General features: G+C 63.6%; 402 protein-coding genes, 4 tRNA genes and 24 pseudogenes (2 of these 430 running past the window's edge). 220 read left to right on the top strand and 210 right to left on the bottom strand.

Features of this window, described 5'->3' with window-relative positions; all coding sequences use genetic code 11:
* A protein-coding gene (gene purH, locus AB8Z38_RS23070) for a bifunctional phosphoribosylaminoimidazolecarboxamide formyltransferase/IMP cyclohydrolase (protein ID WP_369720087.1) crosses the window boundary here: on the top strand, positions 1–684 show its end. It extends 909 nt beyond the left edge of the window; only the last 684 of its 1,593 coding nucleotides appear in the window; the start codon falls outside the window, past its left edge; its stop codon occupies positions 682–684.
* A gap of 117 nt (positions 685–801) precedes the next feature.
* Here the strand turns inward: purH and AB8Z38_RS23075 are convergent, their stop codons facing one another.
* Entirely contained in the window at positions 802–2,190 is a 1,389-nt protein-coding gene (locus AB8Z38_RS23075) for an MFS transporter (protein WP_369720088.1), read from the bottom strand.
* A 96-nt stretch (positions 2,191–2,286) separates the two neighbouring features.
* Between AB8Z38_RS23075 and ggt (AB8Z38_RS23080) the strand changes: the two genes are divergently transcribed.
* Positions 2,287–4,038: a gamma-glutamyltransferase gene (gene ggt / locus AB8Z38_RS23080; RefSeq protein WP_369720089.1), complete on the top strand. Its 1,752-nt coding sequence runs from the start codon at positions 2,287–2,289 to the stop codon at positions 4,036–4,038.
* Between the two features lie 97 nt (positions 4,039–4,135).
* Positions 4,136–5,431, top strand: coding sequence for an MFS transporter (locus AB8Z38_RS23085; protein ID WP_369720090.1), 1,296 nt, complete (start codon positions 4,136–4,138; stop codon positions 5,429–5,431).
* A 120-nt stretch (positions 5,432–5,551) separates the two neighbouring features.
* On the opposite strand, the gene AB8Z38_RS23090 is transcribed toward AB8Z38_RS23085, so the two are convergent.
* Entirely contained in the window at positions 5,552–6,217 is a 666-nt protein-coding gene (locus AB8Z38_RS23090; protein ID WP_369720091.1) for a glutathione S-transferase family protein, read from the bottom strand.
* 161 nt (positions 6,218–6,378) lie between these two features.
* On the opposite strand from AB8Z38_RS23090, the gene AB8Z38_RS23095 reads away from it, so the two are divergent.
* The 4 genes from AB8Z38_RS23095 to panE all read left to right on the top strand — a co-directional run bounded on the left by AB8Z38_RS23095 (position 6,379) and on the right by panE (position 10,137).
* Positions 6,379–6,960: a DUF2239 family protein gene (locus tag AB8Z38_RS23095; protein ID WP_369720092.1), complete on the top strand. Its 582-nt coding sequence runs from the start codon at positions 6,379–6,381 to the stop codon at positions 6,958–6,960.
* A 91-nt stretch (positions 6,961–7,051) separates the two neighbouring features.
* Positions 7,052–8,401, top strand: a complete 1,350-nt coding sequence (locus AB8Z38_RS23100) for an MATE family efflux transporter (RefSeq protein ID WP_369720093.1) — start codon at positions 7,052–7,054, stop codon at positions 8,399–8,401.
* A 95-nt stretch (positions 8,402–8,496) separates the two neighbouring features.
* Entirely contained in the window at positions 8,497–9,105 is a 609-nt protein-coding gene (locus AB8Z38_RS23105) for a 2-hydroxychromene-2-carboxylate isomerase (protein ID WP_369720094.1), read from the top strand.
* A gap of 108 nt (positions 9,106–9,213) precedes the next feature.
* Positions 9,214–10,137 carry a 2-dehydropantoate 2-reductase gene (gene panE / locus AB8Z38_RS23110; protein ID WP_369720095.1) on the top strand — a complete coding sequence of 308 codons (924 nt, stop codon included), beginning with the start codon at positions 9,214–9,216 and terminating at the stop codon, positions 10,135–10,137.
* 187 nt (positions 10,138–10,324) lie between these two features.
* Here panE and AB8Z38_RS23115 read toward each other — a convergent pair whose 3' ends face one another.
* From AB8Z38_RS23115 to AB8Z38_RS23125, 3 genes are all read right to left on the bottom strand, one after another.
* Entirely contained in the window at positions 10,325–10,918 is a 594-nt protein-coding gene (locus tag AB8Z38_RS23115) for a cytochrome c (RefSeq protein ID WP_369720096.1), read from the bottom strand.
* Between the two features lie 187 nt (positions 10,919–11,105).
* The gene (locus AB8Z38_RS23120; RefSeq protein WP_369720097.1) at positions 11,106–12,383 is read right to left on the bottom strand and encodes a sorbosone dehydrogenase family protein; all 1,278 of its coding nucleotides are present in this window, start codon (positions 12,381–12,383) and stop codon (positions 11,106–11,108) included.
* A gap of 379 nt (positions 12,384–12,762) precedes the next feature.
* Positions 12,763–13,749, bottom strand: a complete 987-nt coding sequence (locus AB8Z38_RS23125) for an NAD-dependent epimerase/dehydratase family protein (RefSeq protein ID WP_369720098.1) — start codon at positions 13,747–13,749, stop codon at positions 12,763–12,765.
* 185 nt (positions 13,750–13,934) lie between these two features.
* Here AB8Z38_RS23125 and AB8Z38_RS23130 point away from each other — a divergent pair, with 185 nt between their 5' ends.
* Both AB8Z38_RS23130 and AB8Z38_RS23135 read left to right on the top strand, forming a co-directional pair.
* Positions 13,935–14,195, top strand: a complete 261-nt coding sequence (locus AB8Z38_RS23130; RefSeq protein ID WP_369720099.1) for a hypothetical protein — start codon at positions 13,935–13,937, stop codon at positions 14,193–14,195.
* 84 nt (positions 14,196–14,279) lie between these two features.
* Positions 14,280–14,909, top strand: a complete 630-nt coding sequence (locus AB8Z38_RS23135; protein WP_369726579.1) for a nucleotidyl transferase AbiEii/AbiGii toxin family protein — start codon at positions 14,280–14,282, stop codon at positions 14,907–14,909.
* A 94-nt stretch (positions 14,910–15,003) separates the two neighbouring features.
* On the opposite strand, the gene AB8Z38_RS23140 is transcribed toward AB8Z38_RS23135, so the two are convergent.
* A tRNA-Gly gene (locus AB8Z38_RS23140) sits at positions 15,004–15,078 on the bottom strand.
* A 274-nt stretch (positions 15,079–15,352) separates the two neighbouring features.
* Here AB8Z38_RS23140 and trxA (AB8Z38_RS23145) point away from each other — a divergent pair.
* Together trxA (AB8Z38_RS23145) and AB8Z38_RS23150 are read left to right on the top strand one after the other, a co-directional pair.
* Positions 15,353–16,276 carry a thioredoxin gene (gene trxA / locus AB8Z38_RS23145; protein WP_369720100.1) on the top strand — a complete coding sequence of 308 codons (924 nt, stop codon included), beginning with the start codon at positions 15,353–15,355 and terminating at the stop codon, positions 16,274–16,276.
* A gap of 114 nt (positions 16,277–16,390) precedes the next feature.
* Positions 16,391–17,068 (top strand): LON peptidase substrate-binding domain-containing protein, encoded by a 678-nt coding sequence (locus AB8Z38_RS23150; protein WP_369720101.1) that lies wholly within the window; start codon positions 16,391–16,393, stop codon positions 17,066–17,068.
* A 39-nt stretch (positions 17,069–17,107) separates the two neighbouring features.
* On the opposite strand, the gene AB8Z38_RS23155 is transcribed toward AB8Z38_RS23150, so the two are convergent.
* The 4 genes from AB8Z38_RS23155 to AB8Z38_RS23170 all read right to left on the bottom strand — a co-directional run bounded on the left by AB8Z38_RS23155 (position 17,108) and on the right by AB8Z38_RS23170 (position 19,745).
* Positions 17,108–17,938 (bottom strand): FTR1 family protein, encoded by an 831-nt coding sequence (locus tag AB8Z38_RS23155; RefSeq protein WP_369720102.1) that lies wholly within the window; start codon positions 17,936–17,938, stop codon positions 17,108–17,110.
* A 12-nt stretch (positions 17,939–17,950) separates the two neighbouring features.
* On the bottom strand, positions 17,951–18,295 hold the full coding sequence (locus AB8Z38_RS23160; RefSeq protein WP_369720103.1) for a cupredoxin domain-containing protein: 345 nt from the start codon (positions 18,293–18,295) through the stop codon (positions 17,951–17,953).
* 27 nt (positions 18,296–18,322) lie between these two features.
* Positions 18,323–19,192, bottom strand: a complete 870-nt coding sequence (locus AB8Z38_RS23165) for a hypothetical protein (RefSeq protein ID WP_369720104.1) — start codon at positions 19,190–19,192, stop codon at positions 18,323–18,325.
* A 202-nt stretch (positions 19,193–19,394) separates the two neighbouring features.
* Positions 19,395–19,745, bottom strand: a complete 351-nt coding sequence (locus AB8Z38_RS23170; RefSeq protein WP_369720105.1) for a hypothetical protein — start codon at positions 19,743–19,745, stop codon at positions 19,395–19,397.
* A gap of 95 nt (positions 19,746–19,840) precedes the next feature.
* On the opposite strand from AB8Z38_RS23170, the gene AB8Z38_RS23175 reads away from it, so the two are divergent.
* Together AB8Z38_RS23175 and AB8Z38_RS23180 are read left to right on the top strand one after the other, a co-directional pair.
* A complete protein-coding gene (locus AB8Z38_RS23175; protein WP_369720106.1) occupies positions 19,841–20,371 on the top strand; it encodes a TetR/AcrR family transcriptional regulator in 531 nt (176 codons plus the stop codon).
* 152 nt (positions 20,372–20,523) lie between these two features.
* A complete protein-coding gene (locus AB8Z38_RS23180; protein WP_074117933.1) occupies positions 20,524–20,721 on the top strand; it encodes a Trm112 family protein in 198 nt (65 codons plus the stop codon).
* Positions 20,722–20,913: 192 nt separating this feature from the next.
* Here the strand turns inward: AB8Z38_RS23180 and AB8Z38_RS23185 are convergent, their stop codons facing one another.
* On the bottom strand, positions 20,914–22,134 hold the full coding sequence (locus AB8Z38_RS23185; protein ID WP_369720107.1) for a ubiquinone biosynthesis hydroxylase: 1,221 nt from the start codon (positions 22,132–22,134) through the stop codon (positions 20,914–20,916).
* 196 nt (positions 22,135–22,330) lie between these two features.
* On the opposite strand from AB8Z38_RS23185, the gene tesB reads away from it, so the two are divergent.
* Positions 22,331–23,194, top strand: a complete 864-nt coding sequence (gene tesB, locus AB8Z38_RS23190) for an acyl-CoA thioesterase II (RefSeq protein WP_369720108.1) — start codon at positions 22,331–22,333, stop codon at positions 23,192–23,194.
* Between the two features lie 46 nt (positions 23,195–23,240).
* Here tesB and AB8Z38_RS23195 read toward each other — a convergent pair.
* Positions 23,241–24,126, bottom strand: a pseudogene (locus AB8Z38_RS23195) (DUF4339 domain-containing protein).
* A gap of 234 nt (positions 24,127–24,360) precedes the next feature.
* On the opposite strand from AB8Z38_RS23195, the gene AB8Z38_RS23200 reads away from it, so the two are divergent.
* The 12 genes from AB8Z38_RS23200 to xth all read left to right on the top strand — a co-directional run bounded on the left by AB8Z38_RS23200 (position 24,361) and on the right by xth (position 36,306).
* Positions 24,361–24,699, top strand: a complete 339-nt coding sequence (locus AB8Z38_RS23200; RefSeq protein WP_014438868.1) for a P-II family nitrogen regulator — start codon at positions 24,361–24,363, stop codon at positions 24,697–24,699.
* 74 nt (positions 24,700–24,773) lie between these two features.
* Positions 24,774–26,075: an ammonium transporter gene (locus AB8Z38_RS23205; protein ID WP_369720109.1), complete on the top strand. Its 1,302-nt coding sequence runs from the start codon at positions 24,774–24,776 to the stop codon at positions 26,073–26,075.
* 76 nt (positions 26,076–26,151) lie between these two features.
* The gene (locus tag AB8Z38_RS23210; protein ID WP_369720110.1) at positions 26,152–26,466 is read left to right on the top strand and encodes an ArsR/SmtB family transcription factor; all 315 of its coding nucleotides are present in this window, start codon (positions 26,152–26,154) and stop codon (positions 26,464–26,466) included.
* Positions 26,463–26,819: an SRPBCC domain-containing protein gene (locus tag AB8Z38_RS23215; RefSeq protein ID WP_369720111.1), complete on the top strand. Its 357-nt coding sequence runs from the start codon at positions 26,463–26,465 to the stop codon at positions 26,817–26,819. The genes AB8Z38_RS23210 and AB8Z38_RS23215 overlap by 4 nt, the downstream gene beginning before the upstream one ends.
* 40 nt (positions 26,820–26,859) lie before the next feature.
* The gene (locus AB8Z38_RS23220; RefSeq protein ID WP_369720112.1) at positions 26,860–27,462 is read left to right on the top strand and encodes an ATP-dependent Clp protease proteolytic subunit; all 603 of its coding nucleotides are present in this window, start codon (positions 26,860–26,862) and stop codon (positions 27,460–27,462) included.
* 436 nt (positions 27,463–27,898) lie between these two features.
* Entirely contained in the window at positions 27,899–28,237 is a 339-nt protein-coding gene (locus AB8Z38_RS23225; RefSeq protein WP_007598642.1) for a P-II family nitrogen regulator, read from the top strand.
* A gap of 39 nt (positions 28,238–28,276) precedes the next feature.
* On the top strand, positions 28,277–29,725 hold the full coding sequence (locus AB8Z38_RS23230; RefSeq protein WP_369720113.1) for an ammonium transporter: 1,449 nt from the start codon (positions 28,277–28,279) through the stop codon (positions 29,723–29,725).
* Between the two features lie 208 nt (positions 29,726–29,933).
* Complete coding sequence (locus tag AB8Z38_RS23235) at positions 29,934–30,338, top strand: GFA family protein (protein WP_369720114.1); 405 nt, start codon at positions 29,934–29,936, stop codon at positions 30,336–30,338.
* Positions 30,339–30,690: 352 nt separating this feature from the next.
* Complete coding sequence (locus AB8Z38_RS23240) at positions 30,691–31,905, top strand: aminotransferase class I/II-fold pyridoxal phosphate-dependent enzyme (RefSeq protein WP_369720115.1); 1,215 nt, start codon at positions 30,691–30,693, stop codon at positions 31,903–31,905.
* Positions 31,906–31,913: 8 nt separating this feature from the next.
* Entirely contained in the window at positions 31,914–34,385 is a 2,472-nt protein-coding gene (locus AB8Z38_RS23245) for a DNA translocase FtsK (protein WP_369720116.1), read from the top strand.
* Positions 34,386–34,537: 152 nt separating this feature from the next.
* Entirely contained in the window at positions 34,538–35,293 is a 756-nt protein-coding gene (locus tag AB8Z38_RS23250; RefSeq protein WP_369726580.1) for an outer-membrane lipoprotein carrier protein LolA, read from the top strand.
* Between the two features lie 197 nt (positions 35,294–35,490).
* Positions 35,491–36,306: an exodeoxyribonuclease III gene (gene xth / locus AB8Z38_RS23255; protein ID WP_369720117.1), complete on the top strand. Its 816-nt coding sequence runs from the start codon at positions 35,491–35,493 to the stop codon at positions 36,304–36,306.
* A gap of 104 nt (positions 36,307–36,410) precedes the next feature.
* Here xth and AB8Z38_RS23260 read toward each other — a convergent pair whose 3' ends face one another.
* Both AB8Z38_RS23260 and AB8Z38_RS23265 read right to left on the bottom strand, forming a co-directional pair.
* Positions 36,411–36,854 (bottom strand): cyclic nucleotide-binding domain-containing protein, encoded by a 444-nt coding sequence (locus AB8Z38_RS23260; RefSeq protein WP_369720118.1) that lies wholly within the window; start codon positions 36,852–36,854, stop codon positions 36,411–36,413.
* Between the two features lie 58 nt (positions 36,855–36,912).
* On the bottom strand, positions 36,913–37,599 hold the full coding sequence (locus AB8Z38_RS23265) for a response regulator transcription factor (protein WP_007598630.1): 687 nt from the start codon (positions 37,597–37,599) through the stop codon (positions 36,913–36,915).
* A gap of 203 nt (positions 37,600–37,802) precedes the next feature.
* Between AB8Z38_RS23265 and AB8Z38_RS23270 the strand changes: the two genes are divergently transcribed.
* Positions 37,803–38,372: a L,D-transpeptidase gene (locus AB8Z38_RS23270; RefSeq protein ID WP_369720119.1), complete on the top strand. Its 570-nt coding sequence runs from the start codon at positions 37,803–37,805 to the stop codon at positions 38,370–38,372.
* Positions 38,373–38,511: 139 nt separating this feature from the next.
* On the opposite strand, the gene AB8Z38_RS23275 is transcribed toward AB8Z38_RS23270, so the two are convergent.
* Entirely contained in the window at positions 38,512–39,201 is a 690-nt protein-coding gene (locus AB8Z38_RS23275) for a YggS family pyridoxal phosphate-dependent enzyme (protein WP_369720120.1), read from the bottom strand.
* Positions 39,202–39,309: 108 nt separating this feature from the next.
* Here AB8Z38_RS23275 and AB8Z38_RS23280 point away from each other — a divergent pair, with 108 nt between their 5' ends.
* The 4 genes from AB8Z38_RS23280 (at position 39,310) to holA (ending at position 45,398) form a co-directional block, all read left to right on the top strand.
* A complete protein-coding gene (locus AB8Z38_RS23280; RefSeq protein WP_369720121.1) occupies positions 39,310–41,007 on the top strand; it encodes a diguanylate cyclase domain-containing protein in 1,698 nt (565 codons plus the stop codon).
* Positions 41,008–41,167: 160 nt separating this feature from the next.
* Positions 41,168–43,804 carry a leucine--tRNA ligase gene (leuS, locus tag AB8Z38_RS23285; protein ID WP_369720122.1) on the top strand — a complete coding sequence of 879 codons (2,637 nt, stop codon included), beginning with the start codon at positions 41,168–41,170 and terminating at the stop codon, positions 43,802–43,804.
* Positions 43,791–44,342, top strand: coding sequence for an LPS assembly lipoprotein LptE (gene lptE / locus AB8Z38_RS23290; RefSeq protein ID WP_369720123.1), 552 nt, complete (start codon positions 43,791–43,793; stop codon positions 44,340–44,342). Before leuS ends, lptE begins: the two co-directional genes overlap by 14 nt.
* A gap of 27 nt (positions 44,343–44,369) precedes the next feature.
* Positions 44,370–45,398: a DNA polymerase III subunit delta gene (gene holA / locus AB8Z38_RS23295; RefSeq protein ID WP_369720124.1), complete on the top strand. Its 1,029-nt coding sequence runs from the start codon at positions 44,370–44,372 to the stop codon at positions 45,396–45,398.
* 275 nt (positions 45,399–45,673) lie between these two features.
* Here the strand turns inward: holA and AB8Z38_RS23300 are convergent, their stop codons facing one another.
* The 8 genes from AB8Z38_RS23300 to AB8Z38_RS23335 all read right to left on the bottom strand — a co-directional run bounded on the left by AB8Z38_RS23300 (position 45,674) and on the right by AB8Z38_RS23335 (position 54,620).
* Complete coding sequence (locus AB8Z38_RS23300; protein WP_369720125.1) at positions 45,674–46,558, bottom strand: ParB/RepB/Spo0J family partition protein; 885 nt, start codon at positions 46,556–46,558, stop codon at positions 45,674–45,676.
* A 148-nt stretch (positions 46,559–46,706) separates the two neighbouring features.
* Positions 46,707–47,561 carry a ParA family protein gene (locus tag AB8Z38_RS23305; RefSeq protein ID WP_369720126.1) on the bottom strand — a complete coding sequence of 285 codons (855 nt, stop codon included), beginning with the start codon at positions 47,559–47,561 and terminating at the stop codon, positions 46,707–46,709.
* Between the two features lie 30 nt (positions 47,562–47,591).
* Positions 47,592–48,221, bottom strand: a complete 630-nt coding sequence (gene rsmG, locus AB8Z38_RS23310) for a 16S rRNA (guanine(527)-N(7))-methyltransferase RsmG (protein WP_369726581.1) — start codon at positions 48,219–48,221, stop codon at positions 47,592–47,594.
* Between the two features lie 150 nt (positions 48,222–48,371).
* On the bottom strand, positions 48,372–50,252 hold the full coding sequence (mnmG, locus tag AB8Z38_RS23315) for a tRNA uridine-5-carboxymethylaminomethyl(34) synthesis enzyme MnmG (RefSeq protein ID WP_369720127.1): 1,881 nt from the start codon (positions 50,250–50,252) through the stop codon (positions 48,372–48,374).
* Positions 50,253–50,487: 235 nt separating this feature from the next.
* On the bottom strand, positions 50,488–51,819 hold the full coding sequence (gene mnmE, locus AB8Z38_RS23320; protein ID WP_369720128.1) for a tRNA uridine-5-carboxymethylaminomethyl(34) synthesis GTPase MnmE: 1,332 nt from the start codon (positions 51,817–51,819) through the stop codon (positions 50,488–50,490).
* A gap of 316 nt (positions 51,820–52,135) precedes the next feature.
* The gene (rho, locus tag AB8Z38_RS23325) at positions 52,136–53,401 is read right to left on the bottom strand and encodes a transcription termination factor Rho (protein WP_369720129.1); all 1,266 of its coding nucleotides are present in this window, start codon (positions 53,399–53,401) and stop codon (positions 52,136–52,138) included.
* 246 nt (positions 53,402–53,647) lie between these two features.
* Positions 53,648–54,070 carry a protoporphyrinogen oxidase HemJ gene (hemJ, locus tag AB8Z38_RS23330; protein WP_369720130.1) on the bottom strand — a complete coding sequence of 141 codons (423 nt, stop codon included), beginning with the start codon at positions 54,068–54,070 and terminating at the stop codon, positions 53,648–53,650.
* A gap of 241 nt (positions 54,071–54,311) precedes the next feature.
* The gene (locus AB8Z38_RS23335) at positions 54,312–54,620 is read right to left on the bottom strand and encodes a hypothetical protein (protein WP_369720131.1); all 309 of its coding nucleotides are present in this window, start codon (positions 54,618–54,620) and stop codon (positions 54,312–54,314) included.
* Between AB8Z38_RS23335 and AB8Z38_RS23340 the strand changes: the two genes are divergently transcribed.
* The 4 genes from AB8Z38_RS23340 to dnaQ are packed head-to-tail and all read left to right on the top strand — an operon-like array spanning position 54,594 to position 57,424.
* Positions 54,594–55,433, top strand: a complete 840-nt coding sequence (locus AB8Z38_RS23340) for a pyruvate, water dikinase regulatory protein (RefSeq protein WP_369720132.1) — start codon at positions 54,594–54,596, stop codon at positions 55,431–55,433. The two genes, AB8Z38_RS23335 and AB8Z38_RS23340, sit on opposite strands and share 27 nt — an antisense overlap.
* An 8-nt stretch (positions 55,434–55,441) precedes the next feature.
* The gene (locus tag AB8Z38_RS23345; RefSeq protein ID WP_369720133.1) at positions 55,442–56,050 is read left to right on the top strand and encodes a Maf family nucleotide pyrophosphatase; all 609 of its coding nucleotides are present in this window, start codon (positions 55,442–55,444) and stop codon (positions 56,048–56,050) included.
* 21 nt (positions 56,051–56,071) lie between these two features.
* The gene (gene coaE, locus AB8Z38_RS23350; RefSeq protein WP_369720134.1) at positions 56,072–56,671 is read left to right on the top strand and encodes a dephospho-CoA kinase; all 600 of its coding nucleotides are present in this window, start codon (positions 56,072–56,074) and stop codon (positions 56,669–56,671) included.
* A 27-nt stretch (positions 56,672–56,698) separates the two neighbouring features.
* Positions 56,699–57,424: a DNA polymerase III subunit epsilon gene (gene dnaQ / locus AB8Z38_RS23355; protein ID WP_369720135.1), complete on the top strand. Its 726-nt coding sequence runs from the start codon at positions 56,699–56,701 to the stop codon at positions 57,422–57,424.
* On the opposite strand, the gene secB is transcribed toward dnaQ, so the two are convergent.
* The gene (gene secB, locus AB8Z38_RS23360) at positions 57,415–57,897 is read right to left on the bottom strand and encodes a protein-export chaperone SecB (RefSeq protein ID WP_369720136.1); all 483 of its coding nucleotides are present in this window, start codon (positions 57,895–57,897) and stop codon (positions 57,415–57,417) included. The genes dnaQ and secB overlap by 10 nt on opposite strands.
* Before the next feature lie 408 nt (positions 57,898–58,305).
* On the opposite strand from secB, the gene AB8Z38_RS23365 reads away from it, so the two are divergent.
* From AB8Z38_RS23365 to AB8Z38_RS23375, 3 genes are read left to right on the top strand one after another with little or no spacing between them, the layout of a single operon-like run.
* Positions 58,306–59,010 (top strand): Tim44/TimA family putative adaptor protein, encoded by a 705-nt coding sequence (locus tag AB8Z38_RS23365; RefSeq protein ID WP_369720137.1) that lies wholly within the window; start codon positions 58,306–58,308, stop codon positions 59,008–59,010.
* Complete coding sequence (locus tag AB8Z38_RS23370; protein ID WP_369720138.1) at positions 58,988–60,574, top strand: murein transglycosylase A; 1,587 nt, start codon at positions 58,988–58,990, stop codon at positions 60,572–60,574. Before AB8Z38_RS23365 ends, AB8Z38_RS23370 begins: the two co-directional genes overlap by 23 nt.
* Positions 60,571–61,161 (top strand): Smr/MutS family protein, encoded by a 591-nt coding sequence (locus AB8Z38_RS23375; RefSeq protein ID WP_369720139.1) that lies wholly within the window; start codon positions 60,571–60,573, stop codon positions 61,159–61,161. Before AB8Z38_RS23370 ends, AB8Z38_RS23375 begins: the two co-directional genes overlap by 4 nt.
* Positions 61,162–61,368: 207 nt before the next feature.
* On the opposite strand, the gene AB8Z38_RS23380 is transcribed toward AB8Z38_RS23375, so the two are convergent.
* From AB8Z38_RS23380 to hslV, 4 genes and pseudogenes are all read right to left on the bottom strand, one after another.
* Complete coding sequence (locus tag AB8Z38_RS23380; protein WP_369720140.1) at positions 61,369–62,493, bottom strand: hypothetical protein; 1,125 nt, start codon at positions 62,491–62,493, stop codon at positions 61,369–61,371.
* Between the two features lie 182 nt (positions 62,494–62,675).
* A pseudogene (gene hslU / locus AB8Z38_RS23385) lies at positions 62,676–63,979 on the bottom strand (ATP-dependent protease ATPase subunit HslU).
* 52 nt (positions 63,980–64,031) lie between these two features.
* Positions 64,032–64,649 carry a DUF2585 domain-containing protein gene (locus AB8Z38_RS23390; RefSeq protein ID WP_369720141.1) on the bottom strand — a complete coding sequence of 206 codons (618 nt, stop codon included), beginning with the start codon at positions 64,647–64,649 and terminating at the stop codon, positions 64,032–64,034.
* Positions 64,650–64,861: 212 nt separating this feature from the next.
* The gene (gene hslV, locus AB8Z38_RS23395; RefSeq protein WP_369720142.1) at positions 64,862–65,422 is read right to left on the bottom strand and encodes an ATP-dependent protease subunit HslV; all 561 of its coding nucleotides are present in this window, start codon (positions 65,420–65,422) and stop codon (positions 64,862–64,864) included.
* Positions 65,423–65,606: 184 nt separating this feature from the next.
* On the opposite strand from hslV, the gene hisB reads away from it, so the two are divergent.
* The 7 genes from hisB (at position 65,607) to coaA (ending at position 70,438) form a co-directional block, all read left to right on the top strand.
* Positions 65,607–66,200: an imidazoleglycerol-phosphate dehydratase HisB gene (gene hisB, locus AB8Z38_RS23400; protein WP_369720143.1), complete on the top strand. Its 594-nt coding sequence runs from the start codon at positions 65,607–65,609 to the stop codon at positions 66,198–66,200.
* 65 nt (positions 66,201–66,265) lie between these two features.
* Positions 66,266–66,796, top strand: a complete 531-nt coding sequence (locus AB8Z38_RS23405; protein WP_369720144.1) for a DUF2628 domain-containing protein — start codon at positions 66,266–66,268, stop codon at positions 66,794–66,796.
* Positions 66,793–67,443, top strand: coding sequence for an imidazole glycerol phosphate synthase subunit HisH (hisH, locus tag AB8Z38_RS23410; protein WP_369720145.1), 651 nt, complete (start codon positions 66,793–66,795; stop codon positions 67,441–67,443). Before AB8Z38_RS23405 ends, hisH begins: the two co-directional genes overlap by 4 nt.
* Positions 67,444–67,537: 94 nt before the next feature.
* Positions 67,538–68,275, top strand: a complete 738-nt coding sequence (gene hisA / locus AB8Z38_RS23415) for a 1-(5-phosphoribosyl)-5-[(5-phosphoribosylamino)methylideneamino]imidazole-4-carboxamide isomerase (protein ID WP_369720146.1) — start codon at positions 67,538–67,540, stop codon at positions 68,273–68,275.
* Positions 68,276–68,285: 10 nt separating this feature from the next.
* Positions 68,286–69,062: an imidazole glycerol phosphate synthase subunit HisF gene (gene hisF / locus AB8Z38_RS23420; protein WP_369720147.1), complete on the top strand. Its 777-nt coding sequence runs from the start codon at positions 68,286–68,288 to the stop codon at positions 69,060–69,062.
* Between the two features lie 80 nt (positions 69,063–69,142).
* Positions 69,143–69,466, top strand: coding sequence for a phosphoribosyl-ATP diphosphatase (locus AB8Z38_RS23425; RefSeq protein WP_369720148.1), 324 nt, complete (start codon positions 69,143–69,145; stop codon positions 69,464–69,466).
* Between the two features lie 15 nt (positions 69,467–69,481).
* A complete protein-coding gene (coaA, locus tag AB8Z38_RS23430) occupies positions 69,482–70,438 on the top strand; it encodes a type I pantothenate kinase (protein WP_369720149.1) in 957 nt (318 codons plus the stop codon).
* Between the two features lie 239 nt (positions 70,439–70,677).
* Here the strand turns inward: coaA and AB8Z38_RS23435 are convergent, their stop codons facing one another.
* From AB8Z38_RS23435 to AB8Z38_RS23445, 3 genes and pseudogenes are all read right to left on the bottom strand, one after another.
* On the bottom strand, positions 70,678–72,903 hold the full coding sequence (locus AB8Z38_RS23435) for an ATP-binding protein (RefSeq protein ID WP_369720150.1): 2,226 nt from the start codon (positions 72,901–72,903) through the stop codon (positions 70,678–70,680).
* Positions 72,904–73,009: 106 nt separating this feature from the next.
* Positions 73,010–73,477 (bottom strand): hypothetical protein, encoded by a 468-nt coding sequence (locus AB8Z38_RS23440; RefSeq protein WP_369720151.1) that lies wholly within the window; start codon positions 73,475–73,477, stop codon positions 73,010–73,012.
* Between the two features lie 131 nt (positions 73,478–73,608).
* Positions 73,609–74,517: pseudogene (locus AB8Z38_RS23445) on the bottom strand (YifB family Mg chelatase-like AAA ATPase); the annotation flags it as partial.
* A gap of 84 nt (positions 74,518–74,601) precedes the next feature.
* On the opposite strand from AB8Z38_RS23445, the gene AB8Z38_RS23450 reads away from it, so the two are divergent.
* The 3 genes from AB8Z38_RS23450 to AB8Z38_RS23460 all read left to right on the top strand — a co-directional run bounded on the left by AB8Z38_RS23450 (position 74,602) and on the right by AB8Z38_RS23460 (position 76,272).
* Complete coding sequence (locus tag AB8Z38_RS23450) at positions 74,602–74,925, top strand: recombinase family protein (RefSeq protein ID WP_369726582.1); 324 nt, start codon at positions 74,602–74,604, stop codon at positions 74,923–74,925.
* Positions 74,879–75,685 carry a recombinase family protein gene (locus AB8Z38_RS23455; RefSeq protein ID WP_369720152.1) on the top strand — a complete coding sequence of 269 codons (807 nt, stop codon included), beginning with the start codon at positions 74,879–74,881 and terminating at the stop codon, positions 75,683–75,685. The genes AB8Z38_RS23450 and AB8Z38_RS23455 overlap by 47 nt, the downstream gene beginning before the upstream one ends.
* Before the next feature lie 110 nt (positions 75,686–75,795).
* The gene (locus AB8Z38_RS23460; RefSeq protein WP_369720153.1) at positions 75,796–76,272 is read left to right on the top strand and encodes a hypothetical protein; all 477 of its coding nucleotides are present in this window, start codon (positions 75,796–75,798) and stop codon (positions 76,270–76,272) included.
* 93 nt (positions 76,273–76,365) lie between these two features.
* Here the strand turns inward: AB8Z38_RS23460 and AB8Z38_RS23465 are convergent, their stop codons facing one another.
* On the bottom strand, positions 76,366–77,043 hold the full coding sequence (locus AB8Z38_RS23465; RefSeq protein WP_369720154.1) for a hypothetical protein: 678 nt from the start codon (positions 77,041–77,043) through the stop codon (positions 76,366–76,368).
* Entirely contained in the window at positions 77,040–77,372 is a 333-nt protein-coding gene (locus AB8Z38_RS23470) for a hypothetical protein (RefSeq protein WP_369720155.1), read from the bottom strand. Before AB8Z38_RS23470 ends, AB8Z38_RS23465 begins: the two co-directional genes overlap by 4 nt.
* A gap of 23 nt (positions 77,373–77,395) precedes the next feature.
* Here AB8Z38_RS23470 and AB8Z38_RS23475 point away from each other — a divergent pair, with 23 nt between their 5' ends.
* On the top strand, positions 77,396–78,040 hold the full coding sequence (locus tag AB8Z38_RS23475; protein ID WP_369720156.1) for a hypothetical protein: 645 nt from the start codon (positions 77,396–77,398) through the stop codon (positions 78,038–78,040).
* Between the two features lie 324 nt (positions 78,041–78,364).
* Here AB8Z38_RS23475 and AB8Z38_RS23480 read toward each other — a convergent pair whose 3' ends face one another.
* The 3 genes from AB8Z38_RS23480 to AB8Z38_RS23490 form a co-directional block, all read right to left on the bottom strand.
* The gene (locus AB8Z38_RS23480; protein ID WP_369720157.1) at positions 78,365–78,952 is read right to left on the bottom strand and encodes a hypothetical protein; all 588 of its coding nucleotides are present in this window, start codon (positions 78,950–78,952) and stop codon (positions 78,365–78,367) included.
* 267 nt (positions 78,953–79,219) lie between these two features.
* Positions 79,220–80,200 carry an HNH endonuclease gene (locus tag AB8Z38_RS23485; protein WP_369720158.1) on the bottom strand — a complete coding sequence of 327 codons (981 nt, stop codon included), beginning with the start codon at positions 80,198–80,200 and terminating at the stop codon, positions 79,220–79,222.
* 938 nt (positions 80,201–81,138) lie between these two features.
* Positions 81,139–81,567: a recombinase family protein gene (locus AB8Z38_RS23490; RefSeq protein WP_369720159.1), complete on the bottom strand. Its 429-nt coding sequence runs from the start codon at positions 81,565–81,567 to the stop codon at positions 81,139–81,141.
* 140 nt (positions 81,568–81,707) lie between these two features.
* Here AB8Z38_RS23490 and AB8Z38_RS23495 point away from each other — a divergent pair, with 140 nt between their 5' ends.
* The 4 genes from AB8Z38_RS23495 to AB8Z38_RS23510 are packed head-to-tail and all read left to right on the top strand — an operon-like array spanning position 81,708 to position 86,537.
* Positions 81,708–83,669: a hypothetical protein gene (locus AB8Z38_RS23495; protein WP_369720160.1), complete on the top strand. Its 1,962-nt coding sequence runs from the start codon at positions 81,708–81,710 to the stop codon at positions 83,667–83,669.
* Positions 83,612–84,850 (top strand): hypothetical protein, encoded by a 1,239-nt coding sequence (locus AB8Z38_RS23500; RefSeq protein ID WP_369720161.1) that lies wholly within the window; start codon positions 83,612–83,614, stop codon positions 84,848–84,850. The genes AB8Z38_RS23495 and AB8Z38_RS23500 overlap by 58 nt, the downstream gene beginning before the upstream one ends.
* The gene (locus tag AB8Z38_RS23505) at positions 84,847–85,308 is read left to right on the top strand and encodes a response regulator (protein WP_369720162.1); all 462 of its coding nucleotides are present in this window, start codon (positions 84,847–84,849) and stop codon (positions 85,306–85,308) included. Before AB8Z38_RS23500 ends, AB8Z38_RS23505 begins: the two co-directional genes overlap by 4 nt.
* Positions 85,305–86,537, top strand: a complete 1,233-nt coding sequence (locus AB8Z38_RS23510; protein ID WP_369720163.1) for a histidine kinase — start codon at positions 85,305–85,307, stop codon at positions 86,535–86,537. The genes AB8Z38_RS23505 and AB8Z38_RS23510 overlap by 4 nt, the downstream gene beginning before the upstream one ends.
* Before the next feature lie 151 nt (positions 86,538–86,688).
* Here AB8Z38_RS23510 and AB8Z38_RS23515 read toward each other — a convergent pair whose 3' ends face one another.
* The 6 genes from AB8Z38_RS23515 to AB8Z38_RS23540 form a co-directional block, all read right to left on the bottom strand.
* Positions 86,689–87,675: a hypothetical protein gene (locus tag AB8Z38_RS23515; RefSeq protein ID WP_369720164.1), complete on the bottom strand. Its 987-nt coding sequence runs from the start codon at positions 87,673–87,675 to the stop codon at positions 86,689–86,691.
* A 377-nt stretch (positions 87,676–88,052) separates the two neighbouring features.
* On the bottom strand, positions 88,053–88,766 hold the full coding sequence (locus AB8Z38_RS23520) for a hypothetical protein (protein ID WP_369720165.1): 714 nt from the start codon (positions 88,764–88,766) through the stop codon (positions 88,053–88,055).
* Positions 88,767–88,830: 64 nt separating this feature from the next.
* Positions 88,831–89,844: a hypothetical protein gene (locus AB8Z38_RS23525; RefSeq protein WP_369720166.1), complete on the bottom strand. Its 1,014-nt coding sequence runs from the start codon at positions 89,842–89,844 to the stop codon at positions 88,831–88,833.
* Between the two features lie 148 nt (positions 89,845–89,992).
* Positions 89,993–90,895, bottom strand: coding sequence for a hypothetical protein (locus AB8Z38_RS23530; RefSeq protein WP_369720167.1), 903 nt, complete (start codon positions 90,893–90,895; stop codon positions 89,993–89,995).
* 690 nt (positions 90,896–91,585) lie between these two features.
* A complete protein-coding gene (locus tag AB8Z38_RS23535; RefSeq protein WP_369720168.1) occupies positions 91,586–91,789 on the bottom strand; it encodes a hypothetical protein in 204 nt (67 codons plus the stop codon).
* A 63-nt stretch (positions 91,790–91,852) separates the two neighbouring features.
* Positions 91,853–92,209: a hypothetical protein gene (locus AB8Z38_RS23540; RefSeq protein WP_369720169.1), complete on the bottom strand. Its 357-nt coding sequence runs from the start codon at positions 92,207–92,209 to the stop codon at positions 91,853–91,855.
* Between the two features lie 370 nt (positions 92,210–92,579).
* On the opposite strand from AB8Z38_RS23540, the gene AB8Z38_RS23545 reads away from it, so the two are divergent.
* A complete protein-coding gene (locus AB8Z38_RS23545) occupies positions 92,580–92,822 on the top strand; it encodes a helix-turn-helix domain-containing protein (RefSeq protein WP_369720170.1) in 243 nt (80 codons plus the stop codon).
* Positions 92,823–92,826: 4 nt separating this feature from the next.
* On the opposite strand, the gene AB8Z38_RS23550 is transcribed toward AB8Z38_RS23545, so the two are convergent.
* From AB8Z38_RS23550 to AB8Z38_RS23570, 5 genes are all read right to left on the bottom strand, one after another.
* Complete coding sequence (locus AB8Z38_RS23550; protein WP_369720171.1) at positions 92,827–93,234, bottom strand: hypothetical protein; 408 nt, start codon at positions 93,232–93,234, stop codon at positions 92,827–92,829.
* A 215-nt stretch (positions 93,235–93,449) separates the two neighbouring features.
* The gene (locus AB8Z38_RS23555) at positions 93,450–94,370 is read right to left on the bottom strand and encodes a plasmid partitioning protein RepB C-terminal domain-containing protein (protein WP_369720172.1); all 921 of its coding nucleotides are present in this window, start codon (positions 94,368–94,370) and stop codon (positions 93,450–93,452) included.
* 2 nt (positions 94,371–94,372) lie between these two features.
* Positions 94,373–95,251 (bottom strand): plasmid partitioning protein RepB C-terminal domain-containing protein, encoded by an 879-nt coding sequence (locus tag AB8Z38_RS23560; protein WP_369720173.1) that lies wholly within the window; start codon positions 95,249–95,251, stop codon positions 94,373–94,375.
* Positions 95,248–96,393: a recombinase family protein gene (locus AB8Z38_RS23565; RefSeq protein ID WP_369720174.1), complete on the bottom strand. Its 1,146-nt coding sequence runs from the start codon at positions 96,391–96,393 to the stop codon at positions 95,248–95,250. Before AB8Z38_RS23565 ends, AB8Z38_RS23560 begins: the two co-directional genes overlap by 4 nt.
* Positions 96,390–96,740 (bottom strand): recombinase family protein, encoded by a 351-nt coding sequence (locus AB8Z38_RS23570; protein WP_369720175.1) that lies wholly within the window; start codon positions 96,738–96,740, stop codon positions 96,390–96,392. Before AB8Z38_RS23570 ends, AB8Z38_RS23565 begins: the two co-directional genes overlap by 4 nt.
* 153 nt (positions 96,741–96,893) lie before the next feature.
* Between AB8Z38_RS23570 and AB8Z38_RS23575 the strand changes: the two genes are divergently transcribed.
* Positions 96,894–97,274: a hypothetical protein gene (locus AB8Z38_RS23575; RefSeq protein ID WP_369720176.1), complete on the top strand. Its 381-nt coding sequence runs from the start codon at positions 96,894–96,896 to the stop codon at positions 97,272–97,274.
* Positions 97,275–97,426: 152 nt separating this feature from the next.
* Here AB8Z38_RS23575 and AB8Z38_RS23580 read toward each other — a convergent pair whose 3' ends face one another.
* Both AB8Z38_RS23580 and AB8Z38_RS23585 read right to left on the bottom strand, forming a co-directional pair.
* A complete protein-coding gene (locus AB8Z38_RS23580; RefSeq protein ID WP_369720177.1) occupies positions 97,427–97,645 on the bottom strand; it encodes a hypothetical protein in 219 nt (72 codons plus the stop codon).
* Positions 97,646–97,812: 167 nt separating this feature from the next.
* Positions 97,813–98,232, bottom strand: a complete 420-nt coding sequence (locus tag AB8Z38_RS23585; RefSeq protein ID WP_369720178.1) for a DUF3085 domain-containing protein — start codon at positions 98,230–98,232, stop codon at positions 97,813–97,815.
* 954 nt (positions 98,233–99,186) lie between these two features.
* Here AB8Z38_RS23585 and AB8Z38_RS23590 point away from each other — a divergent pair.
* The 3 genes from AB8Z38_RS23590 to AB8Z38_RS23600 all read left to right on the top strand — a co-directional run bounded on the left by AB8Z38_RS23590 (position 99,187) and on the right by AB8Z38_RS23600 (position 100,649).
* On the top strand, positions 99,187–99,699 hold the full coding sequence (locus AB8Z38_RS23590; RefSeq protein ID WP_369720179.1) for a hypothetical protein: 513 nt from the start codon (positions 99,187–99,189) through the stop codon (positions 99,697–99,699).
* Positions 99,700–99,914: 215 nt separating this feature from the next.
* On the top strand, positions 99,915–100,097 hold the full coding sequence (locus tag AB8Z38_RS23595; RefSeq protein WP_369720180.1) for a hypothetical protein: 183 nt from the start codon (positions 99,915–99,917) through the stop codon (positions 100,095–100,097).
* Between the two features lie 81 nt (positions 100,098–100,178).
* Positions 100,179–100,649 (top strand): hypothetical protein, encoded by a 471-nt coding sequence (locus AB8Z38_RS23600; protein WP_369720181.1) that lies wholly within the window; start codon positions 100,179–100,181, stop codon positions 100,647–100,649.
* A gap of 765 nt (positions 100,650–101,414) precedes the next feature.
* Here AB8Z38_RS23600 and AB8Z38_RS23605 read toward each other — a convergent pair.
* The 7 genes and pseudogenes from AB8Z38_RS23605 to AB8Z38_RS23635 all read right to left on the bottom strand — a co-directional run.
* Complete coding sequence (locus AB8Z38_RS23605) at positions 101,415–101,765, bottom strand: hypothetical protein (protein ID WP_369720182.1); 351 nt, start codon at positions 101,763–101,765, stop codon at positions 101,415–101,417.
* Between the two features lies 1 nt (position 101,766).
* Entirely contained in the window at positions 101,767–102,117 is a 351-nt protein-coding gene (locus AB8Z38_RS23610; RefSeq protein ID WP_369720183.1) for a hypothetical protein, read from the bottom strand.
* Positions 102,118–102,170: 53 nt separating this feature from the next.
* Complete coding sequence (locus AB8Z38_RS23615; protein WP_369720184.1) at positions 102,171–103,934, bottom strand: DNA polymerase; 1,764 nt, start codon at positions 103,932–103,934, stop codon at positions 102,171–102,173.
* Between the two features lie 66 nt (positions 103,935–104,000).
* Positions 104,001–104,213 (bottom strand): hypothetical protein, encoded by a 213-nt coding sequence (locus tag AB8Z38_RS23620; protein WP_369720185.1) that lies wholly within the window; start codon positions 104,211–104,213, stop codon positions 104,001–104,003.
* Positions 104,210–104,629, bottom strand: a complete 420-nt coding sequence (locus AB8Z38_RS23625) for a hypothetical protein (RefSeq protein ID WP_369720186.1) — start codon at positions 104,627–104,629, stop codon at positions 104,210–104,212. Before AB8Z38_RS23625 ends, AB8Z38_RS23620 begins: the two co-directional genes overlap by 4 nt.
* Positions 104,630–105,175: 546 nt before the next feature.
* Positions 105,176–105,583 (bottom strand): hypothetical protein, encoded by a 408-nt coding sequence (locus AB8Z38_RS23630; protein ID WP_369720187.1) that lies wholly within the window; start codon positions 105,581–105,583, stop codon positions 105,176–105,178.
* A 201-nt stretch (positions 105,584–105,784) separates the two neighbouring features.
* A pseudogene (locus tag AB8Z38_RS23635) lies at positions 105,785–106,432 on the bottom strand (magnesium chelatase domain-containing protein); the annotation flags it as partial.
* A gap of 227 nt (positions 106,433–106,659) precedes the next feature.
* Here AB8Z38_RS23635 and AB8Z38_RS23640 point away from each other — a divergent pair.
* Together AB8Z38_RS23640 and AB8Z38_RS23645 are read left to right on the top strand one after the other, a co-directional pair.
* The gene (locus AB8Z38_RS23640; RefSeq protein WP_369720188.1) at positions 106,660–106,905 is read left to right on the top strand and encodes a PilZ domain-containing protein; all 246 of its coding nucleotides are present in this window, start codon (positions 106,660–106,662) and stop codon (positions 106,903–106,905) included.
* An 83-nt stretch (positions 106,906–106,988) separates the two neighbouring features.
* Positions 106,989–107,765 (top strand): tetratricopeptide repeat protein, encoded by a 777-nt coding sequence (locus AB8Z38_RS23645; RefSeq protein ID WP_369720189.1) that lies wholly within the window; start codon positions 106,989–106,991, stop codon positions 107,763–107,765.
* A gap of 37 nt (positions 107,766–107,802) precedes the next feature.
* Here the strand turns inward: AB8Z38_RS23645 and AB8Z38_RS23650 are convergent, their stop codons facing one another.
* The 7 genes and pseudogenes from AB8Z38_RS23650 to rsmI all read right to left on the bottom strand — a co-directional run bounded on the left by AB8Z38_RS23650 (position 107,803) and on the right by rsmI (position 114,961).
* Complete coding sequence (locus AB8Z38_RS23650) at positions 107,803–109,092, bottom strand: CpaE family protein (RefSeq protein WP_369720190.1); 1,290 nt, start codon at positions 109,090–109,092, stop codon at positions 107,803–107,805.
* On the bottom strand, positions 109,089–109,823 hold the full coding sequence (locus tag AB8Z38_RS23655; protein WP_369720191.1) for a CpaD family pilus assembly protein: 735 nt from the start codon (positions 109,821–109,823) through the stop codon (positions 109,089–109,091). Before AB8Z38_RS23655 ends, AB8Z38_RS23650 begins: the two co-directional genes overlap by 4 nt.
* Positions 109,824–109,866: 43 nt before the next feature.
* Positions 109,867–111,384: pseudogene (locus tag AB8Z38_RS23660) on the bottom strand (type II and III secretion system protein family protein).
* A 14-nt stretch (positions 111,385–111,398) separates the two neighbouring features.
* Positions 111,399–112,214 (bottom strand): Flp pilus assembly protein CpaB, encoded by an 816-nt coding sequence (cpaB, locus tag AB8Z38_RS23665; protein ID WP_369720192.1) that lies wholly within the window; start codon positions 112,212–112,214, stop codon positions 111,399–111,401.
* Positions 112,215–112,661: 447 nt separating this feature from the next.
* Positions 112,662–113,606 carry a glutathione synthase gene (gshB, locus tag AB8Z38_RS23670; RefSeq protein WP_369720193.1) on the bottom strand — a complete coding sequence of 315 codons (945 nt, stop codon included), beginning with the start codon at positions 113,604–113,606 and terminating at the stop codon, positions 112,662–112,664.
* Between the two features lie 10 nt (positions 113,607–113,616).
* Positions 113,617–114,024 carry a YraN family protein gene (locus tag AB8Z38_RS23675; RefSeq protein WP_369720194.1) on the bottom strand — a complete coding sequence of 136 codons (408 nt, stop codon included), beginning with the start codon at positions 114,022–114,024 and terminating at the stop codon, positions 113,617–113,619.
* Positions 114,011–114,961, bottom strand: coding sequence for a 16S rRNA (cytidine(1402)-2'-O)-methyltransferase (gene rsmI, locus AB8Z38_RS23680; RefSeq protein WP_369720195.1), 951 nt, complete (start codon positions 114,959–114,961; stop codon positions 114,011–114,013). The genes AB8Z38_RS23675 and rsmI overlap by 14 nt, the downstream gene beginning before the upstream one ends.
* A 357-nt stretch (positions 114,962–115,318) precedes the next feature.
* Between rsmI and AB8Z38_RS23685 the strand changes: the two genes are divergently transcribed.
* Entirely contained in the window at positions 115,319–116,569 is a 1,251-nt protein-coding gene (locus AB8Z38_RS23685; protein WP_369720196.1) for a penicillin-binding protein activator, read from the top strand.
* Between the two features lie 150 nt (positions 116,570–116,719).
* Here the strand turns inward: AB8Z38_RS23685 and hemW are convergent, their stop codons facing one another.
* From hemW to rph, 3 genes are read right to left on the bottom strand one after another with little or no spacing between them, the layout of a single operon-like run.
* A complete protein-coding gene (hemW, locus tag AB8Z38_RS23690) occupies positions 116,720–117,874 on the bottom strand; it encodes a radical SAM family heme chaperone HemW (RefSeq protein WP_369720197.1) in 1,155 nt (384 codons plus the stop codon).
* Positions 117,861–118,496: an RdgB/HAM1 family non-canonical purine NTP pyrophosphatase gene (gene rdgB / locus AB8Z38_RS23695; protein ID WP_369720198.1), complete on the bottom strand. Its 636-nt coding sequence runs from the start codon at positions 118,494–118,496 to the stop codon at positions 117,861–117,863. Before rdgB ends, hemW begins: the two co-directional genes overlap by 14 nt.
* 11 nt (positions 118,497–118,507) lie before the next feature.
* Positions 118,508–119,221 (bottom strand): ribonuclease PH, encoded by a 714-nt coding sequence (gene rph, locus AB8Z38_RS23700; protein WP_369720199.1) that lies wholly within the window; start codon positions 119,219–119,221, stop codon positions 118,508–118,510.
* A 192-nt stretch (positions 119,222–119,413) separates the two neighbouring features.
* Here rph and hrcA point away from each other — a divergent pair, with 192 nt between their 5' ends.
* Together hrcA and grpE are read left to right on the top strand one after the other, a co-directional pair.
* Positions 119,414–120,502 carry a heat-inducible transcriptional repressor HrcA gene (gene hrcA / locus AB8Z38_RS23705; protein ID WP_369720200.1) on the top strand — a complete coding sequence of 363 codons (1,089 nt, stop codon included), beginning with the start codon at positions 119,414–119,416 and terminating at the stop codon, positions 120,500–120,502.
* Positions 120,503–120,600: 98 nt separating this feature from the next.
* A complete protein-coding gene (gene grpE, locus AB8Z38_RS23710; RefSeq protein WP_369720201.1) occupies positions 120,601–121,218 on the top strand; it encodes a nucleotide exchange factor GrpE in 618 nt (205 codons plus the stop codon).
* A gap of 148 nt (positions 121,219–121,366) precedes the next feature.
* Here the strand turns inward: grpE and pncA are convergent, their stop codons facing one another.
* Entirely contained in the window at positions 121,367–122,089 is a 723-nt protein-coding gene (gene pncA / locus AB8Z38_RS23715; protein ID WP_369720202.1) for a bifunctional nicotinamidase/pyrazinamidase, read from the bottom strand.
* 143 nt (positions 122,090–122,232) lie between these two features.
* A complete protein-coding gene (locus AB8Z38_RS23720; protein ID WP_369720203.1) occupies positions 122,233–123,174 on the bottom strand; it encodes a hypothetical protein in 942 nt (313 codons plus the stop codon).
* 382 nt (positions 123,175–123,556) lie between these two features.
* Here AB8Z38_RS23720 and dnaK point away from each other — a divergent pair, with 382 nt between their 5' ends.
* From dnaK to AB8Z38_RS23760, 8 genes are all read left to right on the top strand, one after another.
* Complete coding sequence (dnaK, locus tag AB8Z38_RS23725; RefSeq protein WP_369720204.1) at positions 123,557–125,458, top strand: molecular chaperone DnaK; 1,902 nt, start codon at positions 123,557–123,559, stop codon at positions 125,456–125,458.
* Between the two features lie 245 nt (positions 125,459–125,703).
* Positions 125,704–126,837, top strand: a complete 1,134-nt coding sequence (gene dnaJ, locus AB8Z38_RS23730) for a molecular chaperone DnaJ (RefSeq protein WP_369720205.1) — start codon at positions 125,704–125,706, stop codon at positions 126,835–126,837.
* Between the two features lie 88 nt (positions 126,838–126,925).
* Positions 126,926–127,525 carry a class I SAM-dependent methyltransferase gene (locus AB8Z38_RS23735; protein WP_369720206.1) on the top strand — a complete coding sequence of 200 codons (600 nt, stop codon included), beginning with the start codon at positions 126,926–126,928 and terminating at the stop codon, positions 127,523–127,525.
* A gap of 56 nt (positions 127,526–127,581) precedes the next feature.
* Complete coding sequence (locus tag AB8Z38_RS23740; protein ID WP_369720207.1) at positions 127,582–128,160, top strand: NADPH-dependent FMN reductase; 579 nt, start codon at positions 127,582–127,584, stop codon at positions 128,158–128,160.
* A 6-nt stretch (positions 128,161–128,166) separates the two neighbouring features.
* Positions 128,167–128,877, top strand: coding sequence for an orotidine-5'-phosphate decarboxylase (pyrF, locus tag AB8Z38_RS23745; RefSeq protein WP_369720208.1), 711 nt, complete (start codon positions 128,167–128,169; stop codon positions 128,875–128,877).
* 29 nt (positions 128,878–128,906) lie between these two features.
* On the top strand, positions 128,907–129,218 hold the full coding sequence (locus tag AB8Z38_RS23750; RefSeq protein WP_369720209.1) for a DUF1330 domain-containing protein: 312 nt from the start codon (positions 128,907–128,909) through the stop codon (positions 129,216–129,218).
* A gap of 226 nt (positions 129,219–129,444) precedes the next feature.
* Positions 129,445–130,260 carry a 4-hydroxy-tetrahydrodipicolinate reductase gene (gene dapB / locus AB8Z38_RS23755; RefSeq protein WP_369720210.1) on the top strand — a complete coding sequence of 272 codons (816 nt, stop codon included), beginning with the start codon at positions 129,445–129,447 and terminating at the stop codon, positions 130,258–130,260.
* Between the two features lie 83 nt (positions 130,261–130,343).
* Positions 130,344–130,967: a 2,3-bisphosphoglycerate-dependent phosphoglycerate mutase gene (locus tag AB8Z38_RS23760; RefSeq protein ID WP_369720211.1), complete on the top strand. Its 624-nt coding sequence runs from the start codon at positions 130,344–130,346 to the stop codon at positions 130,965–130,967.
* 128 nt (positions 130,968–131,095) lie between these two features.
* Here AB8Z38_RS23760 and AB8Z38_RS23765 read toward each other — a convergent pair whose 3' ends face one another.
* Together AB8Z38_RS23765 and AB8Z38_RS23770 are read right to left on the bottom strand one after the other, a co-directional pair.
* Positions 131,096–131,992, bottom strand: coding sequence for a methylated-DNA--[protein]-cysteine S-methyltransferase (locus AB8Z38_RS23765; protein ID WP_369720212.1), 897 nt, complete (start codon positions 131,990–131,992; stop codon positions 131,096–131,098).
* Positions 131,993–132,047: 55 nt separating this feature from the next.
* Positions 132,048–132,605, bottom strand: coding sequence for a DUF2244 domain-containing protein (locus tag AB8Z38_RS23770; RefSeq protein ID WP_369720213.1), 558 nt, complete (start codon positions 132,603–132,605; stop codon positions 132,048–132,050).
* 22 nt (positions 132,606–132,627) lie between these two features.
* On the opposite strand from AB8Z38_RS23770, the gene nth reads away from it, so the two are divergent.
* Positions 132,628–133,380, top strand: coding sequence for an endonuclease III (gene nth, locus AB8Z38_RS23775; RefSeq protein WP_369720214.1), 753 nt, complete (start codon positions 132,628–132,630; stop codon positions 133,378–133,380).
* A gap of 36 nt (positions 133,381–133,416) precedes the next feature.
* Here the strand turns inward: nth and AB8Z38_RS23780 are convergent, their stop codons facing one another.
* Positions 133,417–134,364 carry a hydroxymethylglutaryl-CoA lyase gene (locus tag AB8Z38_RS23780; RefSeq protein WP_369720215.1) on the bottom strand — a complete coding sequence of 316 codons (948 nt, stop codon included), beginning with the start codon at positions 134,362–134,364 and terminating at the stop codon, positions 133,417–133,419.
* On the bottom strand, positions 134,361–135,536 hold the full coding sequence (locus AB8Z38_RS23785; RefSeq protein ID WP_369720216.1) for a CoA transferase: 1,176 nt from the start codon (positions 135,534–135,536) through the stop codon (positions 134,361–134,363). The genes AB8Z38_RS23780 and AB8Z38_RS23785 overlap by 4 nt, the downstream gene beginning before the upstream one ends.
* Before the next feature lie 101 nt (positions 135,537–135,637).
* Between AB8Z38_RS23785 and AB8Z38_RS23790 the strand changes: the two genes are divergently transcribed.
* Together AB8Z38_RS23790 and AB8Z38_RS23795 are read left to right on the top strand one after the other, a co-directional pair.
* Positions 135,638–136,570, top strand: coding sequence for a LysR family transcriptional regulator (locus tag AB8Z38_RS23790; RefSeq protein ID WP_369720217.1), 933 nt, complete (start codon positions 135,638–135,640; stop codon positions 136,568–136,570).
* A gap of 343 nt (positions 136,571–136,913) precedes the next feature.
* Positions 136,914–138,329 (top strand): MFS transporter, encoded by a 1,416-nt coding sequence (locus AB8Z38_RS23795; RefSeq protein WP_369720219.1) that lies wholly within the window; start codon positions 136,914–136,916, stop codon positions 138,327–138,329.
* 205 nt (positions 138,330–138,534) lie between these two features.
* Here AB8Z38_RS23795 and AB8Z38_RS23800 read toward each other — a convergent pair whose 3' ends face one another.
* Positions 138,535–140,178 carry a protease pro-enzyme activation domain-containing protein gene (locus AB8Z38_RS23800; RefSeq protein WP_369720220.1) on the bottom strand — a complete coding sequence of 548 codons (1,644 nt, stop codon included), beginning with the start codon at positions 140,176–140,178 and terminating at the stop codon, positions 138,535–138,537.
* A 271-nt stretch (positions 140,179–140,449) separates the two neighbouring features.
* On the opposite strand from AB8Z38_RS23800, the gene AB8Z38_RS23805 reads away from it, so the two are divergent.
* From AB8Z38_RS23805 to AB8Z38_RS23815, 3 genes are all read left to right on the top strand, one after another.
* On the top strand, positions 140,450–140,776 hold the full coding sequence (locus tag AB8Z38_RS23805) for a hypothetical protein (protein WP_369720221.1): 327 nt from the start codon (positions 140,450–140,452) through the stop codon (positions 140,774–140,776).
* 109 nt (positions 140,777–140,885) lie between these two features.
* Positions 140,886–141,620 (top strand): hypothetical protein, encoded by a 735-nt coding sequence (locus AB8Z38_RS23810; protein WP_369720222.1) that lies wholly within the window; start codon positions 140,886–140,888, stop codon positions 141,618–141,620.
* A gap of 84 nt (positions 141,621–141,704) precedes the next feature.
* The gene (locus tag AB8Z38_RS23815; protein WP_369720223.1) at positions 141,705–142,445 is read left to right on the top strand and encodes a sulfate transporter family protein; all 741 of its coding nucleotides are present in this window, start codon (positions 141,705–141,707) and stop codon (positions 142,443–142,445) included.
* A 131-nt stretch (positions 142,446–142,576) separates the two neighbouring features.
* On the opposite strand, the gene AB8Z38_RS23820 is transcribed toward AB8Z38_RS23815, so the two are convergent.
* Positions 142,577–145,018 carry a heavy metal translocating P-type ATPase gene (locus AB8Z38_RS23820; RefSeq protein ID WP_369720224.1) on the bottom strand — a complete coding sequence of 814 codons (2,442 nt, stop codon included), beginning with the start codon at positions 145,016–145,018 and terminating at the stop codon, positions 142,577–142,579.
* Between the two features lie 49 nt (positions 145,019–145,067).
* On the opposite strand from AB8Z38_RS23820, the gene AB8Z38_RS23825 reads away from it, so the two are divergent.
* The gene (locus AB8Z38_RS23825; protein WP_280967463.1) at positions 145,068–145,343 is read left to right on the top strand and encodes a metal-sensitive transcriptional regulator; all 276 of its coding nucleotides are present in this window, start codon (positions 145,068–145,070) and stop codon (positions 145,341–145,343) included.
* Positions 145,344–145,440: 97 nt separating this feature from the next.
* On the opposite strand, the gene AB8Z38_RS23830 is transcribed toward AB8Z38_RS23825, so the two are convergent.
* Positions 145,441–146,424, bottom strand: a complete 984-nt coding sequence (locus tag AB8Z38_RS23830; protein ID WP_369720225.1) for a YiiX/YebB-like N1pC/P60 family cysteine hydrolase — start codon at positions 146,422–146,424, stop codon at positions 145,441–145,443.
* A 189-nt stretch (positions 146,425–146,613) separates the two neighbouring features.
* On the opposite strand from AB8Z38_RS23830, the gene AB8Z38_RS23835 reads away from it, so the two are divergent.
* Positions 146,614–148,002: a flavin monoamine oxidase family protein gene (locus tag AB8Z38_RS23835; RefSeq protein ID WP_369720226.1), complete on the top strand. Its 1,389-nt coding sequence runs from the start codon at positions 146,614–146,616 to the stop codon at positions 148,000–148,002.
* A 141-nt stretch (positions 148,003–148,143) separates the two neighbouring features.
* On the opposite strand, the gene pheT is transcribed toward AB8Z38_RS23835, so the two are convergent.
* Both pheT and pheS read right to left on the bottom strand, forming a co-directional pair.
* The gene (gene pheT / locus AB8Z38_RS23840) at positions 148,144–150,552 is read right to left on the bottom strand and encodes a phenylalanine--tRNA ligase subunit beta (protein WP_369720227.1); all 2,409 of its coding nucleotides are present in this window, start codon (positions 150,550–150,552) and stop codon (positions 148,144–148,146) included.
* Positions 150,553–150,607: 55 nt separating this feature from the next.
* Complete coding sequence (gene pheS / locus AB8Z38_RS23845) at positions 150,608–151,690, bottom strand: phenylalanine--tRNA ligase subunit alpha (RefSeq protein WP_369720228.1); 1,083 nt, start codon at positions 151,688–151,690, stop codon at positions 150,608–150,610.
* A gap of 152 nt (positions 151,691–151,842) precedes the next feature.
* Here pheS and AB8Z38_RS23850 point away from each other — a divergent pair, with 152 nt between their 5' ends.
* The gene (locus AB8Z38_RS23850) at positions 151,843–152,286 is read left to right on the top strand and encodes a hypothetical protein (protein WP_369720229.1); all 444 of its coding nucleotides are present in this window, start codon (positions 151,843–151,845) and stop codon (positions 152,284–152,286) included.
* An 8-nt stretch (positions 152,287–152,294) separates the two neighbouring features.
* On the opposite strand, the gene rplT is transcribed toward AB8Z38_RS23850, so the two are convergent.
* Both rplT and rpmI read right to left on the bottom strand, forming a co-directional pair.
* Positions 152,295–152,654 (bottom strand): 50S ribosomal protein L20, encoded by a 360-nt coding sequence (gene rplT, locus AB8Z38_RS23855; RefSeq protein WP_369720230.1) that lies wholly within the window; start codon positions 152,652–152,654, stop codon positions 152,295–152,297.
* An 81-nt stretch (positions 152,655–152,735) separates the two neighbouring features.
* Positions 152,736–152,936 (bottom strand): 50S ribosomal protein L35, encoded by a 201-nt coding sequence (gene rpmI, locus AB8Z38_RS23860; RefSeq protein WP_008539890.1) that lies wholly within the window; start codon positions 152,934–152,936, stop codon positions 152,736–152,738.
* 275 nt (positions 152,937–153,211) lie between these two features.
* Here rpmI and AB8Z38_RS23865 point away from each other — a divergent pair, with 275 nt between their 5' ends.
* A complete protein-coding gene (locus tag AB8Z38_RS23865) occupies positions 153,212–153,610 on the top strand; it encodes a hypothetical protein (protein ID WP_369720231.1) in 399 nt (132 codons plus the stop codon).
* A gap of 229 nt (positions 153,611–153,839) precedes the next feature.
* On the opposite strand, the gene infC is transcribed toward AB8Z38_RS23865, so the two are convergent.
* Entirely contained in the window at positions 153,840–154,379 is a 540-nt protein-coding gene (infC, locus tag AB8Z38_RS23870) for a translation initiation factor IF-3 (protein WP_369726583.1), read from the bottom strand.
* Positions 154,380–154,630: 251 nt separating this feature from the next.
* Between infC and AB8Z38_RS23875 the strand changes: the two genes are divergently transcribed.
* Positions 154,631–155,413 (top strand): alpha/beta hydrolase, encoded by a 783-nt coding sequence (locus tag AB8Z38_RS23875; RefSeq protein WP_369720232.1) that lies wholly within the window; start codon positions 154,631–154,633, stop codon positions 155,411–155,413.
* A 126-nt stretch (positions 155,414–155,539) separates the two neighbouring features.
* Here the strand turns inward: AB8Z38_RS23875 and AB8Z38_RS23880 are convergent, their stop codons facing one another.
* The 3 genes from AB8Z38_RS23880 to AB8Z38_RS23890 form a co-directional block, all read right to left on the bottom strand.
* The gene (locus tag AB8Z38_RS23880) at positions 155,540–156,337 is read right to left on the bottom strand and encodes an acyl-CoA thioesterase domain-containing protein (protein WP_369720233.1); all 798 of its coding nucleotides are present in this window, start codon (positions 156,335–156,337) and stop codon (positions 155,540–155,542) included.
* A 186-nt stretch (positions 156,338–156,523) separates the two neighbouring features.
* Positions 156,524–157,699 carry a tRNA epoxyqueuosine(34) reductase QueG gene (gene queG, locus AB8Z38_RS23885; RefSeq protein WP_369720234.1) on the bottom strand — a complete coding sequence of 392 codons (1,176 nt, stop codon included), beginning with the start codon at positions 157,697–157,699 and terminating at the stop codon, positions 156,524–156,526.
* Complete coding sequence (locus AB8Z38_RS23890; RefSeq protein WP_369720235.1) at positions 157,648–158,340, bottom strand: glutathione S-transferase family protein; 693 nt, start codon at positions 158,338–158,340, stop codon at positions 157,648–157,650. The genes queG and AB8Z38_RS23890 overlap by 52 nt, the downstream gene beginning before the upstream one ends.
* A gap of 169 nt (positions 158,341–158,509) precedes the next feature.
* On the opposite strand from AB8Z38_RS23890, the gene AB8Z38_RS23895 reads away from it, so the two are divergent.
* The 3 genes from AB8Z38_RS23895 to AB8Z38_RS23905 all read left to right on the top strand — a co-directional run bounded on the left by AB8Z38_RS23895 (position 158,510) and on the right by AB8Z38_RS23905 (position 161,587).
* Positions 158,510–159,316 (top strand): undecaprenyl-diphosphate phosphatase, encoded by an 807-nt coding sequence (locus AB8Z38_RS23895; RefSeq protein ID WP_369720236.1) that lies wholly within the window; start codon positions 158,510–158,512, stop codon positions 159,314–159,316.
* Between the two features lie 202 nt (positions 159,317–159,518).
* Positions 159,519–160,850, top strand: coding sequence for an FAD-binding oxidoreductase (locus AB8Z38_RS23900; protein ID WP_369720237.1), 1,332 nt, complete (start codon positions 159,519–159,521; stop codon positions 160,848–160,850).
* Positions 160,847–161,587, top strand: a complete 741-nt coding sequence (locus AB8Z38_RS23905) for an SDR family oxidoreductase (protein WP_369720238.1) — start codon at positions 160,847–160,849, stop codon at positions 161,585–161,587. Before AB8Z38_RS23900 ends, AB8Z38_RS23905 begins: the two co-directional genes overlap by 4 nt.
* A gap of 194 nt (positions 161,588–161,781) precedes the next feature.
* On the opposite strand, the gene AB8Z38_RS23910 is transcribed toward AB8Z38_RS23905, so the two are convergent.
* Positions 161,782–162,747, bottom strand: coding sequence for a complex I NDUFA9 subunit family protein (locus AB8Z38_RS23910; protein WP_369720239.1), 966 nt, complete (start codon positions 162,745–162,747; stop codon positions 161,782–161,784).
* Positions 162,748–162,895: 148 nt separating this feature from the next.
* Here AB8Z38_RS23910 and AB8Z38_RS23915 point away from each other — a divergent pair.
* Positions 162,896–162,983 (top strand) — tRNA-Leu (locus tag AB8Z38_RS23915).
* 112 nt (positions 162,984–163,095) lie between these two features.
* Here the strand turns inward: AB8Z38_RS23915 and AB8Z38_RS23920 are convergent.
* Positions 163,096–164,367 (bottom strand): MFS transporter, encoded by a 1,272-nt coding sequence (locus AB8Z38_RS23920; protein WP_369720240.1) that lies wholly within the window; start codon positions 164,365–164,367, stop codon positions 163,096–163,098.
* 288 nt (positions 164,368–164,655) lie between these two features.
* Here AB8Z38_RS23920 and AB8Z38_RS23925 point away from each other — a divergent pair, with 288 nt between their 5' ends.
* The 8 genes and pseudogenes from AB8Z38_RS23925 (at position 164,656) to ptsN (ending at position 172,711) form a co-directional block, all read left to right on the top strand.
* Positions 164,656–165,981: a UbiA family prenyltransferase gene (locus tag AB8Z38_RS23925; RefSeq protein WP_369720241.1), complete on the top strand. Its 1,326-nt coding sequence runs from the start codon at positions 164,656–164,658 to the stop codon at positions 165,979–165,981.
* A 110-nt stretch (positions 165,982–166,091) separates the two neighbouring features.
* Positions 166,092–166,703: pseudogene (locus AB8Z38_RS23930) on the top strand (ribonuclease D); the annotation flags it as partial.
* A gap of 164 nt (positions 166,704–166,867) precedes the next feature.
* Complete coding sequence (gene lptC / locus AB8Z38_RS23935) at positions 166,868–167,596, top strand: LPS export ABC transporter periplasmic protein LptC (protein WP_369720242.1); 729 nt, start codon at positions 166,868–166,870, stop codon at positions 167,594–167,596.
* 5 nt (positions 167,597–167,601) lie between these two features.
* Positions 167,602–168,327 carry an LptA/OstA family protein gene (locus AB8Z38_RS23940; protein ID WP_369720243.1) on the top strand — a complete coding sequence of 242 codons (726 nt, stop codon included), beginning with the start codon at positions 167,602–167,604 and terminating at the stop codon, positions 168,325–168,327.
* Positions 168,328–168,546: 219 nt separating this feature from the next.
* Complete coding sequence (lptB, locus tag AB8Z38_RS23945; protein WP_369720244.1) at positions 168,547–169,560, top strand: LPS export ABC transporter ATP-binding protein; 1,014 nt, start codon at positions 168,547–168,549, stop codon at positions 169,558–169,560.
* 91 nt (positions 169,561–169,651) lie between these two features.
* The gene (rpoN, locus tag AB8Z38_RS23950; RefSeq protein ID WP_369720245.1) at positions 169,652–171,265 is read left to right on the top strand and encodes an RNA polymerase factor sigma-54; all 1,614 of its coding nucleotides are present in this window, start codon (positions 169,652–169,654) and stop codon (positions 171,263–171,265) included.
* Positions 171,266–171,398: 133 nt separating this feature from the next.
* Entirely contained in the window at positions 171,399–172,010 is a 612-nt protein-coding gene (gene hpf / locus AB8Z38_RS23955; protein ID WP_369720246.1) for a ribosome hibernation-promoting factor, HPF/YfiA family, read from the top strand.
* 239 nt (positions 172,011–172,249) lie between these two features.
* A complete protein-coding gene (gene ptsN, locus AB8Z38_RS23960) occupies positions 172,250–172,711 on the top strand; it encodes a PTS IIA-like nitrogen regulatory protein PtsN (protein ID WP_011083550.1) in 462 nt (153 codons plus the stop codon).
* A gap of 373 nt (positions 172,712–173,084) precedes the next feature.
* Here ptsN and AB8Z38_RS23965 read toward each other — a convergent pair whose 3' ends face one another.
* Positions 173,085–173,723, bottom strand: coding sequence for a TetR/AcrR family transcriptional regulator (locus AB8Z38_RS23965; protein ID WP_369720248.1), 639 nt, complete (start codon positions 173,721–173,723; stop codon positions 173,085–173,087).
* 280 nt (positions 173,724–174,003) lie between these two features.
* Between AB8Z38_RS23965 and AB8Z38_RS23970 the strand changes: the two genes are divergently transcribed.
* Genes AB8Z38_RS23970 through AB8Z38_RS23980 form a run of 3 tightly spaced genes read left to right on the top strand, consistent with a single transcriptional unit; the run spans position 174,004 to position 177,570 of the window.
* Positions 174,004–174,807 carry an SDR family NAD(P)-dependent oxidoreductase gene (locus AB8Z38_RS23970; RefSeq protein WP_369720249.1) on the top strand — a complete coding sequence of 268 codons (804 nt, stop codon included), beginning with the start codon at positions 174,004–174,006 and terminating at the stop codon, positions 174,805–174,807.
* Between the two features lie 37 nt (positions 174,808–174,844).
* Positions 174,845–175,975: a DUF5938 domain-containing protein gene (locus AB8Z38_RS23975; RefSeq protein ID WP_369720250.1), complete on the top strand. Its 1,131-nt coding sequence runs from the start codon at positions 174,845–174,847 to the stop codon at positions 175,973–175,975.
* A gap of 56 nt (positions 175,976–176,031) precedes the next feature.
* Positions 176,032–177,570 carry an AMP-binding protein gene (locus tag AB8Z38_RS23980; RefSeq protein WP_369720251.1) on the top strand — a complete coding sequence of 513 codons (1,539 nt, stop codon included), beginning with the start codon at positions 176,032–176,034 and terminating at the stop codon, positions 177,568–177,570.
* A gap of 96 nt (positions 177,571–177,666) precedes the next feature.
* Here AB8Z38_RS23980 and AB8Z38_RS23985 read toward each other — a convergent pair whose 3' ends face one another.
* From AB8Z38_RS23985 to AB8Z38_RS24020, 8 genes are all read right to left on the bottom strand, one after another.
* Positions 177,667–177,939 (bottom strand): DUF1150 family protein, encoded by a 273-nt coding sequence (locus AB8Z38_RS23985; protein WP_369720252.1) that lies wholly within the window; start codon positions 177,937–177,939, stop codon positions 177,667–177,669.
* 51 nt (positions 177,940–177,990) lie between these two features.
* Positions 177,991–178,416, bottom strand: coding sequence for an Hsp20 family protein (locus AB8Z38_RS23990; RefSeq protein ID WP_007598583.1), 426 nt, complete (start codon positions 178,414–178,416; stop codon positions 177,991–177,993).
* 282 nt (positions 178,417–178,698) lie between these two features.
* Positions 178,699–179,778: a sn-glycerol-3-phosphate import ATP-binding protein UgpC gene (locus tag AB8Z38_RS23995; RefSeq protein WP_369720253.1), complete on the bottom strand. Its 1,080-nt coding sequence runs from the start codon at positions 179,776–179,778 to the stop codon at positions 178,699–178,701.
* A gap of 6 nt (positions 179,779–179,784) precedes the next feature.
* Positions 179,785–180,633 (bottom strand): sn-glycerol-3-phosphate ABC transporter permease UgpE, encoded by an 849-nt coding sequence (gene ugpE, locus AB8Z38_RS24000; protein WP_369720254.1) that lies wholly within the window; start codon positions 180,631–180,633, stop codon positions 179,785–179,787.
* Positions 180,633–181,514: a sn-glycerol-3-phosphate ABC transporter permease UgpA gene (ugpA, locus tag AB8Z38_RS24005; RefSeq protein ID WP_369720255.1), complete on the bottom strand. Its 882-nt coding sequence runs from the start codon at positions 181,512–181,514 to the stop codon at positions 180,633–180,635. The genes ugpE and ugpA overlap by 1 nt, the downstream gene beginning before the upstream one ends.
* Before the next feature lie 48 nt (positions 181,515–181,562).
* On the bottom strand, positions 181,563–182,879 hold the full coding sequence (ugpB, locus tag AB8Z38_RS24010) for a sn-glycerol-3-phosphate ABC transporter substrate-binding protein UgpB (protein WP_369720256.1): 1,317 nt from the start codon (positions 182,877–182,879) through the stop codon (positions 181,563–181,565).
* Between the two features lie 384 nt (positions 182,880–183,263).
* A complete protein-coding gene (locus tag AB8Z38_RS24015) occupies positions 183,264–184,469 on the bottom strand; it encodes a CaiB/BaiF CoA transferase family protein (protein WP_369720257.1) in 1,206 nt (401 codons plus the stop codon).
* Between the two features lie 175 nt (positions 184,470–184,644).
* On the bottom strand, positions 184,645–185,070 hold the full coding sequence (locus AB8Z38_RS24020; protein WP_045004850.1) for an organic hydroperoxide resistance protein: 426 nt from the start codon (positions 185,068–185,070) through the stop codon (positions 184,645–184,647).
* 154 nt (positions 185,071–185,224) lie between these two features.
* Here AB8Z38_RS24020 and AB8Z38_RS24025 point away from each other — a divergent pair, with 154 nt between their 5' ends.
* Entirely contained in the window at positions 185,225–185,683 is a 459-nt protein-coding gene (locus AB8Z38_RS24025) for a MarR family winged helix-turn-helix transcriptional regulator (protein ID WP_369720258.1), read from the top strand.
* Positions 185,684–185,773: 90 nt separating this feature from the next.
* Here the strand turns inward: AB8Z38_RS24025 and AB8Z38_RS24030 are convergent.
* Both AB8Z38_RS24030 and AB8Z38_RS24035 read right to left on the bottom strand, forming a co-directional pair.
* A tRNA-Ala gene (locus tag AB8Z38_RS24030) sits at positions 185,774–185,849 on the bottom strand.
* A 66-nt stretch (positions 185,850–185,915) separates the two neighbouring features.
* Positions 185,916–186,323: a TIGR02300 family protein gene (locus AB8Z38_RS24035; RefSeq protein WP_369720259.1), complete on the bottom strand. Its 408-nt coding sequence runs from the start codon at positions 186,321–186,323 to the stop codon at positions 185,916–185,918.
* Between the two features lie 158 nt (positions 186,324–186,481).
* Between AB8Z38_RS24035 and aroA the strand changes: the two genes are divergently transcribed.
* The 14 genes and pseudogenes from aroA (at position 186,482) to AB8Z38_RS24105 (ending at position 199,653) form a co-directional block, all read left to right on the top strand.
* Entirely contained in the window at positions 186,482–187,819 is a 1,338-nt protein-coding gene (gene aroA, locus AB8Z38_RS24040) for a 3-phosphoshikimate 1-carboxyvinyltransferase (RefSeq protein ID WP_369720260.1), read from the top strand.
* A gap of 59 nt (positions 187,820–187,878) precedes the next feature.
* Complete coding sequence (locus AB8Z38_RS24045; protein WP_369720261.1) at positions 187,879–188,286, top strand: hypothetical protein; 408 nt, start codon at positions 187,879–187,881, stop codon at positions 188,284–188,286.
* A 5-nt stretch (positions 188,287–188,291) separates the two neighbouring features.
* Positions 188,292–188,930, top strand: coding sequence for a (d)CMP kinase (gene cmk, locus AB8Z38_RS24050; RefSeq protein ID WP_369720262.1), 639 nt, complete (start codon positions 188,292–188,294; stop codon positions 188,928–188,930).
* Positions 188,931–189,196: 266 nt separating this feature from the next.
* Positions 189,197–190,900 (top strand): 30S ribosomal protein S1, encoded by a 1,704-nt coding sequence (rpsA, locus tag AB8Z38_RS24055; RefSeq protein ID WP_369720263.1) that lies wholly within the window; start codon positions 189,197–189,199, stop codon positions 190,898–190,900.
* A 247-nt stretch (positions 190,901–191,147) separates the two neighbouring features.
* Entirely contained in the window at positions 191,148–192,128 is a 981-nt protein-coding gene (sppA, locus tag AB8Z38_RS24060) for a signal peptide peptidase SppA (RefSeq protein ID WP_369720264.1), read from the top strand.
* A gap of 181 nt (positions 192,129–192,309) precedes the next feature.
* Positions 192,310–192,615: an integration host factor subunit beta gene (locus AB8Z38_RS24065; protein WP_007598410.1), complete on the top strand. Its 306-nt coding sequence runs from the start codon at positions 192,310–192,312 to the stop codon at positions 192,613–192,615.
* 70 nt (positions 192,616–192,685) lie between these two features.
* On the top strand, positions 192,686–193,078 hold the full coding sequence (locus AB8Z38_RS24070; protein WP_369726584.1) for a lipopolysaccharide assembly protein LapA domain-containing protein: 393 nt from the start codon (positions 192,686–192,688) through the stop codon (positions 193,076–193,078).
* A gap of 80 nt (positions 193,079–193,158) precedes the next feature.
* A pseudogene (locus AB8Z38_RS24075) lies at positions 193,159–193,817 on the top strand (phosphoribosylanthranilate isomerase).
* A pseudogene (trpB, locus tag AB8Z38_RS24080) lies at positions 193,814–195,031 on the top strand (tryptophan synthase subunit beta). The pseudogenes AB8Z38_RS24075 and trpB overlap by 4 nt, the downstream one beginning before the upstream one ends.
* Positions 195,028–195,864 (top strand): tryptophan synthase subunit alpha, encoded by an 837-nt coding sequence (gene trpA / locus AB8Z38_RS24085; protein ID WP_369720265.1) that lies wholly within the window; start codon positions 195,028–195,030, stop codon positions 195,862–195,864. Before trpB ends, trpA begins: the two are co-directional and overlap by 4 nt.
* A gap of 110 nt (positions 195,865–195,974) precedes the next feature.
* A pseudogene (gene accD / locus AB8Z38_RS24090) lies at positions 195,975–196,917 on the top strand (acetyl-CoA carboxylase, carboxyltransferase subunit beta).
* Entirely contained in the window at positions 196,914–198,257 is a 1,344-nt protein-coding gene (locus AB8Z38_RS24095; protein WP_369720267.1) for a folylpolyglutamate synthase/dihydrofolate synthase family protein, read from the top strand. Before accD ends, AB8Z38_RS24095 begins: the two are co-directional and overlap by 4 nt.
* Positions 198,258–198,393: 136 nt before the next feature.
* Complete coding sequence (locus tag AB8Z38_RS24100; protein WP_369726585.1) at positions 198,394–199,134, top strand: metallophosphoesterase; 741 nt, start codon at positions 198,394–198,396, stop codon at positions 199,132–199,134.
* A 75-nt stretch (positions 199,135–199,209) separates the two neighbouring features.
* Positions 199,210–199,653 (top strand): SRPBCC family protein, encoded by a 444-nt coding sequence (locus AB8Z38_RS24105; RefSeq protein WP_369720268.1) that lies wholly within the window; start codon positions 199,210–199,212, stop codon positions 199,651–199,653.
* Between the two features lie 81 nt (positions 199,654–199,734).
* Here AB8Z38_RS24105 and AB8Z38_RS24110 read toward each other — a convergent pair whose 3' ends face one another.
* The 12 genes and pseudogenes from AB8Z38_RS24110 to ubiE all read right to left on the bottom strand — a co-directional run bounded on the left by AB8Z38_RS24110 (position 199,735) and on the right by ubiE (position 218,103).
* Entirely contained in the window at positions 199,735–200,748 is a 1,014-nt protein-coding gene (locus tag AB8Z38_RS24110) for an ATP-dependent DNA ligase (RefSeq protein ID WP_369726586.1), read from the bottom strand.
* 145 nt (positions 200,749–200,893) lie between these two features.
* Positions 200,894–201,214: a thioredoxin gene (trxA, locus tag AB8Z38_RS24115; RefSeq protein ID WP_007598398.1), complete on the bottom strand. Its 321-nt coding sequence runs from the start codon at positions 201,212–201,214 to the stop codon at positions 200,894–200,896.
* A gap of 62 nt (positions 201,215–201,276) precedes the next feature.
* Positions 201,277–204,785: pseudogene (gene addA / locus AB8Z38_RS24120) on the bottom strand (double-strand break repair helicase AddA).
* Positions 204,779–207,926 (bottom strand): annotated as a pseudogene (addB, locus tag AB8Z38_RS24125) (double-strand break repair protein AddB). Before addB ends, addA begins: the two co-directional pseudogenes overlap by 7 nt.
* A gap of 219 nt (positions 207,927–208,145) precedes the next feature.
* Positions 208,146–208,869, bottom strand: a pseudogene (locus AB8Z38_RS24130) (nucleotidyltransferase family protein).
* A gap of 124 nt (positions 208,870–208,993) precedes the next feature.
* The gene (locus AB8Z38_RS24135; RefSeq protein ID WP_369720269.1) at positions 208,994–209,311 is read right to left on the bottom strand and encodes a PilZ domain-containing protein; all 318 of its coding nucleotides are present in this window, start codon (positions 209,309–209,311) and stop codon (positions 208,994–208,996) included.
* A gap of 87 nt (positions 209,312–209,398) precedes the next feature.
* Positions 209,399–210,919, bottom strand: a complete 1,521-nt coding sequence (tsaE, locus tag AB8Z38_RS24140; protein ID WP_369720270.1) for a tRNA (adenosine(37)-N6)-threonylcarbamoyltransferase complex ATPase subunit type 1 TsaE — start codon at positions 210,917–210,919, stop codon at positions 209,399–209,401.
* Positions 210,916–213,432: a PAS-domain containing protein gene (locus AB8Z38_RS24145; RefSeq protein ID WP_369720271.1), complete on the bottom strand. Its 2,517-nt coding sequence runs from the start codon at positions 213,430–213,432 to the stop codon at positions 210,916–210,918. The genes tsaE and AB8Z38_RS24145 overlap by 4 nt, the downstream gene beginning before the upstream one ends.
* A 375-nt stretch (positions 213,433–213,807) precedes the next feature.
* Positions 213,808–214,266: a dUTP diphosphatase gene (gene dut / locus AB8Z38_RS24150; protein WP_369720272.1), complete on the bottom strand. Its 459-nt coding sequence runs from the start codon at positions 214,264–214,266 to the stop codon at positions 213,808–213,810.
* A complete protein-coding gene (gene coaBC / locus AB8Z38_RS24155; protein ID WP_369720273.1) occupies positions 214,263–215,714 on the bottom strand; it encodes a bifunctional phosphopantothenoylcysteine decarboxylase/phosphopantothenate--cysteine ligase CoaBC in 1,452 nt (483 codons plus the stop codon). Before coaBC ends, dut begins: the two co-directional genes overlap by 4 nt.
* A gap of 56 nt (positions 215,715–215,770) precedes the next feature.
* A complete protein-coding gene (gene ubiB / locus AB8Z38_RS24160; RefSeq protein WP_369720274.1) occupies positions 215,771–217,345 on the bottom strand; it encodes a 2-polyprenylphenol 6-hydroxylase in 1,575 nt (524 codons plus the stop codon).
* Entirely contained in the window at positions 217,342–218,103 is a 762-nt protein-coding gene (gene ubiE, locus AB8Z38_RS24165) for a bifunctional demethylmenaquinone methyltransferase/2-methoxy-6-polyprenyl-1,4-benzoquinol methylase UbiE (protein ID WP_369720275.1), read from the bottom strand. The genes ubiB and ubiE overlap by 4 nt, the downstream gene beginning before the upstream one ends.
* Before the next feature lie 81 nt (positions 218,104–218,184).
* Here ubiE and mutM point away from each other — a divergent pair, with 81 nt between their 5' ends.
* Complete coding sequence (gene mutM / locus AB8Z38_RS24170) at positions 218,185–219,066, top strand: bifunctional DNA-formamidopyrimidine glycosylase/DNA-(apurinic or apyrimidinic site) lyase (protein WP_369720276.1); 882 nt, start codon at positions 218,185–218,187, stop codon at positions 219,064–219,066.
* Positions 219,067–219,342: 276 nt separating this feature from the next.
* On the opposite strand, the gene AB8Z38_RS24175 is transcribed toward mutM, so the two are convergent.
* A complete protein-coding gene (locus AB8Z38_RS24175; protein ID WP_369720277.1) occupies positions 219,343–220,083 on the bottom strand; it encodes an AAA family ATPase in 741 nt (246 codons plus the stop codon).
* A 239-nt stretch (positions 220,084–220,322) separates the two neighbouring features.
* Between AB8Z38_RS24175 and ggt (AB8Z38_RS24180) the strand changes: the two genes are divergently transcribed.
* Positions 220,323–221,987, top strand: a complete 1,665-nt coding sequence (ggt, locus tag AB8Z38_RS24180; protein WP_369720278.1) for a gamma-glutamyltransferase — start codon at positions 220,323–220,325, stop codon at positions 221,985–221,987.
* Between the two features lie 3 nt (positions 221,988–221,990).
* Here the strand turns inward: ggt (AB8Z38_RS24180) and AB8Z38_RS24185 are convergent, their stop codons facing one another.
* Entirely contained in the window at positions 221,991–223,352 is a 1,362-nt protein-coding gene (locus AB8Z38_RS24185; protein WP_369720279.1) for a serine protease, read from the bottom strand.
* A 216-nt stretch (positions 223,353–223,568) separates the two neighbouring features.
* On the opposite strand from AB8Z38_RS24185, the gene AB8Z38_RS24190 reads away from it, so the two are divergent.
* Positions 223,569–224,372, top strand: a complete 804-nt coding sequence (locus tag AB8Z38_RS24190; protein ID WP_369726587.1) for a ThiF family adenylyltransferase — start codon at positions 223,569–223,571, stop codon at positions 224,370–224,372.
* 11 nt (positions 224,373–224,383) lie between these two features.
* On the opposite strand, the gene AB8Z38_RS24195 is transcribed toward AB8Z38_RS24190, so the two are convergent.
* Positions 224,384–225,391: an aldo/keto reductase gene (locus AB8Z38_RS24195; protein WP_369720280.1), complete on the bottom strand. Its 1,008-nt coding sequence runs from the start codon at positions 225,389–225,391 to the stop codon at positions 224,384–224,386.
* 117 nt (positions 225,392–225,508) lie between these two features.
* Here AB8Z38_RS24195 and AB8Z38_RS24200 point away from each other — a divergent pair, with 117 nt between their 5' ends.
* Entirely contained in the window at positions 225,509–226,423 is a 915-nt protein-coding gene (locus AB8Z38_RS24200; protein WP_369720281.1) for a LysR family transcriptional regulator, read from the top strand.
* An 80-nt stretch (positions 226,424–226,503) separates the two neighbouring features.
* Here the strand turns inward: AB8Z38_RS24200 and AB8Z38_RS24205 are convergent.
* Positions 226,504–227,516 (bottom strand): annotated as a pseudogene (locus AB8Z38_RS24205) (2-hydroxyacid dehydrogenase).
* A gap of 309 nt (positions 227,517–227,825) precedes the next feature.
* Here AB8Z38_RS24205 and AB8Z38_RS24210 point away from each other — a divergent pair.
* A complete protein-coding gene (locus tag AB8Z38_RS24210; RefSeq protein ID WP_369720282.1) occupies positions 227,826–228,356 on the top strand; it encodes an SH3 domain-containing protein in 531 nt (176 codons plus the stop codon).
* Positions 228,357–228,534: 178 nt separating this feature from the next.
* Here AB8Z38_RS24210 and irrA read toward each other — a convergent pair whose 3' ends face one another.
* Positions 228,535–229,026, bottom strand: a complete 492-nt coding sequence (gene irrA / locus AB8Z38_RS24215; protein WP_369720283.1) for an iron response transcriptional regulator IrrA — start codon at positions 229,024–229,026, stop codon at positions 228,535–228,537.
* 364 nt (positions 229,027–229,390) lie between these two features.
* On the opposite strand from irrA, the gene fabA reads away from it, so the two are divergent.
* From fabA to fabI, 3 genes are all read left to right on the top strand, one after another.
* A complete protein-coding gene (gene fabA, locus AB8Z38_RS24220; protein ID WP_007603915.1) occupies positions 229,391–229,912 on the top strand; it encodes a bifunctional 3-hydroxydecanoyl-ACP dehydratase/trans-2-decenoyl-ACP isomerase in 522 nt (173 codons plus the stop codon).
* A gap of 39 nt (positions 229,913–229,951) precedes the next feature.
* On the top strand, positions 229,952–231,187 hold the full coding sequence (fabB, locus tag AB8Z38_RS24225) for a beta-ketoacyl-ACP synthase I (protein ID WP_369720284.1): 1,236 nt from the start codon (positions 229,952–229,954) through the stop codon (positions 231,185–231,187).
* Positions 231,188–231,292: 105 nt separating this feature from the next.
* Positions 231,293–232,090 carry an enoyl-ACP reductase FabI gene (gene fabI / locus AB8Z38_RS24230; protein ID WP_369720285.1) on the top strand — a complete coding sequence of 266 codons (798 nt, stop codon included), beginning with the start codon at positions 231,293–231,295 and terminating at the stop codon, positions 232,088–232,090.
* A 145-nt stretch (positions 232,091–232,235) separates the two neighbouring features.
* On the opposite strand, the gene AB8Z38_RS24235 is transcribed toward fabI, so the two are convergent.
* The 4 genes and pseudogenes from AB8Z38_RS24235 to AB8Z38_RS24250 form a co-directional block, all read right to left on the bottom strand.
* Positions 232,236–232,832: a glutathione S-transferase family protein gene (locus tag AB8Z38_RS24235; protein ID WP_369720286.1), complete on the bottom strand. Its 597-nt coding sequence runs from the start codon at positions 232,830–232,832 to the stop codon at positions 232,236–232,238.
* A gap of 114 nt (positions 232,833–232,946) precedes the next feature.
* Positions 232,947–233,741, bottom strand: coding sequence for a hypothetical protein (locus AB8Z38_RS24240; RefSeq protein WP_369720287.1), 795 nt, complete (start codon positions 233,739–233,741; stop codon positions 232,947–232,949).
* Between the two features lie 261 nt (positions 233,742–234,002).
* Positions 234,003–234,458: an N-acetyltransferase family protein gene (locus AB8Z38_RS24245; RefSeq protein WP_369720288.1), complete on the bottom strand. Its 456-nt coding sequence runs from the start codon at positions 234,456–234,458 to the stop codon at positions 234,003–234,005.
* 6 nt (positions 234,459–234,464) lie between these two features.
* Positions 234,465–235,392, bottom strand: a pseudogene (locus AB8Z38_RS24250) (LysR substrate-binding domain-containing protein).
* Positions 235,393–235,506: 114 nt separating this feature from the next.
* On the opposite strand from AB8Z38_RS24250, the gene katG reads away from it, so the two are divergent.
* The gene (gene katG / locus AB8Z38_RS24255; protein ID WP_369720289.1) at positions 235,507–237,675 is read left to right on the top strand and encodes a catalase/peroxidase HPI; all 2,169 of its coding nucleotides are present in this window, start codon (positions 235,507–235,509) and stop codon (positions 237,673–237,675) included.
* Between the two features lie 218 nt (positions 237,676–237,893).
* On the opposite strand, the pseudogene pnp reads toward katG, so the two are convergent.
* The 4 genes and pseudogenes from pnp to rbfA all read right to left on the bottom strand — a co-directional run bounded on the left by pnp (position 237,894) and on the right by rbfA (position 242,192).
* Positions 237,894–240,051 (bottom strand): annotated as a pseudogene (pnp, locus tag AB8Z38_RS24260) (polyribonucleotide nucleotidyltransferase).
* Between the two features lie 373 nt (positions 240,052–240,424).
* Positions 240,425–240,694, bottom strand: coding sequence for a 30S ribosomal protein S15 (rpsO, locus tag AB8Z38_RS24265; RefSeq protein WP_369720290.1), 270 nt, complete (start codon positions 240,692–240,694; stop codon positions 240,425–240,427).
* A 2-nt stretch (positions 240,695–240,696) separates the two neighbouring features.
* A complete protein-coding gene (truB, locus tag AB8Z38_RS24270; protein WP_369720291.1) occupies positions 240,697–241,818 on the bottom strand; it encodes a tRNA pseudouridine(55) synthase TruB in 1,122 nt (373 codons plus the stop codon).
* Positions 241,815–242,192 carry a 30S ribosome-binding factor RbfA gene (gene rbfA / locus AB8Z38_RS24275; protein ID WP_369726588.1) on the bottom strand — a complete coding sequence of 126 codons (378 nt, stop codon included), beginning with the start codon at positions 242,190–242,192 and terminating at the stop codon, positions 241,815–241,817. Before rbfA ends, truB begins: the two co-directional genes overlap by 4 nt.
* On the opposite strand from rbfA, the gene AB8Z38_RS24280 reads away from it, so the two are divergent.
* Positions 242,109–242,435 (top strand): hypothetical protein, encoded by a 327-nt coding sequence (locus AB8Z38_RS24280; protein ID WP_369726802.1) that lies wholly within the window; start codon positions 242,109–242,111, stop codon positions 242,433–242,435. The two genes, rbfA and AB8Z38_RS24280, sit on opposite strands and share 84 nt — an antisense overlap.
* Here the strand turns inward: AB8Z38_RS24280 and infB are convergent.
* The 4 genes from infB to rimP all read right to left on the bottom strand — a co-directional run bounded on the left by infB (position 242,402) and on the right by rimP (position 248,254).
* The gene (gene infB, locus AB8Z38_RS24285; protein WP_369720292.1) at positions 242,402–245,107 is read right to left on the bottom strand and encodes a translation initiation factor IF-2; all 2,706 of its coding nucleotides are present in this window, start codon (positions 245,105–245,107) and stop codon (positions 242,402–242,404) included. The genes AB8Z38_RS24280 and infB overlap by 34 nt on opposite strands.
* A 71-nt stretch (positions 245,108–245,178) precedes the next feature.
* The gene (locus tag AB8Z38_RS24290) at positions 245,179–245,862 is read right to left on the bottom strand and encodes an RNA-binding protein (protein ID WP_369720293.1); all 684 of its coding nucleotides are present in this window, start codon (positions 245,860–245,862) and stop codon (positions 245,179–245,181) included.
* Positions 245,863–245,885: 23 nt separating this feature from the next.
* On the bottom strand, positions 245,886–247,496 hold the full coding sequence (gene nusA, locus AB8Z38_RS24295; protein ID WP_369720294.1) for a transcription termination factor NusA: 1,611 nt from the start codon (positions 247,494–247,496) through the stop codon (positions 245,886–245,888).
* Positions 247,497–247,498: 2 nt separating this feature from the next.
* Positions 247,499–248,254, bottom strand: a complete 756-nt coding sequence (gene rimP, locus AB8Z38_RS24300) for a ribosome maturation factor RimP (RefSeq protein WP_369720295.1) — start codon at positions 248,252–248,254, stop codon at positions 247,499–247,501.
* 370 nt (positions 248,255–248,624) lie between these two features.
* Here rimP and AB8Z38_RS24305 point away from each other — a divergent pair, with 370 nt between their 5' ends.
* Positions 248,625–249,707 (top strand): DUF2336 domain-containing protein, encoded by a 1,083-nt coding sequence (locus AB8Z38_RS24305; RefSeq protein WP_369720296.1) that lies wholly within the window; start codon positions 248,625–248,627, stop codon positions 249,705–249,707.
* Here the strand turns inward: AB8Z38_RS24305 and AB8Z38_RS24310 are convergent.
* The 15 genes from AB8Z38_RS24310 to murJ form a co-directional block, all read right to left on the bottom strand.
* A complete protein-coding gene (locus AB8Z38_RS24310; protein ID WP_369720297.1) occupies positions 249,704–250,414 on the bottom strand; it encodes a tRNA (guanine(46)-N(7))-methyltransferase TrmB in 711 nt (236 codons plus the stop codon). The genes AB8Z38_RS24305 and AB8Z38_RS24310 overlap by 4 nt on opposite strands.
* Entirely contained in the window at positions 250,411–251,568 is a 1,158-nt protein-coding gene (locus AB8Z38_RS24315; protein ID WP_369720298.1) for a M20 family metallopeptidase, read from the bottom strand. Before AB8Z38_RS24315 ends, AB8Z38_RS24310 begins: the two co-directional genes overlap by 4 nt.
* A gap of 84 nt (positions 251,569–251,652) precedes the next feature.
* Positions 251,653–252,066, bottom strand: a complete 414-nt coding sequence (locus AB8Z38_RS24320) for a helix-turn-helix domain-containing protein (RefSeq protein ID WP_369720299.1) — start codon at positions 252,064–252,066, stop codon at positions 251,653–251,655.
* Between the two features lie 186 nt (positions 252,067–252,252).
* Positions 252,253–253,902, bottom strand: coding sequence for an apolipoprotein N-acyltransferase (gene lnt, locus AB8Z38_RS24325; protein WP_369720300.1), 1,650 nt, complete (start codon positions 253,900–253,902; stop codon positions 252,253–252,255).
* Positions 253,899–255,017, bottom strand: coding sequence for a hemolysin family protein (locus AB8Z38_RS24330; RefSeq protein WP_369720301.1), 1,119 nt, complete (start codon positions 255,015–255,017; stop codon positions 253,899–253,901). Before AB8Z38_RS24330 ends, lnt begins: the two co-directional genes overlap by 4 nt.
* Before the next feature lie 13 nt (positions 255,018–255,030).
* Positions 255,031–255,528 (bottom strand): rRNA maturation RNase YbeY, encoded by a 498-nt coding sequence (gene ybeY, locus AB8Z38_RS24335; protein WP_369720302.1) that lies wholly within the window; start codon positions 255,526–255,528, stop codon positions 255,031–255,033.
* 61 nt (positions 255,529–255,589) lie between these two features.
* The gene (locus AB8Z38_RS24340; RefSeq protein ID WP_369720303.1) at positions 255,590–256,588 is read right to left on the bottom strand and encodes a PhoH family protein; all 999 of its coding nucleotides are present in this window, start codon (positions 256,586–256,588) and stop codon (positions 255,590–255,592) included.
* Positions 256,589–256,652: 64 nt separating this feature from the next.
* Positions 256,653–258,050, bottom strand: a complete 1,398-nt coding sequence (miaB, locus tag AB8Z38_RS24345) for a tRNA (N6-isopentenyl adenosine(37)-C2)-methylthiotransferase MiaB (RefSeq protein ID WP_369726589.1) — start codon at positions 258,048–258,050, stop codon at positions 256,653–256,655.
* A 191-nt stretch (positions 258,051–258,241) separates the two neighbouring features.
* Positions 258,242–258,922 (bottom strand): HAD family hydrolase, encoded by a 681-nt coding sequence (locus AB8Z38_RS24350; protein WP_369720304.1) that lies wholly within the window; start codon positions 258,920–258,922, stop codon positions 258,242–258,244.
* 75 nt (positions 258,923–258,997) lie between these two features.
* A complete protein-coding gene (locus AB8Z38_RS24355; protein WP_369720305.1) occupies positions 258,998–259,453 on the bottom strand; it encodes a Fur family transcriptional regulator in 456 nt (151 codons plus the stop codon).
* A 37-nt stretch (positions 259,454–259,490) separates the two neighbouring features.
* Positions 259,491–259,976 carry a ribosomal protein S18-alanine N-acetyltransferase gene (rimI, locus tag AB8Z38_RS24360; RefSeq protein ID WP_369720306.1) on the bottom strand — a complete coding sequence of 162 codons (486 nt, stop codon included), beginning with the start codon at positions 259,974–259,976 and terminating at the stop codon, positions 259,491–259,493.
* On the bottom strand, positions 259,973–260,668 hold the full coding sequence (gene tsaB, locus AB8Z38_RS24365) for a tRNA (adenosine(37)-N6)-threonylcarbamoyltransferase complex dimerization subunit type 1 TsaB (RefSeq protein WP_369726590.1): 696 nt from the start codon (positions 260,666–260,668) through the stop codon (positions 259,973–259,975). Before tsaB ends, rimI begins: the two co-directional genes overlap by 4 nt.
* 196 nt (positions 260,669–260,864) lie before the next feature.
* The gene (locus tag AB8Z38_RS24370; RefSeq protein WP_369720307.1) at positions 260,865–261,434 is read right to left on the bottom strand and encodes a NifU family protein; all 570 of its coding nucleotides are present in this window, start codon (positions 261,432–261,434) and stop codon (positions 260,865–260,867) included.
* A gap of 212 nt (positions 261,435–261,646) precedes the next feature.
* Positions 261,647–262,699 carry a tryptophan--tRNA ligase gene (gene trpS / locus AB8Z38_RS24375; RefSeq protein ID WP_369720308.1) on the bottom strand — a complete coding sequence of 351 codons (1,053 nt, stop codon included), beginning with the start codon at positions 262,697–262,699 and terminating at the stop codon, positions 261,647–261,649.
* Between the two features lie 81 nt (positions 262,700–262,780).
* On the bottom strand, positions 262,781–264,337 hold the full coding sequence (gene murJ, locus AB8Z38_RS24380; RefSeq protein WP_369726591.1) for a murein biosynthesis integral membrane protein MurJ: 1,557 nt from the start codon (positions 264,335–264,337) through the stop codon (positions 262,781–262,783).
* A 124-nt stretch (positions 264,338–264,461) separates the two neighbouring features.
* On the opposite strand from murJ, the gene AB8Z38_RS24385 reads away from it, so the two are divergent.
* Complete coding sequence (locus AB8Z38_RS24385; protein ID WP_369720309.1) at positions 264,462–265,463, top strand: adenosine kinase; 1,002 nt, start codon at positions 264,462–264,464, stop codon at positions 265,461–265,463.
* 151 nt (positions 265,464–265,614) lie between these two features.
* Here the strand turns inward: AB8Z38_RS24385 and AB8Z38_RS24390 are convergent, their stop codons facing one another.
* Both AB8Z38_RS24390 and AB8Z38_RS24395 read right to left on the bottom strand, forming a co-directional pair.
* Positions 265,615–267,438 (bottom strand): AMP-binding protein, encoded by a 1,824-nt coding sequence (locus AB8Z38_RS24390; RefSeq protein ID WP_369720310.1) that lies wholly within the window; start codon positions 267,436–267,438, stop codon positions 265,615–265,617.
* A gap of 9 nt (positions 267,439–267,447) precedes the next feature.
* A complete protein-coding gene (locus AB8Z38_RS24395; RefSeq protein ID WP_369720311.1) occupies positions 267,448–268,641 on the bottom strand; it encodes a serine hydrolase domain-containing protein in 1,194 nt (397 codons plus the stop codon).
* Between the two features lie 333 nt (positions 268,642–268,974).
* Here AB8Z38_RS24395 and AB8Z38_RS24400 point away from each other — a divergent pair, with 333 nt between their 5' ends.
* Both AB8Z38_RS24400 and AB8Z38_RS24405 read left to right on the top strand, forming a co-directional pair.
* A complete protein-coding gene (locus tag AB8Z38_RS24400) occupies positions 268,975–269,295 on the top strand; it encodes a hypothetical protein (RefSeq protein WP_369720312.1) in 321 nt (106 codons plus the stop codon).
* 109 nt (positions 269,296–269,404) lie between these two features.
* Positions 269,405–270,897: pseudogene (locus tag AB8Z38_RS24405) on the top strand (NAD-dependent succinate-semialdehyde dehydrogenase).
* A gap of 120 nt (positions 270,898–271,017) precedes the next feature.
* On the opposite strand, the gene AB8Z38_RS24410 reads toward AB8Z38_RS24405, so the two are convergent.
* The 3 genes from AB8Z38_RS24410 to AB8Z38_RS24420 form a co-directional block, all read right to left on the bottom strand.
* On the bottom strand, positions 271,018–273,228 hold the full coding sequence (locus AB8Z38_RS24410; RefSeq protein ID WP_369720313.1) for an SLC26A/SulP transporter family protein: 2,211 nt from the start codon (positions 273,226–273,228) through the stop codon (positions 271,018–271,020).
* A 243-nt stretch (positions 273,229–273,471) separates the two neighbouring features.
* Positions 273,472–274,386, bottom strand: coding sequence for a phosphoribosylaminoimidazolesuccinocarboxamide synthase (locus AB8Z38_RS24415; protein WP_369720314.1), 915 nt, complete (start codon positions 274,384–274,386; stop codon positions 273,472–273,474).
* Positions 274,387–274,450: 64 nt separating this feature from the next.
* Positions 274,451–275,383, bottom strand: a complete 933-nt coding sequence (locus tag AB8Z38_RS24420) for a pirin family protein (RefSeq protein WP_369720315.1) — start codon at positions 275,381–275,383, stop codon at positions 274,451–274,453.
* A gap of 269 nt (positions 275,384–275,652) precedes the next feature.
* On the opposite strand from AB8Z38_RS24420, the pseudogene AB8Z38_RS24425 reads away from it, so the two are divergent.
* Positions 275,653–276,713, top strand: a pseudogene (locus AB8Z38_RS24425) (helix-turn-helix domain-containing protein).
* Between the two features lie 145 nt (positions 276,714–276,858).
* Entirely contained in the window at positions 276,859–278,286 is a 1,428-nt protein-coding gene (locus AB8Z38_RS24430) for a serine hydrolase domain-containing protein (protein WP_369720316.1), read from the top strand.
* A gap of 187 nt (positions 278,287–278,473) precedes the next feature.
* Here the strand turns inward: AB8Z38_RS24430 and AB8Z38_RS24435 are convergent, their stop codons facing one another.
* Positions 278,474–279,841 (bottom strand): MmgE/PrpD family protein, encoded by a 1,368-nt coding sequence (locus AB8Z38_RS24435; RefSeq protein ID WP_369720317.1) that lies wholly within the window; start codon positions 279,839–279,841, stop codon positions 278,474–278,476.
* Positions 279,842–279,963: 122 nt separating this feature from the next.
* Here AB8Z38_RS24435 and AB8Z38_RS24440 point away from each other — a divergent pair, with 122 nt between their 5' ends.
* The gene (locus AB8Z38_RS24440) at positions 279,964–281,079 is read left to right on the top strand and encodes an aromatic acid exporter family protein (protein WP_369720318.1); all 1,116 of its coding nucleotides are present in this window, start codon (positions 279,964–279,966) and stop codon (positions 281,077–281,079) included.
* A gap of 58 nt (positions 281,080–281,137) precedes the next feature.
* Here the strand turns inward: AB8Z38_RS24440 and AB8Z38_RS24445 are convergent, their stop codons facing one another.
* From AB8Z38_RS24445 to rpsT, 10 genes and pseudogenes are all read right to left on the bottom strand, one after another.
* Complete coding sequence (locus AB8Z38_RS24445) at positions 281,138–282,532, bottom strand: MATE family efflux transporter (protein WP_369720319.1); 1,395 nt, start codon at positions 282,530–282,532, stop codon at positions 281,138–281,140.
* A 214-nt stretch (positions 282,533–282,746) separates the two neighbouring features.
* Positions 282,747–284,042 carry a UDP-N-acetylglucosamine 1-carboxyvinyltransferase gene (murA, locus tag AB8Z38_RS24450; protein WP_369720320.1) on the bottom strand — a complete coding sequence of 432 codons (1,296 nt, stop codon included), beginning with the start codon at positions 284,040–284,042 and terminating at the stop codon, positions 282,747–282,749.
* Between the two features lie 272 nt (positions 284,043–284,314).
* The gene (gyrB, locus tag AB8Z38_RS24455; RefSeq protein WP_369720321.1) at positions 284,315–286,750 is read right to left on the bottom strand and encodes a DNA topoisomerase (ATP-hydrolyzing) subunit B; all 2,436 of its coding nucleotides are present in this window, start codon (positions 286,748–286,750) and stop codon (positions 284,315–284,317) included.
* Between the two features lie 282 nt (positions 286,751–287,032).
* Complete coding sequence (locus AB8Z38_RS24460) at positions 287,033–287,494, bottom strand: hypothetical protein (RefSeq protein ID WP_369720322.1); 462 nt, start codon at positions 287,492–287,494, stop codon at positions 287,033–287,035.
* A 162-nt stretch (positions 287,495–287,656) separates the two neighbouring features.
* Positions 287,657–288,400, bottom strand: coding sequence for a hypothetical protein (locus AB8Z38_RS24465; protein ID WP_369720323.1), 744 nt, complete (start codon positions 288,398–288,400; stop codon positions 287,657–287,659).
* A gap of 109 nt (positions 288,401–288,509) precedes the next feature.
* Positions 288,510–289,645: pseudogene (gene recF / locus AB8Z38_RS24470) on the bottom strand (DNA replication/repair protein RecF).
* Positions 289,646–289,731: 86 nt separating this feature from the next.
* Positions 289,732–290,097, bottom strand: coding sequence for an endonuclease domain-containing protein (locus AB8Z38_RS24475; RefSeq protein WP_369720324.1), 366 nt, complete (start codon positions 290,095–290,097; stop codon positions 289,732–289,734).
* Between the two features lie 128 nt (positions 290,098–290,225).
* Positions 290,226–291,344: a DNA polymerase III subunit beta gene (dnaN, locus tag AB8Z38_RS24480; RefSeq protein ID WP_369720325.1), complete on the bottom strand. Its 1,119-nt coding sequence runs from the start codon at positions 291,342–291,344 to the stop codon at positions 290,226–290,228.
* Between the two features lie 383 nt (positions 291,345–291,727).
* A complete protein-coding gene (gene dnaA, locus AB8Z38_RS24485; RefSeq protein WP_369726592.1) occupies positions 291,728–293,140 on the bottom strand; it encodes a chromosomal replication initiator protein DnaA in 1,413 nt (470 codons plus the stop codon).
* 1,279 nt (positions 293,141–294,419) lie between these two features.
* Entirely contained in the window at positions 294,420–294,686 is a 267-nt protein-coding gene (rpsT, locus tag AB8Z38_RS24490; protein WP_148737091.1) for a 30S ribosomal protein S20, read from the bottom strand.
* 435 nt (positions 294,687–295,121) lie between these two features.
* On the opposite strand from rpsT, the gene AB8Z38_RS24495 reads away from it, so the two are divergent.
* From AB8Z38_RS24495 to AB8Z38_RS24505, 3 genes are all read left to right on the top strand, one after another.
* The gene (locus AB8Z38_RS24495; RefSeq protein ID WP_045006011.1) at positions 295,122–295,439 is read left to right on the top strand and encodes a hypothetical protein; all 318 of its coding nucleotides are present in this window, start codon (positions 295,122–295,124) and stop codon (positions 295,437–295,439) included.
* 139 nt (positions 295,440–295,578) lie between these two features.
* Positions 295,579–296,235 carry a peptide-methionine (S)-S-oxide reductase MsrA gene (gene msrA / locus AB8Z38_RS24500; protein ID WP_369720326.1) on the top strand — a complete coding sequence of 219 codons (657 nt, stop codon included), beginning with the start codon at positions 295,579–295,581 and terminating at the stop codon, positions 296,233–296,235.
* Between the two features lie 257 nt (positions 296,236–296,492).
* Positions 296,493–297,227, top strand: coding sequence for a polysaccharide biosynthesis/export family protein (locus AB8Z38_RS24505; protein ID WP_369720327.1), 735 nt, complete (start codon positions 296,493–296,495; stop codon positions 297,225–297,227).
* Between the two features lie 18 nt (positions 297,228–297,245).
* Here AB8Z38_RS24505 and AB8Z38_RS24510 read toward each other — a convergent pair whose 3' ends face one another.
* From AB8Z38_RS24510 to AB8Z38_RS24525, 4 genes are all read right to left on the bottom strand, one after another.
* Positions 297,246–297,728: a hypothetical protein gene (locus tag AB8Z38_RS24510; protein WP_369720328.1), complete on the bottom strand. Its 483-nt coding sequence runs from the start codon at positions 297,726–297,728 to the stop codon at positions 297,246–297,248.
* A 227-nt stretch (positions 297,729–297,955) separates the two neighbouring features.
* Positions 297,956–298,630 carry a dienelactone hydrolase family protein gene (locus AB8Z38_RS24515; RefSeq protein ID WP_369720329.1) on the bottom strand — a complete coding sequence of 225 codons (675 nt, stop codon included), beginning with the start codon at positions 298,628–298,630 and terminating at the stop codon, positions 297,956–297,958.
* A 178-nt stretch (positions 298,631–298,808) separates the two neighbouring features.
* Positions 298,809–299,156: a hypothetical protein gene (locus AB8Z38_RS24520; protein ID WP_369720330.1), complete on the bottom strand. Its 348-nt coding sequence runs from the start codon at positions 299,154–299,156 to the stop codon at positions 298,809–298,811.
* A gap of 25 nt (positions 299,157–299,181) precedes the next feature.
* The gene (locus AB8Z38_RS24525; protein WP_369720331.1) at positions 299,182–299,946 is read right to left on the bottom strand and encodes an alpha/beta fold hydrolase; all 765 of its coding nucleotides are present in this window, start codon (positions 299,944–299,946) and stop codon (positions 299,182–299,184) included.
* 319 nt (positions 299,947–300,265) lie between these two features.
* On the opposite strand from AB8Z38_RS24525, the gene AB8Z38_RS24530 reads away from it, so the two are divergent.
* From AB8Z38_RS24530 to AB8Z38_RS24585, 12 genes are all read left to right on the top strand, one after another.
* Positions 300,266–301,444, top strand: coding sequence for a site-specific integrase (locus AB8Z38_RS24530; RefSeq protein ID WP_369720332.1), 1,179 nt, complete (start codon positions 300,266–300,268; stop codon positions 301,442–301,444).
* Positions 301,445–301,810: 366 nt separating this feature from the next.
* Positions 301,811–302,299, top strand: coding sequence for a hypothetical protein (locus tag AB8Z38_RS24535; protein WP_369720333.1), 489 nt, complete (start codon positions 301,811–301,813; stop codon positions 302,297–302,299).
* Between the two features lie 118 nt (positions 302,300–302,417).
* A complete protein-coding gene (locus tag AB8Z38_RS24540) occupies positions 302,418–302,663 on the top strand; it encodes a hypothetical protein (RefSeq protein WP_369720334.1) in 246 nt (81 codons plus the stop codon).
* A gap of 58 nt (positions 302,664–302,721) precedes the next feature.
* A complete protein-coding gene (locus AB8Z38_RS24545) occupies positions 302,722–302,910 on the top strand; it encodes a hypothetical protein (protein WP_369720335.1) in 189 nt (62 codons plus the stop codon).
* Positions 302,907–305,312, top strand: coding sequence for a DUF3987 domain-containing protein (locus tag AB8Z38_RS24550; protein ID WP_369720336.1), 2,406 nt, complete (start codon positions 302,907–302,909; stop codon positions 305,310–305,312). Before AB8Z38_RS24545 ends, AB8Z38_RS24550 begins: the two co-directional genes overlap by 4 nt.
* A 386-nt stretch (positions 305,313–305,698) precedes the next feature.
* The gene (locus AB8Z38_RS24555) at positions 305,699–306,082 is read left to right on the top strand and encodes a hypothetical protein (RefSeq protein WP_369720337.1); all 384 of its coding nucleotides are present in this window, start codon (positions 305,699–305,701) and stop codon (positions 306,080–306,082) included.
* A 116-nt stretch (positions 306,083–306,198) separates the two neighbouring features.
* Positions 306,199–306,705, top strand: a complete 507-nt coding sequence (locus AB8Z38_RS24560; RefSeq protein ID WP_369720338.1) for a hypothetical protein — start codon at positions 306,199–306,201, stop codon at positions 306,703–306,705.
* A gap of 15 nt (positions 306,706–306,720) precedes the next feature.
* Positions 306,721–307,071 carry a hypothetical protein gene (locus tag AB8Z38_RS24565; RefSeq protein WP_369720339.1) on the top strand — a complete coding sequence of 117 codons (351 nt, stop codon included), beginning with the start codon at positions 306,721–306,723 and terminating at the stop codon, positions 307,069–307,071.
* 191 nt (positions 307,072–307,262) lie between these two features.
* Entirely contained in the window at positions 307,263–308,561 is a 1,299-nt protein-coding gene (locus AB8Z38_RS24570; RefSeq protein ID WP_369720340.1) for an alpha/beta fold hydrolase, read from the top strand.
* Between the two features lie 159 nt (positions 308,562–308,720).
* A complete protein-coding gene (locus AB8Z38_RS24575) occupies positions 308,721–309,638 on the top strand; it encodes a hypothetical protein (RefSeq protein ID WP_369720341.1) in 918 nt (305 codons plus the stop codon).
* Positions 309,635–309,856 (top strand): hypothetical protein, encoded by a 222-nt coding sequence (locus tag AB8Z38_RS24580; protein WP_369720342.1) that lies wholly within the window; start codon positions 309,635–309,637, stop codon positions 309,854–309,856. Before AB8Z38_RS24575 ends, AB8Z38_RS24580 begins: the two co-directional genes overlap by 4 nt.
* A 108-nt stretch (positions 309,857–309,964) precedes the next feature.
* Positions 309,965–310,708, top strand: coding sequence for a hypothetical protein (locus AB8Z38_RS24585; protein ID WP_369720343.1), 744 nt, complete (start codon positions 309,965–309,967; stop codon positions 310,706–310,708).
* Positions 310,709–310,925: 217 nt separating this feature from the next.
* Here AB8Z38_RS24585 and AB8Z38_RS24590 read toward each other — a convergent pair whose 3' ends face one another.
* Positions 310,926–311,429 (bottom strand): cupin domain-containing protein, encoded by a 504-nt coding sequence (locus AB8Z38_RS24590; RefSeq protein ID WP_369720344.1) that lies wholly within the window; start codon positions 311,427–311,429, stop codon positions 310,926–310,928.
* An 83-nt stretch (positions 311,430–311,512) separates the two neighbouring features.
* On the bottom strand, positions 311,513–312,106 hold the full coding sequence (locus AB8Z38_RS24595; RefSeq protein ID WP_369720345.1) for a hypothetical protein: 594 nt from the start codon (positions 312,104–312,106) through the stop codon (positions 311,513–311,515).
* Between the two features lie 332 nt (positions 312,107–312,438).
* Between AB8Z38_RS24595 and AB8Z38_RS24600 the strand changes: the two genes are divergently transcribed.
* The 4 genes from AB8Z38_RS24600 (at position 312,439) to AB8Z38_RS24615 (ending at position 316,609) form a co-directional block, all read left to right on the top strand.
* Positions 312,439–313,410: an ABC transporter substrate-binding protein gene (locus AB8Z38_RS24600; protein ID WP_369720346.1), complete on the top strand. Its 972-nt coding sequence runs from the start codon at positions 312,439–312,441 to the stop codon at positions 313,408–313,410.
* 1,117 nt (positions 313,411–314,527) lie between these two features.
* Positions 314,528–315,361 carry a three-Cys-motif partner protein TcmP gene (gene tcmP, locus AB8Z38_RS24605; RefSeq protein WP_369720347.1) on the top strand — a complete coding sequence of 278 codons (834 nt, stop codon included), beginning with the start codon at positions 314,528–314,530 and terminating at the stop codon, positions 315,359–315,361.
* A gap of 10 nt (positions 315,362–315,371) precedes the next feature.
* Entirely contained in the window at positions 315,372–316,124 is a 753-nt protein-coding gene (locus AB8Z38_RS24610) for a DUF5131 family protein (RefSeq protein WP_369720348.1), read from the top strand.
* A 50-nt stretch (positions 316,125–316,174) separates the two neighbouring features.
* A complete protein-coding gene (locus tag AB8Z38_RS24615) occupies positions 316,175–316,609 on the top strand; it encodes a hypothetical protein (protein WP_369720349.1) in 435 nt (144 codons plus the stop codon).
* Between the two features lie 2 nt (positions 316,610–316,611).
* Here AB8Z38_RS24615 and AB8Z38_RS24620 read toward each other — a convergent pair whose 3' ends face one another.
* Complete coding sequence (locus tag AB8Z38_RS24620) at positions 316,612–316,893, bottom strand: hypothetical protein (RefSeq protein ID WP_369720350.1); 282 nt, start codon at positions 316,891–316,893, stop codon at positions 316,612–316,614.
* Positions 316,894–317,052: 159 nt separating this feature from the next.
* Here AB8Z38_RS24620 and AB8Z38_RS24625 point away from each other — a divergent pair, with 159 nt between their 5' ends.
* Positions 317,053–317,649 carry a hypothetical protein gene (locus tag AB8Z38_RS24625; protein WP_369720351.1) on the top strand — a complete coding sequence of 199 codons (597 nt, stop codon included), beginning with the start codon at positions 317,053–317,055 and terminating at the stop codon, positions 317,647–317,649.
* A gap of 80 nt (positions 317,650–317,729) precedes the next feature.
* The gene (locus tag AB8Z38_RS24630; RefSeq protein ID WP_369720352.1) at positions 317,730–318,023 is read left to right on the top strand and encodes a hypothetical protein; all 294 of its coding nucleotides are present in this window, start codon (positions 317,730–317,732) and stop codon (positions 318,021–318,023) included.
* Here the strand turns inward: AB8Z38_RS24630 and AB8Z38_RS24635 are convergent.
* Complete coding sequence (locus tag AB8Z38_RS24635; protein WP_369720353.1) at positions 317,979–318,647, bottom strand: exonuclease domain-containing protein; 669 nt, start codon at positions 318,645–318,647, stop codon at positions 317,979–317,981. The two genes, AB8Z38_RS24630 and AB8Z38_RS24635, sit on opposite strands and share 45 nt — an antisense overlap.
* Before the next feature lie 1,320 nt (positions 318,648–319,967).
* Here AB8Z38_RS24635 and AB8Z38_RS24640 point away from each other — a divergent pair.
* From AB8Z38_RS24640 to AB8Z38_RS24650, 3 genes are all read left to right on the top strand, one after another.
* On the top strand, positions 319,968–320,459 hold the full coding sequence (locus AB8Z38_RS24640; protein WP_369720354.1) for a (2Fe-2S)-binding protein: 492 nt from the start codon (positions 319,968–319,970) through the stop codon (positions 320,457–320,459).
* Positions 320,456–322,750 carry a molybdopterin cofactor-binding domain-containing protein gene (locus AB8Z38_RS24645; protein ID WP_369720355.1) on the top strand — a complete coding sequence of 765 codons (2,295 nt, stop codon included), beginning with the start codon at positions 320,456–320,458 and terminating at the stop codon, positions 322,748–322,750. The genes AB8Z38_RS24640 and AB8Z38_RS24645 overlap by 4 nt, the downstream gene beginning before the upstream one ends.
* A gap of 416 nt (positions 322,751–323,166) precedes the next feature.
* Positions 323,167–324,261, top strand: a complete 1,095-nt coding sequence (locus AB8Z38_RS24650) for an HD-GYP domain-containing protein (RefSeq protein WP_369720356.1) — start codon at positions 323,167–323,169, stop codon at positions 324,259–324,261.
* A gap of 93 nt (positions 324,262–324,354) precedes the next feature.
* On the opposite strand, the gene AB8Z38_RS24655 is transcribed toward AB8Z38_RS24650, so the two are convergent.
* A complete protein-coding gene (locus AB8Z38_RS24655; RefSeq protein ID WP_369720357.1) occupies positions 324,355–325,935 on the bottom strand; it encodes an AMP-binding protein in 1,581 nt (526 codons plus the stop codon).
* Between the two features lie 281 nt (positions 325,936–326,216).
* Here AB8Z38_RS24655 and AB8Z38_RS24660 point away from each other — a divergent pair, with 281 nt between their 5' ends.
* From AB8Z38_RS24660 to AB8Z38_RS24675, 4 genes are all read left to right on the top strand, one after another.
* Positions 326,217–327,191: a Bug family tripartite tricarboxylate transporter substrate binding protein gene (locus AB8Z38_RS24660; protein ID WP_369720358.1), complete on the top strand. Its 975-nt coding sequence runs from the start codon at positions 326,217–326,219 to the stop codon at positions 327,189–327,191.
* 226 nt (positions 327,192–327,417) lie between these two features.
* Entirely contained in the window at positions 327,418–327,855 is a 438-nt protein-coding gene (locus AB8Z38_RS24665) for an ArsR/SmtB family transcription factor (protein WP_369720359.1), read from the top strand.
* On the top strand, positions 327,779–328,156 hold the full coding sequence (locus AB8Z38_RS24670; RefSeq protein ID WP_369726593.1) for an SRPBCC domain-containing protein: 378 nt from the start codon (positions 327,779–327,781) through the stop codon (positions 328,154–328,156). The genes AB8Z38_RS24665 and AB8Z38_RS24670 overlap by 77 nt, the downstream gene beginning before the upstream one ends.
* Before the next feature lie 22 nt (positions 328,157–328,178).
* Positions 328,179–328,916 (top strand): DUF899 domain-containing protein, encoded by a 738-nt coding sequence (locus AB8Z38_RS24675; protein ID WP_369720360.1) that lies wholly within the window; start codon positions 328,179–328,181, stop codon positions 328,914–328,916.
* A gap of 171 nt (positions 328,917–329,087) precedes the next feature.
* Here the strand turns inward: AB8Z38_RS24675 and AB8Z38_RS24680 are convergent, their stop codons facing one another.
* Positions 329,088–330,329, bottom strand: coding sequence for a S1C family serine protease (locus tag AB8Z38_RS24680; RefSeq protein ID WP_369720361.1), 1,242 nt, complete (start codon positions 330,327–330,329; stop codon positions 329,088–329,090).
* Between the two features lie 202 nt (positions 330,330–330,531).
* Between AB8Z38_RS24680 and AB8Z38_RS24685 the strand changes: the two genes are divergently transcribed.
* The 6 genes from AB8Z38_RS24685 to AB8Z38_RS24710 all read left to right on the top strand — a co-directional run bounded on the left by AB8Z38_RS24685 (position 330,532) and on the right by AB8Z38_RS24710 (position 334,348).
* On the top strand, positions 330,532–331,149 hold the full coding sequence (locus AB8Z38_RS24685; protein ID WP_369720362.1) for a hypothetical protein: 618 nt from the start codon (positions 330,532–330,534) through the stop codon (positions 331,147–331,149).
* Positions 331,136–331,510 carry a transcriptional regulator gene (locus AB8Z38_RS24690; RefSeq protein ID WP_369720363.1) on the top strand — a complete coding sequence of 125 codons (375 nt, stop codon included), beginning with the start codon at positions 331,136–331,138 and terminating at the stop codon, positions 331,508–331,510. The genes AB8Z38_RS24685 and AB8Z38_RS24690 overlap by 14 nt, the downstream gene beginning before the upstream one ends.
* Before the next feature lie 29 nt (positions 331,511–331,539).
* Positions 331,540–332,280: a di-trans,poly-cis-decaprenylcistransferase gene (locus AB8Z38_RS24695; protein WP_369720364.1), complete on the top strand. Its 741-nt coding sequence runs from the start codon at positions 331,540–331,542 to the stop codon at positions 332,278–332,280.
* Between the two features lie 100 nt (positions 332,281–332,380).
* Positions 332,381–333,067 carry a DNA-3-methyladenine glycosylase I gene (locus AB8Z38_RS24700; RefSeq protein ID WP_369720365.1) on the top strand — a complete coding sequence of 229 codons (687 nt, stop codon included), beginning with the start codon at positions 332,381–332,383 and terminating at the stop codon, positions 333,065–333,067.
* Positions 333,068–333,109: 42 nt separating this feature from the next.
* Positions 333,110–333,838 (top strand): SDR family oxidoreductase, encoded by a 729-nt coding sequence (locus AB8Z38_RS24705; RefSeq protein WP_369720366.1) that lies wholly within the window; start codon positions 333,110–333,112, stop codon positions 333,836–333,838.
* 216 nt (positions 333,839–334,054) lie between these two features.
* A complete protein-coding gene (locus AB8Z38_RS24710) occupies positions 334,055–334,348 on the top strand; it encodes a hypothetical protein (protein WP_369720367.1) in 294 nt (97 codons plus the stop codon).
* A 306-nt stretch (positions 334,349–334,654) separates the two neighbouring features.
* On the opposite strand, the gene AB8Z38_RS24715 is transcribed toward AB8Z38_RS24710, so the two are convergent.
* Positions 334,655–336,406, bottom strand: coding sequence for a winged helix-turn-helix domain-containing tetratricopeptide repeat protein (locus tag AB8Z38_RS24715; protein ID WP_369720368.1), 1,752 nt, complete (start codon positions 336,404–336,406; stop codon positions 334,655–334,657).
* A gap of 216 nt (positions 336,407–336,622) precedes the next feature.
* Here AB8Z38_RS24715 and AB8Z38_RS24720 point away from each other — a divergent pair, with 216 nt between their 5' ends.
* Both AB8Z38_RS24720 and AB8Z38_RS24725 read left to right on the top strand, forming a co-directional pair.
* The gene (locus tag AB8Z38_RS24720) at positions 336,623–338,152 is read left to right on the top strand and encodes an amidase (RefSeq protein WP_369720369.1); all 1,530 of its coding nucleotides are present in this window, start codon (positions 336,623–336,625) and stop codon (positions 338,150–338,152) included.
* Positions 338,153–338,414: 262 nt separating this feature from the next.
* Positions 338,415–338,903, top strand: coding sequence for a hypothetical protein (locus AB8Z38_RS24725; protein ID WP_369720370.1), 489 nt, complete (start codon positions 338,415–338,417; stop codon positions 338,901–338,903).
* Here the strand turns inward: AB8Z38_RS24725 and AB8Z38_RS24730 are convergent.
* From AB8Z38_RS24730 to AB8Z38_RS24775, 10 genes are all read right to left on the bottom strand, one after another.
* Positions 338,873–338,950: transfer RNA gene (locus tag AB8Z38_RS24730), tRNA-Arg, on the bottom strand. The genes AB8Z38_RS24725 and AB8Z38_RS24730 overlap by 31 nt on opposite strands.
* A 91-nt stretch (positions 338,951–339,041) precedes the next feature.
* Positions 339,042–340,085 carry a diguanylate cyclase gene (locus AB8Z38_RS24735; RefSeq protein WP_369720371.1) on the bottom strand — a complete coding sequence of 348 codons (1,044 nt, stop codon included), beginning with the start codon at positions 340,083–340,085 and terminating at the stop codon, positions 339,042–339,044.
* Position 340,086: 1 nt separating this feature from the next.
* A complete protein-coding gene (locus tag AB8Z38_RS24740; RefSeq protein ID WP_369720372.1) occupies positions 340,087–343,200 on the bottom strand; it encodes an EAL domain-containing protein in 3,114 nt (1,037 codons plus the stop codon).
* Between the two features lie 173 nt (positions 343,201–343,373).
* Complete coding sequence (locus tag AB8Z38_RS24745) at positions 343,374–344,453, bottom strand: branched-chain amino acid ABC transporter permease (protein ID WP_369720373.1); 1,080 nt, start codon at positions 344,451–344,453, stop codon at positions 343,374–343,376.
* On the bottom strand, positions 344,450–345,460 hold the full coding sequence (locus AB8Z38_RS24750) for a branched-chain amino acid ABC transporter permease (protein WP_369720374.1): 1,011 nt from the start codon (positions 345,458–345,460) through the stop codon (positions 344,450–344,452). Before AB8Z38_RS24750 ends, AB8Z38_RS24745 begins: the two co-directional genes overlap by 4 nt.
* Positions 345,457–346,179: an ABC transporter ATP-binding protein gene (locus AB8Z38_RS24755; RefSeq protein ID WP_369720375.1), complete on the bottom strand. Its 723-nt coding sequence runs from the start codon at positions 346,177–346,179 to the stop codon at positions 345,457–345,459. The genes AB8Z38_RS24750 and AB8Z38_RS24755 overlap by 4 nt, the downstream gene beginning before the upstream one ends.
* Positions 346,176–346,955 (bottom strand): ABC transporter ATP-binding protein, encoded by a 780-nt coding sequence (locus AB8Z38_RS24760; protein ID WP_369720376.1) that lies wholly within the window; start codon positions 346,953–346,955, stop codon positions 346,176–346,178. Before AB8Z38_RS24760 ends, AB8Z38_RS24755 begins: the two co-directional genes overlap by 4 nt.
* Positions 346,956–347,120: 165 nt before the next feature.
* Positions 347,121–348,305, bottom strand: a complete 1,185-nt coding sequence (locus tag AB8Z38_RS24765; RefSeq protein WP_369720377.1) for a substrate-binding domain-containing protein — start codon at positions 348,303–348,305, stop codon at positions 347,121–347,123.
* A 137-nt stretch (positions 348,306–348,442) separates the two neighbouring features.
* Complete coding sequence (locus tag AB8Z38_RS24770) at positions 348,443–350,173, bottom strand: putative bifunctional diguanylate cyclase/phosphodiesterase (RefSeq protein WP_369720378.1); 1,731 nt, start codon at positions 350,171–350,173, stop codon at positions 348,443–348,445.
* 405 nt (positions 350,174–350,578) lie between these two features.
* On the bottom strand, positions 350,579–351,544 hold the full coding sequence (locus tag AB8Z38_RS24775; protein WP_369726594.1) for a sensor histidine kinase: 966 nt from the start codon (positions 351,542–351,544) through the stop codon (positions 350,579–350,581).
* Positions 351,545–351,723: 179 nt separating this feature from the next.
* Between AB8Z38_RS24775 and AB8Z38_RS24780 the strand changes: the two genes are divergently transcribed.
* Positions 351,724–352,566 (top strand): SDR family NAD(P)-dependent oxidoreductase, encoded by an 843-nt coding sequence (locus tag AB8Z38_RS24780; RefSeq protein ID WP_369720379.1) that lies wholly within the window; start codon positions 351,724–351,726, stop codon positions 352,564–352,566.
* Positions 352,567–352,664: 98 nt separating this feature from the next.
* Here the strand turns inward: AB8Z38_RS24780 and AB8Z38_RS24785 are convergent, their stop codons facing one another.
* From AB8Z38_RS24785 to AB8Z38_RS24795, 3 genes are all read right to left on the bottom strand, one after another.
* Positions 352,665–354,041: a cytochrome P450 gene (locus AB8Z38_RS24785; protein WP_369720380.1), complete on the bottom strand. Its 1,377-nt coding sequence runs from the start codon at positions 354,039–354,041 to the stop codon at positions 352,665–352,667.
* Positions 354,042–354,183: 142 nt separating this feature from the next.
* Entirely contained in the window at positions 354,184–355,419 is a 1,236-nt protein-coding gene (locus tag AB8Z38_RS24790; protein ID WP_369720381.1) for an LLM class flavin-dependent oxidoreductase, read from the bottom strand.
* A 124-nt stretch (positions 355,420–355,543) separates the two neighbouring features.
* Entirely contained in the window at positions 355,544–356,788 is a 1,245-nt protein-coding gene (locus AB8Z38_RS24795; protein WP_369720382.1) for a hypothetical protein, read from the bottom strand.
* A gap of 54 nt (positions 356,789–356,842) precedes the next feature.
* Between AB8Z38_RS24795 and AB8Z38_RS24800 the strand changes: the two genes are divergently transcribed.
* Together AB8Z38_RS24800 and AB8Z38_RS24805 are read left to right on the top strand one after the other, a co-directional pair.
* The gene (locus tag AB8Z38_RS24800) at positions 356,843–357,025 is read left to right on the top strand and encodes a hypothetical protein (RefSeq protein ID WP_369720383.1); all 183 of its coding nucleotides are present in this window, start codon (positions 356,843–356,845) and stop codon (positions 357,023–357,025) included.
* Between the two features lie 95 nt (positions 357,026–357,120).
* Positions 357,121–358,299, top strand: coding sequence for a PHB depolymerase family esterase (locus AB8Z38_RS24805; RefSeq protein WP_369720384.1), 1,179 nt, complete (start codon positions 357,121–357,123; stop codon positions 358,297–358,299).
* 153 nt (positions 358,300–358,452) lie between these two features.
* Here AB8Z38_RS24805 and AB8Z38_RS24810 read toward each other — a convergent pair whose 3' ends face one another.
* Positions 358,453–359,145: an MBL fold metallo-hydrolase gene (locus AB8Z38_RS24810; RefSeq protein WP_369720385.1), complete on the bottom strand. Its 693-nt coding sequence runs from the start codon at positions 359,143–359,145 to the stop codon at positions 358,453–358,455.
* A 173-nt stretch (positions 359,146–359,318) separates the two neighbouring features.
* On the opposite strand from AB8Z38_RS24810, the gene AB8Z38_RS24815 reads away from it, so the two are divergent.
* Positions 359,319–360,923: an alpha-amylase family glycosyl hydrolase gene (locus AB8Z38_RS24815; RefSeq protein WP_369720386.1), complete on the top strand. Its 1,605-nt coding sequence runs from the start codon at positions 359,319–359,321 to the stop codon at positions 360,921–360,923.
* A gap of 160 nt (positions 360,924–361,083) precedes the next feature.
* Here the strand turns inward: AB8Z38_RS24815 and AB8Z38_RS24820 are convergent, their stop codons facing one another.
* On the bottom strand, positions 361,084–362,757 hold the full coding sequence (locus AB8Z38_RS24820) for an alpha-amylase family protein (protein ID WP_369720387.1): 1,674 nt from the start codon (positions 362,755–362,757) through the stop codon (positions 361,084–361,086).
* A gap of 237 nt (positions 362,758–362,994) precedes the next feature.
* On the opposite strand from AB8Z38_RS24820, the gene AB8Z38_RS24825 reads away from it, so the two are divergent.
* Positions 362,995–363,486: an MmcB family DNA repair protein gene (locus AB8Z38_RS24825; RefSeq protein WP_369720388.1), complete on the top strand. Its 492-nt coding sequence runs from the start codon at positions 362,995–362,997 to the stop codon at positions 363,484–363,486.
* 153 nt (positions 363,487–363,639) lie between these two features.
* Here the strand turns inward: AB8Z38_RS24825 and AB8Z38_RS24830 are convergent, their stop codons facing one another.
* Positions 363,640–364,194, bottom strand: coding sequence for an ActR/PrrA/RegA family redox response regulator transcription factor (locus AB8Z38_RS24830; protein ID WP_369720389.1), 555 nt, complete (start codon positions 364,192–364,194; stop codon positions 363,640–363,642).
* Between the two features lie 117 nt (positions 364,195–364,311).
* The gene (locus AB8Z38_RS24835; RefSeq protein WP_369720390.1) at positions 364,312–365,622 is read right to left on the bottom strand and encodes an ActS/PrrB/RegB family redox-sensitive histidine kinase; all 1,311 of its coding nucleotides are present in this window, start codon (positions 365,620–365,622) and stop codon (positions 364,312–364,314) included.
* A gap of 124 nt (positions 365,623–365,746) precedes the next feature.
* Between AB8Z38_RS24835 and AB8Z38_RS24840 the strand changes: the two genes are divergently transcribed.
* From AB8Z38_RS24840 to AB8Z38_RS24855, 4 genes are all read left to right on the top strand, one after another.
* A complete protein-coding gene (locus AB8Z38_RS24840) occupies positions 365,747–366,550 on the top strand; it encodes an ABC transporter ATP-binding protein (protein ID WP_369720391.1) in 804 nt (267 codons plus the stop codon).
* A gap of 135 nt (positions 366,551–366,685) precedes the next feature.
* Entirely contained in the window at positions 366,686–367,504 is an 819-nt protein-coding gene (locus AB8Z38_RS24845; protein WP_369720392.1) for an ABC transporter permease, read from the top strand.
* A 121-nt stretch (positions 367,505–367,625) separates the two neighbouring features.
* Positions 367,626–368,954: a polyhydroxyalkanoate depolymerase gene (locus AB8Z38_RS24850; protein ID WP_369720393.1), complete on the top strand. Its 1,329-nt coding sequence runs from the start codon at positions 367,626–367,628 to the stop codon at positions 368,952–368,954.
* A 217-nt stretch (positions 368,955–369,171) separates the two neighbouring features.
* Positions 369,172–370,011, top strand: a complete 840-nt coding sequence (locus AB8Z38_RS24855) for a M48 family metallopeptidase (protein WP_369720394.1) — start codon at positions 369,172–369,174, stop codon at positions 370,009–370,011.
* Positions 370,012–370,358: 347 nt separating this feature from the next.
* On the opposite strand, the gene AB8Z38_RS24860 is transcribed toward AB8Z38_RS24855, so the two are convergent.
* Entirely contained in the window at positions 370,359–372,569 is a 2,211-nt protein-coding gene (locus AB8Z38_RS24860) for a transglycosylase domain-containing protein (RefSeq protein WP_369720395.1), read from the bottom strand.
* Between the two features lie 167 nt (positions 372,570–372,736).
* Between AB8Z38_RS24860 and AB8Z38_RS24865 the strand changes: the two genes are divergently transcribed.
* Entirely contained in the window at positions 372,737–373,162 is a 426-nt protein-coding gene (locus AB8Z38_RS24865) for a DUF1330 domain-containing protein (protein ID WP_369720396.1), read from the top strand.
* Positions 373,163–373,299: 137 nt separating this feature from the next.
* On the opposite strand, the pseudogene AB8Z38_RS24870 reads toward AB8Z38_RS24865, so the two are convergent.
* Both AB8Z38_RS24870 and AB8Z38_RS24875 read right to left on the bottom strand, forming a co-directional pair.
* Positions 373,300–374,527: pseudogene (locus AB8Z38_RS24870) on the bottom strand (ABC transporter substrate-binding protein).
* Positions 374,528–374,756: 229 nt separating this feature from the next.
* Complete coding sequence (locus AB8Z38_RS24875; protein WP_369720397.1) at positions 374,757–375,119, bottom strand: DUF1304 domain-containing protein; 363 nt, start codon at positions 375,117–375,119, stop codon at positions 374,757–374,759.
* Positions 375,120–375,210: 91 nt separating this feature from the next.
* On the opposite strand from AB8Z38_RS24875, the gene AB8Z38_RS24880 reads away from it, so the two are divergent.
* Positions 375,211–375,741 (top strand): methylated-DNA--[protein]-cysteine S-methyltransferase, encoded by a 531-nt coding sequence (locus tag AB8Z38_RS24880; RefSeq protein ID WP_369720398.1) that lies wholly within the window; start codon positions 375,211–375,213, stop codon positions 375,739–375,741.
* 23 nt (positions 375,742–375,764) lie between these two features.
* On the opposite strand, the gene AB8Z38_RS24885 is transcribed toward AB8Z38_RS24880, so the two are convergent.
* Entirely contained in the window at positions 375,765–378,554 is a 2,790-nt protein-coding gene (locus AB8Z38_RS24885) for a [protein-PII] uridylyltransferase (protein WP_369726595.1), read from the bottom strand.
* A 187-nt stretch (positions 378,555–378,741) separates the two neighbouring features.
* Between AB8Z38_RS24885 and AB8Z38_RS24890 the strand changes: the two genes are divergently transcribed.
* The 6 genes and pseudogenes from AB8Z38_RS24890 (at position 378,742) to AB8Z38_RS24915 (ending at position 385,180) form a co-directional block, all read left to right on the top strand.
* A complete protein-coding gene (locus AB8Z38_RS24890) occupies positions 378,742–379,737 on the top strand; it encodes an aliphatic sulfonate ABC transporter substrate-binding protein (protein ID WP_369720399.1) in 996 nt (331 codons plus the stop codon).
* Between the two features lie 202 nt (positions 379,738–379,939).
* Entirely contained in the window at positions 379,940–380,785 is an 846-nt protein-coding gene (locus tag AB8Z38_RS24895; RefSeq protein ID WP_369720401.1) for an ABC transporter permease, read from the top strand.
* Positions 380,786–380,788: 3 nt separating this feature from the next.
* The gene (locus AB8Z38_RS24900) at positions 380,789–381,574 is read left to right on the top strand and encodes an ABC transporter ATP-binding protein (RefSeq protein ID WP_369720402.1); all 786 of its coding nucleotides are present in this window, start codon (positions 380,789–380,791) and stop codon (positions 381,572–381,574) included.
* A 52-nt stretch (positions 381,575–381,626) separates the two neighbouring features.
* Positions 381,627–382,136, top strand: coding sequence for an OsmC family protein (locus tag AB8Z38_RS24905; protein ID WP_369720403.1), 510 nt, complete (start codon positions 381,627–381,629; stop codon positions 382,134–382,136).
* Positions 382,137–382,315: 179 nt separating this feature from the next.
* The gene (locus tag AB8Z38_RS24910) at positions 382,316–383,125 is read left to right on the top strand and encodes a hypothetical protein (RefSeq protein WP_369720404.1); all 810 of its coding nucleotides are present in this window, start codon (positions 382,316–382,318) and stop codon (positions 383,123–383,125) included.
* Positions 383,126–383,504: 379 nt separating this feature from the next.
* Positions 383,505–385,180: pseudogene (locus AB8Z38_RS24915) on the top strand (PAS domain S-box protein).
* A 123-nt stretch (positions 385,181–385,303) separates the two neighbouring features.
* On the opposite strand, the gene mutS reads toward AB8Z38_RS24915, so the two are convergent.
* The gene (gene mutS / locus AB8Z38_RS24920) at positions 385,304–388,042 is read right to left on the bottom strand and encodes a DNA mismatch repair protein MutS (protein WP_369720405.1); all 2,739 of its coding nucleotides are present in this window, start codon (positions 388,040–388,042) and stop codon (positions 385,304–385,306) included.
* 210 nt (positions 388,043–388,252) lie between these two features.
* Between mutS and pcaF the strand changes: the two genes are divergently transcribed.
* The 6 genes from pcaF to AB8Z38_RS24950 all read left to right on the top strand — a co-directional run bounded on the left by pcaF (position 388,253) and on the right by AB8Z38_RS24950 (position 395,012).
* Positions 388,253–389,461: a 3-oxoadipyl-CoA thiolase gene (pcaF, locus tag AB8Z38_RS24925; protein ID WP_369720406.1), complete on the top strand. Its 1,209-nt coding sequence runs from the start codon at positions 388,253–388,255 to the stop codon at positions 389,459–389,461.
* Between the two features lie 116 nt (positions 389,462–389,577).
* The gene (locus AB8Z38_RS24930; protein ID WP_369720407.1) at positions 389,578–390,471 is read left to right on the top strand and encodes a dioxygenase; all 894 of its coding nucleotides are present in this window, start codon (positions 389,578–389,580) and stop codon (positions 390,469–390,471) included.
* A gap of 131 nt (positions 390,472–390,602) precedes the next feature.
* Positions 390,603–391,304 (top strand): protocatechuate 3,4-dioxygenase subunit beta, encoded by a 702-nt coding sequence (gene pcaH, locus AB8Z38_RS24935; RefSeq protein WP_369720408.1) that lies wholly within the window; start codon positions 390,603–390,605, stop codon positions 391,302–391,304.
* 13 nt (positions 391,305–391,317) lie between these two features.
* A complete protein-coding gene (pcaG, locus tag AB8Z38_RS24940; RefSeq protein ID WP_369726596.1) occupies positions 391,318–391,920 on the top strand; it encodes a protocatechuate 3,4-dioxygenase subunit alpha in 603 nt (200 codons plus the stop codon).
* A gap of 262 nt (positions 391,921–392,182) precedes the next feature.
* On the top strand, positions 392,183–393,874 hold the full coding sequence (locus AB8Z38_RS24945) for a methyl-accepting chemotaxis protein (protein WP_369720409.1): 1,692 nt from the start codon (positions 392,183–392,185) through the stop codon (positions 393,872–393,874).
* Between the two features lie 73 nt (positions 393,875–393,947).
* Positions 393,948–395,012, top strand: coding sequence for a phosphotransferase (locus tag AB8Z38_RS24950; protein ID WP_369720410.1), 1,065 nt, complete (start codon positions 393,948–393,950; stop codon positions 395,010–395,012).
* Between the two features lie 161 nt (positions 395,013–395,173).
* Here the strand turns inward: AB8Z38_RS24950 and AB8Z38_RS24955 are convergent, their stop codons facing one another.
* The 3 genes from AB8Z38_RS24955 to AB8Z38_RS24965 are packed head-to-tail and all read right to left on the bottom strand — an operon-like array spanning position 395,174 to position 398,373.
* Entirely contained in the window at positions 395,174–396,730 is a 1,557-nt protein-coding gene (locus AB8Z38_RS24955) for an MDR family MFS transporter (protein WP_369720411.1), read from the bottom strand.
* A 4-nt stretch (positions 396,731–396,734) separates the two neighbouring features.
* Complete coding sequence (locus AB8Z38_RS24960; RefSeq protein WP_369720412.1) at positions 396,735–397,898, bottom strand: HlyD family secretion protein; 1,164 nt, start codon at positions 397,896–397,898, stop codon at positions 396,735–396,737.
* A complete protein-coding gene (locus AB8Z38_RS24965) occupies positions 397,891–398,373 on the bottom strand; it encodes a MarR family winged helix-turn-helix transcriptional regulator (RefSeq protein WP_369720413.1) in 483 nt (160 codons plus the stop codon). Before AB8Z38_RS24965 ends, AB8Z38_RS24960 begins: the two co-directional genes overlap by 8 nt.
* Before the next feature lie 155 nt (positions 398,374–398,528).
* Here AB8Z38_RS24965 and AB8Z38_RS24970 point away from each other — a divergent pair, with 155 nt between their 5' ends.
* The 6 genes from AB8Z38_RS24970 (at position 398,529) to AB8Z38_RS24995 (ending at position 404,696) form a co-directional block, all read left to right on the top strand.
* Positions 398,529–399,023, top strand: a complete 495-nt coding sequence (locus AB8Z38_RS24970; RefSeq protein ID WP_369720414.1) for a Fur family transcriptional regulator — start codon at positions 398,529–398,531, stop codon at positions 399,021–399,023.
* 35 nt (positions 399,024–399,058) lie between these two features.
* Complete coding sequence (locus tag AB8Z38_RS24975) at positions 399,059–400,012, top strand: DMT family transporter (RefSeq protein WP_369720415.1); 954 nt, start codon at positions 399,059–399,061, stop codon at positions 400,010–400,012.
* A 12-nt stretch (positions 400,013–400,024) separates the two neighbouring features.
* Positions 400,025–401,308, top strand: a complete 1,284-nt coding sequence (ispG, locus tag AB8Z38_RS24980) for a flavodoxin-dependent (E)-4-hydroxy-3-methylbut-2-enyl-diphosphate synthase (protein ID WP_369720416.1) — start codon at positions 400,025–400,027, stop codon at positions 401,306–401,308.
* A 264-nt stretch (positions 401,309–401,572) separates the two neighbouring features.
* Positions 401,573–402,469 (top strand): TauD/TfdA dioxygenase family protein, encoded by an 897-nt coding sequence (locus AB8Z38_RS24985; protein WP_369720417.1) that lies wholly within the window; start codon positions 401,573–401,575, stop codon positions 402,467–402,469.
* A gap of 73 nt (positions 402,470–402,542) precedes the next feature.
* Positions 402,543–403,880 carry a Rieske 2Fe-2S domain-containing protein gene (locus tag AB8Z38_RS24990; protein ID WP_369720418.1) on the top strand — a complete coding sequence of 446 codons (1,338 nt, stop codon included), beginning with the start codon at positions 402,543–402,545 and terminating at the stop codon, positions 403,878–403,880.
* Between the two features lie 36 nt (positions 403,881–403,916).
* A complete protein-coding gene (locus tag AB8Z38_RS24995; RefSeq protein ID WP_369726597.1) occupies positions 403,917–404,696 on the top strand; it encodes an N-acetylmuramoyl-L-alanine amidase in 780 nt (259 codons plus the stop codon).
* 170 nt (positions 404,697–404,866) lie between these two features.
* Here the strand turns inward: AB8Z38_RS24995 and AB8Z38_RS25000 are convergent, their stop codons facing one another.
* From AB8Z38_RS25000 to AB8Z38_RS25010, 3 genes are all read right to left on the bottom strand, one after another.
* Positions 404,867–406,474 carry a Na+/H+ antiporter gene (locus AB8Z38_RS25000; RefSeq protein WP_369726598.1) on the bottom strand — a complete coding sequence of 536 codons (1,608 nt, stop codon included), beginning with the start codon at positions 406,472–406,474 and terminating at the stop codon, positions 404,867–404,869.
* A 40-nt stretch (positions 406,475–406,514) separates the two neighbouring features.
* Entirely contained in the window at positions 406,515–407,372 is an 858-nt protein-coding gene (gene bla, locus AB8Z38_RS25005; RefSeq protein WP_369720419.1) for a class A beta-lactamase, read from the bottom strand.
* Positions 407,373–407,557: 185 nt separating this feature from the next.
* The gene (locus AB8Z38_RS25010) at positions 407,558–407,932 is read right to left on the bottom strand and encodes a nuclear transport factor 2 family protein (protein ID WP_369720420.1); all 375 of its coding nucleotides are present in this window, start codon (positions 407,930–407,932) and stop codon (positions 407,558–407,560) included.
* 94 nt (positions 407,933–408,026) lie between these two features.
* Between AB8Z38_RS25010 and AB8Z38_RS25015 the strand changes: the two genes are divergently transcribed.
* Together AB8Z38_RS25015 and AB8Z38_RS25020 are read left to right on the top strand one after the other, a co-directional pair.
* Positions 408,027–408,455 carry a GFA family protein gene (locus tag AB8Z38_RS25015; protein WP_369720421.1) on the top strand — a complete coding sequence of 143 codons (429 nt, stop codon included), beginning with the start codon at positions 408,027–408,029 and terminating at the stop codon, positions 408,453–408,455.
* 176 nt (positions 408,456–408,631) lie between these two features.
* Positions 408,632–410,459, top strand: a pseudogene (locus AB8Z38_RS25020) (caspase domain-containing protein).
* 54 nt (positions 410,460–410,513) lie between these two features.
* Here the strand turns inward: AB8Z38_RS25020 and AB8Z38_RS25025 are convergent.
* The gene (locus AB8Z38_RS25025) at positions 410,514–411,200 is read right to left on the bottom strand and encodes a DUF1345 domain-containing protein (protein ID WP_369720422.1); all 687 of its coding nucleotides are present in this window, start codon (positions 411,198–411,200) and stop codon (positions 410,514–410,516) included.
* Between the two features lie 7 nt (positions 411,201–411,207).
* Positions 411,208–412,131, bottom strand: a complete 924-nt coding sequence (locus AB8Z38_RS25030; RefSeq protein ID WP_369720423.1) for a polyprenyl synthetase family protein — start codon at positions 412,129–412,131, stop codon at positions 411,208–411,210.
* A 161-nt stretch (positions 412,132–412,292) separates the two neighbouring features.
* On the opposite strand from AB8Z38_RS25030, the gene mtgA reads away from it, so the two are divergent.
* The 3 genes from mtgA to AB8Z38_RS25045 all read left to right on the top strand — a co-directional run bounded on the left by mtgA (position 412,293) and on the right by AB8Z38_RS25045 (position 414,115).
* Entirely contained in the window at positions 412,293–412,973 is a 681-nt protein-coding gene (gene mtgA, locus AB8Z38_RS25035; RefSeq protein ID WP_369720424.1) for a monofunctional biosynthetic peptidoglycan transglycosylase, read from the top strand.
* Positions 412,974–413,130: 157 nt separating this feature from the next.
* Positions 413,131–413,313, top strand: a complete 183-nt coding sequence (gene rpmF / locus AB8Z38_RS25040; protein ID WP_007598106.1) for a 50S ribosomal protein L32 — start codon at positions 413,131–413,133, stop codon at positions 413,311–413,313.
* Between the two features lie 163 nt (positions 413,314–413,476).
* Positions 413,477–414,115, top strand: coding sequence for a hypothetical protein (locus AB8Z38_RS25045; protein ID WP_369720425.1), 639 nt, complete (start codon positions 413,477–413,479; stop codon positions 414,113–414,115).
* Positions 414,116–414,122: 7 nt separating this feature from the next.
* On the opposite strand, the gene AB8Z38_RS25050 is transcribed toward AB8Z38_RS25045, so the two are convergent.
* The gene (locus AB8Z38_RS25050; RefSeq protein ID WP_369726600.1) at positions 414,123–414,383 is read right to left on the bottom strand and encodes a hypothetical protein; all 261 of its coding nucleotides are present in this window, start codon (positions 414,381–414,383) and stop codon (positions 414,123–414,125) included.
* Between the two features lie 222 nt (positions 414,384–414,605).
* On the opposite strand from AB8Z38_RS25050, the gene AB8Z38_RS25055 reads away from it, so the two are divergent.
* On the top strand, positions 414,606–416,300 hold the full coding sequence (locus tag AB8Z38_RS25055) for an EAL domain-containing protein (protein WP_369720426.1): 1,695 nt from the start codon (positions 414,606–414,608) through the stop codon (positions 416,298–416,300).
* A gap of 47 nt (positions 416,301–416,347) precedes the next feature.
* On the opposite strand, the gene AB8Z38_RS25060 is transcribed toward AB8Z38_RS25055, so the two are convergent.
* From AB8Z38_RS25060 to AB8Z38_RS25070, 3 genes and pseudogenes are all read right to left on the bottom strand, one after another.
* A complete protein-coding gene (locus tag AB8Z38_RS25060) occupies positions 416,348–417,223 on the bottom strand; it encodes an acyl-CoA acyltransferase (RefSeq protein WP_369720427.1) in 876 nt (291 codons plus the stop codon).
* Between the two features lie 36 nt (positions 417,224–417,259).
* The gene (locus AB8Z38_RS25065; RefSeq protein WP_369720428.1) at positions 417,260–418,240 is read right to left on the bottom strand and encodes an amino acid--[acyl-carrier-protein] ligase; all 981 of its coding nucleotides are present in this window, start codon (positions 418,238–418,240) and stop codon (positions 417,260–417,262) included.
* Positions 418,241–418,321: 81 nt separating this feature from the next.
* Positions 418,322–419,540: pseudogene (locus AB8Z38_RS25070) on the bottom strand (acyl-CoA dehydrogenase family protein).
* Between the two features lie 356 nt (positions 419,541–419,896).
* On the opposite strand from AB8Z38_RS25070, the gene AB8Z38_RS25075 reads away from it, so the two are divergent.
* From AB8Z38_RS25075 to mtnA, 3 genes are all read left to right on the top strand, one after another.
* On the top strand, positions 419,897–420,169 hold the full coding sequence (locus AB8Z38_RS25075; RefSeq protein WP_369720429.1) for a phosphopantetheine-binding protein: 273 nt from the start codon (positions 419,897–419,899) through the stop codon (positions 420,167–420,169).
* A gap of 275 nt (positions 420,170–420,444) precedes the next feature.
* A complete protein-coding gene (locus AB8Z38_RS25080; protein ID WP_369720430.1) occupies positions 420,445–421,320 on the top strand; it encodes an S-methyl-5'-thioadenosine phosphorylase in 876 nt (291 codons plus the stop codon).
* A gap of 18 nt (positions 421,321–421,338) precedes the next feature.
* Positions 421,339–422,448 (top strand): S-methyl-5-thioribose-1-phosphate isomerase, encoded by a 1,110-nt coding sequence (gene mtnA / locus AB8Z38_RS25085; protein ID WP_369720431.1) that lies wholly within the window; start codon positions 421,339–421,341, stop codon positions 422,446–422,448.
* A 122-nt stretch (positions 422,449–422,570) separates the two neighbouring features.
* On the opposite strand, the gene AB8Z38_RS25090 is transcribed toward mtnA, so the two are convergent.
* Positions 422,571–423,206 (bottom strand): HAD-IA family hydrolase, encoded by a 636-nt coding sequence (locus tag AB8Z38_RS25090; RefSeq protein WP_369726601.1) that lies wholly within the window; start codon positions 423,204–423,206, stop codon positions 422,571–422,573.
* A 109-nt stretch (positions 423,207–423,315) separates the two neighbouring features.
* Between AB8Z38_RS25090 and AB8Z38_RS25095 the strand changes: the two genes are divergently transcribed.
* Both AB8Z38_RS25095 and AB8Z38_RS25100 read left to right on the top strand, forming a co-directional pair.
* The gene (locus AB8Z38_RS25095; protein WP_369720432.1) at positions 423,316–424,074 is read left to right on the top strand and encodes a trypsin-like serine protease; all 759 of its coding nucleotides are present in this window, start codon (positions 423,316–423,318) and stop codon (positions 424,072–424,074) included.
* 123 nt (positions 424,075–424,197) lie between these two features.
* Positions 424,198–425,700 (top strand): flavin-containing monooxygenase, encoded by a 1,503-nt coding sequence (locus AB8Z38_RS25100; RefSeq protein ID WP_369720433.1) that lies wholly within the window; start codon positions 424,198–424,200, stop codon positions 425,698–425,700.
* A gap of 223 nt (positions 425,701–425,923) precedes the next feature.
* Here the strand turns inward: AB8Z38_RS25100 and AB8Z38_RS25105 are convergent, their stop codons facing one another.
* Both AB8Z38_RS25105 and AB8Z38_RS25110 read right to left on the bottom strand, forming a co-directional pair.
* A complete protein-coding gene (locus AB8Z38_RS25105; RefSeq protein ID WP_369720434.1) occupies positions 425,924–426,853 on the bottom strand; it encodes a response regulator in 930 nt (309 codons plus the stop codon).
* The gene (locus AB8Z38_RS25110) at positions 426,837–430,208 is read right to left on the bottom strand and encodes an ATP-binding protein (protein ID WP_369720435.1); all 3,372 of its coding nucleotides are present in this window, start codon (positions 430,206–430,208) and stop codon (positions 426,837–426,839) included. The genes AB8Z38_RS25105 and AB8Z38_RS25110 overlap by 17 nt, the downstream gene beginning before the upstream one ends.
* 166 nt (positions 430,209–430,374) lie before the next feature.
* Here AB8Z38_RS25110 and urtA point away from each other — a divergent pair, with 166 nt between their 5' ends.
* The 8 genes from urtA (at position 430,375) to AB8Z38_RS25150 (ending at position 438,561) form a co-directional block, all read left to right on the top strand.
* A complete protein-coding gene (gene urtA / locus AB8Z38_RS25115) occupies positions 430,375–431,634 on the top strand; it encodes an urea ABC transporter substrate-binding protein (protein WP_369720436.1) in 1,260 nt (419 codons plus the stop codon).
* A gap of 149 nt (positions 431,635–431,783) precedes the next feature.
* Complete coding sequence (gene urtB / locus AB8Z38_RS25120; RefSeq protein WP_369720437.1) at positions 431,784–432,710, top strand: urea ABC transporter permease subunit UrtB; 927 nt, start codon at positions 431,784–431,786, stop codon at positions 432,708–432,710.
* Between the two features lie 18 nt (positions 432,711–432,728).
* A complete protein-coding gene (gene urtC / locus AB8Z38_RS25125) occupies positions 432,729–433,871 on the top strand; it encodes an urea ABC transporter permease subunit UrtC (RefSeq protein ID WP_369720438.1) in 1,143 nt (380 codons plus the stop codon).
* Positions 433,872–434,043: 172 nt separating this feature from the next.
* Positions 434,044–434,799, top strand: coding sequence for an urea ABC transporter ATP-binding protein UrtD (gene urtD / locus AB8Z38_RS25130; RefSeq protein WP_369720439.1), 756 nt, complete (start codon positions 434,044–434,046; stop codon positions 434,797–434,799).
* 259 nt (positions 434,800–435,058) lie between these two features.
* Entirely contained in the window at positions 435,059–435,748 is a 690-nt protein-coding gene (gene urtE / locus AB8Z38_RS25135; RefSeq protein WP_369720440.1) for an urea ABC transporter ATP-binding subunit UrtE, read from the top strand.
* Between the two features lie 27 nt (positions 435,749–435,775).
* Complete coding sequence (gene fmdA, locus AB8Z38_RS25140; protein ID WP_369720441.1) at positions 435,776–437,005, top strand: formamidase; 1,230 nt, start codon at positions 435,776–435,778, stop codon at positions 437,003–437,005.
* Positions 437,006–437,097: 92 nt separating this feature from the next.
* Entirely contained in the window at positions 437,098–437,475 is a 378-nt protein-coding gene (locus AB8Z38_RS25145) for a zinc ribbon domain-containing protein (RefSeq protein ID WP_369720442.1), read from the top strand.
* A gap of 45 nt (positions 437,476–437,520) precedes the next feature.
* Positions 437,521–438,561: an aliphatic amidase gene (locus AB8Z38_RS25150; protein ID WP_369720443.1), complete on the top strand. Its 1,041-nt coding sequence runs from the start codon at positions 437,521–437,523 to the stop codon at positions 438,559–438,561.
* 68 nt (positions 438,562–438,629) lie between these two features.
* On the opposite strand, the gene AB8Z38_RS25155 is transcribed toward AB8Z38_RS25150, so the two are convergent.
* From AB8Z38_RS25155 to AB8Z38_RS25175, 5 genes and pseudogenes are all read right to left on the bottom strand, one after another.
* Complete coding sequence (locus tag AB8Z38_RS25155) at positions 438,630–439,460, bottom strand: MlaD family protein (protein WP_369720444.1); 831 nt, start codon at positions 439,458–439,460, stop codon at positions 438,630–438,632.
* A gap of 97 nt (positions 439,461–439,557) precedes the next feature.
* Positions 439,558–441,776 (bottom strand): annotated as a pseudogene (locus AB8Z38_RS25160) (acetate--CoA ligase family protein).
* Positions 441,777–442,012: 236 nt separating this feature from the next.
* Positions 442,013–442,729 (bottom strand): DUF1614 domain-containing protein, encoded by a 717-nt coding sequence (locus AB8Z38_RS25165; protein WP_369720445.1) that lies wholly within the window; start codon positions 442,727–442,729, stop codon positions 442,013–442,015.
* A gap of 60 nt (positions 442,730–442,789) precedes the next feature.
* Entirely contained in the window at positions 442,790–443,359 is a 570-nt protein-coding gene (locus AB8Z38_RS25170; protein WP_369720446.1) for a class GN sortase, read from the bottom strand.
* Positions 443,360–443,557: 198 nt separating this feature from the next.
* Positions 443,558–445,830, bottom strand: a pseudogene (locus AB8Z38_RS25175) (marine proteobacterial sortase target protein).
* Between the two features lie 186 nt (positions 445,831–446,016).
* Here AB8Z38_RS25175 and AB8Z38_RS25180 point away from each other — a divergent pair.
* Positions 446,017–446,787 carry a multiprotein-bridging factor 1 family protein gene (locus tag AB8Z38_RS25180; protein WP_369720447.1) on the top strand — a complete coding sequence of 257 codons (771 nt, stop codon included), beginning with the start codon at positions 446,017–446,019 and terminating at the stop codon, positions 446,785–446,787.
* Between the two features lie 76 nt (positions 446,788–446,863).
* Here AB8Z38_RS25180 and AB8Z38_RS25185 read toward each other — a convergent pair whose 3' ends face one another.
* Positions 446,864–448,414, bottom strand: a complete 1,551-nt coding sequence (locus AB8Z38_RS25185) for a long-chain fatty acid--CoA ligase (protein ID WP_369720448.1) — start codon at positions 448,412–448,414, stop codon at positions 446,864–446,866.
* Positions 448,415–448,680: 266 nt separating this feature from the next.
* Between AB8Z38_RS25185 and AB8Z38_RS25190 the strand changes: the two genes are divergently transcribed.
* The 6 genes from AB8Z38_RS25190 to AB8Z38_RS25215 all read left to right on the top strand — a co-directional run.
* Positions 448,681–449,817 (top strand): acyl-CoA dehydrogenase family protein, encoded by a 1,137-nt coding sequence (locus AB8Z38_RS25190; protein ID WP_369720449.1) that lies wholly within the window; start codon positions 448,681–448,683, stop codon positions 449,815–449,817.
* A 334-nt stretch (positions 449,818–450,151) separates the two neighbouring features.
* Entirely contained in the window at positions 450,152–450,808 is a 657-nt protein-coding gene (locus AB8Z38_RS25195; protein ID WP_369726602.1) for a glutathione S-transferase family protein, read from the top strand.
* Between the two features lie 184 nt (positions 450,809–450,992).
* Positions 450,993–451,793: a helix-turn-helix domain-containing protein gene (locus AB8Z38_RS25200; RefSeq protein ID WP_369720450.1), complete on the top strand. Its 801-nt coding sequence runs from the start codon at positions 450,993–450,995 to the stop codon at positions 451,791–451,793.
* A 199-nt stretch (positions 451,794–451,992) separates the two neighbouring features.
* Positions 451,993–452,859 carry a 3-keto-5-aminohexanoate cleavage protein gene (locus tag AB8Z38_RS25205; protein WP_369720451.1) on the top strand — a complete coding sequence of 289 codons (867 nt, stop codon included), beginning with the start codon at positions 451,993–451,995 and terminating at the stop codon, positions 452,857–452,859.
* Between the two features lie 92 nt (positions 452,860–452,951).
* Entirely contained in the window at positions 452,952–454,568 is a 1,617-nt protein-coding gene (locus tag AB8Z38_RS25210; protein ID WP_369720452.1) for an acyl-CoA carboxylase subunit beta, read from the top strand.
* A protein-coding gene (locus AB8Z38_RS25215) for an acetyl-CoA carboxylase biotin carboxylase subunit (protein WP_369720453.1) crosses the window boundary here: on the top strand, positions 454,565–455,736 show its 5' portion. 805 nt of this gene lie beyond the right edge of the window; the window shows 1,172 of its 1,977 coding nt (coding positions 1–1,172); the start codon lies at positions 454,565–454,567; the stop codon falls past the right edge of the window. The genes AB8Z38_RS25210 and AB8Z38_RS25215 overlap by 4 nt, the downstream gene beginning before the upstream one ends.

Raw genomic sequence — 455,736 nt, forward strand, 5'->3', positions numbered from 1 at the left:
TGCGATTCCACCTCCGCCTTCGGCGGCATCATCGCGATGAACCGCGCGCTGGATGCCGACACCGCGCGCGAGATCACCAAAATCTTCACCGAAGTGATCATCGCGCCCGATGCCAGCGAAGAGGCGATCGCCATCATCGGCGCGCGCAAGAATCTGCGCCTGCTCCTCGCCGGCAGCCTGCCCGATCCGCGTTCGCCGGGCCTGACCGCGAAGACGGTCGCCGGCGGCCTTCTGGTGCAGAGCCGCGACAACGCCGTGGTCGACGACATGACCTTCAAGGTCGTGACCAGGCGTGCCCCGACCGACGCCGAGATGCGCGACCTGAAGTTCGCGTTCCGGGTCGCCAAGCACGTCAAGTCGAACACGATCATCTACGCCAAGGATCTCGCCACGGTCGGTATCGGCGCGGGCCAGATGAGCCGGGTCGATTCAGCCCGCATCGCGGCGCGCAAGGCGCAAGATGCAGCCAGCGAGTTGAAGCTTGCCGAGCCGCTCACCAAGGGCTCTGTCGTGGCTTCGGACGCGTTCTTCCCGTTCGCCGACGGGATGCTCGCCTGCATCGAAGCCGGCGCCACCGCCGTGGTGCAGCCCGGCGGCTCGATGCGCGACGACGAGGTGATCAAGGCGGCCGACGAGCACGGCATCGCCATGGTGTTCACGGGAACCCGGCATTTCCGGCATTAAGGCTCACCACGCGGGTAGCCCGGATGAAGCGCAGCGCAATCCGGATCAGCGTCTCTGAAGCAGCAGGTTTCCCGGATTGCGCTGCGCTCCATCCGGGCTACGGGACGACGATGGGAGTTAGGACTCGCGCACCCGCATCAACAGCCCCAGCCCCGCGACGAAGAACACCACCAGCACGGCCATGCCGGCCTTCTGGCTCGCGGTTGCCGCAGTGATCAGGCCGATCAATAGAGGGCCGATGAACGACGTCACCTTTCCGGTCAGTGCAAACAGGCCAAAATACTGCGCGATACGGTCCTTCGGCGCGAGGCGGATCAACAGCGTGCGCGAGGCCGCCTGAAGCGGGCCGCCGGCTGCGCCAATCAGACAGCCCAGGATGACGTAGGCGCGCTCCGCGGCACCCGCGAACAGCGCACCTCCGGGCTCCGGTGGCGCAACTTTGACGAAGAAGATCGAGTCCTTGTCGACGAGAAGAATGGCCGCGAGCGCCAGCAGCAGGATCAGCATGCTGCCGGCGATGACGCGCTTCGGCCCCAGAAGCTCGTCGAGCTTGCCGCCAAGCCACGCGCCAAAGGTGCCGGCGATGGCGAGGATGATGCCAAACGTGCCGATCTGGATCGTATGCCAGCCGAAGGTGCCCGCGGCGTAGATGCCGCCGAATGCAAACAGCGAGACCAAGCCGTCGGTGTAGATCATGTTGGCGAGCAGAAATGCCGCCAGCGACTTCTGCTGCGGCAGGCTCTGTAGCGATTGCTTCAGTCCGGAGAGCCCCTCGCGCAGCGCCGCGCGCAGCGGTCGCTTCGCCGGATAATCCGGCGTGAACACGAACATCGGCGTCACGAAGACGATGAACCACAGCCCGGTCAACGGACCCGCGGCGCGGTCGCCTTCATGGCTGGCGGGATCGAGCCCGAACAGCGGCGAGAATCCGAGCAGCGTCCGCCCGGTCTCGGGATTGGCGGCGAGGAAGCCGAGCACGATGATCAGGCTGACGATGCCGCCGATGTATCCCGTGGCCCAGCCCGTGCCGGAGAGCCGGCCGATCCGCTCCGGTGGCACCAGGGTCGGCATCATTGCATTGTTGAAAACGGTGGCGAACTCCGCGCCGACGCTGGCAAGCGCGACCGCAGTGAGCAGCGGCGCAATGATGGTGTGATCCCCGGGCTTGCCGATCCAAAGCGCGCAGGAGGCCACCACCAAGACGGCGCCGAACGCCGCGATCCATGGCTTTCGCCGACCGGAGGCATCCGCGATGGCGCCTAACAGCGGCGACAGCAGGGCGATCGCCAGGCCCGCGGCAGCCATCGTGAAACCCCACAGCGATTGTCCGGTGGCAGGATCCGGCGCGACGCTCGTGGCGAAATAGGGCGCGAACACGAAGGTCGTGATCAGCGTGAAATAAGGCTGCGCGGCCCAATCGAAGAAGATCCAGCCGATGACGGCGGCGCGCGGCGGATAGGTCGGCTGAGCGACGGCCATGCGCGCATCCGGGGCGATCGTCGTCATCACGTAGTCCTCTTCACGAACAGTTTTGTCTCTCGTGGGGCAAACCGTATAGCATTGCGGCGCAGTGAATTGGCCCGAAGCCACGGCGGAAATTTGATGATGTCGTCATTTTCGACACGGCGGGCGTTTTTCGCCCTCATTGCCACTCTGGCGTTTGGCCTTGCATCCGCGACCGCGCAGGATGCGCGGCGGGCTTATGTTCCGCCCGCGCTCGACACGGTGCACGCCGTTCCCGCCGAGCACGGCATGGTGGTGGCGCAGGAGAAGATGGCTGCGCAAGTTGGGGCCGACATCCTGCGGCGCGGCGGCAATGCGGTCGACGCCGCGGTCGCAACCGGCTTTGCCATGGCGGTGACCTATCCGCGCGCCGGCAATATCGGCGGCGGCGGCTTCATGGTGATCCACTCCACTGAGCGCAACGAGGACATCGCGATCGATTATCGCGAGACCGCACCGGCGGCGACGACGCCACAGATCTTCCTCGGACCCGACGGCAAACCTGATGCCGCCAAGTCGCGCGATTCCGCGCTCGGCATCGGCGTGCCCGGCACGGTCGCGGGACTCGCGCTGGCGCTGGAGAAATACGGCTCGGGCCAGTTCACGCTGGCGCAATTGCTGGAGCCCGCGATCGCACTCGCCCGCGACGGCTTTGTCGTCAGCGACGATATCGCCGATACCCTGCCGGGCCTGTACCCGCGGCTGGCGCACTGGCCGTCCTCCGCCAGGATCTTCTCGCGGCCTGACGGCAAGGCGCTCAGTGAAGGCGATAGGCTGGTGCAGAGCGATCTCGCCGACACGCTGTCGGCCGTTGCGGCGCAAGGGCCGCGCGGCTTCTATCAGGGTCCGGTGGCGGACAAGCTCGCCAAGGCCGTGTCGGACGTCGGCGGCATCATGACATCAGCCGATCTGAAGGCCTACGTGCCAGTGATCCGTGCACCGGTGCGCGGCACCTATCGGGGCTATGACATCGTGTCGATGCCGCTGCCGTCCTCCGGCGGTGTGGTGCTGGTGGAGACCCTCAACATCCTTGAAGGTTTTCAACTCGGAGATCTGAAGCAGGGTTCACCGGCGTCGCTGCATCTCCTCATCGAAGCCATGAAGCGCGCCTATGCGGATCGCGCGCGCTATCTCGGCGATTCCGCCTTCGTCAACGCGCCGATCGAGACGCTGACCGCCAAGGACTACGCTGCCAGGCTGCGCGCCGGCATCTCCACCGCTCGCGCCACGCCCGCAAAGGATATTGTGGCCATCGCGGCTTCGCCGCGCGAAGGCAGCAACACCACGCATTTTTCTGTCGTCGATGCCCGCGGCAATGCCGTCAGCAATACCTATACGCTGAACTTTAGCTACGGCGTCGGTCTCGTCGCCGGCGGCACCGGCGTGCTGCTCAACAACGAGCTTGACGATTTCACCGCGGCGGTCGGCGCCTCCAACGCCTATGGCCTGGTCGGCTACGAGGCCAATCTGCCCGGACCGGGCAAGCGCCCACTGTCCTCGATGTCGCCGACCATCGTGTTGAAGGACGGCAAACCAGTGCTGGTGACCGGCTCGCCCGGCGGCAGCCGCATCATCTCGACCGTGCTCCAGGTCATCGTCAACGTGCTCGACTACAAGATGGACGTGGCGGCCGCCGTGGCCGCGCCGCGGCTGCATCACCAATGGTTGCCGGACGAGGTGCGCGTCGAGCGCGGCTTTCCCGACGACGTCCTGTTCGAGCTCAAAGCGATGGACCACCTCATCGTCGAGCCGATGGGACAGACCTCCGCCAATTCGATTCTCGTAACGCCGAACGGCCCGCTCGGCGCGCCCGATCCGCGCACCCGCGGCGCTGCAGCCGCGGGACAGTAACGCGGCCCTCGCATGGCATGACAGCACGCACCGGCTTGCGCCGGCCGCCGCCCGTGCTACCACCGCGGGACACAAAAAATTGCCCGGGGAAACGCAGATGACCACAGCCGATCCGACCGAGCGCATTGAACGCGCCGAGATCGAGGACACCAGCCTTCTCGCCTTCTATCGCGACATGAATGCGCCGGAACGGCGGACGTTCTGGGCCTGCGCCGCGGGCTGGGCGCTCGACGGCATGGATTTCATGATCTACCCGCTGGTGATCGGGACCATCATCGCGCTGTGGAAGGTCGATCCGGGCTCTGCCGGCCTCGCCGGCACGGTGACGCTGCTGGCGTCTGCCATCGGCGGCTGGCTTGGCGGCTATCTCTCCGACCATATCGGCCGGGTCAGGACACTGCAGATCACCATCCTCTGGTTCTCGGTGTTCTCGCTGGTCTGCGCAGTGGTGCAGAATTTCGAGCAGCTTCTGATCGCCCGCGCGGTGCTGGGCCTCGGCTTCGGCGGCGAGTGGGCCGCGGGCGCCGTGCTGATGGGCGAAGCGATCCGGCCGCAATATCGCGGGCGCGCGGTCGGCTCGGTGCAGTCGGGCTGGGCTGTCGGCTGGGGACTCGCGGTGCTGTCGCAGGCGATCCTATTCTCGCTGATTCCGGCCGAAACGGCATGGCGCTGGATGTTCGTGATCGGGGCGCTGCCCGCACTGCTGGTGTTTTATATTCGCCGCTCCGTCACTGAGCCGGAGATCGCGGCGGCGGCGCGCGCCAGGCACGCTGAGAGCGGCAATCGTCCGGCGCTCTGGGAAATCTTCTCCGGCCCGATCCTGAAGACCACGATTTTAGCGTCGCTGATGGCGACGGGCTGCCAGGGCGGCTACTACGCCGTCACGTTCTGGGTGCCGCAGTTCCTGACCAAGGAGCGGCATCTGTCGATCGTCGGCTCGACCGGCTATCTGTCGACGCTGATCATCGGCTCCTTCGTCGGTTATCTCGTCGGCGCCTGGCTCGCCGACCGGATCGGACGGCGCAATTTGTTCCTGACCTTCTCGCTCGGCGCAATTGCCGTGGTGCTGCTCTATACGCAGCTGCCGCTGACCAACCAGATCCTGTGGGTGCTGGGCTTCCCGCTTGGTTTCTTCGCCTCGGGTTATTTCTCCGGCGTCGGCGCCTTCCTGACTGAACTCTATCCGACGCGCTTGCGCGGCTCGGGCCAGGGCTTTTGCTACAATTTCGGCCGCGGCATCGGCGCGCTGTTTCCGTTCCTGGTCGGCGCGCTCTCAGCGACGGCGTCGCTTGCCAATGCGATCGCCATCTTTGCGGTGGTGGCTTACGCGGTGTTCTTCATTGCCGCATTCGCATTGCCGGAGACGCGCGGTCGCGTGCTGCACCCGGACTAGCAGTCAACGTCGTTCCGGGGCACGCGAAGCGTGAACCCGGAACCTCGAGAGTCCCCGGTGCGCAATTGCGCACCTGAGGTCTGGTCCTTTGGACCATCCCGGAATGACGATCAAAGTGGCTTATCGTCCGACCAGGTACGGCCCGCCCTTCTCGAGGGCGCGGCTGTAAGCCGGGCGGGCGTGGATGCGTTCGAGGAACGCCATCGCCCTGGGATGGCCCTGCTCGAGGCCGCCGCGCGCCTGCGCTGCTTCGAGCGGAAAGCTCATCTGGATGTCGGCGGCGCTGAACTCGTTGCCGGCGAACCACTCGGACTTGCCGAGCTCGCTTTCCCAGTAATCCATGTGCTGCTTGAGCTGCGGATTGACCAACCCCGTCAGCGCCTGGTTCGAGACCTTGCGCACCAGAGGCCGCAGCAAGGCCGGCGCGCGCTTCGGCATCAACGTGAACAGCAATTTCAACAGCAGAGGCTGCATCGCAGAACCCTCGGCGTAATGCAGCCAATAGGTGAAGCGCAGCCGCTCCGGCGTGTTCGGCGGCGGGATCAGCCGGCCGTTGCCGTAGGTCGCGATCAGATATTCGATGATCGCGCCGGACTCGGCGACGGTGTTGCCGTTGTCGGTGATGACCGGCGACTTGCCGAGCGGGTGGATGGCGCGGAGCTCCTTCGGTGCGCGCATGTCCGGCTGACGCTGATAGCGCACGATCTCGTAGGGCACCCCCAACTCCTCGAGCAGCCACAGCACGCGCTGCGAGCGTGAATTGTTGAGGTGATGAACGGTCAGCATCGGAGGTCCCCAGCTTGCGGTGGTCGGTTGGCCGCGCGTTCGTGCCAGCCCGGGACGGCAATGTCGAGCCGTGCGGACGATAATTTCACCCGGGTATATTGACGTTGGCAATTTACCCGGGTATTAAGAGGCCAACGTCGCAAGTTTTGGCAATGATTTCGATGCATAGGACTTTCACCGCCTTCCAGGGCCAGCGGCGCCTGGCGTCCGGACCGGCTGGAGAGGTCGCGCTGGTGGTCAAGCGAATGGCAGCGCGGCCGGACGAGCCCATCATCATCTTCGAGGACAGCACGGGCCGATCGATCGATTTCGATCTGCGTGGCGGCGATCGCGAGGTGCTGGCGCGGGTGGCGAAGCTCGTGCCGCCGCCGCCCGACGTCCCCGAACCAGCGAGCGAGCCGCGCGGGCGCGGCCGGCCGAAGCTCGGCGTGGTCGCGCGCGAGGTGACCTTGCTGCCGCGCCACTGGGAGTGGCTCAACGCGCAGCCGGGCGGCGCCTCGGTCGCGCTGCGCAAGCTGGTCGAGGAGGCGCGGCGCACCAGCGGCGACAAGGACCGCGAGCGGCAGGCGCGCGATGCGGCCTATCATTTCATGTCGACCATGGCCGGCAACCTGCCGCAGTTCGAGGAAGCCTCGCGTGCGCTGTTCGCCGATGACCGGCGCCGCTTTACCGGACTGATCGCCGACTGGCCCGCCGACATCCGCGACCACATCGTCAAGCTCGCCTATAGCGACCGCGCTTAAGCCGCGCCGCTCTCCAACCACCCCATCGACGGCCAGGCCGCGCGTGCTTCGCGCGGCAACGGTCTTGCTCGCCCTGATGAAAGGCCCATCCATGTCCGCGCCAAAGCCACTCTGGAAAACCTTCCTGCGCTTCCTCGCACCGTTGATGCTGAGCAACGCGTTGCAATCGTTGTTCGGCACGATCAGCAATGTTTATCTCGGCCAGATGATCGGCGTCGATGCGCTCGCGGCGGTCTCGGTGTTGTTCCCGGTGATGTTCTTCCTGTTCGCCTTCGTCATGGGCCTGAGCACCGGCGCCACCGTGCTGATCGGGCAGGCCTTTGGCGCCGGCGAGCACGGCCGGATCAGAGGCATCGTCGGCACGACTCTCGCAGTCGGCCTGCTGCTCTCGATGTCTGTTGCACTGGTCGGCGGGATGTTCGGCCGGCAATTGATGATGGCGCTCGCCACGCCGGCCGATATTCTCGACCAGGCCAGCGCTTATGCGCGCGCGATGCTGGTCACGATGCCGCTCGGCTTCACCTTCCTGCTGACGACCGCGATGATTCGCGGCGTGGGCGACGCGGTGACGCCGTTGTTGGCGCTGGCCTTGTCGACCACGATCGGCCTGATCCTGACGCCGATGCTGATCCGCGGCATGTTCGGAATGCCCGCGACCGGCATCTGTAGCCCCGCCTGGGCATCCGCGATCGCCAACGCGCTGACGCTGATCGCGCTGGCTTCCTATCTGCGGCGCAAGAAGCATGCGCTGGCACCGGACGCTGCACTGCTGCGCCATCTGCGGCCCAGCGGCGCCGTATTTGGAAGGATCCTCAGTATCGGACTGCCGAGCGCGATCGGCATGGTGGTCATGGCGATCGCCGAGCTGGTGCTGCTCGGCCTCGTCAACGGCTTCGGCTCCGACGCCACCGCGGCCTACGGCGCCGTCAACCAGGTGATGGGCTACACCCAGTTCACGGCGATCTCGATTTCGATCGCGGTCTCGATCCTCGGCGCGCAAGCGATCGGCAGCGGCGACAAAGCGCGCCTCGAGGGCATCGTGCGCACTGGCCTCGCGTTCAACCTGGTCCTGACCGGGGGACTTGTGGCGCTGATTTATCTCGCGCCGCGTGCGGTGCTCGGCATCTTCATTACCGACGGCGCTGTGCTCGATCTCGCCAAGGAATTGCTTCACATCGCGTTGTGGAGCTCGGTGCCGTTCGGCATGGCGACGGTGTTCTCGGGTGCAATGCGCGCCGCCGGCGTGGCGCTGACGCCGATGCTGCTGGCGATCTTCGCCATCGTCGCGATCGAGCTGCCGGCGGCGGTGATCCTGAGCCGCGCGGTCGGCGTTCAGGGCGTATGGGCCGCCTATCCGATCGTGTTCTGCGCCATGTTCGTGTTGCAGATGGGCTATTACCTGCTGGTGTGGCGCAAGCGCGCGATCCGGCGTCTGATCTAACCGGAGCGTCAAGGTATTATGACCATCATTATACGGTGGACCTGTGGCGCGCCCTGCGCCACTATGTGACAAAAGCGATGTCAGGGAGGACGATTTTGACCCGCACAGCCCCGCAATTCCTGTTCGATTTCGGCAGCCCGAACGCCTATCTCAGCCATCTGGCTATTCCGGCGATCGAGCAGCGGATCGGCGTGAAATTCGAATATGTTCCGATCCTGCTCGGCGGTATCTTCAAGTCGACCAACAACAAGTCGCCCGCCGAAACCCTCGCCGGCGTCAAGAACAAGCGCGAATTCCACGCGGTCGAAACCGAACGTTTCGTCAAGCGTTTTCAGGTCCCGCCCTATGTCTGGAATCCCTTCTTCCCTGTCAACACGCTGAACCTGATGCGCGCCGCGATTGCGGCGCAGGTCGAAGGTGTATTCGAGGCCTATGTCGACGCCGCATTCCACCACATGTGGCGCGAGCCGAAGAAGATGGATGATCCCGACGTCGCCGCGAAAGCGCTCGCGTCCTCCGGCCTCGATGCCCAAAAGCTGTTCGCCCGAGCCCAGGAGCCGGAGGTGAAGGGCAGACTGATCAAGAACACCGAGGAGGCGGTCGCGCGCGGCGCGTTCGGCTCGCCGACGTTCTTCGTCGGTGACGAGATGTTCTTCGGCAAGGAGCAGTTGCGCGAGGTCGAGGAGATGGTGTCGGGGAAGTGATTTTCGTATGATGGATAGATCGAGCCATCATCTCTGATGTCGTCTTGACGAAAGCCAGGACGACGGCAAGAAACAACAACGACGGCAAGAAACAACAAGGACAATCCCATGCGTATCCTCGTGGTCGGCGCTGGCGCCATCGGCGGCTATTTTGGCGGCAGGCTGTTGCAGGCCGGTCGCGACGTCACCTTCCTGGTCCGGCCAAGGCGCGCCGCGGAGCTTGCGAGCGCCGGCCTCGTCATCAAGAGCCCGAATGGCGATGTGACGCTGAAGGATCCGCCGCGGGTCGAGGCCGACAAGCTCAAGGACAAGTTCGACGTCGTGCTGTTGAGCTGCAAGGCGTTCGACCTCGACGACGCCATCAACTCCTTCGCGGCGGCGGTCGGCCCTAACACCGCAATCATCCCGATGCTCAACGGCATGAAGCATCTCGACACGCTCGACGGCAAGTTCGGCAAGGAGCGCGTGCTCGGCGGCCTCTGCGCCATCGCGGCGACGCTGAACGAGAAGCGCGAAGTGGTGCAGCTTCAGCCGATGCAGTCGATTAACTACGGCGAGCGCGACGGAAAATTGTCGGACCGCGTCAAGGCGATCGACGCGGCATTCAAGAGCGGGATCAATGGCGCAACCGCCAGCCAAAACATCATGCAGGACATGTGGGAGAAGTGGGTCTTCCTGTCGTCGCTGGCGGCGTCCACCAGCCTGATGCGCACCTCGGTCGGCAACATCCTCGCCGCCCCCGGCGGCCGGGATTTCCTGCTCGGCATGCTCGATGAAACCAGCGCGATCGCCACGGCTTACGGCTATGCGCCCGCAGGTGCGTTCTTCGAACGCGCCAAGGGCATGCTCACCACCGAGGGATCGCCGCTGACGGCGTCGATGTTCCGCGACCTCAGGGCAGGCTTGCCGGTCGAGGCCGATCACGTCATCGGCGATCTCATCGCGCGCGGCGATGCGGCGAAAGTGCCGGTGCCGAAGCTGCGCATCGCCTATACGCATTTAAAGGCGTATGAGAGGCAGCGGGAGGGGTAGCGAGCAGCTCGACACTCAACTGTCGTCCCGGACAAGCGCAAGCGCAGATCCGGGACCCATAGCCACGATATCGAGTTGCTGCACGAAGCGGTCACTCCGAATCTCCGTAACTACATCTTCCTGTGGTTATGGGTCCCGGATCTGCGCGCGCTTGGGGCGCGCTTGTCCGGGACGACAGCGTGGCTCGCTACTGCAAATGCGCCAGATAATGTGCGAGCGCGGTGATCTCTTCCTCGTTCAGGGAGTAGGCGATCTCGGCCATGGCGGCGCCGGCGCCGCCGACGCGCTGGCTGGTTTTGTAGTCGTGCAGCGCCTTCACCAGATATTCCTCGCGCTGGCCGGCGAGCCGCGCGACGGCCTTGGTGCCGGCATAGGAATCCGTATGGCATGAGGCGCAGCGGCGACCGGCCGCGGCTTGCGCGCCTTTCTTGGAGAGATCGGGGTCGTTGTCCTCCGCGCCCTTCGGCGGCGTCAGCGAGGCGAAATAAGCGCCGAGATTGCGGATGTCCTCGTTGTTGATCTCCCCGATGATCGGCTGCATCTGCTCGTTCTTGCGCGAGCCGGAACGGAAGAACACGAGCTGCCACTGGATGTACTGGTCCGGCTGGCCGGCAATCGAAGGGATGTTCTCGGTCTGCGAGATGCCGTTGTCGCCGTGGCAGCCGGCGCAGATTTCTGCTTTTGCCTGACCGGCCGCGACATCGGCGGCGCTGGCGGGGAGAGGGTTGAGCGTGACCAGCGCAAGCGTACTGATTGCGAGTAAGGGAAGCTGCCGACGCATGTTTGGAGATCCGATCTCACAGGCTCGTCATTCCGGGGCGTGCGGAGCACGAGCCCGGAAGCCATAACCACCAGTCGGGGTTATGGGTTCCGGACTCGCGCTAACGCGCGATCCGGAACGACATTGGAACTAAAACAAAGAGGCTGCGGCCGCCGTACAGGCTGCCGCAGCCTCGTTTCGTCACGCGCTACTTCTTGTAGCTGATGCGATAGATCGCGCCGGCCCAGTCGTCGGCGACGAGGATCGAACCATCCTTGGCGAGGACGATGTCGTCGGGACGGCCGAGATAGCCCTGGTCGCCTTCGATCCAGCCGGAGGCGAACACCTCCTGCTTGGCGTTCTTGCCGTCGGGCCCGACGATCACGCGCATGATGCGGCCGCCCTGGTACTTGTGACGATTCCAGGAGCCGTGCTCGGCGATCAGGATGTTGTTCTTGTACTCAGGCGGAAATTGGTCGCCGGTATAGAACTTCATGCCGAGCGGAGCGACGTGCGCGCCGAGATTCAGCACGGGCGGCGTGAACTCGGAGCATTTGTGCCCCATCGCGAACTTCGGATCGGGAAGGTCGCCCTGGTGGCAGTAGGGATAGCCGAAGTGCTCACCCATTTTGTTGATCATGTTGAGCTTGTCGCTGGGCAGATCGTCGCTCACCCAATCGCGGGCGTTCTCGGTGAACCAGTATTTGCCCGTGCGCGGATCGACATCGCCGCCGACGGAGTTGCGGACGCCGAGTGCATAGATTTCGGCGTTGCCGGTCTTGGGATCGACGCGCCGGATCTGCGACACGCTGGTCGGCGGAATGCCGATGTTGAAGGGCGGTCCGAACGGAATGTAGAACCAGCCGTCCTTGTCGACCGCGATGTATTTCCAGCCATGCGCGGCATAAGACGGCATGTCGTCATAGACGACCTTGCCCTCGCCGAGCTTGTCCAGATTGGCTTCCGCATTGTCGTAGCGGATCAGCTTGTCGACCGCGATGACATAGAGCGCGCCATCCTTGAAGGCGAGACCGGTGGGCATGTTGAGGCCCTTGAGGATCGTCTTGACCTCCTTCTTGCCGTTGTTGTCGGTGATGGCATAGACGTTGCCGAGGCCGAACGAGCCGACGAACAGCGTGCCCTTGTCACCCCAGGCCATTTGCCGCGCGGCCAGCACGCCGGACGCATAGACGTCGATCTTGAAGCCCGCCGGCAACTTGATCTTCTTGACGATATTGGCGAGCTCGGCGTCGGAGGCGCCGGTCGGCGGGCCTGAGGGCGGCGCGAGGCCCTTCTGCGCCTCGGTCTCGTCGCCGAGGAACCAGTCGTCCGGCGGATGGGTCCAGAATTCCTTGGTGCCGGATTCGTATTTCTTCAGTGGCTTGTTTTTGTCTTGCTGTTGCGCATGGCCGACGCTTGTCCCCGCAAGAAGGGCAAACGCTGCAAGCGCCAGGATCGATTGAAACACGGATCGATGGAATGTCATCGCGTCACTCCCCTAAGGCAGCCATCAGGGCTGCACGTTATTTGTTTTATTCGTCGAGAGGCGAGGTTCTGCGTCTGTCGAAAAGGCAGACGCCGAAAGGTTAGCACATCCGCGCGTGCTGAAAAGCGCGTCGCGTGCACCGGGGTTGCGCTGAATAAAAATTGAGACGGATTGTCAATCAAGGCGACCGTGAGGCGAACAAAACCCTCGCTGCGACGCGGAATCAAAATGGCGCGCGGCTCATTTTCCGGCCGCCCGGCGTCGCCCCAAACAAAAACGCGAAAACAACCCCATGCACAGTAGAACGACTTGGGCCAGGCTCGTTCCGGTGAGGCCCGGCATACATTTGACGCGCCAAGCAAAACGGCAAAAGCAGCGATTACGATGCGACGGGGTAGGGCCCGTCGTCGAAAGTCGTCTCATGATAGCCTTTTGATCCGACCTCCCGCGCCAGCGCGCTGCGAAAATCCTGTCCGGTGCGAAGGCTGCTCAGGACATGGGCAAAGTCGAATTCGGGACGCCAGCCCAATTCGCGCCGCGCGCGATCGTTGACGTAGACCCGATCGATCTGCGGGAACAATTGCCAGCCGCGCGCCGCATAGAGTTGCGCGCAATCCGGATAGAGCTCGCGTACGACGCTAGCTGCGTCGCGAGCGAGCGCCGCGAGATGGTGCGGCTGGAATGGGCTGGTCGCGGACACGATGTAACGGGCGAAGCCGATGTCAGGCGCGCGCTCGACGGCGGCAAGATGAGCGCTCACCGCGTCCGCGATATCGAGCCGGCGATACAGCAGCTCGTTGGCTTGCGCATTCTCCGGCGCATACGCGGACCGCAGCTCGGCATCGTCATCTGCCTCCGGAAAGAAGCGCGACGTTCGCAAAATGACGACGGGCAGCCGGCGCTCGCGCGAGAACAGCTCGCACAGATTCTCCGCCATCAGCTTGGTGGTGCCATAGATGTTTTTCGGCACCGGCGGCAGCTCCTCGGTGACCCACACCGCGGCCTGTCCCGCCTCCCGCCGCAGCTGCGAACCGAATGCGCTGGTGGTGCTGGTGAAGACGAAGCTCGTCACGCCGGCGGCCGCAGCCGCCTCGAGCAGATTGAGCGTGCCGCCGACGTTGGTGTCGATGAATTGTTGATTGGTGTGGGTCGCCACATGCGGCTTGTGCAGCGTCGCGCTGTGGATGATCGCGGTGACGCCGTGCATCTGTCGCCGGACGAAGCCCGGGTCGACGATCGAGCCGACCGCATCGGTGAAGGGCGATGGCTTCAAATCGAGCCCGCGCACAGGCGCGCCCCGCCTGCTGAGCGTGCGGAGAAGGGCCTCCCCGAGATGGCCGGCGCTGCCAGTGACCAGAATTGTCATGTGAGACCTCGCCCCACCTGCCCACGACGGAAAACCACCGTCCGTTCCGGTACATTTAGTTGAGGTTCGCTGCAGAATCTGTCCCTGCAAACGGAACAAAAAGAAAACAAATTGACTGTGACGGTTGTTGGGCGGACTGTAGATGCTCCAAGTCAGTCCTACCGGGCATCCAGATAGTGACGCAGATGAAAAGCCCCATCCTGGTCCTGACGACCGTCAATGCGCCGTACAGCAAAAAGCTGGACGCGCAGGAGCTTGTCCAATGTCTGCTGGATCCCGCTTCGGCGAAGGCAGCTTGCGGTCCGATGTCGTCATTTTTTGGCGATGTTAAGCCTGAATTGCAAATCGCGTTCGCTGAGATGCATGGCATCAGCCACGATCAATTGGTTGCCGCAGCGAAGGCGTTTGCCGAGTTCTCGGGGCAATCCCTTCCCCTCGCGGCCTAACAAATGAGCGCTCAACTAAATTGGGCGCCACTTTTTCGCATTGCCTTTGCGATGATCCGGCAAGTCGACGCCGAATAGGACATCATCGATCGTTGGACCTTCGGCGGCGGCACAGCGATGATGCTGCAAATTGATCATCGGATAAGCCACGATATCGATATCTTTCTCCCGGACCCTCAATCTCTTGCTTTCCTAGATCCACAGAAGCATGACTTCGATTTCGAGGTTAGGCCTGCTGACTGCAATGGGGACGGCACACGCTCCCTGAAGCTCGGCTTCGAATTTGGTCAGATCGATTTTATCGTCGCGCCGCCACTAACCTCCTCGCCGACCACGCAAGCGACAGTTGAGGGCGAAATGGTCCTCCTGGAGAGAATTCCGGAAATCATTGCGAAGAAGATCTATCATCGGGGCAACAGCATCGCGCCGCGCGATATATTTGACATCGCCGCGGGCGGCGAAAAGCACGCCGAATCCATGATTAGCGAGCTGGCGAGCTATCGCGACAGCGTCGCTAGTGCGCTGGCTGCAATCGAAAAGCTGAAGCCTGACTTTGTGAGCGCAGCGATCAATCAACTCTCGATCAAAGAGCCATATAAGCTGATCGCGATCGCCGCACTGGAAAAAGACCAAAGACCTTCTTCGCGCCGTATAGCTTGGGCGAGGCTCCCGCAAATTGCGGGTTGGCGCCATTTCAGGATCTGGGAACTTTGAAACGCCGCCATACGCGTCAGACCAAAACCGGCGAAGAGCGCTCTCCCCCGCAGGGATAGCCAACTCATTTTTGTTTTGGACGCTGGAAAAAAATTGGAGCGGGCGAAGGGGCTCGAACCCTCGACCCCGACCTTGGCAAGGTCGTGCTCTACCACTGAGCTACACCCGCATCCTGTGTCGGCCGCGTGAACGCGTCCGGCAACGGCTGTCGTATGCCAAAACCGGGCGGCGAATGCAACAGCTACGGGCAGCATAGATTCGGTTTCGGGACCCGATATGGGCTCTATTCCGGCAAAATCGACCCAAAATGCCGCAGGACGTCCGAATCGGGGCCCGTGGATTGAAATTCGGCCGTCCCGGCCCAATTTAGGGCCAACAGCGGAGCATATGAATTGGCGACGTGCTAAAGACCCGCAATTCCAGACATCAGACGAGGGGATCCCGTGACGATCATCGACCAGGGTAACGGAGCGGCGGGCCCGACTGCTGCCGATCTGATCAAGGACACCACCACCCAGACCTTCGTGAAGGACGTCATCGAGGAATCGAAGCGCCAGCCGGTGCTGATCGACTTCTGGGCCGAGTGGTGCGGCCCCTGCAAGCAGCTCACCCCCGTGCTCGAAAAAGCGGTCAAGGCGGCCAAGGGCAAGGTCAAGCTGGTCAAGATGAACATCGACCAGCACCCGGCGATCCCGGGCCAGATGGGGATCCAGTCGATCCCGGCCGTGATCGCCTTCGTCAACGGCCAGCCCGCCGACGGCTTCATGGGCGCGGTGCCGGAGAGCCAGGTCAACGCCTTCATCGAAAAGCTGACCAAGGGCATGACCGCGCCGGGTGAGCCGAATATCGCCGAAATCCTGCAAGAGGCCGAGGCCGTGCTCGCCGAAGGCGATGCCGCCGCCGCCGCGCAGATCTATGCCGAGGTGCTCCAGCACGAATCCACCAACATCGCGGCGCTGGCCGGGCTCGCAAAATGCTACGCCGTCTCCGGCGCGATGGAGCAGGCCAAGCAGACGCTGGCGATGGTGCCGGAATCCAAGCGCAACGACCCCGCGGTGAAGGCGGTGCAGACCGCGATCGATCTCGCCGAGCAGGCGCAATCGCTCGGCCCGGTGGCGGAGCTCGAGCAGAAAGTCGCCGCGGACCCGCTCGATCACCAGGCCCGGTTCGACCTTGCGATCGCACTCAACGCGCAAGGTGACCGAGCGGCGGCGACCGAGCATCTGCTCGCGATCGTCAAGCGCGACCGCAAATGGAACGACGACGGCGCCCGCAAGCAGCTGGTGCAGTTCTTCGAAGCCTGGGGCGGAACCGATGAGGCGACCGTCGAAGGCCGCAAGCGCTTATCGATCATCCTGTTTTCGTAAGGCGCAGTTGTTGTTTGAGCATGATGTTGTCGGAAATCCGCTGCACACTTTGCGCTAACGCGGCCCTTCGGGTCCGGATCATGCTCTAGCAAAAGCCAGCGGGGGACCGGGCAGATGCCGATCAACATCGAATATCGCGGCCCCGCCGACCTTCCGGAAATCATCCCGGTGTTTCCGCTGCCGGGCGCGTTGCTGTTGCCGCGCGGCCAGATGCCGCTCAACATCTTCGAGCCGCGCTACCTGGCGATGGTCGACGATTCCTTGCGCGACGGCCATCGCCTGATCGGCATGATCCAGCCCGACATCGCGCATTCGCCGAAGAATTCCGACAAGCCGTCGCTGTTCCGGGTCGGCTGCGTCGGCCGCATCACCCAGCTCGCCGAATCCGGCGACGGCCGCTACATCCTCGAGCTCACCGGGATCGCACGGTTCAAGGTGGTGCAGGAGCTCGAGGTGCTGACCGCCTACCGGCAATGCAAGGTGGATTTCTTTGCCTTCATGGACGATTTCACCGCGCGCAGGGGCGAGGACGAGGTCAACCGCGAGGCGTTGCTGGTGGCGCTGGCGGATTTCCTGAAGGCCAACAACCTCAAGGTCGACTGGGAGGGCGTCGAGAGCGCGCCCAACGAAGCGCTCGTCAATGCGCTGGCGATGATGTCGCCCTACGGCCCGGCGGAAAAGCAGGCCATGCTGGAGGCGCCGGACCTGAAGACCCGCGCCGAGATCCTGATCGCGGTGACCGAGATGGATCTCGCCAAGAAGCGCACCTCGGGCGATCCGCCGCTGCAGTGAACGGCCGCCATTCGTCGCGCGGCAACCTCGTATCGTCGATCAACTGGCCGCAACCGCCTGCCGCGGCCGCTCCGCTGCAATCACGCGCATCAGGACGATGGTGACGACAATAACGAGCAAGTACACCGCAAGCTGCATCTGCGTCGGCTGATCGGTGTATCCGATCAGCGTGTGCAGCGTGCGGCCCAAAATGCTGTTCTCCGGCAGCAGCCACCCGGTATCCCACACCTCGGCGTCGAGGGCGGTGAGCCAATTGGCCCGCTCGAGGAAGGCGACCGCTTGCGCGGCCATGCCTGCGGCGAGCAAGGTGATCAGCACCGTCGTGGTGGTGAAGAGGGACCGCGGCGGGATGCGCAACAGCCCGAGATAAGTGAGCAGGCAAACGGCACCGCCCAGCACGAGGCCGAGTAGGCCGCCCAGGAACAGGCTCATCGCCGAGCCGCCGTCGGACGCCGCGATGCCATAGAGAAACAGGGCGACTTCGCTGCCCTCGCGCAACGCCGCTACGCCGACCACGACGGCGAGTGCCAGCAGCGATTTGGATCCTTCCGCCACGGCCTGTCCGACCGCCCGCAACTCGCCGGCCATTGCCTTGCCGTGCTTGGCCATCCAGACATTGTGCGAGGTCAGCATCACCACGGCGACGCCGAGAATGGCGGCGTTGAACAGCTCCTGTCCCATGCCTTCGAAGAGCTGCGACAGCGCGCCCGCGAACGCCGCGACAAGACACGCCCCCGTGACGCCTGCGAGCACGCCGCCCACGATCCAGCGGTTGCGGTGCTGAACCGAGCGCGTAACCGCAAGCACGATGCCGATGATCAGCCCGGCCTCGAAAACCTCGCGGAAGACGATAATGAGCGCGGCGAGCACGGCGGGACCACCTTATTCGACGATCAGCACACCACGCGCCTTGTCGTTGAAGTCATCGTAGAATTCGTACCGGCCGGGCTTCAGCGCGCGGACATTCACCACGCCTTGGCTCTTGGCCGCAACGACCTTTTCGACCCGCAGCGAGGTGCTTTCGAACTCCATGGCTTTGGCATCGAGATTCTTGACGTGGAACACCACCGGCTTCTCCTTTGGCGCACGAACCTCGGCCGGCTGGAATTGGCCCCCGGAATAACTGATCTGAATCTCCATCGCCTGCTGAGCCAGAGCGGCCGACAATGGCAGCGTCACGCAGATTGCAGCGAGAGCGAGCTTCCGGGTCAGGGTCAGAGCGTGCATCACAAATCCTTCGGAAGTTGAGGGAGATCAGAATTCGACGGCGAATTTGAGTCTGGCGCGGTGGCGTTGAAACTCTGCCAGGTTGAGCGACAGGGGATTGCCGACCTCACGGCCCCAGACCTGTGCGTTCCAGGCCGCGGTCATGAAGATCTTGGGGGTGAAACGGACAAAGAGATTCGGGCCGAGCATCACAGCATCGCCGCTGAAAGCCGACAGACCGAAATCGTCGTAGTGACGGAGATACCACACCTCGCCGCCGATGACGACGTTGGGCGCAACGCGCAACGAGAGCGCAGCGGAGGTCCCAAGCGTGGTCTCCCGGACCGTCTCGTTCATCAGCGTGTGGGTATATTCAGGCTCGTAAAGCAGATTGAACCCGGCATAGAGCCGGTTTCTCAGCAGCTCCACATCGGCATTCAGCGTGGTCTCGAATTCGTAATTGTGCACTCGTTCGCCGCTCGTCTCGTCCATCAGTCGCACGGTCGGCTCGACGGCGAGCGTCACGGACAGCGGGTTGTTCGAGGTGCGCTCGACCGCGAGGTAGCGGAATTCGCCGAAGCCGCCGGTAACCGCGACCTGCCGGCGATCGTCGAGATCGGTCACGTTGCGGATGTCGTGGGTCGAGCCGAGCGCGCCGAACTCGATCTGCACGAATTGAGAGGGGGTAAATTCGTACTCGTACTTGGTCTCGGTCGCGTTGTAGCGGCCATCGCGCTTGCCGAAGCGCCCGATCGTGTCGATGGTAAATTCCTTCTCGCCTTCGATGCCGATGCCCGAACCGGTGGTGAAGCCGAAGATGTACTTGGTCTCGAGCTCGCGCCAATTCTCTGGATCGTCAGCGCGGACGGGCGCACTGAAACAGAAGCTGGCCAGTACGCTTGCGGCAAAAACCCGCATGCCTCGCACAGGAAAGGGCACTCGCATCGGCTCTCGCGTCCGCCAATCAATTGCAGTTATGGACTTCCTGCTAGCGGCTGCGCCGCGACACTGCAAAGAGAGTCGTTCTAAGCTAGAGCGATTCTAAGTCGGCGGACGGACCTGGCGGCGGATGCGCGTGGCAGCGCGCCAGTGGCCTTGATGAGCGCGTCAATAGGGCAGATCAATAGCCGGCGACTGCAAGCGCAACGACGGCGCTCAGGCACAGCCAGCCAAAATGTCGTCCGCGTGTCGCCCATGCATTGGCGAAGCCTGCGAAGCCGAACACGATCGCGAGCGTCACGACGATCCAGTGCCGCGCCAGGTTCGACTCCATCCAGGGCGCGGCCAGCAGCAGCACGCCGCCGCCGATCCAGGCCACCGTGCCGGCCTGCCACACCAGGCGGATCAGGGTGCGCAGCCGCGGCGGCTCGATGCTGGCACGGGCAAACACCTTGGTCTCGCCGAGTGTGCCGTGAATCAGCGCGACCAGGATCGCGGCCACGCCGGAACATTGCAGGAGAAGGTCGCGCATGGGATCAGCTCCGTCCATACAGTACTGTATGGGTATGGACCTGCTTGCAGCTGCCTGTCAATACAGTAGTGTATGGTCTCCTTCTGGAACCTGATATGACCGAGCAGTTCTCTGCCGACGACTGGATCAAACAGGGCCTCAAGGCGCTGGCCAGGAGCGGCTTCACCGCGCTCAAGGCTGATCCGCTGGCGAAGGCCATGGGGGTCTCCCGCGGCAGTTTCTACTGGCACTTTGCGGATCTCGGCGCGTTCCATGCCGCCGTGCTCAAGCGCTGGCGCGAGATCGCGGCCGAGCAGATCATCGCCGACGTCGAGGCCGGCAGCGACGAGCCGCTGAAAGCGCTGCTGCGCAGGACGTTTGGCGCGCGGCTCGATCTGGAGCGCGCGGTACGCAACTGGGCCGCGTTCGATCCCGCCGCGCAAGCGGCTGCCCGCGCCATTGACCGCCGCAGGCTCGATTACATCGAGACGCTGCTGGCGCGGCGCGAGCTTGCCGCGCCAATAGCCCAGGTCCGCGCGCAAATCCTGTACTGGACGTTCCTCGGCTTCGCCTTGTCAGGCCCGCCGGGACCGGCGGCGCGGCTTCAACCGCTGCTCGACGAGATCCTGCGCATGGTATCGGCCTGAACCGCGATGGGCCGGCGGGATTTTCTGTGCTAGAGCCCCATTCCGATGGAATCGGAACGGGACTCTAGATTCTTTTTGACGCGTTTTCTTTACGCGAACCGGTGTCCACTTCGCTCGAAAACGCTCTATAGGCAACCGATCCGGAGACCATGATGAACGCGCCCACCGAACGCCCCGAAAACAGCGTCGATCCGAAACTGCTGGAGATCCTGGTCTGTCCGCTGACCAAGGGTCCGCTGGAATTCGATTCCGCCAGACAGGAGCTGATCTCGCGCTCCGCCAAGCTCGCTTATCCCATTCGCGACGGCATCCCCATCATGCTGCCGGAAGAGGCAAGGAAGATCGATTGAGCTGGAAGTTTCGTGCGATCGCCGCGCGATAAGCCTCACTGTCGTCCTGGCGAAAGCGAGGACCCATTACCCCAGGGAGTAGTTGCGGCGAGAAGCTGGTAATTCCGGGTGTTCGCAAAACTATTGCTGCGGCGTATGGGTCCCGGATCTGCGCGCGCTTGAGGCGCGCTTGTCCGGGACGACAGGAAAAACCTACAGCGCCTCACCCTTCAACAACCGCGGCACCTCGCCGGTGAGGCCTGCGGCCTGGCGGATGAACAGGTTCTTCAACGGCGGGGCGCGGTCGACGATGCCGAGGCCGATGTCGCGGACGGTGCGCAGCAGCGTCGATTTGTTCGAGAACAGGAAGTTCAGCGAGTTGGTGGCAACGCCCATCGCCATGGTGTCGAAGCGGCGCCAGCGCTGGTAGCGCTCGAGCACGTCGGCGCCGCCGATATCCATACCGAGCCGTGCGGCGTCGACCACGACCTCGGCCAATGCGGCGACATCCTTCAAGCCCATGTTGAGGCCCTGGCCCGCGATGGGATGAATGACATGGGCGGCGTCGCCGACCAGCGCCAGCCGCTCGGCGATGAAGGAGCGCGCCACGAAATAGGACAGCGGGAACGCGCGCGGCTTGTCCAGCGCCTTGACCTCGCCGAGATGCAGGCCGAAGCGCTGCTCGAGCTCGCTGTGAAATTCGTCGTCGCTCAAGCCGACGATGCGCGCCGCTTCCGAGCGGCGCTCGGTCCACACCAGCGAGGAGCGCTTTCCGGTGAGCGGCAGGATCGCGAACGGACCCGCGGGCAGGAAGTGCTCCTCGGCGCGCCCGCCGTGATCGCGCTCGTGGCCGACGGTGACGACGATGCCGGATTGATCGTATTCCCAGCCATGGGTAGCAATGCCGGCGCGCTCGCGCAGCTTTGATCTCGCACCATCGGCGGCAATCAGCAGGCTTGCGGCAATCACCGTTCCGTCACCGAGCGTCACCTCGATGTCGTCTGCACGCGCATCGTAAGACGTGACCGCGGTGGCGCGGAGCTCGACGCCCGCCGCTTCGGCGCGGACAACCAGCGCATCGATCAGACGGCGGTTCTCGACCATATGCGCGAAGGATTCGCCGGGCGCGACATCGCCGGCGAAATTCAGGAACACCGGACGCGTCGCGTCTTCAACCTTGGAATCGGTGACCACCATGTCCAGGATCGGCTGCGCTTCGCCCTTGACGTCGTCCCAAGCGCCCAGCGCCTCGAACAGGCGGCGGCAGGCCGCGACGATCGCGGTCGCGCGGGGATCACGGCTCGGCCGGACGCTGAGCGCCGGATCGGCAACAATGACGGGAATCTCGGGGCCGAGCCCCTGGCGCAGCGCCAGGGCCAGCGCGAGGCCCGCAAACGCGCCACCGCCAATGACTATGCTACCCTGTCCCGACATACTCAATTCCCGGCTAAATCCTGGTCTTGCTAGCAGACTTGAGGTGGGCGAAACAGTGCGGTGAAACAAGGGCGGCATCCTCCCGTCATTCCGGCGCGCGCGCGAGCGCGAACCCGGAATCCAGAGGTTTTGGCTCGAGATTCCGGGTTCGCACTCCGTGCGCCCCGGAATGACAAGGCATTTTGAAAGCACCGGCATGTCCAAAGGCCTGATCGACCTCATTTCCATTCTCGACCTCGAGCAGCTCGAGGTGAATCTGTTCCGCGGCAACAGCCCGAAGACGAGCTGGCAGCGGGTGTTCGGCGGCCAGGTGATCGGGCAGGCGATGGTTGCGGCCTGCCGCACCGTCGAGGGCCGGCTGCCGCATTCGTTGCACTGCTATTTCATCTTGCCGGGCGATCCGCAGATCCCGATCATCTACCAGGTCGAGCGGCTGCGCGACGGCAAGAGCTATTCGACCCGCCGCGTCACCGCGATCCAGCACGGCAACGCGATCTTCTCGATCATGGTGTCGTTCCACGCCGAGGAGGCCAGCGCCTTCGATCATCAGGAGACGATGCCGGACGTGCCGCCGCCGGAAAAGCTGACGGCGGAGGAGGTGGCGAAGCAGCCGATGTTCAAGGAGATGCCGGAATTCATCCGCCGCTACTATGAATCCGATCGGCCGATCGAGCTGCGCCCGGTCGAGCTCGGCCGCTATTTCGGCCAAAAGATCGCGGACGGCCGCATCCATGTCTGGATCAAGACCGCGGCGACGCTGCCGGACGACCCGGCGCTGCACATGTGCGCGCTGGCCTATGCGTCGGACTTCTCGCTGCTCGACGCGATCATGGCGCGCTACGGCCGCACGCTGTTCGACAAGCGCATGATGCCGGCGAGCCTCGACCACGCGATGTGGTTTCACCGGCCGTTCCGCGCCGACGAATGGCTGCTCTACGCGCAGGATTCGCCGAGCGCCCAAGGCGGCCGCGGCCTGACCCGCGGCTCGATCTTCAAGCCGGACGGTACGCTGGTCGCCTCCGTCGCGCAGGAAGGCTCGGTGCGCGAACGGAGGAGCTGATCGCCTCGAGCGCGAGTTCGTCGCGCTTGAGACATTTGGGTTATACTTACATCGAGCCGCGCGGCGCGAGCCTCGGTCTGCGACGCGAACCAGTTCATGATCCAGCGGTACACCCACGGGATCGGGATGATCAGGCTGCACAGGATGGCGGCCACAATTCCTCGCCAGAGAATCCCAAGGCCGCTGCCCTTGAAGAAGATGTCACGCCGCGTGCCCTGGATGTTGCGGCACATCCAGCGGAGCTGGGCGGCTGCGACCCAGGCCCACCCGATGATGGTGAGGATGGAGATCGCGAACAGCAAGTTCCAGCCGATATAGGCCCAGACCGAGCCGGTGAAGCTGAGGCCGAGCGGCTGGCCATTGGAGGCGAGGTTCGCAACCATCCATTTGAGCAACATCCAGTAGAGAACAATCTGGACGATGTAGAATGCGGTGCTCAGCACCTGGATGCCGGTGTAGCCGACGACAATCGCCAGAACGATGAAGCCGAAGAACCAGGGCACGATCGCCATGGCACTCCCCGTGAAGGAGAGGTTCGGCCGTCCCGGGACTTTCACGCAGGACACGATCCATTTCGTGTACCAGACGAACACCCACGGCACCGGGATGATTAAACACATGCCGATCAGCGCCACGATCGTTCGCCAGGTGAACTCGAGGATGCCGAAATCGACCGAGAGCGACCCTCCGCCGCCGCCTCCGCCATAGCCACCGGAGCCCATCATCGGCGGCCCACCGGCGGGCATCATCGGTGGCGCTCCGCCGCCGCCGATCAGTCCCGGAATTTCGGCGGCCTTCTGCCAGCCCGCCATGCCCTCGGACCACACCAGCGTATCGGGACGGACGACGCCCTGGGCGACGAGGTCGCGGAATTTGCCGTCCGGATAGGGGCCCTGCTGCTTGCCCTCGGATGCGTAGAACCAGTTCGCCATGAACGCCCCCCAAAATACTTTTGTACCGTTCGGCGCGCGCGGGTTCACCGCATCCATGCCAAAAATGCATTGTGAAGGATGAACGGCTGCCCTGTACAGAGGCGGCGCCCTGTGGCCGGACGCGTTTTTCCGCTTCAGTCTGCAAGTTTTTTATGCCATTTGCCCAGAAAGATGCCAGATTGACGCAGCGCCGGGGACATACGGCGCGCCGAACCCCGGGGAACAGGCCTGACCATGAAACTCGTCGTCGCGATCATCAAACCCTTCAAGCTCGATGAAGTCCGTCAGGCGCTCACGGCGATCGGCGTCCACGGCATGACCGTGACCGAGGTGAAGGGCTACGGCCGGCAGAAGGGCCACACCGAGATCTATCGCGGGGCCGAATATGTCGTGAACTTCCTGCCCAAGCTGAGAATCGAGATCGCGGTCGCCTCCGACATCGCCGAGAAGGCCGTCGGCGTGATCACCGCGTCGGCGCGGACGGGACAGATCGGCGACGGCAAGATCTTCGTCACGCCGATCGACCACGCCCTGCGCATCCGTACCGGCGAAACCGACAGCGACGCGCTCTAGAGACCGTCTTCTTCGATCGCACCGGGCAACGACGCCAGTTCGTGCGACGCAAATTCTATGCTGGGGGAAATGACATGGCGGGATTGTTGCGCCGCGCGGCTGCTATGGCCGCGCCGATCGGATTTGTGTCCGTCGTGGCCTCGCCGGCACGCGCTGCGAGCTCCGGGATCAACACCGCCGACACTGCCTGGATGATCGTCGCCACCGCGCTGGTGCTGATGATGACGATCCCCGGGCTTGCGCTGTTCTACTCCGGCATGGTGCGCAAGAAGAACGTGCTCGCGACCATGGCGCAGAGTCTCGCCGCGGTGACGATGATCTCGATTCTCTGGGTCGCGTTCGGCTATTCGCTGTGCTTCGTCGGTGACGGTCCGTGGATCGGCACACTCGACCGCTGGTTTCTCGCCGGCATGACCATGGATAGCGTCAACCCGGCGGCGAAAACCATCCCGGAATCGCTGTTCATGCTGTACCAGATGACGTTTGCGATCATCACGGTGGCGCTGGTCGCGGGCTCGGTCGCCGACCGGATGCGGTTCTCCGCCTATCTGCTGTTCTCGGTCGCCTGGTTCATGTTCGTCTACATTCCGCTGGCGCATTGGGTCTGGGGCGGCGGCTTCCTCAACAGCATGGGCGTGCTCGATTTCGCCGGCGGCCTCGTCGTGCATCTGTCGGCCGGTACCGGCGGCCTCGTCGCGGCAAAGGTGATGGGACGGCGTCACGGCTACGGCACTGAAAATCTGTCGCCGTTCGATCTCTCGCTCGCGGTGATGGGCACCGGCCTGTTGTGGGTCGGATGGTTCGGCTTCAACGGCGGCTCGGCAGGCGCGGCCAATTCGCGCGCGGTGATGGCCATCATCGCGACGCATCTCGCGGCCTGTTCCGGCGCGCTGACCTGGGGCGCGATCGAATGGTCGGCGCGGCGCAAGCCCTCGGTGCTCGGCATGATCTCGGGCGCGGTGGCAGGTCTCGGGACCATCACGCCGGCCTCGGGCTTCGTCGCGCCGTGGCACGGCATCGTCATCGGCATCGCCGCAGGCGCGATCTGCTACTGGGCCTGCACCTGGCTGAAGCACCGCTTCGATTACGACGACTCGCTCGACGTGTTCGGCGTCCACGGCATCGGTGGGCTGACCGGCACGCTGCTCGCCGGCGTGTTCGCGACCAGTGCGATCGGCGGCACCGCGGGCCTGATCGAGGGCCATCCGCAGCAGCTGCTGATCCAGCTCTACGGGGTTGCCGTCACCTTCGTCTGGTCGGCCGGCGTGAGTTTCCTTCTCCTCAAGCTGGTCGGCCTGTTCGTGCCGCTGCGCGTATCCCGTGAGCACGAGCTCGAGGGACTGGACATTTCGCAGCATGGCGAAGCCTTGCAGTAGGGGCCATTCGGACCACCAAACCGCCTGAGATCACTCGGCGCTTGCGCAACACATAAGCTTGTGCTTATGTGTTGTCATGATCGAAGCCGACATCTTCAAGGCGCTGGCCGACCCGACGCGCCGAAAGGTCTTTGAGAAGCTCGCGGGCGGCAGCCAGAACGCCAGCGCCTTGCGCGACGGATTGGAGATCAGCCAACCGGCGATGTCGCAGCACCTTTCGGTGCTGCGCGCGGCAGGCTTGGTGCGTGAGCAGCGGCAGGGCCGTTTTGTGAATTACGAAGTCGACCCGGACGGAATCGTCGCCATCGGGGGATGGCTTGCGCGCTACCGGGCCTACTGGCCGAAGCGCATGGAAGCGCTTGCCGACCTCTTGAAGGATATGGATCAATGAGCGACGCCGTGAAGCCTGACCGCCCCGACGCGAAGCTGGTGCTCGAATTCGATTTCGATGCACCGCCGACAAAAGTCTGGCGCGCCGTGACCATTCCCGAATTGCGCGAGCGCTGGCTGCCGAACTCCGACCTTGCGGGCGCCGAGGCGGAATCATCGATCCCGGGGGAAGAGGTGCGCTACCGGCTTCGCGATTCCGAACCGCCGTTTCGCGAAAGCCACGTCATCTTCCGGCTCGAACCGAACGAAGACGGCGGCACCCGTTTTCGCATCATCCAGCAGGGCTGCGAGGAAGGCGTGAAGCTGCCGCAGCCGGCCAACAGCAATTGCTGCCTGATGCGTGCGGCGGCCTGACAACAACAGACGTCATCACCTGCAGACATGGAGGTCGCCGATGCGCGACATGCTTCAGCTCGTCCCTATGGTCGTCGAACAATCCACTCGCGGCGAGCGATCCTTCGACATCTATTCGCGGCTGTTGCGCGAGCGCATCATCTTCCTCAACGGCGAGGTCAATGATGCCATGTCCGGGCTGGTCTGCGCGCAATTGCTGTTCCTGGAGGCGGAGAATCCGAACAAGCCGATCAACCTCTACATCAACTCCTATGGCGGCGTGGTCACCAGCGGGCTGGCGATGTACGACACCATGCAGTTCATCAAGGCGCCGGTCCACACGCTGTGCATGGGCACGGCGCGCTCGATGGGCTCGTTCCTGCTGATGGCCGGCGAACCCGGTCACCGCGCCGCCCTGCCCAACGCAAGCCTTCACGTGCACCAGCCTCTCGGCGGCTTTCAGGGCCAGGCGTCCGACATCCTGATCCACGCCACCGAAATGCAGGAGACCAAGCGGCGCCTCATCCGGCTCTATGCGCAGCATTGCCGGCGGCCCGTGGAGGAGGTGGAACGGACGCTGGACCGCGACCACTTCATGACCGCGCAGCAGGGGGTCGAATGGGGATTGATCGACAGGGTGATTACCGAGCGCGTCGCCGCGTGACGGTCCGACACGGAGCTTCAGCCTGATACCGTCCGGCACGCTTCGTCCGGCCCGGGCCAGCGGGTCTGCCGCGCGCATCCCGTGAGCACGACTTCGGAGGCTCGACATTTTACATCACGACGAACCAATTTTCTGTAATTAGATACCCATCGGCTGCCCGAGGCGTGAGCAACATTGTGTCGGCAGCCTGTCTTGCCTACATTTTGACCAGGCATGATCACGGATTGAGCGCGACGTATTAGCGCACCGCAGCAGAATACCCGTCAAACGCGAAAACCCCCGTTTTCATAGTCCGTTAGCCAACGCGCCCGATCTGGCACGGCATTTGATTCTAGGGGGCGTGGCTGTGCCCGCGTAGTGAACTTTCTCCCTCGTGGCGAACCAGTCGAGAAGCGCCCGGCCACGTCCGGACCGGGCCCAAGCGGGGATAGGACCCATGAAAATTGTTATGGCGATTATCAAGCCATTCAAGCTGGAAGAAGTCCGGGACGCCCTGACCGCCATTGGCGTTCACGGTCTCACGGTGACGGAAGTCAAGGGATATGGCCGTCAGAAAGGCCATACGGAAATCTACCGCGGCGCCGAATATGCCGTGAGCTTCCTGCCCAAGATCAAGATCGAGGTCGCAGTCGCCTCCGACCAGGTCGACAAGACCATCGACGCCATCACGACCGCCGCGAAAACCGGACAGATCGGCGACGGCAAGATCTTCGTCATCAACCTCGACCATGCGGTTCGCATCCGCACCGGCGAGGCCGACGCCGCGGCCCTTTGATTTCGCGCTCAAGCAAAAATTCAATCAGGAGTAAATGAAATGACGTTTAAGCGTCCCTATGGCGCGGGATTGGCGGCTCTCGCAGTCGGCCTGTTCGCTGCGACCGCAGCCTATGCCGAGCCAACGGTCAATAAGGGAGACAACGCCTGGATGCTGACATCGACAGTGCTCGTGCTGTTGATGACGATCCCGGGTCTCGCGCTGTTCTACGGCGGCCTCGTCCGTTCCAAGAACATGCTCTCTGTCCTGATGCAGGTCTTCTACACCGTCTGCGTCGTCACCGTGATCTGGGCCGTGTACGGCTACAGCCTGGCCTTCACCGGCGGCTCCGACTTCATCGGCGGCTTCTCCAAAGCCTTCATGATGGGCGTGACCACCGATTCGAAGGCTGCGACCTTCAGCGTCGACGCCAACATCTCGGAGCTCGTCTATGTGTGCTTCCAGATGACTTTCGCGGCGATCACGCCCGCCCTCATCGTCGGCGCCTTCGCCGAGCGCATGAAGTTCTCGGCGATCGCCCTGTTCATCCCGCTCTGGGTCACGCTGATCTACTTCCCGATCGCGCACATGGTCTGGTACTGGCCCGGCCCGGACGCGATCCAGGATGCGGCCAAGGCACTCGCTGCTGCGGCTGACGGAGCGGCGAAGACCGCGGCCCAGGCCAAGCTCGACGAGATCAACGCCGACGCCGGCTGGATCTTCAAGAAGGGCGCGATCGACTTCGCTGGCGGCACCGTGGTGCACATCAACGCCGGCATCGCAGGTCTCGTCGGCGCTCTCCTGATCGGCAAGCGCACCGGCTACGGCAAGGAGCTGATGGCTCCGCACTCGCTGACCATGTCGATGATCGGCGCCTCGCTGCTCTGGGTCGGCTGGTTCGGCTTCAACGCCGGCTCCAACCTCGAAGCCAACGGCGGCGCTGCGCTTGCCATGACCAACTCCTTCGTCGCCACTGCAGCCGCCGCGCTGTCGTGGATGTTCGCGGAGTGGATCATCAAGGGTCACCCGTCGGTGCTCGGCGTCATCTCCGGCGCTGTCGCGGGCCTCGTGGCGGTGACGCCTGCGGCCGGCTTCTCCGGCGTGATGGGTGCGATCGTCCTCGGCCTCGTGGTCGGCGTGGTCTGCCTGTTCTTCTGCACCGTCGTGAAGAACGCGCTCGGCTACGACGACTCGCTCGACGTGTTCGGCGTGCATTGCATCGGCGGCATCATCGGCGCTCTCGGCACCGGCATCCTGGTCAATCCGGCTCTCGGTGGTGCGGGCATCATCGACTACACCGCGATCCCGCCCAAGGTTGCCGATTACGACTTCACGGCGCAGATGATCTCCCAGATCGAGGCCGTCTGCACCACGCTGGTGTGGTCGGGCATCGGTTCGGCGATCCTCTACAAGGTCGTCGACGTGATCGTTGGGCTCCGCGCGAATGTCGAGACCGAGCGTGAAGGCCTCGACATCACCGAGCACACCGAGCGCGCCTACAACATGTAACTCTCCTCCCGGGGCGCGATCCTCCCGGGGATCGCACCCACAACTACGGTTTGGGCACATACCCGGCAATGCCCCGACCGTTGAGGGGCTCCAGCGCAAGTTGGAGCCCCTTTCTTTTTGGACGGCGACGGCGCGAAGAAAAAGGTTGCCATTCGAAGCGGCCGGCGCAGAAATATCGACCACAACCAACAATAATCGGGAGGTCGTCATGCGTTTGGAAGGCGGATGCTATTGCGGCGAAGTGCGCTACGTGGCCGAGGGCGACCCGATGATGCAGGCGGAGTGTCATTGCCGCGAGTGCCAGTACATCTCCGGCGGCGCGCCGAACCTGTTCATTGCGATGCCGGCGGCGGGCTTCACCTACATCACCGGCGAGCCCAAGCAGTTCGCGCGGAAGGATCTCGCCCGCGCCGTGACGCGCGAATTCTGCGCCGAATGCGGCACCCATCTGGTGACAAAAGTCCCGGGACTGCCGGCGGCGGTCTTGAAGGTCGGCACGCTGGACGAGCCGGCGCAGTTCCATCCGCAGATGGCGATCTACACCTGCGACAAGCAGGAGTTCAACGCGATCCCGTCGGGCATGCCGGCATTCGAGAAGTTGCCGGGGCATTAGGCCCAGATGACGGTGCGCTCCCTCCCCCGATTGCGGGGGAGGGTTGGGGAAAGGGTGGCTCAACATCGGGATAGTCCCTGCGTTGAGAGAACCCTCACCCGGCGCGCGGGACGATGCTTCGCATCGCCCGGACGCGCCGACCTCTCCCGCAAGCGGGAGAGGTGAGACCAGCACCGCCATCCCGCTCTGGACGGAGCGGACCTCCGATCGGGGTCACGGAAATGACTCTTGATGGCGCGAAAGACCGATGGTTAATCGCGTCTTAACCTCGCCCTATCTATGGTGGACTGAACCGCTTCCCGCCGGTGCGCTCGCGCGACCGGCTGTTCCAAGAGTGCTGGCGCCCAACGAAATGGCTATGACCGCTTCATCCCGAGCGCCGCAGGGCAGTGGAAGCTCCGATACCGAACGCTCGCCCTTCGTCCGGCTGAACGAGCTACTGGCGCCGCATCAGCCCGGCAAGCCGTTGATTTCACTCGCAGTCGGCGAGCCACAGCATCCGGTTCCCGATTTCGTCGGCCCGGTGCTGGCCAAGCACATCGCCGATTTCGGCCGTTACCCCATGAACAAGGGCACCGACCCGTTCCGCAAAGCCGCGGGTGCCTGGTTGTCGTCGCGCTTCAAGCTGCCGCGACCGCTCGACCCCGAGAGCGAGATTCTCGTCCTCAATGGCAGCCGGGAAGGGCTGTTCCTGGCCGCGATCGCAGCCGCGCGCTATGTCGGCCCACGTCCCGGCAAGCCCGCCATCCTGATGCCGAACCCGTTCTATCCGGTCTATGGCGCCGGCGCCGGCGCCGCGGCCTGCGAGCCGGTCTATCTGCCGACGACGATCGAAAACGGCTTCCTGCCCGATCTCGACGCCATCGACGAGGCGACGAAGGCACGTACGGTGGCGTTCTATCTGGCCTCGCCCGCCAATCCGCAGGGCTCGGTCGCGTCGCGCGATTATTTCACGCGCCTGAAGGGCCTCTCCGACCGCTACGGCTTCGTGATCCTGAGCGACGAGTGCTACTCCGAAATCTACACCCGCCAGGCACCGGGCAGCGCGCTCGAATGCGCTGGGCCCGATTTCACCCGCGTGCTTGCGTTCCAGTCGCTGTCGAAGCGCTCCAACCTGCCGGGCCTGCGCGTCGGCTTCGCCGCCGGCGACAAGAAGCTCATCGGCACGTTCCTGGAGCTGCGCAACATCGCGGCGCCGCAGGTGCCGGTGCCGCTCCAGCATGTCGCGACCGTCGCCTATGGCGACGAGGCGCATGTCGAGGAGAATCGCAGGCTCTACCGGATCAAGTTCGATCTCGCCGACCAGATCATCGGCAATCGTTACGGCTATCGCCGGCCCGACGCAGGCTTCTGCGTCTGGCTCAACACGTCGGAGCTCGGCGACGACGTCTCGATCACGCTGAAGCTCTTCAAGGAAGCCGGCGTGCGCGTGGTGCCGGGCTCCTATCTGGCGCGGCGTCAGCCCGACGGCTTCAATCCCGGTGCCGGCTACATTCGCCTGGCGCTGGTGCAGGACAGTGAGACCACGGCTCAGGCACTGCACCGCCTGGTCGAGACTCTGGGTTAGGCGGGCCCATGAGCATGTCGACGATCGAACGTGTCATTCCCATGGTCGGCCATCTGCCGCCATCGATCCGCGAGGCGCTGAGCCGCCGCGTGCGCGAGCTCACCGGCCTCGGGCTGATCGCGCTATCGGGTACAGCGTCTGCCGCGCTGATGACCTGGTCGGTGCAGGATCCGAGCCTCAGCCACGCGACCTCGCGGCCGATCCGCAATATTCTGGGCTATGCCGGCGCGATCGGTGCCGACCTCGCGATGCAAATCCTCGGGCTCGGCGCGATCATGCTGATCCTGACGGTCGCGGTGTGGGGCTGGCGCATGATGACCCACCGGCCGTTCGACCGCGAAGCGCTGCGGCTCGGCTGCTGGATTCTGTGCACGGTGATCGCGGCGGGCTTTGTCAGCTGCTGGCCGCATGGCGGCGCCTGGCCGCTGCCGACCGGGCTAGGCGGCGTGGTCGGCGATGCGCTGGTGCGCGCGCCCGCGGTGATCTTCGGACCGCCCGGCGCGATCTACCGCATCATGCTCGGCGTGATCCTGTTCGGCGCGCTAACCGTGACCTTCCTGATCGCCTGCGGCCTCGGCGCGCGCGAGCACGAGGAAGAGCTCGCCTCGCTCGAGGACGAGGATACGCCGCTCGACGAAGACGAGGATAGCGATCGCGGCTCGGTGTCGCTGGGCTGGCTGTTCCATGCGCTGATGAGCACCAAGGCGCGGCTGATCTGGCTGCTCGGCACCGCATATCGCGCGCTGGTCTCGAGCGCGCCGAAGGCGAAGGCGGTTGCGTTCAACCGGCAGGAACCCAATCTCGGCGGCCGCGCAGCGCCTTCGATCTCGCCGCCGTCCGAGGACGAGGATTACGAGGACGAGGACGAGCACGAAGACGAAGAGGAGGAAGAGGAGGTGCCGGCCGCGCGCGCACCGCGCAAGAAGGCCGCACCGAAGGCTGCGCCCAAGAAATCCTCCGACAAGTTCGAGCTGCCGTCCGTGTCCGTGCTGGCCGCGCCCAAGGCCGGCGATCGCCAGCCGCTCAGCAAGGCCGAGCTGGAAGCCAATTCGCGCGCGCTCGAGGGCGTGCTGCAGGATTTCGGCGTGCGCGGCGAGATCGTGAAGTCCAATCCCGGCCCCGTCGTCACGTTGTACGAGCTGGAGCCGGCGCCCGGTATCAAATCATCGCGCGTGATTGGATTGTCCGACGACATCGCCCGCTCGATGAGCGCGCTGTCGGCGCGCGTCGCGGTTGTCCCCGGCCGCAACGCCATCGGCATCGAACTGCCGAACGCCCATCGCGAAAAGGTCTATCTGCGCGAGCTGCTGGTCGCCAAGGAGACCGTGGATACGGTCGCCAAGCTGCCGCTCTGCCTCGGCAAGACCATCGGTGGCGATCCCGTCATCATCGATCTCGCGCGCACGCCGCACATGCTGATCGCGGGCACCACCGGGTCCGGCAAATCGGTCGCGATCAACACCATGATCCTGAGCCTGGTCTACCGGCTGCGTCCCGACCAGTGCCGGTTGATCATGGTCGATCCGAAGATGCTCGAACTGTCCGTCTATGACGGCATCCCACATCTGCTCACCCCTGTCGTGACCGATCCGAAGAAGGCGGTGGTCGCACTGAAATGGGCCGTGCGCGAGATGGAGGAGCGCTACAAGAACATGGCCAAGCTCGGTGTGCGCAACATCGACGGCTACAATGCGCGCCTGCTCGAAATGAAAGCCAAGGGCGAAGAACCGACGCGCACCGTGCATACCGGCTTCGACAAGGAAACCGGCAAGGCGATCTACGAGGAAGAAAAGCTCTCGCTGGAGCCGCTGCCCTACATCGTCATCATCGTCGACGAAATGGCCGACCTGATGATGGTCGCCGGCAAGGACATCGAAGGCGCGGTGCAACGGCTGGCCCAGATGGCGCGCGCTGCCGGCCTGCACGTGATCCTCGCCACCCAGCGTCCGTCGGTCGACGTCATCACCGGCACCATCAAGGCGAACTTTCCGACCCGCATCGCGTTCCAGGTCACATCCAAGATCGACAGCCGCACCATTCTCGGCGAAATGGGTGCCGAACAACTGCTCGGCCAGGGCGACATGCTCTACATGGCCGGCGGCGGCCGCATCAGCCGCGTGCACGGACCTTTCGCGTCGGACGAGGAAGTCGAGAAGGTGGTGCGCCACCTCAAGACCCAGGGCCAGCCGGAATATCTCGAGGCGGTCACGGCCGAAGAGCCCAGCGAGGACGAGGACGGCGCGGTGTTCGACGCTTCCGCCATGGGCGCCGATGGCGGCGGCGATTTGTTCTCGCAGGCCGTTGCCATCGTCAAACGCGACCGCAAGGCCTCGACCAGCTACATCCAGCGCCGTCTGCAAATCGGCTACAACCGCGCCGCATCGTTGATGGAGCGCATGGAACTGGAAGGCATTGTCGGACCCGCCAACCACGCCGGCAAGCGCGAGATCCTGGTCGAGGAAGAAGACAGCCATATGTGAGGCGGACCGCCTCAAAACACTGTTTCACGCAAAAACGTTATCTGCTTTTGCCCGAAATCACGCTAAAACGACGCCCAGCCACACAGGACGACGCGTTGATCAGACATCCCGAGATTCAATTCACTGCCGCCATCGCTGCGCGAAGCGCGCGCGTGGCCGGCGTGCTTCTCGTCACCGCAGCCATGGTGACCGCAGCCTCGTTCGCGCAGACCGTGCCGGTGCCGAAGCCGGCACCGAAAGGCCGCGATAGCGCTGCGTCGGCGGGACCGTCGACGACGGGTGCGACCCAGGCACCGCCGAATCCGGTGATTCCGGATCCGCGCCGCAACGTGCCGAGCAGCATCTTCCAGACCTTCGATGCTAACCAGAAGGCGCAGGCCGCCAAGGTCAGCGCGTATCTGTCGTCGCTCTCGACGCTGGCCGGAAACTTCGTCCAGGTCGGTCCGGACGGCAGCAAGACGCAAGGCGATTTCTACATCCAGAAGCCGGGCAAGGTGCGCTTCGAATATGACCCGCCGAGCCCGATCGACATCGTCGCCGACGGCTCGTCGGTCGTGGTGCGCGACCGCAAGCTCGCCACGCAGGACGTCTATCCGCTGTCGCAGACGCCGTTGCGTTTCCTGCTGTCGGACCGCATCGACCTGATGAAGGACACCAACGTCGTCAACGTGACCGCCGACGACGTCTTTGTCAGCGTGACGATCGAAGAGAAGCAGGCCCTCGTCGGTACCAGCCGCCTCATGCTCATGATCGGCGCCAAGGACGGCCAGCTGAAGCAATGGACCGTCACCGACCCGCAAGGTTACGACACCACGATTGCGGTCTATAATCTCGATGCGGGCAAGAAGCTCGATCCCAATATGTTCAAGATCGACTTCACCAATTACAATATACCGTCACCGGGCTGAGCGCCCGATCGCCGTAGGGTGGGCAAAGGCGCCCTTGCGCCGTGCCCACCATCTCTCCTCCTCGCGGTCAGCATGGTGGGCACGCTTCCGCCTTCGCTCTTCTCGCTACGGCGGACAAGTCGCTTTGCCCACCCTGCAATTCTGCCGCTGTGGACAAGCATTTCGCTCACGCCAATCCATGCTAAGACGCAATTCCCATGCGTCTTTCCCTGACAACCTGGAACATCAATTCGGTGCGGCTGCGCATCGATCTGGTCGCGAAATTTCTCAAGAGCGCGCGGCCGGACGTGCTGTGTCTGCAGGAGACCAAGTGCATCGACGACGCCTTCCCGCTGAAGCGCTTCAAGCGGCTCGGCTACGAGCACGTCGCGCTGAACGGGCAGAAGGGCTATCACGGCGTCGCCATCGTCTCCAGGATTCCGTTCGAGTCCAAGGACATCCGCACCTTCTGCGACAAGATTGATTCACGCCACATCTCGGTGTCGTTTGGCGAGAAGGCGCAAATCGCAAAGCCGCTGGTGGTGCATAATTTCTACGTGCCCGCGGGCGGCGACATTCCCGATCCGGCGCTGAACGAAAAATTCGACCACAAGCTTCGCTTCCTCGACGAGATGACGGCCTGCGAACCGCTGCATCCGCGCGGCGATGACCGGCACATCCTGGTCGGCGACCTCAACGTCGCGCCGCACGAGAACGACGTGTGGTCGCACAAGCAGCTGTTGAAGGTGGTGTCGCACACGCCGGTCGAAACCGAGAAGCTCAACGCCGCGCTGAACGCGGGCGAATGGATCGACGTCGCACGCGAACGCATTGCGATGTCGGAAAAAGTCTACACCTGGTGGAGCTACCGCTCCGCTGACTGGACCGTCGGCGACCGCGGGCGCAGGCTCGACCACATCTGGGTGTCGCGCGCGCTGAAAGACGCGGTCAGCGATTTCACGATCTTGCGCGACGCCCGCAGCTGGGAACGACCGTCGGATCATGTTCCGGTGACGGTGACGCTGGAGGTGTGATCTCGCGCTGCCTGTAGCCCGGATGGAGCGCAGCGCAATCCGGGGCGGCATTTCCGGAGGCGCAGATCCCGGATTGCGCTGCGCTCCATCCGGGCTACGACAACTCACGTGCTGAGCTTGCTGCCCGCCATCAAGATGTCGCTGGCGATCTGGCTCGAGCGGATCGCGAATTCGTCGCGGAGGCGGAGCGCGGCGGCGGGATCGCTTTCGAGCACGCGCTGAAACAGGCTGCGCGCAATGCGGATGACGGAGGAATGCTCCAGCGCGACCGCGCCCGAGGGCCGCTTCATCGGCACCACCAGCGCGAGCTCGCCGATCAGCGTGCCGGGGCCCGCGATCATCTCGGCGCCGGCACCGTCATCGACGCGAAAGGCACCGCGCTGGACCACGAAGCCGGCATCGGCGTCGTCGCCGAGATTGAACAGGACGTCGCCGCGGACGAAGTCACGCTGCTCGGAACCGATCGCGAGCATGCGCAACGAGGCGTCTCCCAACAGGCGCAGTGTCGGGACTCGCTCGAGCAGCGCTACGTCGTCGTCGATTGACATTCAGATCCGAGGCTCAAGGGCGCGCGATCTCAAACGATTCGCACGCCCATCAAGCGTATCACGGCACCAGCTTGTAGCCACCGGCTTCCGTCACCAGGATTTCCGGGTTGGCGGCGTCCTTCTCGATCTTCTGGCGAAGGCGGTAGATGTGGGTTTCCAGCGTGTGGGTGGTGACGCCGGAATTGTAGCCCCAGACCTCCTGCAGCAGGGTCTCGCGCGACACCGGCATCTGGCCGGCCCGGTAGAGGAAGCGCAGGATCGCCGTCTCTTTCTCCGTCAGCCGGACCTTGCGGGCATTGGCCGCGGTCAGCATCTTGGAGCCCGGACGGAAAGAGTAGGGCCCGACCGAGAACACCGCGTCCTCGCTGGCCTCGTGCTGGCGCAGCTGGGCGCGGATGCGGGCCAGCAGCACGGCAAACCGGAAGGGTTTCGCCACGTAGTCGTTCGCGCCGGACTCCAGGCCCAAAATCGTGTCGGAATCGGTGTCATGCCCGGTGAGCATGATGATCGGCGCCTTGAAGCCGCCCTTGCGCAGGGAGCGGACCACCTCGCGGCCATCGGTGTCGGGGAGGCCGACGTCCATCAGCACCAGATCGGGGGCGTTGGCCTTTGCGGCGCTCGCACCCTTGGCGCCGGTATCCACGGCCGAGGCTTCAAATTCTTCGTGTAGCGATAATTGCTCCACCAACGTATCGCGCAGATCGGTATCGTCATCCACGATCAGGATCTTGCGGGCATTGGCCATAGGGGGTCATCCTTTTGGGGTCCGGCTCGGCGCGCATACATGCCGCACTCAACCGTAATGGGAAGTTTTGGGGTCGCTATTTTTATTGTTGTTCGTGTTGAAGTAGTGGGCTGTTACCGATTCACAAGCTGGAATTACTTTAACCCAGAATAGCAGGGCGGTTTGATGAATGTCCTGTAATGAATTCGACACGGCGCTTTCACATGAAAAACAAAGCTAATTCAAACAGTTACATTCAAAGACGGCGCTTTGGCCCGCTCGCGGCAATCCGCGTTAAGCCTGCCGCCGGCAATCCACGCCGGGGCTGGCTGACCGCCGGACAGCTGACCATTCCGGTGGCGCTGGGGCGCGGCGGCATTTTGGCCAACAAGCGCGAGGGCGATGGCGGCACCCCCAGAGGCAGCTACCGGCCGCGGCAATTGTGGTGGCGGGGCGACCGCCACAGCCGGCCGCAAACATTTCTGCCGGCCCGGATCATCACCGGCGCGGATGCCTGGTGCGAGGACCCCGGCGACCGCCACTACAACCAGTGGATCCGGCGCGGAAGCGGGCAGGGCGGCGACCGGCTCAAGCGCACCGACCATCTCTATGATTTCATCATCGAGATCGACCACAACAGGCGGCCACGCATCGCCGGCCGCGGCAGCGCGGTGTTTTTGCACCTGGTCCGCGACAATTTTGCGCCAACCGCAGGCTGTGTCTCCATGACGAAATCAGCGATGCTGCAATTGCTGCGGCGATTGGGACCACGAACACGCATCATCATCGGGTGAGGACGTATCTCTCGACGAGAGATTGCGAGCGAAGCGAAGCAATCCAGAATCTTTCCGGAGAGGCACTCTGGATTGCGTCGCTTCGCTCGCAATGACGAAATCGAGAGTTCGTATGGCTCGCGGCCGTCGGTAACGACTGCTAGCGGTGCCCGAAGATCGCGCTGCCCACGCGGACATGCGTGGCGCCGAGCATGATGGCGGTGGCATAGTCCGCGCTCATGCCCATCGACAGATTACTCAGTCCGTTGCGCGCGGCGATCTTGGCGGTGAGCGCGAAATGCGCCGCCGGCGGCTCGTCCACCGGTGGGATGCACATCAGCCCGGAGATCGTCAGCCCATAGGTGTCGCGGCAGCTCGCGAGGAAGGCATCGGCCTCACCCGGCGCGATGCCGGCCTTCTGCGGCTCCTCACCGGTGTTGATCTGGACGAACAATTGCGGGTGCTTTTTCTGGGATTCGATTTCCTTGGCTAACGCCTGGCAAATGCTCGGACGGTCAACCGAATGGATGGCGTCGAACAGCGCCACCGCCTCTTTCGCCTTGTTCGATTGCAGCGGCCCGATCAGATGCAGCGCGATACCGGGGTAAACAGAGGTTAACTGCGGCCATTTGCCTTTGGTCTCCTGCACGCGATTCTCGCCGAATACGCGCTGTCCGGCGCCGATGACGGGGATAATTGCATCCGCGGCAAAGGTCTTGGACACCGCGATCAGCGTGACCGAGGCGCGCTCGCGCCGCGCGTCCTTGCAGGCACGCGCGATTTCCGCCTCGACGGCGGCGAGCGCGTTTGGTGAATGGCCGGTTACCGGCGCGGCGTTGGCTTCTGTCATCACATCGATCGGCTGCAGGAGTGACGGAGTTAGTTCCAATTTTACCGAGTTCAAGAAAGGGTTTTTGAACCCTTCGCTTTACCTTGCCGATTGGGGTGGGCAGCGAAGATGGCAAACGTCAGTTTCAACCGCAAGCGAGCAAAACTCAAGCAGGTCCTCGGAATCCGGGCGCGGCTTGCGTTGCTCGCGGTGATTCTGGTCGCTCCCTTGATGCTCGAGCGGATCCGTTCGCTCGAGGACACGCGTACCAAACAGATCGCGCAGGCCACGACCGAATTCACCACCGTGGCGAGGCATAGCGCCGATGCGCAGCGCGAAGTGATCTCGTCGGTCGAGACCATCCTGAAATCGGAAGCCTTTATCCGCGCCTCCGCCGGCGGTGTCAGCAAAAGCTGCGACGTGCTGCGCGCCAGCCTGCCGACGAGCCTTCCCTGGATCCGCACGCTCTTGATCGCCGGCCAGGACGGCCGCATCCAGTGCGCGACCAACAATATGTATGTCGGCCTCGACCTCAGCGAGCGCCCCTATTTCCAGCAGGCGCAGGAGACCGGCCGCTTCGTGCTGTCGGACTTCATCATGTCGCAGCCGGTGCCGTCGCCGACTGTGATGGCGGTGTATCCGGTCTCTGCGTTCAGCGGCGTCGCTGACGCCGTCGTGCTCGCGACCGTCAATCTCGACTGGATGTCGAAGGTCATGAACAATCTTGGCGGCCGTCCCGGCATCACGGCGGTGCTGGTCGACAGCGCCGGCACCGTGCTGGCTGCGCCCGCCGATCAGCGCAGCGCAGTCGGACGTCCGCTCGACAACATGCCGCTGATGGCGGCGATTGCCGACATGGCGCTCCGTTCGGACCAGGACGAGGGCTCGCTGTCGTTCCTCGCCGCCGACGGCTCGCAGCGCGCGGTCAGCTTCACCCGCATTGCCGGCACCAATGCCCGCCTGATCGCCAGCATCGACGAGGACAAGGTGTCTGCGGCGGTCAGCCGCGATATCCGCACCGCCTATCTCCAGCTTGCCTTCGTCGTGATGTTCGTGCTGCTCGGTGCGCTGATCGCCGCCGAGAAGCTGGTGATCAACCCGATCGAGATGCTGGCGGACATGGCCAAGCGCCTTGGCGAGGGCGACCTGTCGGCGCGCGCGGCGCGCAATCGCCTGCCGTCCGAATTCGTGCCGCTGGCGCGCGCGTTCAACGCCATGGCCGCGCAGCTGAGCCAGCGCGAGCGCGAGCTGATCGCGAGCAATGACCGGCTGACCGTGATGGCTTCGATCGACATGCTGTCGGGGCTCGCCAATCGCCGCGGCTTCCAGAGTCGTCTCGACTTCGAATGGATGCGCGCGCAGCAATATGGCAGCGAGCTCGCGCTGCTGATGATCGACGTCGACCATTTCAAGCTGTTCAACGACACCTATGGCCATCTCGAGGGCGACTCCTGCCTGACCCGGCTCGGCGAGTCGCTGTCCGGCATCGCCGCCGACACCATGGGCTTTGCCGCGCGTTACGGCGGCGAAGAATTCTGCCTGTTGCTGCCCAACACCGACGTGATGCGCGCGGTCGAGATCGGCGAGCTGGTGCGCGCGGCCGTGCTGAAGCTCTGCCTGCCCCACATCACGTCCGCTCACATGATCGTCACGGTCTCGATCGGCGTGGCCGCGACGCGGCCCAACGAGACCTTGCGTCCGGGCGATCTGATCGAAGCCGCCGACGCGGCGCTCTATGCCGCCAAGCACCGCGGCCGCAACAATGTCGTCCAACACGGCATTTTGCGGATCGAGGGCGCCACGGGCGAGATCGCGATGGCGGGCTAGCCGGCCCGGCAGCCATGACGCGATTGCGGCGACCGCACTTGCCGAGATAGCGCGGGCGGTCGGTTCCTGACGCGCGGCAAGCCATTGACCCGTTGTAGGCTTTTATGGCCTAGTCCGGCCTCTTTAGCCGGCCCGAACTCACGAAAAGCCCAACGATTCCATGACCTCCGAACGCTATAACGCCCGCGACGCCGAACCGCGCTGGCAACGCCAATGGGACGAGCAGGCGATCTTCGTCTCCAAGAACGACGATCCGCGGCCGAAATACTACGTGCTGGAGATGTTCCCCTATCCGTCCGGGCGCATCCATATCGGCCATGTCCGCAATTACACCCTCGGCGACGTGCTGGCCCGCTTCATGCGCGCCAAGGGTTTTAACGTGCTGCACCCGATGGGCTGGGACGCGTTCGGCCTGCCGGCCGAGAATGCCGCCATCGAGCGCAAGGTCGCGCCAAAGGCCTGGACCTACGACAACATCGCCGCGATGAAGAAGCAGCTCCGCTCGATCGGGCTGTCGCTGGACTGGAGCCGCGAGATCGCGACCTGCGATCCCTCCTATTACAAGCACCAGCAGAAGCTGTTTCTGGACTTCCTGCGCGCCGGTCTCGCCGAGCGCGAGAAGCGCAAGGTGAACTGGGACCCAGTCGACATGACCGTGCTCGCCAACGAGCAGGTGATCGACGGCCGCGGCTGGCGTTCGGGAGCCGTTGTCGAACAACGGGAAATGAACCAGTGGGTCTTCAAGATCACGAAGTACTCGCAGGAGCTGCTGGACGCGCTGGACGATCTGGACCGCTGGCCCGACAAGGTGCGGCTGATGCAGCGCAACTGGATCGGCCGCTCCGAGGGCCTGCTGGTCCGCTTCGCGCTGGATCAGGCGACGACGCCCGCGGGCGAGAGCGAGCTGAAGATCTTCACGACGCGGCCCGACACGCTGTTCGGCGCGAAGTTCATGGCGATCTCGGCGGATCATCCGCTGGCGCAGGCCGCCGCCGCCAAGAACCCGAAGCTCGCGGAGTTCATCGCCGACATCAAGAAGATGGGCACCGCGCAGGAGATCATCGACACCGCGGAGAAGCAGGGTTTTGACACCGGCATCCGCGCGCTGCACCCGTTCGATTCCAGCTGGAAGCTGCCGGTCTATGTCGCGAACTTCGTGCTGATGGAATACGGCACCGGCGCGATCTTCGGCTGCCCGGCGCATGACCAGCGCGACCTCGACTTCGTCAACAAGTACAATCTCGGCAACACGCCGGTGGTGTGCCCCGAGGGCCAGGATCCCAAGGCTTTTGTCATCACCGACACCGCCTATGACGGTGACGGCCGCATGATCAATTCCCGCTTTCTCGACGGCATGACCATCGAGCAAGCCAAGGACGAAGTCGCAAAACGCCTTGAAAACGAGCTGCGCGGCAATGCGCCGGTCGGCGAGCGTCAGGTCAATTTCCGGCTGCGCGACTGGGGCATTTCGCGGCAGCGCTATTGGGGTTGCCCGATCCCTATCATCCATTGCCCGAAATGCGACGTCGTGCCGGTGCCGGACGCGGAGCTGCCGGTGAAGCTGCCGGATGACGCGACCTTCGACAAGCCGGGCAATGCGCTCGACCATCACCCGACCTGGAAGCACGTCACCTGCCCGCAATGCGGCGGCGCGGCGAGCCGCGAAACCGACACCATGGACACGTTCGTGGACTCGTCCTGGTATTTTGCGCGCTTCACTGATCCCTGGAACGAAAACGCCCCGACGACCCCCGCGATCGTCAACCGGATGATGCCGGTCGACCAGTATATCGGCGGCGTCGAGCACGCCATCCTGCATCTGCTCTACAGCCGCTTCTTCGTCCGCGCGATGAAGGCGACCGGCCACATCGCCATGGACGAGCCCTTCGCCGGCATGTTCACCCAGGGCATGGTGGTGCACGAGACCTACCAGAAGGCCGACGGCGCCTATGTGCAGCCGGCCGAGGTCAAGATCGAGGTCGGCGGTAACGGCAGGCGCGCGGTCCTGATGGCAACCGGCGAGGACATCACGATCGGTCCGATCGAGAAGATGTCGAAGTCCAAGAAGAACACGGTCGACCCCGACGACATCATCGAGACCTACGGCGCCGATGTCGCGCGCTGGTTCATGCTGTCGGACTCGCCGCCCGACCGCGACGTGATCTGGAGCGACGAGCGCGTCCAGGGCGCCTCGCGCTTCCTGCAGCGGCTGTGGCGGCTCCTGAACGACTCCGTGGAGCTTGCCAAGACCGCACCCGCGGCGCGACCGGCCTCGTTCGGCCCCGACGCGACCGCTTTGCGCAAGGCCGCCCATGGCGCGCTGGACAAGGTCACGACCGGCATCGAGCGGCTGCATTTCAACGTCTGCCTCGCCCATATCCGCGAATTCGCCAACGCCCTGTCAGAGGCGCTCCAGCGCGCCGGCCAGCCATCCCCCGGCCTTGCTCCGGATTTGGCTTGGGCGATCCGCGAGGCCGGCCGGATCCTGGTCCAGCTGTTCTCCCCGATGATGCCGCATCTGGCCGAGGAGTGCTGGCAGCTCCTGGGCCATGACGGGCTGGTTTCCGAGGCCAATTGGCCGCAAATCGAACGCGATTTGCTGGTTGAAGACGCCGTGACCCTGGTGGTCCAGGTCAACGGCAAGAAGCGGGGTGAGGTCACGGTTGCAACAGCGGCCCAAAATCCGGAAATCGAGGCTGCCGTTTTAGCGCTCGATGCGGTAAAACTGGCCCTGGACGGCAAGCCCGTCCGCAAAGTGATCATCGTCCCCAAGAGGATCGTGAATGTTGTCGGCTAGGATCCGCATCGCAGCCCGTTTGCTGGCGGTTGCCGCATTGGCGGCGCTGACGGCTGGGTGCTTCCAGCCGATGTATGCCGAGCATACCGACGGCACCCCCGGCCTGCGCGAGAAGCTGATGGGGGTGGATCTCCCGCCGATCTCGAAGCCGAACGCCTCTCGCGAGGCCCGGGTCGGAGTCGAAGTCCGCAACGCGCTGGCGTTCAAACTCTACGGCTCGGCCACCGGCATGCCGCCGACGCACCGACTGGACATCCGCTTCACCAGCAGCAAGTCCTCCCTGATGATCGATCCCAATACCGGCCTGCCGAGCAGCGAGAATTACGGCATCGACTGCCAGTACAATCTGATCGAGGTCGCGACCGGCAAGTCGGTGATGACCGGGACGACCTTCTCGCGCGTGTCCTACGACATGCCCGGCTCCTATCAGCGCTTCTCCCGCAACCGCGCGGTGCGTGATGCCGAGGATCGTGCCGCCAACGAGATCGCCGAGAACATCAACACCCGGCTCGCCTCGTTCTTCACCGCAGGCACTTAGGTTGCTCCTGGCATGACGATCTAGGTCATGGTCGCACTGCGCGGAAAAGAGATCGACGCCTTCCTCGCCCGCCCCGACGCGGGCCGCCCGATCATCCTGCTCTATGGTCCTGATGCCGGCCTCGTGCGCGAACGCGCCGATGCGCTGATCGCCTCAGCCGTCGATGATCCGAACGACCCCTTCTCGCTGGTCAAGCTCGACGGCGACGAGCTTTCGGCCGAGCCGTCGCGCCTGGTCGATGAGGTCATGACCGTGCCGCTGTTCGGCGGCCGCCGCGCCATCCGCGTGCGCGCCGGCTCGCGCAGCTTCGCCAGCGGCATCGACACGCTGGCCGAGATGCCGGTGAAGGATTGCCGTATCGTGATCGAGGCCGGCGAACTCCGCGCCGAGTCGCCGCTGCGCAACGCCTGTGAGCGGGCCAAGACGGCCGTGGCGATCGCCTGTTATCCCGACACCGAGCGCGACCTCGCCAAGCTGATCGACGACGAGCTCCGCATCGGCAATCTGCGCATCGCGCAGGATGCCCGCGCCGCGCTGATGTCGTTCCTCGGCGGCGACCGCCAGGCCTCGCGCAACGAACTGCGCAAGCTCACGCTCTACGCCCATGGCAAGGGCGAGATCACGCTGGACGACGTGATGGCCGTCGTCGCCGATGCCTCCGAGTTGAAACTCGATCCGATCGTCGACGGCGCCTTCGCCGGCCGGCCTGACATCGTCGAAACCGAATTCGCAAAAGCCATGATCGCCGGCACCTATCCCGGGGTCATCATCTCCGCGGCGCAGCGCCAGGCCGCGTGGCTGCACAAATCCGCGCTCGCGATTGCCGACGGCACGCCGGCCTCCGCGGTGCTCGATGGCGGATTTCCGCGGCTGCATTTTTCAAGAAAGCCCGCGGTCGAAACCGCGCTGCGCAATTTCAGCGTAACGCGGCTCGCAGGAATCATCGAGCAACTTGCGACCGCCGCGCTCGACACCCGCAAGCAATCCACCCTCGCCTCGGCCATCGCCCAGCGTACGCTGATGGCGATCGCCGCGAATGCGAAGCGACGGGGCTAATCAGGATCGCGCTTTCTCCCCGTCATTGCGAGGAGCCCTTGCGACGAAGCAATCCAGAGTCTCTCCGCGGAAAGATTCTGGATTGCTTCGCTGCGCTCGCAATGACGGTGTAGAGGCGGCGCGCCAAGCTCTCACCAAGGTCGTCCCGGCGAAGGCCGGGACCCATAACCACAGGGAGAAGCTTTGACGAAGGCTCGTCTTTCGGTACTGCGGGCTTCCGCAATCGATGGATCACGCAGTATGGGTCCCGGCCTTCGCTGGGACGACACCGATGATCAGAGCGCGCCTTTGGCGAGCCGCTTCATCACCTCGTCGAGCTGATCGAGGTTGCGGTAGTTGATCTGAACGGAGCCGCCGGGGTCGCGATGGCTGACGGTGACCTTGAGGCCCAGCGCGTCGCTGACGCGCTTCTCGAGGTCGACCGTATCGGGGTCTTTCTCCTTGGCACCGGCGCGCGCCTTCTGCGGCTTGCGCTCCGGCACGCCCTCTTCATGGGCGAGCGCCTCGGTCTGGCGGACGTTGAGGCCCTCTTCGACAATGCGCTTGGCGGCCGCGAGCGGATCGGGCACGCCGATCAGCGCACGGGCATGGCCGGCCGTCAGCTGGCCGTTCGCGATCAAGCCCTGCACCTCGGCAGGCAGCTTTGTCAGCCGCATCATGTTGGCGACGTGGCTACGACTCTTGCCGACGACTTTCGCGATCTCGTCCTGGCTGCGTTTGAACTCGTCGGCGAGCGCGTGGTAGCCCAGCGCCTCTTCCATCGGGTTGAGATCTTCGCGCTGCACGTTCTCGACGATCGCGAACTCCAGCGCATCGCTGTCGCTGATGTCGACGGGGACGATCGGCACGTCGTGCAGGCCGGCCATTTGCGAGGCGCGCCAGCGCCGCTCGCCGGCGATGATCTCAAAGCGATCCTGCACGCCTTTCACCGGACGCACCACGATCGGCTGGATCACGCCGTGCTGCTTGATGGAGTCGGAGAGCTCCTTGAGCTCGGTTTCCGAAAAGGCGCGGCGCGGATTGCGCGGATTGGGCTTGATGAATTCGATCGGCACCTTGCGCTGCGCGCGCGGACGATCGACATGCTGCGCCTCGCCGCCGACATCACCGATCAGACTCGCAAGACCCCGGCCCAGTCGCGAACGCGCTTCGTCGGCCATCGCCAGCTCCCTTGGATTCACTTTGGCAACACTCCAGAACTGAATTTCAGATCGTAGGGTGGGTTAGCGCAGCGTAACCCACCATTGGTTTGTTCGAGGCCGCAGACGTGGTGGGTTACGCCTTCGGCTAACCCACCCTACGTCGTCGTCAATGTGTCGTACGCAGCTCGCGCTCGCGCTGGATCACTTCGGTGGCGAGCCGCAGATATGCTTCGCTGCCGACGCATTTGAGATCGTAGACCAGCACCGGCTTGCCGTAGGACGGCGCTTCGGAGATGCGCACGTTGCGCGGGATCATGGTCTTGTAGACCTTCTCGCCCATGAATTGCCTGACGTCGGCGACGACCTGGTTCGAGAGGTTGTTGCGCGAGTCGAACATGGTCAGCACGATGCCGTGGATCGACAGGTTCGGATTGAGCGTCGAGCGCACCTGCTCTACCGTCTGCAGCAATTGCGACAGGCCTTCGAGCGCGAAGAACTCGCATTGCAATGGCACCAGGATCGCGTCGGAAGCTGCCATCGCGTTCACAGTGATCAAGTTGAGCGAGGGCGGACAGTCGATCAGCACGTAGGTGTAATCGGCATCGGGCGAGACGTTGTTGTTGAGTGCGCTGATCGCGTCGCGCAGCTTGTACGCACGACCGGGCGTGGTGCCGAGCTCGAGCTCGAGGCCGGACAGATCCATCGTCGAAGGCGCGATATGCAGCCGCGGCACGGCAGTCGACACCACCGCTTCGCGCAGGCTCGCCTCGCCCACCAGAACGTCGTAAGTCGAGCAGGAGCGGTTGCGGCGATCGATGCCAAGCCCGGTCGAAGCATTGCCCTGCGGATCGAGATCGACGATCAGGACGCGCTCGCCAATCGCTGCGAGCGCCGTGCCGAGATTGATCGCGGTGGTTGTTTTGCCCACACCGCCCTTTTGATTCGCCAGCGCCAGGATGCGCGGGTGACCCTGGGGCACCGCCACGGTCTGTTCTTGCTGCGGTTCGTCAATCACGGTCATCGCACATCCCCCAGTCAGTCCCTGAACGTCTCAGCTGCGCCGTTCGACGGTATCGAGTTCAACGATCCAGCCATCACCCGTCCGACTTTGATGGAGCTGGGGCTGAATATTCCAATATTTAGCGGCTTCGGTCAATTCAGCCTCTACATCTTGTCCCTTGAGGAACAGCGCTTTCGCCCCTTGGCGCATCAGCGGCTCCGCAAAGCCGATCAGTTGATGTAGCGGAGCCAGCGCGCGCGCGGTGACGCAATCGACCGGGCCAGTGATTCTATCCACATTATCCCCGATCTCGGCGAGATGTACGACTCCGGGAGATGTGGTGACGCGGATGGCTTCGCGCAGAAAGGCAGCCTTCTTGGCGATTCGCTCGACGAGATGGACGCTCGCGCCCGGCGTCCCGGCCACGGCACAGGCCAATACCACGCCAGGAAAGCCGCCGCCGCTTCCGAGGTCGGCCCAGCGCTTTGCGGACGGCGCCAAGTCCACGAGCTGGAGCGAGTCGGCGATGTGCCGGGTCCAGAGATGCGGCAGGGTCGAGGGCGCGACCAGATTGGTCTTGGCCTGCCACGCCCGCAGCAGCGCGATGTAGCGATCGAGCCTATTTTCCGTTTCATGTGAAACGGGGGCGAGCCTCAATGCCTCTCGCTTGTCGGCGGCGATAGTGGAATCGAGCGCCCGATCGTTGGCGCTGGCCTTGTCGATCTTCGGCCTGGTCGGTGCCGGTTCGGATCGACCAGCGCCCTCACCTGTTCCGGGTCGTCGGGATAGCGGTTTGTCCCCGCCCGGTCCGCGCTGTTTCACGTGAAAGGCCTATGCGATTGCTCTGGAGGTCTTCCGTGCTTCACGGCGAAGGTAGGCCGCGAGGATGCCGAGTGCCGCCGGCGTCATGCCGTCGATGCGGCCGGCTTGGCCGACAGTGAACGGCCGTGCTTTCTCGAGCTTGGCACGAACCTCATTGGAGAGGCCCGGCACCAGCTGGAAGTCGACATCGGACAGCACCAGCCCCTCGTCCCGCCGGAAGGCTTCAACGTCGGCGCTTTGCCGCTCAAGATAGACGTCGTATTTGGCGTCGATCTCGAGATGGGTCGCGATCACGGGATCGATGCTCGACAGCTCCGGCCAGATCGCGCGGACCTGGCTCCAGCCGACCTCAGGATAGGCCATCAGTTCAAAGGCCGACCGGCGCTGTCCGTCCCGGTTCAGCGACAGCCCGTGCTTGATCGCTTCATTCGGGGTAATCGTCAGGGATTTCGACAGCGTCCGCGCCGCATTCAAAGCGTCCATCTTGGCGCGATGATGCTGCGTCCGGGCGCCGCCGACACATCCGAGGGCGATGCCCTTCGCGGTCAGGCGCTGGTCGGCATTATCCGCCCGCAGGGTGAGGCGGTACTCGGCGCGCGACGTGAACATCCGATAGGGTTCGCTGATCCCGCGGGTGACGAGGTCGTCGATCATCACCCCGAGATAGCCATCTGCCCGGTCGAACACCGTCAGCGCAGCGCCACTGGCGGATAGTGCCGCGTTGAGCCCGGCGACAATGCCCTGGCCCGCGGCTTCCTCATATCCGGTGGTGCCGTTGATCTGGCCAGCCAGGAACAGGCCGCGCAACCGCTTGGTCTGAAGGGTCGGGTCGAGCTCGCGGGGATCGATATGGTCGTATTCGATGGCATAGCCTGGCCTGACCATCTTGACCCGCTCCAGCCCCGGAATGGTGGCGAGGATCGCGAGCTGGACCTCCTCCGGCAGCGAGGTGGAGATGCCGTTGGGATAGACCGTGCTGTCGTCGAGCCCTTCCGGCTCCAGAAAGATCTGGTGGCCGTCGCGGTCGCCGAAACGGACGATTTTGTCCTCGATCGAGGGACAATAGCGCGGCCCAGAGCTTTTGATCTGGCCCGAATACATCGGCGAGCGATGCACATTGGCCCGGATCACGTCGTGCGTTGCAGAGGTGGTGCGGGTGATCCCGCACTGAATCTGCGGCGTCGTGATCCGCTCGGTCATCACCGAAAACGGCTCCGGCGGCTCATCCCCGGGCTGCATTTCGACCGCCGACCAGTCGATCGTGGCGCCATCGAGGCGCGGCGGCGTGCCGGTCTTCAGCCGTCCAAGGACAAATCCGGCGCGCTCGAAGGAGCTCGAAAGGCCCATGGCTGGGGCCTCGCCGACCCGGCCGGCCGGCCAATTCTTCTCGCCGAGATGGATCAAGCCGCGCAGGAAGGTGCCGGTGGTGATGACGACGGCCCCTGCTCCGAACTCTCGGCCATCGGCCAGGCGCAGGCCAGTGACCCGGCCCCCCGCTACGATCAGCTCGTCGGCCTCGCCCTCAATCACCGAGAGACCTTCGGTGCCGCGGATCGCGGCCTGCATCGCCGCTGCATAGAGCTTGCGGTCGGCCTGGGCCCGCGGACCGCGGACGGCCGGGCCCTTACGGCGATTGAGGACGCGAAACTGGATGCCACCGGCGTCCGCCACTCGCCCCATCAAACCATCCAGCGCATCGACCTCGCGCACCAGATGACCCTTGCCGAGACCGCCGATCGCCGGGTTGCAGGACATCGCACCGACCGTCGAAAAGCGGTGCGTCACCAGGGCGGTGATCGCGCCCATCCGAGCGGCCGCAGCCGCGGCTTCGCAGCCGGCATGACCGCCCCCGATAACGATGACGTCGAAGCTCTCGCGCTCTGTTCGCATGGGCGACTTCTAACTCAGAGAGGAAAAAGCCGGAAGTGGAAACTCAGGCAGCCTGCTGTTTCACGTGAAACCGGCTCAGGGCTTCAAACACTTTCTGCCAAACAACCCCATGCACAGTAGCCAAGACGTAAAATCGTTGCGTTTCACGTGAAACACTCAGCCCTACGGGCAGGTTTGTTTCACGTGAAACAGCAAGAACTGGAACAAGAAATAGTTCTAGAATGAAGAACTAGACCTACTTCCCTATACAGAACTTCTGGAAAATGGCCCCAAGAACGTCCTCGACGTCGACCCGGCCCAGCAGCCGGCCCAAGGCATAAGCGGCGGCGCGCAGCTCTTCGGCGGCGAGCTCCTCGCCCTCTTCTACAAGCGCCAGGCTTCGGCGCAAGCTGTCGGACGCCTGGTGCAACAGATCGCGTTGCCGTGCCCGGGTCACCAAGGCGCCCTCGCTGGTTCCAAAGAATTCGGCTGCGAACCCGACCATGGAATTGATCAGCTCCGGCAGTCCGTCGCCCCGGCTGGCCGAAATCGCGAAGGTCTTGTCCGCGCTCGGCCCGGCAGCCGAGACACCCTCCGCGAGGTCGATCTTGTTACGGACGGTCCACACCGGTGCCGTCCCCGTCGTCCTTTCCTCCGCTGTTGCCTCAGGACTTGTCAGCCACAGCACGAGATCGGCATCCGCGGCGCGTGCCCTCGCCCGGCGCACGCCTTCCTGCTCGACCGGATCGTCGGTCTCGCGAATGCCGGCGGTGTCGATCACCGTGACCGGATAGCCTTCCAGATCAAGCTGCACCTCGATCACATCGCGTGTGGTGCCGGCGTGCGGCGAGACGATCGCGACGTCACGGCGCGCGAGCTGATTGATCAGCGTCGACTTGCCGACATTCGGCGGCCCGGCGATCGCAACCACCAGGCCGTCCCGCAGACGTTCCGAATGTCCCTGTGCCGCAAGGACTTCTGCGATTTCATCCTGCAACGCCTTGATCGCCTTTACCGCCGGCGCCCTCAGCTCGGCCGGCACATCGCCCTCGTCCGAGAAATCAATGCCGGCTTCGATCAGCGCGGAGGCCTCGATGATGCGCTCGCGCCAGTCGCGCGCGCGATTGCCCAGCAGCCCTTGCAACTGACGCAGCGCCTGGCGGCGCTGGCGGTCAGTGTCGGCGTGGATGAGATCGTCGAGGCCCTCGGCCTCGGTGAGATCGAGCTTGCCGTTCTCGAAGGCGCGCCGCGTGAATTCACCGGGTTCGGCCGCCCGCGTATTCGGAATTACGAAAATCGCGGCCAGGAGCGCCGCCAGCACCGCGCGTCCACCATGGACATGAAATTCGGCGATGTCCTCGCCGGTCGCGCTCGCGGGTCCCGGAAACCACAGCACGACCGAATCGTCGATCGGCCGGCCAGCCGCGTCTCGGAGCAGCCGCCGGCTCGCCTGTCTCGGCGCCGGCAGCCTCCCCGCCAGCACGCTCAACACTGGCCCGGCTTGCGGTCCCGAAACCCGAACGACCGCAATCGCGCTCGGCGGCCGGCCGGACGACAATGCAAAGATGGTCTGGTCTCGCGGATGCATGGCCTATTTGTCCGGCTGTCCGCGAAAAGGCAAATTTCCGTTTCGGCGCGGCCATGCTGCTTCCCTTGCTGCAGGATGGACTGCAGCAAATGGCTTATATTGCGATGCAACACAAACGCAGCATTTTGCTGCAATAACTCGCCACGTCAGCCGGTCGCGTTCGATCGATTCTCAGCATTTAGTAGCAGAATCAAACGATTAGCTCGTCTAAAAACCTACCCTCAATCCCGTCGACTATGCTGCGCTTTGCTGCAGCATAGCCGCACAAAGAAAAAGGGCGCCCGAAAGCGCCCTCCAATTCCTTGCTGCACCTGGCTCAGGTGTTCATCGAGTCGAAGAACTCGGAATTGCTCTTGGTCGAGCGCAGCTTGTCGAGCAGGAAGTCGATCCCGTCCATCGTTCCCATCGGGTTCAGGATACGCCGCAGCACGTACATCTTCTTGAGGACCTGCGGATCGGTGATGAGTTCTTCCTTGCGGGTGCCGGAGCGCGAGATGTCGATCGCCGGGAAGGTCCGCTTGTCCGAGACCTTGCGGTCCAGGATCAGCTCCGAATTACCGGTGCCCTTGAACTCTTCGAAGATGACTTCGTCCATGCGGCTGCCGGTATCGACCAGCGCGGTCGCGATGATGGTGAGCGAGCCGCCCTCCTCGATGTTGCGCGCGGCACCGAAGAAACGCTTCGGCCGCTGCAGCGCATTGGCATCGACACCGCCGGTCAGCACCTTGCCGGATGACGGCACCACGGTGTTGTAGGCACGGCCGAGACGCGTGATGGAGTCGAGCAGGATGACGACGTCGCGGCCATGCTCGACCAGGCGTTTTGCTTTTTCGATCACCATCTCGGCGACCTGGACGTGGCGGACCGCCGGTTCGTCAAAGGTCGAGGACACCACCTCGCCCTTCACCGAGCGCTGCATGTCCGTGACTTCTTCCGGACGTTCGTCAATCAGCAGCACGATCAGGTAGCATTCGGGGTGATTGTGCGCGATCGAATGCGCGATGTTCTGCATCAGCACGGTCTTGCCGGTGCGCGGCGGCGCCACGATCAGCGCGCGTTGGCCCTTTCCGATCGGCGCGACGATGTCGATCACCCTTGCAGAAAGGTCTTTTCGCGTCGGATCGTCGATCTCCATGCGGAAACGCTGGTTCGGAAACAGCGGCGTGAGGTTGTCGAAATTGACCTTGTGCTTGGCCTTTTCCGGATCCTCGAAATTGAGGGTGTTGACCTTGAGCAGCGCAAAATACCGTTCGCCTTCTTTCGGGCTACGGATGTGGCCTTCGATGGTGTCGCCGGTGCGCAGGCCAAAGCGGCGGATCTGCGAGGGCGAAACGTAGATGTCGTCCGGGCCCGGCAGATAATTGGCGTCCGGCGAGCGCAGGAAGCCGAAGCCGTCGGACAGCACCTCGACGACGCCCTCACCGACGATGTCGGTTTCCGCGAGCGCAAGCTGCTTGAGGATGGCGAACAGCAGCTCCTGCTTACGCATAGTGCTGGCATTCTCGACCCCATTCTCTTCCGCGAACGAGACGAGCTCGGCCGGCGTCTTCGACTTGAGGTCCTGGAGTTTAATTTCCCGCATTGGGGTGGTCCTGTGGGGTAACCTGGGGAGGGGTGCGAGGAGGCTCTGAGATGCGGACGCGAGAAGGTAAGGTCCGCAGGTCTGGCAAGGAGAGTGCCGGTGAGGCTTCAAACCTGATGCGGTGTCCGGCCTTCAAGAAGCTCAGACACAACCACATCCGCCTGCGTTGGGTGGGATAGCCTCAATATAGAAAATCGCTTCCCACTCCGCAAGCCGAAGCGCTGAGCGAACATCCACGATCTTTGCCTAGAACGGCTTCACGATCACCATCACGACGATGAGAATCATCAGGACAGTCGGTACTTCGTTGATAATACGATAGAATTTCTGACTGCGGGGGCGCCGGTCGGCGGCGAAGTCTTTCAGCCAGCGCGAAAAAAAGCCGTGGACCGCCGACATCGCCAGGACCAGTGCCAATTTTACATGCAGCCAGCCGGATGCAAACCAATGGCCCGACCAGGCGAGGTAGAGCCCGGCGAGCCAGGTGACGATCATGGCCGGGTTGATGATCGCCTTGAACAGCCGGCGTTCCATGATCTTGAACGTCTCCGACTGCTTCGAGCCTATCTCGGTCTCGCAGTGATAGACGAACAGCCGCGGCAGATAGAGCATGCCGGCCATCCAGGAGATGACGGCGATCACGTGCAGCGCCTTGATCCATACGTACATGCCGGAAAGCCTTCTTCGGTATTTTTTGACGGGTTTTCTTGCGCGAAGGAGATCCACTTAGCTCGAAAACACTCCGGTCTCACCAATCGGTGGATGGAACGCAATCGGTAAGAATTCATTCATAAATGCGGGTGCACACACATATCCGCGGTCTCGGCTCTCCTCTACCTAAAACTTTTAGAATCTTAAGGTTTGAGTCTGTGTGACCGTGAATAGGACTCACACAACGCCTTCCGCCCGTTCACCGGCGCTTGTTCACATCCATCAACATGTCCTGCGATGATCCCGGCTGACTGGATAAGTCATCCGGCCTCAAGGGCTTGCGCGCGGCGCTCGGCAGCTTATCAAGAGGGTTGTCCGCACAATCCCATTTTCGCGTTGGGCGGCCACCGAACTTGTTCAGACCGGCAGTGGTGTGAACAAAATTGGCACTTGTCCCGCCCTTGGTGTCGCGCAACCCTTTCCAAGGGGTTAAGGTCCACAGAAATCCACAAACCACACCGCCTTCATACAAAGAGCTTTTGTGCCGACCTCGAACAATTATTTTCATCTGCACCTCGTCTCCGACTCCACCGGTGAGACGCTGATCACCGTGGCCCGCGCGGTCGCCGCGCAATATGCCAACGTGACCCCGGTCGAGCATGTCTATCCGCTGGTGCGCAGCCAGAAGCAGCTCGATCGTGTCCTCGACGAGATCGAGGAAGCGCCGGGGATCGTGCTGTTCACGCTGCTGGAAAAGGACCTGGTCGCGCGGCTCGAGGACAAGTGCAAGGGAATCAACGTTCCGAGCCTGTCGATCATCGGGCCGGTGATGCAATTGTTCGAGGCTTATCTCGGGGCTGCCACGACCGGCCGCGTCGGCGCCCAGCACGTCCTCAACGCCGAATATTTCAAGCGTATCGATGCGCTGAACTACACCATGATCCATGACGACGGTCAGCATGTCGAGGGGCTCGAAGACGCGGATGTCGTGCTCGTCGGTGTCTCCCGCACCTCGAAGACGCCAACGTCGATCTATCTCGCCAACCGCGGCATTCGCACGGCCAATGTGCCGCTGGTGCCGGGCATTCCCGTGCCGGCGCAGTTGGAGACGCTGACCAGGCCGCTGGTCGTCAGCCTGCATGCGACGCCGGAGCGCCTGATCCAGGTCCGCCAGAATCGCCTGCTCTCGATGGGCGCCGATTCCAGCAGCGACACCTATACCGACAGGCAAGCCGTCGCCGAGGAGGTCGCGTTTGCGCGCAAGCTGAGTGCCAAGCACGATTGGCCGCTGCTGGACGTCACGCGGCGCTCGATCGAGGAAACCGCCGCGGCGATCATGAAGCTCTACAGCGATCGCCAACGCAACCGGCCATCGGACTAGTTTCGCCCATGAGTCTCTGGCGCGGCGAAACTCCGTTGATCCTGGCCTCGCAAAGCAGCGCGCGAAAAATGTTGCTGGCCAACGCCGGGTTGGAGTTCAAGGCGATCACGGCAGACATCGACGAGCGCAGCATTCAGGCTGCTTCAAAGCTGTCGAATCCGCGCGAGATCGCCCTGCTGCTGGCCCGCGAAAAGGCCAAGGCCATCTCGGCACATCATCCCGGAAGCTACGTGATCGGTGCCGATCAGACGCTGGCGCTTGGCGAGCATCTCTTCAACAAGCCCGCGGGCCGTCCCCAGGCGATGGCGCAACTGCGCGATCTCGCCGGGCAGACACATGAACTGAATTCCGCGGTAAGTGTAGTGCGCGACGGCAAGATCGTTTTTGAGGATGTCTCGGTGGCGCGCATGACCATGCGGCAGATGACCGAGGCGGAGCTTTCAGCCTATCTCGACGCGGCCGGCGATGCCGTGACGTCAAGCGTCGGCGCCTACCAGCTCGAGGGCCTGGGCATCCATTTGTTCGAACGTGTGGAAGGCGACCATTTCACCGTCCTCGGCCTGCCGCTGCTGCCGCTGCTTGCGTTCCTGCGGCGCGAGCGGCTAGTTGCGGTGTGATGGCGAGGATGGCGTGAGCTGATGCGGATCCTGGGACTGACCGGTTCGATCGGGATGGGCAAATCCACCACCGCGAAATTGTTCGCGGAGGCCGGCGTCCCCGTTTACGACGCCGATGCCGCGGTCCATCAACTCTATGAGGGGGAGGCTGCGCCGGCGATCGAGGCCGCTTTCCCCGGAACAACGTCCGAGGGCAAGGTCGATCGAACCAAGCTGTCGGCGCGCGTCGTGCACGATCCCGCTGCCATCAAGCAGCTCGAGCAGATCGTCCATCCCATGCTCGGTGCATCCCGGCAGAAATTCTTTGCCGATGCGGAAGCGGCCCACGCGCCGGTCGTGGTGCTGGACATCCCGTTGCTGTTCGAGACCGGTGGCGAGAAGCGGGTCGATGCCGTCGTCGTGGTGTCGACCTCTGCGGAACTCCAGCGCGAGCGCGTGCTGGCGCGCGGCACCATGGACGCGGCGAAACTCGACGCCATCATCGCCAAGCAGATGCCTGACGCCGAAAAACGCAAGCGCGCCGATTTCGTGGTGGATACGTCGCACGGACTGGAGCCGGTGCGTGCTCAAATCGCGCACATTCTGGCCGAGGTCGCTAAGATGCCGCAGCGGCGAGCCTGATTCGCCGTCTCACCCCGGCCCATTCTGATGCGCGAAATCGTTCTCGACACCGAAACCACCGGCCTCGATCCCCTGCGCGGCGATCGCCTGGTCGAAATCGGCTGCGTCGAGATCTATAATCGCATGCCGACCGGCCAGAGCTTCCATGTCTACATCAATCCGGAAAGGGACATGCCGGCGGAAGCGTTCGCCGTGCACGGGCTGTCGGCCGAATTTCTGGCGACCAAGCCGCTGTTCCACGAGATCGTCGACGAGTTTCTGGAGTTCATCGGCGATGCGCCGCTGGTGATCCACAACGCCTCGTTCGACATCAGCTTCATCAATGCCGAGCTCGACCGCATCAAGCGCGCGGCTGTCCCGCGCGAGCGGCTGGTCGACACGCTGCTGCTGGCGCGGCGCAAGCATCCCGGTGTGTCCAACCGGCTCGACGATCTCTGCTCGCGTTATGCCATCGACAATTCACACCGCACCAAGCATGGCGCGTTGCTCGACGCCGAGCTGCTCGCCGAGGTCTATATCGATCTGATCGGGGCGCGGCAGTCGCAGTTGATCCTGGCGTCGGACGCCAAGGAGATTCGCGTCAATGCAGCCGGCGACGCGCCGCGGCGGCAGCGGCTGGTGCCGCTTGCGCCGCGCGTGACAGACGCCGAGCGCGAGGCCCACCGGGCCTTCATCGCCACGCTCGGCGACAAGGCGATCTGGAGCGAGTACCTCGCCGCTCCAGCCGCCGTCAGTCCGGCCGCTCAGGCCTGACCGCTCGGCTGAGCGGCCATTTGCCGCTCCATGTTCTGACGATAGAGACCGACGAAATCGACCGGATCCAGCATCAGCGGCGGGAACCCGCCATCGCGCACGGCGGTGGCGATGATCTCGCGGGCGAACGGGAACAGCAGCCGCGGGCATTCGATCATGACCAGCGGGTGCAGGTTCTCCTTCGGCACGTTGGCGATCCGGAACACGCCGGCATAGGCGAGCTCGAACGAGAACATCACCTTGCCCGCGGTCTCGGCCTTGCCCTCGACCGACAGCGTTACCTCGAACTCCTGTTCGCTGAGGTTGTTGGCGTTGACGTTGATCTGGATGTTGATCTGGGGCTGCTGGCTCTGCTGCTGCAGCGAGCTCGGCGCGTTCGGATTTTCGAACGAGAGGTCCTTGGTATATTGCGCCAGCACGTTGAGCTGGGGTGCCTGGGCCGCCTCGGGAGGGGTGCCGTTGCCGTTGGTCATCAGAGTGTCTCCTTACCCGATTAGGGCTGAATTTCGCGGCGGTTGGCTAACATAGTGCTGCCTCGTTCCACAAGGACGAACGGCTCCGGATGAAGGATCCCGGCTGCGCCGACCAGTGCGACGTCTCCGCCCCAGATGCGAAATCGTACTTAAACGATTGAAGATGCGCGATTTCCGGGCATGATCCGGGTTTCCCCTCAAGCATAAAACGCGCTACACTTCGGACTGTGCCAAAAGGCGCCATTGGCCGGGCCAGATTTCGTGCCTACATCCGGCGGACGTGACGCGCGGGCCGAAAGCTGGCCTAAAATGGTGATGTAGTCTTGCCGTTCCCCCGGGGAACGGTCTACTGGCCGGACGGATTTTTCCGGCAGCGACCTCCTGAAAAGACCAGAAAGCGAATACGACGTGGACATCTACACCATCATCTTCCTGGCGCTGGCGGTCTTTATCTTCCTGCGGCTGCGCAGTGTCCTCGGGCAGCGGACCGGTAGCGAGCGGCCGCCGTTCGACCGCACCGCCCGCAATGCGCTTGGGGGTGCCCAGGACAAGAACGTCGTGACCATGCCCGGCAAGGTGATCGATCAGGCTCCGCTGGCGCCGACGGCCGAGCCGACCCCGCCCTCCGACCGCTGGAAGGGCCTCACCGAGCCCGGCACCGCGCTGGCGCTGGGCCTGGACGCCATCGCCGAGAAGGAGTCCGCGTTCGATCCCCGCCACTTCCTGTCAGGCGCCCGTGGCGCCTATGAGATGATCGTGTTGGCGTTCGCCAATGGCGACCGTCGCGCGCTGCGCGACCTGCTGTCCTCGGAGGTCTATGAGAGCTTCGATGCCGTGATCAAGGAACGCGAGAAGAACGAGCAGAAGACCGAAACGCGTTTCGTCTCGATCGACAAGGCCGAACTGGTCGGCGCCGAGTTGCGCGACCGCACCGCCCAGCTCACCGTGCGCTTCGTCTCGCAGATGATCTCGGCCACCCGCGATAAGAGCGGCAACATCGTCGACGGCAGCGCCGATTCGGTCGCTGACATCACCGATATCTGGACTTTCGCCCGCGACATCACCTCTCGCGATCCGAACTGGAAGCTGGTTGGCACCGGAAGCCCGAATTAAGCTCGTCCTCAGGAACGCTGTGACGACGCTGTGCGCAGCGGCCGTTGCGCTGTCCACGTTTTCGCTCGGCGCCGAGGCGGCGCGGCGCCACTACCGCAGCCATCACCCTCATGTGCCCGAACTGGCCGCGATCCCTCCGCGAGCCCTTCCGTATCCGCAGCTCCCGCTCCCGCTCGAAATTCCCGGCGCGCAATATCTGCCGCAGGCCTGGGCGGACGTGAAGGGCTGGAGCGATGACGATCATCTCGCGGCCTACAAGACGTTTCGTGCGAGCTGCCGTTCGATCAATGCGCAGCCAGGTGTGGGTCAACCGAAAGTCGAAGCCAAGGCCGAAGCCAAACCTGAAGCAAAGGCTCTCGGCGTCTCGCTGAGCGAACCGTGCCGGGCCGCCAAAACGCTCGAGGTCACCGACGACGCCAAGGCCAAGAGCTTCTTCGAGGACAACTTTTCACCGCTGCGGATCTCGCGCCTCGGCGAGCCCGATGGGTTCGTGACCGGCTATTACGAGCCGGTGCTGGAGGGATCGCGCACCCAGACCGAGACCTACAACGTCCCGGTCTATCGCCGGCCCTCGAACCTGTTCGTGCGCGGCTACAACCAGGCCTCGGTCAGCCTGCCCAACAAGGGTCCGGTCTACCGCAAGATCGGCCGTCGCAAGCTCGTGCCCTATTACGATCGCGGCGAGATCGAGGACGGCAAGATCGCTGGCCGCGGGCTGGAGATCGCCTGGCTGAAAGATCCGACCGATCTCCTGTTCGCCCAGATCCAGGGCTCCGCTCGCATCAAGTTCGACGACGGCACCACCGTCCGGCTCAATTACGATTCCTATAACGGCTATCCCTACACGGCCGTGGGCCGCATCCTGATCGAGCGTGGCATCATCCCGAAGGAAGAGATGTCGATGCAGAAGATCAGGGAGTGGATGGCGCAAAACCCCGACGGGGCCAAGGAGCTGCGCCGCCAGAACCGCTCCTACATCTTCTTCCGCGAGGTCAATTTGTCCGACAAGGACGAGGCGGTGGGCGCGCAGGGCATTCCGCTGACGGCGGGCCGCTCGATCGCGGTCGACAAATCACTGCATGTCTACGGCACGCCGTTCTTCATCGAAGGCGAGCTGCCGATCGAGTCCGAGCGCGCGAAAACGCCGTTTCACCGCCTGATGATCGCGCAGGACACCGGCTCGGCCATCATCGGCCCCGCGCGCGCCGATCTGTATTTTGGTGCCGGCCAGGACGCCGGCCGGGTTTCAGGCCGGCTGCGCCACCCCATGCACTTCGTGATGCTGGTGCCGAAGAGCCTCGATCCCAGCGTACGGGGCCAAAAGCTGCCGGTGCCGGACCCGCGGCCATCGGAGAAGATCGCAAAGCTGTTTCCGCAAACCGATACGATCAAGGATACGGCTAAGGATTTAGCCAAGCCAGCGGCTCCCGCCGCGGCCGCGACGCAAGACAAGAGCGAAACCGTTGCCGTCGCCAATCCGGTCCCGCTGCCGGCCCCGCGTCCTGTGATAGAGCCTGTCCGCGAGCCGCGCCGTCCCGCGAAAAGTCATCCCCATCGGCAATGAAACGATCGTCCCGTCCGCCCGTGCTGGAGCCTCGTCCCTCACCGCGCCGCCGCGCGCTGAGTGCGGAGGAGCGCGAGCTGTGGGAGCTGGTCGCCAAGCAAGTCAAGCCGCTCAGGAAGCATCGTGCGACGAAGGTGCAGGCCTCGGCGCGCACTGAGCCTCAGCCCGCGGCAACACTTGCCAAACCCGCGCCGCCGGCGCGGCCATCGGCTATCGCGCCGGCGCCACGTCCATCAAAGCCGGCAATGCCGCCTTTGGCGCCGCTCGGCAAACGCGAACGCACAAAGCTGTCGCGGGGCCGCAGCGAGATCGAGGCGCGGCTGGACCTGCACGGCATGACCCAGACGCGCGCCCATCGCGCGCTGTCGGGCTTCCTGCATCGTGCTCATCACGACGGCCTGACCTTCGTGCTGGTCATCACCGGCAAGGGTCGCAGCGGCGGCGAAAGCGGCGTGCTCCGCCGCCAGGTGCCGGAATGGCTGCGCCTGCCGGAATTCCGCGCCTTCGTGGTCGGGTTTGAGGAGGCCGGTATCGGCCACGGCGGCGAGGGCGCGCTGTATGTGCGGATCCGGCGGGCGAGGGTTTAACCGCACCACGCGTGCGACTTCTCTTGCCTCTCCCGCTTGCGGGAGAGGCCGACGCTCCGGGCGATGCGAAGCATCGTCCCGTGCGCGGCGGGTGAGGGTTCTCTCCTCTCGGGGATTCTCGCCGCTGAGAAAGCCCTCTCCCCAACCCTCTCCCGCAGGCGGGAGAGGGGGCGCACCTTCTCCGAGGTGGCGACTGAGCTTACGCCCTTAAAACGGCCGGACGATTCCGACGCGTGGAATCAGTGTGACGACCAGGCCGAAGATGTTCGTGCTGCGATCCCCGCTCGGAATCAGCGGCGTCTCTTTTGCTGCCGGCAGCATCTTCACCGCATGCAGGATCAGGAACATGCAGACCGCCCAGTTCGAAATCCAGCGCGAATAGTCGAACACCATCGCGAACATCACGAGATAGGCGAAGCTGATTCCAGCCAGCGCCGCGACGATCAGGCGTCGGTGCATGTCGCTTGCGAGCGCGCCGATCAGGCCGGCAAAGTAGCGCCACAGCGGCATGTGCAGCCAGAGCAGCAGCACAAACACGGGCACACCGAGGATGTTGTGCGGCAGGCGTCCCCAGGTGTCCGCAATCTCCTTTGCCAGCGGCTGATACCAGATGTAGCTGAATTGCAGCAGGTCGGTGCGCGAGGGATCGGCCATCCGCGTCTTCAGGTATGCGACGAAATCGGCTTCCGGGATCGGCATCGTTCCGAGAAACTGCGCCGCAAGGAACAGCGCGGAGATGACGAGCAAGGCAACGATGCCGAACGCCACATTGGTGCGATTGCAGCCGCTGGCCAGGTAATGCCTGGTCACGACGATGGTGATGATCGTCGGCACATACATCAGGAGATGGATGTGGTGGATCAGCACGAGAATGATCGAGAACAGCGCGGCAATGGCCACGAACAGAACCGAGCCGGCCGGCAACAGCAGCAGGATGGTCGCGAGCGCGCAGCCATAGATGTCGAAATGGCCGAGCGTGTGCATGAAATTCTTCAGGAAGAACGGTGAGCCTGCGGTGAAGACGAACAGCGGCAGCGTCTTCGTGGTGAAGCCGAACGTCTTCTGAAATAATCTGGCGTACAGCCCCAGCGTCACCAACCATGTCGCGCCGCCGAGCGCGAACACCAGCCCGACCTGTACCTTCGCCGTGAACAGCGCGACGATGGCGCCAATCAGCGCGCGCTTGATGAAACCGAAATGGTAGTCGACCAGCAGGTGGATGTAGGGGACGTAAGGCGGCAGCTGGATTTTGTGGATGAAGACGCCGGCAATGACCGCGGCGTTGATCGCGAGCAGGACGCGCCAGGGGTTTTTCCTGAGGTCAGCGAGCATGAGCCACCTGGCCGGCCTCAATCTTCACCGTCGTCCCGGCGAAGGCCGGGACCCATAGCCTCCCATGTTTGTTTTGCGCCAACGCTGGGGCCGCTATCATTTCCAACAAGGACCGCCGGTGAGTATGGGTCCCGGCCTTCGCCGGGACGACGCCGCAATGAATAGCGCGGACCGGCCTCGAATTACAAAATGAACCGGCTGAGGTCGGCGTTCTTGGCGAGATCGCCGACGTGCTTCTGCACGTAGTCGGCGTCGACGCGGAGGGTCTCGCCGTTGCGGTCCGGCGCGGCGAAGGAGATTTCGTCCAGCACCCGCTCCATCACGGTCTGGAGCCGGCGCGCGCCGATGTTCTCGACGCTGGAATTGACCGCGACCGCGACGTCGGCGAGCGCATCGATGGCGCCGTCGGTGATGTCGAGCGTGACGCCCTCGGTCTGCATCAGCGCGACATATTGCTTGATCAGCGAGGCCTCGGGCTCGGTCAGGATGCGCCGCATGTCGTCGCGGGTCAGCGCCTGCAACTCGACGCGGATCGGCAGGCGACCCTGCAATTCCGGCAGCAGGTCGGATGGCTTTGCGACGTGGAAGGCGCCCGATGCGATGAACAGGATGTGGTCGGTCTTGACCGCGCCGTGCTTGGTCGAGACCGTGGTGCCCTCGATCAGCGGCAGCAGGTCGCGTTGCACGCCCTCGCGCGAGACGTCGCCGCCGACGCGGCCGTCGCGGGCGCAGATCTTGTCGATCTCGTCCAGGAACACGATGCCGTTGTTCTCGACCGCGCTGATCGCCTCCAGCGTGAGCTGATCGGTGTCCAGCAGCTTGTCGGATTCCTCGTTGACGAGGATCTCGTGCGAGCTTTCCACCGTCAGCCGCCGCGTCTTGCTGCGGCCGCCGAGCTTGCCGAAGATATCGCCGATCGAAACCGCGCCCATCTGGGCGCCCGGCATGCCCGGGATCTCGAACATCGGAAAACCGCTGCCGGACGACTGCGTCTCGATCTCGATTTCCTTGTCGTTCAATTCGCCCGCGCGCAGCTTCTTGCGGAAGGAATCCCGCGTCGCTGCGCTTGAATTGGCGCCGACCAGGGCGTCGAGCACGCGTTCTTCGGCGGCCAGCTGGGCGCGCGCCTGCACGTCCTTGCGCTTGCGTTCGCGGACCTGGGCGATCGCCACCTCGACGAGATCGCGCACGATCTGCTCGACATCGCGGCCGACATAGCCGACCTCGGTGAATTTGGTGGCTTCGACCTTCAGGAACGGCGCATTGGCCAGCTTGGCGAGCCGCCGCGCGATCTCGGTTTTGCCGACGCCGGTCGGGCCGATCATCAGGATATTCTTCGGCAACACTTCCTCGCGCAAGGAACCTTCGAGCTGCTGCCGCCGCCAGCGGTTGCGCAGCGCGATCGAGACGGCGCGCTTGGCGTCGGCCTGGCCGACGATGAAACGGTCGAGTTCGGAAACGATTTCGCGGGGGAGAAGTCTGTCATGGGACCTTAGCTAGGGTCAGAAACGGGTCGGGACAAGCGGCTTTTTTGGCCGTCAGATGATCGGCGGACCCGATTGCCATTGTTTCACGGCATCGACCGGATGGACCAGCATCAAGATATTCAGCGTCAGATTGTCGCGAATGTGCAGCGCCATCATGAGCTCGAAGGCAAGCCCGATGGCGACCGTCGCCGGAATCGGTAGCACCCGCGCGCTGAGGAACCCCAGCACCATGAACAGTGTGTCCGAGACCGAATTGACGATGCTGTCGCCAAAATAATCCAGCGAGATCGTGCCGGCGCGATAACGCTCGATGATGAACGGCGAGTTCTCGACGATCTCCCAGGCGCCCTCGATCAGCATCGCGATGATCAGCCGTGCCGGCCAGGACAGCGGCAGCAGCGGCAATCGTGCGAACAGCATCCAGGTCAGTCCGTAGAACAGGAAGCCGTGCAGGACGTGCGAGAAGCTGTACCAGTCGGCGATGTGCTGGGAGTTCTCCGAGCTGTTCACCACGCCATGCCAGAGCTTGACATAACCGCAGGTGCAGATCGGCACCCGTCCCATCGCGAACAGGATTCCGGCCTGCAGGGCGAGCAGCAACAACGCGAGGCCGAGCCAATAGGTCGGGGCGACCGCAGATTTGATGCTCTCGGGAGATGGAAGCTTCATGAATCGCGGATCATCGCAGCGAGAGGCCACCGTGCGCAACCCAGCGGAAGTGCGCTCCCTCTCCCGCTTGCGGGAGAGGGTTGGGGAGCGGGTGCTTCCGCAATGGGACAGCCCCCAAGAGGACAGAGCCCTCACCCGCGCCTTCGGCGCGACCTCTCCCGCAGGCGGGAGAGGTTACAGCCAGTCCGGAGCCCCGCTGTTCGATCACAGCCCTACCCGGCCACCAGGCTCTCGATGGTGACGTTGCGGTTGGTGTAGACGCAGATGTCGGCGGCGATGTCGAGGGAGCGGCGGACAATGGTTTCGGCGTCCTTGTCGGTGTCGAGCAGGGCGCGCGCGGCCGCCAGCGCGTAATTGCCGCCGGAGCCGATCGCCATGACGCCAGCTTCGGGCTCCAGCACGTCGCCGGTGCCGGTCAGGACCAGCGAAACGTCCTTGTCGGCCACGATCATCATGGCCTCCAGCCGCCGCAGGTAACGATCGGTGCGCCAATCCTTGGCGAGCTCGACCGCGGCGCGGGTCAACTGCCCCGGATATTGCTCGAGTTTGGCTTCCAAACGCTCAAACAGCGTGAACGCGTCGGCGGTAGCGCCGGCAAAACCGCCGATGACGTCGCCCTTGCCGAGCTTGCGGACCTTTTTGGCGTTGGACTTGATCACGGTCTGGCCGATCGAGACCTGGCCGTCGCCGCCAACCACCACCTTGCCGCCCTTGCGGACGGTCAAAATCGTGGTGCCGTGCCAGACCGGCGAGCTGTTGTGGGAATCCTGCATGAAATACCTCGTTGTCCGGCCTGATCTAGGCTGTCAGCGGCCGAGACACAACGGGCCGCTCCGGTCCCAAATTTCGCTCACCATAGGCAGAAGTGCTGCCTGCCGGGGCGATCCCGCAGTAGCGAAGGCGTCATTTGGCTGTTAAAAGACCGGCGTTTTCGGCCCAATCCAGCGAAAGCTTTCCATGCGCACCGCGACGATCAAGCGCAAGACCAAGGAGACCGACATCGAGGTCACCGTGAACCTCGATGGATCCGGCGTGTCCAAAATCGCGACCGGCATCGGCTTTTTCGACCATATGCTCGATCTCCTTGCCCGCCATTCCCGCATCGACCTCACGGTCAAGGCGGTCGGCGACCTGCACATTGATCATCACCACACCACCGAAGACACCGGCATCGCGCTCGGCCAGGCCGTCAGGCAGGCGCTCGGCACCATGGCCGGCATCACCCGTTATGCCGACGTCCACATGCCCATGGACGAGACGCTGTCGCGGATCGTCATCGACATTTCGGGCCGCCCGGTCCTGGTGTTCAAGGTCGATTTTCCGCGCGACAAGATCGGCGAATTCGATACCGAGTTGGTGCGCGAGTGGTTCCAGGCCTTCGCCATGAACGCCGGCGTGACTCTCCACGTCGAGACCCTATATGGCGATAACAGCCACCATATCGCCGAGTCCTGCTTCAAAGGTCTGGCGCGGGCGCTGCGGGCGGCGGTCACGATCGATCCACGGGCGGCGGGCGAGGTGCCCTCCACCAAGGGCTCGCTCGGCGGCTGACATCTCCGCCTCGCGGCCACCGCCGCCAGCGGCGTCTATTCAATTCTCGAGAACGGGGCATCACCATGCCTGTCTACACAGTTCATGCACCCACGCCCGGCGGGGCCGATCTGCGCGCGACCGACAAGTTCGTGTTCGTGCGCGACGGCTTCCATTTCTGGGCGATGGTGTTCGGGCCGGTCTGGCTGCTCTGGAACAGGCTCTGGCTGGCATTGATCGGCTGGGTGGTCTTTCTCGCCGCGTTCGATGCCGGGCTGCATAGCCTCGGCGTGGGCCGCGGCTCGATTTCCTTCGCCAATTTCATCGTCGCGCTCCTGATGGGATTTGAGGCGTCGAGCCTGCGCCGCTGGACCTTGTCGCGCGGCAATTGGCGGCAGCTCGACGTCGTCGTTGCCGACGACGAGGACACCGCCGAGCGTCGCTTCTTCGAGCGCTGGAGCCAGAAGCAGCGCGGCATCGTCAACGATCAATGGGCGGTCGATCGCGGCGGCCCGCCGCCGACCCGCAGCGTGCCGGGTCAGCAATTCTCGAATGCGCCGCCGCTGCCGGCGGGCGGCATCATCGGATTGTTTCCAGAACCGGGAGGGTCAAGATGAGCGTCGCCATCATCGATTACGGCTCCGGCAATCTGCATTCCGCCGCCAAGGCCTTTGAGCGGGCCGCGCGCAGCATGGAGAACCCGCAAAAGGTCTTCGTCACCAGCGATCCGGACCAGGCTTACGGCGCCGATCGTCTGGTGCTGCCGGGCGTCGGCGCCTTCGCCGATTGCCGGCGCGGGTTGGATGCCGTCAACGGCATGGTCGAGGCCATCACCGAAGCGGTCCGGGTCAAGGCGCGGCCGATGTTCGGCATCTGCGTCGGCATGCAGCTGTTCGCCACCCGCGGCAAGGAGCACGTCATCACGCAAGGCCTGAACTGGATCGGCGGCGACGTCGAAAAGATCACGCCGCGCGACGAGAGCCTGAAGATTCCGCACATGGGCTGGAATACGCTCGACGTGCTGCGCGAGCATCCGGTGCTGGAGAAGCTGCCGCTCGGCCCCAAGGGCCAGCATGCTTATTTCGTGCACTCCTATCATCTGAACGCCGCCAATGAGGCGGACGTGCTCGCGCGCGCCGATTACGGCGGGCCGGTCACCGCGATCGTCGCCAAGGACACCGCCATCGGCACGCAGTTTCACCCCGAGAAGAGCCAGCGTTTTGGGCTGGCCCTGATCTCGAACTTTTTGCGATGGAAACCGTGAGGGCTCCGATGGTTTCCACCTCGTCATTGCTCGCAATGAGGGAGTGCATGGCTGATAGCCCCGTTCCCATGAGGGAGACGGGAGAAGGTGCGACATGATTCTCTTTCCCGCCATCGACCTCAAGAACGGCCAATGCGTGCGCCTCGAGCAAGGCGACATGGCGCGCGCGACGGTGTTCAACCTCGATCCCGCGGCACAGGCGCAGAGCTTCGTCGCGCAAGGTTTTGAGTATCTCCACGTCGTCGATCTTGACGGTGCCTTTGCCGGCAAGCCGGTGAACGCGCAGGCCGTCGAGTCCATGCTGAAGACGATCAAGATTCCGGTGCAGCTCGGCGGCGGCATTCGCGATCTCGCCACCGTCGAGGCCTGGCTCGCCAAGGGCATCACCCGCGTCATCATCGGCACCGCCGCGGTGCGCGATCCCGATCTGGTGAAAATGGCCTCGAAGAAATTCCCCGGCCGGGTCGCGGTCGGCCTCGATGCCCGTGACGGCAAGGTCGCGGTCGAAGGCTGGGCCGAAACCTCTGAGGTAACGGTGCTGGAGATCGCGCAGCGCTTTGAGGATGCCGGCGTCGCAGCCATCATCTTCACCGACATCGCCCGCGACGGTCTGCTGAAAGGGCTGAACCTGGACGCGACCGTCGCGCTGGCTGACGCGATCTCGATTCCCGTGATCGCCTCCGGCGGCCTCGCCTCGATCGAGGACGTCAAGGCGATGCTGGCGCCGCGGGCAAAAAAGCTCGCCGGCGCGATCGCCGGCCGCGCGCTCTACGACGGCCGGCTCGATCCCGCTGCTGCCCTCACCCTGATCCGCAACGCGCGCGCTGCCTAGGAGATTTCCGATGTTCAAGGTGCGTGTGATCCCCTGCCTCGACGTCAAGGACGGCCGCGTCGTCAAGGGCGTCAACTTCGTCGATCTGCGCGATGCCGGCGATCCCGTCGAAGCCGCGATCGCCTACGACGCCGCCGGCGCCGATGAGCTCTGCTTCCTCGACATCACCGCGACCCACGAGAACCGCGGCACCATGATGGACGTGGTCCGGCGCACGGCCGAGGCCTGCTTCATGCCGGTCACGGTGGGCGGCGGCGTGCGCGAGGTCAACGACATCAGGATGCTGCTGCGCTCCGGCGCCGACAAGGTGTCGATCAACAGCGCCGCGGTGTCGCGGCGCGAGTTCGTCAAGGAAGCGGCCGAAAAGTTCGGCGAGCAGTGCGTGGTGGTGGCGATCGACGCCAAGCGGGTCAAGCGCGCGGGCGGCTCCGAGCGCTGGGAGATCTTCACCCATGGCGGCCGCAATTCGACCGGGATCGATGCGGTCGAATATGCCCAGGAAGTGGTCTCGCTCGGCGCCGGTGAAATCCTGCTCACCTCGATGGACCGCGACGGCACAAGGCAGGGCTTTGACATCCCGCTAACCCGGGCAATCGCCGACAGCGTTCCCGTTCCCGTGATCGCCTCCGGCGGCGTCGGCAATCTCGACCATCTCGTCGACGGTATCCGCGACGGGCGCGCCACCGCCGTGCTGGCCGCCTCGATCTTCCATTTCGGGGAATTCACTATCCGGCAGGCCAAGGAGCACATGGCCCGGCGCGGGTTACCCATGCGCCTGGATGCCTGACGACTCCGGTTCATAGAAATGCTACAGGAGTTGGTAGGGACCGGCTCAATCAGCCGGAGCGTGTTTGCTGAGTATTTTGTATGCCGCGTTTCACGATCCACGACCTGGCCGCCACCATCGACGCCCGCGCGGCAGCCGGCGGCGAGGGGTCCTATACCCGCAAGCTCCTGGACAAGGGCGCCGAACATTGCGCCAAGAAGTTCGGTGAGGAAGCAGTCGAAACCGTAATCGCAGCAGTCGAAAACGATCGCGCGCATCTGATCGCCGAAGGTGCCGACCTGCTCTACCATTTCCTTGTGCTTTTGAAGGCACGCGGCATAAAGCTGGACGAAGTCGAGGCCGCGCTGGACAAGCGGACCTCGATGTCAGGGTTGGAAGAAAAGGCGTCGCGCAAGGGCGGCTAACGGAGAGGTGGCGTCATGGATATCCGCGCACCCGAGCAGCAGTATAATCCCTACCGCGTCTATACGCGCGAGGAGTGGGCGCGACTGCGCGACGACACGCCGATGACGCTGGAGCCGGGCGAGTTCGACCGGCTGCGTTCGCTGCACGACCGCCTCGACTTGCAGGAGGTGGAGGACATTTACCTGCCGCTGTCGCGCCTGCTCTCGATCTATGTCGACGCGATGCAGCGGCTGTACTACGCGGAGCGCCAGTTCCTCAACATCCGCGACCGCAAGATGCCCTACATCATCGGCGTCGCCGGGTCGGTGGCGGTCGGAAAATCCACCACGGCGCGCGTGCTCCAGGCGCTGCTGGCGCGCTGGTCGCCGCGACCCAAGGTCGAGCTGATCACCACCGACGGATTTCTCTATCCCAACGCCGTGCTCGACCGGCAGGGGATCATGCAGAAAAAGGGTTTTCCCGAGAGCTACGATCTGCCGCTGCTGCTCAGCTTCCTGTCCGACATCAAGGCCGGACGCCGCCATGTCCGCGCGCCGGTCTATTCGCATCTGACCTACGATATCGTGCCGAACCAGTGGGTCGAGATCGACCAGCCCGATATCCTGATCGTCGAGGGCGTCAACGTGCTGCAAACCGGCAAGCTGCCGCGTGACGGCAAGGCGGTGCCGGTCGTTTCCGACTTTTTCGATTTCTCGGTCTATATCGACGCCGAGGAAGCCGCGCTGCGGCGCTGGTACATCAAGCGCTTCCTGGCGCTGCGCGACACCGCTTTCACCAATCCAAAGTCCTATTTCAACCGCTATGCGCTGTTGTCCGACGAGGAGGCCACCGCCACCGCCACCGCGATCTGGGAGCGCACCAACCTCGCCAATCTCGAGGATAACATCCTGCCGACGCGCCCGCGCGCGACGCTGATCCTGAAGAAGGGCGCGGATCACGTGGTGGAGAGCGTCGCGCTGCGAAGGCTGTAGGCCACGGTCTGGTAGGGTGGGCAAAGGCGCGCTCTTCGCGCGCCGTGCCCACCATCTCTCCGCCCGCTGAGTGTAAATGGTGGGCACGCTGCGCTTTGCCCACCCTACGGCACCTTTGATCGCGGCTACACCACCCAAATGCCGCGACGCCTGAAGGTTGTGACGCCTGAAGGTTGTGACGCCCACGCCGTCATTGCTTCGTCGCAAGAGCTCCTCGCAATGACGATGGAGAGACTCTTCTACACCACCAGATGCCGTGCCGCCGCGAGTCCGGCCAGCGCTTCTTCCAGCTTGTCGCGATCGAGCGGCTTGATCAAAAATCCATTCATGCCGGCCTCGAAACAGGCATAGCGATCCTCGACCAGCGTATTCGCGGTGAGTGCCAGGATCGGCGTGTGGCGGCCGCCTGTGGTGGCCTCGTGGGCGCGGATGCGCTTGGTCGCTTCGATGCCGTCGAGCTGCGGCATCTGGATGTCCATCAGCACGAGATCATAGGGCGTACCGGCCGAGCTCGCTGCGAGCCAGGATTCCAGCGCCACCTCGCCATGGACCGCGATAACGACGCTATGGCCGAGCTTGGTCAGCAGCGATCGCATCAACAGTGCGTTGATCTCATTGTCTTCGGCGACGAGAATCGACAGGCGCTCCACCGGGGTTGCGACCGCGGCGGGTTCGACGGGCTCCGGCGCGAGATCGGGCGAGGCGATCTCCGGCGCGAGCGCCAGGCGCGCAGCGAGCGACGCCGCACGCAGCGGCTTCACCAGAAAGCCGGTGAAGGCCTCCGCGATTTTTTCATGGCGCGAGCCTGATGTCAGCAACACCAGTCGCTGTGATGCATGAGCGCGGGCGACCTCGCCCAGGCGATCGGCGACACTGGTTCCGATCGCACGATCGATCAGAACCGCATGCCATGAGCGTTCGGGCAGCAGCGCTTCGGCCACGGTCGCATCGGCCACCAGGCAGGTCTGGCCGCCCCAGCGCTCCAGCCGGCGTGCGATCAGCGATGCTTCGATGCCGTCGGCCACCACCAGGATCGACTTGCCGCTGAGGTCGGGACTCGGGAATGCGGTTTGTCCTGCGCCGGCTTGCGATGGCGAAAGCGCGATCGCGACCTCGAAGGTCGCCCCTTTGCCCGGTTCGCTCGTCAAAGTGATGCGGCCGCCCATGCGCTTGACGATGCGCTCGCTGATGGCAAGGCCGAGCCCGGTGCCGCCATAGGTGCGCGCGACCCGCTCGTCGGCCTGCTCGAATTCGCGGAAAATGCGTGACTGCGCCTCGGGCGCGATGCCGATCCCGGTGTCGCGTACCAGAAAGCTGATCTCGTTCGGCCAGATGCCGGGCTCGACGATCAGCGCGACACCGCCGCTCGCGGTGAACTTGATGGCGTTGCCGGCGAGATTGAGCAGCACCTGGCGCAGCCGGCCGGCATCGCCGCTGACCTCGAGCGGCAGGCGTTCGTCGATGTAAGCCGCGATCTCGAGATTTTTGGCTTGCGCGCGCGGCGCCAGCAGCTCGGTGATGTCCTCGATCAAGGCCGTGAGCGCGAACGGACGCTGCTCGAGGTCAAGCTTGCCGGCCTCGATCTTGGAATAGTCGAGCAGCTCCTCGATCAGCGCCATCAAGGCCTCGCCCGAGGTTTTCACGGCCCTCGCATAGGTCGCCTGCTCCGGCGTGAGCGTGGTGTCGAGCAGCAGCCCGCCCATGCCGATGATGCCGTTCAGCGGCGTGCGGATCTCGTGCGAGGCCATCGCGAGGAAGCGCGATTTGGCGCGGTTGGCGGCGTCGGCCTGGTCGCGCGCGTCCGAGAGCGCACGCTCGGTCTCGGTGCGGTCGGTAACGTCGCGTCCGACGCTCTGCAATTCGGCGGGCTGGCCGGCATCGTGTCGGACGAGGCCCTCGCGCCAAGCAATCCAGCGCGCTCCCACAAGCGTTGCGATCTTCTGGTCGTGGATGCGCGTGCCGTTGCTTTCGCGCGCGCTGTCACCCTGCTCCAGCACGTCAAAATCGAAGCGCGTGCCGACCAGTGCGCCGCGCGCTCGTCCGGCCAGCGCACAATAGGCGTCGTTGGCAAAGGTGATGCGGCCCTGATGGTCGCGCAGCACGATCAGGTCGCCCTGCGATTCGAACAGGCTGCGGGCGCGCTCTTCGGCTTCCTTCAGCTCCCAATTGCGATCGATCAGCACGTCGTTGTGGGTGGCGAGCGTGCGCAGCCGCTTGTTGACGAAACGCAACCGCATACTGAGCGTGGCGAGACCGAGGCAGGCGAGCGCGAACAGGAAGCTCGCGCCGATCGCGAACGCGTTGGGGTCGTAGCCGGATGTCTCGGACCGGCTGCCGGCGATGAAGCCATAGGCGCCGCCGAACGTCGCCGAGAAGATCATGAAGGAGCGGATCGCGAACGCGATCCTGGGATGGCGACGCCTGAAGCGGCGCATGTGCACCTTGATCCGGAACGTCCGATCCATCGTCACCGACCCCGACTCTAAACTCTTTGACGATGTCCCGCCGACGTTGCGAACAGTTTGAGGTTTGGAGCCCGCCTCCAAACAGGATTGACGAGACGTTAACGCCTCAGAGCGAGGCGGCCTGGAGGTGGTGGAGGCCGCCATGGGCGCCGACGATCAAGGCCGCGGCGTCCCTCTGCGAAAACGTCTTCGAGCGCACATAGATGCGGTAGTCGGCCGGGCCTTCGCTGGAGAGATAGATCGTCGGCCGGCCGCCGCCCGATTGTTCGGAAATCGCGACGAGGCGCGTCGCGGGATTGGCCTGGCAGGCACCCGGCTCCTCGCTCTCGCCGTCGTCGACCACGACAAAATCCGCCACGTCGGCGTCGTCGGTGATCTGCACCCGCACGGTCGCCTGCGCAGGATCGTCGGTGAAGGCGACCTGGATCCCGGCGGTCCAGAACAGGGATGTGAGCTCGACCGAGGTTTCGCCCAGCGCGATGCAGGGATGCGAGACCGATCCGATTTCGCTGCGGGCGAAGACTGCCGCGGCCAACAGGGGAACAACCGACGACAGGATCTTAAAACGCAACATGACACTCTACTCGCCAAGTACTCGCCAAGGCCCGGAAAGCTCGTATGGGAACTCACACACGCAGCTCTTGGGCCTTATGGTTTGCAGAGCGTAAAGGAAACTCGTTACCGCCGGGTTGACGCGCGTATCGTTCACGCGAGCTGCCGCACATCCTCCGCGAGTGCGCGGTAGGACAGCGCTTCGGCCAGATGCAGCCGGCCGATCCTGTCGGCGCCGTCGAGGTCGGCGAGCGTGCGCGCCACCCGCAGCACGCGGTGATAGCCGCGCGCCGATAGCCGCATGGTCTCGGCAGCATCGCGCAACAGCTTGGCGCCTTGCGCATCGGGCTTGGCGATCTCCTCCAGCACCGAGGCGGGCGCCTCGGCATTGGTGCGGACCTGCGGCAGGCCAGCATCCGCGTAGCGCGCTATTTGGATGTCGCGCGCCGCCGCCACGCGTGCTGCGACTTCGGCTGAGCCCTCCGCCGGCGGCGGCAGGATCAGGTCCGCCGCGGTCACCGCCGGCACCTCGATGCGCAAATCGATCCGGTCCATCAGCGGGCCGGAGATGCGGGACTGGTAGTCACCCGTGCAGCGATCGACGCGGCCGCGCTTGCAGGCATAGCCGGGCTCGAACGCATTGCCGCAGCGGCAGGGATTCATCGCCGCGACCAGCATGAAGCGGGCAGGGTAGGTGACGCGGTGATTGGCGCGGGAGACCGAGACCTCGCCGTTCTCCAGCGGCTGGCGCAGCGAATCCAGCACGCGCGGATCGAACTCCGGCAGCTCGTCGAGAAACAGCACGCCCTGGTGTGCCAGCGAGATCTCGCCGGGCTTCGCGCGCGCGCCGCCGCCGGTGAGCGCGGCCATGCTGGCGGAATGATGCGGGCTGCGAAACGGCCGCCGCGACGTCAGCGCGCCGCCCTCGATCTCGCCGGCGACGGACGCGATCATCGAGACCTCGAGCAATTCCCCGGGCGACAGCGGCGGCAGGATCGAGGGCAGGCGCGCCGCCAGCATCGATTTGCCGGCGCCGGGCGCGCCGATCATGAGGATATGGTGGACAATTAAATTACTAAATGTTAATAAATGCAGATGGTTATAGCTCATCAATCGATCCGCCCGAAAGCCTTTTCCTACGTCCGGATGTCTACCGACCTTCAGCTAAAGGGCGATAGCCTTCGCCGTCAGCGTGAAGCCTCCCGGAAATACGCCGAACGGCACGGCTTGGAGCTGGTCGACGACGACCGTTGGCATGACATCGGTGTCTCCGCCTACTCCGGCAAAAATATCGCGTCAGGAAGGTTCGGAGAGTTCTTGGAGGCTGTTCGGGCAGGCGAGGTCGAAAAGGGCTCATACCTACTCGTCGAGATCATTCGACCGGATGAGCCGTCAGGAGCCGATGGTAGCCCTGAAGCCTTTCATGGAGATCGTCGAGGCAGGCCTGATTCTGGTCACGCTGGACGATGAGCGCGTCTTCTCGGGCAAGATCAGTTTCGAAGACCTGATTATTTCGATTGCCAAGATGAGCCGGGCGAATGAGGAATCAGCTCGCAAGAGCGATCGGCTGTCCCAAGCCTGGAAGGCAAAACGGTCCGTCATCGGTCAGAAGAAGCTGACCGCAAGGTGTCCAAGTTGGCTGCGCCTGACCTCGGATCGGATGGGTTTTGAGGTGGCGGAGGACCATGCTGCCGTGGTTCGCCGGATTTTCGATGAGGCTGCATCTGGAATCGGTACGTTCACGATCGTTCGCCGGTTGAACGAGGAGGGCATACCGACATTCACCGGCAAAGGAGGGTGGCAGAACTCGACCGTCAATAAAATTTTGAGTGGCGCAGCGGCGGTTGGGACGTTCCAGCCCAATCGCATGGAAGGTGGCAAGCGGACGCCCGACGGAGATCCGATCCGCAACTACTTCCCGCGCATTGTGTCCCAGGTCGTGTTCGAGGCAGCACAACGCGGCCGGCTGGAACGAAAGACAAAACCTGAGCAGGGCCGAAAGGGTAGCGGTGGACCTAAGGGCAAGCATTTCACCAATTTGTTTTCGAAGCTGGCGGTCTGCGACTACTGCGGCAAGCCAATGCACTATCAAAACAAAGGCACGCCACCAAAGGGGCAGTCGTACCTCGTGTGCTCAAAGGCACTCCGCAACGATGGCTGCGAGATGATAGGTCGTTGGCGCTATGATCAGTTCGAGATCGACGTTCTTGTCCTTCGTCGAACAGCTTGATCTGGCTTCGCTGGTGCGGTCGAGCGAACATTCGAGCAAAAGAAGCGAACTCGCCTTCCAGATCGAGGCCGTCGAAGGGAGAATCAACCTTCTTCAGGAAAAGGTGCGACGTGCCATTGATACCAGCGTCGAGCTGGCAGATTTTTCGCAGCGAGATTCTTGCGGAAATCGTCAAGAAGGGAGAGCACGAGCTAATCGGAGCAAAAAAGGCGAGACAGCAATTGCGCCATGAGATTGCGATCCTCGACCAGACGGCATTGACGTATTACCAGCACCCGGACCAGGTTGCGGGGCTGATCGAGCGTGTCCGGGCCGCCAGAGGCGGAGATGTGTACAAGCTTCGTGCCCAAATAGCCTCAAGGCTGCAATCACTGATCAGTCGGCTGCGCCTGACCGTGGACCCCGACACTCAGCGATTCGAGGTGGTCTTCCGAGATGGTCAGGGCATGACGCTGTTCGTCGATCCTGATGACCCGGCGAAATTCATCCAGAAGGTCAGCGGGAAGGCACCGGATTTCGACGCGCTTTGCGCTGATGGCACCGTTGTCCAACTGCCGGCCGACGAACCAGCTTTGGGGGAGAAATAAGAGGCCGCAATTCAAAATCGGAGTGAATCGAACGTCAGCTTCCTCGAATGCCGCCGGAAAGTAAGGACCTCAACACCAAGTTGTTCGATCGCCTTATCGATCGAGATCGTTTGCCCGGCGAGGCAAGACTAAAATCTTCCGATGTGACCGGCCCAATAATTTCTCGTAGAGAAACAACTGGCCGATCCCACGTTGGATATCCGATGCGTCCGGGGTCACTTTGATTTCGAACAAAATGGGGGTGTTGCCGATCGTTCGCAAATCAGGACCCCATCTACCCACGCGACTATTTGAGTGACGAACGTTTAGCCCGTCAAGAAGCGCTACCAGCGCGTGCCATACGGGGCCATGCTGGCGTTTAACCTTTCTAGCGGCTTGCGGTCCCACATGGTAACTCCCCACAGGCTCAGGGAAGCTCTTCTCCGCATTTAGGACAGCTTGATCTTGCTTCGCGGCCGCAGCTCCCAACGAGTAATGGACACGAACCCGACGGCACTCCGCGACAAAAGCCCACATCTGATCTTGCAACATTCGAAAGGATGTATCGATGTTCGCTACAGGCAGATATTTCGCGATCGATCCATCGGAAAACCTGACGTCAACTCGTTTCATGGAGGATGATCGGTCGAACTGATCTTCGGAAATGTGGGCCCTTAGGATGGACATCCTACCACCGTGAAGAATCCAGCGTGAGCCGTCGGGCGCGGTGGCAATCACTCCCTGCATTGCCTTAATCCGTGCGCCGTGGGGAGGATTGATTTCAACAATCATGTTCTTGCGGAGATCAGACGGCTCGACTCGAATGGATTCCAGTAACGATAGTGTCCATTATCTTTTTTGAACTCTAGAAAGTGCCCCCAGAAGCCCAGGCGGGCGATCCAAAAAGTGTTTGCCCCCAAACCCGATATTGGCTCTGCGTCGCGGGAGAAGTTTGAACGCCAATCGTGCATAGCCTTCCGGACTACGAGCGGGTTCTCCACAGCTACAAAAACTTTGTTCATGCCAAGCTTCTCAGAAACAAATTTAAAGCCATTATCAATCGCTTTCCAAGATCCATCTATACAACCTTGGACCGCGAAGATGGAGTTGGCAACGAGCACGCCTATGCACGCGGAAGGAGCACATGTTGAGCGATCCTTGGGCCTTTGGCTGGACCCAGCTATTCACTCTGGCGGGGCTGATCATGTCAGCAGTGATATCATTCCTCGGCCTCCGGACGTTCGGAAAATGGAAGCGCGAGAAGCTCGAAGAGCGACGGCTTGAGATTGCGTACGACGCTCTCACGATCGCGTACGGATCGGAGATGGTCTTCGATGACATTCGCCGGCGGTTGGTCCGCGAGTACGAATGGGCGGATATGCCAAAGGAAGGATTGAGCGAGACGGAAGCCGAGCGTCGCCGGTCCTTCTATGGCATTATCAAGCGCATGGAGAGGCATAACGGCTTCTTCGAGCGCGTCCTCGTACTCCAGCCCAAATTCATGGCTGTCTTCGGAAAGCATACAGAGGCGATCTTCCAGAAACTCCACAAGGCCCGGAATAGCATCCAGGTAGCGGTCGAAATCCTGATCGAAGTGGACGAGCCGAAGACTGGGACTGAAGAATGGGATCTTGTGCTTCAGATGCGCTCCGATATTTGGGACCATTCGAGCTCCGGGGTTAAAGAGCCCAAGCGCGTGACCAAGATGTTGGAGGAATTCAGGGGCGACATAGAGGCGCTTTGCAGCCCGCTCACAAACGAGGAGTACAAGAAGGATAGAAGCTCGTAGGGGGATCCTGCGTTCAGTACGATCTGGAGACGCTATGCTCGGGCGAATATCGCCCGGCAAATACATCTGAGATCAGTGCGCGCTGCATACGATGCCGAGGTCCAAACACCCTAAACCGCACCGAGATGAAGACTAGGTAATAGGGATTCTCAAAAAGGTCACTCAGGATCTTAATTTCCCCCGTTGGGGAAACTACGGAGTCGGGTCAGATAGTTCTTGATCGCCTTTGGACCGCATCAAGTGATGCCACTGCTCGAATGGCCCTATCATGACAGAGTACCACGATCGTCCATCCCGAATATTCCGGCCCCTAAAAGATTGCCCTCAGAAGAAGTACAATGGTCCCTCGCGCGTCACGGTTTTGACCGACAGCCCATCGAGGGTGCATCGATACTCAGCGGCCCATCGCTTCACACCCGAGAACGTATCGCTTGCGCTCTCAGCGACGATCGATATCTCGACTGGGTAACGCCGAAGCGCTGCGATCTGTCTCGTCTCGTGGTCATCCTTGTTCAAAATAACGCTTGGCCTGCCCGTGGATGCGTTCATAGCTGAGTCCATTGCCGTGAGGTTTCTCAGGTCATCCGCATCGTAATCCGGAAAGTAAACAGCGAACGAAGGCTTTGAGCCCGTGGTGGCAATTTTTTCACCGATCTTTTGGCGGCAGTCTCGAACCAGAGACTTCAGACGTTCGTCAGATGCCTGACTGACCGCAGCTCGTCCTTCATCTCTCTGCTTTTTCTCTTCCAATGCTTTGCGCGCCGCTTCTGCTGTCTTAGCCGCTTCGGCCTGCTTCTGCTGTTCTAATAATAGCTCCCTCTCTCTCCGTTGGGTCTCCAGATATTGCGGGATTTGCCAAACAAGAAATCCGACGAACGAAACAACGGCGAAGATGGAAGCGATTTTCTTCATTATACAATCACCCGCGAAACAATGTTCAGCCATTCTGAGCAAAGATTCGTTCAGGGGAAATGCAACTATTTGGCGATGCACGTGGCGACGCTGAGAAGATGGGCCCTTGTTGACAGCTGCAGCACGCAAAGACGTCTAGCTGGAAATTTGGACACCTAGACCTGAGGGTGATCCGGCTGGAAAACAAGTCACGCCGCGCGATGACGATCTCCGCGCGCCCCTGCCAGCTCATGCGACCTTAGTGGGCGTACGAGGTTGCTGCACCCGCTAAACGTCGGAATTGCCGCTACTGGCGCCGTCCCTCAGGAAAACCGCGCTCCGATGGAAATCCAGGTATTTTGCCTGTGTGGCGTTGAATCGCCTCACGCCGAAGTCCTGGTCAGTCGATATGCCGAGCCGCGCAAAATCTGCAGGATCGATGTGAGGGGAGCGTAACAGGGTCCCGTCGTCCTCAAAGGAGATGTAGCCACGGTCAAAGAGCAGATCGACGTGGGGCGACAACAAGAGCCCGTTGTTACCATCTAGTCTCTCATGATTGTGTGCGCATGCGCGCCAAGGCTTGATATGACTGGCTCGTAACAATCTCGGATCAGCAACCTGGGTGAGACGGCAGCACTTTTCGATTTCGATCAGATTCTTTCGAAACCTTCCCTGACCACGGCGAGCCAGTACGACTGCTTGTCGTTCCGTCTCATCAATTGACGTATCGTTCCTGATCTTGACCTCGATCTGATCTTCAAGCCGGTCGATAGCATTTTCGGATGTAACCGTTTTTAGGACGATGGGACTCGAGCTTGGCCTCCAATTGCCGAGTGGACTAAGCAGTTCTTCAGCCATGGGCTCAGGCACAGAGGCCAAATACACGCTCTGAAGACCATCTCCCGTATCCCCTCGTATTGGAGAATACTTGCTCGGCAACAGGGGCCGCAGAGTCTCCAGAATGTCCTTGGGTCTGATGATTACAGGCGGTCGATGCCATTCAACAGGGACTAACCAACCATCTTTATCCCAAGCAGTATTTTCAAATTCAACGGGCCGATCGCCGGACACCGCCGGACTTTGGATGACGCCAATGTAAGGGATCAGCTGATCGATGTAGGAAAAGACGATATCGCCGACATCTACAAGGCGCATATTTTCGTAGAATCGATTGAAGCTTCCATCGCGACGCCGTTTAGGAGACCAAATGTAGCCACCGGCTATTTCGTGCTTCCCAGTCTGATTTTGGTTCACCCACCAGAAAGCCATTTCAGATTATCCCTATACATGTATCTGCCAGCACAGCTTGGCGCTTGCAAACAAGAGGGTATACTTTCGCCGGAGTGCAGTACAGCGACCCCTCGTGCAAGACGGTTAACGTAATGAACAATCAATCGGAGCAAACGATAACACGCACTCTGTTGGTCCTCGCAGAGTTTCACTTTCGATTCGGGCTCATAGGTATCGATGAGTACGCCGAGAGGGTTGAAATCGCGCGGTGGCTCGGCTCACAAGATTCGACAGCCGATCCCCGGAGAGATCTTGAAGCCGATGAAGGCTGTCATCGTAATGTATCCGAAGTACAGGGCAACGAAGTCGACGATAACAGCGCAGTCACATCAAACCATGATCAAACTCTCGATTCGATTGAACTAATCTTCCGAAAAAAATGGGTCTTCACAAAGTCTGATCCCGACCCGTATCCATCGACGCCCCATGGACACCTCAGCAATCAGAATCGCCGTTGGCCAAAGCTCAACCCCTACACTGGCCGCGTTTTTAAGGCAAAGCATCAGGAAGATGATTCGGCTCGCCTTAGCAAGTCGGATCTAGCCGATCTGTGGAGAGACGGAAGATTTCGCGACTTCTGCAGGAGCCATATCATTTGGTACGCCGAGCAACACCCCCATCATGTATTTCCAGTGTTGCATCCACTTCGCTTTCCAAGATGGTAGTTAGCTTCGCTCTATCTAATTCTGCATACGCCGCGGCCTCCTGCACCATCCCTGTTTGAAGCCGACTAAGATAGTTCTTGACAGTCTGCGGGTAGAACTTCCGCCCGGTTGTCGTCGTAATTCCCGTATCGTTCAAGTGCCGCGCGATCTCGCTGTAAGATCGCCGCAATAAATCCGCATCCAATTTCGCCCTGAGTTGGGATGCAAATTCGTTAGCGACCTTGCGATTCTTCGCGGCCAAATACTGACCATTCAGTCCAGAATCTTGCCTCGGCGTTTTGCTTCGGCCAGTGCTGCTTTTGTTCGTTCGGAAATCAGTCGACGCTCCTCCTGAGCAAGAGCCGCAAAGATATGAAGCTGGAAGTCGGTCGCGTTGGGCATTTCAGCGCAGACCAGGCCGATACCCTGTTCGAGAATGCTCGCAATGAAGCTGACACGGCGGGAGAAGCGGTCGAGACGCGCGATGACAATCTTGGCATTCTCGCGTTTGGCCAGCTGGATCGCTCGTTGTAATTCGGCACGTGAATCGTCCCTGCCCGACTGAACGTCACAGAACTCGGCAATAAGCGTTCCGGCGCCGGCCACGAAGTCAGAGATCGTGCGGTGTTGAGCCGCTAAGCCAAGCCCCGACCTGCCCTGGCGTTCTGTTGAGACGCGGAAATACGCGATGAATTTTGTCACAGCGAGGCAAACTCAATTTGTGCGCCGCATCAATCAAAAGTTGAGCTTAGACAACAGACATCCCATGCTATTCTTAGAAATTGCCGCCATGATTCCAAGTCTATGGCTGAGTCAGTTATAGGTAGTACGTGTCTAAGCAAATGCTTCACCAGGCCGAATTTACCAGGTTGCGGGCCCAAATCCGCATTGCTCGAAACGTTTACACCGGCCTAGCGCAATTCAAGCGCGATGCCGATGTTGCACAAGTTCGTCGGTTGCTCCCCCTCCTTCTCAGCTACCCGGGATACCGGAAAGTATTTTGGCCGTTTCCTCTACCAAAATCATACGGTCAACTCGGAGCTGGCGGGGTCCCGCTCATCACTAAGTTCGCTCGTGAATTTGTTTGGACAATCCAGTGTCTTCTGCCGTACTGCGAAACGATCAGTAGCTTTCTCGAGTACAAGCGCCTTTACGAGAATCATCTCCTAATGGGGGATGTCGACAGCATCACGAGAGTGCTGTCCGAAATTGAGGAAAAGTTTGGCGTTTCGCTCTGGCTTGCCGAAGCTCGTATTAATTTTCTTCAGACGTTCCGCGGATACGACGAGCAGGTAAAATTTGCGGACGAGCTAGCCGTTCGCCGCGGGACGCACCCACTAATCAGGTTTTTGATAAGCTGGATTAGCTCAAGAGCGAGCCAGCGCATCGCGCCGAACGAATTCTACAAACTCTTGCACGACGTCGTACCGATCGACAACGGCTTTACAGCCTTGACTCACGTCGTTCTAGGCCAGCACGAATTACCGAGTGAGCGAATTGCAGCATCTGCATTGGCATATGCCGATATATTTCCGGTAGTGGATCGGTATTTAATTTCGATAAGCATCGCCCAAGCCGCGCTAACCTCCTTCGACTTTGACGACGAGACGAAGGCGACTTTGTCTGATGAGCTATTCAGCCTGTTTCGCCGCGTTCCTAGCGTGGACGCAGCAAGACTCCTAGCTTTCTTGGGAGACGATCGCGCCGCGGACTACCTATCGTTTCCGCTTGTTGACTTACAAGATCTATATACACGTGGCGACTACACTCTCGCGTTGGACAAGGCAACCGCCGTCCAAGACAGCGACTCTTCGATTGAGGCGTTGGGGGTGCAGCTGTCATCCGCACTACAGTTGTCAGTGGAGGTAGATCGATATCAAGTCCTTTCGGACACTTCTCCGATAAAAAACATAGCAGCTGATCTCGCGCGCCTTATTGCGTTCGATCAAGAGGCGGATGAAGCAGCAACGCGCTTATCGAAGATAGCGCTAACGAGCTCAAATTGCGCCTGGTCTTCGTCGCTCTCACTCGTTCTAGAGCGCTACTATTTTGATGATCGTCTAGCTACGCGTTCGACGAGGAGCCTTTTTCATGCACTGAGATCGCAAAATAACCTCCCGTCGATGATCTTCGCGTATCATCAAGGTCCTCCGACTGGAAGCATCGAAGCGATCAAGCGCTATCCGCATTCGCAGACATGCGCCTTAGTCCTGGCGACAATTGGTCACGCGAACTGGGATAGTACCGTCCTCGATTCGGTGCCGGCTGATCGCGTGAGAAAATGGCAGGCAATTAGCCAAGTGAGACAAGGCTCGCCAGCCGGGGCAGTCAAGACACTGATGCCCTTGTATGAACGTCGGGCATCCGATTCGCGGTGGCATGACGTCGGCCGTCTCCTTGCTGGGGGGCTACTTGGAGCGGGTGATCTGCACCGCTGCTGCGAAGTGTCTGTCCAGTTGTTCGGATTGACCCGATGCTTTGCAAAGTTGCTTCCATTGCGTGCTCTCTTGTCTAGGCTTGTATCCGCCTCGGAAGCGCTGGAAGAACCAAATCCGTCGTTCTTCGGCGTTCTGGCGGTTGTTCTGGCGTTCGACATTTACTCACGTTACGTCTCGTCAGAGTACGACGAGTACAAAGCCGACGTGATGGAATGCGTAAAACGCTGGGAGCAATGCGAGAAACATGGCGTAGATACCAGCTTCTTACCCAACAACAGCGATCGACAAATATCGAAGAGCTGCAAAAGATGCTTGAGACCGCCCTCGGTGAGCGGATTGCGGTCCTGTCACTCACGCTCCCCCTAACTGAAAGCAATAAGCTATTCGCTAGGATGGTGTTCGAGGTGAGAGACATGTTCTCACTAAGCAAAGAGTTTGGATTGGACGCGAACCTTAGCACAAACATACGGCACGGGTTTGTTATGCGAGAGATTCGTGGCCCGTTACTCGCTCATCACCTTGTAACGAACAAAGACCGCGCAGCAGGTAGCTATCAAGCGAATATTCACTGGCTGGACAGGATGGAAAGCCTTCCGCAATACGCAACAGAGGAGATTGCAGACGCTCTAACGAAATTCTCTGAGGAGGTTGATGCGCAGATCGAATATCTAAATCGAAATATTATCAGAATACGTAGTGACCAAGCTAAAGAAGGGGTTTTCGACTTCACTATAGATGACGTTTCGATTCAGATACTGCAAAGGCGCTGCGAAAGAACTGCCGAATTCGATGACTTCTATGATGAGGTTATTGCGGCTTTGTGGACGCTTACTAATCGCGGGCTAGACACAATCAGAGAAATGCTATTCAGCCGCACATTGACGAGCCTACTCGGTTCGCTCCAGGCCCTTCAGGATGTTCTTCACAGGCGCAGCCACTATGAGGAGGTCTCGGGTCTCCTGTCCGCGACGAACCTTGTGCGGCCCGATCTTCGATCAGCGATCGAACGTGTTGCAAGCTGGTTCGCGATACCTAGCAACAATGAGTATCAGGATTACGATCTTCGCATTTCATACGAGGCAGGCCTGGCGACCATCAAATCGTACTATTCTCATCTTTCCATACAGTCGGACTTTACGGCAGATGAACCAATAGTGATGGCGGGATGGACCTTACCTTCGCTCGTGCGTCTGTTCTCCCTGCTCTTAGACAATTCTGCGTTTCACTCAGGGTTGGCTGGCGGCTCGCTGCGAATTGGAGTCGCGGCAAAACTTTCGAAGAATGTCCTCGAACTTCAGATTCGCAACAACCTTGGTGAAAGCGTCAACTTAAGCAATGTCCGCGCAAAATCCGCGACCATCAATGCTGAGTTTGGCCGAGAGCGTGCTTCCCAGTTGATACCGGTTGAGGGTGGATCAGGATATCCAAAGATTTGGAAGATCCTTGCTCACGATTTGGGCGGCAATCATGCACTGCAAGTGTCCGTGTCGGACGAGCGAGAGTTTGTAGTCGACATAATGCTAGAAGCTAAGGGTCTTGTCCTATGATGGTTCTGATCGTTGAAGACGATGATCATAAGCTAAATGATCTGCAAGAATTCGTTAAAGAAGTGTTTGCAGTGGACGACATTCGGATAGCCCGATCGTTTCAAAGCGGAATTAGATCTATTTTAGAGCTTCGTCCCGATTTCGTGTTCCTCGATATGACTATGCGCAATTTCGATCGCACATTAAGCGAAGAGGGAGGAAGGCCACACCCATTCGCTGGCCGAGAGATCTTAAGGCAAATGCAGCGAAGTCGGATTGGGGCACCGGTGCTGGTGGTTACTCAATTTGATCGATTTGGAGAGGAGTCTGACTATATGACGCTCGACGAGTTAGTGGATGAATTGTCGGCCAAATTCCCGAACTATATTGGCACGGTCCATTACCGTAGCAATGTTGACGACTGGAAGCCCTCGATTTTGCAAACTGTGGGCGGCTCCCTGCCAAGGAGACAACCTTGATCAAAGTCCTGGTCGTTGAGGATGACACCACAAAGTACGGTAAGATACATAACGTTCTAACCCAGACTGGGGTGAAAAGCGGCGATATCTTCCACGCAGTGACCGCTGCTAATGCAATGGTGGAAATGGGAGCTCATCATTTTGATTTGATGCTCCTAGACGTCAACATCCCTCGTCGGCTTGGAGAGTCGGTTCATAGAGGCGGCGGCGTCGAGCTTCTTGATGAGCTTCACCGCGATGGAACGATCTTTAGGCCAAGATATATTGTTGGATTGACGGCCTTTGAAGACGTAGTCGCAGAGTTCGGCGATAAGTTCACGGATCTACTTTGGACGTTGATCTATTACGCAGACAACTCGGATCATTGGATTTCGCAGGTTACTTCGCGGATTGAATATGTACGCGCAGCTAAGAACTCTGAGAACTTCAGTGACGGCAAAACATACGGAGTGGATTTAGCTGTCGTGTGCGCTTTGGAGGGCGTGGAGTTTGAAGCCTTACGAGGTCTCGACTTTGGTTGGCAGCCATTGAGGCTTTCCCACGATGAAACGCGATATCTAGCCGGCACCTTGAGTTCCGGCGCTAGGATACATTCGGTGGTCGCCGCTGCTGCGCCTCGAATGGGAATGGCATCGTCCGCGGTCCTGGTATCTAAGGTTATTGCTCAATTCCGCCCGCGCATTCTAGCGATGGTTGGGATTTGCGCCGGTCGAATTGAAAAGACTAACCTGGGCGATATCATTGTAGCGGATCCAACTTGGGACTGGGGCAGCGGGAAGATCTCGTCAGTTAACGATCAACCACATTTTCAGCCCTCTCCGCACCATATAGAGCTCGACACCGATATCTGCGCTCAATTGAAAGACTGCTGCTCGGACGTTGGTCTATTAGCTCGAATCAAGAAAGAAGCCCGAGGAGCGAAGCCCAGCAATGACTTGAGGGTACATTTCGGTCCCTTAGCGTCAGGAGCTGCTGTTGTTGCAAATGCAGATACTTTCATTTCGGTCTTGGCGCAGCACAGAAATCTTTTAGGCATTGAAATGGAGGCTTACGGCGTAGCGTTAGCTTGCAAGGGATCTGGCAAGCCTCGCCCGCGATGCTTGATAATCAAATCGGTGTGCGACTACGCAGATAAAGACAAGGCAGACGACCATCAAGAGTACGCAGCGAATACGAGCGCCTTGCTATTGTATCATACGGCAAGTCACTTGCTCCGAGAGCAGCACTGATGAGGTACGGACTTTAAATCATTATCCAGCGTTTATGTTTGACGCCTCGCATCCCTTACGGCGTGATCCGAGTCTCGGAGCGGCCGGGCGCGACGAAGCGCTTTCCGTCGCTATCTATGATGGAGTACGGAGTGATGCAAAAGAGCAGCCGCTAAGACTGGCAACGTGAGCTTCTTGCGCCCGGATTTACAGCTTGATCCTCCAACCCGATACGATGGGCTGGTAGTCGCCTCTGAAGCGCGTTCACAAAATCAAACAGCCAGCTACTAAATTGGTCTCCCCAAATGTCGTTATGGTCTTTGATGACGTCCTCAGATGTGGAAGCCACCAAAAAAGGATTGTGAGGGTAGCTTTCGGCTAGGCCCAGAGATGGCGTTTTCGGAATACGGGCAAAGCAGAGGCCAGATGCAAAGAAAGTTTCGTCGGTGCTGAAGCGGTTCCTGAAGCAAGTCTCGTAAGTTGACGGGTACAGAACATGCGTTTGAAATCGGTGGTAGTGACCCAACGTAGTCATCTCTCGCTCGGACCTGTAGGAATCAAGCCATTGGCCAACTGGAAACGCTTTCTTGGTCGCTAGGTCTCCTACGGAGGATATCGACACAAGAAGGGGTAGCTGACTATCAAACCTTTCCTCGTGTCGGGATGCGTCGTTTATCGCAGTGAACAAAGAGGCTTCAAAAGCTGGATTGAGGAGGATGATTGCATCAGCAGGACCCCGTATCGGCTTATAGCGGCCGCCAGGGTATCCGGGATGATTGTACTCAGTCTGATAGATTAGAGTCTGTCCTGTCGCCGAAAACAACAATCGAGCGCCGAAGCTGTGGCCAATGGCAACAAATTGATCCTTTCCCGATTGAGATTGATTCAGGACTGCTCCGACCGCTCCGACAATCTTCGTAACGACCGCTGATTGAGCGATCCGATCAGCGACCTGCTTCTTGGACCAAAACGTAAGGTTCTCAAGGTACGGCAAAGTCAACGGAAAGAGACGAGGTTTTGCATTCCATCCTATAAAAACGCCCAGAACTTGCTTCTTGTGAAGATTGGCCGCCGAAAGTTTGTCGACAAGTTCACCGAATCGCTTCCGATCTTCGTCTCCTCTGTCACCATTGTGCTTCCATCCGTGAATATACATCACGACTAACTTGGGAAGACTCTCGGCGTCTGATGAACGCCTGGGACGAAACTCTCCTGGACACCTTTCATAGTCCCAGTTGAGTTCGTAAAGGACGTCTGTGAGTTCGCATCTGTCGACAAATTCACCAGCGTTCGTGAGTCGAATTGAGAGAACGTTCCCCACATAAGCCGGACGCCTTGTGCGCAGCGGGTCATCTGATCGTCCGACTTTCGCGCATTTACTCTGCGAAGCGTCCGCAACTTGATCTATTCGGTCTGAGATGGTCGGTACCAGTAACAAGCCGACAAAACTTAGGGCCACGAAAGCGATGATAGCCTTGAGAGCGTTCCTCAAGAGAGGGGTGGACTGCCGCTTAGCCCTGAAGTGGAGCATGTATTTCACCACCCGCAATCAGAATCCATCAAGGCTTTCGTGTCGGTGATAATATTGATCAATGGTTGATCAGCGCCCTCACTCATCGTCGTGAGCGCTTGCTGTATCTCACCCCCTGAACTAGGCGGCGTCAGACCTTCATTTATCAAGACCGATATTGCGAGCACAATGCGATAGCGAACATGGAGGCGCTTGCACCATGTGCTTGCATCTAAGACAAGGTCGAAATCGGCCGCCCTCGGCTCGGCTATCGTCGCCGCGGTTAGCGCAAGTGCCAGAGCTTCATCCTTATGAGAGGATAGCAGCGCGCGGTCTAAACGAGACCTGACGACGATCTCGCCCATCTCGAGGGCGAGGGCGTTCTTTCGATGCAACCTTGTTCGGTAGTCAGCAATCTGCAGTCCGCAGTATTGGGATGCGAGCACGAGAAGTTCGTCCGGAACCTTAGTGGCTGTTTGATCACTGTGCTTCAGCCGGTGTGCGGTCCTCGTCTGGATCTGCATAGCCTGCACCGCAGTAACCCGCGTATTGACAGCGGTAATTCGCTGAGCCAGTTTGATGTCGACTCCGCGACGTCCAACAGTGATCTGTGCAGCTTGGCTGATCGCTTCAGAGATCCTCGTCATGAACAAACGCAGCTCAGACCTGAGAGTGCACACTCCGATCAACAAAGTAACCGGCCATGCCAGGGCCTTCACCAGTTCCACGAACTCGTGCATCGCAGAAATACTCCCAGCAGCCAGATTGTCAGTTTGCTCTGAACCATGATCAACCTCCGCTCGGCTAGGTTGGTGACTGGTTGGCTTCGCGAGTGGACAGATCCAAGCGCCAATTCCTCGGCAATGTAGAAACGTAAGGTTCTTGACGAAATTCATACTGCGCCAGCAAAGAGCGAACAGTGCCTTCACATTCTTCCGGCACAACGATCTCTCTTATAAAGTCACGGAAAGGACGGCCGCCAACTTCAGCCAAGACCCAGAACCGACGCATCTTACTTTCATCAAGCCTTCCCATACGAGTACCAAGGAAGGATCTGATTGTTTCCTTGGATCCTGCGAACCGAGCAGCGTTTGAGTCAGCATAGTACTCATTCTCGCCGAGGCTAAACCAGCACATGCCTTTTCTCATATGGTGGATCAGGCGCCACTCTCTTTGATGAAAGAATGCCAGAGGTTCGCTGTCGATAGTAGAGTCGGCATTTTGATAAAGCGAGAGAAGCATGTTTAAGAAGTCAACGAGACTCCAGCCAGCCACTCGGTCAGTGTCGAAAAGATCGAAGATCTTCTTAGCATCGCGCGACGTGAGATCATTTAGTCGATTGACGACGGGCGCTTCATACTTGGGGACCATGCCGATCTCAGTAAGGCGTTCGTAACTTGGGACAGAAAGCTTCTTCAGATTTGCGCGAGCTTCAATGAAGCTTAGAACTTTAAGGACTGTCCTGATCTCATCGAGCCGATACACAATTTGTGAGCTTAGGCTTTCGCTTGGTCCAGTCGAGTTGGTGCGATAGTAGTAGACAGCTGGCAGTATGCCCATTTCCCGGGCTTCCAATGGATCCAAACCAATTGCAAACGGGCCGAACAGTTCTGCGTGTGAAAAGATTATGGATGAGCCCTGTGGGGCACCTTCGCTGGGTCTCAGCTCGATTTGTTGGGATAGCTCCGGCAGATCGAGCAGACTGAAACATGCGCGAGACTGGTAAATCTGATCTTGAGGAAGGCCGGCCGAGAGTAACGCTAGCTTCTCCTGCCGCTCGGAAGACGGGTCCGAGAACAAGGGAAACCGCTCAGGCATGCATAGAAGTCCGTGACACAATATCAGCGACAACACCTCTATGCCGCCCTCAAACGTCTCATTAGCTCGCGGAGCGTCAGATCGCTGGGTCGGAGGCCGTGGGAACGCGTGATATAGCTTCTTCATATGGAGGCATCCGACGGCTTAACTAATGTCCCTTGAGCCGTTGGTCGTAGTAATTGCAGGCACTCTTTAGAAACGCTTGGAATAAGTCGCTGCGTTGTGTTGCAAACTGTCGCATAACTGCAGCGTTCTGAAATAGAAGAACAGCCTGGTACTGTAGTCCGGATTGCCGTCGAGGGAATTGAAATATTTCGACGTCGCGTATGACTGCTTTCTCTCCTGCGCCTACGTCCCAGACGTAGCGGAGTGGCAATCCAGCAATGTCAATGAAGCGGCGGTCACCATCCTTCGTTAGATACGCCTTGTAGTCGATGTTGAAGTCGGCATTTACGTAGGTGCCCTCCTCCGAAGAATTAAGGTTTGGAAGGCCGGAGTTTATATTGTCGATAATTGCCTTCTTCAGTGCCGAGGGCAGAGAGCCTGTCTCCGTTCCGAGATCAACAGCGTCCAAAAGGCTTTCATACTTTGTGCCAGCGAATTCCTTTGCAACGTAACCGCCGCCCGTCTCCACTAAGCCATTCTCGGAGAAGTATTGCTCGTTCTCCCTGACGACCGGAATCGTGTAGATAGTGTATGCGCCGCGAGCAACAAACATCGCCAGCGGACAAACCATGGCGTCTTCAATCGGCAATTCATAGAGGGCATTTTTATAACCGAGTTTTACTGAGCCTCCATTCTCTTCGAATTGGAGATTTAGGTCACTGATTCCAATAGGGCTGTTGTCCTCAGTCAAGAACTTCAGACTACGCGCTCGCAGACTCACGCCGCCGCTATAAAGGTAATGAGGGCTGTGGAAAAAGGCGACCGCCACACCAGACCCCGTGTTCACGAACGATGACACGTCTGCGTTTCGCACAGCCGAGGAGGCAGAGATCAAGGAGAGAAGCGCAACGACGGAAAGAAGGAACGAAAGCTTCGGCCGAGCCATATGGGCCTCCGTCAGCAATCACATCAAGAATTAACGTCATCAGAAAAGGCTAAGAATATTGTTGCGCAACCCGAGGGTGTTTACAAGCCCGTTCTGCAACGGAATCAGCTTGCAGGGCCAGTGACACGGTGCGGGTGGTAGGTTCGGTTACTTCGCTGGTGGGCCGCCAACCGCCGGTTCTCCACTCCCATCCGGGCGATTGAAGCTCCTTCGAGGGTCGCCGGAGAGTCTGCGAGGATTGTCGCGATATCATCGTTCGTGGCTGGGGGCAATTTTGTCGGTCCCCGGCAACACGTGGAAAGCCGTGAGGACCCGCCGTCCGGTATCTCTTCCGGCCGAGCTGTTGTCGAAATTCGTGACGAGCTCGATTCTATCGGAGGCACCTGCCCAGAGTGCCCGCCCGAGCGTCAGTAAACGGTAGTATATCTGTCCCATACGGCAAATTGCAGAGTGATCGCCCCTTTGCAGCACATCATGGGGTTCTTAGAAGCGGTGCGATTTCAGACGCCTTCTTCTCAAGATAGGAACCATGGCAAGGCGAATAGCCGCCGGGCTCAACACCGACCCATCCCGCCGGCAGCAAGCACGTCAGCGGTCCTGATCCCGTCCCATACTGTCCGACAGAGTCGATCTCGACCTGAAGCTCTTGGACTTGATAGTTCTCCAGGCCAGTCTTGATTGCCAACTGCTTCAAGCCTGCTCGGTCATGTCATCGAGCTTGGATACGGCGGCTTCCTTGAGATTCAGGCGGTTGTTGAGCAGCCTTCCATTGAGTGCGCCCAACTGATCCGCGTAGAATCCGCTCGACACATTGGTGATGGCCAATGTGGCGACGAATTGCTTGATACGACGGGAACAGAAGACGAGTACGAACGGCAGGACAGCGGGAAGCATAGAGCCTCCGATTTCGCGCCCGAAATGGCGTCCCATTCCGGGTCCGTTGCCAAACTCAAGCCGTCATTCGCTCCAAGTATAGACCTGTTCTCCGCGGTTCGTGGAAACAACGACCTTGATCGGATCGCAGGATGGAAGAACCTTAATGGCTTGGCCGGTGCTGAGTTTCTGAGGGAAGGAAGCCAAAGCCAGACCTGAGCATTCCTGTTTGTTGTTAATGACTACGTTCGTGACTGTTATCTCCTGGTCTTCAAGAGACTTGATCTCGAGCGTCGAGTAGGCAGGCATCGGCGGATATTGCGAAGGAGGAAATCGCTCCCTCACCACGGCCAATTTGAGAGATCCAGCATACGGGAGCTTCGACACCATCCAGTTCAGCGGCTCGTCGAGCATCCCCAAACTGAACATGCCGACAGCCACGACAGCAGCAACAACCCAGATCCCCGCTGACCGGCCGCCCGAACTTCTATTGCTTCCGCCCATTCGCGGCGGGCTTGCGCTGGCCCCAGGCTGGGTAGGAGTAGCACGATCGGCGGCTATGCTCGGTCTTCCAGCAAGGCCAGCCAGGAGCCCTGAGACGAACGTTTCCCGGCCCGCAAGTGTTTCCGCATTTTCCGCCGATTCAGGCTGCGATCGCGGCAAGCCACATGAGGCGCAAAAGTTGGCTGCAGCCGGAACGACTGCCCCACACGCCATGCAGAATCTTTGTTCAGCCGCCATACCTTCCCCCTCTTCACAATTCGGCTTTAAAGCCGTGGGCCAATAAACCACAGCGCGATTGGCTAGGTCCATGGACCTACGCCAGCTTTTTGCAACGAATCTTCGTCGGCTACGCCACAGCCGCGGTATCTCGCAGGAGCAGCTGGCCAATGACGCGGGCATCGACCGGGCCTATGTCAGCCGGGTCGAGCGAGCTGTCACCTATGTTGGTCTCGAAATAATCGGCAAGCTCTCAGCGATTCTTGACGTGGAGCCTGCCGAGTTCTTTCAAAAACCAGCCAAGCGGGCTACCAAGCGACGCTCGACTGAGTGAGCAATCAGCCTTTGCCCGCTTTCTTGTCCTTCGCAGTCTTGAAGTTCGAGCGTACTGCGTTCGCGCATGCTGAGAGTGCGTCGTCCAAGCCGCCAGCGACCGCGAGCGTTTTGATCTGGTCCAGCTGCTCGACCAGATCATCCCACGCGGCGTTGCCGGTGCCGACAGCCTTGAGGGTGCTCTTCCCCTTCTCCAGTTCGAGCGGCTGTTTCCCATAACGCAGTTGGAAGAAAATTCCGCCGTTCACGTCCACCCAGAATTGCTCCCGCGAGATGCGCTTTCCCTCGCGAAAGAGCCCGATCTTCGTAATCTGCTGATCGATGCTGGACGTGAACTTGTTGCGGCGCTGAAGGACTGGAGTGTTGGCGGTCGGCTTCTGAACGGAAACCAGAGAGATCGTCGCTCGTGCCATGATGGGCTCCTCGTTGTTGATGGAGCCGTCGTCTTCTGAATTTGGCACTTGGGCAACGGGCAAGCCTACCTTTAGGCCAAACATCAGCAAATGCGTAATGGGCTCTTCTATTGCTGTTAGAACGAGAGGTTATTCGCGTTCAGGCAAGGAGATCCGCAGGCTAGCCCTGCTGGATATGTCGCATAGATCCCGGATTTATCGGCATGGGGGAGCTCTTACCTTTTGGCCGCTGTTGCATCGGTGTGCCCCGGGCTGTCTAGCGAGGTTACAGAGACGATTGACCGGAACTCTTCAAGGATCTCCGGATGGTTTTGGTCGAGATAGCGCTCCACCTTCTTGTTGCCGACCAGCTTGACGATGTATCCGCAAGCAATCACGAGATGCAGAACGTCTTCACCGTATGAGGATCCGACCGCCTTAAAGTCCTGTTGGAGCACACTCATTTCGCGTTCCATTCGGGCGATCTGCTCGGGCGTCATACCATCGATCTTTTTCATTCGTTCGGGCTTGGCCAAATCAATCTGTTTGGTCGCGGCCAAGAGAGCTCGCGCATAACCGACGGTGAAATTCGAGGCCGACAGCATCAATTCGGCGACCTCGACCTGACGCATCGGACCCATCCTGCGAAGCACATCAAAAGTCACTGGACTGACCATCTTATCCTTCAGCATCTCGATCACTTCCGAGCTTATTCCGTCGAGCATCGCTCGCCGCCGTTTGATATGACCGATATTGACATCCAGCGCCTTCGCAAGCTTCTCTTCCGACACGCCACGCGCGAGCGCACGCACGATCATGAAGTATTCCTGAATCGTCGCGAGATGGTTGACCCGCTTGTTGTAGGTGAACGTTTCATCATCATGAGCCAAAATGCAGCGGGCGCTCATTTCGCCTCGATCCAGGAGCGCCGCACGACGCCAATGACCATCCAGCAGTAGGTATTTCCCGTTCTCATCGGGTTGCCGTGAGACAACCAGGGGCTCGATCAATCCAACTTCAGCAATTGACTGGGCGACTCGCTTGTATCGTACAAGCTTCTTCGTCTCGTCCGAAACCTGTTTGAGCGGTAGAATTGATCCAATCGGAATGACGAGAATGTCTTCCTGAAAGGCGATCTTAACCTCGGGATTGTCCATCTTTAGCCTCCCGCGGCATGGAGCCGCTCGGCAATAGGGCGCGGAAGCGTGTGTAGCTCCTCCGTCTGCAACAATTTGACGAACAGAGCCTCTCCCATCAACATTCGCAAGGCATTGACGACGAACAGGAGGCGACCTTGAGCGAGGCCCGCCTTCTTGACGAGCAGCTGTTGTCTATCCGCTTCCTTTCTGAAAGCGCGCACAAGCGCACCCGACGTTACGCGTTTCGCCTGGTGCCGCGGACCTGTCGGGGTTTTCGCCTTCCCGAGCAAATTACGCTGTTCGATGATTTTGCGGATCGTAAGCACTTGATTGCCCGGAATAGTGTTGGCCTCATACGCCTCCGCGAGCGCTTTCTGAACATCGCCGTCTTTGGCTTTTGCGATCTCCATGGCGATGGTGTGAGGGATGAGCCCCTTGTCCACCGCCGCCAATAGCCGCTGCTCTCCATTGTCCAACAGGTAGCAGATCGCATAGACATACTCGGTGCTGAAATCGATCTTGGCGGCGATCTGGGCCATCGAATAGCCGCGCTTCTTGAGATTCCCAATCTCCGAGACGAGCTCCATGGTCGAATGGTGCCGCCGCGCGAGGTTCTCGACCAAGCTCATAACGAAGCAGTCCTCCTCGGAGGCTTCGATAACGATTGCCGGGATTTCTTTTTGGCCGAGAGCGATGAAGGCTTCCAATCGCCCCTGCCCACAGACCAGGTCATATCCATGACCATTACGACGACTGACGGTAATGGGCTTTTTGAGACCAAGATGAGCAATGCTTGTCACAAGCTCACCGAATATCCGCTTATTGCGAGACCGCGGATTGATAACCTTGATGTCGACAACGGGAACTTTGACGATTTCGGGAGCGGTTTCGTCGGTCATGCGGCAACCCCTAGCTCGTTTCGTGCGCTGAGGCCGAAAAACATATCGAGATCGTCGAAACGATACGCATCCAGATAAATTCCGTTTTCTTCAGCGAGCCGCATCCGATCCTTTGATATGTCAATACTCGGGAGAAGGTAATAATCGAGAATCTCGGCGTTCTGTCCGTCCATACGGATGGCAATTGTGATATCTGGGCGTAGGCTGGTATCGAGCCTCAGCTTCCAGCGTAGAAACCCAGCCTGAGTATGCAGGCAACGCGCAATGACAATCGAAGCCGTAAACTCGCCATTGATCGTCAAAATATCGGTCAATTCATCGAACTCGACGGTCCCGCCGCCTTCTCGTATCCCAGCCAGCGTTTTCTCAAGCACTTCCGGAAACATGGTCCGTAGCGCCCGGTTTGTCTCGATATATCGGTAATCGCGGCCAGGATCGTAACCGACCAGCTGATAGGCTCGAACGAGGCTTCCAAATCTCGTTCGATACACAGAGCTCGATGGCATCTCATCGACTTCGTCGATCACGAGGCCTGAAAGATGTCCCCTGTGTTTCAATAGTGTCGTCAGCAGCTCCAACATTTCCTCATCGGTTAGTTGCTTGCTGCGCTCGTCGATAATGCGTTTGGCGGCAAGGAAGAAGTCGCTATCGATCACTGCATCGAAGACGTGATCGGCGCGAATCCACATCTCCGGTGGGTTTATGACGCGCTTCTGTTTCAGCTTAAACGAAACCCGATTGTAGATATTGTTCCCAACGTATTTCTCGTTTGTGAGGATTTGGTGGATCGTTCCTCGCGTCCACGGGCGGCCGAACTCATTCGCGATGCCTTCAGCATTCAACATCGCTGCAATCTCGGCTTCTGTTTTGAGCTGAAGGACAAAGCAGCGGTATATGCGTTGCACGACACCGATTTCGTAGGGCGGACCAGGCTTCAAGATGACCCGATCGGTTTGCAGGCTCTTGTATTCGCCGCGCGAAAGATCGGCTTTTGGAGCGCGATGCTCATCTATCAACTGACGCCGAAGCCCGTAACCGGGGGAGCCGCCTTGCCTAAAGCCGAGACCGATTAGGCGGCATTGACCCGCGAAGACCTTGGCTGAGAGCTCCCGACTGTACTCGCCCGCCATCGCCCGTTTCATGCTCTTGATGATGGTGGACGACAGGCTACCGTCGTTTTCGAACTGCTCGGCGCAATACTGAACCCTGATGCCTGCCTCCTTGCAGGTGTACTCGTAGTAGGCGCTTTCGTCCGCGTCAGGAATCGCCCCCAGCGGCTCACATCGTAGACGACTAAGACGCTGTAGTCGGCCCGGCGTTTCCTAACGTCTTCAATAAGTTGCTTGAGAGCATCGCGCCCTTCGATGCGCAGTCCACTGCGTCCCGCATCCTCGTAAGTTCGAACAATCGTGAGATTGTGGCGTGCGGCATAGGCTGCAATCGCATCTTTCTGATTCTCGGTCGAATACTTTTGATGGTCTGTGGACATGCGGACGTATTGCGCGGCCCGTACCGGTCCTTTGGCTGGCTCTTCGACGTTTGCTTGTCTTTCGCGTCGCACGGAAGAACTACCTGGTCATCGATCAACCTAAATTCGGGTTGAGCGTCGGAGATAGCAAAGCGTACCCAAGGGAGGGCCGGAATGTCGCCTCCGAAAAAGGACCGAAAGATTCAGCCGATTCCGGTAAACTCTTATCCGCCCATGGTGAATGAGATCGGAAGCGCCGAATTTACCCGGACTATAGCGCAAGCTCTTCATAAAGAATTCGGCGATACCCACGCCGCCGTTAAGACGGTCGTGGCACTCACTAGAGCCAACGAGCGGGCAGTAAAGAATTGGTTTTCGGCCAAGAACGGTCCGACGGGCCGACATCTCGTAGATCTCGTTCGAACTTCAGACGAAGTTCTCGAGGCCGTACTGCGGATGTCTGGCCGAAGCGATCTGATCGTGGCCAAGAAGCTCGGAGAGTCCAAGCGGACTTTGCTCAAGATGCTGAGACTTATCGGTGAGCTTCAGAGCTAGGCTGTGTCTGGTGACCGAGCTTTCGATGTCGCAAGGCCGGAGACTACCGACCCTCTATGGCGATCAAGGACGCACTGGACGCGATCGACGACACGCGCCGAATTGTCCGCCCAAGCAAGCGTGACCGTTCGCGGTACTAACTCTTTGCGAACTCACCTGCTGACAAACCAAGACAGGCCATGGTTTCCGAGCCAAGACATCGCCGCCGTACAAGCGATCGAAATCAGGCCAGTCCAAAACCAAGGACGACCACGTGCGGCGCTAACGGAACGCAGATACAAGAACGCTCCGAGCAGCGCTCCATAGTTCCTCCTGAAGTCTCCATTGAGCTTGGCAATCTTCGATAGCTCTGAAGACGTGTCGTCAGTCATGGATGCTGGCTCCTAACGGCGGCTACCAGCACCGTATGAACCACTGTTTTGCCCGACGGCGCAAGAGGAATTTCGGTATTATAGAAGTTCCTTTGGTAGAACGAGTCTGATGGATCGCAGCCCCGATTAACTCACAGACCTTTATGGAAGATGCGCGCCGAACCGTTTCAGCAATCCGCTATTTCCACCCGACCATCACCTACATTCACCGCGACCGTCCTCGCACCCGCGTCGAGCAATGCTTTCAAGTCGTGAACCCAGGGTAACACGCAGCTAAAGTCGTCACCGCCAACGAGCTCGCGTGCATTTCTTCTCCACTCGCGATCTCGGAACGGATTGCAACCTCTTGCATAAGCCGCGAACGATCGAGGGCTTGCCTCGTTGAGTAGGTCGCGAGGTTGACCATTCGACATCAAGTAGACACCTTCATCACAGGCCAAGATAACTGCCGCCGCGGCGACAGGTTCGGTGAGAGCGCTGCCGGTCTCCGGATCATGGCCTATAGTCTTGCCGCCCTGCGCAGGGGAATCTAATGAGTGCTTGATCACGCGGCGCACATCGTCGGCTTCGAAGATCAACTGACTCATAGCGTCGTCTCCTCACTCTTGGACAGACAACTTAGCTTAGTACGAACAGCGGTGCGCTTAGCGCCGCCCTCAGATCGCGATTGGCGATCTCAATATCGAGCAAAGCTATTCGCAACGATGAGCGAAGGTACGATCGCTACATTAGAACGCCCAACCGGCCGAAAAATGCGTCACCAAGTAGGCCCAGTATTGAGCGCAAACTCAAGTCGCCGGCAACCGATATTGCTCCCATCCGCGCACAGCACATTGAGCTGCGGGCCTAAATATCTCCACGTGCAGATCAACACTGCATCCCATTCGCACCGAACGGAGATATCATGGCTCGCAAGCCACTACGCTGGCACCATCCAGCATCTAAATTGTCAAATCCCACAAATATCGAAGAGCGCCTTATCGGCAACTATCCATCACACCTTCGGGGGATGGCGATTAATCGATATGGTGGCAATAAACTTCAACATGAATGTGGATTACGAGGCGGGACGTACGGAGCAGCAGGACCAGCTCGTGTCTATACCGAAGAGCAACGCAAGCAATACGAGAACGACCTCCGTGAACGTGGAGAGCTCGTATGATCGATCAAGGAGCTACGAATGGCTCAAGCGACCAAGAAACTGAGGCTCCTACGGTATTAGCGCCAACAAGGTCTAAAATCCTCTCGCGCTTCCCTCCTGCCGCATCATTGGGTGCGCAGCGCTTGTCGAGGCACAAGAAATGTTTCGATAACGCCGTCCGTACCGACCTGATTGCATGGATCAGGCAGAATGACCCAGCCGATTTCGCCGATCTGATGGATCTACGACGCGCTTTGTACAGCCTTACCTCAAAGGGCAAGTATCGCATCCTGCTACTAGGTCTGACGACTACCGGAGAGCGGAAGATAAAGTTGGTCGGACCGAACGGTGCAGTCATGATCGTGAGCGAAAAGTCGCGTCACTACCTATTGAGGGTGCTGTGCCGACTCAGGAAGGCTCGTGGCTGGCCGCCAATCAGATACTGATGTCCGAGCCACTTACCGTTACCCGCGACATTCTAACGAGCTTGGTCAATGCTGTACAACTTGAAAATCCCGTGGCCGTAACTTTGACGATGAAGAAGCGTGCGGGAGCGCGGGCGGCAGACGATATCGTCGCCTCTGAAAACCTTCGGCTCTTTCGCGTGCGGCTGGAAACTAGGGTTCTGGGTCGTGCCGCGAAAAGGCATGGCAAGCGGCTACGAATGGTCTGCGTGATCGAAATGAGCGCAGACCACCGTCTCCACTATCACTGTATCTTTGAACGCCCCTACCACTGCTCTTTCGAGCGGTTCAGGGCGATCATTCGAGACCAATGGCCGAAGACTGATTTCGGCTATCACGAGGTAGACGTCCAGGACCGGTCCGATTCCGGGTGGACTGACTACCTCATCAAGCCGCGGCAGAAACGCTCGCTGCTTGATTCCATAGATTGGACCAACTGCCAACCTTGATTGCCGGGCGAAAGGCCCCTCTCAGGCAACCGATCATTCTGTGTTAAGCGGAAGGCGTCTCGTGTGGAGACGCTTTAATAGCTAACTGTACTCCAACGGAAGCAAAGCGGAGGACCGAAGGCGAAGTCTTTGAAGGCGATCTAACCAATGAAGGTAATCAAGTTGCTCATCGAGCTAATCATGACAGAAGGCCACTCCAGTTAATCGGAGTCGACATGGCCAAAAAATCAAAGAAGACAGTCAGACGGGAATACACCAAGGAAGACGTGAAGAAATTGCGGGCTCATTCGAAAGCAAAAACGCCTGTAGCCAAGATCGCCAAATTGACGAAGAGATCAGTTGGCCCCTTGCGCCAGAAGGCATTGAAGCTCGGCATCGGATTAGGCCATCAACGATAGTTAGCCAGCCGTCTGCAGCTCTGGCCGGTCAGCTCTTGGGTGGTGCAGGCCAGAGCTAGAAGGCAACATCGTTCGCCACTGATGACCAAGTCCGAACCCATTGCAGCTCACGTCGCCCCAAGCCACATTGCAACACAGAAACGAATCAACTCTGATATCGGCCAAATTGGAGGAGATATAATGCTCGTTCGGCTGATGGTTTATACGACGGTTATATTGGCTGTGAGCACTACGAATGCATCGGCATTTTCGATGAGCTTTCGATGGTGTGGTCTCAGCTCTCCAGTGTTCGCGTTGAGCGGTGTGCCGAAGGGGACAGCCACACTGCAATTCCACATGGTCGATCTTCAAGTCCCCAGCTACAATCATGGTGGGGGAACGGTGCCGTACAAGGGGCAGTCTACGGTAGCTTGTGGGGCGCTGAACAACTATTCGCCGCCAAGTCCGCCGAGTGGCAGCCACTCATATCAAATCACTGTCACCGCATTTGGGCCCAATAATTCAAATCTCGGCTCGGCGACCTTCACAAGGGAATTTCCCGAGAAGAAGTGATGGCGGAAGTTCTGCTCAGCATCAATGGCCCGCGTGAGCGCAGACCAATGAGTGTCAACGACCGCACGCCGATTGTAAGTTGAGTTTGCTCATCAAAGAGCCAATGCCATCTGTTCGACAGTCTTGTGACTCAGCTACCTTGGTGGAGGTGCCGTTACGAGAGGTGTTTCTCGATGGCTCGGGCTTCAACTTCTTCGCACTGGCTCGGGTGTCATTAGGATCGTGCCAGTGGCGAGGGATGAAGTCTGGAGCTTTAGCCTTGGTGACTTCCTTTGGGGCAGGCTGAGCCGGTGCCGGAGGCTCGGAGGGTGACGTGTAGGCGAGTGCAACCTGCTCCACCGTCGGCTGGACGTCCTGGATGCTGACCAGCGATAGCCGATCGGACTTAGTGCCTGCGACAGTAGGATAGACGACCGAAGGTGGCGGCACCGGAGCAGACTTGGACGTGGCGGCAGCAATAGCTCCGACTCCGCCTACGCAAACCAATCCAAGTACGACGACCTTGATCACAGCGATGCCCCACACCGAGGCTCCGAGCCTAGACGACATTTGGCCCGGATTAAGGCGACTGGATTGTTTGGTTAATGGTACGATGCACCGGAGCGACCACCAGCTTCGTTATCGCTGGATATTCGAGCTCCTCTATCACTGTTCCTCACCGCGTTTCGCGACGATCGGTCGAGACCAAACTATCACGAGGTGGACAGCTAGAACCGCCCCAATTTCAGTGAGACTGACTACCTTCCCTATAAATCGATAAGGTGGTTACCTTTTGGGCGATGGTTGTGGCCTCCTCTTCAGAACCGCTCCCATCAGCGCCAGGCGGTCTTCTGCGTGCTGCACGTCGTCAGCTGTGAAAAGCCTCCCGCTCTGGCCGAACTCGATAACTGCTTGCTCGATAGAATCACGAAGCAGGCTGTGATCGAACAGCACACGCAAGCCCTTCGGGAATCGGCCCAAATTCTGAGGCGTCGGTGCGATCAGTCGTTTGGCAGCCCCATATGCGCCCATCTCTCGGACGAGGCTGCGGAGGCCCAGGAATGGGTATCCGGTGATCCTCGCTGCCTCACAAATTCGTTGATGGACGACCGCTTCAAATTCGTCCTCGTCAGTCATATCAGGGCTCCTTGCAGTCAACGACGATCGCTATCTTTGCCGACCTTCCACGACGCTGCTCGACCGTCACGAGGCCGGCGCTGGCGAGATGTTTTATGGCTCTCGACTTCGCATCCTTGTCGATGCCAAGCGCCCCAAGCAGTTCTGCCGGGACGGTGGCACAAGAGCTTCTTGTAAGATCGCACCGGTGCCGGATGGCCAAGTAAAGCGCCAGTGATTGCCCAGGAAGCTGTGCGGCCCTGCAGATTGCAGCGAGCGGTATGGGCCCCTTCAAAAACCGTCCACGGAGGCGCTCAGCCCTCGCAAGCGCCAATGCTGTCGGTATCTCACGCTCACTCAGTTCGGCAGACATAAGGATACTCGGATTATAGGAAGCGGATTCGCGCCAGCGCGAAACGACCTTCGCTACCAAGCGATGCTGGGGAGGCGGCAGACTGCGTCGGGCCGGTCGATCAAGTTCACAACGCGATTCCACATGTCGAGGCCACGCTCGTCCATATAACGATCTGGATATCGGACGACCTTCGCATCAGTACGAATGTTGATACCCCCTGTTACAACGCGTCCGGCCATAGCCATCAGTTGGCGCATCCGTTCGACGTCGTGATCGAGCTGCTCGATCGGCGCTGCAATCAGGAATGCGTCATGGACAGGGGCGCAAACCGCGATTCCAGCCTCTGTAGCGGCTATAGCGGCAGCCCGCATCATCTCGGCCCCGTTCGCTTGCATCGGGAAGTTCATCAGCGAAGTCGGGCGATCGAGAGAGCCAATCGTGCGACGCCATCCGAAAAGCGACGTCATCTCATTGCTGAGCAGTGCGGACGTGACAGTGTCTTCGCTCCAGCGCCAATAGCGAGGGTACGCAATGCGGTGGCGTTGAATAAGCTCAGTAGCCTGGACAGGAGCAATGCCCGCCTGGTAGGCCATCCTCTCCGCTCCGAGACCATAGTTGAGCCCAAGCACGACGGTCTTGCAGACGTCGCGAACTCGGGTGTGAGATTCACGGGTGGCCCCAGCTGGCACAAACCCTGCCCGTTGGCCGAATGCGAGATAGGGGTCGCCGCTCTCGTAGGCGTCAATTAAACCGACGTCACCAGACAACCCCGCCGCAATGGCGATCTCTTGGGAAGAAAAGTCGACATAGGCCAACCCCCAACCTTCGGGCGGTCGGATAATGCCCCGTTGCCATGCGGCTAGGCCAAACGCGAAGCGTTTGGCCGAAGGCTGATTGCGGCCGGTCTTGGAGGCAAACGGGGCGAGGAGCGTGCGGTTGCGGCCGTCTGGACCGACCGGAAGGTCGGGCAAGTGCATGCTGGTCAGAGCCTGCCTGAGCTCGCGCAGCTGCTTCAGTACGGGCCAGACCAACGACTGCTCCTTGAAGGTTTCGTCGTCGAGTTTCAGAAAGCCAGCGTCGGTGCGCGGCCAGGGGATGCCATGAACGCGCAGAAACTCATCGAACCGACCGCGCTTAAACCTCAGGCCATCGTAAACGCCGTAGTCGGCATCGACGGTCTTGACCAGCTCCACGCGAGCGCGTCGCCAACCGTCGACAAAACTTTGGCGGAGTTCAGTATCGATCGGAATACCTGTGCGCTCCATCTTCGCTATCGCGGCCATGTATCGGCCCCGAAGCAGCGCACGAGGAAGGTCCAAGGTCGGGGACATGGCATTGAGAAGGATTGCGAGGGCATCCACGTCCGACTCGCAATAGGCAAGGATCTCGGCCTGCTCAGTTTCCGACCATGACGATTGGTATAGAACTTTATCCCGCATCGCGTCTTTCGCCGCGACGTCGATGCGCGCTAGACCTCGCCAGGCGAGGGCGCCCAGCAGACCGTTCCCCGCGGGCAGCTGCAGGCCGTTAGTCTGGACACGATGCTCAGGAAAGAGGTCAATTACGGATGAAGGCAGTCGCCAACCAAGTTCGAGCATGCAGCCCAACTCTGCGGAGGCGTAGAAAGCGACCATGGCGTCTGTCGGACCAACCGGGAACGGGCACTCGCGGAAATTTGCAATCTCGTTACGCCAGTACCGCCGCACTTCGCCAGACCGGTAATCCCGGACAACCATGCACACCACGTCGGGACGGCTGCCGTTCAGCGCACGAAATTCAAAATCGACCAGCGACACGCGAGCGAACGCGTCCAGCTGCCCAGCCAAGGTGGACATGATCGGTATCACTAATTTGTCGAGTAGGGGGGAGGACGGCGGGTTTGGCCGCCGCCCCTTAGTGTTTTAAATCCGGCCGAGGATCTTGTTGAACATCGGGTGGTCTTGGCTCGAGATCACACGGTTCCTAAACGCAAGGTCCAGAAGCTCGTTGAACGGCTCCGCCGGCCACTTGGGTTCCCCAAGCTGCCCCTCTGCCTCATAGATTCTGTATCCTGACAAAGCCATGTCGGCCTGAATGCGGATCCATTTGGTTTTTGCCAAGTGGGCCGCCGTCATAGCCGTGGTCTGCCAGCCACCTTGCGCGGTGGCATCGCTCGCGAGCTTGAGCGGGAAGATGCCAACCATCTTCTGCTTCGTGATGAACGGAACCAGCGTTGCGACCGAACGTCGGTCACCGCGCGCAGCAGCGGCAGCATCTTAGGAGCCACGAAATAATGCTCCCGCGTTTCGCGGTCCTCGTAGAGCACTGCCGTAAAGCAATTCTCATCGCCGGGGCGAACGCGAAAATATTCGTGCTTTTGCGGCTTCCGGACCGGAATGCGCGAGAGGATCTCGTTCGCGCCCTGAATCCCCATTTCCTCTTGGGAGAGCTTGAGCAGTTCAAGGTCGTCGAAGAAACCAGTTGCTCCAGAGCTGAGCTTAGGCTGTTCGATCGTGGCGGCAGTTTCGGTCGGCTTGTCTAGCGTGGACATTTAGCGACCTCCAGCACACTGAGGCGAGCAACCGCTTCGCCGGATACAGTATCCGACGCGGCCGAGCGTATCCAAAAGCAATTCCGGCTCGTGTCGATCGACGTACAAGGGCATCGATTTCCGGCGCATGTACCGGCAACTCGCTTCTGACGATCGCTTAAGCTCCCGCATCTTCTTGACGAGGTTCGATTGACCCTTGATCCTGCGCTCGGCATCCCGACCAGGGAAGATTCTAAACTGCATGCGTGTCTCCTGTTGCCTCAAAACTGCAGCTTCGATCTAGGTGGTCGAAGTGCAGTGCCTTGGAGCTAAGGGAGAAGTGACTGCTGAAAAAGTCGGGGGGGTTTTAGCAGTCGCAGACGTTGGTGGGGTATTGGAAACGCACTGTTTGCGATGGCTACAAATCTGCCACCCCAGTCATACGTCGAATCTCGTTCAATTGACCTTCAGTGTAATCGCGCTGGAAACGAGGCGATGAGAGTCGACGCTTGAATTCCAGTTTGGCGGAATAGTATCGTCGTGCAATTGTACTCGGCTTCATGTCTCCTAACGGCGCTTGCCGTGATCTTTTTTGTTCTTGTTGCGGTTTGAAATAACTTCGAACGCAGCCTTTTCTGTACTTGTTTTTCCCAACAAGGCTAATTCTTTTGTCACAGCGGCCACTTGCTCCAGCACGCGAAGCTTCTCGATATCCGGAATACCAGGATCGCCAGGGACAGGTGCTGAGGCAAGCAGAGCTTCAAGCAACAAATCGCGATGGGTAACATTTAACGGATCTAAACCAGCTCTTCGGAAAACGTAGGCTGCGTTGCGATCCTCTTCATTGTCGGGATCGAGATCCCAGCCTGTGTCCGTTCTTTCGCACGCGACATTGTTGCCGAAATCGTTGACGATCATTCGAAGGAGATCGACTACCTCTTCGAAAGTTAAGTGAACTGCTTCTGTCTCCGACATCTCGCTTCCTTCTGACATGGATCATTCGCCAATAGGAAGTGAAGTGATCCGTGCGAAGCCGCAATTCAAATCCACCATCCAAGTGGCCTACGCAAAACTAGCTGATCCGATAGGACATCAGTTTCAAGTCAGACTGGGAACGTAAACAAAAGGCCATCACTTAAAGATCAGCTGGCTAATTGATCAAAAATCAAAAGGACATAACTTAAGCAGATGATGCCCGCCGGCGGCCGCGATCTCCAGCGCTCGCTTGGCGCTCTCCTGGCCCTTGATGTCGCGCAAATCGAGCAGCGAGGCTGTGGCCTCATGTACCTTCGGCACCGGCCGCGACAGCACCTGCGTGCCCTTGAAGTGGTTGGCAATCTGGATCAGCGAGTGTGCGGCGATGATCTGGATGTCCGGGCTCGCCCACGCCGCCTCCGAGCCGCAGGCGGCCGGGCAGATCAATCCCTCCTCGCGCACATTGGCGCCGATCGCGGCGGGAAGGACGCCGGCGACCGGCGCGATCGAGCCGTCGAGGCCGAGCTCACCGAGCACCGTGAAACCGGTCAGCGCGTCCGGCGGGATCGCACCGATTGCCGCCATCAGCCCGAGCGCGATGGGCAGGTCGTAATGGCTGCCTTCCTTCGGGACGTCGGCCGGCGCGAGATTGACGATGATCCGCCGCGCCGGCAGCGCCAGCCCCGAGGCGATCAGCGCCGCGCGGACCCGCTCGCGCGCCTCCGACACCGCCTTGTCGGGCAGACCGACGATGGCAAAGGCCGGCAGGCCCGGGGCGACCTGCACCTGCACGTCGACCGCGCGGGCCTCAATCCCCTCAAAGGCGACGGTAGAAACCCGCTGAACCATGCTCAAACCAGCCTGCCCTCTCGCACAATCAAGGGTAGCAGAGCCCGATCCTGTCCGCAAGAACAATACGGGAACGGTTTGGCGGCCCGGCCAGCCCTAATCGATCGTAAACAAGGCGCCGACACTACGTCTCGAATGCGAGCGGCCGTGCTCAGCACATTCCAACGAATGTCCGCTACTCCTAGAGTTGCGGGATGGGCCGTGACCTAACGGGGTGAACAATTCAAATGCTTGCAAATCGCCGCAGAAGCGAACGACGGATGTGCACTCGGCTTGCCAAGATCCATCTTGGCGCCGGCTCCTTGCCGAGGGACTGCACGATCACGGACATCTCGGACGGGGGCGTGAAAGTGGTGGCGGAATTTCTCGAAGTGCCGCCGCAATTCACCATCATCTTCGCGCCTGATTATTCGCGCCAATGCCGGCTGCGCTGGCGGATCGGCTGCGAATTCGGCGCCGAATTCACCGATTAGACCCTGCCAACGCGTTTCCTTAACGGGAATTTAGCGTTAATCGGCAAAGCATCTCTGATCAGTCCGCCGGCGGTGATCAGAGTATGTCCAAGCGTTCGTGCCTTGCCTCTTCCCCGGCGAGATTGTTGCTTCCGGCCCTCCTGGTGCTCGTTCTCGGCGGTTGCCAGACCACGAGCCTGGAGGACGTGACCGGCGCGCTCGGCGGCAGGCCGGAGCCAGCGGCCAGGGCCGACGGGAGGCCGGACATGGACGCGCTGCGCGAGCGCTACCGCGCCAAGCCGAGCGATCCCAATATCGCCCTCGATTACGGCACGGCGCTGCGCGAGACCCGCCAGCGCGCCCAGGCGGTCGCGGTGCTCGAGCAGGCCGTGCTGGCCCATCCCAGCAACAAGGCGCTGCTCGCCGGCTACGGCCGCGCACTGGCCGACAATGGCAATTTCCAGCAGGCCTACGATGTGCTCAGCCGCGCGCATACGCCTGAAGATCCCGACTGGCATATCCTGTCGGCGCAAGGCGCGGCGCTCGACCAGCTCGGCCGCAACGAGGAAGCGCAGCAATATTATGCGACCGCGCTGAAGATCGTGCCGGACGAGCCGTCGGTGCTGTCCAATCTCGGCCTGTCCTATATGCTCCAGAACAATCTGCCGAGGGCCGAGGAGACCATGCGCCGCGCTTACGGGCGTAACGCTGCCGATCCCCGCGTGCGCGCCAATCTCGCGCTGGTGCTGGGACTGGAAGGAAAGCAGGCCGAGGCCGAGACCATCGTGAAGGCCGATCTGCCGCCGGATCAGGCGGCAGCAAAGGTCGCGACGCTACGGCAGCTGCTGAGCAAGAAGCAGCAACAGCGGGCGGAGAAGTAGCGCGCCGGAGCTCAGATCCCGGGTTTGACGTTGGCGCTTACGACGCCTTGCGATGCGGAGCGGATCCGCGTCCCGATTTGCCCTTCAGCTTCTTCAGGAGCGGTCCGAGCAGCGACCGCTTCGGCTTCTTCACCTCGCCGCGCCCGGCGAGGCGGTTCGCGATGTTCTGGAACAGCTCGGTGGTGCGGTGGCTCTTGGAGACCTCCGCGATCATCTGGCCGTTATTGGCAGCGGTCGAGAACAGCTTCGAATCGAACGGGATCACCGCGATCGGCTGGCTCTCCATGGTCTTGGCGAACGACTTGACGTCGATCTCCGCCCGCTTGTGCATGCCGACCTGGTTGATGCAGTACAGCGGCGGCCGGTCGTTCGGCCGCGCCGCCTTCAGCACGGTCAGCATGTTCTTGGTGTTGCGCAGGTTGGCGAGATCGGGTTCGGCCACGATCACGATGTCGTCGGCGTTGACCAGCGCGCGCCGCGTCCAGCCCGACCATTGATGGGGCACGTCGAGCACGATGCAGGGCGTGGTCATGCGCAGCGTGTCGAACACCGCGTCGAAGGCTTCGGCGCCAAAATCATAGACACGGTCGAGTGCCGCGGGCGCCGCCAGCAGGCTGAGGCGCTCGGTGCATTTGGCGAGCAGGCGCTCCATCAGCGCCGTGTCCGGCCGGTCCTGCGACAGCACCGCGTTGGCGATGCCCTGCACCGGGTCCTGGTTGTAGTCGAGGCTCGCGGTGCCGAAGGCGAGATCGAGATCGATCACCACGGAATCGAGCGCCAGATCGCGCGCGATAGTCCAGGCCACGTTGTGGGCGACGGTGGACGCGCCGACGCCGCCCTTGGCGCCGACCACGGCGATGACGCGGCCGGTGATGATGGTTTCCGAGGCCGAGAACAGGCTACAGATCGAGCGCACCACATCGATGGTCTCGACCGGGCCGATCACGTAATCATTGACGCCGCGGCGCACCAGCTCGCGGTACGGCGCCGTGTCGCCGGGATTGCCGATCACGACCACGCGCGTGCCGGGATCGCAGACGCCGGCGAGATCGTCGAGGCCCTCGAGAATGTCGCGCGTGCCGTCGGATTCGATCACGATCACGTTCGGCGTCGGCATCGTCTCGTAGACTTCGATCGCCGCGGCCAGGCCGCCGTCCTTGGCGGTGAGATGCGCCTTGGCGAGACGGCGGTCCAGGCCGGCCGCGGTCACCGCCGCGAGCGTCTGCTCGGTCTCGCAAAACGCCTGCACCGAGATGCGAGGGACCGGCGCAATGTGTTCCTCGGGGTGCTGCGGATCGTCCGCTTCCTGGTCGTGGGCGCTCGTCATTTGCCTGTGTCGCTGAGTTTGGCTTTGTCAGCCTCGGGATAAGTGGTCGAGGTCGCGGCGCCCTTGCGATAGCGGTCGAAGGCGATATCGCGCCGTGCGGTATAGGCCGGCGTTTCGGCGCGCGGCTGCTCGAGGTCGGCGGGGTTGTCGATCATCGCCGCGAGATTGCGCTGGGTGGCGCAACCAAGATTGAAATAGGGCCGGTTCTCGTTGTAGCCGGGGTCGAGGATGGATGGGCCCATGTCCTCGGGCCACAATCCGCACGGCCCGGCGACCGCGGCGATCCTGGAATAGCTCAGCCGGATGGTCGGCAGCAGCGCGGGATCCTCGGGCCGATAGGTATGCTCGACGATGGCGCGCGACGGCACGCCGCCGGCGCCGAGCACGGCACGGATTTCGTGATAGGTCGCCGCTGCGGCGCGCGAATTCGCGGTGTCGACCGGCACGTCGACGACGACCGAGCCGGTGCCTTCGCGCACCCAGTCCCCGGCAATGCCTGCGACGTCCGCGTGCTGCGCCGCCGAGAGGCCGCCGCGCGCCTTGCCGACGAAAATCACGATCGAGCGCTTGGCTTCCTGCACCGCGATCGGGTGGCGCTGGCGATAATCGGTCGGCACCGTCTGGGTGGTGACGACGTCACCGGTGGTGTTGCACGCACCGAGCATGACGGAGAGCCCCGTCAGTGCAAGCGCGATGCGCAAATTGCGACGTCGATCGTCTATCTTCGTCATCGCTTCATCCCTCTCGTCCCGTTCCCCAAAACGTCCGTTCGTGTCAGTCGATGATGAAGCCGAAATCGCCCTGGTTGCTGTCCATCGGATCGATGCGGCGGGCGATGCCATAGAGGCGGTTCATGCGGCCGAGCAGTGCCGACTGCGAGATCCGACGACGGCGCGAAGCCGTCATCGGGCCGCGACAGTTCCTTCTGGGCGACCGCGCGCACCACGTAAGGCGTCACAATCACCATCAGCTCGGTCTCGTTGTTGACGAAGTCCTGGCTGCGAAACAGCGCGCCGAGGATCGGCACCTGGTCGACGCCGGGCAGGCCGTTGATCGCCTGCTTGGTCTGCTGCTGGATCAGGCCAGCCATCGCCATCGAGCCGCCGGACGGGATCTCGAGCGTGGTCTCGGCGCGACGGGTCTGGACCGAGGGGATGGTGATCGAGTTGGTCGAGCTCGGCGACAGCGCCTGCGACACCGTGATGGCGTTCTGGCTCGACAACTCCGAGACCTCCGTCATCACCCGCAGGCTGATCCGCCCTTCGCTGAGCACGACCGGCGTGAAGTTCAGGGAGATGCCGAATTTCTTGTAGGTGATCTGGGTCGTACAGACATGCGTTGTCGGATCGCAGGCGTAGCCGCCGGGAATTGGAAATTCGCCGCCCGCGATGAAGGTGGCGGATTCGCCCGAGATCGCCGTCAGGCTCGGCTCGGCCAGCGTCCGCATCACGCCGGCGCTTTCCATGGCGCGCATCGTGGCGCTGACGGTGGCGAAGCCCTTGGTGAGGCCGGCAACACCGAGCGCGTTGTTGCTGACCAGCGGCCCGCCGCTGGCCGAGAACGGGTTGGAATTGTTGAAATTCACGACCGCGGTGCCGGCGTTCAGGCTGGCGCTGAGGTCGACGCCGAGCTGCTTGACGATATCGCGACGCACTTCGCCGACGACGACCTTGAGCATCACCTGGTCGCGGCCGCGCACGACGATGTTGTTGACGACCTTGTCCGCGCCGCCGACCAGCTTTGCGGCGACGTCGCCGGCCTGCTGCGCCTCGACCGGGCTCGACACCGAGCCGGTCAGCATCACGCTGTCGCCGACGCCCTCGATCTGCACGCCGGGCAGCGATTGGCGGAGTGCCGTGCGCATGCCGTTGAGGTCGCGCTTCACCGCGATATCATAGGCCGCGACCTGCTGGCCGTCGGCTGAGAAGAACACGACATTGGTCTGCCCGACCGTGCCGCCGATGATATAGGCGCGCTGCGCCGATCGGATCACCGCATTGGCGATCTTGGGATCGGCCACCAGCACGTCCTTGACCTCGCGCGGCAGGTCGATGACGACCGATTTGCCGACGCCGAGCGACAGGAAGCGCGTGCGGGCCGGCGCGATGGTCGCGACCGGCGCCGCGTCGAGATCCGCCGCCCGCAGCGGCGCCTGGTCGCCGACCGGCGCATCCGCGGCGCTGACAAGGCCCGGCGCTGCGACGAGCCCGAGCATCAGCATGGTACCCGTCCAGAACGAGCGCGCGCGCGTCCCCGCATGCGCAGGCCCGTCTGATTATCCCCGTCGTTCATCCTGGGTGTCCCCATCACTTCTGTGACGTTAGTTGCCGCGCCTGGACGCCGTAGCGGATCACGTTGATGCCGCCTGGACGCTTGGCCGCCTGATCCTCGGGCACGCCATCGGACGCGTTGGCATCGGCGATGCTCCGCAGTGCGAGCGTCAGCGTGCCGCCCTGGCGCGAGGCCGATATCGTTGCGACCTGATCGGGCTTGAGCTCGAGCGTGACGGTCTTGCCGATCACCGCGTTCTGGCCGTCCTTCTCCTTCGGTGCCTGGTCGATCGCGAGCACGCGGATGTTGGACAGGATGACTTCCGACAGGATCAGGTCGTTGCCGCCGGTCGGGCCGTTGGCTCCGTCGGGATTCTTCAGGCGGCGCGTCAGCACGATGTCGACGCGGTCGTTCGGCAGGATGAAGCCGCCGGCGGCGGTTTCGGCTGAAATCTCGGTGGAGACCGCCCGCATGCCCGAGGGCAGGATCGCGGCCATGAAGCCGGAGCCGTCGGCCTTCACCAGCTTCTGCTCGCGGATTGGTTCGCCCTGCATCAAGGGCACGCGCGCGATCGAGCCTGCGATCTGCGTCTGGGCCTCGGGCCGGCTGTCACGGCGGATGAAGGCGCTGCTCGCGGTGGCTGACGGCCAGGTCTGCCATTGCAGGTCCTCGGCCTTCACGGCCTGGCCGAGCTGGATGTCGGTTTTGGCGACGAGCACCTCGACCGTCGGCAGCTTCTCGGCGACCGGTGCTGCGGGAGCCGGCTTGTTGTCATAGCCGCTCGCCAGATAGGCGGCGACTCCGCCGGCGCCCAGCGCAATGACGAGAACGACAATGCGTGCGGTGTTCATACGCCTCTACTCTTACGCGGGGCACTCGAACCGCACGTGGCGGGTTTCCCCGTGTCGATGAGTAGGGAGTAAAAGTATAAGGGGTGTTGCGAGGCCGAATGTGATGGCCGGTCACGATGCCAGTTCTTCCCGGATGGTGAATGCCGCGTTATTCGGCAGCATGCAGCTCCGTAGATTTACGCAAGGCGACAGACGCCCGCGGGGACGCGCGGCGTCATGGTGAATGGGTGGTTAGGGATGTGCGTTATCCGGAGCGGCGTCGTTAAGCAGAGAGACGGAAGCAAGGTGTCATCTCACTGGTGTCGTCCTGGCGAAAGCCAGGACCCATAACCACGCTGCGAATTATTGAGGAGGTGGTCACGCCGGTCTTCGTCAAACCGGTAGTCGGGTTAATGGGTCCTGGCTTTCGCCAGGACGACACTGGGGGGAAGCTATGATGCTCGAGCGCTACTTCGTCCGCTTCTGCTCGATCACGTCCCAGACCTTCGCCGCCACGTCGGGGCCGCCCAGTTTGGCAACGGCGCGGATGCCGGTGGGGGATGTCACGTTGATCTCGGTGAGGTTGCCGTTGATGACGTCGATGCCGACGAACAGCAGGCCGCGTTCGCGCAGCGCCGGTCCAACCGTGGCGCAGATCTCGCGCTCGCGCGGCGTGAGCTCGGTCTCGTGCGCGGCGCCGCCGCGCACCATGTTGGAGCGGAGGTCGTCCGCGGCCGGCACGCGGTTCACCGCACCGGCGAACTCGCCATTGACCAGAATGATGCGCTTGTCGCCGTGCTTCACCTCGGGGATGAACTGCTGGATCACCCACGCTTCCTTGAAGGTCACCGAGAACATGTCGAACAGCGAGCCGAAATTCATGTCCTGCGGCATCACGCGGAACACCGCCGCGCCGCCATGGCCGTGCAGCGGCTTCATCACCACGGCACCGTACTTGTCGCGAAAGGCGTTGATCTCGTCGAGGTCGCGCGAGATCAGGGTCGGCGGCATCAGCTGCGGAAAATTCATCACGAACAGCTTTTCCGGCGCGTTGCGCACGGACGCGGGATCGTTCACCACCAGCGTCTTCGGGTGGATGCGCTCGAGCAGATGCGTCGAGGTGATGTAGGCGAGGTCGAACGGCGGATCCTGGCGCAGCAGCACGACGTCGAAGCCGTTGAGCGCCTCGCGCTTGGGCTCGCCGAGGGTGAAATGATCGCCGGGCTCGTCGCGCACGGTCAGCAGTTGAACGGGAGCGACGATCTCTTCGCCAACCATCGAGAGCTTGTCGGGCGTGTAATAGGACAGGCCGTGGCCGCGCTTCTGCGCCTCCAGAAGCAGCGCAAAGGTGGAATCGCCCTTGATGTTGATGCGGGCGATGGGGTCCATCTGGACGGCGACGTTCAGTTTCATGGTCTGCCTTTCAGGTCGAGGCGTCGAATGCCGCCAACACATGGCGTGGAAGTGACCGCGGCGCAATCAGCATGGCGTCGAATCGCAGGTCGAATTCCGCATGCTCGGGATGCGCCACAAGCCAGCCCTGCGCGGCATTGATGATCCGCTGCTGCTGGCGCGGTGTTACGGCGAAGGCGGCGTCATCCAGCGTCGCGCGCGCCTTGACCTCGACGAATGCGATCAAATTGCGCCGGCGCGCCACGATGTCGATCTCGCCATGCGGCGTGCGGTAGCGTTTTGCCAGGATGCGATAACCCTTGGCCATCAGGAAGGCTGCGGCGCGGGCCTCCGCGGAGATGCCGGTACGGAATGCGGCGACGCGCTCGGGCGAGGCGATCTTCGGTTCCGCCGGCGTCGCGCCCTCAGTCTTCGCCATCGCCGCCCCGCAAGTCTTTCGCAAGCTCGAGCGCGCGGGCATAGATTTCGCGGCGCGGCCGCCCCGACAATTCGAGCGCGTGGGCGACCGCATCCTTGACGCTGTGCGCGGCAAGCTGCGCGCGCAGGAGCTCGTCGAGTGCATCCGGCGTCATCACGTCAGCGTCGGCTGCGGGCGGAGCGATCACCAGCACGAATTCGCCGCGCGTCTCCAGAGTGGCAGCTTCGCGCGCGAGCTCGGACAGCGTGGCGCGCGAGATCTCCTCGTGCAGCTTCGTCAGCTCGCGGCAGATCGCGGCTTCGCGACCACCCATGATCTCGGCCAGCTCGGCGAGGGTGTCCTGCACGCGGTTGCCGGATTCGAACATCACCAGCGTCGCGTCGATTCGGGCGAGCTCGGTGAGTCGGGTGCGCCGGGCCGCGGATTTCGGCGGAAGGAAGCCTTCGAAGAAGAAGCGGTCGGTGGGCAGCGCCGCGACCGACAGCGCCGCCAGCACCGAGGACGGGCCGGGCAGCGCGTAGACCGCATGGCCGGCGGCGCAGACCTCGCGCACCAGCTTGAAGCCGGGATCGGAGATCAGCGGCGTGCCGGCGTCGGACACCAGCGCGAGCGAGCCGCCTGCCGCAAGCGCCTCCAGGATCTTTGGGCGCGCGGCTTCCGCGTTGTGCTCGTGATATTGCTTGAGCTGCGCCGTGATGGCGTAGCGCTCGGTCAGGCGCCGCGTGATGCGGGTGTCCTCGCAGGCGATAACGTCGACGCCGGCGAGCGTCTGGAGCGCCCGCAGCGTGATGTCGCCGAGATTGCCGATGGGGGTCGCAACCAGGTGCAAGCCCGGCGCGGCCTTCGGGGCCGCAAGCCGATGGGCGTCGATGGAGAAACCGCGCGAGGCGGCTTCCGTAACTTCAGACGTATTTATCGGGGCCGGCTTTGCGCGCATAATCAAACGAACTTAGGCATGATCCCGAGGGCGGGGAACCGGTCCTCCGAAAAAGATCGCACCGCGGCAAGATACTGGGCCGAGGGGCGAGCAAGGACTGGAATGTGATCCATCCGGTATCACATTCCGGAGGGAGGAAGCGCCAGCGCCATATTCGCGGCGGAAATGCCGCCTTGATGCTGGGTGACGGACGGTGGGTGGACAGCTAGCCAGGAGTTGCGGTGGGGTCGTGTTAAGGGGGGCATTATCCTTTTGTTTTAGTTAACTATTTGCCGACAATATGCCGGAATCCACGGCTTGTGTCGTGGAAAGAATGTTGTGACCGGCCGGCGACGGCCGGCCGGAAGAGAAGCTGCCATGCCGGGCCCGCGTGATCCCAGATCCTCCTGTTCGGAGGAGTCTCCCGTTCCGGGTCCCCAATCGTCGGGGGCGACCCGGCGGAGCGCGCTTGGCCTGTTGCTGGGCGCACCGCTGCTGTCGGCCTGCGCCGGCGTGCAGCAGAGCCTCAGCCAGTTCTCAAGCCCATTCAGCAGCCCCTCCGCCCCCGCTCAGCCGGCCGGCCCGCCGCAACAGGCCACGACCGCCGGTACCGGCGGGGTGAAGGTCGGGGTGATCCTGCCGCTCTCGGCGGCCGGCAATGCCGGGCTTGCCGCGCAGTCCATGCGCAACGCCGCCGAGATGGCGCTGGCCGAGTTCCAGAATCCCAACATCCAGCTCCTGATCAAGGACGACAATGGCACCCCGCAGGGCGCGCAGGCCGGTGCGCAGCAGGCGGTCGACGAGGGCGCCGAGATCATTCTCGGACCGCTGTTCGCGCAGTCGGTCCCGGCAGTGGCGCAGGTCGCGCGCACGCGCGGCATTCCGGTGATGGCGTTTTCGACGGATTCCAGCATTGCCGGCCGCGGCGTCTACCTGCTCTCCTTCCTGCCGGAGTCCGACGTCAACCGCATCGTCGAATACTCCGCCAGCATCGGAAAACGTTCGATCGCCGTGCTCGTGCCCGACAATGCCTATGGCAATGTGGTCGAGGCGGCGGTGAAGGCGGCGGTGCCGCGCCGCGGCGGGCGCATTGTCGCATTCGAGAAATACGGCGCCGATCGCGCCACGCCGGCGCGGACCGTGGCGCAGCAACTCGGCAGCGCGGATGCATTGTTCATTGCCGACGATGGCGATGCTGTCGTCGCGGTGGCCGATGCGATGACCGCGGCCGGCGCGAATTTGCGCAACATCCAGTTGCTCGGCACCGGCCTGTGGGACAATCCGCGCGTCTATGCCAGCCCCGCGCTCCAGGGTGGCCTCTATGCCGCGCCGGACCCGGCCGGGTTCCGCGCGTTCTCCGGGCGCTATCGCACCAAATACGGCGCCGACCCGGTGCGGACGGCAACGCTGGCCTATGACGCGGTCGCGTTGGTCGCAGCCCTTGCGCGCACGCAAGGCACCACGCGCTTCTCGTCCGACGTGCTCACCAACCCTTCGGGCTTCGCCGGCATCGACGGCCTGTTCCGTTTCCGCGCCGATGGCACCAACGAGCGCGGGCTCGCAGTGATGAAGGTGACGACCGGCGGCGGTGTCGCGGTGGCGGGCTCGCCGAAGAGTTTTGGGGCTTGATGGTTCACATCTCCCGCTTGCGGGAGAGGTCGGCGCGGAGCGCCGGGTGAGGGCTTTCTCCGCTTGGGGATTGTCCCGTTGGGGAGACACCCTCTCCCCAACCCTCTCCCGCAATCGGGCGAGGGAGCGCACCGCCGATTCGGTTAAGACCTACGCCGCCAGATCCGCGACCACTGCATCCAGCACCGGAAACCCGCTGCTGGTCACGCGCAACCGTCCGGTCGCATCCACCGTGATCGCGCCCTCCTCGCGCAGCAGCGCGATGCGTTTGGGGTCGAGCGGGCGGCCGGAGAGGGCGCGGTAGCGCTCGGGATCGATGCCCTCGGCGAGACGCAATCCCATCAGCAGGAATTCGTCGGCGCGCTCCTCGCTGTTGAGGAGATCGTCGGTGACGACGCCGTGCCCGTCGCTCTCGACGCGCATCAGCCAGGCTTCGGGGCCCTTCTCGGTGGCGATGGCGTGCCTGACGCCGTCGATATCGAGTCTTCCATGCGCGCCGGGGCCGACGCCGGCGTATTCCTCGCCGCGCCAGTACACAAGATTGTGCCGGCATTCGGCGCCACGCCGCGCGTGGTTTGAAATCTCGTAGGCGGGCAGGCCGAGCTTGTCGCAGGTTTCCTGCGTCACATCGTAGAGCGCGCGCGCGACCGCTTCGTCGGGGGTCTTCAGCTTGCCGGCCTGGTGCAGGCCGAAGAACGGCGTGCCTTCCTCGATCGTGAGCTGGTACAGCGACAGATGTTCGGCGGCTTCATCGATCGCGTGTCGGAGTTCATCGGCCCACATCGCCGGGGTCTGGTCGGGGCGGGCGTAGATCAGGTCGAACGAATAGCGATCGAACGAGCGGCGCGCGATGGCGACCGCATCGAGCGCCTCGCGCGCGCTGTGCAGCCGGCCCAGCGCTTTCAGCGACACGTCGTCGAGCGCCTGCACGCCGAGCGAGACGCGATTGACGCCGGCCGCGCGATAGCCGGCGAAGCGCGTGGCTTCGACGCTGGTCGGGTTCGCCTCCAGCGTGACTTCGACATCGTTGGTGACGCGCCAGTGCTTGCCGATTGCATCGAGCACGGCGCCCACGGTCGCGGGCTGCATCAGCGACGGCGTGCCGCCGCCGAGGAAAATGGAGGTGACCTCGCGGCCGGGCGCGCGTTCGGCGGTGGTCGCGATCTCGCGGGCGAAGGCCGCGGCAAAACGCGCTTCGTCGATCGCGGCGTGGCGGACATGGCTGTTGAAGTCGCAATAGGGACACTTCGACAGGCAGAACGGCCAGTGCACGTAGACGCCAAAGGCTTCCTTAGCGCGGCTCAAGGCAGATCTCCGCGAGTTTCACGAACGCGCGCGCCCGATGCGACAGCCCGAGGCCGAGCGGCGGCAGGCCGTGCTTCTCGATGCTGGTCATCTCGCCGAACGTGCGATCATGGCCATTGGGTAGGAACATCGGATCGTAGCCGAAGCCGGCAGTGCCGCGCGGCGGCCAGACCAGCGTGCCGTCGACGCGCGCCTCGACCTGTTCGAGATGATCGTCGGGCCAGGCGACGCAGAGCGCGGAAACGAAATGCGCCGTGCGCTTCTCCGGCAAGGTTGCGCCGCGCTCCTGCAGCAGGCGTTCGATCTGCGCCATCGCTGCGGCAAAGTCCTTGGTCGGACCGGCCCAGCGCGCGCTGTAGATGCCGGGCGCGCCGTCGAGCGCATCGACCACGATGCCGGAATCGTCGGCGAAAGCGGGAAGCCTGGTCGCCTGCGCCGCCGCGATCGCCTTGATCGCGGCGTTGCTGCGGAAATCCTTGCCGGTCTCCTCCGGCTCGCCCAGGCCGAGCTCACCGGCCGAGACCGCCTCGATGCCGTAAGGCGCGAGCAGCTCCTTCATCTCGGCGAGCTTGCCGGGATTGTGGGTCGCGATGACGAGCTTTCCGGTGATTCGGCGATGCATGGGCCTATTGACTACGCCACCGCGAGTTTCTGCAAGTCCACGAGCCGCGCGACGCCCTTGCGCGCAAGCGCCATCAGCGCCAGGAACTCGGCTTCGCTGAACGGCTCGCGTTCCGCGGTTCCCTGCACCTCGATGATGCGGCCATCGCCGGTCATGACGAAATTGGCGTCGGTATCGGCTTCCGAATCCTCGGCATAGTCGAGGTCCAGCACCGGCGTGCCCTTGTAGATGCCGCAGGAGATCGCGGCGACGTTGTCACGCAACACGTTGGCCTTGATCATGTTGCGCGTTTTCATCCAGCTGATGCAATCGGCGAGTGCGACCCAGGCGCCGGTGATGGACGCCGTGCGGGTGCCGCCGTCGGCCTGGATCACGTCGCAATCGACCGTGATCTGGCGCTCGCCCAGCGCTTCGAGATCGACGATGGTGCGCAGCGAGCGGCCAATCAGGCGCTGGATTTCCACGGTACGGCCGCTCTGCTTGCCCGCCGAGGCCTCGCGGCGGGTACGTTCCAGCGTGGCGCGCGGCAGCATGCCGTATTCGGCGGTGACCCAGCCGCGGCCCTGGCCCTTCAGCCAGGGTGGTAGCCGCTCTTCCAGCGTCGCGGTGACCAGCACATGGGTGTCGCCGAATTTCACCAGGCAGGAGCCCTCCGCATATTTGACCACGCCGCGCTCCAGTGTCACGGGGCGCAATTCATCGGGCGCACGGCGGCTTGGCCGCATGGGAAATCCTCCAAAACTCGCAGGGATGCAGGGATTAAGCTGTTCGCGGTGCTTGTAGGGGGGTGAGGGTGAGCGGCAAGGGCTTTTCGGTCCCCGAGGCAAGCTTGGAGCAACCTTCAACCAACCGCAAAAGCCCGCTTGTCAGGGCGCTCCCGGATAGACAAATTACAAGCAGCCGAGAGGAGTTACGCCGTGGCCCATCACGATCCGATCCATCTGATCGCGCCGCGCGCGGGCCTCGCCCAGCTCAACGAGCGGTCTCGCGACATCTTTCGTCAAATCGTCGAGAGTTATCTCGCGACCGGTGAGCCGGTTGGCTCGCGCAACATTTCGCGCCTGATCGCCATGCCGCTGTCGCCGGCGTCGGTGCGCAATGTCATGGCCGATCTGGAACAGCTCGGCCTGATCTATGCGCCGCACACCTCCGCCGGCCGTCTGCCGACGGAACTCGGTCTGCGCTTTTTCATCGACGCCCTGATGCAGGTCGGGGACCTCACCGAGGCCGAGCGGCAGTCGATCCAGAGCCAGCTCGCCTCCGTCGGCCAGGCGCAATCGGTCGAGGCGGCGCTGGACCAGGCGTTGACACGGCTGTCCGGCCTCACCCGTGCCGCGGCCGTGGTGCTGACGCCAAAGTCCAATTCGCGGCTGAAGCACATCGAATTCGTCCGCCTGGAACCGGAAAAGGCGCTGGTGATCCTGGTCGGCGAGGACGGCCAGGTCGAAAACCGCGTGCTGGCGCTGCCGCTCGGAGTTCCTTCCTCGGCGCTGACCGAGGCCGGCAATTTCCTCAATTCCCGTATCCGCGGCCGCACGCTGGCCGAGGCGCGGCTCGAGCTCGAGACCGCGCTTGGAGAGGCGCGCGCGGAACTCGATCAACTGACCCACAAGGTGATCTCGGCCGGGATTGCAAGCTGGTCCGGCGGCGAGAACGAGGATCGCCAGCTCATCGTCCGCGGGCACGCCAATTTGCTCGAAGATCTGCATGCGCTGGAGGATCTCGAGCGGGTGCGCCTGCTGTTCGACGATCTTGAGACCAAGCGCGGCGTCATCGACCTGTTGGGGCGCGCGGAAACCGCCGAAGGCGTCAGGATTTTCATCGGTTCGGAGAACAAGCTGTTCTCCCTGTCCGGCTCCTCGACCATCATCTCGCCCTATCGGGATGCCGCCGGCCACATCGTCGGCGTCTTGGGCGTGATCGGGCCGACACGGCTGAATTATGCCCGTGTGATCCCGACCGTGGACTACGCCGCCCGCATCGTCAGTCGCCTTCTGGGCGGCTGACCGGCCTTTGGGCCGATCACGGGCGCTTGATTTTCCCCGTCCGAAGCACGATATCCGGGCCAGCAAAATCCCGTCAGACGAGTTCGAGAAAGTAGTCGATGACCGATCGAGACCGGCAACCCGAAGACACGGCCGCTGCGACCGGCGAGCCCGTGGTGTCGAAGCCCTACATCATGCCCGACGATCCGGAGCCCGGTTCGGTCGAGCTGTTGCAGAAGGAAGCCGCCGAGGCGCGCGACCGCATGCTGCGGACGCTGGCCGAGATGGAGAATCTGCGCAAGCGCACCAGCAAGGAAGTCGCCGATTCCAAGCTCTACGGCATCACCGGCTTTGCCCGTGACGTGCTCGACATTGCCGACAACCTCCAGCGCGCGCTCGATGCCGTTCCGGTGGAAGCGCGGGCCAATGCCGATGCCGGCCTGAAGGGGCTGATCGAAGGCGTCGAGCTCACCGAGCGCTCGCTGCTCAACGCGCTGGAAAAGCACGGCGTGAAGAAATTCGATCCGCAGGGCCAGAAGTTCGACCCGAACTTCCAGCAGGCGATGTTCGAAGTGCCCGATCCGTCGGTGCCGGCAGGCACCGTGGTGCAGGTCATGCAGGCCGGCTACACCATCGGCGAGCGCGTGCTGCGTCCGGCGCTGGTCGGCGTCGCCAAGGGCGGCGCGAAGGCTGCGCCCGCGGCCAACAGCAGTGAGTCGAACGGCGCGGCCAATTAGCTCTCCGACCCTCATGGTGAGGAGCCGCGCCCTTGTGCGGCGTCTCGAACCATGAAGCCCAAGATGTAGCAGCGAGGCCTTCATCCTTCGAGACGCGCGCGAAGAAGCGCGCTCTCAGGATCAGGGTTTGGCAGTTCGATCGCGCCTTTTACGCGCTCACCGCGATATCCGCAGACTGGATCCGCTTCACGCCGGCCTTGGCCATATCGGCCCAGGCTTTTGCAAGCGAACCCTGATTGTCGATGCCGCGGCAGCCGTCTTCCACGACATAGACCTCGAAGCCCGCCTTGCGTGCATCGAGCGCGGTCCATGCGACGCAGAAGTCGGTCGCCAGCCCCGCGACGAAGACCCGCTTGATCTTGCGCGCCTTGAGATAGCCGGCGAGACCGGTCGAGGTCTTGCCGTCAGCCTCGAGGAAGGCCGAGTAGCTGTCGACATCCTTGTGAAAGCCTTTGCGGATGATGAGCTCGGCCTGCGGGATCGAGAGATCCTTCGACAGCGAAGCGCCGTCGGTGCCCTGCACGCAATGGTCGGGCCATAGCACCTGCTTGCCGTAGGGCAGGTCGATGGTCTCGAACGGCTTCTTGCCGGAATGCACCGATGCAAACGAGACGTGGCCGGGCGTATGCCAGTCCTGCGTCATCACCACGTTTGCGAATCCCTTGGCCACCTTGTTGATGACCGGCACCACCTGCTCGCCTTCCTTCACCGCGAGGCTGCCGCCCGGAAGGAAGCAGTTTTGCACGTCGATTACGAGCAGCGCGGACGTGTCGTCCGGCTTGATTGAGGCCGCTGCAAAAAGCGCGGTTGGAGCGACGCTCGCGAGTACAGTCGTCCCGAGCACCGCCAAGACTTGTCGCCGATCCAGCATGGTTCGTCTCCCTCCAGGATGATCCAACGGAGAGAAGCCTAGTTCCGTTCGTGTACAAACAAAAGCCCGAAAATACGGCCGGGTCTGATTAGTGGCTGGGCTGCTAGCTCAGCTCGACACGGAGTATGCGGGGCCGCCTTCGCCTAGCCTTTCGGCTGGATGCCGTCGCGCACGGCGCGGAAGCGGGTGAAGGCATCCGACCACTGGTCGCGCGGGGCGCTGGCGATGATGCGCAGCGAGGCGCCGCCGCTCGCGAAGCGGATCCACTGCACCACCGTGACAGCCGTCTTGTCCTTGCCGCTGACGCCGTCGATCCGAGTCTCGAAGCCCTGCTGGCCGTTGATGCGGATCGGCTCGGACATGGTGATGCGGGATTCACGCACGCCGGGGATCTGGAGCGCCGCTTCCTGGGCGAAGCGGGCGCGGTCATCCGCCTGCTGCGGTGTCTGGCCGATCAGGCCGAGGATCATGAAGGGCTTCGACTCGTAGCCTGTGCTCTCGTCGCCGTCGGCCAGGATGATGCTGCTCCCGGGCGCCAGCGTGCGGATGTCCTTGAAGTTGGCAAGATCGGTGATCTTGAACGGCATCAACGCGATCTGCTCTTCGGCCGAGACCTGCTTGCGGAGGACGGTGCTCGCAAACATCTGCCGCACCGCCTCGTCGGTGTAGATCTTGGTCGCATTTTCCGGGATCTGCACCGCGACATAGCCGGAGAAGCCGGCGCCCGGCACGATCATCGAATAGCGCTTGACCGGGGTCTCGCCGGCCTTGCCGCTTTCGGTGGTGAAATAGGCGAGGCCCGCGGCGGTCTCGATCTTGTCCGGCTTGATGCCGTTCGCTCCGGCCGGATTGGAATTGAAGGCACTCGCGACCTCGCCATAAGCCGCCGGCGGCAGCTCGGTGACCAGCACCTTGACGGCGCCGTCCTCGCTCTCGAAGCCGGGAAAGGTCTTCGCCGTGTTGAGGCCGATCAGCGGCACCATGCCGAGGCGCAGCCCGGGCGGGAAAACCGCGTCGGCGGCAAGGGCCGGAAATGCCGTGGCAATCAGGAGGGCGAGCGCGGCGAGGGGGCGAATGAGCTTCATGGGCACTCTACTTGGTTCACATTGAGGCCGTTCGATGGTCGGTCATCGGGCCCCTTTGTCGCGTAAGGCAGCCTCGCGCGGGGTGGTCCGGCCGGTCCGCCTTTTAGCGGGTTTGGCCTTGCCGCAACAGGGCGGTGGCGGGGTGCCGGCCGAGGGCGGACCTGTTAATAATTCCTCACCCGCAAGGGCGATTCAGCCCGGATATGTTCTTCCAAAACCCAATGTTTTCGCGGCTCAAACTTGCGTTCGGTCCTTGCGGGCCCCTCCCCCTCCTATATGAGCGTCAACCATCGCAATATCGCGAATGTTTGATCTTAGGGGGTTCGGTTCGGGTGCCTTCTGGGCCCAGCCAACCTGCCGCAAAAACAAGGATATCAGGACCATGGGAAAGGTCATTGGGATCGACCTCGGCACCACGAATTCGTGCGTCGCCGTGATGGATGGCAAGAACGCCAAAGTCATCGAGAATTCCGAAGGCATGCGCACGACGCCTTCCATCGTCGCCGTCACGGACGACGGTGAGCGCCTCGTCGGCCAGCCTGCCAAGCGCCAGGCCGTTACCAATCCCGAGCGCACCTTCTTCGCAGTGAAGCGCCTCATCGGCCGCCGCTACGACGATCCGATGGTCGAGAAGGACAAGAAGCTCGTTCCGTACAAGATCGTGAAGGCTTCCAACGGCGATGCCTGGGTCGAGGCCGACGGCCAGACCTACTCGCCCTCGCAGGTCTCGGCGTTCATCCTGCAGAAGATGAAGGAGACGGCGGAAGCCCATCTCGGCCAGAAGGTCGACCAGGCCGTCATCACCGTTCCCGCCTACTTCAACGACGCCCAGCGCCAGGCGACCAAGGACGCCGGCAAGATCGCGGGCCTTGAAGTGCTGCGCATCATCAACGAGCCGACCGCGGCTGCGCTCGCCTATGGTCTGGACAAGACCAAGGCCGGCACGATCGCCGTCTACGACCTCGGCGGCGGCACGTTCGATATTTCCATTCTCGAAATCGGCGACGGCGTGTTCGAGGTGAAGTCGACCAACGGCGACACCTTCCTCGGCGGCGAAGATTTCGACATGCGGCTGGTCGGCTATCTGGCCGACGAGTTCCAGAAGGAGCAGGGCATCAACCTGCGCAACGACAAGCTCGCGTTGCAGCGCCTGAAGGAAGCCGCCGAAAAGGCCAAGATCGAGCTGTCCTCGACGACGCAGACCGAGATCAACCTGCCCTTCATCACCGCGGACCAGACCGGTCCGAAGCATCTGACGATGAAGCTCACCCGCGCCAAGTTCGAGGCCCTGGTCGACGACCTCGTCCAGAAGACCGTCGAGCCGTGCCGCAAGGCGCTGAAGGATGCGGGCCTCACCGCCGCCGAGATCGGCGAAGTGGTGCTGGTCGGCGGCATGTCGCGCATGCCGAAGGTCCAGGAAGTCGTGAAGCAGCTGTTCGGCAAGGAGCCGCACAAGGGCGTCAATCCGGACGAAGTCGTGGCGATCGGTGCCGCAATCCAGGCCGGCGTGCTCCAGGGCGACGTCAAGGACGTGCTGCTGCTGGACGTGACCCCGCTGTCGCTGGGCATCGAGACGCTGGGCGGCGTGTTCACCCGCATCATCGACCGCAACACCACGATCCCGACCAAGAAGAGCCAGGTGTTCTCGACCGCCGAGGACAGCCAGAACGCGGTCACCATCCGCGTCTTCCAGGGCGAGCGTGAAATGGCGGCCGACAACAAGATGCTCGGCCAGTTCGACCTGATGGGCATTCCGCCGGCCCCGCGCGGCATGCCGCAGATCGAGGTGACGTTCGACATCGACGCCAACGGTATCGTCAACGTCTCGGCCAAAGACAAGGCGACCGGCAAGGAGCAGCAGATCCGCATCCAGGCCTCCGGCGGCCTGTCGGAAGCCGATATCGACAAGATGGTCAAGGACGCCGAGGCCAATGCCGCGGCCGACAAGCAGCGCCGCGAGGCGGTCGACGCCAAGAACCACGCCGACGCGCTGGTGCATTCCACCGAGAAGGCGCTGGCCGAGCACGGTTCGAAGGTCGCCGAGACCGAGCGCCGCGCCATCGAGGATGCCGTCAGCGACCTCAAGGAAGCGCTGAAGGGCAACGACGCCGAGGCGATCAAGACCAAGACCAACACGTTGGCCCAGGCTTCGATGAAGCTCGGCGAGGCCATGTACAAGCAGCAGGCCGAGGCCGACGCGGCCAAGGACGCTGCGAAGGACGATGTCGTCGACGCGGAGTTCACCGAGGTCGACGACGACAAGAACAACAAGAAGTCTGCATAAGCCCCAAGAGGGTGATGATGCAGACGGCTTGGACCCGACACGCTTCTTCAGCCTCCCCCTTCGAGGGGGAGGCTTTCGTGTCGGGCTCGACGGGGCTTGCTCCCGTTACGATCGATCAATTTCCAGCTGTTATCGTGAAAGCCGTCGTGCTGCCCTCTGCCGCAAGGCGGAGAGCTGCCTATATCGTCGCGTAGCGACGTTATTTCGCACCGACTTGAATCGCGATTGGATAGACCGAGTTCAACATGTCCACGTCCACCAAGCGCTGCTACTACGAAACCCTCGAAGTCGACCGCTCCGCCGACGATTCCGTATTGAAATCGTCGTTCCGCAAGCTTGCGATGAAATTTCATCCCGACCGCAATCCGGGGGATGACACCAGCGAAGTCCGCTTCAAGGAAATCAACGAGGCCTACGAGGTCCTCAAGGACAAGGACAAGCGCGCGGCCTACGACCGTTTCGGCCATGCGGCGTTCGAGCAGGGTGGTCCGGGTGGCGGCGCCGGCTTCGGTGCGGGCTTCGCCTCCTCCTTCTCCGACATTTTCGAAGACCTGTTCGGCATGGCCGGGCAGCGCGGTCGTGGCGGCCGCGAGCGCGGTGCCGACCTGCGCTACAACATGGAAATCACGCTCGAGGAAGCCTTTGGCGGCAAGACCGCGCAGATCGAGATTCCGGTCTCGGTCACCTGCGAGGCCTGCTCGGGCATCGGTGCCAAGGCCGGCACCAAGCCGAAGGCCTGCTCGACCTGCGGCGGCGCCGGCCGCGTGCGGCAGTCGCAGGGCTTCTTCACGCTGGAGCGGACCTGTCCGGGCTGCCAGGGCCGCGGCCAGATGATCGAGGACGCCTGCCCGTCCTGCTCGGGCCAGGGCCGCGTCACCCGCGAGCGGAGTCTGTCCGTCAACATCCCCGCGGGCGTCGAGGATGGCACGCGGATCAGGCTCGCCGGCGAAGGCGAGGCCGGGGTCCGCGGCGGCCCGCCCGGCGACCTCTACATCTTCCTGTCGCTGGCCCAGCACCAGTTCTTCCAGCGCGACGGCGCCGATTTGCATTGTCGTGTGCCGATCTCGATGGTGACCGCAGCCCTTGGCGGCGAATTCGAGGTGCCGACCATCGACAAGGGCAAGGCCAAGGTGAAGGTCCCCGCCGGGACCCAGTCGGCCCGCCGATTCCGCATCGCGTCAAAAGGCATGCCGGTGCTGCGCTCGCGCCAGATGGGCGACATGTACGTCCAGGTCGTGGTCGAGACCCCGCAGAACCTCACCAAGAAGCAGCAGGAATTGCTGGCCGAATTCGAAAAACTCTCCTCCGGCAACACCCAGCCGGAATCCGAGGGCTTCTTCACCAAGGTCAAGGATTTCTTCGGCAATCGGGCGAATTGACCCGGCTTGACCGTATCGTCTTCGGCCTATACCTGTTTATGACCATTTTCTGACACGCCGCGGTCACGCGGTCCCGGCCGGTCCTGACATGCCATTGCCATCGTCCGCGCGTGCGTTGAAGAAGCCTCGTCTTGATGACGAGGTGCGCTTTCTGAGATCGTGGATCGAAAAGCCTCTCCATATGGGCGCGGTGATGCCGTCCGGAAAACTCTTGGCCCGGACCATGGCCCATTATGTCGACATCGATTCGGACGCTCCGGTGGTCGAGCTTGGGCCCGGCACCGGCGCAATCACGTCGGCGCTGGTTGAGCGCGGCGTCGACCAGAAGCGTCTCGTTCTCGTCGAATATAATCCCGGCTTCTGCGCGCTGCTGCGCGATCGCTATCCGCAGGCCAAGGTGGTGCAGGGCGATGCCTATCGCCTGCGCGACACGCTCTGGAACGTGCTGAGCGCGCCGGCCGCCGCGGTGGTATCCGGTCTGCCGCTGGTGACAAAACCGATGCTGACGCGGCTGCGGCTGATCCGCGATGCCTTCACGGCACTCGCGCCCGGCGCACCCTTCGTCCAGTTTACCTATGCGGTGGTGCCGCCGATCCCGAAATCGCTGCCCGGCGTGTCCACAGAGGCTTCGGAACGGATCTGGATGAACCTTCCGCCGGCCCGCGTCTGGGTGTATCGCAAGGATTAATTCCGCCGGCTTCCTTCTTTGCGCGGCGGCCTCGTTTCGCCAATGCATTGGATCGGATGCCCTCACCGAAGATCCTGGTCATTCCCGGCTCGCTTCGCACCGGCTCGCACAATGCGAAGCTGGCGGCGGTGGCCGTCTCCGAATTTGCCCAGGCCGGCGTCGACGTCTCCCGCATCTCGCTCGCCGATTTCCCGCTGCCGATCTACGACGGCGATCTCCAGGCCAAATCCGGCGTGCCGAAGCACGCCATCAATCTCAAGCGCATGATCGGCGCGCATCATGGCGTGTTGATCGTCTCGCCCGAATACAATGCCTCGGTGCCGCCGCTGCTGAAGAACGCGATCGACTGGGTCAGCCGCGTGCATGAGCTGAACGAGGCGCGCGGCGAGGTCTTCCGCAACCGAATCTTCGCACTCGCAGGCGCCTCGCAGAGCCGGCTTGGTGCGGCCCGCGCACTCCAATCGCTGCGGCTGATCCTGACCTCCTGCCACGCCAATGTGATCGCCAACCAGCTCACGCTTGGCTTTGCCGATCAGGCCTATGACGATATGGACAGGCTGAAGCATCAGGGTGATATCGACGCCATGAAGGAGATGGTGCGGCAGCTGATCGACGTTTCCCAACGCATGATGTGAGGTGACATGACGCCAGCCGAAATCGCCCCGAGAGACCGCCTGATCGTCGCGCTCGATCTGCCGAGCCTTGATGCCGCGGAGGCGATGATTGCGAGGCTCGGCGACAGTGTGACGTTCTACAAGATCGGTTATCAGCTCGCCTATGCCGGCGGCCTGCCGCTGATCGGCAAGCTCGCCGACAAGGGCAAGAAGGTGTTTGCCGATCTCAAGATGCACGACATCGGCAACACGGTGACGCGGGGGGTCGAGAGCGTTGCCAGGCTGGGCGCGACCTTCCTCACCGTGCATGCCTATCCGCAGACCATGAAAGGCGCCGTCGAGGGCCGCGGCAGCGCCGGCCTGAAGATCCTCGCCGTCACGGTGCTGACGTCCTACAACGATGACGATCTGCATGCGGCCGGCTATCGGCTCGGCGTGTCGGAGCTGGTCGAGGCGCGCGCGCGGCAGGCACAGGGGCTTGGTGTCGACGGTCTCGTCTGCTCGCCGGAAGAGGTGGGCGCCTTGCGCAAGATCGTCGGCCACCAGATGAGCCTCGTCACCCCCGGCATCCGGCCGGCGGGCGCGGCAAGCGGCGATCAGAAACGCATCATGACGCCGGGCCGCGCGATTGCGGCCGGCGCCGACTATCTTGTCGTCGGCCGGCCAGTGGTGGAGGCCACTGATGTCAAGGCAATGGCTGAATCCATCCAGGCCGAGATCGCGCAGGCGCTCGCTTAACCTAGCTGATCAAAAAAGGGAGAAGAACAATGGCAAAAGGCTACTGGATTGGACGTGTCGACGTGAGCAATGACGAGGGCTACAAGCCCTACGCCGTCGCAAATGGTCCGATCTTCAAGAAATGGGGTGGCCGCTTCGTCGTCCGCGCCGGCAAGTTCACCACCGTCGAGGGCCAGAGCCGCACCCGCAACGTTGTGATCGAATTTCCGGACTACCAGACCGCGATCGCCTGCTACAACTCGCCGGAATACCAGGCCAACATCAAGGTGCGCCAGCCGCACTCGGTGGCCGACCTCATCATCATCGAAGGCTATGACGGCCCGCAGCCGTCGGACGGCTGAGGCGCGATCTGCGCGCCTCGTCCTTCGAGACGACCGCTCTGCGGTCTCCTCAGGATGAGGCTAAGCAGCATCGGCACCCGTCCAATTTGCTGCCCCGTGCTCCGACCTCATCCTGAGGGCCCGCCGTAGGCGGGCGTCTCGAAGGATGGCCGCAAGCGACCGCCCGACCCCCCTCGGTTGCCGGAACTGCATCCCGCCGCTACAACGCAGCTGAGAGGATCACACCATGTCCGAGATGCGCTTGATTGTTGCGGGAGCCGGCGGCCGGATGGGCCGCGCGCTGACACGGGCGATTGCCGACACCGAGGGCGCGGTGGTGGCCGGTGCGCTGGAGGCGCCGGGCTCGGAGCTGCTTGGCAAGGATGCCGGCGTGCTCGCCGGCCTGCCGGCCAACGGCATCAAGCTGTCCGCCGATCTCTGGGCGATGTCGAAGGATGCCGACGGCATTCTGGATTTCACCGTGCCGGCGGCGACCATCGCCAATGTCGCAATCGCGGCCGAGCGGGGTCTCGTCCATGTCATCGGCACCACCGGCCTATCGGCCTCAGACAATGCCGTGATCAAGAGCGTGACCAACCGCGCGGTGGTGGTGCAGTCCGGCAATATGAGCCTCGGCGTCAATCTGCTGGCCGCAATCGTCAAGCGCGTCGCCAAGGCGCTCGACGACAGTTTTGACATCGAGATCGTCGAAGCCCACCACCGCATGAAGGTCGACGCGCCCTCGGGCACTGCGCTGATGCTGGGCCAGGCGGCGGCCGCCGGCCGCGGCATCTCGCTTGAGGAGCACGCGGATCGCGGCCGCGACGGCATCACCGGCGCGCGCCGGCCCGGCGACATCGGGTTTGCTTCCGTGCGCGGCGGCACCGTCGCCGGCGAGCACAGCGTGACCTTCCTCGGTCCGTTCGAGCGGCTGACGCTGTCGCATCTCGCCGAAGACCGCATGCTGTTCGCCCATGGGGCGCTGAAGGCGGCGCTGTGGGCGCACGGCAAGCAGCCGGGGCACTACTCCATGGCCGACGTGCTCGGCCTCGCGGATATCTGAATGAGCCAGGGCATGATCCGGAAACGTCTGAAGCGGTTTCCGGCACGATCATGCTCAAGCAATAACTGAGCGGAAAGCAGTCAATGAGCGAACGTCTTCTCGTGCTCGTGCGCCACGGCCAGAGCGAATGGAATCTGAAGAACCTTTTCACCGGCTGGAAGGATCCGGATCTCACCGAGCTCGGCGTCACCGAAGCTAGGGAAGCCGGCCGCAAGCTGAAGGCGCACGGCCTTGTGTTCGACGTCGCCTACACCTCGGTGCTCACGCGCGCGCAGCACACGCTTGATCTCATTCTCGGCGAACTCGACCAGAAGGGCCTGCCGACAGCGAAGAACCTCGCGCTGAACGAGCGCGACTACGGCGATCTCTCCGGCCTCAACAAGGACGACGCTCGCAAGAAATGGGGCGAAGACCAAGTATTGGTCTGGCGCCGCTCCTACGACGTCCCGCCGCCCGGCGGCGAAAGCCTGAAGGATACACTCGCGCGCGCGCTGCCTTATTACGTTCAGGAGATCCTGCCCGGCGTTCTCAACGGCAAGCGCACGCTGGTCGCCGCCCACGGCAACTCGCTGCGCGCGTTGATCATGGTGCTGGAAAAACTTTCGCCCGAAGGCATCCTGAAGCGCGAGCTCGCAACCGGTGTGCCGATCATCTACCGACTGAACGCGGATTCGACGGTGGCTTCGAAGCTGGATCTGGCCGGGTAGGTTTCGCCACACGGGCAGAGCCGTAGGGTGGGCAAAGCAAAGCGTGCCCACCATGCATCCACACTCGCTGAACGATGGTGGGCACGGCGCGCGAAGAGCGCGCCTTTGCCCGCCCTACGGCACCTCACCTACTGCATCCCCAGCTGCCCGGCTTCCCAGCCCAGCATCGCCTGCTTGCGGGTGATGCCCCAGTGATAGCCGGTCAGCGTGCCGCTCTTGCCGAGCGCGCGGTGACAAGGCACCACGAACGACACCGGGTTCTTGCCGACCGCAGCACCGACGGCGCGCGAGGCTTTTGGGCTGTTGATGTTGCAGGCGATGTCGGAATAGGACACCGCGCGCCCCATCGGGATTTTCAACAGGGTTTCCCACACCCGCACCTCGAAGTCCGTGCCGATCATCACCACGCGCAACGGCTGATCCGGCCGCCACAGTCGGGTGTCGAAGATGCGCTGCGCGAGCGGCGCCGTGCCTTCGTGATCCTCAACATAGGTCGCATTCCGCCAGCGTCGCGTCATGTCGGCGAGCGCGATCTTCTCCTCACCGGGGTCGGCGAAGGCAAGCCCAGACAAGCCGCGATCGGTCGCGATCACGATTGCGGTGCCGAACGGCGAGGGATGAAAGCCGTAACGCAAGGTGAGGCCAGCGCCGCCGTTCTTCCATTCGCCCGGCGACATCGCTTCGTGCGTGACGAAGAGATCGTGCAGCCGCCCCGGGCCCGACAGGCCAGAGTCGAGCGCGGCATCCAGGATACTCGCTGAATCCCTGAGCAGTCCCTTGGCGTGGTCGAGGGTCAGCGCCTGCATGAAGGCCTTTGGCGTGATCGAGGCCCAGCGGCGGAACAAATGGTGCAGCTCATCCGGGGTGACGCCGGCCGCATCGGCCATCGCCTCGATGGTCGGCTGCGCGCGCCAGTTCTCGGAGATGAAGGCGATCGCCCGGCGCACCGAATCATAGTCGCGCAACGCGGCGTTCTGGGTGCCCGGCTTGGCCAGGCGTTGATCATGTATGGCGAGTGTCATCATGACCGGAAATGTAGGAGAGGCGGCGAGGCGAAACCACCCGTTTTCCGACCCGGATTCAGCAGACCGGGTTGTAGATCGGGCCGCGCTTTGCGGCGTTGAGCGCTTCAACCAAGGCCTTGTAAAAGCTCGCCTTTTCCTCGGGTCCCAAAAAACCGGCGATCTGGATCCGGCGGCCGCGCGAGATCAGATAGAGATGCTCGATGCCGTATTCCTCGTCGATCTCCTGATCGAGGCGGACCCAGAGCGGGTTGAAGGACCACTCGGCGACCTGGCCGCGATGGCTCACCCGGCGAACGCGCAGCTCGGACGGCGTAACCACGATTTCCTCGCTGGCGCGCGCGCTGCGGAAATTGACCTTGAAAGCCCACCAGACCACCAGCACATCGAGCCCGAAGAAGCCGAGCACCGGCCAGGCCCCCATCATCATGAACGCGATGCCGGTGACAAAGCTGACCACGCTCAAGAACAGCATCACGGCAAGGAAGCCGGTGCGGTTCAGCGAGCGGTGCGGCGTCAGCCGCGCCGAGAGGATCTGAACCTCGCGCGGACCCTCAGAGCCTTGGCCGGATTCTTGGCCAGACGCTTGGCGCTCAATTTCATTGCCTGTGCTCATCGTCCCTCAGTATATCCCGATCATGGCGAAAATCACCCGCAAGCCGGTCCCGCGCAAAGTGGCGGTCCCGAAGAAAAAGGCAAAGCCGACTGTCGCGAAGCCGAAGGCAGCCGCGAAGAAATCCCTCAAAGCGATCAAACCCTGGACCCGGGCCGAAGTTCACGAGGCCTTCAGCCGGTTTCGCAAAGCCAATCCGGAGCCGAAAGGGGAGCTCGAGCACATCAATCCCTTCACGCTGCTGGTTGCCGTAGTGCTCTCGGCCCAGGCAACCGATGCCGGCGTCAACAAGGCCACTCGCGCATTGTTCGAGGTCGCCGATACGCCGCAGAAGATGCTCGACCTCGGCGAGGAGCGCCTGCGCGAGTACATCAAGACCATCGGCCTTTATCGCACCAAGGCCAGGAACGTGATCGCGCTGTCGGCCAAGCTGCTCGGCGAATTCGGCGGCGAGGTGCCGCGCACGCGCGCCGAGATCGAGTCATTGCCCGGCGCGGGGCGCAAGACCGCCAATGTCGTGCTCAACATGGCTTTTGGCGAGCACACCATGGCGGTCGACACGCATGTGTTCCGGGTCGGCAACCGCACCGGGCTCGCACCTGGCAAGACGCCGCTGGAGGTCGAGCTCGGCCTGGAAAAGATCATCCCGGCCGAATTCATGTTGCATGCACATCACTGGCTGATCCTGCATGGCCGCTATACCTGTCTCGCGCGCAAGCCGCGCTGCGAGGTCTGCCTGATCAACGATCTTTGCAGGTGGCCGGAGAAGACGGTCTGACGCCGTATTCGCCGCTGGGGAGAGGCGCAAGAGCGCCTACGCCGCCTTCGCTGCACTCACGCCCGGCAAGCCCGCGCGCGCGACGCCGCCGTAGAGCTGCTCGTCCGGCATCTCCTCGCGCAAGATCTTGCGCACCGCGATCAGCTTCTCGAGATCGATGCCCGTCGCAAAACCCTTGCTCTCGCACAGGAACACCAGGTCCTCGAACACGACGTTGCCGGTCGCGCCGGGCGCGAAGGGGCAGCCGCCGAGGCCGCCGAGCGAGCCGTCGAGGATGCGGACGCCTTCGTCCAGCGCGGCTGACGCGTTCACAATTCCCATGCCGCGGGTATCATGAAGATGGATGCAGATCGGCTTCGATCCTGCGAGCTTGACAGCGGCGCGCGACAATTCGGCCACCTGCTTCGGGCCGGCATAACCGACGGTGTCGGCGATCGCGACGAAATCGACGCCCGCTTCGAGGCACTTGTCGACCAGACGCAGCACCTCGGCAGGGTCAACCGCGCCGGTGATCGAGCAACCGAGCGCCATCGAGATCGCGGCGTTGACGAGCGGCTTGTGCGCGCTGGCATCGCGCATCTCGCAGAGGCGTTTCACATTGGCAATCGCGGAGTCGCGCGAACGATGGGCGTTGGCCTGGCTGTGCTCTTCCGTGGCCGAGACCACCGAGGCGATTTCGCCGACGCCGGATTCGAGGGCTTCATTGACGCCGCGTTCGTTGAGCGCAAGCGCGATGCCATGGGCCCCACGCAGGCTTGCCACTGTCGCGATGACGTCGCGAACGTCCGCGAATTGCGGAAAGGTCTTGGCCGGCAGGAACGAGCCAACCTCGAAATGCCGCACGCCGGCGGCGTATTCCTCGCGCACCCAGCGCTGCTTCGCCTCGGTGGAGGGAAATTTCTTCACGAGCTGGAGCCCGTCGCGCAAACCGACTTCGCGCAGGCTGACGCGGTTCGCGGGGTAAATTGTCTCGATCCGGTTCATGCGCGCCTCCCAGCGGCCTTGGACGTGACGTCGCCATTGTCGATCTCGGCGCGGACTGCCGACGTGTCGGCACCGAGCGGTGCGACCTTCAGACCTTCACCGACATGGCTGCCGTTCCACTCGATCGGCAGCGCCGGAACGCGGAACGGCTTGCCGTCGGCATTGATGTTGTTGACGAGACCGCCCGGCCGCAGCACGTGCGGATCGGTCAGGAGATCCTCGGGACGGTTGATCGGCGAAAAGCAGATGTTGAGCGCGTCGAGCGTTTGCGACAGCTCTCCAACGTTCCGCTGCCGGATGATTTCCGCGACGCGCGGAATGATCCGCGGTCGCGCCAGGATGCGGTCGGTCGTGGTGCGCAAGGTCGGATCATCAAGAAGATCTGCCAGCCCAAACTCGCGGCAAAAGCTCTGCCAATGCCCTTCGGTCACTACACCGATGAAAATGCGTCCGTCGCCGGCGGCGTCAAAAATGTCGTAGATCGGCCAGGCATGCTCGCGCTCCGGCATCGAGCGCGGCTTGTTGCCGGTCATCTCATAGTCGACCATGTGCTGGGCGACCAGGAACAGGCAGTTCTCGAACAGACCGATGCGGATGTCGGCGCCTTCGCGTTTTCCCCCGCGCTTCTGGTACAGCGCGGCCAGAATCGCGATCACGCCGAACATGCCGCCCATGATGTCGTTGGCGGAGGAGCCGACGCGCTGGGGCTTCTCTTTCGTGCCGGTCATGGCGGCAAGGCCCGACATCATCTGCACGACCTCGTCGAGCGCAGGGCGATGCTCATAGGGCCCGGACAGAAAACCCTTGTGGCCGGCGATGATCAGGTGCGGATGCCGGTGCCGCAATTCCTCGGCACGCAGCCCCTGCTTCTCGAGCTGGCCGTCGCGAAAATTCTCCAGGAACACGTCCGCGGTTTGCAGCAGCCGGTGCATGGTCTCGCGGTCCTCGGGTCTCTCGAGGTCCAGCACGACGCTGCGCTTGCCGCGGTTGAACAGCGGAAAGAACGCCGTTCCCATGCCGCCAAGGGTGCGGGTCTTGTCACCAGAGGGCGGCTCGACCTTGATCACCTCGGCGCCGAATTGCGCGAGGATCATGCCGCAGGTCGGACCCATGACCATGTGCGTCATCTCGACGACCCGTACGCCCTCGAGCGGCAATCCGGCCTCGGTCATCCGTCTCTCCCTGTTCGTTCGCGAGAAGAGTAGGCCTTCACAAGCCTTCTGAAAAATATAATCTGTCGAAGATTGCCTTCGCAGTTATAGAACGCTTTGCCATGGATCCGCGCCAGCTCCGTTATTTCATTGCCGTCTATGAGCAGCGGAACCTGTCGCGCGCGGCCGACCAGGTCAACGTCGCGCAGTCCGCCCTCAGCCATCATATCTCGAACCTGGAGGCGGAATTCGCAACTCCACTGTTCGAACGCAAGCCGCGCGGCATGGAACCCACGGCGGCCGGCGAGCGGCTCTATGAGCACGCCCGCATCATCCTGCGCGCGATGGCGGAGGCCGAGACCGAGGTGCGCGAAGGCGCCCGCGTCATCGCCGGCGATATCTCGATCGGCATGGCCAATTCCGGCGTCAAGGCGATCGGCGTGGAGCTGATGCGCACCGTGCTCACCAAATATCCCAAGCTCAAGCTGTCGCTCACCGAGAGCCTGTCCGGCGCGACGCTGATGCACCTGATGATCTCCAGCGTCGATCTGGCGCTGGTCTATAATCCGCCGTCGGAGAAGGAGCTGATCACGGAAGCCGTGCTGGAAGAGGAGATGTTCTGCGTCGGCATTCCGAAGCTGGTCGGCAAAGGCAAGGCCCCGATCCGCTTCGAGGAGCTGAGCCGGATGCCGTTGATCCTGCTGCGCTACGGCCTCGGCCTGTCGTCGCGGGCGCTGCTGGATGATCCGGTCCTGCTCAAGCGGCTGGAAGGCAGCGCGATCCTGCACGCCAATTCGATTACGGGCATGACCGGCGCGCTGGTCGAAGGGCTGGGCTGCACCATCGCGACAAAGCTGTTCGCGCGGGAGGAGCTCGCGGCCGGCCGCCTGGTCGCACGCAGGGTGATCGATCCGAAGCTGACCCGCACGCTCTATCTCTGCCGCCTGCGCAACCGCCCGATGACGTATGCGATGGAAGAGATGCGCCGGTTGATGCTCGCGCTGATCGCCGAGCAGGTGCGAAGCGGCGGCTGGCAGGCGACGCTGGCGGGGTGAGGGCGATTGACGTCGCCGCGACCGCAGTGCGCTCCCTCTCCCGCTTGCGGGAGAGGGTTGGGGAGAGGGTATCTCCGCATCGGGATTGTCCCGTTGCGGAGCTAACCCTCACCCGGCGCTACGCGCCGACCTCTCCCGCAAGCGGGAGAGGTGACCGAGTTCGCCGACCCGCCGTCCTGCCTCTCATCGGCCGAGTTCGAAATTCTCGAACGCTTCGATCGATATGTTCGTCTGGATTTCTGGCTCGCGGAGGCCAACATGGCGCGGTCCGGCAGAGCCCACCAGCACCACAGAGATGAGCCGCCGGGGAACGCGCGCGATCCGCGCGCCACGGGAGGACATCATGAGCGTTGTCGGTATCGACACAGGCTTTGAGCTCGGCGCTGCGCCATCGGTTCCAGACCAGATCTCGCGACGGCTCGAGGCCATGCCGGCGACGGCCTATGTCTGGCGCCTCGTCGTCCTGCTCTCGCTGGGCGGCTGCTTCGAGATGTACGATTTGTTTCTCACCGCCTACATCGCGCCGGGCCTGAGCCGCAGCGGACTCTTGAGCGCGACGACAACGGCATTCTTCGGTTTCTCCGGCATCGGCGCATTCGTCGCCGCGACGTTCGCCGGCCTGTTCGTCGGCACCTTCTTCCTCGGCTTTCTCGCCGACCGCTTCGGCCGGCGTGCGATCTTCACCTCAGCCCTGCTCGGCTACACCGCGGCGTCGGTGGTGATGGCCTGCCAGACCTCCTCGGAAGGCCTGCTGCTCTGGCGCTTCCTCGCCGGCATCGGCATCGGCGTCGAGGTCATCACCATCGACGCCTACATCACCGAGCTGGTGCCGAGCCGGATGCGCGGACGCGCCTTTGCGGTGAACCAGTCGATCATGTTCGTTGCGGTGCCGGTCGTCGCCTTTCTGGCGTGGTGGCTGGTGCCGCTCGCGCCGTACGGCGTCGAGGGCTGGCGCTGGGTGGTGCTGATCGGCGCCGCCGCCAGCATGATCATCTGGGTGGTGAGATTGTTCCTGCCCGAAAGCCCGCTCTGGCTCGCGCGCCATGGCCGCACCGAGGAGGCTTTTGCGATCGTGACGATGCTGGAGGCCGCCGGCGGTGGCACGGGCGCACCTGCCGCGCCGTCGTCTGCACGCGCGGCGGCACAATCGGCCGCGCGCGTCAGCTTCGCCGATCTGTTCAGGCCGCCTTATCTCTCGCTCGTCGTCCTCTTCATGGTGTTCAACCTGTGCCAGGCTTTCGGCTTCTACGGCTTTGCCAATTGGGTGCCGACGCTGCTGGTGGAGAAGGGCATCACCGTTACCAAGAGCCTGCAATATTCCTTCATCGTCGCCTTCGCCTATCCGATCGCGCCGCTGCTCGCGGCCAGCTTTGCCGACAAGTTCGAGCGCCGATGCATCATTGCCGGCGCTTGCATCGCCGTCATCATTTTCGGCATGGCGTTCGCGCAATTGACCGAGCCTGGACTGCTGATCGTCTGTGGCGTGCTGCTGACCGCCTGCAACACCACGATGTCCTACGCCTATCACGCCTATCAGACCGAGGTGTTTCCGACGCAGATCCGGGCGCGGGCTTCCGGCCTGGTCTATTCGATGAGCCGGCTCAGCGCGACGTTCTCGGGCTTCATCGTCGCCTACATGCTGAAGGAGGCCGGCGTCACCGGCGTGTTCGGCCTGATCACCGCGGCGATGCTGATCGTGGTGATCGCGATGACGCTGTTCGGCCCGAACGTGCGCGGCAAGCCGCTGGACACGGTGTAGCTCCGGTCTCTTCCCCGTCATTGCGAGCGGAGCGAAGCAATCCAGTCTGCCTCCGCGGTGAGACTCCTGGATTGCTTCGCTTCGCTCGCGATGACGGAGAGGAGGGGGCTTCAGCGAATATAGCTCTCACCCTGATCGCGAAGACAGCCCCTCTCCCTGACCCTCTCCCCGTAAGGACGGGGAGAGGGAAAAGAGAGCCTGCCGTCTACGCCGCGAGCAGCTTCTGCAATGCCGCACCATCGGGGACACCGAGGCCGGAGCAGGCGTCCCAGCCGGGGCCGGCCTTGTACATGCCGTGCAGCGAGCCGGTGATGTCGTTGTTGCCGACGGTGACGTCGCGGAACACGCCTTGCTGGTGCGAGGCGTAGATCAGCGGGTTGATGAAGCCGACGGTTTTGCCGAATTTCTTGGTCGTGGCTTCGTTAATGCGGGCGATTAGTCCGGCCATCAAGGGCGCCACTGCGCTGGTGCCGCCGATCGTGGTGACGACTCCGTTCAGAAAGATCTGGTAGCCGGTCGCGGGATCGGCGTCGCCGGCAACATCGGGCACGCCACGGCCGCTCTGGTGCGTCGGCGATTTCGGCACATGAGCGTGGGCCTGGTATTTCGGCTGCGCGAACATGACGCTGACGCCGCCGCCGCCAGCGCCGCCCTGCAGCCCACCATTCCAGACCACCTCGTCGATGTGGCCGTTCGGCGCCTTCAGATTGGTGCCGCCGCAGGCGAGTGCGAACGGGCTGGACGCCGGGAAGTCGGCATGCGGCTTGCCGTCCCAGCCCTGGCCCATGTCGGCCGAGCCATTGTCGCCGGAGGCGACGCAGACGGTGACGCCCATCGCGGCGGCGTCCCGGATCGCCTCGTTCAGGCCGTCGATGAATTGCTGCGAGTTCTCCGGATCTTCCGGTCCGCCCCAGCTGATCGAGATCACCGAAGGCTTTCGCGCGGTGTCGTGGACCGCGGCCTTCACCGCATCGATGAAGCCGTTGGTGGTATTCGGCGCGAAATAGACCACAATTTTAGCGCCGGGCGCGATCGCACCGGCCACCTCGATGTCGAGCACGACTTCGCCGTCGGCATCGGAATGGCCGGGCTTGTTGGCGCCGCCGTCGACGCTTGCGGGGGCGATCTGCGGCATCGCGATTCCCGCCTTCTTGAAGAAGGTCTTCAGGTCGGCGGTCTTGTAGCCAGCGCCCGTGGGATGGCCCTTCTGGTCGATGTCGTTGAGTTCGATAATGGCGATGCACTGGCCGGCGCCGGTCTCGCCGCCGGGGAAATTGTAGAGCTGGGCGATCTGCTCGACCGAGAAGCTGCCGCCCTGCCCCGCGCGCGCGGTCGCACCCTTCGTCGCCGTCCTGCGGCGGAAGTGCGGCTGAGCCACGGGACGGTTGTCGAGGCCGTGCACGCCGACCACGATATCCTCGAGCTCGGGGGGTATCTGCACGCTGCCCTTGCGCATGCGATAGGTCGCCCCGTCGTGCCTGACGTTGTTGAGTTTGACGCCGAACGCCGCGCTCATCGCCTTCACCGTGCCGGTCAGCTTCACCGTACGGGAGGCCAGGTGCACGCTCTTGACGTTGAGTTCGTGCTGGTGCGCGAAATCGTCGATCTTGGCAACGTCGGCTGCATCGGCGCCCATCTCTTCGGCAAACTCGGCGCGGGAAAGATATTGTCGCTCCCGCGGCGGTTGTGCGCCAAGCGCCATCACCTTGTCGTCATCGGCACGTTTGGCGCGCAGGCGAACGCTGATCTCGATTTCCTGCTTGGGGTCGGCCGCGCCGACGAGCTTGGCGCCCTTCGGCAATTTCCGTGCGCTGTTCACCAGCGCGACACGCTTGGTTGGGCTTGCCATGACTTCCTCCGTTTGGTGATGGGAAAGACATTTTTTGGTATTCAACTATAGGTGTAATCCGAAGTCGCAATTGGTTCAGCGATTGGGCGATAATTTTTCAAGGAAGCGGCTGCTATATAGGCACAATCGTCGGCACGCTCGAATTGGCAAAGAATGGGTCAGCGGGTCGTACCATTCGAAATCGGGAAATTCGATTTAAGATTGCAACCGCAAGCCGGGCTCGGCCGACCAATGAACGATGTTGTCAAAAACAATTGGCGGAGACGATGCAATGCTGGCCGACCGCAAATGGGTTGAGAGAAATCTTGGGTTCGATCCGATCACGACACCGCCGCCGCGGCAAACCTTTGTCGTAAAGCGCATCGCGGACGCCGCCGTGACCAAGACCGCGAAGGTCACGGCGGAGGACTTCCAGCGCGAGATCATCGATTTCGATTCCGAATCGAGCGAAGGCCGCGAGTTCCTCGCCTTCTCGACCGCGACCGGGCTGTCGCGCTTCACCGACATCCCTGGCCCAAGGGATTGGCGCCGCAAACCGGGCCAAAGCCGAAAGGCAACGGCAACAGCCCGCTGCCGCACGCGGACGTGCTGGTCGTGACCTGGACCGTCGACGAAGGCCACGCGCTCAGCCGCGTGCTGACCCGGGCAAGGATCCGCGCAACGATTACGCCCCCTACACGCATAATTACGCGACCATCTCGCAGAAGATGCGGAACGGCTGTCCGGCCAAGGAGCTGAAACGGCTCGGCACCTACTGGACCACGACGATCGGCAAGAAGACGGTCGTGATCTTCAAATCCGACTCGCACATGTCGCAGGACGGCCCGCAATTGCCGAACATCGACGTGTGGCGCCAGATCATCACCGAGGTGCAACCGACGCTCGTCATCACCACGGGAACCGCCGGTGGCATCGGCAAGCAGGTTGAGGTCGGCGACGTCATCGTCAGCCCGATCGTCCGGTTCGACTGCCTGTCGAAGTTCAAGAAGCAGCCCTTCGCGCAGGAGCACTTCTCCAGCAAGTCGGCCAACACGACGAAATTCACGCAGGCCAAGACGCTGTTCAAGGCCAATGCCGGGCAATTGCCGAAGGACAACACGCGCGCGCCGAAGATTTTCGTCGTCAAGCCGAGCGGCCTGACGTCGTCCGTGGTTACCACCGACTTTTTCGGCTTCGACACCTCGGACGACCATTTCCGTCTTCAGGGCCTCGGCGACGTCTCGGAGATGGGCGACGCCATCCTCGGTCTGGTGGCGCAGGACATGGGTGCGAAGGCGCCGCGCTGGCTCGCGATCCGCAACGTCTCCGATCCGCAGATCAAGGCAGAGGGCACACTGAAACAGCAGGAGCAGGTCGCCGCCCAGATCTACAAGGGGTTCGGCCGCTGGAGCACGGTCTGTAGTGCCATCACCTGCTGGGCCAGCATCGCGGCGGAGCCTTAGAGCCGCAGCGAGACAAGGTCAGCCTCCCTTGCCGAAGCAGCTCGGGGTGTCTACCTCTCGCGGGTACTCGTGAGAGGGTGTTCCATGCTGGATGCCGCCGTGAAGGCGTTGTCGCAAATGATGTCGCCGCCGATGCGCTCGATCCTGTGGCGGTCGATCGGTGTCGCCTTGGTGCTGATTGTCGTGTTGGCGATCGGATTGCAGCGGCTGTTGAGCTGGTTTGCGACCTATGGCGAGGTCTGGCTCGAGGGCCTGCTCGGGCCAGGCTGGCACGCCTCGCTCGAGGTTCTGGCCTGGATCGTCTCGATCGCGGCGGGGCTTGGCGTCGTGTTCGGCAGTGTTTTCCTGATGCCCGCGATCACCTCGCTGGTGGCGAGCCTGTTCGTCGACGACGTCGCCGATATCGTCGAGCGCGAATATTATCCCGCCGAGCGGCCCGGCGTTGCGCTGCCCTTCAATCAGGCGATCTACGAGGGCGTCAAGGCCGCGCTGTTGACGATCGTGGTTTATCTGATCGCGCTGCCCTTCGTATTCCTGGCCGGCGCTGGCTTTCTGATCTTCTTCCTCGCGGCCGCCTGGCTGCTGGGCCGCGAATATTTCGAGCTCGCGGCAATGCGCTTCCGCTCGCCGCAGGAAGCCAAGGCGATGCGGCGCGACAACGCCGCGACCATCTTCACCGCCGGCCTGATCATCGCGGCCTTCGTCTCGATCCCGATCGTGAATTTGGCGACGCCGATCTTCGGCATGGCCTTCATGGTCCACATGCACAAGCGCCTGTCCGGATCGCGGCCCGAGCTGATCGAGCCGGCGCGGCAGATGCGATGAGCTCGCGTGCCGTCCAAGTCCGCTGAACCGTAGCCCGGGTGGAGCGTAGCGCAATCCGGGACGGTGCCCGATAGGTTGGCAGAACCCGGATTGCGCTCCGCTCCATCCGGGCTACGCAGATCCCTGGATCGTCACAGCCGCGTTGTGCGCAGCCGCAGCGCGTTGCCGACCACGCTCACCGAGGACAGCGCCATCGCGGCGGCGGCGATGATCGGCGACAGCAGCACGCCGAAGGCCGGATAGAGGATGCCGGCCGCGATCGGAATCCCCGCGGCATTGTAGATGAAGGCGAAGAACAGATTTTGGCGGATGTTGCTCATGGTCGCCTGCGACAGCTTCCGTGCGCGGACGATGCCGGTGAGATCGCCCTTGAGCAGGGTGACGCCGGCGCTCTCCATTGCCACGTCGGTGCCGGTGCCCATCGCGATGCCGACCTCGGCCGCCGCCAGCGCCGGCGCGTCGTTGACGCCGTCGCCGGCCATGGCGACGCTGCGGCCGGCCTTTTGCAGCTTGGTCACCACCGCGCTCTTCTGGTCCGGCAACACTTCGGCCTCGACATCGGCAATGCCGAGACGGCGCGCGACGGCATCCGCGGTCGTGCGGTTATCCCCGGTCAGCATGATCACCTTGATACCCTCGGCCGCAAGCGCCTTCAGCGCCTCCGGTGTCGAGACCTTGACCGGATCGGCGATCGCGAACAGGCCGGCGAGCGCGCCCTCGATGGCCATGTTGATGACGGTGGCGCCATCGCCGCGCAGGCGTTCGGCCTCGGCGTCGAGCGCCTTGGTCTCAATCCCGATCGACGACAGATATCTCGCATTGCCGAGCACAATGGTCTTGCCGTCGACCTTGCCGGTGGCTCCCTTGCCGGTCGGCGAGTCGAACTGCTCGACCGGAGCCAATGCGAGGTGCTTCTGCATTGCCGCACGCACGATGGCGTCGGCCAGCGGATGCTCGCTGGCGCGCTCGACGCTGGCCGCCAACCGAAGGATGTCGTCCGCCGCAAAGCCCGCGGCCGGGACAATCGACACCACCTTGGGCTTGCCCTCGGTCAGCGTGCCCGTCTTGTCGACCACGAGCGTGTCGATCTTCTCCATCCGCTCCAAAGCTTCGGCGTTCTTGATCAGGACGCCGGCCTGCGCGCCGCGGCCGACGCCGACCATGATCGACATCGGGGTGGCGAGCCCCAGTGCGCAGGGGCAGGCGATGATCAGCACGCTGACGGCGGCGACGAGGCCGAAGGCGAGCCGTGGCTCCGGGCCGAACCAGGCCCAGGCCGCAAAAGCGATGATGGCCACCAGGATGACCGTCGGCACGAACCAGCCGGCGACCTGGTCGGCCAGCCGCTGGATCGGCGCGCGCGAGCGCTGTGCGTCGGCAACCATCTGCACGATCTGCGACAGCAGCGTCTCCCGCCCGACCTTGTCGGCACGCATGATGAAGCTGCCGGACTGATTGAGCGTGCCGGCGATCACTTTTGCGTCGGTCTCCTTGGTGACCGGCATGGATTCGCCGGTCACGAGGGACTCGTCGAGCGAGGAGCGGCCCTCGAGAATGACGCCGTCGACCGGGACCTTCTCGCCGGGACGCACCCGCAGGCGGTCGCCGGCATGGAGTGAATCGATGTCGACCTCGTGCTCGCTGCCATCGGCCTCGACGCGGCGCGCAGTCTTTGGTGCGAGCTGCAACAGCGCCTTGATCGCGCCCGACGTCGCATCGCGGGCGCGCAGCTCCAGCACCTGGCCGAGCAGCACCAGCACCGTGATCACGGCCGCGGCCTCGAAATAGACGGCAACCGCGCCTTCGTGGCCGCGGAAGGTCGCGGGGAAAATCTGCGGAGCGACGGTGCCGATCAGGCTGTAGACATAAGCGACACCCGTGCCCATCGCGATCAGCGTGAACATGTTGAGGTTGCGCGTGACCAGCGATTGCCAGCCCCGCACGAAGAACGGCCAGCCGGCCCAGGCCACAACGGGCGTCGCGAACATGAGCTGGATCCAGTTCGACAGTGTCGGGTCGATCCAATTGTGCAGGCCGGCGAGATGGCCGCCCATTTCCAGCACCACCGGCGGCAAGGCCAGTGCACCGCCGATCCAGAACCGCCGCGTCATGTCGGCGAGCTCGGGATTGGGTCCGCTCTCCAGGCTCGCGACCTCGGGCTCCAGCGCCATGCCGCAGATCGGGCAGGTTCCCGGCCCGACCTGGCGGATCTGTGGGTGCATCGGGCAGGTGTAGATCGTGCCCGCGGGCACCACCGGCTCGGGCGCTTTCTCCTTGCCGAGATATTTCGCGGGATCGGCGGCGAATTTGCTGCGGCAGCCCGCCGAGCAGAAATGGAACGTCTCGCCGTGGTGCTCGAAGCGATGCCTGGATGTCGCCGGATCGACCGTCATGCCACAGACGGGATCGCGGACCTTCGTTGTCGCGTTGCCCTGACCATGTGCGTGATCGCCATGTCCTCCACAGCAAGACGCAGCCGCACGCTTCTCAGCGGGCGCTGCCGCATCGGCGGAACAGCCGCATCCGGAATGAGTTTCCGCCTGATGATGATGCTCGTGTTCTGCGTCCTTCATTGCCATGCTCCGGCCTTGCAACATATACCCTAGGGGGTATATAGAGCGCATGCGCAAGGACATCAAGGCATCCGTCGGAAAACGTCTCGGCCGGATCGAGGGCCAGGTTCGCGGTCTCTCGAAAATGGTCGAGGACGACCGTTATTGCATCGACATCGTCACGCAGATCTCGGCAGTGCGTGCCGCATTGCGCCGGGTCGAGGAAGAGATTTTGAAAGACCACGTCGCCCATTGCGTCGAGCACGCGATCGCCAGCGGCGACAAGGCGGACCAGCGCGAGAAGATCGCGGAGCTGATGGCGGTGATCGGGCGGGCGGAGCGGTAAGCACTTCGCCATTGCGAGCGAAGCGAAGCAATCCAGAATCTTTTCCGCTGCGGCAGCCTGGATTGCTTCGCTGCGCTCGCAATGACGGTGGAGTGGACTACGCCGCTCGCTCGCGCGTCCGTATCCGCCGCCTCGGCCGATACGTCGCGATCTTCTTCAACAGCAGAAAATGCTTCGAGACCATGACGGGTCCGGCCATCTCGGCGGCCTGCACGCCTACTTGCTCAGCCGAAACTTCACCCGGCGCTTCTTCGTCAATCGCTTCAGGAACGAGCGTCGGCGCACCGATCGCTTCTGGAAACACCCCGAATGAGCCCGCTACCTCCTCGAGCGGCTTTTGCTTGTCGGCCCAGTGCAGGGCGGTGTAGTCGAAGCCGTGCACAATGGTGGGTTTGACGACTTCGAAATAGGGCGAGATGTCGAAGTCGCGCGGCATGTAGAGCGAGGAATCGCGGATATGCAGGATCTCCCGGCGCGCGGCGCGGCTGCCGGCCTTGGTGATCTTGGGCAGGATCGGATAGCGCACGGCGTCGAACGCCTGTGCGATCAGCGCCGAGCAGATGATCTTGGTCGGATCGCCCGAGCCGATCGCGATCATGCGGCGCCGCCAGCGTTGCGGTATCGGCAGCGGGAACAGGAAGCGCATCAGGTCGACGATGTTCTTGGTGTCGTAGCCGAACCCGATGCGGTTGATGGCATAGCGGCAGACCGTGGTGCGGTCCTCATAGGACAGCCCCACCGGACGGCACAGGCGGGTGTGGTAGGGGAAATATTTCGATAGCGGCGCGGAGGTGACGCCTTCGCCGATATTGGCCTCGATCAGCACATGCGGCTCGCCGTCGGGCTCTTCGGCGCCTTCGATCGGGCCGACATAGAGCGCGGCATGCGACCAGGTCGACTGCGTCAGGTACTTGATGATGCCGGAGATGCGGTTGTTGCCTTCGACCAGCATCACGTCGCCGGGCTGGATCACGCCGCGCAGGTGCTCCGGGTCGCTCGGTGTGAACGGCTCGTAGCCCGGCACCTCCTTCGAGAGGTACGCGGCTATCAGCTTTCCGACCGAATCTAGGACCGTTCCCATGAACTCCCCCCACGGCCTTTTCCGACCGTCTTTTCTCTTTCTCTATCATGGTCGGAACGTGTTGCAATTCGGTTCATGGCTCTGTGAGCTCAAGCATGATTGATTCACCATGATGGTTGCCGCGCAACATCAGATACGGCAAGGTTCGCGAGCTGTTCCCGTTTGCCGCAAGTCTCCGGAAACCATGACATGACAATCACGCGCCGCAGTTTCCTATCGGCGTCGGCGGCCTTTGCCGCAATGCCGGTTCTGCGCGCAACCGCCGCGACCCTGCCGCGCGAGGCTGACATTGTCGTGATCGGCGCAGGTGCCGCCGGTATTGCCGCAGCGCGGCGCGTGATGGCGGCCAATCGCAAGGTCGTGGTGGTGGAAGCGGCCGCGCAGATCGGCGGGCGCTGTATCACCGACAGCACGACCTTCGATGTACCGTTCGATCGTGGCGCGCGCTGGATGCACAATCCCGACACCAACCCGATGATCCGGCTGGGGCGCAGCGTCGGGCTCGATGTCCTGCCGGCGCCGTCGGGCCAGAAGATGCGAATTGGCCGACGCAATGCCCGTGCCGGGGAGACCGAGGAGTTCCTGGCGGCGCTGGTGCGCGCCAACCGCGCCATCGACGAAGCCTCCCGCGGCAAGCTCGATACGTCCTGCGCGTCGGTGTTGCCGAAGGACCTCGGCGACTGGGCCGGCGCGGCCGAATTCGTGCTGGGCGCGAGCTTTGCGGGCAAGGATCTGAAGGAGCTTTCCGCGATCGACAAGGCGCGGGCGCAGGACCGCAATGCCGCGATCGCCTGCCGCCAGGGCCTGGGCACGTTGATCGCGAAGCTCGGAGAGCAGGCGCCGGTCGTGCTCTCGACGCCGGCGAGCCGGATCGTCTGGAGCAATCGTGACGTCAGCGTCGAAACCCAAGCTGGCAAGATCGCTGCGCGCGCCGCCATCGTCACGGTCTCGACCAATGTGCTCATGTCGGGCGCGATCAAGTTCGCGCCCGACATTCCCAAGCGCACGCTCGATGCCGCCTCGAAACTCGGCCTCGGCAGCTATGATCACATCGTGCTGCAACTCCCGGGCAATCCGTTGGGGCTGTCGCGCGACGACATCCTCATCGAGCAGAGCAATTCGACGCGCACCGCGCTCATGTTCGCCAATATCGGCGGCTCCTCGCTGTGTTCGATCGACGTCGGCGGCTCGTTCGGCCGTGATCTCTCGGGGCAGGGCGAGAAGGCGATGACGGCCTTCGCGCGAGAATGGATCTCAAAGCTGTTCGGGAGCGAGGCTGCCGCGGCCGTGCAGAAGACCAGCGCGACCCGCTGGAACGCCTCGCCTTACGTCATGGGCGCGATGTCGGCGGCCTCCCCGGGCGGCCAGCTCTCCCGCAGAGTGCTGGCCGAGCCGATCGGCAACATGTTCCTCGCCGGCGAAGCGACCCATGAAACGCTGTGGGGCACCGTCGACGGCGCCTGGGAAAGTGGCGAGCGCGCTGCAGATGCGGCCCTGCGCAAGATCGGGGCACTCAGGGACGAGCCTGCCGATGTGCCGACGCACTCGATGAAGAAGCGCCGAACGACGCGGCCATAGGAGTTGAGCTGCAACAATCCTAGCTCGTCGTCCCGGACAAGCGCAGCGCAGATCCGGGACCCATAACCACAGGGAGTGGTTTGACGAAGACTCGGAGTTGCCGGCTCGCGCGAAAAACGCTGACCGGGAAGTCGGCAAGACTCATGCCCTCAAAGTGCCGCCGGTCTTCTTCGTCACCTCCGCCACGATCTTTGCCGCCGCCGCCTCGATCTCCTGGTCGGTCAACGTCTTCTCGCGCGGCTGGATCGTCACCGCGATCGCGATCGATTTCTTGCCGTCGTCGATGCCCTTGCCTTCATAGACGTCGAAGACGTTGACGGCGGTGATCAGTTTCTTGTCGACGCCTTGGGCGGCGCGCACGATGTCGGCCGCCTTCACGGCGCGATCGACGATGAAGGCAAAGTCGCGCGACACCGGCTGGAACGCCGACAGCTCGATCACGGGCTTTGCGCGAGTCGGCTTCTTCTTGGCCTCGGGGATACGGTCGAGGATCACCTCGAATACCATCAGCGAACCACCGGCGCCGAGCGCCTCGAGCGCGCGCGGATGCATCTCGCCGAAATGACCGAGCACGTTTTGCGGGCCGATCTGGATCGTGCCGGAGCGGCCGGGATGCAACCATGCCGGTCCGCCGGCGACGATCTGCAGCGCCTGCATCGGCGCACCGGCCGCAGCCAGCACCGCGAGCGCATCGGCCTTGGCGTCGAACACATCAGCCTGCGCCGAGCCCGACCAGTGTCGTCCCAGACCTTCCGCCGAGCCAAAGCCGCGACGGACGCCGCTCGCGGCCGTGAACTGATCCTGCGGGCGGTCGCCCTTGAAGATCTGGCCGACCTCGAACAGCGCGACATCGCCAAAGCCGCGATCGGCATTGGCCTGTGCCGCTGCGACAAGTCCGGGCATCAGGCTCGGGCGCATGTCGGAGAGGTCTGCGGCGATCGGATTGGCCACTTCGAGTTCGCGCTGCCCGCCGCCGAACAGTTCGGCCGCAGGCTTCGTGATGAACGACCAGGTCACGGCCTCAATCATGCCGCGGGTCGCGAGCGCGCGCCTGGCGCGACGGGTGCGAAGCTGGATCGGCGTCAGCACGGGCTTGCGCGCATCCTCGCCGCGCTCGAACGGCGTCTCCGGCACCTTGTCGATGCCGTAGATGCGGACGACTTCCTCGACGAGGTCGGCCTTGCCGTGCACATCCGAGCGCCACGAGGGCACCGCGACCTTCACCACCGGCCCCGGGCCCGCCATCATGAAGCCGAGATGCGACAGGATGCGCTTCATTTCGGGCTGCGGCACCTCGATGCCGGACAGCCGCTTCACCTCGGTGACCGGGAAATCGATCACGCGGTCGTCGCCAAAAGCTTTTCCGACCACGACGTTCTCCGACGGCGTGCCGCCGCACAGCTCCATCACGAGTTTGGTGGCGAGCTCCAGCCCGGGCACCATGAAGGCCGGATCGACGCCGCGCTCGAAGCGGTAGCGCGCATCCGAATTGATGCCGAGCTTGCGGCCGGTCTGGGCGATGTTGATCTCGTTCCACAGCGCCGATTCGATCAGCACGTCGGTGGTATTCTCGTCGCAGCCGGAGGCCTCGCCTCCCATGATGCCGGCGAGCGATTCCACGCCGTGCTCATCCGCGATCACGCAGATCGCGGGATCGAGATTGTAGGTGCGGCCGTCGAGCGCGAGCAGCGTCTCGCCGTCGCGGGCGTGGCGCACCACGAGATTGCTCTTCACTTTCTTGGCGTCGAACACGTGCAGCGGGCGCGCGCGGTCGTAGGTCATGAAGTTGGTGATGTCGACGAGCGCATTGATCGGACGCAGCCCGATCGCGGTCAGGCGCTTCTGCAGCCATTCCGGCGAGGGGCCGTTCTTCACGCCGCGCACCAGCCGTAGCGCGAAGCCCGGGCACAGCGCGGCGTCCTCCACCGTGACCTTCACCGGGCAGGGGAATTCGCCCTTGATGGGCTTGATGGACGGATCCTTGAACTTGCCCATGTCGGCGGCGGCGAGATCGCGCGCGATGCCGTGCACGCCGGTGCAGTCCTGCCGGTTGGGCGTCAGATTGATCTCGACCACGGGATCGCCGAGGCCGGCCCATTCGGCGTAAGCAGCGCCGATCGGCGCATCGGCCGGCAGCTCCATGATGCCGTCATGGTCGTTGGAGATTTGCAGTTCAGCCGCCGAGCACAGCATGCCGCGGCTCTCGACGCCGCGGATGGTGCCGATCCCGAGCGTGATGTCCTTGCCTGGAATGTAGGTGCCGGGGGCTGAGAACACGCTGACGAGCCCGGCGCGCGCATTCGGCGCGCCGCAGACGACCTGCACGGGCGCGGCACCGCCACCGGTCTCAACCATGCAGACGCGCAGCCGATCCGCATTCGGATGCTGCTCGGCCGAGATCACCTTCGCAATCGTGAACGGCTTCAGCGCCTTTGCCTTGTCCTCGATGTTCTCGACCTCGAGCCCGATCATGGTGAGCTTGTCGGCCAGCCTGTCCAGCGGCTCGTCAGTCTCGAGATGATCCTTCAGCCAGGAGAGCGTGAATTTCATGGCTGTGTGCCTCGGCTCTTGTCGTTGACTACAAAATGATGTCCGAGCGCCGCCCTCACGAGCTCAGCCCTCCCGCGAGTGTCGGCACTTCGAGCGGCTTGAAGCCGTAATGGGACAGCCAGCGGACGTCGCTGTCGAACAGCTGGCGGAGGTCGCTCATGCCGTATTTCAGCATCGCGATGCGGTCGATGCCCATACCCCAGGCAAAGCCCTGGTACTCGTCGGGATCGATGCCGCACGCGCGCAGCACGTTGGGGTGCACCATGCCGCAGCCCAGGATCTCGAGCCAATCCTCACCCTCGCCGAAGCGGATCTCGCCCTTGTCGCGGCGGCATTGGATGTCGACTTCCATCGACGGCTCGGTGAACGGGAAGAACGACGGCCGGAAGCGCATGTTGATGTGGTCGACCTCGAAGAACGCCTTGCAGAACTCGTGCAGGATCCATTTGAGGTGACCGAGATGCGAGTGCTTGTCGATGACGAGGCCTTCGACCTGGTGGAATTGCGGCGTGTGGGTCGCGTCCGAATCGATGCGGTAGGTGCGGCCCGGGCAGATCACGCGGATCGGCGGCTTCTGGCTCAGCATGGTGCGCACCTGCACCGGCGAGGTGTGGGTCCGCAGCAGCATGCGCGAGCCGTCCCCCTTCGGATGGAAGAAGAAGGTGTCGTGCATCTCGCGCGCGGGATGGCCTTCCGGGAAGTTCAGCTTGGTGAAATTGTAATCGTCGGTCTCGATGTCGGGACCTTCGGCGACCGAGAAACCCATGTCGGCGAAGATCGTGGTCAGCTCGTCCCAGACCTGGCTCAGCGGATGGATGCGGCCGGCTTCCGCCGGCGTATCGCGCAGCGGCAGCGTCACGTCGACGGTTTCGGATGCGAGCCGCGCATCGAGTGCGGCCGATTTCAAAACGTCGCGCCGCGCCGCCAGCGCCTGCGTGACCTTGTCCTTGGCGAGATTGATCGCGGCGCCTTGCGTCTTGCGCTCGTCCGGCGACATCTTGCCCAAGGTCGCAAGCAGCGCCGAGATCGAGCCTTTCTTGCCGAGCGCGGCGACACGCACCGCTTCGAGCGCGGCCTCGTCGCCGGCGGCGGCGATCTGGTCGAGGATGGATGTTTCGAGCGATGCGAGGTCGGACACTGTCAAATCCCTGCTGCTAAATTCGGCTGGGTTGTCGCCGTACCAAGGCGGTAACGTCAAGCAAAAAGCCGGTCATTTCGGCGCCTGAGCAGCCGGCTTGAACCTCGCAACGGGACCCGGCACCAAGGGAGGATCAAGAGGAAAGGTCCGCGATGCCGTCGAAATGCCAGGTCGCCGCTTTGGCCGTCGTTCTGTCGCTTGCCGGCACTCCGGCGCGGGCCATGGTATGCATGGAGAAATCCATGACGCTGGACGAGGTCGTCGACACCATCAGCGCCCAAAAGGGCTGCGAGAGCGCGATGAAGGTGTTCAGGGATTGCGAACTGACCGCGAGTGGCGACGTCCAGCTCGGTGCCGCCGTCGAACGGAAATGCGAGGCGGATTTCAAGCCAGGCCTTAATAAGCCACGCCTTAATAAGCCAAGCCTGGATGCCGCGCAGGCACAGTCCTACCGACGCGAGATGCGCGTATGCGACAGCAAGTACCGGAACAAGTCCGGCACCATGTATCTCTCGTTCACGGCATTCTGTCGGGCGGAGGTCGCCCAGCGTTACTCGCAGCGCGCGCTGAAGGCTGCGGGCCAGAAGGCCCGCTAACGCAAGCCTCAGGCCGCGAGCGCAGCTTTGGCCTTCTCGGCGATCGCCTGGAACGACACGGGCTCGTTGATCGCGAGATCCGACAGCACCTTGCGGTCCACGCTGATGCCCGACTTGGCCAGCCCGTCGATAAATCGGCTGTAGGTCATGCCGAACGGACGGACGGCGGCGTTGATGCGCTGGATCCAGAGCGCGCGGAATGTCCGCTTCTTGCGCTTGCGGTCACGGAACGCGTACTGCAGGGCCTTGTCGACCGCCGGCTTGGCGGTGCGGATCGTGTTCTTGCGGCGGCCGCGGAAACCCTTGGCGGCCTTGTAGACTTTCTTGTGCTTGGCGTGGGCGGTCACACCGCGTTTGACGCGAGACATGACAAAAATCCTTCAGAGATGACTAGGTTTTCGGATTGCCGCGGGGTGCCGCGGCACGGTTGGCAATGATCGTGGACGCGATCAGGCGTTCGGCAAGAAGTACTTCTTGACGTTGTCGCCGTCGGTCTTGAACAGCACGCGGGTGCCGCGGAGCTGACGGATCTGCTTCTTCGTCCGCTTGATCATGCCGTGACGCTTGCCGCGCTGGGCGTGCATCACTTTGCCGGTGGCAGTCACCTTGAAGCGCTTTTTAGCGCCCGATTTGGTCTTCAGCTTGGGCATTTTGCTCTCCTATGGCCATAACAGAACGCCGCCCGTGAAGGCGGCCGGCCGTCTAAAATGCTCGTTAGAGCGTTGATTGTGCTCAGGTTTTGCGAACTGGCGCAAAACCCGCACGGACACCGCCGCGGCAGCCCTTAAATCAGCCGGGCGATGAAGGCTCGGCTTATGGCAGAGCGGGAGCGAAATGGCAACGGTGAACCGCCGCAACGGGCACGCCGACTATTGGGGGTTGCCACCCCAATATTTATCCCGTCTCGCCCCGGAGCAGGACCAAAATGGCCCAATTTTCCCGATCGGTTTTGTCAGTTTTCAGCCGTCCGTGCCGCCTTGTGCTCTTCGCCACGCTTGCCGCGGCCGCGGTGCCTTCGGCCGCCGATGCCCGTATCGGCGGCTATGACGGCGTCTGGAATGTCACTTTCGCCACCACTCGCGGTAATTGCAGCTCGGGCTATAGCGTTCCCTTCAGCGTGGCTGGAAACCGGGTCTCGTCCGCCGGCGGCGGCCGGGTCTCGGGCTCGGTCAATCGCGGCGGCGCCGTCGCGGTCCAGGTCTCGGTCGGCGCGTCCCATGCCACCGGCGGTGGCCGGCTCGCCGGATTGGCCGGGACTGGCTCCTGGAACGGCATCATCTCCGGCGACCGCTGTAGCGGCACCTGGCAGGCGACGCGGACGTAGTCGCCAAGAAGTTGGTGCGCCCCCTCCGCCGCCTGCGGGGGAGGGTCGGGGAGAGGGTTGCTTCCTCAAACGAGAAACCCCCAGACGAGAAAGCCCTCACCCGCGTCGCTTCGCGCCGCGACCTCTCCCGCCAGCGGGAGAGGTGCACCGACCCCGCGGCCCCGACCAACAAAACGGCCCGCCGGATGTCCGGACGGGCCGTTCATTCTCACATCCGGAAACGCTGGCGTCAGCGCGGCGCCAGCACCATGACGACCTGTCGGCCCTCGAACCGGGCGTCCTGCTCAACCTTGGCGAGCTCGGCGACGTCGCTCTTGATCTTGTCCAGCAGCTTGGTACCGATCTCCTGGTGCGCCATTTCGCGGCCGCGATAGCGCAGGGTGATCTTGACCTTGTCGCCCTCTTCGAAGAACCGCTGCATCGCACGCATCTTCACCTCGTAATCGTGATCGTCGATCATCGGCCGGAGCTTGATCTCCTTGATCTCGACGGTCTTCTGGCGTTTGCGGGCTTCGGCGGCTTTCTTCTGGGCGGAATACTTATACTTCCCGTAGTCCATGATCTTGCAGACGGGAGGGCTGACATTCGGCGAAATCTCGACCAGATCCATGCCAGCTTCCTGGGCCATGCGAATGGCGAGAACGGTCTCGACCGTACCCTTGTTGTCGCCGGTTTGGTCGATCAGCTGGATTTGCGCATTGCGGATGTCATCATTGATGCGCGGCCCGTCTTTGGCGGCTGGGGCCGGGGCTCTGTTGGGACGGCGAATGGGTGGTTCTCCAAAGTTGTGAAAGGAAGCGGCTATTTTGAAGGAAGAAGCATTTGCCGGCAAGCAAGTCGCGCGGACGCGAAGCGAGAACCCTCAAATGCGAGGCATTTTGGCCACGCCTGTCGGCACGGTGCTCGACATAGACACCTTGTTCACATTCCGCAAGCGTCCCAAAAGGACAGGGTTGATACCCGATTGCGCCGCCGGGCCGGCCCGGACAGCTCGAACCGCCCAGCCAGGGTAAATGTTCCATGACTAATGCTGTTCCCGAACCCATGCTCGACTTCATCGAAATCGGTGAAGGTCCGTCGGCCCGTAAGATCGCGGTGCGCCGCCGGGCGGGAGCGGGCCCCGGGCTGGTCTGGCTCGGCGGCTTCAAATCCGACATGCAGGGCACCAAGGCCGTGGCGCTGGACAATTGGGCCCATGAACACGGCCGCGCCTCGGTCCGGTTCGACTATTCCGGTCATGGTGAATCCGGCGGCGATTTCGCTGACGGGACCATTGGGCGCTGGCTGGAAGAGAGCGTGGCTGTGTTCGAGCGGTTCTGCGCCGGCCCGCAGATTTTGATCGGCTCTTCCATGGGCGGCTGGATGGCGCTGCTGCTGGCGCGCGAGATCAGGAAGCGTGGCGCCTCGCTGGCGGGGCTGGTGCTGATCGCGCCGGCGCCCGACTTCACCGAGGAACTGATGTGGAAGACATTTTCGCCCGAGGTGAAGCTTGAGATCGAGACCACGGGCAAGTGGCTGCGGCCGTCGGAATATGGCGACGGCTCGCCCTATCCGATCACGCGAAACCTGATCGAGGAGGGGCGCAATCACCTCGTGCTCGGCAGCGCCATCGATCTCGGCTGTCCCGTTCGGATTCTCCAGGGCGCGCAGGATCCCGATGTGCCCTGGCAGCACGCCTTCGCGCTAACGCATCGGCTGCCGGCCGACGACGTCGTGCTCACCATGATTCAGGACGGCGATCACCGCCTGTCACGCCCGCAAGACATCGCGCGCATTCTCGCCGCGGTGGCGGAGATCGGGTGAAGTGTCGCGCCACTCGTCATTCCGGGGCGCGCCACTTGGCGCGAGCCCGGAATCCATTTACCCGCAGGCCCTGCGGCCCGATGGATTCGGGCTCGTGCTTCGCACGCCCCGGAATGACGGCGGGGGCTACGGCGCCGGTGCCTTCGCCATCGGCTTGCGCTGCGCAAGTGCTGCTACCGTCGCGGTGCCGATCGGGCCCTGTTCGTCGTACAGCCAGCATTCGCCGATCGCGATGCCGTCGGTGGCGTGGTGGTTCACCACTTCGAAGCCGATCCAGTTCGTCACCGGCAGCCGGTGCAGATAGATGGTCACGTCGCTGTTGATGTAGCCGAGCCCTTTGTCGCCGGCGTTCGCAAACGGACTGGCGAAATCGGCGCCGGTGGCGACATGCACAAACGGTGTCATCGGCACGCCCGCAACCAGCTCGCGCACCTCGCTCATCCAGAGTTTTCGCGGGCCCAGCGATCCCATATGGCCGACGATCGGCCGCGTCGTCCATTTGCCGTGCATGCCGAGTCTGGGATCGGTCGGCTTTGGAATGTCCGCCGGCTTCGGCACGTCCCAGTTCGGTGGCGACCAGACATGGCCGTCAGCGTCTTGCGTCCGCCGCAACAGCTGGCAAGAGGCCCGCGCCATGCTGACGCCGCCGGAGATAAACTCCGCTTCGATCACGCGGCTCCGCATTCCGTCGCGCACCAGCCGCGTCGTCACCTCAATCGGCTTGTCGATGGTCGGCAGCCGAAACATGTCGACCGTCAATCGCGCCGGCACGAACTCAGGACCGGAATGGCGCTCCTCGATGGCGAAGCCGAGCAGGCCGACGATGACGCGTCCGTGCAGCGATGTTGGATCCCACGGGCCGTTGGCGACTTCCGTCGCATGGAATGTGTCGCCGTCGCGGGTGAAGAAAGGCATGTCTGTCATGACGCGCGACCTTGAAGGAAGCTGCGGCGAAATCAAGGGTGGAGAGAGCGCGCGCAATAGCCACAACAACAAGTGTCATCGCCCGGCTTGACCGGGCGATCCAGTATTCCAGAGGCAGCAGTGATTGAACCGTTGGTCCGCGGCGTACTGGATGCCCCGGTCAAGCCGGGGCATGACAGCGGAGAATTAGGAAGCGGCTTGCCACTCCTGACGAACGCTCTCGTCGTGCTCGCTGGCGATCGCATTCGCCCTGAGCCGCACAAACTCATTCCGCGGCATCAACTGCCCCAGCGCCCACACGGCAGCCCCGCGCACCAGCGGGCTTGCGTCGTCGAGCAATCGCCGCGCCTCTTCCGCAAGCTTCGCGTCGCCGGAGTTGCCGATCGCGATCAGCACGTTGCGCAAAAACCGGTCGCGGCCGATGCGCTTGACCGGCGACTTCGTGAACAGCGCCCGAAACGCGGCATCGTCGAGCCGCACCAGTTCAACCAGCGGAGGCGCGCGTAACTCGTCGCGCGCGGCGAGCTTTGCTTCGCGCCCCTGTTGCGCGAACTTGTTCCAGGGACACGCGGCGAGGCAATCGTCGCAACCATAGATGCGGTTGCCGATGGCTTTGCGAAACTCGCGCGGGATCGGACCCTTGTTCTCGATGGTCAGGTACGAGATGCAGCGCCGCGCATCGAGTCTGTAGGGAGCGGGAAACGCCGCGGTCGGGCAGATGTCGAGACAGGCTTGGCACGAGCCGCAATGATCGATCTCGGCGCTGTCGCGTGGCAGCTCCAGCGTCGTGTAGATCGCGCCGAGAAACAGCCAAGAGCCGAACTCGCGCGAGACGAGGTTGGTGTGCTTGCCCTGCCAGCCCAGATGCGCAGCCTGTGCGAGCGGCTTCTCCATCACCGCCGCGGTGTCGACGAACACCTTCACCTCCGACGGCGCGGCCGCAACCAGCCAACGCGCCAGCGCCTTCAACCGCTTCTTGATGAGGTCGTGATAATCTTCGCCTTGCGCATAGACCGAGATCGCTGCGCGCGTGCGCTGTTGCAAGATCGCGAGCGGATCCTGGTCCGGGCCGTAATTGACGCCGAGCATGATCACCGATCGTACGTCAGCCCACAGCCCGCGCGGATCGACCCGGCGCTCCGGCTGGCTCGCGAGCCAGTCCATGTCGCCATGACCGCCCGTGGCGATGAATTCGAGGAAATGCTTTCCGGCGCTCTCGATCGTGCCGGGCTCGGTAATCCCGATGCAGTCGAAGCCGAGCGCGCGCGCCTCGCGCGCGAGTGCCGCCTTCAGTTCAGTCGGATCGGAGTTCAGAAATCGAGGTCCACATAGGTGCGCGACGCCGGCACGCCGGCCAGCCATTCGCTCAGCAGCGGACGGAACGACGGGCGGGACTTCACCCGTGCGTACCACGCCTTTGCCGCGTCGTCCTCGCTCCATGGCACGTCGCCCAGATAATCGATCGCCGAGAGATGCGCCGCGGCGGCGAGATCCGCGTAAGTGAGCCTGTCGCCGGCGAGGAAGTTACGCGTCTGCGCCAGCCAGCCGATATAGGCCAGATGATAGCGCACATTGGCTTTCGCCGCGCGCATCACGTCGGCCGAGGGCGGGCCGCCGCCGTTCTCCTCGCTCATGAAGCGTTTGTAGATGCGCTCGGTCACGAGCGGATGGGACACTTCCTCGAAGAATTTTTCGTTGAACCAGGCCATCAGCCGGCGCACCTCGACGCGCTCGGCGATGGTCACCGGCATCATCCGCTTGGGACCCAGCTCGACGCCATAGGCTTCGTCGAGATACTCCGCGATGATCGCGGCGCCCGGAATCGGGGACTGGTCGCCATCCACCAGAACCGGTGTGGTGCCGGCCGCATTGAGCAGCAGAAATGCCTCGCGCCGTTCCCAGCTGCGCTCTTCGACCAGTTTCAGGTCGAGCCCATACTCCCCCGCGATCAGGCGAATGAAACGCGAATGCGGACAGAACGGATGATGAAACAGCGTAAACATGAACCCTTTGACTATTTGATGGTGCTTAAGAATCCATCAATGTTTGTGCGGCGCCACACTAGTCTTTCGAAACCGCGAGGCAAGGGCGTGGCGTCGCATTTTGCGATTGCAGCAAGGGGGCGAATAGGCGAGAAGAGCCCCGCTTTTCCAGCCGAAATGGACCGTAAATATGTCAGATGCAATACGGGCAGTGATCCTCGGCATCATCGAGGGTGTGACCGAGTTCCTTCCCGTGTCCTCGACCGGCCACCTGCTGCTTGCGGAGCGCTTCTTCGGGCTTGGCGAGGGCGCCTTCTGGGATTCGTTTACGGTCTTGATCCAGCTCGGCGCGATCCTTGCGATCGTCGTGTTGTACTTCAGGAAATTGTGGGACGTCGCGATCGGCATGTTCACGGGCGACGTCTATGCGCGCCGCTTCGTGATCGGCGTGCTCGTGGCGTTCCTGCCCGCGGTCGTCGTCGGTCTGGTCGCCGGCAAATACATCAAGAGCATGCTGTTCAATCCGTGGGTGGTCTGCTTTTCGCTGATCGTCGGCGGCGCCATCCTGCTCTGGGTTGACCGGCTCGACCTCAAGGCGCGCGAGCATGACGCCACCAAATTTCCGCTGCTGATGTATCTCTATGTCGGCATCGCGCAGTGCGTGGCGATGATCCCCGGCGTGTCGCGCTCCGGCGCCAGCATCGTCGCGGCGATGTTCATGGGCGCCGACAAGCGCGCAGCCGCGGAGTTCTCGTTCTTCCTCGCCATTCCCACCATGATCGGTGCGTTCGCCTACGATTTCTACAAGAACCGCTCCGAGATGACGATGGACCACATGGGCATCGTCGCGATCGGCTTCGTGGTCTCGTTCATCACCGCGATCATCGTGGTGAAGAGCTTCCTGGAATACGTCACCCGCCACGGTTTCGTGGTATTCGCCTGGTGGCGCGTCATCGTCGGCACGCTCGGCCTGATCGCCCTGGCGCTCGGCCATTAACCTTTCGGAAACACGTTGAGCCCTTAGCCCGGATGGAGCGCAGCGCAATCCGGGATCGTGCCGCAAGCGACGCCGGCCCCGGATTGCGCTCCGCTCCATCCGGGCTGCGCCTCCACCACACCTTCAACGCAATATAAGCTTTTGACCGGTAGGCAGTTTCCTTGGCGGGGCGCCGCGCGCACCCCTGCAATGGAGCTGAGCCATGACCCTCGTCAGCGGCTGGGGGCGCTTCCCGGTCGTCGATAGCGAACTGCTGCGGCCGCGGTCGTTCGAAGCCGTTGGCGAAGCCATGGTCTCAGGCGCCGTGGCGCGCGGCAATGGCCGCGCCTATGGCGACGCCGCGATAGGCGCCAACCGGACCGTCGCGATGACCGGATTCGACCGGGTGCGGTCGTTCGATCCGGCGACCGGCCGCATCCGCCTCGAGGCCGGCGTGCTGCTGTCGGACCTGATCGACACGTTTGGCCCGCGCGGCTTCCTGCCGTTCGTCGTGCCGGGCACGCGGTTCGTGACAATCGGCGGCGCCATCGCCGCCGACGTGCATGGCAAGAACCATCATGGCGAGGGCGGCTTCGGCCGCTATGTCGACAGCATCCTGCTGCGCACCGGGCAGGGCGAGACGATCGAGGCCTCGCACGAACAGAATTCGGACGCCTTCTTCGCGACGATCGGCGGCATGGGCCTGACCGGGATCATTCTCGAAGCCACCATCCGGTTGCGGCCGGTCGAGACCGGCTGGATTCGCGAGCGCGTGATCTCCGCGTCGGATCTCGATGCGGCCATGCGCGCGCTCGAGGCGAATGAATCCGCGACCTATTCGGTGGCCTGGATCGATTGCGTCGCGCGCGGCCACCAGCTCGGCCGCTCGCTGATCTATCTCGGGGAGCACGCCCGCGCGGACGAGCTTTCCGATGGCGGCGATCGATTTCCGGTCGGCAAGGATCCCGGCCTTGCGGTGCCGGTCGACCTGCCGTCGATCACGCTGAACCGTACCAGCATCCGCGCGTTCAACGAGCTCTACTACCGCATGGGCGCGCGGCGCGCCGGCGGCAGCCATCTGGTATCGCTCTTCCCCTATTTCTTTCCGCTCGACAGCATCGGCGCCTGGAATCGCATTTACGGCCGGCGCGGCTTCCTCCAGCATCAATGCGTGATCCCGGAGCAGGGCGCGCGCGACGTGCTCGCCGACATCCTCGACCGCGTCTCCAAGCGCGGCGATGCCTCGTTCCTGGCGGTGCTGAAGAAGCTCGGCCAGGGCGACGGAATTTTGTCGTTTCCGCTGCCCGGCTACACGCTGGCGCTGGATTTCCCGATGAAGGGCGACATCCTGAATTTCCTCGACGAGATCGACCGCCTGATCGTCACCGCCGGCGGAAGGCTTTACCTCGCCAAGGACGCGCGTCAGTCACGTGCAACCTTCGAGGCCGGCTATCCCGCCCTGCAGCGCTTCAACGCGATCCGGAAATCGCTCGATCCCGCCGGACACATCCGATCAAAGCTTTCACAGCGTTTATTCGATGAGGTGCAGCCATGACGTCGCGCAAGACCGTTCTGGTGCTGGGTGGCTCGTCCGACATCGGCCGCGCCGCCGCGCGCGCCTTTGCCAAAGCAGGTTACGATGTCGTCGTCGCCGGGCGCGACGTCGCTGCGCTCGAGCCCGACGCGGCCGATCTCCGCGCGCGCTACAGCATCGAGGCGAGCGCGTGGACATTCGACGTGCTCGACACGGCTTCGTTCGAGAGCTTCGTCGGCGCTCTCCCCGTATTGCCCGATGTCGTCGTCTCGATCGTCGGTCTCCCGGGCGTGCAGCAGAACGCCGAGAGCGATCTCGCGCATGCCACCACGATCATGCGCTCGAACTACGAGGGGCCGTCGCTGATCCTGGGCCTGTTTGCGGAAAAATTTCTGGCGCGCGGCAATGGCACCATCGTCGGCGTATCATCGGTTGCGGGCGATCGCGGTCGGGCGTCGAACTATGTCTACGGCTCGGCGAAAGCAGGCTTCTCGGCCTTCCTGTCCGGCCTGCGCGCCCGCGCCAGCCGCGGCGGCGTGCACGTCGTCACGGTGAAGCCCGGCTTCGTTCGCACCAGGATGACGGAAGGCATGAAGCTGATCGGCCCGCTCACCGTCGAAGCACCGGTGGTGGGCGACGCGATCCTTCAGGCGGTGGAGAAGAAGAGCGATGTGGTTTACGTCAGCGGCAAATGGCGCTTGGTGATGCTGATCATCAAGACGCTGCCGGAAGCGGTGTTCAAGAAGCTGAAGTTTTGAGGCTTGAAGGAATTGCACTGGCCCCGTAGCGGCAGTGCGCTCCCTCGCCCGCTTGCGGGAGAGGGTTGGGGAGAGGGTGCTTCCGCGGAGAGACTCCCGATGAGGAGAAAGCCCTCACCCGCCGCTACGCGGCGACCTCTCCCGCAAGCGGGAGAGGTTCAGAGGGATCGCGGGGCGAGGTGAAGAAAGAAGCCTCACGCGCTCTTGCGCTGGAATTGGCCGGCCGCGCGGAAACGCCAGAGATATTGCGGGGCGATCGCTTCCAGTGAATCGGGAGCGATGCCGAGCCCTTCCAGCGTCAGGCCCGCGGCCTTGGCCGCCTCCGACACGATGTTGTCGCGCTCGAGCAGCGTGACCTGGTCCGGCGTCAGCTTCAGCGCGCCGGGCGCGAATTGCAGGAACTGGGCCTTGAGGCGGGCAAGCCCGAACGGCAGCGACACCAACGCCCGCTTGCGGTCGGCAATCGCCAAAATCGCCTCGATGATCTCGCGCATGGTCAGCACTTCCGGCCCGCCGAGTTCGTAGGTGGCGCCCGGCTTGGCCTTGCCGTCGACCGCATCCGCGATCGCGGTCGCGACATCGCCGACATAGACCGGCTGCATTTTCGTTTCGCCGCCGATCAGCGGCAGCACCGGCGAGATCCGCGCCAGCGCGGCGAAGCGGTTGGTGAACTGGTCCTCCGGCCCGAACATCACCGAGGGGCGGAAGATCGTCGCCGAGGGCACGGCCGCCGTCACCGCGGCCTCGCCGGCCGCCTTGGCTTTGGCGTAGCGCGAGGGCGATTCCGCATCGGCGCCGATCGCCGAAATATGCACCAGCTGGGCACCGGCTGCGGCCGCCGCCTTGGCGACGGTCTCGGCGCCCTTGGCCTGGACGGCGTCGAAGCTCTGCGCGCCGCCCTCGGTGAGGATGCCGACGAGATTGATGATGACGTGCAGATCACGCACGGCCGCCTCGACGGAGGCCGGGTAGCGCAGATTCGCCTGCACGGTGTGGACCTGGCCGACCTTGCCGGAGGGCTGCAGGAATCCGGCCAGTTCCGGCCGCCGCACTGCGACCCGGACCCGGTAGTCGCGCCGGCACAGCGCGCGGACGACATTGCGGCCCAAAAACCCCGATCCGCCGAAAACCGTGACGAGCGTGTCCAGATTCGATGCCATGGGGTCGATTCCTGATGGAGAGAGCGTGTTACGAGCTTGTATCGGGCCGTTTTGCGATGCGCAATCCGCGACCGCAAGCACGGTTCAAGCATGAATTGACAACCGCGTCACTGATCCGTAGTAACCGCCTCCGTGCCCCAAACGGCATGCCCAGGTGGTGGAATTGGTAGACGCGCTGGCTTCAGGTGCCAGTGGCTTAACGGCCGTGAAGGTTCGGAGTCCTTTCCTGGGCACCATTTTGCAGGATTGTCCGCAAACGAGCTGCTTTCCCGATCAGCGGAAGGAGCAGGCCGGCGATCCACGCAGCGCCGTCGTGACCTGTGCCACTCAAGCCGCAGCCCGCCCGCCTCAAACCACCCGCTTCCCCGTCCGCTCCGCCACCGCCCTCTGCACAAAATACATCGCGACCAGCGAGACGATGGCCGAGGCGACGACGACGTAGCCGATCCGGTCGAAATGGAGCAGCGAGCCGTCCGGGTTCTGCGCGATGATGGCGCCGGCGAGCACCGAACCGAGGCCGCCGGAGAGCTGCTGCAACGACGCACTGACCGCGCTGAACGAGCCGCGCTGGCTGGGATCGGGGATCGCCGACATCAGGGCCTGCGACGGGATCATGCGCGAAAAGATGCCGACGAACATCAGCACGTTGACCAGGATCGCGGTTGCGAGCGAGACATGGCCGAGATGGGTGTAGATCAGCACCATGATCACCGACACCACGCTGCCGAACACGAAGGTCGGGTATTTGCCGAACGTATCGCTCGCCCTGCCGACCAGCGGGCCCGTGACGATGCTGAACAGGCCGGAGACCAGATAGATCGTCGGCAGGTGCACGATGTCGATGCCGATATTGTTCACGGTGAAGGCGCTGGAGAACGGCATCAGCATGTAGCCGCCCGTCGCCAGCAATGTCGTGACACAGAAGGCCAGCGTATAGCGCGGCTCACCGATGGTCGCGACCAGATGGCGGAATGGGTTTCGGTCCTGCTTCAGCTTCAGATGCTTGTCGACTGGCTCCATCGCGAAGGCGATCACGGCGATCGCCAGGATGGAGAGGCCGACGATCGCGGCGAAGCAGACATGCCAGTCCCAGCGGCTGGCAAGAAACAGCCCCGCCGGAATGCCGAGCACCTGGCTCGCGGCGAACCCCGTTTGGACGAATCCCATGACGCGGCCGCGCAGATGCAGCGGGAACAGATCGGTGATGATGGCAAGCACGACCGACCCGATCACGCCGCCGAACAATCCGGTCACGATCCGGCCGAGCAGCAGCACGTGGTATGTCTGCGCCGCGGCGCAGAGCAGGGTGCCGAGCGTGAAGCCGACATAGAAGAACAGCAGCAGGCGCTTGCGATCGAAGCGATCGGCAAAGCCAGCGGCCAGGATGCCCGACAATCCCGCGCTGAACGCGTAGGCCGAGACCGCGACGCCGAATTGCCCGGCCGTGATGTTGAGCGCGGGCATCAGGATGGCGCCGAGCGGCGACATGATGATGAAATCGAGAATGATCGTGAACTGCGCGAATGCGAGCAGCGCGACCAGGAGCGATTGGTAGCGCGTGAAGCCGCGTTTGCGTTGTAGTTGATCGTTGATCGGCGCGGCGAGCGTCTGTTCGGTCATGGCACTCGATTCGTGGTGGGGGGCGGGGGAAGCCCGCAACACATAGGGTCGACCGGGACGATTTCCACGGGCCGCATGGCCCAAGTTCCGCCCGACGATCGCGCTCGCGCGCGATTGTGGGATCCCTGCAACAGCCCGAATCTCGGCCCTGTGCGACCATCGCGCTTCTCCGAGCCGATTAAGCCCGCCTTAGCGAATGCGCCCTAGGCTCGCGGGCGTCCATTTTCCTGCTCCCCGGCCTCCCCAGCCTTTGGGCGGGTCAGGTCGCGATGAGTAGAGCGTTTTCGGATGGAGCAGCCCGTCAGGCAGTACGATCGGAGCGAGGCCGCGCCGCAGGCCGGATCGGCGCTTGCCCGCACCCTCGTGATCGATCTCGAAGGCGCGCTGCTGCGCTCGGAACTGCTGATGGAAGCGCTGTTCTCTAGCCCCGGCCGAATGCTGGCCCGCTTCGGCGCGGGCGGACGCCCGGGCATGGCGGCCCTGACCGAGATTTTGGCGCGGGCCGAGATCGACTACGCCCATCTGCCCTACGATGGCGAGGTGCTGAACCGGGCGCTGGCGGCGCGGGCGCGAGGCGAGAGGATTTTTCTGCTCGCGGAGCGCTTCGCCGGGCATGCCGCAGGCGTTGCCGCGCATCTCGGCTTCGACGGCGTCATTGCGCCGGCTGATCTCGCCGCGGGTGCCAATCTGCCGTTCGATCGCGCCTCGATCGAGCGCATCGGTGAGCGCAGCCGCAGCCGCGTCAGCTTTAAGATCTGGGCGAAGGCGCTGCGGGTCTACCAATACGCCAAGAACACGCTGGTGTTCGTGCCGGCGCTCACCGCGCATCAGATGAACTTTGCGACGCTCGGCTCCGCGCTGCTGGCCTTCCTTGCGTTCTCGGCCTGTGCGTCGGGCGCGTATCTGATGAACGATCTGCTGGATCTCGCCGCCGACCGGCAGCATCCGACCAAGCGTCATCGCCCGCTTGCGGCAGGCGAGCTGCCGATCTCGTCCGCGCTAGCGGCGATCCCGGCACTGTGGGCTTTCGCAGTCGCGGCCAGCCTCTGCATTTCCACAGCCTTCCTCGGCGTGCTCGCCGTCTACCTCGCCACCACCATCGCCTATTCGCTGGTGCTCAAGCGCAAGATGCTGGTCGATGTCGTGACGCTTGCCGGCCTCTACTCCCTGCGCATCGGCGCCGGCGCGGTTGCCGCCGGCGTGATGCTGTCGGAATGGCTGATGATCTTCTCGCTGTTCGTGTTCACCTCGCTGGCGCTGATCAAGCGCTTCAGCGAGCTCGGCATGCGCGAGGGCGCCGGCCTGTCCGATCCCTCCAACCGCGACTATAGGATCACCGATCTGCACATCATCGCCGCCATGGCCGCCGCGAGCGCCATGAATGCGGTGACGGTGTTCGCGCTCTATCTGTCGTCTTCCGCGGTGACGCCGCTCTACAGCCGCCCCTGGCTGCTATGGCTGCTCGCGCCCTTGCTGCTTTATTGGTTCGGCCGCGCGCTGATGATTGCGCATCGCCGCGAGATGCCGGACGACCCCATCATCTACGCCTTCCGCGACGGCGCCAGCCGCACCACCGTGGCCGCGATGATCTGCATCATGCTGGCAGCGATCTGACCGGAGCCGCAACCGGCGCTTGCGCGCGGCGTCCGCAGTGGATACATCGCGGGCAATCCCGATTAGCCTATGCTGCCGACGCCACCGATTCGATTGAGGTTTGACACGCCATGACCGTACGCCTGCATCGCGGCGACCTGCCCGACCTCACCCGCTACACCGGCGCCGTGGCGATCGACACCGAGACCATGGGGTTGAACCCGCACCGCGACCGGCTCTGCGTTGTGCAGCTCTCGCCCGGCGACGGCAGCGCCGACGTGGTGCAGATCCCCAAGGGCCACACCGACGCGCCGAACCTGAAGGCGCTGCTGGCCGATCCCGCCATCACCAAGATCTTCCATTTCGCCCGGTTCGACGTCGCGGTGCTGTACCAGACCTTCGGCGTGATGACCGGGCCGATCTACTGCACCAAGATCGCCTCCCGCCTGACCCGGACTTATACCGACCGCCATGGCCTCAAGGACCTCGTGCGCGAGGTGCTCAATGTCGACCTCTCCAAGCAGCAACAATCCAGCGATTGGGGTTCCGACAGCCTGACCGAGCCGCAGCTGGCCTACGCCGCCTCCGACGTGCTGCATCTGCATGCCTTGCGCGAGCGGCTGGATGCGATGCTGCTGCGCGAGGGCCGCACCGCGCTGGCCAAGGCCTGTTTCGACTTCCTGCCGACCCGTGCTTTGCTCGACCTCCAGGGCTGGGCCGAAGAGGACATTTTCGCGCATTCCTGGAGCCTTTCGGCAGCCATCAGGTCAAGGCTGCCGCCCCGTTTCGGACACTTTCCTGACGGCGTGTCGGAGGCTGCATCTTCCGGCATTGCCGGGTACAATGGGGCACCTCGATCGGAGCCTTTGACTAAGAAGGTTCGGTGAGCGAGGCCTCGGGAGCAATTGTGAACTCGGCCCAGTTTTCAACCTATGACGCCGCACTCGCGGCGCGGTTTGCCACTGCGGCCCGCCACAGCCGCCTGGTGCGGATTCTGCGCATCGCGGTGCCGGCGACCGTGGTTGTGGCCATGGCCTCGATCGTCGCCGTCTCGACCTTCCTCAACCCGTTCAGCATGATCCCCATGAAGATCGATTCCGGAAACATGGTGGTCACGGGCACCAAGATCACGATGGAATCGCCGCATATGTCCGGCTTCAGCACGGACCAGCGGCCCTACGAGCTCTGGGCCAAAACCGCGACGCAGGACATCACGGATCCCGACCATGTCGATCTCGCGGATTTGCGCTCGAAAGTCCTGATGGAAGACCAGTCGACCGTGTTCCTCGATGCCCGCACCGGCAGGTTCGACAACAAGCAGCAGCAGCTCGAGCTGCACAAGGACGTCTTCGTGCGCACCTCGACCGGCTATGAGGCGCGGCTGAACTCGGCCTTCGTCGACATGGGCAAGGGCACGGTCTCCTCGGACGAGCATGTCGACGTCAAGCTGACCAACGGCACGCTCACCGCCGACCGGCTGCGCATCACCGAAGGTGGCGATGTCATTCGCTTCGAGGGCAATGTGGTGATGCATCTGGACAAGATCAGCGTGGATGATGCTGCGCCGGCGCCCGTCGAGCAGCCCGCACCGGCGCCGCTGCCGAAGTCCAAGAACAAGTCTGCGAATTCAAGATGATTGTCATGCCGAAGTGTTTTCCGCGCAGCAAGGTCAAGCGGTGCGCCATCGTCAGTGCGCTGGTCGTCTGCGCTGCGCTGGTCGCTACGCATGCCGCGGTCGCGCAGAGCACGATGCAGGGCGTGCCCAATGCCATGCAGGGCTTTTCGCAGAACCGCGATCAGCCGATCCAGATCGACGCCGCAACGCTCGAGATGCGCGACAAGAAGAAGGAAGCGACCTTCTCCGGCAATGTGAAGGTGGTGCAGGGCGACACCACCATGACCTCGAAAACGCTGGTCGTGTTCTACGAATCGAGCGGCGACAAGGCCGCGACGCCGCAGCCGGCATCGGCAAAGGGCGCGAAGGCCGCGCCGATCCAGTCGGCGACGCCGGGCCCCGGCGGCGCGTCGTCGATCAAGCGGCTGGAGGCGCGCGGCAATGTCGTGGTCACCCAGAAAGACCAGGTGGTGACCGGCGAGACCGCCGTGTTCGACACCAAGACCAACCTCATCACCATGCTCGGCGGCTCCGGCGGCCAGGTGGTCCTGACGCAATGTCAGAACGTGCTGCGTGGCGATCGTCTGCTGGTCGACATGACCACCGGCGTCTCGAGGGTGGAGTCCGAGAGCGGCCGGGTGCAGGGCCTGTTCATCCAGTCCCAGGGCGGCTCGAGCGGCAAATGCGGAACGCCCGCCGCCCCCGGTGGCGGCCCGGCGGTGCCCTCGCTCATTCCAGGCAAGCCCAAGTAAAACAATGGCTTAGATACTATCTTGCGGTCGCGAGGTTGAAGCCTGCCCGACAAGACTGTATCTAGCGCAACGGGCTTCGAAAGCGGGATCCGCTTATCGCGGGTGTTTCACTGGGCATGAGACATCCTTTCACTCATGCTGTGTCGGCGAATCGCTGTTATACGGCAGATCGCGGGATCCACCGTGCAGGATCGCCGTGAAGGCTTGAGACAGGCGGGGATGGTCGATTTATTCAGCATGTTCCGTCGGCGCCCCGCCAAGCGTGGCCGTCCCGGATTTGCGCGTCAGGACATCACCGAACTCACCCAAAGCGTCGGCGGCCTCCTCACCAGCCCGGTGCGGGATGCGCCCCCGATCGCCCGCGACCAGCCCACGCATGCGCCGGACCCGTATGGGGTCGAGGCGCCGCCGCGGCAGCGCCAGCCGGCGGCCCAGCCTGCCACAGTCAGGTCCGGTGCCAAGCCCGTTGCCAGGTCCAACGGCTCAGGCGGCCCGCAGCTCCTGAAGCGGCCGGGCTTCCTGGCTGTGCATAGCGTGGAAAAGAGCTTTGGCAGCCGGCAGGTCGTGCGCGGCGTCAGCATCTATGTGCGCCGCGGCGAAGCGGTCGGCCTGCTCGGCCCGAACGGCGCCGGCAAGACCACCGTGTTCTACATGATCACCGGCCTGATCAAGCCCGATCGCGGCGCGATCGAGCTCGACGGCCATGACGTCACCAAGCTGCCGATGTATCAGCGGGCGCGGCTCGGCATCGGCTATCTGCCGCAGGAAGCCTCGATCTTCCGCGGCCTCACCGTCGAGCAGAACATCCGCGCCGTGCTCGAAGTTGTCGAGCCCTCGCGCAAGAAGCGCGAGCAGCAGCTCGATCTGCTGCTCGACGAATTCAACATCACCCGCCTGCGCAAATCGCCTTCGATCGCGCTGTCCGGCGGTGAACGCCGCCGCGTCGAAATCGCGCGCGCGCTGGCGACGCGTCCGAACTACATGCTGCTCGACGAACCCTTCGCCGGCATCGATCCGATCGCCGTCGGCGACATCCAGGATCTCGTCCGCCATCTCACCAATCGCGGCATCGGCGTGCTCATCACCGACCACAATGTGCGAGAGACGCTCGGCCTCACCGATCGTGCCTATATCGTCTATGCCGGTGAGATCCTGACCGAGGGCAGCCCGGATGAGATCGTCAATGATCCGGACGTTCGCCGCCTTTACCTTGGCGAGGAATTCCGCCTCTAGCCCTTTTTTCGAGTTCGTCAAGGCGTGTACATCGGGCCTGGACTAAGATAAGCAAAAATCGGACCAACTTTTCGGGATCGGTTCTTGCTTCATGGCGCTTACGCAGAGATTAGAGTTCCGGCAATCGCAGTCGCTGGTCATGACGCCGCAGCTGATGCAGGCGATCAAGCTGCTGCAATTGTCCAACCTCGATCTCACCACCTTCGTGGAAGAGGAACTCGAGCGTAATCCGCTGCTGGAACGGGCCAGTGACGAGGTCCCGCCCGGGGAAGCTACTGCCGAGGCCAGCCAGTTCAACGATTCCGACGGCGGCCACAACGACGAACCGGGCGGTGGTCCGGGCGAGGCTTTCGAGCCCGGCCAGGAAGAGTGGATGAGCAAGGATCTCGGCACCCGCGCCGAGATCGAGCAAACCCTCGACACCGGCCTGGACAACGTCTTCTCCGAGGAGCCGGCCGAGGCCGCCGCGCGCAACGCCCAGGATGCGGCGCCGACCACCTATACGGAATGGGGCGGCGGTGCCTCCGGCGACGAGGACTACAATCTCGAGGCCTTCGTCGCGGCCGAAATCACGCTGGGCGACCATCTAGCCGAGCAGCTCTCGGTCGCCTTCAGCGGGCCGGCGCAGCGCATGATCGGGCAGTATCTGATCGATCTCGTCGACGAGGCCGGCTATCTGCCGCCGGATCTCGGCCAGGCCGCTGAGCGGCTTGGTGCATCGCAAGTGGACGTCGAGGACGTTCTTGCCGTCCTGCAAAAATTCGATCCGCCCGGGGTCTGCGCGCGCAACTTAAGCGAATGCCTGGCGATCCAGCTCCGCGAACTCGATCGTTACGATCCGGCGATGCAGGCGCTGATCGAACATCTCGATCTCCTCGCCAAGCGCGACATCGCGGGCCTGCGCAAGGTCTGCGGCGTCGACGACGAGGACATCGCCGACATGATCGGCGAGATCCGCCGGCTCAATCCCAAGCCCGGCATCAAGTTCGGCTCGGCGCGCGTTCAGACCATGGTGCCGGACGTCTATGTCCGCCCGGGTCCGGACGGCGGCTGGCATGTCGAGCTCAACAGCGACACCTTGCCGCGCGTGCTGGTCAACCAGACCTATTATTCGCAACTGTCGAAGAAGATCGGCAAGGACGGGGACAAATCGTATTTCACCGACGCACTCCAGAACGCGACCTGGCTGGTGCGCGCGCTCGACCAGCGCGCCCGCACTATCCTGAAGGTCGCAACCGAGATTGTGCGCCAGCAGGACGGCTTCTTCACCCATGGCGTGGCGCATCTGCGGCCGCTCAATCTGAAGGCCGTCGCCGACGCCATCCAGATGCATGAATCCACGGTGTCGCGCGTCACCGCCAACAAATACATGGCGACCAATCGCGGCACGTTCGAGCTGAAATACTTCTTCACGGCGTCGATCGCCTCCGCCGACGGCGGCGAGGCGCATTCCGCCGAAGCCGTGCGCCACCACATCAAGCAATTGATCGATTCGGAAGCACCTGCCGCGATCCTGTCCGACGACACCATCGTGGAACGGTTGCGCGCCTCGGGCATTGATATTGCCCGCCGCACGGTCGCGAAGTACCGCGAAGCCATGCGTATTCCTTCTTCGGTGCAACGCCGTCGCGACAAGCAGAGCGCTCTTGGTAACGTCCTCTCCACTGCAATGTCCGATCGCTCCCGCAACACCGAGCCGGCCTGATTGCGCTGGCGCCAAATCGCGCTACTGTCATCTCCCATCGAGATCGATCCATGCGCGCGCATGATCCGGAATTTTCTGCAACCGTTTCCGAACAGATCATGCGCAGGCAAGAACCTAACCAAGCGAGGTTCACATGACTCTCCGCATTTCGGGCAAGAGCGTCAGCGTCGGCGAGGCCCTGCGCGGCCGCGTCGCGGACCGCACCGAGGAGGTGCTGCGCAAATATTTCGACGGCAATTATTCCGGCCATATCACGCTGAGCAAGGACGGCTTCGGCTTCCGCACCGATTGCTCGCTGCATCTGGATTCGGGAATCACGCTGGAGGCCGATTGCAATGCGCCGGACGCCTATGCCAGCGCCGACCAGGCGCTGCTGATGATCGAGAAGCGGCTGCGCCGCTACAAGAGCCGGCTCAAGGACCGTTCCGCCCGCAAGACCCACGCCGCCTCGGAAGCGCTCGCCGCCATGGACGCCACCAGCTACGTCCTGGAGGCGCCGTCTGAGGGCGATGACGAGGTCACCGGCTACAGCCCCGTCATCATTGCAGAGGCGACCACCTCGCTGAAACCGTTGTCGGTGAGCGAAGCCGTCATGGAACTCGACCTCAGCGGCGCCCCCTGCATGGTGTTCCAGCACGGCTCGAGCGGCCGGGTGAACATCATTTACCGCCGGGCGGACGGCAATGTCGGCTGGATCGATCCGCCGGGGGCCAAGGCGGACAGCAAGCCGGACGGCAAGGCCTGAGCGCCGATCTGGGCGAGCTTTGGGCCGGTTCCGGCCAGCCCCTTGCGGCCTTAACAATGACCGGGGCAAAGCTTCACGCGGGAGTTGGCACCGGGATTGCGTTGGAGTAGAAGCCCCCCACATCAGCGAGGAGCTAAGTCCGCCTCCTGCTTCATCTTCTTGACGCCGGCCCGCCTCGGTACTTTGTCCAGGCTGGCCAATTCGGAACCTGACGTTTTCATTCACCTCGGAAGACTTCCATGCCGATTACCGATCTGGTCGCGCCCGAGGCGATTCTCCCGGCATTGAAGGTCAACAGCAAGAAGCAGGCGCTCCAGGAACTCGCGGCCAAGGCCGCCGAGCTGACCGGACAAAACGAGCGCGCGGTGTTCGAGGTGCTGCTGCAGCGGGAGAAGCTCGGCACCACCGCGGTCGGCTACGGCGTCGCCATTCCTCACGGCAAGCTGCCCAAGCTGGAAAAGATCTTCGGCCTGTTCGCGCGGCTCGATCGCCCGATTGATTTCGAATCGATGGACGGCCAGCCGGTCGATCTCGTCTTCCTGCTGCTCGCCCCCGAAGGCGCCGGCGCCGACCACCTCAAGGCACTGGCCCGTATCGCCCGCCTGCTGCGCGACCAGGACATCGCCAAGAAGCTCCGCGCCTCGCGCGACGCCCAGGCGATCTATTCGGTGCTGGCGCTGCCGCCGGCCACCGCGGCATAACAACTCTCGCTTGTTCGAACCAGGCCGGGCCGTCTGCGACTTACGTCGCAGCGGGGCGCTCTCCGTCGGATTTTGCACGCGTCCGGATCGGTTGCGCCGCACGCGCGGATTTCAACAGCGTGCTCGCGCTGCCGCCGAACGACCAATGGGCCGTCGACACGGCGCGCGAAGGACTTGGCTTTGTGAAGTGATGCGAGAGTAGGGGCTGCAGCCCCGCACTCCGTCATTGCGAGCGCCGGTCTCTCGACCCCGTCATTGCGAGGAGCCCTTGCGACGAAGCAATCCAGAATCCCTCCGCGGAGAGAGTCTGGATTGCTTCGCTACGCTCGCAATGACGATGTGGAGCGACCTTCGCCGGCGCCGCTCGTGCGCTTCAGCAGACCGTCGGCAGCAGGCGACGGACTTCGTCGAGCAGTTCGGGAATCGCCGTCTTGTCGCCCGCGAGGTGCTTGAGCAGCGCGCTCTGGAAAAGACCGTCGAACAGCGCATAAAGCGCGGCGGGCGACGAGGCCGGCCGCCGGCCGCCGAACTCGGCATAGCGGGAGGCAATGCGCCAGATCATCGCTTCCAGGCTCTTGTCGATCTCGAGGACATCTTTGCGAAACGCCGCCTCGAACATCGCCTGCGAGCGCAAATCGTACCACAGCCGGTGCATACGGGCTTCGTTCTGCAGTGTTGCTGCGAGCTTGGCGAGGAAGCCCTCCGTCAATTCGTCGCGGCTCGTTGCTGTTGCGACGACCTCGTCATATCGCGTCACGCATTTCGCCTTGTAGTGACGGACGCAGCAGCAGATCAGGTCGAGCTTGTCGCTGAAATAATAGTGAAACACGCCGTGCGTGAACGCCGAGTTCTGCGCGATCTCGCGCAGGCTGGTGCGGGCGAAGCCAAGTTCTCCAAGCGTTTCGAGCGCGGCCTCGGCAAGCTCGATGCGTCGCGCGTTGAACTTCTCGTCGCGAAGCACCTCGGCCGCATCGGCCACGCGCCGGGCCGCCCCTGTCACCTGCCGCGCCATGTCGTCCTTTCCTCAGTCCTGCTCTTTCAAAGACTTATACCGCGTCGACCGCGGAATAGCTCCACCCCCTCACAACCACTTCCTTTGACAACTGTCAAATTCGTCCTTGACAAGTGTCAAGATTCTGGCGGAGGCTCGCGCCAACAATTTGGACAGTTGTCAAGATGTCCGGCCATGGAGGAACGCTTCGCTGGGTGCCGCCGAAAGGCCTGCGCCCATCGACCTGGTGCGCGCCTGTCGGCGCAGCACGAGTCAATCACCAGCAACGGAGGAGTGCGTCATGAGTGGGAAGAGCCTTGCAGGCAGGAAAGCCCTGGTCACCGGCGGTGCGCGAGGAATCGGCGCAGCCATAGCGCACGCATTGGGGCGAGCCGGCGCCTCGATCATGATCGCCGACATCCTGGAGGAGACCGGCCGCGCCAGCGCAGCGGCGATCGCGAAGGAAGATGTCGTGACGGGCTTCGTCCAGCTCGACGTCACCGACGATGCGCAATGGGAGCGGGCGGTGGCCAAGACCGTCGCCACCCTCGGCGGCTACGACATCCTCATCAACAATGCCGGGATCGAGATCACGTCGCTGATATCAGAGGTCAAGGCCGAGGACGCGCGGCGGATGTGCGACGTCAATATCGTCGGCACCGTGCTCGGCATGAAGCACGCCTTCCGCGCGATGCGGCCAGGCGGCCCCGCCGGCAAGGGCGGCGCTGTGGTCAACATCGCCTCCGTCGCAGCGACGATCGCGTTCCCGAGCATCGCGGTCTATTCCGGCACGAAATCCGCGGTCGACCGCATGACGCGGGTTGGAGCTATGGAAGCCGGCAAACTCGGGTATGGCGTGCGCGTCAACTGCATCTATCCCGGCTTGATCCCGACCGACATGGGCCTGCAGCTGGCCAACGACATCGTCAAGATCGGCCTCGCGCCCGACGTCAACGCCGCGGTCGGCTCGGTGGTCGAGCAGACGCCCCTCGGCAAGCTCGCGGAGGTCGGCGACATCGCCGACGCCGCGGTGTTCCTGTGCTCGGACGAGGCGCGCTTCATCACCGGCATCGGCCTGCCGGTCGATGGCGGCATGGGCATGTGAGCTGAGAACCTGACAACCAACATTTCGGAGGAACCCAATGAGCGCGAAGAAGCCCGTCATCGTCTATGGCGCGTCCGGCTACACCGGCCGGCTGGTCTGTGAATATCTACGCGAGTACAATATCCCCTTCATTGCCGCCGGCCGCAGCGCCGAGAAGCTCAACGCCGCGATGAAGGCGAACGTGGCCGGCATCGAGACCGCCGACTACGAGGTGGTGGAAGTGCCGCACACCGTGAGCGCACTGACGGAGTTGTTCAACGGCGCTTCGGTGGTGCTCAACACGGTGGGCCCCTTCGCCAGGTTCGGCGGCGAGGTGGTGCAGGCGTGTTGGGCGTCCCGATGCCACTACACCGACACCACCGGCGAGCAGGACTGGCTGATTACGCTCGAGCAGGAGTGGGGCACGAAGTTCGCCAATGCCGGCCTGCTTTTGGCGCCGGGCATGGCACAGATGTACACCACCGGCGAGATCGCAGCCCAGCTGTGCCTGGAGACGCCAGGCCTCGATACGCTTGATATCGCCGTGTTCTGGGGCGGCAGCCCGACCATCGCCTCGACACAGACCATCCTGGTCAACGCCGCGATGGCAAAGGCCTACTATCTGGAGCAAAACAAATACGTCGAGCATCAGCCCGATGCCGGTCTCTATAACGTCGCCATCCCCGGCCAGCATGAATTGGCGCTGGCGCTGCCCTGGGGCGGCACCTCGCATCCGGTGTGGTTCAAGCGCGATCCGCGCGTGGCCAATGTGAAAGTGCTGGGCGGCGTGTTCAATCGTGGACTGATGCTGGCCGTGCCGCAGATCGTCGCCGCCGCGCTGGAGGCGACCAAGAATATGAACCCCGACGACCGCTACGTCGCGTTGGCGCAGACCGCAGCAGGTGTGATGAACACCATGCCGCCGCGCGAGAACCCGCGCGTCAACAAGTCCTTGGATTCGGTGCATGCCTCCGGCCCGTTGGGGCGCGCGCACTGCGTCATCAACGGCAACAGCAACTACAAGCAGACTGGCTTGCTGCAGGCCTATGCAGCGGCGCACCTGCTGCAGCAGCCGCCCAAGCGCGTGGGCTTCGCCTCCGGCTGCCAGGCGTTCGGCCATCACGAGTTGCTCGGCCAATTGCGCAGTTTTGGGCTCGTCAGCAAACCGATCCTGAGTGTGCACGATTAAGTAAATCGTGGGTGGCGCGGTGCACCGCGTCACCCACTGCCATTCGGGTGTTGATCATGCGATTCGTCGATTACCTGGACAAAGGCGCTTCGCTCGGCGCTGACGCGCCATGCCTGACCATGGATGGGCGCGATCTCAGTTATCGCGAGGTGCAGTTGCTGAGCTATCACGTGGCGCGCGGGCTCGTGCGATCGGGTATTGCCGCCGGCGAGAAGATTGCAATCCTTTCCGGCAACGATCCGGTCGCCTTCGCCTGTGTGTTCGGCATCTCGCGCGCCGGCGCGGTCTGGTGCCCGATCAATCCGCGCAACGAGGCGGCCGAAAACCGGATCATCCTCGACCAATTCGATTGTAGCCTGCTGCTGTTTCATTCAAGCTTTGCGCCGATGGTCGAGGCCGTACGTGCCGAACTGCCGAAGCTGCGCGCCCTCGTCTGCCTCGATGCTCAGCTATCCTTCGCCCCCTCCTTCGACAGCTGGCTCGCTGACCTGACCGACGGCCATTATCAACGCGAGACTGTCGACGATCTCGCGATGATTCCCGGCACCGGGGGCACCACCGGCAAGCCGAAGGGGGTCATGCTGTCGGGCCGCAACATCGAGGCCATGACGGCACTGACGCTGATGGGCTATCCCTTCAAGGGCCGTCCGGTCTATCTCGCGCTCGCGCCGCTGACCCACGCGGCCGGCGTGCTGTGTTTCCCGATCATGGCGCTCGGCGGTCGCATCGTCATCATGCACCACCCCGACATCGCCGAATTCCTCGATCTGATCGAGCGCTACCGCGTCACGCACACCTTCCTGCCGCCGACCGTGATCTACATGCTGCTCGATCATCCCAAGCTCGACTCCGCGAAGCTCGGGTCTTTGCAATGTTTCTGGTACGGGGCGGCGCCGATCTCGGCCGCGCGGCTTGCGGAGGCGCTCCGGCGTATCGGGCCGATGGCGCAGTTGTTCGGCCAGACCGAAGCGCCGATGATGATCTCGATGATGGCACCTGGCGAGCACTACAATGCCGATGGCACGATCGCGATAGAGCGCCTCACCTCGGCCGGGCGGATCAGCCCGCTGGTGCAGGCTGGCATCATGGATGGCGAGGGCAATTTGCTGCCATCAGGCGCGCGCGGCGAGATCGTGGTCCGCGGCTCGCTGGTGATGGAGGGCTATTACAAGAATCCCGAGGCCACGGCGGAGGCCTCCGCGCATGGCTGGCATCACACCGGAGACATCGGCTACATCGACGGCGACGGCTACCTCTATATCGTCGATCGCGCCAAGGACATGATCATCACCGGCGGGTTCAACGTCTACTCGATCGAGGTCGAGAACGCGCTGCGGGCGCACGAGGCGGTGCAGGACTGCGCCGTGATTGGCCTTTCGGACGAGAAATGGGGTGAGCGGATCGTCGCGGTGGTGCAGCCTCGCGCCGGCCGGAGCGTCGATACGACGGCGCTGTCGGCCTTCGTCAAGCAGCGAATCGGCAGCGTCAAGACGCCGAAGCAGATCGAAGTCTGGGACGATCTGCCGCGCTCCAAGGTCGGCAAGGTGCTGAAGCCGGATATCCGTGCGCGGCTGGCGGGTGGCTCAGGCGTCTAACAAATGTTGGCCCAAGCGCCCAAAGAAAACGCGGGCCGCCTCGATCGAGGCATGCCCGCGCATTTGAATTCGTCAGTCGCGCGTCAGCGCGCGCGCTCAGTGCACGCTCACCGCTTGCAGTTCGTTGCTCCAGGCATTGGCGACTGCGGCTTCGCGGCTGTCGGTCAGCATGATCGGCGTGCCGTCGGCGGCATGGAGCGCGAACAGCTTGAGGCCCGGCGCGATTTTCGGCGCTTCCGGAAACAGGCCCGGCACATCTTCGGAGCGGATCTGCTTCACATAGGCGATATGGCCTTCGCCGAGGGTCGCCAGCGTCTCCGGGGAGACATTCTGGGCTTCGTATTCGAACGCAACGTGACCTTCACTCATGGTCTCGACTCCTTCACAGAAACTAAGCGGTCGAGTCCGCTACTCGTTCCATTATTCGTGCTCATTGATAGCGATTGTCTTAACGATCCTCTCCGGTTCCGGCCGGGCAAGATCGATCGCCAGCAATCCGTTCTTCAGATCCGCACCCAGCACCAGCATTCCCTCCGCCAGCACGAAGGTGCGCTGGAAGTGGCGCGCGGCGATGCCGCGATGAATGTATTGCCGGGTCTTGTCGTCCTGCTGCCGCCCGCGAATCACGAGCTGGTTTTCCTCAATGGTTACATCGAGTTGGTCACGGGTGAATCCGGCGACCGCCAGCGTGATGCGCAACCGCTCGGGCTGGCCCTCGGATCGGTCGCACCTCTCGATATTATAGGGAGGGTAACCGTCGGCGCCTTTGACGACGCGATCGAGCACGCGCTCAATCTCGTCGAAGCCCAGAAGGAACGGACTGGAAAGCGTGGGAACACGAGACATAGTTTACAAAGTCCTCTCGAAGCGACTTTGGCGTTTCAGGGCCCGTCAAGGCACCCCTTGGTCAGCAATATGGTCATATCCCCGTGTGGGTTCAAGGACGTAGACCGGAGGCTGTGGATGCGCGGTTGCCCGCCTTTGCTACACAGATGCTTCCGCATTCGTCATGGCGGGACAAGCCCGGGTATGACGACTCACGAGCGATTTATGCCAATGAAAACAGACCCTCGGCTACTGTGCATGGGGTTGTTTTCGTAGGTTTTGTTGAGCCGCCTGTGGAACCGGTTAGATTTCGATCCGCGTCCGCCCATCGCCGCTGAACAGATGCAGCTTCGGCCGCACCGCGGCGACGCGAATTTTCTGGCCGATCGGCGGCGCCTCGGAGCCGGGAATGCGGACGATGACCTCGCCGGGCGGCAGCTCGCCGGGATTGGCGGCGATGCGCTGCTCGTCCTGTGCGCGCGAGCCGTAGATGAAGGTCTCGGCGCCGACGCGCTCGATCGCTTCGACCGTTAGCGGCAGCGCGATGCCGCCGGCCGGCGTCTGGTCGGTGATGGCGAAATCTTCCGGGCGGATGCCGAGGATGCCGGCTTCGATGTTGCCGAGTTGCGATTTGATCTCGTCCTGGCGGATCGACATCAAATTCATCGGCGGCGCGCCGATGAAGGACGCGACGAAGGTGGTTGCCGGCTTCTCGTAAATCGCCAGCGGATTGCCGACCTGCTCGACCTCTCCGCCATTCATGACCACGAGAACATCGGCGAGCGTCATCGCCTCCAGCTGGTCGTGGGTGACGTAGATCGAGGTCGTGCTGAGCCGGCGCTGCAATTTGCGGATCTCGACCCGCATCGCGATGCGCAGCTTGGCGTCGAGGTTGGAGAGCGGCTCGTCAAACAAAAACACCTTCGGCTGGCGCACGATGGCGCGGCCCATGGCAACGCGCTGGCGCTGGCCGCCGGAGAGCTGGCGCGGCTTGCGCTCCAGCATCGGCGTGAGCTCGAGCACGCGCGCGGCTTCGTCGACGCGGGTCCTGACCTCGTCCTCTTTCATGCCGCGGTTGCGCAGGCCGTAGGCCATGTTGTTGAAGACGCTCATATGCGGATAGAGCGCGTAATTCTGGAACACCATCGCGATGTCGCGGTCGGCGGGCTCGATCTGGTTGACCACGCGGCCGCCGATGTCGATCTCGCCGCCGCTGACGGTCTCGAGGCCTGCGACCATGCGCAGCAGCGTGGACTTGCCGCAGCCGGACGGGCCGACCAGCACGCAGAACTGGCCGTCGGCGACATCGACGTTGACGCCCTTGATGGCCTCGAAGCCGCCGGGATAGGTCTTGCGGACGTTGCGCAGGGTGACGTTAGCCATAAAAAATCACTTCTCCGTCTCGACCAGCCCGCGCACGAACAATTTCTGCATGGCGACGACGACGAACACCGGCGGCAGCATCGCCAGCACGGCGGTCGCCATCACCACCGGCCACTCGGTCAGCGCGTCGGTCGTGGTGATCATCTTGCGGATGCCGACCTGGATCGTCTGCATGTCGTCGCGCGTGGTGATCAGCAGCGGCCAGAGATATTGATTCCAGCCGAGGATGAACAGGATCACGAACAGCGCCGCCATGTTGGTGCGCGACAGCGGCAACAGCGTGTCCCAGAAGAAGCGCAAGGGGCCGGCGCCGTCGATGCGCGAGGCCTCCAGCAGCTCGTCCGGTACGGTCATGAAGAACTGCCGGAACAGCAGCGTCGCGGTCGCCGATGCGATCAGCGGCAGCGCGAGCCCCGCGTAGCTGTCGAGCATGTGCAGATCGGCGACGATCTTGTAGGTCGGATAGATGCGCACCTCGACCGGCAGCATCAGCGTGATGAAGATGATCCAGAAGATCGGCATCCGGAACGGAAAGCGGAAATAGACGATCGCATAGGCCGAGATGATCGAGATCGCGATCTTGCCGACCGCGATCAACAGCGCCATCACCAGCGAGTTCAGCATCATGTTGCCGACCGGCTCGCGGGTCGAGCCGCTCGTGCCGACGAAGATGGTCTGGTAATAAACCTCGAAGAAATGGCCGCCCGGCAACAGCGACATCTGCCCGTTGGCGATCAACGCGTTGTCCTGGGTCGAGGCGACGATGGCGATATAGACGGGAAACGCGACGATCGTGATCCCGATCCAGAGAATGAAATGGGCGACGTAGCGCCGAAAGCCCTCTTGCTCGACCATCAGTAGGTCACCTTGCGCTCGACGAATCGGAACTGGATTCCGGTGAGCACGATGACCATGACCATCAGGATCACCGATTGCGCCGCCGAGCTGCCGAGATTGCCGCCGAGCAGGCCGTCGGAATAGACCTTGTAGACCAGCGTCACGGTCGACGTGCCGGGACCGCCGCGGGTCATGGTGTCGATGATGCCGAAGGTGTCGAAGAAGGCGTAGACGATGTTGACGACCAGCAGGAAGAAGATGGTCGGCGACAGCAGCGGGAAGGTCACGGTCCAGAACCGCCGCATCGGGCGCGCGCCGTCGATCGCAGCGGCCTCGAACACGCTCTTCGGGATGGCTTGCAGCCCGGCGAGGAAGAACAGGAAATTATAGGAGATCTGCTTCCACGCGGCGGCCACGATGATCAGCGCAGCCGCCTGGTTGCCGTCGAGCAGCGGATTCCAGTCGACGCCGGCGGCGCGCAGATATCGCGCCAGCACACCGAGCGAGGGATGCAGCATGAAAATCCAGAGCACGCCGACGACGGGCGGCGCGACGGCATAGGGCCAGATCAGCAGCGTGCGATAGAGCATCGATCCGCGCAGCGGCTTGTCCGCCATTACCGCGAGCAGGAGCGCGAACGACAGCGAGGACACGGCGATCGCGAACGAGAAGAAGAAGGTGCGGACGATCGTCTCGAAATAGGCGGGGTCTTTGAACAGTTCGACATAGTTGTCGAACCAGACGAAGCTCGTCGACAGACCGAAGGCGTCCTGGAGCAGGAAGGACTGGATCACGGCTTGGGCAGCCGGCCAGTAGAAAAATATCAGGACCACCGCGAGTTGCGGGGCAACCAGCGCGTAGGGCAACAGCTTTGACTGGAAAATGGCTTGCTTTTGCATGGTGTCAGCAGAGCGGCAGGCCGGGTCGCGGCCTGCCGCTCATGGGCCTCACTTCACGGCGGTCTTTTCGAACTGCCGCAGCATCACGTTGCCGCGCTCGACCGCGGAATCCAGCGCCTGCTTGGCGGTCTTCTTGCCGGCGAGCGCCTGCTCGATCTCTTCCGACCAGACGTCGCGCAGCTGCACCATGTTGCCGAGCCGCAGGCCGCGCGAATTCTCGGTCGGCTCCTTGTTGGTCAGCTCGAGCAGGGGCGTTTCGAGATAGGGCTGGTCCTTGTAGAAGCCCTCCGCCTTCGCCTTCTCATACGCCGCCTTGGTGATCGGCAGATAGCCGGAGGCCTTGTGGATGTAGACCTGGCGATCGGTGTCGGAGAGGAAGGTCAGGAATTTTGCGACGCCCTTGTATTCCTCGGCTGACTTGCCGCCCATGACCCAGAGCGAGGCACCGCCAATGATCGAGTTCTGCGGCGCGCCCTTGATGTCCGGATAGTACGGCATCGGCACGGCGTTGAAGTTGAACTTGGCCTGCGCCTTGACATTGCCGAAGAAGGCCGACGAGGTCAGGTAAATCGCGCACTCACCCGAGGTGAAGCGGCCTTCGCCGGTGTTGGTACGGCCGGCATAGTCGTAGGTCTTGTCCTTCTGCAGTTCGACCAGCTTCTCGAGATGCTTGACCTGAAGCGGGCCGTTGAACTCCAGCACGGTGTCGAAGCCGTCGAGGCCGTTCGCCTTGCTGGCGAGCGGCACGTTGTGCCAGGCGGAGAGCTGCTCGAGATTGACCCAGGTGACCCAGGAGCCGGAGAAGCCGCAGGTCGGGTGGCCGTTGTCGTGCAGCTTCTTGGCCGCCGCGAACGTTTCCGGCCAGGTCTTCGGGATTTCGACATTCGCCTTCTTCAGCTCGTCGAGGTTGACCCACATCACCGTCGATGACGAGTTGAAGGGGAAGGACAGCATCTCGCCCTTCGAGGTCGAATAATAGCCGGTGATGGCGGGCAGGTAGATCTTGGGATCGAACTTCTCGCCGGCCTCGGCCATCAGCTTGTAGACGGGCTTCACGGCGCCGGTCGCGGCCATCATGGTGGCGGTGCCGACTTCGAACACCTGCATGATATGCGGGGCGTTGCCGGCGCGGAACGCGGCGATGCCGGCATTCATCGTATCGGCGTAGTTGCCCTTGTAGGTCGGGATCACCTTGTAGTCGCTCTGCGACGCGTTGAAGTCGGTGGCGAGCTTGACGATGACGTCATTGTTCGCGCCGGTCATCGCGTGCCACCACTGGATTTCAGTCACGGCCAGCGCCGGCGAAACGCTCATGCCAACCGTTACCGCAAATGCTGCAGCTGCCCCAAAATGTCGAAGAGCCATCAAGTAAACCTCCCTTGGCCGTCAAAAAGATCGCTTGCGCTAGCAGCGCCACATGACGTTCACATGACTGTGTAAGCGGGCGAAACGAAAGCGGCAAGCGCGGCAAAAAGAAAGCCGTCAAATAGGCGAAGGCCCAGCGCGCAGTCTCATCCATTCGCGGTGCACACACGCGCCCGCGCCGCAGTGCGGTATTGGATGTGTGAGGTCGACCATCGCACCGCGGCCTCCTTGCCTCTCCCGCTTGCGGGAGAGGTCGCGCCGAAGGCGCGGGTGAGGGTTCTCTCCTCCCGGGCATTGTCCCGTTGCGGAGACACCCTCTCACGAGCCCTCTCCGCAGGCGGGAGAGGGAGCGCACCTGGGCTGGAGTTCGGTCTTCGTGTTATGTTAGCGCTTGCGCTCGGGCCCGCAGACCGTGCCGGTCTCGACCATCGCGTCGATCTCGGCCCTGGAATAGCCGAACTCGCCCAGCACCTCGGCGGCGTGCTGGCTGAATTTCGGCGGCAGGCGGCGCAGGCTCGGCTTGCTGCGATCGAGCCGGATCGGCGACGCCACGCCCTTGTACCAATCCTTTTCGATGACATCGCCGCGGGCGACCGTGTGCGGATTGGTCAGCGCCTGGTCGATCTTCTGTACGGGGCCTGCGGGCAGGCCCGCAGCAAGCAGACGATTGCACAGCGGCTCGGCCTCGTGCTGGCTGAACACCGCGGCAAGCTCGGCGCGCAGGGCCTCGCGATTGGCGATGCGGTCCTTGTTGCGGGCAAAGCGCGGATCGGTGCCGAGCTCGGGCTTGCCGATCTCCTTCGCGAGCTTGCGGAAGGTGCCGTCATTGCCCACGCCGATGAAGATGTCGTCGGTCCTGGTCGGGAAGATCGCATAAGGAACGAGATTGGGATGCTCGTTGCCGGTGAGCGACGGCGGCTTGCCGTGCATGAAATAATTCGCGGTGTGCGGATGCATGATGGCAAGGCCGGTCTCGTACAGCGTCGTCTCCAGGAACTGACCCTGGCCCGAGCGCTGCCGCTCCGACAGAGCCATCAAAATGCCGATCGCCGCGTAGAGTCCCGTGGTGATGTCGACCAAGGGCACGCCGATCCGCATCGGCCCGCTCTCCGGCGAGCCGGTCGCCGCGATCATGCCGGTCATCGCCTGGATGATGGCGTCATAGCCGGGATTGCCGCCGCGCGGGCCGTCGGCGCCGAAGCCGCAGATCCGGCAATGCACGAGGCGCGGGAATTTTTCGCGCAAGTTCTCATTGCCGATGCCCCATTTCTCCAGCGTGCCCGGCTTGAAATTCTCGATCAGGACGTCGGCCGTCTCGAGCATCTTGAGCAGCACGGCGCGGCCGCCTTCGGAGGCGAGGTCGAGGCCGATCGAGCGCTTGTTGCGGTTGATGCCGACGAAATAGGCCGCGTCTTCCTCGTGGAAGGGAGGGCCCCAGTCGCGCACCTCGTCGCCCGCCGGCGGCTCGACCTTGATCACGTCGGCGCCATGGTCGGCGAGAATCTGCGTGCAGTAGGGGCCGCCGAGCACGCGCGTGAGATCAATGACGCGCAGTCCGCTCATTGCGCCCGAAGCAGCTTCAGAACTCATGGCTTCGCTTCCCCTGTGTCGATATTGACCACAGGCCTAGCGAGGTTCCGGCATGCCAGCAATGGCTTGTTGCGTAGGGCCATATGCGGCGCACGCGCCGCAATCCCGCGGGATGGTAAATCAACGGAAATGGCCGGCCCGAGAGGATCCCGGGCCAGCCGATCCGCATCTTCGATCAGACCACCGTCAGGCGGACGTCGACATTGCCGCGCGTCGCGTTGGAGTACGGGCAGACCTGGTGCGCCTTCTCGACCAGCGCCTCGGCTTCCGCACGGGCAAGGCCCGGTAGCGACACGGCGAGATCGATGTCGAGGCCGAATCCGCCGGCCGCGCGTGGGCCGATGCCGACGGTCGAGGTGACGGAGGCGTCAGCGGGGACCTTCGGGCCGCCCTGCGAGGCCACGAACTTCATCGCGCCGATGAAGCAGGCGGCATAGCCGGCCGCAAACAGCTGTTCGGGGTTGTTGCCGGCGCCACCGCCGCCGCCGAGTTCCTTCGGCGTGGTCAGCTTGACGTCCAACGCGCCATCGAGGGTCGCGGCATGGCCGTCGCGGCCGCCGGTGGCTTTTGCACTGGTCTTGTAGAGGACATTCACCGACATTTTCGTCTCCCTGTTTTCCTGTTGGGTGCGGCTTATATGGCAGACAATTAGATTGTGCGCAATTTAAATCAGGCCGCCTCACATTTAATTGTTCGCAATTGAATGCGCGGCCGCCAGGTCCCAGAATGACAGGACGAATCTCGTGAGATCGAACATGGCCCGGAAACACTCCGCGGTGGACCCGCTGCGGCTCGACAATCAAATCTGCTTCGCGGTCTATTCCGCCGCGCATGCCTTCAACCGCGTCTACAAGCCGCTGCTCGACCGGCTCGGCCTCACCTATCCGCAATATCTGGTGATGCTGGTGCTGTGGGAGCGCGACGACGTGCCCGTGAGGGACATTGGCGAAAAGCTGTTTCTGGATTCGGGCACCCTGACGCCGCTGTTGAAGCGGCTCGAGGCCGCCCATCTGGTCAAGCGCACGCGCTCGAGCGAGGACGAGCGCCAGGTGCTGATCGCGCTGACGCCCCAGGGGCACGCGTTGAAGGAGAAAGCGCGCGCCGTGCCGCAGTCGATCCTGGCGGCATCGGATTGCTCGGTGTCGGAGCTGGTGGCGATGAAAGACGAGATCGTGGCGCTACGCGACCGGCTCAATGCGGTGATCAGAGAGTAGGGGAGTCCGTCAGTCCGTCTTCGCCGGACACCACGCTTCGCCCTTCGGGCTGTGCGCGGCTGCGCCACGCGTAGCCCGAAGGGCGAAGCGTGGTGGAGCCAGGCGGGATCGAACCGCCGACCTCTTGCATGCCATGCAAGCGCTCTCCCAGCTGAGCTATGGCCCCTTAACCGTCCGGCGCGCCTTGGGCGACGCGTCGGATGAGACCCAGAACCACAGTTCTGGGATTATCTCAAGTCTCTTCATCACCTACGACGTCACCAATGATGTCGGTCACGTCCTCGTCGCCCTCTTCGTCGTCGGCGATGAAGGTCGAATCATCGTCGTCATCGTCCTCGATGGTCTCGTCGACCTCGATGTCGTCTTCAGATTCGGGCACGACGGCCTTGACCTTGCCGGTGTTCTCCTCGGCATCGGCCTCCTCGAGCGACACCGTCTCTTCGGTCTCGACCGGCTCCGGCGTCGTGTCGGCAGCCGGCGCGTGCCGGGCTTCCGCGCGGGTCGCGCGAGCCGGCGCCACCGGGGCAATCGGCACCACTTCGCCGGTATAGGGCGAGATCACCGGATTCTTGTTGAGGTCATAGAATTTCTTGCCCGTAGTCGGGCAAATACGTTTGGTTCCGAGTTCGGACTTGGCCACGGCAGAGGAATCCTGGAATGTCTGAAAAGCGGTGTCTCACTTGGCTAGTTGGCGGCCCGCTGTCAATAGCGCATTACGGGAGAACGACATGCCGTGACGGAGCGCGGACCATGTGATACCTGCGCTCCACCCGTAAGGGGACATCCAAGGACACAATCTTGACCCATTCCGACCAACCGAGGCCGCTCAAGTCTCGCTCCAGCGGCCCCCTGACCGGGAAAGTACGGGTGCCGGGGGACAAGTCGATTTCCCACCGCGCCCTCATCCTGGGCGCGCTTGCGGTCGGCGAGACCCGGATTTCGGGCCTGCTGGAGGGCGAGGACGTCCTGAACACCGCAAAGTCCATGCAGGCGCTCGGCGCCAAAGTCGAACGCACCGGAGATTTTGCCTGGACCGTGCACGGCGTCGGCGTCGCGGGCTTCGCCCAGCCGAAGGCGCCGCTGGATTTTGGCAACTCCGGCACCGGCTGCAGACTGGTGATGGGCGCCGTCGCGGGCTGTCCGATCACGGCGGTTTTTGACGGCGATGCCTCGCTCCGCACTCGCCCGATGCGCCGAATCCTGGATCCGCTTGAAAAGATGGGCGCCAGGGTCGTTTCCGGCGGCGAAGGCGGCCGTCTGCCGCTGACCGTCCAGGGCGCGCGCGATCCGCTGCCGATCACCTACAAAACCCCGGTCGCCTCGGCCCAGATCAAATCGGCCGTGCTGCTGGCGGGTCTCGCTGCGCCGGGCAGCACGACGGTCATCGAGTCTGACGCCAGCCGCGACCACACCGAGCTGATGCTGAAGCATTTCGGTGCCGACATCACCTCGACGCCCGAAGGCGCGCACGGCCGCCGTATCACGCTCGTGGGTCAACCTGAATTGCACGGCGCCACCGTGATTGTTCCCGCCGATCCCTCCTCCGCGGCGTTTCCGCTCGTCGCGGCGCTGATCGTCGAAGGCTCCGATATCGTTCTGTCTGATGTCATGACCAATCCGCTGCGCACCGGGCTGTTTACGACACTCCGCGAGATGGGCGCCTCGATTGAGGAAAGCGAAGTGCGCGGCGATGCCGGCGAGCCGATGGCGAAATTGCGCGTGCGTGCCTCGAAACTGCGCGGCGTCGAGGTGCCGCCGGAGCGCGCGCCCTCGATGATCGACGAATATCTCGTGCTGGCGGTCGCGGCCTCGTTTGCCGAGGGCACGACCGTCATGCGCGGCCTGCAAGAGCTGCGCGTCAAGGAATCCGACCGCCTTGAGGCCACCGCAGCCATGCTGCGTGCCAACGGCGTGAAGGTCGAAATCTCCGGCGATGATTTGATCGTCGAAGGCCGCGGCCATGTCCCCGGCGGCGGCCTCGTCGCCACGCACATGGACCATCGCATCGCGATGTCCGCGCTGGTGATGGGTTGCGCGTCCGACCAGCCAGTGACAGTCGACGACACCGCCTTCATCGCCACCAGCTTCCCGGATTTCATTCCGATGATGCGTTCGCTTGGAGCCGAGTTTTCATGAGGCCGCGGCCATGAGTGCTGCCTTGGACCGCGACGCTTTGGAGCTAGGGAGAGCCACGGATGCGCCCGAATACCCTCGCTGAGGCCGTCGACCGCATCTGTGCTGGTGCGGCTCAGGACACTACGCTGGCTGAATTCCTCGACACGTTCGATCTGGCTGGAACGAGCCGCGCTCAATACGAGACGATCGAGGACGAGCCGGTACTGACGCGCAACGATCGGCTCGATGCCCTGGTCGGCGCGATCGCCGAATATCTGGCAAAGCAGCGCCGCCTCGGGCAGGTGCCGGCGTGGGTCTGCGATCCGGCCCGTCGCCTTGCCGAGCCGTGGTTCACCGCATCGTCTCCGTCGGATGCGATGCGCGAATATCTCACCTATGCGAGTCCCGCTGAATTTGCTTCTCGCAACATCTTTACCGAAGAGCGGCCATTGCGGCGCGCCCGCGGGCCCCACACAGCCAAGGTTTGAGTGACATGATCATCGCCATCGACGGACCCGCGGCCTCGGGCAAGGGGACGCTCGGCAAGCGCCTCGCCCATCATTATGGCTATCGTCACCTCGATACCGGCGTGATCTATCGCGCCGTGGCCTATGCCCTGATGCAGTCGGGCCACGATCTTCGGGACGAAGCGGCAGCAGTCGCGGCGGCTATGGAACTCGATCCCGAGAGGTTCGGTAACCCTGCCCTGAAGACCCAGAAGGTGGGCGAAGGCGCCTCGATTGTCTCAGCGATCCCCAGGGTTCGCGAGGCCCTGGTCAGTTTCCAGCGGCAATTCGCCGCCGATCCTCCGGGCGCGGTGCTTGACGGCCGGGACATTGGAACCGTGATCTGCCCCCATGCCGACGTGAAGATTTTCGTCGTCGCCGACCCCAAGGTCCGCGCCCGCCGCCGCACCATGGAGGCCAGAGCGCGGGGCGAGGAGGCGGACGAGGCGGCCGTGCTCGCCGACATCATCCAGCGCGACGAGCGGGACAAGAACCGGCCGATTGCGCCTTTAAAACCCGCCCCCGATGCTTACTTGCTAGATAACTCCCAACTGGATATAGAAGGCGGCGTCCGGGCCGCCATCGACATTATCGAGGCCGTCCGAGCGGGCCGTCCGCGGGGTTAAGCCGCGGTTGTCATTGGAGGAAGCGCCCGCTCCCGCTCTTTGAGGTCGATACATCAGGTCCCTCGGTTGGGACCGGTGCGATCCAGGCTCCGGACAAAGATTTCCACGTATCGGACGTGCGGGCCTCAGCCGGCCCGCTTCCGCTGTTCCGGCGCCAAGCCGCGGCAGCGAGCGGTCGCTCGAAGGTTTTGCGGACCTTCCGACACTGCACGCGCGATATGTCCTTGAACCCAACGGCCGGCAAGACGTCCGCAACTGGAGAACAAATGGTTTCGACTTCCGCTGATACCTACAGCCCCTCGCGCGATGATTTCGCCGCGATGCTCGATGAGTCCTTCGCAGGTGGCAACCTGCAGGAGAGCTCCGTCATCAAGGGCAGGGTTGTTGCAATTGAAAAGGACATGGCCGTCATCGACGTCGGCCTGAAGACCGAGGGCCGCGTTGCGTTGCGCGAATTCTCCGGCCCCGGCCGTGACAGCGAGCTCAAGGTCGGCGACGAGGTGGAAGTATTCCTCGATCGCATCGAAAACGCCCTTGGCGAAGCCGTGCTGTCGCGCGACAAGGCGCGCCGGGAAGAGAGCTGGGGCAAGCTCGAAAAGGCGTTCCAGAACAACGAAAAGGTCACGGGCGTCATCTTCAACCAGGTCAAGGGCGGCTTCACCGTCGACCTCGACGGCGCCGTTGCCTTCTTGCCGCGCTCGCAGGTCGACATCCGTCCGATCCGCGACGTCGCGCCGCTGATGAACAACGCGCAGCCGTTCCAGATCCTCAAGATGGACCGCCGCCGCGGCAACATCGTCGTGTCCCGCCGCACGGTGCTGGAAGAGACCCGCGCCGAGCAGCGTCAGGAGCTGGTGCAGAACCTCGAAGAGGGTCAGGTCATCGACGGCGTGGTCAAGAACATCACCGATTACGGTGCGTTCGTTGATCTCGGCGGCATCGACGGCCTGCTGCACGTCACCGACATCGCGTGGCGCCGCGTCAACCACCCGACCGAGGTGCTCTCGATCGGTCAGACCGTGAAGGTCAAGATCATCAAGATCAACCACGAGACGCACCGCATCTCGCTGGGCATGAAGCAGCTGCTGGATGATCCGTGGCAGGGCATCGAAGCCAAGTACCCGCTGGGTGCGCGCTTCACCGGCCGTGTCACCAACATCACCGACTACGGCGCGTTCGTCGAGCTCGAGCCGGGCATCGAAGGCTTGATCCACGTCTCCGAGATGTCGTGGACCAAGAAGAACATGCACCCCGGCAAGATCGTGTCGACCTCGCAGGAAGTCGAAGTGCAGGTGCTGGAAGTCGATTCCGTCAAGCGCCGCATCTCGCTCGGCCTCAAGCAGACCATGCGCAATCCCTGGGAGGTCTTCGTCGAAGGTCATCCGACCGGTTCGACGGTCGAGGGCGAGGTCAAGAATAAGACCGAGTTCGGCCTGTTCCTGGGTCTCGAGGGCGACGTCGACGGCATGGTCCATCTCTCCGACCTCGACTGGAAGCTTCCGGGCGAGCAGGTGATCGACAACTACAAGAAGGGCGACGTGGTGAAAGCCGTGGTGCTCGATGTGGACGTCGAGAAGGAGCGTATCTCGCTCGGCATCAAGCAGCTCGAAGGAGACCCCTTCGCCGAGCCGGGCGATGTCAAGAAGGGCGCTGTCGTGACCTGCGAAGTGCTCGAAGTGAAGGAAAGCGGCATCGAGGTGAAGATCACCGGTACCGACTTCTCGACCTTCATCAAGCGCTCGGAGCTCGCCCGTGACCGCAACGACCAGCGCGCCGAACGCTTCGCCGTCGGCGAGAAGGTCGATGCAAGGGTGATCCAGTTCGACAAGAAGGCCCGCAAGGTCCAGGTGTCGATCAAGGCGCTCGAAGTCGCCGAAGAGAAGGAAGCCATCGCGCAGTACGGCTCCTCCGATTCGGGAGCGACGCTCGGCGACATCCTCGGCACCGCGCTCAAGAACCGCGACAAGTAAGCGAAACGCCTGTTTCGCAACCATCAAAGCCCCGGCGCGAGCCGGGGCTTTTTGTTGTGCCTGTAGCCCGGATGGAGCGCAGCGCAATCCGGGAGAGGCGAGAACCCCGGATTGCGCTGCGCTCCATCCGGGTTACGCGGCAGAGCCTTGTTTTCTTCAAATTGCGCCGCAATTGATGTATCCAGATAAGCCAATGGTCACGCTGTGACGGCACAACGCGGTTGGCTTCCCACCTGGAGATATTCCGATGTCGCTCGATTCGGACATCATCGTCGATCGCCGCAGGATCCGCCGCAAGCTGACCTTCTGGCGCGTCGTGGCCGCGGTGATCGCGATCGCGGCGATCGCGGCTTTTGCGCTGATCGCGACGCCCGGCGCGCGCGGCAGCTTCGCCTCCGCCGGCTCGATCGCGCGCGTGGAGATCGACGGCCTGATCCGCAGCGATTCCGACCGCACGCGGGCACTGGAGCGGCTCGCGAACTCGCAGGCCGCGGCCGTCATCGTCCACGTCAACTCGCCGGGCGGCACCACCGCGGGCTCCGAACAGCTCTATGACTCGCTGACGCGGCTGAAGGCGAAGAAGCCGGTCGTCGTCGTGGTCGAGGGGCTTGCCGCGTCGGGCGGCTACATCACCGCGATTGCGAGCGACCACATCATCGCCCAGCAGAGCTCACTGGTCGGGTCGATCGGCGTGCTGTTCCAGTACCCCAACGTCGCCGAGCTGCTCAAGACCATCGGCGTCAAGGTCGAGGAAGTGAAGTCCTCGCCACTGAAGGCCGCGCCCAACGGTTTTGAGCCGACCAGCCCTGAAGCTCGTGCCGCGCTCGACGCGCTGGTGAAGGATTCCTATGCCTGGTTCAAGGATCTGGTGAAGCAACGCCGTGGCATGGATGACACGCAGCTCGAAAAAGTTGCCGATGGCCGCGTCTTCACCGGGCGCCAGGCGATCGACCTCAAGCTGATCGACCAGCTCGGCGACGAGAAGACGGCCGTGACCTGGCTGGAGGAGCAGAAGGGCGTTAAAAAGGGCCTCACCGTGCGCGATTACAAGCTGGAGCCCCGGTTCAGCGACCTGACGTTCCTCAAGACGGCCGCCTCGGTGACGCTGGAAGCGCTTGGTTTAGGCTCGATTGCGCACCAGATCGAAAAAGCCGGCGTCGTGCAGGCGGTCGATCGCTTCGGCATGGATGGAATGCTGGCCCTGTGGCAGCCGGCCGCGTCGAATTGACCGAACTCAATGGAACCGAGCGAGCTTGCGACGGCTTTCCCGTTTAGCGGGTGGTGCGTCGGCCTGCTTTTTCGGCATTTGTCACGCATTTTCACGACGCTCAACCTTCATTTAGCGTCTTGACAGATCAAGGCATTTTCACGGAAATGGTCATCCGCACGCTTCCGGGTCCTATCTCTCGATGATCAAATCCGAACTTGTTCAGCGTATCGCCGAGCACAACCCGCATCTTTACCAGCGGGATGTCGAGAACATTGTGAATGCGATTCTCGAGGAGATCGTTGCGGCACTCGCGCGCGGAGACCGCGTCGAGCTGCGCGGCTTCGGAGCTTTCTCGGTGAAGCACCGCCCCGCACGCGCCGGTCGCAATCCACGCACCGGCGCCCATGTTCCTGTCGACCAGAAGAGCGTTCCGTTCTTCAAGACCGGCAAGGAAATGCGTGAGCGGCTCAATCGCGACCATCCGGATCCGGGCGCCCCGGACTGAGATCGACATCAGGATTCCTGCGGCCGCCAGCGATGCGGCCGACAGCTTGATTCAAGGCGAGCGAAGCGAGATGCGAAAGTTCCTGACCGCGCTGATCGTGATTCCGCTGGGTTTGCTCCTGGTGATCTTCGCCGTGGCCAACCGGCATTTCGTCACGGTCTCGTTCGATCCTTTCATGTCGAACGATCCTGCACTCTCGGTCGCGTTGCCGCTGTTCCTGCTGCTGATCCTGGTGGCGGCTGTTGGCGTCATCGCCGGCGGTTGCGCCGTTTGGTTCGGCCAGCGACATTGGCGGCGCGCGGCCCGCCGGCATGAGGCGGATGCACGGGCTGCTCGGGGCGAACTGGCCGGTTTGCGAGCCTCCACAGCCCCGGCCCGGCCGGATCAGCAGCGCCTTCCAGCCCCCTCCGGAGCGGGCCTTTACGGGCCCGTCGGGCGAGACAAGCAGCGCGCGACGTTGTAGAAGCGGCCGCAACCGAAAGCCCGGTTTTCCGGCCGCGAGCCCGTGGCCTTCACCTGCTTTGAGCCCATATTCCCGAGATCATGTCCCTGCTTGTCAAAATCTGCGGCCTGTCCACGCGCGAGACGCTCAAGATAGCGCTCGACGCGGGCGCCGACATGGTGGGATTCGTGTTCTTTCCGCCGTCGCCGCGGCATCTGACGCTCGAGGCCGGGCGCGATCTCGGCCGGCAGGTGGAGCGGCGCGCGCTCAAGGTGGCGCTCACGGTCGATGCCGATGACGCAACGCTCGACAACATCATGGACGCGCTGTCGCCCGACATGTTTCAGCTCCACGGCCAGGAGAGCGTCGCTCGCGTGCGTGACATCAAGCAGAGGTTCGGCCGCCCCGCGATGAAGGTCGTCCCGGTCGCAGCCACCGCCGATCTCGCCGTGCTGCCCGGCTACGCCGCGGTCGCCGACCGTATCCTGTTCGACGCACGCGCGCCAAAAGACGCGACCCGGCCGGGCGGGCTGGGCGCGCCGTTCGATTGGCGCCTGCTCGAGAACCTCGAGCTGAACTTGCCGTATATGGTCTCGGGCGGCCTGCATGCAGGCAACGTCGCCGAAGCCGTTCGCCTCACCGGCGCCGGCGGCGTCGACGTGTCCTCCGGTGTCGGAGCGCCCCCGGCGTGAAGGATCCGGAGATGATCAAGTCCTTCATTCGCGCGAGCCGCGCCACGCAAGAGTTGAGCGTCCGATGAACATCGCCAAACCAAATTCCTATCGCAGCGGGCCCGACGAGCGCGGCCATTTCGGCATCTTCGGCGGCCGTTTCGTCGCCGAAACTTTGATGCCGCTGATCCTCGATCTGGAGAAGGCCTACACCGAGGCCAAGGCCGATCCGGCCTTCCAAGCCGAGATGAACGGCTATCTCAAGAACTATGTCGGCCGGCCCTCGCCGCTCTATTTCGCCGAGCGCCTGACCGAGCATCTCGGCGGCGCCAAGATCTACCTCAAGCGCGAAGAGCTCAACCACACCGGTTCGCACAAGGTGAACAACGTGCTCGGCCAGATCATGCTGGCGCGGCGCATGGGCAAGAAGCGCATCATTGCCGAGACCGGCGCCGGACAGCACGGCGTTGCCACCGCAACGCTGTGCGCGCGCTTCGGCCTCGAATGCGTGGTCTATATGGGCGCCGTCGACGTCGAGCGGCAGCAGCCAAATGTCATCCGGATGGAGATGCTGGGCGCAAAAGTGAATCCGGTGCAGTCGGGCACGCGCACGCTGAAAGACGCGATGAACGAGGCGCTGCGCGACTGGGTCACCAACGTGCACGACACGTTCTATTGCATCGGCACGGTGGCGGGCCCGCATCCCTATCCGACACTGGTGCGTGATTTCCAGTCGATCATCGGCAACGAGACCAAAGCGCAGATGCAGGAGGTCGAAGGCCGCCTGCCGGATTCGCTGGTCGCCTGCATCGGTGGCGGCTCCAACGCGATGGGCCTGTTCCATCCCTTCCTCGACGATTCCACCGTCGAGATCTTCGGCGTCGAGGCGGCCGGTCACGGGCTGACGCAATTGCACGCGGCCTCGATCGCGGGCGGCCGCCCCGGCGTGCTGCACGGCAACCGCACCTAGTTGCTGATGGACGCGGACGGGCAGATCCAGGACGCGCATTCGATCTCGGCCGGCCTCGACTATCCGGGCATCGGGCCCGAGCACTCCTGGTTGCACGAGATCGGCCGCGTCAACTATCTCTCCGCGACCGATGACGAGGCGCTCGCCGCGTTCCAGCTGCTGTCGAAGCTTGAAGGCATCATCCCGGCGCTCGAGCCCGCGCACGCCATCGCCAAGGTGATGGAGCTCGCGCCGAAGCGGCCGCAGGACCATCTGATGGTCGTCAATCTCTCCGGCCGCGGCGACAAGGACGTCCCCCAGGTCGGCGACATCCTGAGGGGCAAGACCAAGTGACCACGCGTATCGACACCCGTTTTGCCGAGCTGAAGACAGCGGGCCGCTCGGCTTTCGTCACTTTCCTGATGGCGGGCGATCCCGATCCGGCGACGTCGCTCGATATCATCAAGGCGCTGCCGAAGGCGGGTGCCGATTTGATCGAGATCGGAATGCCTTTCACCGATCCGATGGCCGACGGTCCGTCGATCCAGGCCGCGGGCTTGCGCGCGCTCAAGGCCGGCATGACGCTGAAGAAGACACTCGATCTCGTGCGCGGCTTTCGTAAGGACGACAACGCGACGCCGATCGTGCTGATGGGCTACTACAATCCGATCTACATCTATGGCGTCGACAAGTTTCTCGTCGACGCCAAGAGCGCCGGCATCGATGGTCTCATCATCGTCGACCTGCCGCCTGAGGAAGACGACGAGCTCTGCCTGCCCGCGATGAAGGCCGGCCTCAACTTCATTCGGCTGGCAACGCCGACCACCGACGACAAGCGTCTGCCGGCCGTGCTCGCGAACACCTCGGGCTTCGTCTACTACGTCTCGATCACCGGCATCACCGGTGCTGCATCTGCGGACTCCGCGGCGGTCAGCGAGGCGGTTGCCCGTATCAAGCGGCACACACAACTGCCGGTCTGCGTCGGCTTCGGCATCCGCACGCCGGAGACCGCCCGCGCCATCGCCTCGCATGCCAATGGCGCGGTGGTCGGCACCGCGCTGGTCGATGCCCTCAAGAACAGCCTCGATGCGGAAGGCCGGGCGACCGCCAAGACCGTCAAGGCCGTCGCCGAACTGACGGCGTCCCTGGCCGAGGGCGTCAAGGGCGCGCGAGCTGCGGCGGAATAGGCCATAATTCCGCTTTCAGGGCGGGCGACACGGCGGCTTGCCGGGGCAAGGTCCGGCGGCCATATATCCTTCAGGCGATCCCAGAGCGGGTTCGCACATCGGAGCAAACCATGAACTGGCTTACCAATGTGGTCCGGCCGAAGATCCGCAACATGCTGCGGCGGGAGACGCCGGAGAATCTGTGGATCAAGTGCCCGGATTCCGGACAGCTGGTGTTCTACAAGGACGTCGAGGCCAACCAGTTCGTCATTCCCGGCTCGAACTACCACATGCGCATGGGCGCGGTGGCGCGGCTGAAGTCGGTCTTCGACAACGAGACCTGGTTCGACGTCGCGCTGCCCGATGTCACGCCCGACCCACTCAAGTTCCGCGATGAGAAGAAATACGTCGATCGTATCAAGGATGCGCGCGCGCGGACCAACCTGAACGACGCCGTCAAGGTCGGCTACGGCAAGCTCGAAGGTGCCGCCGTCGTCATCGCCGTACAGGATTTCGATTTCATGGGCGGTTCGCTCGGCATGGCCGCCGGCGAAGCCCTGGTGCGCGGGCTCGAGCTCGCCGTCGAAAAAGAAGTCGCCTTTCATCGTGTTCGCAGCGTCCGGCGGCGCACGCATGCAGGAAGGCATCCTGTCGCTGATGCAGATGCCGCGCACCACCGTCGCCGTGCAGATGCTGCGCGAGGCAAAGCAGCCCTACATCGTCGTGCTGACCAACCCGACCACCGGCGGCGTCACGGCGTCCTATGCGATGCTCGGTGACATCCAGATCGCCGAGCCCGGCGCGCTGATCGGCTTTGCCGGTGCGCGCGTGATCGAACAGACCATCCGCGAAAAATTGCCGGAGGGTTTCCAGCGCGCCGAGTACCTGAAGGATCACGGCATGGTCGACATGGTCGTGCATCGCCATGATTTGCGGCCGACTCTGGCGCGGCTCTGCCGTCTGCTGACCAAGGCGCCGGCGCCGGAGAGCGCGGCGAAATCGGCGCAGCCGGTGACGAACCCGGCACAGATCGCCGTGCCGGCGGAAGTGGCGCCGGCCGCGCCGCACGCGTGAACGGCTCCGCTGACAATGCAAAGTCGTCGCTCGACGCATTGATCGGGCGGCTATCGGCCCTGCATCAGAAGCGCATCGATCTCGGGCTCGAGCGGATGCACCGCCTGCTCGAACGGCTCGGGCATCCCGAACGCAAGCTGCCGCCGGTGATTCACATCGCCGGCACCAATGGCAAAGGCTCGACGCTCGCCTATCTGCGCGCGACGCTGGAGGCCGCCGGCTTGCGCGTCCACGCCTACACCTCGCCCTATCTGGTCCGCATCAACGAATGTTTTCGGCTCGGCCGCGCCGGTGGCGGGGTGCTCGTCGGCGACGACGAATTGCGCGCGGCGCTGGAACAGGTCGAGCGCGTCAATGCCGGAGAACCCGCGACATTGTTCGAGCTCAAGACCGCGGCTGCGTTCCATCTGTTTGCACAGAACCCCGCAGACGCGGTGCTGCTCGAAGTCGGGCTCGGCGGTCGGCTCGATTCGACCAATGTGGTCGATACCCCGGCGGCCTGCGTGATCACGCCGGTCAGCATGGATCACATGGATTTCCTTGGGCCCACGCTGACGTCGATTGCCGGCGAGAAGGCTGCGATCATCAAGCGCGGCGTGCCCGTGATCTCGGCCGAGCAGGCGCCGGAGGCGATGGCGGTGATCGAGGCGGAGGCCAAGCGCATGCGGGCGCCGCTGTTTGCGGCGGGCGAAAGCTGGCACGTCAATGTCGAGCGCGGGCGTCTGGTCTATTCCGACGATCGCGGCCTGATGGATCTCACAGCGCCTCGGCTGTTCGGCCGCCACCAGTTCGACAATGCGGGCCTGGCAATCGCGACGCTGCGCGCGATCAGCGCCTTCAAGGTCAGTCAAGCAGCGTTCGAGGCCGGCATCGTCGGCGCGGAATGGCCGGCGCGGATGCAGCGCATCACCGCAGGCGAGCTGCTTGGATGGGGACCGCAGGGGTCGGAGATCTGGCTCGATGGCGGCCACAATGCCGAAGGCGGCCGCGTCGCCGCGGCTGCGCTCGGCGACCTGGAAGAGCGCGTGTCGCGGCCGCTGGTGGTGATCGCGGGCATGATGGCCAACAAGGACGCGCCGGCGTTTCTCGCCAATTTCGCCGGCCTCACCCGTCACATCATTGCGGTGCCGATCCCCGACACGGAGGATCCGATGCCGGTCGATCGCCTCGCAGACGCCGCGCGCGGCCTCGGCATGCGCGTCGAGACCGCGCCCGGGATCGAGGCCGCGCTGCGTGCATTGGCCAAGCTCGCCTATGAGGTGCCGCCGCGGATCCTGATCACCGGCTCTCTGTATTTGGCCGGCCATGTGCTCGCCATCAACGGCACGCCTCCTGCGTAAGCCTTTCGTGTCCCGGACAAGCGCAGCGAAGCGGAGCGCAGATCCGGGACCCAGTAAAGTCGCATAGGCCCCGGCTCTGCAGCGCACCGCTGAAGAAGCGCTGCGCTGCGTCCGGGGCACGAGACAGGAAATGACAATGCGTTTTGCCGCGATTGCCGACATCCACGGAAACTACCTCGCGCTGGAGGCGGTGCTCGCCGACATCCACGCACACGGCATTGCCGACATCGTCGATCTCGGCGACATGCTGAGCGGACCGCTCGACGCACGGCGGACCATCGAGATCCTGATGCAGCTCGAGGCCGTGCACGTGCTCGGCAATCACGACCGCTATCTGCTCGACCGTCCCCCGGAGAAGATGGGGTCGTGGGACCGCCCCGCGCATGCGCAGCTCGATGCCGCGCATCTCGACTGGCTGCGCGCCCAGCCGGCGACGCGCGTGTTTCGCGACCAGGTCTTGCTTTGCCACGCGACGCCGGACAATGACGAGGTCTACTGGCTCGACACGGTGCACCCCGACGGCACGGTCGCGATGTCGCCGCTGGATCGTATCGAGCAGCTCGCACAAGGCGTCACGCAGTCCCTCATCCTCTGCGCCCACACCCATCTCGCCCGCAGCGTGCGATTGCGCGGCGGTCGTCTGATCGTCAATCCCGGCAGCGTCGGCAGCCCCGGCTATCGCGCCAAGCATCCGTTCCCGCATGTCGTCGAAGCCGGCACGCCGCACGCGCGCTATGCGATCATGGAGTTGGCCCGCGAAGGCTGGTGCGTGACGTTCCGCCAGGTGCCCTACGATCATGAGGCGATGGCAGAGCTGGCGCGTAAAAACGGCCAGCCCACGCTCGCGGCGGCATTGGCCACGGGCTGGATTGGGTAAGCTTTTTGCTGCAAGCCGTACGCACCCTGCCGATTGACACCTATGACAGGCGCGCATGTAGAATGCGCGTCAGGCATGGGGGTCATCGCAGTGAACCACGAAGAGACCTGGCGCGCAGAATACGGGATCGAAACATCGGCGAACCCGAACGTCGTCTGGAGCATCTTTCAGGATGTGCGTGGATGGAAGACCTGGAACACAGGCATCGAGCACATCGAGATCGACGGGCCGTTCGCGACCGGAACGTGGTTCACGATGAAGCCGCCCGGACAGGAGACGCTTCGATCACGACTGATCGAAGTTCGCGAGAACCAATGTTTCGTGGACGAGACCAATGTCGGACCGCTTACCATCACGGTCGCGCATCGCATCGAATCGCTTGGTGTCGGGCGCACCCGCATCGTTTATGCGGCCCAAGCGAACGGGCCCGGCGCTGCCGAGATCGGCCCCGCCGTTGCGTCCGATTTTCCGGAGGTCCTTGCAGCCCTCGCCAAGCTTGCTGAAACAAGGTCGGCATGACGGCACGGGCGCCGTGGTTTGTCCGAGCGTGCGGCAGCCCTGCGGTGGTCTTCCGGGCAACGTCCGCCAGTTCGATCCGGCCTACAGCTGCTGCAGCATCTTCATGGGATCGGCGACCTTCTGCTTCAGCTGCTCGAAGGTGCACTGGCGCGGCGCCTTGTCGGGACGCCAGCGCAGGATCGAAGTGCCGTGGCGGAAGCGCTCGCCGCTGAAATGGTCGTAGCAGACTTCTATGACGAGCTTCGGCTTGAGGGGGCACCACTTCGCCGAGCGTTCGGTCGACCATCGGCTCGGGCCGCCCGGTGCGTTGCCGGTGAAGCCGGGTTCGCCGATCAGCGCCTCGAGCCGCTCGGTCAGCTCAAGCTTCTCGTCCGCCTTGATCGCCGAGGTGAAGCCGACATGGTGCAGCAAGCCCTTGTCGTCGTAGAGGCCGAGCAGCAGCGAGCCGACCACCTTGCGACCGGCGATCTTGTTGGTCGCATAGCGAAAGCCGCCGATCACGCAATCGGCGCTGCGGAATTTCTTGATCTTCTGCATGCCGTCGCGCGTGCCCGCCTGATAGGGCAGGTCGATGCGCTTGGCGATCACGCCGTCCGAACCACCGCCTGATTGCGCCAGCCATTTCGTCGCAATGGCGTAGCTCGCAGCGGACGGTGAGAGACGGAAGATGCTGCCCTTCAGATTGGCTTTCGCAAACGCTTCCAAGGCCGGCCGTCGCTCGCTGAGCGGCTTCTCGGCGAGCTGTTTCTCCTTCACGGTCGCGAGCAGGTCGAAAACGAGATAGAGCGCCGGCGTTTCCTGGGACAGCTTCTTCACACGGCTTGCGGCGGGATGAATCCGCTGCAACAGCGCGTCGAAGGAGAAGCCCTTGCCCTGCGGCACGACAATCTCGCCGTCGAGCGCGAAGCGATCGGCTTTCAGCTTCAGGGCCGCGGCAACAATTTCAGGAAAATAGCGCGCGAGATCCTCGCCGGACTTGGAGCGCAGATCGACCCGGTCGCCATCGCGCGACAGCAGACAGCGAAAGCCATCCCATTTTGGTTCGTACTGCCATTCGGCGCCGCGCGGGATCGCATCGACCGAGCGCGCCTCCATCGCAACGAGCGAGCCGGATTTACGCGGGCGCTTTCGGGGAGGGGCGGGCAAGGACAGGGCTCATGATACGCAGGACATGCCCCTTCAACGCAAACGGCCGGCATTTCGCCGGCCGTGTCGAAAATAATTGTGTCCGCGGAGCGGATCAGACCGCGGAGGTGATCCACTGCTGCAGCTTCGCCTTCGGCGCCGCGCCGACCTGGCGGGAAGCCATCTCGCCGCCCTTGAAGATCATCAGGGTCGGAATCGACATCACGCCGTATTTCGACGCGGTCTTGGGGCTCTCGTCGACGTTGAGCTTGACGATCTTGACCTTGTCGCCCATCGCGCCGGCGATCTCGTCCAGCGCGGGTGCGATCATGCGGCAGGGGCCGCACCATTCGGCCCAGAAATCCACGACCACCGGGCCGTTCGCCTTGAGCACTTCGGCTTCGAAATCAGTGTCGGAAACCTTACCAACGGCCATGGAGATACCTCGTACCTGAGAGAACGGCGCGACGGGAATCGCGCCAAGATCATGGCGTCAACCTATGAATGGCTCCTTGCCGGGTCAAGGACGCTCACACCGAGATGAAGGGATGCCAGTGCCGCGTCCAGCGCGGGCGCGGAAATCTCCATATATTCAAGGGCCTCGGTCCAGAGCAGGACGGCGCGCACCGGCTTCTGGGGATAAAGCCGGGCCAGCACCGCCCGGTACAACGCAAGCTGCCGGACATACGCCGCGCGCGCCTCGGCGGCGGTCTTGGGCGGGCTCTGGTTGGTCTTGAAATCGACGATCAGGACCTCGTCCGACGTCACCACCAGCCGGTCGATCTGGCCCGACACCAGCGTCGGCGGCCGGCCCGGCCGCTCCAGCCGGCCGACAATGGCGACCTCCGCCCGGCTGCCGGCGGCAAGACGGCTGCAGATCGCGGCTCGGCGATCAGCACGAGCACCTTGTCGGCGAGCGCGGCGCGGTCAGCCTCGGTCCAGTCGGCGGCGTTGCGCGCCATGAAGCCGAGCGCGGCCTCGCGCCGGCGCTCGCTGGCGATGTCGGGCAGGGATTGCAGCAGCCGGTGCACCAGCGTGCCGCGTTGCAGCGCCAGCGCGCGCGACTGGACTGATTCGCCGCTCCGGACCGCGCGGCCTACCTCGGCCGACTGCCCGGACGGGCGCACCGCATCATCCTCGAGGCTCTCGCGTGGCCCCGGCGTCCGCAGCCAGTCCGGCAGCGCGAGCGTCCGGTCCACCGACGCCGCCGGCGTTCCCTGGGCTGCGACATCCTCCGGCCGGGCGAATCGCGTCACCTTGCCAAGCGGGGTCTCGCTCGTCTGCTTGTCGAGGCCGGAGCCGGCGAGCCCGGTGTCGATCAGGTCGTACCAGCTGAGCTTGCGCACCGCCTTCCGGTTGCCCGGCAGGCAGCCACCGACGATCAAACGGTCGGCCGCGCGCGTCATTGCGACGTAGAGCAGACGACGGTACTCGTCCTCGGTCTCCTCGAGCATCGCGTTGCGTGCCTCGGCGACCGGCTTCGGATCGTCGGCCTTGCGGCCGGCCCAGACCACGACCTCGCCGCCATTGCCGCGCGGCACCTGGATCAACTGCAGCCGCTGGCTATCGGAGGGCGAAGAGGTGGTATCGACCATGAACACGACCGAGGCCTCCAGGCCTTTGGCGCCGTGCACAGTCATCACCCGCACCTCGTCGCGCGAGATCTCCATGTCGCGCTTCACCTCAGTGTCGGCCGCGCGCAGCCAGGCCATGAAACCTTGCAGCGAGGCCGGCGCCTTGCGCTCGTAGTTCAGTGCGAGCTCCAGAAACTCGTCGAGCGCGTCGTTGGCCTCGTGGCCGAGCCGGCGCAGGATGCGCGCACGACCGCCATCGCCCCCCAGCAGCCAGGCATAGAAGGCGAACGGCGTCTCCTCGCGCGCACGCGCCTCGCAGGCTTCGAGCCGGCGCAGTGCGGTCGCGAACTTTTCGTTGCCTGTCGCCTGTTCGCCGAGCGCGCGGCGCAGCGATCCCTTGCGATCCCAGGCAAGCTGGAACAGATCATCCTCGTCGAGCCCGAACAGCGGGCTTTTCAGCGCGACCGCGAGCGCAAGGTCATCCTGCGGCAGCAGCAGCGCATCCGCGAGGTTCATCAGATCGATGATCGCGATGTGCTCGGTGAGCTTGAGCCGGTCGGCGCCGGCGACAGGAATGTTGGCGTGCTTCAAGGCCTGGATCACGGCGTCGAACGCATTGCCGCGGCGACGCACCAGGATCAGCATGTCGCCATAGCCCAGCGGGCGGCGTTCGCCTTCATGGCCCGTCAGCGTGCCGCTCTCGACCAGCCGCTTGATCTCGGCCTGGATGCGGCGAGAGAGCTTGACTTCCGGACTGGTGACGGCGACGCCGTCGAACGGCGCCCGCCAGCCCTCGATGTCCTGGCGGTCGTCGGCTTCCGCAAGGTCCCACAGCTCGATCACACTTGGACCGGCGTCGCTGAGCGCATTGTGCAGGGGATGGCCGATGTCGACCGAATGGATGCTCTTGTAGATCGCGGGCTCGCGGAACACGTGGTCGACCGAGTGCAGGATCGCCGCGCCGGAACGGAACGAATAGGTGAAGGCGACAGGATCGAATTTCAGCCCGGCCGCGGTGAACTTGCGGTGCAGCTCGCGCCGCCGCGCATCGAACTCCCGGGGCTGAGCGCCCTGAAACGAGAAGATCGACTGCTTCTCGTCGCCCACGGCGAAGACGGTGCGGTTGAGGCCTTCGCGGGCGCCTGCGCCGGCCGTGAATTCCGAGATGATGTGCGCGACGATGTCCCATTGCCGGGGGCTGGTGTCCTGCGCCTCGTCAATCAGGACATGGTCGACGCCACGATCGAGCTTGTAGTGCACCCAGCCCGAGGCGACGCGGTCGAGCATCGCCAGCGTCTTGTCGATCAGGTCGTCGTAATCGAGCAGCCCGCGCTCCTGCTTCTCGCGCCGGTAGTTCGCGGCGGCGGCGGTGGCGATATGCAGGAGGGCGGCGGTCCGGTCGCGCACAGTCACGGCGCGGCGCTTCTCGATCAAAGCGTCAAGACGCTGCGCCTCGTTCTCGAACAGGCGGGCCACGGACGGATTGTGATCGCAAAACTTCTTGGTCAGCACCGCCTTGCGCGGCAGCTTTTTCGTCGGTGAAGAAGACGCAGAGATAGGCATCGACCTGCGCGCTGCCTGAAAAGACCATTGCCTCGCGCAGACGGCCCGCCTGGTCGTTGTCGGATTTGCTGCCGTCGCTCAGCGCAAAGGCGATGTCCTCCCAGTGCGACCGTGGCAGGAACGGGCCGTCGACGATCTCGTTCTCGAGGCCTTCGATGCGATCGTTCGCATCGATGCCCAGCACCGCCGTCATCTGCGCGGCAGCGGCTTCAGCGTTGCCGGCCTCGTCGGTCCAGGCCATGAAATGGTCACGGCTCAGACAAGCCTCGCGCACGACCTCCTTGAAGGTGACATCGGCGGCGCTCGCCATCGCGGTCAAAAGCGCGCGGCCGGTGACGCTCTCCGGATCGCGCGCGGCGTCCAGCAGCACCTTCAGATTGGCGCGCTCCATCATGTCGGCCTGGTCGCGCTCGTCCATCACGGCGAAGCGCGCCGGCACATTGGCCTCGAATGGAAATTGCTGGAGCAGGCGCGTGCACAGCGCGTGGATGGTCTGCACCTTCAACCCGCCCGGCGTCTCCAGCGCGCAGGCGAACAGCTTTCGTGCATCGCGCCGCAACTTGGTATTGGGGTGAGGGATTCCGACGTCGCGGATCGCTGCATCAAGAGCCGTATCGTCCAGCGTCACCCAATGGCCGAGCGTGGTGAACACCCGTTCGGCCATGTTGGCGGCGGCAGCCTTTGTAAAAGTGATGCAGAGGATTTTTTCCGGCGGCACGCCTGCCAGCAGCAGCCGGATCACGCGCTGCACCAGCACGTGGGTCTTGCCCGAACCGGCGTTGGCCGAGACGAAGGCCGATGCGGTCGGATCGAGGCGCGCCTCTGTGTGTCGCGCACGGCATCCGGGATGGGGCGCGGAGCCTTCACCATTCCTCGATCCCCAGTCCACCGGCTGCCGACCATTCCTTGATGCGGGCGAGATCGTCATAGGCGCCGTAGCGATTGGTCCACATCGGCAGGTTCAGGGATGTGTAGGGCTGGTTCACCTCGTCGAACGCCCGGATCAGCGCTTCCAGCTTGGCTCTTGCCTCGGCGGCCGCGGTGTCCGGCGGCTGTGGCTGGTCGCCTTGCTTGACCTTGAGTTCGAGGATGCGCTCCTCGCCCGGCGGATTGTTGCCGCTCAGGCGGACATAGACGAGCTGGCTCACTGACGCGCCGGCGTCGATATCGGGGAAACCGCCTTCGCGCAGGATCGCGGCCTCCAGCGTGAGCTGCGGCGAAAGGCCCATACGGACCTGCTTGCCGGTCGGCGGCTGGCCGGTCTTGTAGTCGAGGATGGCATAGCCGCCGCCCTGGCGCCGTTCGATGCGATCGGCGCGGGCGGAGAGGCGAAAGCTGCGCCCGTGATCGAGTGGGATCGAGATTTCGCCGCGGGTCTCCGCGGTGATCGCCTCGATCGCATCGCGCCGTGCCGTTTCCCATTCGCCAAACCAGCGCGCGATGCGCTGGAAACGCGGCCACCACAGCGCCCGCGCCTCGGGCCGCTCCATCAGCGGTGCGAAACATTTTTTCGCCGATCGCGCGCAGCACGCGGGCGGGATCGTCGGGCAGACGCGAAGCATAGGTTTCAGTGAACTCGCCCAGTGCATCGTGGATCGCCGAGCCGCGGTCGGCTGCGGACAGCGGCATGTCGACGGGATCGAGCGCGTCGAGCCGCAGGATGCGTTTGGCATAGATCGTATAGGGATCGCGCAACCAGTCTTCGATTTCGGTCACGGACATTTTCAGCGGCCGCGTCGCGCGCGGCGGCCGCGGCTCCGGCTGCTTGACCGGCTTGACCTCGTCGGGCTGGTCCAGCGCGCCTGCGAACTGCACGTATCTCTCGCCGGCGCTGATGGCCGCCTTCCAATGCTCCTCGCCTGCGACTGCTTCCAGCCGGTGCAGGAAGCGTGACGCCACCGCCGGGGCGCCGCCCGCCTTGGCCGAATGGGTCAGGATGACTTCATCGCCGCCGAGCAGTTGTGCGAAATCATGGCCGGAGAGGCCGATGCGCCGCTCCGGCAGATCGAGGCCGAGCTCATGCCGCATCGGCCGGCTCAGCCAGGGATCGATGCGCGGCGCCGGCGGCCAGACGCCTTCGATCAAGCCGCCGACAATGATTCGATCCGCCTGCATCAGCCGCGATTCCAGCGGGCCGTAGATCTGCAGCCGCGCGCCCGGTCTGTCGCGCCGTCGCACCGCGCGATCGCCGAACGCGGTGTGGAACACGTCGGAATAGTCGGGCAGCGGCATCATCAATCCGCTGGTCGTGCCGCCGCGCAGGAGATCGTCGAAGGCGCTCGCGAGTGCGAGACCCTCGCGCTCCTCGAAAGCCAGCGGAATGCCCTGCTCGTCGCGCGACAGTTCGATCAGGATCTCGCGATGTCGATGTGCGAGCTCGGCGAAGTCGTAGGGCGTCGAGGGCGACAGGCTCTCGATCGGGGCCAAGGCTTGTCGCAACGCATCGATCAGCGCCTGGATGCGATCGAGATCTTCCGCCTTGAGACGCGCACGCGGCTCGGCATGATGTAGTGCGGAAACCTCCTTCCGCCCCAGCTTTGCAAGCTCGTCGCGAAAACGGTTGAACTCGCGCAGCAGGCCGGCGGTGCCCGCGGGCGGGCGCGTGCCGCGTAGCACCGCAAGCTCCAGGCGTTCGACCGCCGCCTTCCATGCGCCAGGCAGCCGGCCGAGCCGGCACAACGGATGTTTCAGCATCGCCAGCAGCGTCGGCGGCTCCAATCCCTTGGTCGCCGCCTCCGCCGCGAGGCGCGCAAACACGCCGGCGGAGGTCTCCATCAGCACGTCGCCGCCGGAATCATCGAAGGCGAGATCCCATCGGGTCAGCGCCGCCATCACCCGTCGTGCCAGCGCGCGGTCGGGGGTGACGAGGGCAGCCGACTTGTCCAGATGGCGCGCCTCTCGCATCGCGATCGCAATCGCGAGTGCTTCCATCTCGGGATTGGGCGCCTCGACCACCGCGAGATTTTTCATGCCGGCGGCAATCTTTGCGGCGACGAGCGGCTGCTTCAGCCGGTCGTGCCAGATCTCCGTCGTGGCGGAGGGCCGCATCGATTCGGATGCCAGCAGATCGCGGCCGCCGTCCGCCGGCGGCTGCAGAAGTTCGACATCGCTGCGTTTGATGCCAAAGCGCTCCAACAATGCGTGCAAGGCATATTGCGGATGATTCGACGCCGGATGCTCCGCGAACTTGCCGAGCGCATCGCGCACGCCGCCGATGGTCCGCCAGGCGTCCTCGTCGAGATCGGTGTCGAGACCCGGCAGCACCACTGCGCCGTGCGACAGTGAAGCGACAGCGTGGAGGAATTTCGCGGTGGCCGGCATCGAGCCGGTTGACCCGGCTGCGATCACGGGACCATGGGCATGTGCGGTCAGGCGCCTGGCTTCCGCCGCGATCAGGAGATCGCGCCGCGCCGCGGGCTCGATCCGGTTGATCTCGGCGAGGTGATGAGGCCAGGCTTCGCGCGCAATATGCAGGAACTGGAGCGAGTGCTGCCAATATTGATCGAGCTGATCCGGCACCAGGCCATCGAGCGCGCTCCAATCGACGCCACGTGTCACCATGTCGTCGATCAGGCGTGCGAGGTCCGAGGCCAAAGCCAGCGTCGAAGCGGGACCGCCGACCACCAGCGGCGCCAGCACGGGACGCTTGGCCCACGCCGCGACCAAATGCGCCAGCGTCAGTCGCCGCTCCAGTTCGCCGAGCCGCGGTGGAATATCGAGCGGCGTTGCACCGGAAAATTGTTCGCCCTCGTCCGCGAAAGCGAGCTCGTCCTCGTCGATGTCGCCGAGCGCGACGATGCGCGGCAGCACCACCGCATCCGCCTGCATCTCGTCGAGGAAGATCTCACGGACCACGCGCATGGCGCGGCGCGTCGGCAGGTACAGCGTGGCATCCGCAAGCCGCGCCGGCTCCTTGCGCGCCTCGAATCCGTCAACCAGCCGGCCGTCGAGCAGAGCCGTCACGACTGTGCGCAGGAACGGAACTGAGATGGGAACAGTGAAAACGCGCATCGGCTGCCTGATTCGGGGATCAGGCGACAATATAGGGAGGCGGACTCAAATGGTCATGAGTGAAGGTGAGGTCGTCCCCGCTGTTCGCCGGGCCGGTACAGGTGGCGTAGGGTGGGGCAAAGGCGCTTGCGCCGTGCCCACCATTCTCCACCGAGGATCAACTTGGTGGGCACGCTGCGCTTTGCCCCCCTACGGCATCGGTGCCGGACGCGGACAGCCCTACGCTACGCTCTCCAGAAACGCCTCTTCCGCCGCCTGCACGGCATCGGGGGGTGCCGACATGCATCCAGACGCCGTCCAGCCGCAGGCCGAACAGGCGCTCCTGCTCGTTGGCGCGGTCGAACATCTTGGTGAGCGAGAACTCGCCGGTCGGCGCGTCCGTGAAGATCGACGGCGACAGGATCGCTGCGCCGGCATAGACGAACGGGACGATCTCTTTTTCCTTGCGCTTGCGCAGCGCGCCGTCGGCCAGCATGCCGTAATCGCCGCGGCCGGAATAGCCGATGCTGGTTGCGGTCGGCGCCATCAGCAGCAGGATGTCCATCCGCGCGGGGTCGAAATTTTCCGCAAGCCGCGCCAGGTTCGAGCGCACGCCGTCGATCCACAGCGTGTCGGAATTAACGTGGAAGAACGGCGCGTCGCCGAGCAGCGGCAGGGCCTTGACCACGCCGCCGCCGGTGCCGAGCACCTGGTCGCGCTCGTCCGAGATAGTCACGCGCGGATGCTGGCGGCCCGCGACGTGGTCGATGATCTGGTCCGGCAAGTAATGCACGTTGACGACGGCTTCGGTTACGCCGGCGTGGCCGAGCTTGTCGAGGACGTGGTCGAGAAGCGGTTGTCCGGCCACCGGCACCAGGGGCTTGGGCATCTTGTCCGTCAGCGGACGCATGCGCAGGCCGAATCCTGCGGCGAGCACCATGGCTTTGGTCGGTGTGACGGACATCCTTCGCTTTCTCGAACCTCTGAACTTCGTGTTCGCAGCAATCCTAGCACGAGCCCCGCTCAGCCGCACCGCATCCCAAGGGCCTTAGCGGCCTGGCGTGACGGTTGTACGACGGGTGTTGCCGTTACGCCCCGATGGATGTGGAACGCGTCTTTTTCTTCTTGTCGCCGAGCTTGAGGAAATTGACGCCGATCTGGTCGCCATTGACCCAGGCAAGTTCGCAGCGCCGGTAGGCAAGTCCGGTGGACGACAGCAGCAGAAAGAATTCCTTCAGATGCAGGCCTTCGACCGAGCCGTCGATGGTCAGCTTGGCGCCGCTCTCGGAAACGTCCTCCATGGTGCATTCGCGGCGCCAGGTGCCGTCGATGCCCATCATCTGGGCCGCAATTCCGCGCTCGAAAATAACCCGGCTGCTGCCGCGCTGGTCCGTCTTGACCGCCATCTGCCCCGCTCCAGCCTCGTAGTTGCCCGGCTGCCTCGGCGCCAGAATACCGGTGCCTTGGCTAACAGTCGGTAAATCGGCCCCAGATCAGGATTGGGGCGGCGGGACGTTGGCGAGATACCAGTCGCGCAGATGGGCAAGCACAGGGTGCGCCAGCGAGCGCTGAAGGTAGGTCCAGATCCGCGGCTGGTGGCGCAGATAATGCGGCTTGCCGTCGCGGCGGTTCAATCGTGCAAAAGTGCCGAGCAGGCGCGTGTTCCGCTGTGCCGACATGATCGCATAGAGCTCGGCGAAGGCCGCCGGATCGAAGCTCGCATCTGCCGCACGGCGCGTCTTGATGTAGCGCGACAGCAGCGTCAGTTCGATGGTCTCGGGGACATCGATGCGGGCATCCTGCAGCAGCGACACGACGTCGTAGGATTGCGGTCCGAGCACGGTGTCCTGGAAGTCGATCACGCCGAGGCGTTCGATGCCGGTGCGATCGGCAAGCCAGATCAGATTCGGCGAGTGATAGTCGCGGATGATCCACGTTCTCGGCGCTGCCAGCGGCTTTTTGAGCAGCTCGCGCCACATCGCGAAGAATTCCGCGCGCTTTGCATCACTCAGCGGCGCGTTGCGATCGGGCAAATACCATTCCGGCATCAAACCGATTTCGGTCAACAGCGCCTCGGTGTCGAAGACCGGAATGGCGTAGGTCTGCCCATCCAGCGGCAGCGTGTCCGGAAGCGTCTTGCCGTGCAGCGCGGCCAATACATCGGTGGCGGCTTCGTAACGCGCGGTGATCGGGCGCGGCGGATCGCCTTCGATCACGCCTTCGCTGCCGAAATCCTCCGTGATCAGGAAGCCATGGTCGAGATCGGAATGATGGATCGCGGGCGCTGAGATGCCCTGCGCACGCAGGCCTTGGTCGATCGCGACGAAGGGCTTGACGTTCTCGGCGAGATGCACCGCCGCGCTGTAGGATTTTCCATTGTATAGCGCCGCGCCATCGGGGCGCTGCGGAAAGTTCATGAGGATGACGACATCCTCGTCGCGCAACAGCCGCGCATAGGAGCGTGTCGAGGCGTCGCCCGCCATGCGCTTGCGCGTCGCGTCGCTGTAGCCGGAGGCATCGAGGAACTCTCGCAGCGCCTTCAGCCGCGCGACCTGAGCTGCGCTCTTGCCGTGACCCGTGATGTCGGCGGCGCGTGCATTCGAGCCCAGCGCCGGGCGATGCGTCAGCGCAATGTCGATGCGGTCCCCCGGCATCGCCGACGGCGCGCGCTCCGGCCATTCGATCAGGACAAGCGTGGCGTCCGGAAGCGGCGCCAGCCCGATCTCCTCGAGCTCGCTCTCGTCTTCCACCCGATAGAGATCGGCATGCATCACAGGGAATGGCGGCAACTCATAGCCCTGCACCAGCGTGAAAGTCGGGCTCGGCACTTCCAGCGCGTCGTCGCCGGCGAGATAGCGGATCATGGCGCGCGCGGCGGCCGTCTTGCCGGCGCCGAGATCGCCGGTGAGCGTGATGACGTCGCCCGGTCCCACTAGCAGCGCCAGATCGGCCATCAGCTGCGCGGTGGCTGTCTCGTTGTGGAGCGCGACGGAGAATGTGGCCGGCGCCGTCATTCGGCGGCGTCGCGTTGCGCCGCCTGGTCGGTCGGGAAGTCGCAGATCACGACCGTGCCCCTGTCCACGATCGAATCCACCCGCACCTTGCCGCCATGCAGCTCGACGAAGGAACGCACCAGCGACAGCCCGAGCCCGGCGCCGCGGTGACGCGAGCCCTGCGAGCGGCTTTCGAACCAGTTGAACACCTTGTCCTTCATGTCGGCAGGTATTCCAGGCCCGGAATCTGTCACAGTGAAGACCACGCTCCGCTCGGTGCGGCGGGCGCTGATGCCGATGCTCGAATCATGTGGCGAAAACCCGACGGCGTTGGCCAGCAGGTTATAGAGCACCTGTACCACGCGCTTCTCGTCGCCGACGAAGCTGCCGACGTCGGGCGCGATTTCGATCTTGAGACGGATGCGGTCGGTGGCGAGCCGGTCCTGGATGCCCTCGGCGGCCAGCTCGATGGCCTTGCTGACATCGACCGGGCCCAGTTCCAGCTTCATGGCGCCGGCGTCGATGGTGGCGAGATCGAGAATGTTGTTGGTGAGGGCCAGCAGCGCGTTGGTCGATTTGGTGACGTAGTCGAGATACTCGGCCTGCTTCGGCGTTAGCGGACCGGTCGAGGGGTCGCTGAGGAAATGCGCGAAGCCGATGATGGTGGTGAGCGGCGAGCGCAGCTCGTAGGAGACGTGGTGGACGAAATCCACCTTCATCTGGTCGGCGGTCTCCAGCGCCTCGTTGCGCTCGCGCAGCGCGCGCTCGACGTTTTCGGTGTCGGTGATGTCCAGGAAGGTCAGCATGGTCGCGCCGTCATGCAGCGGACGGATCATGCCGTCGAGCACGCTGCCGTCCTTACGCTCCAGCTTCAGCGGCACGTCGGCGCGGTTCTCGATCGAGGTGATGGCCTCGCGGATCTGGCGCCAGACGACGGGATCGTCGACCAGCTGCTGGCACCAGCCCTCGACGGTCTGGATATGCGGTTCCTCGCGCATGGCATCGTTCGACAGCTTCCACATGCGGACGAAGGCGGGATTGAACAGCTGCGCCTTGCCATTGCTGCCGAACACCGCGACGCCTTCGGCAAGGCTGTCCAGGGTCTCGCGCTGAACCCGGATCATGCCGTCGAAGCGGCGGGCGAGCTCGAGGCTCTCGGTAACGTCGTCGAACAGATAAGTGACGCCGCCTTCCGGATTCGGCGTGGTGACGACGGAGAGCGCGCGGCCGTCGGGCAGGTACCAGGTGTCTTTCGCGGCCTCGACCGCGCGATAGGCTTCGTGCAGCTTGGCCTTCCAGGCGCGGAAATCCGGCTGCTCCGGCAGTTTTCGTGCGGCGCGGAGCTTGTCGAGCACGCTGGAATCGTCGGGATTGGCATCCAGGAAGCCGCGGTCAAGGTCCCACAGCCGCCGGTAGGAATCATTGTAGAAGGCGAGCCGGCGCTGGCCGTCGAACACGGCTACGCCGGATGAGAGCTGGTCGAGCGTGCGCCGATGCGCTTCCGCCATCCGCACCAGCGCCGCGCTCAGTGCATCCGCTTCGCTGGCGTCGATCGCGACGCCCACGCTGCCGCTGCCCACATTGACCGCACGCACGTCGTAGATGCGTCGCTCGCCGCCGGTCACGATCGGCAGCCGCGCGTTGAAGTTGGCGGCGTCTTTCAGGCCCCGCTCCATCGCCGCGCGGTCGGCGCTGTCGAGCAGCTCGAGCTTGCGATCCTGGGCGTCGCCGACGCTGGTCGCTTCGGTGGCGCGCACATAAGCCGGGTTGGCGAAAGTCAGCGCGCCGTTCTCGCCCTTGGCCCAGATCGGCCAGGGCGCCGCGGCGGCGAAGCCACGCAGCATCTCGGTCTCGTCGGAGAGCGCTTTGTGGCGCAGATTGGTTTCCGCCAATTCGCGGCGCAGGCCGGAGAGCTCGCGGATCCTGACAATGGCTTGGCCGCCGATGGCACGTCCGAGCGCTTCCAGCGTGTGGCCGTTGGCGGTGGTCAGCGTCAGCTGGAACCCGTCACCGCGTTCGCGCAGGGCATCGACCGCATGATCCATTTGGAGCGCCGGTTCCGGCGGCAACCAGGTTCCGAACGCAAGCACCCGCTGGGGCGAGGAATCGCGCGGCAGCACCATCGAGACATCGCCCGAAATCTGCGCGCGATTGTCGCCGGCCGGCCAGGAGATCAAGACCTGCGGCTCGGCGAACAGCAGCGCGCCGAAGCGATCGGCCTGCAACTGCAGTTCCCTGATCCGCGCGCGCAGCGCCGCCTCGTTCTTTGCGGTGCGCACGCGCGTGCGCATCAACAGGATCGCGGCCACGACCGTAAAGCCGAGCAGGGCCAGCGCGGTGGCCAGCACCGCGAGCTCCTGCCGGTTGAAATCCAGCAATATCGAGAGTGTGTCGACGAGGTCGGCGGCCTTCTCGGTTGCTTTGGCCGGCGCAGCCGGCAACAGCGCTGCGAGAGCGCTTCCGATCAGGCCGTCGCGCACCAAGGATGTGCACGACAGCAACGTCCGACGCATCGACACGATCACGTCTGACATAGTTGCCCCAAGACCGCACGAGATCTGCGCGCGGCGACCCCCGTCGCGCGCGAATCAAACGACAATACCCTCACCGTGACTCCACCGGTAAGAGTCCAGATCGTGAACGCAAAGGTGGCCCCAAAAAATGCGGGGCGCGGGGTTCCAGTCCACGCAATTCTGCGGGTGATTCGGTCGGGATTGCTGCGCGGCGGCGCGTTGGATTGCCTGCCACGAAGCCAGTCCGCTCCCTCCTTCGCTTGCGGGGAGGGCCGGGGAGAGGGTGTCTCCGCAATGGGGCACTCCGTGTGTGGGGGAAAGCCCTCACCCGCCGCGCTCTGCGAGCGCGTCGACCTCTCCCGCAAGCGGGAGAGGTGAAGCCAACTCGCCGCGGTGTTAGCGCCCGGTCGAGCCGAAGCCGCCGGCGCCGCGATCGGTCGCCGACAATTCGGCCACGGGAACCAGTGCGGCCTGCACCACGGGCGCGATCACCAGCTGCGCAATGCGCTCGCCGCGCTTGATCACGAACGGCACAGCGCCATGATTGATCAGGATGATCTTGATCTCGCCGCGGTAGTCCGCGTCGATCGTGCCCGGCGAGTTCAACACGGTGACGCCGTGCTTGGCCGCGAGCCCCGAGCGCGGTCGCACCTGGGCCTCGTGGCCGGCCGGCAAGGCGATCGCCAGGCCCGTCGGCACCAGGGAATATTGGCCGGGTGCGAGCGTCACCGGCTCGCCGTCCGGAACCGCTGCCATCAGGTCGAGGCCGGCGGCCTCGACCGTTTGGTAGGCCGGCGGCGGCAGGCCTTCGGCATGCGCAAAGCGTTGCAGTTCGACGGTGACCTTCGTGCTCAAGATGCGGGCTCCAGGAATGTGCCGGCCACGCTTTTGACGACATGGGCGATCAGCTCGGTGGCGACTTGTTCCTTGGTCATCACGGGCCAGGAATCAACCGCGATCTCGCCGTTCTTCGCAGCATTTTCGCGCCTGATGAGATGCACGGTGTTGCGGTCGCCGCCCATCACGCCGGTGGCCGGCGAGACGTCGTTGGCGACGATCCAATCGCAGCCCTTGCGGGCGAGCTTTGTCTTGGCGTTGTCGATGAGGTGCTCGGTCTCGGCGGCAAAGCCGATCACCAGCGGCGGGCGCTTGTCGGTCAGCTTCGAGACCGTGGCGAGGATGTCAGGATTTTCGACCAGCTGAAGCGGCGGCATGCCGGCCGCGGTCTTCTTCAGCTTCTGTTCGCCTTCGTTGACCACGCGCCAGTCGGCCACCGCGGCGGCGAAGATCGCGATGTCGGCCGGAAGCGCGGCCTGCACCTGCTCCAGCATCTGGCGCGCCGATTCGACGTGCTTGACCGTGACGCCAGCGGGAACGTCGAGATCGACCGGGCCGCTCACCAAGATCACCTCGGCGCCCGCGGCTTGCGCGGCGGCGGCAATGGCAAAGCCCTGCTTGCCGGAGGAGCGGTTGGCGATGTAGCGCACCGGATCGATCGGCTCATGGGTCGGGCCCGCGGTGATCAGCACGCGTTTGCCGGCGAGCGGCCGCGGCACCGGCGGCCGCAGCAGGCGCTCGGCGGCCGCCGCGATCTCGATCGCCTCCGACATGCGGCCGATGCCGGCTTCGCCCGCTTCCGCCATCTCGCCGGAATTGGGTCCGATCAGCACCGCGCCATCGCGCTGAAGCAAGCCGACATTGCGCCGTGTCGCCGCGTTGTTCCACATCAGTGGGTTCATCGCCGGCGCGAGCAGGATCTTGCGATTGGTGGCGAGCAGGATAGCGCTGGCGAGATCGTCGGCATGGCCGTTCGCCATCTTGGCCATCAGGTCAGCGGTTGCTGGCGCCACCACGATCAGGTCGCAGTCGCGGGCGAGGCGGATATGGCCGGCATCGAACTCGCTCTGCGGGTCGAACAGGTCGGTGTGGACGCGCTCATGCGACAGCGCGCTCACGGCCAGTGGCGTGACGAATTGCTGCGCGGCCTTGGTCAGCACGCAGCGGACCTCGATGCGGCGTTCCTTCAACCTCCGGATCAGATCGAGCGATTTGTAGGCCGCGATGCCGCCGCCGATGATCAGGGTAACGCTGGCCTCGGGGAGGGCACCGGTGCGCTGCGGCGCAGGTGCAGCAGATGGCTCGGGGGGCACCGCAAACGGCGTCAACGGCTCCTCGCGGCCCTCGATCAGCTCCCGCAGGATGACCCGGACCTCCTCCTCGACCGACCGGCGGTTCTTGGCCGAACGCAGGCGCAGATAGGTTTTGACGTGTTCGTCGAGCTTGCGGATGGTCAGGCTCGCCATGACGCCCTCCAGCACGAAATGATGGCGATGCTATCAAAGGCGGGATTGCAGTGCAATCACAGATTCCGGACGGCGAACAGGATTGCAATGAAGGTCGCGGCGATGATCCAGAGCGCCACGGTGCGCGCGCGGGTCTTGCGGCCCTCGCTGCGGTCCATTGCCGCGATGGTCTCCGGCGACAGCCGCAGGCCCTCCCGCGTCATGGTCTCCAGCTGCTCGAGCACTGCGACCGAACGCTGCGCAATGTCGGGCAGGCGCATCAGCACACGCGCGAGATCGCCGCCGCCGGACAGCGCACCCTGTATCCGGCCTACGGGTCCGAGATTGCGCTCGATCCATTCGCGCACCACGGGGTCGGCGACCTTCCAGATGTCGAGCCTGGGATCGAAGGCACGCGCCACGCCCTCGACCACCACCATGGTCTTTTGCAGCAGGATCAGCTCGGGCCGTGTCGTCATGTCGAACAGGCCGGTGACCTCGAGCAGCAGCGTCAGCAGCCGCGCCATCGAGATCTCCTCGGCGGTGCGGTTGTGGATCGGCTCGCCGATGGCGCGAATGGCTTGTGCAAAGTTCTCGACCGAATGATGCGCCGGCACATAACCCGCCTCGAAATGCACTTCCGCCACGCGGCGATAGTCGCGGGTGATGAAGCCGAGCAGGATTTCCGCGAGGAAGCGCCGCTCCTTCATGCCGAGCCGGCCCATGATGCCGAAATCGACCGCGACGAGACGGGCCGTATCATCGAGGAACAGATTGCCCGGATGCATGTCGGCGTGGAAGAAACCGTCGCGTAGCGCGTGGCGCAAAAAGCTCTGGATGATCTTGCGGCCGAGATCAGGCAGGTCGACCTGCGCGTCTGCAAGGCGCTTGTGATCATTCAGCGCGATGCCGTCGATCCACTCCATCGTCAGCACGTTGTGCGTGGTGCGGTCCCAGTCGACCGCCGGCACGCGAAAATCCGGATCGTCGCGCGTGTTCTCCGCCATTTCCGACAGCGCGGCGGCTTCCAAACGAAGGTCCATCTCCATTGCGACTGAGCGCGACATCGTGTTGATGACTTCAACGAGGCGCAAACGGCGCGCCTCGGCCGAATAGGCCTCGGCCTTGTGCGCGACAAAGAAGAAATCGGAGAGGTCGCGACGGAAGCGCGAGGCCACGTTCGGCCGCAGCACCTTGACCGCGACCGCCTTGCGGATGCCGTCGTGCTCGACCTCGGCGCGGTGCACCTGCGCGATCGAGGCGGCCGCGACCGCTGGGCCGAAGCTCGCGAAGACGTTCTTGAGCGGCCGTTCCAGTGAGATCGCGATGGCAGCTTCAGCTTCCGCTTGCGGAAACGGCGGCAGCCGGTCCTGAAGGCTTTCGAGGTCGCGCGCCATGATGAACCCGACCACGTCGGGGCGCGTCGCCAGAAATTGTCCGAGCTTGAGATAGGCCGGACCCATTCGCGTCAGCGCGCGCGCGATCCGTGGTCCCTGCTTGACGCCGCGGCGTTCGATCAGGCGCGCAAGTTTCAGCGCAAGCTGCCCGGGCGGCGGCACCAGAGTCGGATCGACCGAACCGAACACGCCCTCGCGCGCGAACACGAACGCGGCGCGGATCAGGCGCGAAATGTGGGTGATGGCAGAAATCACAAACGCCAGCCCGAATGCAGTGCGACGATGCCGCCGGTCAGCGTCTGAAAGCTGACGCGCGAGAAGCCGGCGTCGCGGATCATGTCGGCGAAGACGGTCGGCTTGGGAAATTTGCGGATCGATTCGACCAGATATTGGTAGGATTCGGCGTCGCCAGTCACCATGCGGCCGAGCGGCGGGATCACCTTGAACGAGAACAGGTCATAGAGCCTGTCGAGGCCGGGCATCTCGACCGTGGAGAACTCCAGGCACAGGAAGCGGCTGCCGGGCTTCAGCACGCGATAGGCCTCGCGCAGCGCCAGATCGATCTGCGGCACGTTGCGAATGCCAAAAGCGATCGTATATGCGTCAAAGCTGCGGTCGGCGAAGGCGAGCGCTTCGGCATTGCCTTCGACGAAATCGACCTGGGTTTCGAGATGCCGCTTCGCGGCGCGCTCGCGGCCGACCGCCAGCATCCCGGAATTGATGTCGCAGACCGTAGCGTGGAAGCCGGGGCCTGCCGCCTTGGCGGCCCGGAACGAAATGTCACCGGTGCCGCCGGCGACGTCGAGCAGCGCGAACGGCCGGTCGCTTCTCGGCGGATCGAGCGCGTTGATCATGATGTCCTTCCAGACCCGGTGCAGGCCACCGGACATCAGGTCGTTCATCAAATCATAGCGCGACGCCACGCTGTGAAACACATCGTTCACCAGCGTCTGCTTGTCCCCCAGGGGAACGTCCCTGAAGCCAAAATGCGTGGTTTCGCCCGGCCGATCCATTACTCTACTCCACGAGGCGGACCATAGCGCGGCCGCCGCAATGGCGCTATCACACCGCCCTCATAAGGTGAATGCCTGACCATGCCTGAATTGCCCGAAGTCGAGACCGTTCGCCGCGGCCTTCAGCCCGTCATGGAGGGTGCAAAAATCCTTGCCGCGGAGGCGCGCAGACCCGATCTGCGCTTTCCGTTCCAGCCGGACTTCGTGGCCCGGCTCCAGGGACAGGTCGTCACCGGGCTCGGTCGCCGTGCAAAATATCTCATGGCCGATCTCGCCTCCGGCGACGTGCTCTTGATGCATCTCGGCATGTCGGGCTCGTTTCGCGTCATCAAGCCGGACAACGACGCCGCGCCCGGCGAGTTTCATTATCCGCGGGCCAAAGACTCCACGCATGACCACGTGCTGTTTCGGATGTCATCGGGCGCCGACATCGTCTTCAACGATCCGCGCCGCTTCGGTTACATGAAAGTGATCGCGCGCAGCGCGCTCGATGAGGAGCCGTTGTTGCGCGGGCTCGGCCCCGAGCCGCTCGGCAACGAATTCGATGCGGCCATGCTGGCGCGCTCCTGCGCCGGCAAGACCACGAGCCTGAAGGCCGCGCTGCTCGATCAACGCGTGGTCGCCGGGCTCGGCAACATCTATGTCTGCGAAACCCTGCACCGCTCGCACCTGTCACCGCGCCGGATCGCCGCGACACTGTCGACAAAAAAGGGCGAGCCGACCGATCATGCCAAGCGGCTCGTCGGCGCCATCCACACCGTGCTGAACGACGCCATCAAGGCCGGCGGCTCCTCTCTGCGCGACCATCGCCAGACCTCCGGCGAACTCGGCTATTTCCAGCACTCGTTCAAGGTCTACGATCGCGAAGGCGAGACCTGCAAGACACCCCGCTGCGGCGGCATCGTGAGGCGCTTCACCCAGAACGGCCGGTCGACCTTCTGGTGTGCGAAATGTCAGAAGTGAAAATCAGGCTCGTAACCGAGAGGCAATAAGCTTCTGTGCGGGTGACGAGCCCACCACGACCGTCATTGCGAGCGCAGCGAAGCAATCCAGAATCTTTCCGACGAAACAGTCTGGATTGCTTCGTCGCAAGGGCTCCTCGCAATGACCACGGAGATAGAGTTTCCGAAAAAACGCGAAGCGAAGCAATCCGGCCGGGCTGGTGGCCGGATTGCTTCGTCGCTGAGGCTCTTCAACCGGACGGCGAAGAGCCACTTGGCGTCCGGGCGATCGCCCCGCTCAGGACGTCAGAGTCGTGGTCTCGTCCGCGCCGCGCTCTGCGGCGAGGTGCAACATTCCGTCGGCGGCCGAGATGACCTGGTCGATCAACACATCGGTTGCCGAGATGTTCAGCCGGGTCTCGATCCAGTGCCACAGGCCGCGGATTTCCTCCGTGGACTTGCCGTTCGGTGCGAATTCGCTCACCGCGAGGCCGCTGGCGAGCGAGTCCTGATGATCGTTGCGCATCACGATCAGTGGGCGCGCGAGCACTTCGGCGAGATCGAGCGCGGCTTCCTCGGCGAGCGTGTTGGCCGCGTTGTCGATGCGCTGGCCGCGGATCGGCGTCTGGTTCAGCACGAAGCAGTAGGGCCGCTTCCAGGCGCGCGCGACGCTGAGCGTCGACGTCGTCGCCTCGATGTCGGCGACGCTCGGGCGGGCCGGGATCAGGCAAAGGTCGGAATGGCGGATCGCCGCGGTGGTTGTGGCGCTGAGGCCGGCCGCGGTATCGACGATCGCGAGCTGGAGGCCGCTGTCGGCCAGCATCTGCAACCGCGGCTCGATATCGGCAGCGTGATAGATCGGCTCGACCACGAGATCCTCGGTGCTGCGGCGGCGCTGCCAGTTGGACAGGGTGCCCTGCGGATCGGTCTCGATCAGGCGGACAGTGAAGCCGGCCTGCTTGGCTGCCAGCGCGAGGCCGATGGCGAGCGTGCTTTTGCCACTGCCACCCTTTTGGGTGGCCAGTACGATCGTGTGCATGGAAGATAAATCCTTTGGAGTGCCTGGGTCAGGAAAACGCCACGCGAACGTGCATCGATGGGGATGCTGAGCTGTTCTCGCTCAGGACGTGCCGGCCCGATCCAAAGGGGACCGCGGAGGTCCGAATCAGCAGTAACAATGATGGCGGAACCGGGATTGCCAGCGAATCCGTACCATTACTGGACCCGTAGTCGTACGTGTGATGTGCTCGCTGCCGCGAATGAAAGAGGGGCAGCGGCATGAGCGGAAACTGGCGCGACCGGACAGCAACGCGGTTTGAGTGCCAGAAAATGCCGGCGGTTTCCAGCCGCGGCATGGTGGTCAGCAACCATCCTCTCGCTTCCAGCGCGGGTGCCGAGATGTTGGCCGCCGGCGGCAACGCCATCGATGCCGCGATCGCGACCTTGTTCACGCTGACGGTGGTCGAGCCAATGATGGTCGGCATCATCGGTGGTGGCATGGCCCATGTCAGGTTGGCCGACGGCAGCCATCGCTTCCTCGACGGTCAGAGCACCGTGCCCTCGGCAGTGCGCGACGACACCTACACCTCCAGGCAAGGCGCGGCGCATGACGTGTTCGACACGGTCGGCAATGAGAACCTCAACGGCGCGAAGGCGGTTGCTACCCCGGGCTCGCTGAAAGCCTGGTGCGAGACGCTGCGCCGGTTCGGCGACGTGATGCAGCCCGCGATCAAGCATGCCGCGCGCGGCTACGCCGCCACGCCCTATTTGCATGAATGCATCAGCGAGAGCGCCGCCGAGATGCGCAAGGACAAGCCGATCGCGGCGATCTACCTGCCGGACGGCGAGCCGCTGAAGATTGGCGAGCGGGTGATACAGGCCGAGTACGCCGAGACGCTGCGCTATATTGCCGACCACGGCGACAACGCGCTGTACGAGGGACCACTCGGCGACATCCTCGTCGACTACATGGAGAAGACCGGCGGCTTCATCCGCCGCAACGATCTCACCAGCTACAAGACAGTCGAGCGGCAGCCGATCCGCGCCGATTATCGCGGCTGGACCATCCTTGGCCCGCCGCCGCCCGCGGCTTCGGGCGTGCATATCGCGCAGATGTTGAACATTCTGGAGGGGTACGACATCGGCGGCCTCGGCTTCGGCACGCCGGAGACCATTCACTATCTCGCCGAAGTCCTGAAGATCGCCTTTGCCGATCGAGCCGCGGCCAGCGGCGATCCCGATTACGTTGGCGTGCCCGTGGAGCGGTTGACGTCGAAGGCCTATGCCGAAGAGCGCCGCCGCGCGATCGATCCGGCGCGGGCGCAAGCCTGGGGAGCCGGCGTGTCGCAGCTGGAAGGCGCGCACACCACGCACATGACCGCGGCGGATTCTTTTGGAAATGTGGTTGCGACCACGCAGACCATCAACAATTTGTTCGGCGCAAAGATCATGATCCCGGGCCTCGGTGCCATCGCCAACAATTACATGAATCTGTTCGATCCGCGACCCGGTCATGCGCTCTCGCTGGCGCCGGGCAAGCGCGTCACCACCTCGATGTCGCCGATGATGGCTTTGCGCGACGGCAAGCTGCGCTATGCGCTGGGGCTGCCCGGCGGCAAGCGCATTTTTCCGAGCGCAATGCAGGCGCTGATCAATCTGATCGACCATGGCATGAGCCTGCAGGAGGCCGTCGAGGCGCCGCGGGTCTGGACCGAAGGCAACGCGCTCGAGGTCGAGCAGACGGTGCCGGAGAGCGTGCGCACGAGACTCGCAAGCGTCGGCCACAAGGTCCAGCCGGTTGCGACGGTTGCGGGCGGCATGAATGGCATCGCCTTCGACGACGACGGGAGCATGACGGGTGCCGCCTGCTGGCGCGCCGACGGCACGCCGGTCGGGATTTCGGGCGGCCTCGCGAAGAGCGGGATTAGGTTCAGGCTGAGTTGATCGCTACTTCCGCACGCAGATCACGCGCACGACGCTGGCTTTCGCATCTGTCGACGTGCCGTTCGCCGTGACGGCGTTCGCCTTCAGGAAATCGCGCACGGTGTCCGCGGAGACCATCACGGCCTGTGATGCCGGTAGCGCTGTTGCAGGTCCTGCAAGCATTGCCGGCTTCAAAAGTACGACGCCGGAGAACTTGCCGTCGCCGTCGATCGCAGGGCCGCCGGAGAATCCAACGGCCGGCGGCGGCGACAGCGCGGCATGCCCGCCGCCGGCGGATGCCAAGGCAGCCTTGAGGCTCGATATGGTCGCCGCGCCGCCCTGGCTCTGCGGATCCGCGATGCCGATGACATCGACATTGCTCTTCGCCGTGCCGCTGGGGAGGTTGAGCGGCTTCAACCCGCGCGCGCCGTAGATGTGCAGCAGCGCCAGATCGTGCTCCTTGTCCTCGGCGAGACGATCGGCGTGGCCATAGCCAGCGATCGTGAGCGCGAGGCAGCCATCGGTGACGAGCCGGTCCGTGACGATCGCACCGTCATCACTGACGACGATGCCAGTGCCGTATTCGACCGTCTTGCGCGGCGCCGGTCCGGCTTGCTGGCCCGACGGGAAAGCATTGAACGCGCTCGACATCGCGATCACGACCGGCTCGACCGTGTTCTCGGTGGCTTGATCGTAGAGGATCGTCATGATGCGGACCTCGTCGCCTTTGAAGGTGCCGCGCACGTAAAACTTCTTCAGGCCCTGCAGTCCCGACAGCACGAAGAAGTCGGGCTTCACCACGGTGTAGTCGACCTTGCGTCCCGCCGGCTCCTTTTTCTCTGCTTCGGCGAGCTTTGCCGTGGTCGGGTTCGCCTCCTTGCGGCGGCTGAGCAGCACCTGCACCGTTCCGGTCGGCGAGGTCCATTTCGAGCCGTTGGCGTCGGTTGCCTGCTGCGGTACCAGCTTGCCGGGAATGCCGAGGCGCGCGCCGCTGGTCATCTCCGTCACGATTTTCCAGCCGACGCTGTCCTGCTTGCGCCGCGCGGTTTCGGCGAGTGCGGCGCGCTCCTGCGGATTGAGCACGCCGGTCGGCTTGCCGCCCTTGTTCTTCTGGTACTCCTTGATCGCATCGACCATGCGCGCGCTGACATCGCCGGTGATGGCACCGTTATAGTCGCCGACCCAGGCGAGGTCGGATTGCAGCGACAGCCGCTCCGCCTGCGCCATGGCGTCGGCCGTCTCCGATGGCGTCTGCAAGGCGGGAGGACGGATCGGAACGGTCTGGACCACCTTCGGCTTGGTGCCGGGGAGCTGTGGCGTCGTCATTTGGGCGCTGGCGCCCGTGGCAGACGCCAACATCAGTGTTGCCGCAAGCATCGATCTCATGACAAATCCAGCCCGCCCATTGAACGCGTGCCATTGAAGCACATCTCGTTGGTCGCGAACAATGTTGGGGTGGTTCAGGTGGTGAGCCTCATCCTGAGGAGCCGCGCAAGCGGCGTCTCGAAGGACGAAGGCCGAGATGTTGCAACGGGGCCTTCATGGTTCGAGACGGCGCTTCGCGCCTCCTCACCATGAGGGGAGGGACCCAGAAGGATGACGATGCTGAGCCCGGACGAACTCGAACGCTATGCCCGCCATATCGTGCTGCGCGATGTCGGTGGTCCCGGCCAGGCTGCGCTGAAGCGGGCGTCGGTGCTGGTGATCGGCGCCGGCGGCCTCGGCGCACCCGCCCTGATGTATCTGGCCGCGGCCGGTGTCGGCACGCTCGGCGTGGTCGATGACGACGTCGTGTCGTTGTCAAATCTTCAACGGCAGGTCATCCATACGACACCGGATATCGGTCGGCACAAGGTCGAGAGCGCGGCGGAGCGGATCGCGGCGCTCAATCCGCATGTGCGCTTCGTTGGCCATGCCACATGGCTCAATGCCGACAATGCGCTCTCGCTGATCGGCGACTACGACCTCGTGCTCGACGGCTCCGACAATTTCTCGACGCGCTATCTGGCTTCCGACGCCTGCTTCTTTGCGAAGAAGCCGCTGATCACGGCGGCGCTCGGCACCTTCGACGGCTCGCTCACCACGATCCGCGCGCATGAGAGGAACGCCGAGGGCGTCTTCAACCCAACCTATCGCTGCCTGTTTCCGGAGGCGCCGCCGCCCGGCACCGTGCCGGCCTGCGCCGAGGCCGGCGTGATGGGCGCGCTCGCCGGCGTGATGGGCTCGATGATGGCGCTTGAGGCGATCCGGGAGATCGTCGGTTTTGGCGACGGCCTGGTCGGCCGCCTCCTGATGATCGATGCGCGCGCGATGCGCTTCGAGACGCTGCGCTACGGGCGCGATCCCACCAATCCGCTCAACGGCGATGGGCCGGTCATGACCGACCTGCGCGCCCATCGCAACTGATTGCCGCGCCTTTAGGCCGCGACCGGCTTCTCGCTGTCGAGATGCGCCATCTGCTCGGCCGCATAACGCGTGCCTGAGGCGATGTTGGGTGGAAACGCCTTTGCCAGCGCCGCAAGATGCGCCGGCATCAGCGTCACCTTGGTCGCGCTGAGCGCTTCAGCAAGACGGGTGCGGCTCTTGGCGCCGACCAGCGGCACGATCTCCTTGCCCTGCGCCGCCACCCAAGCAATTGCGACCTGCGCCGGTGTTGCGCCGATCTCGGTGGCGATCGCCCGCAACTGCTCCGCCAGCGCGAGATTGGCATCCAGGTTCGTGCCTTGGAAACGCGGGCTCATCAGCCGGTAGTCCTTGCCGATCTTCCCGGAGCCTTTGGACCAATGGCCGCTGATCAGGCCGCGCGCCAGCACGCCATAAGCGGTGATGCCGATGCCAAGCTCACGGCAGGTCTTCAGGATGTCGCGTTCGATCCCGCGCTCGATCAGCGAATATTCGATCTGGAGATCGACGATTGGATGCACGGCATGCGCGCGGCGGATGGTGACGGAGCCGACCTCGGACAGGCCGATATGCCTGATATAACCGGCCTTCACCATCTCGGCGATGCCGCCGATCGTCTCCTCGATGGGAATGCTGGGATCAAGCCGTGCCGGCCGGTAGACGTCGATGTAGTCGGTGCCGAGACGCTGCAGCGAATAGGCAAGGAAGTTCCTCGTCGCAGCCGGCCGCGAATCGAGTCCGACGAATTCGCCGGCGGGGCCGCGCAGCGCGCCGAACTTGACGCTGAGCTGAACCTTGTCGCGCGGGCGATCCTTCAGCGCCTCGCGGATCAGCAATTCATTGTGGCCCATGCCGTAGAAATCGCCGGTGTCGAGCAGCGTGATGCCGGCATCGAGCGCCGCATGGATGGTGGCGATGCTCTCGCCGCGATCGGCTGGCCCATAGGCGTCCGACATGGCCATGCAGCCGAGGCCTAGGCTCGAGACGGTGGGGCCGGTTGCACCGAGTTTGCGCTGTTCCATGGTGGCTCTCCTTGAACGGCGGCGCGGGTTGCGCCGCATGACGAGGGCAGATATGCCTCCGCTCCATTACGCTGATAAGCTGGACAATGCCGAATAGCTTGTTCAATATAACGAACAATGGCCGATCCCGACCTGCGCGACCTCGATGTCTTCGTGGCTGTCGCCCGCACCCGCAATTTCCGCCGAGCGGCGGTGGAGACTCGCGTGTCGGTGTCGAGCCTTAGCCAGCGCTTACGAGACCTGGAGGAGCGCCTCGGGGTGCGCCTGATGAACCGCACCACACGCAGCGTCGCCCTGACCGAGGCGGGCGAGCTGCTGCTGTCGCGCGTGGCGCCGGCTCTGCGCGATGTCGGCGACGCCCTGAATCAGGTCCGAGGCCTGCGCGAGGTCGCCTCAGGGCGCCTGCGCATCAACGCGCCGCCGCCTGCCGTGGATCTCGTCCTGACGCCAATGATCGGCCCGTTCATCGCGGCGCACCCGCAAGTCGATCTCGAAATCATTGCCGAAAGCGGCTTTGTCGACATCGTCAGCGCGGGCTTCGACGCAGGCGTACGCTATGGCGAGCATCTCGCGCAGGACATGGTGGCGATCCCGCTGAGCGGCCCTCAGAGCTATGCCGTCGTCGCATCGCCTGCCTACCTCGCTCGCCGCGGCAAGCCCGGTCATCCGAAGGACCTGCTCGAGCATGATTGCATTCGCGCCCGCTACTCGAGCGGCGTCATGCATCATTGGGAGTTCGAGAAAGATGGCCATCTCGTGAAGGTCGATCCGCCTGCCAAGCTGATCTCGACCAATATGGGCCTTGCCATGCGCGCTGCGCTCGACGGTGTCGGCATCTGGGCAACGCTCGATGGTTATGTCCAGGAAGCCGTGAAATCCGACGCGCTGGTCAGCTTGCTCCAGGATTGGTGCGAGCCGTTCCCGGGGCCTTTTCTGTATTATCCCAGCAGACGGCAGGTGCCACCGGCGCTGCGCGCTTTCATCGACTTCGTCGCAGACTGGCGCAAGCGCAACGCGTCGCGACCTGCGTAGCAAGGGTGGGGAAAGGCGCGAAGCGCTTGCCCACCTACAAGCTTCGTCGCGGATCTGCGCAAGCGAGAGACAAATAGATCCTAGAGCATGCTCGGCAGCACGCGATCGGGCGGCTTGTGCGCGTCGAGGAAGGTGCGGATGTTGATGATCACTTTTTCGCCCATCTCGACGCGGCCTTCGATCGTGGCCGAGCCCATATGGGGCAGCAGCGTCACCTTGCCGGCCTTCGCAAGCCGCACCAGCTTCGGATTGACCGCCGGCTCGTGCTCGTAGACGTCGAGGCCGGCGCCGCCGATCTCGCCACCTTCGATCAGCTTGACCAGGGTGTCCTCGTCGGTGACGCCGCCGCGCGCGGTGTTGACGATATAGGCGTCCTTGCGGATCAGCTTCAGCCGCCGCGCCGAGAGCAGATGGTAGGTGGCCGGCGTGTGCGGACAGTTCACCGAGATGATGTCCATCCGCGCCAGCATCTGGTCGAGGCTTTCCAGTAGGTCGCGCCAAGCTCTTCGGCGATCTTCGGCGCGACGGGACGGCGATTGTGATAGTGGATCTGGAGGCCGAACGCGCGGGCACGGCGTGCGACCGCCTGGCCGATGCGGCCCATGCCGATGATGCCGAGACGCTTGCCGCCGATGCGGTGGCCGAGCATCCAGGTCGGCGACCAGCCGGCCCAGGGTTTTCCTTCCGTCAGTACCGAGGCGCCTTCGATCATCCGGCGCGGCACCGCCAGGATCAGCGCCATGGTCATGTCGGCGGTGTCTTCGGTCAAAACTTTTGGCGTGTTGGTGACGGTGATGCCGCGCGCATGGGCGGCCTCGACGTCGATATTGTCGACGCCGTTGCCGAAATTGGCGATCAGGCGCAGCTTGCAGTCGGGCTGGTTGACGATGCCTGCACCGATGTGATCGGTGACCGTCGGAACCAGGATGTCGGCCGTGCGCGCGGCTTCCGCGATCTGCTCGGCCGACATCGGGGTGTCATCGAGATTGATCCGTGCGTCGAACAGCTCGCGCATCCGCGTTTCGATCGAATCCGGCAGCTTGCGCGTCACGACGACGAGGGGCTTTTTTTCACCGACATGTCCTGCTCTCATGAGGCATTGCAAGCCGCCTCTGTCGCCAAAGGCCGGCCGTTGAGGCCTCATTAACCCGGTTGTTCGACACTGCCCTTGCCGCGTCGTCCCCGGCGTTTCCTTCAAGCTCTCCCGACGTTTCCGGCCGGAAAATCGGGGCAAACTGGTTGTTCAGATGTCCGTCCTCTCTATCAGAAGGCCGGGCTAAGACAAGAACCACGGGCATAGGGCTCGGGAACACCCGCGTGGGGCGGGTCAGGGGCTAACGCGGCAGGGGTTTGGAATGAGTGAGGACCAGGCAGGGCCGGGTCTTCGACAGGAGACGGGTTGATGGCGTTGGGGCGTTTTTGTTCGGTGATGGCGCTCGTTTGCACCTGGTTGAGCGCCTCGGTCAGCCCCGGGCATTCGGCAAAGGACAGCACGCCCCAGACCGCGAGCGGGCTGCCGGTGCCGCGCTATGTCAGCCTCAAATCGGACCACGTGAACGTCCGCGCCGGCCCGACCAAGGACAATGACGTCGCCTGGGTCTACACCCGCTCCGGCCTGCCGGTTGAAATCACTGCCGAGTTCGAGAACTGGCGCCGGGTCCGCGACTCCGAGGGCGCCGAAGGCTGGGTCTATCACTCGCTGCTGTCGGGCCGCCGCACCGCGGTGGTCACGATGAAGCACAAGGACGATCTCGCGCCGATCTATGACCGTGCCGATCCCGACAGCGCTGTGGCCGCAAAGCTTCAGGCCGGCGTCGTCACGCAGGTGAAAAAGTGCACCACAAACTGGTGCCACGTCACCGGCAACGGTTTTGACGGCTGGATCCAGCAGGAGCGCCTCTGGGGTGTGTACTCGGACGAGCAGGTGAACTGACGCGAAGCGTCATCCCGCGGCGATGCACAGCATCGAACCCGGGATCTCGAGCTTCCCCGGTGCGCAATTGCGCACCTGAGGTCTGGTCCTTCGGACCATCCCGGAATGACAGTGTAAATGGCAATGGCCGGGACAAGCCCGGCCATTGCGACTAAATCAAGCAATTTACGATTAGAGCTCAGCGCTTCTTGCGCAGCCGCACGACCATGTCGATGCGCGCGATCTCGTATCCCGCGGGCACCTCCGGCATCTTGGACAGCGCCAGATGTGGGTCCTCGATGTCGACCAGCTCATGGCTGTTCTCGAGGTAATAATGGTGGTGCGTGGTGACGTTGGTATCGAAATAGGTCTTGGTGCCGTCGACGCTGACCTGGCGCAGCAGGCCGGCATCGGTCAGCTGATTCAGCGTGTTGTAGACGGTCGCGAGCGAGACCGGGACCTTGGCCAGTGTCGCTTCCTCGTAGAGCATTTCGGCCGTGAGGTGGCGTGCCCCCTTGCCGAACAACAGCCAGCCCAGCGCCATCCGCTGCCGGGTCGGGCGAAGGCCGGCGGACTGGAGCATTTCATTGACGTCGTGCCACGGGCAGCCGGTCAGGGCCGGCTGGCGGCCGGACAGAAGGGCCGCCGCATGGGCGTCTTCGTCGCGATGGGGCGCGTTGTTTTCGTTCATTTCCAAATTCGGGCACGCGTGAACACTATCTGTCTGCAATATATGGAGAGATAGATGCAGATGCAAGTTTCTCGCAACTAGAGCGGTTCTAATCGATCGAGGAACCCGGCCGGCAAGGAACCCGGCCGGCTCCCGTCATTTTACCTTCATGAGACCGCTTTGCCACCCGAAATGCCCTGTGTTAGAGAGCGCGCGGTTCCGCTTACCGATTTTGGCGCTGCCAGGCATTGAGGTCTGGTCGGCAGTCCAGCCGGGCTCTCGGCATTTGCGTCTGATCGATGGCAATTGGCGCTGCCTACCGGACGAATGGGGCCCATTTCTGCCAGAAACGCCGCTCAATCGGGGTTAGAACAGAGGCTTCCGCATGCTGAACAGGCGCAACGGTTACGAATATGAAGATCTTCTGGCATGTGCCCGCGGCGAGATGTTCGGCCCGGGCAATGCGCAATTGCCGTTGCCGCCGATGCTCATGTTCGACCGCATTACAGACATCAGCGAGACCGGCGGCGAATTTGGCAAGGGGGTGGTGCGCGCCGAGCTCGACGTCAAGCCCGACCTCTGGTTCTTCGGCTGCCACTTCAAGAACGATCCCGTGATGCCCGGCTGCCTTGGCCTGGATGCGCTATGGCAGATGGTCGGGTTTTATTTGGGCTGGAGCGGCGGCGAAGGGCGCGGCCGCGCGCTTGGCCTGAACGAGCTGAAGTTCAGCGGCCAGGTGCTGCCCGAGGCCCGCAAGGTTGTGTACAACATCGATATCAAACGCGTGATGCGTTCAAAGCTGGTGCTCGGCATCGCCGACGGATGGCTTTCGGTCGATGACCAGATTATTTATCGCGCAAAGGATCTGAAGGTCGGCCTGTTCAAGCAGGGTACCAGCCTAGGCTGAGCGCATCACCACGAAGACAACGATTGAGGCGAGGCTGTCATGAGGCGGGTTGTGGTCACCGGGATGGGCATCGTCTCGTCGATCGGAAACAACACCCAGGAAGTGCTTGCGAGCCTTCACGAGGCGAAGTCAGGCATTTCGCGGGCTGAGAAATATGCCGAGCTCGGCTTCCGTTCGCAGGTGCAGGGGGCGCCGACGATCGATCCCGCGACGGTTGTCGACCGGCGTGCGATGCGCTTCCTCGGCCAGGGCGCGGGGTGGAATCACATCGCGATGGAGCAGGCGATCCAGGATTCCGGTCTGGGACCTGACGAAGTCTCCAACATACGTACCGGCATCATCATGGGCTCGGGCGGCCCGTCCGCCCGCACCATCGTCGAAGCCGCCGACATCACCCGCACCAAGGGACCGAAGCGCGTCGGACCGTTTGCAGTGCCGAAGGCGATGTCGTCAACCGCGTCCGCAACGCTTGCGACCTGGTTCAAGATCAAGGGTGTCAACTACTCGATCTCGTCGGCCTGCGCCACGTCCAACCACTGCGTCGGCAATGCCTACGAGACCATCCAGATCGGCAAGCAGGACGTCATCTTCGCCGGCGGCTGCGAGGAGCTTGACTGGTCGCTGTCGGTGCTGTTCGACGCCATGGGCGCAATGTCCTCGAAATACAACGACACGCCCGCCACCGCCTCGCGGCCCTACGACATCAATCGCGACGGCTTCGTCATCGCCGGCGGCGCCGGCGTGCTGGTGCTGGAAGAGCTCGAGCATGCCAAGGCGCGCGGCGCGCGCATCTACGGCGAGATCGTCGGCTATGGTGCGACGTCGGACGGTTACGACATGGTGGCGCCGTCAGGCGAGGGCGCCGAGCGCTGCATGCGCATGGCGATGTCGACGGTGAAGACCAAGGTCGACTACATCAATCCGCACGCCACCTCGACGCCGGCCGGCGATCCGCCGGAGATCGAGGCGCTCCGCAAGGTGTTCGGCGTCGGCGAGAAGTGCCCGCCGATCTCGGCGACCAAGGCGCTGACCGGGCATTCGCTGGGCGCGACCGGCGTTCAGGAAGCGATCTATTCGCTGCTGATGATGAATAACGGCTTCATCTGCGAGAGCGCGCACATCCAGGAGCTCGATCCTGTGTTCGCCGACATGCCGATCGTGCGCAAGCGCATCGACAACGTCAAGATCGGCACCGTGCTGTCGAACTCGTTCGGCTTCGGCGGCACCAACGCCACGCTGGTGTTCAGCCGGCTGGATGGTGACGCTGCTATCTGAGACCGGTGATTATTTCGTCATGGCCGGCCTTCGCCTCGCCGAAGCGGCTTCGGCCGCGCAGGCGGGACAAGCCCGGGCATGACGAAGAGCGGAGACTAGTGGGCTATGGAAGGTTTAATGAAGGGCAAGCGCGGTCTGATCATGGGCATTGCCAATGATCACTCGATCGCCTGGGGCATGGCGAAGACGCTGCAGGCCCATGGCGCCGAGCTCGCCTTCACCTTCCAGGGCGAGGCCCTGGGCAAGCGCGTCAAGCCGCTGGCGGAATCTCTTGGCGTGGAACTGGTGCTGCCCTGCGACGTCGAGGACATCGCCAGCGTCGATGCCACCTTCGCTGAGCTGCGCGAAAAATGGGGCCAGCTCGACTTCGTGATCCATGCGATCGGTTTCGCCGACAAGAACGAGCTGAAGGGCCGCTACGCCGACACCAGCCGCGACAACTTTTCGCGCACCATGGTGATCTCCTGCTTTTCGTTCACGGAGGTCGCAAAACGCGCCGCCGAGCTGATGCCGCAGGGCGGCAGCATGATCACGCTGACGTTCGGCGCCTCTCAGCGCGCGATGCCTAACTACAACGTGATGGGCGTCGCCAAGGCGGCACTGGAAGCCTCGGTACGTTATCTCGCCGCGGATTTCGGACCGCGCGGTATCCGCGTCAACGCGATCTCCGCCGGGCCGATCCGCACGCTCGCCGGCTCCGGCATCGGCGAGGCGCGCGCGATGTTTGCGTTCATGCAAAAGCATTCGCCGCTCCGCCGCGGCGTCACGCTCGACGAGCTTGGCGGCTCGGCGCTGTATCTGCTGTCGGATCTCTCCGGCGGCGTGACCGGCGAGATCCACTATGTCGATTCCGGCTACAACATCGTCCTGATGCCGAAACCGGATGATTTGAAATCAGAGTGATTTCGTAAGGTGGGCAAAGGCGCACTTGCGCCGTGCCCACCATGTCTCGACGATCGCGACATCAGTGGTGGGCACGCTTCCGCCTTCGCTCTTCGTGCTACGGCGAACAAGTCGCTTCGCCGACCCTACAAATTCCGAGCTCGCCTCAACCCGCCGCGATCTTCTCCGCGCGCTGGAACGCTGATCGCGCCATGCAGCGCGCGAGATAGGCGTCGAAGGCCGGCCGCGACGGCACCATCTTGAACAGGCGCACCGCGAAATTCAGCCCCGAGCCGACCGTGACGTCGGCGGCGGAAAACTCCTCGCCGAGAATCCACGGCCCCTTCGCGAGTGCAGCCTCGAGCACGTCGAAGACCTGCGTCGCGCTGCCCCAGGCTGCGGTCGAGGTCGGCACCTCGATCTTGGTGAAAATCTGGATGATGGCGGGCTCGATGCAGCTCGGCGAGAAGAACAGCCACTGCAGATAGCGCGCGCGGCGCGGATCGGTTACGTGAGGCGCCAGCTTCGTCTCGGGATAGCGGTCGGCAATGTAGGCGCAGATCGCGGCGGATTCGCCGAGCGCAGCGTCGCCGTCGGAAAGTGCCGGCACCTTGCCCATCGGATTGACCTTGAGAAAATCCGGCGCCTTCTGCGCGCCGGTCGAAATGTCCGTCAGCACGCGCTCATAGGGCAGGCCGGTCTCTTCCATCAGCCAGAGCGCGGAAAACGAGCGCGAGCGGGGCGAATAGTAGAGCTTGATCATGGCGCGGACCCTTCCATCAGCAAGAGGCGACGAGGCGCATTCATTGCGTGTTTGCGCCGGATAGGCAACGCACTACGCCTAGACGGAAGCGCCGCTCCGCGAGCGACATCTTGGTCAACGCGACGGAGACGGACCTTGCAGCAGGGCCGGCAGCGTCTTGTCGAGACTCTTCGTCAGCATCGCGCGCACGCCATCGCGCAGCACCAGATTTTTGACCGCGTCCGCCGGCTTCGCCGGAAACATCGCAGCATCCAGTATGCGATAGGGGCCACCCAGCTCGTCGTGGAGAGCACGCTGTAGCGCAGAGTAATCGTCTTCGCGCGCCGGTGCATCACCGATGATTTCGAACGTTCGGCCGTCATAGACGCGCGCAGACATCATCGCGAAGAGAAATACGCGTGCATCGAGATGGTACGAGATACCGATGCCAAATTCACGCTGAGTGCCGCCGCGCCTGAGCACAGCGATGTAGCGTTCGCAGCGAGTGCGGTTGGCAAGGTATTGAACAAATCGCAGGAGATTTCCGTCGTAATCGCGAAAGAACGATCGCTGCCGGCCGGCTTCGGTGAGCTCGTGACGCGTGTACGGAATTCCCCTGACGGAGCTGCCTGGGGCGGCAGCGCGGACCCGCGAGACGACAAGTTCATCGAGCCCCCAAGCAGCGACCGATGTGTGCGCGTACGTATCTAGAAATTTGAGTGCCCCATATTTCTCGACCGAGAAGAGGTCGCCGGCCAATGAGATCACGCCGATCTGGCACGGGCCGCTCTCTACAGGCTTGGCCGGCGTGACGGTTGCCGGCTTTCTGGCCGAAGGCCTGACGACTTCCATTTTCGGCGTCGATTGCACTTGCCCACCTGTCGGCGACAGCAGGGCATATGAGACCAATGCGGCAGCAAGGACGTTCATCGGCTCACTTCAACGCGCCCTACGGCGCGCCAGCGTTTGCCTTCGGCACCGGTTTCTTTGCCGCAGGCTTGGCGGGGGCGGCTGGCGCGGAGGCTATTTGTGTCGGAGGAGACTTCGCCCATCCCGCTGCGGCAAAGGGTAACGCGAGGACGGCGGCGACGATGAAGCGTGGGAACATGGGTCCGGGAAATGAGCAGCTGGTGATACGGGAGCCGCAAAACTAGAACGTGTAAGTGGTGCCTGCAAGCGCGGCGTTCGGTTTCAGGCCGCTCTCTTCCACCGGTAGTACTTCATCACAAACCCGTTCGACGGCTCGACCTCTTCCTTCTCGAACACAAAACCCTCGCGCTCGTACCAGCGCCAGGCCTTTTCGTTCTCGCGCACGCAGCGCAGGGAGATCTCGTCGGGCATTTGCGTGCGGGTGAAGGCGAGCAATTGCCGGCCGAGCGATTGCCCTTGATAGGCGGGCCCGACGAAGAGCATGTCGAGATAGAGCTTCGGCAAATGCAGCGCCAGCATTGCGGCGATCGTGCCGTGATCGTCGGCGACGAACAGGCTCCAGCCGTCCTCGATCTCGCGCCGGATTCGCGCGCGCAAATTCGCCAGCAGGAAGTTACTCGCCTCGGCAAGCCCGGTGGAGACCCAGCTCTCCATCCAGACACGGCCGATCTCGTCGTATTCGTCGGCGCGGGCGGGGCGGATCACCGGATGCGACATCGGAGCCTAGGCCCGTTGGCCGCGCACGGATTTCGGTGCGCGCACCTTGCCGGCTGACAGGCACACCACTTCTGGAGATTTGCAGAAGTTGCCGCGCCAGCGGGCTGGTCTTGCGCCAGACCATGCCGATGGTGCGCGACGGCTCCGGGTCGCGGAAGCGCGAAACCGCGACGGAGGCCGATCGGGTCTCCACCGACACCGCCATCTCCGGAATCAGGGTGACGCCGATGCCGGCGCTCACCATCTGAACCAGCGTCGACAGCGAATTCGCATCCAGCATCTCGCGCGGCGGCGCCGATTGCATGTTGCAGAACGACAGCGCCTGGTCGCGGAAACAGTGCCCCTCCTCGAGCAGCAACAGCCGCATCTCCCGCATCATCTCGCGCGACGGCACCGGCGTTCCCGCATCGGTGCCCGGCCGCACCAGCAGGAATTTTTCCTCGAACAGGGCAACCTCGGTGAGCGAGGGCTCGGACACCGGCAACGCGACGATGGCGGTGTCGAGCCGGCCTTCCACCAGTTCCTGGATCAGCCGCGGCGTCATCGTCTCACGCACGCGGATGTCGAGCTCCGGATGCATGCGGGTGAGATTCTTGGTGATCTTGGGCAGCAGATAGGGTGCGATGGTCGGGATCATGCCGATGCGCAGGCGGCCCGCGAAACGGTCCTGCGAGGCGCGGGCAAAATCGCCGAGCTCATCGACCGAGCGCAGGATGTCGCGGACGCGTGGTGCGAGCTCCTCGCCAAACCGCGTCAGCGCGACTTGCCGGGCGCTGCGCTCCAGCAGCAGGCCGCCCAGCGCCTCTTCCAGTTCCTTGATCTGCATCGACAGGGCGGGCTGCGAAATCGAGCAGGCCTCCGCGGCGCGTCCGAAATGGCCGTGACGCGCCAGCGCGTCGAAATATCGCAGCTGGCGCATCGTGAGGTTGACCATCAGAAAATCCTATCGCAGCGATCATTAAAGTCAACTTCCCCTGATGGAATGAGAGGCCTAGACTGGTATGACTTGGTCAAAGGCGCGAGTTCGACGCCACCAGAGGAGGTATTCATGGACGACACTTCGAAGTGCCCGTTTTCGGGTGGAAAACGCGTACCGGCGAACCGCGATTGGTGGCCGACCCAGCTCAGCATCGAGATGCTGCATAAGAATTCCGCCCTGTCCGATCCGATGGGCAAGGAATTCGACTATGCCAAGGAATTCAAGACGCTGGACCTGAACGCTGTCATCAAAGACCTGACCGCGCTGATGACGGAGTCGCAGGAGTGGTGGCCGGCGGATTTCGGCCATTACGGCGGCCTGATGATTCGCATGGCCTGGCACAGCGCGGGCACCTACCGCATCACCGACGGCCGCGGCGGCGCCGGTGCCGGTCAGCAGCGCTTCGCTCCGCTGAACAGCTGGCCCGACAACGCCAACCTCGACAAGGCGCGCCGGCTGCTGTGGCCGATCAAGCAGAAATATGGCCGCAAGCTGTCCTGGGCCGATTTGATGGTGCTCGCCGGCAACGTCGCGCTGGAATCGATGGGCTTCAAGACCTTTGGTTTCGCCGGCGGTCGCGCCGACGTGTGGGAGCCGGAAGAGCTCTATTGGGGTCCCGAAGGCACCTGGCTGGGCGATGAGCGCTACAGCGGCGAACGCCAGCTCGCCGAGCCGCTCGGCGCGGTGCAGATGGGCCTCATCTACGTCAACCCGGAAGGTCCGAACGGCAAGCCGGATCCGATCGCGGCGGCCAAGGACATCCGTGAGACCTTCTTCCGCATGGCGATGAACGACGAGGAAACCGTAGCCCTGATCGCCGGCGGCCATACCTTCGGCAAGACCCATGGCGCGGGTGATCCGTCGCTGGTCGGACCGGAGCCGGAAGCGGGCGCGCTCGAGGATCAGGGTCTCGGCTGGAAGAGCAAGCACGCTTCGGGCTTGGGCGGCGATGCCATCACCAGCGGCCTCGAGGTGACCTGGACCACGACGCCGACGAAGTGGAGCAACAACTTCTTCGAGAACCTGTTCAAATACGAATGGGAGCTGACCAAGAGCCCAGGCGGTGCGAACCAGTGGACGGCCAAGGGTGCCGACGCCATCATTCCGGATCCGTTCGACAAGTCCAAGAAGCATCGGCCGACGATGCTGACGACCGATCTCTCGCTGCGCTTCGATCCGGCCTATGAGAAGATCTCGCGGCGCTTCCTCGAGCATCCTGATCAGTTCGCGGACGCCTTCGCCCGCGCCTGGTTCAAGCTGACCCATCGCGACATGGGACCGGTCGCACGCTATCTCGGCCCGCTGGTGCCGAAGGAGACTCTGATCTGGCAGGATCCGATTCCGGCCGTGAACCACGAACTGGCGAGCGATCAGGACATCGCCTCGTTGAAGGCGAAGATCCTGGCCTCGGGCCTGTCGGTGCCGGAGCTGGTCGCGACGGCCTGGGCGTCGGCGTCGACGTTCCGCGGCTCCGACAAGCGGGGCGGTGCCAATGGCGCGCGCATCCGGCTTGCGCCGCAGAAGGACTGGGAGGTGAACCAGCCGGCTCAGCTCGCGAAGGTTCTGGGCAAGCTCGAAGCCATCCAGAAGGAGTTCAACGCGTCGGCCGGCGCGAAGAAGGTCTCGCTTGCCGATCTGATTGTCCTCGGTGGCACCGCCGCGGTCGAGAAGGCCGCGAAGGATGCCGGCGTCGACGTCAAAGTCGGCTTCACGCCGGGCCGCATGGATGCTTCGCAGGAGCAGACGGATGCGGCCTCGTTCGCGCCGTTGGAGCCTCGGGCGGATGGTTTCCGCAACTTCATCGGCAAGCGGCAGCAGTTCTTGATGCCCGAGGAAGCACTCGTCGATCGCGCGCAGCTGCTGCGGCTTACCGGCCCGGAAATGACGGTGCTGCTCGGCGGCCTGCGCGTGCTCGGCGCCAATGCGGCCGGTTCGAAGAACGGCGTCCTCACCTCGAAGGTGGGAACGCTGACCAACGATTTCTTCGTCAACCTGCTCGACATGAGCACGCAATGGACCCCGACGGGCACCGATGGCAGCTACGAAGGACGCGACCGCAAGACCAACGCGGTGAAGTGGACCGGCACGCGTGTCGATCTGATCTTCGGCGCACACTCGCAGCTGCGCGCCTATGCCGAGGTCTATGCCACGTCCGATTCCAAGGAGCAGTTCGTCAAGGACTTCGCCAAGGCCTGGACCAAGGTGATGAACCTCGACCGCTTCGATCTCGCGGCGTGAGTTGTTGCACCTCTCCCGCTTGCGGGAGAGGTCGCGCCGAAGGCGCGGGTGAAGGCTTTCTCCGCACGGGCGATCCCGGCGCGGAGATACCCTCTCCCCGACCATCTCCCGCAAGCAAGCGGGCGAAGGAGCGCAGATCGGCCGGAGCAGGCACAAACCAACACAAACAAAAAGGGCGGCCGCGAGGCCGCCCTTCGTGTTTCCTGCAGAGGCGAGATTTACTCGCCGGCTGCTTCGCGCGGAGGCTGCTGGCCGTCGGCACCCTTGGCCTCGAGGTCCTCGCCGGTCTCCTGGTCGACGACCTTCATCGAGAGCCTGGTCTTGCCGCGGTCGTCGAAGCCGAGCAGCTTGACCTTGACCTTGTCGCCTTCCTTGACGACGTCGGAGGTCTTCTGCACGCGCGCCGAAGCGAGCTGGCTGATGTGAACGAGGCCGTCCTTGGAGCCGAAGAAGTTCACGAAGGCGCCGAACTCCATCACCTTGACGACGGTGCCGTCATAGATCTGGCCGACCTCCGGATCGGAGGCGATCGACTTGATCCACTTGATCGCGGCCTTCATCGCCTCGCCGTCGGAGGAGGCGACCTTCACGGTGCCGTCGTCCTCGATGTTGACCTTGGCGCCGGTCTTCTCGACGATCTCGCGGATCACCTTGCCGCCGGTGCCGATCACTTCGCGGATCTTGTCGGTGGCGATCTTGAAGGTCTCGATGCGCGGCGCGTATTCGCCGAGCTCGGCGCGGGCGTTGGTGAGCGCCTTCGACATTTCGCCGAGGATGTGGATGCGTCCATCCTTGGCCTGGCCGAGTGCGACTTTCATGATCTCCTCGGTGATGCCCTCGATCTTGATGTCCATCTGGAGCGAGGTGATGCCTTGCTCCGTACCGGCGACCTTGAAGTCCATGTCACCGAGATGGTCCTCGTCGCCGAGGATGTCCGAGAGAACCGCGAAGCGCTTGTCTTCGAGGATGAGGCCCATCGCGATGCCGGCGGTCGGCCGCTTCAACGGCACGCCGGCATCCATCAGCGCGAGCGAGGCGCCGCACACTGATGCCATCGACGAGGAGCCGTTGGATTCGGTGATCTCCGACACCACGCGGATCGTGTACGGGAACTCGTGATGCGGCGGCAGCACCGGGTGGATCGCGCGCCAGGCAAGCTTGCCGTGGCCGATCTCGCGGCGCTTGGTGCCGCCGAGGCGACCGGTCTCACCGACCGAGTAGGGAGGGAAGTTGTAGTGCAGCAGGAACGTCTCTTTGTACGTTCCCGACAGCGCGTCGATGTACTGCTCGTCCTCACCGGTGCCGAGCGTGGTCACGACCACCGCCTGGGTCTCGCCGCGGGTGAACAGCGCCGAGCCATGGGCGCGGGGCAGCACGCCGACTTCGGCGATGATGTTGCGCACGGTCTTGCTGTCACGGCCATCGATGCGCTTGCCGGTGTCGAGAATGTTCCAGCGAACGATCTTGGCTTCGAGCTCCTTGAACACACCGCTGATGCGCAGCTTGTCGTATTTCGGCTCCTGCCCTTCGGGGAAATAATGGGCAATCACCTTTTCCTTGACCTTGCCGACCGCGGCATAGCGATCCTGCTTGACCGGAATGGCGTAGGCGGCGCGCAGTTCCTGCTCGACCAGGCCGAGCATTTCCTTCTCGAGCGCCGAATTGTCGATGGTGGTGACCTCGCGCGGCTCCTTGGCGGCCTTCTCGGCGAGCTCGATGATCGCGTTGATCACCGGCTGGAAGTGACGGTGACCGAACATCACCGCGCCGAGCATGATGTCTTCGTTCAGCTCCTTGGCTTCCGATTCCACCATCAGCACGGCGTCGGCGGTGCCGGCGACGACGAGGTCGAGCTGGGTGTCGACCATCTCGTCGAGCGTCGGGTTGAGGATGAACTCGTCGTTGGCGAAGCCGACGCGCGCTGCGCCGATCGGGCCCTTGAAGGGCGCGCCGGACAGGGTCAGTGCGGCGGACGAGGCCACCAGCGCGACGATATCCGGATCGTTTTCCATGTCGTGCGACAGCACGGTGACGATCACCTGGGTCTCGTTGCGCCAGCCGTCCACGAACAGCGGACGGATCGGACGGTCGATCAGGCGGGAGACCAGCGTCTCCTTCTCGGTCGGACGGCCCTCGCGCTTGAAATAGCCGCCGGGAATGCGGCCGGCTGCGTAGGTCTTTTTCCTGGTAGTCGACGGTCAGCGGCAGGAAGTCGACGCCTTCACGCGGCGACTTCGCTGCGACCACGGTGGCGAGCACCACGGTCTCGCCATAGGTGGCGACGACGGCGCCGTCGGCCTGGCGTGCGATCTTGCCGGTTTCGAGCTTGAGAGGGCGTCCGCCCCAGTCGATCTCGACTGAATGCTTGTTGAACATAGAGGTCTTCTTTCATGGGTTCTCGAAAGAAGGGACGGCTCGAAAAACAAAAACCATGTCAAGATTGCAGGACGCTGATCTGAGCGGGCGATCAGCGTCCTGCGATCCTGCCATGGTTTTCGGATGTCGGATGGCGTCCATCCTTTCGGGTCATACGGGCGCCTTGCCCGTTGCGCCCAGCCGCCGGATTGCTGCTGGACTGTCAGTCGGCACGAATGCGAACACCGGATCGGCCTTCGCTCGTCATGCCCGGGTGCGATTCGTTATTAGCCCGCACCCGACCTGCACGCAGCCTCGATCAAAAACATTAAAACAAACGCTTTCGTTCGAAACCATGCGCGAAAACGCGCGCCGTTGGCGCGCGCAGGAACACTTAACGACGAATATTGTGCTTCTCGAGCAGCGCCTTGTAGCGCGCCTCGTCCCGCTTCTTCACATAATCGAGCAGCGAGCGGCGGGTCGACACCAGCTTCAGGAGGCCGCGACGCGAATGGTTGTCCTTCACGTGGGTCTTGAAATGGCTCGTGAGGTTGTTGATGCGTTCCGAAAGGATCGCGACCTGCACCTCGGGCGAACCGGTGTCGCCGGGTTTGTTGGCATTCGTCTTGATGACTTCCGCTTTGCGTTCTGCGGCAATCGACATCGTCAATTTCTCTCGTTGCGACCGGAGCTGGCAGTCAGGCCGGTCAGGTTGAACACACGCTTGGGGATGATTTCGCCATTGCCAACTTCAGCAAGCGCCAGAAGACGCCCTGCCACCGTGACATAGACTGTGCCGCTACTAATGGGCGCATCCCGTCCGCGCAATAAAACGGCCTGGCCCCGATGGAGCCTTGCCGCATCAGCCCGAGTGACGGCCAGTGCCGGGATGTCGTCCAGCGCGGTCTCAACAGGCATAAGCGCGTCGGCGAGGCTGCCCTCGCCGGACGCGGCTCTATCGCACAAAGCCTCCAACTGATCCAGCGGAATCATGTCGTTCTCGCCGAATGGGCCGACCAGGGTCCGGCGCAGCGCGCAGATATGGCCGTAAGTCCCGAGAATGCGGCCCATATCGCGGGCCAGCGCGCGGACATAGGTGCCCTTGCCACACTCGGCCTCGAACGTTGAACGGTCGCTATCCGGTTGATCTACAAGAGATAAATGGTGAATCTCGACCGGGCGGGGCGCCAGTTCCACGATCTCGCCGTCGCGGGCGAGGTCGTAGGCACGCTCGCCCTGGACCTTGATCGCGGAATAGCGCGGCGGGACTTGCTCGATCACCCCGGTAAAGCGAGGCAGCAGGGCCTCGATGGCCTCGCGCGTGGGGCGCTGGTCGGAGGTCGCGGTCACCCGGCCCTCGACGTCGTCGGTGTCGCGTTCCTCGCCCCAGCACACGGTGAAGCGGTAGCGCTTGCGGCCGTCCATCACGAAGGGAACCGTCTTGGTGGCTTCGCCGAGCGCGATCGGCAGGCCGCCGGAGGCGAGCGGATCGAGCGTGCCAGCGTGTCCCGCGCGCTTGGCCTGGAACAGGCGCTTGAGCACGGCCACGGCCTGTGTCGAGGTCATGCCGATCGGCTTGTCGAGCACCACCCAGCCGTGGACGTCGCGCCGGTCGCGGCGCGGCTGCTGGCCCTTGTGCTGCTTGCTCGCGCGCGGATCGTTGTTGATGCGACGCGCCTCCTGCCGCGGCTGGATATCGCCGGCGGCATCCGCGAAATTATTTTTCTGCACGTCGCGGGTCTCGGGCTCTTCGCTGCCGATTATGCCGTGAGCCGGGTCCATCATCACTGTTCTTCTTCCCGATCCGTGTCCGGATCCTGTTCCAGGTCCTTCTGCACCGCAGGTGTTCGCAAAAGCTTCTCGATCCGTTCCGCTTCGTCGAATCGTTCGTCGACGCGGAAGCGAAGCTCAGGTGCAAATTTCAGGTTAACGCGCCGCGCGACGTCGCCGCGCAGGAATTTCTTGTTGCGCTCGAGCGCAGCGAGAACCACCTCGGTGTCGCGGCCACCGAGCGGCATGACGTAGATTGTCGCGAGCTTCAGGTCGGGCGACATCCGCACCTCCGGCACGGTGATGATGTGGCCCTCAAGGTCCGCATCATGCACGCTGCCTTGCGCCAGAATCTCGGCTATCGCGTGGCGAACCTGCTCGCCGACACGCAGCTGACGCTGCGAGCCGCCGGGGCTGGAACTCTTCTTCTGATGATGGCGGGGCATATTTCGAAATCACCTCATCGTGCCCAAATTTGGGACACGAGCATTGTCATTTGTCCTGCTGAAACGAATGAGAGGTGGGTGGCCGGAAAAATCCGGCCACCGCACTCTCGCAATTTCAGTTCAAAAAGATCCGGGCGCTTCGGTAAGATTTGGACTTACAGGGAGCGCTGGATCGTCTCCACGCGGTAACACTCGATCACGTCACCTGCACGCATGTCGTGATAGTTCTCGAAGGCCATGCCGCATTCCTGGCCGGCCTGGACTTCCTTCACTTCGTCCTTGAAGCGCTTCAGTGTCGACAGCTTGCCTTCGTGCACCACGACGTTGTCGCGGATCAGGCGCACATTGGCGCCGCGTTCCACGGTGCCGTCGGTGACGCGGCAACCGGCCACCTTGCCGACCTTGGAGATGTTGAAGATCTCCAGGATCGAGGCGTTGCCGAGCATGGTTTCGCGCAAGGTCGGCGCGAGCAGACCGCTCATTGCCTTCTTCACGTCGTCCACGAGGTCGTAGATGATGTTGTAATAGCGGATCTCGATGCCGTTGCGCTTCGCGGCGGCAGCGGCTTCCTTGTTGGCACGAACGCTGAAGCCGATGATCGCGGCGTTGAAGCCTTCCGCGAGCGTCACGTCGGATTCCGAGATGCCGCCGACGCCGGCATGCAGGATGCGGGCTGCGACTTCGTCGGTACCGAGCTTCTCCAGCGAGCCGAGGATCGCTTCCAGCGAGCCCTGCACGTCGGCCTTGATGATCAGCGGGAATTCCTTGCGGCCCGCGGTCTTCAACTGCGACATCATCTGCTCGAGCGAGCCGCGCATGCCGGAGATCGAGGCAGCCGCGTTCTCGCGCTTCTGGTGCGCGCGGTAGCTGGTGACCTGGCGGGCGCGAGCCTCGTTCTCGACGACGGCCAGGCGATCGCCGGCCTCCGGCGGTCCGTTGAAGCCGAGCACCTCGACCGGCACCGACGGACCAGCTTCCTGAACCGTCTCACCCTGGTCGGAGATCAGCGCGCGGACACGGCCCATCTCGGCGCCGGCGACGATGATGTCGCCGACACGAAGCGTGCCGCGCTGCACCAGCACGGTCGCGACCGGACCACGGCCGCGATCGAGCTTGGCTTCGATCACGGTACCCTCGGCCGGGCGCTCCGAATTGGTCTTCAGGTCGAGGATGTCGGCCTGGAGCGCGATCATCTCGAGCAGCTTGTCGAGATTGGTCTTGTTCTTGGCGGACACTTCGACGTCGACGACTTCACCGCCGAACGACTCCACCTGCACCTCGTGCTGAAGCAGCTCGGTGCGCACGCGCTCGGGCTTCGCATCGGGCTTGTCGATCTTGTTGATGGCAACAATGATCGGCACGCGCGCCGCCTTGGCATGATTGATGGCTTCGATCGTCTGCGGCATCACGCCGTCATCGGCCGCAACCACCAGCACGACGATGTCGGTGACCTTGGCGCCGCGGGCGCGCATCGCGGTGAACGCGGCGTGGCCGGGCGTGTCGATGAAGGTGATCTTCTTGCCGCTTTCGGGCGATAACACCTGATAGGCGCCGATATGCTGCGTGATGCCGCCGGCTTCGCCGGAAACAACGTTGGCATGACGGAGCGCGTCGAGCAGCGAGGTCTTGCCGTGGTCGACGTGACCCATCACGGTCACGACCGGCGAGCGCGTCTCGGTATCGGTGGAATCGTCGGTGGCGTCGAACAGGCCCTCTTCGACGTCGGACGCCGCCACGCGCTTGACGGTGTGACCAAGCTCTTCGGCGATTAGCTGCGCGGTATCGGCGTCGATCACGTCGGTGATCTTGTGGATCGCGCCCTGCTTCATCAGCATGCGGATGATTTCCACCGCGCGCTCGGCCATGCGGTTGGCGAGCTCCTGGATCGTGATCGCTTCCGGAATGATCACCTCGCGGATCAGCTTTTCCTTCGGCTCGTTCGAGACGTGACCCTTCAGGCGCTGGGTCCGGCGGCGGAACGAGGCGATCGAGCGCTCGCGCACGTCGTCGGCATTGAGCGCCGTGACGAGCGTCAGGCGGCCGCGTTCCTTCTGCGGACCGGGCTTGTGGGTGGTCTTGGGGGCTGCCACGGGGCGCATGGCGCCGCCGGGACCGCGACGGATCTGGCGCGGACCATCATCCTCGTCCGGTCCGGCCGCAACGCCCGGGGCGCGAGCTGCCGGGCCACCGGGCCGCTGGGCGGTCGTGGCCGCAGGTCGCGCGGTCGTCGTTCCGGGGCGCCCTGTGGTCGTCGTCGCAGGTCGTGCCGTGGTCGGCGCGGACCGCGCCGCGCCGGCCGCCGGTGCGGACGTCGCACCGCGTGCCGCTGATTGCGACTGCTCGCCTTCGCCAAAGCGCTTCTTGGCCTCGGTCTCGGCCTTCCGCTTGGCTTCCTCTTCGTGGCGATGCCGCTCCTCCTCGGCCTTGCGGCGGGCTTCGGCGGCTTCGCGCTCGACACGCTCGGCGCTTTCGCGGATGGCGCGGCGCTGGGCTTCGTCTTCGGCTTGGCGACGCTCTTCGACTTCGCGCACCTTGGCATCGGCCAGCGCGCTGGCGCGGGCGGAACGCTCGTCCTCGGTCAGGGTGCGCAGCACGACGCCGGAGCCGGCATTGCGCGGCGGCGCCGAGCGCGCCGGAGCGGGCGCAGGTGCGGCGGGCGCCGGCTTTGCAGTAACCTCGGGTGCCTGCGGCTCAGGGCTGCCGTCGATGCGGCGCTTGCCCCGCTTCTCGACCACGACCTGCTTGCTGCGGCCGTGGCTGAAGCTCTGGCGCACGGTACCCGTTTCGACGCGCGGCTTGAGCGATAGCGTCTTGCTCGGAACGCTCAGCTTCTTGTCGCCAGGGGTCTTGGTATCAACCATTCAGCAGTCCTAATCCTGATTTTAGTTAACGTTATGCGTTGCCGCACCGTCCTATGGGTCGTCGTTGTCTCTCAGAAATCCTGGCCGTGCTTTTCGGCAGTCTTGTCATCGTCCGCCAGCCGGTATCGGACCAGCATCTGGCTACGTGACAGGAATGTCTTGCTCGCCGGGCCCGCGAGCAGGGCAGCATGTATCACATTTGACCGGGTAAGTGCCAAATCCAATTCTATCGATTTCAGTGCGGTAACGACGGGAATCGCCGGCTTGGCGCCGCGATTTTCGTCATTTTGCCGCGCCAGCATGTCCAATTTGCGGATTCCGTCCGCGGCCCCGTCGCTGGCATGGATCAGGACCTCGACCGTGCCTTCCCGCAGGGCGCTTTCGACCTTGCCAAAACCGGCAACGATCTGCCGCGCCTTGGCGGCAATCCCAAGAGCTTCGGTCGCGCTCCGAACCAGAAGCGCTTCAATGTCGGCGGGAAGCGTCGGAGGAATGCGCAGGTCGCGCTTGAAGGCTTTGGTAAATTGGTGACGACGGACGGCTTCCGCAACCACCTGGCGCGATGCCGTAACCCACATCCCGCGCCCGGGCAGCTTGCGCTTGAGATCGGGAACTATATGCCCATCCGGCGATACGACGAACCGGATCAGCTCGTCGATCGGCCGGACCTCGCGGCTGACCACGCACATCCGCATGGTCGCGGACCTTTCGGTCCGCGGTCCATGGTCAAGTTCGGGGTCAGTGCTGGAAAGCATCCGGGCGACATTCTCCTTGGCCCTTAAGCCGACTGGTCTTCGGTTGCCTCGGCCACTTCGGCCGGCTTGGCCAGGTCAGCCTCGGTGATCCAGCCCGCCTTGACGCGCGCCTGCATGATCATGGCTTCCGCATCGTCGCGGGAGACGCCGAGACCCTCGAGCGCGCCGGGATATTTGGTCTGCTCGCCGCCTTCCTTGCGCTCGGTCCAGCCGACCAGATCATCGGTGGCGCAGCCGGCGAGGTCGTCGACCGACTTGATGTCGTTTTCGCCGAATTTCACCAGGATCTTCGAGGTCACGCCGGGCACGTCCTTGACCGCGTCCTCGACGCCGAGTTCCTTGCGCCGGGCCTCGAGTTCGGCTTCCTGCTGATCGAGATATTCGCGGGCCCGGTTCTGGAGCTCCTGCGCGGTCTCCTCGTCGAAGCCCTCGATGTCGGCGAGTTCCTTGATGTCCACCATTGCGAGTTCCTCGACCGAGGTGAAGCCTTCGGAAGCGAGCAACTGCCCGACCACCTCGTCGACATTGAGCGATTCCATGAAGACGCGGGTGGAGTTCTCGAAGTCGGCCTGGCGGCGCTCCGATTCCTCCTGCTCGGTCAGGATATCGATGTCCCAGCCGGTGAGCTGGGAGGCGAGGCGCACGTTCTGGCCGCGGCGGCCGATCGCCAGCGAGAGCTGGTTGTTGGTGTCGGGCACCACGACCTCGATGCGCTCGCGGTCCTCGTCGATGACGACCTTGGACACTTCGGCCGGCGCCAGCGCGTTGACCACGAAGGTCGCGATGTCGGGCGACCACGGAATGATGTCGATCTTCTCGCCCTGCAACTCGTTCACCACCGCCTGCACGCGCGAGCCGCGCATGCCGACGCAGGCGCCGACCGGATCGACCGAGGAATCGCGGGAAATCACGCCGATTTTCGCGCGCGAACCCGGATCGCGGGCGACGGCCTTGATCTCGACGATGCCGTCGTAGATTTCCGGCACTTCCTGCGCGAACAGCTTCGCCATGAACTGCGGGTGGGTGCGGGAGAGGAAGATCTGGGGCCCGCGGGTTTCGCGGCGGACGTCGAAGATGTAGGCGCGGACGCGGTCGCCGTTGCGGAACACCTCGCGCGGCAGCATCTCGTCGCGGCGGATGATGGCTTCGCCACGGCCGAGATCGACGATCACGCTGCCATATTCGACGCGCTTGACAACGCCGTTGACGATGTCGCCGATGCGGTCCTTGAATTCCTGATATTGCCGGTCGCGCTCGGCCTCGCGCACCTTCTGGACGATGACCTGCTTGGCCGATTGCGCGGCGATGCGGCCGTATTCCAGCGGCGGCAGGGTGTCGGCGATGGTGTCGCCGACCTGGGCGCCCGGATTGGCGCGCTGCGCATCCACCAGCGAGATCTGGTTGGAGTGGTTTTCGACATTGTCGACGACGAGCATGTGGCGCGACAGCCGCAGCTCCCCTTTCTTCGGGTCGATCTCGGCGTGAACGTCAGTTTCGCTGCCATAACGGGCGCGCGCCGCCTTGGCGATGGCGTCCTCCATCGCGGCGATGACGATGCCGCGGTCGATCGATTTCTCGCGCGCAACGGCGTCGGCGATCTGGAGCAGTTCAAGTCGATTGGCGCTGACTGCCATGGCTAGTCTCCTTCGTCAGGCTCGATCTCGCCGCGCCGCGCACGTTCGGCGGCAAGGCGATGTTTCTTTGTATTGGTCGGTGCCGGCTTCTTTTGCGGCTTGGTGTTCCTGGTGGTTTTCTCGCTGATGCTGGCATGCGGCGCCGCCGGCGGCTCGAGGCCGAGACTGCGGCGCATCTCGCGCGCCGCGGCCTTGCCGCGCCGCATCGATTGCGCGATCAGTTCGTCGGTCAATACCAGCCGCGCCTCGCCGATATCCTCCATCACCAAGAGAACCTCGGTGTCGTCGCTGCCCTTGACGTCGTCACGCAGCAGCCGGACGCAGTCGCCTTCGACGCCCGCGATCTTGCCGCGGAACCGCTTCCGTCCCTCGTGCGCGACCGCCATGTCGATCTTGACGAGATGACCGGTATACCGTTCGAAATCCGAGCGCCGCACCAGCGGTCGGTCGATCCCGGGCGAGGAAATTTCCAGCCGGTAGGCGCGCTCGATCGGGTCGGCGACATCGAGCACGGGCGACAGCGCCCGCGAGATCGCCTCGCAATCCTCGATCTGCATCGAGCCGTCCGGACGCTCGGCCATGATCTGCACGGTGCAGCCGGCCTCTCCGGAAATGCGGATCCGCACCAGCCGGTAGCCCATGCCTTCGAGCACGGGACCTGCGACCGCAGAGACGCGCGCAGCCGCGCCCGGCTCGACCACAAGCCGCGGCTCGGCCAGCAACTCGGCATCGGTGGAACCAGTATTCGGTTCGGTCATATCCAGGGTCGGGGCGCTCGATGGTTAACGCTAGGTTAAAACTTAGATTTGCAGAGCCTGCTTCGAAACTCTTGGTTCCGACACGTCGTCGGATCGCGCATCTTTCGCCAACCCGCGTTCAGGTAACAAAAAAGAGCGGGTCCTTTCGGGCCCACTCTCACTACGCGGATCGTATGAGAAGATGAATTGGCGCTGATATAGCGCCTTCCATCCTCCCGGACAAGGCCCAACGCAGCCGAGAGCGGGCTTTTTGCGCCTTCAGGTGTGTCCGGAGCAACGCTTCTTTCATCAACGGGCCCTAAATTTCCGGCTCGTGGGGCGGCTTGAGCCTATGGCGCGCCCACAGCGTGCCAGAATCGAGTTGCGTTTCATGACCGTTGCCACTTCGCTGATTCCCGGACTGGACGAGATCGTCAGACGCGGCGATCCGAAGCGCCGTGGCGAGATCGCGGGCGCCATCGCCGCGCTGTTCTTCCAGGATGCCGCAAAGCTTGGTCCCGAACTCGTCGAGCTCTTCGACAATCTCCTGGTCGATCTCGTCCCTCATGCAGAGCTTGCTTCGCGTGCCGACCTCGCGGAGCGATTCTCGTGGCTGGACAATGCACCGCCCCATCTGGTCGGCCAGCTCGCCCGCGAAAACGAAATCATGGTGGCGGCTCCCGTGCTGCGCCGCTCGCCCGTGCTCGATGACGCTGCGCTTGTCGAGATCGCCCGGCTGAAGGGCCAGGGTCATCTGCTGGCGATGACGGAGCGGCCGATATTGTCGGCCGACATCACCGACGTGCTGGTCGAGCGCGGCGATCGTGACGTGGTGCGCCGCGCCGCAGGCAATGCCGGCGCGACGTTCTCAGCCGGCGGCTATTCGGAATTGATCAAGCGTGCGAGCCAGGACGGCGTGCTGACGCTCAAGATCGGCCAGCGCGAGGATCTTTCGGGCGAGAGTCTCAAAGAGCTTCTCAACGGCACGCTCGATGTCATTCGCCGCCGTCTCTCCAGCATGGTCAAGCCCGAGCGCCAAATCGAGATCAAGCGCGCGATGGCCGCGATCGAGGAAGCCACGCTGCCGCCCGGCCCGCGGCGGGATTTCTCGGCGGCGCAGCGCACGGTGCTCGGCCTGCATCGCGGCGGCCATCTCGGCGAGAGCGCGCTGCTGAGCTTCGCCAGGGCGCACAAATACGAGGAGTCGATCGCCTCGCTCTCGGCGATGTCCGGCGTCAGGCTCACGATCCTCGACCGCCTGATGGCGGGCGATCGCTACGATCCGATCTTGATCATCGGACGCTTGCTGAACCTGGGCTGGCCCACAGTGCGCGCGCTCATCCTGATGTGGTACGGCCCGAATCGCGCGCCGGCCGATGCCGATCTCGAGCAGGCGCGCGTGAACTTCACCCGGCTGATGCCGACGACGGCGGAGCGCGTCGTGAGTTTCTGGCGCAACCGCCAGACGATCTAGAGCCTGCGAAATCTTAAGTAAGCCGCTTTGCGCCCCTCGCGCGCGGCCTTTTTCCCGTAGCGCGTCATGGCGTAGCCGTCCCAGGGCAGCCGGAAATCATCGGCGCGTTCGGCGAGCCACTGAAAATCCGGCGCGCGCGCGAGATGCGACAACGTCCAGGCGCAGTAATCGTCGATGTCGCAGACGAAGCGGAATTCGCCGCCGGATTTCAGCACGCGCGCCATCGCGGCAATCGTCCTGTCCTGAACGAAGCGTCGCTTCCAATGCCGCCGCTTCGGCCAGGGATCGGGATGGATCAGGTCGATCCGCGACAGCGAGGCCTTCGGCAGCCAGGCGAGCAGCTCGGCGGCATCGCCGGCGAACAGGCGGATATTGGCGATGTTGCCGGCCTCGATCTGCGCGAGGATTTTTGCCATGCCGTTGACATAGGGCTCGCAGCCGATGAAGCCGGTTGCGGGAAAGCACTTCGCCTCCGCGGCCAGATGCTCGCCGCCGCCGAAGCCGATCTCGAGCCGCACGTCCTCGGCAGCGGGATCGAAGATCTCGCAGGCATTCGCCGGCGCCGCCGATGCGATATCGAGCGCGAGATGCGGCAACAGATGATCGACCAGCTCGGCCTGGTGCTGCCTGAGCTTGTGGCCCTTGCGGCGTCCGAAGAAGGTGCGCTCGCTATCCTCGCGCTCCGGATCTGATTTGCGCTCGCTCATCGCAGCGTCTGATAAAGCCGGTACAGCAGTCGCGCGCGCGGCACGATCGAGGAGACGTAGATCTGCTCGTAATGGGTATGGGCGCCCTTGCCGTCGACGCCGAGGCCGTCGAGCGTGCCGGTGTACGGGGCGGTGAAGTTGCCGTCGGAGCCGCCGCCGGTGTGCGTGTCGATCAGCTCGAAGCCGATCTCCGCGGCGATGGTCTTGGCGTGCTCGTAGAGCGAGGCGCCCGCATTGCCCTTCTCGTAGGGAGGACGATTGAGTTCGCCCGTGACCTTGACGGTGACGCCTTCGGTCTTCGATGTCAGTCCGAGGATCTTGCCGACGAACTCCTCTGCGTCAGCGAATCTCGGCACGCGCAGATCGACCTCGGCATAGGCCTCTTCGGGCGTCACGTTGGGGCGTGAGCCGCCGCGCACCACGCCGACATTGACGGTGACGCCGCGTTTCAGGTCGTTCATGCCCTCCAGCGTCTGGATGACGTTGGCGAGTTCGCGGATAGCGCTGCGGCCGTCCTCGGGCCGTGTCCCGGCATGGGCGGGCACGCCCTTGATGAACACCTCGAATCGTCCGACGCCCTTGCGGCCGGTGACGATCTTGCCGCCGTCGCGCGCGGGCTCCGTCACCAGGACGTATTTGGCCTTGCGTCCTTCCTTCTCAATGAGCGCACGAGAAGTCGGGCTGCCGATCTCTTCGTCGGAGGTGAACATGTGGGTGATGCCGAGCGGCGAACGATCCGCCGTGGCGCAGAGCTCCCGAAAGGCGTGATAGGCAATGTAGGCGCCGCCCTTCATGTCGTAAATGCCCGGACCGAACGCGCTATCGCCCTCGACCTTGAACGGCAGGCGCGCGATGAATCCCATGGGGTGAACAGTATCGAGATGACTGAGCACCAGGATGCCAGGCCGGTCCTGGCCCCAGCTCGAACGCACCACGAGATGATCGCCGCAGCCGTCGACACCGGCAACGCGTTCGAGCGTGACGGGCAGATCGCGATATTGCCCGGCAACTATCGAGGTGAGCTTGTTGACTTGTTCAGGCACTTCCGTCGGCGTCTCGATCTCCACCCAGCGGCGGATACCATCGAGAATGGTTTGGGAATCGAAAGAACTGGTGCTCGCCATGGAATTATCTGTGCCTTTAAACCGGATCATCGGAGCGGAACGCGCTGAAAGCGCGCCCGCAAGGGACGACATAGGCCAGATTTGGCGCAGTCTCAAATCGGAATGAGTGGCGGGTCAGCGCTTGTCAGGGCCTTCGCGGGCGGCGATCTGTTCGACGAGATCGACGATCGAGCGGCGCAGCTTTGAATCGATGATTCGGGTGAACGCCCGGGTCAGCGCCAGCCCTTCGGAGGTCGCGAGGAAGTCGGAGACATAGGACGGCGAGGCGCCTTCTGCGAAGCCGTTGGGGCCGGCCATGCCACTCGGCCCGCCTTCGAACAGGAACGATACCGGCACCTGGAGGATTTCAGCGATTTGCTGAATCCGGCTCGCGCCGACCCGGTTGGTGCCCTTCTCGTATTTCTGAACCTGCTGGAATGTCAGGCCCAAAGCTTCGCCGAGCTTCTCCTGGCTCATGCCCAACATGATGCGGCGCATGCGCACGCGACTGCCGACATATTTGTCAACAGGGTTGGGCGCTTTCGACATTTCCTCAGCCCTCCAAAGACCACCCGTCGGCGCAATAGAAAGTATTGCCTCAGGTGACAGCGACGCCCAAAGTTCACCCTGATTGGGGAAACATTGCGGAGAAATTTAGCAATGCACCGCTGTCTTATGCAGCGGGTGCAGAATGGAGAGCCCGTGCGCAGTCTGTCAACCGTGGGACTACGGTTGTCAAAGGATTCCGGCCGTTTCGACAGGACGGCGTGATCGGGGCGGCCGTTTGGCAATACGTCGTCGTACCGCCAGAAGCACAGCCAACGCGACGAGCATGGCTGCGGGGATGTCGCCGACTCTCGCATAGAGAGTGGGCGGGATTGCGGTGGGCAGGTTCGCGTCCAAAATGCCCTCGATCCCCAGGCCGAGGCTGGCCACCGTTCGTCCGACGGGATCGATCACTGCCGAAACGCCGGTGTTCGCGGAGCGGACCAGCGGCAGTCCGAGTTCGACAGCGCGCATCCGCGCCTGCTCCATGTGCTGGTACGGACCGGTCGAGATGCCGAACCAGCCGTCATTGGTGAGGTTCACGATCCAGCCCGGGCGCTCGTCGCGCCCGCCGACCTCGCCGGGAAAAATCGCCTCGTAGCAGATCAGCGGCAGCGCAGGCGGTGCACCCGGCACCGGCAGCACGTGCCGCACCGTGCCCGGAATGAAGCCGCCGCGCATCCGCGTCAGTTGCTCGAAGCCGAGCTTCTCCATCGTGTCTTGGAACGGAAGATATTCTCCGAACGGCACCAGATGCAGCTTGTCGTAGACGGCGAGCACGCTGCCGTCATGGTCGATCACGTAGATCGAATTATAGGCGCGCGTGACCGGCTTGCCGGGCGGCAGGTCAGGGGCACGGATGGATCCGGTGATCAGCACCGTTCCCTTCGGCAGCAACTCGGCGATCTCCGCCATCGCGTCGGCTTCGCGGGTCAGGAAGAACGGAAAGGCGGATTCCGGCCAGATCAGGATGGTGGCATCGCGCACGCCGGTCGATTGCGGTCCGGAGGCGCGGTCCGACAGCGCGAGATATTTCTTCATCACCTCCGCCTTGGCGGAGTAGTTGAACCTGGCGTCCTGCTGGAGGTTCGGCTGCATCAGGCGCAGCTTGGCGCCCGCGACCATCGTGGTCGGATGCAACGACAGGCGGATCGCGCCGAAGATGCCCATCACGACCAACAGTGCGACGGCCGCGGCCGGCACGCGCCATGCCATGCGGCCATCGGGCGTGCGGTCGATCAGCACCGCGGGGCTCGCGAAGATCGCGACGGTGAGGAATGTCATGCCCCACTGGCCGATCAGGGATGCCGTCTGCGCCAGCGGCAACGGCTCCGACAGCGCATAGCCGAAGGCGTTCCAGGGAAAGCCGGTCAGCGCGTGGCCGCGCAACCATTCGGCGATGGTGAGGCTTGCGGCGAGCGCGAGAATGCGCGTGGCATCCTTGGTCCAGAGCAGCCGGGCCAGCGCAAATCCGATCGCCGTGAAGATGGAGAGATAGGCCGGCAGGCCCAGCACGGCGAAGGGCGTCAGCCAGGCGAAGACGTCGGCGTCGACGAAGAAGGCGTAGCCGATCCAGTAGAGGCCGGGGACGAAATAGCCGAGCCCGAACCAATAGCCGGTCAGCGCTGCGGCGGGGACGCCGCCGAGCCGACCGGCGCCGGTGCCGTCGATCAGCCAGACCAGCACCGGGAAGGTGACAAACAGCACCGGCCAGGCATTGAACGGCGCCAGTGCCAGAACCGATAGCGCGCCGGCCGCCATGGCAATGACGGCGCGTTTCCATCCCCAGATCAGGATGACGGCGAGGGCAACCTGCCGCAGGCGCTGGAATGAGCTCACTGTGAGCCGGTCCCGTCGGCGGGCGGCGGCGTGGGCGTGTCGCCGGCTTGCGGCTGACCGCTGTCCGGCGTCGCTTCGCGGCGGCGGCTCTCGCGCTGGGTACGCGGCGCCGGGCGTTCCTTCCGTGTCGAGATACGCAGCCGCTTGACGCGGCGCGGATCGGCATCGAGCACCTCGACTTCGTAATGGCCGGGCCCCGAGATCACCTCGCCGCGCACCGGCAGGCGGCCGACGAAGCTGACGAGATAGCCGCCCAGCGTCTCCACTTCCTCGCCGGCTTCGCCGGTGACGAAATCCGCGCCGATCACCGTGCGGACGTCCTCGAGGCTGGCGCGGGCATCGGCGATGAAGGCGTTGTCGGGCAGGCGCACGATCGAGGGCGGCTCGTCGCTGTCATGCTCGTCGTCGATCTCGCCGACGATCTGCTCGACGATGTCCTCGAGCGAAACCAGCCCGTCGCTGCCGCCATATTCGTCGACGACCAGTGCAAGGTGAATGCGCGTGGCCTGCATCTGCGCGAGCAGGTCGATCGCCCGCATCGACGGCGGCACGTAGAGCAGCTTGCGGATGATGCGCGCATCCTGAAGCGGCATCGCGAGATCGACCGCGCGCAGGTCGAGTCCGGCCGGCAACGGTTTCTTGCGCTTGGCCTTGGTCGCGTCCGGGACGCGCGCGCGTGCGGTCATGAAGGCGAGCAGGTCGCGGATGTGCACAATGCCGACGGGATCGTCGAGCGTCTCGTCATAGACCACGAGGCGCGAATGGCCGGCGCTTTCGAAGCGGCTCATCAATTCGCCGAGCGGGATGTCGCGCTTCACCGCGATGATGTCGGCGCGGTGAACCATGACATCGGCGATGCGGCGCTCATGCAGGGCGAGAATGTTGCGCAGCATGGTGCGCTCGACGGTCGAGAACCCGGTATCGTCGGGCGTCGAGGCATCGAGCACGACCTGGAGGTCGTCGCGCACCGATCCCGCCTTCCAGCCGAACAGCGTGCGGATGGCGCGCAACAGCCAGCCGTCCGCGCTCGGGCGCATCACCTCCCCGGGCGTCACCACCGCCGGCAAATTGGGCGTGTTGCGCGGATTGTCGTGGATCGGGTCGGAATCCGGCATTTCAATCCATCCGTCAGCGGTCGGCATAGGGGTCGGGGATGCCGAGATGCGCCAGGATCTGCGTTTCGAGCGCTTCCATCTCCTCCGCGTCGTCGTCGTTTTCGTGGTCGAAGCCGACCAGATGCAGGAAACCATGCACGGCGAGGTGGCTCAGATGATGGTCGAACGGCTTCTGCTCATCGTCCGCCTCGCGCCGCATGGTCTCGTAGGCGATTGCGATGTCCCCGAGCATGCGCGGCGCGTCGCCCGGCTTCCACTCGCCTTCCGGCTGGAGCGCGGGAAACGACAGCACGTTGGTCGGCTTGTCGATGCCGCGCCAATTGCCGTTGAGCGTGCGGATGCCGGCATCATCGGTCAGCATCACCGCCACTTCCGCTTCCGCAACGTCCTCATCGACCGACGCCGCCGCGGCAGCAACCGCGCGTTGGATCACGGCGTCGGCGTCGGGTTCGCTCTGCCAGCAATCGGCGACGACGAGGACCTCGGTCATGGGAAGGTTGGGATGCGACATGGCTTTGTTCGGAACGAAAACGGCGCTGTGTCCGCGCCTGCATGGTCCGGCTGTTGTCTCGTCAGGATTTGTTGCCGGCGGCCGGCCGCTGCGGCAGACCTTCGTAGGCCGAGACGATCCGCGCCACGAGCTCGTGGCGGATCACGTCTTCGGCGGTGAAATGAACTTGCGCAATGCCTTCGACGCCGTTCAGCAGACGAGTCGCTTCGGCCAGCCCCGAGGTCTGGCCGTTCGGCAGGTCGATCTGCGAGGGATCGCCGGTCACGATCATGCGGCTGTTCTCGCCGAGCCGGGTCAGGAACATCTTCATCTGCATTGATGTGGTGTTCTGCGCCTCGTCGAGGATGATGGCGGCGTTGGTCAGCGTGCGGCCGCGCATGAAAGCGAGCGGCGCGATCTCGATCTCGCCGGTCTGCAGCGCGCGCTCGACGATGCGGGCGTCCATGAGGTCGTAGAGCGCGTCGTAGATCGGGCGCAGATAAGGATCGACCTTTTCGCGGAGATCGCCGGGCAGGAAGCCGAGCCGCTCGCCGGCTTCCACTGCCGGGCGCGACAGGATGATCTTGTCGACCTCCTTGCGCTCGAACAGTTGCGCGGCATGCGCGACCGCGAGCCAGGTCTTGCCGGTGCCGGCCGGGCCGATGCCGAACACCAGCTCGTGCCGCTTCAATGCGCGGATATAGGAATCCTGTGCCGCCGTGCGCGCGCGTACCGGTCGCTTGCGCAAATTGATGCTGTCGAAAGTCGATTTGGCCGATTTGGCGTCGAACTCGAACAGGGAGCCTTGGGCGATCACGGCGCGGATCGCGCCTTCGACCTCGCCTTGGTCGAGATCCTGCCCCTTCACCGCCTGGGCGTAGAGCGCCTCCAGCACCCGGCGCGCCGCGTCGCAGCCGTCGCGTGTGCCGCCGATGGTGATGTGGTTGCCCTTGGAATCCACGACAACGCCGAGCCGTCGCTCGATCTGCGCCAGGTTCTGGCCATAGGGCCCCACCAGCGCGGATGCGGCGCGGTTGTCGTCGAAGTCGATGACGACGTGAGTCTCGGGCGGAACTTGCATGTCGCGGTCAAATTTGCGGCTGGAAGCGAGGGAAGGCGAATCCGATGCGCTTTTGGGCAAGGGTTCAGGCTCCAGTGGCAATGGGTGATAAAGCGGGCTCGCGCGCCGTACGCGGCGTCGCGAGCTCACCGAGGAAGCTGTAGCGTTCGAGGCTGTCGATCCGGACGGGCAGGATCTGTCCGATGATGTCGGGCGAGGCCATCACATGCGCGGGCTGAAGGAAAGCTGTGCGGCCGACGATCTGGCCGTCCTTGCGTGCCGGGCGTTCGAACAGCACGTCGACGGTTGAGCCAATCGCAGCCTTGTTGAAGGCCGATTGCTGGCTGTCGATCAGTTCCTGGAGCCGCTCCAACCGCTGGTCCATCTCGACGGGGGACACCGTCTCCTGCATATCCGCGGCCGGCGTTCCCGGCCGGGCGGAGTATTTGAACGAATAAGCCGCAGCGTAGCCGATTTGCGTGACAAGCGCGAGGGTGGCGAGAAAATCTTGCTCGCTCTCGCCGGGGAAGCCCACGATAAAATCTGATGAAAAAGCAATGTCTTGGCGCGCGGCCCGGAAACGGTCGACGACTCGCCGATAATCATCGGCGGTATGTTTCCGGTTCATGGCGGCCAATATCCGGTCCGCGCCCGACTGGACCGGCAGGTGCACGAACGGCATCAACTCGCCGAGGTCGCGATGGGCTGCGATCAGACTGTCATCGACGTCGCGGGGATGGCTGGTCGAGTAGCGCAGCCGCGCGACGCCCGGAATCCGCGCCAGATGCTCGAGCAATTTGCCGAGCGGCCAGCTTTTCCCGTCCGGTCCGTCGCCGTGATAGGCGTTGACGTTCTGCCCGATCAGCGTGAGCTCGCGGACGCCGTTCTCGGTGAGCCGCTTCACGTCGTCGACGATCCTCGCCACGGGCCGCGAGACTTCCGCCCCGCGCGTATAGGGCACGACGCAGAAGGTGCAGAACTTGTCGCAGCCTTCCTGCACGGTGACGAAAGCGGAAATGCCGCGCGCGCGGATCGCTGCGGGCTTTGGCTGGGCCAGGAAGCCGAACTTGTCGGCGGCCGGAAACTCGGTCTCGATCGCGCGGCCTTCGCTGCCGGCGCGCTTCAGCAACTCCGGCAGATGATGATAGCTCTGCGGGCCGACGACGACATCGACCGTCGGCGCACGGCGCACGATTTCCTCGCCTTCGGCCTGCGCCACGCAGCCTGCGACTGCGATCTGCATCGCACGGCCGGTGCGCGCGGCCTCGTCCTTGGCGAGGCGCAGGCGGCCGAGCTCGGAATAGACCTTTTCGGAGGCCTTCTCGCGGATATGGCAGGTGTTGAGGATGACGAGGTCGGCATCCTCGGCGCTCGCGGTCTCCAGGAATCCTTCCGGAGCCAGTGTGTCCACCATGCGCTGGGCATCGTAGACGTTCATCTGGCAGCCATATGATTTGATGTGCAGCTTGCGCGGCGGCTTCATGGAACCTGGAAATGAGGTGGAGGACTGCCCCCAGATATAGGCTGGAGCGGCGAAAATCCAGCGAATGGGGGTCTTTTCGGTCGTCATTCCAGGGCGCGACGCAGTCGCGAACCCGGAATCCAGAGGTTTTGGCACGAGATTCCGCATTCGATGCTGGCGCATCGCCCCGGAATGACGCCGAGAGGGGCGATTCAGCCGGTCAGGGCGTCAGCCTCGAGCCGCTGGATCAGCTCAGGCAATTCCCGCATGTCGTCAAAGATCAGGTCGGCGCCGGCCTCGCGGAGCGTTTCGGCGTAGCCGTCGCGGCAATGACTGCCGCCATGGAAGCCGAACACGATCATGCCGGCCGCTCGGGCACCGGCAATTCCCGCCAGGCTGTCCTCGATCACGACACAGCGCTCCGGTGGCACGCCCATTTTTTGGGCCGCGAACAGGAACAAGTCCGGCGCCGGCTTGCCGTTAGATACCTGCACGGCGGAAAAGATATTTGGCGCGAACCTGCCGTACAAACCAACGCGATTGAGGCTGGCGCTTATCTTCTCCGGCGGGCCGCTCGAGGCGACGCAGGTGGGCACAGCAATCTGAGCCAGCGTCTGGCTGACGTGGGGCGTGGCTTGCAGCGAAGCCGCGAATGACCGGAAAATCTCGGCATAGACTTGCGCATGGAAATCATCCGGCAGACTGCGGCCCAATTCCGCTTCGACTTCGCGGGTCGCCTGGCGCATCGAGCGGCCGAGGAAGCGATCGAACACCTGCTCCGATGTGATCGGATAGCCGTGTTTCGTCAGCACATCCGCATGCGCGCGACAGGAAATGACCTCGCTGTCCACCAGCACGCCGTCGCAATCGAAGATGATGAGGTCGATGGGCACTTCAGCTCGCGGTCCGGGTGGTGTCACTCTCCCCAACGGGGAGGGGTGAAGAGAGCTCGCCGAAGGATCTATCCATCAATTTGAGGGCTTGTCGTCGTCGAGCGGGACGCAATAGAGCTCGAGCCGGTGATCGACCAGCTTGTAGCCGAGCTTGCGGGCGATCTCCGCCTGGAGCTTCTCGATCTCCTCCGAGGTGAACTCGATCACCTTGCCGTCGCGCAGATTGATGAGATGGTCGTGATGGCTGTCGCGCATCGTCTCGTAGCGGGCGCGGCCCTCGCGGAAATCGTGGCGCTCGATGATGCCGGCATCCTCGAACAGTTTTACGGTGCGATAGACGGTCGAGATCGAGATCTTGTCGTCGACGGCGACACAGCGCCGGTACAGCTCCTCGACATCGGGATGGTCGACCGCGTCCGCGAGCACGCGGGCGATGACGCGGCGCTGCTCGGTCATGCGCATGCCAGTGGCGGCACAGCGCGCCTCGATGCCGGACGCCTTGGATGCGGAGGAAGGTTTAAGTCCAGTCATGTGGTGTCTGCCTGACGGGCGCTTACTGCCATCAATGTTACGACAAGTCACGTCGCATCAGAAGCGCGTTCAATTGTTCCCCGTTGGCCTGCTTATAGTAGCGTTCGCGGCGTCCGACTACCACGAATCCGGCTCTCTCGTAGAGCCGCCGTGCCGGCTGGTTGTTCTCTTCGACCTCCAGAAATATCGTGCGCACACCGCGTCCTGCGAGGTGACCGAGATGGGTCATCAGCAGCGTGCGGGAGAGGCCGCGGCCGCGATGGGCCTGATCGACCGCGACCGACAGGATCTCCGCTTCGTCCGCACCGATCCGCGACACCGCAAAGCCGATCGTGTTGCGACCCAGCCGCAAGCGATGCACCAGCGTATTGCGCTCGCTGAGCATGGCCTCGAACTCGGCTTCGCCCCAGCCGCGGGCAAACGAGGCGCCGTGAAGCTGCGCCAGGCGCGCCGAATCGCGCACCGAAGCCGGCTCGACGGCCGCGGTGCCGCCGCGCCACCATTCCGACAACCATCTCATCACGAGGTTGCGGCTTGAGCCGCGAGCGGCTTCTGCGCCGCCGGCTTTGCATCGGGTGCGCGCAGATAGAACGGCCGCGCCGGATTGGTGTCGGGATCGGCCGCTGCGCCCAGCCACGCAACCCAGCCGATATCGGGCGCAGGCTGCGCGTCGACGGCTAGCGGCTGCGGCCCCTGCTTTGGCCAGCGCTGGGCGAGGATGTTCGCGGCATTGCCGACCAGATGCGGCGCGCCGAATTGCGACGCCGCGATCGCCTCATCGATGCTGGCGACTTTCGGCCGCACCAGCTGGCTGCCGTCGCCGGCGACGATCTGGAAATAGACGTGATCGTGCCGCGCATCGATCGCCGAGATCACCGGCGCCGATTTGCTCTGGCCGACGATGGCGGCGGCATAGGCCGACAATGTCGTCAGCCCGACGGTCGGCCGTTTGGCCGCGAGCGCTAGGCCGCGCGCCGCCGAAATGCCCACGCGCAAGCCGGTGAAACTGCCCGGGCCCACGGTGACCGCGACCCGGTCGAGCGCCGTGAAGGCCAGATCCGCCGCCCGCATGACCCGCGCGATCATCGGCATCAGCGCCTCGGCATGGCCGCGCTTCATCAGAAGCTGCTCCTGCACAAGGAGCTTGCCGGCCTCGGTGTCGAGAACCGCGGCCGCACACGCTTCCAGCGCGGTATCGATGGCAAGGATCAGCATAACGGCAAGCATATCATTGGCGATCGGATGATGCTCAATGTTCTTGCCGTCATGGCCGGGCTTGACCCGGCCATCCACGGCTTTGCCGCCCAAAACGTCGATGCCCGGGCCTTCGCCGCGCCGAAGGGCCTTCGGCCCCCGCAGGCGGGACAAGCCCGGGCATGACGGAGTGAAACCGGTGCGCCGGTCGTGCAATTTACATCGGCCGGACTTCGACCACGTCAGGCACGAAGTGCTTCAACAGGTTCTGGATACCATGCTGGAGCGTCGCGGTCGACGAGGGGCAGCCGGAGCAGGCGCCCTTCATGTTGAGATAGACGATGCCGTCCTTGAAGCCGCGGAAGGTGATGTCGCCGCCGTCATTGGCGACCGCGGGCCGCACGCGCGTCTCGATCAGATCCTTGATCATGTCGACCGTCTCGGCGTCGGCCTCGTCGAAGAATTCGTCCTCCTCGTCGAGATCGGCATCGCTTTGAGCGGCGCCGTCGGCGAGCAGCGGCGCGCCGGACATGTAGTGCTCCATGATGGCACCGAGGATCGCGGGCTTGAGCTGCTGCCATTCACCTCCCGCCTTGGTCACGGTGATGAAGTCGGAGCCGTAGAACACGCCGGTGACGCCGGGCACCTCGAACAGCTTTTCGGCGAGCGGCGAGCGCGTGGCGGCTTCGCGGCTCGAAAACTCCATCGGGCCGCCGTCGACCACGACGCGACCGGGGATGAACTTGAGTGTGGCGGGATTGGGGGTGGCTTCGGTCTGAATGAACATGGTTTTCTCCGGACGTCGCCGGTTCAAGGCCGGCGCGTGAGCTACCCCATAGCATGTGGCGCGCGCAAACGCACCGTCAAGAGGGCGCGCGAGATTCGGCTAGACTTTCAAGAGGTTGGAGCCTGCTTGCAGCCAGTCCGGTCGCCATCATCGAGGCACCAGCCATCCTGTTCGAAGTCCGGTGCCCTCATTGAGGCCCGCCCCTCCCCGCACTATCGCCGGCGAATGAAGCCGACGATGTCCTTGGTGAGCTTCAAAGTCTCGTCCGCGATCGCACGCGCCCGGTCGGCGCCGTCGTTCAGAATGGCATCGATATGGCCGGGGTCGGCGACGAGGCGCTTCATCTCGCCGGCGATCGGCGAGAGTTTCGTCACGCAAAGCTCCACCAGCGCGTTCTTGAAGCTGGAGAACTGGCCGCCGCCGAATTCGCGCAGCACGTCGGCCTTGGAGCGGCTGGAGAGCGCGGCAAAAATGCCGACCAGATTGTCGGCCTCCGGACGTGCTTCCAGGCCCTTCTCTTCCGTCGGCAACGGCTCCGGATCGGTCTTCGCCTTGCGCACCTTCTGCGCGATGGTGTCGGCGTCGTCGGTCAGATTGATGCGCGAATTGTCCGACGCGTCCGATTTCGACATCTTCTTGGTGCCGTCGCGCAGGGACATCACGCGCGTCGCCGGTCCCGTGATCAAAGGCTCCGGCAGCGGGAAGAGCAGGCCGTCATTGGCGCCGTGGCTGCGGATCGAATCGCCAAAGTCGTTGTTGAACTTCTGCGCGATGTCGCGCGAGAGCTCGAGGTGCTGCTTCTGGTCCTCGCCGACCGGCACGTGGGTGGCGCGATAGAGCAGAATGTCGGCGGCCATCAGCACGGGATAGTCATAGAGCCCGACCGAGGCGTTCTCGCGGTCCTTGCCGGCCTTTTCCTTGAACTGGGTCATGCGGTTCAGCCAGCCCATGCGGGCGACGCAGTTCAAGATCCAGGTGAGCTCGGCATGGCCGGAGACCTGGCTCTGGTTGAACACGATGTGCTTGTTGGGATCGATGCCGCTCGCGATGAACGCCGCGGTCACTTCGCGGGTGTTGCGCGCGAGCTCGGCCGGTCCGCCCCAGACATCCAACCCTTGCGTGATCGCGTGCATGTCGACGACACAATAGATGCAATTGTGGGTTTCCTGCATCTTCACGAAGTTGACGATCGCGCCGAGATAATTGCCGAGATGCAGATTGCCGGTCGGCTGGACGCCCGAAAAAACCCGTTCAACGAATGGCATGGTAAGTGTTCCTGGCAAGCTTTCCCAGAGATAATCGGCCGTCGTTTCCAACAGCGGCGCTGCCCCGTCAAGGGTAATTCGCTAGTCCTGCGCGCCGAGCTCGGGCTCGGCCGGCCGCCTCAGGGCGTCAACCGCCTCGCGCAAGGAGGTGACCCCGAGGATTTGCAGCAGGCCACTATAGACGGCGATCCCCGCCGCGATCTGCAAACCCAGTGCAATGAACCTGATCAGCCCGTGGCTGTCGGCAGGTGAAAGGCCCGTACTCAGCCACAGCAGGGCACCCATGACAGCGGCGGCGAGCACGATCCGCGGCAGCCGTTTGCGGGCGGCGGCGTCCACCGAGAAGCCGAATTCGCTGTTGCCTTTGCGGAGCAGGGCGAGCGCGCTGCTCCAGGCGCCGGCCGCTATGCTCGCGGCGATGCCGCCCGTGCCGTAGAAATGGCCAAGCAGGACGGCAAGCGCGACCGCGACCACAAAGCCTTTGGCCGTTGCGAGCAGCGGCGTCATGGTGTCGCTGCGGGCATAGAAGGCCGGCGACAGCGCCTTGATCAGCACATGGGCCGGCAGGCCCAGCGCCAGCCACATCAGCGCATGGGCGGTGGCCGCGCTGTCATCGGCGCCGAAGGCACCGTGCTCGAACAACATCCGCACGATCGGCTCCGCCAGCACGATCAGGCCGAGCGTTGCCGGCAGCGCCAGCCCGGCCGCGAGTTCCAGCGCGCGCGATTCCGCATGCGCCACGGCGTCGCGGTCGCCGCTGGTGACGGCGCGCGTCAGCTCAGGCACCAGGACGGTGCCCATCGCGACGCCGACGATGCCGAGCGGCAATTCGATCAGGCGGTTTGCGAAATAGAGCCAGGACACGGCCGACGGCGTCGCGGAGGCGATGATCGCGCCGGCCACCATCAGCCATTGCGGGCCCGAGCTTGCGATCATGCCGGGAACGGCCTTGGCGAAGAAGCCGCGCATCTCCTTGTCGAAACTCACACGCAACGGTGTCGCAAGGCGTCCGCTTCGCCGCGACAGCAGCATCATGAGTTGCAGCAGGCCGGCGGCACCGACGGTCGCCGCCAGCATCCATGCGGCGAAGGTCGCATCGGCGTGCCAGGCCAGCAGCATCGCGATGACCGCGATCAGCGCGATGTTGAACAGCAGCGGCGAGAACGCCGTCAGCGCAAATCGCCCTTGCGCGTTGAGCAGCCCCATCAGCACGGTGACGGGACCGGCGAAGGCGAGATAGGGCAGCATCAGCCGGGCGTTCTCGATCGCGAGATCGCGCGTGTGGCTACCGAGAAATCCCGGCGCGATGATCGTGACGATCAGCGGCATCAAGACCGCAACGACGATCGAGATCGCCAACAGCGCCACGCTGACGGTGCCGAGCACACGCCCTGCAAATGCCGAAGCTGCCTGCTCGCCATCGCGGTCACGGACGCGCAGCCAGGCCGGGATCAGCGCCGCGTTGAGTGCCCCTTCGCTGAGCAGCCGGCGCACCACGTTGACGAGCTGAAACGCTGCCAAGAACGCATCCGCCACGGCACCGGTGCCGAGCAATGCGGCCATCATCGAATCGCGCGCAAAACCCAGCAGCCGCGAGGTCAGTGTTCCCGTGGAGACGGTCAGGAAGGAGCGGATCATTGCGCTGACATAATACCCTTGCTTGCCCGTGTAGGGCCGGTCGTGATAGGCCGCGAGCAAGATTTCAGACCGACAGGAAGCGGATTTCTCCGGTAATCGCAATCCGGCAACAGGATCAAGGTGAATGGCTGACGCGAAATATGACGTCTTGGGTATCGGCAACGCGCTGTTCGACGTGCTGGTCAGGACCGACGAGGCTTTTCTGGCCAAGCACGGCATGACCAAGGGCAGCATGTCCCTGATCGACGAGGCACGCGCCGCCGCCATCTATGGGGACATGGGCCCGGCGACGGAAGTCTCGGGTGGCTCGGCTGCCAACACCATCGTCGGCATCGGTAGCCTGGGTGCGCGGGCCGCCTATGTCGGCAAGGTCAAGGACGACCAGATTGGCAAGCTCTACCTCCACGACATCCGTGCGGCCGGCGTCGCCTTCAACACGCCCGCCGCCAAAGACGGCCCCGCCACCGGCTGCTCCTACATCCTGGTGACTGATGACGGCGAGCGGACCATGAACACCTATCTCGGCGCGGCGCAGGATCTCTCGCCGGCCGACATCGATCCGGCGGAGATCGCCGGCGCCGGCATTGTCTATCTCGAGGGCTATCTCTGGGATCCCAAGAACGCCAAGGACGCCTTCCTCAAGGCCGCCAAGATCGCCCATGACGCCAAACGCAAGGTGGCGCTGACATTGTCGGATTCGTTCTGCGTCGATCGCTACCGCGACGAGTTTCTCGCGCTGATGCGCAACGGCACCGTCGACATCGTGTTCGCCAACGAATCCGAGCTGCATTCGCTCTACATGACCTCGGATTTCGACACCGCGCTGAAGCAGCTGCGCAACGACGTCAATCTTGGTGTGGTCACCCGCAGCGAAAAGGGCTGCATGGTGGTGTCGGCCGAAGACACCGTTGCCGCGCCGGCATTCCCGATTGCCCAGCTGGTCGACACCACAGGCGCCGGCGACCTCTTCGCCGCCGGCTTCCTGTTCGGGCTGGCGCGTGAGTTGCCGTACAAGCAGTGCGGTCAGCTCGGTGCGCTGGCAGCGGCCGAAGTGATCCAGCACATCGGCGCAAGGCCGCAGGTGTCGCTGAAGGAGTTGGCGCAGCAACGCGGGCTGACGGGATAGGGCGGAGTTTTCACCCGGTCATGCGCGCGGCACTCTCCGCTGTCGTCGCCCGGCTCGACCGGGCGAGCCAGTATTCCAGAGCCGTTAGCGGGATACGGAGAAGCCGCGGCCTACTGGATTCCCCGCCTTCGCGGGGAATGACAGATGCGGCTCACGCCGTCTTCGCCGCCTTCAACCCCAGCCGCTGCTCCACAGCCTCGCGCATCACGAATTTCTGAATCTTTCCGGTCACGGTCATCGGGAATTCGTCGACGAACTCCACATAACGCGGAATCTTGTTGTGGGCGATCTGGCCCTCGCAGAAGGCGCGCACCTCCTCGGCCTGCAGCGTCTCGCCCGGCCTGACACGGATCCAGGCGCAAAGCTCCTCGCCGTAGCGGTTGTCGGCCACGCCAAAAATCTGCACGTCCTGGATCTTGGGGTGACGATACAAGAATTCCTCGATTTCGCGCGGATAGAGATTTTCACCGCCGCGGATCACCAGATCCTTGATGCGGCCGACGATGTTGCAATAGCCCTCGTCGTCGATGGTGGCGAGATCGCCGGTGTGCATCCAGCCGTTGGCATCGAGCACATCCGCGGTCTTTTCCTTCTCCTCCCAATAGCCCAGCATGACGCTGTAGCCGCGGGTGCAGAGCTCGCCGCGTTCGCCGCGCTTGACGATCCGCCCCTCGAGATCGACGACCTTCACCTCGACATGCGGATGAATCCGCCCGACGGTGGAGACGCGCCGTTCGAGCGGGTCGTCAGTCGCGCTCTGGAAGCTGACCGGGCTGGTCTCGGTCATGCCATAGGCGATGGTGACCTCGCGCATGTTCATCTCGGTGTTGACGCGCTTCATCACCTCGATCGGGCAGGGCGCGCCCGCCATGATGCCGGTGCGCAGCGATTTCAGGTTGAACGTCGCGAATTCGGGATGATCGAGCTCGGCGATGAACATGGTCGGCACGCCGTATAGCGCGGTGCATTTCTCCTGCTCGACCGCGCGCAGTGTCGCGAGCGGATCAAAGCCCTCGCCGGGATAGACCATGGTCGTGCCGAGCGTGACGGAGGCGAGGTTGCCCATCACCATGCCGAAACAATGGTAGAGCGGCACGGGAATGCAGATGCGGTCCTGCTCGGTCAGGCGCATCGCACGGCCGGTGAAATAGCCGTTGTTGAGGATATTGTGGTGGGTCAGCGTCACGCCCTTCGGTGATCCCGTGGTGCCGCTGGTGAACTGGATGTTGACGGGATCGTCGAACTGAAGCGCGGCACCGAGTGCGACGAGTCGCTCCCGATCTTCGGGTCGGGCCATGCCCGCGACCTCCTCGAAGGGGATCGTGCCAGGCGCTGACGGGCCGCCGATCTGGATCACGGTCCGCAATGCCGGCAGCCGCGCCGCTTGGAGCTGGCCGGGCCTGGCGCTGGCGAGCTCCGGCAGCAGCGTGTTGAGCATCTCCATGTAGTGGCTGGTCTTGAATGAAGTCGCCGTCACGATCGCCGCGCAGCCGACCTTTTTCAGCGCGAACTCAAGCTCGCTGAGCCGATAGGCGGGATTGATCGTCACCAGGATCAGGCCGGCCTTGGCGGCGGCGAACTGGGTCAGCGTCCATTCCGGCCGGTTCAGCGACCAGATGCCGATCCGCTGCCCTCGCTCCAGGCCGAGCGCGAGGAAGCCTGCGGCGAGCGCGTCGACCCGCTCTGCGAACTCCGTCCAGGTCCATCGCACGCCGTGGCTCGGCGAGACCAGCGCCTCGCGTTGGCCCCAGCGCCGCACCGCATGGTCGAGGCTGCGGCCGATCGTGTCGCCGAGCAGCGGCGTGTCCGAGATGCCGCAAACGTAGCTGTCGGCTTTGCCTGCGAGAGCGTCCACCAAGTTCGTCTCCTCGAATGTGTTGCCTCGTGCCTGAAGCCGACGGCCTGCCTGAAGTCGATGGCTTTCGGGCACGAGGTTATCCGTTGCCCCGAAGGCGCGCGACACCGCGCGCCTCATACTAAGGGGTTAGGCCGCCTTCTGCCCGCTCCCGGCATCGAGCCCGGCATAAACCCCGCGCTCGAAGCCCGCGAATGCCTCCAGGCACTTGCCGTCCGCAAACGGCAGAAGCTGCATCAGGATCACGCCGGTGACGTCGCGCGCAGGATCGATCCAGTAATAGGTATTGGCGAGGCCCGCCCAGGCGAGGCTGCCCGCGCTGCGGCCTTCCGGCGTCCTGGCGGTGTTGATCATGAAGCTGAGGCCCCACTTCTTGACCTGGTCCGGATAGAGGTCGACGTCGTTGGTGTAGATCGGCGCCGCCGTGGTCATCTTGGTCATGGCGAGATCGCCGATGTGGTTCTGTCCCATCGTCGCGACCGTCTCCGCCTTGAGCACCTGGTTGCCGTTGCCGCGGCCTTTGTTCAAGATCATCTGGGTGAACTTGATGTAGTCACCCGCGGTCGAATAGAGGCCGCCTCCACCCATGTGGAATTCCGGCTCCTGCTCAAGCTCGAACGGGATCGCGGCGAGCTGGCCGTCCTCGCCGCGCGCATGCATGCCGACCAGGCGCTTGCGCATGCTGTCGGTGATCTTGAAGGCCGTGTCGGACATTCCGAGCGGCACAAAAAGGTTGTCGCGCAGATATGCGTCGAGCCGCTTGCCGCTGACCGCTTCCACGGCCTTGCCGACGAAATCGATGTTGGTGCCGTATTCCCAGCGCGTGCCGGGATCGGTCATGATCGGTGTCTTCAACGCGGCGTTCTGGCAGGTGGTGATGGCCGGGGTGCCGGATTTGTCGAGATGGATCGCGAGATCGCCGTTCCACATGTTGTAGGCGAAGCCGGCGGTGTGGGTCATGAGCTGGCGCAGCGTGATCGGCCCCTTCGCCGGCCGCAGCTTCGGCTCGCCGCTGGCATCAAAACCTTCGAGCACCTGTGGCTTGGCCAGATCGGGCAGCACCGATCCGATCGGTGCGTCCAGCGAGAGCTTGCCTTGTTCAACCAGCTGCATCGCGCCTGCTGCTGTCACCGCCTTTGTCATCGATGCGATCCAGAACACGCTGTCGGTCGTCATCGCATCCGGTTTGGACAAATCGCGCTTGCCGAACGCGCCTTGATACAGCACGTCGTGACCGGTCGCGGCGATCGCGACGACGCCGGGGATCTCCTTGGCGTCGCTTGTCTTGCGCAGGAGTTCGTCGATCTCTGCCTGGTTTTGCATGCGTTTCCTCCGGTTTGATTATTGTTGGAAGCGATCGATTGTCCTCCCGCTTCCTTCTCGCGGCAAGCACATCCACCTAGCCGCCCCGGTCGCGATGTCGTGACTTGACGGTCCGTAGCTGACGCAGGAGGACAAGGCGGCGGAACTGCAATCTGCGGTGGATGGTCGCGTTTCGTGGTGACCAATGATGGATCGAGGCGATATGCTTCAGGAGTTTTTTCGAGCACTTGAAACATTTTGTGCGTTGCGACGTTCTGGACCCGACCCAATCGCGTGGCCGGCGTTAAAATTTGATGCGAATTTGGCGGTCGATCGGCCGCGAGGGGACCTTTGATGATTTCGACGTGGAGTGAGTGGAAGCGCTATCCCCGTCCCGGACGGGGCGATAACCTCGAGGCGCCGATCGCGCCCGGCATCTACGAAGTTCGCATCGCCAGCACCGGCGCGCTCTATTCGTTCGGCGCTGTCGACAATCTGGCGCAGGCGCTGGCACTGCTGCCGGTTGGCGCGAAATCCTGGTTCGGGCGCCGCGACGCGTCCGACGCGCCCGATCTCGAATACCGGACCTGTGCGACCTCGTCGAAGGCCGACGCCAAGGCGGCTGCGGAGCGCATGATCGGCCGACGCGAGACCTATATGAGCGGCGCGGCTTAGCCTCGCGGTTCCTATTTAACTCCCACCAGATGCGCGTTGCGGGGCGGTGCATTGCGCGCCGCCTGTGCCTATATTCCGGGCCGATCCGATCGCCCGAAGGAGTAACGCCATGACCCCGACCGCCGCCGCACGCGCTCAGCAAACCACCGCCGCCTTGCGCGACCGGCTGAAGGATCCCGCGCTCCTCAAGGAGGCCTGCTACATTGAGGGCGCCTGGGTCGGCTCGCCGAGTTTTGCTGTCAACAATCCCGCGACAGGCGTCGAGCTCGCGAAGATCCCGCAGCTTTCGGCCGCTGACGCCACCAGGGCGGTCGAAGCCGCCGAGCGCGCCTTTCCTAGCTGGGCCAAGCACACCGCCAAGCAGCGCTCCAACATCTTGCGCAAATGGTTCGAACTGATCGTCGCCAACCGCGACGACCTCGCGCTGATCCTCACTTCCGAGCAGGGCAAGCCGCTCTCCGAAGCCCTCGGTGAGGTCGACATCGGCGGCGCCTATGTCGAGTTCTTTGCCGAAGAAGCCCGCCGCGTCTACGGCGAGACCATCCCGACCCAGCGTCCCGATGCGCGGCTGCTCGCGATCAAGCAGCCGATCGGCGTCTGCGGCGCGATCACGCCGTGGAATTTCCCGAACTCGATGATCACGCGAAAAGTCTCGCCGGCGCTTGCGGCCGGCTGCACCGTGGTGCTCAAGTCCGCCAACGAAACGCCGCTGTCGGCGCTCGCGCTCGCAGCTCTTGCGGAAAAGGCCGGCGTGCCCAAGGGCGTGTTCAACATCATCACCGGCGATGCGGCACCCATTGGCAAGGTGTTGTGCGAGCATCCGGCGGTGCGCTTTGTCGGCTTTACCGGTTCGACCGCCGTCGGCAAGATCCTCTACCAGCAGGCCTCCGTCGGTGTGAAACGGCTGGGGCTCGAGCTCGGCGGCATGCGCCGTTCGTGGTGTTCGACGATGCCGATATCGACGCGGCGGTCGAAGGCGCGATCGTCTCGAAATACCGCAACATGGGCCAGACCTGCGTCTGCGCCAACCGCATCTATGCCCAGGACAAGATCTACGACGAGTTCGTGCAAAAGCTGTCGAAGAAGGTCGCGGCGATGAAGATCGGCGACGGCACCGAGAGTGGCGTCACTCAAGGGCCCCTGATCAACCTGAAAGCCGTCGACAAGGTCGAGCGCCACATTGCGGATGCCGTGAAGCGGGGCGCCAAGGTCGTCACCGGCGGCAAGCGCAGCGGGCTCGGACGCTCCTTCTTCGAACCGACCGTGCTGTCCGACGTCAAGCCGGACTCGCTGGTGGCGCAGGAAGAGACCTTTGGCCCGCTCGCGCCGGTGATCCGCTTCAAGGACGAAGCCGACGTCATCGCGATGTGCAACGCCTCGCCGTTCGGTCTCGCCTCCTACTTCTACTCCCGCGATCTCGGCCGCGTCTGGCGCGTGGCCGAAGCGCTGGAGTCGGGTATGGTCGGCGTCAACACCGGCCTGATCACCACCGAAGTCGCGCCGTTTGGCGGCGTCAAGGAGAGCGGCCTCGGCCGCGAAGGCTCGCATCACGGCATCGAGGAATATGTCGAGATCAAATACGTGATGATGGCGGGGGTGTAAGGGCGGCGTTATCCCTCCACGTCATTGCGATCGAAGCGAAGCAATCCAGAATCCTTCCGCGGAGACGGTCTGGATTGCTTCGTCGCAAGAGCTCCTCGCAATGACGCAGTTAAGAGCCAATCACCGCCGCAGCACCGCGATCGTCCGGTTCGCGAACGTCAGCCGCTCCGCCATCACCGACACGAAATAGGTCAGCAGCTTTTGGCTGAGCGTGGGATCCTCGCGCTTGATCGCGTCGAACTGGTGCGTGTTCAGTACATAGAGCACGCTGTCGACCTCGGCCTGGATGGTGGCGCTGCGCGGGGTCTGCGACACCAGGCCCATCTCGCCGATCGTGGTGTAGCGGCCGAGGCTGCGCACGCGGGTGGTGCGGTCGTCCTCGGCCGGAATCATGATGCCGACGCGGCCGTCGAGGATGAAGTGCATGGAATCGGCCGGGTCGCCGGCCTGCACGATGATGTCGCCGGCCTCGACCTCCAGGCGCTGGCAGCGGCGGATCAACTCGTCGGCGTCGCCCTCGCTGTCGAGAATGCCTGTGAACCAGTCGCGCAAGCTGGCCTGTTCCTGCGCCAGCCCCTGATGCTGCGCGATAAGCTCGTTCTCGCACCACTCCAGTGCACGATCGAGCTCGGGGATGATGATGACGCCGTCGCTGATGAAATCGCTGGAGCGCAGCACCTTCTCGGCCGCCGCCGACAGGTGCACCAGGATCAGCTCGACCCCGACATCACCCGCACTGCGCTTGATCTGCGCAAAACTATAGGCGGCCGATGAGTCGATTCCGGTGACGAGCTTGAAGTCGAATAGCAGATAACGGCACTCCGGGCGCTCCTGAAGCAGCTGCTTGACGTGCTGGTAGAGCCGGGTGGCGGAGCCGAAGAACAGATAGCTCTGGAGGTTGAGGCCCTGAATCTTGCCGCCATGCGCCAGCAGCACCTTCTGGTCGTCGCGCGAGCGGTCAAGCGAGGAGCGATATTCGGAGCCGTCAAAACCGTATTTGATCGATTCGACCCGCGCCGCGCTGAACGCGAAAGTCGCGCAGCCGAAGATCACGCCGATCAGGATGCCTGGCACGAAGCCCCAGACGACGATGATCGCGATGATGGCGATCAGCGACAGATATTCGAGCTTTGAAAGCCGCCTGCGCGATTCGATGAGCCATTTGTGCAGCTGGTCGGCGCCGAGATAGAGCAGCAGGCCGCCGAGCACGAATTTCGGCATGAAGCCGAGCAGCTCCGGTGCGACGGCGAGCATCAGCAGCGATATCGCTGCAACGGTGAGGGCGGACAGGCGCCCGCGGCCGCCGCTGGAGAAATTGAGGATCGAGCGGCTGACCGAGATGCAGCCGGCATAGCCAGCGAGGGCGCCGGTCAGGATGTTGGCGACGCCGGTGATGTTCAGCTCGCGCTCCAGATTGGCCTCGCGATGCACGGCGACCTCGATCCCGGTGGTGTTGAACAGCGTGCTGGAGGCCGCAACGAAGATGACGGCGACCACATTGCCGAGCAGGTCCGGGACAGCCGACCAGGGGTAGCTGGCGAGATCCTCGGTGCGCCAGGGCAGCATGAAGGCCGCCGGTGGCGGCGGCCGGAAGGTCCAGCCCATGGCGCGGGCCTCGTCCGGTGAAATCCCGGCGATCCAGAACGCCAGATGTGCCGCGAGCATGCCGCCGACCAGGATGATCGGCAACCCGAACGGGCTGCGCGACCGGTGCCAGGTCAGGTACAGCACCAGTGCAATCACGCAGGCGGCGCCCAGTTCCGAAAGCGTGACGGCGTTGGTGAAGCGCAGCATTGTTGCGAACTGCACGGGATGATCGGTGATCACCCGGATCGCACCCATCACGATCAAAAGCCCTGTGGCGCCAAGAAAGCCGCCGATGACGGGATAAGGCACGTAGCGGATGGCGCGGCCCATCCGCGTCAGGCCCAATCCGCACAGCGCTACCCCGGTCAACACGGTCGACAGGCCAAGCGTGATCAGGACCGGCGAGAGCAGGGGTAAATGAGCCGCCTCGATGCGTTCGACCACCGAGGCGGCCAAAATGCCCGTTACCGCGACGGTCGAGCTGTCGGGGCCGCCGACAGCAAAGGGTAGGGAGCTGCCCAACCCGATCGTCGCCGCAAGCACCGCGGTGCTGATGAAGGTTGCTGCAATACCGTAGGCGAGATAGGGCGACAGCGGGCCGGCGAAGATCAGCAGCGCATAGGACAGCCCGAAGGTGACGGCCAGGACGCTGGCGGCTGCTCCGCCCAAGACATCATTCAGCGCACGTTTGAGCGACGGATTGACCCCGGCGACCGGACCGAAGCCAATTGCTGGATCTGTCACGTCCTGACACTCGCTCATGAGGAATTGCCGTCCGAGAGGTAGACGACGGCGAGCCTAGCGCAACAGGATTCTTTCAAGTGTGAAATTGTCGACATTTTGGGCGACGACGGCAGGGATTTAGCTGGCCGAGGCTCTCCCCGTCGTTGCGAGCGCAGCGAAGCAATCCAGAATCCCGCCGTGGAGACAGGCTGGATTGCTTCGCTTCGCCGCTTCGCTCGCAATGACGGATTGAGCGGGGCCGCCCTAAATCTTCAGCTCCGCCCCCGTCACCCGCCGGTACGCTTCCAGGTACCGCTTACTCGTCGCCTCCACCACGCTCGCCGGGAGAGGCGGCGGTGGGGCGTCGCCGTTCCAGCGGCCGGCGCGGCGTTCGACGTCGAGATAGTCGCGCAGCGGCTGCTTGTCGAAGCTCGCCTGCGGCTGGCCCGGCTTGTAGGCGTCGACTGCCCAGAACCGCGAGGAGTCCGGCGTCATCACCTCGTCGATCAGGATGATGCGGCCGTCCTTGTCGCGGCCGAACTCGAACTTGGTGTCGGCGATGATGATGCCCTGCTCGCGGGCGAGCTCCTCGCCGAGCGTGTAGATCGCGCGCGTCATGCTCTCGAGCGTGTAGGCCGTCTCGTCGCCGACCACCTCGCGCATCCGCGCGATCGTGATGTTCTCGTCGTGGCCGGTCTCGGCCTTGGTCGCCGGGCTGAAGATCGCGGGCTCGAGCTTTTCGCTTTCGACCAGACCGGCTTTCAGCTTCTCACCCGCGAGCGTGCCGGAGCCGGCATATTCCTTCCAGGCGGAGCCCGAGAGATAGCCGCGGATCACGCATTCGATCGGGAATACCGTCGTCCGCTTGCACAGCATGGCGCGGCCGAGAATCTCGGCGCGATGCGGCTTCAAGACCGGCAGGGCTGCGATGATCTCGTCGGTATCGGCGCTGATCATGTGATGCGGCACCACGCCTTCGAGCTCGCCAAACCAGAACGCACTGATCTGGGTCAGCACCGCGCCTTTCATCGGGATGGTCTCGCCCATCACGACGTCGAAGGCGCTGATGCGGTCGGTGGTGACGAGCAGCAGGCGATCGTCGTCGACGGCGTAGATGTCGCGCACCTTGCCGCGCCCGATCTTGGGCAAAGGCAGGTCGCTGGAGAGCATAGTGGTCATCAGGGACGGCTTTCAGGGCAGGAATCCAGCCGCACCGGAGCGCGCGGCCGGACACCGGATTAGCCTATTCCGGCAGCGGAATGAACTCATGTTCCTGCGGAACCACCGCGAACCGGCCGGTTTTCCAGTCCTGCTTGGCCTGCTCGATCCGCTCCTTGCTGGAGGAGACGAAATTCCACCAGATGTGGCGCGGCCCTTCCAGCGCATCACCGCCGAGAAACATCATCCGCGTCGGTTTCAACGTCTTCACCGTGATGCGGTCGCCGGGCCGGAAGATTAGCAGCCGCGGTCCCTCGTAGCGCTCGTTTGCGATCTCGACCTCGCCGTCGACGACATAGATCGCGCGCTCCTCGTGATCGGGATCGAGCGGCACGCTGGCACCCGCGACGGCCGTGACCTCGGTGTAGAACCAGGGTGAGACCATCGAGACCGGCGAAGTGATGCCGAAAGCGGAGCCGGCGATCACGCGCGCGGTGAAATCGCGCTCGGAGATCATCGGCAAGTCGCCCGCGCCGTAATGCTGGAAGGACGGCGCGATCTCTTCGGATCCGGCCGGCAGCGCGATCCAGCTTTGCAGGCCCAGCATCTGCTGGCCTGAGGCGCGCTGCGCATCCGGCGTTCGCTCGGAATGGGCGATGCCGCGCCCCGCCGTCATCAAATTCATCGCGCCCGGCTGGATCTCGCAGACGTTGCCCTCGCTGTCGCGATGCATGATCGAGCCGTCAAAGAGATAGGTCACGGTGGCGAGCCCGATATGCGGATGCGGCCGTACGTCCATGCCCTTGCCCGACATGAACTGAACCGGGCCGAAATGGTCGAAGAAAATGAAGGGACCGACCATCTGCCGCTTGCCATGCGGCAGCGCGCGCCGCACCACGAATCCGTCGCCGAGATCGCGGGTGCGCGGCACGATGACGAGATCGAGCGCATCGCAGGACATGGGATCGCCGAGCACGGGATCGCCGAGCACGGGATCGTTGGAGGGTTGCCAGCTCATGGTGGGCTCCTTTTGGCCTTTTTCGAGCTAAATCGTAACAGGATTTCGTGCGGCCGTCGCGGCATAGCGGACCACATACTCCGCCGTCATCGCCCGCGAAAGCGGGCGATCCAGTACGCCGCGGCCTCTCGGTCGATCACTGCCGTCTCGGAGTACTGGATCGTTCGGTCAAGCCGGACGATGACAGCTGGGGTGCGGATGGTTCTTGAAAAAATCGACGCAACGAACGATGTTCGGCCGACCGCAACTTTGATCGACCGCAGCCTTCGATGACAACAGCCGCCCTCGAACTCGCCTTCCGTGCTGCCAGCGTGGCGCTGTTGCTGGTGCTGGCGACGTCATTGCTCGCGGGTTTTCGCAATGTGCCGGCCGGGCGGCTCGGCGCGGCTTTCGCGCTGGGCTCGGCCGCGCATGCGGCGAGCTATTCCGTGGATGTCACGTCGCGGGTCCCGCTCTGGCATGCACCGCTGATCGCATTGTCGACCGGGACCATGGTGGTGTTCTGGCTGTTCACGCGCTCCCTGTTCGACGACGAGTTTCGCCTGCGCTGGTGGCACGGAGCGATCTGGGCGCTGGTGACGGCCTTCAGCTTCGCGGGCTGCGTCTGGATTGCACCCAGCGGGCACGTGCGGTTCTCGGTGACGGTGGTCAATCTGATCGTGCTCGGCTTCATTGCGCTTGCGATCGGGCAGACGATCGCCTCGTGGCCGGCCGACCTGGTCGAGCGCCGCCGCAGCGCTCGCGTCTTCGTCGTCTGCGCAACCGCGCTCTATGGCGGGCTGAACGCGCTGCTTCAGATCGCCGTCGCCGGCCACCAATTCGGTGATGTCGCCGAAACCGTCAATGCCGGCGTGCTTGCCTGCACCGTCGCGGCGATCGTCCATGCCATGATGCGCGTTGACGGGGCGGACCTGTTTCCGGCCGCGGCGGAGCCCGCATCGCCGATTGTTTTCAGTCGGCCTGCGGCCGATGACGTTGCCGACCAAAAGCTCGTCGACGCCTTGATGCGGCTGATGGCCGACGAGCGGATCTACCGCCAGGAGAACATCACCATCGGCGTGCTGGCGGGCCGGCTGAAGATCCGGAATACCGGTTGCGCCGGCTGATCAACCAGCGGCTCGGTTATCGCAACTTCAATGTGTTTCTGAACAATCACCGGATCGAGGAGGCCAAGGCCGCACTCGCCGACCCCGCCCAGGTCGCGGTTCCCGTCATCACCATAGCGATGGATTCAGGCTTCCAGTCGCTCGGCCCCTTCAACCGCGCCTTCAAGGCGGTGACGGGCGTGACGCCGACGGAATATCGCCGGCTGAAGGCTGATGCGCCCTGAAATACCAGCCCACTGAAATCACATCAGAATTTCAAACTCGGCTAGCCTCGGTCAGTTTCGACGAGGTCGTATTTCGAATCCGGCGAGCACGTTTCGCCCGCGTCCGGCTCCTTCTCCGCCATTCGCCCGAAGCCGGAGAAAGCCCGTGACCCGCCGCCGCAAGATCATCCTCGCTATTACCGCCATTGCCTGTGCCGGCCTCGCTCTTGGGGCAGCGCGGGCCCGCAACGTGCCCAAGATTGCCACGGGCTTCATCGCCCACACGCTCTGTTCGGAGACGTTCGTCTCCGGCCTCGATCCCAGCCGCGACCTCGCCGAGACCACCGAGGCCATGCCGGGTGCGGGTCTTTTGACCTGGGCGATGGATTTTCGGGTCGATCGCGCCCGCAAGGACGTCACCGTGTCCCTGTTTGGCATCGGTCGCAGCCATGCCGTCTATCGCGAAGGGCTCGGCTGCACGCTCGAGCACGGCACCGCGCTCACCGACGTGGCGATACCGGTCGACGACGAGCGGCCCGCCTTGCTCCCCGAGATCGCCGGCCGGGGGATCGTGCCGCCGCAAAGCGAGAGGCTGTCGGCCGCGCTCGATCGCGCTTTCGCCGAGCCCGCGCAACCGCCTTATCGCCGCACCCGCGCGATCGTCGTCATGAAGGCCGGCCGCATCGTCGCCGAGCGCTATGCGGATGGTGTCGGGCCGCAGACGCAGCTGCTCGGCTTCTCCATGACGAAGTCGGTGACCTCGGCGTTGACAGGCATTCTCGTGCGCCAGGGCAAGTTGAAGCTCGACGGGCCGGCGCCGGTCGCCGCCTGGCAAGATCCGGATGACCCGCGCAATGTCGTCACCGTCGATCAATTGCTGCGTCACACCGCTGGGCTTGCGCTCGGAAGCTCGTTGGAGGCCTCGCTCGGCTCCGTCCTCGAACCGGTCAATGCCATGAAATACGCCGAAGACGATATGGCCAGCTTTGCCGAGCGCGCGCCGCTTGCGACCGCACCGGGCGCGGCTTGGAATTATCACGACGGCAACTTCCTCATTCTCGCGCAGCTGATCCGCAACGCCGCCGGTGGCAAGCCGGGGGATGCGCTGGCCTTCGCACGCCGCGAATTGTTTGCGCCGCTCGGCATGCGCGACGTCACGCTCCAGCTCGACGGAGCCGGCACGGTCGAGGGCTCCGGCGAGATGCTGGCATCCGCGCGCGACTGGGCGCGTTTCGGCCAGCTCTATCTCAATGACGGCGTCGTCGGCGGCAAGCGCATCCTCCCGGAAGGCTGGGTGAATTATTCCGCGACGGCGACGCCGCATGCCTGGGTCGGCATCGGCGCCGGCTTCTGGACCAATCAGGGCGACAGCTTTGGCGCGAAGTTTCGCGTGGAGCACGGCTGGCCGCGCGATGCCTTCTTCGCCAAGGGCACGATCGGGCAGTACACGATCGTGATCCCCTCGGAAAAACTGGTGATCGTACGGATGGGCCGCTCGCTGAACTGGCCGCCGCAAGTGGATGGCGTGTTCGACCTGGTCCGGGACGTGGTGGGGGCGACGCGCGAGACGGGAAAGATGATGGGCGCAAATTAGCGCGCTGCTCTCTATCCTTCTCCCTTGTGGGAGAAGGTGGGCGAAGCGCCGGATGAGGGGTCTGTTTCCGCGATTTCTACTGCAACAGATGTGCTCGCCGAGAGAACCCCTCACCCGGCTCGCCGCTATGCGGCGAACCACCCTCTCCCACAAGGGGCGAGGGTGCACCGCCTGCGCGGCGCGAATTCTACCTTCCCAGTTCCGTGGCCTTCGCCACACGATCGAACCGCTCCAGCGTCATGATCGCATCGGCGAATGTCTCCGCCCGTGCATTCAGCACCGGCCGTGCCAGCGTCAGAAATTTCTGCTGCATCGCCTGCGCGTCGGGGAAGGAGGTCGGCTCGCCGGAAGGATCGGCATAGAGCCGCTCGTGCACGCCATCGTCGGTGGTGATGCTGACCCGGGCGCCGAACGGATGGGTGCGGCCAACCTCGAGGCGGTCGTCCTGCACCACGTCGAACTTGTCGGCGAGCGCGTCGATCGCGGCATCGCCGAGGCGGCCGTAATCGTCCCAGCCAAATGAGCCCTGGTCGAGCGCGAGCGCGCCGGTGAAGAACATCGAGAACTGGCCGCCGACGATCGAGGTCGGATGCCGCTTGGTGGCGGCATCGCCGGTCAGCGTGATGCCGTTGCGATGCAGCCCGATCTCGACGCGCTTGACCTGGTCGGGTGTCAGATTGTGCTCGCGCCGCATCGCGATCAGCGCGTCGATCGCGGCATGCGTATAACGGCAGCTCGGATAGGGTTTGACGCCGATCTTCATGGTCTCGTAGGTCTTGCCGAGCCCGGCCACCGCCTTGTCGGGATGCGCATCGTCGGTGTAGCCGGCGAGCAGGCCGTGCTTGCCTTCGACCGATTCCGTCGCGCCGACGAAATCGTTGCGCGCCAGCGTTGCGGCGATCACGCCGTTCATGGCGGCGGCGCCGACCTGGTAGCGCTTGTTCCAGCCACCGTTGACCAGAAATTGCAGGGAGCCCGCGGCCTGGCTACCGGAGACGCCGAACGCCGCGATGATCTGCTGCTCGCTGAGGCCGTACAGCTTGCCGGCTGCCGCCGCCGCGCCATAGGTGCCGGCGGTCGCCGTCGGATGGAAGCCGCGCGCATAATGCGAGGTCGGGTCAAGCGCGTTGCCGAGCCGGCAGCAGACCTCGTAGCCCGCGACGATCGCGGTCAGCACGTCGCGCCCGGAGGCGCCGACCATCTCGCCGATTGCGAACGCGGCCGGAACCACCGGCGCGCTCGGATGCAGCGAGGAATCCGCGTGCGTGTCATCAAAGTCGAGGGAATGGCCGAGCGCGCCGTTGAGGAGCGCCGCCACCGCCGGGGTCCACGTCTTGCTGTCGCCGAACACGGTCGAGTCACCCTTGGTGTCGAGCGCCAGCGCCTCCAGCATTTTCAGCAGCGACGGCGTCGATTCCGCCTCGCTGCGGGCGCGGATGGCGCTGCCGATGAAATCCAGAATCAGCACCTTGGCGCGCTCCAGCACCTCAGCCGGAATATCCCCGTATTTCAGATTGAAGACATAGCCGGCGAGCGTTGCGGTTTCGTGAGCCATCGTGTTTCCTCGATTTGGCGGGCAAGTTAGGCGGGCTGATTTGGGCTTTCAAGCGGCCTCGCGGCCGTGGGCATCAGCTATGCTGCCGGCATGGACGGGATCGGCGACCGAGGCGTTTGACCATGGCACTCGCAACACAGCTGTTCGACCGGGTCTGGTCGCGAAAAACGCAACTAGGCTTGGCGGTCCGGGTCACGGTGGCCGCAACGGCCGCCTATGCAGTTGCCACGGCCCTGCACCTGCTGTTGCCGCTCTGGGCGGTCCTCACCTCGATCATCGTGACCCAGATGAGCGTCGGACGCTCGCTGAAGGCGACGCGCGACTACATGCTCGGCACGATCGGCGGCGCGGTCTATGGTGGCGCCATCGCAATCCTGATCCCTTATTCCGGCGAACTCGGTCTTCTCGGCTTGCTGGTGCTGGCGGTGGCGCCGCTGGCCTTTGTCGCGGCGATCTATCCGAACCTGAGCTCTGCAACGGTGACGGCCGTGATCGTGCTCGTGCTTCCCACCATGCACCATGCCGATCCCATGGCCTCGGCGATCGATCGCGTCAGCGAAGTCTCGGTCGGCGCCATCACCGGGCTGCTGGTCTCCTTCCTGGTGCTGCCGTCGCGCGCGGTGCAGCAGATTCGCGCCAGCGCGGCGAAACTGCTCGAGCTGATCGCGGAGGCGTTCACGGAGCTGCTGGCCGGCCTGACGCGCGGCCGCGACAACGACGCGCTGCACCGGATCCAGGATGGCATCGGCACCGCGATGGTAGGCCTCAACGCCATCGGCTCGGAGGCCGAGCGTGAGCGCGCGGCGCGCCTGTCGGGTGGTCCGGATACCGGCCCGCTGCTGCGAACCATTCTGCGGCTACGCCACGATGTCGTGATGATCGGCCGCTCCACCGTGGTGCCGTTGCCGGTCGAGGTGCAGGTCATGCTCGCCGCCCCGCTGGCGGAAGTCAGCGCGGCGATCGTGCGCTTCCTGAAATCGGCGGCTGAAGCCTTGCGCGAGGGCGCCGGCGCGCCGCCGATCCACCCCGTGCACGTCGCGCTCCAGCATTATTCCGACGCCGTCGCCGCCGTGCGCCAGGAAGGCCTGATCCGCGGCCAGCCCGCCGACACCGCGGAGCGCTTCTTCGCCCTCGGCTTCTCGCTGGAGCAGATGCACCAGAACCTCTGCGATCTCGACCGCGTCGTCGGCGAATGGTCGGAAGCCGCGGCGGACAAGCCCGCGCGGGTGACGGAGTGAGTGAAACGGAATGGGCTTAAGCTGATCAATCCGGCCACGAACTGGCGGACTGTGCCGATCATCCCGCCAATCTGCGCGCCAGCCGCTGGAAGCGCAGGATCAACAGCCCGGCATAGACGAACGAGCCGATCGACAGCCCAATCCAGACACCGACCGCGCCGAGATGGGCGTGAAATGCCAATATCCAGGCGATCGGGAAGGCAACGCACCAATAGCCGATCGCCGCGAACACCAGCGTCATCCTGGTGTCGTTGAGGCCGCGCAGCGCGCCGCCGATGATGGTCTGGAGGCCGTCGGCGATGAAGAAGGTGGCGCCGACCAGGAGCAGCGTCGCGGTCAGCTCGACGGTGGCCGCGCTGGCCTCGCCGCTGCCGAAGAACAGCCGCCCCAGCGCATAACGGCCGAGGACGATCGCGATGGTCAGGGCCGCGGCGAACGCGATTCCGAGCACCGCCGCGACGAGACCCGCGCGTCGCACGGCCGCAGGCTCGTTGCGGCCGACGGCGTGGCCGACCCGCACGGTCGCGGCCATGCCGATCCCGAGCGGCACCATGAACAGCACGGCCGTGACCTGAAGCGCGATCTGGTGCGCGGCAAGCGCGGTGGTCGAGATCAGGCCCATCAACAGCGCCGCCGAGGAGAACAAGCCATATTCCATCAGCATCGAAAACGAGATCGGCGCCCCGAGCGCGACGAGCTCGCGCAGCAGCGGCCAGTCGATCTGCCAGAGATCGGCGAGCGGCCGATACGAGGCGAACGGCTTTCGCCAGGCGACGATTGCGAGAGCTGCGACGAAGGTGCCGAGATTGACCAAACTGGTCGCTAGGCCTGCGCCAAGCAGGCCGAGTTCCGGCAGGCCGAACAGGCCGTGGATCAGCACGTAGACCAGGGCGCCGTTGGCGGGGATCGCCGCGAGCGTGATCCACAGCGGCGCCTGCGGCCGGTTCATCGCGCTCATCAGGCCGCGCAGCGCGACGAAGCCGAGTGCGGGCGCGATGCCCCAGGCCAGCCCGTTCAGATAGTGCTGGGCCAGCGCGGCCGAATGCGGCGCCTGCCCGAGCGCCAGCAGGATGTGCTCGCCATAGAGCGGCGAGGCCATCATCGGCAGCGATATCAGCAATGCCACCCACAGCCCGACGCGCAAGGCGCGCCGCATCCGCCTGACGTCGCCGGCGCCAAACGCCTGCGCGGCCAGCGGCGACACGGCGACGACGAGACCGAGTCCGAAGGTGAAGCTGACGAAATACACCGTGTGCGCAAGTGCCGCAGCTGCGACCGCGTCCTCGCCAAGTCGGCCGATCAGCGCGAGATCGGTCGTCATCATCGCCATCTGCCCGAGCTGCGTCAGCATCATCGGCACGGCCAGCCGCAGCGTCTCGACGAATTCATCGGCGAGATGGTTTTGCTGCACGCCGGGCTGCGGCTGCGGAGGATGTTGGACAGTGTCGAGCATGGCGGCGTCAATAGCACAGCCGCACGTCGAAAACATGGCCCCGAGAGCGAGACGGGTGAGTGGCTCTATCTGCTAGCTCGGTATCGTAGGGTGGGCAAAGGCGCACTTGCGCCGTGCCCACCATCAAGGATTTCGAGAGAAATGGTGGGCACGCTTCGCTTTGCTCCCCCTACGATACTGTCGTCGCGGAGAGTTCTCCCGCAACGGAAGCACCTCAGCCCTTCCGCTCCGGCACCCGCTTGATCTTCGCGCCCAGGGCGTTGAGCCGTTCGTCGATGCGCTCGTAGCCGCGCTCGATCTGGTCGGCGTTGTTGATGGTGGAGGTGCCCTCGGCGCAGACCGCCGCAAGCAGCATCGCCATGCCGGCGCGGATATCGGGTGAGATCATCGATGCGCCGCGCAAGCGGCTCGGGCCTGCGATGATGGCGCGATGAGGATCGCAGAGCACGATGCGGGCGCCCATCGCGATCAGCTTGTCGACGAAGAACATCCGCGATTCGAACATCTTCTCGAACATCAGGATCACGCCCTCGCATTGCGTGGCGGTGACGATCGCGATCGACATCAGATCGGCCGGGAAAGCGGGCCAGGGCTGGTCCTCCAGCTTCGGCACGTGGCCGCCGAAATCGTCCTGGATCTTCAGCGTCTGGTTCGAGGGCACGATGAGATCATCGCCCTCGACGCGGCAGACGATGCCAAGCCGCTCGAAGCCCATGCGGATGGAGCGCAGATGCTCGACCCCGGCGCGCACGATGCGGAGCGGCGAGCGCGTCACGGCCGCAAGCCCGATCAGCGAGCCGACCTCGATGTGGTCGGGCTGAATCGAATACGTCGCGGCACCCAGCGTCGCCGGGCCGTGGATGATCATGGTGTTGGTGCCGATGCCCTCGATTTTCGCACCGAGCGCGACCAGGAAATTGGCGAGGTCCTGCACATGCGGTTCGGAGGCCGCGTTGCGCAAATAGGTCGTGCCGTCGGCGGCGACCGCCGCGACCAGCGCGTTCTCGGTCGCGGTGACGCTCGGCTCGTCCAGGAACACATCGGCACCGGTGAGCTTCGACGCGCGGAATTCCAGCCGGCCGGTCGCCGTGACCTTGGCGCCGAGCTGCTCCAGCGCCAGCATATGCGTGTCGAGCCGGCGGCGGCCGATGACATCACCGCCCGGCGGCGGCAGCATCACCTCGCCGCAGCGGGCGAGCAGCGGGCCGGCGAGCAGGATCGAGGCGCGGATACGGACGCAGAGCTCGGGATCGAGATCGGCGGCGCGGATGCTCTTGGCGTGAATATGAAGCGTGTTGCGGGCGCTCCATTCGGCCGCCGCGCCGACCGACCGGATCAGCTCCACCAGCGTCTCGGTGTCGCGGATCCGCGGCACGTTCTGCAGCGTGACCGGGTGCTCGGTGAGCAGCGCGGCCGCGATGATCGGCAGTGCCGAATTCTTGTTGCCGGACGGCTCGATCGAGCCCGAGAGCCGGTGACCGCCCTCGACGATGTACTGAATGGGCGCCACGGGGTTCTCGCTGTCTGTTGGGTGGGCGGCGGGTTAGGGAGGCGGAAACTACCGACAATTGAGCGGGGGAGCAATTCTGCACTTGTCGTGGCGTGGGGCTGCTTCGCAGCCGCGACGGAGGTGCGCTCCCTCCCTCGCCTGCGGGGGAGGTCTGGGGAGAGGCTGTCGCCGCGACGGGACAATCCCCAAGAGGAGAAAGCCCTCACCCGGCGCCTTTGGCGCGACCTCTCCCGCACGCGGGAGAGGTCGCAGCAAGCCTGCGCCCCGTAGCCTCAAATATCGATCGTCGCGCTCAGCGAATGTTCCTGGATGAAGTCGCGGCGCGGTTCGACCACGTCGCCCATCAGCTTGGTGAAGATGTCGTCGGCCTCGTCGACCTCCTTGACCTTCACCTGGAGCAGCGAGCGCGCATTGATATCGAGCGTCGTTTCCCAGAGCTGCTCCGGGTTCATCTCGCCCAGACCTTTGTAGCGCTGCAGCGTGACGCCCTTGCGGCCGGCGTCGGTGACCGCTTCGAACAGGTCGACCGGGCCATAGACCATGTGCTCGACGTCCTTGCGCCGCAGCTTGCCCGGGCGGGCATAGACGTCCTGGAGCTTTACCGTGTACTCGTCGAGCTTGCGGGCTTCGACCGAGCCTAAGAAAGCGTCGTCGATGAGGGCGACTTCCTTGACGCCGCGCACCGTGCGCTCGAACTGGAATCCCTGGCCTTCCGCGTACTGACCGATCCAGCCGCGCTCGACCTCGTCGGCGAGAGTGTCGAGGCGCGCGGCGATGTATTGCGCCGCCGCGGCGGCCTTCTCCGGATCGCCGTAGATCGCCTTGTTGAGCACGCCGGTGATGGCGGCCTGCTCGATCACCTTGCGATTGTAGCGGCTGTGCAGGCTGCGCAGGATGCCGCGAACGGCGCGGGCGTCGTCGACCAGCGAACGCAGGTCGCGGCCGGTGCGATCGCCGCCGGTGCCGGGAATGAAGACGCAGTCGTCGAGACCGGTGTCGATCAGATAGTCCTCCAGCGCGCGCTCGTCCTTCAGATATTGCTCGGACTTGCCTCTGGAGACCTTATAGAGCGGCGGCTGGGCGATATAGAGATAGCCGCCGTCGATGATGTCGCGCATCTGGCGGTAGAAGAAGGTCAGCAGCAGCGTGCGGATATGGGCGCCGTCGACGTCGGCGTCCGTCATCACGATGATCTTGTGATAGCGCAGCTTCTCGATCGAGAACTCGTCGCTGATGCCGGTGCCGAGCGCGGTGATCAACGTGCCGATCTGCTCGCTGCCCAGCATCTTGTCGGGACGTACGCGTTCGACATTGAGGATCTTGCCGCGCAGCGGCAGCACCGCCTGGAATTCGCGATTGCGGCCCTGCTTGGCGCTGCCGCCTGCCGAATCGCCCTCGACGATGAAGAGCTCGGACTTTGCCGGATCCTTTTCCTGGCAGTCGGCGAGCTTGCCGGGCAGCGAGGAGACCGAGAGCGGGCTCTTGCGCGTCAGCTCGCGCGCCTTTCGCGCGGCCTCACGGGCAGCCGCCGCCTGGATCACCTTGCCGACGATCACCTTGGCTTCGCTGGGGTGTTCCTCGAACCAGGCCTGCAGCGCCTCGTTGATGACGTTCTCGACCACGGGCCGCACTTCCGAGGACACCAGCTTGTCCTTGGTCTGCGACGAGAATTTCGGATCGGGGACCTTCACCGACAAAACTGCGGTGAGGCCTTCACGGCAGTCGTCGCCGGTGAGCGCGATCTTTTCCTTCTTTGCGTAGGTGTCCGCGTAGCCGTTGACCTGGCGCGTCAGCGCGCCGCGAAAGCCGGCCAGATGCGTGCCGCCGTCGCGCTGCGGGATGTTGTTGGTGAAGCACAGCACGTTCTCGTGGTAGCTGTCGTTCCACCACAGCGCCGCTTCGACGCCGATGCCGTTGCTCTCCGCGCGCACCATGATCGGCGCCGGCACGATCGCCTTCTTGTTGCGGTCGAGATATTTGACGAACTCCTCGACACCGCCGGAATAGTGCATCTCCTCGCGCTTCTCGACCGCGTGACGCATGTCGGAGAGGGCGATGTTGACGCCGGAGTTGAGGAAGGCGAGCTCGCGCAGGCGGTGTTCCAGCGTCGCGAAATCATATTCGATGTTCTTGAAGGTGTCGGGCGAGGCCAGGAACGTCACCTCCGTGCCGCGCTTGCCCGGCGCATCGCCGACGACCTTCAGCGGTGCGACCGCATCGCCGTGCGCGAATTCGATGCTGTGTTCTTTGTTGTCGCGCCAGATGCGAAGGGTGAGCTTGCTCGACAGCGCGTTGACGACGGAGACGCCGACGCCGTGCAGGCCGCCGGAGACCTTGTAGGAGTTCTGGTCGAACTTTCCGCCGGCATGGAGCTGGGTCATGATGACCTCGGCCGCCGAGATGCCTTCGCCTTTGTGGATGTCGACGGGAATGCCGCGTCCGTCGTCGCGCACGGTGACGGACGTGTCGGCGTTGAGGACGACGTCGACGCGCGTGGCATGGCCCGCGAGCGCCTCGTCGATCGCGTTGTCGACGACCTCGTAGACCATATGGTGCAGGCCGGACCCGTCATCGGTGTCGCCGATATACATGCCCGGGCGCTTGCGGACGGCATCGAGTCCCTTGAGCACGCGGATCGATTCCGCCCCGTAATCGCTTGGATTGGAGGGCTCGTTTTCGGCAGGCGTCTGCCGAGCAGGTTCTGTCATGAGAGGCCTTCGAGATGTCGCCCGAATCAGCCGCGCAAAAGGCGCTGATTTGCAGGCTATTTGTGCCATGAAAGACCGCTTGCGCCTAGCGCAAAGTATCTCCTGGCAACCCTTTGACAAGGTAGGGTTTTTGAGCCGATTTTCAAGGCGTGCGAAGGCCGATTCTGGGGCCCGCGAAAAGGGCGATTCGAGACCCTGTTTCTTGCTCTTCAGGGGGTGGACTTTGCGGGAGTGCAGAGGCCTGTTCCGGAGCGCCGCCGCACCCGAAACAGGCGGCTCGGCTCAGTAGATCTGATCGGGCTTCTTATCGTCGTCACCGAGCCCGAGGGCCCAGGTCTCGCCTGAGGCGACGGTGATGGTCCCGGTGTGCGCCAGATGGCCCGACACGAGCAGCTGGTAGGAATAGGTGCCGGGCGGCAGATCCAGCGTTTGTGGGTGATTTACGCCGCCCGCGATCTTGACGGTTTGATCGTTGATCGCGAGCGAAGCCACGTCCGGCACCAGATAGCCGAATATCAGCCGCGCCTGTCCGGGCATCGGCAGGAAATTGGCCTTGGCCGCGGCCTCCGTATTCCGCCGCACCAGGCTGACCGTGGTCTCGCCCTTGGCGCGGCCAAGCGTCAGTGTGGCCGGCCCCTTCGGAGAGACGAAGGCGAGCTGAGCGTGATCGGCGGCGATCACCGTGCCGTCCGGCCTTTCCTCCCAGCCGCGCTTTGCGAGCTCCGTGCGGTAGAAGGCGAGCACAGCGCGCTACCGTCAACATGGCCACTCTCCAGGATGTCGCGCGCCAAAAATCCGTGCGCAATTGCAAGCTGCGACACCGCCGGCGCGGTCTCAGACAGCTAGTCGCGGCAGGAACCGGGCAGGTTCAATGGCGCTGCCGCACCGTCGGACTGATCGGACGGATCAATACAGCTGGAGCGGCGACCAGAGTTCGCCGTCGCGTCCGACCGTGAGCTCCCAGGTATCGCCGGCGGCGAAGCTGAGCGTGTTCGTGGCAGTCGAATGGCCCGGCACGCTCATTTCGTAGGAATACTTGCCGGGCGGCAGATCCAGCGCGACGGCCTGGGCGCCGCCGGCGCGCTTGACGGTGCGCTGGTTGATCGTCAGCACGGCTTCGCTGTCGCCGATATTGCTGAACACCAGCTTCGCCTGACTGGGCTCGGGCATCACGTTCGCTCTGGTCGCGGCGTCCTGATTGCGCTGCACGAGATTGACCGAGGTGCCGCTCTCGTTGCGGCCGAGCTGCAGCGTTGCCGGACCCAGCGGCGAGAGGAAGGCGAGCTGGACGTGATCGGCCGCGACCACCGCGTCGTCGGTCTGTTCCTGCCAGCCGAGATTTCCGAGCTCATTGCGGTAGAAGGCGAGGACGTCGCCGAGCTCTGCGGGCACGGTGGCCTCGAGCTTGACGCGGAGCGGCGCCTCGATGCCCCGCATCATGGTGGTGTGGATTGCCCTGAAGCTGTAGCGGGTCGGCGCCGGCAGTTTGGCATCGGGATCCGGTGCGAGCGCGGACGAAAACAGCGGCGACAGATACGGCACCCACGCGCTGGCGCTTGCCGCGAGCATGCAGCTAGCGAACAGGAAAAGGCCGCACGCGAATACGTACCAGCGCGCCGGGGCATCTGCCCCGGTCCTTACCGTCCGCATCTCACTCTCCAGGGATGTCGCGCGTCATGTCATCGCGCAATTGCCGCGACAGCGTCGGCGGCCACAGACAGCTAGTCGCGAGGAGAATAACGCGGGTTCAATGGCGGCGTTAGCGGCGGGCCGACACTTGTCCGCTCTCGACGTCAAACACCTCGCCAGCAGCGGCGATGTCGGCGAAGGCGGCCGGATCCGCGCCGGTCAGCCAGACCTGCGCGCCGAGCTTGCGCAGCTCGTCGAACAGGGCCGTGCGGCGGTTCGGATCAAGATGGGCGACGACCTCGTCGAGCAGCAGCAGCGGCACGATGCCGGTCATCTCGGCGACCAGGGTCGCATGCGCCAGCACCAGCCCGATCAGCAGCGCCTTCTGCTCGCCGGTCGAGGCATCGCGCGCCGGCATGCCCTTCGGCGCGTAGATCACCTGCAGGTCGGTGAGATGCGGGCCGTCGGTGGTGCGGCCGGCGATGGCGTCGCGCGGGCGGTTGTCGCGCAGGATCTGGCGGTAGCGGTCCTCGACCGCGGTCGCGGTCTCCTCAAGCAGCGCGTTCTCCATCCAGCCGTCGAGCGCGATCTGCGCCGACGGAAACGCGGAGGCCTGCGCGCGCGCATTCAGCATGCCGGTCAATCGCGCCGCGGTCTGGCCGCGCGTTGCGGCGACGGCGACGGCGAGCTCCGCCGTCTCGCGCTCGATCGCATCACACCAATGGTCGTCGTAATTGCGCACCTCGAGCAGGCGGTTGCGCGAGCGCAAGGAGCGCTCGAGTGCGGAGATGCGGCTGGAATGCTCGCTGTCGATCGCAAGCACGAGGCGGTCGAAGAAGCGCCGCCGTTCCGACGCGCCGCCCATGAACAGCCCGTCCATCGCCGGCGTCAGCCAGACCATGCGGATATGGTCGCCGAAGCTCGTTGCCGAGTTCACCGGCTCGCGGTCGATGCGGCAGCGCCGGCTCACCGCATTGTCGGGTCGCGGGGGTCGATGCCGGTGCCGAGCGTGGCGAGCCCCAGCGCGCCCTCGACCTGGGCCGACACCGCCCAGGAGCCGTCACCCTGGTTGTCGGCGACGTCCTCCAGCGTTGCCCGCCGCAAGCCGCGTCCCGGCGACAGGAACGAGATCGCCTCGATGCAATTGGTCTTGCCCGCCCCGTTCGGCCCGACCAGCGCCACCATGTCAGCCGCCGTCTCGAGCCCCGCCGCCCGATAATTGCGAAAATGCGTCAGCGTCAGGCGATGAATGCGGGAGGGGGTCATATCGGAACTGCGGCACGCTCTGATCCCCTCTCCCCTTGTGGGAGAGGGTGGCGCCTCACGAAGTGAGGCGACGGGTGAGGGGTATCTTACCGCCTGGCAAGCTTTGCAAGGATATCCTCCAATACAGAAGCGGGCTGCTGTAGCACGTCATTGTTCCAGTAACGCGCTATCGAGAAACCTTCGGCCGCGAGCATAGCATCACGCGCTGTATCGCTTCGTGATTCTGCGTGCTGACTGCCGTCGATCTCGATCACAAGGCGCTTCTCGAAGCAGACGAAGTCGAGAATGTAACTCTTGAACGGAACTTGTCGGCGAAGCTTGTAGGCGGACAACCGACGATCCCTGAGCAGGCGCCACATCGCGGCCTCCGCATCGGTCGGTTCGTGCCGCATGTTCTTCGCGAACTGGCGGAGACGTTTTGGGACCGACCGATGGGATGGCTCCTGCGGCACTAACCCCTCACCCAACCGAATGTGTATCCGCCAGCGGAGCAGCCCTCTCCCACAAGGGGAGAGGGCGCAGTCATGCGCATCGCGCTTGTTTCTATAAGCAGGCTATGTTGGCGAGGGAGCACCTCCCCTCACACCCGCATCGGCATCAGCACGTACAGCGCGCTCTTGTCGTCGCGGTCTTGCACCAGGGTCGGCGAGCCGGGGTCGGCGAGCCTGAGCGTTGCGACCTCGCCTTCGATCTGGGAGGCGATGTCGAGCAGATAGCGCGAGTTGAAACCGATATCGAGGGCGTCGGAGGCATATTCGACCTCGATCTCCTCGGTGGCGCTGCCGGAATCCGGATTGGTCACCGACAGCACCAGCTTGCCCGGCGACAGCGACAGTTTCACCGCACGGCCGCGTTCGCTGGAGATGGTGGAGACGCGGTCGACCGCGTTCTCGAAATCCTTCTTGTCGACCACGAGTTCCTTGTCGTTGCCCTGCGGGATGACGCGGCCGTAGTCAGGGAAGGTGCCGTCGATCAGTTTGGAGGTCAGCACCACATTGCCGATGGTGAAGCGGATCTTGGCCTGCGACAGCTCGATGGTGACTTCGGCCTCGTTGTCCTCGATCAGGCGCTGCACCTCGCCGACGGTCTTGCGCGGCACGATCACCCCGGGCATGCCCTCGGCGCCCTTGGGCTGGACCAGATCGAGCTGGGCGAGGCGATGGCCGTCGGTGGCGACGCCGCGCAGGGTCGCGGCCTTCGCCGTGCCTGCGGCGTGCAGATAGATGCCGTTGAGATAATAGCGCGTCTCTTCAGTCGAGATCGCGAACTGGGTGCGGTCGATCAGCCGCTTGACGTCCTTGGCGGCGAGCGAGAACGAGTGCGACATGTCGCCGGCGGCGAGATCCGGGAAATCATTTTCCGGCAGGGTCTGCAGCGTGAAGCGCGAGCGGCCGGCGCGGATTGCCAGCACGGCGCGGTCGCCGTCGGCCTCCAGCACGATCTGCGAGCCGTCGGGCAATTTGCGCACGATGTCGTAGAACATGTGTGCCGGCACCGTGGTGGAGCCCGCGGTCGCGGTCTCCGCCGGCAGCGTCTCCGTCACCTCGAGGTCGAGGTCGGTCGCCTTCAGCGACAATTTCGCGTTCTCGGCGCGGACCAGCACGTTGCCCAGGATCGGGATCGTGTTGCGGCGCTCCACCACGCGGTGGACATGGCCCAGCGATTTCAGGAGTTGCGCGCGTTCGACCGTAACCTTCATTGCACTACTCGCCCGATCCCCGAGAAAACTAAAGCGTTGGAAAGGCCGGGCGGCAGGATGCACACCACGGCGCCGAAGACCCCGACAGACCGGATCATCCAGCCGATATGACCAAAGCCGCCAAGGTCGCGCAAGGTGGCGCGGATGGCCCCCGGATTCAAGGGATTGGGAGGTGGTTCCCCACGATTTACCGCTGTTTTCGTACCCAATCTCGATGCCTTCGTCGCAGGCACAGGCGCCTCTCCGCGTCATGGCCGGGATTGTCCCGGCCATCCACGCCTTGCGCCGCCGTACGAAGAACGTGGATGCCCGGGACAAGCCCGGGCATGACGATCTTCCATGTCAATCGAGGTGCGGTCACCCGTGCGCGAAACGATAGGCGTTTATTCCTGAAGCTGGCGCTTCAGCGACTCGACCTCTTCCGACAGCGCGGTGTCCTTGCTGACCAGGGCCTCGATCTTGCGCACGGCGTGCAGCACCGTGGTGTGGTCGCGCCCGCCGAAGCGGCGGCCGATTTCCGGCAGGGAGCGCAAGGTCAGCGTCTTGGCGAGATACATGGCCACCTGGCGCGGACGGACCACGTTGGCGGTGCGGCGCGAGGACAAGAGGTCGGAGCGGCTGACATTATATTGCCGCGCCACGACGCGCTGGATATCCTCGATCTTGATCCGCTTCGGCTCCTGCGGCCGGATCAGGTCGCGCACCTCGTGCTCTGCCATCTCCAGCGTCACCGGCCGGTTGTTGAGCTTCGAGTGCGCGAGCAGACGGTTGATCGCGCCTTCGAGATCCCGGCCGTTATGGGTGATGGCGCGGGCCAGATAGGTCAGCACCTCCTCCGGCACCTCGAACGTCGCGTGATGGGCGCGAGCCGCCGCGACGCGCGACTTGAGGATTCCGTGCCGCAGCTCTTCCCCGAGCGAGGCCATCTCGACCACCAGCCCGCCGGCAAGACGCGAGCGGACGCGATCGTCGAGGCTTTCGAGATCGGACGGCGGCCGGTCGGCCGCGATCACGACCTGACGGCCGGCGTCGATCAGCGCGTTCAGCGTGTGACAGAACTCCGCCTGCGTCGACTTGCCCTGGAGAAACTGAAGATCGTCGATCACCAGCACGTCGATGCCGCGCAGCGCTTCCTTGAAGGCGAGCGCCGTCTGCGTTTTCAGCGCGGCGACGAAGCCGTACATGAATTTTTCCGCGGTGAGATAGAGCACCTTGCGCTCGTTGCCGGAATTGCCGGCCCAGGTCACCGCCTGGAGCAGATGCGTCTTGCCGAGGCCAACGCCGGCATGGATGTAGAGCGGGTTGAACATCACGGCATCGCCGCGGCGGCCCTCCGCGACCTGGCGTGCCGCTGCATGGGCCAGCGTGTTGGAGCGGCCGACGACGAAGCTCGCAAAGGTCAGGCGCGGATCGAGCGGCGAGCCGCCGAGCGCATCATGATTGGCGGAGACCGGCGCGGTCGCAGTCGAGCGCAGCTCCGGCGCGGGGGCGCGGCGCACCTCGACCGGCGCGGGCACTTCCTTCTGCTGCGCGACCGGGCGCACCGCAGAGCGGACGGTGAGATCGATGCGATGCACTTCCGGCATCTCGGCCTGCCAGCACGTCAGCACGCGCTCGGCATAATGGGCCTGGATCCAGCTCTTGAGGAAACGCGTCGGCACCGAGAGACGCACGCTCTCTTCCTGCACGCCTTCGAGATCCATGCGGGCAAACCAGCTCGTATAAACGTCTTCGCCAACGCTCGTGCGCAGCCGACCCTTCACGCGTGACCAGCGATCCTGTTCCGGTGTTGTCATCATTTGAGAACTTTTCTTGAGAGATAAGGTTGCGTTGTGAGCGCCATCCAGGGTTCCCGCAAGGACCCTGCGATGGTGCGACCTCGAGCGATTCCATCTGCGGGCATGGCTCGACCGTTCGGCGCGAATGCCGTGGTCAGATCAGCGATGTCAGAGATGGAGGGTCGCGAGGTCAGCGCGTACTCGGCGCCCCGTCACGTGCGGGAGGCTGGAGGTCGGACGGAGTCAGAACGGCATCGTTGGAATGGGAAACTTGTTTCGTTACCGCGTTGAGTCCGTAAAACATGATACCTCCCCGTCCTGCCGTGATTTGCGCACGGCAAGGTCCTGCGTGTCCAAAAGACAACCGCGGCGTATTCATGTCGCGGATGCCTGCCCGTGTACTCCTCGTCCGCTCGGCTTGGTCCACCATGCGCGTCGGGATAGCTTCGCGACGTCTCTCGTTTGCGCTTGGCGCGAGCGGGATGCACGAGATCCCGCTTGGAGACGTTCAGACAAAGAGCTGCCCTTCCCATATTGCTATGGGTTCTGTTCGACGATCACATGTTGAAGCGCCGCCTACGTGCACACCGCCGCCGATTTGCACGCTCGCCCCGTTTCCGATACCGCGCTGGTCTCAAGATCGTGGGCGCCGCTGACGACTTAAGGAATACACTATGCGCAAAGACTCGCAACGAAATTGATTCACACTTGAGGCGTCAAAAAACTTGACCTGGGTTAACGCCGCGCACGAGTTGTTCACAGGCTTGAGAGCAACGTTTTGAATCAGCGCACAGAATCGAACAACGAACGCGTTGTGTGACAAATCTCGAACGCCGGCCAAAAATATTTTACAAAACCTTCACGCGGGTGCCGCGTCGGCTCATTTTCCAAATGCTTCTCGTCACTATGTGGATAAGTGATTATCGAAGCACCGTTTTTTGAGTCTCGTTTCGGAGGGTAACTCCACTGCAATGCGCGTTCCGGTAAACTACGGTGTGCAAAACTTGCACGCGCAAATTGCAGTTGAACGCGCCGCGCAAAAGTTTTTGCGCAGCGCACGCGGTGTTTCCGGTCGCGCAAAGTCAGCACCGGTAAAATTACGGAGTGCACTCACGCGCAACGACGGATCATCAACACTAGCCGTTCGTCGAAGGGCTGAATTCATCATACCGCGTCCGTGATTGTGACGGGCAACAAAAAAGCCCGGCGAGATGCCGGGCTGTTTCATGATTGCGATCATCGATCGGTCGATCGACGGTTTCGCCAGCTTTGCCTGCCGAATGGTTCGGCGAGCTTGTTACTTGGCGAGCTTGGCGATCTGCGCGGTGAGCCGCGAGACTTTGCGGCTGGCATTGTTCTTGTGAATGATGTTGCGCTGTGCGGCGCGCATCAGAGCGGGCTCGGCATTCGCCAGCGCCGTGACGGCGGCGGCGCGATCGCCGGTCTTGATGGCTTCCTCGACAGTGCGCACGGCGCCGCGCATCTGGGTGCGGCGCGACTTGTTGACGGCGGTGCGGCGGGCAATCTTGCGCGTCGCTTTCTTGGCGGAAGTGGTGTTGGCCATGGTCTAAATGTCCTCTGCGGGTACCGGTCGCATCTTGATCGGGTGGCGCCGGCTGCTTGACCGCGAAATCGACGCTCGGAATTAGGGTGTTCGGCGCAAGGCTTGTGGCGTACCAAGGCTTGTTGCGTAGCAAGGCTTGTTACGTACAAGGCCGTTCCGGGAGCATCAGCGGCGGCCTTGCGGCCACCCCTGGAGACTCGAAGAGCCTCCGACTGCTCAAAGAACAGCGGCGGCAGGATTGCGCCCGCCGCCAGTTGGCGCCCTTATAGAGGGGGTCTGGGGCACCGTCAACGCTTTCCGGGCCACCAAAACAGCCTCTTGGCGCTCCGAATGGCGGCCGTAACGCCCTGATGAGGTTGAATTTCTGCCGTCCCCCGGCTATTGGCTGGCGGCGTTTTGCGGGTCGTCCGACCGGACGACCATAGAGGGTAGGGCATGATCCGCGGCTTTTTCCGACTGATTGGGCTGTTGCTGCTGGCCGGCGGGTTCATCTTCATGGTCTATGACGGTGCGCGCTGGGTGGCTGACCAGAGCCTCCGGTTCACCCGGTTTGGCCAGTTCTGGAACGACATCAATCAGGCCAGCCAGTCCGCATTCCGGACCTGGGTCGAGGCCAAGGCGCCCTGGCTCTGGACATCGGTGATCCGCCTGGTGCTGGACCAGCCGGTTTTCGCCGTCCTCGGCATTCTGGGCATCCTGTTGATGATCCTGTTCCGCCCGCGCAAGCCTCTGATCGGCTATTCGCGCGACTAGGCCCGCTCGGCGGCGTAACGGGGCTGCGCCTGCCAACGTAAATGCCTATATTCCCACTTCATCGCGAGCACGCCGCCTGAGCCCTTGGCTTTAGGATATCGACTTGGGCGACGGACGGCTCGTTTCGGAGATCCGACCCATGCTGTTCATGCGCAAGACCACCGCATTGCCGAGCGCCACGGAAGCGCTGCCGGGCCGTGCGCAAGCCATCCCGACCGCGACCACTCACTTCGTCAATGGCGCGAAGCTGCAGCCGCCTTATCCCGCCGGCCTCGAGCAGGCCGTATTCGGGCTCGGTTGCTTCTGGGGCGCCGAGCGCAAATTCTGGGAGCTCGGCGACGGCATTTACGCCACCGCTGTCGGCTATGCCGGCGGTCACACGCCGAACCCGACCTATGAGGAGACCTGCTCGGGCCGCACCGGCCACACCGAAGTGGTGCTGGTCGTGTTCGATCCCAAGAAGATCTCCTACGAGACGCTCCTGAAGACGTTCTGGGAGAGCCACAACCCGACCCAGGGCATGCGTCAGGGCAACGACGTCGGCACGCAATACCGAAGCGCGATCTACACTTACTCCGACGCGCAGAAGAAAGCGGCTGACGCATCGAAGGCGGCCTATCAGAAGGCGCTCGCCGCAAAGGGCCTTGGCGCCATCACCACCGAGATCGCGCCCGCCGGTCCGTTCTACTTCGCCGAGGACTATCATCAGCAATATCTGGCGAAGAATCCCGCCGGCTATTGCGGCCTCGGCGGCACCGGCGTGTCGTGTCCCATCGGTGTGGGCGTGAGCGCGTAAGCCAACCACGAACTCGCTGCACCTCTCCCGCTTGCGGGAGAGGTCGCATTGCATCGATAGATGCAATGCGGGTGAGGGCTTTCTCCTCTGGGAGAGTCTCTCTGCGGAAGCACCCTCTCCCCAACCCTCCCCCGCATGCGGGGGAGGGAGCGCACCATGCGCGTTGCCCGCATCGTCGCACCTCGCCCCCCTCTCAACCCTTTGTTAACCATACCGGGTGCATCACTGAACCTGTCTCGTTTCGAGGGATGGCTCAGGTGCCGGTTGCACGCGCGTTTCGATGGTCGATCCTGGCAGCGTCCGCCGCGCTGACCCTTGGCGGCTGCATGCAGACCGCCGGCCCCGTCGCCATGGTGCAGCCGCGCCCCGATCTTGATTCCATCGCCTATGGCCAGCCCTACAGCGCGCCGCGGCCGGTCGTCATCGCCGACGGTGGCGGTGCCATCAGCGCGCTGCGCAATTCCTTTGCTTCGGGTCCGGAGCCCATGCCGGTCGCCTATGCCGCGCCGATGGGCGGGCCGGTTCGTTATGACGCCTCCTATCACCTCGATGCCGGCGACAAGCTGCGCGTCGTAGTCTACGGCCAGGAAGGTCTCACCAACAGCTACGCCATCGATGCCGGCGGCTCCATCACCATGCCGCTGATCGGCGGCGTGCCGGCGCGCGGCCGCACCCCTGCGGGTCTTGCCGGCGAAATCGCGGCGCGCCTGCGCAACGGCTATATCCGCGAGCCTTCGGTGGCGGTGGAGATCGAATCCTATCGGCCGTTCTTCATCCTCGGCGAAGTCGCAGCCCCCGGCCAATATCCTTATGTGCCCAACATGACGGTCGAAAGCGCAGTCGCGATCGCCGGCGGCTTTTCGCCGCGCGCCAAGCGCGACGTCGTCACCGTCACCCACGCCGAAGCCGGCGGCTCCATGCGCGCCATCGTTCCGCTCGGCACCCCCGTCAGCCCCGGCGACACCGTGTTCGTCGGCGAGCGCTGGTTTTAACGCTCTCCTCGCGTTGCTTCACCGCCTGAAATCAAGCCTCCCGTTCGGAAAACATCCGTCGATGCGCGTGCTGTCGACCACGAGGCCGATCCATGGCCGCATGATCGCGGGATTGGTCAGGTTGATATATTTCCCGATCAGAGAATTGCCGCTCTCTCGCGCGGCATCGATCAGCCCGTGCCTTCGGCCGCCGTTCCAATCGAATCGCAGATAGATCCGTTCGCAGACGACGCGGATTTCCGCGCGACCTGGCTTCCATTGATCCGCTGTATCGCCGGCCATGGTCGGATCGGCGCCGCCGTTCCAGCGGCTGGTCCAGGCGCCTTCGAGCGGATCGGACAGCGCCGGAATGTTTGCCCAATGCGCCGCATTGGCATCGGCGGCATCGCCGGCCAGCGTGGCGGTTATGGCATAGTGCATGACTGCGGAATCGCCCGGCGCCGGCACATCCATGGTGCCGAACGGGTTGCGAATGAGGATGTTGGTATTGGCCTGCTGCATGACGCTCTCCCGGCGTGAACTGGCTTGATCGGCCAGCTCTATCGCCGCGCGTCATGGTGTAGCCACCCGATTCCTGCTCTCGTCATTCCGGGGCGCAACGAAGTGGCGAGCTATGATGCGCAATTGCGCATCAGAGAATCCATCGCGCCACCAACTCTGCAGCCTGATGGATTCGGGTCTGCGCCTGTCGGCGCATCCCGGAATGACGGGGTGACTAGTCGCGCGCTTTACTTCGTCAAATGCTTCTTGAAAAACGCCATGCTGCGCGGCCAGGCGATGTCGGCGCTGGTCTTGTCGTAGCTCGCGCGCTCGTCGCAATGGAAGCCGTGCTGGGCACCCGGATAGATGAAGACCTCGACGTCCGGCCGCTTCGCCTTGACGGTCTCGACGTCGCTCAGGGGAATGCCGGCATCCTTCTCGCCGAAATGCAGTTGCGTCGGAACCTTCGGCGTTTCGTCGGCAAAGCGCACGACTGCGCCGCCATAATAGCCGATCGCCGCCTTCAGGCCCGACAGCCGCGTCGCCGCGACGAAGGCGATGCTGCCGCCCAGGCAAAAGCCGATGATGCCGACGGGACCGACATCCTTCACCGCATCGATCGCCGCCTGGGTGTCGCGCAACATCGCGGCCCAATCCGGATTGGCGACGAACTTTCGTGCCTCCGCGATTTCATCGGCTGAATAGCCCGACTGGAAGCCGGGGGCGGTGCGGTCGAAGATCGACGGCGCGATCGCGACATAGCCTTCGCCGGCGAGGCGATCGCAGACCGAGCGGATGTGGTGATTGACGCCAAAAATTTCCTGGATCACCACCACCGCGCCCTTCGGAGCACCGGCAGGATCGGCGCGATAGGCGCCGAGCTGGAATTGGTCGGAAGCCGTCAGCTTGATGTCTTGTCCCACGCCGGTTGTCCTTTTTGTTGTCGAACTGAATATCCAGCTCCATCTCCTCATCCTGAGGAGCGCGCTCTTCGCGCGCGTCTCGAATAGAGGCCCGTGATGCCGACAGCGCGGCCTTCATCCTTCGAGACGCTTGCTTTGCAAGCTCCTCAGGATGAGGAGAGGCCTTGTGCGGCCGCCCTCACTCCCACATCCAGTTCTCGCCGTAATCCTCTTTCCATCCTGCCAGCCGTCCGTGACGGAATTGCAGGAACAGGCGGTGGCGGTAGGGGATCAGTCTGCTGCCGCCGAGGTTGCGAAGAGCGAGGTAGATCTCGTTCCCGGGGCGTCCCCGCACATATTGCAAGGGCTGTCCCAAAACACGCGCGGTCTGCTCGGCATCCATGCCGAACGCCAGTGGCGCGTTGTTCGACAAGGTCGCGACGAAAGGTAGGCGCGGCGGCGTGCCGCCGAACGGCTCCGCTTGCGTCGCGGCTGACGTCGAAAGAAGTGCCGCCATCGCGCCAATGGCCAACATCGCTTGCTTCATCCGCGTTCGTCCTCGTCCCAGCATCCTATCCCGGCAAGTTCTTCAGGAAAGGCACCACGGCGTCAACAAAAGCCTGCGGCTGATCGATGTTGACGGCGTGTCCGGCGGCGGGAATCACGATTTTCTGTGCACCGGGGATTTTAGTCGCCATGTAGTCGGAGGCCGCAAGGAACGGGGTGTCGTCGGCGCCGACCACGATCAGCGACGGCACTTTGATATAGGGCAACAGCTCGATCACGCGCGCATCGCGCTGAGTCAGCATGCCGCGCGCGGCGAGCGCCAATCCGCTGGCATTGCGGTGGCTGGCGGTGGCGCGCTCGCGCGTCGCCGCCTTCAGCACATCGAGGCCTTCGCGATCGAACTTGTCGGCGGTGGCAAGCGCCCGCGCGTTCCAGGCCTCGCGCGCGTCGTCCTTCTTGAAGCCTGGGCCGGTGTCGATGATCAGCAGCGCGCGGGTGGCTTGCGGCTGCGCGCGGTAGAAGGCGAGCGACATGTAACCGCCGAGCGACAGCCCGCCGATGACGGCGCGCTCGACGCCGACCGCATCGAGGATCGCCGCCATGTCACCGACGGCCAGCGCTTCGCTATAGGCCTTGGGATCATCGGGATAATCGGATTGGCCGTGACCGCGCATGTCCCACAGGATCAGCTGGTGATCCTTCGCAAGCGCCTCGACCTGCCCATGCCACATCGCCGAGGTCGAGGAATAGCCGTGGGTAAGCAGCAATGGCGGACCATCGCCGTGAACTTCGTAATAGATCCCGACGCCGTCCCGATCGACCCATGGCATTGCGTCCGCCTTCCTTTATTCTCGCCGCGAAATCAGTGCACCCTCTCCCCTTGTGGGAGAGGGTGGATCGCCGCGCGGCGGCGAGCCGGGTGAGGGGTCTCTCTCCGCGAGTCCGGCTGCTGTTGAATTCGCGGATAGATACCCCTCATCCGGCGCTTCGCGCCACCTTCTCCCACAAGGGGAGAAAATGAACTCCATAGCGCTCCATACAGCTCCATGCAACTCCACTAACCGATTGTTATTGCTGATTTTATCTCTACTGCGCTACAGTGGGCTCCATACTCCTCCACCCCCATCTTGGGGACATTTTGAGGACACCATGGCCCGCCGCACGCGTTCTGCATTTCTGGAAAACCGTACTGCACGCTTGAAGCTCGCGACACGTAAGAAGCCGTACACGGCGCTGATCGCGCCCGGCATCTTTCTCGCATATCGCCGCAATGCTGGTCCCGGCACATGGTCGGTGAAGTGCAATGGCTGGCTGAAGCGTTTCGCCCTCGCAGACGATCACGAGAACGCCAACGGCGAAAGCCTCATGACCTACTGGCAGGCGCTGGAGCGAGCCAAGACCCTGGCGCGTGCGGGTGAGACCAACACCGAACAGCCGATCAGTGTTGCCGAAGCCGTGACCGCATATGAAGCCGATCTCGAAACGCGCGGCGGACGCAAGTACAATGCAACTCAACTCCGTCTGCATCTGACCGACGCCTTAAAGAGCAAGGCGGTCGTCCTCCTGATTGAGCGAGAACTGCGCGACTGGCGCGCCGGTTTGGTGAAAACCGGACTGAAGCCGTCGTCGGCCGATCGCATCGGGCGTTCGCTGAAGGCGGCGCTGGCGCTTGCGGCGCGCAACGACAAGCGCATCACGAATGCATCGGCATGGAAGAACGGTCTGAAGAAACTGCCCGACAGCGAGATCGCTCGCAACGTGATCCTGCCTGATCAGACTGTCACCGCGCTGGTCAACGGATCGTATGATGAGGATCGTGACTTCGGGCTGCTGATGGACGTTCTGGCCGAGACCGGCGCGCGCGAAAGTCAGGTTTTCCGGCTGACCTCCGTTGATTTGCAAGATCACCTGACCGCGCCGCGCTTGATGATGCCGACTAGCCGGAAGGGCAAGAGCCGCAAGATCGAATATCGGCCGTTGCCGATCTCAACGCGACTGGCGAAGGCGCTGCGACAACAGGCAACGGGCCGGGCAACGCATGCGCCCCTGTTCGACAAAGTGTGGAACTTGGCGACGATGTTCCGTCCGGTGGTTGAACGTTTCGGGCTTGGTTCCGAGACGACGCCCTATGCCTTGAGGCATTCATCGATTGTCCGGCAGTTGCTCAAGGGGGTGCCCACCCGCGTGGTTGCCGCTCACCACGACACGTCAGTTGCAATGATCGAAAAGAACTACTCTCGGTTTATCATCGGCGACCCAAGCGACGCGCTGACGCGGGCGACGTTGCTCGATCTCGAAAAACCGTCTAGCTTGGCGCACGCGGCATGAGCTTTATCGGATTGTGAGCGCCCGGCGTCATCACCGCGACTGAGAGCTTTTCGATACTGCGCCGGTTCATTCGGCGCATCACGAAGCGCTGCTCGCTTCAACATGGGCGCACAGCCCCATAGCCACCGACCCAAGATGGGCGGGGCAACCTTCCTTGGTGAGCAGCGATATGACGCATTCCCGGCATAAGTTCCTACCAGCAGCCGTCGTTCAAGTCGGCACCAAGCAAGGCTCCGTCGTCGGCGAGGTGGACGACCAACCATACATGGTCACCGCCGCACGTTGCGTCACGCGCGCGTCATGACATTCAAGGCGTTCACGGAGACGCAATGGAACGCTATTCGAGCAGTCCGCAGAGCGTGGCCCGTGGACATTGACTGGATCAAATTTCGTGCGGAGCTTGAGGCCCAAGGCCAAATCTATTGGATACAGCACAAAAACAGAAAGAAGATCGAGACGCCTTCGGCCATGCGCAAGCGTTTGAAGGCAATTGAGGGACAACTCGGAAAGCTGGAGGCCGCAATCAACTCAGTGCCGTATACGCCCCCAGATCTCACACCGGTCCGGCAGTGGGTGCAGGACTTGTTCTTGCTCTACGCAAGTCTGGAGGCAGCCGACAAATTCGGTTTTGCAGGTCGCAGCAACTATTTCCGCGACATGCTTTGCGAGTGGCTGCTGATTGAATGGGTGAATACGTTGGGCGGAGACCTTTCGTTCTCACGCGATGAATTTCAAACGCCATATGGGCCACTGATAGACTTTCTGTCGATAGTTCTGACAGCGATCCTCGGACGAGCACCAGGCCCGTCCGGCGCGGCCAAAATCATCGAGCAGCATCGGAAGGCCGACGATTAGCATATCCCGCGACTTCCCGTTTCGAAACGCCGAAATATTTTTTGATTTTCCAATGCCGCGCCTCCGCCCCGTCCTCCATCGTGCTCCGAGGTAGCCACATGGACACGGAGGACACAACATGGCTCGCCCCGAAGTAACCGGCCGCAAGCTGACCGATCACGCGGATCACGCCCACGCCTTCGGCGTTCGTGAATTCTGCGCGCGGTACGGCATCAGCTCGCAACTGTTCTATAAGTTGAAGCCGCTGGGACTGATGCCGCAGACGTTCAACGTTGGCACCCGCGTCTTGATCTCGCGTGAGGCTGCCGACGCATGGCGTCGTGCCCGCGAGGCTGCGACGCAGACGGCCAACAGCGCTGCGTAATCGCAGAAAAGGCGGCCTGCCAGCCGCCTTCCCAACAATTAAACATACAGGAACTTCAATGAGCCGTAACAATACACGCGCGTCGGCGTGTTCGCAACAGGACGCCGCGCAAATTCCCGCTGAGTTTCAGCAGCCGCCCGCCCTCGACGAACTGCGTGCACGCAAACTGGTGCAGCGCTTCGCTCTCGCGCCCGAACTCGCGCGCGCCGTTGCCGATCTCGTTTTCGCTGCGGAGGCGCGCGCATGACCCGCCACGCCGAAGGCGAGGACCTTGCCGAGGCCAAGGTCCACGTCACCTACTTCAAAAACCACGCGGCCACGACCTTAACAACCGAAAATCTGACCTTGATGGAATTGCGTGAGCGTGTGCTCAACGCCTCGAACCGCGAGAAAGGCAAGCTGCCCTGGCTGAAGCTGGCGATCTTCGGCAAAAAGCGCTCGGACGAGAACAGCCTGCGTCATGATGCCAACGTCTTGCATATCACCGGTATCGAAGTGGATTACGACGAAGAGAACATCGCCTTTGATGACGCATTAAAGGCGGTCGGCGAGATGGGCATCTCGGCACTGGTCTACACCTCGCCCTCACACAGCCTCGGCGCGCCGCGTTGGCGCATCCTCGCTCCGACCTCGCAGCCGCATCCGCCCGCGATGCGCGCCAAGCTGGTGGCTCGCGTGAATGGCCTCCTCAAAATGAAGCTCGGCGCCGAGAAGATTGCTGCCAGTGAGAGCTTTACGCTCAGTCAGGCTTACTTCTACGGTTGGGTGATGAAAAAGCCGGGCCTCGACCATCGCGCCGAGGTGATCATCGGAGACTTCATCGATCTGCGCGATGACCTTGCTGAATTCGAGCCTTTGGGCGCGAAGACGGCTGACGAAACATCTGCCGGAGAGAGTGATCCGTTTGCCGATTACTCTGACCGTTCCGGCCCCAAGCGCGGCAAAAGTGACGAAGAGTTGCTGGCGCTGCTGAAGCAGAGCCGCGCGACGCCGGGCAAAGGCTGGCGCGAGCCCATGTTGTTGTTCATTGGCAGTACTGTTGGCAAAGGCTGGTCCGACCTCCAGATCAAGTTGGCGTGTGCGCCATACAGTGACGGCGGCATCAATGACCGCGACATCCAAGACTTGATCGACTACACCCGCAAAAAGTTCGGCAAGCCTGAGGCGGACCAACCGGCCGCTGACGCAGCCAGCGACGGTCCGAAGGTTGCGGTCGATCCTGTCGATCTGTGGGGGCAGTTCAAGCCGCCGTCCTTGCCTCGCGGGTTGCTGCCGGATGTCGTGGAGCGCTTTGCGCACGACCAGGGTATGGACATGGGCGCCGATATGTCGGCCATCGCGGTGTCGGCGCTGGCCGTCTGCGCGGGGGCCATTCCCGACAGCGTTCGCCTTCAGGTCAAGCGTCACAACACTGGCTGGTTTGAAGCTGCCCGGCTGTGGGTCGCGCTCGTCGGCCCGCCCAGCTCGAAGAAGAGCCCGATCATGACCGCAGCAGCCCGCCCGCTGCGCAAGATCGACGCCGATCAGGCGCGCGATTATGCCGACCAGCGCGCCGTCTATGACAAGTTGCCGAAGGAGGAAAAGCTCAAGACCAATCCGCCGAAGCAAGTGCGCAGCATTCTTCAGGATACCACGATTGAAGCGGCGCAGGATGTCGCCAAGGACAGCCCTGATGGCCTGCTTTGCTATCAGGATGAGTTGTCCGGTTGGTTCGGTTCGATGGACAAATATTCCGCCGGTCGGGGCTCGGCCAAGGATCGTTCGTTCTGGCTGGAAGCATTTAACGGTAGCACCTATTCGGTGCAGCGCGTCGGACGTGGCTTGGTCTACATCGATAACCTGTCGATCTCACTCATTGGCGGCATCCAGCCGGAGCCCATCCGGCAGATTGCCGACGAAGCCGTGGACGACGGATTGTTGCAGCGCCTGTTGCCCATCATGGTGTCACCCGCCAAGGCTGGCCGGGATGAAGCCGCGTCTCCGGTCGTGGCGGAGTACACCGCGATGATCCGCGATCTGCACTGCCTCGGCAACGCGACCCTCCGCTTTGATGACGGCGCGCAGGCTTATCGACAGGAGCTGGAACTCAAGCACCTGAATTTGCAGTCTCTTGAGTTCGTTCACCGTAAACTTGCTGCCCACATCGGCAAGTACGACGGTATCTTTGCGCGGCTGTGCGTCATCTGGCACTGCACTGAGAATATGGTGGGCTTCGGCGACATTCCCGCCGTGATCAGCGAGGCAACGGCCCGGCGGGTGGGTGCCTTTCTGCACGGCTTCCTGCTGCCGCACGCCATGGCGTTCTACACGACCGTGCTCGGGCTCTCAAACGACCACGATTGCGTTACAGCAGTCGCGGGATACATCCTGTCTCACGACCTCACGGAGATCACCAATCGCGACCTCAAGCGCGGCGACCGTGTGATGCGTCGCCTCTCGCCAGAGGCTGGACTGGCGGTGTTCGAGCAGTTGGAGGCGTTTGGTTGGCTTGAGCGCGCCGCCTCGCGTTTGCGCGGCGCTCCCACGCGCTGGGCGGTCAATCCGGTGGTGCATCAAAAGTTTGCCGAGAGAGCGAAGACCGAAGCCGCTCGCCGGGCAGAAGTTCGCAAGACGATTGCGGACGCTCTTGGTGCGGGAGTGGAGCCGTGAGCGGGCTTGAGCCGCGCGCGGCTCGGCAATCAGGGCTGCACAATGTGTCGCGCCCGCGCGCGCGCACAAGGGACAATGGCGACAACTACTCCGGCGGTGACGCGCCGACCGACCGTAAGGCAACCGAGTTGTCACCAATGTCCCTTGCGTGCGTGAGATATAAATACAAATTCAGCCTCTCTTATCTTCTCGTCCAATTCTCTCTTTGCTCCGCGTGCGCAAGGGACATTGGTGACAGCTTGTCGTGTCGAAACTCAACAACCCTGCGCGCTGCCCCGTCGGCACTGGGCAATCATGACGCCGAGCGCCGTCAGCTTCCCAGAGCTGCCTAAGTGTTTTGTTCTGCCCAATACTGACCATAAGAGAACAGTTAGAGGTAAGTGAGAATGAGTAAGGGACCGGGATGGATACAGCGCAGGCTGCTTTACATCTTCGACAAGGTGCCGGATCGACCGATGAGTACGGCCTTCCTGATCTGCATGGTGTATGGCTGCCAAGACGAATGTCTCGACGACGTGACCCAATGGGTGTACCCCGACGCCGAGCGGGTGGCTCTGACGCGTGCGCTGCGCGGTCTCGCCAACACCGGCAAGATCAGGAGCTTCGGCCGCCGCTTCCATGACAAGCAGGCGCGTTGGGGAGGGCTGGCTTGCTCTGATCCGCCCCTCAGCATTCTGTCCAATCGTCTTCTCGGGCAAACAATCCGCGTCTCGCCGACGACCGTTCAGACGGCGCGGAAGCAGATTGCTGATCAAGGATCAATGCCATGAAGCTCGGAAGCCGTAGGTTTTTTGCGGGCGGGTCCTTCCTGACCACCCGCCAATGCGGGTCGCGCCCGCGCCCTGGGGGTGGCTAGGCCCAGCTTTTTCTAAGGGGGTTACAAAAGGTGTCCACGATCTCTGAGGTCTGCAAATGGTGCGGCATCAGCAGGCCGACGTTCCACCGCGCGCTCAATCGCGGTGTGGTCGGCAAGAAGCCGCGTGGTCAGTACGACCTTCAGGAGGTTGCGCGAGCGCTCATAAAGGACGGTCAGGCGATGAAAGGTGGTCACGGGGACTATGCGTCAAAACTCGCGTTGTCCGAGGCCCGCGCGGCGCTTGCCCGCGAGCAGGCGATTGCGGTGGGAATGAAGAATGCCGTTATGCGACGCGAATACGCCTCTTTGGCGCTCGTCCAGCGGCAAGTAGAGATCATGTTTGCCGCGTTCCGTGAGCGCATCTTGTCCATCCCTGGCAAGCTCGCAGCAGTCTGCGAGATGCGTTCCCGTGACGAGGTCGAGCTGGTTCTGCGTGACGAATGCTGGGATGCACTGGACGAGCTGAGCAGACCGATCATTCCCATGGAGGGGGAGGCAATGTCGCTGACGCAACGGCACCGTTGCCGTCAGTTGTGAAAAAGAGGTGAGCCGATGTTCGACCGCAATCGTATGATCGAGATGCACTTGCAGATGCTTGCGGAACTGGGTTGGGAGCCGCCATCCGGTGACGTAATCGATCAGATCGCCGAGGGCGGCGTGCTGACCATCCAGCAGGCCGCGACCATTTGCGAGACCACCGGCCAGACGATCTACCGCTGGAATGAGGACGCGACCAGCAAGGGACAGCCACTGGGCAAAAAGGGCGTGACGTGGTTGATCGGTCGGGCACGCCTGCTCGACTACATCGAGAAGCATCAAGGCGGCTTGCCCGCGCGTGTGAAGGCCGAGAACCGGCTGCGGGAATTTTGGCCGATCTGGTCGCGAGCTCCCGAAGCAGCGTAAAGGAGCGTGCGACCGACCTGGTCTAAGCGCGTGGCGAACGGTGCACGAAGGAGACCGCAAAATATTTTCGTTCCGCCGTTTCGGTGGTAAGGTGACCGCTGTGGGATAGCGGGCGTATGGCTAATAGCCGCTGGTGCGATCTAATGAGCACTCTAGACCTGCCAGAGACGCATTACACCCGAAGTGGCGAGTTGAACATTGCCTACCAGGTTATGGGTGACGGGCCGGTCGATCTGATTTTAGTCCCCGGGATGATTACTCATGTGGAATTCCTACATGAACTCCCGGGCTATACCGATTTTCTGCGGCGCCTTGCTGCTTTCGCGCGGGTCATTACCTTCGACAAGAGCGGCCAAGGTTTATCGGATCGATATCTCGGCATGCCGTCGTTCGAGCAGCGCGTGGACGACGTGCGAGCCGTTATGGAGGCGGTCGGATCGACGCGCGCAATCCTGCTGGGTTGCTCTGAGGGTGGGCCAATCAGCATTGTGTTTGCAGCGACTTTTCCCGAACGAGTGTCACATCTAGTTCTTTTCGGTAGCTTTGCGCGATTTAGCAGCGCTCAGGGCTACCCATTCAGGCCCTCAGCAGATGAGATAGTGGCCCGCGTAGACGACCTTTGGGCAGGGGGCTGGGGAACTGGCGTAACCGTCCGGCACTTCCTTCCAAGCTATGCGAGTAATACAGATGTCGTCCAACAGTACGCTAAGCTAGAGCGTTTGGCTTTTAGCCCTGGCGCTCTCAAGATGGCGGCTCGCTACAACATTGAGATCGACGTGCGGACCATTCTTCCCGCCATTCGCGTGCCAACGCTCGTACTGCACCGTCAGGCCGACGTCATGTCAATCGACAACGGAAAGTTCTTGGCGTCACACATTCCGGGTGCGAAATTCGTGGCATATGCGGATTGCAGCGATCATCTGATTTTTCCGGGCGACCAGTTGCGTCTGTGCGGGGATATTGAGGAGTTCGTTACCGGTCATCGAGAGGCGACCGCGCCAGATTTCGACCGCGTGCTGGCAACGGTCCTGTTTGCCGATATCGTCGGCTCGACGCGGCAGGCGGCTGAAATGGGCGATCAGGCGTGGCGTCGGATGCTCGACGAACACGACAAGACAGCGCAGCGGATCGTGATACAGCATCGGGGAAATCTGGTTAAAACGACCGGCGATGGAATTCTCGCTACCTTCGACGGACCAGGACGAGCGATCCGTTGCGCTCTGGCATTCGAGGCCGCAACAAGACGCTTGGGCTTGCCTGTGCGGGCAGGCCTTCATACTGGCGAAATCGAATTGCGCAATGGCGATATTGGCGGCATCGCAGTCCATGCCGCCGCCCGTGTGATGGCTGAAGCTGGGTCCAACGAAGTTCTTGTGTCCCGGGTGGTCACCGATCTTGTCGCAGGGGCCGGGCTGAAGTTCTCCGACCGTGGGACCCACACGCTAAAGGGCTTGCCCGGAGCTTGGGACCTCTTCGCGGCAAGCGTCTAAACAGTCGGCCCACCGCGCGCAGACACTCAAAAAGGCCGAAATGTGGCGCGCGCCACAACATCCTGCACCGAATGTGGACGCCTCCACGCGCCGTGGCTCGGCAAATCACTGCCTGCGCCATAGTCTAGCTGCATGAAAAATCCGTTCAGAAAAACACCCATGCAGAACCTCGAAACCACCATCGCCTCGCTGATGAAGCGCGACGAACAGCTCGCTGCCAAGCGCGCCGTCGCGCAGGACACTTTGGACAAGGCGATCAGTGCGCGACAGCAGGAACTTCTGGCAGGCGACCTCGACGATCAGCACGCCCTCGACAAATTGCAGGGCGCGGTGGACACGGCAGCATCCACGCTGGCGGGCATCGATGATGCGCTTGCCGCACTCGCGGAACAGAAGGCCGAAGCCGAACGCCAGCTCGCCGCCGAACGTGAGCGCGGTGCCCGTGCCGCTGCGGCGGACAAGCTGCACAAACAGGTTGCCGCCATCGAGGCGGCACTGCCGGGGTATCTGGAGCAGTCGCGTGTTCTCGCCGATGCTCTTTCCGAGATCGGCCATTGGCATTTCGAGAGCGGCCAGATGGCGAGCTTCGTTCAGAACACCATGGGCCAAGTCGAGATGGCCGCCAACTTCTCCTTTGCGGAACTGAAGGCTATGCCGGACGCCGTCCGTGAAGGCCGCCAAGCGATCCCAGGAGAACCCGCGCCTATGCCGGTCGCCGTGGCTGAGCCGGAGCCTCCGATTATGACGGTCTTCATGATGCGTACCGCGAAGTACCGCGACAGTGATGGTCGTAGTCGGGGCGCAGGTCAGTGGCAAGATGTGACCATGCCGATGGCAACGGCACAGCTCGCATTGGACAAAGGCATTGCGGTTCCGCTGACTGATCGTCGCCGCGCTGAGCTGCGCGGGACGCGCGGCGGCGACTTCAATTTTCAAGCGCCCGATGTCATCGATCTCGACACCGTCGAGGAGCCCAAGAACGCGCCGCACATCGGTCCTGTGTTGCTCGCGGCCAATTTCACTCCGCTGCCCACGGCGGAACCGCGCACCATCCTGATCGACGTCCCCCGCTCATGAAAGCAGCACCGCCGGGCTGGCAGCCCCACCAAATTACGCACCGAGTTGACGGCTGGGTCGTTGATCCGGATAACGCAGGCCGCATTCCCGTGGGTGTCGCGAAGCTGATCGCCCGCGCCATGCCGAAATTGCGCGGCCACTCGGTGGGTGAGGTTCGTGCACGTATGCTCGCCCGGCAGCGCATGCGCCACGAGCTTTCGAAGCTCACAAATGAATAGCCCCTCCCGGTGGTGCGGAGAGGCGCCGCGCTCGTTTTTGTGCGGCGTCTGTTGGTGGAAGGCGGCCAGCTCATCCGGTCCGATGAGCTGGTCGCAGGAGAGTAACAAATGAATGATAAGAACGCAGGCTTTGACGACGAACACGACGAATACGATCACCTGCTCGCCGAGCTTGGCCGGACCGAGGAGGAGGACGAGCGGATTGCAATCCATGAAGCCGGTCACGCCGTGGCCGCGCGCTTGCTAGGCAAACCGCTCGGCGGAGCGACAATCAATCCTGACCCGCACGGGAACTTTGGCGGGATGGTGTGGGGTCCGGGTCACAGCGTTGCCTTCGGCAGTGATGACGATGATGGTGCGGTGCCGGAGCTGTGCAACAAGCTACAGGAATTGATGCCGCAGGATGGTCATGCTCGCAGCGATGCGGCCGATGTCTACTTGCACGCACTCGACCGTTGCGTTGAACTGGCCGCTGCATCAGTCGCAGAGCGCATGCTTCTGCCAGGCGAGCCTGTGCCGTCCGTTAGTGACGTTTCGCAAGCGGTCGCGTTTGCGTCATTGGTCTGCAAGTCGGCGGAGGCGGTCGAGCGGTTTCTCGCGTTCGCCGAGCAGCAGGCCCGTGATCTGCTCGCGCCTCATGTGCCGATCATCATGGCCTTGAGCATCGTGCTGAAAATTCGCCGTAGCCTCACCGGCGCCGAGATCGACGACGTGATCGCAACGACGGTCGCGGGTCTACAGTTGGCTGAAGAGCAGGCCCGGCGCCGCGAGTGGCGCAACGCCGAGCTGGCCGCCGAGCGCTTTCGAGCCGAGTGTAATCACACCAATGTCGTAGCCCTTGCCACATTCTGAACCAGATCGGATGTGGTAATCGGGCGACATCAATGATCGGAAGGCACGGCGGATGTACCCAGCCCGATGATCGTAAAGGCCCCGACGTGGAATGCGTCGGGGCCTTTTACCTTCGTACTCGTTGACCTCAGATGGCGTCCTCTTGCACACCAAGCGGAGATCGAACTTGGCGAGCCCGGCCACATCCGAGCTTCATAATGAGTTTGCTTCTCACTGGCTATTTCGCGGCCTGTTTGCTCGGGTCGTCGGCCGGGTTGGCGTAGGTGATAGCGAATGGCCCCGGCCCGGCGATCTGCACCACGGTCTCTTCCGTGGTCCACGCATAGTGGTTCATGCCTGTTGGCATCTCGGCAAAAGCTCCGGCCTTGAGGGACTGCCCCTTGTCCATATCGAGCTTGTCGCCGAGGCCGACGCGGAAGTCACCGGAGATCACCGTCACGAACTCGTCGGTGGGATGGTGATGGGCCGGGACTTTGTAGTTGGCTGGCATCTTTAAGCGCATCGTGAACAGCCCCTCCTTGCTGGGGTCACCAGCTACGACGGCGAGCTGCGCGCCGGGTGGGATAGTTGGGGGAGCGGGACCCCACTTAACGTCTTCCACATTGACCGGAGGCTTCATTTGCATCTCGGCGGCATGCAGCGCCGCCTTCGGCAGGATTTGTGCTGCTGCTATGACAGCAAGGCCAGAAGCAACAGCAAGTGGCACGATTGCTCGCTTCATTTCCTTTCCTTCCTTTGGTTTACTTCTCTCTTCACTCCTCACAAGTTAGGGGGCGAGCATACCGCATACCCTCCCGCAACCCCTCAGATACGGGGGCTTATTTCTGTTCGACGGCGCCGTGACGATGCGGAGACCGGCATTATTTTGCCTTTCGGTCTTGCACCCATCTTAACATGCCCGTCGTTCACGCCAAGCGCGATCGCTTCACCATCGAGCACAAACTGCTTCTGCCTGGTGCGGCCTAGGCTGGCCGCCGCTGATGAGCAACGAAAGCCATAAACGTTGCATGCTATGTGATGGGACCGTTCCCAACCGCCTAGAGACTTGTGTCCTGCACCTCGCAGCGAAGGTTCAATAACGACGACAACTCTACTAAGGTCAGTGCAGCAGCTTCTTTGGTCGAGCCGGTCCAGTGCGGTATGTGCCCAAGGTGTTAGCCGACCTTGATCCAAATCAAAGAAATCAAGTCCGTCGCGAACACCAGCGAATGCGCCAAGGGCAGATCGCCTCAATGGGTGGTCTCCCCGTACAGCTTGCGAGGTCGCTTTCTGACGGACCTTGCGCGCCGCCTCGACCATCCAGGGATAGCGGCTGGCCCAATTGTAGCCGCCGCGCGTGATCAGGCGCACGCGCTCGTCCTCGCGCTCAAGGCGGAGGCGATAACCATCGTACTTCACTTCGTGCAGCCAGTCGGGGCCGTCTGGGACAGTTGTGCTTTTTGCGGCAGGCAAAACTCAAATGAACATCCGGGAAAATAGGCATTCTCGACTGGTCTGGGAGTGGAACCTGCAGGGTCGCCGCCTTGACCTTGGTTCATGTCGAGGAGCTTGAGCGGCAGTCGGGGTAAACCTCGGCTTGCCAAACGAAAAGCGGAAGTCTCCCCCTGGGCGTGATCGGCGAGTTTGTGACCCACAGCAGACGTACTGTGCCAATTCCTTTGGCCGTTTTCGGCAGTTCCAGAATGCTTAATTAAGTAGTAATGTAGGCTCGGGCAAAGAATGGAGCGTGCATGCGACGGCGCGACTTCATGGTGGGCTTGGGAGCGGCGGCTGGCAGCTTTTTGCCGTACGCAATCCAGGCAGAGCAGTCCAGTCGAGTATATCGCTTGGGCGTCCTCTCTGCTGCGCAAAGGCCCGCGCCTCATATCGCCGCCATCTTCGACGAGTTGCAAAGGTCAGGCTTTGTTGAAGGGCAGAACCTCAGGATTGACAGCGGCCGTGGTGTCCAAGGCGACCTGTCGCCTGAAAATCTGGTGGCGATGCGCGAGTTCGAGCCCGATGTCATTCTCACTTCAGCCGATCGCTGGTCGCGCCCGCTTCATGATGCACTGCCCAACGTTCCCCTTGTCTGTCTCTCGGCAGACTTGCTTCGGTCTGGCTTGCTGAACTCGCTGGCTCGCCCCGAAAGCAACCTCACCGGTGTGAGTTTCTTCGGACCGGAGCTCGATGGCAAGCGCCAGGAAATTCTGCTGGAGGCGGTCCCGGGGGCTCGCCGGATAGCAATCGTAGAAGGCGGAAACGCCACTCCGCCCGACCAAATCAAGCAGCTCCAAAAAGCGGCCCATGCGCGCGGCGTAGAGTCTTCCGTGTTTCATATCCACGCCCCGGGCGACATCGTGCCCCTGACCGATCAGATCAAAGCGTCCGGGGCAATAGCGATCAACGTTCTGGCGTCGAATTTTACTTTTTCCAACCGCCGAGTACTCTTCGAGCGGTGCACCGAGCTTAGGCTTCCTGCAATCTACGAATGGCCTGAAATGGCGGAAGAAGGCGGCCTGTTGGCATATGGGGCTCGTTTATCTGGCATCTTCCGCCAGCTGGCGCGGATGGTGGTCAAAATATTTCGGGGCATCAAACCTACTGAGATCCCTGTCGAGCAACCGACGCAGTTCGACCTTGTCATTAACTTGAGAACCGCGAAAGCGATTGATCTCGAGATACCGGCTGGGCTTGTCTTACGCGCTGACAAATTGATTGAGTGATCTCGTCTATTGTGCCATCTGCGACCCTCGGAGACCATCCGCTCTTCGGCCGATCTTGGCGGTAACCGGTCATCCACGGCTACTTCTTCAACAGCAGCCTTATCGTTCGCGCCATTCGCCTCACTGATCCTGCGTGACGGCCCAGCTCGGCTGCAATCTTCGATACGCCAGCGCCGACCCGTGCAAGCCTGAACAATTGCTGGACCTCGCGATCCGTCCATTGTTTTGGCTTTGGTGTTTTCATGGTGCGCTGGTCAAAACCTGCCGACCACTTAAATCAGTGCGCTTGATTGCCAACACTTGGGAAATTTACGGGTGCCCTCGGTTCGCGGGCCTCAACATCTGATGATGCGGTCGAAGGGAGCGGCCCCAAGCCGAACAACGCTTCCACACACAGTTATGTCTGTTGTTAGGGTGACATCGGACGCGTCCGACGCATGTCCCGGATCGTTCTTTAACTGATTAGAAACTATAGAAAATGATCCGAAAATTCTAGCGAAACTACTTGGTAGCCTCTGCGTCGGTTTGTCGGAGGGCAGAACTCATGACAGAGGGCCAACTCAAAGAACAAGAAATCAAGATCGCGCGCTACAGAGTACTAGAGCAAGAGGTCACTGATCCGTTTGCAGCGTGTCTGCTTCACGCCGTGGTCGCAGAACTAGAAGCAGACTTGCAAAAGGAACGGCATATAGATGAGAGCAATTGTCGAATTGGCACGCCTTCGTAGGTTCTGGCGGCACTTGCTGATCCGCGACGATCCGACCGGCGAGTTCGGGCCGGGGAATGCCGCGTGGCGACTTGCATCGGGGTATCGATGGCGGCGATCGACCGCTCCGGCACGTTGATGCCTCAATTCGTTAGCTGCAGGACGCCGTTATCGATGCCATTGCTCCTCGCGCTCACGGTGCACTGATTTCGTGGACCCAAAGCGTGCCGGTCGGCAATCGCGCCACCGTCGAACGGCTGACACGGTTCGATGAAGCCGGAGGGACGCCGCCGCTGGATCATGGCTGGAGGATAGAGCTGCGCGCGACGCGCATTCAATCTGCGAGAAAGTGCCTGTGCGTTAACCCTCAACCTGCGGCGGTGTGATATTGCTCCGGCGGAGGCAACACCAATGGCCAAAAAGACACCTAAATTCGATCCCGACGACGACCTGATCATCGGCGAGGTCGGGTCGTGGGCGATTGAAAAGCACGAGCGGCTGCGAAAATATATTCAGGCGTCACACGGCGCACGCGCGCGGTTCTTGCGACCGCAGGGCACGGGCGGCGCGAGCTACATCGAATTGTATTCGGGCGCGGGCCGATCGCTGATCAGCGGCACAAATCAGATCATCGACGGCAGCGCAGTGGTAGCGTTCAAGGCTGGTCAAGCGAGCGGTCGTCCGTTCTCCGCAATGCACCTGTCCGATCTGGAGGAGCAGAACTCAGCCGCGCTCGCGCAGCGCATCACGGCGCTGGGCGGATCGGCGACAAGCTATGTCGGCGATGCAAGTGTCGTGGTCGATCAGGTCATGAGCGCGATCAATCCGCACGGCCTTCACCTTGCGTTCCTTGATCCGTTCAATCTGGCGCAACTGCCGTTTGCGATCATAGAGCGAATGTTGCGGGTGAAGCGGATGGACATGATTATCCACGTCAGCGTGCAGGATTTGCAGCGCAATCTCGATATCCACTCGCGCGTCGGTCGATCGCTCGACATCTTTGCGCCGGGATGGCGCGATGTCGTGGACGTGAACCAAGCGACGGCTGCCCTGCGGGCCGCGTTCATCGACTATTGGCTCGGGATGATCCGGTCGCTGGGGTCGAACCCCGCGACGGGCATCCCGCTGATCGTCGGCGAGAAGAACCAGCGGCTCTACTGGCTGGTGTTCCTGAGTTCAAATCCGCTCGGACAGAAGCTGTGGAATGACGTACAAAATTTGAGCGGACAAGGATCGCTTTTTTAAGGGGACAGAGATGGCTGACACCTCGATCGAATGGACCGACGCGACGTGGAACCCGGTCGCGGGCTGCACCGTCATCTCGCCCGGCTGCACGAACTGCTACGCCATGCGGATGGCGGCGCGGCTCGATGCGATGGGAATGAAGAAATATCGCGGCCTTACACGCAAGAGCGGCAAACGCACGGTCTGGACGGGCAAGGTCAGGCTCGATCACGCCGCGCTCTGCATCCCGGCAAGCTGGAAGAAGGCGCGCCGGATTTTCGTGAACTCGATGTCGGACCTGTTTCACGAAGCCGTGCCAGCCGAGTTCGTCGCGGCGGTCTGGCGCGCGATGCAAGCAACGCCGCAGCACACCTATCAGATTTTGACGAAGCGACCGGATCGGATGGCGGACATCACCGCTTCGCTTCCCGTGCTACCGAACGTGTGGCTCGGGACCAGCGTCGAGAGCGCCGACTATCTCGGGCGCATTGACGATCTGCGCAAGGTCGATGCTGCCGTCAGGTTTGTTTCGTTCGAGCCATTGCTCGGGTCGGTGGCTCGCGCCGATCTGACCGGCATCCATTGGGCCATCGTCGGCGGTGAGAGCGGCCCGCGTTCGCGACCGATGGCTGAGCAGTGGGTCGCGGAGATTGAAGCCGCGTGCCGCAAGGCGAGGACGGCGTTTTTCTTCAAGCAGTGGGGCGGCGTTCGCAAGAAGAGTACCGGCAGGCACTATCGCGGGCGCACGTTCGATGAGATGCCGCGCGCCGCCGCGATGTCCTGAGCCGCGAGGGCAGACCGATGGTATCGAGATTATTTCTAATTGCTTGTTTGTTGCCGGTCCTGCTCGTTGGCCTAAGTGCTTGCGGCGAGAAGGAGCTGGCGTCAAAGCATTCTTCGGAAGCCGAAAACCAGATGAAGGCCGATGCTGACCTAATGCGCGACATAAATCGCGCCACCGCAGAACTCGAACGACGCCTCACCGAGGGGGTTCGCGCGCAGGATGGAGTAGTCATCATCCGCGATCCGATCATCGGCAAATTCTTTTCGTTTGTGCTTTCATCGAACAGCCCGTGGGTTCTGTCCTGCGGCGCGGGAGTATCGGTTGTGTTCGGCACGTCGGTGAGTGGCCAAGAAGGCAGTGCAGGCAACGACGTTGAGATAAGACTTGCCTACAACACCGTTGACGAGAAGGACTGTGCCGTTCTGGGGCGGAGGCTCGGCAAGCGTCTCAATGCCATCTTCCGAGAAGCTGCTTCCGCTCAATGATCCTACGCGAACAGGTCCGCTCCGGCTTGCGTGAATTTCATGCGCGGGGGCGCGCTTGATCGAAGGTTCGGCGCGGTGCCGCCAGTCTGTTCGCCGGGGTTTGACCCGGGATAGAAGCCGCACAGCCATTGCCATGGGTCTTGATCGCTCGGGTGGCCCACGCGGCGCACGATGGTGCCGACATGGACATCGCCGAAATAAACGTGCCAGCAATCTTGGCGTTCCGGGTATAAGCGGCGGGTGATCTTGGGCATCACGCATTGAAAGCGCAGCAGCCCCGGCATCGGCAAGCCGCTACAGATTGCGGTCGATGGCGTGTCGGACACAACGGAGGCTGAGAAACGCGGGGATAAACCGTGATGGTCTGTTGCCAGCGGTCTGCGCTTTCCTCTTTGTCGGCCCTGACGAGGGCGCCATGCCCTTTTGCCAAAAAGATATTTGCAATGAACCTTGATCGCTTGCTGAACGAAATCATCCCATATCGGATGCAGGCCATTGATACGCTCATTTTGGCCACGCGCTTGGCGGCGAGATGGCCGCATCCGCCGCCTCTGGAAATCCACGTAGATGGCAAGTTGCAGGTCGAGGGCAACCTGTACGCCTTCACCAATCCAGCCATCGAGGTCGGCTTAGTTCATTGTCGCGCGCTCCTGGAGTTTCTTGGGCTGACCGCAAACAAAAGCGACCGCATTGTGAACATCAAGGGACGCCGACCCAGCGACATAGGCATTGAGCATTTTTCAAACGCGAGCGGCCATCATCTGTCGATGGTCACTCCCGACACCGCTCTCGGTCGCTATGATGGGGGCAAGGAGGAAGCCGAGAAGGCGCTGCTCGCGGTGTTTCAGATTACGAACAAAGGCATTGCTCACGTCACACAGGATATTAGGGACAATCCAGATCACGGCAGGCTGATTGAAATCGCAAGCCGTGGCGTCCCGTCGCTGGTCGTCAGCTATCTGTACATACCGCTTGGTTTGCCCACTCCAGACTACAAACTCACCCACCGGAAGCGTGAGAACTACGAGGACAAGGCTTAACCAGCTGATGGCATCACCGGGTCAACCCGGCTCTCGGCGAAAGATGTGGCTGCGAGGTTCGACATGGGGCTGCGGCTGTGGTGTTGGAACATATCCGCGCCGCCGACTTCGCCGCGAAGGTCGTCGCCGACCCGGCGAATGCGAACAAGTCCGCGCGCGATCTTGCCAAAGCGACACGCATGTCAGCCAACGATCAGTGCGGCACGCCAAAAGGCAAGGTGATAAGAATTTATCACCTGATGCCCGCGTCACTGGCGCTGACGGCAAAAGCTACCCTGCGCACAACAACTGCGTCAAAAGACGCAGTGGAAACGTCATTGCGCGGCAGCCTAAATGACCGTAGAGCCGTCACCGAGTTCTCCAATTACGGCTGAAGGGCTGGCTGTTCGTTTTCGCCGACGACGCGGCAAGGGACCCACTGGTAGCTGCGGTGCAGGTCTTAGATTGGAAGGCCCTTTTTGGAATTCGGGTGGGAGTGGAGCCGAAAAGGGGACATTCTTGAGCCACAGATATACGCGCAGCGCGAGCCATGTATCTTCGAGGGCTCCGTGCTGTCCGCTTGCTCGCGCGATGCCCATTCTGTGACAAACTGCGCCTAGAGAAGCGCTTCCCGGAAGGCCACGCTGCCGAAACGCGGTCATGGTGCAGAATGTTTCATTTGCAAACGGCGATCTGCCGGTGCGCTCCATTTCTCTGTTATAAAAAGCCAGATCAAATTCGGCGTTGTGCGCCACCAAAAGGTCCGAAGAATTGAAGAACTTCTGAATAGTTTCGGCGTGGACATCAAATGTGTCCTGATGCCGTAGCACCCAGTCCGAATAACCGTGGACGGCTTCGGCTTTCGGGTGGCTCTTTCTCCCGGGATCAAAGATCAAATGCATGAACTCGGCTTCTATCCGGGTTGCGCATGTCTCCGGGTTCAGCAGCTTGATCGCAGCGAGCGTGATGATCCGGTCGCTGGTGTTTAGGCCCGTAGTTTCGACATCAAAAAAAGTCACACATTTTGGAGTGACTGGCGGAGTTATTTTCAGGTCAGAAGCCGGGAGAGACCACGCGTGCCAAGCTGGAACAGCGGGGCGCTCGGGCTGGCTCCGCTTGGGCACGGAGATCGGAGGAGCCTTTGTCTCCAACAAGGGCGATGGCTGTGGCGATGCGCACTCTGCCGTACCAACGCATGAGGACGCGGGCGGAGCGGATGTTGACGGCGACCGAGCGGTGCTTGGAGGCGCTTCTATTTTCGTCGGAGGGGTCGAAGGGCTCGCTGTCGCATGCCCGCGTGGGGGCGTGAGCGGGTCGGACTTTGAGGGCTTTCCCTCGGCATGGTCCAGCGAGGACTGCCGTTTGAGTGCGATAAGGATCAGAAAGATGATGCACGATACAGTAGCGCCAAAGGCAAGCGCTATTAATCCTTCCATGGTTCAACCCCGCCCCGTTGTCTGAGACCAATTTTGGTCGGCATACTCCCGCGCTTGCAACCGAAAAGTGAGCATTTTGGGCGCAAAAAGGAAATCGGGTGTGATCTTGTTCACATCTTGGACCCCAAGATAAATGGGTAGTCTCGAACTGATGGTGCAGATCAACTCGAACAACGAGGTTGGATCATGCCCGCCATATTCGACCTCCTGTACCGCGAATACTGCCGCGCTTGCCTCGCCGAAATGCGGAAACAACTTCTGATCTCGCCTGAGAGGCATGAAGTCCCAGAAGCGATTTGCGATGCAAAGGATGCTGCCGGTGGGACCGCTCCTATCGCACCTGAGCTCGATGATGCGCGGACGACGCTTTGCGATTGATCATGCATCGTCAGGGATGCACCGTAGTGCGCCTCTATGCGATCGTGCGTGTCGTGATACGCTCGACGCTCGCACGCGCTATCCCCGGTCCCTGCAAAAGCCCACGCGCAGGAAACCCTGTGGGAGGGACACTATTGGGACACCGGTTTCGGTTTTCCTTGCTCTCTCAATAGGTTACATAGAGCCTCACTCTCCCACAAGGGGAGAAGGGGCGTTCGCGTCGGCGGTTACCTTCACCTCACTCATCATAATTCAGTCCGCTAAGTTACCTACAAGAAACCGCCTTACAGCGATGATATGCATGCACAACGTGCTTGCTGTTACGTTCAGTGGCTAAGGTCAGCGCTGTTGTCGCAACGCACAACAAGTACGCGACGTGTTTTGTTTCGATCGGTTCCAAATTGCATTTGCCTCCGCGCGAGAACGCGATCATTCTTGCGCGCAAGTCCGACGCCGGCCCGGTGGGCGTCGGTCACTCAAGTTGCCGCCGTAAGCGGCTTCATGCACCGGCAGGGGAAGACGCCTATGCCAACGCTCACCATCAACGGGCGGAGTCTGTCCGTAGATGCGGCAAACGACACGCCGCTCCTTTGGGCTATCCGCGAACAATTGCAGATGACCGGCACGAAGTTCGGCTGCGGCGCCGGCCTGTGCGGTGCCTGCACCGTGCACGTCAACGGCGAAGCCGTGCGCTCGTGCCAGACCATGATCGGCGATGTCGCCGGCAAGAAGATCACCACCATCGAAGGCCTCTCCGCCAAGGGTGATCACCCGCTCCAGAAGGCGTGGATCGCCGAGCAGGTGCCGCAATGCGGCTACTGCCAGTCCGGGCAGATCATGCAGGCGGCCTCGCTGCTGGCGAAGAACGCCAATCCGACCAAGGAAGAAGTCGTGGCCCATATGGACGGCAATCTCTGCCGTTGCATGACCTATTCGCGGATCCAGAAGGCAATCATGCGCGCCGCAACCGAGATGCGCACTGCATCCGCCGCCGGCAACGAGCGGAGGCCCACATGAACAAGCACGTGAACAACATCACGCCTGAGGCGACCGATCTCAGCCGCCGCTCCTTCCTGGTCGGCACCGCCGCCACCGGCCTCGTGCTCGGCTACGCCGGCGTGCCCGGCGTCGGTGAAGCGCTCGCCGCCGCGCCCGCCAATTTCGAGCCGAGCGTCTGGTATGCGATCGGGCCGGACGGCCTCGTCACCGTGACCTGTGGCAAGGCCGACATGGGCCAGCACATCGCCTCCACCATGGCGCAGATCGTCTGCGAAGAGCTGGGTGCGAAATGGAGCGACATGCGCGTGTCGCTTGCCTCCAACGATCCGAAATTCAACGACCCCGTGCTGGGAGCGCAGATCACCGGCGGAAGCTGGTCGACCATGATGAATTTCGACGCGATGAGCCGGGCCGGTGCGGCCGGGCGCATGGCGCTGACGGAAGCGGCCGCAGCCGCTATGGGCTTGCCGCCCTACTTCAAGGATCAGCTGGTCGTGCGTGAGTCCATGGTCACGCATCCGAAATCGAAGAAGTCGATGTCGTTCGCCGACATCGTCAAGAGCGGCAAGGCGACCAAGACCTTTACGCCGGACGAGCTCAAGGCGATCAAGCTGAAGACGCCGGATCAATACACCATGATCGGTGTGTCGGTGCCGCAGCTTGATATCCCCTCCAAGACCAACGGCACGGCCAAATACGGCATCGACGTGATGTTGCCGGGCATGGCCTATGGCGCGCTGGTGACGCCGCCGGTGCGCTTTGGCGCCACGGTGAAATCAGTCGACGACAGCGCGGCGAAGAACGTGCCGGGCTTCATCAAGGCCGTCATCCTCGACGACAAGACCCAGACGACCTCCGGCTGGGTCGTTGCGGTGGCTGGCACCTACGCCAATGCCAAGAAGGCGGCTGCGGCGCTCAAGATCAGCTATGACGGCGGTCCGAACGCAAAGGCCTCGAGCCAGTCGCTGCTGGACGAGGCCAAGCGGCTTCAGAAGCTGGACGATTCCGGTCAGTTCTTCGTCAAGGACGGCGATCCCGCGGCAGCGTTCGGTTCGGCCGCAAAGGTGCTGGAAGCGGAGTACACCACCAGCATCAACATCCACGCGCCGATGGAGCCGATGAACGCCACCGCGGAGTTCAAGGGCGACATCCTCCACATCTATTCCGGCAACCAGTTTGCGACGCGCTCGGGTGCGATCGCGGCCGGTGCCGCCGGGATCGATCCGAAGTTCGTGGTGATGCACCAGATGTGGCTCGGCGGCGGCTTCGGCCGCAGGCTCGATGCCGACATGATGGTGCCGGCGGTGCAGGCGGCGAAGGCGGTCGGCAAGCCGGTGAAGGTGATCTATACGCGCGAGAACGACATGACGATGGATTTCTCGCGTCCGCTCACCTATCAAAAGGTCAAGGCCGGCGTGGACGGCGACGGCAAGCTCGTCGCGCTGAGCCATGACGTGGTCTCGGCCTGGCCGACGCAACGTTGGGGCATCCCGGACTTCCTGTCGCCGTCGGTCGACAAGAAGGGCCCGCTCGATGCCTTCACGGTGAACGGGTCGGACTTCTTCTACACCGTGCCCAACCATACTGTGCGGGCGATCAAGAACGAGATGGCGCACAACGCCACCCCGTCCGGTCAGCTCCGTTCGGTGGCGCCGGGCTGGACGTTCTGGGCGGTCGAAAGCATGATCGACGAGATCGCGGTTGCGACCGGCAAGGACCCGGCGCAGTTCCGCATCTCGCTGCTCGACGGCGCCGGCAAGAACGACGGCGGCGCGCAGCGGCTGCGCAACACGCTGCTGGCCGCGATGGGGCTTGCCGGCTACGGCACCAAGCAACTGCCGAAAGGCGAGGGCATGGGCGTTGCCTGCGTCTCGTCGCAGGAACGTGCGACGGCAAGCTGGACCGCCTGCGTCGCCCACGTTGCCGTCGCGCCGTCAGGCGAGGTGACCGTGAAGAAGCTCACGGTCGCAACCGACGTCGGCACGCAAGTGCACCCCGACAACATCCGCGCCCAAGTCGAGGGCGCGGCGATGTGGGGGCTGTCGCTGGCGCTGTACGAGAAGGCGACGTTGAAGGACGGTGGCATCGAGCAGACCAACTTCGACAGCTACACGCCCTTGCGCATGAGCCAGGTGCCCGAGGTCGCGATTGCCGTAATCGCCAATGGCGAAAAGGCCACCGGCGTCGGCGAACCGGCGGTGACGGTGATCGCTCCGGCGATCGGCAACGCCATCTTCAACGCCTCCGGCGCCCGCGTCCGCGCGCTGCCGATCACGGCCGAAGCCGTGAAGGGCGCCATGAAGGCGTAAGGCCGGCTGCGATTGTGACGTGATATGATCCGCCGGAGGGCAACCTCCGGCGGATTTGTTTTGGTCGGCGTCTCTGCGGTCTCGCTGTCATGCTCCGCGAAAGCGGGGCATCCAGTACACTGCGGCTTCTCGGTTCTAGCCGCACCGTCTCGGAGTACTGGATCGCCCGGTCAAGCCGGGCGATGACGGCGGTGGGTGGAACGCACGGAGCGCCTAAATTCCCCTTTGTTATCAACGACCATTCTACTGTGCATGGGGTTGTTTTCGAGTTTTTTTTGATGGGACCCGCTGCGGGAGCCAATCCGTCAAATTGAGCGCAAGTCGTCAGGGTTTCCTTGAGCACGCCTCTTAAGGGCCGGAGAACCTGATCCGGCATAGGCTGACGCCCAATACAGTCCCGTGCTTTTGGGGAAGCCATGAACGCCTCAGCCAAACCCGCCGCCAAACGCCGGCTGCTGCTCGCCTCCGACCGGAGCGACGAGAGCACTGAGCTTGCCAGCATCCTGAAGACGGTCGGCGATGTCGCGACGGTCACGACTGACGCCATTCCCGATCAGCCCTCGCGAGAGCTCTCCGGCCTCGTGGTCGACATCAACCTGCGCTCGCCCGAGAGCGTGCAGCGGGTGCGCAACAAGCTGCGCGGCGATGCCTATCGTTCGATGCCGCGGCTGTTCGTGCTCGCCGACGCGCTTCATCACGGCACCATGCAGGCCTGGGCGCTGGGCGCCACCGACACCATCTCGCGGCCGCTCCAGGCCGAGGCGATTCTGCAGCGTATCCGTGCTGCGTTTCCCGACACGGCGACCTATGACGCGACCGATCGCGGCAAGACGCTCAACCGCGGCGTCGAAGCGGCGCATGCGGTGCTCAAGAAGATGTTCGAGAAGCTGCCGCTCGGCGTGCCTCTGACTTTCGATGACGTGATCGCCGCCGAGAGCAAGATCTTGAAGGCGATCAAGCATTCGTCGCTGCGCGAATGGCTCACCGCCGTCGGCTGCCACCATGTCGGCAGCTATCGTCACTGCCTGTTCGTCACCGGCTTTGCGGTCTCCTTCGCTCAGCATCTCGGCATGCGCGAGGACGACCAGCGCCGGCTGACCCGCGCCGCGCTGTTGCACGACGTCGGCAAGGCCTTTGTCCCCTCCGCGCTGCTCGACAAGCCGGGCAAGCTCAGCGACGAGGAGATGGACGAGGTCCGCCAGCATCCGCGCCGCGGCTATGACGCGCTCGCAGCCCAGGGCGGCTTCCCACCGGAGATGCTGGACGTGGTTCTGCACCACCACGAATTTCTCGACGGCTCCGGCTATCCCAACGGGCTCTTGTCGAACCAGATCAGCGATATCGTGCGGGTCACCACCATCGTCGACATCTACGCCGCGCTGGTGGAGAAGCGCGCCTATCGCATGCCCTTCACCCACTCCCGCGCCTTCACGATGATGGAAGGCATGGGCGCCAAGCTCGACCAGCAGCTGTTGCAGGCGTTCCGCCCCGTGGCGCTGGGATCGTTTTGATTTAGAGTCATTCCGGGGCGCGCGGAAAGCGAGAACCCGGAATCTCGAGGTTCCGCGTTCGGTGCTTCGCGCCGCCCCGGAACGACAGAATATTCACCCCAGCATCTTTCGCAGCTCCGCCTTCGCCACCTTCTCCAGCGTGGATCGCGGCATATCGTCGACCAACCTGATCTCGCGCGGCACCTTGAAGTCGGCGAGGCCTTTGCGGCAGGCCGCCATCACGCGATCATGCAGATCGGGCGCTGCGCCCGCGACGCCGTCGTGCGGGATGATGAAGACGACCGGGACCTCGTCCAGCATCGGATGCTTCTTCGCCACCACGGCGGCCTCGCGCACGCCGGGAACGACCGCGATGACCTGCTCGATCTCTGAGGCCGCGACGTTCTCGCCGCCGACCTTCAGCATGTCCTTGGCGCGGTCACCGAACCTGATGAAGCCGTTCTCCAGCAGCGTGACGCGGTCGCCGGTGACAAAGAAGCCGTGCTCGTCAAAGCTCTCGCGCGTCGCCGTTTCGTTGTGCAGATATTCGGCGAACAGCGACAGGCCGGGAATGCCCTTGATCGCGAGATTTCCGGTGTCGCCGATTGCGGTCGGCCGGCCGTCATCATCGGTGATGCGGATTTGATATTCCGGCGCGGCGCGGCCGATCGACATCGGCATGTTGGGCTGGTCGATCTCGCCGACGATGCCGTGTGTGATGGTCTCGGTCATGCCCCACCAGCCGATGATCTTGACGCCGAAGGCAGCGAACCCCGGCGGCTCGTTGACGGCCGTGCCCCACAGGCGGAATTTGTGGTCCGTCGGGATCTCCTGCTCGAGCAGCGCCTTCATGCAGAACGGAATGGTCGAGGTCCAGGTCGCGCCGTGCTCGCGCGCCACGCGCCAGAACCGGCTTGCGGAGAAGCGCGGCTGGATCACGCAAGTGGCGCCGACCCACAGCGTCGCCAGCATGGAATAGGCCAGCGCATTGGTGTGGAACAGCGGCAGATAGGTCTGGTGCACATCGCCCGCGTGCAGATCCTCGTGCGCGGCGTTGACCTTGGCGCCCCACAACGCGTTGGCGTGGGTCCAGAGCACTGCTTTCGGCCGCGATGTCGTGCCCGAGGTGTATTGCACGCTGCATGGCGCGAGCGGGTCGGTGGCGCGCCGCGGCCGGTCGGCGCTGTCGGCAAACAGAGCGTCGAAGCTGTCGCCGTGCGCGACCGTTTGCGCAGGCGCTGCTCCCGCGTCGTGCGCGGTCACCGCCATCCAGCGCAAATTGCGGCAGTGTGTTGCGACGATCTCGGCATAGGCCGGCTGGGTGATCGCGGCGACCGCACCACAATGATCCGCAAAATACGCCATCTCGGCGGGCGCCGAGCGCGTGTTGGTGGTCACCGCGACGGCGCCGAGTTCGACGCAGGCAAACCAGGCCAGCATCGCCTCGATGCAATTGTCCAGATGAATGAGCACGTACTCGCCGGGCTTGACGCCGCGTCTGGCGAGCCCTGCTGCCAGAGCGCCGACCCGGTCGTGAAACTCGCCATAGCTCCAGCGTCGCGCCGGTGCGTCGAACGGCGCCCAGACCAGGAACGGATGTGAGCTGCGCATTTCGGCGCGCATCTTGAGCAGCCAGGGCACGTCGAGCCCTGCGAACGGGCCTACGATTCCAGCCGGGGTTTGCGAATTCGGCATCTGTCCTCCCGTGCAGCCTGTTTCGCGGGGGCCGCTTTCGTTATCGGGAGTCTTTCTGCCACCGGACGGCGCGGGGAGCAAATGCTCTCACCGCGCCTCAGTCCTGGTACGACGAAATCTCGATCGGGCTGCCGTACGGGTCCGGCTGACCGTCATGCTTTATCCTTTCGTCGCCATGTTCGTTGCGGACTTTCCGCGTGCGGTCCGCCTTGTTACAAGCCGCGGACGCCACCTTCCGGCTATCCGGCTTTCAAGAACAACAATTCGGGAGAACCCTTGAGATGATCAACCGCCGTACCGCGCTGAGCCTGCTCGCCGCCACTCCGCTCGCAGCCTCGCCGCTGTCGAAGGCCTTTGCCGCGGATTATCCGACCCGGCCGGTGAAGTTCGTCGTCGGCTATCCGCCGGGCGGTGCCACCGATATTCTGGCGCGGCTGATCGGCCAGCGGCTGTCGGAACGGCTCGGCCAGCAATTCGTGATCGAGAACAAGCCGGGCGCCGGCAACAATATCGGCACCGAATCCGTCGTGAACGCCGAGCCCGACGGCTACACGGTGTTGCTGGTCAATCCGGCCAATTACACCAACGCCACGCTCTACACCAACCTCAAGTTCAACTTCGTGCGCGACATCGCGCCGATCGCCTCGTTCCAGCGCGTGCCGAACGTGATGACCGTCAATAACGACGTGCCGGCGAAGACCGTCGCCGAGTTCATCGACTACGTGAAGGCCAATCCCGGCAAGGTGAACATGGCCTCGTCCGGCAACGGCACCTCGGTGCATCTGTCCGGCGAGATGTTCATGGCAATGACCGGCTGCAAGATGCAGCACGTGCCCTATCGCGGTGCGGCGCCCGCGATCACCGACATGCTCGGCGGCCAGGTGCAGGTCATCTTCGACAACATGCCCTCGATCATCCAGCACATCCGTTCCGGCTCGCTGCGCGCGCTCGGCGTCACCACGGCGCAACGCTCGCCGCAACTGCCCGACGTGCCTGCCATCGGTGAGACCGTAAAGGACTATGAGGCGAGCGCATTGTTCGGCATGGGTGCGCCGAAGAACATGCCCAAGGACATGATCGCCAGGCTCAACAACGAGATCAACACGCTCATGAAGGACCCCGACATGACCAAGCGCCTGGTCGAGCTCGGCGGCGATCCGCTGGTGCAGACACCGGAGGCGTTCGGCGAGGACATCAAGGCCGAGACCGAGAAGTGGAAGAAGGTCGTGGAGTTCGCCGGCCTCAAGGTCGAGTAGCGATGGTGTGATGACCGGGAACGAAGCCCTGCCGCATGGCAGGGCTTTTTCTTGCGCCCCCGCTCCACACTGATCGTCGGCTGATCACGCGGTCGTGCAAACCTGCGCCTGCGGTTTTCTGCTTGACGTTCCCGCCTTCGAGCTTATACTAAACCTTATGGTTAAGTATAAAGACGAGACGCTGGACCAGACTTTCGCGGCGCTGTCTGACGCGACGAGGCGTGCAATGCTTGCACGGCTCGGCGAGCAGGAAAGCCTCTCGGTGAGCGAGCTGGCAGCGCCGTTCCCGATCTCGCTGCCCGCGATCATGAAGCATCTCGATGTGCTCACGGATGCCGGCCTGATCGTGCGGGAGAAGACCGGGCGCACGGTCGCCTGCCGGCTCACCGCGCGACCGATGAAGCAGGCAATGAACTGGCTCAATCGCTATGCGCAATTTTGGTCCGACAATTTCGACCGCCTCGCCGCTTTTGTGGAGAAAGACCCATGGCCAACGCAGCCCTCAACACCGATCCGCGCAGCGCCGAACGCCCAGCCGAACGTCCAAGCCTCACGCTCAAGCGCCGGCTCCGCGCGCGGCCGGAAAAATCTACGCCGCCTGGACGCAAGCCGAGCATCTAGCGCAGTGGTTCGGCCCACCGAACATGAAGCCGGCATCGCTTGAGGCCGAGCTCGATGTGCGCACGGGCGGCCGCTACCGCATCAGCTTCACCCGTGACGACGGCGAATACTTCCAGGCCGGCGGGAGCTACCGCGAGGTCGTGCCGAACGAGCGGCTCGTCTTCACCTGGGCCTGGCACTCGACGCCGGAACGGGAATCGCTGGTGACGATCACGCTGAAGCCGGACAGTGCCGGCACCTTGATGATCTTCCATCACGCCCAGTTCTTCGACGAGACCGCGCGCGACAATCATCAGCGCGGCTGGAGCTCGTTCTTCGACAAGCTCGAGGCCTTCGTCGCCTGATCCCTGCCAACAGGAGGACACGATGCTGCAACATCAGATCGTCTCGCGCGAGCAATGGCTCGTAGCCCGCAAAGCGCATCTGGCGCACGAGAAGGAGCTCTCCCAGGCGCGCGAGCGCCTCGTCGCGGAGCGCCGCGCGTTGCCTTGGGTGAAGGTCGACAAGAATTATGTGTTCGACGGGCCGAACGGCAAGGTTACGCTCGGCGATCTCTTCAAGGGCCGCCCGCAGCTGGTGGTCCAGCATGTGATGTTCACGCCCGACTGGGAGGCGGCCTGCAAGAGCTGCTCGTTCTGGGTCGACGGCTTCGACCGCATGGTGCCGCATCTGGCCGCGCGCGACACCAGCATGGTCGCCATCTCGCTGGCGCCGGTCACGAAGCTCGAAGCTTTCAAGGCGCGAATGGGCTGGAGCTTCGACTGGGTCTCCTCAGGCCACAACGGCTTCAACTACGACTACGAAGTCTCGTTCACGCAGGCGCAGATCGACAAGGGCGTGCCGAGATACAATTTCGGCGCCACGCCCTTCTATGGCCCCGAGCTGCCGGGCATCAGCGTGTTCTATCGCACTGAGGCCGGCGAAATCTTTCACACCTATTCCTGCTTTGCCCGGGGCATCGACATGATGAACGCCGCCTATCAATATCTCGACCTCACGCCGCTCGGTCGTCACGAGGACGGTTTGCCCTATCCGATGGACTGGGTCCGCCTGCGCGACGAGTACCAGCCGCAGGCAGCGAAGGGGGCGTGCTGCCACGGGTGAGCTGTTGGGTACGCTGGGTCTATACGCACGCTGTCATCGCCCGACTTGATCGGGCGATCCAGTACTCTGAGAAAGCAGTGATGGAATCGAGAAGCCGCGGCGTACTGGATTCCCCGCCTTCGCGGGGAATGACGGCGGGGACGCGCGGCAGCGTGCCTCAATCCGCTTCAACTACCGCTTGGCGTCGGCCTGCTCCGTTCCGTTGCACGAGATCAGCATCGTATAGGCGCGGGCGTTGCCGGCGATGTCGGTGGTCTTGAGCTCGCCTTTCGGCTCGGAGGTCTGATAGGGCACCACGGAATTGTCGAGGAAGTCGCGCAGCGCGCCGGTCTTGATCGCGAAGTTGATGTTTTCGGGGATGTTGCCGGTTGCCGCGGCGATCCGGAGCCCGTCCAGCTTTCCCGTAACCACGCCCACGATCTGCCCGGTGGTGTCGAACAGCGGGCCTCCGCTGTTGCCAGGCTGTACCGGCGCGCTGATCTGCAGGAAGCGCGAATCGTTGCGTGTGCCGCTGAGCGAGCTCACGATTCCGGTCGTCACGGTGAAGTCCGACGTCAGCATCCCGTGGTAGGGAAAACCGATCGCCACGACCGAATCACCGGAACGGATCGAGCGATCGCGGATCCGGGCAAACTCCTTGAATGTCGCCGTCGACGGCGCCTGCAACAAAGCGAGATCGTTATTTGCGTCACTTGACACCACGCGCAACACCATCGCGGCCTCCCCGGTGAGATTGCCCTTGAGGTCGCTGCAGCCGTCGATCACATGGTTGTTGGTGACGATGTGCCCGTTGGCGCTGACCACGAAGCCGGTGCCGCTCTTGGACTTGGAGGACTTGCTCGGCGGCGGCGTGGTCGGCTTGTCCGCATTGGCTACCGGCTTCGCCGCGCCTTTGGTAAAATCGCCGGCCTTGTCGAGCCCGTCGGCTTTCACCTTGGTCACGCAATTTGCCAATGCGGCGATCACCGGCCCGGTCGAGGTCAGATCGAAATTCAGAACCGCGCGGCCGGCGGTCGCCACCATCAGGCTCGCCTTCTGGAAGGTACGCACAACATTGAGCGGCATGATGGCCGTGAGCATGTTGGATTGGTACGCCGTGGCGAACAGCCTGGCTTGCTCCTGCCCGTCAAAGGTCACGTCGATCGCGGCGTTCTCGCCCTTGTTGAAGCGGTAGCTGGGACTCGCAAAGGCAAGCGACCATGTGCCGGCGGAATTTTGGCTCACGACGAGGATGACGCCGTTCGCGTAGGGCGTCGTCGCGGCGCAATGGGAAAAGGCGCCGGTCTGATCGTTGCTAAAGGCCCCGCCGATCCAGTTCCCGACATTGACGGTGCCGAACGGTCCGGCCGCTTTTGCCGCTCCGACCAGACCGAGCTGCAAAAGAAACGCAATGACAAACGACCTAAGCCACATAACTTTCCCCCGGGAACGCCTTCGGCGCCATCTTATCTGCGCAAGCGGGCATCGCGCAACCGGCAGTTGTCCGGGCTGGAGCCTACGTCCACGTGCCGACATTCCGGCTTGCCTTTACTTTGTAAGACGGTATACTTTGCGATACAAAGTGACCGGGCGAGCCGGTCCGAGAGTTTGGGTGGAGCGAGGTTTGGCGTTGCCGATGCGTGATCTCGACAAGGCGCTGGCCGACATCGTGGCAATCCGCAGCCAGATTGCCGCCGGTACGGCGTTCCGCGGTTACGGCCCGGCGACCATGGCTGCGACCGGCGGGGTTGCGCTTGTTACCGCGATCCTGCAATTCTGGCTGCTCGACGATCCCACAGGCGCGCCGCTCGGCTTCTTTCTCGGCTGGCTCATCGCCGCTGCGCTGTCCGGCCTGATGATCTGGGTCGAGATGCGCGCGCGCTCGCGCCGGCATCATTCCGGCCTTGCCGACGCCATGATCCACCAGGCTGTCGAGCAATTTCTGCCTGCGGGCGTGGCGGGCGTGCTGCTTGCGGTGGTGATGTGGAAGTTCGCCGCCGAGACGCTGTGGCTCCTGCCGGGGCTGTGGCAGATCCTGGTGTCGCTCGGCATTTTCGCGTCCGTGCGCTCGCTGCCGCGCAGCGTGGCGTTTGCCGGGGCCTGGTACTTCGTCTCCGGCTTTGCGGTGGTTGTGCTGGCGAGCGGAACCCACACGCTGTCACCGTGGACCATGGGGCTGCCCTTCGTGATCGGCCAGTCGATCATGACGGCCATTCTGTATTTCGCGTCCGGAGACAATGATGTCGAAGACTGACAGCGCGCCTTTCTCTTACGAAGGGCTCGACCGCGTGATCCACGAGAAGGCGAGGCTTGGGCTGCTGACTTCGCTGATGGCCCATCCGAAGGGACTGGCGTTCGCCGATCTCAAGCAGCTCTGCGGCCTGACCGACGGCAATCTCAGCCGGCATCTGGCCGTGCTCCAGGAGGCCGGCCTCGTCGAACTGACCAAGGGCTACGAGGGCAACCGCCCGCACACCAGCTGCCGCCTGACCAAGAGCGGCCGCCGCCGCTTCCTCGACTATCTCGCGGTGCTCGAGCGGCTGGTGCGCGACGCCGCCAAGGCCGCCGGCCGCGAGGCGCCGTCGCCCGGACGGCTCGGCATCGTTTCAACCTGATCTCCCCCATTTTGACTGGAGACTTTGCAATGCAAAGTGAAATCACGCCCCCCAACGAGAAGCTTCACGTCGGCATCATCATGGACGGCAATGGCCGCTGGGCAACGCGGCGCGGCCTGTCGCGCGTGCGTGGCCACGAGGCCGGCGTCGAGGCGATCCGCCGCATCGTCGAGGCCGCTCCCAAGCAGGGTATCGGCACGCTGACGCTGTACGCGTTCTCGACCGACAATTGGCGCAGGCCCAAGGCCGAAGTCGCAGCCCTGATGACGCTGTTGCGCTTCTATCTCGCCAACGAGGTGCAAAGCCTGGTCAAGAACGGCGTGCGGCTCTCCGTGATAGGCCGCCGTGACCGCCTGCCGGACGGCATCGCCAATGCCATCGCGCGTGCGGAGCACTCAACCGCGCACGGCACCACGCTGCACCTGCGCATCGCCGTCGACTATTCAGCGCGCGATGCCATTCTCAACGCCGCGGCCAAGGCGGCCGCGCTCACGAGCCTCACCCGCGAGGCGTTCTCGCAGCTCGTCACCGGCGAGCCCGGTTTGCGCGATGCCGATCTGATCATCCGCACCAGCGGCGAGAAGCGGCTGTCGGACTTCCTGCTCTGGGAAGGCGCTTATGCCGAGCTGCATTTCACCGAGCGGATGTGGCCTGAATTCGAGGCGGCCGACCTTGCCGAAGCCCTGGCATGCTTTCACGGCCGCGAGCGGCGCTTCGGCGGTCTTCAGGCGATCATGCCCGAGGAGGTCCCGGCACTCTCGCGGGCGTGAGGCGCGGCAACGAACAAGCGGCCGCAAGTGACGGTGCGTCGCAGGGCTGGACCGGGTCGTCGAATTCTGATGTCGTTTCGCCTCTCAACGCAGTGACCGCATGACCTCGTTCAAGACCATTCGTGCCCGCGCCGAGAAGCGCAAGGGCGGGCCCAAGGCGCTGGACAGGCTGATGCCTGACAAGCCCGATCCGAAGCGGCTGGCGAAGCTCGCCGACGATCGCATCCTCGCCGAGATGACCAGGCGGGTATTTTGCGCGGGCTTTGCCTGGAGCGTGATCGATACGAAATGGGACGGCTTTGAAGAGGCGTTCCTGGGCTTCGCACCTGCCAAGCTCAGCTTCCAACCGGAAGATTATTGGGAAGGGCTGCTGCGGGACACGCGCATCGTGCGCAACGCCGCCAAGATCATGTCGGTGCGCGACAATGCCGCCTTCGTGCAGGCGATCGCCAAGGAGCACGGCAGCTTCGGCAAGTTCCTGGCGAAGTGGCCGTCGTCCGACGAGATCGGGTTGCTCGATCTCCTGGTCAAGCGTGGCAGCCGGTTGGGCGGCAACACCGGTCAGATGCTGCTGCGCTTCCTCGGCTGGGACGGTTTCGTCACCTCCAGGGACGTCGTCGCGTGCCTGCGCGATGCCGGCCTCGATATCGCCGAAGAGGTGAAGTCCAAGGGGGATCTCGCCAACGTGCAGGCGCAGTTCAACGCCTGGGCCAGGGAGACCGGCCTGCCCTACAGCCATCTGTCGCGCATCTGCGCGCTGTCCGTCGGCGAGGTCAGGCGCGAGTAAGGGTGTGCGGCGGGGTTGATATCACGCGATCGGGAGGAAGCTATGGCAGGCGAACTGGAAGGCAAAATTGCCGTCGTGACGGGGGCCGCGTCGGGCATCGGGTTGGCCAGCACCGAAGCGATGCTGGCCGCAGGCGCGCGCGTGGTGACGGTCGACCGCGACGCTGCTGCATTGGCGGCGCTTCGCGACAAGCACGGCGATGCCTTGATCCCGCTCGTGATCGATCTGCTCGACCCGGCTGATTGCGCCACGCTGCTGCCGCGGGTCCTCGAGCGAGCCGGCCGGCTCGACATCCTGCACGCCAATGCCGGCGCCTATGTCGGCGGCGACCTCGTCGATGCCGATCATGGCGCGATCGACAGGATGCTGAACCTGAACGTCAACGTCGTGATGAAGAACGTGCGCGACGCGCTTGCTCACATGATCGAACGACGGAGCGGCGACGTCATTGTCACGAGCTCGCTCGCCGCCCATTTCCCGACGCCTTGGGAGCCCGTCTACGCATCGTCCAAATGGGCGATCGACTGCTTCGTGCAGACGGTGCGGCGCCAGGTCTTCAAGCACGGCATCCGTGTCGGATCGATCTCGCCCGGCCCGGTCGTCACTGCGCTGCTCGCGGACTGGCCGGCCGAGAAGCTGAAGGAGGCGAGGGACTCCGGAAGCCTGCTGGAGGCCCGCGAGGTGGCCGAGGTCGTGATGTTCATGCTGACGCGGCCGCGCGGCATGACGATTCGCGACGTCGTCATGCTGCCGACCAACTTCGATCTCTAGGGCCTTGCTGGCGGCGCCAACGCCAATAATGTGCGAGATGTGGCGCCCGCGTGCCGTGAGTACGGCCGATGCAACTCACGATCACGAAATACATTCCGCAGGAACATTTGCGCCCAGCGCCCGTTCGGAAGCTTGAGCCAGACGCTCACAGGCGCAGGGAACTGCCGCCTTGGGCTCGACCGATCAAGCCCGACACGAACACAACGGAGCAAGCCCATGAAGCTGACATCCGCGCAGGTGAAGCAGACCGTCAATCAACTCGGCGCCCAGGTGCTCCCCGACGAGCATCCCGCCATGCCCCAGCTCAACAGCATGTTCGGCGAGCACACGTTCTTCGTCGACGAGAGCGGGCTCAAGGTGCTCGAGCCGACCCCGTCGCTCGGCGCCGAACGCGAGACCGGCGAGGTCGTCAGTCTCGCCGACTGGAGCGACACAGAGCTGACCCGCCTGATGGCGCACGAGCCCGAGCCAACCGGCGTGATCGTGGTGTTCGAGCAGATGAAGCATTGACGATTGGCGGTCATGCGGACGTCAGGGAGCTGATTGGGAAGATCACGCCACAAAGTGGCGCACCACGGCCGATGAAGATGGGCACTACTGCCTCGCCGTGACGCTATGATGCAGCGGCCGACCTAGCGCTCCAGTTGGCCAATCTGCGACGGCCTGGGATCTTGCGCTTCGCCTCACGGCCGGCCGCCTTCCCGATTTCGCAGGGTGGTCCGGTAACTTCCGTCGCGGCCCCTTCGATCAATCCGCGCGGTCGACGAGATGTGCCAGAAACAGGCCATCGCAGCCAAGGCAGGGGGCTTGGGACCACTACTCCGGCAGTCCCGCCATCCTCAGACCTTCATAGAAGCGATTGCGCTCCTGCCAGAACGCGGCGTTACGCGAGGGTTCCGATGCTTTCAGGCTGGTGACCGTGTGGGCGGGAATGCGCTTCTGGTACTCGATCAGATTGTTCCTGGCTTGCTCACTGCGACCGTGCAGGGCATCGATCGCCGCCAGCCATTGCCAGGCAAAGCCATTTTGCGGACTACTGATCGTCGCCTGGCGCATGTGCGCGTAAGCTGCCTCGTCATGATGCAGGTGGAATTCGGCCATTCCCAGCGTGAAGTGGCCAAGGCTCACCTGTTCGGCATCGAGTGGATCAAGACGGAGCGATAGCATGACCGGCGCGGCTACCTCTTCCGGGCGGCCCTGTTGCAGCCTCAGAAAACCCAGCCGCTGCAGCGCCCGCGGCTGGTTCGGATAGAGTGACAGCACGCGTTGAATGGCTTGGTCGGCTTCGTCGATCCGACCTTGCGCGGATAACACCAGGCTTCGCACGTAGTTTGCGCGGGGATCGTTGGGTTGCAGCGCCAACGAACGCTCGATCGCTTGCGCGGCGAGCGCCGTCTGGGTGTCCGGCGCATTGCTCCAGCGCGTCAGCACCTCGGTGATGTGACTCAGGGCAAGTCCCGCCAGCGCAGAGGCGGAGCCGGGGTCTATCTGTAACGCCTGCTCGAACAGGGCGCGCGCCCGCTGCGGTTCTTCTCGCGTATGGATCCGCTTCAGCAGCCGCCAGCCCCGAAGCGTTGGATCGATACCGGCAAGCGTACGCCCGGCATACGGCCTGTCGAAGGGTGTCTCGGCCTCATCAATGCGGACCTTCAGCTCGTTGGCGATGCGCGCCGTGATGTCTCGGCGCCAATTCCAGCCGCCTTGTTCAGCATAGTCGAACCGGCCCGACCACAACAACGCGCCGGTGGCACTCGCCTGCAGTTTCAGGGCGATCGAGACGGCTTCGCCTTGGCGCTGCAGGCTGCCGCCCAAGACGTAGGTGACGTTCAACCGGCGGCCAACGCTCAGTGCATCGCTATCGGGATCGGCCAGCGAATTCCCCACGGGATATCCGATCACGAGGGTGTCGGGCAGGCGCGACACTTCGATCGTGAGATCTTCGGTCACGGCATCGGCGAGGTCCGCGGCGTTCTCACCGCCAACACCGACAAGCGGCAAAACCGTGATCGTGTTCTTGCTGACGAGGGCGCCGTTTTGTCCGCGATGCGGAAACCCGAACCAGAGCGCGCCGGCAAGCGAGGCAGTACATAAGATCGCGAATGTCGGCAGCCACGACAATGATTTGCGGGGGGACGGCACCCGGATCGAAGACCCGTGCGAGTCGCCGGGGCCCGCACCACGTTCGACCGTTCCGTCGGCATGCGGCGTGTCGACAGGCGGCTCATTCAGCAAATAACCACGGCGAGGCACGGTCTTGATCCGGCGTTGATCGCCGTCCCCAAGCGCGGCTCGCAGTTCGCTAATGCACTGAACCAGGGAATCGTCGGTTACCGCCACATCGGGCCAAACCGCTTCAATGAGCTCATCCTTGGTCAACAGCCGGCCGGGACGCCGGCCGAGATATACCAGCAGCGCAAAGCTCTTTGGCCGCAAGGTAACCACGGTGCCTCTGACACGCAATTCGCCGCGCTCCAGGTCGATGTCGAAATCGGCAAAGTGAAGAGCGCCGCGGGGGAATCGGGGCCGGCTCGTCGCTACCAGCGACGCTCGGCTCGGTTTTCGTGCCAATTTCGGCGTTCATTCGGCACTCTTTCGGGTGTCGTCGCGTCAACGCGCCTAGGCTCAGCCATCGACGCAGAACGGCGGCGCGGCCGAGATCAACTAACCCTGATGCTAGTCCAAATCGAGGGTCGCGGGAATGGCGTGCCGCATCAGCTCGGAGGTGCCACCATGACAATGAACCGACGTTTCCTTCTGGGGGCAGCCGCCAGCACAGTCGCGACCATGACCGTGACCCCGCTCACCCCGGCATTCAGCCAAAAGGCCATGCGCTCGTCCGCTTCCGAGCCAGGTCTGGACTATGCCAATGTAAGCGAGTTGCGGGCCCTGCTTGATGCACGCAGGATCTCCGCAACCGAGCTGTTCGAGCACGCGATTGGCCGGATCGAGGCCCTCGATTCCCGCATCAATGCGGTGGTCGTGCGAGACTTCGACCGCGCGAAGGCGGCTGCGCGCGAAGCCGATGCCGCGCTCGCCCGCGGCGAACGCCGGCCATTGCTCGGAATACCGATGACGGTCAAGGAAGCCTTCAATGTCGGAGGCTTGCCGACCACTTGGGGCTTGCCGATGGGCCGCGGCTGGCGGGCCACTGAAGACGCGGTTGCAGTCGCCCGCCTCAAGGCAGCAGGAGCAGTGATCCTGGGCAAGACCAATCTTGCCATCGCAATCGCGGACTGGCAAAGCTTCAATCCGATTTACGGCACGACCAACAATCCCTGGGATCTTACGCGCACGCCTGGCGGCTCATCCGGCGGCGCGGCGGCCGCGCTGGCTGCCGGATATGTGCCGTTGGAGCTCGGCTCAGATTTCAGCGGTTCGCTGCGGGTGCCGGCGCATTTGTGTGGCGTCTTCGGCCACAAGCCGACGTCCAACCTCGTGCCGCAGCGCGGTCACGCGCCGCCCCGTTCACCTGCACTGGCAACCGACCTGACCAGCGGCCTTGGCGTTTGCGGACCGATGGCCCGCACCGCCGCCGATCTTTCGACCATGCTCGACGTGATCGCCGGTCCAGACGAATACGAGGCGCGCGCTTACCATCTCGCGCTTCCCGCGCCGCGGCACGAAGCGCTACGGGACTTCCGCGTTCTTGTGCTGGATAGTCATCCTCTGTTGCCGGTTGCAAGTGAGATACGGGCCGCACTCGATCAACTCGCCGGACGGCTGGCCGCGACCGGCGCGAAGGTCGCGCGGTCCAGTCCGCTCGTCCCGGATCTCGCAGAGTCTGCTCGCCTGCATACCCGAATGGTGCGCAATTTTGCCGCGTTCGGCCAGCCTCCCGAATTCTTCGCGAAGGTCCGAGAGAACGTCGCGGCGCTGAAGCCGGATGACGACAGCCTGAAGGCTTGGCGAACACGCGGGCCACTGCTTAGTCACCACCAGTGGATGGCCGCGGAAATCGCGCGGGCCCGCCTGCGCCAGCAATGGGCCGGTCTGTTCCGGGAATTCGACGTGGTTCTCTGTCCGCCGTTTTCCGTGACCGCGTTCCCGCACGACCAAACGCCGGATATGGAGGATCGAACGATCGATATCGACGGCGAGACTCACCCCTATCCATCGCTGATTGTCTGGGCGACGGTCGCAACCCCTCCGGGCCTGCCCGCGACGGTGATGCCGGTAGGCCGTTCGAAGGCAGGGCTTCCCATTGGCGCGCAGATTATCGGCCCTTTGTTCGAGGACCGCACCCCGCTTGCCTTCGCCCAACTGCTCGAAAGCGCGTACGGGGGATTTGTGAGGCCACCCGAAATCTCGCTTTAGCGACGAAGGAGAACGCGCGCCGAGCTTTCTGGAATGGCGCGCCGCCGCCGAGACCGCGCGGCTGATCCTCCGGCTGGCACGCGCCCGAGGCCGAGGTGGTCGAGATGGCCGTACCGACCATCATCGAGGCGGCGGAGTTCGAGGCCGTGCAGACGATGCTCAAGACGCGCGGCCCGGCAACAACAGCGCCGCGGGTCGTCAGTGGACTGACGCTCCTTACCGGCATCTGCTTTTGCGCCGCTTGCGGCGGAGTCTGTCGCGTGTGCTCGACCGCCGTGAGGAGCGATCCAAGGACCGCGCAACTCACATCGCCGAACTGTGCAAGCGAGCAAGCGAAGCGGACGCCAAACTCAAGCGGCTCTACGACGCGATCGAAAACGGAATCGCTGATGTGTCCGATCCGATGTTCAAGGAGCGTGTGACCGAGCTGAAGGCTATCCGCGACCAGGCCCGCGCCCACGCAGAGCGGGCCGAAGGCGCGCTCGATCGGGCCGAGCATCACACCGCAGGCGCTGAAATCATTCGCCAGGACGCGCGCAAGCGTATGCGGACCGAGTCGGGCGGCTACCGCCGCGACCATCTCCGCGCGCTGGCACAACGCGTCGAGGTGGACGCGAAAGAAGTTCGCATCATGGGGACGAAAAGCGTGCTCCAGCGTGCGCTTATCGCAGCTTCGAGCGCAAAAACGGCAGGTTTGGAGTGCCCAGTTTTGTATCGAAATGGCGCACCCGACACGATCTCGAACGTGTGACCTTTGCCTTCGGAGGGCAACGCTCTATCCAGCTGAGCTACGGGTGCAACGAGGGTTCATTTAGCCGATCGGCGCGGGGCGGGCAACCGGTCTGGCCGGATGCGCGAACAATAAGTCAAAGCGCGATCTCATCTCGCTTTAAGCCGATTTGCGCGCGGCCGGACCCGGAACCTGCTCGCTGTCCCGGCCAAGACCGGTGAATTCGGCCAGCATCCGCTCGGCGCAGATGACGCGGTTGCGGCCGAGCCGTTTGGCCGCATAGAGCGCCTGATCGGCTGAACCGAGCAGGTGGTCGGGGCCGCCGTCGGCTTCGCCGGGGATGTGGCAGGCGACGCCGACACTGAGGGTGACGTGGTCGCCGGCCCCGATGGCGCCATGGGTGATCCTCAAGGCCATGACGGCGCAGCGGATCTCCTCGGCGATGGCGCAGGCCTCGTCGCAACTCATCTCGGGCAGGATCAGCGCAAATTCCTCGCCGCCATAGCGGCTGGCAAGGTCGAGGGGACGCGCGGCATGCCTGCTGACGACGGCGGCAACCGCCCGCAGGCACTCGTCGCCGGGCTGGTGGCCGTGCTGGTCGTTGAACAGCTTGAAATGATCGACATCGACGAACAGCAGCGCCAGCGGCTTCTGCGTGCGCTGGGCGCGGGCCCATTCGGTCATCAGCATCTGGTCGAACGCGCGGCGGTTCGACAGCCCGGTCAGCCCGTCCTTGGTGGCGAGCTCCTTCAGCGCCATCTCGGCGCGCTTCTGGTCGGTGAGGTCGCGCAGCGTCTCGACCACCGCGATCAGATTGCCGGCCTCGTCATGGATCGGGCCGGCGTCGATCGCGAGATAGAGCTGGCTGCCGAGCTTCGGCATCACGCACCAGTTCTCCGCGCTGAAGCCGAGCCCGTTGTGGCCGCGTGCGGCATATTCCGAATAGAACTCCGGCAGCTGCTCGGGGCGATCGAGCGCGACGAGGTCGGCGAGGCAGGGGCGCTTGGTCTCGTAGAAGGCCTGCCAATGCTTCGTGGTGCCGAGCACCTCGGAGGCGGCAACGCCGGTCAGCCGCTCGCAGGCTCTGTTCCAGATCACGACGCGGCGTTTCGGGTCGATCACGAAGGTCGGCACCACCAGATGCTGCATCAGCCGCACCGCGTAGGAGTCCGCGACGTCGATGGTCTTGTCCAGCTTCGGCATGTCAGGCCACCGCCGCTACGGGGATGCCATCGCCCGGGCCGAACAGCTTCCGCACCTCGGCGGCCGGCTTTGCGGCGCTGAACAGGTAGCCCTGCATCTCCGTGCAGCCGAGCGCGCGCAGCATCTCGCGTTGCGCTTCGGTCTCGACGCCTTCGGCAACCGTGGTCATGTTGCTGGCGGCGGCGATGTTCACCACTGCTTGCACGATGACGGGCGCGCCGCCGGCGTCCGCGATGTCGGCGACGAAGCAGCGGTCGATCTTGATCTTGTCGAACGGGAAGCGCTTGAGATAGCTCAGCGAGGAATAGCCGGTACCGAAATCGTCGAGCGCGATGCGCACGCCGATGGCGCGGAGCTGGTGCAGGATCGAGAGCGCCGCCTCGTCGTCGCGGATCAATACGGCCTCGGTGATCTCGAGCTCCAGCCGCCGCGGGTCCAGGCCCGAACTGGCGAGCGCGCCTGCGATCTTCAGCGCCAGCGTGTCGCATTTGAGCTGGACCGGCGAGACGTTGACCGCGAGCCGCACCTGCGCCGGCCAGGTCGCGGCCTCGTTGCAGGCGGTGCGCAGCACCCAGTCGCCGAGCTCGTTGATCAGGCCGGTGTCCTCGGCGACCGGAATGAATTCGGCCGGCGAGATCATGCCGCGTTCGGGATGGCGCCAGCGCAGCAGCGCCTCGCAGCCGGAGACGGTGTTGGTGCGCAGATCGACCAGCGGCTGGTAGTGGATCTCGAAGCCTCCATCCACCATGGCCTGACGCAGATCCTGCTCCATGGTCAGGCGCGCCTTGGCGCTCGCGTCCATCGCGGGCACGAAGAAGCGATAGGTACGGCGTCCGCCCGCCTTGGCGCCATACATCGCGAGGTCGGCGTTCTTGATGAGCTGATCGAGATCGGTGCCGTCCTGTGGCGCCAGCGCGATCCCGATGCTGGCGTCGGTCGAGAGCTGGTGACCGAGACAGTGATAGGGCCGGCGGATCGCCTCGTGGATCCGGGTCACGAATGACAGCACCTCGGTAGAGGATTCGACTTTGGTCTGGATGACCGCGAATTCGTCGCCGCCGAGCCGCGCGATTAGGTCGCCCGGCTTGAGGCAGGCGCGGATGCGGCCCGCGATCGCCTTCAAGAGCTCGTCGCCGACATGGTGGCCGAGCGAATCGTTGATGCCCTTGAACTCGTCGACGTCGATATAGAGCAGCGCGAACTCCTCGCCGCCGGCGACTTTTGCCAGCTCCCGTTCGATCTGTTCGCGGAACAGCGTACGGTTCGGCAAGTCGGTCAGCGCATCATAGTGCGCCATATGCGCGATCTTCTCGTCGGCCTTTCGCCGTTCCGTGACGTCCTCGATGACATTGATGATGTAGCGCGGCTCGCCGGCCTGATCGCGGATGCCGATGCGCTTCGAGATGGTATAGCGCTGACCTTCGGTCCTGGTCTTCCAGGTTTGCTCCTTGAGCGTCAGTCGATCGGGCGATTGCAGCAGGGCGTCATCATCGCGAGCGACGATCTCGGCATCCGGTTTGGACAGGATATCGTCGGCCGTCTTTCCTACCATCGTTTCGTTCGAATTCCCCAAGGCGTCCTCGGCAATCCGATTGACCAGGAGATATTGCCGCGTGCGGGCGTCCTTCACGGTGATCTGCGAGGGGATGTGGTCGATGATCTCCCGCAGGAACGTGTAGTTGCGGTCGCGCTCCTGCTCCAGGTTACGCCGTTCGGTGATCTCTTCGATGGTGGCAACCCATCCGCCCTGCGCGAGCGGGGTGTTGATGACCTGGAAGGCGCGGCCGTTCGGCAGCTCGTGCAGCCTTGTGGAGACCGTGCCTTCGGCCACGACCCTCATGACGTCGGCGCAAAACGCCTTGACGTCGCCAGCGAATGCCCCGCGCTCCTTGCGGTGATGCATCGCCTCAAGAATGTGGCAGCCGGGCTTGATGACGTCGCTGGACAGGCCGAACATGTCGGCATAGCGGCGGTTGCAGGTGACGATGTATCCGGCGGCGTCGTACAGGATCAGCCCTTGCGACATGTTGTTCAGGGCCGTATCGAGCCGCTGCCGCTCCGATTCGATCCGCGCTTGCGTATCCCGGTTCTGCCGGCTGATCTGGCGGATGATCAGCCAGAGAATGAGCGCGATGATCGTGGCCGAGACCGTGGCGGCGGTCACCATGAGCCTGGTCTGCTCGCGCCAGTCCGCCAGCGCCATATCAATGGTGTTGGTCGCCATGATCAGAATTGGAAAATGCGCCAGCTGGGCCCCTGCGCCGAGCCGCCCTACGCCATCGATCGGGCTGTTCTCGATCCGCACTGTCTGCCGGCCACCTTTGGCAACGATCGCTTGCAGCAACGGTCCGTTGGCGTAGCTCCTGCCGATCAACGCGTCCGCCCGCGGGTGACGCGCCAGCATGGTGCCGTCGCGATCGAGCAGCGAGATCGCCGCGCCCTTTCCGAGCGCGACGGACGAGAAGAACTTCTGGTAACTTTCGGGATCGATCCGGCGCACCATGATGCCGAGCAGTTCGCCCGCCGGGTTCGTCAGCCGGTGTGCGACCACGGTGGTCCATTTGCCGATCAGAAAGCTGCGCACGGTCTCCAGCAGCACCGGCCCGGACTGGGGGTCGGACCTGAAGGTTTGAAAATAAGCGCGGGACGAGATATTGATCTTCGGCAGCGGTTCGTTTCGCGACCAGTTGATGATGTCGCCGTTGGCGTCGTAGATCGCGATGTCCCCGAGATAATTCACGGCGCTGATCTTGTTCGTGAGCATGCGACGCGCTTCTGCGCTCGACATGCGCTCGTGGAACATCTCGGGCGAGGTGATCTCCGGCAGGTTCATTTGCGCGATCACATCGGCGGCGACGGCCTCGGAATCTTCGAATTGCTGGTCGAAATGCCGGGTCAGCAGCAGGACTGTGTTTTCCAGCTCGCGCTCGCTATTGACGAGCGCGTGCTCGCGAAACTCACCGACGGTCACGACGGTCGCGGCAAAGATACCGGCGACCAGCAAGGCGCCGCTCAAGGTCAGCCACAGCACGGGGCCACGCCGCGCGGCTGCGTCCCAGCCGTTCTTGACGGCTAGGGACATTCTGGCTGTAATCCCTGCAAAGACCTGGCGCATTCCCCCTCCCTGGAGCGACAGGAATACACCGCACAAATGGCGCAAAGCTTAGGAAAGCCAGTTACCTAAGCATTAATCCCGCACGCTGTGGGGCTCCTGTGCAGCGACGCCTGAAATGCGCCGCGCTTGCACAGCGTTCGTGACGAACGCTGCGCCGCATCATGAATAGCCGCCTAATGCGAGGCGCGCTTGTCGCCGCCGCCGTTGCGCAGCCGCCCGACCACGCCGGTCGGAAAGAAGTAGACGCTGGCAATGAACAGCAGCCCGAGCCACAGCAGCCAGCGGTCGGGGTGCAACAATCCCGGCAGCAGCGGCAGGCCGGCTTCCGACGCCGCCTTGGAGGCAACGCCCATCAGCGCTTGCAGATAGTTCTGCGCGAGGATGAAGATCGTGGCGCCGATGATCGCACCATAGATCGTGCCCATGCCGCCGATCACCACCATCAACAGGATGTCCAGCATGATCGAGAAGCTGAGCGAGGTGTCCGGACCGGCATAGCGCAGCCACAACGCGTTCAGGATGCCGGCGCTGGCGGCGACCAGCGCGGCGAGGCAGTTGGCGTAAGTCAGGTGGAAGACGGTGCGGAAGCCGAGCGCCTCGGCGCGAAAGCGGTTCTCGCGGATCGCCTGCAGCACGCGCCCGAACGGCGAATTCACCACTCGCAACAGGCCGAGGATCATCAGCGCCGAGACGGCGAACACCAGATAGTAAGTCAGGGTGCGGCCGTTGATCTCGAACCCGAAGACGTTCTTGGAGATCAGCACCGTGCCGGGCCGCAGCAGCTCCGGCAATTGAAAGCTGCGCCCGTCCTCGCCGCCGGTCAGCCAGGACAGCTGCGACGCCAGCACCTGGAAGGCGGACGCAACCGCGAGCGTGATCATCGCAAAGAAGATCGCGGCGACCCGCAGCGAGAACAGGCCGATGGCGAGCGCCAGCAAGGCCGCGAGCGGCAGCCCGACGACGATGCCGGTTGCGACCGCCGCCCAATTGGGCCCCATCCCATATAGCGCGATGGCGACCGCGTAGCTGCCGATGCCGTAGAACATGGTGTGGGCAAACGACACCGAGCCGGTGTAGCCGAGCAGGAGATCGTAGGAGGCGACCAGCGCGGCGAAGACGCAGATCTTGGCCGCGACATTCAGCGCCTTGGCGCCCGGAAACAGGAACGGCGTGGCCGCCAGCGCCAGGATGATGACGACGAGAAGGAGCGTGAGGGCGCGGCTCCGCGGCGGATCGCCTGACAGGATCATCATCGGCTGGTCACCGCATAGAGGCCGCGCGGCCGCCACATCAGAATGGCGACCATCAGCAGGATGTTGGAGACGAGGGCGAGCTTCGGCACCAGGAAGCCGCCGTAATTGGCGACCATCGCAACCAGGGTGGCGCCGATGAAGCAGCCGCCGATCGAGCCGAGCCCGCCGATGATGACGACGATGAAGATCAGCACGGTGAGGTCGTCGCTCATGGAGGCGTGGACCTGCTCGCGATAGAGCGCCCACATCACGCCGCCGAGGCCGGCGAGCGCCGATCCGGTCATGAACACGCCGAGGAACAGCCGGCGAATGCGATAGCCGAGCGCCTCGACCATCTCGCGGTTCTCGACGCCGGCGCGGATCAAAAGGCCAAGCTTGGTGCGATTGAGCACGAGCTGGATCGCGATGAAGACGACGAGGCCGATCAGCGTCGCCAGCACGCGGTATTTGGCGATCGCGACGTCGCCGAGGATGAACGAGCCGCGCAGCGAGGTCGGTAGCGGCGTCGGGATGATCTGCGGTCCCCACAGCGCATAGAGCGTCTGCTCGGCGACGATCAGGCCGCCCGTCGTCATCAGGATCTGCTTCAGATGCTGGCCGTAGACCGGCAGGATCAGCACGCGCTCGACGATCAGGCCAAGCGCGCCGGACACCGCCATCGAGAGCAGCGCGGCCGGCGCCAGCACCGCGAGGTTGATCCACAGCGAGTCGATCTGCATCGAGGCTGCGAACGGCGCCAGCACCAATGTCGCGACATAGGCGCCGACCGCGATGAACGCGCCGTGGCCAAAATTCAGCACGTCCATCAGGCCGAACACCAGCGTCAGGCCGGAGGCCATGATGAAGATCATCATGCCCATCGCGAGGCTCGCGGCGGTCAGCGTCAGCCAGGTGCTGGGCGAGCCGATCAGGGGAATCGTCACCAGCGCGAGCGCGATCGGCAGCAGGATCGGCGCGATGTCGCGCTTCGGCTTCGGGAGCGGATCATTTGCGGCGAGTTCGCTCACTGATGCGTCTCCAGGCTCAGGCCCAATAACCGTTCCTGTAGCGGCACGTCGGCGGCCAGCGCCGCCATCTCGCCGCGATGGACGACGGTGCCATTGTCCATCACCAGCACATGGTCGCCGAGCTCGCGGGCGGCAAAGAAATTCTGTTCGACCAAAAGGATGGTCGCGCCCTTGCGCTTGATCTCCTTCAGGCACTCGATCAGCGCCATGACGATCGCGGGCGCCAGCCCCTTGGTCGGCTCGTCGATCAGCAAGAGCTTGCGCGGCTCGACGATGGCGCGCGCGATCGACAGCATCTGCTTCTGTCCGCCCGAGAGGCTGCCGGCGCGTGACAGCCAGAACCGGCGCAGCGCCGGAAAGAAGCCAAAAATCCACTCCAGCTGCGCGTCGTCGAGCGGACCATCGCGCGCTGCCAGCACCAGGTTCTCTTTCACCGTGAGGTCGGAGAATACGGCCATGCTCTCGGGCACGTAACCGACGCCAAGCCGGGCGATGTCGGGTGTGGCGCGGCTTTCGATGCGTTCGCCGGCAAGGCTGATCTCGCCGCGAGAGGCCTGCCACAGGCCCATGACCGTGCGCAACGTGGTGGTCTTGCCGGCGCCGTTGCGGCCGAGCAGCATCGTGGTCTGTCCTTGCGGAACAACGAGATCGATGCCCTGTAGGATGTGATAGCGACCGATATGCGTATGCACGCCGGACAGCTTGAGGAGGTCGCTCATGCGGCACTCTCCGGCGCAGATGTCTTCTGGGCAATGCCGAGATAGGCTTCCTGCACGATTGGCGAGGCGATCACTTCGGCAGGCCTGCCGTCCGCGACGAGCTGGCCGTTATGCAGCACGATGATGCGATCCGCGAGGGAACGCACCACGTCCATCTTGTGCTCGACGAGCAGGATGATCTTGCTCTTGTCCTGCTTGAGCTGCGCGATCAGGTTCAGCACCACCGGAACTTCATCGATGCTCATGCCGGCGGTCGGCTCGTCGAACATGAACACTTTCGGCTCCAGCGCGATCATCAGCGCGACCTCGAGCTTGCGCTGGTCGCCATGCGACAGCGCGGTCGCGGTGATGCCGCGGCGATTGCCGAGCGCGACCTGGTCGAGAATGGCATCCGCGTGGCCGATCAGGTCCCGCCGCACCATCCAGGGCCGCAGCATGTCGTAATGGGTGCCATCAGTCGCCTGCACCGCGAGACGCACGTTCTCCTCCACTGTCAGGTTCGGGAAGAGGTTGGTGAGCTGGAATGCGCGCCCCAGGCCTGCGCGGGTGCGCAGCGGCGCGGAATACTGGGTGATGTCGGTGCCGTCGAACAGGACGCTACCGCTGGAGGCGCGCAGCTGGCCCGAGATCAGGTTGAAATAGGTGGTCTTGCCGGCGCCATTCGGGCCGACGATGGCGGTGAGCTCGCCGGGGCGGAACGTGCAGGACACGTTGTTAACGGCGACATGGCCGCCAAAGCGGATGGTGAGATCGCGGGTTTCGAGAGAGAGCGTCATTGAGCGTCTGGCAAATGATGAGAGGAAGATGCTTCCGCGATTGCGCTACGCTCCCTCCCCCGCTTGCGGGGGCTGGGGAGAGGGTGCCTCAGCAATCGAGACCCCCCAAGAGGATAGAGCCTCTCCCGGCCTCCCCCGCAAGCGGGGGAGGTGAAGGAAGACAGATCAGCGCTTGTTGCGGATCGGAACGTCCATGTCCTCGATCTTCAGCTCGCGCACGGACTCGAGCACGGCCCAGGCGACGTTCGGATCGACCTTGACCTTGAAGTGATACATGCTCTGGAGCGCCTGATGATCTTCCTTGCGGAACACCATCTTGCCCTTCGGCGTATCGAACTCCATGCCTTCCATCGCCGTGATCAGTTTCTCGGTGTCGGTGGACTTCGCCTTGGTGACTGCGGCGACGACGGACATCGCGGCGGCAAAGCCACCCGCGGTGAAGAAGTCCGGCGGCGCGTTGAAACGCTTCTGGTGCTCGGCGACCAGCCAGTCGTTCACCGGGTTCTTCGGGATGTCGTAGTAGTAATACGTCGCGCCTTCCATGCCCGGCAGGCCTTTATAGGCGGCGAGCGCCGGCAGGATATTGCCGCCGGTCGAGAGCTCGATGCCGTAGCGCTTCGGATCCATGTCCTGGAGCTTGGCCAGCGGATTGCCGGCGCCAGCCCAGATCACCCAGATCACCTTGCGGCCGGGCTTGTCCTTCAGCGCATCGAACAGGCGCTGGCCGACCGCGGTGAAGTCAGTGGTGGAGGTCGGGGCGTATTCCTCGGCCGCGAGTGTTGCACCGGTCTTGGCCAACGCTTCCTTGAAGGCGGCGACGCCGTCGCGGCCGAACGCGTAGTCCTGCGCCAGCGTCGCCACGGTGACGCCCTGCTTGCCGATCGCGACCGCGTTCGAGATCGCGTCCTGCGAGGAGTTGCGCGCGGTCCGGAAAATGTAGCGATTCCACTTCTCGCCGGTAATCTGGTCCGCAACCGCCGGCTCGACGATCAGGATTTTCTTGTTCTCTTCGGCGACGGGGAGAATAGCGAGTGCAGCGGCCGACGAGGTCGTGCCAATCGCGATGTCGACCTTGTCGTCCTGATAGGCTTCGGCGAGCGCGGCCTTGGCGAGGTCCGGCTTGCCCTGGTCGTCCTTGGTGATGACGACGATCTTGCGGCCGTCGAGCATCATGGTGCCCTTGGTCGCGTATTCGAAGCCCAGTTGCAGGCCGGTCTCGGTCTGCTTGGCATAGGCTTCCAACGGACCGGTCTTGCCGTAGATCAGCGCGACCTTGAGGTCGTCGGCTCGCGCGGAGCTGCTCGCGGCCAAGCCGAGAATGGCTGCGGTGAGAATGAGCGATCGACGCACGATGGATACCTCCTTGTTGAAATGCCTTGTCCACAGCGATTTGCACAACGGTGCAAACATTGCAATTCCACCTTCCGGCGGAGTCGCGGCGGGCGTCTCGTGACACTGTCTCGAGGTGGCCTTGGCGAGGAGGGCGGTTACCGCCGGTAGCCGTGTGCGCGCGAATAGCCCTGCCGGTTCTGCTGTATCGGGCGGCTGGCGACGCTGACCCGCGCCTCGCTGGAAACGGGCGCGGCGAGCTTCAGCTCTTCCAGGAAAATCGGCCGGGCGAAATAATAGCCCTGCGCATAACGGATCTTGGTTGCGGCCTGGAGGTAGGCAAGCTCCTCGTAGGATTCGATGCCCTCGGCGATCACGGTCATGCCGAGCGCCTCGCTCAGCGATTCGATCGCGCGCAAGATGCCCTGGTTGCGCGGGCGCTTATGGATATCGCAGATGAAGGAGCGGTCGATCTTGATTTCGTCGGCGGTGATGTCGGCGAGCGCCGAGAGCGAGGAATAGCCGGTGCCGAAATCGTCAATGGAGATGCCGACCCCGAGCTTGCGGAACATCGGCAGGATTTCCGCCTGGAAGTGGTTCTTGGCGACGAAGGCGTCCTCGGTCACCTCGATCATGAAACGCTGGGGAAAGCCGGTGTCTTCGAGCGCCTGTGCAAACGTACGCATGAATTCCGGGTTGCCGGCCTGCTTGGCGGCGACGTTGATGCTGATGGTCGCTTCGACACCAAAGGTGTCGTTGATTGGGTCGATCGACTTGACGATCTCGGCGAGCACGAGGTGGGTGAGCTCGTCGATTAGCCCGAGCTCGACCGCAAGATTGATGAAAGAGCCGGGAGCCTGGATGACGCCTTCGTCGTCGCGCAGGCGCACCAGCGCCTCGACGCCCTTCACGGCCTGGGTCCTGATGTCGACCTTGGACTGGAACGCGCAACAGAAGCGTTTTTCGAGAATGGCGAGCCGCAGCGACTGTTCGATCTTCATCCGCGCCAGCGCCTCGCGCTCCATGCCGGAATCGAAGAAGGCCGCCGAACCCTTGCCGTTGTTCTTGATGCGGTACATCGCGACGTCGGCGTTCTGGCGCAGCGTCTCGAAGCTGCGGCCATGGTCGGGATAAAGGCTGACGCCGACGGAGGTGGAGGCGAAGACCTCCGAATTGTCGATGAAGAACGGCGCGGTCAGGCGTTCCAGCGTCGATTGCATGAATTCGGCAACTTGCTCCTGGCTCTGGATCGGCGAGATCAGCAGCAGGAATTCGTCGCCGGAGATGCGCGACAGCATGTCGGATTCGCGCAGATCCCGCGCCAAGCGCTTGGAGAGCTCGACCAGCAGCGCATCGCCGACCGTATGGCCGTAATAGTCGTTGATGTGCTTGAAATTGTCGACGTCGAGGAAGGCCAGTGCGAACCGCTCGCCGTCGCGTGCCAGCAGGCCGCTGGCGCGATGTTCGATCACGCGCCGCGATGGCAGCCCGGTCAGCTCGTCGAAATAGGCGGAGCGGAACAGCTGGTCCTCGAAATTCTTCTGCTCGGTGATGTCTGCGGAGGTCGAGATCAGCAGATCGCGGCCGGCGAGGCGGACCGGACGGTGGGTGGTGAGCAGCACCTGGCGCGTGGGGCCGTCGTGGAGCGCCTCCTCGGTGACGACAGCCTGGCCCGCCTTGAGCGCCCGCTGACAGGCATCGCGTCGCTGCGCGAGATCGGGCGACGGACAGCGGCCGTCCATGCCGAGCTGGCTCGCCGCGGTGTCGTTGATCAGAAGAAGCTCGCCCTGCGCGTCCTGCACGGTCAGGCCGGTCGGCAGCAATTTAACGATGTCCTTGAGGAATGCGAGTTCAGCCTCGCTCGCGCCGGAATATTTGCTGTCGTTCATAGAATTCATGAATCTTGTTGTTTCAGCGCGCTTTTGCAATGGACGCGATCATGCGCGGTTCCCTCTTAGCTTTGGTTAAGGGGTCCGAAGAAATACGGGTGTGTTGTGCCGCAATGCGAGGCGCGCCACCGATCGTCATTAACAGAGGGTCAACGGCGCCTGGGAAAGCGTAAGCGAGGCGCGCGGTTCTCTTTTGGTTGAATCGATGCGAGCCGTAGTCGACACCTCTCCCGTAGGGAGAGGTCGGATCGCATCGAAAGATGCGATCCGGGGGAGGGGTTACAGTCTCACCGAACGCTGCGGCCCCTCACCCGGATTGCTCTGGACGATGCTTCGCATCGCCAGGAGCAATCCGACCTCTCCCCGCTGGGGAGAGGTGAACCGAGCGACCGATTGTCATCACCTTTATTCACTCCTGGGGATGCGGCATTGCATGATGCAATGCAGCCCGGTCTTCAGATACGAGATCTCGGCCTTGCCGTCGAAGGCGGATAGCGCCGACTTCAGCAGCTTGGTGCCGAAGCCCGGCGCAGACACCTGATCGATGCTCGGCCCCTCGGTTTCGTCCCAGGTGATGGCCAGACGGTCGTCGCTGACGGTCCATGAGACCTGCAACAGCCCCCGCGGCGCTGAGAACGCGCCGTACTTGCCGGCGTTGGTCGCGAGCTCGTGGAACATCAGTGACAGCGTCACCGCGAGCTTCGGCGGCAGGAACAGCCGGTCGCCGTTGAGAGTAAAGCGGACGTGGCCGTAAGGGCCGAGCTCCGAGATCAGGAGATCGCGGATATCGCAGCCGGCCTTGTCGATCCGCGAGATCAAATCGTCGGTGGCCGCCAGCGAGCGCAGCCGCGGGTCGATCCGAGCCCAGACCTGCGGCTGGTCGTGCAGCACCTGGTGCAGCACCGCGTGCACGGTCGACAGCTTGTTCTTCAGCCGGTGCTGGAGTTCGTCGACCAGCAGCTTGCGATAATCCTCTTCCTCGATCAGGCGCCTGGAGATCCGGCGCTGCTCCGCCAGCATCGTGCGATAGTGCTCGACGCCCCAGATCGTCAGCGCACAGACGCCCCAATAGAGCGCCAGCAGCGCGAACCGCGCGCGATCGGCAAAGGCGTCACCGAAATTCAGGGCCACGCCGAGCACGCCGCCGACCAGCGCCGTGATGACGCCGATCCGCAAGCCCCCGAACGCGGCGGCAAAGAACACGGCCGGAAAATACGGCGTGAAGTAGACGTCGGGGCGCACATGCGCGAGGCCCCAGCGCGCAAGCGTCGCGAGCAGCACGCAGGCTAACGCAAAGACCATGCTCAGGCCGAGCGACGGCGTCGCCAAGCCCTGCCAGCTTTTGCGAAATTCCTCGATCAGCTTCTCCATGCGCAGCCCGGTTGCCATGTGCGTTCGAAACTCGAGTGGCAGGTGAAGATGTTACGCATGCCGCCCGCACAAGCAAAGCTTGCGTTGCCGCGAGCCGGCAGGAATAGTGACTGTCGCGGCTCGGCGATTGATCGGCGTCGGCCTTTTGACATCAAATCGTTCGAAAACAGGAACATTCCATGGGCAGGCTGGACGGCAAGGTCGCGGTGATCACGGGTGCGACGAGCGGGATCGGATTGCGCACCGCAGAAGTCTTCGTTGCCGAAGGTGCCAAAATTGTGATCGCGGGGCGGCGTATACCAGAAGGCGAGGCGCTGGCGAAGCAGCTCGGCGCCTCCTGTGTCTTCCGCCAGACGGATGTGACCGTCGAAGGGCAGATGCAGGCGCTAATCGCGCTCGCGGTGGAGAAATTCGGCAGGATCGATTGCCTGTTCAACAATGCCGGCGGCCCGGCCCAGACCGGCGGCATCGAAGGCCTCGAGGTCGAACGCTTCGACGTCGCGATGGCAACGCTGGTGCGCAGCGTCATGCTCGGCATGAAGCACGCCGCGCCCATCATGAAGAAGCAGGGGTCCGGCAGCATCATCAACAATGGCAGCATCGCCGGCCGCCTCGCCGGCTTCTCGTCCTCAATGGTCTATGGCGCGGCCAAGGCCGCGGTGATTCATTTGACCAAATGCGTGGCGATGGAGCTTGGCGAGTCCAACGTCCGCGTCAACTCGATCTCGCCCGGCGCGATCGCCACCGGCATTTTCGGCAAGGCGCTGGGACTGTCGACCGAAGCCGCCGAAAAGACCCCGGCCGTCATGCGCGAAGTCTACAAGAGCGCGCAGCCGATTCCGCGTGCAGGTCTTCCCGACGACATCGCGCAGGCCGCATTGTTCCTGGCGAGCGACGAATCGAGCTTCATCAACGGCCACGACCTCGTCATCGACGGCGCCATGACAGGCGGCCGCAACTGGAGCCAGCAGCAACAGGGCTATGTCGCGCTGCGCAAGGCGTTCGATCAGGGGGCCGGGTAGTTTTCGTCATTGCGAGGAGCCCTTGCGACGAAGCAATCCAGGCCGTTTCCGCAGAGGCAGTCTGGATTGCTTCGCTTCGCTCGCAATGACGATTGCGGTTACACCGCCTTCACCGTCACCCACAAACCATCTCGCGGCTTCGGGATCGGCCACATCTGCCAGTCCGGCTTGTAACCCGGCTCGAGCGACACCTCGATATTCTGCAGGAAGTGCCGCGCGAAGCACTTTGCCTGCATGTAGGCGAAGTGCAGGCCGAGGCACATATGCGCGCCGCCGCCGAACGGCACCCAGGCGAAGCGGTGGCGGTTGCGCTGGGCGTCCTCGGTGAAGCGCGAGGGATCGAAGTGATCCGGCTCCGGCCAGATATCCTTCATGTGATGCGTATAGAGCGGATTGACGCCGATCGCGGTGCCGGCGGGAATCGTGAAGCCCTTGAAGCTGAAGTCACGCATCGCGCGGCGCGGCATCGACGGCACCGGCGGCTTGATCCGCAGCGCCTCCTTGAACGCCATCTCCGACAGCGGCATCTTGTCGAGATCGTCAAAACTGGTCGGTGCATCCGCGGCCAGCCCGAGTGCAAGAACCTCCGCGCGCAGCTTGTTCTGCCAGTCCGGATTGGCGGCGAGCTCGCCGACAAAGGACGTCAGCGACGAGGTCAGCGTGTCGTGCGCCGCCATCATCAGGAAACTCATGTGGTCGATGATGTCTTGCTCGGAGAGCAGCGCGCCGTCCTCATGGGTGGCATGGCAGAGCTGCGAAAACAGGTCCTCACCGCCTTCCCTGGCGCGGCGGCGCGGGATCTGCTCGCGGAAATAGGCGACGATGCGCTTGCGCCCATTCACGCCGCGCGCCATCTGCGTGCCCGGCAGCGGACGGCGGATCGGGGTGACGGCGGCAGCGACCATGTCGATAAAGGCGCGGTTGATCTCGTCGACCTCAGGCCCGATATCGGCACCGAGGAACGACTTCGCGGCGAGGTCGAGCGTGAGCTGCTTCATCGCCGGATAAAGCTGCATCTTGCCGGGAGCCGTTTTCCATTGGACCACCCTCGCGGCGATGCCGCGGTCGAGGTCGCTGAGATAGGACTTCATCGGCCCGGACTTGAACGCGACCGAGAGCGCCTTGCGGTGCAGCCGGTGCTCGTCGAAATCGAGCAGCATCAACCCGCGCGGAAACAGCAGGCCGAGCACCTTGTTCCAGCCATGGGTCGAGGAAAACAGCTTCTGCTGGTCGAACAGCACGAGCTCGTTAGCTTCGGGCCCGAGCAGCACGACATTGGTCTCGCCGAACAGATGGGTGCGGTAGACCGGGCCGTATTTGGCGCCGCTCTTTTCAATGTGCCCCTTTGGGTCGGCCAGCACTTGAAAAGTCTTGCCGATGATCGGCCAGCCCTCGTCGCCGGGGATGTGCGTCAGCTCGTTGCGCTTGGGCGGCGTGAAGCTGAGCGCAGGCGAGGCCACATTCTGCATCGACATGACGATTGCTCCGGTTGGACGTCCGAACAGAAATCTAGCGCCTCGGCATCATTGCGGCCTGAGCCGGGCTGACCAGGTCAGCATAGCACAGGCCGATACCCCCTGCTTATGATCCTCGTTACAAGCGTGGCGGTGATAGGGCTTACCGCTTCGCCGCTTCCTTCTGCAGATCAGGCGCGTTGACCGCCGGAATCGCAACGCGGCCGGGACCGGTCATCTTTAGCGCCTCGGCCGCCTTCTCGTTCTCCATGATCTTGGCCATCACGGCCTGTCCCGCGCGTTCGAAGATCGCGCGGTTCTCGATCACGAATTTTTGCGACTTGCGCAGTGCGTCGATGTAGCCGTTGATCTCCGGCACGACATAGCGTGCGACCATGTCCCAGCTCCGGCGCGTGTTCTCCGGATTGGCCCAGTCGTGCACGAAGCCGATGACGGCGCCGACGCCGCCCGACACCTGCATCACCTTCTTGATCATCTTGACGAGATCGTCCGGCGTGCCGATGACGGAGGCCGCACCGTCGACGAAAGCGGTCTTGTCGACGGCCTCGTCGGGCGAGGAGAATGCGGTCAGGCCCGGCCGTTGCAGCGTGCCGACGTTATATTCGTTGTGCCAGCGCATCAGGCCGGCGCCGGCCTCGCGGCGGGCCTGCTCGCGGGTTTCGGCGACATGCCAGGTCAGCAGCACGCGCCAGTTCGCGCGATCGACCCTGGTGCCGTGCTTCTTGGCCGCGTCCTCGGCGAATTGCCATTGCTGCTGCAGCGACATTAGGCCCTGCGTCGTCATCGAGCCCAGCGAGATGATGCCGATGCCGTATTTGCCGGCGAGCGTCATGCCGGATGGCGAGATTTGCGAGGCCACGACGAACGGCATTTCCTCCTGCAACGGCAGGATCTGGAGCGCGGCGTCGTTCATGGTGAACCAGTCGCTCCTGGCGGTGACGCGCTCGCCGTTGAAGAGGCGGCGGATGATGCCGATCGCCTCGTCCTGGCGGTCGCGCTGCGTCATCGGGTCGATGCCGAGCGTGTGCGCGTCGGAGGCAAGCGCGCCGGGTCCGGAGCCGAAGATGGCGCGGCCGCCGGTCATGTGGTCGAGCTGCACCATGCGCTGGGCAACGTTGTAGGGATGGTGATAGGGCAGCGACACCACGCCGGTGCCGAGCTTGACGCGCTTGGTGCGCTCGCCGGCCGCGGCCAAAAACATCTCGGGCGACGCGATCGTCTCCCAGCCGGAGGAATGATGCTCGCCGCACCAGAACTCGTCGTAACCAAGCGCATCGAGCTGCTTGACCAGATCGAGATCGCGCCGGAACTGAAGCATCGGATGCTCCCCGATGGGGTGATGCGGGGCAAGGAAAGCTCCGAACTTCAGGCGCGCCATGGCGTTTCTCCGCTTGGATTTTTTGTTTGTTGGAGCCGCGAGGCTACGTGCTGAGGCCCGCGAACGCAATCGCACGATGTCCCGCGTAGCGGAATGCAGGCATGCGCGATGGTGTGTGACAGGCTTATGGCGATTGTTGCCACGCATGCAGTCGGCGCACGGATTCCGGCGTCAGGCTGTACGCCGCCACTGTCGACGCGGACACACGTGCGGCATTCGCAGGATCCCACAGCAGTCGGCCGGTGACGACGGCCAGCGGCACGGCGACCCAGGGATCCGACCGTATCGGAACCAGCTCTTCCCGCGCACCGCGATAGCGGCCTGAACCGGTCGCGAGTTGCGCAAGGTCGCTGAGGACATCCCGACGGCGCTTCCGCCGCTGCGCGGCGTCGAGCAGCCCCATGATGCCTAGCCGGGTCACGATTCCGGCCTTTCCGGGCGCCTGTGCCGGTGGGTTCTGGCCGAGCGAGACCTGCAACAATGCGCCGGGCAGATCGACGCCGGAGAGCCAGGCGTTCATCGGCTCGACGAGGCGCGGATTCGCGTCGATGAAATAGGGCGTGCCGGACGCGGCTTCGCGGATGTAGTCGAACGACAGCGCGCCGTGCCAGTCGAGCGCGCGGCCGATCGTCTCGACGATCGCGCGCACGTCGCCATCGACCACGCTCTGTTTAAGCACGTCCCCGCCGCCCGGCCCTTCCAGAACCTGGCGATAGATATGACAGGCGACGAGACGTCCGCGGTCGAAGATCGCCTGCGTTCGCTCCAGCACGCCGGCGATTGCCTGCTGCATCAGGAGCCCGTCGCCGATGGCGTTGTCCTGTTCAAGACGTTGCACGAGCATGTCGCGTTGCCGCTCGTCCTTTACGTGCCAGACGCCTACGCTCGCCGTTCCGAACGCGGCCTTGACGAAGAACGGATAGCTCCTCGCTCCGGCAAGGTCGTCGGCGGAATGGATGAGTTCGGTTCGAGGTTGCGGCACGCCGAGCCGCGTCAGCAGGCTCGCAAACGCGGCCTTGCTCTGGACCTGCTCGAAGGCTGCAAAGTCCGCGAGAGCCAGGCCGACATTGGTCGGGAATTGCTTCCGCGCCGCCGCGAACAGATAGGCCTGCTCATGGACCGGAAGCACGGCGTCGATCGCGTTGGTTTTGATGACATCGAGCACCGCCGCGAGATAGCGATCGGGATCGGCACCTGCGGCAGGCGCCGCGTGGACGCGCGTCACGAAGCGGGAGAAGCGCCCGAGGCAGAGCGGATCGCTCGACATCAGCGCGACCCGGTGGCCGGCAAGTCCCAGCGCCGTGATGGCTTCGCGCGCGGACAGGCTCGATCCTTCGCTCAACAGGATTTTCGGCTGTCCCGGACTCATCTGCGCGCCCCAAATCGCCTGACAATCTAGCATAGGATCGGCAATGCGGCCGGAGTGGCCGCAATCGGCGCGGTGTTCTTTGCGGTCGAAGCCTTGCAATCATCACGCGCAGGTATCGTCGTCTCGCTCGCGCTGTTTGTGACATTAATCATGATCTGCGCGCATTTCCGGCGTGGATGTGCCGCGCCGCTGCACGAAGTTGAGGCATTGCGGTTAACGCGGGCGGATTTCCCGTGAATATTCCGCTGATTGACAGCACACACACTTTTTATTTTGCGCTGCAGCAACTATCTGGTCTGGGTGACGTTGAAGTCGCCTGCCAGGAGCTGTCGTTGTCGTTAACCAGAAATGTCGAACTGTTGAGACGTCTGCCGAAGCTGGACGGTCTGCGCTTTCCCGAGTTCGGACTGAGCGCTGCATCATCCAGTCCGCTGCAAGAAGTCACGGACTTCGGCGAAAACCCCGGCAACCTGCGCATGCTCGCATTCGTGCCGACACAATTGCAGAAGCCGCGCGCGCTCGTCGTTGTCTTGCATGGCTGCGGCCAGACCGCGGCGGGCTACGACCTCGGCGCGGGATGGTCGACGCTGGCGCGGCATTACGGCTTTGCGCTGTTGATGCCCGAGCAGCAGCGTTCCAATAACGCCAACACCTGCTTCAACTGGTTCAACGCCGAGGACATCGCGCGCGACAGCGGCGAGGCGCGCTCGATCCGCGAGATGGTCTCACACATGGCCGAGGCCCATCGCATCGATCCGCGGCGCGTCTTCATCACCGGTCTCTCGGCCGGCGGTGCCATGACGTCGGTGATGCTTGCGACCTATCCGGACGTGTTTGCGGCCGGCGCTGTGATCGCGGGGCTGCCCTACGGCATCGCCTCGAACCTGCGCGAGGCACTGGATGGCATGTTTCATTCGCCGGCGCGGCCGGCGCACGAGCTCGGCGATCTCGTGCGCAACGCCTCGCCCCATCGCGGGCCCTGGCCGAAAATGTCGGTGTGGCATGGCAGCGCCGACCGCACCGTCAATCCCGGCAACGCCAACGAGATCGTCAAACAATGGCTCGACCTGCACGACCTGCCCGCCGTGCCAATGGCCGAGACCAATGTCGACGGCTATCCGCGCCAGGCCTGGTGGAACAAGGACGGCGAGACGCTGGTCGAGTTCTACAACATTGCCGACATGGCACACGGCACGCCGCTCGGCATCGCCGACAACGATCAGCGCTACGGTGTGGAGGGTGCGTTTCTGATCGAGGCGGGCATCTCCTCGTCCTATCACATCGCGAAATTCTTCGGCCTGACCGGCTGGATTCCGGACGCGAAGACCAAGCCGGAGCCAAGGCCTGCCGCCGCGCCGGCGCCGAAAATGTCGCCCGCCCCGCATCTCGCCCGCTCGATCCGCACGGCCGTCGCCGACAAGCCGGCCGGGCCGAAGCCGGAGCAATCGCGCGGCTTCGATCTCGGCGCAGTCATCACGCGGGCGCTGACCGCCGCGGGGTTGATGAAGTAGCTCTTCGTCGTTCCGGATCTGCGCTTACGCTTTGTCCGGGACGACAGTTGAGTTTGTGGCGCTGTATCAACCGGCGTCTCGCCGCGATCCGCGAATGGGGCGAACGCAATTTGGGCGGACCCGCGGCGTTCGCGGATGCGGCGGAATAGGCGCTCACATCTCGCCGGTGATGAACGGATTGGTCATCCGTTCCTGGCCGATGCTCGAGCCCGCGCCATGGCCGCAGATGAAGCCGACATCGTCGCCAAGCGGCAGCAGCTTGGCCTTGATCGAATTGATCAGCGTCGCATGACTGCCGCCGGGCAGGTCGGTGCGCCCGACGGAGCCTGCGAACAGGACGTCGCCGACATGGGCGAAACGCATGTCCTTGTTGTAGAACGCCACGCTGCCGGGCGAGTGGCCGGGGCAATGCAAGATGTCGAACCGCAGGCCGCCGATCGAGACGGTGTCGCCCTCCTCGAGCCAGCGGTCCGGCGCAAAGTTACGCACGCCGGTCATTCCGAAGCGCGATCCGCTCTCCACGACGTTGTCGAGCAGGAACTTGTCCGCGATATGCGGCCCCTCGATCGGCACCTTCAGCGCATCACGCAATTCGGCGGCGCCGCCGACATGGTCGATATGGCCATGCGTCAGCCAGATTTTTTCCACGGTGACGCCGGTCTGCTTGATCGCCTCCAGGATCTTCGGCACGTCCCCGCCGGGATCGATCACCACGGCCTTCTTGCCGGGCTCGTCCCAGATGATGGTGCAGTTCTGCTCGAACAGCGTCACGGGAACGATGATCGCGCCGGCTTTGGCCTGCGAGGAGTCCTGAGTATTATCTTGGGTGTCATTTTGCTCGGTCATGGCGCCACAATGCCGATTTTTGGCCTATGGCCAAGCAAAAGATTCGTGCCGTGGCGCGGGAACAGCGGTGCTGGCCGTCACACGGCCGTCCCATTTCGCCGGCTGATTTGAACTGGGGCGTTGCTGTCGCGTTCTCCCGCGCGAGGGGCAGTTTCTTGGATGGGTTTTCCGGCATGGCTCAACGCGGCGAGAACTGGTGGCGCGACGGCATCTTCTATCAGATCTATCCGCGCTCGTTTCAGGACTCAAATAGCGACGGCGTCGGCGATCTCGCCGGCATTTTGCGGCGGCTGCCTTATGTGAAATCACTCGGCGTCGACGCGATCTGGCTGTCGCCGATCTTCCCCTCGCCGATGGCCGATTTCGGCTACGACATCTCGGAGTATACCGGTATCGAGCCGCTGTTCGGCACGATGGCGGATTTCGACACGCTGCTTGCGGCCGCGCATGACAACGGGTTGAAGCTGATCCTCGATCTCGTGCCCAACCACACCTCCGACCAGCATCCCTGGTTCGTCGAGAGCCGCTCATCGCGCGACAATCCGAAACGTGATTGGTATATCTGGCGCGATCCGAAGCCCGACGGCGGCGTGCCGAACAACTGGTTGTCCGAGTTCGGCGGCAGCGCGTGGCAATTCGACGACACCACGGGGCAATATTACTACCACGCATTCTTGGCCCAGCAGCCGGATCTCAACTGGCGCAATCCGGACGTGCGCGCGGCGATCTACGACGTGATGCGGTTCTGGCTCGAGAAGGGCGTTGACGGGTTTCGCGTCGACGTGATCTGGCACCTGATCAAGGACGCCGAATTCCGCGACAATCCGCCAAACCCGCATTATGTCGAGGGCCGGCCGCCCAACGAAAAAATCCTGACGCAATATTCCACTGACCAGCCGGAGGTGCATGACGTCATCGCCGAGATGCGGCGCGTCGTCGATTCCTACGGTGCGCGCGTGCTGATCGGCGAGATCTATCTGCCGCTGCACCGGCTGATGGCCTATTACGGCAACGATCTCACCGGCGCGCAGATGCCGTTCAATTTCGCGCTGCTGTCGACGTTCTGGAGCGCGCGCGCGATCGAGAAGATCATCGAGGACTACGAGAAGGCGCTGCCGAAAGGTGCCTGGCCGAACTGGGTGCTCGGCAATCACGACCGTCCGCGGGTGGCGAGCCGCGTCGGGCCGGAGCAGGCCCGCATTGCCGCAATGCTGCTGCTGACGCTGCGCGGCACCCCGACGCTCTATTACGGCGACGAGATCGGCATGCATCAATCGGCGATCGCCTCCGAGGATGTCCGCGACCCCTTCGAGAAGAACGTCCCCGGCATCGGCGTCGGCCGCGACGGCTGCCGCACGCCGATGCAATGGGACTCGTCACGCTTCGCCGGCTTCTCGGAGGTCAAGCCGTGGCTGCCGCTGCCGGAGGACCATGTCCATGAAAACGTCGTCAATCTCGATGCCGACGCGCGCTCGATCCTCACTCTGTACAAGCGCCTGGTCGCATTCCGGAAGGCCTGTCCGCCGCTGGTGGCGGGCGACTATCATCCAATCGCGGCGCAAGGCGATTTGCTGATCTATCGCCGAGAAGCCGAAGGCAAAGCGATGATCGTGGTGCTCAATCTCGGCCCGGACCCGATCGCCGTCACCACCAGCTCGATCCGCTTCGGCAGCGAGATCTTGCTGTCGACGTTTCTGGACCGCGAGGGCGAGAAGGTCGAGGGCGTGCTGGATCTGCGCGGCAATGAGGGCGTGGTGGTTGCGCCGCCAGATCCATAGCGTCGTCCCGGCCTTCGCCGGGACGACGGCAGAGGAGGATGGCCGACACCTCTTCCCCGTCATTGTGAGCGCAGCGAAGCAATCCAGACTGCCTCCCCGGAAAGACTCCGGATTGCTTCGCTGCGCTCGCAATGACGGTTGTGGAAACGGCGGAGCAAAGTTACCGTGTCTCGATCTCACTCCGCTTCAGCAGATAATCCAGCCCGCCGACGCGGTACCAGCGATAGCCATAGGGCTCCAGCACCACGCGATGCTGGCCGCGCTTGTCGGCATGGCTGTGGTTTTCCGCGAGCAAGTTGATGAGATGCTCGCCGACATCGCCGGGCAGCTGCACCGAAAACGCGGTCTCGCGCGGCTTCTCGTCGAGATTGTGCACGAACAGCACCGAATTGTTGCGCCAGTCGTAGCGGATGATCAAGACCGCGGGGTCGCGCGTCCGGATGATCGTGAAATCGCCCCAGCCGATCTCGGGCACTTCCTTGCGCATGCGGATGATGCGCTCGGTCCAGTTCAGCATTGAGTTCGGATCGCGGCGCTGCTTGGCGACGTTGACGTGCTCGAAGCCGTAGGGCCCCTCGCTGATGACGGGCAAGGCCGGCGTGTCGCTGATGGTGAATCCGCCGTTCGGCTCCGTCGACCATTGCATCGGCGTCCGCGCGCAGTTGCGCTCCGGCAGCGAAAGATCATCGCCCATCGCGATCTCGTCGCCATAGCGGATCACCGGCGTCCCCGGCAGCGTGCACATCAAGCTATAGGCGAGCTCGAGCCGCCGGCGGTCGCCACCCAGCATCGGCGCCAGACGGCGGCGAATGCCGCGGTTATAGAGCTGCATGTCCTTGTCGGGGCCGAAGCATTTGAACACGCGATCGCGCTGCGCCTCGGTCAGCCGGCCGAGATCGAGCTCGTCGTGATTGCGCAGGAACAGCCCCCATTGCGCCGAGGCCGGCCGCGGCTTGGTCGCCTTCAATGCTTGCGCCAGCGGACGGGAATCGGACGAGGCCAGCGCATAGAACAGATGCTGGTTGACCTGGAAATTGAACATCATGTGCATGCGGTCGGCATCGCGTCCGAAATATTCCATGTCCGTCTTGGGCAGCACGTTGGCCTCGGCGAGGATAATGGCGTCGCCCTGCCGCCATTGCAGGAATTCACGAAACGTACGCAGCATGTCGTACTGCTCGGCCGGCTTCTTGACCTTGGCGCCCTTGGTCGCGATGACGAAAGGTACGGCGTCCATCCGAAAGCCGGAGACGCCGAGCTGGATCCAGAATCCCATGATCTTGAGGATCTCGGCCTGGACGCGCGGGTTCGACGTGTTGAGATCCGGCTGAAAATCGTAGAAGCGGTGGAAGTACCAGGCGCCGGCTTCCTTGTCGCGCGTCCATGTCGATTTCTGAACGCCGGGAAACACCATGCCCTGGTTGGCGTTGGCCGGCTTCTTGTCGGACCAGACATACCAATCGCGATAGGGCGAATTCCTGTCGCTCCGCGCCGCCTTGAACCAGGGATGCTGGTCCGACGTGTGGTTGACGACGAGATCGATGATGACGCGAATGCCGCGCTGCTCGCAGCCATGGGTGAATTCGACGAAATCGCCGAGCGTGCCGTAGCGGGCATCGACGCTGTAATAATCGGCGACGTCGTAGCCATCGTCGCGTCCCGGCGAGGTCTGGAACGGCATCAGCCAGATCGTGGTGATGCCGAGCCCGTGCAGATAATCCAGACGCCGCAACAGGCCCTTGAAATCGCCGATGCCGTCGCCGTTGGCATCCATATAGGTGCCGACGGAGAGGCAATAGATGATGGCGTTCTTGTACCAGAGATCGTCGATCATGCGCGAGCGGCCTCGATGGGTCCGCCCGGGGCGGCGGCTGCGTGATAAGTGCGTTGGGAAGGGGAGGTTCCGTCCGCCGTCGTCCTGGACAAGCGAAGCGCAGATCCAGGACCCATTACCACAGGGCACAGTTTGACGAGGACTGGTGGTTATCAGCTCGTGCGACAACGACCTCTTGGGGTAATGGGTCATGGCTTTCGCCAGGACGACAACGAAGGAATCGGCTAATCTCCCCGCATGGACAACCCCGCCCGCAACATCACGCTCGTGCCGCCGCCGGACCGCCGCCAGTCCGAGACGGCGCTGGCGATCGCGCGTGGCACGGCGCGGCTGCTGCGTTCGCTCGGGTTCTCCTGCATCAGCGAATTGCCGCTGCCGTCGGGACGGCGCGCCGATCTGGTGGCGCTGAACGAACGCGGCGAGATCTGGATCGTCGAGATCAAGTCGTCGGTCGAGGATCTCCGCGCGGATCAGAAATGGCACGAATACCGCGCGCATTGCGACCGGCTGTTCTTTGCGTTTACGCAGGATTTGCCGTGCGAGATCTTTCCGCAAGACACCGGCTTGATCGTCGCGGACGCCTACGGCGCGCATCTGCACTGCGAGGCACCCGAGCACAGGCTCGCTGCGGCGACGCGCAAGCAGATGACCGTGCGCTTCGCGATGGCAGCGGCGTTGCGCATCAACCGGCTGGTCGATCCGCAAGGACATGCGGAATTTTGGGAATAGCCCGGTCTCGCGTCCCGGACGCGCTGCAACGCTTCAGCGTTGCTGCGCAGAGCCGGGACCCAGCACGCGGCGATTCGAGCTGAGGCATGGGCCCCGGCTCAGCAGCGCATCACTTCGTGCTGCGCAGCGTCCGGGGCACGGTAGCCGTGAGCATCAGCGCGGTGCTCGCTTCGCGAGAATCCGCTGCAACGTGCGCCGGTGCATGTTCAGCCTGCGCGCTGTTTCCGAGACGTTGCGGTTGCACATCTCGTAGATGCGCTGGATGTGCTCCCAGCGCACGCGGTCGGCCGACATCGGATTCGCCGGCAGCTCGGACTTGTCTCCGCCGGTCGAGAGCAGCGCGGCGACGACGTCGTCGGCGTCCGCCGGCTTCGAGAGATAATCGATCGCCCCCATCTTCACCGCGGTCACCGCGGTGGCGATGTTGCCATAGCCGGTCAGCACGATGGCGCGGGCTTCGGGGCGCTTCTTCTTCAGCGCCGAGACGACATCGAGGCCATTGCCGTCGCCGAGCCGCAAATCGACCACTGCGAAGGCGGGTGCGGACTTGCCGATCTGAGCCAGACCATCCGAGACGCTGTCACATGATGTCACCGCGAAGCCGCGCGTTTCCATGGCGCGCGACAAGCGCTCCAGAAACGGCTTGTCGTCCTCCACGATGAGAAGCGAGCGGTCGGTCTGTTCGTTGAATTCGGCGATGGCGGTCAAGATTTTGTCCTCTCTCCAGCGCGTTTACATATGGCCTCGCAAAGCGGCGGTGCCAAGGCCCTCAAGACAAGGCCGCCAATCGCCGATCGCCGCTTCGGTGCGACGCAAGGTCGCGGTCTATCCTATTGTTTCGTCGAAAGTCTCGATAGCCTCAAAACGCTGGCGCGGCCACGCGATCTGGACCACTGCACCGTGGTCCGGGAAGGTTCGGTTGGTAAACGAGACCTTGGCCCCGGTGCGTTCGAGCAGCGTGCGCGCGATGAACACGCCGAGTCCCAGGCCACCGCCGGCCTCCTGGGTGCGCCGCCGCGACAGATAGGGCTCGCCGATCCGTTTGATGAGATCGGGCGGAATGCCGGGGCCGTCGTCGGAGATCACGATCTCGATCGTCTCGTTGTTCCACCACGCGTTCACTTCCACAGTGGTGCGGGCGAAATCGACCGCGTTCTCGACGATGTTGCCGACGCCGTAGAGGATGGCCGGATTGCGCGAGCCGACCGGCTCGGCCACGGCGGCAATCGCGATCCGCACCTTGATGTCGACGCCGAAATCGCGGTGTGGCGCCACCACTTCTTCGATGAGTTCCGACAATTTCATGCGGTCGAACGGCGCGCCGCTGGAGGAGAGCTGGGTGATCTTGCTCAAGATGTCGCGGCAGCGCTGCGTCTGCTCGCGCAGGGTCTTCAGATCGGCGGCAAAGACGGGCTCCTTCACCGTCTTTTCCAGCTCGCGCGAGATCAAGAAGATGGTCGCAAGCGGCGTGCCGAGCTCGTGCGCGGCGGCCGCGGCGAGCCCGTCGAGCTGGGTCAGATGCTGCTCGCGCGTCAGCACCAGCTCGGTCGCGGCCAGCGCGTCCGCAAGCTTGCGCGCCTCCTCGGTCACCTGGAACGAGTAGAGGCTGGTGACGCCGATCGCAAGCACGATCGAGAGCCAGACTCCGACGAGATAGATCGGCGGCAGCACCAGCGGATCATCGGAATCCCACGGCAGCGGCAGATGGAAAACGAACAGGATGGAGGCACAGGCGACAGCCAGCAGACCAAGGCCGAAGGTGAGGCGAGCGGGCAGCACGGTCGCCGAGATCAGCACGGGTGCGAGGAACAGGAACGAGAACGGGTTCTGCAATCCGCCGGTGAAGAACAGCAGCCCGGCCAGTTCCACGATGTTCAGCGCCAGCAGTCCGGCCGCCTGGATCGGCTCTAGCCGCCCCATCGGGTTGGCGACGGTCTGCAGCGCCAGATTGAGCGCCGCCGACAGGCCGATGATGCTAACGCAGGGGACGATCTCGACGTTGAACTCGAGCCCCTGCGCCACGATGAAGATCGCGGCGAGCTGGCCCAGCACCGCGAGCCAGCGCAGCCGCAGGATGGTATCCAGGCGGATGTGGCGCTGCGTGTGACGGAAGTCGGAAGCGGCAGTCTCGGTCATCTCAGCCAATCTAGCGGTGCGTGCGCCCGCTCACAAACACGCTGGCGCACGCATTCGCTCTGGTTACAAACCTGTTACATTCAAGCCTTGCACTCGGTCGCGCAATGGCGGAAGAACGCCTAGCATGACCGGGAACGACAACGCTTCAAGTTGGCCGACTGTCGCGGATGGCATTTCGTCTGCGGCAATAGAGGTCGACCGCCTCGTCAAGGTCTACAAGCAGACCCGCGCGGTTGACGGCATCTCTTTCTCGCTTCCCCGCGGCAGCATCACCGGCCTCCTCGGCGGCAACGGCGCCGGCAAGACCACCACCATCGCGATGATCATGGGCCTGGTGCTGCCGACCTCCGGCCGCGTGCGGGTGCTCGGGCATCGGATGCCGGAGGAGAGCGCCGCCGTGCTGGGGCGGATGAACTTCGAGAGCCCCTATGTCGACATGCCGATGCGGCTCACCGTGCGGCAGAACCTCACCATCTTCGGCAAGCTGTATGCGGTGAAGCACCTCGCCGACCGCATCGCGAAACTGGCCGACGATCTCGACCTCACCGAGTTCATCGACCGCGCCAACGGCAAGCTGTCCGCGGGGCAGAAGACCCGCGTCGCGCTCGCCAAGGCGCTGATCAACCAGCCCGAGCTGTTGCTGCTGGACGAGCCGACTGCCTCGCTCGATCCTGATACGGCCGACTGGGTGCGGGCGCATCTGGAGACCTATCGCAAGGCGCACAATGCCACCATCCTGCTGGCCTCGCACAACATGCTCGAGGTCGAGCGGCTCTGCGACCGCGTCATCATCATGAAGCGCGGCCGGGTCGAGGACGACGACACGCCCGAGGCCATCATGGCCCGCTACAACCGCACCACACTGGAGGAGGTGTTCCTGGACGTCGCGCGGGGCCGGGTGAATGGCGCGCAGGAGGCGGCAAGATGAGCGGTCCCCTATGTTTTGGCCGTAGCCCGGATGGAGCGCAGCGTAATCCGGGGCCTTCGTCGCTTGGGGCACGATTCCCGGATGCGCTGCGCTCCATCCGGGCTACACGCTCCATCCGGGCTACGCGGCGCGGCCATGAGTGAACTGTCCCTCCTCCCCGGCATCTCCACGCAACGCATCGGCGCGATGATCCTGCGGTACTGGTATCTCTTGATGTCGTCCTGGCCGCGGCTGCTCGAGCTGCTGTACTGGCCGGCGCTCCAGGTCATCACCTGGGGATTCCTCCAGCTCTACATCGCGCAGAACGCCAATTTCTTCGCGCGCGCCGGCGGCACGCTGATCGGCGCGGTCATCCTGTGGGACATCCTGTTCCGCGGGCAGCTCGGCTTCTCCATCTCGTTCCTCGAGGAGATGTGGGCGCGCAACATCGGCAATCTCATGATGAGCCCGTTGAGGCCGATCGAGTTTCTGCTGTCGCTCATGATTATGAGCCTGATCCGGCTTGCGATCGGAATCATCCCGATGACGCTGCTGGCGCTGTTCCTGTTTCACTTCAATGTCTACAGCCTCGGCCTGCCGATGATCGCCTTCTTCTGCAACCTGATCTTCACCAGCTGGTCGGTCGGCATCTTCGTCTCGGGGCTGGTGCTGCGAAACGGCCTGGGAGCCGAGAGCATCGTCTGGACCTTGATGTTCGCGATCCTGCCGCTTGCCTGCGTCTACTATCCCGCCAGCGTCCTGCCGGACTGGCTGCAATATGTTGCCTGGTCGTTGCCGCCGACTTACGTGTTCGAGGGCATGAGAGCGCTGCTGATCGAGCAAACCTTCAGGACCGATCTGATGCTGGATGCGCTGGCCATCAACGCGGTGCTGCTGGTTGCTTCGGTTGGGGCATTCCTTGCCCTTTTGCGCAGCGCCAAGAAAAACGGCTCGCTGCTGTCCGGCGGCGAATAGCTTCACTTTCCCGTGGATTCAGGCTGGTTTAACCGTCTGCGACACGTAGATGTACGGAACCATGCATTGACGCAATATTACGCATTCGGCAGTATGCTGCGATGCGAAGAGGAATTTGATCATGCCTATTGGTGAGTTTGGCGGCGCACCGCCTTTGGCGAGCGAAGGCAGTCCGGTCCTGACCACGCCGATGTACTGGATGTACGAGATGGCGCAGGCCTCTCTCAATCCGGCGCGCGCCGTCACCGACGCGACCAAGCTGTTGTTTCAGAATCCGCTGAATCCCTGGGCGCGCACTGAAATCGGCAAGTCGGTCGCCGCGGCCTGCGAATTGTTCGAGCGCACCACGCGCCGCTATGGCAAGCCGGAATGGGGTCTCGATGACACCGAGGTCAACGGCATCCGCGTTCCGGTCGAGGTCCGTCCGGTCTGGGAAAAGCCGTTCTGCCGGCTGCTCTACTTCGAGCGCAAGTTCGCGCGTCCGCTGCGCAGCCCGCAGCCGCGCGTGCTGATCGTCGCTCCGATGTCCGGCCATTACGCGACGCTGCTGCGCGGCACCGTTGAAGCGTTCCTGCCGGCGCACGAGGTCTACATCACCGATTGGGCCGACGCCCGCATGGTGCCGCTCAGCGAAGGCCGCTTCGATCTCGACGACTACATCGATTACGTCATCGAGATGCTGCATGTCCTCGGCGGCAACACCCATGTGATGGCGGTGTGCCAGCCCTCGGTGCCCGTCGTCGCCGCGGTGTCGATCATGGAAGCGCGGCGCGATCCGTTCGTGCCGACCTCGATGACGCTGATGGGCGGCCCGATCGACACCCGCCGCAATCCGACCGGGGTGAACAACCTCGCCCAGGAGCGCGGCATCGACTGGTTCCGCAATCACGTCATCACCAAGGTGCCATTCCCGCATCCGGGCATGATGCGCGACGTCTACCCGGGCTTCTTGCAGCTCAACGGCTTCATCAGCATGAATCTCGACCGGCACATGGATGCCCACAAACAGCTGTTCGCCAATCTGGTGAAGGGCGACGGCGACCTCGTCGACAAGCATCGCGACTTCTACGACGAATATCTCGCGGTGATGGATCTCTCGGCCGAGTATTATCTGCAGACCGTCGACACCGTGTTCGTGAAGCATTCGCTGCCGAAGGGCGAGATGACCCATCGCGGAACACGCGTCGATCCCTCCAAGGTCACGCGCGTCGCATTGATGACGGTCGAAGGCGAGAACGACGACATCTCCGGCCTCGGCCAGACCGAAGCGACGCACGCCTTGTGCAGTTCGATTCCGGATCATCGCCGCGTTCATTACGTCCAGAAGGGCGTCGGACATTACGGCGTGTTCAACGGATCGCGCTTCAAGTCGGAAATCGTGCCGCGCATTCATGATTTCATGGTCTCGGCAGCGAATCCGAACGCAACGCAGGCTCTCGCGGCCGAATAACCACGTATTTCGGCTTTCCCGCTGCAAATTGCGACGTCCCGGAGCCCCTGAGAGGGCTCCGGTTCCCGCCAGATTCGCGGTATTTGGGTAGCTTTATAGGAGTGAGTCATCCCTCAGCTCTTGGGGGTGTCGCATGCGTTCGGCGAGGGCGAAAAATCCGGGTTCCAGCCCCAGTCTGTAGGGCCTCCCGGGCACCAGACCCCTGTATATTGGGCAAATGATTTGTTTTTGCGCCAAGCGCTTTCCCTGGCGGTGGTTATGGCAGAATCCGGGCGAACTCCTGCCCCCCGGACTGACAGACATGGCCACTCGCGCGCTCCTCTACCGTCGGCCCCACGAACCGAAGACCCTCCTGATCACCCACGGATCGCAATATTTCGCGATCAGATTGCGCCGCCATCGTCGGGCGCGCCGTTACACGCTCAGAATTCATCCGAGCGATCGCGAAGCCATCCTCACCATGCCGCCGCGCGGCACGCTCGCCGAGGCAAAGGACTTCGCGCAGCGTCATGGCGCGTGGATCGCCGCACGTCTCGGCCGTTTGCCGAAGGCCGCGCCGTTCCAGCCTGGCACAGTGATACCGCTTCGCGGCCTTCCTCATCGCATCGTGCATCGCGCGGGCCAGCGCGGCACGGTGTGGACCGAGGTGCGCGATAGCGGCGAACGCATCATCTGCGTCGCCGGCGGCGTCGAACATGCCGACCGCCGCGTCCATGACTTCCTCAAGCGCGAAGCGCGTCACGATCTTCAGCGCTCGGCCGAGGCCTATGCCGGCGAGCTCGGCGTCAAGGTCAAGCGGCTGTCGATCCGTGATCAGTCCAGCCGCTGGGGCTCGTGCACCTCGGCGGGCTCGCTGTCGTTCTCCTGGCGCCTGATCCTCGCACCGCCCTACGTGCTCGACTATCTCGCCGCGCACGAAGTCGCCCATCTCGTCGAGATGAACCACTCGGCACGGTTCTGGCGGGTGTGCGGAAAAGTCTGCCCGTCGATGGAGCGCGCCAAGAAGTGGCTCGATACATACGGCAACGACCTGCACCGGTACGGGGTCGAGGATTAGGCTGGGCGTCTCACTCTCTTGTCGTCCCGGCGAAGGCCGGGACCCAATAGCCATAGGGCGTCGTTTGACGAAGACCAGGCGTTCGGTACGCCCAGCTTCCGCGACCGATAAATCACGCGGTATGGGTCCCGGCCTTCGCCGGGACGACAGCAAGGTGAGGCAACGTTTTTCCCGTTTCGCGCGAGTCACCTCACTCGCCGCGACGATCGCGCGGCGCGCTCGATTTGCCCCGTCACATCAGAGGTTTCAGGCAATCCGCCGCGCATCGCTCCAGCAGTCACCGCCTACTGTGCATGGGGTTGTTTTCAAGTTTTTTGTTTGGGGGTCACGAAGACCTCAGGCCGAAGCTACCTGTTCCCGCCAAACAGCCGGTCCATCAGCCAGCCATCGAGCCCCGCCGCCGCTTCCGGCCGCGCATTGGCACGCGTGGGGGGAGGGCGATAGCCGCCGTTGCTGGCCGGTGCGGGCGCTGCCGCTGTTGGCGGCGATACCTGCGAGGCGGCCTGCGCGAGGTTCGAGAGGCCCCAGCCGGCTTGCGAGTTCGGTAATGCTGCCACCGGCACGCCCTCGTGCGCGGTCTTCATGAAGCGCGACCAGACTTCCACCGGCAGGCCGCCGCCGGTTGCCTTCTTGGTCGGCGAGTTGTCGTCGTTGCCGAGCCAGACGCCGGTGACGAGGTTGGCGGTGTAGCCGATGAACCAGGCGTCGCGGTAATCCTGGCTGGTTCCGGTCTTGCCGGCCGCCGGCCAGCCCGGGATCTCGGCCTTCTTGGCGGTGCCAGAGATCAACGTCTCCCGCATCATCGTGTTCATCATTGCCACGTAGCGGGGCTCGATGACCTGGTTACGTTCGTCCGCCGGGCGCATGTACAGCAGCTTGCCGTCGAGCGTCTTGATCCGCGTCACCACATGCGGCACCACCGCGAAGCCGCCATTGGCGAACGGTGCATAGGCGCCGACCAGCTCGACGACGGAGACCTCCGAGGTGCCGAGCGCGATCGAGGCATTGGGCTCGAGCTTCGAGGAGATGCCGAGCCGGTGCGCGGTGCGCACCACGTTCTTCGGTCCGACCTCGAGCCCAAGGCGAATGGCAACCGTATTGAGCGACATCGCCAGCGCCTGGGTCAGCGTCACCGCGCCAAAATATTCGTGCGTGTAGTTCTCGGGCTTCCAGCCCTTGACCTCGATCGGTGCATCCTGGCGGACGGTGTCGGGCGTCAGGCCCTGCTCGAGCGCGGTCAGGTAGACGAACGGCTTGAACGAGGAGCCCGGCTGGCGCTTGGCGGTCACGGCGCGGTTGTACTGGCTCTCGGCATAGTTCCGCCCTCCCACCATGGCGCGCACGGCGCCGTCGGGCGTCATCGCCACCAGCGCGCCCTGGCTGACATTGAACTTGACGCTCTTTGCCGCAAGCTCGTCGATGATGGCGGCTTCCGCCACGCTTTGGAGTTTTGGATCGATCGTGGTCTCGACCGTGATGCTCTGGTCGATCTGGCCGACCAGATCGTCCAGCACCTCGCCGATCCAGTCGGCGACGTAGTTGATGGTGCCGGCGCCGACCGGTTTCACATTGTAGGAGGGATGGCCGATCGAGGCCTGCGCCTGCGCGTCGGTGATGAACTTTGCGTCCGCCATCGCCGCCAGCACGATTTGCGCGCGCGCTTCCGCGCCTTCCGGATTGCGATTCGGCGCCAGCCGCGAGGGCGATTTGACCAGGCCGGCCAGCATGGCGGCTTCGGCGATCGTCACGTTCTTCGCCGACTTGCCGAAATAGCGTTGTGCCGCGGCCTCGACGCCATAGGCGCCGGAGCCGAAATAGACGCGGTTGAGATAGAGCTCCAGGATCTCGTTCTTGGAATGCTTGCGCTCCAGCCAGATCGCGAGCTCTGCCTCCTGCAGCTTGCGCGCCATGGTGCGCTCCTGCGTCAGGAACAGGTTTTTCGCGAGCTGCTGCGTCAGCGTCGAGCCGCCCTGCGAAACGCCGTGATGCAGCACGTTCGTCACCGCCGCGCGCAAGATACCGATCGGGTCGATGCCGAAATGCGAATAGAAGCGGCGGTCCTCGATCGCAATGAACGCCTTCGGCAAGTACGGCGGCAGATCCTTCAGCGACACGTTCGCGCCGGCCATCTCGCCGCGCTGCGCCAGCATGCTGCCGTCCATGCCGACGATCTGAATCGTCGGCGGGCGCTGGGGGATTTCCAGCGACTGGATCGGCGGCAGATGGGCGCCGACCCAGACCACGACGCCGACCACGGCGATCACGCCCCACAGACTCAGCACCGCGCCCCAGTAGACGAGGCGGCCAAGGCGGGCGCCGATGCGCGACTTCGATCGGCGCCTGGCGCCGCTGCGGCTGGCCGGCGCCTTGCGCTCGCGCGGCGGCTCGTCGCTGGAATTCTCGTTGTTGCGCTTGGCGGATGATTTCGCCGACTTTTTCGGCTTGTCGTCGGCATTGGGGATACGGTCCGCCACCGTCAGGCGCAGATCGGCGAGCGCTGCGGGCAAGCCGAATAGCGGCTCCTTCCGTCCGCTACCCTTTTTCTTTCCCAACCCCATACGAAAACGCCCGGTCAGCCCGCCCCGCCGCACGCTAGCGGGGGCTGTTTAAGGCCCGGTTACCCAGAGCTTAACGCGCGATTAGGAGGTGCGGCATTCATCCGCCGCAGTTTCGCTGGCCTGGTGACGGAGCTAGGATTTCCGGCAGAAAAGCAGAGGGAACTCGCATGGGCCACATCGATCCGACCAAGGAGATTTTCGCGCAATTCCGGGACAACGACCGCCCGGGTCCGATCCACATGCTCAATCTGGTGCGGCTGCGCAAAGAGGCCGCCTATCCGGACGGCCGCAAGGCCAGCGGCGCGGAAGCCTATGCGGCCTATGGCCGCGAGAGCGGCCCGGTGTTCGAGCGGCTTGGCGGCCGCATTATCTGGCAGGGCAAGTTCGAACTGATGCTGATCGGTCCCGAAACCGAGCGCTGGGACCATTGCTTCATCGCCGAATACCCGAGCGTTGCCGCCTTCGTCGAGATGATCCGCGACCCCGTCTATCGCGCAGCGGTCAAGCATCGCCAGGCCGCGGTGGAGGATTCGCGGCTGATCCGGCACGCGGTGCTACCGGTGGGCAAGAACTTCGGCGAGGTGCCAAGTTGAATGGTGTGTGGCGATTCTCTCGCCACCGTCATGGCCGGGCCTGACCCGGCCATCCACGCCTTGCTTTGTCTCTCCAAGAACGTAGATGCCCGGGACAAGCCCGGGCATGACGTCGTTGAGGCAGTTGTGTTCGATAACTAACCCGCCGGACCCGCATCCTCCAGGATCGGGCCGAACAGCTCCCAGCGTTCGCCGTTGAACTTCATCATCTGAAGCTGCTTGTTGACGCGATAGTCGTCCGGCGTGGTGTTGGCGACGATGCCGGGCAGCGACAAATCGAGCTCAACATTCTTCAGGTGGGTCGCTACGTTCATAACGTTCTCGCGAGTGAGATTGTCGCCGCACTTCTGGAGCACGTAGATCATCAACTGCGAAGTCGAATAGCCGTAGCTGTTGAAGCTCGAGTCCTTGTCGCCCTCAGGATAGTACTTCGCCATGAATTCGAAATACTTCTTCATGCCCGGATCGTCCTTCCAGGTCGGGTCGAGCGGATCCTTGCCGTAGTTGACGCTGATCACGCCCTTGGAAGCTTCGAGGCCTGCCGGCTTCATCACGGCGCCGACTGACGTAGCGTTGATGTCGAGGATCTGCACCGGATGCCAGCCGAGCTCGGCGATCTTCTTGATCGCCTGCGCCGCCTGCTTCGGCGTCGTCGCGCTGAAGAACAGGTCCGCGCCGGCATCCTTGATCCTGGAGAATCTGAGAATCGACGGTTGGATCTGACACCTCGTAGGAAGCCTCCGCCACGATCATGCTGGAGGCCTTGTCGCCGAGGCCGGCCTTGATGCCGTTCAGATAATCTTTGCCGAGGTCGTCGTTCTGATAAAGGATTCCGATCTTGGCGGCCGGGTAGTTCTTGATGATGTACTGGCCATAGATACGGCCTTCGACGAAGTAGTTGGGATTGAACCCCATCGTCCACGGGAAGTTCTTGGGATCGGTGAATTTGGAGGCGCCCGTGGCGGCGAACAGCTGCGGCACCTTCTTGGCGTTCAGATATTTCTGCACAGCCGCGTTCGACGGCGTGCCGAGAAGCTGGAAGGTCAGCAGCACCTCATCGCTCTCGACCAGCTTGCGGACCTGCTCGACCGCTTTAGGCGGGCTGTAGGCGTCGTCATACTGCACCAGGTTGATCTTGCGGCCATTCACGCCGCCCTGATCGTTGATCATCTTCATGTAGGCGGCCTGCGTCTTGCCGATGGTGGCGTAGGCAGAGGCGGGCCCGCTGAACGGATTGGTCTGGCCGATCTTGATCTCGGTGTCGCTGGCGCCGGGGTCGTATTTCTTCTGGGCACTGGCTGACGAAACCGACAGCGCCAACGCGAGCGCGGTCCCCGTGACCAGATGCAAAAGCCCGTTCCTCATCTGCATTTATCTCCCTTTGGTCTCGTCGATGGTCCTGTTGCGCCATCGCTCGCTGCGGATAGTGGAGGAACCGTTTGTGCAACGCAAGGTCGACGCATGCTGGCTTTTCGTAGCGGTTAACCGTGAAGGGTGGGAACGGCGCGGTGCCGTTTCCTCCTGACGGAATTTCCGGGCCCTGTGGAGGAAGGGTGGGCGCAGCGCTAGGATCGCTGCGCGGCGCGGTAGTGCCTCAGGTCAGGAGAAGTGCAAGCAGCGCAATCGCGGCCGGCGCTGCCTGCACGATCAGGATGCGTGTGCTGACGGTCGCCGCGCCAGAAGCGCCGGCTACGATCACGCAGATCAGGAAGAACGCCTTGATCTGGAACGCGAAGGCCGGATTGCCATGCAACAAGCCCCAGACCAGGCCGGCGGCGAGGAAGCCATTATAGAGCCCCTGATTGCCGGCCAGCACTTTCGTGATCTCGGCCTTCTCCGGCGTGTTGCGGAATGTCTTCAATCCCAGCGGCTTGTCCCAGAGAAACATCTCCAGGACCAGGAAATAGGTGTGCAGTGCGGCGACCAGCGCCACCAGAACATTGGCGATCAGACTCAAGTTGAGCTCCCCAAAAGCATCAGCTTTCGGGTGGACGGTAGCACGGCCGCCATGGCAAGTGCGACGTGAGTTTCAACGCAATGGTGTGGCAATGGCCGATCGATCAGCGCGTCCGTCAGAGAGCTTTGGCCTTGATCGGTTGGGCACGCCGATCGGGACCGCGTTGCTCGTCACCGATGCCGACGGCGCGCTGCGCGCGCTTGACTGGGAGGACTACGAGCACCGGATGCGCGAGTTGCTGCGGCTGCAGTGCGGCCCGGTGGATCTGCGCCAGCGAGCCGCGCCCGCCCCGATGAAGGCGGCGCTATCGGATTACTTCGCGGGCGACCTTGCGCAGCTCTCGTCGATCCCATGGCGTGTCGCCGGGACACCCTTCCAGCAAAAGGTCTGGACCGCGCTTGCGCAAATCCCCGCCGGCACCACACTGAGCTATGGCGCGCTCGCCGCGAGGCTCGACATGCCTAAGGCGGTTCGCGCCGTCGGCCATGCCAACGGCTCCAATCCGATCAGCGTCGTGCTGCCTTGCCATCGCCTGATCGGTGCAAATGGTTCGCTGGTGAAATATGGCGGCGGTCTGGAGCGCAAGCGCTGGCTGCTGCGGCACGAGGGGGTGGAGGTTTGAAGGCGTCGTGCCCAACGCGGTCGTCACGCCGCCGGCGCAACCACCTTCTCACCCGCCATCACATGGGTCAGCGCGCTCTTGATCGCGGCCTGTCGCGTCGGTGCGTTGATCTGCGCGCCGAGGAGGTCGGTGACGTAAAACACGTCGCGGGCGCGTTCGCCGAAGGTCGCGACATGCGCAGACGCAATGTTGAGGTTGAGCTTCGAGATTGCGGTGGTCAGCTCATAGAGCAGGCCGGGACGGTCGAGGCCGGACATCTCGATCACGGTATAGCGGTCGGACCATTGGTTGTTGATGGTCACTTCCGGCTCGATCACGAAAGGTCGTGCCTTACTGCGCACGGTACGTCGCGCCACCACCTCGGGGAGGCGCAGCTTGCCTTCGAGTACGTCCTCGATCATCTCGCCGATGCGGGTGGCGCGGCGGCCCTCGTCCTCGTCGCGGTCGTACTCGCGGGAGATCGAGATCGTGTCGAGCGCGCGGCCGTCGGTCGTGGTGTAGATCTGCGCATCGACGATGTTGGCGCCGGCCGAGGCGCAGGCGCCTGCGATGATCGAAAGTAGCCAGGGATGGTCGGCCGCGAAGATCGTCAGCTCGGTGACGCCGCGCACCTCGTCGAAGCCGACATTGATCGCGAGCTTGTGGCCGGCCTGCTCGCTCGATCGCACGAAGCGGGCGTGGCGGATCTTTCGCGGCAATTCGACCTTGAGCCAGTAGGCTGGATAGTGCCGGCCGATATAGGCATCGAGCTCGTCGCTCGGCCATTCGGCAAAGGCCATGCGGAATTCGGCGTGCGCGGCCACCAGGCGTTTTCCCCGGTCGACTTCCGAGAAGCCGCCGGTCAAGACCGGCTCGGTCTCGTAATACAGAGAGCGCAGGAGCTGCGCCTTCCAGCCGTTCCACACGCCGGGGCCGACGCCGCGAATATCGGCGGTGGTCAGGATCGTCAGCAGCTTCATCTGCTCGACCGATTGCACCACGGCGGCGAAATTCTCGATGGTCTTGCGATCGGACAGGTCGCGCGACTGCGCGACCGTCGACATTGTCAGATGCTCCTCGATCAGCCAGGCCACGAGCTCGGTGTCGGCCGCGCTGAAGCCGAGCCGCGGGCAGAGCCGGCGCGCCACCTTGGCGCCGGCGATCGAATGATCCTCAGGCCGGCCCTTGGCGATGTCGTGCAGCAGCGTCACGATGTAGATCACCGAACGGTGCTCGGGTCGGATCTTGCGCATCAGATCGCTCGCAAGCGTGAACTCCTCGTTGCCGCCGCGCTCGATGTCCTGCAGGAAGCCGACGCAGCGGATCAAATGCTCGTCGACGGTGTAGTGATGATACATGTTGAACTGCATCATCGAGACGATCTTGCCGAAGGCGCGGATGAAATGGCCGAGCACGCCGGTCTCGTTCATCCGCCGCAGCACGATCTCGGCGTTGTCGGAGGTCAGGATCTCCATGAACAGCCGGTTGGCCTCGGGGTTCTCGCGAAGCTGGGCGTTGATCAGGGCGAGCGAGCGCGTCACGCTGCGCATCGCATCCGGATGGAAGGCGAGGTTGTTCTTCTGCGCAAGACGGAAGATGCGGATCAGATTGACCGGATCGTGCTTGAAGACGTCGGGCGCGCCGATATTGATGCGGTTGTTGTCGACGATGAAGTCGTCGCTATCGGGCACGCGGCGCTTCGCGGCGGTGGGACGCAGCCGCGCCATCATCCGGCTCAAGACCGGCGCGGGCTTGGCCTGCTGGTCCTCGAGCTTGGCGCAGAGAATGGCGGTGAGGTTGCCGACTTCCTTGGCGACCAGGAAGTAGTGCTTCATGAAGCGCTCGACATCCTGCATGCCGGGATGCGAGGTGTAGCCGAGCCGGACCGCGATCTCGCGCTGCAGGTCGAATGACAGGCGTTCTTCGGCGCGGCCGGAATAGAAATGCAGATTGCAGCGCACCGACCAGAGGAAATCGGCACAGCGGCGGAAGGTGCGGTATTCCTGTGCGTCGAACACGCCGCGCTCGGCCAGCTCGTCGGTGTCGCGGACGCGGTAGACGTATTTCGCGATCCAGAACAGCGTGTGCAGGTCGCGCAAGGCGCCCTTGCCGTCCTTGACGTTGGGTTCGACCAGATAGCGCGACTGGCCGCCGCGGCGATGCCGCTCCTCGCGCTCGGCGAGCTTTGCGGTGACGAACTCGGACGCGGTGCCCTGCACCACTTCCTTGTCGAAACGCGCGACCAGTTCGTCATAGAGCGGTTGATCGCCGGTGAGAAAGCGCGTCTCCAGGATCGCGGTGCGGATGGTCATGTCGCCGCGCGCCTGGCGGATCGATTCATCGACCGAGCGCGTGGCGTGACCGACCTTCAGCCCCATATCCCAGAGGCAATAGAGGATCGCTTCAGCGACCTGCTCGCCCCAGGCGGTCTGTTTGTAGGGCAGGATGAACAGGAGATCGATGTCGGATTCCGGTGCCATCAGGCCGCGGCCATAGCCGCCAGTCGCGACCACCGCCATCCGTTCGGCGCCGCTCGGGATCGGTGAGCGATAGAGGTGACGGGTCGCCGCCGAATATAGAATGCGGATGATCTCGTCCTGCACATGACACAGCCGCTCGGCGCAGCGCCGGCCGTGACGATCTTTGAGCAGGATCGCCTGCGCCGCCTCGCGCGAGGCCATCAGTTCGGCCTTGAGCAGTTGCGCCATGGCCGTGCGGAACGCGTCCTCGCGCCCTTGATGCTTTCCGGCAAGCGCATCGACCGCGGCGGTGATCCGCGACGTGTCGAAGCGATCATCCACCTCTCGCTTGTGCTCAGTCGTGACGCTGTCCATGTCACACCGGATATAAGAGGCGACAGGCGCTGTCACCCGCCATTCTCTGGCAATAGTCGCTCCATGCTCGAAAAGCCCGGCTTTGGGCAAAGTTGTTCTCAGGCGGTGCGCTTTCAAGGGTGGGATTTTCTCGTTGATCTCTAGATATAACTCATTGAAAAACAATGAAGTTTTGGAGGGTCTGGGCATGATCAAGATTTCACGACGCATTCTGCTGGCGGGAGCGGTGGCGCTCGCTGTGGCCCCTGCGGCACGGGCGGCGGAGCCGCTGAAGGAGATCCGCATCGACTGGGCGACCTACAACCCGGTGTCGCTGGTCCTGAAGCAGAAGGGGCTGCTGGAGAAGGAGTTCGCCAAGGACGGCATCACCATCACCTGGGTGCAGTCTGCCGGCTCCAACAAGGCGCTCGAATTCCTCAACGCCGGTTCGATCGATTTCGGCTCGACCGCAGGCTCGGCGGCGCTGGTCGCGCGCATCAACGGCAACCCGATCAAGTCGATCTATGTCTATTCGCGTCCCGAATGGACTGCGCTGGTTACCGGCAAGGATTCCAAGATCGCAAGCGTCGCAGATCTTAAGGGCAAGCGCGTCGCGGTGACGCGCGGCACCGATCCGCACATCTTCCTGGTGCGCGCGCTGCTCGGCGCCGGCCTGACCGAGAAGGACATCACGCCGGTGCTGCTCCAGCACGCCGACGGCAAGACCGCGCTGATCCGCGGCGACGTCGATGCCTGGGCCGGTCTCGATCCGATGATGGCGCAGGCCGAGGTCGAAGAGGGCGCAAAGCTGTTCTACCGCAACGCCGACGCCAACACCTGGGGCATCCTCAATGTGCGCGAGCAGTTCCTGAAGGACTATCCGGATATCGTCCGCCGCGTGCTTGCGACCTACGAGGACGCGCGAAAATATTCGCTGGCGAATTACGATGATCTCAAGAAGACATTCATCGCCGTGACCAAGTTGCCCGATGCCGTCGTCGACAAGCAGCTCAAGGAGCGCACCGAACTCACCCACAGCCGCATCGGCGCGCCGCAGCGCGAGTCGATCCTCGCCGCGGGCCTCGCCTTGCAGCAGGCCGGCGTCCTCGATGCCAAGGTCGATGTGAAGGCGACACTGGATGCCTTGATCGACGACCAGGTGCCGCTGCCGACGAATCAATTCGGCAATCGCGCGGCAAATTAGGTGTGGTCCCGGCGAAGGCCGGGACCCATACTCCCAGGGAGTAGTTTGGCGGAAAGGCGGTCACTCCGAGTCCCCGTATCCACATCTCCCTGTGGCTATGGGTCCCGGATCGACGCTCCGCTTCGCTGCGCTTGTCCGGGACGGCGGCGGAGATCGCCGGCGCGCCCTTGCATTCCCTGATAAGACGCGCTTCCTACCGGCCATGAGCTCCGACGCGCCAGTCCTGCAGCAACCCTCGGAACCGGCCGAGAACTCGGGCGCGCCCTCGCGGCTGTCACGCTATGCGCGACCGATGCTGGGACTGCTGTTGCCGCTGACGCTGGCGCTCGGCTGGGAACTCGTGGTCCGGCTCGGCTGGTCCAATGGCCGGCTGGTGCCGCCGCCATCGCGCGTCTTCGCCACCATCGCCGATCTCGCCCGCTCTGGGGAGCTGATCCGCCACATCGCCGCGACGCTGTGGCGCGTCGGTCTTGGCTTTGCGTTCGGCGTCCTGGCAGGCACGGTGCTCGGCGCCGTCTCCGGCTATTGGTCGCTGGCGCGACGGCTGCTTGATCCGACCGTGCAGGCGCTGCGCGCGATCCCCTCGCTCGCCTGGGTGCCGCTGTTCATTCTGTGGCTCGGCATTTTCGAGACGTCGAAGATCGCGCTGATTGCGGCCGGCGTGTTCTTCCCGGTGTATCTCGGCGTGATGGGCGCGATCCTCAGCGTCGATCGCAAAATCGTCGAAGTCGGCCGCACGTTTCGCCTGTCCGGGCCCGCGATGATCCGCCGCATCTTGCTGCCCGCCGTGCTGCCGGCCTATGTCGTCTCCCTGCGTGTCGGCCTGGGCCTGGGCTGGATGTTCGTGGTGGCGGCCGAATTGATCGGTGCCTCCGAGGGCCTCGGCTATCTCCTGCTCGATGGCCAGCAGCTCGGCAAGCCGGCGCAGATCCTGGCCGCGATCGTGATCTTCGCCATCCTCGGCAAGCTCACGGACTGGCTGATCGAGGTTGCGGCAGCGCCCTTCCTGCGCTGGCAGGATGCCTTCGGGCGCGCGAGAGGAACCTGAGCGATGCTCGCGCTCGACCGGGTCAGCAAGACCTATCCCAACGGCGTGCAGGCGCTGGCGCGCTTCTCCTCACAGATCAGGCAAGGTGAGATCGTCGCCATCATCGGCGGCTCCGGCTGCGGCAAGTCCACGCTGCTGCGCGCCGTCGCCGGCCTTGATCGCGCAAGTTCGGGTACGGTGACGCTCGACAACGAGAGGATCGCCGCGCCGCATGCCAAGATCGGCATCATTTTCCAGGAGCCGCGGCTTTTGCCCTGGCTCAGCGTCGCCGACAATATCGGCTTTGGCCTCGCCGACCTGACCACGACTGAGCGGCGCGAGAAGGTGGCGCGCGCGCTGGCCCGCGTCGGGCTCGCCGACAAGGCGCAAGCCTGGCCGCGCGAACTCTCCGGCGGGCAGGCTCAGCGTGTTGCGATCGCACGCGCACTGGTGCCGCAGCCGGAGGTGCTGCTGCTCGACGAACCGTTCTCCGCGCTCGATGCCTTCACCCGCCGCGACCTCCAGGATCATCTGCTCGACCTCTGGGCCGATACGCGGCCGACGTTGGTCCTGGTCACCCATGATGTCGACGAGGCGGTCGTGCTGGCCGATCGCGTGCTGGTGATGCGGCCTCGGCCGGGCCGGTTGTTCGACCAGATCGAGATCAATCTGGGGCGGCCCCGCGATCGCAATTCGCCGCTGTTCGAGAATTTCAAGCGCAGCGTGCTGACGTCACTCGACCGTTCGCTCGACCGCAACGTGCCCGACCGTGACGCAACCCAGGGTCCCGGTCAGGCCATGTGGTGGTGACAACGTCTCTCTGAGCCGGTACATCGAGGGATAATTTCCGGGAGAGAACAAGATGGACGCCGCTGAACTGCGCCAGATGCAGGCTCCGATCAAGGAGCGTTACAAGACCGATCCCAAGACCGCGATGATCACGCTGAAGGCCAAGGGCTCGATCGACAGCGAAGGCATCGCCTGCAAGGTCGAGACCGGACGGGCCATCGCGATGGCTGGCCTGCATCCGGCGACCGGCGGCTCCGGCCTCGAGCTTTGTTCCGGCGACATGCTGCTGGAGGCGCTGGTTGCCTGTGCCGGTGTCACGCTGAAATCGGTCGCGACCGCGATCGAGGTGCCGCTCAAGACCGGCAATGTCTACGCCGAAGGCGATCTCGATTTCCGCGGCACGCTCGGCGTCGACAAGGAGACCCCGGTTGGCTTCGCCGAGATCCGGCTGCGCTTCGAGGTCGATACCGATGCGCCGCAGGACAAGCTCGATCTGCTGCTCAAGCTCACGGAGCGCTATTGCGTGGTCTACCAGACCATCAAGAACGGCCCGAAGGTCTCGGTGTCGATGCAGCGGATGTGAGGCGCGGACCGCAGTCCAACAATCGGTGTCGTCCTGGCGAAAGCCAGGACCAATTACCCCCCAACGCCGATTGTGTTGCGAGACCGGCGACTACGACCCTCCAACACAGCGAAGCCTGTGGTTATGGGTCCTGGATCGGCGCTCACTTCGTTCGCTTGTCCAGGACGACGAAGAAAAAAATGTCCCTCGAGCTCCACTTCATCCTTTTCCTCCTTCTGCGCATGGCCATCGCGGCGGCTTTCGTGGTGTCGGCGTCGATCATCACGGAGCGCTCCGGCCCGGCGATCGGCGCGCTGGTGGCGACCCTCCCGGTCTCGGCCGGTCCCTCCTATGTCTTTCTCGCGCTCGACCATGACGCTGCCTTCATCGCGCGAGGCGCGCTGTCGAGCCTGCCGGTCAATGCCGCGACGATCTTCATGTGCCTGACCTATGTCGTGCTGGCCCAGCGGCGCAGCCTTGCCATGAGTTGCGGAAGCGCTGTCGCAGTCTGGATCGTGCTCGCCTCGATCATCCGCCAGTTCGATTGGCCGCTCACCGCAGGGCTCGCCGCCAATCTGGTCGCGTTCGGCATCTGTATTCCGCTGCTCGCGCGCTATCGCCACGTGAAGATGCCGCCCGTGACCCGCCGCTGGTATGACATTCCGATGCGGGCCGCGCTGGTCGCAACGCTTGTCGCCATCGTCGTTTCGACCTCGGGCTGGGTCGGTCCCCGCATCAGCGGCATTATCGCGCTGTACCCGGTCGTCTTCACCAGTATCATGGTGATCCTGCATCCGCGCATCGGCGGTCCGCCGACTGCCGCCGTGCTCGCCAATTCCGCTTGGGGCCTGCTCGGATTCGGCATGGCAATCGCGGTGCTGCACGTTGGGGCGGCGTCGTTCGGCTCTGCCATTGGTTTGTCTGTGGCCCTCAGCACCTGCGTGGTCTGGAATCTGACGCTATGGGGGCTTGGGCTGCCTGCAATGCGCAAGGCGCGGCAAGCACCGTGACACTACGGATATGCGCGATACCGACTCGCGAACGGCATCTCCGGCGAAACCTGCTCGCGCCAACAGCGCGCGCATCGCGGCAACACGTTGAATGACAAATCTCATTTCAAATAACGAGATCGCCGCGGCCGCGTGCAAGCGGACGTTCGTGCAGCGCTAAGTTGCCCGTTTGTGTCTGCCGATCCCTAAAAATCCGTTAGAACTTTATTCGAGTTTTCCCGGTCCGAACTATCTTGCGTACCCGTCTCGGGTTTCATCAGTGCGAATTTTGCCCGCGGGAGTTGTCGATTGGAATTCGGCACGCGTTGCCGCGCAGTCACACCCAGTGGTTCCCGATGAGCATGTGCAATCGGCGTATTTCAAATTTGGAGATTCGCTGATGTTTGGTCTCAAGTCCCGCAACGACGCGGATGCTAAGCTCGCAGCCATCGGCCGCTCGCAGGCTATGATCGAGTTTGCCACTGATGGCACGATCCTGAGCGCCAACCAGAATTTCTTGAATGCCCTCGGCTACTCCCTCGACGAGATCAAGGGAAAGAAGCATGCCATGTTCATGCCGGCCGATCAGCGCGACAGCGCCGAGTACAAGGCGTTCTGGGCTGCATTGAACCGCGGCGAGTATCAGGCGCGCGAGTTCAAGCGGATCGCGAAGGGCGGCCGCGAGGTCTGGATCGAAGCATCCTACAATCCGGTGCTCGACGGCGACGGCAAGACGGTGATGGTCGCAAAGATTGCAACCGACATCACCGAGAAGAGGATCCGGAGCATGACGGACGCGTCGAAGATCGCCGCCATCAGCCGGGCCCAGGCCGTGATCGAGTTCAAGCTCGACGGCACCGTTGTCACCGCCAACGAGAATTTCTGTAACGCGCTCGGCTATTCGCTGACCGAGATCCAGGGTAAGCATCACAGCCTGTTCGTGCCCCAGGCCGAGCGCGACGGCGCGGCCTATCGCGAGTTCTGGGCCAAGCTCAACCGCGGCGAATACCAGGCCGGCGAGTTCAAACGCATCGGCAAGGGCGGCCGCGAGGTCTGGATTCTCGCCTCCTACAATCCGCTGCTCGACGAGAACGGCAAGCCGTTCGGCGTCCTCAAGTTCGCCACCGACGTTACGGCGGAGAAGCTGAAGAACGCCGATCTCGCCGGCCAGATCGCGGCGATCGACAAGGCCCAGGCCGTGATCGAGTTCAACATGGACGGCACCATCCTCACCGCGAACCCGAACTTCCTCGGCGCGCTCGGCTATTCGCTGGCCGAGGTCCAGGGCAAGCATCACAGCATGTTCGTCGAGCCGTCGGAGCGCGAGGGGACGGCCTATCGCGAGTTCTGGGCCGCGCTCAACCGCGGTCAGTATCAGGCGGCCGAATACAAGCGCATCGGCAAGGGCGGCAAGGAGATCTACATCCAGGCCTCCTACAACCCGATCCTCGACCTCAATGGCAAGCCGTTCAAGGTCGTGAAATATGCGACCGACACCACCAAGCAAGTGCTGGTCCGCATGGGCAACGAACGCGTCCGCGGCATGATGGAATCGGTCGCCGCCGGTTCGGAGGAATTGAATGCCTCGGTGCGGGAGATTTCCGAAGCCATGACCAAATCGCGCGAGACCGCGATGAGTGCGGTGGACCAGGTCGCCACCGCAGACGCCCAGGCGCAGCGCCTTACCGAAGCCGCGCAGGCGATGAGCGGCATCGTCGAGCTGATCAACAACATCACCGGACAGATCAACCTGCTGGCACTCAACGCCACGATCGAATCGGCGCGCGCGGGGAAGCCGGTCGCGGTTTCGCGGTGGTCGCCTCGGAGGTGAAGAGCCTCGCCAACCAGGCCAAGCAGGCCACCGACAAGATCGGCGCGGAGATCGGCAGCCTCAACGGCATCTCCGGCGACGTCGTCAGCGCGCTCGGTTCGATCAAGCAGGCGATCAACAATGTCAGCGAATATGTGACCTCGACCGCCGCCGCAATCGAGGAGCAGAGCACGGTGACGAACGAGATGTCGACCAGCATGCAGCGCGCGGCAGCCGAAGCGGCCGCGATTGCGGCGAGGGCGTAGGCAAGAACGGCAGAACCCTGGGGTGGGCAAAGGCGCGCGCACCTTGCGCGCCGTGCCCACCATCTCTCCGTGAACGCCGTATTGCGTGGTGGGCACGCTGCGCTTTGCCCACCCTGCGCACCGTCATTGTTTCGGCAGTTTTGCCTTCAACGCATACAGCGCATCGAGCGCCGCGCGTGGCGACATCTCGTCCGGATGCAGCGCCTTCACGGCCTCAATTAGCAGTTCGGCCTCGCTCGGCGGCGCGCGTTCCGCGGCGGCGCGCGAAGGCACGGCGAACAACGGCAGATCGTCCGCGAGTGCGCGCGCGGTCTGGCCGCGGTCCTGCGCCTCTAATTTTGCCAGCACGGATTTCGCGCGTGCGATCACGGCCGGCGGCAGGCCTGCAAGCTTGGCGACCTGGATGCCGTAGGAGCGGTCGGCCGAGCCAGGCAGCACCTCGTGCAGGAACACGACATTGCCCTGCCATTCCTTCACCCGCACCGTGGCGTTGAACATGCGTGGCAGCTTGGCGGACAGCGCGGTGAGTTCATGGTAATGCGTGGCGAACAGAGTGCGGCAGCGGTTGCTTTCGTGCAGATGCTCGATTGCGGCCCAGGCGATCGAAAGGCCGTCGAAGGTCGCCGTGCCGCGCCCGATCTCGTCGAGGATCACGAGCGCGCGCTCGCCGGCCTGATTGAGGATCGCAGCGGTCTCGACCATCTCCACCATGAAGGTCGAGCGTCCGCGGGCGAGGTCGTCGGCGGCGCCGACGCGCGAAAACAGCCGGTCGATGACGCCGATCCGCGCGCGCGAGGCCGGCACGAAAGAGCCGATCTGCGCCAGCAACGCAATCAGCGCGTTCTGGCGCAGGAAGGTCGATTTACCGGCCATGTTCGGACCGGTAATCAACCAAAGCTGGCCGGACTTTTGCCCCGGCGCCGGTGAGAGGTCGGAGGCGTTGGCAATGAACGGTTCGCCATTGCGCTTCAATGCCTGCTCGACCACGGGATGGCGGCCGGCCTCGATCGCAAAGCCGAGCGAGTCGTCGACTTCGGGCCTTACATAATTCTCGTCGATGGCGAGTTTTGCCACTGCCGTTGCGACATCGAGCAGCGCGAAAGCATGCGCGGCAGCGCGCAAATCGTCGCTGACCGCCAGCGCCTTGACGGCAAGCCGCTCAAAAATCTCGAGCTCGAGTCCGAGCGCGCGGTCGCCGGCATTGGCGATCTTGGCCTCGATCTCACCAAGCTCGGAGGTGGTGAAGCGCACCTGACCCGCCAGCGTCTGGCGATGGATGAAGGTCGCGTTCAGCGGCGGCGACATCAGCTTGTCGCCGTGTTGCGCGGTGACCTCGACGAAATAGCCGAGCACGTTGTTGTGACGGATCTTGAGGCCCTTCACGCCCGTGCTGTCGGCGTAGCGGGCCTGCATCGATGCGACCACCAGCCGCGAGGCGTCGCGCAGGTTGCGCGTTTCGTCGAGCGCGGGCTCGTAGCCCTGGCGCACGAAGCCGCCATCGCGCTTGATCAGCGGGAGTTGTTCGTCGAGCGCACTGGCAAATTCCACCGCGAGTTCCCGCGAGGGACGCTGCAGTGCCGCCGTCACCGCGGCGATTTCGTGCGGCGGCTGATCCAGCTCGCCAAGCCGTGCCAGCGCCTGGTCGGCGGCGAGGATGCCGTCGCGAAGAGCGGCAAGGTCGCGCGGGCCGCCGCGGCCGACCGAGAGCCGCGCCAGCGCGCGCGACAGGTCGGGCGCGCCGCGCAGGATGCTGCGAATGTCCTCGCGCGCCGCCGAGTCTGCAACGAAGGCGCTGACCGCGTCGAGCCGTCGCGCAATCGCCGCCGCGTCGGTCAACGGTGCCGCCAGACGTTGCGCCAGCAGGCGCGAGCCGGCCGATGTCACCGTGCAGTCGATCGCATCGAGCAGCGAGCCGCGGCGTTCGCCTGCGAGTGTCCGCGTCAGTTCAAGATTGGCGCGCGTGGCGGGGTCGATCGCCATGGTCGCGCCCGAGGCCTCGCGCGCGGGCGGCGACAGCGGTGGATGCTTGCCGACCTGGGTGCGATCGACATAAGTGACGGCCGCGGCGGCCGCGGTTGCTTCGAGGCGGGTCAGCTGCGCGAGCCCGTCCATGGTCGCGACCGCGAAATAGTCGCAGAGGCGCTTCTCGGCGGTGGCGCCGTCGAAGACGTCGCGGGTGAGCGGCGTCAGCGCCGGCAGCTCGCGCAAGGTCGGGCCGAGCTCGCTGTCATTATAGAGCGCGTCGGCGACGATCGCCTCGTTCGGGTTGATGCGTGCCAGCGTCGCGGCGAGCTCGCCGCCGCTGCATTCCAGCACCATGAATTCGGCGGTCGAGATGTCGATCCAGGCAAGGCCAAAGCGGTCGCCGCCTGAGGAGGAACGGGCGCGCGCGATCGCCAGCAGATAGTTGTTGGCGCGCGCATCGAGCAGCGTGTCCTCGGTCAGCGTGCCCGGCGTCACCAGCCGCACCACGCCGCGGCGCACCACGCTCTTGTTGCCGCGCGCCTTGGCGGCGGCGGGATCCTCGGTCTGCTCGCACACCGCCACGCGGTGGCCGGCGCTGATGAGGCGATGCAGATAATCCTCGGAGCGCTCGACCGGCACGCCGCACATCGGGATATCCGCGCCCTGATGCTTGCCGCGCTTGGTCAGCACGATGCCCAAGGTTTTGGAGGCGATCTCGGCGTCCTCGAAGAACAGCTCGTAAAAATCGCCCATCCGATAGAACAGCAGCAGGCCCGGATGCGCGGCCTTGATCTCCAGATACTGTTCCATCATCGGCGTGACGCGCGCAGCGGCGTCGGCCTGCGGGGCGGGCGCTTCGTCGGACGGCGGTACGGAAATCGGCTGTTGCATCGTCATGGGCGGCGCAACCTACAAAATTTCCTCCGGTGCTCCTATCGGTTTGGCCGGGCAGGGGAGGTTTTCCACGTTGTCCGCACCGCGGCATGCGCTGCAGTCGGCGGGCCCGTGCAAATCGCACGCGAAACCGTCAATTGACCTGCCGCGGGCGCCCTCCTAAACCGACATTGAAGAATTTTGGCCGGACCGCGGCATTTTGGGAGAACAGCGATGCGTGACGTCTTTATCTGCGATGCCGTGCGGACCCCGATCGGCCGTTTCGGCGGCTCCCTTGCCAAGGTGCGCGCCGACGACCTCGCCGCTGCTCCGATCAAGGCGCTGATGGCCAAGCACCCGAACCTCGACTGGGCGCAGGTCGACGAGGTCTTCTTCGGCTGCGCCAACCAGGCCGGCGAGGACAATCGCAACGTCGCGCGCATGGCGCTGCTGCTCGCGGGGCTGCCGGATTCGGTTCCCGGCCAGACCCTGAACCGGCTCTGCGCCTCCGGTCTCGACGCGGTCGGTGCGGCCGGCCGTGCCATCCGCTCCGGCGAGATCGAGCTTGCGATTGCCGGCGGCGTCGAATCCATGACGCGCGCGCCCTTCGTGATGGGCAAGGCGCAGGAAGCGTTTTCACGCTCGGCCGAGATCTTTGACACCACCATCGGCTGGCGTTTCATCAATCCGCTCCTGAAGGCGCAATACGGCGTCGACGCCATGCCGGAGACGGGCGAGAATGTCGCCGAGGAATTCCAGGTCTCTCGCGCCGACCAGGATGCCTTCGCCATTCGCTCGCAGCAGCGCGCGGGCGCCGCGATCGCGGCTGGTTATTTCGCCGAAGAGATCATTCCGATCACCATTCCCGGCGGCAAGGTCGGTCCGACCATTGTGGACAAGGACGAGCATCCGCGCCCCGAGACCACGCTGGAAGCCCTCACGAAACTGAAGCCGATCGTGCGCAATCCCGGCACGGTCACCGCCGGCAACGCCTCGGGCGTCAATGACGGCGCGGCCGCGATGATCCTGGCGTCGGAAGCCGCGGTGAAGAAGCATGGTCTTACGCCCCGCGCGCGCATCCTCGGGCTTGCCTCGGCCGGCGTGCCGCCGCGCATCATGGGCATCGGCCCGGTGCCGGCGACCCGCAAGCTGATGGAGCGTCTCGGCAAGAAGATCAGCGATTTCGACCTGATCGAGCTCAATGAAGCCTTCGCCTCGCAGGGCATCGCCTGCATGCGCCAACTCGGCGTCGCCGATGATGCGGATTTCGTCAATCCGCATGGTGGTGCCATCGCGCTGGGCCATCCGCTCGGCATGAGCGGCGCGCGCCTGGCGCTCACCGCGGTCCACGGCATGGAAAAGCGCGGTGGCAAGCTCGCGCTCGCCACCATGTGCGTCGGCGTCGGCCAGGGTGTGGCCGTTGCGATCGAGAAGCTGAATTGACGAGACGCGCAGCGTCCCGTCATCCCGGAGGCGCTCGTTAGCGCGGAATCCGGGATCTCGAGATTCCCGGTTCAGCCCTGTCGGGCTGCCCCGGAACGACAGGGGGAGAGAGCGCCATGATCATCGAGCGCGAGCAGGACGTCACGGCCGCCGCTCTGGCCGTGATGGAGCGGACGTCCGATCCGCGGATGCGGCAGATCATGATCTCGCTGGTCAAGCATCTGCACGGCTTCGTCCGCGACGTACGCCTGACCGAGAAGGAATTCCGCGACGCTACTGCTGTTATCGCCGAACTCGGCAAGCTGACCACCGATACCCATAACGAAGTCGTGCTGATGGCGGGTTCGCTCGGCGTCTCGCCGTTGGTCTGCCTGCTCAACAACGGCGATCAAGGCAATACCGAAACAGATCAGTCGCTGCTCGGACCTTTCTGGCGGCTGAACTCGCCGCGGGTGGAGAATGGCGGATCGATCGTCCGCTCCGAAACGCCTGGCGCGCCGCTGTTCGTCAGCGGCCGTGTCATGGACAAAGACGGCCGCCCCGTCGCCGGTGCCGAGGTCGATGTCTGGCACGCCTCGCCGGTCGGGCTCTATGAGAACCAGGACCCCGAGCAGGCCGACATGAACCTGCGCGGCAAGTTCACGACCGATGCCGACGGGCGCTTCGCCTTTCGCTCGGTGATGATGGTCGGCTACCCCATTCCAACCGACGGTGCCGTCGGCCGACTGCTGAAGGCGCAAAGTCGGCACCCCTATCGCCCCGCGCATCTGCACGCCCTGATCTTCAAGCCGGGATTCAAGGTGCTGATCTCGCAGGTCTACGATCCCAATGACCCCCATATCGACAGCGACGTGCAGTTCGGCGTGACACAAGCGCTGATCGGCAAGTTCGTGCGCCATGCGACGGCACATCCGACCGCGCCGGACGTTTCGACGCCCTGGTATTCGCTCGACCACACCTATCGGCTCGAGGCCGGAGAGGCCGTGCTGCCAAGGCCGCCCATCAAATAAGGTGTCCATGCGGGATGCCGGGCACGCTAGAGGCCTGCTAAACTCACTTCCCTAGATTAGTTATATTCTATAATGATTGGCGGAAGTGTTGACCGGCTGGACCAAAATATGGCCGGGGAGGAGTTCGCCAAATGACATTCATCTATCCCGTCGACAGCAACAAAGCACATCCGCTGCCGCTGTCGCCCGAATACAAGAGCTCAATCAAGCGCGCGCCGCACAAGCCGTTGATCCCGATGCGCCACACGCTGTCGGAACTGACCGGTCCGGTCTACGGTCATGAGACCGTGCGCGAGGGCGACAATGACCTCACCACCCAGCACAGCGGCGAGCCGCTCGGCGAGCGCATCATCGTGCACGGCCATGTCCGCGACGAGGACGGCCGCGGCGTGCCGAACTCGCTGGTCGAGATCTGGCAGGCCAATGCCTGCGGTCGCTACGTCCATGTCCGCGACCAGCATCCGGCGCCGCTCGATCCGAACTTCACCGGGGCGGGCCGCACGCAAAGCGATGCCTCGGGTTACTACCGCTTCGTCACCATCAAACCCGGCGCTTACCCCTGGGGCAATCATCACAACGCTTGGCGGCCGGCCCACATCCATCTTTCGGTGTTTGGCTATTCCTTCGTCACGCGGCTGGTGACGCAGATGTATTTCCCGGGCGATCCCTTGTTCCCGTTCGATCCGATCTTCAACTCGGTGCCGGACGAGAAGGCGCGGATGCGGATGGTGTCGTCGTTCGATCTCGAGAACACCAAGCCCGAATGGGCGCTGTGCTATCGCTTCGACGTTGTGCTGCGCGGCAAGAACGCCACCCCCATGGAGACCAGGTAACGTGCAGGAGAACGTGGAGGACAACGTGAAGGACAACGGGATCACACCATCGCAGACCGTCGGTCCGTTCTTCAAATATGGCCTGACGCCGAACGGCGAGTACGCCTGGAACGACGCGTTCACCAACTCGACGCTGACGCCTGACGTCTCCGGCGATCGCGTTCGCATCGAAGGCCGCGTGTTCGACGGCGACGGCGTCGCCGTGCCGGACGCCATGCTGGAGATCTGGCAGGCGGATGCCCAGGGCCGCTACGCCGATCCGCAGGACAAGCGCGCGCTACCGAACGCCAGCTTCCGCGGCTTCGCTCGCAGCGGCACCGACAAGGATGGCCACTATGCCTTCGAGACCATCAAGCCCGGCGCGGTGCCGGATCCCGATGGCAAGCCGCAGGCGCCGCACATCGTCCTTGCGGTGTTCGGGCGCGGCATGCTGCGGCATCTCTATACCCGCATCTATTTCAGCGACGAGGCCGGCAACGCCGCCGATCCCGTGCTGGCGCTGGTGCCCGCCGATCGCCGCGCCACCATCATCGCGACGCGCGAGGCCGGCAAGCCGGTCTATCGCCTCGACCTGCACTTGCAGGGCGACAAGGAGACGGTGTTCTTCGACGTGTGATGCAGCGCATGCCGGCGATATCGAGTCGCCGGCACGCGTTCTTTATCCAGCGCAATGGCGCCCGTTGTCGCCTGCATCGGCCCTGAACTGATCCTGCATCACGTCTATGCGTCAGTCTCGCTGACTCAAAACCGATCGCTCAACGTCTCATTCCCGTAGTTTAGCGGTGTTTCCACGCGACGAATGTTGTCGCGAGGCAAGTCCGTATTTACCGCAACGATCTAGCATCACCGGGAAATCTGACGCGGGGCCCGGATCGTCCATGAAAATTCGCCTGTCGTTGTCCTCCGCGATCGTCGCGTTTGGGATCGTTCTCGCCATCGGTTTTACCGCCGTGGTCTCGACCAGCCTCTACGCCTTGAAAGAGCTCAAGGTCGGCGGTCCGCTCTATTCCGACATCAAGCTCGGCAACGACCTCGTCGCCGACATCCTGCCGCCGCCGGAATATGTGATCGAGGCCTATCTCGAAGCCACGCTCGCGATGCGCGAGCCCGACCAACTCGCTGCACACAGCGAGCGTCTGGTCCAGCTCCGCAAGGATTACGACGAGCGCAAGGCGTTCTGGACGAGCTCGAGCCTCTCGGCCGACCTCAAGGCTGCGCTGGTGTCGAAATCCGATGCCGAGGTGCAGAAGTTCTGGAAGCTGCTTTCCGACCAGCTCCTGCCGGCTCTCAAGGCCAGGGACAGCGGCGCTTCCGAGCGCGCCTATGCGCAGCTCAAGAATGCCTATACGGCGCATCGCGCCGTCATCGACGCCATCGTCGAGAGCGCCAACAAGCAGAATGCCGACATGGAGAAGCTCGCCGCGGACCGCGACAGCTCCATGCTTTATATCCTCCTCGGCGTCTCCGCCGCCGTCCTCGCCTTCATTGCGGCGGGCCTGCTCGGCGTCGCCCTCGGCGTGATGCGCCCGATCGTGCGCATGACGGGTAGCATGCAAACGCTCGCGACCGGCGATCTCGCCACCGACATTCCTTTCGCGCACCGCCGGGACGAGGTCGGCTCGATGGCGAGCGCGCTGCTGGTGTTCAAGCAGGCCGCGCTCGAGAATTCCCGTCTTCGCGAGGAGCAGCTGCGCAAGGAGCAGGAAGCGGCGCTGGCCAAGCGCGGTGCCCTGCACCAGATGGCCGAGACCGTCGAGCGCGAGACCGGCCGGTCGGTCGACACCGCGAGTGCGGCGACGCAAGGGGTCGAGCGGGCCGCCTCTGGCCTGTCCGACATCGCCCGATCGCTCTCCGCGGAGTCGCAGGCAGTTGCCGCGGCCTCCAACCAGGCTCTCGGCAGCTCGCAGACCGTCTCGGCGGCGGCCGAAGAGTTGAGCGCTTCTATCCGCGAGATCGCAACCCAGGTCGCGCGGACCAGCACGGCCACCAAATCGGCGGTCGCCGGTCGTGAGCAGGCGCGATCGACCATTCAGGCGCTGGCCGGATCGGTCAAGAAGATCGCCGAGGTCACCGACCTGATCGGCGGTATCGCAGGCCAGACCAACCTTTTGGCGCTCAACGCCACGATCGAGGCGGCGCGCGCCGGCGACGCCGGCCGCGGCTTTGCGGTGGTCGCAGCCGAAGTGAAATCGTTGTCCGACCAGACTGCCAAATCCACCGAGGAGATCGCGCGCCTGATCGCCGAGATCCAGGCCTCGACGCAGGCCGCGGTCGATTCCGTCGAGACGATGGGAGGCCACATCGTCGAGATCGACGGCGTGGCGACCTCGGTTGCCGCCGCGATGGAAGAGCAGGACGCCGCGACGCGGGAGATCGCGCGGTCGATTTCCGAATCGGCCTCCGCCGCGGAGGAGGTCTCGGCCAAGATCGCTAACGTCAGCCGCGACGCTGCCGCGGTGAACGAGCGCGCCGCGGAAGTCAGGCAAGCGATTGCCGGCATGGCCGCGAATCTCGAATCTCTGCGGTCGGTCGTGGTCCGGACGGTGCGGGACTCCACGGCTGCCGCTTAGCCGGCGAAGCGCCTGCCGCTGGCGCTTGCTTGCGTGATCGTGCAGAATACGCGCGGGAATCGGGGCGCCCTGCATGACACCTCCACAACTGCCTGCGGTCACTGAGCCAGCAGCCCTGACGGCTGCGCTGCGCAAAGCCGGTGTGCTGGATCGCGGCGCGGTCCGCGAGGTGAAGGTGCTGCATGAGCGCGACACGGTCCTGTCGCACATCACCCGGCTCGGGCTACGCTATGTCGGGGAGTCCGCCGGCGCGCCGCAATCTCTGATCCTCAAGACGCCGCATGCGGCCTTCGCTAAGCCGCTGGCGAACGCCGGCCGACACGAGGTGGCCTACTACACCCAGGTTGCACCCAAAATGCCGGCGCAGTTGGTGCCGCGCTGCTTCGACGGGAATTTCGACGAGGAGAGCCTCGCCTGGCATCTGCTGCTCGAGGACCTTACCGACAGCCATGAGATCATACCCCAATCGCCGCTGCCGCCATCGCGCGAACAGATGATGGCGATTGTCACTGCGCTCGCCCGCTGGCACGCGGCGTGGTGGGATCATGCCAGCCTCGGCGAGACCGTCGGCACCTGGGAGAGCACCGAAGACAGCGCAAGGCAAATGGAGACCTTCGCCGGCCACTATGACCGCTTCGCCGATCAGCTTGGCGATCGCCTCAGCGAGGAGCGGCGTATCCTCTACCGCCGCCTCGTCGAGCAGTCGGCCCGACTGTCCCAGCGTTATCATTCGCGCCGCCGCGTCAGCATCGCCCATGGCGACGCTCACACCTGGAATTTCATGCTGCCTCGTGCCGGTGTCGTCGACACCGTGCGCATCTTCGATTTCGATCTGTGGGGCATCGATGTGCCCACCAACGACCTCGCCTACATGATGGCGATGCAATGGTATCCGGAACGCCGGCAGGCTCTCGAGCGCCTTCTGCTCAACCACTACCATCAGACGCTGATCGCGAACGGTGTCAGCGGCTACACGCGCGGCGCACTCGATCAGGATTATCGCTGGTCCGTGCTCTGGCACATCACCAAGCCGATCTGGCAATGGAGCATCAACATCCCACCGGTGATCTGGTGGAACAATCTGGAGCGGGTGATGATGGCGGTCGAGGATCTCGGCTGCGAGGAGATTTTGGGGTGATGGTTCTAGAAATTCAGTGTCGTCCCGGCGAAGGCCGGGACCCATAGCCACAGGGAGTGGTTTGGCGAAGACTCGTAGTGATCTCCGTTCGGACCGACACCGCGGGGGACCGATAGACCTCGCGGTATGGGTCCCGGCCTTCGCCGGGACGACGAAAGCGTCTACTCCATCACCGCATGTTCCGGCGCCGCCGACTGCTTGCGCAGCATGGCCTTGCTCGAGCCGATCATCAGCGCCAGCGGGATGGTGCAGAGGATGAAGAACATCACCAGCTGATAGTCGCGTGCGAACGCGATGATTTGTGCCTGGAGGCCAACGAGCCGGTCGGCCATGGCGCGGCCGGCGTCGGTGGATAGATTGATCATGCCGCTCACATCCGGCATCTGCAGCGCGTGATTGAACGGGTTGATGTGCTCGGACAGGATGGCGTAGGTCCTGCGCGTGCCCTGGGTGAGCTGGGCGATGACGATGGAGATGCCGACCGAGCTCGCGACGTTGCGCAACAGCGTCAGCATCGAGGTGCCGTCGGTGCGCAAATGGTTCGGCAACGTCATGAACGCCACGGTCGAGAGCGGCACGAAGACCAGGCCGAAGCCAAAGCCCTGGATGACGCTGACGACCACGATTTCGGGCACCTGGGTCTGGTCGGTCCAGCCGGTCATCCGGAACAGCGACGCCGCCGTCAGCGTCAGGCCGCAGATGATCAGCGTGCGCGCCTCGATGTAGCGCATGATGCGGCCGACCATCATCATGGCGAAGAAAGTCCCGAAGCCGCGACTGGCGAGCAGCCCGCCCGCGGTCATGATGGGATAGCCGATGACGTTCTGAAGGTAGGGCGAGGCCAGCGCCATGGTGGAGTACAGCACGAGCCCCATCACCGTCATGAAGATGCAGCCGGTGACAAAATTGCGATCCCGGAACAGCGCGAACTGGATGAACGGCCGTGAGGTCGTGAAGGAGTGTGCGAAGAAATAATAGAAGGCGACCGCCGCGACGGCGAACTCGGTCAGGATCTCGGCGGATTCAAACCAGTCGAGCTGCTCGCCGCGGTCGAGCGCGAGCTGCAGCGCGCCAATCCCGATCGCCAGCGCTCCGAAGCCGAACCAGTCGAATTTGAGGCTGGTGTCCTGCTTGGTTTCGTCCATGAAGATGGAGAGCCCAAGGACGGTGATCGCGCCGAACGGCAAATTGACGAAGAACACCCAATGCCAGGAATAGGTCTCGGTCAGCCAGGCGCCGAGCGAAGGGCCCATGATCGGCCCCATCATCACGCCCATGCCCCAGATCGACATCGCCTTGGCGCGTTCCTGGAGCGTGTAATAGTCGAGCATGACCGACTGCGACAGCGGCACCAGCGCCGCGCCGAACACGCCTTGCAGCAGCCGGAACAGCACCATCTGGTTGATGTCCTGCGCGAGGCCGCACAGCACGGAGGTAAGGGTGAAACCGCCGGCGCAGATGATGAAGATGCGCTTGCGGCCGAAGCGGTTGGAGATCCAGCCCACCGGCGCCGTCATGATCGCGGCGGCGACGATGTAGGAGGTCAGCACCCAGTTGATCTGGTCCTGCGAGGCCGACAGCGTGCCCTGCATGTAGGGTAGCGCGACGTTGGCGATCGTGGTGTCCAGCGCCTGCATGATGGTCGCGGTCATGGCGCAGATCGTCACCATGTTCCGGCGCAGGCCGGGGACCATCAGGCTGGCATTGGGACCGGACATCCGATCAGTCCTTGTCTTGATTCGCGGTCGCGGACAATCCGAACAAGCTGGCGAGCGAGCGCTGGTGGCCGGTGTCGATCGTGGCATAGACGCTCATGCCGGCCTTCAGCTTCCTCACGTAATTGTCGGTCTCGTCGAAATAGATCCGGACCGGCACGCGCTGCACCACCTTGACGAAATTGCCGGTGGCGTTCTGCGGCGGCAGAATGGCGAACTGTGCGCCGGTGCCGGGTGAGAGCGAGCCGATCTTGCCCTTGAAGACATGGTTCGGGAACGCATCGACCTCGAGCGTGACGGGCTGGCCTGCGGTGACGTAGGTGAGATCGCTTTCCTTTGGATTGGCGTCGACCCAGGGATGGGCGACGTCGATGATGGAGAACACAGGCGTGCCGGCCGCAACGAAACGGCCGAGCTGGATCTGCTCGACTTGCGTTGCGACGCCGGCCATCGGCGCGCGAAGCACGGTGTGGTCGAGATTGCGCTGGGCCTCGTCGAGCTTGGCCTTGGCTTGCGCGTAGGGTGGAAACCGCTCGAGCGGCAGCTCGGGATCGCCGAGCAGTTGCATCTTGGCATTGGAGAGCTGCTGCTTGATGAACTGCGCCTGCGCGCCTGCGGTGACCAGCGCGTTCGATGCGTTGTCGAGATCGAGCTGCGAGCCGAAGTTGTTCTTGACCAGCGCCTGCTTGCGCTCGACGTCGCGTTGCTTCAAGTCCATGCCCTGCTGCGCGAGATCGAGCATCTGGCCGTAGATCTTGATGTTGGCGCGGAGATTGTCATAGGTGGACTGCGCCTGCATGAGCTGGGCCTTGGCCTCGTCGACCGCGAGGCGGAACGGCACGGGATCGATCTCAAACAGCTCATCGCCCTGCTTGACGATCTGGCCCTCTTTGACGACGACCTTCTCGATCTTGCCGGAGATGTCAGGTGTCACCAGCACCTTCTGCGCGCCGACATAGGCGTCGTCGGTACCGACATAGCGGCCGCCATTGAGATAGAAGGTGAAGCCGGCGATGGCGACCACGATCGGCAGCACGACCATCAGCAGGAAGCGGCGATAGCGCCGCAGGCCCGCAACCACGCGGCGGCGCGGGTCGGTGCCGGCCTTCTTGGCCGGCTTGCCGCTGTCGATCTTCTGCTCGGGCTGGAACTTGAGGACCTGATCAGCCATAGCGTTGCTCCTTACGCGCTTGCTCCGCTCCCGACGTCTGGATCGCGTTACGCACGTTTTCCTTGATGGTTTCGAGTTGAGTGAGAAGGCGATGGGCGTCCGCCGGATTGATGCCTTCGAGCGCGTTCGCCGTGAGTTCGGATTTCAATCCGCTCATCTTGCCAAGCAGCTGCCGTCCGGCCTTCCTCAGATGGAGGCGCTTGACGCGGCGGTCCGAGGCATCGCTGCGGCGTTCGATCCAGTCATTGTCGCAGAGCTTGTCAATCAGGCGCGTCAGCGTGATCGGCTGCATCTCGAGAAGTTCGGCGAGTTCCGACTGTTTCATGCCCTCGCTGCGCTCGACCTTGGCGAGCACGGCCCACTGCGCGCGGGTGATGCCGAAGCGCGACGCCTCCTTGTCGGCATAGACCCGCAGGAGGCGGTAGAGCTCACCGAGCGTGAACAGGAAGTTCTGGTCGACGGACCCGCGGGTCATGTGCTTTGTCTCCAATAAGCTTGAATATAATAAGCAAGCTTATGATTATTTCATGGCGGGTTAACGGGAGGCTGTCCCGCCGCAAAAGCATGGCTGGCAGCCGGCCACCGGTGGGACTTTGGGTTCCCGACCCGAAATGCTAGAAGGCGAGCCAGATGACCCTCGCAAAGCCGGCATTTCCGACCCCCGACCACGATCACGGCCGCTGCACCGCGGACGCGCTGTCGCATGCCGAGGCGGTTTGCGAGCAGCGGGCGCAGAAATTCACGCCAATTCGCCGCCAGGTGTTGGCGGCGTTGCTCTCCAGCCATCGCCCGCTCGGGGCCTATGAAGTGATCGACGAATTGGCCAAATCGATGCCGCGGCCGGCGCCGATCACGGTCTATCGCGCGCTCGATTTCTTGATGACGAACGGTCTCGTGCACCGCATCGAAAGCCGCAACGCCTATCTCGCCTGCGCCGCCCATGACCACGACGCGACCTCCGCGGTCGCGTTTCTGATTTGCGAGCATTGCGGCCTCGTCGGCGAGATCCCGTCCGCGTCCTTTGCGCAAGACCTTAACCTCGCGGCGCGCGCGTCAGGCTTTGCGCCGAAATTGTCCGTGGTCGAGATCACGGGCACCTGCACCCATTGTCAGAAGACGTCTTGAAGCAACAACGGCGCGAAGCCGGATTTCGGGAAGACATGTCCTCACCTCAAGCCACACAATCCGCCGGGCGTCCCCTGAGTGCCGGCGCCATCGCCTTGATGCTCATGCTGTGCCTGACCTGGGGCTTCAATCAGATCGCGGTGAAATTCGTTCTGCCCGACATCCCGCCGATGCTTCAGGCGATGATCCGGTCGATGGGTGCGTTGCCGGTGCTTTTCATCGTCGGCACGCTGCGTGGCGTCAATTTCTTCGAACGCGACGGGACCTGGAAACCAGGCCTGGTCGCCGGGCTGATGTTCGGGATCGAATTCGTGCTGATCTTCCAGGGCCTGCGCCTCACCTCCGCCTCGCGCGCGGTGGTGTTTCTCTACACCGCACCGTTCTTCGTCGCGCTCGGCTCCTATCAGGTGCTGGGCGAGCGGCTCGGCGGTACGCAATGGCTGGGGCTGGCCGTGAGCTTTGCCGGCGTTGCCCTCGCGATCGGCGTGCCGCAGGCCAATGTGGACTCGCATGTCCTGCTCGGCGATCTCTTGATCGTCGCTGGCGCTTCATTGTGGGCGGGCACCACGCTTATCGCCAAGGGCACACGACTGCGCTTCGCCGCGCCGGAGAAGGCGCTCGGCTATCAGGTCGCGACCTCGATCCCGATCCTGGGCACGGCCGCCTGGCTGTTCGGGGAATCCATCACCCACACGCCGTCGGCGCTATCGTTCGGCCTGATGGCCTTCCAGGCGATCTGGGTGGTTGGAACCACGTTCACGCTTTGGTTCGCGTTGGTGAAGACCTACTCGGCCAGCAAATTGTCCGCTTTTACCTTCATCACCCCTTTGTTTGGCGTGGTGGGTAGCTATTTCATCATGCACGACCGCCTGAGCCTGGCGTTCGGGGCTGCCGCGGTCCTTGTAATTGCTGGACTTTTCCTGGTTAACCGTCCGAGCTCAACGGCTGCGGCACCACGCGATGCATTGCTGAACGTCACCAAAACCTGATATTTGGACCCCATGAACAAGCTCGAAAACACCATCGATTCCGACATCGCGGGCCCGGCGCCGCGGCATCACACCACCCAGGTCAAGGTCGGCGGCGTCCTTGTCGGCGGCGGTGCGCCGATCGTGGTCCAGTCGATGACCAATACCGACACCGCCGATATCGACGGCACCATCGCCCAGGTCGCGGCGCTCGCGCGCGCCGGCTCCGAAATGGTCCGCATCACCGTGGACCGTGAGGAGGCCGCTGCCGCCGTCCCGCACATCCGTGACGGCCTGCTCAAGCGCGGCATCAACACGCCCTTGATCGGCGACTTCCACTATATCGGCCACAAGCTGCTTGCGGCCTATCCGGCCTGCGCGGAAGCGCTGGCCAAATATCGCATCAATCCCGGCAATGTCGGTTTCAAGGACAAGCGCGACACCCAGTTCGCCGACATCATCGAGATCGCCAACAAGAACAGCAAGCCGGTGCGCATCGGCGCCAACTGGGGTTCACTCGACCAGGAACTGCTCACCAAGCTGATGGACGAGAACGCCGCGTCGCTCGATCCGCGCGACGTGCGCGCGGTGACGCGCGAGGCCATGGTGCAGTCGGCATTGCTCTCGGCCGCGCGTGCCGAGGAGCTCGGCATGCCCAAGGACCGCATCATCCTCTCGGCCAAGGTCTCGGCCGTGCAGGATCTGATCGCGGTCTACCAGGATCTCGCGGCTCGCTCCGATTATGCCATCCATCTCGGCCTCACCGAAGCCGGCATGGGCACCAAGGGCATCGTCGCCTCCTCGGCAGCGCTCGGCATTCTCTTGCAGCAGGGCATCGGCGACACCATCCGTATCTCGCTGACGCCGGAGCCCGGCGGCGACCGCACCCGTGAGGTGCAGGTCGGCCAGGAACTGCTGCAGACCATGGGCTTCCGCACCTTCGTGCCGCTGGTCGCGGCCTGCCCCGGCTGTGGCCGCACCACCTCGACCACGTTCCAGGAGCTGGCCAGCTCGATCCAGGGCTTCATCCGCGACGAGATGCCGAACTGGAAGACGAAATATCCGGGGGTCGAAGAGCTCAACGTCGCGGTGATGGGCTGCATCGTCAACGGCCCCGGCGAGTCCAAGCACGCCAATATCGGCATCTCCCTGCCCGGCACTGGCGAAGCCCCGGCCGCGCCCGTCTTCGTCGATGGCAAGAAGTTCCGCACGCTGCGTGGTCCGACCATCTCCGCCGACTTCAAGGCGCTGGTGATCGACTACATCGACCAGAAGTATGGTGCGGGCAGCAAGGCGTCGGTGACGGCTGCGGAGTGATTTAACTCCGCTCGCGCCCTCACTCCGCCGTCGTCCCGGACAAGCGCGCCAAAAAGCGCGCGCCGATCCGGATCCATAACCACAGGAGTGTGTGGTTACGCCAGGCTGCCACTCCGAGTCTTCGCCAAACCAAATCCTGTGGTTATGGATCCCGGATCTGCGCTTGCGCTTGTCCGGGACGACGAGCTGAGTTTGCGGCGCAGATTGCGTATCTGTCACCGCGCGCTACGATGTCTCCCAATCAAAACGATCGGGAGACACGCCATGAGCTCACTCGGTGGCAAGCAGGGCCCGCGCTATCGCCACATGGCGGATGACGGTGCGCCGTATGAAACCATCGCGGTCGAAAAGCTCACGCCCATCATCGGCGCGGAGATCTCCGGCGTCGACATCGGCAGGCTCGTCTCGGACGATGCACGCTCCAACCGGCAGATGGACGAGGTCCACCGCGCGCTCGCCGAAAACCTTGTGATCTTCTTCCGCGATCAGCACATCACGCCGCAGCAGCATCTGGCGTTCGGCCGCAAGTTCGGCGAGCTGCATTTCCATCCCGCCGCGCCGCATGAGGATGAAGACCCGGCGTTGATGAAGATCTACGCGGATGCGAACTCGCCGCGCGCCAACGGCGAGGGCTGGCATTCCGACGTCTCCTGCGACCTCGATCCGCCGATGGGCTCGATCCTCTACATCAAGCAATGCCCGCCGCGCGGCGGCGACACGCTGTTCGCCAACATGTACGCGGCCTATGAAGCGCTGTCGGATCGGATGAAGGCCTATCTCGATGGATTGACCGCACTGCATGACGGCGAGCCGATCTATCGCGGGCTGTATGCGAACTACGGCGTCGCCGACCGTCCGTCCTATCCGCATGCCGAGCATCCGGTAGTGCGCACGCATCCGGTCACGGGCAAGAAGGCGCTCTACGTCAATCGCGGTTTCACCCGCCACATCAACGGCATCCCTCGCGACGAGAGCGACGCGATGCTGGCCTATCTCTACCAGCACGCGGAAAATCCGCTGTTCCAGTGCCGTTTCCGCTGGACCGAGAACGCCATCGCGTTCTGGGACAATCGCTGCACCCAGCACTGCGCGATGTGGGATTACTGGCCGCACACGCGATCAGGGACACGGGTGACGGTGAAGGGGGAACGGCCGGTTTAGTCCCCGCTTCTTGCGTTGACGTCCTCGCGCTCTCGCGCCAATCTTCCCGAAAAACAAATCGGGAGGATCCGCCATGCTCCGCGCCGAGGACAATAAGTTCCTGACCGAGTCAGGCCCGGGAACGGGCATGGGCGAATTGTTGCGCCGCTTCTGGATACCCGTTCTGCTCTCCGAAGAATTGCCGGAGCCCGACGGCGAACCCAAGAAGATCGTCGTGCTTGGCGAAGAGCTGCTCGCATTCCGTGATTCCCGCGGCGTGGTCGGTGTGATCGACCAATACTGCCCGCATCGCGGCGCCAATCTCTGGCTCGGGCGCAATGAGGAATGCGGCATCCGCTGCGTTTATCACGGCTGGAAGTTCGACACTGACGGCCGGTGTGTCGACATGCCGACCTCCTATCCCGATCTCAACGCAAAAGACCTCATCCGCATCAAATCCTATCCGGTGCGCGAATGGGGCGAGATGATCTGGGCCTATATGGGTCCGGCCGGGACGATGCCCGAGCTGCCCGATCTTGAAATGGCGCTGCTGCCGGCCTCGCACCGCTACGTCAGCAAGAAATGGCAGGACTGCAACTGGGTGCAGGCGCTGGAGGGCTCGATCGACACTGCGCATTTCACCTTCGCGCACCTTTCCTTCGACAAGGAGGAGAACGAGATCCTGGACATCAAGAAGCATTTTGTGAATCCGATTGCGCGGATGTCGAGTGACCACATGCGATGGATCGCCGAAGATCCGCGTCCGGTGATCAAGATCGCCTCGCACGAGGCGGGGCTGACCATCGCGGGCGGCCGCCTGACTGGCAGCGACAACATCTACTGGCGCATCGCGCAGTTCCTGGTGCCATTTCACGCCTATGCGCCGAGCGCGATGCCGGGCGAGAGCATCTTTGGCCAGACCTTCGTGCCTGTGACCGACACCAAGTCCTGGATCTACACCTATGCCTGGAATCCGGAACGGCCGCTGACGCAAGCAGAACGCGACGCCTATGACCGCGGCAATGGCGTGATCGCGGAAGTGGACGACAATTACCTGCCGCTGCGCCACAAGGGCAACGACTATCTGATCGACCGCAAGCTCCAGAAGACCAGGAGCTACACCGGCATCAAGGGCGTTTCCGAGCAGGACGCCGCCGTGCAGGACAGCCAGGGCCCGATCGCCGACCGCAGCCGCGAGCATCTCGGTCCGACCGACCTCGGGATCATGCATTTCCGGAAAGTCGTGATGGATCTGGCGCGCGCGCTGCAGCAGGGCGAGCCGCCGCCGCAGGCCGCGCATCAGGACCGTTACGCCGTGCGCTCGGGCGCCTGCGTCACCAGCAAGGCCAAGGACCTGCCGGCGGTGATGCTGGAGCGCTTCGGCGACGTCTCGGGCTTTGTCGGCCGCCCGCGAATTGCAGCGGCGGAGTAGGGCTTGTCGCGGGCGCGGGGCCTCGTCGCAATTCTCATGGCATCGCTCATGACGCTGCTGCTCGCACCGACCGATGCGCGCCGCGCCGCACCGGCCCGCAAGGTCGCGAAAGCCAGGCCAAAGCCGCCCGCCCCGGAGAGGTGCGAGCCGCGCAAGTTCCGGATCATCCTCGATGTCGGTCACACCTCGGAATCGCAGGGAGCGACGAGCGCGCGCAACGATGTCGAGTTCGGCTTCAACCTGCACCTGGCCCGGCTCATCGGAGAGACATTGAAGTCGGCGGGCTTTGCCGCGACGCGGCTGCTTGTGACTGAAGGCAAGGCGAGGGCGAGCCTGCTCAAGCGCGTCGGCACCGCCAACGCTGCCCATGCCGATTTTTTCCTGTCGATCCACCACGATTCCGTGCCGGACAAGATGCTCGAGGCATGGGAGTTCGAGGGTGCCAAGAGCTACTTCAGCGACCGCTTTCGCGGCCATTCGCTGTTCGTGTCCGAGCGCAATCCGCACTTCGGCACAAGCCTCGCCTTCGCCCGGCTGCTCGGCAAGGAGCTGAAGGACCGCGGCCTGCAATATGCCAGCCAATACACCCTGCCGCTGATGGGCCGCTACCGGCACCAATTGCTCGACAAGGATGTCGGCGTCTACCGCTATGACGGGCTCGTCGTGCTGTCGCAAACCAACAGCGCCGCGGTGCTGCTGGAAGCCGGCTCCATCATCAACCGCGACGAGGAAATGGCGATGAACTCGCCGGAGCGGCAGGAGCTGATCGCGACAGCCGTGACCGCGGCGATGAAGGATTTTTGCGACAGGCGGTAGTTTGCCCCGCCGCTTCAATAATCGTCATCGCGAGCGCAGCGAAGCGACCCAGAGTTTTCCCGTGGAGGCAGTCTGGATTGCTTCGCTGCGCTCGCAATGACGAGGCAGCAATGTCTCCTCTATCCACCATTGTCGCCCTGACTCGCGCGCTTGTTCGGGACGACGGAGGGTTACAGCGGCCCTGCCCGATATTCCCTATTCGCCAAACCCGCTTCCTCCAGGTCCAGATCGCGCTCGATCCGGCGCCGCGTTTCGTCAGTGATCTTGCCGTCGCGCAAGAGGTCGTGGATGAATTTGCGTTCGGCTTCGATCAGTTCGCGGGTCAATGCGGTGCCGGCGGCGGAAACATCATGGTGGCCCGGGTCGAGCGAGTCCGGAAGCTGGTTGGCGCGGATTTCGTGGCGCGCGCGCAACAGCCGCACCACCTCATCGGAGACGTCCTTCTCCTCCGTCAACGCATCGAGCGATTTCAACGCAGCGTCGAGCGCCTGGCGGCGCGCTGCGATCTCCGCCTCGTGCTCGGCAATATGCTCGTTGCGGCCGGCGTCTGCGACGCCGAGCCAGCGCACGACCGGCGGCAGCGTGAGGCCGACGCCGACCAGCGTGATGAAGATGACGCCAAAGGCGACGAACAGGATCAGGTCGCGATAGGGAAAGGCGTCGCCGCCCGGCAAGGTGAATGGCAGTGCCAGTGCGGCTGCGAGCGACACCGCGCCGCGCACGCCGGTGAAGGCCAGCGCGAACACCCATTGCCACGGCGGCGACGGATCGCGCTCGCGCAGTGACCTGCTCGCCATCCGCGGCAGATAGGTCGCGGGATAGAGCCAGGCAAAGCGTGCGATGACGACGATCGCCACGACCACGGCGGTCGCGGTCATGATGTCGTGAAGCGGAAACGCCTTCGACTTCTCGTAGAGCGCCCGCATCTGGAAGCCGGTGAGCAGGAACAGCAGGCCCTCGATGAGGTAGATGATGAGATCCCAGAAGAAGATGCCTTGCAGCCGCGTCGACGAGGATATCCACAGCGGGCCGTTCCAGCTCACATAGAGGCCGCAGGCGACGGTAGCGATCACGCCGGAGCCGCCGAAATGTTCGGGCAGCCAGTAGGAGACGTAAGGGGTGATCAGCGACAGCGTGAGCTCGACCTGCGGATCGTGAGCCCATTTGCGGGCGCGCAGGGAGAGCCAGCCGATGCCGATGCCGAACGCAATCTCGCCGGCGACGATGAGCGAGAACTCGCCGGCCGCAATCGGCAGCGAGAAATGGCCGACCATGGTCGCGGCGAGGGCAAAGCGGTAGACAATCAGCGCAGTGGCATCGTTGGCCAGCCCCTCGCCCTCGAGCACGACCAGGATCCGTCGCGGCATGTGCAGCCGTCGTGCGATCGCGAGCGGCGCCACCACGTCGGGCGGCGCGACGATGGCCCCCAACAGGAAGCCGATGGTCCAGGGCAGGCCGATCAAATAGTGGGTGGCGGTGGCCACCATCGCCGCGGTGAAGATCACCGCGCCGACCGCGAGCAGCACGATCGGACGAAGGTTGTTGTTAAATTCGCGCCAGCTCATCGCGACGCTGGCCGAGTAGATCAGCGGCGGCAGCACCATCAGCAGCACGAGTTCCGGCGGCAACTCGACCGGCGGCATGCCCGGCACGAAGGCGAGGCCAATGCCGGCCAGCATCAGGAGAATGGCCGGCGCGACGTTGAAGCGGCGTGCCGCGACCGCCGTGCCTGCCAACACCGCAAGCAGGATGAGAAAGGTCTGAAATTTCGCTTCGATCATGGCCTGTCTTCGCCCGGAAGCGACCGACAGGTCAATGTCAGGCGAGCCGCTCGCTCACCATGCGCCCGATGCTTGCGAACACGGTTTCGATCTGCGCAGCACTCGGCGAGCCGCCCTGGGTATAGGCTGCGATCACAATCGGCGTGTCCGGCCTGGGCCACGCCAGCGCGATATCGCCGGAGGCGTCCTTGCCGTTGTTGCCGGTCTTGTCGCCGATCTTCCAGCCTGCGGGCAGGCCTGCGCGGAGCCGGTTGGCACCGGTCTTGCAATTGACCATCCAGTCGGTGAGCTGGGCTCGCGACGCTGGCGACAGGCTCTCGCCAAGCACCAGGCGGCGCAGATTGCCAGCCATCGCGGCCGGCGTGGTGGTGTCATGGGGATCGCCGGGCGGCGAGCGGTTGAGCTCGGGCTCGTTGTGGTCGAGTCGCGAGGTGGTGTCTCCGAGCGTACGCCAGAATGCGGTCAGCGTGGCGGGCCCGCCGATCCGCGCCAGGAGCAAATTGGCGCAGCTGTTGTCGCTGAGCTCGACGGCCGCCTTGCACATGTCCGAGACCGACATCGCACCGGCGGAGAGATTCTGCTTTGCGACGGGCGCGTAATCGAGCAGGTCAGCCTGGCCGTAGGGGATCATTTCCGCCAGCTGTTCCTCGCCGCGGTCGACCCGCGCCAGCACGCAGGCCGCAAGCGAGGCCTTGAATGTCGAACACATGACGAACCGCTCGTCGGCACGCCAGGCGAGCTTGGCGCCCGTGGCGAGATTCTCCGCATAGACCCCGATCCGCCCGCCGCTGTCGCGTTCGTAAGCTTCAAGTTTCGGTGAGGCGTCGGCGGCGAGAACGGGGCCGGCGGCCATCCAGCAAAGCGAGGCGAGCAGGGAACGGCGGTCAAGATGCATGGGGACTTTTTGGGCGTGACGGAGGTGGGGTTGCAACTTACGCATTATCCGCGTCGTCATTGCGAGCGCGGCGAAGCAATCCAGTCCGCCTCTACGGAGAGATTCTGGATTGCTTCGCTACGCTCGCAATGACGGAGAATGGCGGGCGAGTGCGCCCGATTTCGGGCAGCGAAGGTCGCGCGCCCTCACTCCTTCAGATCATACCGATACGATTTGGACACGATCTGCCAGCCATCTGCCAGCTTCATCGCGACCAGATAGTCAGTGAAAAAACGCGGCGGCAGCTGGCATTTGACTTTGATGAAGGCGGTCTTGTCATCCGAACGATCGATGGTGACGATGAAATCCTCGCGCGGCTTGCCCTCCGCCTTCGCCGAGGTGCGCTTGCGCACGCGGTCGAGCCAGTCGGGTACGGTCAGCACCTGCAATTCGCCCTTCTCGACCCAGCGCAAATCGGCGGAGGGATGGAAGATGGCGCCGAGCTTTTCGGCGTCGCCCTCGTACAGCCCGTCAAAATAGGATTGCACCACGGCTTCGACGCTCGAACGGTTCTGGCTCATGGACCATCCCTCTGAATGTGGCTTGACGCCAACTTTGTCGTACACGTCAAATTGCGCTATGGGTGTCTGCGCCGACTGACGTGAGGGCACGGTGATGACCGGATCAGAACATTCGAACGCTCGGATGCTTGCCGGCGAATGCTACTGCCGCGCCGTTCGCTATGAGGTGGCGGACGCGTTCTCCTACGCGCTGAATTGTCACTGCTCGAACTGCCGCCGGACCACGGGTTCCGCCTTCAAGCCGTTCGCCGGCATCGAGCACAGCAAGCTCCGCATCGTCAGGGGCAAGGACCAGCGGATGATTTTCGGGGACGACACGACCCACGACGCGCACTGCGCCCGCTGTGGCTCGCTGCTTTATTCCCGGGTCCGCCAAGGAAAATGGGCCCACGTCGCCATGGGAACCCTGGTCGACGCCCCCACGATCCGCCCGACCGCCCATATTTTCGTCGGCTCCAAGGCGCCATGGCACGAGATCACGGACAATCTGCCGCAATATCGGGGCCAGGTCGCGGATGGCTAGGGAACTTGGCCCGAGGGCATTTGGCGGCGAACCGCCAACGCTCTGGCGTGACTAACAAAAAGGGTTCCTAGGTCGCCGGCGCTGTGTTCGTGACCTCCATCACAAGCGCAAGCATTCGATCTTGCTAAGGCTATCCCTGAGGGTGTGAACTGCCCCGGATTTTTGGAAGTCGTGTCATGCGCAATTTGTTCAGGCTTTGCCCGCTTCTTCTCGCCGTCGCACTGATGTTCGGCGCCGCGCCCGCCTTTGCCGGAAAACGCGTCGCGCTGGTGCTGGCCAACTCGGCCTATCAGCACGCGCCCTCACTCACCAATCCCGTCAATGACGGGGCGGTGATGGCGAAAACGCTGAAGGATGCCGGCTTCGACGTCGTCGATTCCCGTCACGATTTATCCGCGCTCGAGACGCGGCGCGCGCTGAGGGACTTCGCCGATTCCACCCGCGATGCCGATATCGCCGTCGTCTATTACGCGGGCCATGGCATCGAGGTCGAAGGCTCCAACTATCTGATCCCGGTCGATGCCAAGCTCGAGCGCGACACCGATGTCTATGATGAAGCACTCTCGCTCGACCGCGTTCTGGTCGCGGTCGAGCCGGCGAAGCAGCTTCGCCTGGTGATCCTGGATGCCTGTCGCGACAATCCGTTCGGCAGGACCATGAAGCGCACGCTTGCTTCGCGCGGCATCGGCCGCGGTCTCGCCCAAATCGAGCCGACCAGCTCCAACACGCTGATTGCCTATTCGGCCAAGGCCGGCTTTACCGCGCAGGACGGCGACGGCGCCAACAGCCCGTTCACGATCGCGCTGTCGAAGCATTTGACCACGCCCGGCCTCGACGTCCGCCGTGCCTTTGGCTTCGTGCGAGACGATGTGCTCAAATCCACCGGCAACAAGCAGGAGCCGTTCGTCTATGGCTCGCTTGGCGGCGAAGACGTGCCGCTGGTGCCGGTCAAGGGCGTGGCCGCGGCGGCGGCGGCCCACGCCCGCGACGAATCCGCAGGCCGACACGCGCCGCGACTATGAGCTCGCGCTCCAGGTCGGCAACAAGCCGGCCTGGGAAGCCTTCCTGGCCCAGCATCCGGATGGCTTCTACGCGAACCTCGCCAAATTGCAGCTCGACAAGATCCAGGCCGAGCAGGCGCATGCGGCCGCGATCGAGAGGGCGAAGCAGGCGGAGGCCGAGCGCGATCGTCTCGCTACCGTTGGCGCACAGAAGGACGCGCAGGCCAAAGCTGCGGCGGACGCCAAGGCGGCCGAGCAGGCCCAGCTTGCCGCGCAGAAGGCCAAGGAGCAGGCGCAGCAGCAGGCTGCCGCCGCCGAGCAGCAGCGCGTCAATCTCGCCGCCTCGGCGCCGAGCGCTACGCCCGCCAACACGGCAAGCCCCGCCGGGACCAATGTCGCCTCGCTGACGCCGGCCGCCACGCCGGCCGATCTCAGCCGATCGGTGCAGACCGAGCTCGGCCGCGTCGGCTGTTTCTCAGGTCAGGCTGACGGCAACTGGAATACGTCCTCGCAGCGGTCGCTGTCGCAGTTCAACCGCTATGCCGGCACCAAGCTCGACGTGAAGGTGGCGAGCACGGATGCGCTCGACACGGTCAAGTCCCGGCCGTCGCGCGTCTGTCCGCTGGTGTGCGATCACGGCTTCAAGGTCGATGGCGACAAATGCAGCAAGATCGTCTGCGGCGACGGCTATGTGCTGAATGACGACAATGCATGCGAGAAGCAGCGTGCCGCCAAACCGGCCAAGCCTGCATCCGCCAAGCCTGCGACCGCCAAGCGTGACGACAGCGACGACCGTCCCGCACGGCAGCGTCCTCAGGCCGGTGGCGCGGCCGCGGGAACGGCGGGCGGCATGGCGGCCGCCGGCGCCGGTCGCGCCTCGGGCGGCGGTGGTCAGATTTTTTGCAACGATCTCATCTGCCGTCCGGTCAAGCCCGGCTGCCATCTCGTCTATCGCGGCGGCGGCGGCCCTCACAATGATGCCAACGCCGAGGTCTGCAACTGAAGAGGCGGCTTGCCGTGACATTGTCCTGGTGAAGCCGGGACAATCTCGTTGAGATCATGTCGCGATGGCGCTCGCCGCGATGTTCACCGTTAGCGCCAGCAGCGCCGTGTTGTAGATGAAGGACACGATGCCGTGCGCGGTCGCGGTACGGCGGATGGTCTTGTCGGTGATGCCGACGTCGGAGACCTGCGCGGTCATGCCGATCACGAACGAGAAATAGACGAAGTCCCAATAATCGGCATGGTCTTCCTTGTCGCCGCTCGGGAACTGCAAGCCGCCCGGCGGGTGCCGGTAATAGTCATGGGCGTAATGCAGCGCGAAGATTGTGTGCACGGCGGCCCAGGACAGCGCGATGGTGGTGATGGCGATGGTCAGCTCCGCAGCGCCGCGATGGACACCGAGCTCCGAGACGATCGCGGCAATGCTGGCGAAGGCGCCGATCGCCGTCACCAGCAGGATCACGAAACGGCCATCGTCCTGCATCGCGGCCGCGCGGCGGATGTGCTGGTGGTCGTTGCACAGCATCATCGTGTAGACCAGCACGAGATAGACCGCGATCAGCGCATCCCAGCCGAACAGTAGCCGCGTCACCAGCCGGTGCGAGCCCGGCACGAGCAGGCAGACCAGAATGCCGGCAGCGAGGGAGATGAAGGTGCGCGGCCGCGCGTAGATCAGCCGCATCGGGCGCGACATCTGGCGGAAGCGGGCGAGGGCGGGGTCTTCTTTCTTGTCGCCCGCCATCGTGCGATTAGTTCTTCCGCTCGGCGACGAAGCGCGCGGCGGCTTGCAGCACGGCTGCACGATCGCCGAAGATCGACACGGCGCTGTCGGCCCGCGCGAGCAGGTCGCGCACGCGCTGCCTGGCGCCCTCGATGCCGAGCTGGGTGACGAAGGTGGTCTTGCCCATCGCGGCGTCCTGGCCGGAGGGCTTGCCGAGCGCTTCCGCATCGCCCTCGACGTCGAGCAGATCGTCGGCGATCTGGAAGGCCTCGCCGAGCGCGCGGCCGTAATCGTCGAGCGCCTGATATTCCTTTTGCGTTGCCTGGCCGAGGATTGCGCCGGCGATGCAGCCATAGCGCAGCAGCGCGCCGGTCTTCATCTGCTGAATACGGGCGACATCGATCGGTTCGTTGCCGCCAAAGCGACCTTCGCCCGCGAGATCGAGCATCTGGCCGCCGACCATGCCGCCGATGCCGGCGCAACGCGCCAGCGCGCGCGTCAGGAGCAGCCGCACAGTAGCATCGCGATGGAGCTCGTCGCGGGTGATGATGTCGAAGGCGAGCGTCAGCAGGCCGTCGCCGGCGAGGATGGCGGTCGCATCATCGGTCTTCTTGTGCAGGGTGGGACGGCCGCGGCGCAGGTCGGAATTGTCCATCGCCGGCAGATCGTCATGGATCAACGAATAGCAGTGGATGCATTCGAGCGCGGCACCGGCCAGCAGCGCGGCCTCGCGGGGCACGCCGAACACGGCCGCGCTCTCGACCACGAGGAACGGCCGCAGCCGCTTGCCGCCGTTCAGGCTCGAATAGCGCATTGCGTCCATCAGCCGCTTGGGCCGTGCGATCTCATCGGGCAGAATGTCGTCCGCTAGGAGTCGCCCGAGCAGGGCTTCGGTGTCATCGGCGGTCTTGTCCAGACGTTTGGCGAAATCGGACGGGGTCGTGCCGGTCATCAAGAAAGGCTCCAGAACCAAAATTCGGCGGGACAATCCTTTATGCGCCCGCCCCAGTCAATCGTTTGGAAGGCCTAAAAAGCGCTGGAAAAGGCCAGAATTATCACAGACTTAATGGCCAAGCTCGTGGCCGCGTTTCATTTTGCGCCGGAAAGGTCGATTTGCGCATCGTCAAAATCCTGCTGCTGATGCTCGCGGTCGCAGTCCTGGCGCCGTATGTGATCGCGCCGTTCTACCGCACGGGTCACCCGGTTTCGACGCTGATGGCCTGGCGCAGCCTGCGCGGTGCACCGATGCAGCGGGAATGGATCGATCTCGCGGCGATGTCGCCCTATTTGCCGCGCGCGGTGGTGGCGGCCGAGGACGCTCATTTCTGCAAGCATCACGGCATCGACTGGGGCGCGCTGCGCGAGGCGATCGACGACGCGCAGGAGGACGGAACGCCGTTCCGCGGCGCCTCCACGATCACCCAGCAGGTCGCGAAAAACCTGTTCCTCTGGCAGGGGCGAGATTTCGTCCGCAAGGTGCTGGAATTCCCCCTGGCGCTGTGGCTCGATCTTGTGCTGCCCAAGCAGCGAATCCTCGAGATCTACCTCAACATCGCCGAGCTTGGCCCGCAGGGCCAGTTTGGGGTGGAAGCGGGCAGCGCCTATGCCTTCGGCAAATCGGCCGCAAACCTCTCTCCCCGGGAGGCGGCCCTTTTGGCCTCAATCCTGCCGAATCCGGTCAAACGGAGCGCCAGGGCTCCCGGGCCGGGCGTGCGGCGGCTGGCCGGGACCTACGTGGCAAGGGCGCAGGCCAGCTGGCTTTCGACCTGCTGGCGGGAAAATCGCGGGTTTTGAGCCCCTTTTCGGGCGTATTTTCCGGTCCAGAACCCTAGCTTTACGGCCAGCCTTCCTCTATAAGCCCGGCCTTGATCGGCATTTCGCTCGCCCCGTTGGGTGCTGAGCCGTCCCGCGGACGATGCCCGGACAACACCAATCCCTAGAGGATATTGAAATGGCCGTTCCGAGAAGAAAAACCTCGCCGTCGCGTCGTGGCATGCGCCGCTCGGCAGACGCCATCAAGAAGCCGACCTATGTCGAGGACAAGGACTCTGGCGAGCTCCGTCGTCCGCATCATCTCGACCTCAAGACCGGCATGTACAAGGGCCGTCAGGTCCTGAAGAAGAAAGAGTCCTGAGACAGGGCTCTTTCCAGGATGGCTTCCTCAGGCAGGCTTATCCTCGATCAGGACCTGCCTGATTTCGGCCAATCCATGAGATATGACGGTGACGACGGCGGAGCGGGTGCTACGCCGTCGCATTGTCCTGCCCGGACATCTTGATCGAGAAGGCACATCGCCGATGGTCGGTTTCCCGCTGCTTCTGATCCCGCTCGCGGTCTACAACATCATCGCCTTCCTGATGCCCAGCGTGTCCTTCTCGGATGTGCTGTTCAAGGTACCGATGATCACAGGCGAGACATGGCCGGTGACGCTCGCCGATCTGCTGCTTGCGCTGGGCGTGGTATTGCTGCTGCTCGAAGTGGTCAAAGGCGCGCGGCCCGGCGCGAAATTCCTGATGGATCACTTGCTGTCGCTGATCGTGTTCGGCGCGGCCGCCGCCGAATTCGTGATGTGGCCCAAATTCGGCAACTCCACCTATTTCCTGCTGGTGCTGCTTGCGATGGCCGATTTCCTCGGCGGAATAGCCCAGCGCGCCCGCCGCCGCATCGCCTACGTCGCCGCTGAGACTGTGCCGGTGCCGCGCAAGGCGAAGCGCCAGCCCGAGGCGCCCGCGGAAGATACGATGTTCGAACCGAAGCTCGACCCTGCCTCGGTGCCGCCTGCACCCGCGTCCTCAGCGAAATCGGTCGCCGAATCCGTGTTGATGGATCACCCCGCGCCGAAGCCTGTCCAAGGCGTCGCGCCGTCGCCGGAAATTCCCTCGCCGCATCTGCAGCCGGGCGACGACACGCCGTCCTCCCCTGAACCGCCCCGCTAGTTCAGCTTCAAGCCACCTGCCGGGTACGCGCCGCGACGCTCGACAGCGGGCGCTTGGCGCCATAGGCCATCTGTGCATCTTGGGAAGAAGCGCGGCGCAGCCGGCCGGCCTGGGGCAGGTGTTCGGCATTGGCGATCAGCTGGGTGACGAAGCTCGGATCTGGGCGCGACAGCGCGGCCTTGCGGACCCACTGCAAGGTCCGCATCAGCGGCACCAGTGCCGTGCCTGTGCCGCTTTCGGAATTGTCCGTTCGATCAGTACTCAACATCGCCATCACCATTGATCCGGCGGAGCCTGTCGCGTTTCGGGACGGTGGCGCCGGTGCGTGTCATGTACTCGCAAGGCCTATGCCGGCGGGCCCGGTTTGGTTCCCCGGCCGCCTGTGAACGTGGTTTCCAAATTGTTTATGAACTTTGCCTAGGGTCAAGGGCTAAACTGGCTCTATCCTGTGCCGGCTCAGGACTCCCCGCTGTCCCGAAACGAGGCGATTTTGACCCCCGCATTGCCGCAAGCCTCCGAAATCCTGGCCGCCCTCGGCCAAGCCGTGTTCGTCTGGGATATCGCCAGCGACGCCATCGTCTGGGGCGAGCAGGCCGGAGCCGTCTTCCCGGGCATCCCCACTGAGCGGCTTGCGACCGGCGCCGAATTCGCCAAGCTGATCGAGCCCGTGCAGTCGCTGCGGACCGCCGCGTTGGCGCAGACCTCCGCCGTGCACGGCGCCGACGGCACGCCCTACCGGGTCGAGTACGGCGTCCGCATGAGCGCGTCCAATCCCGTGGTCTGGGTCGAGGAGACCGGCCGCTGGTTCGCTGGCGCCGACGGCCGCCCGGTGCGCGCGATCGGCTCGGTCCGCATCAACAACGAGCGCCATGCGCGGGACGAGGAGCTTTCCAAGCTCGCCCGGCTCGATCCCCTGACCGGCGAGCTCAACCGCTCCCATCTGATCGCGGCCTTGGCCGAAGCGATCGAGGAGACGACCCGCTTCCGCTCGACCGCGGCGTTCATGCTGGTCGGTATCGACCATCTCGCTCGCGTCAACGACGCGTTCGGCTTCGACGTCGCGGATGCCGTGATCCTCGACGTTGCCAAACGCATCCGCACACGCCTGCGCGGCGGCGACGTGCTGGGGCGCTTCTCCGGCAACAAGTTCGGCCTGATCCTGAAGAACTGCACCGTCGACGACATGAATATCGCGGCCGAGCGCTTCCTCGCCGGCATTCGCGACGAGGTGGTGCCGACCAAGTCCGGCCCGGTCTCCATCACCGTCTCGATTGGCGCCGTCAGCCTGCCGCGATATGCCCGCAGCACCGACGAGGCGATCAACCGTGCCCATGAGACGCTTGATGCCGCCAAGCGCCGGCGCGCCGGCTCGTTCGCCGCATGGCGTCCGGATGCCGCACGCGACGCGCAGCGCCGCGTCAACATTCGTGTCACCGACGAGATCGTCACCGCTCTGAACGAGCGCCGCATCAAGCTCGCCTATGAGCCGGTGGTGTCGGCTACTTCGCGCGAGCGCGCGTTCCACGAATGCCTGGTGCGGATGGACCAGGGCAATGGCCAGGTGCTGCTCGCGCCCGACATCGTGCCAGTGGCCGAACGGCTCGGCCTCATTCGCCTGGTCGATCATCGCGTGCTCGAGCTCGTGGTCGCCGAGCTTGCGGCTGCGCCCGACATCCGCCTCAGCCTCAATATCTCGCCGGACACGACCATGGATCCGGACTGGTGGGCGGGAATCGAATCGCTGATGCGCGCGCATCCGGGTGTCGCCGAGCGGCTCATCGTCGAGATCACCGAGACCGTCGCGATCCAGGATATCGACGATGTCCGCGGTTTCGTCACGCGGTTGAAGAATTTCGGCAGTCGCATCGCCATCGATGATTTCGGTGCCGGCTACACCTCGTTCCGGAATCTGCGCAAGCTCGGCGTCGACCTGGTGAAGATCGATGGCGCCTTCGTGCAGAACATCACGCGTTCGGCCGACGATCGCGCCTTCGTGCAGACCCTGATCGATCTCGCGCGCCGGCTCGAGATCAAGACGGTTGCCGAATGGGTCCAGGACGAGGAAGCGGCCGGCATGCTGCGCGACTGGGGCTGCGACTACATCCAGGGCCGCCTGATCGGGCTTGCGTCCGCCGAGCGCCCGTGGAGCGCGCCACCGGACACGGTGCTGCCTGCGGCGGGGTAGGGCAAACTCAACCGCAACATAGTCCGGACGCCGACTCGCGGTCTGACCTACGGTCCGTACAGCACCAGCTCCGTATCCGTGAGGTCGGCCAGCCGTGGGCGGTGCGGGCCCTTGAAATATTTGCGGCCGCGGCGCTCGGTATGAAAGCCGACGAGGCCGGAGATTGGTTCGTTGGAATCGACGAGCACCGAGATCTTGCCGAGCCGCAGCAGCAGGCGGCCGATGCGGCCGGCGCAGGCGGCGTATTCCGCTGTGCTGCGGCAATAGATCAATTGCATCACCGGCGGCGCGATGAAGCCGCGGCGGATGCGCACCGCTTGCAGGATGAAGGGGTAGGTGCCCTTCGGCGTGCGGCAGACGAGACTCAGGCAGTTGTAGCGCGCATGCCGCGTCAATAGCTCGGTCTCGGCTTCGGAGAGGCCCTCGATCTGCTTGCTGTGCTGCGAGATGACCTCGATCTTGCTCCAGCGCGGTGCGCGCGACAGCGCCGGCACCGAGACGAACAGCCCGCGGCAATAGGCACGAAAGCCCTGCATCTCGATGATCGGCCAGGTCCATACCGCCGGGCTGATGTTGAGATAGGTTACGTGCTTGTGGCGCTGCGCGATCTTGGTCAGCAGCGGCGCATAGTTGCGGTAAGCCGGATCGACATACCAGCTCGACAAATTGCACTGGATGGCGGTCTCTTCGCCGTCCTGCCGCGTCGAGTAGATCAGCAGCAGCACGCCGACCGGCGTGCCGTCATTGTCGAGCATGTAGCCGAAGCGCGGATAGCCCTCGGGCACCGGCCGAAAGGCTTGCCGGCGCAGGCCCTGGATCCAGTAATTGCGCGAGCGGCCGACGAAGCCGCGCGTCAGCAAGTCCGCGATGGCTTCCACATCGGACTCGGTGATCTCGCGGCATCGGACTTTTGTGTGGATCACGCTCGTCTTGCCCGTGGAAATGATCGGCCCCTTGCCTTAGCGCCAGCCTTCGACGTGAGCATCGGCCGGAGCTAGCGGCTGCATGCCCAGAAGGTCCCGCACCTTGACGGGCCAGGCGGAAAGATCAGTGCCGTGGGTGTGGAACATTGCGACAGCCAAGCGATCCATGCCGAACGCGACGCAGCCGGTGTGCGCGGGCTCGCCATTGGCGTCCTTGATACCCCAGGTCGTGCCGAAATGTTCGCGATGATAGTTGAAGCTCATGCAGGCGGTCGGCTGCTCTTCCGAGCGCAGCGGGATCAGGAGCTCGAACTTGAGCTGCTGCTGCTTCTGGCTCACCGCCTTCATCTGGCCGACGCGCCCGAAGAAGGGATCGCTGGCATAATCGACGCGGAAGCTCAGGCCGAGATCGGTCGCGATCGCCTGCGCACGCACCATCCAGCGCTCGCGAAAATCCGCGACGTCGTCGGGGGTGCCGATGCAGACATATTCGCGCATCCGGAACGATTGCAGCCGGTCGAGATGCTTTGACGGCTCGCGGCGGAAGCAGTCGGCGGCGACGTCGAAGCGCAAGCCGCCCTTGGGCAGCGGGCCGCGGCTCGCCGCGATCGGGTAGACGGGATAGCAGGCGGCCGGCGACAGCACGAGATCGGCGGGCGACAGCGAACTGGTCCAGTCGCCGCCGGCATCGAAGCGGCTCACCGCGGCGTTGATGTCGCGCTCGGTGCCGTGCAGGCCGCAGACGCAGCCGAGCAGGTTCGGGAAGCTCTTGAGGTAACCGGACTTCTCGAGCTGGGAGCGGCTCATCACCGGCGGGAAGCGCATCACCTCGGTGCCGGCCTCGCGATTGCGCGTGATCAGCTCGGCGAGCTGCTCGACGATGCCCTCATAGAGCGCGGTGCGCGCATAGACGCCGTCCGATCCCATGGGATGAAACAGCGCACCGGCGAGATGATCGAGCGGATCGGCGGCCTGCGGCGCGGTCTCAGGCGAGTTGGGGAGAACAGCAATGTTCATGTTCGACTTCCTGCTATCTGAAATTGTTCTTGTTGGTCCCCAAGGTTCTCAGTCTTGAAGGCACGTCAGTCCCGAGGCTTGTTAGTCCCGAAGGCTTGCCGGAATGCCGCTCATCAGGGTCGCAGTCGCGGCGTTGGCCAGAATGCGGTCATTGTTGATCATGATCGGCGACGACAGCACGTCGCGCAGATGACGGCCCATGGTGAACTCGCCATCGTTGCGGTAGCCGGAGAGGCCGGTGGTGCGCATCGCATGCATCACGGTCTCGACCGCGAGCTCGGAGGCCTGCACCTTCAAAAGCGTGATCGAGGACTGGAAGTCGAGCGAGCCCAGCGCGCGTTCGTCATGCTCGGCACGGGCGAAGGCGTCGAGATTGGCCGATATCAACGCCCGCAGCTTTGCCAGCGACATTTTCGCAGCGGTGAAGTGGGCGGCGGCCGGGGGCATCTGGCCGCCGGAGGCGCGGGCCGCCTTGCGGACAAAAGCCTGCGCGCGGGTGACGGCTGCGGCGGCAATGCCCGCCCAGGCCGACGACCAGCACAGATGTGCGAACGGCGTCATGGTCTGGGCGTGGATCTTGTCGTAGGCTTCAGGGAAGACGCGATCGGCAGGGCAGTCGACCTTCAGCTCGAAACCGGTCGAGCAGGTGCCGCGCATGCCGAGCGTTTCCCAACCCCTGCGTCTGCTTCAGCGAATAATCGTCCTTGGCGAGCGCCAGCAGCACCTGGTCTGAGGCGGCGGCTTCGGTCGCGCGGCGGGCGATGGTGACGAGGCCGTCCGCCTCGGCGCCGTAGGAGATCACGGTGGCATCGCGCACCAGCGAGACGGTGTCGCCGGCGTTGTCAACGGCGGCGGCGCTGGCGCGGATATTGCCGCCGTTCTGGCCCTCGGTCGTAGAAGAGGCGAGCAGCCACTGGTCGCGGGCGACCCGGCGCATCATGGTTTCCATCCAGGGAATGCCGTGGCCATGCCTGACGATGCAGGCGACCTTGGTCTGGTGCATTGCATAGATCATCGCTGTCGAGGCGCACGCGCGCCCGAGTGTGTAGCAGATGTCTGTGACGTCGTGGATCGAGGCGCCGAAGCCGCCATACTCGACGGGGATCATGACGCCGAGCAGCTTTTGCTCGCGTGCGGCTTGAAAAGCCTTGTGGGGGAAGCGGGCGTCGCGATCGACGTCGTCGGCCTCGGCGGCAGCGACGGCGGCGGTGCGAGCCGCGCGTTCGATCAATGAGGGGCCCTGCTCAAGCAGGCTCGTCGGCGCTTCATCGACAGTAAGAACCGCTTCACGCACGTTCATGCTCATCCGCCTCCGGTTTGTCGTTCGAGATCGCCGGCATCATTCGCGATGCCGTGTAGCGATCTTCCGACCATCTTTGCTTATGAGGTGAGGCTACGGATTTAATTCAAATTCGTCGATGAAATAGAGGGTAAACGAACCGCAATTCCGAACGAACAGTTAAGGCCCGGTTTTTTGCATGACCCGGATTTCCACGATCGCGTTAGCGATTTGGAAGAGGCATTAACTTTAGTCAATCTGAGTCATCGTTTACTAAGAAACGCGAAGTAATGGTGCCGCCCATTGCGGGATCGGGCGTCCCTGCCCATCGTAGCTCGCAATCCGGTCCGACCTTATAGACAGATGGAAATTAGCCGATGCAGGCCTTCGATACCGAATTGCGCGATCGCATCATCAAGCTGGTGAAGGGCATCCTCGAGCAGAATTCGCTCGCCGCTCACGTCATGCCGCAAGCCAAGCTTGTCGACGTCGGCCTGACCTCGATGGACATGGTCAATCTGATGCTCGGCGTCGAAGCCGAGTTCGATTTCACGATTCCCCAGTCGGAGATCACGCCGGAGAATTTCCAGTCCGTCGAGACGCTAGAGCGGATGGTGGCGGCCCAGTTGAAGCTGGCGACCGCAGCTTAGTTAAGACGCACCAATCTCTCCGCAGCGTTGTCCCGGCGAAAGCCGGGACCCATACTCCCAGGGAGTGGTTTGGCGAAGACTGGTCATTTGGGACTGACACCATCCGCGATTGATAGATTCTGCGGTATGGGTCCCGGCCTTCGCCGAGACGACACCGAATGTGTGGCGAGCGCTTTGCGCCCCTCACGGCATCGATACCCACCACCCCCGTTCCAAAACCGCCGCAAAACTGGCATAGCTTAACCATGTCGCACGTGGCGAACGGTGGAGCAGGCATGACGCAGGCGGTATTGGGCATCATCGGCGGCTCCGGCATTTACGACTTGCCGGGACTCGCGGGCGCGCACGAAGAGGCGATCCAGAGCCCCTGGGGCGAGCCGTCGGCGCCCTTGCGGCGCGGCACCATCGCCGGGTTGCCGATCGTGTTCCTGCCGCGGCACGACAAGGGCCATCGGCTGTCGCCCTCCGACATCAACTACCGCGCCAATATCGACGTGCTGAAGCGCGCCGGCGTCACCGATCTGATCTCGCTCTCGGCCTGCGGCTCCTTCAAGGAGGAGATGCCGCCGGGGACCTTCGTCCTTGTCGACCAGTTCGTCGACCGCACTCACAAGCGCGAGAGCTCGTTCTTCGGCAGAGGCTGCGTCGCCCATGTCTCGATGGCCCATCCGGTCTCGCCGCGGCTTCGCATCCATCTTGCCGCCGCGGCCGAGGCCGAAGAGATCGCGATTGCGCGCGGCGGCACCTATGTCTGCATGGAAGGGCCGCAATTCTCCACTTACGCGGAGAGCATGACCTACAAGACGCTGGGCTATTCCGTGATCGGCATGACCAACATGCCCGAAGCGAAGCTCGCGCGCGAGGCGGAGATCTGTTACGCCAGCGTCGCGATGGTGACGGATTTCGATTGCTGGCATCCCGATCACGACGCCGTCACCGTCCAGGACATTATCCGCGTGCTGAGTTCCAACGCCGACAAGGCGAAAGCACTGGTGGCGCGGTTGGCAAAGGATTTCCCGCGCGAGCACGAGCCGTGTCCGATCGGCTCGGACTGCGCGCTCGATACAGCGCTGATCACCGCGCCCGAGGCGCGTGATCCGGAGCTGTTGAAGAAGCTCGACGCTGTGGCGGGCCGTATCCTGCGAGCGTGATACGAAAGGCAGAATGCCATGAAGGTCGACGGCAAACATTTCCGCAGCATCTGGCGCGAGCGCGACGGCTGGTCGGTCGGCGCGATCGACCAGCGCAGGCTGCCGCACGAGTTTGTCGTCGCGCGCCTGACCTCGTGTGACGACGCGGCGGTGGCAATCCGCGACATGCTGGTGCGTGGGGCGCCGCTGATCGGCGCGACGGCAGCTTACGGCATGGCGCTTGCCATGCGTGAGGATGCTTCCGATGCCGGACTTAAGCGCGCCTACGAGACGCTTGTCGTGGCGCGGCCGACTGCGATCAATCTGAAATGGGCGCTGGACGAGATGGGCGCGACGCTCGCGCCGATCGATCCGGTGGAACGGGCGGAAGCCGCCTACGCACGCGCCGACGAGATCGTCGAGCAGGACGTCGAAATCAACCGCGCCATTGCCGGCAATGGTCTGGCGCTGATCGAGGCAATCTTAGCGAAGAAGAAGCCGGGCGAGACGGTCAACGTGTTGACCCATTGCAACGCCGGCTGGCTCGCGACCGTCGATTGGGGCACGGCGACGGCGCCGATCTATCTCGCGCATGAGCGCGGGATCAAAGTCCATGTCTGGGTCGACGAGACGCGGCCGCGCAACCAGGGCGCCTCGCTCACGGCGTGGGAGCTCGGCCATCACGGCGTGCCGCACACCGTGATCCCCGACAATACCGGCGGACACCTGATGCAGCACGGCATGGTCGATCTCGCCATCGTCGGCACTGATCGCGTCGCCGCCAATGGCGATGTCTGCAACAAGATCGGCACGTACCTGAAAGCGCTCGCCGCGCACGACAATAACGTGCCGTTCTATGTCGCGCTGCCGTCTCCAACGATCGATTTTGCCGTCAATGACGGCGTTCGCGACATTCCGATCGAGCAGCGCAGCGGCACTGAAGTCACCGACATGACGGGCCGTACCGCGGATGGAAGGCTTGAGACGGTGCGCATTGTGCCGGACGGCTCGCCGGTCGCGAATTACGCTTTCGACGTCACTCCGGCGCGTCTCGTCACAGGCCTCATCACCGAACGCGGTGTGTTGAAGCCCGACCGCGCCTCGCTCGCGGCGGCGTTCCCGGAGCGGGTTGCAATTGCGGCGGAGTAGCGCGCCTGGCGAGAACCGTCGCCCCAATCTCGTCATTGCGAGCGCAGCGAAGCAATCCAGCATCCCTCTGCGGAAACAGTCTGGATTGCTTCGCTGCGCTCGCAATGACGGAGTATGACGCGCTAGCTCAGCTTCAACCCCGTCGCGGCCTCAAGCTCGGCGATCGCCTGAGCGCCGCTGGCCACCTTGATTGTGGTCATGCCCATGTCGCGCGCGGGCTTCAGATTGACGCCGAGATCGTCGAGATAGACGCAATTCTTCGGATCGACCTTCAGCGCCTCGACCATCGTCCGATAAATGCGCGGGTCGGGCTTGCGCAGTCCGATCTTGGCGGACTCGATGACGTAGTCGAACAACGCCATCACTTCGGCGACGTAAAGCGTGCGTCCGGTCAGGCTGCCGATTGCGTTGGCCGGAAGATTGTTGGTGATGCAGCCGGTCTTGAATTGCGCCTTGATGCGTTTCAAGGCTTCGACCATTTCGGGGCGCAGATCGCCCTGAAGCAGCGGCAGCACCTCGCGGCCACGCACTTCCGCGCCGAGTGCAAGCGATTCCGCGGCAAACAATGTGTCAAAGGTGTCGATGTCGACCTCGGCGCGCTCGAATTTCGCCCAGGCATTTTCCAGATGGTTGGCAGCATTGGTGCGCCGGATGATATCGACGGGCAGGTCGCGCTCGGTCTCGAATCGCGCGAACGCCTCGAACGGCGAGCTCGTCAACACGCCGCCAAAATCAAAGATCACAGCCTCGATCGCCAATGTCCTGCCCTCGTTCATTCTTTCCAAGACGGCTAGCATGGGGTATCGGCGAGAGCCAGCCTGAAGCAATCCCGGGTCCTGGCCGATTCGAGTGCCGAGATCTGTTCCCATGAAGAATGTCGCAACGCTGATCGCTGCCGCGCTGCTGTTCACGACGCCCGCTCACGCCATTGTCGGCGGTGGCACGCCGCAGGCCGATGGCGTTGCACGCGCAGTCGTCACCATCGTCGGGTCGCGCGGCAATTTCTGCACCGGAAGCGTGATTGCGCCGAAGCTGGTGCTCACCGTCGCCCATTGCGTACAGCCCGGCGCCGACTACAAGATCGTCGACTATGGCGCCGATGGTAAGCCGCAACTGCTGAACGTGCGGAGCGTCGCGATCCATCCCAGTTTCAACATGCAGGCGATGCAGGCGCATCGCGCTACCGCCGACGTGGCGCTGCTGCAACTCGATATTCCACTGAAGGGAAAATCGACGGTGCCGGTTGGCTCGCCGAATATTCCAATTCAGGTCGGCAGCCGTTTCACCATCGCAGGCATTGGCGTCACCGTGCGCGGTGAGGGAAAAAGCGGCGGCACGATTCGCGTCGCCGCACTCGTCGCCACCGGCCAGCCCGGCACGTTGCAGATCCGGCTGGTCGATCCCCTAACCAACGGTGTTCGCGACGGAATCGGCGCCTGCACCGGCGATTCCGGCGGCCCCGTGTTCGAGGACAGACCGAACGGTGCCGTGCTTGTCGGTGTCATTAGCTGGTCGACCGGGCCGAACGGCGCCGCCGGCTGCGGCGGCTTGACCGGGGTTACACCCCTCACGCTCTATCGCGACTGGATCTTGCAGACCGCGCGGAGCTGGGGTGCGGCGCTGTGATTTGACCGCGACCTGATCTATGTCATTTTGCAGCGGAAGCGCGAGGAGCGACCATGCCCTTCGCGGAGGAAACGCGCTGTCCGGTCAAGGACGGCCTAAAAGCCACGAGGCATAGAAGCAACAATGAATGTCGCTGTTCGCAGTCACGCTACGGCCAAGCAAGCTTCAGAACATTTCGACGTGCTGATCGTCGGTGCCGGGATCTCCGGTATCGGCAGCGCCTATCATGTCGCAAAGCAGCTTCCGGGGACGAGCTACGTCGTCCTGGAGACCCAGGCGACGTTCGGCGGCACGTGGATCACGCATCGCTATCCTGGCATTCGGTCGGACAGTGACCTCCACACCTTCGGCTATAGCTTCAAGCCTTGGGTTGGCCCGCCGATCGCGACCGCCGAGGAAATCCTCGCCTACATGAACGAGGTGATCGACGAAAACGATATCGCCAGACATATCCGCTACAAGCACAAGATCAACTCCGCGAGCTGGTCGAGCGAGCAAAATCTCTGGACCATTGAGGCGGTGACGACCGACACGAGCGAAGCCAAGACCTTCACCGCGAACTTCCTCTGGATGTGCCAGGGTTACTATCGCCATTCCGAGGGCTACACGCCGCAATGGAAGGGCGCCGACCGCTTCAAGGGCCGCGTCGTCCATCCTCAGACATGGCCGGATGACATCGACCTTGCGGGCAAGAAGGTTGTCGTGATCGGCTCGGGCGCAACCGCGGCGACGCTGGTGCCGAACATCGCGGACAAATGTGGGCATGTCACCATGCTGCAGCGTTCGCCGACCTATTTCCGACTCGGCCGCAATGCGATCGAGATCGCCGAGGAGCTGCGCAGGCTCCAGGTCGACGAGGCCTGGATCCACGAGATCGTGCGGCGCAAGATACTGTTCGAGCAGGATGCGTTCACGAAGCTCTGCCTGAGCAAGCCCGAGCAAGTGAAAAAGGAATTGATAGGACAGATCAGCGCGGTCCTCGGGCCGGACTACGACGTCGAAACGCACTTCACCCCGAGCTACCGGCCGTGGCGGCAGCGCATTGCGTTCGTGCCGGATGCGGATCTGTTCAAGGGGATTGCCAGTGGCAAGGCCTCCGTCGTCACCGACGAGATCGAATGCTTCGTCGAGAACGGCATCCAGCTCAAATCAGGCAAGCTGCTCGAAGCCGACATCATCGTCACCGCCACCGGCTTCAATCTCGCCGCGCTCGGCGACATCGCCTTCGAGATCGATGGCAAGCCGCTCGCGTTCGGCGACACCGTGACTTATCGCGGCATGATGTTCACGGGCGTGCCGAACATGGTCTGGGTGTTTGGTTATTTCCGCGCCAGCTGGACGTTGCGTGTCGACCTTGTCGCCGATTTCGTCTGTCGCCTGCTCGGGCATATGAAGGCGAAGGGCAGCAAAAAAGTCGAGGTGAGCTTGCGGCCTGAAGACCACAACATGCCGATCCTGCCCTGGATCGATCCGGAAAACTTCAACCCCGGTTACATGATGCGCAACATGGACCTGTTGCCCAAGCGCGGCGACAAGCCGGAATGGCAGCACAGTCAGGATTACTGGACCGAGAAGGACGAAATCCCGAAAACGGATCTGGATGATGCGGCGTTCGTGTATGGGTGAGGTGCCTTGTGGTGGGTTGCTGAATCAGGCCAATGGCCGCCACAAACTCGTGTCGTCCCGGCGAAGGCCGGGACCCATACCGCGGAATCCATCGGTCGCGGATGGTCGTCGTACCGAACGACTAGTCGTCGCCAAACTTTGCCTTGTGGCTATGGGTCCCAGCCTTCGCCGGGATGACACCATCTTTCTGGGCGGGCTGCGTCTCAACTCATTCCCAACGCGGTTACGAATTCCTGCGCATCGCGTTCGTGGCAATGGCCGCGGCCGCCGTCCTGTTTTCCACGCCAAGCTTCGCGTAAATCTGCTCCAGATGCTTGTCGACGGTGCGCGGGCTCAATCCCAGGATCTGCGCGATGTCCCGGTTGGTCTTGCCTTTGCTGAGCCACGCCAGCACCTCGCCCTCGCGGGTGGTGAGGCCGAGTTCGCTGGTGTATTCGGGCGGCAGCGCAGTGCCGGCCTCCCGGGAGAGCCGCAGCAGGAACTCGTTCGGCGCGGTCTCGCCGACGTAGTAGAGCCGGAGTTGCGCATTGTCGGGCAGGGAGGCCGGCTGCGACTTCGAGCTGCCCTTGCTTTTCGCCTGCTCCAGCCATTGCAGCAGAGATGGCGGCAGCACGAAGTCGTCATCGGCCTGCGCGCCTTGGTGATCGGCAAGCAGCTTCTGCGCCTGCGGGGTCGCCCAGAGCAGGTTTCCCTTGCGGTTGACCGCGAACAGGAAGCGTCCGGAGACATCGAGCGCCGCACGCGCGCTCTGGGTCAGCCGCGCATTGCCGAGATGGACGCGAATGCGCGCCAGCATCTCCTCGATCACGATTGGCTTGGCGACGTAGTCGACGCCGCCGGCTTCAAGTCCGCGCACGATATGCTCGGTTTCGGCCAGGCCCGTCATGAAGATCACGGGAATATTGGCGAACCCCGCATCGCGCTTCAGGCGCCGGCAGGTCTCGAATCCGTCAATGCCGGGCATCACGGCGTCGAGCAGCACGATGTCGGGCGTGATCTGTTCGACGATGCGCATTGCGGCCGCGCCGTCGAGCGCGACCATCACCGTCATCCCCGCGCCATCGAGCGCGTCGGTGAGCAGCCGCAGCGTCTCCGGAGAATCGTCGACGACCAACGCGACGTCGCGCTTTTTCGGCTCAGTGTTCATACGCATGCAATGTCTTCAATGTGCTCATGTACTGGTCGAGGTCGAAGCGATCGACCAGGGATCGCATTTGCGCGACGAAGTCGGCATGCTCCGGATGTTCGCTGCCGATCTCGTCCAGCTTCAACTGGATGCCCTTGACATAGCCGATCCGGCCGAGCCCGATCAGCGCCTCGATGTGCCTGACCGGCGGCCGGGAGCCGCTTTCCGGCTGCCAGAGCGGCACGAGGATCTCGTCGGAACCGTATTGCCATTCGATCCTGAGAAGCTGGCGGATCGTTTCCAGAAGCCGCGGGATGTCGATCGGCTTCATCAGGTAGCCGTCGTGGAAAGGCTGTGCCAGCGGCGTGCCGTGGGCCTCCAGCGCGCTCGCCGAGACCATCAGGATGCGCGCCTGGTGATGTCCGCTTGCGCGCAATGATTCGGCCACAGTCCAGCCGTCCATGCCCGGCATCGAGATATCGAGCAGGAACAGATCGGGCCGGCAATGCTGCGCCAGCGCCAGGCAGCCCGGTCCGTCGGCGGCGCTGAGCAGGATGAAGCCCAGCGGGGCCAGGACTTCGCGCAGGAGGTCGCGATGTACGGGATCGTCGTCGGTGACGAGGATGGTCTTGCGCGCGCCGTGATAGCCGGCGACCGGCGCCTCAACGGGCGCAGTGCGCCTGGGGTTGGTGACCTCCGACAGCAGCATCTTCACTCTAAATGTGCTGCCGTGGCCAACCGTGCTGGTGACCTTGATGTCGCCGCCCATCACGCCGGCGAGCAGCCGGCTGATGGTGAGGCCCAGGCCCGTCCCGGTCTGCGGTTGCGAGACCCCGAGTGCGCCGCGCTCGAACGGCGCGAAGATGCGTTCGAGATCGTCGCCCCGGATGCCGGGTCCGGTATCGGTCACCTCGAACTCGGCGACGGGACTGCGATAGTGCACGACAAATTGCACGCTGCCGGTCCGGGTGAATTTGATCGCGTTGGACAGGAGGTTGATCAGGACCTGACGCAGCCGCTTCTCGTCGGCATAGACGACCGTCGGCAAGGTCGGAGGACGCCTGAAGACGAAGTCGATGCCCTTGGCGCCGGCCTGGAGGCGGAACATGCCGACGAGCTGGTCGAGGAACTCGCTCAGCCGGACCTCGTCGCGCGACAAATACAGCCGTCCCGCCTCGATCTTGGAGATGTCCAGAATGCCGTCGATCAGGCCGGAGAGATGATCGGCGCTGCGGCGCACGACGCGGACCTGGTCGCGCGGCTTGGCGGGCAGCGTCGAATCCTGTTCGAGCAGCTGGGCATAGCCGCTGATGGCGTTCAGGGGTGAGCGCAGTTCGTGGCTCAGCCCGACCACATAACGGCTCTTGGCGAGGTTGGCGGACTCGGCGACCTCCTTGGCGCGCTGGAGCGCGGCGTCGGTGCGCTTGTGGGCGTCGATCTCCTGGATCAGCAGCGTGGTCTGTCGCCGCGTCTCGGCCTCCGCGGCGCGGCGGCTCTGCTGCGCCAGTACGAACAGCCAGGCGACCACGCCGATGATGATGCTCAGCGAGAAGAACACCTTCCAGAGCACATTGGAGACGAGCGAGTTCTCGCCATGCACGCTTGCCGAGGTTTGCAGGTAGATCAGTCCGAGCACGAGCGCGACGAGCCCGGCGGAGACGACGAACACGCCGATATAGTGGCCGAACTGCGAGTTGATGCGCTGATAGATGGGCTGCGGCAGAATCTTGCCGAGCGCTTCCGAGAATTGCATCTGGATCCGCGCGTGCGGCTTGCACAGATCGTGGCAGCGGGCGTCGAGCGAGCAGCACAGCGAGCAGATCGGTCCCGCATAGGCGGGGCAGGCGCTCATGTCCTCCGGTTCGAACGTATGCTCGCAGATGCAGCACTGGATCGCCTCGACATTCGCCCAGCTCCGCTTCGGCTTGCGCGCGATGTAGTATTTGCCGTCAGTGAGCCAGGCAATAACAGGCGCGGTGACGAACGCCACTGTCAGTGCGACGAAGGCGGCGAGCGCCTTCATGGTCGGGCCGAACAGGCCGTAGAACGCTGCGATCGAGACGATGATCGCGAGCGTCATCGCACCAACGCCGACCGGATTGATGTCGTAGAGATGCGCCCGCTTGAATTCCATCTGCGGCGGGCGGAGCCCAAGCGGCTTGTTGATGACGAGATCGGATACCAGCGCACCGACCCAGGCAATCGCGACGTTTGAGTAGAGCGCCAGGGTTTGCTCCAGCGCCTTGTAGACGCCGATCTCCATCAGGAGCAGCGCCACCATCACGTTGAACACCAGCCAGACCACGCGACCGGGATGGCTGTGCGTCAGGCGCGAGAAGAAATTCGACCAGGCAATCGAGCCGGCATAGGCATTGGTGACGTTGATCTTGATCTGCGACAGCACGACGAAAAAGCCGGTCAACGCCAGCGCGAGGTCCGGATCCGACAGCACGTAGCGAAACGCCACGAGATACATATGGGCGGGCTCGGCGGCCTCTTCTGGCGGCACGCCGTGGCTCAGCGCGAAGAACGCGAGAAAGGAACCGGCCAGCAGTTTCAGCGCGCCGAGCACGATCCAGCCCGGCCCCGCGCTCATCAGCGCGATCCACCACGACGCCTTGGAGGTGCGGCGGTCGCGCGGCAGGAATCGCAGGAAGTCGACCTGCTCGCCGATCTGCGCCACCAGCGAGAACACCACCGAGGACGCGACACCGAACAGCAACAGATCGAAATGGCCAGCGACGTCGCCGTGCTCTCCGGCGAATTTGTGCCATTCCGTGAAGGAGCGCGGGCTGGCCCACGCGATCGCTGCGAAGGGCAGGATGTGCAGCACAACCCAGAGTGGCTGCGTCCAGAGCTGGAAGCGGCTGATCAGCGTAATGCCGTAGGTCACGAGCGGGATGATCGCGATCGCGCTGATGAGGTAGCCGATCGGGCGCGGAATGCCCAGGCACATCTCCAGCGCGGTCGCCAGGATCACCGCCTCGATTGCGAAGAAGATGAAGGTGAATGAGGCGTAGATCAGCGAGGTGACGGTTGAGCCGATATAGCCGAAGCCGGCACCGCGCGTGAGCAGGTCAATGTCGATGCCGCATTTGGCTGCATAATAGGCAATCGGAACGCCGCAGAAGAAGATGATGGTAGAGACGACGAGGATCGCGGCGGCTGCGTTGGTGACGCCGTAATTGAGCGTGATGGTGCCGCCGATCGCCTCCAGCACCAGGAACGAGATTGCACCGATTGCGGTGTTGGCAACGCGGGCGGCAGACCAACGACGCGCGCTCTTGGCGGTGAAGCGCAGCGCGTAGTCTTCCAGCGTCTGGTTGGCGACCCATTGGTTGTACTGGCGCCTGACGCGGTCTATTCGCTGCCGCCCTGCCACTGAACCCACCCCCGATACCGACCCGGGCCCTCGCAATTCCCGTACCAAAAGCCTACGTCGGCATTTTGCGGTGCAATATACGCGATCTTGCGTATCCTTGCGGTGCACAAATTCGAGCCATCCTCACCGGACCAATCGCGTGTCCTCGAACAAAAGTGGGGTGCTCATGTCAGACGAAGCCAACAAGGGCCTAATGTCGCCGCTGCGGCGCAAACTATTGATGGGAATGGCGGCCATCCCGGCCATCACGATGCTGCCGCGGGCGTCTTTCGCACAGGCTCCCGCGACCTCGGCCGTCAACACCACCGGCCTTGCGGTCACCGACACCGAGGTGACCGTCGGTATCCTACACTCCGCTACCGGCACGATGGCCATCTCCGAAACCGGTTCGATCGAGGCGGAAAAGCTTGCGATCGAGCAGATCAACGCCATGGGCGGCGTGCTCGGGCGCAAGATCAAGTTCATTCAGGAAGACGGCGCCAGCGACTGGCCGACCTTTGCGGAAAAAGCCAAGAAGCTGCTGGTCAACGACAAGGTCGCGGCGATCATGGGCTGCTGGACCTCGGCCTCGCGCAAGGCGGTGCTGCCGGTCATGGAGCAGTACAACGGCATGCTCTACTACCCGACCTTCTACGAAGGTCTCGAGCAGTCCAAGAACGTGATCTACACGGGACAGGAGGCGACCCAGCAAATTCTCGCCGGTCTGAACTGGATCGCCAAGGAAAAGGGCGCGAAGTCGTTCTTCTTCGTCGGCTCCGACTACATCTGGCCGCGCACCTCGAACAAGATCGCGCGCAAGCACGTCGAAAACGTGCTGAAAGGCAAGGTCGTCGGCGAAGAATATTATCCGCTCGGCAACACCCAGTTCAATTCGGTCATCAACAAGATCAAGCTGACCAAGCCCGACGTGATCTTCACCGACGTCGTCGGCGGCTCCAACGTCGCGTTCTACAAGCAGCTCAAGGCCGCCGGCATCGACCTTTCCAAGCAGGCGCTGCTGACGATCTCGGTGACCGAGGACGAAATCGACGGCATCGGCGGCGAGAACATCGCAGGCGCCTATGCCTGCATGAAGTACTTCCAGTCGCTCGACAATCCGAACAACAAGGCCTTCGTGCCCGCATTCAAGAAGATGTGGGGCGAGAAGACGGTGATCGGAGACGTCACCCAGGCTGCCTATCTCGGCCCGTGGCTGTGGAAGTTGACGGTGGAAAAGGCCGGTTCGTTCGACGTCGACAAGATCGCCGCGGCTTCACCCGGCGTGGAGTTCAAGGGCGCTCCGGAAGGCTATGTGCGCATCCACGAAAATCATCACCTCTGGTCGAAGACCCGGGTAGGACGCGCCAAGCTCGATGGCCAGTTCGAGCTGATCTACGAGACCGCCGATCTCGTCGAGCCGGATCCGTTCCCCAAGGGGTACCAGTAAGACCGGTTATCCGTACGAGACGCGGCGTTCGTCGCCGCTTTCCTCAACGCAAAACCTCTCCCTGGCGTGAACAGCAAATCCACGCCCAAGACCCCCGCGTCGCGAATCTGCTCGCGACGCGGGACCTTCATCCCCGACGGAGGACATCGATGTTCGGCGACTACTCGCTTGGTGACCTTGGCTCCATCTTCGTCATGCAGGGTTTTGCAGGGCTGATCCTGTTCTCGGTCTACGTCCTGATGGCGCTGGGTCTCGCCATCATCTTCGGCCAGATGGGCGTCATCAACATGGCCCATGGCGAGTTCATGATCCTCGGCGCCTACGTCACCTGGATGACCTCGAATGTCTTTCAGTCCTATTTGCCGAGCCTGTTCAGCGGCTACTTCTTCCTCGCCATGATCCTGGCCTTCATCGCATCCGGTGCGCTGGGAATGCTGGTCGAATGGGTGCTGATACGGCATCTCTACAAGCGTCCGCTCGACACGCTGCTTGCCACCTGGGGGCTCAGCCTGATCTTGCAGCAGGCCTATCGCTCGGTGTTCGGTGCGCGTGAGGTCGGCGTCGAGCTGCCGCAGTGGATGCTGGGCTCGCTGCATGTGACCGACAGCATCGAAGTGCCGATCAACGGCGTCTTCGTGATGTGCCTCACCGTCCTCATCACCATCTCCGTCGCCTACGTGATGTACAAATCGCGCTGGGGCCGCCAGGTGCGCGCGGTGGTCCAGAACCGCACCATGGCCGGCGCGGTCGGCATCAATACGGAAAAAGTCGATCGCTATACCTATGGCCTCGGTTGCGGCATCGCCGGAGTAGCCGGCAGCGCCTTCACCATGATCGGCTCGACCGGGCCGACCTCCGGACAGCTCTACATCGTCGACACGTTCCTGGTGGTGGTGTTCGGCGGCGCCGCGAGCCTGGTCGGCACCATCGCTTCGGCCTTCTCGATCTCGCAGACGCAATCCACCCTCGAGTTCTTCATGTCGGGTTCGATGGCCAAGGTGCTGACGCTGCTCGCCGTCGTCGGAATCCTGATGCTGCGGCCGCAAGGGCTGTTCGCCCTCAAGGTTCGCAAGTGAGAAATCGAGGCTGATGCAATGACCGACAATCGCTTCTTCAATCGATCGGAGCTGATCGGAATTCTGTTGCTTGCGGTGTTCCTGGTCCTGGTTCTGCCGCTCACGCTCGATGTCTTCAGGCTCAATCTGGTCGCCAAATATCTGACCTATGCCTTCGTCGCGCTCGGATTGGTGGTCTGCTGGGGATATGGCGGCATTCTCAGCCTCGGCCAGGGCGTGTTCTTCGGGCTCGGCGGCTACTGCATGGCGATGTTCCTCAAGCTCGAGGCATCGAGCGTGGAGAACACGAAGATCCAATCCACCCCCGGCATTCCCGACTTCATGGACTGGAATCAGATCACCTCGCTGCCGCTGTTCTGGAAGCCCTTTCACAGCCTCACCTTCACCATCGCCGCCATCATCCTGGTGCCCGGCATCTTCGCCCTGATCATCGGCACCGCGATGTTCAAGCGCCGGGTCGGCGGCACCTACTTCGCCATCATCACCCAGGCGGTCGCGGCCATCCTCACCATCCTGATCGTGGGACAGCAGGGCTACACCGGCGGCATCAACGGCATGACGGATCTGCGGACGCTGAAGGGGTGGGATATCCGGCCCGATCACGCCAAAATCGTGCTGTACTTCTTCGAGGTCGGATGCCTGCTCGTCTGCATCATGATCGCGCAATTCATCCGGCACTCCAAGCTCGGGCGCATCCTGGTGGCGATGCGCGAGAAAGAGGACCGGGTCCGCTTCTCGGGCTATAGCGTCGCGAACTTCAAGATCTTCGCCTTCTGTATCGCCGCGGTGTTCGCCGCGATCGGCGGCGCCATGTTCGCGCTCAATGTCGGATTCATGTCGCCGTCCTTTGTCGGCATCGTGCCGTCGATTGAAATGGTGATCTACACCGCGGTCGGTGGCCGGTTGTCGATCCTGGGCGCAGTCTACGGCACGCTGCTGGTCAATTTCGCCAAGACCAGCCTGTCGGAGACCTTTCCCGAATTGTGGCTGTTCGGACTGGGCGGGCTGTTCATCGCCGTCGTCCTCGCGTTCCCGAACGGCCTTGCCGGGATCTGGGGCGATTATGTGCAGCCGCGCATCGACCGCCTGATCTCCTCGCGCAACCCCAAGCCCGAAGGCTGGACCGACAGCTCGGTCGCCGACGGCGCGCCGGCAGAGTGAGGAGATCATCATGCTCATAGGTCATCACGATGCCGATACCACGCTGGCGGTGAGGAGATAGGTCATGCTCGTCGGTCATCACGATGCCGATGCCACGCTGACAGTGAGGAGATAGGTCATGCTCGTCGGTCATCACGATGCCGATGCCACGCTGACAGTGAGGAGATAGGTCATGCTCATTGGTCATCAGCCCAAGGAATTCCTGCTCGCGGTCGAGGCACTCACCGTGTCGTTCGACGGGTTCAAGGCGGTCAACGACCTCTCGTTCTATGTCGACGAGAACGAGATCCGCGTCATCATCGGTCCCAACGGCGCCGGCAAGACCACCGTGCTCGACCTGATCTGCGGCAAGACCAAAGCAACGTCCGGCTCGATCCAGTTCCGCGGCAAGGAGCTGACCCGGATGAAGGAAAACGAGATCGTCAAGACCGGCGTCGGCCGCAAATTCCAGAACCCGTCGATCTACGACGATCTCACGGTATTCGAGAATCTGGAGATCTCCTATCCGCGCGGCCGCTCCGTGTTCGGTGCGCTGACCTTCACCCGCGACGCCGCCGTGCGCGACCGGGTGCATGAAGTCGCCGAAATGATCTTCCTGAAGGACCGGCTGAACGTGAATGCCGATTTGCTCAGCCACGGCCAGAAGCAGTGGCTCGAGATCGGCATGCTGCTGATCCAGGACCCGGACCTTTTGATGCTGGACGAGCCCGTCGCCGGCATGAGCGTTTCCGAGCGCGCCAAGACCGCCGAACTCCTCAACCGCATCATCAAGAATCGCTCGGTGCTGGTGATCGAGCACGACATGAAGTTCGTCGAGGACATCGCGCACAAGGTCACCGTGCTCCACCAGGGCCAGATCCTGTCGGAGGGGACGATGGAGAGGGTGAAGAACGACCCCAAGGTCATTGAAGTCTATCTGGGGCACTGAGATATGGCGAAGTTGGATGAGTTCGCAGCGGCAATGACGGTCCACCTCTCCCCTTGTGGGAGAGGTCGGATTGCATCGTCAGATGCGATCCGGGTGAGGGGTATCTCTCCACACATCACACTGCCTTTCGCGTCGGCAGATGCAGACCCCTCATCCGGCGCGGACTTCGTCCGCGCCGCCTTCTCCCACAAGGGGAGAAGGAAGAAGTTCGCGGCCGAGCTGTTTCACCAGAGTTCATACTCAATCTAGGAGCGCGGCAATGCTGGCAATCTCCGATCTTCACGTCGCCTACGGCCAGAGCGAGGTGCTGCACGGGCTCAATGTCAAGGTCGCCGCCAACGAGATCGTGGCGATCATGGGCCGCAATGGCATGGGCAAGACTACGCTGATGAAATCGCTGATGGGAATCCTGCCGGCGAAGAGCGGCTCGGTCAGCATGGACGGCGCCGAGCTCGGCAGCCTGCCGAGCTATGAGCGCGTCGCCAAGGGCCTCGCCTATGTACCGCAGGGCCGCATGATCTTCTCGACCATGACGGTGAAGGAAAACATCGAGACCGGTCTGGTCGTCTCCGGCGGCACCGAAGTCCCCGCGGACATCTACGAACTATTCCCGGTGCTGCTGGAGATGAAGGGCCGTCGTGGCGGCAATCTCTCCGGCGGCCAGCAACAGCAGCTCGCGATCGCGCGCGCTCTCGCGACCAAGCCCAAGGTGTTGCTGCTGGACGAGCCGACCGAAGGCATTCAGCCCTCGATCATCAAGGAGATGGCGCGCACGCTGAAGCGCATCCGCGACGAGAAGGGGCTGTCGATCGTCGTGTCCGAGCAAGTCCTGAGCTTCGCGCTCGATATCGCCGACCGCGTGCTGGTGATCGAGAACGGCGAGATCGTGCGCGACGACCCGCGCGACGCCGTCGATGCCGCGCAGGTCTCGAAATATCTGTCCGTCTAACCAACCGTGTAAAAGGGGAGCATCTCGATGCCAGAGACACTGATCAAGGTCGATCTCACCAAGTCGGCTTACGATAATGACATGGTGCATAACCGCTGGCACCCCGACATCCCGATCGTGGCGTGGGTCAATCCCGGCGACGATTTCATCATCGAGACCTATGATTGGACCGGCGGCTTCATCAAGAACAACGATTCCGCTGATGACGTGCGCGACATCGATCTGTCGATCGTGCATTTCCTCTCGGGCCCGATTGGCGTCAAGGGCGCCGAACCCGGTGATCTCCTGGTGATCGACCTGCTCGACGTCGGGCCGATGAAGGAGAGTCTCTGGGGCTTCAACGGCTTCTTCTCCAAGCAGAACGGCGGCGGCTTCCTGACCGACCACTTCCCGCTGGCGCAGAAGTCGATCTGGGACATCAAGGGTCTCTACACCTCGTCGCGTCACGTCCCCGGCGTGAACTTCGCCGGCCTCATCCATCCCGGCCTAATCGGTTGTTTGCCCGATCCGAAGATGCTGGAGACCTGGAACAAGCGCGAGGCCGAGCTGATCTCGACCGATCCGACCCGCGTGCCCGGACTTGCCAATCCTCCATTTGCGGCGACCGCGCATGGCGGCCGCGCCAAGGGCGATGTGAAAGCCAAGATCGGTGCAGAAGGTGCGCGCACCGTGCCGCCGCGCGAGCATGGGGGCAATTGCGACATCAAGGATCTGTCGCGCGGCTCGAAGATCTACTTCCCGGTCTACGTGCCCGGCGCCGGCCTCTCGATGGGCGATCTGCACTTCAGCCAGGGCGACGGCGAGATCACCTTCTGCGGCGCCATCGAAATGGCCGGTTGGCTGCATCTGAAGGTCGAGGTGATCAAGGACGGCATGGCGAAGTACGGCATCAAGAACCCGATCTTCAAGCCCTCGCCGATCACGCCGAACTACAAGGATTATCTGATCTTCGAGGGCATCTCGGTCGACGAACAAGGCAAGCAGCACTATCTCGACGTTCACATCGCCTATCGTCAGGCCTGCTTGAATGCCATCGAGTATCTGAAGAAGTTCGGCTACTCCGGCGCCCAGGCCTATTCGATCCTCGGCACCGCGCCGTGCCAGGGCCACATCTCCGGGGTCGTCGACGTGCCCAACGCCTGCGCCACGCTGTGGCTGCCGACCGAGATCTTCGACTTCGACGTGATGCCGTCGTCGGCAGGCCCGATCAAGCATATCACCGGCGATATCCAGATGCCGATCTCGCCCGACAAATAGTCCCTGCGCGACGGGATGTGGGACGGCACGGATTTGCCGCCCCGCATCCGCGGCGGAGCATGTTGAACAGGCACTAGCGTAGGGATGAAGCGATGCCGGTCTATGAATATCTCTGTGACAATTGCGGTCCGTTCAAGGATTTGCGCCCGATGGCGGAATGCGACGATCCGCAAAACTGTCCGCATTGCGAGACGATGGCGCCGCGCGTGATCCTGACCGCACCAAATTTCTTCTGCATGCCGTCGGAGAAACGCAAGGCGCATGCCGTCAACGAACGCAGCACGCACGCGCCGCAGACGCTCGCGCAATACAGGGCCTCGCATGGGCCCGGTTGCGGCTGCTGCTCGTCGGGCAAGACCGTGAAAGACAAGGGCTCGGCGGACAAGACCAAGCCGAGCCGGCTGGTGACCAAGACCAGGAGCGGTGCCAAGGGCTTTCCCACCGCGCGGCCCTGGATGATCAGCCACTAACGCCCGCAGCAATCTCAGACGAATAAAAAGACAGGAGCGCGCAATATGCTTCACGGTGACATTTCCAGCAGCAACGACACCGTCGGTGTCGCGGTGGTCAACTACAAGATGCCCCGCCTCCACACGAAGGCCGAGGTGCTCGACAACGCCCGCAAGATCGCCGACATGCTGGTTGGCATGAAGGCCGGCCTGCCCGGCATGGACCTGGTGATTTTTCCGGAATATTCCACCCAGGGCATCATGTACGATTCTAAGGAGATGTACGAGACCGCCTCGGCGGTGCCCGGTGAAGAGACCGCGATCTTTGCGGAAGCCTGTCGCAAGGCCAAGGTGTGGGGCGTGTTCTCGCTGACCGGCGAGCGCCACGAGGAGCATCCGAACAAGGCGCCCTACAACACCCTGATCCTGATGAACGACAAGGGTGAGATCGTGCAGAAGTACCGCAAGATCATGCCGTGGGTGCCGATCGAGGGCTGGTATCCCGGCAATTGCACCTATGTCTCCGACGGTCCGAAAGGGATGAAGGTCAGCCTGATCATCTGCGACGACGGCAATTTCCCGGAGATCTGGCGCGACTGCGCCATGAAGGGTGCCGAGCTGATCGTGCGCTGCCAGGGCTACATGTATCCGGCCAAGGAGCAGCAGATTCTGATTTCCAAGGCGATGGCGTGGGCCAACAACGTCTATGTCGCCGTGGCCAACGCCGCCGGATTCGACGGCGTCTATTCCTATTTCGGTCACTCCGCGATCATCGGCTTCGACGGCCGCACCCTCGGCGAATGCGGCGAGGAGGATTACGGCATCCAGTACGCCCAGCTCTCGAAACATCTGATCCGCGATGCGCGCCGCAATGGCCAGTCGCAGAACCATCTCTACAAGCTGGTCCATCGCGGCTACACCGGGATGATCAATTCCGGCGAGAGCCCGCGCGGCGTCGCGGCGTGCCCGTACGATTTCTACAAGAACTGGATCGCCGATCCCGAAGGCACCCGCGACATGGTCGAGGCGATGACCCGCTCGACGCCGGGGACCGACGAGTGTCCGATCGACGGCATTCCGAACGAGGCCGCGCCGAGCAACTATTAGGTTGTTGTTGCTGCTGCGCCGGCAAGAGGCATGGTGCGCCCTTTTCGGAGAACCGGCTCGCAATGTTCTTAATGCTTCTGCTGTGTGGGCTTGCGCGGCGGGCGCGGGGCAACGGGCGGTGAGGGTGTCCCGCTCATCTTGTTGGCGGCCTCGCTGATGTCGAGCAGGGTCTTGCGACCGTCCTCGAGGTAGCTCGCCGACTTCTTTCGCATGGTGTCGGCGAGCTCGTGCATTTCCTTGATCTTCTCGAACATCTCGTCGGCCTTGCCGTCGGCGAAGCCCGGCACCACGCTCTCGATCTTCGTGACCGCCTTGTCGAAGCCCGCGAACGCATTGTCGACCTTGAGCATGACCGCGTCGATCTCGTCGCCCTTGCCTCTGAGATCGGCCGTGTAGTCCTCGAACGTGCGCAGGCCCTCCTTGATCGCGGGCGCGTTGCTGACGATGGTGCGGTCGACGCTGTGCAGGGTATCGACGATGGTTTCGGCATCGCTGAGGTCGGCGGTCAGCACCGGGATGCCGTCCTCGTCCAGCGGCACCGGTGGCGCGGACGGCGCGCCGCCGATCAGCGAGACCGCGGCAACGCCCGTGAGGCCCTGGAACTCGATGCCAGCCACGGTGTCCTTGCGGATCGGCGCAGCATTGTCGAGCAGCACCAGCGCCACCACCTTGCGGGGGTTGTCCAGCTTGATCGACAGGATCTGGCCCGCCGGCACGCCGTCGAAATTGACCGGGCCGCCGCGGCGCAGGCCGCTGGCTGAACCGCCTTCGAACACCACGCGCAACTGGCTGCGGCTCTGGATGGACCGCCATTTCTGCACGCCCAGTAGGCCGCCGAACGCCACGGCGATCACCGCCAGCGTCGCCGTCCCGATCACCAGATTGCTCGCGCGTGCCATACAGGGGTGATTCTACGGCCAAAGCGGGGAGTTTGGAAGGATGCTTCGGTCGTGATGTTAAGTAGGGCGGGTTGGCTCTAAAATCCGCCCTACGGCTTCAATGCCCGGCGGCGCGCTTGGCCGCAGCGTTGTTCAGCACGATGAGCGCATCGACCGCAACGCCGGTCCTGGGGTTGATCAGGAACGGATTGACGTCGATCGAGGCGATCCGGTCGCCGGCATCCGCGATCAGGTTGGACAGGCCGACCAGCGCCTTCACCGCGGAGGGCTCGTGCAACGCCGGCTTGCCGCGATAGCCGCGCAGCTTGACGCCGGCCTTGGTGCGGCCGATCAGCAGCCGCGCCTCGGTCTCGTCCAGCGGTGCGCCGGCAAGCGCCACGTCCTTCATCAGCTCGATGTCGATGCCGCCGGTGCCGAACAGCACGACTGGCCCCATCTCGGCGTCGAGCGAGGCGCCGACCACCAGCTCGAGATCGGCCTTGACCTGCTGCGCGATCAGGATGCCATCGAGCTTCGGCTTGCCCTTCAGCTTCTTCACCCGCGCCGTGATGTCCGTAAACGCCTTTTTCACCTCGGCCGCACTGTTGAGGTTCAGCACCACGCCGCCGATGTCGGATTTGTGCAGGATCTCGGCGCTGACGACTTTTGCCACGACCGGATAGCCGATCTGCTTGGCGATCTTCACCGCCTCCGCCGCCGTCTGCGCGATACCCTCCTTCGACACCGGGATGCCGTAAGCCTTCAGCAGCTTCTTCGAGGCGACTTCGTCGAGCGCGGCGCCGGTCGCCGATCTCAGCGCCTTCTCCAGCACGGCACGCGCGGCAGGCTTCGAGCTGGAGACGATATCAGGCACTTCCTTGCGCAGCCTGGCATAGTCGAGCAGCGATTTGATCGCAGTGACTGCGCGGTCCATGCCCTGCATGACGGCGAGGTGCGGCAAGGATTTGCGCAAACCCTTGGTGAACTCGGTGAAGCCGATCGACATCGCGCTGATATAGATCACGGGCTTCGAAGCCCGGCTCGCCATCTCGTCGACGATGCGCAAATTGCGCTCGCGCAATTCATGGGGGCCTTTGGCAGCTCGGCATCGACGATCACGATGTCGATGTCGGGATCGTCGATCATCAGCTTGATCGATCTCATGTAGACGGAGGGATCGACCACCGCGGCAAAGCCGGCGTCGAGCGGGTTGCCGACGATCGAGCCCGGCCCGAGCATTTTTGCAAGTTCCGAGCTGACATGCGGGCTCAGCGGCGCGAAGTTCAGGCCCGCCGCATAGAAGGCGTCGATCAGCATGCCGCGCTTGCCGCCGGACAACGTCACCGCGGCAAGCCGGTCGCCTTTGGGCACCGCGGCGTGAACGAAGCATTCCGTGGTCTCGATCAGCTCGTCCAGCCCGCCCACGCAGATCACGCCCTCGCGCGTCGCGATCGCATCGAACGTCTCGATCGAGCCGGCGAGCGCTCCAGTGTGCGCCATCGCGGCGGCGCGGCCGCCCTCGGACGATCCGAGCTTGAGCGCGATCACCGGCTTGCTGGCGGCGCGCGCGGCCTTGCAGGCATCGCGGAATGCCTTGGTGTTGCGGACGCCTTCGAGATAGACCACGATCACCTTGATGCTCGGATCTTCTGCGAAATAGCGCATCAGGTCCGGCGTCTCGAGCCCGGCCTCGTTGCCGGTCGTGACCATGTAGCCGACACCGACGCCGCGATCTTCCAGCGCCTGGCGGATCGCCATGACGATGGCGCCGGACTGCCCGGCGATCGCCACCGGGCCCTGTTCCATGGTGACGATCCGGTCGTCGATGTTGGTGAAGAGCTTTTCACCGGCGCTCAAATTGCCGAGGCAGTTCGGACCGGTGACCGCGAGGCCCGTCTCGCGCACCGCGGCTTGCAATTCCGCGGCGAGCTTCTGGCTCTCCTCATCCTGCAATTCGCTGAAGCCGGAGGTGACAATGGTGGCGGATCGCGCGCCGGCGGCGGCGGCGTCGCGGATCACCTGCACGGCAAAGCGCGCCGGCACCAGCACCAGGACGTGATCCGGCTTCTCCGGGAGGCTCGCAAAGTCCTTGTAGCAGGGCACTCCCCAGATGGCGTCGCGCTTGGCGTTGACCGGATAGAGCCCGCCCTCGAAGCCGTATTTGACCAGATTGTTCCAGATGCGCTCGGCATAATTGCCCGGCTTGTCGGTCGCGCCCACCAGCACGATGTTGCGCGGATGCAGCATGGCATGGATGCCCCTGACGATGTCGCTGGCGTCCGGCCGCGGGGCCCATGAACGGGGAGACGGAGAAACCGCGGGCGCTTGAGCTTCCATGACGCATCCTCATCTTTTGTTATTGTTGCTGGCGGTGGTTCTGTTTTGTGCGATGTCTGCCGAGGGCATTTGCGAAGCGTAATGCCACGTGACGGAATGGCGGGGCGTCACGCGAGAACGCTAACATCGCCGGAGTTTTGGCGAAAGTGCGGACAATTCTTGTGGCGCGCTGACGAACATTCGGCAGCATCCTCGCGCCGGTGAAGGGTCCACCCATCCAACAGCGCGCGATGAGCTCACCAGGTCTCACGCGGCCGTGACGGCGATGCGATGCCTGCGAGCAGCACGGCGAGAATGCCGGTGAGGAAAATGCCGTCGAACGTCCCGGCACCGCCGATCGAAGCGACGGGAGCGCCGAGGCTACCGATCTTGTCGAGATTGAGGAGGTCGGCTCCGATCAACGTTCCGATCGAGCCGCCGATATAGGCCAGTGGTGCTGCGTGTTCACGCGACAGCAGAAAAGCAAGGATCGCTGTCGCGACCACGGGCGCAAAGACGGGGACCGCGATTCCGACACCCGGCACGGGCGTTGCCGACATGTGCATGATGAGAGCGATGGCGACGACCGCGATCGTCGCTTTCAGCCAGAGCTGATAGCGGAGCACCAGATAGGTCGACATCATCGTCGGAATGACGGCACCGCCGACATTGACCGCGAGCACGGTGCCCGGCCATTGCGTCACCAAGGGCACCACGTACCGCATGCCGAAGAAATCGACGATCTCGCCGGAACGCACCACTTTTGACGGCAGCACCGTGATCGGGATGTTGAAGTAGCTGCCGATCAACGAACCGAACAGCAGGAACAGCGCAACTCCTGGACCAACCCCGAGCCGCATATAGGCGTAGCGCAGGATGCGGAGCTGGACCAGGATGATCAGCCCGGCAAACAGCAGCACCAGGACGGAGAACAATCCGGGCGTGATCGGCAGGTACTGGGCCTGGCTGTGCATGGTCAAACTCGGGCAGAGAATTCCACTGCAGCATCCCACGAGATACTGGCAATGACAAACCTATCCGCCGGTTCCGATCAAGCTGGCATGAAGGACGTAGCGCTCCGGGCCGGGCGTGACGGCATCGAATGGCCAGCAGGTCGTGAGTACGAGTTCGTAATTCTGCGTCGCAGGATCAATGCCCGATGCGTCGAAACGGACGACGCTGGAGGCGTCCGCGCGATAGCGAAAGTGCTTGCCGTCGGCGCGCGTGATCTCGATCACGTCACCGATGGCAACATTGCGCAGGAAGCGAAAATGCGTATCGCGATGCGCCGCATAGACGGCAACACCGCGTTCGCCGGCATCAACCGTTTGGTCGATATGGCCGGGACCGAAGGCAAGCGCCTGGCCGCTCGTGCCGGTGAGCACGATGGCGCTGGCGCCGATCCGCTTCACCTCGATCCGTGCCACCGGCCAGGTATCGGCCCAGGACCATGGCTTCACCGGCTGACCGGTCGCGATGCTGCTGTCGAACGCGCGCTCCAGCAATATCTGTGCGAGCCAGGCCTTGGCATGGATGTAGGCGCCGTCGCCGAACAGGATGATACCGACGATGGCAAGAGCGAGAGGAGAGATGGGGCGGGGCATTGTGTTCAGTTCCCGTCATTGCGAGGAGCAAAGCGACGAAGCAATCCAGGCTGTCTCCGCGGATGGATTTCTGGATTGCTTCGCTTCGCTCGCGATGACGAATTCGATTGAGATGGCGTGTTGAAAAAAGCGCGCGCGGCTGTTGAGACGGGGACGGGCAGCCGCGCGCGCAAGGAGAGGAGTTCGGGGGCTCCTCTCTCAAGCGGCGTCAGTGAGCAAGGGCTGACGCCGGTTGAATACGAACAGGATCAGGGCGAGCACGATCAGGATCAGGCCTGCGATCATCTTCAGCTCGGCCGAGGTCGCAGTCTTGGGCAGCCGGATTGCATCGGGCGCGACGGGTGCCGCCCGCCTGGCCGAGGCTTGGCCCGCATCGGCGCGTCGCTCGCGCAGCTCTGACGGTGCCTGCTGCGGCCGCTCGCCAAAGATCTTTGCGAAATCCCAGCCGGCTGGCAGGTTGATCGGCATCTCGCTGAGCTTGAGCGGCTCGCCTTCGGGGCGGCGCGGCGTCTTGTCGACGGCAACCAGGCTGGTCAGCCGCGTGACGATCTGGTGATCGAGTGCCAGCGCCAGGATGGCCTTGTCGGCATCTTCCGGCGTCATCTCGCGCAGCGTGCGCGCCACTTCCGCATCGGCGATCTTGCGCCTGGCCCACAGCTTTGACAGGCCCTTGCCTTCGGCGGCATTTTGCAGCGGCAGCGTCACCGACCACGGACGGTCGCCGACCCGTCCCTTGATTTCCAGCGAACCTGCGAGCTTGTCGAGCTTCGCCGCCAGCACCAACGGCTCGTCGCGATAGACATCGGGAATGATCGCCGGCGTGACGTCGGCCTTGACGTCGGCGTTGGCCTCGGAGAATTTTACGGTGAGGCCGGTCACGGCGGGATTCTCCAGCTTGGCGAACAGACCGCGCATGCGCTCCTCGACCTGCTCGACCGAGCCGATATGGGTGAAGGCGCCGCGACCAAGCTCGGCAGCGCGTGTCATCAGATAGGTGTTGGGCGCGGACCCGATGCCGACCATGAAGACGCGCGAGCGGCCGCGCATCGCCGTGATGGTTTCGAACAATTGCTGCTCATTGCCGATCGCGCCGTCGGTCAGGAACACGACCTGGCGGACCATCCTGGTCTCGCCCAGACTGTCGGTCAGCGCCGCGCGCATGGCCGGTACCATCTCCGTGCCGCCGCGTGCCTGCAGCGCGCCGACGAACGCGGTCGCCTGGCCGACATGCGCGGCGTCGGCCGGCACCGAGGCCGGAAACAGCACGTCCATGGTGTCGTCGAAACGAATGACGTTGAAGTGGTCGGTCGGCTGAAGCCGGCCGAGTGCGTAGAGCAGGCTCGCTTTGGCCTGGACGATCGAGGTGCCGCCCATCGAGCCCGAATTGTCGATCACGAACACGACCTCCCGCGGCAGCGGCTTTCGAGTGGTCTGCTCAGCGGTTGGAGGCGTGACGAAAGCGAGCAAATAGTCGGCATCGCCGACATGCTCGCGGAACAGGCCGACCGACGGCGCCTTCTCTGCCGCCGGCTTCCAGGTCAGCTCGAAATCGCGATCGGCGGGCACGGCGCCGTCGGCGAGTGTGACGACGCGCGTGGCCTGTCGGGGCTCTCGATCTTGACGTTGTGGTGGTGGCTCTTCACCTCGCCGAGCGCAAAGCCGGCCTTCAGGCGCACCGTGATGCTGGTCGGATTAACTGGCGCGTTCTTTGCGGGATCGAGCACGGGTGGCGAGATGCGGTCGCGGTCCGGCACCGGGTCTGACGTGCTCGCGCCCCAGCCGGAGCCGTCGTTGCGGAAGTCGACGCTCTGCACGATCGGCGCCGGATTATAGCGCGGTCCGACCACCAGCGGCACCCGCAGGGAATATTCACTTCCGGATTGATGCACCGGCTCCTGATATTCGATCTGAACCAGCACGGTTTCGCCGGGGCCGATATTGGCGACCGAGTTGGTGAAGATGTTAGGCCGCTCCTGCTCGGTCAGCGCGGCGGTCTGTCCGGCGCGGCGCGCCTGCTCGTAGATGATTCGCGCCTGCTGACGCTCCTTGATGTCGCCAACGATGACGCGGTCGCCGATCACCATCTTCAGCGTGTCGACCGCACCGTCGGCGGCAAGCGGATAGACATAGGTCGCCTCGACCCAGTCCTGGGTCGGGTTGCGGAAGACCTGCGTGATGCGGGCGCGCAACGTCGGGCCGGATACCGTGATATCGACGTCGATGCCGAGGCGGATGGCTTCCGTCGTGGCGCCGTCCTCTTTCAGGAGGAGGGTGCCGGAGCGGGCATCGCCGGGCTGAAGCAAGCTCGCCTGCTCCGTCGTCGCCGACCAGCCCGGCTCGAAGCTGACCAGCAGGGCCACGAAGCTGACCAGAAGCACGGCAACGCCCTGCACCAGAAGAAACAATCCGAGCCTGATCAGCTTGCCCAGGAGGGGGTGCTCGCTGCTGTCGACCGCGTCGTAATTGTCCATTTGTCCTGCTCCCGAAGGGTGTTGACGGCGCCGAGCATCCGCCGGGAGGGCTGGATTGCGCGAGCAGAATGATCGGCAATGTTCCGCCGCGGCCGGCCGCGGGCCCGCCCCGCTCCGGCCGTCCGGTGCGGTTTTGTGCTGACTTGTCCGTCCTGCTAGAGTGTTGCTCGTGGAGCAGGGTTAACGATGCAGACGCAGGACAAACTCTCCGACAGGCAGCTTTCGGACGAGCAAAGCCGCGAGGTCGCCGAGACAATTCGCGAGGAGATCGCCAGGCGCCGGATCTCGCGACAGGCGCTGGCCGAGCAGGCCAAGCTCAGCCTGTCGACGCTGGAGAAGGCGCTCGGCGGTCGCCGGCCGTTCACGTTGGCGACCACGGTCCGGCTGGAGCAGGCGCTGGGCGTCTCGTTACGCAAAAGCGCGGTCGTGGTGGCGTCTCCGGCCGGCAACGATGTCGCGCCCGACAGCCTCGGCTCCTATTCGCATCGCGCGGTGACCTGGCTCGAAGACGTCTACATCACGCTGCGGCCGTCGTTCGGCGACAAGGATGCGATCTTCGCCTATCGCACCGAGATCGTCTGGGAGCCAAAGGTGTCGTCGCTGGTCTTCCGCGAGGGCGAGCGGACCGATACGGCCTATGAGCACACCGGCGAAGTTGCGGTCCCGCACCAGTCCGGCTTCATCTACCTCGTCATCAACAAGCACGGCCAGCACCGTGTGATCACGGTGTCGCGGCCGACGGTGGCCGGCGAGATGTATGGTATCATCTCGACGCTGCGCGCCGGCTCCGGCTCGCAGCTGACGCCGATCGCAGCGCCGATCGCCTATGTGCCGGCTGCAAACATCGGCGATCCAGCTGTGGGCCGTATCGCCTCCGACCATGCGAACTACAAGCTGTATCGAGATCACCTGCGGCGGACGATCGACGAATCCTTTGCGCTGTTCTTGCCCGCCTAGACTGGCGCCCGAATTGCCGCCCCGCGCGAGCATGCCCGTGACAGAAGAACAAGCGCCCGAAAGAACGGCGCTTTGGTCAGGCGCTGATGACTTTCTTGTCGGCTTCCGAGGTCACCGAAAATTCCTTGCGCAAGGTCGGCTTGTGGATCTTGCCGGTGGCGTTGCGCGGCAGCGCATCGACGAAACGAACCTGGCGCGGGCATTTGAAGCGTGCGAGATTGGCCGCGCAGTGTGCGAACACGTCGGCCTCGGTCAGCCTTTGCCCGGGCTTGAGCGCGACGATGGCAAGGCCAACCTCGCCCCATTGCGGATCGCCGATGCCGATCACGGCGGCCTCCGCGATTGCGGCGATCTGATGCAGCACGTTTTCGACCTCGGCGGGATAGACGTTCTCGCCGCCGGAGATGTACATGTCCTTCCAGCGGTCCACGATGTAGTAAAAGCCTTCTTCGTCGACGCGCGTGGCATCGCCCGTGTGCAGCCAGCCATCCGTAAAGGAAGTTTTGTTCGCCTCCGGCCTGTTCCAGTAGCCGGGCGTGATGTTCGGCCCCTTGACCCAGAGCTCGCCAAGTTCGCCGATCTCGGCGTCGCTGCCGTCGGGCCGCACGATGCGCACCTCGGTGTGCAGCACCGGCTTGCCCGCCGAGCCTGCCTTGCGTGCCGCATCCTCGCGGTCGAGCACCAGCACGGCCGGCGAAGTCTCGGTCATGCCGTAGCCTTGCTGGAGCGCAACGCCACGGGCTTCCCAGACCTTCAGCAGCGGCACCGGCATGGGCGCGCCGCCAACGCCGCCGACGATCAGCCGGCCGAGATCGGTCGTCGCGAACGCCGGATGCTGCGCCATGAACTGGTAGATCGCGGGCACGCCGAAGAACACGTTGATGCCCTGCGCGGGATCGTCGATCAGGCCGAGCGCCGTGCCGGGATCGAACGCGCGCATGATCATCACGGTGCCGCCGGCATGCAGCACCGGATTGGTGTAGCAATTCAGCCCGCCGGTGTGGAACAGCGGCAGCACGGTGAGCAGCACCGAAGACGGCCCGATGCAGGCGGGGCCGCCGAGATTGACGCAATTCCAGAAGGTCATGCCGTGGGTGATGGTGGCGCCCTTCGGATGTCCCGTGGTGCCCGACGTGTACATGATGGTCGAAACGTCATCGAGCGTGACCTCTTCGATGCGGTCGAGCGGCTTTGCAGCGGCGATGCCGGCCTCGTACGCGCCGCCGGGGCCGAGTAGCAGGCTGGCGGCAACGCCGCAGAGCTTGGCCACAGTCAGTGCGGTCTCGGCCAGATCAGTGTCGTGGATCATCGCCTTCGGCGCGCAATCGGCGGTGATGAACTGGAGTTCGGGAACGGTGAGGCGGGTGTTCAGCGGCACGAAGACAGCCCCGAGCCGGCCGCAGGCGAACTGTACCTCGAGCGTATCGGTCGTGTTCAGCGCCAGGACGGCGACACGGTCGCCGCGCGAGACCTTCAGCGTGTCGCGCAGGAAGGAGGCGAGATGCGAGACACGTGCGTCGAGCTGCGAATAGGTGAAGCGGCGATCGCTTGCGAGATCGATAACCGCGACCTTGTTTGGCGTGCGGCGGCCGTGATGAACGATCCAGTCGTAGTAACGAACGGCCAAAATTCCCTCCCTTGGCGGTCTGGCGCCACCTGCGTTCTTATTGCCGTGCACCATGCCCGGCGTGGCCCTGAGAGGCCAGCCGGAGTTTTGTGTGCCGCGTCTTGATTTGGAGTTGGCCTGCGAGGGACGAAAATCGTCTTGCGTTGAGTTGCTAGCCCATCGCCCGTGCGAAACGGCATCCCGGATCAGCCACTCCGCGCAAGTGAGCCGCCGACGTTCCGGTGATGGTGAACGCAAGGAATCGCCGTCAGCGAGGCGAAAGCGCAATGACAAGCCCGTACTATACCGCCGAGCACGACGCCTTCCGCGACGTGATGCGCCGTTTCGTCGAGAAGGAGATCGAGCCGTTCGCCCATGAATGGGACGAAGCCGGCGAATTCCCGCGCACGCTCTATCGCAAGGCCGCCGGGATTGGACTACTGGGGCTCGGATTTCCCGAGGAATATGGCGGGATCGGCGCCGATCAGTTCATGAAGATCGTGGCGAGCCAGGAGCTGGCACGTGCGGGTGCCGGCGGCGTCAGCGCCAGCCTAATGAGCCACACCATCGGCGCGCCGCCGATCGCGCGCGCCGCGCGTCCCGAGGTCAAGGCGCGGGTGCTGCCGCAAGTGCTATCAGGCGAGAAGATCTCCGCGCTTGCGATCACCGAGCCGGGCGGCGGCTCCGACGTTGCGAACCTCCGCACCAAGGCGCGGCGCGACGGGGACCACTACGTCGTGAGCGGCGAGAAGACGTTCATCACCTCCGGGATGCGCGCCGATTATCTGACCGTTGCCGTGCGCACCGGCGGCGAGGGCGCAGGCGGCGTCAGCCTGCTCCTGATCGAGGGCGACACGTCCGGCCTGTCGCGCACCAAGCTGAAGAAGATGGGCTGGTGGGCGTCCGATACCGCGACCTTGCATTTCGACGACTGCCGCGTGCCGGCCGAGAACCTGATCGGCGAGGAGGGCCACGGCTTCAAGATCATCATGCACAACTTCAACAGCGAGCGCATCGGCATGGCGGCGAGCTGCACCGCCTTCGCCCGCGTCTGCCTCGACGAGGCGATTGCCTACGCCAAGGAGCGCAAGACGTTCGGCAAGCCGCTCGCGCAGCACCAGGTGATCCGGCACAAGATCGTCGACATGGCGCAGAAGGTCGCTGCAAGCCAGGCGATGCTGGAGCTGCTGGCCTGGCGGCTGGAGCAGGGCGACAGCCCGGTCGCCGACATCTGCATGATGAAGAACCAGGCGACGCAGACCATGGCGTTCTGCGCCTCGGAAGCCGTGCAGATTTTCGGCGGCGCCGGCTTCATGCGCGGCATCAAGGCCGAGCGCATCTACCGCGAAGTCAAGGTCAACGCCATCGGCGGCGGCACCGAGGAGATCATGAAGGATCTGGCGAGCAGGCAGATGGGGTTGTGAACTTCCGTCATTCCGGGGCGCGCAGCGAAGCGGAGCGAGCTATGGTGCGCAATTGCGCACCTGAGAATCCATCGGGCCTCATGTACCGCAGAGAAATGAATTCCGGGCTCATCGCTTCGCGATGCCCCGGAATGACGATGGAGAGACAATGCTTTTCACCGCCGACCACGCCTGCTTGCAATACTGGGGCGGAATGGGCTTTACCAACGAGACGCCGGTCAGCCGTGCCTGTCGCGACAGCCGTCTGACCTCAATCGGCGGCGGCGCCGACGGTCATGCTGATGGTCTTGTGCAAGACGATGGGAACGCTGCCCGGCAGCAGAGGGAATGCTTGATGATCACGCTCTATCATTGCGACGCCGCGCGCTCGTTCCGTCCGCTCTGGATGCTGGAGGAGATGGGGCTGCCGTATGAGCTGAAGATGCTGCCGTTTCCCCCTCGGGTGTTCGCCAAGGAGTATCTTGCGCTCAATCCGCTGGGCACGATTCCCTTCCTGGTCGATGGGGAGACGAAGATGACGGAATCCTCCGGCATCTGCCACTATCTCGGCATCAAACACGGCCCGACGCCGCTGATGGTGGATCCCGAGGATGCCGCCTATGGCGCGTTCCTGAACTGGATGTATTTCAGCGATGCGACGTTAACCTTCCCGCAGACGCTGGTGCTCCGCTACACCCAGCTCGAGCCGGAGGAGCGCCGCAATCCGCAGGTCGCCGGCGACTACGCCAAATGGTTTCTGGGGCGGCTGCGCGCGGTCGAAGCCGCGACCGCGAATAGCGAAACCCTGTGCCCCGGCCGCTTCACCGCCGCCGACATCGTGATCGGCTACGCGCTGCGGCTGGCCGACAATATCGGGCTCGCCAAGGATTTTGGGCCGAATGTCGCGGCGTACTGGATGCGCCTGCAACAGCGCGAAGGCTTCAAACGCGCCGTCGCGGCGGAGCAGAAGGCCGGAATCGAGCAGAACATCGCGCCGAGGGTGAGGGCTTAAGACTAGTCGTCCCGGCCTTCGCCGGGACGATTGTTGTTGAAGAGTTCCGGGTCGTCCGCGACCCATCCCGGAACGCCGATCTTTTGCGCTCCATGACAGCGCTACCGCGCCGTGACAGTGCCCAAATTTCCGCTAAGGTGCCTCGTCCGCAGCGGCCAGAGAGCCGTCGCGAGGAGGACCGCCAATGGAAGATCCGGGTCGCGAATCCGACCATCTGATGCTGATCACGCCGGAGCGGGTGTTTTACGCCGGTCTGCTCGGCCGCCCCCGCAAGCGGACCCCCGGTTGCTGCCATGTCTATGTCGCGGTCAAAGGCAATTTGCATCTGACGATCGACGACGTCCACGCCACCGGCGAATTGCTGGTGACCCTGCCGAACCAGCGGCACTCCATCGCCAGCGACTATCGCACTGCGATCAGCGTCACGCTCGAGCCGGAAAGCATGCCGAACGGCGTGATCGAGGCGCTTGCGGAGCGGCTCTCCGGACCGGACAAGGCTATATATGTCCGCAAGATCCTGGCCGCTTACGCGCTGCTGCGGCAGCGCCGCTACGGCGATATCACCACCGCCGAATTCGACGAGATGTGTTTTGGCGAGGCGCTGCCGCGCCGCGCGCTCGACCCCCGCGTGATGCGCGCTGTCGCCCGCATCGGACGCTTCACGGGCGAGCCGGTGACGGCGGATACATGCGCCACGGAAGCCGGCCTGTCCGCCTCGCGCTTCCTGCACCTGTTCAAGGAGGAAACCGGCATCTCGTTCCGCTCCTTCCGCGCCTGGAAACGGGCAAGGCATCTGCTGCACTTCGCCAACCAGGACCTCAACCTCGCCCATCTCGCGCAGGATATCGGCTATCCCGACTCGACTCATTTCAGCCATTCGATCCGTCGCTTCTATGGATTGAAGCCTCGCGCGATCTTCGTCGGCTCGCGCGATCTCGCGATTTATCGCAGCAGCGAGACGGTGAGGCTGGCGGAGGCGAGCTAGCAACGCTCTCGTAGGGTGGGTAAAGCGTAGCGCGCCCACCACTTTCGTCAGGCTTGGAGACATGGCGGGCACGGCGCAAGAGCGCCTTTGCCCACCCTACGATTCCTCGTTTTCCGCTAGCTTCTCCGCGCAAGAAGCAGCACGCCGCGCGTCACATGATCGCAAGCGTTGAATCCTCAACCTGCGAGACATTTGGGGCATGAGCGACAAGGCCGTCATCACCTGCGCGCTGAACGGCGTGCTCACCGACCCCAAGCAGCACAACGTGCCGGTCACGCCCGAGCAGATGGCGCGCGAGGCCAAAGCTGCGTTCGATGCCGGCGCCAGCATCATGCACATCCATCTGCGCCAGCAGGCGCCGGACAAGGGGCATCTGCCGTCCTGGGAGGTCGCCGTCAGCAAGGAGATCCAGCAGGCGATCCGGGAGGCCTGCCCCGGCGTGATCATCAATCACACCTCTGGCGTATCAGGACCGAACTACTCGGGCGCGCTCGACTGCATCCGCGAGACCAGGCCGGAGATCGCGGCCTGCAACGCCGGCTCGCTGAATTACCTGAAGGTCAAGGCCGACAGCAATTGGGCCTGGCCGCCGATGATGTTCGACAATTCGGTCGAGAAGGTGAAGGACTATCTCGACGTCATGAACGCGGTCGGCACCATCCCCGAGTTCGAGTGTTTTGATGTCGGCATCGTCCGCTGCGTCGGCATGTACAACCAGGTCGGCATGTACAAAGGCCCGCTTGAGTATAATTTTGTGATGGGCGTCGCCTCCGGCATGCCGTCAGATCCCGATCTGCTGCCGATCCTGCTCAAGCTGAAGCTTCCCAGGGCGCATTGGCAGGTCACCGCGATCGGCCGCGAGGAGATCTGGCCGCTGCATCAGCGCTGCGCCGAGCTCGGCGGCCATTTGCGCACCGGGCTGGAGGACACCTTCTATCTCGCCGACGGCAAGAAGGTCACGTCGAACGGCCAGCTGATCGAGGCCGCCGCCGCGTGCGCCCGCCGGGCGGGACGCGAGATCGCAAGCCCGGCGGAGGCGCGGAAGATCTTTGGGACAGATCTCTGAATGTCGTTCCGGGGCGCGCGAAAGCGCGAACCCGGAACCTCGAGGTTCCGGGTTCGATGCTTCGCACCGCCCCGGAACGACGGAGTAACACTGTGTCCACCATCGAAAACACCATTTCCCCCGGCAGCGCCGCCTACCACGCCAACCGCGACGGCATGCTCGGCCTGATCGACCGCATGCGCGCACTGGAGGAGCGCACGCGCGCCGCATCTGCCGCAGCGAAAGATCGCTTCCACAAGCGCGGCCAGCTGCTGCCGCGCGAACGCGTTGCGCTGGTGCTCGACCCCGGCGCGCCCTTCATCGAGCTGTCCACGCTCGCCGGCTACATGTTCGACGTGCCCGACGCCGGCAAGAGCGTACCCGGTGGCGGCGTCATCGCCGGCATAGGTTTTGTATCGGGCATCCGTTGCATGATCAGCGCCAGCGATTCCGGTATCGATGCCGGCGCACTCCAGCCCTACGGTCTCGACAAGACGTTGCGGGTGCAGGAGCTCGCGCTGGAGAACAAGCTGCCTTACGTCCAGCTCGTCGAAAGCGCCGGCGCCAATCTCTTGCGCTACCGCGTCGAAGATTTCGTTCGCGGTGGCAACATCTTTCGCAATCTCGCCCGGCTCTCCGCGGCCGGATTGCCGGTCGTCACCGTGACGCACGGTTCGTCCACCGCCGGCGGCGCCTATCAGACCGGCCTGTCCGACTACATCGTCATGGTTCGCGGTCGCACCCGTGCGTTCCTCGCAGGTCCCCCGCTGCTGAAGGCTGCGACCGGCGAGGTCGCGACCGAGGAAGAGCTCGGCGGCGCCGAGATGCACACCCAGGTGTCCGGCCTTGGCGATTATCTCGCCGAGGACGACCGCGACGCACTGCGCATCGCCCGCGAGATCATGGCTGCGCTCGAATGGCAGCGGCCGGAGCGTATGGCCGGGCAATACAAGCCACCACGCTATGATCAGGACGAACTGCTCGGCATCATGCCGATGGACCACAAGCGCTCCGTGGACATGAAGCAGGTCATCGCGCGGATCGTGGACGATTCCGATTTCACCGAGATGGCGCCGAATTACGGCCCGGCCACCGTCTGCGGCCATGCCCGCATCGAAGGCCAGGCGATCGGCATCATCACCAACAACGGTCCGCTGGACCCGGCCGGCGCCAACAAGGCCACGCATTTCATTCAGGCCTGCTGCCAGACCCGCACGCCGCTGCTGTATCTGAACAACACCACCGGCTACATGGTCGGAAAGGCCTATGAGGAAGCCGGCATGATCAAGCACGGATCGAAGATGATCCAGGCGGTGACCTCGGCAACCGTGCCGCAGATCACCATCTATTGCGGCGCCTCGTTCGGCGCCGGCAATTACGGCATGTGCGGGCGCGGCTTCCATCCTCGCTTCTGCTTCTCCTGGCCCAATGCCAAGACCGCCGTGATGGGCGGCGAGCAGGCCGCCGAGACCATGGCGATCGTCACCGAAGCCGCCGCCGCGCGGCGCGGCAAGCCGGTCGAGAAAGACAAGCTCGACGCCATGAAGGCGCAGATCGTGGGCGTGTTCGACGGTCAGATGGACGTGTTCTCGACCAGCGCGCGCGTGCTCGACGACGGCGTGATCGATCCGCGCGATACCCGTGCGGTGCTGTCCGAGGTGCTCGCGATCTGCCGCGAGGGCGATGCGCGGACGCCGCAGCGGATGCAATTCTCGGTGACCCGCCCATGAGAAACGGATCAGTGCAGCACCGGCCGTTCTTCAAGGTCCTGATCGCCAACCGCGGCGAGATCGCGCTCCGCGTGATGCGCAGCGCGCGACAGCTTGGCCTCGGAGTGGTCGCGGTCTATTCGGATGCGGATCGCGATGCGCTCCACGTGCGGCAGGCCGATCAGGCCGTGCGCATCGGCGAGGCCCTGCCGGCGCAGTCCTATCTCAACATCCCCGCGATCATTGCCGCGGCGAAAGCCAGCGGCGCGGATGCCGTGCATCCCGGCTATGGCTTCCTCGCCGAGAACGAAGATTTTGCGCAGGCCTGCAAGGATGCGGGCCTCGTCTTCATCGGCCCGTCGCCGCAGGCGATCGAGGCGATGGGCAACAAGGCCGGCGCCAAGGAGATCATGAAGAAAGCCGGCGTGCCCTGCGTGCCCGGTTATCAGGGGGCGGACCAAAGCGACGAGGTCATGCTCGCGGAGGCCAAAAAGGTTGGCTTTCCCGTAATGATCAAGGCGGTGGCGGGCGGGGGCGGACGCGGCATGCGGCTCGTCACCGACGCCGGGTCTTTCGCAGATGCTTTGCGTAGCGCACGTTCCGAGGCCAAAGCCGCTTTTGGCGATGCGACCGTGATCCTCGAGCGTGCGATCCAGAATCCGCGTCACATCGAGATCCAGGTGTTCGGCGACAGCCACGGCAACGCCATCCATCTCGGCGAGCGTGATTGCTCGGTGCAGCGGCGGCACCAGAAGCTGATCGAGGAAGCGCCGTCGCCCGCGGTGACGCCGGTGCTGCGCGCGAAAATGGGCGAGGTCGCGGTCGCCGCCGTCAAGGCGTTGCGCTACGAGGGCGCCGGCACGCTGGAATTTCTGCTCGACGAAGCTGGCGAATTCTACTTCATGGAGATGAACACGCGGCTGCAGGTCGAGCACCCCGTCACCGAAGCGATCACCGGCCTCGATCTCGTCGAGCTGCAATTGCGCGTCGCGCGCGGCGAGCCGCTTGCCGTCAAACAGCAGGACGTCCGCTTTTCCGGCCACGCCATCGAGGTGCGGCTGTGCTCAGAAGATGCCGCGCATGATTTCATGCCGCAGTCTGGTCGCATGGCGCGGTGGCAGGTGCCGGAGGGCATCCGGGTCGAGCACGCGCTGCAATCCGGCTCGGAGATCCCGCCGTTCTACGATTC

This window comes from Bradyrhizobium sp. LLZ17, from assembly GCF_041200145.1.
Taxonomy (GTDB): Bacteria; Pseudomonadota; Alphaproteobacteria; order Rhizobiales; family Xanthobacteraceae; genus Bradyrhizobium.

Coding starts and splice junctions, on each gene's coding strand:
- AB8Z38_RS23075 (WP_369720088.1), bottom strand. CDS start 2,190: ATGACGACGATCGCCCCGGATGCGCGCATGGCCGTCGCTCAGCCGACC.
- ggt (WP_369720089.1), top strand. CDS start 2,287: ATGATGTCGTCATTTTCGACACGGCGGGCGTTTTTCGCCCTCATTGCC.
- AB8Z38_RS23085 (WP_369720090.1), top strand. CDS start 4,136: ATGACCACAGCCGATCCGACCGAGCGCATTGAACGCGCCGAGATCGAG.
- AB8Z38_RS23090 (WP_369720091.1), bottom strand. CDS start 6,217: ATGCTGACCGTTCATCACCTCAACAATTCACGCTCGCAGCGCGTGCTG.
- AB8Z38_RS23095 (WP_369720092.1), top strand. CDS start 6,379: ATGCATAGGACTTTCACCGCCTTCCAGGGCCAGCGGCGCCTGGCGTCC.
- AB8Z38_RS23100 (WP_369720093.1), top strand. CDS start 7,052: ATGTCCGCGCCAAAGCCACTCTGGAAAACCTTCCTGCGCTTCCTCGCA.
- panE (WP_369720095.1), top strand. CDS start 9,214: ATGCGTATCCTCGTGGTCGGCGCTGGCGCCATCGGCGGCTATTTTGGC.
- AB8Z38_RS23115 (WP_369720096.1), bottom strand. CDS start 10,918: ATGCGTCGGCAGCTTCCCTTACTCGCAATCAGTACGCTTGCGCTGGTC.
- AB8Z38_RS23120 (WP_369720097.1), bottom strand. CDS start 12,383: ATGACATTCCATCGATCCGTGTTTCAATCGATCCTGGCGCTTGCAGCG.
- AB8Z38_RS23125 (WP_369720098.1), bottom strand. CDS start 13,749: ATGACAATTCTGGTCACTGGCAGCGCCGGCCATCTCGGGGAGGCCCTT.
- AB8Z38_RS23130 (WP_369720099.1), top strand. CDS start 13,935: ATGAAAAGCCCCATCCTGGTCCTGACGACCGTCAATGCGCCGTACAGC.
- AB8Z38_RS23150 (WP_369720101.1), top strand. CDS start 16,391: ATGCCGATCAACATCGAATATCGCGGCCCCGCCGACCTTCCGGAAATC.
- AB8Z38_RS23160 (WP_369720103.1), bottom strand. CDS start 18,295: ATGCACGCTCTGACCCTGACCCGGAAGCTCGCTCTCGCTGCAATCTGC.
- AB8Z38_RS23165 (WP_369720104.1), bottom strand. CDS start 19,192: ATGCGGGTTTTTGCCGCAAGCGTACTGGCCAGCTTCTGTTTCAGTGCG.
- AB8Z38_RS23170 (WP_369720105.1), bottom strand. CDS start 19,745: ATGCGCGACCTTCTCCTGCAATGTTCCGGCGTGGCCGCGATCCTGGTC.
- AB8Z38_RS23175 (WP_369720106.1), top strand. CDS start 19,841: ATGACCGAGCAGTTCTCTGCCGACGACTGGATCAAACAGGGCCTCAAG.
- AB8Z38_RS23180 (WP_074117933.1), top strand. CDS start 20,524: ATGAACGCGCCCACCGAACGCCCCGAAAACAGCGTCGATCCGAAACTG.
- AB8Z38_RS23185 (WP_369720107.1), bottom strand. CDS start 22,134: ATGTCGGGACAGGGTAGCATAGTCATTGGCGGTGGCGCGTTTGCGGGC.
- tesB (WP_369720108.1), top strand. CDS start 22,331: ATGTCCAAAGGCCTGATCGACCTCATTTCCATTCTCGACCTCGAGCAG.
- AB8Z38_RS23200 (WP_014438868.1), top strand. CDS start 24,361: ATGAAACTCGTCGTCGCGATCATCAAACCCTTCAAGCTCGATGAAGTC.
- AB8Z38_RS23205 (WP_369720109.1), top strand. CDS start 24,774: ATGGCGGGATTGTTGCGCCGCGCGGCTGCTATGGCCGCGCCGATCGGA.
- AB8Z38_RS23210 (WP_369720110.1), top strand. CDS start 26,152: ATGATCGAAGCCGACATCTTCAAGGCGCTGGCCGACCCGACGCGCCGA.
- AB8Z38_RS23215 (WP_369720111.1), top strand. CDS start 26,463: ATGAGCGACGCCGTGAAGCCTGACCGCCCCGACGCGAAGCTGGTGCTC.
- AB8Z38_RS23220 (WP_369720112.1), top strand. CDS start 26,860: ATGCGCGACATGCTTCAGCTCGTCCCTATGGTCGTCGAACAATCCACT.
- AB8Z38_RS23225 (WP_007598642.1), top strand. CDS start 27,899: ATGAAAATTGTTATGGCGATTATCAAGCCATTCAAGCTGGAAGAAGTC.
- AB8Z38_RS23230 (WP_369720113.1), top strand. CDS start 28,277: ATGACGTTTAAGCGTCCCTATGGCGCGGGATTGGCGGCTCTCGCAGTC.
- AB8Z38_RS23235 (WP_369720114.1), top strand. CDS start 29,934: ATGCGTTTGGAAGGCGGATGCTATTGCGGCGAAGTGCGCTACGTGGCC.
- AB8Z38_RS23240 (WP_369720115.1), top strand. CDS start 30,691: ATGGCTATGACCGCTTCATCCCGAGCGCCGCAGGGCAGTGGAAGCTCC.
- AB8Z38_RS23245 (WP_369720116.1), top strand. CDS start 31,914: ATGAGCATGTCGACGATCGAACGTGTCATTCCCATGGTCGGCCATCTG.
- xth (WP_369720117.1), top strand. CDS start 35,491: ATGCGTCTTTCCCTGACAACCTGGAACATCAATTCGGTGCGGCTGCGC.
- AB8Z38_RS23260 (WP_369720118.1), bottom strand. CDS start 36,854: ATGTCAATCGACGACGACGTAGCGCTGCTCGAGCGAGTCCCGACACTG.
- AB8Z38_RS23265 (WP_007598630.1), bottom strand. CDS start 37,599: ATGGCCAATGCCCGCAAGATCCTGATCGTGGATGACGATACCGATCTG.
- AB8Z38_RS23270 (WP_369720119.1), top strand. CDS start 37,803: ATGAAAAACAAAGCTAATTCAAACAGTTACATTCAAAGACGGCGCTTT.
- AB8Z38_RS23275 (WP_369720120.1), bottom strand. CDS start 39,201: ATGACAGAAGCCAACGCCGCGCCGGTAACCGGCCATTCACCAAACGCG.
- AB8Z38_RS23280 (WP_369720121.1), top strand. CDS start 39,310: ATGGCAAACGTCAGTTTCAACCGCAAGCGAGCAAAACTCAAGCAGGTC.
- leuS (WP_369720122.1), top strand. CDS start 41,168: ATGACCTCCGAACGCTATAACGCCCGCGACGCCGAACCGCGCTGGCAA.
- lptE (WP_369720123.1), top strand. CDS start 43,791: ATGTTGTCGGCTAGGATCCGCATCGCAGCCCGTTTGCTGGCGGTTGCC.
- holA (WP_369720124.1), top strand. CDS start 44,370: ATGGTCGCACTGCGCGGAAAAGAGATCGACGCCTTCCTCGCCCGCCCC.
- AB8Z38_RS23300 (WP_369720125.1), bottom strand. CDS start 46,558: ATGGCCGACGAAGCGCGTTCGCGACTGGGCCGGGGTCTTGCGAGTCTG.
- AB8Z38_RS23305 (WP_369720126.1), bottom strand. CDS start 47,561: ATGACCGTGATTGACGAACCGCAGCAAGAACAGACCGTGGCGGTGCCC.
- mnmG (WP_369720127.1), bottom strand. CDS start 50,252: ATGCGAACAGAGCGCGAGAGCTTCGACGTCATCGTTATCGGGGGCGGT.
- mnmE (WP_369720128.1), bottom strand. CDS start 51,819: ATGCATCCGCGAGACCAGACCATCTTTGCATTGTCGTCCGGCCGGCCG.
- rho (WP_369720129.1), bottom strand. CDS start 53,401: ATGCGGGAAATTAAACTCCAGGACCTCAAGTCGAAGACGCCGGCCGAG.
- hemJ (WP_369720130.1), bottom strand. CDS start 54,070: ATGTACGTATGGATCAAGGCGCTGCACGTGATCGCCGTCATCTCCTGG.
- AB8Z38_RS23335 (WP_369720131.1), bottom strand. CDS start 54,620: ATGAAAATAATTGTTCGAGGTCGGCACAAAAGCTCTTTGTATGAAGGC.
- AB8Z38_RS23345 (WP_369720133.1), top strand. CDS start 55,442: ATGAGTCTCTGGCGCGGCGAAACTCCGTTGATCCTGGCCTCGCAAAGC.
- coaE (WP_369720134.1), top strand. CDS start 56,072: ATGCGGATCCTGGGACTGACCGGTTCGATCGGGATGGGCAAATCCACC.
- dnaQ (WP_369720135.1), top strand. CDS start 56,699: ATGCGCGAAATCGTTCTCGACACCGAAACCACCGGCCTCGATCCCCTG.
- secB (WP_369720136.1), bottom strand. CDS start 57,897: ATGACCAACGGCAACGGCACCCCTCCCGAGGCGGCCCAGGCACCCCAG.
- AB8Z38_RS23375 (WP_369720139.1), top strand. CDS start 60,571: ATGAAACGATCGTCCCGTCCGCCCGTGCTGGAGCCTCGTCCCTCACCG.
- AB8Z38_RS23380 (WP_369720140.1), bottom strand. CDS start 62,493: ATGCTCGCTGACCTCAGGAAAAACCCCTGGCGCGTCCTGCTCGCGATC.
- AB8Z38_RS23390 (WP_369720141.1), bottom strand. CDS start 64,649: ATGAAGCTTCCATCTCCCGAGAGCATCAAATCTGCGGTCGCCCCGACC.
- hslV (WP_369720142.1), bottom strand. CDS start 65,422: ATGCAGGATTCCCACAACAGCTCGCCGGTCTGGCACGGCACCACGATT.
- hisB (WP_369720143.1), top strand. CDS start 65,607: ATGCGCACCGCGACGATCAAGCGCAAGACCAAGGAGACCGACATCGAG.
- AB8Z38_RS23405 (WP_369720144.1), top strand. CDS start 66,266: ATGCCTGTCTACACAGTTCATGCACCCACGCCCGGCGGGGCCGATCTG.
- hisH (WP_369720145.1), top strand. CDS start 66,793: ATGAGCGTCGCCATCATCGATTACGGCTCCGGCAATCTGCATTCCGCC.
- hisA (WP_369720146.1), top strand. CDS start 67,538: ATGATTCTCTTTCCCGCCATCGACCTCAAGAACGGCCAATGCGTGCGC.
- hisF (WP_369720147.1), top strand. CDS start 68,286: ATGTTCAAGGTGCGTGTGATCCCCTGCCTCGACGTCAAGGACGGCCGC.
- AB8Z38_RS23425 (WP_369720148.1), top strand. CDS start 69,143: ATGCCGCGTTTCACGATCCACGACCTGGCCGCCACCATCGACGCCCGC.
- coaA (WP_369720149.1), top strand. CDS start 69,482: ATGGATATCCGCGCACCCGAGCAGCAGTATAATCCCTACCGCGTCTAT.
- AB8Z38_RS23435 (WP_369720150.1), bottom strand. CDS start 72,903: ATGGATCGGACGTTCCGGATCAAGGTGCACATGCGCCGCTTCAGGCGT.
- AB8Z38_RS23440 (WP_369720151.1), bottom strand. CDS start 73,477: ATGTTGCGTTTTAAGATCCTGTCGTCGGTTGTTCCCCTGTTGGCCGCG.
- AB8Z38_RS23450 (WP_369726582.1), top strand. CDS start 74,602: ATGTCTACCGACCTTCAGCTAAAGGGCGATAGCCTTCGCCGTCAGCGT.
- AB8Z38_RS23455 (WP_369720152.1), top strand. CDS start 74,879: ATGGAGATCGTCGAGGCAGGCCTGATTCTGGTCACGCTGGACGATGAG.
- AB8Z38_RS23465 (WP_369720154.1), bottom strand. CDS start 77,043: ATGATTGTTGAAATCAATCCTCCCCACGGCGCACGGATTAAGGCAATG.
- AB8Z38_RS23475 (WP_369720156.1), top strand. CDS start 77,396: ATGTTGAGCGATCCTTGGGCCTTTGGCTGGACCCAGCTATTCACTCTG.
- AB8Z38_RS23480 (WP_369720157.1), bottom strand. CDS start 78,952: ATGAAGAAAATCGCTTCCATCTTCGCCGTTGTTTCGTTCGTCGGATTT.
- AB8Z38_RS23485 (WP_369720158.1), bottom strand. CDS start 80,200: ATGGCTTTCTGGTGGGTGAACCAAAATCAGACTGGGAAGCACGAAATA.
- AB8Z38_RS23495 (WP_369720160.1), top strand. CDS start 81,708: ATGCTTCACCAGGCCGAATTTACCAGGTTGCGGGCCCAAATCCGCATT.
- AB8Z38_RS23500 (WP_369720161.1), top strand. CDS start 83,612: ATGCTTGAGACCGCCCTCGGTGAGCGGATTGCGGTCCTGTCACTCACG.
- AB8Z38_RS23505 (WP_369720162.1), top strand. CDS start 84,847: ATGATGGTTCTGATCGTTGAAGACGATGATCATAAGCTAAATGATCTG.
- AB8Z38_RS23520 (WP_369720165.1), bottom strand. CDS start 88,766: ATGCACGAGTTCGTGGAACTGGTGAAGGCCCTGGCATGGCCGGTTACT.
- AB8Z38_RS23525 (WP_369720166.1), bottom strand. CDS start 89,844: ATGCCTGAGCGGTTTCCCTTGTTCTCGGACCCGTCTTCCGAGCGGCAG.
- AB8Z38_RS23530 (WP_369720167.1), bottom strand. CDS start 90,895: ATGGCTCGGCCGAAGCTTTCGTTCCTTCTTTCCGTCGTTGCGCTTCTC.
- AB8Z38_RS23535 (WP_369720168.1), bottom strand. CDS start 91,789: ATGCTTCCCGCTGTCCTGCCGTTCGTACTCGTCTTCTGTTCCCGTCGT.
- AB8Z38_RS23545 (WP_369720170.1), top strand. CDS start 92,580: ATGGACCTACGCCAGCTTTTTGCAACGAATCTTCGTCGGCTACGCCAC.
- AB8Z38_RS23550 (WP_369720171.1), bottom strand. CDS start 93,234: ATGGCACGAGCGACGATCTCTCTGGTTTCCGTTCAGAAGCCGACCGCC.
- AB8Z38_RS23555 (WP_369720172.1), bottom strand. CDS start 94,370: ATGGACAATCCCGAGGTTAAGATCGCCTTTCAGGAAGACATTCTCGTC.
- AB8Z38_RS23560 (WP_369720173.1), bottom strand. CDS start 95,251: ATGACCGACGAAACCGCTCCCGAAATCGTCAAAGTTCCCGTTGTCGAC.
- AB8Z38_RS23565 (WP_369720174.1), bottom strand. CDS start 96,393: ATGAAACGGGCGATGGCGGGCGAGTACAGTCGGGAGCTCTCAGCCAAG.
- AB8Z38_RS23570 (WP_369720175.1), bottom strand. CDS start 96,740: ATGTCCACAGACCATCAAAAGTATTCGACCGAGAATCAGAAAGATGCG.
- AB8Z38_RS23575 (WP_369720176.1), top strand. CDS start 96,894: ATGTCGCCTCCGAAAAAGGACCGAAAGATTCAGCCGATTCCGGTAAAC.
- AB8Z38_RS23580 (WP_369720177.1), bottom strand. CDS start 97,645: ATGACTGACGACACGTCTTCAGAGCTATCGAAGATTGCCAAGCTCAAT.
- AB8Z38_RS23585 (WP_369720178.1), bottom strand. CDS start 98,232: ATGAGTCAGTTGATCTTCGAAGCCGACGATGTGCGCCGCGTGATCAAG.
- AB8Z38_RS23595 (WP_369720180.1), top strand. CDS start 99,915: ATGGCCAAAAAATCAAAGAAGACAGTCAGACGGGAATACACCAAGGAA.
- AB8Z38_RS23600 (WP_369720181.1), top strand. CDS start 100,179: ATGACCAAGTCCGAACCCATTGCAGCTCACGTCGCCCCAAGCCACATT.
- AB8Z38_RS23605 (WP_369720182.1), bottom strand. CDS start 101,765: ATGACTGACGAGGACGAATTTGAAGCGGTCGTCCATCAACGAATTTGT.
- AB8Z38_RS23610 (WP_369720183.1), bottom strand. CDS start 102,117: ATGTCTGCCGAACTGAGTGAGCGTGAGATACCGACAGCATTGGCGCTT.
- AB8Z38_RS23615 (WP_369720184.1), bottom strand. CDS start 103,934: ATGTCCACCTTGGCTGGGCAGCTGGACGCGTTCGCTCGCGTGTCGCTG.
- AB8Z38_RS23620 (WP_369720185.1), bottom strand. CDS start 104,213: ATGACGGCGGCCCACTTGGCAAAAACCAAATGGATCCGCATTCAGGCC.
- AB8Z38_RS23625 (WP_369720186.1), bottom strand. CDS start 104,629: ATGTCCACGCTAGACAAGCCGACCGAAACTGCCGCCACGATCGAACAG.
- AB8Z38_RS23630 (WP_369720187.1), bottom strand. CDS start 105,583: ATGTCGGAGACAGAAGCAGTTCACTTAACTTTCGAAGAGGTAGTCGAT.
- AB8Z38_RS23640 (WP_369720188.1), top strand. CDS start 106,660: ATGCTTGCAAATCGCCGCAGAAGCGAACGACGGATGTGCACTCGGCTT.
- AB8Z38_RS23645 (WP_369720189.1), top strand. CDS start 106,989: ATGTCCAAGCGTTCGTGCCTTGCCTCTTCCCCGGCGAGATTGTTGCTT.
- AB8Z38_RS23650 (WP_369720190.1), bottom strand. CDS start 109,092: ATGACGAGCGCCCACGACCAGGAAGCGGACGATCCGCAGCACCCCGAG.
- AB8Z38_RS23655 (WP_369720191.1), bottom strand. CDS start 109,823: ATGACGAAGATAGACGATCGACGTCGCAATTTGCGCATCGCGCTTGCA.
- cpaB (WP_369720192.1), bottom strand. CDS start 112,214: ATGAACACCGCACGCATTGTCGTTCTCGTCATTGCGCTGGGCGCCGGC.
- gshB (WP_369720193.1), bottom strand. CDS start 113,606: ATGAAACTGAACGTCGCCGTCCAGATGGACCCCATCGCCCGCATCAAC.
- AB8Z38_RS23675 (WP_369720194.1), bottom strand. CDS start 114,024: ATGGCGAAGACTGAGGGCGCGACGCCGGCGGAACCGAAGATCGCCTCG.
- rsmI (WP_369720195.1), bottom strand. CDS start 114,961: ATGCGCGCAAAGCCGGCCCCGATAAATACGTCTGAAGTTACGGAAGCC.
- AB8Z38_RS23685 (WP_369720196.1), top strand. CDS start 115,319: ATGCCGGGCCCGCGTGATCCCAGATCCTCCTGTTCGGAGGAGTCTCCC.
- rdgB (WP_369720198.1), bottom strand. CDS start 118,496: ATGCATCGCCGAATCACCGGAAAGCTCGTCATCGCGACCCACAATCCC.
- rph (WP_369720199.1), bottom strand. CDS start 119,221: ATGCGGCCAAGCCGCCGTGCGCCCGATGAATTGCGCCCCGTGACACTG.
- grpE (WP_369720201.1), top strand. CDS start 120,601: ATGACCGATCGAGACCGGCAACCCGAAGACACGGCCGCTGCGACCGGC.
- pncA (WP_369720202.1), bottom strand. CDS start 122,089: ATGCTGGATCGGCGACAAGTCTTGGCGGTGCTCGGGACGACTGTACTC.
- AB8Z38_RS23720 (WP_369720203.1), bottom strand. CDS start 123,174: ATGAAGCTCATTCGCCCCCTCGCCGCGCTCGCCCTCCTGATTGCCACG.
- dnaK (WP_369720204.1), top strand. CDS start 123,557: ATGGGAAAGGTCATTGGGATCGACCTCGGCACCACGAATTCGTGCGTC.
- dnaJ (WP_369720205.1), top strand. CDS start 125,704: ATGTCCACGTCCACCAAGCGCTGCTACTACGAAACCCTCGAAGTCGAC.
- AB8Z38_RS23735 (WP_369720206.1), top strand. CDS start 126,926: ATGCCATTGCCATCGTCCGCGCGTGCGTTGAAGAAGCCTCGTCTTGAT.
- AB8Z38_RS23740 (WP_369720207.1), top strand. CDS start 127,582: ATGCCCTCACCGAAGATCCTGGTCATTCCCGGCTCGCTTCGCACCGGC.
- pyrF (WP_369720208.1), top strand. CDS start 128,167: ATGACGCCAGCCGAAATCGCCCCGAGAGACCGCCTGATCGTCGCGCTC.
- AB8Z38_RS23750 (WP_369720209.1), top strand. CDS start 128,907: ATGGCAAAAGGCTACTGGATTGGACGTGTCGACGTGAGCAATGACGAG.
- dapB (WP_369720210.1), top strand. CDS start 129,445: ATGTCCGAGATGCGCTTGATTGTTGCGGGAGCCGGCGGCCGGATGGGC.
- AB8Z38_RS23760 (WP_369720211.1), top strand. CDS start 130,344: ATGAGCGAACGTCTTCTCGTGCTCGTGCGCCACGGCCAGAGCGAATGG.
- AB8Z38_RS23765 (WP_369720212.1), bottom strand. CDS start 131,992: ATGATGACACTCGCCATACATGATCAACGCCTGGCCAAGCCGGGCACC.
- AB8Z38_RS23770 (WP_369720213.1), bottom strand. CDS start 132,605: ATGAGCACAGGCAATGAAATTGAGCGCCAAGCGTCTGGCCAAGAATCC.
- nth (WP_369720214.1), top strand. CDS start 132,628: ATGGCGAAAATCACCCGCAAGCCGGTCCCGCGCAAAGTGGCGGTCCCG.
- AB8Z38_RS23780 (WP_369720215.1), bottom strand. CDS start 134,364: ATGAACCGGATCGAGACAATTTACCCCGCGAACCGCGTCAGCCTGCGC.
- AB8Z38_RS23785 (WP_369720216.1), bottom strand. CDS start 135,536: ATGACCGAGGCCGGATTGCCGCTCGAGGGCGTACGGGTCGTCGAGATG.
- AB8Z38_RS23790 (WP_369720217.1), top strand. CDS start 135,638: ATGGATCCGCGCCAGCTCCGTTATTTCATTGCCGTCTATGAGCAGCGG.
- AB8Z38_RS23795 (WP_369720219.1), top strand. CDS start 136,914: ATGAGCGTTGTCGGTATCGACACAGGCTTTGAGCTCGGCGCTGCGCCA.
- AB8Z38_RS23800 (WP_369720220.1), bottom strand. CDS start 140,178: ATGGCAAGCCCAACCAAGCGTGTCGCGCTGGTGAACAGCGCACGGAAA.
- AB8Z38_RS23805 (WP_369720221.1), top strand. CDS start 140,450: ATGCTGGCCGACCGCAAATGGGTTGAGAGAAATCTTGGGTTCGATCCG.
- AB8Z38_RS23810 (WP_369720222.1), top strand. CDS start 140,886: ATGCGGAACGGCTGTCCGGCCAAGGAGCTGAAACGGCTCGGCACCTAC.
- AB8Z38_RS23815 (WP_369720223.1), top strand. CDS start 141,705: ATGCTGGATGCCGCCGTGAAGGCGTTGTCGCAAATGATGTCGCCGCCG.
- AB8Z38_RS23820 (WP_369720224.1), bottom strand. CDS start 145,018: ATGAAGGACGCAGAACACGAGCATCATCATCAGGCGGAAACTCATTCC.
- AB8Z38_RS23825 (WP_280967463.1), top strand. CDS start 145,068: ATGCGCAAGGACATCAAGGCATCCGTCGGAAAACGTCTCGGCCGGATC.
- AB8Z38_RS23830 (WP_369720225.1), bottom strand. CDS start 146,424: ATGGGAACGGTCCTAGATTCGGTCGGAAAGCTGATAGCCGCGTACCTC.
- AB8Z38_RS23835 (WP_369720226.1), top strand. CDS start 146,614: ATGACAATCACGCGCCGCAGTTTCCTATCGGCGTCGGCGGCCTTTGCC.
- pheT (WP_369720227.1), bottom strand. CDS start 150,552: ATGAAATTCACGCTCTCCTGGCTGAAGGATCATCTCGAGACTGACGAG.
- AB8Z38_RS23850 (WP_369720229.1), top strand. CDS start 151,843: ATGCCGTCGAAATGCCAGGTCGCCGCTTTGGCCGTCGTTCTGTCGCTT.
- rplT (WP_369720230.1), bottom strand. CDS start 152,654: ATGTCTCGCGTCAAACGCGGTGTGACCGCCCACGCCAAGCACAAGAAA.
- rpmI (WP_008539890.1), bottom strand. CDS start 152,936: ATGCCCAAGCTGAAGACCAAATCGGGCGCTAAAAAGCGCTTCAAGGTG.
- AB8Z38_RS23865 (WP_369720231.1), top strand. CDS start 153,212: ATGGCCCAATTTTCCCGATCGGTTTTGTCAGTTTTCAGCCGTCCGTGC.
- AB8Z38_RS23875 (WP_369720232.1), top strand. CDS start 154,631: ATGACTAATGCTGTTCCCGAACCCATGCTCGACTTCATCGAAATCGGT.
- AB8Z38_RS23880 (WP_369720233.1), bottom strand. CDS start 156,337: ATGACAGACATGCCTTTCTTCACCCGCGACGGCGACACATTCCATGCG.
- queG (WP_369720234.1), bottom strand. CDS start 157,699: ATGGCTGGCCGGCGTGCCGGCGTCGCGCACCTATGTGGACCTCGATTT.
- AB8Z38_RS23890 (WP_369720235.1), bottom strand. CDS start 158,340: ATGTTTACGCTGTTTCATCATCCGTTCTGTCCGCATTCGCGTTTCATT.
- AB8Z38_RS23895 (WP_369720236.1), top strand. CDS start 158,510: ATGTCAGATGCAATACGGGCAGTGATCCTCGGCATCATCGAGGGTGTG.
- AB8Z38_RS23900 (WP_369720237.1), top strand. CDS start 159,519: ATGACCCTCGTCAGCGGCTGGGGGCGCTTCCCGGTCGTCGATAGCGAA.
- AB8Z38_RS23905 (WP_369720238.1), top strand. CDS start 160,847: ATGACGTCGCGCAAGACCGTTCTGGTGCTGGGTGGCTCGTCCGACATC.
- AB8Z38_RS23910 (WP_369720239.1), bottom strand. CDS start 162,747: ATGGCATCGAATCTGGACACGCTCGTCACGGTTTTCGGCGGATCGGGG.
- AB8Z38_RS23920 (WP_369720240.1), bottom strand. CDS start 164,367: ATGACCGAACAGACGCTCGCCGCGCCGATCAACGATCAACTACAACGC.
- AB8Z38_RS23925 (WP_369720241.1), top strand. CDS start 164,656: ATGGAGCAGCCCGTCAGGCAGTACGATCGGAGCGAGGCCGCGCCGCAG.
- AB8Z38_RS23940 (WP_369720243.1), top strand. CDS start 167,602: ATGCCGAAGTGTTTTCCGCGCAGCAAGGTCAAGCGGTGCGCCATCGTC.
- lptB (WP_369720244.1), top strand. CDS start 168,547: ATGGTCGATTTATTCAGCATGTTCCGTCGGCGCCCCGCCAAGCGTGGC.
- rpoN (WP_369720245.1), top strand. CDS start 169,652: ATGGCGCTTACGCAGAGATTAGAGTTCCGGCAATCGCAGTCGCTGGTC.
- hpf (WP_369720246.1), top strand. CDS start 171,399: ATGACTCTCCGCATTTCGGGCAAGAGCGTCAGCGTCGGCGAGGCCCTG.
- ptsN (WP_011083550.1), top strand. CDS start 172,250: ATGCCGATTACCGATCTGGTCGCGCCCGAGGCGATTCTCCCGGCATTG.
- AB8Z38_RS23965 (WP_369720248.1), bottom strand. CDS start 173,723: ATGGCGCGGCAGGTGACAGGGGCGGCCCGGCGCGTGGCCGATGCGGCC.
- AB8Z38_RS23970 (WP_369720249.1), top strand. CDS start 174,004: ATGAGTGGGAAGAGCCTTGCAGGCAGGAAAGCCCTGGTCACCGGCGGT.
- AB8Z38_RS23975 (WP_369720250.1), top strand. CDS start 174,845: ATGAGCGCGAAGAAGCCCGTCATCGTCTATGGCGCGTCCGGCTACACC.
- AB8Z38_RS23980 (WP_369720251.1), top strand. CDS start 176,032: ATGCGATTCGTCGATTACCTGGACAAAGGCGCTTCGCTCGGCGCTGAC.
- AB8Z38_RS23985 (WP_369720252.1), bottom strand. CDS start 177,939: ATGAGTGAAGGTCACGTTGCGTTCGAATACGAAGCCCAGAATGTCTCC.
- AB8Z38_RS23990 (WP_007598583.1), bottom strand. CDS start 178,416: ATGTCTCGTGTTCCCACGCTTTCCAGTCCGTTCCTTCTGGGCTTCGAC.
- AB8Z38_RS23995 (WP_369720253.1), bottom strand. CDS start 179,778: ATGGCTAACGTCACCCTGCGCAACGTCCGCAAGACCTATCCCGGCGGC.
- ugpE (WP_369720254.1), bottom strand. CDS start 180,633: ATGGTCGAGCAAGAGGGCTTTCGGCGCTACGTCGCCCATTTCATTCTC.
- ugpA (WP_369720255.1), bottom strand. CDS start 181,514: ATGCAAAAGCAAGCCATTTTCCAGTCAAAGCTGTTGCCCTACGCGCTG.
- ugpB (WP_369720256.1), bottom strand. CDS start 182,879: ATGGCTCTTCGACATTTTGGGGCAGCTGCAGCATTTGCGGTAACGGTT.
- AB8Z38_RS24015 (WP_369720257.1), bottom strand. CDS start 184,469: ATGAGTTCTGAAGCTGCTTCGGGCGCAATGAGCGGACTGCGCGTCATT.
- AB8Z38_RS24020 (WP_045004850.1), bottom strand. CDS start 185,070: ATGTCGGTGAATGTCCTCTACAAGACCAGTGCAAAAGCCACCGGCGGC.
- AB8Z38_RS24025 (WP_369720258.1), top strand. CDS start 185,225: ATGGCCCGGAAACACTCCGCGGTGGACCCGCTGCGGCTCGACAATCAA.
- AB8Z38_RS24045 (WP_369720261.1), top strand. CDS start 187,879: ATGCGCCCGAATACCCTCGCTGAGGCCGTCGACCGCATCTGTGCTGGT.
- cmk (WP_369720262.1), top strand. CDS start 188,292: ATGATCATCGCCATCGACGGACCCGCGGCCTCGGGCAAGGGGACGCTC.
- rpsA (WP_369720263.1), top strand. CDS start 189,197: ATGGTTTCGACTTCCGCTGATACCTACAGCCCCTCGCGCGATGATTTC.
- sppA (WP_369720264.1), top strand. CDS start 191,148: ATGTCGCTCGATTCGGACATCATCGTCGATCGCCGCAGGATCCGCCGC.
- AB8Z38_RS24065 (WP_007598410.1), top strand. CDS start 192,310: ATGATCAAATCCGAACTTGTTCAGCGTATCGCCGAGCACAACCCGCAT.
- AB8Z38_RS24070 (WP_369726584.1), top strand. CDS start 192,686: ATGCGAAAGTTCCTGACCGCGCTGATCGTGATTCCGCTGGGTTTGCTC.
- AB8Z38_RS24100 (WP_369726585.1), top strand. CDS start 198,394: ATGCGTTTTGCCGCGATTGCCGACATCCACGGAAACTACCTCGCGCTG.
- AB8Z38_RS24105 (WP_369720268.1), top strand. CDS start 199,210: ATGGGGGTCATCGCAGTGAACCACGAAGAGACCTGGCGCGCAGAATAC.
- AB8Z38_RS24110 (WP_369726586.1), bottom strand. CDS start 200,748: ATGGAGGCGCGCTCGGTCGATGCGATCCCGCGCGGCGCCGAATGGCAG.
- trxA (WP_007598398.1), bottom strand. CDS start 201,214: ATGGCCGTTGGTAAGGTTTCCGACACTGATTTCGAAGCCGAAGTGCTC.
- AB8Z38_RS24135 (WP_369720269.1), bottom strand. CDS start 209,311: ATGGCGGTCAAGACGGACCAGCGCGGCAGCAGCCGGGTTATTTTCGAG.
- tsaE (WP_369720270.1), bottom strand. CDS start 210,919: ATGACGGCGCCGGCCACATTCTCCGTCGCGCTCCACAACGAGACAGCC.
- AB8Z38_RS24145 (WP_369720271.1), bottom strand. CDS start 213,432: ATGTCAGACGTGATCGTGTCGATGCGTCGGACGTTGCTGTCGTGCACA.
- coaBC (WP_369720273.1), bottom strand. CDS start 215,714: ATGGCGAGCCTGACCATCCGCAAGCTCGACGAACACGTCAAAACCTAT.
- ubiE (WP_369720275.1), bottom strand. CDS start 218,103: ATGGATCGGCCGGGCGAAACCACGCATTTTGGCTTCAGGGACGTTCCC.
- mutM (WP_369720276.1), top strand. CDS start 218,185: ATGCCTGAATTGCCCGAAGTCGAGACCGTTCGCCGCGGCCTTCAGCCC.
- AB8Z38_RS24175 (WP_369720277.1), bottom strand. CDS start 220,083: ATGCACACGATCGTACTGGCCACCCAAAAGGGTGGCAGTGGCAAAAGC.
- ggt (WP_369720278.1), top strand. CDS start 220,323: ATGAGCGGAAACTGGCGCGACCGGACAGCAACGCGGTTTGAGTGCCAG.
- AB8Z38_RS24185 (WP_369720279.1), bottom strand. CDS start 223,352: ATGAGATCGATGCTTGCGGCAACACTGATGTTGGCGTCTGCCACGGGC.
- AB8Z38_RS24190 (WP_369726587.1), top strand. CDS start 223,569: ATGCTGAGCCCGGACGAACTCGAACGCTATGCCCGCCATATCGTGCTG.
- AB8Z38_RS24195 (WP_369720280.1), bottom strand. CDS start 225,391: ATGGAACAGCGCAAACTCGGTGCAACCGGCCCCACCGTCTCGAGCCTA.
- AB8Z38_RS24200 (WP_369720281.1), top strand. CDS start 225,509: ATGGCCGATCCCGACCTGCGCGACCTCGATGTCTTCGTGGCTGTCGCC.
- AB8Z38_RS24210 (WP_369720282.1), top strand. CDS start 227,826: ATGGCGTTGGGGCGTTTTTGTTCGGTGATGGCGCTCGTTTGCACCTGG.
- irrA (WP_369720283.1), bottom strand. CDS start 229,026: ATGAACGAAAACAACGCGCCCCATCGCGACGAAGACGCCCATGCGGCG.
- fabA (WP_007603915.1), top strand. CDS start 229,391: ATGCTGAACAGGCGCAACGGTTACGAATATGAAGATCTTCTGGCATGT.
- fabB (WP_369720284.1), top strand. CDS start 229,952: ATGAGGCGGGTTGTGGTCACCGGGATGGGCATCGTCTCGTCGATCGGA.
- fabI (WP_369720285.1), top strand. CDS start 231,293: ATGGAAGGTTTAATGAAGGGCAAGCGCGGTCTGATCATGGGCATTGCC.
- AB8Z38_RS24235 (WP_369720286.1), bottom strand. CDS start 232,832: ATGATCAAGCTCTACTATTCGCCCCGCTCGCGCTCGTTTTCCGCGCTC.
- AB8Z38_RS24240 (WP_369720287.1), bottom strand. CDS start 233,741: ATGAACGTCCTTGCTGCCGCATTGGTCTCATATGCCCTGCTGTCGCCG.
- AB8Z38_RS24245 (WP_369720288.1), bottom strand. CDS start 234,458: ATGTCGCATCCGGTGATCCGCCCCGCCCGCGCCGACGAATACGACGAG.
- katG (WP_369720289.1), top strand. CDS start 235,507: ATGGACGACACTTCGAAGTGCCCGTTTTCGGGTGGAAAACGCGTACCG.
- rpsO (WP_369720290.1), bottom strand. CDS start 240,694: ATGTCGATTGCCGCAGAACGCAAAGCGGAAGTCATCAAGACGAATGCC.
- infB (WP_369720292.1), bottom strand. CDS start 245,107: ATGGTTGATACCAAGACCCCTGGCGACAAGAAGCTGAGCGTTCCGAGC.
- AB8Z38_RS24290 (WP_369720293.1), bottom strand. CDS start 245,862: ATGCTTTCCAGCACTGACCCCGAACTTGACCATGGACCGCGGACCGAA.
- nusA (WP_369720294.1), bottom strand. CDS start 247,496: ATGGCAGTCAGCGCCAATCGACTTGAACTGCTCCAGATCGCCGACGCC.
- rimP (WP_369720295.1), bottom strand. CDS start 248,254: ATGACCGAACCGAATACTGGTTCCACCGATGCCGAGTTGCTGGCCGAG.
- AB8Z38_RS24305 (WP_369720296.1), top strand. CDS start 248,625: ATGACCGTTGCCACTTCGCTGATTCCCGGACTGGACGAGATCGTCAGA.
- AB8Z38_RS24310 (WP_369720297.1), bottom strand. CDS start 250,414: ATGAGCGAGCGCAAATCAGATCCGGAGCGCGAGGATAGCGAGCGCACC.
- AB8Z38_RS24315 (WP_369720298.1), bottom strand. CDS start 251,568: ATGATCCGGTTTAAAGGCACAGATAATTCCATGGCGAGCACCAGTTCT.
- AB8Z38_RS24320 (WP_369720299.1), bottom strand. CDS start 252,066: ATGTCGAAAGCGCCCAACCCTGTTGACAAATATGTCGGCAGTCGCGTG.
- AB8Z38_RS24330 (WP_369720301.1), bottom strand. CDS start 255,017: ATGCCGGATTCCGACCCGATCCACGACAATCCGCGCAACACGCCCAAT.
- ybeY (WP_369720302.1), bottom strand. CDS start 255,528: ATGTCGCATCCCAACCTTCCCATGACCGAGGTCCTCGTCGTCGCCGAT.
- AB8Z38_RS24340 (WP_369720303.1), bottom strand. CDS start 256,588: ATGCAAGTTCCGCCCGAGACTCACGTCGTCATCGACTTCGACGACAAC.
- miaB (WP_369726589.1), bottom strand. CDS start 258,050: ATGAAGCCGCCGCGCAAGCTGCACATCAAATCATATGGCTGCCAGATG.
- AB8Z38_RS24355 (WP_369720305.1), bottom strand. CDS start 259,453: ATGACTGGACTTAAACCTTCCTCCGCATCCAAGGCGTCCGGCATCGAG.
- tsaB (WP_369726590.1), bottom strand. CDS start 260,668: ATGCTGATCCTTGCCATCGATACCGCGCTGGAAGCGTGTGCGGCCGCG.
- AB8Z38_RS24370 (WP_369720307.1), bottom strand. CDS start 261,434: ATGTTCATTCAGACCGAAGCCACCCCCAATCCCGCCACACTCAAGTTC.
- trpS (WP_369720308.1), bottom strand. CDS start 262,699: ATGCCATTCGTTGAACGGGTTTTTTCGGGCGTCCAGCCGACCGGCAAT.
- murJ (WP_369726591.1), bottom strand. CDS start 264,337: ATGATCCGCTCCTTCCTGACCGTCTCCACGGGAACACTGACCTCGCGG.
- AB8Z38_RS24385 (WP_369720309.1), top strand. CDS start 264,462: ATGGCTGACGCGAAATATGACGTCTTGGGTATCGGCAACGCGCTGTTC.
- AB8Z38_RS24390 (WP_369720310.1), bottom strand. CDS start 267,438: ATGAGGCGCGCGGTGTCGCGCGCCTTCGGGGCAACGGATAACCTCGTG.
- AB8Z38_RS24395 (WP_369720311.1), bottom strand. CDS start 268,641: ATGCAAAACCAGGCAGAGATCGACGAACTCCTGCGCAAGACAAGCGAC.
- AB8Z38_RS24400 (WP_369720312.1), top strand. CDS start 268,975: ATGATTTCGACGTGGAGTGAGTGGAAGCGCTATCCCCGTCCCGGACGG.
- AB8Z38_RS24415 (WP_369720314.1), bottom strand. CDS start 274,386: ATGACCACTATGCTCTCCAGCGACCTGCCTTTGCCCAAGATCGGGCGC.
- AB8Z38_RS24420 (WP_369720315.1), bottom strand. CDS start 275,383: ATGAGCTGGCAACCCTCCAACGATCCCGTGCTCGGCGATCCCGTGCTC.
- AB8Z38_RS24435 (WP_369720317.1), bottom strand. CDS start 279,841: ATGGCTCACGAAACCGCAACGCTCGCCGGCTATGTCTTCAATCTGAAA.
- AB8Z38_RS24440 (WP_369720318.1), top strand. CDS start 279,964: ATGGCACTCGCAACACAGCTGTTCGACCGGGTCTGGTCGCGAAAAACG.
- AB8Z38_RS24445 (WP_369720319.1), bottom strand. CDS start 282,532: ATGCTCGACACTGTCCAACATCCTCCGCAGCCGCAGCCCGGCGTGCAG.
- gyrB (WP_369720321.1), bottom strand. CDS start 286,750: ATGACAGAACCTGCTCGGCAGACGCCTGCCGAAAACGAGCCCTCCAAT.
- AB8Z38_RS24465 (WP_369720323.1), bottom strand. CDS start 288,400: ATGCGGACGGTAAGGACCGGGGCAGATGCCCCGGCGCGCTGGTACGTA.
- dnaN (WP_369720325.1), bottom strand. CDS start 291,344: ATGAAGGTTACGGTCGAACGCGCGCAACTCCTGAAATCGCTGGGCCAT.
- dnaA (WP_369726592.1), bottom strand. CDS start 293,140: ATGACAACACCGGAACAGGATCGCTGGTCACGCGTGAAGGGTCGGCTG.
- rpsT (WP_148737091.1), bottom strand. CDS start 294,686: ATGGCCAACACCACTTCCGCCAAGAAAGCGACGCGCAAGATTGCCCGC.
- AB8Z38_RS24495 (WP_045006011.1), top strand. CDS start 295,122: ATGATCCGCGGCTTTTTCCGACTGATTGGGCTGTTGCTGCTGGCCGGC.
- msrA (WP_369720326.1), top strand. CDS start 295,579: ATGCTGTTCATGCGCAAGACCACCGCATTGCCGAGCGCCACGGAAGCG.
- AB8Z38_RS24510 (WP_369720328.1), bottom strand. CDS start 297,728: ATGCAGCAGGCCAATACCAACATCCTCATTCGCAACCCGTTCGGCACC.
- AB8Z38_RS24520 (WP_369720330.1), bottom strand. CDS start 299,156: ATGAAGCAAGCGATGTTGGCCATTGGCGCGATGGCGGCACTTCTTTCG.
- AB8Z38_RS24525 (WP_369720331.1), bottom strand. CDS start 299,946: ATGCCATGGGTCGATCGGGACGGCGTCGGGATCTATTACGAAGTTCAC.
- AB8Z38_RS24530 (WP_369720332.1), top strand. CDS start 300,266: ATGGCCCGCCGCACGCGTTCTGCATTTCTGGAAAACCGTACTGCACGC.
- AB8Z38_RS24540 (WP_369720334.1), top strand. CDS start 302,418: ATGGCTCGCCCCGAAGTAACCGGCCGCAAGCTGACCGATCACGCGGAT.
- AB8Z38_RS24545 (WP_369720335.1), top strand. CDS start 302,722: ATGAGCCGTAACAATACACGCGCGTCGGCGTGTTCGCAACAGGACGCC.
- AB8Z38_RS24550 (WP_369720336.1), top strand. CDS start 302,907: ATGACCCGCCACGCCGAAGGCGAGGACCTTGCCGAGGCCAAGGTCCAC.
- AB8Z38_RS24555 (WP_369720337.1), top strand. CDS start 305,699: ATGAGTAAGGGACCGGGATGGATACAGCGCAGGCTGCTTTACATCTTC.
- AB8Z38_RS24565 (WP_369720339.1), top strand. CDS start 306,721: ATGTTCGACCGCAATCGTATGATCGAGATGCACTTGCAGATGCTTGCG.
- AB8Z38_RS24575 (WP_369720341.1), top strand. CDS start 308,721: ATGCAGAACCTCGAAACCACCATCGCCTCGCTGATGAAGCGCGACGAA.
- AB8Z38_RS24580 (WP_369720342.1), top strand. CDS start 309,635: ATGAAAGCAGCACCGCCGGGCTGGCAGCCCCACCAAATTACGCACCGA.
- AB8Z38_RS24585 (WP_369720343.1), top strand. CDS start 309,965: ATGAATGATAAGAACGCAGGCTTTGACGACGAACACGACGAATACGAT.
- AB8Z38_RS24590 (WP_369720344.1), bottom strand. CDS start 311,429: ATGAAGCGAGCAATCGTGCCACTTGCTGTTGCTTCTGGCCTTGCTGTC.
- AB8Z38_RS24600 (WP_369720346.1), top strand. CDS start 312,439: ATGCGACGGCGCGACTTCATGGTGGGCTTGGGAGCGGCGGCTGGCAGC.
- tcmP (WP_369720347.1), top strand. CDS start 314,528: ATGGCCAAAAAGACACCTAAATTCGATCCCGACGACGACCTGATCATC.
- AB8Z38_RS24610 (WP_369720348.1), top strand. CDS start 315,372: ATGGCTGACACCTCGATCGAATGGACCGACGCGACGTGGAACCCGGTC.
- AB8Z38_RS24620 (WP_369720350.1), bottom strand. CDS start 316,893: ATGCCGGGGCTGCTGCGCTTTCAATGCGTGATGCCCAAGATCACCCGC.
- AB8Z38_RS24625 (WP_369720351.1), top strand. CDS start 317,053: ATGAACCTTGATCGCTTGCTGAACGAAATCATCCCATATCGGATGCAG.
- AB8Z38_RS24640 (WP_369720354.1), top strand. CDS start 319,968: ATGCCAACGCTCACCATCAACGGGCGGAGTCTGTCCGTAGATGCGGCA.
- AB8Z38_RS24645 (WP_369720355.1), top strand. CDS start 320,456: ATGAACAAGCACGTGAACAACATCACGCCTGAGGCGACCGATCTCAGC.
- AB8Z38_RS24650 (WP_369720356.1), top strand. CDS start 323,167: ATGAACGCCTCAGCCAAACCCGCCGCCAAACGCCGGCTGCTGCTCGCC.
- AB8Z38_RS24655 (WP_369720357.1), bottom strand. CDS start 325,935: ATGCCGAATTCGCAAACCCCGGCTGGAATCGTAGGCCCGTTCGCAGGG.
- AB8Z38_RS24660 (WP_369720358.1), top strand. CDS start 326,217: ATGATCAACCGCCGTACCGCGCTGAGCCTGCTCGCCGCCACTCCGCTC.
- AB8Z38_RS24665 (WP_369720359.1), top strand. CDS start 327,418: ATGCTTGCACGGCTCGGCGAGCAGGAAAGCCTCTCGGTGAGCGAGCTG.
- AB8Z38_RS24675 (WP_369720360.1), top strand. CDS start 328,179: ATGCTGCAACATCAGATCGTCTCGCGCGAGCAATGGCTCGTAGCCCGC.
- AB8Z38_RS24680 (WP_369720361.1), bottom strand. CDS start 330,329: ATGTGGCTTAGGTCGTTTGTCATTGCGTTTCTTTTGCAGCTCGGTCTG.
- AB8Z38_RS24685 (WP_369720362.1), top strand. CDS start 330,532: ATGCGTGATCTCGACAAGGCGCTGGCCGACATCGTGGCAATCCGCAGC.
- AB8Z38_RS24690 (WP_369720363.1), top strand. CDS start 331,136: ATGTCGAAGACTGACAGCGCGCCTTTCTCTTACGAAGGGCTCGACCGC.
- AB8Z38_RS24695 (WP_369720364.1), top strand. CDS start 331,540: ATGCAAAGTGAAATCACGCCCCCCAACGAGAAGCTTCACGTCGGCATC.
- AB8Z38_RS24700 (WP_369720365.1), top strand. CDS start 332,381: ATGACCTCGTTCAAGACCATTCGTGCCCGCGCCGAGAAGCGCAAGGGC.
- AB8Z38_RS24705 (WP_369720366.1), top strand. CDS start 333,110: ATGGCAGGCGAACTGGAAGGCAAAATTGCCGTCGTGACGGGGGCCGCG.
- AB8Z38_RS24710 (WP_369720367.1), top strand. CDS start 334,055: ATGAAGCTGACATCCGCGCAGGTGAAGCAGACCGTCAATCAACTCGGC.
- AB8Z38_RS24720 (WP_369720369.1), top strand. CDS start 336,623: ATGACCGTGACCCCGCTCACCCCGGCATTCAGCCAAAAGGCCATGCGC.
- AB8Z38_RS24735 (WP_369720371.1), bottom strand. CDS start 340,085: ATGCCGAAGCTGGACAAGACCATCGACGTCGCGGACTCCTACGCGGTG.
- AB8Z38_RS24740 (WP_369720372.1), bottom strand. CDS start 343,200: ATGCGCCAGGTCTTTGCAGGGATTACAGCCAGAATGTCCCTAGCCGTC.
- AB8Z38_RS24745 (WP_369720373.1), bottom strand. CDS start 344,453: ATGATGATCCTGTCAGGCGATCCGCCGCGGAGCCGCGCCCTCACGCTC.
- AB8Z38_RS24755 (WP_369720375.1), bottom strand. CDS start 346,179: ATGAGCGACCTCCTCAAGCTGTCCGGCGTGCATACGCATATCGGTCGC.
- AB8Z38_RS24760 (WP_369720376.1), bottom strand. CDS start 346,955: ATGACGCTCTCTCTCGAAACCCGCGATCTCACCATCCGCTTTGGCGGC.
- AB8Z38_RS24770 (WP_369720378.1), bottom strand. CDS start 350,173: ATGAACGACAGCAAATATTCCGGCGCGAGCGAGGCTGAACTCGCATTC.
- AB8Z38_RS24775 (WP_369726594.1), bottom strand. CDS start 351,544: ATGGAGAAGCTGATCGAGGAATTTCGCAAAAGCTGGCAGGGCTTGGCG.
- AB8Z38_RS24780 (WP_369720379.1), top strand. CDS start 351,724: ATGGGCAGGCTGGACGGCAAGGTCGCGGTGATCACGGGTGCGACGAGC.
- AB8Z38_RS24785 (WP_369720380.1), bottom strand. CDS start 354,041: ATGTCGATGCAGAATGTGGCCTCGCCTGCGCTCAGCTTCACGCCGCCC.
- AB8Z38_RS24790 (WP_369720381.1), bottom strand. CDS start 355,419: ATGGCGCGCCTGAAGTTCGGAGCTTTCCTTGCCCCGCATCACCCCATC.
- AB8Z38_RS24795 (WP_369720382.1), bottom strand. CDS start 356,788: ATGAGTCCGGGACAGCCGAAAATCCTGTTGAGCGAAGGATCGAGCCTG.
- AB8Z38_RS24810 (WP_369720385.1), bottom strand. CDS start 359,145: ATGACCGAGCAAAATGACACCCAAGATAATACTCAGGACTCCTCGCAG.
- AB8Z38_RS24815 (WP_369720386.1), top strand. CDS start 359,319: ATGGCTCAACGCGGCGAGAACTGGTGGCGCGACGGCATCTTCTATCAG.
- AB8Z38_RS24820 (WP_369720387.1), bottom strand. CDS start 362,757: ATGATCGACGATCTCTGGTACAAGAACGCCATCATCTATTGCCTCTCC.
- AB8Z38_RS24825 (WP_369720388.1), top strand. CDS start 362,995: ATGGACAACCCCGCCCGCAACATCACGCTCGTGCCGCCGCCGGACCGC.
- AB8Z38_RS24835 (WP_369720390.1), bottom strand. CDS start 365,622: ATGACCGAGACTGCCGCTTCCGACTTCCGTCACACGCAGCGCCACATC.
- AB8Z38_RS24840 (WP_369720391.1), top strand. CDS start 365,747: ATGACCGGGAACGACAACGCTTCAAGTTGGCCGACTGTCGCGGATGGC.
- AB8Z38_RS24845 (WP_369720392.1), top strand. CDS start 366,686: ATGAGTGAACTGTCCCTCCTCCCCGGCATCTCCACGCAACGCATCGGC.
- AB8Z38_RS24850 (WP_369720393.1), top strand. CDS start 367,626: ATGCCTATTGGTGAGTTTGGCGGCGCACCGCCTTTGGCGAGCGAAGGC.
- AB8Z38_RS24855 (WP_369720394.1), top strand. CDS start 369,172: ATGATTTGTTTTTGCGCCAAGCGCTTTCCCTGGCGGTGGTTATGGCAG.
- AB8Z38_RS24860 (WP_369720395.1), bottom strand. CDS start 372,569: ATGGGGTTGGGAAAGAAAAAGGGTAGCGGACGGAAGGAGCCGCTATTC.
- AB8Z38_RS24865 (WP_369720396.1), top strand. CDS start 372,737: ATGGGCCACATCGATCCGACCAAGGAGATTTTCGCGCAATTCCGGGAC.
- AB8Z38_RS24880 (WP_369720398.1), top strand. CDS start 375,211: ATGGCCGATCGATCAGCGCGTCCGTCAGAGAGCTTTGGCCTTGATCGG.
- AB8Z38_RS24885 (WP_369726595.1), bottom strand. CDS start 378,554: ATGGACAGCGTCACGACTGAGCACAAGCGAGAGGTGGATGATCGCTTC.
- AB8Z38_RS24890 (WP_369720399.1), top strand. CDS start 378,742: ATGATCAAGATTTCACGACGCATTCTGCTGGCGGGAGCGGTGGCGCTC.
- AB8Z38_RS24895 (WP_369720401.1), top strand. CDS start 379,940: ATGAGCTCCGACGCGCCAGTCCTGCAGCAACCCTCGGAACCGGCCGAG.
- AB8Z38_RS24900 (WP_369720402.1), top strand. CDS start 380,789: ATGCTCGCGCTCGACCGGGTCAGCAAGACCTATCCCAACGGCGTGCAG.
- AB8Z38_RS24905 (WP_369720403.1), top strand. CDS start 381,627: ATGGACGCCGCTGAACTGCGCCAGATGCAGGCTCCGATCAAGGAGCGT.
- AB8Z38_RS24910 (WP_369720404.1), top strand. CDS start 382,316: ATGTCCCTCGAGCTCCACTTCATCCTTTTCCTCCTTCTGCGCATGGCC.
- mutS (WP_369720405.1), bottom strand. CDS start 388,042: ATGACGATGCAACAGCCGATTTCCGTACCGCCGTCCGACGAAGCGCCC.
- pcaF (WP_369720406.1), top strand. CDS start 388,253: ATGCGTGACGTCTTTATCTGCGATGCCGTGCGGACCCCGATCGGCCGT.
- AB8Z38_RS24930 (WP_369720407.1), top strand. CDS start 389,578: ATGATCATCGAGCGCGAGCAGGACGTCACGGCCGCCGCTCTGGCCGTG.
- pcaH (WP_369720408.1), top strand. CDS start 390,603: ATGACATTCATCTATCCCGTCGACAGCAACAAAGCACATCCGCTGCCG.
- AB8Z38_RS24945 (WP_369720409.1), top strand. CDS start 392,183: ATGAAAATTCGCCTGTCGTTGTCCTCCGCGATCGTCGCGTTTGGGATC.
- AB8Z38_RS24950 (WP_369720410.1), top strand. CDS start 393,948: ATGACACCTCCACAACTGCCTGCGGTCACTGAGCCAGCAGCCCTGACG.
- AB8Z38_RS24955 (WP_369720411.1), bottom strand. CDS start 396,730: ATGTCCGGTCCCAATGCCAGCCTGATGGTCCCCGGCCTGCGCCGGAAC.
- AB8Z38_RS24960 (WP_369720412.1), bottom strand. CDS start 397,898: ATGGCTGATCAGGTCCTCAAGTTCCAGCCCGAGCAGAAGATCGACAGC.
- AB8Z38_RS24965 (WP_369720413.1), bottom strand. CDS start 398,373: ATGACCCGCGGGTCCGTCGACCAGAACTTCCTGTTCACGCTCGGTGAG.
- AB8Z38_RS24970 (WP_369720414.1), top strand. CDS start 398,529: ATGACCCTCGCAAAGCCGGCATTTCCGACCCCCGACCACGATCACGGC.
- AB8Z38_RS24975 (WP_369720415.1), top strand. CDS start 399,059: ATGTCCTCACCTCAAGCCACACAATCCGCCGGGCGTCCCCTGAGTGCC.
- ispG (WP_369720416.1), top strand. CDS start 400,025: ATGAACAAGCTCGAAAACACCATCGATTCCGACATCGCGGGCCCGGCG.
- AB8Z38_RS24985 (WP_369720417.1), top strand. CDS start 401,573: ATGAGCTCACTCGGTGGCAAGCAGGGCCCGCGCTATCGCCACATGGCG.
- AB8Z38_RS24990 (WP_369720418.1), top strand. CDS start 402,543: ATGCTCCGCGCCGAGGACAATAAGTTCCTGACCGAGTCAGGCCCGGGA.
- AB8Z38_RS24995 (WP_369726597.1), top strand. CDS start 403,917: ATGGCATCGCTCATGACGCTGCTGCTCGCACCGACCGATGCGCGCCGC.
- bla (WP_369720419.1), bottom strand. CDS start 407,372: ATGCATCTTGACCGCCGTTCCCTGCTCGCCTCGCTTTGCTGGATGGCC.
- AB8Z38_RS25010 (WP_369720420.1), bottom strand. CDS start 407,932: ATGAGCCAGAACCGTTCGAGCGTCGAAGCCGTGGTGCAATCCTATTTT.
- AB8Z38_RS25015 (WP_369720421.1), top strand. CDS start 408,027: ATGACCGGATCAGAACATTCGAACGCTCGGATGCTTGCCGGCGAATGC.
- AB8Z38_RS25025 (WP_369720422.1), bottom strand. CDS start 411,200: ATGGCGGGCGACAAGAAAGAAGACCCCGCCCTCGCCCGCTTCCGCCAG.
- AB8Z38_RS25030 (WP_369720423.1), bottom strand. CDS start 412,131: ATGACCGGCACGACCCCGTCCGATTTCGCCAAACGTCTGGACAAGACC.
- rpmF (WP_007598106.1), top strand. CDS start 413,131: ATGGCCGTTCCGAGAAGAAAAACCTCGCCGTCGCGTCGTGGCATGCGC.
- AB8Z38_RS25045 (WP_369720425.1), top strand. CDS start 413,477: ATGGTCGGTTTCCCGCTGCTTCTGATCCCGCTCGCGGTCTACAACATC.
- AB8Z38_RS25050 (WP_369726600.1), bottom strand. CDS start 414,383: ATGTTGAGTACTGATCGAACGGACAATTCCGAAAGCGGCACAGGCACG.
- AB8Z38_RS25065 (WP_369720428.1), bottom strand. CDS start 418,240: ATGAACATTGCTGTTCTCCCCAACTCGCCTGAGACCGCGCCGCAGGCC.
- AB8Z38_RS25075 (WP_369720429.1), top strand. CDS start 419,897: ATGCAGGCCTTCGATACCGAATTGCGCGATCGCATCATCAAGCTGGTG.
- AB8Z38_RS25080 (WP_369720430.1), top strand. CDS start 420,445: ATGACGCAGGCGGTATTGGGCATCATCGGCGGCTCCGGCATTTACGAC.
- mtnA (WP_369720431.1), top strand. CDS start 421,339: ATGAAGGTCGACGGCAAACATTTCCGCAGCATCTGGCGCGAGCGCGAC.
- AB8Z38_RS25095 (WP_369720432.1), top strand. CDS start 423,316: ATGAAGAATGTCGCAACGCTGATCGCTGCCGCGCTGCTGTTCACGACG.
- AB8Z38_RS25100 (WP_369720433.1), top strand. CDS start 424,198: ATGAATGTCGCTGTTCGCAGTCACGCTACGGCCAAGCAAGCTTCAGAA.
- AB8Z38_RS25105 (WP_369720434.1), bottom strand. CDS start 426,853: ATGCGTATGAACACTGAGCCGAAAAAGCGCGACGTCGCGTTGGTCGTC.
- urtA (WP_369720436.1), top strand. CDS start 430,375: ATGTCAGACGAAGCCAACAAGGGCCTAATGTCGCCGCTGCGGCGCAAA.
- urtB (WP_369720437.1), top strand. CDS start 431,784: ATGTTCGGCGACTACTCGCTTGGTGACCTTGGCTCCATCTTCGTCATG.
- urtC (WP_369720438.1), top strand. CDS start 432,729: ATGACCGACAATCGCTTCTTCAATCGATCGGAGCTGATCGGAATTCTG.
- urtD (WP_369720439.1), top strand. CDS start 434,044: ATGCTCATTGGTCATCAGCCCAAGGAATTCCTGCTCGCGGTCGAGGCA.
- urtE (WP_369720440.1), top strand. CDS start 435,059: ATGCTGGCAATCTCCGATCTTCACGTCGCCTACGGCCAGAGCGAGGTG.
- fmdA (WP_369720441.1), top strand. CDS start 435,776: ATGCCAGAGACACTGATCAAGGTCGATCTCACCAAGTCGGCTTACGAT.
- AB8Z38_RS25145 (WP_369720442.1), top strand. CDS start 437,098: ATGCCGGTCTATGAATATCTCTGTGACAATTGCGGTCCGTTCAAGGAT.
- AB8Z38_RS25150 (WP_369720443.1), top strand. CDS start 437,521: ATGCTTCACGGTGACATTTCCAGCAGCAACGACACCGTCGGTGTCGCG.
- AB8Z38_RS25155 (WP_369720444.1), bottom strand. CDS start 439,460: ATGGCACGCGCGAGCAATCTGGTGATCGGGACGGCGACGCTGGCGGTG.
- AB8Z38_RS25165 (WP_369720445.1), bottom strand. CDS start 442,729: ATGCACAGCCAGGCCCAGTACCTGCCGATCACGCCCGGATTGTTCTCC.
- AB8Z38_RS25170 (WP_369720446.1), bottom strand. CDS start 443,359: ATGCCCCGCCCCATCTCTCCTCTCGCTCTTGCCATCGTCGGTATCATC.
- AB8Z38_RS25180 (WP_369720447.1), top strand. CDS start 446,017: ATGCAGACGCAGGACAAACTCTCCGACAGGCAGCTTTCGGACGAGCAA.
- AB8Z38_RS25190 (WP_369720449.1), top strand. CDS start 448,681: ATGACAAGCCCGTACTATACCGCCGAGCACGACGCCTTCCGCGACGTG.
- AB8Z38_RS25195 (WP_369726602.1), top strand. CDS start 450,152: ATGATCACGCTCTATCATTGCGACGCCGCGCGCTCGTTCCGTCCGCTC.
- AB8Z38_RS25200 (WP_369720450.1), top strand. CDS start 450,993: ATGGAAGATCCGGGTCGCGAATCCGACCATCTGATGCTGATCACGCCG.
- AB8Z38_RS25205 (WP_369720451.1), top strand. CDS start 451,993: ATGAGCGACAAGGCCGTCATCACCTGCGCGCTGAACGGCGTGCTCACC.